Origin of the sequence: Kaistia sp. MMO-174 (genome assembly GCF_037147815.1) — a bacterium.
GTDB classification, from domain to species: Bacteria; Pseudomonadota; Alphaproteobacteria; order Rhizobiales; family Kaistiaceae; genus Kaistia; species Kaistia nematophila.
This window is the reverse complement of record NZ_JBBCUO010000001.1, coordinates 573,916-1,028,310: the sequence shown is the minus strand read 5'-3', so window position 1 is coordinate 1,028,310 and position 454,395 is coordinate 573,916. Positions and strand designations below refer to the sequence as shown.

The 454,395-nt window shown below is 67.2% G+C and carries 418 protein-coding genes, 3 tRNA genes, 2 pseudogenes and 2 riboswitches (2 of these 425 cut by a window edge); of the genes and pseudogenes, 206 read left to right on the top strand and 217 right to left on the bottom strand.

Going from position 1 to position 454,395, the window contains the following annotated elements; genetic code table 11:
- Positions 1 to 404: the 3' portion of a DUF4332 domain-containing protein gene (locus WFK98_RS04575; RefSeq protein ID WP_336799411.1), read on the top strand. 4 nt of this gene lie to the left of the window's left edge; the window shows 404 of its 408 coding nt (coding positions 5–408); its start codon lies beyond the left edge, outside the window; it ends in the stop codon at positions 402 to 404.
- A gap of 367 nt (positions 405 to 771) precedes the next feature.
- Here WFK98_RS04575 and WFK98_RS04570 read toward each other — a convergent pair whose 3' ends face one another.
- Entirely contained in the window at positions 772 to 1,341 is a 570-nt protein-coding gene (locus WFK98_RS04570) for a fasciclin domain-containing protein (RefSeq protein ID WP_420909651.1), read from the bottom strand.
- A gap of 376 nt (positions 1,342 to 1,717) precedes the next feature.
- On the opposite strand from WFK98_RS04570, the gene WFK98_RS04565 reads away from it, so the two are divergent.
- On the top strand, positions 1,718 to 2,896 hold the full coding sequence (locus WFK98_RS04565; protein ID WP_336799410.1) for an aminotransferase: 1,179 nt from the start codon (positions 1,718 to 1,720) through the stop codon (positions 2,894 to 2,896).
- Between the two features lie 29 nt (positions 2,897 to 2,925).
- Here the strand turns inward: WFK98_RS04565 and WFK98_RS04560 are convergent, their stop codons facing one another.
- Both WFK98_RS04560 and WFK98_RS04555 read right to left on the bottom strand, forming a co-directional pair.
- Positions 2,926 to 3,627 carry an anti-sigma factor gene (locus tag WFK98_RS04560; RefSeq protein WP_336799409.1) on the bottom strand — a complete coding sequence of 234 codons (702 nt, stop codon included), beginning with the start codon at positions 3,625 to 3,627 and terminating at the stop codon, positions 2,926 to 2,928.
- Positions 3,617 to 4,135, bottom strand: a complete 519-nt coding sequence (locus tag WFK98_RS04555; protein WP_336799408.1) for a sigma-70 family RNA polymerase sigma factor — start codon at positions 4,133 to 4,135, stop codon at positions 3,617 to 3,619. Before WFK98_RS04555 ends, WFK98_RS04560 begins: the two co-directional genes overlap by 11 nt.
- Before the next feature lie 204 nt (positions 4,136 to 4,339).
- Between WFK98_RS04555 and WFK98_RS04550 the strand changes: the two genes are divergently transcribed.
- Positions 4,340 to 6,145, top strand: a complete 1,806-nt coding sequence (locus WFK98_RS04550) for an ABC-F family ATP-binding cassette domain-containing protein (RefSeq protein ID WP_336799600.1) — start codon at positions 4,340 to 4,342, stop codon at positions 6,143 to 6,145.
- A gap of 149 nt (positions 6,146 to 6,294) precedes the next feature.
- On the opposite strand, the gene WFK98_RS04545 is transcribed toward WFK98_RS04550, so the two are convergent.
- Positions 6,295 to 7,353, bottom strand: coding sequence for a LacI family DNA-binding transcriptional regulator (locus tag WFK98_RS04545; protein WP_336799407.1), 1,059 nt, complete (start codon positions 7,351 to 7,353; stop codon positions 6,295 to 6,297).
- Between the two features lie 303 nt (positions 7,354 to 7,656).
- Between WFK98_RS04545 and WFK98_RS04540 the strand changes: the two genes are divergently transcribed.
- The 7 genes from WFK98_RS04540 to WFK98_RS04510 all read left to right on the top strand — a co-directional run bounded on the left by WFK98_RS04540 (position 7,657) and on the right by WFK98_RS04510 (position 15,120).
- Positions 7,657 to 8,892 carry an ABC transporter substrate-binding protein gene (locus tag WFK98_RS04540; RefSeq protein ID WP_266339941.1) on the top strand — a complete coding sequence of 412 codons (1,236 nt, stop codon included), beginning with the start codon at positions 7,657 to 7,659 and terminating at the stop codon, positions 8,890 to 8,892.
- 115 nt (positions 8,893 to 9,007) lie between these two features.
- The gene (locus WFK98_RS04535) at positions 9,008 to 9,892 is read left to right on the top strand and encodes a carbohydrate ABC transporter permease (protein WP_442907365.1); all 885 of its coding nucleotides are present in this window, start codon (positions 9,008 to 9,010) and stop codon (positions 9,890 to 9,892) included.
- Positions 9,892 to 10,794, top strand: a complete 903-nt coding sequence (locus WFK98_RS04530) for a carbohydrate ABC transporter permease (protein ID WP_336799406.1) — start codon at positions 9,892 to 9,894, stop codon at positions 10,792 to 10,794. The genes WFK98_RS04535 and WFK98_RS04530 overlap by 1 nt, the downstream gene beginning before the upstream one ends.
- 3 nt (positions 10,795 to 10,797) lie before the next feature.
- On the top strand, positions 10,798 to 11,886 hold the full coding sequence (locus WFK98_RS04525; RefSeq protein WP_266339938.1) for an ABC transporter ATP-binding protein: 1,089 nt from the start codon (positions 10,798 to 10,800) through the stop codon (positions 11,884 to 11,886).
- Positions 11,887 to 12,103: 217 nt separating this feature from the next.
- On the top strand, positions 12,104 to 12,859 hold the full coding sequence (locus tag WFK98_RS04520; protein WP_266339937.1) for a sugar phosphate isomerase/epimerase family protein: 756 nt from the start codon (positions 12,104 to 12,106) through the stop codon (positions 12,857 to 12,859).
- A gap of 14 nt (positions 12,860 to 12,873) precedes the next feature.
- Entirely contained in the window at positions 12,874 to 14,013 is a 1,140-nt protein-coding gene (locus WFK98_RS04515; protein ID WP_266339936.1) for a Gfo/Idh/MocA family protein, read from the top strand.
- Between the two features lie 114 nt (positions 14,014 to 14,127).
- Positions 14,128 to 15,120 (top strand): glycosyltransferase family 2 protein, encoded by a 993-nt coding sequence (locus WFK98_RS04510; RefSeq protein ID WP_336799405.1) that lies wholly within the window; start codon positions 14,128 to 14,130, stop codon positions 15,118 to 15,120.
- A gap of 84 nt (positions 15,121 to 15,204) precedes the next feature.
- On the opposite strand, the gene WFK98_RS04505 is transcribed toward WFK98_RS04510, so the two are convergent.
- The 5 genes from WFK98_RS04505 to WFK98_RS04485 form a co-directional block, all read right to left on the bottom strand.
- Entirely contained in the window at positions 15,205 to 15,654 is a 450-nt protein-coding gene (locus tag WFK98_RS04505; protein WP_336799404.1) for a periplasmic heavy metal sensor, read from the bottom strand.
- Positions 15,655 to 15,665: 11 nt separating this feature from the next.
- On the bottom strand, positions 15,666 to 16,124 hold the full coding sequence (locus WFK98_RS04500) for a hypothetical protein (protein WP_336799403.1): 459 nt from the start codon (positions 16,122 to 16,124) through the stop codon (positions 15,666 to 15,668).
- Positions 16,121 to 16,855, bottom strand: coding sequence for an RNA polymerase sigma factor (locus WFK98_RS04495; RefSeq protein WP_336799402.1), 735 nt, complete (start codon positions 16,853 to 16,855; stop codon positions 16,121 to 16,123). The genes WFK98_RS04500 and WFK98_RS04495 overlap by 4 nt, the downstream gene beginning before the upstream one ends.
- Positions 16,856 to 16,866: 11 nt before the next feature.
- Complete coding sequence (locus WFK98_RS04490) at positions 16,867 to 20,076, bottom strand: efflux RND transporter permease subunit (RefSeq protein WP_336799598.1); 3,210 nt, start codon at positions 20,074 to 20,076, stop codon at positions 16,867 to 16,869.
- 65 nt (positions 20,077 to 20,141) lie between these two features.
- Positions 20,142 to 21,281 carry an efflux RND transporter periplasmic adaptor subunit gene (locus WFK98_RS04485; RefSeq protein ID WP_336799401.1) on the bottom strand — a complete coding sequence of 380 codons (1,140 nt, stop codon included), beginning with the start codon at positions 21,279 to 21,281 and terminating at the stop codon, positions 20,142 to 20,144.
- 476 nt (positions 21,282 to 21,757) lie between these two features.
- Between WFK98_RS04485 and WFK98_RS04480 the strand changes: the two genes are divergently transcribed.
- The 5 genes from WFK98_RS04480 (at position 21,758) to WFK98_RS04460 (ending at position 26,081) form a co-directional block, all read left to right on the top strand.
- Positions 21,758 to 22,852, top strand: a complete 1,095-nt coding sequence (locus tag WFK98_RS04480; protein WP_336799400.1) for an ABC transporter ATP-binding protein — start codon at positions 21,758 to 21,760, stop codon at positions 22,850 to 22,852.
- 264 nt (positions 22,853 to 23,116) lie between these two features.
- Complete coding sequence (rirA, locus tag WFK98_RS04475) at positions 23,117 to 23,602, top strand: iron-responsive transcriptional regulator RirA (RefSeq protein WP_266339929.1); 486 nt, start codon at positions 23,117 to 23,119, stop codon at positions 23,600 to 23,602.
- A gap of 112 nt (positions 23,603 to 23,714) precedes the next feature.
- Entirely contained in the window at positions 23,715 to 24,167 is a 453-nt protein-coding gene (locus WFK98_RS04470) for a hypothetical protein (protein WP_336799399.1), read from the top strand.
- A 28-nt stretch (positions 24,168 to 24,195) separates the two neighbouring features.
- Entirely contained in the window at positions 24,196 to 25,500 is a 1,305-nt protein-coding gene (locus WFK98_RS04465) for a TonB family protein (protein ID WP_336799398.1), read from the top strand.
- A 74-nt stretch (positions 25,501 to 25,574) separates the two neighbouring features.
- Positions 25,575 to 26,081 (top strand): Crp/Fnr family transcriptional regulator, encoded by a 507-nt coding sequence (locus tag WFK98_RS04460; protein ID WP_266339926.1) that lies wholly within the window; start codon positions 25,575 to 25,577, stop codon positions 26,079 to 26,081.
- Between the two features lie 66 nt (positions 26,082 to 26,147).
- Here the strand turns inward: WFK98_RS04460 and WFK98_RS04455 are convergent, their stop codons facing one another.
- Entirely contained in the window at positions 26,148 to 26,936 is a 789-nt protein-coding gene (locus tag WFK98_RS04455) for a FecR family protein (protein WP_266339925.1), read from the bottom strand.
- A gap of 238 nt (positions 26,937 to 27,174) precedes the next feature.
- Between WFK98_RS04455 and WFK98_RS04450 the strand changes: the two genes are divergently transcribed.
- Positions 27,175 to 28,332, top strand: a complete 1,158-nt coding sequence (locus WFK98_RS04450) for a porin family protein (protein ID WP_266339924.1) — start codon at positions 27,175 to 27,177, stop codon at positions 28,330 to 28,332.
- A gap of 174 nt (positions 28,333 to 28,506) precedes the next feature.
- On the opposite strand, the gene WFK98_RS04445 is transcribed toward WFK98_RS04450, so the two are convergent.
- The 8 genes from WFK98_RS04445 to WFK98_RS04410 all read right to left on the bottom strand — a co-directional run bounded on the left by WFK98_RS04445 (position 28,507) and on the right by WFK98_RS04410 (position 36,434).
- Positions 28,507 to 28,896 carry a DUF3307 domain-containing protein gene (locus tag WFK98_RS04445; RefSeq protein WP_266339923.1) on the bottom strand — a complete coding sequence of 130 codons (390 nt, stop codon included), beginning with the start codon at positions 28,894 to 28,896 and terminating at the stop codon, positions 28,507 to 28,509.
- A gap of 91 nt (positions 28,897 to 28,987) precedes the next feature.
- Positions 28,988 to 31,177, bottom strand: coding sequence for a CHASE2 domain-containing protein (locus WFK98_RS04440; protein WP_336799397.1), 2,190 nt, complete (start codon positions 31,175 to 31,177; stop codon positions 28,988 to 28,990).
- Between the two features lie 66 nt (positions 31,178 to 31,243).
- On the bottom strand, positions 31,244 to 32,038 hold the full coding sequence (locus WFK98_RS04435; RefSeq protein ID WP_266339921.1) for an ATP-binding cassette domain-containing protein: 795 nt from the start codon (positions 32,036 to 32,038) through the stop codon (positions 31,244 to 31,246).
- Positions 32,035 to 33,153, bottom strand: coding sequence for an ABC transporter permease (locus tag WFK98_RS04430; protein ID WP_266339920.1), 1,119 nt, complete (start codon positions 33,151 to 33,153; stop codon positions 32,035 to 32,037). The genes WFK98_RS04435 and WFK98_RS04430 overlap by 4 nt, the downstream gene beginning before the upstream one ends.
- Before the next feature lie 80 nt (positions 33,154 to 33,233).
- Entirely contained in the window at positions 33,234 to 34,232 is a 999-nt protein-coding gene (locus WFK98_RS04425) for a sugar ABC transporter substrate-binding protein (RefSeq protein WP_336799597.1), read from the bottom strand.
- An 88-nt stretch (positions 34,233 to 34,320) separates the two neighbouring features.
- On the bottom strand, positions 34,321 to 35,586 hold the full coding sequence (locus WFK98_RS04420; RefSeq protein WP_336799396.1) for an ROK family transcriptional regulator: 1,266 nt from the start codon (positions 35,584 to 35,586) through the stop codon (positions 34,321 to 34,323).
- 168 nt (positions 35,587 to 35,754) lie between these two features.
- Entirely contained in the window at positions 35,755 to 36,036 is a 282-nt protein-coding gene (locus WFK98_RS04415; RefSeq protein WP_336799395.1) for a hypothetical protein, read from the bottom strand.
- 116 nt (positions 36,037 to 36,152) lie between these two features.
- A complete protein-coding gene (locus WFK98_RS04410; protein WP_336799394.1) occupies positions 36,153 to 36,434 on the bottom strand; it encodes a hypothetical protein in 282 nt (93 codons plus the stop codon).
- Positions 36,435 to 36,515: 81 nt separating this feature from the next.
- Between WFK98_RS04410 and WFK98_RS04405 the strand changes: the two genes are divergently transcribed.
- The gene (locus WFK98_RS04405; protein ID WP_336799393.1) at positions 36,516 to 37,355 is read left to right on the top strand and encodes an AraC family transcriptional regulator; all 840 of its coding nucleotides are present in this window, start codon (positions 36,516 to 36,518) and stop codon (positions 37,353 to 37,355) included.
- On the opposite strand, the gene xylB is transcribed toward WFK98_RS04405, so the two are convergent.
- A complete protein-coding gene (gene xylB / locus WFK98_RS04400; protein ID WP_336799392.1) occupies positions 37,319 to 38,791 on the bottom strand; it encodes a xylulokinase in 1,473 nt (490 codons plus the stop codon). The two genes, WFK98_RS04405 and xylB, sit on opposite strands and share 37 nt — an antisense overlap.
- Positions 38,792 to 39,349: 558 nt before the next feature.
- Here xylB and WFK98_RS04395 point away from each other — a divergent pair.
- The 3 genes from WFK98_RS04395 to WFK98_RS04385 all read left to right on the top strand — a co-directional run bounded on the left by WFK98_RS04395 (position 39,350) and on the right by WFK98_RS04385 (position 42,881).
- A complete protein-coding gene (locus WFK98_RS04395; protein ID WP_336799391.1) occupies positions 39,350 to 39,550 on the top strand; it encodes a hypothetical protein in 201 nt (66 codons plus the stop codon).
- A 305-nt stretch (positions 39,551 to 39,855) separates the two neighbouring features.
- The gene (locus WFK98_RS04390; RefSeq protein ID WP_336799390.1) at positions 39,856 to 42,159 is read left to right on the top strand and encodes a putative bifunctional diguanylate cyclase/phosphodiesterase; all 2,304 of its coding nucleotides are present in this window, start codon (positions 39,856 to 39,858) and stop codon (positions 42,157 to 42,159) included.
- A 152-nt stretch (positions 42,160 to 42,311) separates the two neighbouring features.
- Positions 42,312 to 42,881 (top strand): serine O-acetyltransferase, encoded by a 570-nt coding sequence (locus WFK98_RS04385; RefSeq protein WP_336799389.1) that lies wholly within the window; start codon positions 42,312 to 42,314, stop codon positions 42,879 to 42,881.
- A gap of 44 nt (positions 42,882 to 42,925) precedes the next feature.
- On the opposite strand, the gene WFK98_RS04380 is transcribed toward WFK98_RS04385, so the two are convergent.
- The 5 genes from WFK98_RS04380 to WFK98_RS04360 form a co-directional block, all read right to left on the bottom strand.
- Complete coding sequence (locus WFK98_RS04380; protein ID WP_336799388.1) at positions 42,926 to 44,143, bottom strand: glycosyltransferase; 1,218 nt, start codon at positions 44,141 to 44,143, stop codon at positions 42,926 to 42,928.
- Between the two features lie 4 nt (positions 44,144 to 44,147).
- Positions 44,148 to 45,452 carry a hypothetical protein gene (locus WFK98_RS04375; protein ID WP_336799387.1) on the bottom strand — a complete coding sequence of 435 codons (1,305 nt, stop codon included), beginning with the start codon at positions 45,450 to 45,452 and terminating at the stop codon, positions 44,148 to 44,150.
- A gap of 135 nt (positions 45,453 to 45,587) precedes the next feature.
- Complete coding sequence (locus WFK98_RS04370; RefSeq protein WP_336799386.1) at positions 45,588 to 46,208, bottom strand: invasion associated locus B family protein; 621 nt, start codon at positions 46,206 to 46,208, stop codon at positions 45,588 to 45,590.
- Between the two features lie 87 nt (positions 46,209 to 46,295).
- On the bottom strand, positions 46,296 to 46,838 hold the full coding sequence (locus tag WFK98_RS04365) for an invasion associated locus B family protein (RefSeq protein ID WP_266339912.1): 543 nt from the start codon (positions 46,836 to 46,838) through the stop codon (positions 46,296 to 46,298).
- Positions 46,839 to 47,142: 304 nt separating this feature from the next.
- On the bottom strand, positions 47,143 to 50,751 hold the full coding sequence (locus WFK98_RS04360) for an autotransporter domain-containing protein (RefSeq protein WP_336799385.1): 3,609 nt from the start codon (positions 50,749 to 50,751) through the stop codon (positions 47,143 to 47,145).
- A gap of 616 nt (positions 50,752 to 51,367) precedes the next feature.
- On the opposite strand from WFK98_RS04360, the gene WFK98_RS04355 reads away from it, so the two are divergent.
- Together WFK98_RS04355 and WFK98_RS04350 are read left to right on the top strand one after the other, a co-directional pair.
- The gene (locus WFK98_RS04355) at positions 51,368 to 51,610 is read left to right on the top strand and encodes a hypothetical protein (protein WP_266339910.1); all 243 of its coding nucleotides are present in this window, start codon (positions 51,368 to 51,370) and stop codon (positions 51,608 to 51,610) included.
- A 351-nt stretch (positions 51,611 to 51,961) separates the two neighbouring features.
- Positions 51,962 to 53,314, top strand: a complete 1,353-nt coding sequence (locus WFK98_RS04350) for an MFS transporter (RefSeq protein WP_266339909.1) — start codon at positions 51,962 to 51,964, stop codon at positions 53,312 to 53,314.
- 117 nt (positions 53,315 to 53,431) lie between these two features.
- Here WFK98_RS04350 and WFK98_RS04345 read toward each other — a convergent pair whose 3' ends face one another.
- Complete coding sequence (locus WFK98_RS04345) at positions 53,432 to 54,733, bottom strand: glycosyltransferase family 9 protein (protein ID WP_336799384.1); 1,302 nt, start codon at positions 54,731 to 54,733, stop codon at positions 53,432 to 53,434.
- 443 nt (positions 54,734 to 55,176) lie between these two features.
- Here WFK98_RS04345 and WFK98_RS04340 point away from each other — a divergent pair, with 443 nt between their 5' ends.
- Complete coding sequence (locus tag WFK98_RS04340; protein ID WP_336799383.1) at positions 55,177 to 56,055, top strand: glycosyltransferase family 9 protein; 879 nt, start codon at positions 55,177 to 55,179, stop codon at positions 56,053 to 56,055.
- 1,533 nt (positions 56,056 to 57,588) lie between these two features.
- Here WFK98_RS04340 and WFK98_RS04335 read toward each other — a convergent pair.
- Both WFK98_RS04335 and WFK98_RS04330 read right to left on the bottom strand, forming a co-directional pair.
- Positions 57,589 to 58,521, bottom strand: a complete 933-nt coding sequence (locus WFK98_RS04335; protein ID WP_336799382.1) for a ring-cleaving dioxygenase — start codon at positions 58,519 to 58,521, stop codon at positions 57,589 to 57,591.
- A gap of 264 nt (positions 58,522 to 58,785) precedes the next feature.
- Positions 58,786 to 59,649: a DMT family transporter gene (locus tag WFK98_RS04330; RefSeq protein ID WP_336799381.1), complete on the bottom strand. Its 864-nt coding sequence runs from the start codon at positions 59,647 to 59,649 to the stop codon at positions 58,786 to 58,788.
- Positions 59,650 to 59,737: 88 nt separating this feature from the next.
- Here WFK98_RS04330 and WFK98_RS04325 point away from each other — a divergent pair, with 88 nt between their 5' ends.
- Positions 59,738 to 61,174 carry an aminotransferase-like domain-containing protein gene (locus WFK98_RS04325; protein WP_442907364.1) on the top strand — a complete coding sequence of 479 codons (1,437 nt, stop codon included), beginning with the start codon at positions 59,738 to 59,740 and terminating at the stop codon, positions 61,172 to 61,174.
- Positions 61,175 to 61,211: 37 nt separating this feature from the next.
- Here WFK98_RS04325 and WFK98_RS04320 read toward each other — a convergent pair whose 3' ends face one another.
- From WFK98_RS04320 to WFK98_RS04305, 4 genes are all read right to left on the bottom strand, one after another.
- On the bottom strand, positions 61,212 to 62,384 hold the full coding sequence (locus tag WFK98_RS04320; protein ID WP_336799379.1) for a pyridoxal phosphate-dependent aminotransferase: 1,173 nt from the start codon (positions 62,382 to 62,384) through the stop codon (positions 61,212 to 61,214).
- Between the two features lie 33 nt (positions 62,385 to 62,417).
- Positions 62,418 to 63,185, bottom strand: coding sequence for an amino acid ABC transporter ATP-binding protein (locus WFK98_RS04315; RefSeq protein WP_277614314.1), 768 nt, complete (start codon positions 63,183 to 63,185; stop codon positions 62,418 to 62,420).
- Between the two features lie 29 nt (positions 63,186 to 63,214).
- A complete protein-coding gene (locus WFK98_RS04310) occupies positions 63,215 to 63,883 on the bottom strand; it encodes an amino acid ABC transporter permease (RefSeq protein WP_266339901.1) in 669 nt (222 codons plus the stop codon).
- Between the two features lie 70 nt (positions 63,884 to 63,953).
- Positions 63,954 to 64,736 carry an ABC transporter substrate-binding protein gene (locus tag WFK98_RS04305; RefSeq protein ID WP_266339900.1) on the bottom strand — a complete coding sequence of 261 codons (783 nt, stop codon included), beginning with the start codon at positions 64,734 to 64,736 and terminating at the stop codon, positions 63,954 to 63,956.
- A 216-nt stretch (positions 64,737 to 64,952) separates the two neighbouring features.
- On the opposite strand from WFK98_RS04305, the gene WFK98_RS04300 reads away from it, so the two are divergent.
- Positions 64,953 to 65,840, top strand: coding sequence for a helix-turn-helix transcriptional regulator (locus WFK98_RS04300; protein WP_336799378.1), 888 nt, complete (start codon positions 64,953 to 64,955; stop codon positions 65,838 to 65,840).
- 1,087 nt (positions 65,841 to 66,927) lie between these two features.
- Here WFK98_RS04300 and WFK98_RS04295 read toward each other — a convergent pair.
- A tRNA-Gln gene (locus WFK98_RS04295) sits at positions 66,928 to 67,002 on the bottom strand.
- A 183-nt stretch (positions 67,003 to 67,185) separates the two neighbouring features.
- Between WFK98_RS04295 and WFK98_RS04290 the strand changes: the two genes are divergently transcribed.
- Both WFK98_RS04290 and WFK98_RS04285 read left to right on the top strand, forming a co-directional pair.
- Positions 67,186 to 67,262, top strand: a tRNA-Pro gene (locus WFK98_RS04290).
- Positions 67,263 to 67,621: 359 nt separating this feature from the next.
- The gene (locus tag WFK98_RS04285) at positions 67,622 to 67,987 is read left to right on the top strand and encodes a GCG_CRPN prefix-to-repeats domain-containing protein (RefSeq protein WP_336799377.1); all 366 of its coding nucleotides are present in this window, start codon (positions 67,622 to 67,624) and stop codon (positions 67,985 to 67,987) included.
- A gap of 139 nt (positions 67,988 to 68,126) precedes the next feature.
- Here the strand turns inward: WFK98_RS04285 and WFK98_RS04280 are convergent, their stop codons facing one another.
- Complete coding sequence (locus tag WFK98_RS04280; RefSeq protein ID WP_266339897.1) at positions 68,127 to 68,768, bottom strand: outer membrane protein; 642 nt, start codon at positions 68,766 to 68,768, stop codon at positions 68,127 to 68,129.
- Positions 68,769 to 69,217: 449 nt separating this feature from the next.
- Between WFK98_RS04280 and WFK98_RS04275 the strand changes: the two genes are divergently transcribed.
- Together WFK98_RS04275 and WFK98_RS04270 are read left to right on the top strand one after the other, a co-directional pair.
- Positions 69,218 to 69,655, top strand: coding sequence for a YqaA family protein (locus WFK98_RS04275; protein WP_266339896.1), 438 nt, complete (start codon positions 69,218 to 69,220; stop codon positions 69,653 to 69,655).
- 257 nt (positions 69,656 to 69,912) lie between these two features.
- The gene (locus tag WFK98_RS04270) at positions 69,913 to 70,182 is read left to right on the top strand and encodes a helix-turn-helix domain-containing protein (protein WP_266339895.1); all 270 of its coding nucleotides are present in this window, start codon (positions 69,913 to 69,915) and stop codon (positions 70,180 to 70,182) included.
- A 47-nt stretch (positions 70,183 to 70,229) separates the two neighbouring features.
- Here WFK98_RS04270 and WFK98_RS04265 read toward each other — a convergent pair whose 3' ends face one another.
- The gene (locus tag WFK98_RS04265; RefSeq protein ID WP_336799376.1) at positions 70,230 to 71,378 is read right to left on the bottom strand and encodes an MFS transporter; all 1,149 of its coding nucleotides are present in this window, start codon (positions 71,376 to 71,378) and stop codon (positions 70,230 to 70,232) included.
- Positions 71,379 to 71,490: 112 nt separating this feature from the next.
- Positions 71,491 to 71,673 (bottom strand): hypothetical protein, encoded by a 183-nt coding sequence (locus WFK98_RS04260; protein WP_266339893.1) that lies wholly within the window; start codon positions 71,671 to 71,673, stop codon positions 71,491 to 71,493.
- Between WFK98_RS04260 and WFK98_RS04255 the strand changes: the two genes are divergently transcribed.
- From WFK98_RS04255 to WFK98_RS04240, 4 genes are all read left to right on the top strand, one after another.
- The gene (locus tag WFK98_RS04255; RefSeq protein ID WP_266339892.1) at positions 71,666 to 72,025 is read left to right on the top strand and encodes a hypothetical protein; all 360 of its coding nucleotides are present in this window, start codon (positions 71,666 to 71,668) and stop codon (positions 72,023 to 72,025) included. The two genes, WFK98_RS04260 and WFK98_RS04255, sit on opposite strands and share 8 nt — an antisense overlap.
- A 136-nt stretch (positions 72,026 to 72,161) precedes the next feature.
- Entirely contained in the window at positions 72,162 to 72,749 is a 588-nt protein-coding gene (locus WFK98_RS04250; RefSeq protein WP_336799375.1) for a sigma-70 family RNA polymerase sigma factor, read from the top strand.
- On the top strand, positions 72,746 to 73,420 hold the full coding sequence (locus tag WFK98_RS04245; RefSeq protein ID WP_336799374.1) for a zf-HC2 domain-containing protein: 675 nt from the start codon (positions 72,746 to 72,748) through the stop codon (positions 73,418 to 73,420). The genes WFK98_RS04250 and WFK98_RS04245 overlap by 4 nt, the downstream gene beginning before the upstream one ends.
- 55 nt (positions 73,421 to 73,475) lie before the next feature.
- Positions 73,476 to 75,002: a S8 family peptidase gene (locus WFK98_RS04240; RefSeq protein ID WP_336799373.1), complete on the top strand. Its 1,527-nt coding sequence runs from the start codon at positions 73,476 to 73,478 to the stop codon at positions 75,000 to 75,002.
- A gap of 239 nt (positions 75,003 to 75,241) precedes the next feature.
- On the opposite strand, the gene WFK98_RS04235 is transcribed toward WFK98_RS04240, so the two are convergent.
- The gene (locus WFK98_RS04235) at positions 75,242 to 77,515 is read right to left on the bottom strand and encodes a heavy metal translocating P-type ATPase (protein WP_336799372.1); all 2,274 of its coding nucleotides are present in this window, start codon (positions 77,513 to 77,515) and stop codon (positions 75,242 to 75,244) included.
- 97 nt (positions 77,516 to 77,612) lie between these two features.
- Here WFK98_RS04235 and WFK98_RS04230 point away from each other — a divergent pair, with 97 nt between their 5' ends.
- Positions 77,613 to 78,038, top strand: coding sequence for a MerR family transcriptional regulator (locus WFK98_RS04230; RefSeq protein WP_266339887.1), 426 nt, complete (start codon positions 77,613 to 77,615; stop codon positions 78,036 to 78,038).
- Positions 78,039 to 78,122: 84 nt separating this feature from the next.
- Here WFK98_RS04230 and WFK98_RS04225 read toward each other — a convergent pair whose 3' ends face one another.
- On the bottom strand, positions 78,123 to 78,470 hold the full coding sequence (locus WFK98_RS04225; protein ID WP_336799371.1) for an endonuclease domain-containing protein: 348 nt from the start codon (positions 78,468 to 78,470) through the stop codon (positions 78,123 to 78,125).
- Positions 78,471 to 78,594: 124 nt separating this feature from the next.
- The gene (locus WFK98_RS04220) at positions 78,595 to 79,521 is read right to left on the bottom strand and encodes an SMP-30/gluconolactonase/LRE family protein (protein ID WP_336799370.1); all 927 of its coding nucleotides are present in this window, start codon (positions 79,519 to 79,521) and stop codon (positions 78,595 to 78,597) included.
- Between the two features lie 194 nt (positions 79,522 to 79,715).
- Here WFK98_RS04220 and wrbA point away from each other — a divergent pair, with 194 nt between their 5' ends.
- On the top strand, positions 79,716 to 80,333 hold the full coding sequence (gene wrbA / locus WFK98_RS04215; RefSeq protein WP_266339885.1) for an NAD(P)H:quinone oxidoreductase type IV: 618 nt from the start codon (positions 79,716 to 79,718) through the stop codon (positions 80,331 to 80,333).
- A gap of 142 nt (positions 80,334 to 80,475) precedes the next feature.
- Entirely contained in the window at positions 80,476 to 81,384 is a 909-nt protein-coding gene (locus WFK98_RS04210) for an MBL fold metallo-hydrolase (RefSeq protein ID WP_336799369.1), read from the top strand.
- Positions 81,385 to 81,393: 9 nt separating this feature from the next.
- Here the strand turns inward: WFK98_RS04210 and WFK98_RS04205 are convergent, their stop codons facing one another.
- Positions 81,394 to 82,212 carry a DUF1499 domain-containing protein gene (locus WFK98_RS04205; protein ID WP_336799368.1) on the bottom strand — a complete coding sequence of 273 codons (819 nt, stop codon included), beginning with the start codon at positions 82,210 to 82,212 and terminating at the stop codon, positions 81,394 to 81,396.
- Between the two features lie 236 nt (positions 82,213 to 82,448).
- Here WFK98_RS04205 and WFK98_RS04200 point away from each other — a divergent pair, with 236 nt between their 5' ends.
- The gene (locus WFK98_RS04200; RefSeq protein WP_266339882.1) at positions 82,449 to 82,634 is read left to right on the top strand and encodes a hypothetical protein; all 186 of its coding nucleotides are present in this window, start codon (positions 82,449 to 82,451) and stop codon (positions 82,632 to 82,634) included.
- 178 nt (positions 82,635 to 82,812) lie between these two features.
- On the opposite strand, the gene WFK98_RS04195 is transcribed toward WFK98_RS04200, so the two are convergent.
- Positions 82,813 to 83,424, bottom strand: coding sequence for a LysE/ArgO family amino acid transporter (locus WFK98_RS04195; protein ID WP_266339958.1), 612 nt, complete (start codon positions 83,422 to 83,424; stop codon positions 82,813 to 82,815).
- 117 nt (positions 83,425 to 83,541) lie between these two features.
- Entirely contained in the window at positions 83,542 to 84,291 is a 750-nt protein-coding gene (locus WFK98_RS04190) for an SOS response-associated peptidase (RefSeq protein ID WP_266339881.1), read from the bottom strand.
- 140 nt (positions 84,292 to 84,431) lie between these two features.
- On the opposite strand from WFK98_RS04190, the gene WFK98_RS04185 reads away from it, so the two are divergent.
- The 6 genes from WFK98_RS04185 to WFK98_RS04160 all read left to right on the top strand — a co-directional run bounded on the left by WFK98_RS04185 (position 84,432) and on the right by WFK98_RS04160 (position 87,533).
- Positions 84,432 to 84,851: a hypothetical protein gene (locus WFK98_RS04185; protein WP_336799367.1), complete on the top strand. Its 420-nt coding sequence runs from the start codon at positions 84,432 to 84,434 to the stop codon at positions 84,849 to 84,851.
- Complete coding sequence (locus tag WFK98_RS04180) at positions 84,826 to 85,272, top strand: NUDIX hydrolase (protein WP_336799366.1); 447 nt, start codon at positions 84,826 to 84,828, stop codon at positions 85,270 to 85,272. Before WFK98_RS04185 ends, WFK98_RS04180 begins: the two co-directional genes overlap by 26 nt.
- A gap of 89 nt (positions 85,273 to 85,361) precedes the next feature.
- Positions 85,362 to 85,823 (top strand): TIGR02301 family protein, encoded by a 462-nt coding sequence (locus tag WFK98_RS04175; RefSeq protein ID WP_266339878.1) that lies wholly within the window; start codon positions 85,362 to 85,364, stop codon positions 85,821 to 85,823.
- A gap of 148 nt (positions 85,824 to 85,971) precedes the next feature.
- Positions 85,972 to 86,220, top strand: a complete 249-nt coding sequence (locus tag WFK98_RS04170; protein ID WP_266339877.1) for a hypothetical protein — start codon at positions 85,972 to 85,974, stop codon at positions 86,218 to 86,220.
- A gap of 153 nt (positions 86,221 to 86,373) precedes the next feature.
- Positions 86,374 to 87,051 carry a hypothetical protein gene (locus tag WFK98_RS04165; RefSeq protein ID WP_266339876.1) on the top strand — a complete coding sequence of 226 codons (678 nt, stop codon included), beginning with the start codon at positions 86,374 to 86,376 and terminating at the stop codon, positions 87,049 to 87,051.
- Positions 87,052 to 87,122: 71 nt separating this feature from the next.
- Complete coding sequence (locus tag WFK98_RS04160) at positions 87,123 to 87,533, top strand: VOC family protein (RefSeq protein ID WP_336799365.1); 411 nt, start codon at positions 87,123 to 87,125, stop codon at positions 87,531 to 87,533.
- A 29-nt stretch (positions 87,534 to 87,562) separates the two neighbouring features.
- Here the strand turns inward: WFK98_RS04160 and WFK98_RS04155 are convergent, their stop codons facing one another.
- A complete protein-coding gene (locus WFK98_RS04155) occupies positions 87,563 to 88,897 on the bottom strand; it encodes a dihydroorotase (protein ID WP_336799364.1) in 1,335 nt (444 codons plus the stop codon).
- A 116-nt stretch (positions 88,898 to 89,013) separates the two neighbouring features.
- On the opposite strand from WFK98_RS04155, the gene ygfZ reads away from it, so the two are divergent.
- From ygfZ to WFK98_RS04130, 5 genes are all read left to right on the top strand, one after another.
- On the top strand, positions 89,014 to 89,907 hold the full coding sequence (gene ygfZ, locus WFK98_RS04150) for a CAF17-like 4Fe-4S cluster assembly/insertion protein YgfZ (protein WP_336799363.1): 894 nt from the start codon (positions 89,014 to 89,016) through the stop codon (positions 89,905 to 89,907).
- Complete coding sequence (locus tag WFK98_RS04145) at positions 89,904 to 90,527, top strand: HD family hydrolase (protein WP_336799362.1); 624 nt, start codon at positions 89,904 to 89,906, stop codon at positions 90,525 to 90,527. Before ygfZ ends, WFK98_RS04145 begins: the two co-directional genes overlap by 4 nt.
- Positions 90,528 to 90,668: 141 nt before the next feature.
- Positions 90,669 to 91,190: a tyrosine phosphatase family protein gene (locus WFK98_RS04140; protein WP_266339871.1), complete on the top strand. Its 522-nt coding sequence runs from the start codon at positions 90,669 to 90,671 to the stop codon at positions 91,188 to 91,190.
- Positions 91,191 to 91,388: 198 nt separating this feature from the next.
- Positions 91,389 to 94,109, top strand: coding sequence for a pyruvate, phosphate dikinase (gene ppdK / locus WFK98_RS04135; protein WP_266339870.1), 2,721 nt, complete (start codon positions 91,389 to 91,391; stop codon positions 94,107 to 94,109).
- A 126-nt stretch (positions 94,110 to 94,235) separates the two neighbouring features.
- Positions 94,236 to 95,543: a cell wall hydrolase gene (locus WFK98_RS04130; RefSeq protein WP_336799361.1), complete on the top strand. Its 1,308-nt coding sequence runs from the start codon at positions 94,236 to 94,238 to the stop codon at positions 95,541 to 95,543.
- Positions 95,544 to 95,810: 267 nt separating this feature from the next.
- Here the strand turns inward: WFK98_RS04130 and acuI are convergent, their stop codons facing one another.
- The gene (acuI, locus tag WFK98_RS04125) at positions 95,811 to 96,800 is read right to left on the bottom strand and encodes an acrylyl-CoA reductase (NADPH) (protein WP_336799360.1); all 990 of its coding nucleotides are present in this window, start codon (positions 96,798 to 96,800) and stop codon (positions 95,811 to 95,813) included.
- 263 nt (positions 96,801 to 97,063) lie between these two features.
- Between acuI and WFK98_RS04120 the strand changes: the two genes are divergently transcribed.
- The 4 genes from WFK98_RS04120 to WFK98_RS04105 all read left to right on the top strand — a co-directional run bounded on the left by WFK98_RS04120 (position 97,064) and on the right by WFK98_RS04105 (position 101,598).
- A complete protein-coding gene (locus WFK98_RS04120) occupies positions 97,064 to 97,948 on the top strand; it encodes a glycine--tRNA ligase subunit alpha (RefSeq protein ID WP_336799596.1) in 885 nt (294 codons plus the stop codon).
- Complete coding sequence (glyS, locus tag WFK98_RS04115) at positions 97,949 to 100,159, top strand: glycine--tRNA ligase subunit beta (protein WP_336799359.1); 2,211 nt, start codon at positions 97,949 to 97,951, stop codon at positions 100,157 to 100,159. It abuts the gene before it with no gap.
- A gap of 341 nt (positions 100,160 to 100,500) precedes the next feature.
- Positions 100,501 to 100,983 (top strand): hypothetical protein, encoded by a 483-nt coding sequence (locus WFK98_RS04110; protein WP_336799358.1) that lies wholly within the window; start codon positions 100,501 to 100,503, stop codon positions 100,981 to 100,983.
- Positions 100,984 to 101,202: 219 nt separating this feature from the next.
- A complete protein-coding gene (locus WFK98_RS04105) occupies positions 101,203 to 101,598 on the top strand; it encodes a hypothetical protein (protein WP_336799357.1) in 396 nt (131 codons plus the stop codon).
- A 21-nt stretch (positions 101,599 to 101,619) separates the two neighbouring features.
- Here the strand turns inward: WFK98_RS04105 and WFK98_RS04100 are convergent, their stop codons facing one another.
- The 4 genes from WFK98_RS04100 to WFK98_RS04085 form a co-directional block, all read right to left on the bottom strand.
- Positions 101,620 to 101,811 carry a hypothetical protein gene (locus tag WFK98_RS04100; protein ID WP_336799356.1) on the bottom strand — a complete coding sequence of 64 codons (192 nt, stop codon included), beginning with the start codon at positions 101,809 to 101,811 and terminating at the stop codon, positions 101,620 to 101,622.
- Between the two features lie 65 nt (positions 101,812 to 101,876).
- Entirely contained in the window at positions 101,877 to 102,734 is an 858-nt protein-coding gene (locus WFK98_RS04095) for a S49 family peptidase (protein ID WP_336799355.1), read from the bottom strand.
- A 28-nt stretch (positions 102,735 to 102,762) separates the two neighbouring features.
- Positions 102,763 to 103,593, bottom strand: a complete 831-nt coding sequence (locus WFK98_RS04090; protein WP_336799354.1) for a tRNA1(Val) (adenine(37)-N6)-methyltransferase — start codon at positions 103,591 to 103,593, stop codon at positions 102,763 to 102,765.
- Between the two features lie 3 nt (positions 103,594 to 103,596).
- The gene (locus WFK98_RS04085) at positions 103,597 to 103,827 is read right to left on the bottom strand and encodes a putative signal transducing protein (RefSeq protein WP_266339862.1); all 231 of its coding nucleotides are present in this window, start codon (positions 103,825 to 103,827) and stop codon (positions 103,597 to 103,599) included.
- A gap of 226 nt (positions 103,828 to 104,053) precedes the next feature.
- Between WFK98_RS04085 and WFK98_RS04080 the strand changes: the two genes are divergently transcribed.
- The 4 genes from WFK98_RS04080 to moaB all read left to right on the top strand — a co-directional run bounded on the left by WFK98_RS04080 (position 104,054) and on the right by moaB (position 108,778).
- Entirely contained in the window at positions 104,054 to 105,073 is a 1,020-nt protein-coding gene (locus tag WFK98_RS04080) for a polyprenyl synthetase family protein (RefSeq protein ID WP_266339861.1), read from the top strand.
- A gap of 143 nt (positions 105,074 to 105,216) precedes the next feature.
- Positions 105,217 to 107,241 (top strand): tetratricopeptide repeat protein, encoded by a 2,025-nt coding sequence (locus WFK98_RS04075; RefSeq protein WP_336799353.1) that lies wholly within the window; start codon positions 105,217 to 105,219, stop codon positions 107,239 to 107,241.
- Positions 107,238 to 108,158 carry a 4-(cytidine 5'-diphospho)-2-C-methyl-D-erythritol kinase gene (locus WFK98_RS04070; protein ID WP_336799352.1) on the top strand — a complete coding sequence of 307 codons (921 nt, stop codon included), beginning with the start codon at positions 107,238 to 107,240 and terminating at the stop codon, positions 108,156 to 108,158. The genes WFK98_RS04075 and WFK98_RS04070 overlap by 4 nt, the downstream gene beginning before the upstream one ends.
- Positions 108,159 to 108,223: 65 nt before the next feature.
- On the top strand, positions 108,224 to 108,778 hold the full coding sequence (moaB, locus tag WFK98_RS04065; RefSeq protein WP_336799351.1) for a molybdenum cofactor biosynthesis protein B: 555 nt from the start codon (positions 108,224 to 108,226) through the stop codon (positions 108,776 to 108,778).
- On the opposite strand, the gene WFK98_RS04060 is transcribed toward moaB, so the two are convergent.
- Positions 108,779 to 109,372 carry a glycosyltransferase gene (locus WFK98_RS04060; RefSeq protein ID WP_266339857.1) on the bottom strand — a complete coding sequence of 198 codons (594 nt, stop codon included), beginning with the start codon at positions 109,370 to 109,372 and terminating at the stop codon, positions 108,779 to 108,781.
- 101 nt (positions 109,373 to 109,473) lie between these two features.
- On the opposite strand from WFK98_RS04060, the gene WFK98_RS04055 reads away from it, so the two are divergent.
- From WFK98_RS04055 to WFK98_RS04040, 4 genes are all read left to right on the top strand, one after another.
- The gene (locus WFK98_RS04055) at positions 109,474 to 110,625 is read left to right on the top strand and encodes a PA0069 family radical SAM protein (RefSeq protein ID WP_420909646.1); all 1,152 of its coding nucleotides are present in this window, start codon (positions 109,474 to 109,476) and stop codon (positions 110,623 to 110,625) included.
- Between the two features lie 112 nt (positions 110,626 to 110,737).
- Complete coding sequence (locus WFK98_RS04050; protein ID WP_266339856.1) at positions 110,738 to 111,490, top strand: NYN domain-containing protein; 753 nt, start codon at positions 110,738 to 110,740, stop codon at positions 111,488 to 111,490.
- Between the two features lie 107 nt (positions 111,491 to 111,597).
- Positions 111,598 to 112,386, top strand: coding sequence for a hypothetical protein (locus WFK98_RS04045; RefSeq protein ID WP_266339855.1), 789 nt, complete (start codon positions 111,598 to 111,600; stop codon positions 112,384 to 112,386).
- 157 nt (positions 112,387 to 112,543) lie between these two features.
- Positions 112,544 to 113,260 (top strand): ribonuclease HII, encoded by a 717-nt coding sequence (locus WFK98_RS04040; protein ID WP_336799350.1) that lies wholly within the window; start codon positions 112,544 to 112,546, stop codon positions 113,258 to 113,260.
- On the opposite strand, the gene atpF is transcribed toward WFK98_RS04040, so the two are convergent.
- The 5 genes from atpF to WFK98_RS04015 form a co-directional block, all read right to left on the bottom strand.
- The gene (atpF, locus tag WFK98_RS04035) at positions 113,253 to 113,738 is read right to left on the bottom strand and encodes a F0F1 ATP synthase subunit B (protein ID WP_336799349.1); all 486 of its coding nucleotides are present in this window, start codon (positions 113,736 to 113,738) and stop codon (positions 113,253 to 113,255) included. The genes WFK98_RS04040 and atpF overlap by 8 nt on opposite strands.
- A gap of 12 nt (positions 113,739 to 113,750) precedes the next feature.
- Positions 113,751 to 114,365 (bottom strand): F0F1 ATP synthase subunit B, encoded by a 615-nt coding sequence (locus tag WFK98_RS04030; protein WP_266339852.1) that lies wholly within the window; start codon positions 114,363 to 114,365, stop codon positions 113,751 to 113,753.
- A 92-nt stretch (positions 114,366 to 114,457) separates the two neighbouring features.
- Positions 114,458 to 114,685 carry a F0F1 ATP synthase subunit C gene (locus WFK98_RS04025; RefSeq protein ID WP_266332970.1) on the bottom strand — a complete coding sequence of 76 codons (228 nt, stop codon included), beginning with the start codon at positions 114,683 to 114,685 and terminating at the stop codon, positions 114,458 to 114,460.
- A 62-nt stretch (positions 114,686 to 114,747) separates the two neighbouring features.
- Positions 114,748 to 115,500, bottom strand: a complete 753-nt coding sequence (locus WFK98_RS04020; RefSeq protein ID WP_266339851.1) for a F0F1 ATP synthase subunit A — start codon at positions 115,498 to 115,500, stop codon at positions 114,748 to 114,750.
- 58 nt (positions 115,501 to 115,558) lie between these two features.
- Positions 115,559 to 115,951 (bottom strand): AtpZ/AtpI family protein, encoded by a 393-nt coding sequence (locus WFK98_RS04015; RefSeq protein WP_266339850.1) that lies wholly within the window; start codon positions 115,949 to 115,951, stop codon positions 115,559 to 115,561.
- Between the two features lie 228 nt (positions 115,952 to 116,179).
- On the opposite strand from WFK98_RS04015, the gene WFK98_RS04010 reads away from it, so the two are divergent.
- The 3 genes from WFK98_RS04010 (at position 116,180) to smc (ending at position 121,083) form a co-directional block, all read left to right on the top strand.
- Positions 116,180 to 116,686 (top strand): DUF721 domain-containing protein, encoded by a 507-nt coding sequence (locus WFK98_RS04010; protein ID WP_336799348.1) that lies wholly within the window; start codon positions 116,180 to 116,182, stop codon positions 116,684 to 116,686.
- 137 nt (positions 116,687 to 116,823) lie between these two features.
- Positions 116,824 to 117,459, top strand: coding sequence for a DsbA family protein (locus WFK98_RS04005; RefSeq protein WP_266339848.1), 636 nt, complete (start codon positions 116,824 to 116,826; stop codon positions 117,457 to 117,459).
- A 162-nt stretch (positions 117,460 to 117,621) separates the two neighbouring features.
- Positions 117,622 to 121,083 carry a chromosome segregation protein SMC gene (gene smc, locus WFK98_RS04000; protein ID WP_336799347.1) on the top strand — a complete coding sequence of 1,154 codons (3,462 nt, stop codon included), beginning with the start codon at positions 117,622 to 117,624 and terminating at the stop codon, positions 121,081 to 121,083.
- Positions 121,084 to 121,105: 22 nt separating this feature from the next.
- Here smc and WFK98_RS03995 read toward each other — a convergent pair whose 3' ends face one another.
- Positions 121,106 to 121,822: an SDR family oxidoreductase gene (locus WFK98_RS03995; RefSeq protein ID WP_336799346.1), complete on the bottom strand. Its 717-nt coding sequence runs from the start codon at positions 121,820 to 121,822 to the stop codon at positions 121,106 to 121,108.
- A 109-nt stretch (positions 121,823 to 121,931) separates the two neighbouring features.
- On the opposite strand from WFK98_RS03995, the gene WFK98_RS03990 reads away from it, so the two are divergent.
- The gene (locus WFK98_RS03990) at positions 121,932 to 122,855 is read left to right on the top strand and encodes a LysR family transcriptional regulator (protein ID WP_336799345.1); all 924 of its coding nucleotides are present in this window, start codon (positions 121,932 to 121,934) and stop codon (positions 122,853 to 122,855) included.
- On the opposite strand, the gene WFK98_RS03985 is transcribed toward WFK98_RS03990, so the two are convergent.
- Positions 122,852 to 123,667: a class I SAM-dependent methyltransferase gene (locus WFK98_RS03985; RefSeq protein WP_266339844.1), complete on the bottom strand. Its 816-nt coding sequence runs from the start codon at positions 123,665 to 123,667 to the stop codon at positions 122,852 to 122,854. The genes WFK98_RS03990 and WFK98_RS03985 overlap by 4 nt on opposite strands.
- A gap of 236 nt (positions 123,668 to 123,903) precedes the next feature.
- On the opposite strand from WFK98_RS03985, the gene WFK98_RS03980 reads away from it, so the two are divergent.
- Both WFK98_RS03980 and mutY read left to right on the top strand, forming a co-directional pair.
- Positions 123,904 to 125,532 carry an ABC-F family ATP-binding cassette domain-containing protein gene (locus tag WFK98_RS03980; RefSeq protein WP_336799344.1) on the top strand — a complete coding sequence of 543 codons (1,629 nt, stop codon included), beginning with the start codon at positions 123,904 to 123,906 and terminating at the stop codon, positions 125,530 to 125,532.
- A 7-nt stretch (positions 125,533 to 125,539) separates the two neighbouring features.
- Positions 125,540 to 126,631 (top strand): A/G-specific adenine glycosylase, encoded by a 1,092-nt coding sequence (mutY, locus tag WFK98_RS03975; protein ID WP_336799343.1) that lies wholly within the window; start codon positions 125,540 to 125,542, stop codon positions 126,629 to 126,631.
- A gap of 41 nt (positions 126,632 to 126,672) precedes the next feature.
- Here mutY and WFK98_RS03970 read toward each other — a convergent pair whose 3' ends face one another.
- On the bottom strand, positions 126,673 to 129,879 hold the full coding sequence (locus WFK98_RS03970; RefSeq protein ID WP_336799342.1) for a hypothetical protein: 3,207 nt from the start codon (positions 129,877 to 129,879) through the stop codon (positions 126,673 to 126,675).
- 329 nt (positions 129,880 to 130,208) lie between these two features.
- Between WFK98_RS03970 and WFK98_RS03965 the strand changes: the two genes are divergently transcribed.
- From WFK98_RS03965 to WFK98_RS03955, 3 genes are all read left to right on the top strand, one after another.
- The gene (locus tag WFK98_RS03965; RefSeq protein WP_266339840.1) at positions 130,209 to 130,853 is read left to right on the top strand and encodes an HAD family hydrolase; all 645 of its coding nucleotides are present in this window, start codon (positions 130,209 to 130,211) and stop codon (positions 130,851 to 130,853) included.
- Between the two features lie 65 nt (positions 130,854 to 130,918).
- Positions 130,919 to 131,380, top strand: a complete 462-nt coding sequence (locus tag WFK98_RS03960) for an Rrf2 family transcriptional regulator (protein ID WP_266339839.1) — start codon at positions 130,919 to 130,921, stop codon at positions 131,378 to 131,380.
- Positions 131,370 to 132,278: an NAD(P)/FAD-dependent oxidoreductase gene (locus tag WFK98_RS03955; protein ID WP_336799341.1), complete on the top strand. Its 909-nt coding sequence runs from the start codon at positions 131,370 to 131,372 to the stop codon at positions 132,276 to 132,278. The genes WFK98_RS03960 and WFK98_RS03955 overlap by 11 nt, the downstream gene beginning before the upstream one ends.
- A 57-nt stretch (positions 132,279 to 132,335) precedes the next feature.
- Here WFK98_RS03955 and WFK98_RS03950 read toward each other — a convergent pair whose 3' ends face one another.
- Positions 132,336 to 133,460, bottom strand: coding sequence for a site-specific DNA-methyltransferase (locus tag WFK98_RS03950; RefSeq protein WP_336799340.1), 1,125 nt, complete (start codon positions 133,458 to 133,460; stop codon positions 132,336 to 132,338).
- Between the two features lie 200 nt (positions 133,461 to 133,660).
- Here WFK98_RS03950 and WFK98_RS03945 point away from each other — a divergent pair, with 200 nt between their 5' ends.
- The 3 genes from WFK98_RS03945 (at position 133,661) to WFK98_RS03935 (ending at position 136,405) form a co-directional block, all read left to right on the top strand.
- A complete protein-coding gene (locus WFK98_RS03945) occupies positions 133,661 to 135,100 on the top strand; it encodes a vWA domain-containing protein (RefSeq protein WP_336799339.1) in 1,440 nt (479 codons plus the stop codon).
- Between the two features lie 185 nt (positions 135,101 to 135,285).
- Positions 135,286 to 135,966: an HAD family hydrolase gene (locus WFK98_RS03940; RefSeq protein WP_336799338.1), complete on the top strand. Its 681-nt coding sequence runs from the start codon at positions 135,286 to 135,288 to the stop codon at positions 135,964 to 135,966.
- A gap of 10 nt (positions 135,967 to 135,976) precedes the next feature.
- Positions 135,977 to 136,405 carry a DUF1284 domain-containing protein gene (locus WFK98_RS03935; RefSeq protein WP_336799337.1) on the top strand — a complete coding sequence of 143 codons (429 nt, stop codon included), beginning with the start codon at positions 135,977 to 135,979 and terminating at the stop codon, positions 136,403 to 136,405.
- On the opposite strand, the gene WFK98_RS03930 is transcribed toward WFK98_RS03935, so the two are convergent.
- From WFK98_RS03930 to WFK98_RS03905, 6 genes are all read right to left on the bottom strand, one after another.
- Complete coding sequence (locus WFK98_RS03930) at positions 136,402 to 137,340, bottom strand: formyltransferase family protein (protein WP_336799336.1); 939 nt, start codon at positions 137,338 to 137,340, stop codon at positions 136,402 to 136,404. The two genes, WFK98_RS03935 and WFK98_RS03930, sit on opposite strands and share 4 nt — an antisense overlap.
- 215 nt (positions 137,341 to 137,555) lie before the next feature.
- On the bottom strand, positions 137,556 to 139,136 hold the full coding sequence (gcvPB, locus tag WFK98_RS03925; protein WP_336799335.1) for an aminomethyl-transferring glycine dehydrogenase subunit GcvPB: 1,581 nt from the start codon (positions 139,134 to 139,136) through the stop codon (positions 137,556 to 137,558).
- The gene (gcvPA, locus tag WFK98_RS03920) at positions 139,133 to 140,476 is read right to left on the bottom strand and encodes an aminomethyl-transferring glycine dehydrogenase subunit GcvPA (protein WP_336799334.1); all 1,344 of its coding nucleotides are present in this window, start codon (positions 140,474 to 140,476) and stop codon (positions 139,133 to 139,135) included. Before gcvPA ends, gcvPB begins: the two co-directional genes overlap by 4 nt.
- Before the next feature lie 31 nt (positions 140,477 to 140,507).
- Entirely contained in the window at positions 140,508 to 140,879 is a 372-nt protein-coding gene (gene gcvH / locus WFK98_RS03915; protein WP_336799333.1) for a glycine cleavage system protein GcvH, read from the bottom strand.
- Between the two features lie 24 nt (positions 140,880 to 140,903).
- Complete coding sequence (gene gcvT, locus WFK98_RS03910; RefSeq protein ID WP_336799332.1) at positions 140,904 to 142,040, bottom strand: glycine cleavage system aminomethyltransferase GcvT; 1,137 nt, start codon at positions 142,038 to 142,040, stop codon at positions 140,904 to 140,906.
- Positions 142,041 to 142,210: 170 nt separating this feature from the next.
- Positions 142,211 to 142,309: riboswitch (glycine riboswitch) on the bottom strand.
- Positions 142,310 to 142,434: 125 nt separating this feature from the next.
- Entirely contained in the window at positions 142,435 to 143,085 is a 651-nt protein-coding gene (locus WFK98_RS03905) for a hypothetical protein (protein ID WP_336799331.1), read from the bottom strand.
- A 168-nt stretch (positions 143,086 to 143,253) separates the two neighbouring features.
- Between WFK98_RS03905 and thrC the strand changes: the two genes are divergently transcribed.
- From thrC to WFK98_RS03885, 4 genes are all read left to right on the top strand, one after another.
- Positions 143,254 to 144,660 (top strand): threonine synthase, encoded by a 1,407-nt coding sequence (gene thrC, locus WFK98_RS03900; protein WP_336799330.1) that lies wholly within the window; start codon positions 143,254 to 143,256, stop codon positions 144,658 to 144,660.
- A gap of 41 nt (positions 144,661 to 144,701) precedes the next feature.
- Entirely contained in the window at positions 144,702 to 145,976 is a 1,275-nt protein-coding gene (locus WFK98_RS03895; protein ID WP_266339827.1) for a M16 family metallopeptidase, read from the top strand.
- A gap of 129 nt (positions 145,977 to 146,105) precedes the next feature.
- Complete coding sequence (locus WFK98_RS03890; protein WP_266339826.1) at positions 146,106 to 146,693, top strand: GNAT family N-acetyltransferase; 588 nt, start codon at positions 146,106 to 146,108, stop codon at positions 146,691 to 146,693.
- A 134-nt stretch (positions 146,694 to 146,827) separates the two neighbouring features.
- Positions 146,828 to 149,716, top strand: coding sequence for an EAL domain-containing protein (locus WFK98_RS03885; protein ID WP_420909644.1), 2,889 nt, complete (start codon positions 146,828 to 146,830; stop codon positions 149,714 to 149,716).
- A gap of 88 nt (positions 149,717 to 149,804) precedes the next feature.
- Here WFK98_RS03885 and WFK98_RS03880 read toward each other — a convergent pair whose 3' ends face one another.
- Positions 149,805 to 150,599 (bottom strand): hypothetical protein, encoded by a 795-nt coding sequence (locus WFK98_RS03880; protein ID WP_336799329.1) that lies wholly within the window; start codon positions 150,597 to 150,599, stop codon positions 149,805 to 149,807.
- Between the two features lie 193 nt (positions 150,600 to 150,792).
- On the opposite strand from WFK98_RS03880, the gene ispH reads away from it, so the two are divergent.
- Genes ispH through rnhA form a run of 3 tightly spaced genes read left to right on the top strand, consistent with a single transcriptional unit; the run spans position 150,793 to position 153,204 of the window.
- Positions 150,793 to 151,761 carry a 4-hydroxy-3-methylbut-2-enyl diphosphate reductase gene (ispH, locus tag WFK98_RS03875; RefSeq protein WP_266339824.1) on the top strand — a complete coding sequence of 323 codons (969 nt, stop codon included), beginning with the start codon at positions 150,793 to 150,795 and terminating at the stop codon, positions 151,759 to 151,761.
- A gap of 10 nt (positions 151,762 to 151,771) precedes the next feature.
- Positions 151,772 to 152,737 (top strand): homoserine kinase, encoded by a 966-nt coding sequence (locus WFK98_RS03870; protein WP_266339823.1) that lies wholly within the window; start codon positions 151,772 to 151,774, stop codon positions 152,735 to 152,737.
- Complete coding sequence (gene rnhA, locus WFK98_RS03865) at positions 152,734 to 153,204, top strand: ribonuclease HI (protein ID WP_266339822.1); 471 nt, start codon at positions 152,734 to 152,736, stop codon at positions 153,202 to 153,204. The genes WFK98_RS03870 and rnhA overlap by 4 nt, the downstream gene beginning before the upstream one ends.
- Here the strand turns inward: rnhA and WFK98_RS03860 are convergent.
- The 4 genes from WFK98_RS03860 to WFK98_RS03845 form a co-directional block, all read right to left on the bottom strand.
- Positions 153,191 to 153,598, bottom strand: coding sequence for a type II toxin-antitoxin system VapC family toxin (locus WFK98_RS03860; protein ID WP_336799328.1), 408 nt, complete (start codon positions 153,596 to 153,598; stop codon positions 153,191 to 153,193). The two genes, rnhA and WFK98_RS03860, sit on opposite strands and share 14 nt — an antisense overlap.
- A gap of 5 nt (positions 153,599 to 153,603) precedes the next feature.
- Positions 153,604 to 153,852, bottom strand: coding sequence for a type II toxin-antitoxin system Phd/YefM family antitoxin (locus WFK98_RS03855; RefSeq protein ID WP_266339820.1), 249 nt, complete (start codon positions 153,850 to 153,852; stop codon positions 153,604 to 153,606).
- A 59-nt stretch (positions 153,853 to 153,911) separates the two neighbouring features.
- Entirely contained in the window at positions 153,912 to 154,394 is a 483-nt protein-coding gene (locus tag WFK98_RS03850; RefSeq protein ID WP_336799327.1) for a peroxiredoxin, read from the bottom strand.
- Positions 154,395 to 154,480: 86 nt separating this feature from the next.
- On the bottom strand, positions 154,481 to 155,311 hold the full coding sequence (locus WFK98_RS03845) for a protein-disulfide reductase DsbD domain-containing protein (protein ID WP_266339818.1): 831 nt from the start codon (positions 155,309 to 155,311) through the stop codon (positions 154,481 to 154,483).
- A 131-nt stretch (positions 155,312 to 155,442) separates the two neighbouring features.
- Here WFK98_RS03845 and WFK98_RS03840 point away from each other — a divergent pair, with 131 nt between their 5' ends.
- Complete coding sequence (locus tag WFK98_RS03840; RefSeq protein ID WP_266339817.1) at positions 155,443 to 156,054, top strand: YqgE/AlgH family protein; 612 nt, start codon at positions 155,443 to 155,445, stop codon at positions 156,052 to 156,054.
- A gap of 2 nt (positions 156,055 to 156,056) precedes the next feature.
- On the opposite strand, the gene WFK98_RS03835 is transcribed toward WFK98_RS03840, so the two are convergent.
- The 8 genes from WFK98_RS03835 to coxB form a co-directional block, all read right to left on the bottom strand.
- On the bottom strand, positions 156,057 to 156,818 hold the full coding sequence (locus WFK98_RS03835; protein WP_266339816.1) for an SURF1 family protein: 762 nt from the start codon (positions 156,816 to 156,818) through the stop codon (positions 156,057 to 156,059).
- A gap of 31 nt (positions 156,819 to 156,849) precedes the next feature.
- Positions 156,850 to 157,284, bottom strand: a complete 435-nt coding sequence (locus tag WFK98_RS03830) for a DUF983 domain-containing protein (RefSeq protein WP_266339815.1) — start codon at positions 157,282 to 157,284, stop codon at positions 156,850 to 156,852.
- Between the two features lie 152 nt (positions 157,285 to 157,436).
- Complete coding sequence (locus WFK98_RS03825) at positions 157,437 to 158,276, bottom strand: cytochrome c oxidase subunit 3 (protein WP_266339814.1); 840 nt, start codon at positions 158,274 to 158,276, stop codon at positions 157,437 to 157,439.
- A 21-nt stretch (positions 158,277 to 158,297) separates the two neighbouring features.
- Positions 158,298 to 158,891, bottom strand: a complete 594-nt coding sequence (locus WFK98_RS03820; protein WP_266339813.1) for a cytochrome c oxidase assembly protein — start codon at positions 158,889 to 158,891, stop codon at positions 158,298 to 158,300.
- A gap of 9 nt (positions 158,892 to 158,900) precedes the next feature.
- Positions 158,901 to 159,062, bottom strand: a complete 162-nt coding sequence (locus WFK98_RS03815) for a hypothetical protein (RefSeq protein ID WP_266339812.1) — start codon at positions 159,060 to 159,062, stop codon at positions 158,901 to 158,903.
- An 11-nt stretch (positions 159,063 to 159,073) separates the two neighbouring features.
- Positions 159,074 to 160,006, bottom strand: a complete 933-nt coding sequence (cyoE, locus tag WFK98_RS03810) for a heme o synthase (RefSeq protein WP_336799326.1) — start codon at positions 160,004 to 160,006, stop codon at positions 159,074 to 159,076.
- A gap of 64 nt (positions 160,007 to 160,070) precedes the next feature.
- Positions 160,071 to 161,693, bottom strand: coding sequence for a cytochrome c oxidase subunit I (gene ctaD / locus WFK98_RS03805; protein ID WP_266339810.1), 1,623 nt, complete (start codon positions 161,691 to 161,693; stop codon positions 160,071 to 160,073).
- 86 nt (positions 161,694 to 161,779) lie between these two features.
- The gene (gene coxB, locus WFK98_RS03800; protein ID WP_266339953.1) at positions 161,780 to 162,625 is read right to left on the bottom strand and encodes a cytochrome c oxidase subunit II; all 846 of its coding nucleotides are present in this window, start codon (positions 162,623 to 162,625) and stop codon (positions 161,780 to 161,782) included.
- Positions 162,626 to 163,069: 444 nt separating this feature from the next.
- Between coxB and WFK98_RS03795 the strand changes: the two genes are divergently transcribed.
- Positions 163,070 to 163,546 carry an invasion associated locus B family protein gene (locus WFK98_RS03795; protein WP_420909652.1) on the top strand — a complete coding sequence of 159 codons (477 nt, stop codon included), beginning with the start codon at positions 163,070 to 163,072 and terminating at the stop codon, positions 163,544 to 163,546.
- Positions 163,547 to 163,567: 21 nt separating this feature from the next.
- Positions 163,568 to 164,179, top strand: coding sequence for a pyridoxamine 5'-phosphate oxidase family protein (locus tag WFK98_RS03790; protein WP_336799325.1), 612 nt, complete (start codon positions 163,568 to 163,570; stop codon positions 164,177 to 164,179).
- Between the two features lie 88 nt (positions 164,180 to 164,267).
- Here WFK98_RS03790 and WFK98_RS03785 read toward each other — a convergent pair whose 3' ends face one another.
- Positions 164,268 to 165,539 (bottom strand): 3-phosphoshikimate 1-carboxyvinyltransferase, encoded by a 1,272-nt coding sequence (locus WFK98_RS03785; protein ID WP_266339808.1) that lies wholly within the window; start codon positions 165,537 to 165,539, stop codon positions 164,268 to 164,270.
- 204 nt (positions 165,540 to 165,743) lie between these two features.
- On the opposite strand from WFK98_RS03785, the gene WFK98_RS03780 reads away from it, so the two are divergent.
- Both WFK98_RS03780 and tldD read left to right on the top strand, forming a co-directional pair.
- A complete protein-coding gene (locus WFK98_RS03780) occupies positions 165,744 to 166,100 on the top strand; it encodes a lysozyme inhibitor LprI family protein (protein WP_336799324.1) in 357 nt (118 codons plus the stop codon).
- 81 nt (positions 166,101 to 166,181) lie between these two features.
- Positions 166,182 to 167,606, top strand: a complete 1,425-nt coding sequence (gene tldD / locus WFK98_RS03775) for a metalloprotease TldD (protein WP_336799323.1) — start codon at positions 166,182 to 166,184, stop codon at positions 167,604 to 167,606.
- Positions 167,607 to 167,636: 30 nt separating this feature from the next.
- Here the strand turns inward: tldD and WFK98_RS03770 are convergent, their stop codons facing one another.
- From WFK98_RS03770 to pdxH, 4 genes are all read right to left on the bottom strand, one after another.
- Positions 167,637 to 168,173, bottom strand: a complete 537-nt coding sequence (locus WFK98_RS03770; protein WP_336799322.1) for a hypothetical protein — start codon at positions 168,171 to 168,173, stop codon at positions 167,637 to 167,639.
- On the bottom strand, positions 168,170 to 168,841 hold the full coding sequence (locus WFK98_RS03765) for an MFS transporter (RefSeq protein WP_336799321.1): 672 nt from the start codon (positions 168,839 to 168,841) through the stop codon (positions 168,170 to 168,172). Before WFK98_RS03765 ends, WFK98_RS03770 begins: the two co-directional genes overlap by 4 nt.
- 126 nt (positions 168,842 to 168,967) lie before the next feature.
- The gene (locus WFK98_RS03760) at positions 168,968 to 169,597 is read right to left on the bottom strand and encodes a TetR/AcrR family transcriptional regulator (protein ID WP_336799320.1); all 630 of its coding nucleotides are present in this window, start codon (positions 169,595 to 169,597) and stop codon (positions 168,968 to 168,970) included.
- Positions 169,594 to 170,196 carry a pyridoxamine 5'-phosphate oxidase gene (gene pdxH, locus WFK98_RS03755; RefSeq protein ID WP_336799319.1) on the bottom strand — a complete coding sequence of 201 codons (603 nt, stop codon included), beginning with the start codon at positions 170,194 to 170,196 and terminating at the stop codon, positions 169,594 to 169,596. Before pdxH ends, WFK98_RS03760 begins: the two co-directional genes overlap by 4 nt.
- A 153-nt stretch (positions 170,197 to 170,349) precedes the next feature.
- Here pdxH and WFK98_RS03750 point away from each other — a divergent pair, with 153 nt between their 5' ends.
- Together WFK98_RS03750 and WFK98_RS03745 are read left to right on the top strand one after the other, a co-directional pair.
- A complete protein-coding gene (locus WFK98_RS03750) occupies positions 170,350 to 170,775 on the top strand; it encodes an RT0821/Lpp0805 family surface protein (protein WP_336799318.1) in 426 nt (141 codons plus the stop codon).
- A 112-nt stretch (positions 170,776 to 170,887) separates the two neighbouring features.
- On the top strand, positions 170,888 to 171,871 hold the full coding sequence (locus WFK98_RS03745; RefSeq protein ID WP_266339801.1) for a DnaJ C-terminal domain-containing protein: 984 nt from the start codon (positions 170,888 to 170,890) through the stop codon (positions 171,869 to 171,871).
- Positions 171,872 to 171,884: 13 nt separating this feature from the next.
- On the opposite strand, the gene WFK98_RS03740 is transcribed toward WFK98_RS03745, so the two are convergent.
- Positions 171,885 to 172,871: an L-threonylcarbamoyladenylate synthase gene (locus tag WFK98_RS03740; protein ID WP_420909643.1), complete on the bottom strand. Its 987-nt coding sequence runs from the start codon at positions 172,869 to 172,871 to the stop codon at positions 171,885 to 171,887.
- Between the two features lie 206 nt (positions 172,872 to 173,077).
- On the opposite strand from WFK98_RS03740, the pseudogene WFK98_RS03735 reads away from it, so the two are divergent.
- The 4 genes and pseudogenes from WFK98_RS03735 to WFK98_RS03720 form a co-directional block, all read left to right on the top strand.
- A pseudogene (locus WFK98_RS03735) lies at positions 173,078 to 173,719 on the top strand (enoyl-CoA hydratase-related protein); the annotation flags it as partial.
- Between the two features lie 261 nt (positions 173,720 to 173,980).
- Positions 173,981 to 174,577, top strand: a pseudogene (locus WFK98_RS03730) (histone deacetylase family protein); the annotation flags it as partial.
- Between the two features lie 71 nt (positions 174,578 to 174,648).
- The gene (locus WFK98_RS03725) at positions 174,649 to 174,897 is read left to right on the top strand and encodes an exodeoxyribonuclease VII small subunit (protein ID WP_266339798.1); all 249 of its coding nucleotides are present in this window, start codon (positions 174,649 to 174,651) and stop codon (positions 174,895 to 174,897) included.
- 113 nt (positions 174,898 to 175,010) lie between these two features.
- Complete coding sequence (locus WFK98_RS03720) at positions 175,011 to 175,940, top strand: pirin family protein (protein ID WP_336799317.1); 930 nt, start codon at positions 175,011 to 175,013, stop codon at positions 175,938 to 175,940.
- Positions 175,941 to 176,108: 168 nt separating this feature from the next.
- On the opposite strand, the gene murB is transcribed toward WFK98_RS03720, so the two are convergent.
- From murB to WFK98_RS03705, 3 genes are all read right to left on the bottom strand, one after another.
- The gene (gene murB, locus WFK98_RS03715; protein WP_336799316.1) at positions 176,109 to 177,119 is read right to left on the bottom strand and encodes a UDP-N-acetylmuramate dehydrogenase; all 1,011 of its coding nucleotides are present in this window, start codon (positions 177,117 to 177,119) and stop codon (positions 176,109 to 176,111) included.
- 72 nt (positions 177,120 to 177,191) lie between these two features.
- Positions 177,192 to 178,463: a chloride channel protein gene (locus WFK98_RS03710; protein WP_266339950.1), complete on the bottom strand. Its 1,272-nt coding sequence runs from the start codon at positions 178,461 to 178,463 to the stop codon at positions 177,192 to 177,194.
- Positions 178,464 to 178,575: 112 nt separating this feature from the next.
- A complete protein-coding gene (locus tag WFK98_RS03705) occupies positions 178,576 to 178,875 on the bottom strand; it encodes a Dabb family protein (RefSeq protein WP_266339795.1) in 300 nt (99 codons plus the stop codon).
- Between the two features lie 157 nt (positions 178,876 to 179,032).
- Here WFK98_RS03705 and dxs point away from each other — a divergent pair, with 157 nt between their 5' ends.
- The 8 genes from dxs to WFK98_RS03665 all read left to right on the top strand — a co-directional run bounded on the left by dxs (position 179,033) and on the right by WFK98_RS03665 (position 186,925).
- Positions 179,033 to 180,955, top strand: a complete 1,923-nt coding sequence (gene dxs, locus WFK98_RS03700) for a 1-deoxy-D-xylulose-5-phosphate synthase (protein WP_336799315.1) — start codon at positions 179,033 to 179,035, stop codon at positions 180,953 to 180,955.
- An 87-nt stretch (positions 180,956 to 181,042) separates the two neighbouring features.
- Positions 181,043 to 181,546 (top strand): copper chaperone PCu(A)C, encoded by a 504-nt coding sequence (locus WFK98_RS03695; protein ID WP_336799314.1) that lies wholly within the window; start codon positions 181,043 to 181,045, stop codon positions 181,544 to 181,546.
- Positions 181,543 to 182,163 carry an SCO family protein gene (locus tag WFK98_RS03690; RefSeq protein WP_277614311.1) on the top strand — a complete coding sequence of 207 codons (621 nt, stop codon included), beginning with the start codon at positions 181,543 to 181,545 and terminating at the stop codon, positions 182,161 to 182,163. The genes WFK98_RS03695 and WFK98_RS03690 overlap by 4 nt, the downstream gene beginning before the upstream one ends.
- Positions 182,164 to 182,722: 559 nt before the next feature.
- Positions 182,723 to 182,992 carry a metal-sensing transcriptional repressor gene (locus WFK98_RS03685; RefSeq protein ID WP_266339791.1) on the top strand — a complete coding sequence of 90 codons (270 nt, stop codon included), beginning with the start codon at positions 182,723 to 182,725 and terminating at the stop codon, positions 182,990 to 182,992.
- 50 nt (positions 182,993 to 183,042) lie between these two features.
- The gene (gene dmeF / locus WFK98_RS03680; protein WP_336799313.1) at positions 183,043 to 184,032 is read left to right on the top strand and encodes a CDF family Co(II)/Ni(II) efflux transporter DmeF; all 990 of its coding nucleotides are present in this window, start codon (positions 183,043 to 183,045) and stop codon (positions 184,030 to 184,032) included.
- Positions 184,033 to 184,109: 77 nt separating this feature from the next.
- Positions 184,110 to 184,838: a class I SAM-dependent methyltransferase gene (locus WFK98_RS03675; RefSeq protein ID WP_336799312.1), complete on the top strand. Its 729-nt coding sequence runs from the start codon at positions 184,110 to 184,112 to the stop codon at positions 184,836 to 184,838.
- A 70-nt stretch (positions 184,839 to 184,908) separates the two neighbouring features.
- Positions 184,909 to 185,664 (top strand): TlyA family RNA methyltransferase, encoded by a 756-nt coding sequence (locus WFK98_RS03670; RefSeq protein WP_336799311.1) that lies wholly within the window; start codon positions 184,909 to 184,911, stop codon positions 185,662 to 185,664.
- Positions 185,657 to 186,925 (top strand): class I SAM-dependent RNA methyltransferase, encoded by a 1,269-nt coding sequence (locus tag WFK98_RS03665; protein ID WP_336799310.1) that lies wholly within the window; start codon positions 185,657 to 185,659, stop codon positions 186,923 to 186,925. Before WFK98_RS03670 ends, WFK98_RS03665 begins: the two co-directional genes overlap by 8 nt.
- A gap of 247 nt (positions 186,926 to 187,172) precedes the next feature.
- On the opposite strand, the gene WFK98_RS03660 is transcribed toward WFK98_RS03665, so the two are convergent.
- From WFK98_RS03660 to aroC, 3 genes are all read right to left on the bottom strand, one after another.
- Positions 187,173 to 187,745 carry an NADPH-dependent FMN reductase gene (locus WFK98_RS03660; protein ID WP_336799309.1) on the bottom strand — a complete coding sequence of 191 codons (573 nt, stop codon included), beginning with the start codon at positions 187,743 to 187,745 and terminating at the stop codon, positions 187,173 to 187,175.
- 106 nt (positions 187,746 to 187,851) lie between these two features.
- A complete protein-coding gene (locus WFK98_RS03655; protein WP_336799308.1) occupies positions 187,852 to 188,139 on the bottom strand; it encodes a putative quinol monooxygenase in 288 nt (95 codons plus the stop codon).
- A 21-nt stretch (positions 188,140 to 188,160) separates the two neighbouring features.
- A complete protein-coding gene (gene aroC / locus WFK98_RS03650) occupies positions 188,161 to 189,246 on the bottom strand; it encodes a chorismate synthase (RefSeq protein ID WP_266339784.1) in 1,086 nt (361 codons plus the stop codon).
- A gap of 421 nt (positions 189,247 to 189,667) precedes the next feature.
- Here aroC and WFK98_RS03645 point away from each other — a divergent pair, with 421 nt between their 5' ends.
- The 6 genes from WFK98_RS03645 to WFK98_RS03620 all read left to right on the top strand — a co-directional run bounded on the left by WFK98_RS03645 (position 189,668) and on the right by WFK98_RS03620 (position 193,049).
- Positions 189,668 to 189,943, top strand: a complete 276-nt coding sequence (locus WFK98_RS03645; protein ID WP_266339783.1) for a DUF1344 domain-containing protein — start codon at positions 189,668 to 189,670, stop codon at positions 189,941 to 189,943.
- Between the two features lie 566 nt (positions 189,944 to 190,509).
- The gene (locus WFK98_RS03640) at positions 190,510 to 190,764 is read left to right on the top strand and encodes a DUF1344 domain-containing protein (RefSeq protein WP_266339782.1); all 255 of its coding nucleotides are present in this window, start codon (positions 190,510 to 190,512) and stop codon (positions 190,762 to 190,764) included.
- A gap of 692 nt (positions 190,765 to 191,456) precedes the next feature.
- Positions 191,457 to 191,714 (top strand): DUF1344 domain-containing protein, encoded by a 258-nt coding sequence (locus tag WFK98_RS03635; protein ID WP_266339781.1) that lies wholly within the window; start codon positions 191,457 to 191,459, stop codon positions 191,712 to 191,714.
- A 181-nt stretch (positions 191,715 to 191,895) separates the two neighbouring features.
- A complete protein-coding gene (locus WFK98_RS03630) occupies positions 191,896 to 192,153 on the top strand; it encodes a DUF1344 domain-containing protein (RefSeq protein WP_336799307.1) in 258 nt (85 codons plus the stop codon).
- Between the two features lie 176 nt (positions 192,154 to 192,329).
- Positions 192,330 to 192,602 (top strand): DUF1344 domain-containing protein, encoded by a 273-nt coding sequence (locus tag WFK98_RS03625; protein ID WP_266339780.1) that lies wholly within the window; start codon positions 192,330 to 192,332, stop codon positions 192,600 to 192,602.
- Between the two features lie 174 nt (positions 192,603 to 192,776).
- A complete protein-coding gene (locus WFK98_RS03620) occupies positions 192,777 to 193,049 on the top strand; it encodes a DUF1344 domain-containing protein (RefSeq protein ID WP_266339779.1) in 273 nt (90 codons plus the stop codon).
- Between the two features lie 208 nt (positions 193,050 to 193,257).
- Here WFK98_RS03620 and WFK98_RS03615 read toward each other — a convergent pair whose 3' ends face one another.
- A complete protein-coding gene (locus tag WFK98_RS03615) occupies positions 193,258 to 193,836 on the bottom strand; it encodes a histidine phosphatase family protein (protein ID WP_266339778.1) in 579 nt (192 codons plus the stop codon).
- A gap of 22 nt (positions 193,837 to 193,858) precedes the next feature.
- The gene (fabI, locus tag WFK98_RS03610; protein ID WP_266339777.1) at positions 193,859 to 194,677 is read right to left on the bottom strand and encodes an enoyl-ACP reductase FabI; all 819 of its coding nucleotides are present in this window, start codon (positions 194,675 to 194,677) and stop codon (positions 193,859 to 193,861) included.
- A 316-nt stretch (positions 194,678 to 194,993) separates the two neighbouring features.
- Between fabI and WFK98_RS03605 the strand changes: the two genes are divergently transcribed.
- From WFK98_RS03605 to WFK98_RS03595, 3 genes are all read left to right on the top strand, one after another.
- Positions 194,994 to 196,625 (top strand): DUF3300 domain-containing protein, encoded by a 1,632-nt coding sequence (locus WFK98_RS03605; RefSeq protein ID WP_336799306.1) that lies wholly within the window; start codon positions 194,994 to 194,996, stop codon positions 196,623 to 196,625.
- A gap of 230 nt (positions 196,626 to 196,855) precedes the next feature.
- Positions 196,856 to 198,283 carry an FAD-binding oxidoreductase gene (locus WFK98_RS03600; protein WP_336799305.1) on the top strand — a complete coding sequence of 476 codons (1,428 nt, stop codon included), beginning with the start codon at positions 196,856 to 196,858 and terminating at the stop codon, positions 198,281 to 198,283.
- A gap of 549 nt (positions 198,284 to 198,832) precedes the next feature.
- Positions 198,833 to 199,417 (top strand): DUF6101 family protein, encoded by a 585-nt coding sequence (locus tag WFK98_RS03595; protein ID WP_266339774.1) that lies wholly within the window; start codon positions 198,833 to 198,835, stop codon positions 199,415 to 199,417.
- A gap of 81 nt (positions 199,418 to 199,498) precedes the next feature.
- Here the strand turns inward: WFK98_RS03595 and WFK98_RS03590 are convergent, their stop codons facing one another.
- Positions 199,499 to 200,524, bottom strand: coding sequence for a methyltransferase (locus WFK98_RS03590; protein ID WP_266339773.1), 1,026 nt, complete (start codon positions 200,522 to 200,524; stop codon positions 199,499 to 199,501).
- A gap of 133 nt (positions 200,525 to 200,657) precedes the next feature.
- Positions 200,658 to 201,593, bottom strand: a complete 936-nt coding sequence (gene ubiA, locus WFK98_RS03585; RefSeq protein ID WP_336799304.1) for a 4-hydroxybenzoate octaprenyltransferase — start codon at positions 201,591 to 201,593, stop codon at positions 200,658 to 200,660.
- Between the two features lie 212 nt (positions 201,594 to 201,805).
- Here ubiA and purD point away from each other — a divergent pair, with 212 nt between their 5' ends.
- Together purD and WFK98_RS03575 are read left to right on the top strand one after the other, a co-directional pair.
- Complete coding sequence (gene purD / locus WFK98_RS03580) at positions 201,806 to 203,068, top strand: phosphoribosylamine--glycine ligase (RefSeq protein ID WP_336799595.1); 1,263 nt, start codon at positions 201,806 to 201,808, stop codon at positions 203,066 to 203,068.
- A 39-nt stretch (positions 203,069 to 203,107) separates the two neighbouring features.
- Positions 203,108 to 203,332 (top strand): alkylphosphonate utilization protein, encoded by a 225-nt coding sequence (locus WFK98_RS03575; RefSeq protein ID WP_266339771.1) that lies wholly within the window; start codon positions 203,108 to 203,110, stop codon positions 203,330 to 203,332.
- A gap of 6 nt (positions 203,333 to 203,338) precedes the next feature.
- Here WFK98_RS03575 and WFK98_RS03570 read toward each other — a convergent pair whose 3' ends face one another.
- Positions 203,339 to 203,806: a hypothetical protein gene (locus tag WFK98_RS03570; RefSeq protein WP_336799303.1), complete on the bottom strand. Its 468-nt coding sequence runs from the start codon at positions 203,804 to 203,806 to the stop codon at positions 203,339 to 203,341.
- 218 nt (positions 203,807 to 204,024) lie between these two features.
- On the opposite strand from WFK98_RS03570, the gene mutL reads away from it, so the two are divergent.
- Both mutL and WFK98_RS03560 read left to right on the top strand, forming a co-directional pair.
- Positions 204,025 to 205,857 (top strand): DNA mismatch repair endonuclease MutL, encoded by a 1,833-nt coding sequence (gene mutL, locus WFK98_RS03565; RefSeq protein WP_336799302.1) that lies wholly within the window; start codon positions 204,025 to 204,027, stop codon positions 205,855 to 205,857.
- Between the two features lie 170 nt (positions 205,858 to 206,027).
- Entirely contained in the window at positions 206,028 to 206,252 is a 225-nt protein-coding gene (locus WFK98_RS03560) for a DUF2093 domain-containing protein (protein ID WP_266339947.1), read from the top strand.
- A gap of 49 nt (positions 206,253 to 206,301) precedes the next feature.
- On the opposite strand, the gene lpxK is transcribed toward WFK98_RS03560, so the two are convergent.
- From lpxK to WFK98_RS03530, 6 genes are all read right to left on the bottom strand, one after another.
- Positions 206,302 to 207,318: a tetraacyldisaccharide 4'-kinase gene (lpxK, locus tag WFK98_RS03555; RefSeq protein ID WP_336799301.1), complete on the bottom strand. Its 1,017-nt coding sequence runs from the start codon at positions 207,316 to 207,318 to the stop codon at positions 206,302 to 206,304.
- Positions 207,315 to 208,658, bottom strand: a complete 1,344-nt coding sequence (locus WFK98_RS03550) for a 3-deoxy-D-manno-octulosonic acid transferase (RefSeq protein ID WP_336799300.1) — start codon at positions 208,656 to 208,658, stop codon at positions 207,315 to 207,317. The genes lpxK and WFK98_RS03550 overlap by 4 nt, the downstream gene beginning before the upstream one ends.
- A complete protein-coding gene (locus tag WFK98_RS03545; RefSeq protein ID WP_336799299.1) occupies positions 208,651 to 209,391 on the bottom strand; it encodes a lysophospholipid acyltransferase family protein in 741 nt (246 codons plus the stop codon). The genes WFK98_RS03550 and WFK98_RS03545 overlap by 8 nt, the downstream gene beginning before the upstream one ends.
- A gap of 81 nt (positions 209,392 to 209,472) precedes the next feature.
- On the bottom strand, positions 209,473 to 209,709 hold the full coding sequence (locus WFK98_RS03540) for a DUF4170 domain-containing protein (RefSeq protein ID WP_336799298.1): 237 nt from the start codon (positions 209,707 to 209,709) through the stop codon (positions 209,473 to 209,475).
- A gap of 37 nt (positions 209,710 to 209,746) precedes the next feature.
- Complete coding sequence (locus WFK98_RS03535) at positions 209,747 to 210,559, bottom strand: 3'(2'),5'-bisphosphate nucleotidase CysQ (protein WP_336799297.1); 813 nt, start codon at positions 210,557 to 210,559, stop codon at positions 209,747 to 209,749.
- 4 nt (positions 210,560 to 210,563) lie between these two features.
- On the bottom strand, positions 210,564 to 211,907 hold the full coding sequence (locus WFK98_RS03530; RefSeq protein ID WP_266339763.1) for a TldD/PmbA family protein: 1,344 nt from the start codon (positions 211,905 to 211,907) through the stop codon (positions 210,564 to 210,566).
- A gap of 230 nt (positions 211,908 to 212,137) precedes the next feature.
- On the opposite strand from WFK98_RS03530, the gene WFK98_RS03525 reads away from it, so the two are divergent.
- The gene (locus WFK98_RS03525) at positions 212,138 to 213,967 is read left to right on the top strand and encodes a monovalent cation:proton antiporter-2 (CPA2) family protein (protein WP_336799296.1); all 1,830 of its coding nucleotides are present in this window, start codon (positions 212,138 to 212,140) and stop codon (positions 213,965 to 213,967) included.
- A gap of 109 nt (positions 213,968 to 214,076) precedes the next feature.
- On the opposite strand, the gene WFK98_RS03520 is transcribed toward WFK98_RS03525, so the two are convergent.
- The 4 genes from WFK98_RS03520 to WFK98_RS03505 all read right to left on the bottom strand — a co-directional run bounded on the left by WFK98_RS03520 (position 214,077) and on the right by WFK98_RS03505 (position 218,991).
- A complete protein-coding gene (locus tag WFK98_RS03520) occupies positions 214,077 to 215,384 on the bottom strand; it encodes a M16 family metallopeptidase (RefSeq protein WP_266339761.1) in 1,308 nt (435 codons plus the stop codon).
- Positions 215,385 to 215,401: 17 nt separating this feature from the next.
- Positions 215,402 to 216,847 carry a M16 family metallopeptidase gene (locus WFK98_RS03515; protein WP_266339760.1) on the bottom strand — a complete coding sequence of 482 codons (1,446 nt, stop codon included), beginning with the start codon at positions 216,845 to 216,847 and terminating at the stop codon, positions 215,402 to 215,404.
- A gap of 94 nt (positions 216,848 to 216,941) precedes the next feature.
- Positions 216,942 to 217,499 carry a 16S rRNA (guanine(966)-N(2))-methyltransferase RsmD gene (rsmD, locus tag WFK98_RS03510; protein ID WP_336799295.1) on the bottom strand — a complete coding sequence of 186 codons (558 nt, stop codon included), beginning with the start codon at positions 217,497 to 217,499 and terminating at the stop codon, positions 216,942 to 216,944.
- Positions 217,480 to 218,991, bottom strand: coding sequence for a pseudouridine synthase (locus WFK98_RS03505; protein WP_336799294.1), 1,512 nt, complete (start codon positions 218,989 to 218,991; stop codon positions 217,480 to 217,482). The genes rsmD and WFK98_RS03505 overlap by 20 nt, the downstream gene beginning before the upstream one ends.
- Positions 218,992 to 219,107: 116 nt before the next feature.
- Between WFK98_RS03505 and WFK98_RS03500 the strand changes: the two genes are divergently transcribed.
- A complete protein-coding gene (locus WFK98_RS03500) occupies positions 219,108 to 219,560 on the top strand; it encodes a nucleoside deaminase (protein ID WP_336799293.1) in 453 nt (150 codons plus the stop codon).
- A gap of 9 nt (positions 219,561 to 219,569) precedes the next feature.
- On the opposite strand, the gene WFK98_RS03495 is transcribed toward WFK98_RS03500, so the two are convergent.
- The 11 genes from WFK98_RS03495 to WFK98_RS03445 form a co-directional block, all read right to left on the bottom strand.
- Entirely contained in the window at positions 219,570 to 219,866 is a 297-nt protein-coding gene (locus WFK98_RS03495; RefSeq protein WP_266339756.1) for a ribbon-helix-helix domain-containing protein, read from the bottom strand.
- A gap of 35 nt (positions 219,867 to 219,901) precedes the next feature.
- Entirely contained in the window at positions 219,902 to 220,483 is a 582-nt protein-coding gene (locus WFK98_RS03490; RefSeq protein ID WP_266339755.1) for a DJ-1/PfpI family protein, read from the bottom strand.
- A gap of 245 nt (positions 220,484 to 220,728) precedes the next feature.
- Positions 220,729 to 222,369 carry a chaperonin GroEL gene (gene groL, locus WFK98_RS03485; RefSeq protein WP_266339754.1) on the bottom strand — a complete coding sequence of 547 codons (1,641 nt, stop codon included), beginning with the start codon at positions 222,367 to 222,369 and terminating at the stop codon, positions 220,729 to 220,731.
- A gap of 68 nt (positions 222,370 to 222,437) precedes the next feature.
- Positions 222,438 to 222,740 carry a co-chaperone GroES gene (groES, locus tag WFK98_RS03480; protein WP_266339753.1) on the bottom strand — a complete coding sequence of 101 codons (303 nt, stop codon included), beginning with the start codon at positions 222,738 to 222,740 and terminating at the stop codon, positions 222,438 to 222,440.
- A 209-nt stretch (positions 222,741 to 222,949) separates the two neighbouring features.
- Positions 222,950 to 223,591 (bottom strand): lysophospholipid acyltransferase family protein, encoded by a 642-nt coding sequence (locus WFK98_RS03475; RefSeq protein ID WP_336799292.1) that lies wholly within the window; start codon positions 223,589 to 223,591, stop codon positions 222,950 to 222,952.
- Positions 223,592 to 223,614: 23 nt separating this feature from the next.
- Entirely contained in the window at positions 223,615 to 224,592 is a 978-nt protein-coding gene (locus tag WFK98_RS03470; RefSeq protein WP_336799291.1) for a phosphatidate cytidylyltransferase, read from the bottom strand.
- Positions 224,592 to 225,203, bottom strand: a complete 612-nt coding sequence (locus WFK98_RS03465) for a CDP-alcohol phosphatidyltransferase family protein (protein ID WP_336799290.1) — start codon at positions 225,201 to 225,203, stop codon at positions 224,592 to 224,594. The genes WFK98_RS03470 and WFK98_RS03465 overlap by 1 nt, the downstream gene beginning before the upstream one ends.
- A 109-nt stretch (positions 225,204 to 225,312) precedes the next feature.
- Entirely contained in the window at positions 225,313 to 225,897 is a 585-nt protein-coding gene (locus WFK98_RS03460; RefSeq protein ID WP_336799289.1) for a hypothetical protein, read from the bottom strand.
- 122 nt (positions 225,898 to 226,019) lie between these two features.
- Positions 226,020 to 227,411, bottom strand: a complete 1,392-nt coding sequence (locus WFK98_RS03455) for a sigma-54 dependent transcriptional regulator (protein WP_336799288.1) — start codon at positions 227,409 to 227,411, stop codon at positions 226,020 to 226,022.
- A 162-nt stretch (positions 227,412 to 227,573) separates the two neighbouring features.
- Entirely contained in the window at positions 227,574 to 229,361 is a 1,788-nt protein-coding gene (locus tag WFK98_RS03450) for a hypothetical protein (RefSeq protein ID WP_266339747.1), read from the bottom strand.
- Between the two features lie 11 nt (positions 229,362 to 229,372).
- Positions 229,373 to 231,130, bottom strand: a complete 1,758-nt coding sequence (locus WFK98_RS03445; RefSeq protein WP_336799287.1) for a hypothetical protein — start codon at positions 231,128 to 231,130, stop codon at positions 229,373 to 229,375.
- 471 nt (positions 231,131 to 231,601) lie between these two features.
- On the opposite strand from WFK98_RS03445, the gene WFK98_RS03440 reads away from it, so the two are divergent.
- The 3 genes from WFK98_RS03440 (at position 231,602) to WFK98_RS03430 (ending at position 234,350) form a co-directional block, all read left to right on the top strand.
- Positions 231,602 to 232,474 (top strand): TIGR01459 family HAD-type hydrolase, encoded by an 873-nt coding sequence (locus tag WFK98_RS03440; RefSeq protein WP_266339745.1) that lies wholly within the window; start codon positions 231,602 to 231,604, stop codon positions 232,472 to 232,474.
- Positions 232,475 to 232,605: 131 nt separating this feature from the next.
- Positions 232,606 to 233,643: a bifunctional riboflavin kinase/FAD synthetase gene (locus tag WFK98_RS03435; protein ID WP_336799286.1), complete on the top strand. Its 1,038-nt coding sequence runs from the start codon at positions 232,606 to 232,608 to the stop codon at positions 233,641 to 233,643.
- Between the two features lie 104 nt (positions 233,644 to 233,747).
- Positions 233,748 to 234,350 carry a hypothetical protein gene (locus tag WFK98_RS03430; RefSeq protein ID WP_266339743.1) on the top strand — a complete coding sequence of 201 codons (603 nt, stop codon included), beginning with the start codon at positions 233,748 to 233,750 and terminating at the stop codon, positions 234,348 to 234,350.
- Between the two features lie 71 nt (positions 234,351 to 234,421).
- Here WFK98_RS03430 and WFK98_RS03425 read toward each other — a convergent pair whose 3' ends face one another.
- Entirely contained in the window at positions 234,422 to 235,198 is a 777-nt protein-coding gene (locus tag WFK98_RS03425; protein ID WP_266339742.1) for a L,D-transpeptidase, read from the bottom strand.
- A 291-nt stretch (positions 235,199 to 235,489) separates the two neighbouring features.
- Between WFK98_RS03425 and WFK98_RS03420 the strand changes: the two genes are divergently transcribed.
- Positions 235,490 to 236,140, top strand: a complete 651-nt coding sequence (locus tag WFK98_RS03420) for a DNA-3-methyladenine glycosylase I (protein ID WP_336799285.1) — start codon at positions 235,490 to 235,492, stop codon at positions 236,138 to 236,140.
- On the opposite strand, the gene WFK98_RS03415 is transcribed toward WFK98_RS03420, so the two are convergent.
- The 6 genes from WFK98_RS03415 to WFK98_RS03390 all read right to left on the bottom strand — a co-directional run bounded on the left by WFK98_RS03415 (position 236,137) and on the right by WFK98_RS03390 (position 242,640).
- Positions 236,137 to 236,295 carry a hypothetical protein gene (locus tag WFK98_RS03415; protein WP_266339740.1) on the bottom strand — a complete coding sequence of 53 codons (159 nt, stop codon included), beginning with the start codon at positions 236,293 to 236,295 and terminating at the stop codon, positions 236,137 to 236,139. The genes WFK98_RS03420 and WFK98_RS03415 overlap by 4 nt on opposite strands.
- Before the next feature lie 167 nt (positions 236,296 to 236,462).
- Positions 236,463 to 237,449 carry an ATP phosphoribosyltransferase gene (gene hisG / locus WFK98_RS03410; protein ID WP_266339739.1) on the bottom strand — a complete coding sequence of 329 codons (987 nt, stop codon included), beginning with the start codon at positions 237,447 to 237,449 and terminating at the stop codon, positions 236,463 to 236,465.
- On the bottom strand, positions 237,446 to 238,558 hold the full coding sequence (locus WFK98_RS03405) for an ATP phosphoribosyltransferase regulatory subunit (RefSeq protein ID WP_336799284.1): 1,113 nt from the start codon (positions 238,556 to 238,558) through the stop codon (positions 237,446 to 237,448). Before WFK98_RS03405 ends, hisG begins: the two co-directional genes overlap by 4 nt.
- Positions 238,559 to 238,563: 5 nt before the next feature.
- Complete coding sequence (gene hisS / locus WFK98_RS03400) at positions 238,564 to 240,054, bottom strand: histidine--tRNA ligase (protein ID WP_336799283.1); 1,491 nt, start codon at positions 240,052 to 240,054, stop codon at positions 238,564 to 238,566.
- A gap of 217 nt (positions 240,055 to 240,271) precedes the next feature.
- Positions 240,272 to 240,739 carry a DoxX family protein gene (locus tag WFK98_RS03395; RefSeq protein ID WP_266339736.1) on the bottom strand — a complete coding sequence of 156 codons (468 nt, stop codon included), beginning with the start codon at positions 240,737 to 240,739 and terminating at the stop codon, positions 240,272 to 240,274.
- A gap of 149 nt (positions 240,740 to 240,888) precedes the next feature.
- The gene (locus WFK98_RS03390) at positions 240,889 to 242,640 is read right to left on the bottom strand and encodes an ABC transporter ATP-binding protein/permease (protein ID WP_336799282.1); all 1,752 of its coding nucleotides are present in this window, start codon (positions 242,638 to 242,640) and stop codon (positions 240,889 to 240,891) included.
- 239 nt (positions 242,641 to 242,879) lie between these two features.
- On the opposite strand from WFK98_RS03390, the gene WFK98_RS03385 reads away from it, so the two are divergent.
- Positions 242,880 to 243,500 (top strand): L,D-transpeptidase, encoded by a 621-nt coding sequence (locus WFK98_RS03385; protein WP_266339734.1) that lies wholly within the window; start codon positions 242,880 to 242,882, stop codon positions 243,498 to 243,500.
- Between the two features lie 48 nt (positions 243,501 to 243,548).
- Here the strand turns inward: WFK98_RS03385 and WFK98_RS03380 are convergent, their stop codons facing one another.
- Positions 243,549 to 244,211 (bottom strand): TetR/AcrR family transcriptional regulator C-terminal domain-containing protein, encoded by a 663-nt coding sequence (locus WFK98_RS03380; protein WP_266339733.1) that lies wholly within the window; start codon positions 244,209 to 244,211, stop codon positions 243,549 to 243,551.
- Between the two features lie 253 nt (positions 244,212 to 244,464).
- On the opposite strand from WFK98_RS03380, the gene WFK98_RS03375 reads away from it, so the two are divergent.
- From WFK98_RS03375 to WFK98_RS03365, 3 genes are all read left to right on the top strand, one after another.
- A complete protein-coding gene (locus WFK98_RS03375) occupies positions 244,465 to 245,709 on the top strand; it encodes an HlyD family secretion protein (RefSeq protein ID WP_336799281.1) in 1,245 nt (414 codons plus the stop codon).
- 163 nt (positions 245,710 to 245,872) lie between these two features.
- The gene (locus WFK98_RS03370; protein ID WP_266339731.1) at positions 245,873 to 247,441 is read left to right on the top strand and encodes a DHA2 family efflux MFS transporter permease subunit; all 1,569 of its coding nucleotides are present in this window, start codon (positions 245,873 to 245,875) and stop codon (positions 247,439 to 247,441) included.
- Positions 247,442 to 247,619: 178 nt separating this feature from the next.
- Positions 247,620 to 249,119, top strand: a complete 1,500-nt coding sequence (locus WFK98_RS03365) for an MDR family MFS transporter (protein ID WP_336799280.1) — start codon at positions 247,620 to 247,622, stop codon at positions 249,117 to 249,119.
- 78 nt (positions 249,120 to 249,197) lie between these two features.
- On the opposite strand, the gene WFK98_RS03360 is transcribed toward WFK98_RS03365, so the two are convergent.
- The 4 genes from WFK98_RS03360 to thiM form a co-directional block, all read right to left on the bottom strand.
- Positions 249,198 to 249,764: a glyoxalase superfamily protein gene (locus WFK98_RS03360; protein ID WP_336799279.1), complete on the bottom strand. Its 567-nt coding sequence runs from the start codon at positions 249,762 to 249,764 to the stop codon at positions 249,198 to 249,200.
- Positions 249,765 to 249,948: 184 nt separating this feature from the next.
- The gene (aceB, locus tag WFK98_RS03355) at positions 249,949 to 251,544 is read right to left on the bottom strand and encodes a malate synthase A (protein ID WP_336799278.1); all 1,596 of its coding nucleotides are present in this window, start codon (positions 251,542 to 251,544) and stop codon (positions 249,949 to 249,951) included.
- A gap of 103 nt (positions 251,545 to 251,647) precedes the next feature.
- Positions 251,648 to 252,289 (bottom strand): thiamine phosphate synthase, encoded by a 642-nt coding sequence (gene thiE, locus WFK98_RS03350; RefSeq protein WP_266339727.1) that lies wholly within the window; start codon positions 252,287 to 252,289, stop codon positions 251,648 to 251,650.
- Positions 252,289 to 253,125, bottom strand: coding sequence for a hydroxyethylthiazole kinase (gene thiM, locus WFK98_RS03345; RefSeq protein WP_336799277.1), 837 nt, complete (start codon positions 253,123 to 253,125; stop codon positions 252,289 to 252,291). Before thiM ends, thiE begins: the two co-directional genes overlap by 1 nt.
- A 65-nt stretch (positions 253,126 to 253,190) precedes the next feature.
- A riboswitch (TPP riboswitch) is annotated at positions 253,191 to 253,313 on the bottom strand.
- A gap of 167 nt (positions 253,314 to 253,480) precedes the next feature.
- Between thiM and WFK98_RS03340 the strand changes: the two genes are divergently transcribed.
- The 3 genes from WFK98_RS03340 (at position 253,481) to WFK98_RS03330 (ending at position 255,478) form a co-directional block, all read left to right on the top strand.
- A complete protein-coding gene (locus tag WFK98_RS03340) occupies positions 253,481 to 254,464 on the top strand; it encodes a helix-turn-helix domain-containing protein (RefSeq protein WP_266339725.1) in 984 nt (327 codons plus the stop codon).
- An 85-nt stretch (positions 254,465 to 254,549) separates the two neighbouring features.
- Positions 254,550 to 255,155 (top strand): TMEM175 family protein, encoded by a 606-nt coding sequence (locus tag WFK98_RS03335; RefSeq protein ID WP_336799276.1) that lies wholly within the window; start codon positions 254,550 to 254,552, stop codon positions 255,153 to 255,155.
- Positions 255,156 to 255,214: 59 nt separating this feature from the next.
- Positions 255,215 to 255,478 (top strand): DUF1488 domain-containing protein, encoded by a 264-nt coding sequence (locus WFK98_RS03330; protein WP_266339723.1) that lies wholly within the window; start codon positions 255,215 to 255,217, stop codon positions 255,476 to 255,478.
- A 4-nt stretch (positions 255,479 to 255,482) separates the two neighbouring features.
- On the opposite strand, the gene glcF is transcribed toward WFK98_RS03330, so the two are convergent.
- The gene (gene glcF, locus WFK98_RS03325) at positions 255,483 to 256,781 is read right to left on the bottom strand and encodes a glycolate oxidase subunit GlcF (protein ID WP_336799275.1); all 1,299 of its coding nucleotides are present in this window, start codon (positions 256,779 to 256,781) and stop codon (positions 255,483 to 255,485) included.
- A 120-nt stretch (positions 256,782 to 256,901) separates the two neighbouring features.
- Here glcF and WFK98_RS03320 point away from each other — a divergent pair, with 120 nt between their 5' ends.
- The gene (locus WFK98_RS03320) at positions 256,902 to 257,237 is read left to right on the top strand and encodes a hypothetical protein (protein WP_266339721.1); all 336 of its coding nucleotides are present in this window, start codon (positions 256,902 to 256,904) and stop codon (positions 257,235 to 257,237) included.
- Between the two features lie 69 nt (positions 257,238 to 257,306).
- Here the strand turns inward: WFK98_RS03320 and WFK98_RS03315 are convergent, their stop codons facing one another.
- On the bottom strand, positions 257,307 to 258,479 hold the full coding sequence (locus tag WFK98_RS03315; protein WP_336799274.1) for an FAD-binding protein: 1,173 nt from the start codon (positions 258,477 to 258,479) through the stop codon (positions 257,307 to 257,309).
- A 34-nt stretch (positions 258,480 to 258,513) separates the two neighbouring features.
- Positions 258,514 to 259,947, bottom strand: a complete 1,434-nt coding sequence (locus WFK98_RS03310) for an FAD-linked oxidase C-terminal domain-containing protein (protein ID WP_336799273.1) — start codon at positions 259,945 to 259,947, stop codon at positions 258,514 to 258,516.
- A 126-nt stretch (positions 259,948 to 260,073) separates the two neighbouring features.
- On the opposite strand from WFK98_RS03310, the gene WFK98_RS03305 reads away from it, so the two are divergent.
- Positions 260,074 to 261,006 carry a LysR family transcriptional regulator gene (locus WFK98_RS03305; RefSeq protein ID WP_336799272.1) on the top strand — a complete coding sequence of 311 codons (933 nt, stop codon included), beginning with the start codon at positions 260,074 to 260,076 and terminating at the stop codon, positions 261,004 to 261,006.
- Here the strand turns inward: WFK98_RS03305 and WFK98_RS03300 are convergent.
- Both WFK98_RS03300 and WFK98_RS03295 read right to left on the bottom strand, forming a co-directional pair.
- Entirely contained in the window at positions 261,003 to 262,280 is a 1,278-nt protein-coding gene (locus WFK98_RS03300; RefSeq protein ID WP_336799271.1) for a DUF3422 family protein, read from the bottom strand. The genes WFK98_RS03305 and WFK98_RS03300 overlap by 4 nt on opposite strands.
- Before the next feature lie 55 nt (positions 262,281 to 262,335).
- Positions 262,336 to 263,472 carry an alpha-hydroxy acid oxidase gene (locus WFK98_RS03295; protein ID WP_266339946.1) on the bottom strand — a complete coding sequence of 379 codons (1,137 nt, stop codon included), beginning with the start codon at positions 263,470 to 263,472 and terminating at the stop codon, positions 262,336 to 262,338.
- A 112-nt stretch (positions 263,473 to 263,584) separates the two neighbouring features.
- Between WFK98_RS03295 and WFK98_RS03290 the strand changes: the two genes are divergently transcribed.
- Positions 263,585 to 264,382, top strand: a complete 798-nt coding sequence (locus WFK98_RS03290; RefSeq protein WP_336799270.1) for a FadR/GntR family transcriptional regulator — start codon at positions 263,585 to 263,587, stop codon at positions 264,380 to 264,382.
- 170 nt (positions 264,383 to 264,552) lie between these two features.
- Positions 264,553 to 265,017 carry a DUF29 domain-containing protein gene (locus tag WFK98_RS03285; protein ID WP_336799269.1) on the top strand — a complete coding sequence of 155 codons (465 nt, stop codon included), beginning with the start codon at positions 264,553 to 264,555 and terminating at the stop codon, positions 265,015 to 265,017.
- Positions 265,018 to 265,019: 2 nt separating this feature from the next.
- Here the strand turns inward: WFK98_RS03285 and WFK98_RS03280 are convergent, their stop codons facing one another.
- The 5 genes from WFK98_RS03280 to WFK98_RS03260 all read right to left on the bottom strand — a co-directional run bounded on the left by WFK98_RS03280 (position 265,020) and on the right by WFK98_RS03260 (position 272,129).
- A complete protein-coding gene (locus WFK98_RS03280; protein WP_336799268.1) occupies positions 265,020 to 265,832 on the bottom strand; it encodes an amino acid ABC transporter permease in 813 nt (270 codons plus the stop codon).
- A gap of 86 nt (positions 265,833 to 265,918) precedes the next feature.
- Positions 265,919 to 266,719: a transporter substrate-binding domain-containing protein gene (locus WFK98_RS03275; protein WP_336799267.1), complete on the bottom strand. Its 801-nt coding sequence runs from the start codon at positions 266,717 to 266,719 to the stop codon at positions 265,919 to 265,921.
- Positions 266,720 to 266,818: 99 nt separating this feature from the next.
- Positions 266,819 to 267,520, bottom strand: a complete 702-nt coding sequence (locus WFK98_RS03270) for a type 1 glutamine amidotransferase (protein WP_336799266.1) — start codon at positions 267,518 to 267,520, stop codon at positions 266,819 to 266,821.
- A gap of 107 nt (positions 267,521 to 267,627) precedes the next feature.
- Positions 267,628 to 270,780 (bottom strand): efflux RND transporter permease subunit, encoded by a 3,153-nt coding sequence (locus tag WFK98_RS03265; protein ID WP_336799265.1) that lies wholly within the window; start codon positions 270,778 to 270,780, stop codon positions 267,628 to 267,630.
- Positions 270,777 to 272,129 (bottom strand): efflux RND transporter periplasmic adaptor subunit, encoded by a 1,353-nt coding sequence (locus WFK98_RS03260; RefSeq protein ID WP_336799264.1) that lies wholly within the window; start codon positions 272,127 to 272,129, stop codon positions 270,777 to 270,779. Before WFK98_RS03260 ends, WFK98_RS03265 begins: the two co-directional genes overlap by 4 nt.
- 277 nt (positions 272,130 to 272,406) lie before the next feature.
- On the opposite strand from WFK98_RS03260, the gene WFK98_RS03255 reads away from it, so the two are divergent.
- Positions 272,407 to 273,363, top strand: a complete 957-nt coding sequence (locus WFK98_RS03255) for a DMT family transporter (protein WP_336799263.1) — start codon at positions 272,407 to 272,409, stop codon at positions 273,361 to 273,363.
- Between the two features lie 45 nt (positions 273,364 to 273,408).
- On the opposite strand, the gene WFK98_RS03250 is transcribed toward WFK98_RS03255, so the two are convergent.
- Entirely contained in the window at positions 273,409 to 274,155 is a 747-nt protein-coding gene (locus WFK98_RS03250; protein ID WP_266339709.1) for an SDR family NAD(P)-dependent oxidoreductase, read from the bottom strand.
- A 159-nt stretch (positions 274,156 to 274,314) separates the two neighbouring features.
- Here WFK98_RS03250 and WFK98_RS03245 point away from each other — a divergent pair, with 159 nt between their 5' ends.
- From WFK98_RS03245 to WFK98_RS03235, 3 genes are all read left to right on the top strand, one after another.
- Positions 274,315 to 275,685: a glutamate--cysteine ligase gene (locus tag WFK98_RS03245; protein WP_336799262.1), complete on the top strand. Its 1,371-nt coding sequence runs from the start codon at positions 274,315 to 274,317 to the stop codon at positions 275,683 to 275,685.
- 92 nt (positions 275,686 to 275,777) lie between these two features.
- Positions 275,778 to 276,602 carry a universal stress protein gene (locus tag WFK98_RS03240; protein WP_266339707.1) on the top strand — a complete coding sequence of 275 codons (825 nt, stop codon included), beginning with the start codon at positions 275,778 to 275,780 and terminating at the stop codon, positions 276,600 to 276,602.
- Between the two features lie 71 nt (positions 276,603 to 276,673).
- Entirely contained in the window at positions 276,674 to 277,369 is a 696-nt protein-coding gene (locus tag WFK98_RS03235; RefSeq protein ID WP_336799261.1) for a DUF937 domain-containing protein, read from the top strand.
- 113 nt (positions 277,370 to 277,482) lie between these two features.
- On the opposite strand, the gene WFK98_RS03230 is transcribed toward WFK98_RS03235, so the two are convergent.
- Positions 277,483 to 277,833, bottom strand: coding sequence for a DUF1127 domain-containing protein (locus WFK98_RS03230; protein ID WP_266339705.1), 351 nt, complete (start codon positions 277,831 to 277,833; stop codon positions 277,483 to 277,485).
- Positions 277,834 to 278,120: 287 nt separating this feature from the next.
- Here WFK98_RS03230 and WFK98_RS03225 point away from each other — a divergent pair, with 287 nt between their 5' ends.
- Both WFK98_RS03225 and WFK98_RS03220 read left to right on the top strand, forming a co-directional pair.
- A complete protein-coding gene (locus WFK98_RS03225; protein WP_266339704.1) occupies positions 278,121 to 279,002 on the top strand; it encodes a LysR substrate-binding domain-containing protein in 882 nt (293 codons plus the stop codon).
- Positions 278,999 to 279,424, top strand: coding sequence for a bleomycin resistance protein (locus WFK98_RS03220; protein WP_336799260.1), 426 nt, complete (start codon positions 278,999 to 279,001; stop codon positions 279,422 to 279,424). Before WFK98_RS03225 ends, WFK98_RS03220 begins: the two co-directional genes overlap by 4 nt.
- 333 nt (positions 279,425 to 279,757) lie before the next feature.
- On the opposite strand, the gene WFK98_RS03215 is transcribed toward WFK98_RS03220, so the two are convergent.
- On the bottom strand, positions 279,758 to 282,904 hold the full coding sequence (locus WFK98_RS03215) for an ATP-binding protein (RefSeq protein ID WP_336799259.1): 3,147 nt from the start codon (positions 282,902 to 282,904) through the stop codon (positions 279,758 to 279,760).
- A gap of 339 nt (positions 282,905 to 283,243) precedes the next feature.
- Here WFK98_RS03215 and WFK98_RS03210 point away from each other — a divergent pair, with 339 nt between their 5' ends.
- The 3 genes from WFK98_RS03210 (at position 283,244) to WFK98_RS03200 (ending at position 284,646) form a co-directional block, all read left to right on the top strand.
- The gene (locus WFK98_RS03210; protein WP_266339702.1) at positions 283,244 to 283,624 is read left to right on the top strand and encodes a phasin family protein; all 381 of its coding nucleotides are present in this window, start codon (positions 283,244 to 283,246) and stop codon (positions 283,622 to 283,624) included.
- A 256-nt stretch (positions 283,625 to 283,880) separates the two neighbouring features.
- Entirely contained in the window at positions 283,881 to 284,384 is a 504-nt protein-coding gene (locus tag WFK98_RS03205) for a phasin (RefSeq protein ID WP_266339701.1), read from the top strand.
- 185 nt (positions 284,385 to 284,569) lie between these two features.
- A tRNA-His gene (locus WFK98_RS03200) sits at positions 284,570 to 284,646 on the top strand.
- Between the two features lie 524 nt (positions 284,647 to 285,170).
- Here the strand turns inward: WFK98_RS03200 and WFK98_RS03195 are convergent.
- From WFK98_RS03195 to WFK98_RS03160, 8 genes are all read right to left on the bottom strand, one after another.
- Positions 285,171 to 285,950, bottom strand: coding sequence for a DUF6065 family protein (locus tag WFK98_RS03195; RefSeq protein WP_336799258.1), 780 nt, complete (start codon positions 285,948 to 285,950; stop codon positions 285,171 to 285,173).
- A 61-nt stretch (positions 285,951 to 286,011) separates the two neighbouring features.
- A complete protein-coding gene (locus tag WFK98_RS03190) occupies positions 286,012 to 288,273 on the bottom strand; it encodes an autotransporter domain-containing protein (protein ID WP_336799257.1) in 2,262 nt (753 codons plus the stop codon).
- Between the two features lie 463 nt (positions 288,274 to 288,736).
- The gene (locus WFK98_RS03185) at positions 288,737 to 290,140 is read right to left on the bottom strand and encodes an LLM class flavin-dependent oxidoreductase (protein WP_336799256.1); all 1,404 of its coding nucleotides are present in this window, start codon (positions 290,138 to 290,140) and stop codon (positions 288,737 to 288,739) included.
- A gap of 87 nt (positions 290,141 to 290,227) precedes the next feature.
- On the bottom strand, positions 290,228 to 291,463 hold the full coding sequence (locus WFK98_RS03180) for a monooxygenase (RefSeq protein WP_336799255.1): 1,236 nt from the start codon (positions 291,461 to 291,463) through the stop codon (positions 290,228 to 290,230).
- A gap of 32 nt (positions 291,464 to 291,495) precedes the next feature.
- Entirely contained in the window at positions 291,496 to 292,491 is a 996-nt protein-coding gene (locus WFK98_RS03175) for an ABC transporter permease (RefSeq protein ID WP_336799254.1), read from the bottom strand.
- Positions 292,488 to 293,495, bottom strand: coding sequence for an ABC transporter permease (locus WFK98_RS03170; protein WP_336799253.1), 1,008 nt, complete (start codon positions 293,493 to 293,495; stop codon positions 292,488 to 292,490). Before WFK98_RS03170 ends, WFK98_RS03175 begins: the two co-directional genes overlap by 4 nt.
- Positions 293,476 to 295,014 carry a sugar ABC transporter ATP-binding protein gene (locus WFK98_RS03165; RefSeq protein WP_336799252.1) on the bottom strand — a complete coding sequence of 513 codons (1,539 nt, stop codon included), beginning with the start codon at positions 295,012 to 295,014 and terminating at the stop codon, positions 293,476 to 293,478. The genes WFK98_RS03170 and WFK98_RS03165 overlap by 20 nt, the downstream gene beginning before the upstream one ends.
- A gap of 101 nt (positions 295,015 to 295,115) precedes the next feature.
- Entirely contained in the window at positions 295,116 to 296,111 is a 996-nt protein-coding gene (locus tag WFK98_RS03160; protein ID WP_336799251.1) for a sugar ABC transporter substrate-binding protein, read from the bottom strand.
- Positions 296,112 to 296,681: 570 nt separating this feature from the next.
- Here WFK98_RS03160 and WFK98_RS03155 point away from each other — a divergent pair.
- The 5 genes from WFK98_RS03155 (at position 296,682) to WFK98_RS03135 (ending at position 303,012) form a co-directional block, all read left to right on the top strand.
- Complete coding sequence (locus WFK98_RS03155) at positions 296,682 to 297,686, top strand: LacI family DNA-binding transcriptional regulator (RefSeq protein ID WP_336799250.1); 1,005 nt, start codon at positions 296,682 to 296,684, stop codon at positions 297,684 to 297,686.
- A 27-nt stretch (positions 297,687 to 297,713) separates the two neighbouring features.
- Positions 297,714 to 299,030 carry an ABC transporter substrate-binding protein gene (locus tag WFK98_RS03150; protein ID WP_336799249.1) on the top strand — a complete coding sequence of 439 codons (1,317 nt, stop codon included), beginning with the start codon at positions 297,714 to 297,716 and terminating at the stop codon, positions 299,028 to 299,030.
- A 64-nt stretch (positions 299,031 to 299,094) separates the two neighbouring features.
- Positions 299,095 to 299,940, top strand: a complete 846-nt coding sequence (locus WFK98_RS03145) for a carbohydrate ABC transporter permease (protein ID WP_266339378.1) — start codon at positions 299,095 to 299,097, stop codon at positions 299,938 to 299,940.
- Positions 299,937 to 300,782 (top strand): carbohydrate ABC transporter permease, encoded by an 846-nt coding sequence (locus WFK98_RS03140; protein ID WP_336799248.1) that lies wholly within the window; start codon positions 299,937 to 299,939, stop codon positions 300,780 to 300,782. Before WFK98_RS03145 ends, WFK98_RS03140 begins: the two co-directional genes overlap by 4 nt.
- Positions 300,783 to 300,903: 121 nt before the next feature.
- Positions 300,904 to 303,012 (top strand): ADP-ribosylglycohydrolase family protein, encoded by a 2,109-nt coding sequence (locus tag WFK98_RS03135; RefSeq protein ID WP_336799247.1) that lies wholly within the window; start codon positions 300,904 to 300,906, stop codon positions 303,010 to 303,012.
- 54 nt (positions 303,013 to 303,066) lie between these two features.
- Here WFK98_RS03135 and WFK98_RS03130 read toward each other — a convergent pair whose 3' ends face one another.
- Genes WFK98_RS03130 through WFK98_RS03100 form a run of 7 tightly spaced genes read right to left on the bottom strand, consistent with a single transcriptional unit; the run spans position 303,067 to position 308,631 of the window.
- A complete protein-coding gene (locus WFK98_RS03130) occupies positions 303,067 to 304,020 on the bottom strand; it encodes an ABC transporter substrate-binding protein (protein WP_266339375.1) in 954 nt (317 codons plus the stop codon).
- Positions 304,021 to 304,058: 38 nt separating this feature from the next.
- Positions 304,059 to 305,093 (bottom strand): ABC transporter permease, encoded by a 1,035-nt coding sequence (locus WFK98_RS03125; protein WP_266339374.1) that lies wholly within the window; start codon positions 305,091 to 305,093, stop codon positions 304,059 to 304,061.
- Positions 305,090 to 305,854: an ATP-binding cassette domain-containing protein gene (locus tag WFK98_RS03120; RefSeq protein ID WP_336799246.1), complete on the bottom strand. Its 765-nt coding sequence runs from the start codon at positions 305,852 to 305,854 to the stop codon at positions 305,090 to 305,092. Before WFK98_RS03120 ends, WFK98_RS03125 begins: the two co-directional genes overlap by 4 nt.
- The gene (locus WFK98_RS03115; protein ID WP_266339372.1) at positions 305,851 to 306,150 is read right to left on the bottom strand and encodes a hypothetical protein; all 300 of its coding nucleotides are present in this window, start codon (positions 306,148 to 306,150) and stop codon (positions 305,851 to 305,853) included. The genes WFK98_RS03120 and WFK98_RS03115 overlap by 4 nt, the downstream gene beginning before the upstream one ends.
- A gap of 1 nt (position 306,151) precedes the next feature.
- Positions 306,152 to 306,889, bottom strand: coding sequence for a hypothetical protein (locus WFK98_RS03110; protein WP_336799245.1), 738 nt, complete (start codon positions 306,887 to 306,889; stop codon positions 306,152 to 306,154).
- Positions 306,886 to 307,731, bottom strand: a complete 846-nt coding sequence (locus WFK98_RS03105) for a BtpA/SgcQ family protein (RefSeq protein WP_266339370.1) — start codon at positions 307,729 to 307,731, stop codon at positions 306,886 to 306,888. Before WFK98_RS03105 ends, WFK98_RS03110 begins: the two co-directional genes overlap by 4 nt.
- 9 nt (positions 307,732 to 307,740) lie before the next feature.
- Positions 307,741 to 308,631: a carbohydrate kinase family protein gene (locus WFK98_RS03100; RefSeq protein ID WP_336799244.1), complete on the bottom strand. Its 891-nt coding sequence runs from the start codon at positions 308,629 to 308,631 to the stop codon at positions 307,741 to 307,743.
- A 248-nt stretch (positions 308,632 to 308,879) separates the two neighbouring features.
- Between WFK98_RS03100 and WFK98_RS03095 the strand changes: the two genes are divergently transcribed.
- On the top strand, positions 308,880 to 309,623 hold the full coding sequence (locus tag WFK98_RS03095) for a GntR family transcriptional regulator (protein ID WP_266339368.1): 744 nt from the start codon (positions 308,880 to 308,882) through the stop codon (positions 309,621 to 309,623).
- Here WFK98_RS03095 and WFK98_RS03090 read toward each other — a convergent pair.
- Positions 309,620 to 310,672 carry an NAD(P)H-dependent flavin oxidoreductase gene (locus tag WFK98_RS03090; RefSeq protein ID WP_336799243.1) on the bottom strand — a complete coding sequence of 351 codons (1,053 nt, stop codon included), beginning with the start codon at positions 310,670 to 310,672 and terminating at the stop codon, positions 309,620 to 309,622. The two genes, WFK98_RS03095 and WFK98_RS03090, sit on opposite strands and share 4 nt — an antisense overlap.
- 131 nt (positions 310,673 to 310,803) lie before the next feature.
- Here WFK98_RS03090 and WFK98_RS03085 point away from each other — a divergent pair, with 131 nt between their 5' ends.
- Together WFK98_RS03085 and WFK98_RS03080 are read left to right on the top strand one after the other, a co-directional pair.
- The gene (locus WFK98_RS03085) at positions 310,804 to 311,685 is read left to right on the top strand and encodes a LysR family transcriptional regulator (RefSeq protein ID WP_336799242.1); all 882 of its coding nucleotides are present in this window, start codon (positions 310,804 to 310,806) and stop codon (positions 311,683 to 311,685) included.
- 160 nt (positions 311,686 to 311,845) lie between these two features.
- Positions 311,846 to 312,775, top strand: coding sequence for an aldo/keto reductase (locus WFK98_RS03080; protein ID WP_266339365.1), 930 nt, complete (start codon positions 311,846 to 311,848; stop codon positions 312,773 to 312,775).
- Between the two features lie 64 nt (positions 312,776 to 312,839).
- Here the strand turns inward: WFK98_RS03080 and WFK98_RS03075 are convergent, their stop codons facing one another.
- Positions 312,840 to 313,940: a mandelate racemase/muconate lactonizing enzyme family protein gene (locus tag WFK98_RS03075; protein WP_336799241.1), complete on the bottom strand. Its 1,101-nt coding sequence runs from the start codon at positions 313,938 to 313,940 to the stop codon at positions 312,840 to 312,842.
- Positions 313,941 to 313,992: 52 nt separating this feature from the next.
- A complete protein-coding gene (locus WFK98_RS03070) occupies positions 313,993 to 315,468 on the bottom strand; it encodes an aldehyde dehydrogenase family protein (protein WP_336799240.1) in 1,476 nt (491 codons plus the stop codon).
- A 219-nt stretch (positions 315,469 to 315,687) separates the two neighbouring features.
- Between WFK98_RS03070 and WFK98_RS03065 the strand changes: the two genes are divergently transcribed.
- The 3 genes from WFK98_RS03065 to WFK98_RS03055 all read left to right on the top strand — a co-directional run bounded on the left by WFK98_RS03065 (position 315,688) and on the right by WFK98_RS03055 (position 319,561).
- Complete coding sequence (locus tag WFK98_RS03065; protein ID WP_336799239.1) at positions 315,688 to 316,416, top strand: FCD domain-containing protein; 729 nt, start codon at positions 315,688 to 315,690, stop codon at positions 316,414 to 316,416.
- 29 nt (positions 316,417 to 316,445) lie between these two features.
- The gene (locus WFK98_RS03060) at positions 316,446 to 318,068 is read left to right on the top strand and encodes a GMC family oxidoreductase (RefSeq protein ID WP_336799238.1); all 1,623 of its coding nucleotides are present in this window, start codon (positions 316,446 to 316,448) and stop codon (positions 318,066 to 318,068) included.
- A gap of 275 nt (positions 318,069 to 318,343) precedes the next feature.
- Positions 318,344 to 319,561: a CaiB/BaiF CoA transferase family protein gene (locus WFK98_RS03055; RefSeq protein WP_336799237.1), complete on the top strand. Its 1,218-nt coding sequence runs from the start codon at positions 318,344 to 318,346 to the stop codon at positions 319,559 to 319,561.
- 74 nt (positions 319,562 to 319,635) lie between these two features.
- Here the strand turns inward: WFK98_RS03055 and WFK98_RS03050 are convergent, their stop codons facing one another.
- The 9 genes from WFK98_RS03050 to WFK98_RS03010 form a co-directional block, all read right to left on the bottom strand.
- Complete coding sequence (locus WFK98_RS03050) at positions 319,636 to 320,445, bottom strand: alpha/beta fold hydrolase (RefSeq protein WP_336799236.1); 810 nt, start codon at positions 320,443 to 320,445, stop codon at positions 319,636 to 319,638.
- A 10-nt stretch (positions 320,446 to 320,455) separates the two neighbouring features.
- Positions 320,456 to 321,580, bottom strand: coding sequence for a LacI family DNA-binding transcriptional regulator (locus tag WFK98_RS03045; RefSeq protein ID WP_266339358.1), 1,125 nt, complete (start codon positions 321,578 to 321,580; stop codon positions 320,456 to 320,458).
- A 129-nt stretch (positions 321,581 to 321,709) separates the two neighbouring features.
- Positions 321,710 to 322,735 (bottom strand): ABC transporter permease, encoded by a 1,026-nt coding sequence (locus WFK98_RS03040; RefSeq protein ID WP_266339357.1) that lies wholly within the window; start codon positions 322,733 to 322,735, stop codon positions 321,710 to 321,712.
- Positions 322,735 to 323,757: an ABC transporter permease gene (locus WFK98_RS03035; protein ID WP_266339356.1), complete on the bottom strand. Its 1,023-nt coding sequence runs from the start codon at positions 323,755 to 323,757 to the stop codon at positions 322,735 to 322,737. The genes WFK98_RS03040 and WFK98_RS03035 overlap by 1 nt, the downstream gene beginning before the upstream one ends.
- Positions 323,754 to 325,283: a sugar ABC transporter ATP-binding protein gene (locus WFK98_RS03030; protein ID WP_266339355.1), complete on the bottom strand. Its 1,530-nt coding sequence runs from the start codon at positions 325,281 to 325,283 to the stop codon at positions 323,754 to 323,756. Before WFK98_RS03030 ends, WFK98_RS03035 begins: the two co-directional genes overlap by 4 nt.
- A gap of 111 nt (positions 325,284 to 325,394) precedes the next feature.
- Positions 325,395 to 326,375 carry an ABC transporter substrate-binding protein gene (locus tag WFK98_RS03025; RefSeq protein ID WP_336799235.1) on the bottom strand — a complete coding sequence of 327 codons (981 nt, stop codon included), beginning with the start codon at positions 326,373 to 326,375 and terminating at the stop codon, positions 325,395 to 325,397.
- 92 nt (positions 326,376 to 326,467) lie between these two features.
- Positions 326,468 to 328,075, bottom strand: coding sequence for a choline dehydrogenase (locus tag WFK98_RS03020; protein ID WP_336799234.1), 1,608 nt, complete (start codon positions 328,073 to 328,075; stop codon positions 326,468 to 326,470).
- 70 nt (positions 328,076 to 328,145) lie between these two features.
- A complete protein-coding gene (locus WFK98_RS03015; RefSeq protein ID WP_266339352.1) occupies positions 328,146 to 328,610 on the bottom strand; it encodes a MaoC family dehydratase in 465 nt (154 codons plus the stop codon).
- An 84-nt stretch (positions 328,611 to 328,694) separates the two neighbouring features.
- On the bottom strand, positions 328,695 to 329,924 hold the full coding sequence (locus WFK98_RS03010; protein ID WP_266339351.1) for a CaiB/BaiF CoA transferase family protein: 1,230 nt from the start codon (positions 329,922 to 329,924) through the stop codon (positions 328,695 to 328,697).
- A 405-nt stretch (positions 329,925 to 330,329) separates the two neighbouring features.
- Here WFK98_RS03010 and WFK98_RS03005 point away from each other — a divergent pair, with 405 nt between their 5' ends.
- The 3 genes from WFK98_RS03005 to WFK98_RS02995 all read left to right on the top strand — a co-directional run bounded on the left by WFK98_RS03005 (position 330,330) and on the right by WFK98_RS02995 (position 334,001).
- Positions 330,330 to 330,761 (top strand): MaoC/PaaZ C-terminal domain-containing protein, encoded by a 432-nt coding sequence (locus WFK98_RS03005; RefSeq protein ID WP_336799233.1) that lies wholly within the window; start codon positions 330,330 to 330,332, stop codon positions 330,759 to 330,761.
- Positions 330,762 to 330,832: 71 nt separating this feature from the next.
- On the top strand, positions 330,833 to 332,464 hold the full coding sequence (locus WFK98_RS03000) for a GMC family oxidoreductase (RefSeq protein ID WP_336799232.1): 1,632 nt from the start codon (positions 330,833 to 330,835) through the stop codon (positions 332,462 to 332,464).
- A gap of 55 nt (positions 332,465 to 332,519) precedes the next feature.
- Positions 332,520 to 334,001, top strand: a complete 1,482-nt coding sequence (locus WFK98_RS02995) for an aldehyde dehydrogenase family protein (RefSeq protein ID WP_336799231.1) — start codon at positions 332,520 to 332,522, stop codon at positions 333,999 to 334,001.
- A 144-nt stretch (positions 334,002 to 334,145) separates the two neighbouring features.
- On the opposite strand, the gene WFK98_RS02990 is transcribed toward WFK98_RS02995, so the two are convergent.
- Positions 334,146 to 335,876 (bottom strand): FAD-binding protein, encoded by a 1,731-nt coding sequence (locus tag WFK98_RS02990; protein WP_336799230.1) that lies wholly within the window; start codon positions 335,874 to 335,876, stop codon positions 334,146 to 334,148.
- A 308-nt stretch (positions 335,877 to 336,184) separates the two neighbouring features.
- On the opposite strand from WFK98_RS02990, the gene WFK98_RS02985 reads away from it, so the two are divergent.
- Positions 336,185 to 336,751 (top strand): SIS domain-containing protein, encoded by a 567-nt coding sequence (locus tag WFK98_RS02985; protein WP_336799229.1) that lies wholly within the window; start codon positions 336,185 to 336,187, stop codon positions 336,749 to 336,751.
- Between the two features lie 93 nt (positions 336,752 to 336,844).
- Here WFK98_RS02985 and WFK98_RS02980 read toward each other — a convergent pair whose 3' ends face one another.
- From WFK98_RS02980 to WFK98_RS02970, 3 genes are read right to left on the bottom strand one after another with little or no spacing between them, the layout of a single operon-like run.
- Entirely contained in the window at positions 336,845 to 339,607 is a 2,763-nt protein-coding gene (locus tag WFK98_RS02980) for a cation-transporting P-type ATPase (RefSeq protein WP_336799228.1), read from the bottom strand.
- Positions 339,594 to 341,300 (bottom strand): Na/Pi cotransporter family protein, encoded by a 1,707-nt coding sequence (locus WFK98_RS02975; RefSeq protein ID WP_336799227.1) that lies wholly within the window; start codon positions 341,298 to 341,300, stop codon positions 339,594 to 339,596. The genes WFK98_RS02980 and WFK98_RS02975 overlap by 14 nt, the downstream gene beginning before the upstream one ends.
- Positions 341,301 to 341,323: 23 nt before the next feature.
- Positions 341,324 to 342,223 carry a polyphosphate kinase 2 family protein gene (locus WFK98_RS02970; RefSeq protein WP_336799226.1) on the bottom strand — a complete coding sequence of 300 codons (900 nt, stop codon included), beginning with the start codon at positions 342,221 to 342,223 and terminating at the stop codon, positions 341,324 to 341,326.
- Between the two features lie 299 nt (positions 342,224 to 342,522).
- Between WFK98_RS02970 and WFK98_RS02965 the strand changes: the two genes are divergently transcribed.
- On the top strand, positions 342,523 to 342,822 hold the full coding sequence (locus tag WFK98_RS02965) for an adenylate cyclase (RefSeq protein WP_336799225.1): 300 nt from the start codon (positions 342,523 to 342,525) through the stop codon (positions 342,820 to 342,822).
- 71 nt (positions 342,823 to 342,893) lie between these two features.
- Here the strand turns inward: WFK98_RS02965 and WFK98_RS02960 are convergent, their stop codons facing one another.
- Positions 342,894 to 343,478, bottom strand: a complete 585-nt coding sequence (locus tag WFK98_RS02960; protein WP_336799224.1) for a hypothetical protein — start codon at positions 343,476 to 343,478, stop codon at positions 342,894 to 342,896.
- 379 nt (positions 343,479 to 343,857) lie between these two features.
- On the opposite strand from WFK98_RS02960, the gene WFK98_RS02955 reads away from it, so the two are divergent.
- Positions 343,858 to 344,121 (top strand): hypothetical protein, encoded by a 264-nt coding sequence (locus WFK98_RS02955; protein ID WP_336799594.1) that lies wholly within the window; start codon positions 343,858 to 343,860, stop codon positions 344,119 to 344,121.
- A gap of 133 nt (positions 344,122 to 344,254) precedes the next feature.
- Here the strand turns inward: WFK98_RS02955 and WFK98_RS02950 are convergent, their stop codons facing one another.
- The 9 genes from WFK98_RS02950 to WFK98_RS02910 form a co-directional block, all read right to left on the bottom strand.
- Positions 344,255 to 344,764 (bottom strand): DUF995 domain-containing protein, encoded by a 510-nt coding sequence (locus WFK98_RS02950; protein ID WP_266339340.1) that lies wholly within the window; start codon positions 344,762 to 344,764, stop codon positions 344,255 to 344,257.
- A gap of 121 nt (positions 344,765 to 344,885) precedes the next feature.
- Complete coding sequence (locus WFK98_RS02945; RefSeq protein ID WP_336799223.1) at positions 344,886 to 345,842, bottom strand: glycoside hydrolase family 26 protein; 957 nt, start codon at positions 345,840 to 345,842, stop codon at positions 344,886 to 344,888.
- A 7-nt stretch (positions 345,843 to 345,849) separates the two neighbouring features.
- The gene (locus tag WFK98_RS02940) at positions 345,850 to 346,344 is read right to left on the bottom strand and encodes a DUF995 domain-containing protein (protein ID WP_442907373.1); all 495 of its coding nucleotides are present in this window, start codon (positions 346,342 to 346,344) and stop codon (positions 345,850 to 345,852) included.
- A gap of 49 nt (positions 346,345 to 346,393) precedes the next feature.
- Positions 346,394 to 347,818, bottom strand: coding sequence for a UDP-glucose dehydrogenase family protein (locus WFK98_RS02935; protein WP_336799221.1), 1,425 nt, complete (start codon positions 347,816 to 347,818; stop codon positions 346,394 to 346,396).
- Between the two features lie 35 nt (positions 347,819 to 347,853).
- Positions 347,854 to 349,695 carry a glycosyltransferase family 2 protein gene (locus WFK98_RS02930; RefSeq protein WP_336799220.1) on the bottom strand — a complete coding sequence of 614 codons (1,842 nt, stop codon included), beginning with the start codon at positions 349,693 to 349,695 and terminating at the stop codon, positions 347,854 to 347,856.
- Positions 349,692 to 350,678: a UDP-glucose 4-epimerase GalE gene (gene galE / locus WFK98_RS02925; protein WP_266339335.1), complete on the bottom strand. Its 987-nt coding sequence runs from the start codon at positions 350,676 to 350,678 to the stop codon at positions 349,692 to 349,694. Before galE ends, WFK98_RS02930 begins: the two co-directional genes overlap by 4 nt.
- Positions 350,678 to 351,703, bottom strand: a complete 1,026-nt coding sequence (locus WFK98_RS02920) for a UDP-glucuronic acid decarboxylase family protein (protein ID WP_442907360.1) — start codon at positions 351,701 to 351,703, stop codon at positions 350,678 to 350,680. Before WFK98_RS02920 ends, galE begins: the two co-directional genes overlap by 1 nt.
- Positions 351,704 to 352,078: 375 nt before the next feature.
- Positions 352,079 to 353,845 (bottom strand): hydantoinase B/oxoprolinase family protein, encoded by a 1,767-nt coding sequence (locus WFK98_RS02915; RefSeq protein ID WP_336799218.1) that lies wholly within the window; start codon positions 353,843 to 353,845, stop codon positions 352,079 to 352,081.
- Between the two features lie 14 nt (positions 353,846 to 353,859).
- Complete coding sequence (locus WFK98_RS02910; RefSeq protein WP_336799217.1) at positions 353,860 to 355,923, bottom strand: hydantoinase/oxoprolinase family protein; 2,064 nt, start codon at positions 355,921 to 355,923, stop codon at positions 353,860 to 353,862.
- A 441-nt stretch (positions 355,924 to 356,364) separates the two neighbouring features.
- Here WFK98_RS02910 and WFK98_RS02905 point away from each other — a divergent pair, with 441 nt between their 5' ends.
- The 4 genes from WFK98_RS02905 to WFK98_RS02890 all read left to right on the top strand — a co-directional run bounded on the left by WFK98_RS02905 (position 356,365) and on the right by WFK98_RS02890 (position 361,202).
- Positions 356,365 to 357,186 (top strand): IclR family transcriptional regulator, encoded by an 822-nt coding sequence (locus tag WFK98_RS02905; RefSeq protein ID WP_266339331.1) that lies wholly within the window; start codon positions 356,365 to 356,367, stop codon positions 357,184 to 357,186.
- A gap of 226 nt (positions 357,187 to 357,412) precedes the next feature.
- Positions 357,413 to 358,513 (top strand): substrate-binding domain-containing protein, encoded by a 1,101-nt coding sequence (locus WFK98_RS02900; RefSeq protein WP_336799216.1) that lies wholly within the window; start codon positions 357,413 to 357,415, stop codon positions 358,511 to 358,513.
- Between the two features lie 86 nt (positions 358,514 to 358,599).
- Positions 358,600 to 359,664, top strand: coding sequence for an ABC transporter permease (locus WFK98_RS02895; protein WP_266339329.1), 1,065 nt, complete (start codon positions 358,600 to 358,602; stop codon positions 359,662 to 359,664).
- Positions 359,661 to 361,202, top strand: coding sequence for a sugar ABC transporter ATP-binding protein (locus WFK98_RS02890; RefSeq protein ID WP_336799215.1), 1,542 nt, complete (start codon positions 359,661 to 359,663; stop codon positions 361,200 to 361,202). The genes WFK98_RS02895 and WFK98_RS02890 overlap by 4 nt, the downstream gene beginning before the upstream one ends.
- A 36-nt stretch (positions 361,203 to 361,238) precedes the next feature.
- Here the strand turns inward: WFK98_RS02890 and WFK98_RS02885 are convergent, their stop codons facing one another.
- Genes WFK98_RS02885 through WFK98_RS02875 form a run of 3 tightly spaced genes read right to left on the bottom strand, consistent with a single transcriptional unit; the run spans position 361,239 to position 364,137 of the window.
- The gene (locus WFK98_RS02885; RefSeq protein ID WP_266339327.1) at positions 361,239 to 361,556 is read right to left on the bottom strand and encodes an antibiotic biosynthesis monooxygenase; all 318 of its coding nucleotides are present in this window, start codon (positions 361,554 to 361,556) and stop codon (positions 361,239 to 361,241) included.
- A gap of 57 nt (positions 361,557 to 361,613) precedes the next feature.
- Positions 361,614 to 363,179 carry an autoinducer-2 kinase gene (lsrK, locus tag WFK98_RS02880; RefSeq protein WP_336799214.1) on the bottom strand — a complete coding sequence of 522 codons (1,566 nt, stop codon included), beginning with the start codon at positions 363,177 to 363,179 and terminating at the stop codon, positions 361,614 to 361,616.
- 10 nt (positions 363,180 to 363,189) lie between these two features.
- Positions 363,190 to 364,137: a sugar-binding transcriptional regulator gene (locus tag WFK98_RS02875; protein ID WP_266339325.1), complete on the bottom strand. Its 948-nt coding sequence runs from the start codon at positions 364,135 to 364,137 to the stop codon at positions 363,190 to 363,192.
- A gap of 242 nt (positions 364,138 to 364,379) precedes the next feature.
- Here WFK98_RS02875 and lsrA point away from each other — a divergent pair, with 242 nt between their 5' ends.
- From lsrA to WFK98_RS02805, 14 genes are all read left to right on the top strand, one after another.
- Complete coding sequence (lsrA, locus tag WFK98_RS02870) at positions 364,380 to 365,876, top strand: autoinducer 2 ABC transporter ATP-binding protein LsrA (protein WP_266339324.1); 1,497 nt, start codon at positions 364,380 to 364,382, stop codon at positions 365,874 to 365,876.
- The gene (lsrC, locus tag WFK98_RS02865; protein WP_266339323.1) at positions 365,869 to 366,924 is read left to right on the top strand and encodes an autoinducer 2 ABC transporter permease LsrC; all 1,056 of its coding nucleotides are present in this window, start codon (positions 365,869 to 365,871) and stop codon (positions 366,922 to 366,924) included. The genes lsrA and lsrC overlap by 8 nt, the downstream gene beginning before the upstream one ends.
- Positions 366,921 to 367,922: an ABC transporter permease subunit gene (locus WFK98_RS02860; protein WP_336799213.1), complete on the top strand. Its 1,002-nt coding sequence runs from the start codon at positions 366,921 to 366,923 to the stop codon at positions 367,920 to 367,922. Before lsrC ends, WFK98_RS02860 begins: the two co-directional genes overlap by 4 nt.
- A 13-nt stretch (positions 367,923 to 367,935) precedes the next feature.
- Positions 367,936 to 368,967, top strand: coding sequence for an autoinducer 2 ABC transporter substrate-binding protein LsrB (gene lsrB, locus WFK98_RS02855; protein WP_336799212.1), 1,032 nt, complete (start codon positions 367,936 to 367,938; stop codon positions 368,965 to 368,967).
- A 74-nt stretch (positions 368,968 to 369,041) separates the two neighbouring features.
- Positions 369,042 to 370,289 (top strand): class II aldolase, encoded by a 1,248-nt coding sequence (locus WFK98_RS02850; RefSeq protein WP_336799211.1) that lies wholly within the window; start codon positions 369,042 to 369,044, stop codon positions 370,287 to 370,289.
- Between the two features lie 942 nt (positions 370,290 to 371,231).
- Entirely contained in the window at positions 371,232 to 372,275 is a 1,044-nt protein-coding gene (locus WFK98_RS02845) for an isopenicillin N synthase family dioxygenase (protein ID WP_336799210.1), read from the top strand.
- Between the two features lie 36 nt (positions 372,276 to 372,311).
- On the top strand, positions 372,312 to 373,622 hold the full coding sequence (locus WFK98_RS02840; RefSeq protein WP_336799209.1) for an O-acetylhomoserine aminocarboxypropyltransferase/cysteine synthase family protein: 1,311 nt from the start codon (positions 372,312 to 372,314) through the stop codon (positions 373,620 to 373,622).
- Between the two features lie 27 nt (positions 373,623 to 373,649).
- Positions 373,650 to 374,684 (top strand): ABC transporter substrate-binding protein, encoded by a 1,035-nt coding sequence (locus tag WFK98_RS02835; RefSeq protein ID WP_336799208.1) that lies wholly within the window; start codon positions 373,650 to 373,652, stop codon positions 374,682 to 374,684.
- An 8-nt stretch (positions 374,685 to 374,692) separates the two neighbouring features.
- Complete coding sequence (locus WFK98_RS02830) at positions 374,693 to 375,691, top strand: ABC transporter permease (RefSeq protein WP_336799207.1); 999 nt, start codon at positions 374,693 to 374,695, stop codon at positions 375,689 to 375,691.
- Entirely contained in the window at positions 375,685 to 376,479 is a 795-nt protein-coding gene (locus tag WFK98_RS02825; RefSeq protein ID WP_336799206.1) for an ABC transporter ATP-binding protein, read from the top strand. Before WFK98_RS02830 ends, WFK98_RS02825 begins: the two co-directional genes overlap by 7 nt.
- Complete coding sequence (locus WFK98_RS02820) at positions 376,476 to 376,841, top strand: hypothetical protein (protein ID WP_266339314.1); 366 nt, start codon at positions 376,476 to 376,478, stop codon at positions 376,839 to 376,841. Before WFK98_RS02825 ends, WFK98_RS02820 begins: the two co-directional genes overlap by 4 nt.
- A gap of 240 nt (positions 376,842 to 377,081) precedes the next feature.
- Complete coding sequence (locus WFK98_RS02815) at positions 377,082 to 378,053, top strand: amino acid ABC transporter substrate-binding protein (RefSeq protein WP_420909633.1); 972 nt, start codon at positions 377,082 to 377,084, stop codon at positions 378,051 to 378,053.
- Positions 378,054 to 378,067: 14 nt separating this feature from the next.
- Positions 378,068 to 379,237, top strand: a complete 1,170-nt coding sequence (locus tag WFK98_RS02810; RefSeq protein WP_336799205.1) for an amino acid ABC transporter permease — start codon at positions 378,068 to 378,070, stop codon at positions 379,235 to 379,237.
- A complete protein-coding gene (locus WFK98_RS02805; protein ID WP_336799204.1) occupies positions 379,234 to 380,313 on the top strand; it encodes an amino acid ABC transporter permease in 1,080 nt (359 codons plus the stop codon). Before WFK98_RS02810 ends, WFK98_RS02805 begins: the two co-directional genes overlap by 4 nt.
- Positions 380,314 to 380,337: 24 nt before the next feature.
- Here WFK98_RS02805 and WFK98_RS02800 read toward each other — a convergent pair whose 3' ends face one another.
- Positions 380,338 to 381,039, bottom strand: coding sequence for a class I SAM-dependent methyltransferase (locus WFK98_RS02800; RefSeq protein WP_336799203.1), 702 nt, complete (start codon positions 381,037 to 381,039; stop codon positions 380,338 to 380,340).
- Positions 381,040 to 381,196: 157 nt separating this feature from the next.
- Here WFK98_RS02800 and WFK98_RS02795 point away from each other — a divergent pair, with 157 nt between their 5' ends.
- The 5 genes from WFK98_RS02795 to WFK98_RS02775 all read left to right on the top strand — a co-directional run bounded on the left by WFK98_RS02795 (position 381,197) and on the right by WFK98_RS02775 (position 386,025).
- Positions 381,197 to 381,940 carry an SDR family oxidoreductase gene (locus tag WFK98_RS02795; RefSeq protein WP_336799202.1) on the top strand — a complete coding sequence of 248 codons (744 nt, stop codon included), beginning with the start codon at positions 381,197 to 381,199 and terminating at the stop codon, positions 381,938 to 381,940.
- Between the two features lie 429 nt (positions 381,941 to 382,369).
- Positions 382,370 to 382,930: a flavin reductase family protein gene (locus tag WFK98_RS02790; protein WP_420909629.1), complete on the top strand. Its 561-nt coding sequence runs from the start codon at positions 382,370 to 382,372 to the stop codon at positions 382,928 to 382,930.
- Positions 382,931 to 383,267: 337 nt separating this feature from the next.
- Complete coding sequence (locus WFK98_RS02785; protein WP_336799201.1) at positions 383,268 to 384,245, top strand: substrate-binding domain-containing protein; 978 nt, start codon at positions 383,268 to 383,270, stop codon at positions 384,243 to 384,245.
- A 44-nt stretch (positions 384,246 to 384,289) separates the two neighbouring features.
- Positions 384,290 to 385,246, top strand: a complete 957-nt coding sequence (locus WFK98_RS02780) for an ABC transporter permease (RefSeq protein WP_336799200.1) — start codon at positions 384,290 to 384,292, stop codon at positions 385,244 to 385,246.
- 77 nt (positions 385,247 to 385,323) lie between these two features.
- Complete coding sequence (locus tag WFK98_RS02775) at positions 385,324 to 386,025, top strand: ATP-binding cassette domain-containing protein (protein ID WP_442907372.1); 702 nt, start codon at positions 385,324 to 385,326, stop codon at positions 386,023 to 386,025.
- Positions 386,026 to 386,075: 50 nt separating this feature from the next.
- Here the strand turns inward: WFK98_RS02775 and WFK98_RS02770 are convergent, their stop codons facing one another.
- Positions 386,076 to 387,467 carry an FAD/NAD(P)-binding protein gene (locus WFK98_RS02770; RefSeq protein WP_266339305.1) on the bottom strand — a complete coding sequence of 464 codons (1,392 nt, stop codon included), beginning with the start codon at positions 387,465 to 387,467 and terminating at the stop codon, positions 386,076 to 386,078.
- Positions 387,468 to 387,480: 13 nt separating this feature from the next.
- On the bottom strand, positions 387,481 to 388,638 hold the full coding sequence (ssuD, locus tag WFK98_RS02765) for an FMNH2-dependent alkanesulfonate monooxygenase (protein ID WP_336799198.1): 1,158 nt from the start codon (positions 388,636 to 388,638) through the stop codon (positions 387,481 to 387,483).
- 223 nt (positions 388,639 to 388,861) lie between these two features.
- Between ssuD and WFK98_RS02760 the strand changes: the two genes are divergently transcribed.
- A complete protein-coding gene (locus WFK98_RS02760; RefSeq protein WP_266339303.1) occupies positions 388,862 to 390,079 on the top strand; it encodes an SfnB family sulfur acquisition oxidoreductase in 1,218 nt (405 codons plus the stop codon).
- 56 nt (positions 390,080 to 390,135) lie between these two features.
- Here the strand turns inward: WFK98_RS02760 and WFK98_RS02755 are convergent, their stop codons facing one another.
- The gene (locus tag WFK98_RS02755; protein WP_266339302.1) at positions 390,136 to 391,362 is read right to left on the bottom strand and encodes an acyl-CoA dehydrogenase family protein; all 1,227 of its coding nucleotides are present in this window, start codon (positions 391,360 to 391,362) and stop codon (positions 390,136 to 390,138) included.
- Between the two features lie 337 nt (positions 391,363 to 391,699).
- Here WFK98_RS02755 and WFK98_RS02750 point away from each other — a divergent pair, with 337 nt between their 5' ends.
- The 10 genes from WFK98_RS02750 to WFK98_RS02705 all read left to right on the top strand — a co-directional run bounded on the left by WFK98_RS02750 (position 391,700) and on the right by WFK98_RS02705 (position 408,206).
- Positions 391,700 to 393,106 carry an LLM class flavin-dependent oxidoreductase gene (locus WFK98_RS02750; RefSeq protein ID WP_336799197.1) on the top strand — a complete coding sequence of 469 codons (1,407 nt, stop codon included), beginning with the start codon at positions 391,700 to 391,702 and terminating at the stop codon, positions 393,104 to 393,106.
- A 126-nt stretch (positions 393,107 to 393,232) separates the two neighbouring features.
- Entirely contained in the window at positions 393,233 to 394,882 is a 1,650-nt protein-coding gene (locus tag WFK98_RS02745) for an ABC transporter substrate-binding protein (RefSeq protein WP_336799196.1), read from the top strand.
- Complete coding sequence (locus tag WFK98_RS02740) at positions 394,879 to 395,859, top strand: ABC transporter permease (protein ID WP_336799195.1); 981 nt, start codon at positions 394,879 to 394,881, stop codon at positions 395,857 to 395,859. The genes WFK98_RS02745 and WFK98_RS02740 overlap by 4 nt, the downstream gene beginning before the upstream one ends.
- Entirely contained in the window at positions 395,856 to 396,719 is an 864-nt protein-coding gene (locus WFK98_RS02735; protein ID WP_266339298.1) for an ABC transporter permease, read from the top strand. Before WFK98_RS02740 ends, WFK98_RS02735 begins: the two co-directional genes overlap by 4 nt.
- Positions 396,716 to 398,344 carry an ABC transporter ATP-binding protein gene (locus WFK98_RS02730; protein WP_336799194.1) on the top strand — a complete coding sequence of 543 codons (1,629 nt, stop codon included), beginning with the start codon at positions 396,716 to 396,718 and terminating at the stop codon, positions 398,342 to 398,344. The genes WFK98_RS02735 and WFK98_RS02730 overlap by 4 nt, the downstream gene beginning before the upstream one ends.
- Before the next feature lie 226 nt (positions 398,345 to 398,570).
- A complete protein-coding gene (locus WFK98_RS02725; protein ID WP_266339296.1) occupies positions 398,571 to 399,683 on the top strand; it encodes an efflux RND transporter periplasmic adaptor subunit in 1,113 nt (370 codons plus the stop codon).
- 4 nt (positions 399,684 to 399,687) lie between these two features.
- Positions 399,688 to 402,828, top strand: coding sequence for an efflux RND transporter permease subunit (locus WFK98_RS02720; protein ID WP_266339295.1), 3,141 nt, complete (start codon positions 399,688 to 399,690; stop codon positions 402,826 to 402,828).
- Positions 402,829 to 402,842: 14 nt separating this feature from the next.
- Entirely contained in the window at positions 402,843 to 403,199 is a 357-nt protein-coding gene (locus tag WFK98_RS02715) for a YcgJ family protein (protein WP_336799193.1), read from the top strand.
- Positions 403,200 to 403,540: 341 nt separating this feature from the next.
- Positions 403,541 to 405,712: a GGDEF/EAL domain-containing response regulator gene (locus WFK98_RS02710; protein ID WP_266339293.1), complete on the top strand. Its 2,172-nt coding sequence runs from the start codon at positions 403,541 to 403,543 to the stop codon at positions 405,710 to 405,712.
- Entirely contained in the window at positions 405,696 to 408,206 is a 2,511-nt protein-coding gene (locus tag WFK98_RS02705) for a sensor histidine kinase (RefSeq protein ID WP_336799192.1), read from the top strand. Before WFK98_RS02710 ends, WFK98_RS02705 begins: the two co-directional genes overlap by 17 nt.
- Positions 408,207 to 408,253: 47 nt before the next feature.
- Here the strand turns inward: WFK98_RS02705 and WFK98_RS02700 are convergent, their stop codons facing one another.
- Positions 408,254 to 409,222, bottom strand: coding sequence for a crotonase/enoyl-CoA hydratase family protein (locus WFK98_RS02700; protein WP_336799191.1), 969 nt, complete (start codon positions 409,220 to 409,222; stop codon positions 408,254 to 408,256).
- A gap of 388 nt (positions 409,223 to 409,610) precedes the next feature.
- On the opposite strand from WFK98_RS02700, the gene WFK98_RS02695 reads away from it, so the two are divergent.
- From WFK98_RS02695 to WFK98_RS02665, 7 genes are all read left to right on the top strand, one after another.
- Positions 409,611 to 410,420, top strand: coding sequence for a MurR/RpiR family transcriptional regulator (locus WFK98_RS02695; protein ID WP_336799190.1), 810 nt, complete (start codon positions 409,611 to 409,613; stop codon positions 410,418 to 410,420).
- A gap of 109 nt (positions 410,421 to 410,529) precedes the next feature.
- Positions 410,530 to 411,732 (top strand): ABC transporter ATP-binding protein, encoded by a 1,203-nt coding sequence (locus WFK98_RS02690; RefSeq protein ID WP_336799189.1) that lies wholly within the window; start codon positions 410,530 to 410,532, stop codon positions 411,730 to 411,732.
- Positions 411,733 to 411,734: 2 nt separating this feature from the next.
- Positions 411,735 to 412,661 carry a carbohydrate ABC transporter permease gene (locus WFK98_RS02685; protein WP_336799188.1) on the top strand — a complete coding sequence of 309 codons (927 nt, stop codon included), beginning with the start codon at positions 411,735 to 411,737 and terminating at the stop codon, positions 412,659 to 412,661.
- Positions 412,661 to 413,515, top strand: a complete 855-nt coding sequence (locus tag WFK98_RS02680; protein ID WP_420909628.1) for a carbohydrate ABC transporter permease — start codon at positions 412,661 to 412,663, stop codon at positions 413,513 to 413,515. The genes WFK98_RS02685 and WFK98_RS02680 overlap by 1 nt, the downstream gene beginning before the upstream one ends.
- A gap of 117 nt (positions 413,516 to 413,632) precedes the next feature.
- Entirely contained in the window at positions 413,633 to 414,913 is a 1,281-nt protein-coding gene (locus tag WFK98_RS02675) for an ABC transporter substrate-binding protein (RefSeq protein WP_266339287.1), read from the top strand.
- A 65-nt stretch (positions 414,914 to 414,978) separates the two neighbouring features.
- Positions 414,979 to 415,659 (top strand): HAD family hydrolase, encoded by a 681-nt coding sequence (locus tag WFK98_RS02670; protein WP_336799187.1) that lies wholly within the window; start codon positions 414,979 to 414,981, stop codon positions 415,657 to 415,659.
- A gap of 35 nt (positions 415,660 to 415,694) precedes the next feature.
- A complete protein-coding gene (locus WFK98_RS02665) occupies positions 415,695 to 416,597 on the top strand; it encodes a CehA/McbA family metallohydrolase (RefSeq protein WP_336799186.1) in 903 nt (300 codons plus the stop codon).
- Positions 416,598 to 416,684: 87 nt separating this feature from the next.
- Here WFK98_RS02665 and pcaF read toward each other — a convergent pair whose 3' ends face one another.
- Genes pcaF through WFK98_RS02650 form a run of 3 tightly spaced genes read right to left on the bottom strand, consistent with a single transcriptional unit; the run spans position 416,685 to position 419,293 of the window.
- A complete protein-coding gene (gene pcaF / locus WFK98_RS02660; RefSeq protein WP_336799185.1) occupies positions 416,685 to 417,887 on the bottom strand; it encodes a 3-oxoadipyl-CoA thiolase in 1,203 nt (400 codons plus the stop codon).
- A gap of 1 nt (position 417,888) precedes the next feature.
- Positions 417,889 to 418,560, bottom strand: coding sequence for a 3-oxoacid CoA-transferase subunit B (locus tag WFK98_RS02655; protein WP_266339283.1), 672 nt, complete (start codon positions 418,558 to 418,560; stop codon positions 417,889 to 417,891).
- Position 418,561: 1 nt separating this feature from the next.
- Entirely contained in the window at positions 418,562 to 419,293 is a 732-nt protein-coding gene (locus WFK98_RS02650; RefSeq protein WP_336799184.1) for a 3-oxoacid CoA-transferase subunit A, read from the bottom strand.
- 135 nt (positions 419,294 to 419,428) lie between these two features.
- On the opposite strand from WFK98_RS02650, the gene WFK98_RS02645 reads away from it, so the two are divergent.
- Entirely contained in the window at positions 419,429 to 420,190 is a 762-nt protein-coding gene (locus WFK98_RS02645; RefSeq protein WP_266339281.1) for an IclR family transcriptional regulator, read from the top strand.
- A 69-nt stretch (positions 420,191 to 420,259) separates the two neighbouring features.
- Here the strand turns inward: WFK98_RS02645 and WFK98_RS02640 are convergent, their stop codons facing one another.
- The 22 genes from WFK98_RS02640 to WFK98_RS02535 all read right to left on the bottom strand — a co-directional run bounded on the left by WFK98_RS02640 (position 420,260) and on the right by WFK98_RS02535 (position 442,202).
- A complete protein-coding gene (locus WFK98_RS02640) occupies positions 420,260 to 421,888 on the bottom strand; it encodes a GMC family oxidoreductase (RefSeq protein WP_336799183.1) in 1,629 nt (542 codons plus the stop codon).
- Positions 421,889 to 421,949: 61 nt separating this feature from the next.
- Positions 421,950 to 422,498, bottom strand: a complete 549-nt coding sequence (locus WFK98_RS02635) for a flavin reductase family protein (RefSeq protein ID WP_336799182.1) — start codon at positions 422,496 to 422,498, stop codon at positions 421,950 to 421,952.
- 62 nt (positions 422,499 to 422,560) lie between these two features.
- Complete coding sequence (locus WFK98_RS02630; protein ID WP_336799181.1) at positions 422,561 to 423,781, bottom strand: acyl-CoA dehydrogenase; 1,221 nt, start codon at positions 423,779 to 423,781, stop codon at positions 422,561 to 422,563.
- Positions 423,782 to 423,808: 27 nt separating this feature from the next.
- Complete coding sequence (locus WFK98_RS02625; protein ID WP_336799180.1) at positions 423,809 to 424,597, bottom strand: alpha/beta fold hydrolase; 789 nt, start codon at positions 424,595 to 424,597, stop codon at positions 423,809 to 423,811.
- Positions 424,598 to 424,609: 12 nt separating this feature from the next.
- Positions 424,610 to 425,626 carry a zinc-dependent alcohol dehydrogenase gene (locus tag WFK98_RS02620; RefSeq protein ID WP_266339276.1) on the bottom strand — a complete coding sequence of 339 codons (1,017 nt, stop codon included), beginning with the start codon at positions 425,624 to 425,626 and terminating at the stop codon, positions 424,610 to 424,612.
- A gap of 14 nt (positions 425,627 to 425,640) precedes the next feature.
- Positions 425,641 to 426,666 carry a branched-chain amino acid ABC transporter permease gene (locus WFK98_RS02615; protein ID WP_336799179.1) on the bottom strand — a complete coding sequence of 342 codons (1,026 nt, stop codon included), beginning with the start codon at positions 426,664 to 426,666 and terminating at the stop codon, positions 425,641 to 425,643.
- Positions 426,663 to 427,526 (bottom strand): branched-chain amino acid ABC transporter permease, encoded by an 864-nt coding sequence (locus WFK98_RS02610; protein ID WP_266339274.1) that lies wholly within the window; start codon positions 427,524 to 427,526, stop codon positions 426,663 to 426,665. The genes WFK98_RS02615 and WFK98_RS02610 overlap by 4 nt, the downstream gene beginning before the upstream one ends.
- Positions 427,513 to 428,241: an ABC transporter ATP-binding protein gene (locus WFK98_RS02605; protein WP_266339273.1), complete on the bottom strand. Its 729-nt coding sequence runs from the start codon at positions 428,239 to 428,241 to the stop codon at positions 427,513 to 427,515. The genes WFK98_RS02610 and WFK98_RS02605 overlap by 14 nt, the downstream gene beginning before the upstream one ends.
- Complete coding sequence (locus WFK98_RS02600) at positions 428,238 to 428,966, bottom strand: ABC transporter ATP-binding protein (RefSeq protein ID WP_336799178.1); 729 nt, start codon at positions 428,964 to 428,966, stop codon at positions 428,238 to 428,240. Before WFK98_RS02600 ends, WFK98_RS02605 begins: the two co-directional genes overlap by 4 nt.
- Positions 428,967 to 428,991: 25 nt before the next feature.
- Positions 428,992 to 430,299, bottom strand: coding sequence for an ABC transporter substrate-binding protein (locus WFK98_RS02595; RefSeq protein ID WP_336799177.1), 1,308 nt, complete (start codon positions 430,297 to 430,299; stop codon positions 428,992 to 428,994).
- 71 nt (positions 430,300 to 430,370) lie between these two features.
- On the bottom strand, positions 430,371 to 431,189 hold the full coding sequence (locus tag WFK98_RS02590) for an SDR family NAD(P)-dependent oxidoreductase (RefSeq protein WP_266339271.1): 819 nt from the start codon (positions 431,187 to 431,189) through the stop codon (positions 430,371 to 430,373).
- Positions 431,190 to 431,253: 64 nt separating this feature from the next.
- Entirely contained in the window at positions 431,254 to 432,141 is an 888-nt protein-coding gene (locus WFK98_RS02585) for an intradiol ring-cleavage dioxygenase (RefSeq protein WP_336799176.1), read from the bottom strand.
- A 10-nt stretch (positions 432,142 to 432,151) separates the two neighbouring features.
- Positions 432,152 to 433,906, bottom strand: coding sequence for an FAD-dependent oxidoreductase (locus tag WFK98_RS02580; protein WP_336799175.1), 1,755 nt, complete (start codon positions 433,904 to 433,906; stop codon positions 432,152 to 432,154).
- Positions 433,906 to 434,955: a branched-chain amino acid ABC transporter permease gene (locus tag WFK98_RS02575; protein ID WP_336799174.1), complete on the bottom strand. Its 1,050-nt coding sequence runs from the start codon at positions 434,953 to 434,955 to the stop codon at positions 433,906 to 433,908. Before WFK98_RS02575 ends, WFK98_RS02580 begins: the two co-directional genes overlap by 1 nt.
- 8 nt (positions 434,956 to 434,963) lie before the next feature.
- Positions 434,964 to 435,827, bottom strand: a complete 864-nt coding sequence (locus WFK98_RS02570; protein ID WP_336799173.1) for a branched-chain amino acid ABC transporter permease — start codon at positions 435,825 to 435,827, stop codon at positions 434,964 to 434,966.
- On the bottom strand, positions 435,824 to 436,528 hold the full coding sequence (locus tag WFK98_RS02565) for an ABC transporter ATP-binding protein (RefSeq protein WP_336799172.1): 705 nt from the start codon (positions 436,526 to 436,528) through the stop codon (positions 435,824 to 435,826). Before WFK98_RS02565 ends, WFK98_RS02570 begins: the two co-directional genes overlap by 4 nt.
- A complete protein-coding gene (locus tag WFK98_RS02560) occupies positions 436,528 to 437,244 on the bottom strand; it encodes an ABC transporter ATP-binding protein (protein WP_336799171.1) in 717 nt (238 codons plus the stop codon). The genes WFK98_RS02565 and WFK98_RS02560 overlap by 1 nt, the downstream gene beginning before the upstream one ends.
- A gap of 70 nt (positions 437,245 to 437,314) precedes the next feature.
- On the bottom strand, positions 437,315 to 438,589 hold the full coding sequence (locus tag WFK98_RS02555; RefSeq protein ID WP_266339264.1) for an ABC transporter substrate-binding protein: 1,275 nt from the start codon (positions 438,587 to 438,589) through the stop codon (positions 437,315 to 437,317).
- A 26-nt stretch (positions 438,590 to 438,615) separates the two neighbouring features.
- Positions 438,616 to 439,680 carry a maleylacetate reductase gene (locus WFK98_RS02550; RefSeq protein WP_266339263.1) on the bottom strand — a complete coding sequence of 355 codons (1,065 nt, stop codon included), beginning with the start codon at positions 439,678 to 439,680 and terminating at the stop codon, positions 438,616 to 438,618.
- Positions 439,677 to 440,336: an alpha/beta hydrolase gene (locus WFK98_RS02545; RefSeq protein ID WP_266339262.1), complete on the bottom strand. Its 660-nt coding sequence runs from the start codon at positions 440,334 to 440,336 to the stop codon at positions 439,677 to 439,679. The genes WFK98_RS02550 and WFK98_RS02545 overlap by 4 nt, the downstream gene beginning before the upstream one ends.
- Entirely contained in the window at positions 440,333 to 441,292 is a 960-nt protein-coding gene (locus tag WFK98_RS02540; RefSeq protein ID WP_266339261.1) for a VOC family protein, read from the bottom strand. Before WFK98_RS02540 ends, WFK98_RS02545 begins: the two co-directional genes overlap by 4 nt.
- Positions 441,279 to 442,202, bottom strand: coding sequence for a dioxygenase family protein (locus WFK98_RS02535; protein WP_336799170.1), 924 nt, complete (start codon positions 442,200 to 442,202; stop codon positions 441,279 to 441,281). Before WFK98_RS02535 ends, WFK98_RS02540 begins: the two co-directional genes overlap by 14 nt.
- 93 nt (positions 442,203 to 442,295) lie before the next feature.
- Between WFK98_RS02535 and WFK98_RS02530 the strand changes: the two genes are divergently transcribed.
- Positions 442,296 to 443,246, top strand: coding sequence for a LysR family transcriptional regulator (locus WFK98_RS02530; protein ID WP_266339259.1), 951 nt, complete (start codon positions 442,296 to 442,298; stop codon positions 443,244 to 443,246).
- Here WFK98_RS02530 and WFK98_RS02525 read toward each other — a convergent pair.
- Positions 443,243 to 443,680 (bottom strand): pseudoazurin, encoded by a 438-nt coding sequence (locus WFK98_RS02525; protein WP_336799169.1) that lies wholly within the window; start codon positions 443,678 to 443,680, stop codon positions 443,243 to 443,245. The genes WFK98_RS02530 and WFK98_RS02525 overlap by 4 nt on opposite strands.
- A gap of 189 nt (positions 443,681 to 443,869) precedes the next feature.
- Here WFK98_RS02525 and WFK98_RS02520 point away from each other — a divergent pair, with 189 nt between their 5' ends.
- The 9 genes from WFK98_RS02520 to ccoS all read left to right on the top strand — a co-directional run bounded on the left by WFK98_RS02520 (position 443,870) and on the right by ccoS (position 451,648).
- Positions 443,870 to 444,574 carry a Crp/Fnr family transcriptional regulator gene (locus WFK98_RS02520; protein ID WP_336799168.1) on the top strand — a complete coding sequence of 235 codons (705 nt, stop codon included), beginning with the start codon at positions 443,870 to 443,872 and terminating at the stop codon, positions 444,572 to 444,574.
- Between the two features lie 157 nt (positions 444,575 to 444,731).
- Positions 444,732 to 446,390, top strand: a complete 1,659-nt coding sequence (ccoN, locus tag WFK98_RS02515; RefSeq protein ID WP_266339256.1) for a cytochrome-c oxidase, cbb3-type subunit I — start codon at positions 444,732 to 444,734, stop codon at positions 446,388 to 446,390.
- Between the two features lie 6 nt (positions 446,391 to 446,396).
- Positions 446,397 to 447,128: a cytochrome-c oxidase, cbb3-type subunit II gene (gene ccoO, locus WFK98_RS02510; RefSeq protein ID WP_336799167.1), complete on the top strand. Its 732-nt coding sequence runs from the start codon at positions 446,397 to 446,399 to the stop codon at positions 447,126 to 447,128.
- 4 nt (positions 447,129 to 447,132) lie between these two features.
- A complete protein-coding gene (locus WFK98_RS02505) occupies positions 447,133 to 447,303 on the top strand; it encodes a cbb3-type cytochrome c oxidase subunit 3 (protein WP_266339254.1) in 171 nt (56 codons plus the stop codon).
- On the top strand, positions 447,294 to 448,175 hold the full coding sequence (gene ccoP, locus WFK98_RS02500) for a cytochrome-c oxidase, cbb3-type subunit III (protein WP_336799166.1): 882 nt from the start codon (positions 447,294 to 447,296) through the stop codon (positions 448,173 to 448,175). The genes WFK98_RS02505 and ccoP overlap by 10 nt, the downstream gene beginning before the upstream one ends.
- A complete protein-coding gene (locus tag WFK98_RS02495) occupies positions 448,172 to 448,396 on the top strand; it encodes a hypothetical protein (RefSeq protein ID WP_266339252.1) in 225 nt (74 codons plus the stop codon). Before ccoP ends, WFK98_RS02495 begins: the two co-directional genes overlap by 4 nt.
- Before the next feature lie 14 nt (positions 448,397 to 448,410).
- On the top strand, positions 448,411 to 449,199 hold the full coding sequence (locus tag WFK98_RS02490; protein WP_266339251.1) for a DUF2189 domain-containing protein: 789 nt from the start codon (positions 448,411 to 448,413) through the stop codon (positions 449,197 to 449,199).
- On the top strand, positions 449,196 to 451,487 hold the full coding sequence (locus WFK98_RS02485; protein WP_336799165.1) for a cation-translocating P-type ATPase: 2,292 nt from the start codon (positions 449,196 to 449,198) through the stop codon (positions 451,485 to 451,487). Before WFK98_RS02490 ends, WFK98_RS02485 begins: the two co-directional genes overlap by 4 nt.
- Before the next feature lie 2 nt (positions 451,488 to 451,489).
- Positions 451,490 to 451,648: a cbb3-type cytochrome oxidase assembly protein CcoS gene (ccoS, locus tag WFK98_RS02480; protein WP_266339249.1), complete on the top strand. Its 159-nt coding sequence runs from the start codon at positions 451,490 to 451,492 to the stop codon at positions 451,646 to 451,648.
- 19 nt (positions 451,649 to 451,667) lie between these two features.
- Here the strand turns inward: ccoS and WFK98_RS02475 are convergent, their stop codons facing one another.
- The 3 genes from WFK98_RS02475 to WFK98_RS02465 all read right to left on the bottom strand — a co-directional run.
- Positions 451,668 to 452,819, bottom strand: a complete 1,152-nt coding sequence (locus WFK98_RS02475; protein ID WP_442907358.1) for a mandelate racemase/muconate lactonizing enzyme family protein — start codon at positions 452,817 to 452,819, stop codon at positions 451,668 to 451,670.
- Positions 452,820 to 452,986: 167 nt separating this feature from the next.
- Entirely contained in the window at positions 452,987 to 454,198 is a 1,212-nt protein-coding gene (gene manD / locus WFK98_RS02470; protein ID WP_266339248.1) for a D-mannonate dehydratase ManD, read from the bottom strand.
- A gap of 51 nt (positions 454,199 to 454,249) precedes the next feature.
- On the bottom strand, positions 454,250 to 454,395 hold the end of the coding sequence (locus WFK98_RS02465) for an NAD-dependent epimerase/dehydratase family protein (RefSeq protein WP_336799164.1). The gene runs 685 nt beyond the window's last position; the window shows 146 of its 831 coding nt (coding positions 686–831); the start codon falls outside the window, past its right edge; its stop codon occupies positions 454,250 to 454,252.

Genomic DNA, 454,395 nt, shown 5'->3' with positions numbered 1-454,395 from the left:
CTTACCCCATCCTAGATATCGAAGGCATCGGTCCTGTCTTCGCCGAGAAGCTCGCGACGGCCGGCATTCGCACGACCGGCGCGTTGCTGGAGCTGGCCAAGGATCCAAAGGGGCGCAAGGCACTCGCCGAGAAATCCGGCATCGACGAGCACAAGATCCTGAAATGGGCCAACATGGCCGACCTGATGCGCATCAAGGGCGTGGCGGAAGAATATTCCGAGCTGCTGGAAGCGGCCGGCGTCGACACGGTCAAGGAACTGAAGATGCGCCGGGCCGACAATCTCACCGCTAAGATGGTCGAGATCAACGCCACCCGGAAGCTGGTGCGCCAGCTGCCGTCGGAAAAGCTGGTCGAAAGCTGGATCGAGCAGGCGAAAGAACTGCCGCCCATGCTCACCTACTGATCCCGCGACGCCTGCCCCATCGCATCGACGATCCGGGCGACGCGATCGTCCGGACCTTTTGTCGTGCCTAGACGGATGGGCGGCGCGAGGGCGACGGACGTCATGGGGTGGCTGAAGGGTATCATGAATCCGGACACCGTTCCGGCGGGCGGGGCGGCCTCCGGAACGGTGCCCGGTGCGCGGCTCGCGGAAGCGCGCTGCGCGGAGGGAGGCGGGCGAATGCCGGGAGTTGGGGCGGATCGCCAACCGTCTGTGAGTGTTACGCGGCGATGGCCGGAAAGGTTTCAGCAGCACGAGAGTTTGATCGGGCTGCCGCATCGGCCTCGCCCGCGAACCCGGCCGCGGCCGGGTTCGCGGGGAGCGGCGATCAGGGTATCAGCACCGTGTTGATGACGTGGATCACGCCGTTCGACTGGTTGACGTCGGCGATGGTGATGCGCGCCTTGTCGCCCTTGGCGTCGATGACCCAGATCTTCTTGCCGTCGACCTGGAACTTGAGCGGCTCGCCCTGCACGGTCTTGTATTCGGCCATGCCGTTCATCTTCTTGGCTGCCTTCATGATGTCGGCGGCGGAAATCTTGCCGGGAACGACATGATAGGTCAGCACGGCGGTCAGCTTGTCCTTGTTGGCCGGCTTCAGGAGGGTGTCGACCGTGCCGGCCGGCAGCTTCGCGAAAGCTTCATTGGTCGGCGCGAACACGGTGAACGGCCCCGGCCCCGCCAGCGTATCGACCAGGCCGGCGGCCTTCACGGCGGCGACCAGCGTGGTGTGATCCTTCGAATTGACCGCGTTTTCGACGATATTCTTGTTCGGATACATCGGCGCGCCGCCGACCATCACGGTCTTGGCGATGACGGGGGTCGTCGTCATGGTGGCGCCGCCGAGCGCGATGGCGGCAATTGCGGCGGCACGAACGATCTTGGCAAATCGGGACATCAATCTTCCTCCTGTCGCGTCGGGGGCCTCCCCGAACGTCGATGCACATCCAGCTTTTCCGAAGCCGCGTCACGGAGCCGCCAATAAAACCAGGATCAGGCAACGGGATACACTTGCCGAAGATCGCACGACCGGGGTGCGAGCCTCATGCCTATACAGATCATGGCCTTTATGGATTGGTTCCGAAGCGTTCTTCCACACACCTATACGGCGCAACGCCAAAACAGTTTCAGCGAGCTCGATAAAAATCGTCGATGACGACGACGGCCGACGCGGACGGGAGAAATTCCGCCTCGCCCGAAGGCGCTTCGATGGCACGCGATTGCTTGCGCCGGCGAAGCACGCGCCATAATGTCCGCGCCGAGTGGAGTTCCCTATGAAACCGACCAATCCCGTCTTTACCGGCCTTCCCACCACCATCTTCGAAGTAATGTCGCGGCTCGCGATCGAGCACGGCTCGATCAATCTCGGCCAGGGCTTTCCCGATGTCGACGGACCGGAGGACGTGCGGCGCGCGGCGGCCGAGGCGCTGATCGCAGGGCCGAACCAGTATCCGCCGATGATGGGCGTGCCGGCGCTCCGCCAGGCCGTCGCCGCCGCCAACAAGCGCTTCTACGGTCTCGACATCGACTGGAAGACCGAGGTTCTGGTCACCTCGGGCGCCACCGAGGCGCTTGCCGACATCTTCACCGCGATCATCGAGCCCGGCGACGAGATCGTCGTGATCGAGCCGCTCTATGACTGCTACCTGCCGATGATCCGCCGCGCCGGCGGCATCCCGAAACTGGTGCGCGTGACGCCGCCGCATTGGGAACTCGACACCGGCGCGTTGGCCGCCGCCTTCTCGGACCGGACCAAGGCGATCCTCATCAACAATCCGATGAACCCGGCCGCCAAGGTGTTCACGCGCGACGAGCTGACCTTCATCGCCGAACTCTGCGTGCGCCACGACGCCTATGCGATCTGCGACGAGGTCTACGAGCACATCGTCTTCGACGGCCGCGAACACATCCCGCTGATGACGCTGCCCGGAATGCGCGAGCGCGCCATCCGCATCGGCTCGGCCGGCAAGACCTTCTCGCTGACCGGCTGGAAGGTCGGCTATGTCACCGCGACGCCGCGCCTGCTCGACCCGATCGCCAAGGCGCACCAGTTCACCACCTTCACGACGCCGGCGGCGCTGCAGCAGGCGGTGGCCTATGGCCTCGGCAAGGACGATTCCTACTATGCGGGCCTTGCCGGCGACCTGAAGAAGAAGCGCGACCGCCTCGCGGCCGGGCTGTCGGCGCTCGGCTTCGGCGTCGTGCCCTGCGCCGGCACCTATTTCGTCACCGCCGATTTCGCGCCGCTCGGCCTCTCCGGCAGCGATGCCGAGATCTGCCAGCGCATGACGGTGGAGGCCGGCGTGACAGCGGTTCCGGTCTCCGCCTTCTATGATGGCAACGCCCCGGCGACCTTCGTGCGCTTCTGCTTCTCGAAGCGCGACGAAATCCTCGACGGCGCGCTGGAACGGCTCGGCGCCTGGATCTCCACGCGCGTGAAGGCGGTGGCGTAGCGCCACCTCCCCTCATCGGGCGCCGGCGGTCACTCCGCCGGCAGCAGATCGCCGACGAACACGACCGGCCCGGTCGCCTGGCCGGTCGGCGAGCCGCCCTTCGGCTCGACCGAGATGGCGAGCTTCTCGCCCGGCTTCAGCGAGACGTTCATCGGCCTCAGGTCCGAAATGTTGTCGGCGACGCCCATCGAGACGGTCGGTCCCTCGGCCGGCACCTGCCAGAGCTCGAAACTCTTGTCCGGCGGCGGCGCGGCGCCGACGCGGCGCAGCCGGATCGTGCCCGAAGCGGTATCGACCGAGGCCACGAAGGCCGGCTTGCCGCCATCGCCGTTCAGCACCGCGACATAGCTCATGCCGGCCGTCGTCGGCGGCGCCACCTCGCGCTCGCTCAGGACGAAGATCGCAAGCCCCGCGGCGATGGCGCCAAAACCGATCGTGGCGACGCGCAGCCGGCGCACGGTGCGCTCCAGCCTCAGAATGCGCGCGCCTTCCGCCAGCGCCGGGCCAACAGACCGGACGCGCGAGAGCAGCGCCGGCCAAAGCCCGGCGGGAGGCGCCTGTTCGCCGGCAGAATCGGCCAGCGGCTGCAGGCGCTCCGCCCATTCGCCAATGGCCGCGCGCAGCTGGGGTTCGCGCGCGCTGCGCGCCTCGGCCGCTTCGCGTTCCGGCCGCTCGAGCGTCCCGAGCACATATTCGCCCGCCAGCCCGTCGATATCGTCGTCATCGGCCACCGAGGCACTCCTTCAAGGCGATCAGGCTCCGTCGCAGGATCGTCTTCACGGTCGCGACGGGCTTGTCGAAGCGGCGCGACAGTTCCTCCCGGCTATAGCCATAGCTATAGGCCAGCAGGACCATGCCGCGCCGATCGGGCTCCAGTCCTTCGAGGCAACGCCGTAACTCCGCCCCCGTCATGCCGTCCGTCGCGGTGCCGGGGGCCGGCAAGGTGTCGGCCAGCGCCTCGTCGATAACGACCGCGGTCTTCGATACGCGCTCCGGCCCCTTGCGGATGGCGTCGATCGCCGCATGGCGCGCAATCGTCGTCATCCAAGTCATGGGGGACGCTACCGACGGATCGAAACGGTCGGCGTGGTTCCAGATCCGGACCCATGCCTCCTGCAGCGTCTCTTCAGCGGCTGCCTCACTGACAGCGATACGGCGGACCACGGCGAAAAGTTTCGCGGAAGTCCGGTCATAGAGCCCTTTGAAGGCGGCCTCGTCGCGCGAGGCGACCTCGCGCATCAGCGCGACCAGTTCCGCCTGTGCAGGTGCGTCGAAAACCCGTTGGATCAAGGTCGTCCTCCCGTCCCGGCCGATCGGGTTGGCTAAGTCTAGGCGAAACTCGGCGATCCGGCCATGGGCTCGACGACGGCGGAGAGAAGCCACGCATCGGAACGGCGCGCGATCCGCCTTGCTACCGCCCTCGGCGACCGCTACATCCCGCGCATGGCTCCTCCTCTGCTCCTCCTTCAGGACATCCGCCTCACCTTCGGTGGCCGTCCGCTCATCGAAAACGCGACGCTCTCCGTCTCCGCCGGCGAGCGTCTTTGCTTTGTCGGCCGCAACGGCTCCGGCAAGTCGACGCTGCTGAAGATCGCCGCCGGCACGGTCGAGGCGGATTCCGGCACGCGCTTCGTGCAGCCCGGCGCGACCTTGCGCTACCTGCCGCAGGAGCCGGATCTTTCGGCCTATGCGACGGTGCGCGCCTATGTCGAAGCAGGCCTCGGGCCGGGCGACGATCCCTATCGCGCGACCATGCTGATGGAAGCGCTGGGCCTGACGGGCAACGAGGCGCCGGACCAGCTTTCCGGCGGCGAGGCGCGCCGCGCCGCGCTGGCGCGCGCCATCGCGCCGGAACCGGACGTGCTGCTGCTCGACGAGCCGACCAACCATCTCGACCTGCCGGCGATCGAATGGCTGGAAGAGACGCTGAAGTCGATGCGCTCGGCGCTCGTCCTGATCAGCCATGACCGCCGCTTCCTGGAGCGCCTGTCGAAGGCGACGCTGTGGCTCGACCGCGGCACGACGCGCCGGCTGGAACAGGGCTTCACCGCCTTCGAGGAATGGCGGGACAACGTCCTGCACGAGGAAGAGAAGGAGCGCGAGCGCCTCGACCGCAAGATCAGCCAGGAGCTCGACTGGGTCCGCTACGGCGTCACCGCCCGGCGCAAGCGCAACATGGGCCGCCTGCGCAAGCTCGAGGGCCTGCGCCAGGAGCGCCGCGACCAGCGCCGCGCCGTCGGCAGCGTCAAGCTCTTGGCGAGCGAGGGCGACGTTTCCGGCAAGTCGGTGATCGAGGCGATCGATGTCTCGAAGTCGTACGGCGAGCGCGCCATCGTGCGCGATTTCTCGACCCGGATCCTGCGCGGAGACCGCATCGGCCTCGTCGGCGCGAACGGCGCCGGCAAGACGACGCTGCTGAACCTGCTGACCGGCGTGCTGGCGCCCGACAGCGGCATCATCAAGCTCGGCACCAACCTGCAGATGGTGACGCTCGACCAGCGCCGCGAAAGCCTCGACGCCAACCTCCGCCTCGCCGACGCGCTGACCGAAGGGCGCGGCGACAACGTCATGGTCAACGGCCAGCCGCGCCATGTCATCGGCTACATGAAGGACTTCCTGTTCACGCCCGAACAGGCGCGCGCGCCGATCACGGCGCTATCCGGCGGCGAGCGCGGCCGTCTGATGCTGGCCCGGGCGCTCGCCCGTCCGTCCAACCTCCTGGTGCTCGACGAGCCGACCAACGATCTCGACCTCGAGACGCTGGACCTGCTGGAAGAGCTGCTCGACGACTATGAGGGCACGATCCTTCTCGTCAGCCACGACCGCGACTTCCTCGACCGCGTCGCCACCTCGGTGATCGTCGCCGAGGGCGACGGCCGCTGGACCGACTATGCCGGCGGCTACACCGACATGCTGGCGCAGCGCGGCGCCGCAGCGCCGACCCGCACCGTCGCCAAAACCGAGCGCAAGGACGACAAGAAGCCGGCCGCCGACAAGGCGCCCGCCTCCAGGGGCAAGCTCTCCTTCAAGCAGAAGCACGCGCTGGAGACGCTGCCGGCGAAGATCGAGGCGCTAACCGCCGAAATCGCGAAGCTGGAAGCGACGCTTGCCAAACCGAACCTGTTCGCCAGCGACCGCAAGGCGTTCGACACGGCGAATACCCGCCTCGCCGCCGCGCAGCATGAGCGCGACGCGGCCGAGGAGGAATGGCTGACGCTGGAAATGCTGCGCGAGGAACTGGCGGGCTAGGCTTCAAGCAAGCCCCTCACCCAACCCTCTCCCGCAAGCGGGCGAGGGCTTGTGGCCGGCGGCGCTTGCAGCGTGGAGCTCGATGTGTCGACAGGGTTCGGCGAGCCCCCTCGCCCGCTTGCGGGAGAGGGTCGGGGTGAGGGTCTTCCCTACCCCATCCGCCGCACGCTCTCGCGCACGACCAGTTCACACGGCAGCCGCACCTTCGAGGTCGAGGGGCTGCCATCGCGCGCCGACGCCATCCGCCGCAACAGGTCGGCCGCGGCGAGCCGGCCCATCTCGGTGCGCGGCTGGCGCATCGTCGTCAACGCCGGATCGTAGTGCACGGCATATTCGGTATCGTCGAAGCCGATGACGGACACGTCGCCGGGAATGCTGACGCCGCCGTTCTTCAGCGCGCGCATGAAGCCCAGCGCGATTTCGTCGGCCGCCGCGAAGACCGCCGTCGGCTTGTCGGCGAGCGCGAAGAAGTCCCGCGCCGCGCGATCGCCCGAGGCGAAGTCGAAATTGCTGGCGCCGCGCCAGATCAGCGCCTCGTCGACCGGCAGGCCCGCTTCCCGCAGCGCGTCGCAATAGCCGCCGAGGCGCTCGTTCGCCTCGAGCCCGCCCTCGGCGCCGGGGATATGGGCGATGCGGCGGTGGCCCTGCGCGATCAGGTAGCGCACCGCCTCGGCCGAGGCGCCGCGATTGTCGACGTCGAACACGGAAAACTGCTCCGTGCCGGGGATCTCCGAAAACATCAGCGACATCGGCACGGTATCCGGCACCGACACGAATTCCTCGTCGCGCGGCACGTTGCCGGTGACGACCAGCACGCCGTCCACCTGCCCGGCGCGAATCACGCGGGCATAGTGGGTTTCGCGGCTGCGGCTCTGGCGGGTGTAGCCGATCAGCACGCCGTAGCCGCCCTCGGTGAACACTTCCTCCAGCGCGTTCAGCACCGGCGTGAAGAACGAGTTGCCGATGCCCGGCAACAGGACCAGCACCATCTTGGTCGATTTGGCGCGCAGCGAGCGGGCGGCGGCGTTAGGGGTGTAGCCGGTCTCGCGGATGGCGGCGAACACCGCCGCGCGCGTCGCCTCGGTGACCCGGTCGGGCAGCGCGATGGCGCGACTGACCGTCGCCGTCGAGACGCCGGCCCGGCGCGCGACGTCCTGGATCGTCACGGTGCGAGGAGCGCCGTCCGCGTCCGCTTCTCGTGTTGGCACCCGATTATCCCTTCCTGGAACGTTCCCCGATGAAGACGAGTCACCGTTCCACTCTCCTCTCGCCAGGCGGCCCTTGGCCGTCCGGTCGCGTTTCCCCGCACCGGTAGCCGCTTCGCGGCAAAGCGAGCTAGCCGGATCTTTTCTTTTGCAGTGCAAAATAACTTTGCGTTGACAGCCGCCATGGGGAGTATACGGTAGATGTAATCGATTACAAGAATTCGGGCGTTCAAGTCCGACGGATCGGACGGACGTTCGCGAATTGGCGCCTTTGAGGAAAGGCGTTGAACCCCGGGAGGAGTAAGCATGAAGCATTTCACCAAGGCGCTGCTCGGTGCGGCAGCAGTCGTGGCCCTGATGGCCGGCCCGTCGGTCGCAGCCGAGAAGGCCGAGGTCATCCACTGGTGGACCTCCGGCGGCGAATCCGCTGCCGTGAAGGTGTTCGCCGACCAGTTCAACGCCGCGGGCGGTGACTGGGTCGACGCCGCGATCGCCGGTGGCGAAGCCGCGCGCGCCGCAGGCATCAACCGCATCGTCGGCGGCAACCCGCCGACCGCCATGCAGTTCAACACCGGCAAGCAGTTCGAGGACCTGGTCGCCCAGGGCCTGCTCAACAATCTCGACGACGTCGCCAAGGCCGACGGCTGGGACAAGTTCCTGTCGCCGGTGCTGGTAAAGGCGGTCTCGCGCGACGGCCACTACTATGCCGTCCCGGTCAACATCCACTCGAACAACTGGCTCTGGTACAACACGGCCCTGCTCGAAGCGAACAAGATCGAGCCGCCGAAGACCTGGGACGAGCTGTTCGCCGCCATGGACAAGCTGAAGGCCGCCGGCGTCATTCCGATGGCGCAGTCGGGCGACGCCTGGACGCAGCTCCTGCTCTTCAACGACGTCCTGCTCGGCGTCGGCGGCCCCGAGCTCTACATGAAGGTCTATCAGGACAACAACGCCGATGCGGTGAAGTCGCCTGAATTCGCCAAGGTCGCCGAGACGTTCGGCAAGCTGCGCAACTATGGCGACGAAGGCCAGCAGGGCCGCCAGTGGAACCAGGCCACGGGCCTCGTTGTCGGCGGCAAGGCCGGCTTCAACTTCATGGGTGACTGGGCCAAGGGCGAAGTCATCGCCGCCGGCCTGACTCCGGGCAAGGAAGTCGGCTGCGTGCCGGGCATCGGCAACCAGGTCTACTGGATCGGCGGCGACGTGTTCGTCTTCCCGAAGACCGACAACGCCGACGCCCAGAAGGCCCAGGCGCTGCTGGCCCACACCATGCTGACGCCGGAGACCCAGGTCGCCTTCAACGCGAAGAAGGGCTCCGTCCCGGTTCGCGGCGACGTCGACACGTCGAAGCTCGACGCCTGCGCCCAGGCCGGCCTCAAGCTGCTCGCCACCGAGGGCGCCTCGGTTCCGGGCTTCGACTTCCTGCAGACCCCGGACGCGATCGGCTCGATCCAGGATCTGATCGGCCAGTTCTGGACGACCCCGTCGCAGACCCCGGCCGACCTGCAGGCGAAGTTCGCCGAAATCATCGCCTCTGAGTAACAGGACAGCGACCCGGCCGGTTCTCCGGCCGGGTTTCCTCCTCGATCCGGCGCCGCCGTCAGGGTGAGCCGGTCCACGGCGAGTCATATCCGCCGCGCAATCGGAGTGCGTTATCTTGAAACCACGATTCCTACGCTTCTGGATGGCGCAGGTGGCGCTGACGCCTGCCTGGCTGATCGTGATCTTCGCCTATGTCGGAACCATCCTCTGGACCATCCAGATCTCGTTCACGAGCTCGAAGGTGTTCCCGGTTTCGAACTATGTCGGCTTCTCGCAATATACGCGGCTGTTCGGCTCTGACCGCTGGATCATCTCGGTTCAGAACCTCGCCATCTTCGGCGTGATCTTCATCATCGGCTGCCTGGTGCTGGGCTTCCTGCTGGCGGTGTTCCTCGACCAGCGGATCCGCGCCGAGAGCATGTTCCGCACGATTTTCCTCTACCCCTACGCGCTGTCGTTCATCGTGACCGGCCTCGTCTGGCAGTGGACACTGAACCCGACGCTGGGCATCCAGCAGACCGTGCGCAACTGGGGCTTCGAGAGCTTCACCTTCGACTGGCTGACCCGCGGCGACCGCGCGATCTACGTCATCGCCATCGCCGGCATGTGGCAGGCCTCCGGCCTCGTCATGGCGATCCTGCTCGCCGGCCTGCGCGGCGTCGATGGCGAGCTTTGGAAGGCAGCCAAGGTCGACGGCATCCCGACCTGGCGCGTCTATGTCCACATCGTCATCCCGATTCTGGCGCCGATGTTCGTCACCGCGACCGTCCTTCTCGCCACCGCCGTGGTGAAGGTCTACGACCTCGTCGTGGCGCTGACCAATGGCGGCCCCGGCATCTCGACCGAAGTGCCGGCCAAGTTCGTCATCGAATATCTGTTCCAGCGCCAGAACCTCGGCCTCGCCACCGCCGCCTCGACCGTCATGATGATCACGGTCCTCTGCGTCCTGGCGCCCTGGCTCTACGTGCAGTATTTCCGCCAGCCGAGGAGCGCCCACTGATGGCTTCCCTCACCGCCTCCGCGCATGTCGAGCCCTCGGGCCCGCGCCCGAAGCGCATCGGCCCCGCCCGCTACGGCGTCTACGCCTTCCTGATCATCTCGGCGCTGTTCTTCCTGATCCCGCTTTACGTCATGATCGTCACGTCGCTGAAGCCGATGGACGAGATCCGGCTCGGCAACCTGTTCGCGCTGCCGATGTCGCCGAGCTTCGACGCCTGGGTGAAGGCGTGGTCGCAGGCCTGCACGGGCCTCAACTGCAACGGCATCCATGTCGGCATGCTGAACTCGATCAAGATCCTGGTGCCGAGCGTGATCCTGTCGATCGCCGTCGGCTCGGTGACGGGCTACGCCCTCTCCTTCTGGCGGCCCAAGGGCGCCAACGTGCTGTTCGGCGTGCTGCTGCTCGGCGCCTTCATCCCCTACCAGGTGTTCCTCTACCCGCTCGTGCGCATCCTCTCGATGGTGTCGCTCTACAATTCGATCCCCGGCGTCGTGTTCGTGCACACGATCTTCGGGCTGCCGCTGATGACGCTGCTGTTCCGCAATTTCTACGCGGGCATCCCGATCGACCTGTTCAAGGCGGCGCGCGTCGATGGCGGCGGTTTCTGGGCGATCTTCCTGCGGCTGATGCTGCCGCTCTCGACACCGATCATCGTCGTCGCCGCGATCCTGCAGATCACCGGCATCTGGAACGACTTCCTGTTCGGCCTGATCTTCGCCGGGCGCGAGAACTTCCCGATGACCGTGCAGCTCAACAACGTCGTCAATTCGAGCTTCGGCGAGAAGGAATACAACGTGAACATGGCTGCCACGATCCTGACGGCGCTCGTGCCTCTCTTCGTTTACTTCGTGTCGGGACGCTGGTTCGTTCGCGGCATCGCTTCCGGCGCCGTGAAGGGGTGATCCATGGCTAATGTCTCCATTCGCGACCTCGAGATCGAGTTCGGCAATCTCAAGGTCCTGAAGAACCTTGATCTGGAAATTGCGCCGGGCGAGTTCATCGTACTGCTCGGACCGTCGGGCTGCGGCAAGTCCACCCTGCTCAACGCGGTCGCCGGCCTGCTCGACGTGTCGGCCGGCCAGATCTGGATCGGCGGCAAGAACGTCACCTGGGAGGAGCCGAAGAACCGTGGCATCGGCATGGTGTTCCAGTCCTACGCGCTCTATCCGCGCATGACCGTCACCGGCAATCTTTCCTTCGGGCTGAAGATGGCCAAGGTGCCGAAGGACGAGATCGACAAGCGCGTCGCCCGCGCCGCCAAGATCCTGCAGATCGAGCCGCTGCTGAAGCGTCGCCCGTCCGAGCTGTCGGGCGGCCAGCGCCAGCGCGTCGCGATCGGCCGCGCCCTGGTGCGCGACGTCGACGTGTTCCTGTTCGACGAGCCGCTCTCCAACCTCGACGCCAAGCTCAGGACGGAGCTGCGCGTCGAGCTGAAGCGCCTGCACAACGAGCTCGGCTCGACCATGATCTACGTCACGCACGACCAGATCGAGGCGCTGACGCTCGCCGACCGCGTCGCGGTGATGAATGGCGGCGTCATTCAGCAGCTCGCCTCGCCGAAGGAGATCTACCGCCGGCCGGTCAACCGCTTCGTCGCCGGCTTCGTCGGCTCGCCGTCGATGAACTTCATCAACGGCACGCTCTCGGTCGAGGGCGGCAGCGCCTCGTTCAAGCTGGCGGATGGCGGCCTCGTCGACCTCGCCGGCTATGAATTCGAAACCCCGCCCGAAAATGGCCGCCCGGCGACGCTCGGCATCCGGCCGGAGCAGATCGACCTCGTGCATCGCGAGGCGGGGGCGAAATCCCTGCCGGTCAACCTGACCCTGCTGGAGCCGATGGGCGCCGACAGCCTGGTCTGGGGCGACGTCGCCGGCACGCAGTTCTCGGTCCGCATCGACGGCGACGCGCATGTCGAGACGCCATCCAGGGTCGAGGCCTTCTTCCAGCCCGCCCACGCATCGATCTTCGATCTCGCGACGGGCCAGCGCCTCTAGCGCGGCCTTCGAGCCCGACGAACGCCGGATCGCGCCGACGGCGCGCTCCGATAAAGAATTGGATCGGTTCATCCTTTCCATGAAAGGATGAAGCGCTTCAGCCAGACGACCCGACGCGGACCTCCAGGCCATCCGGCCGGAGGCCCTCGCCCCCCGCTCTCTACTGCCTGCGGTTCAAGGCGCTCTTCCTACGAACGGTTTCAAGAAAGACATCTCCATGTCGAAGCACAAGATCTCGTTTCAGCTCTATTCCGCCCGCAATTTTCCGCCGCTCGAGACCGTCCTCGAGGGCCTTGCCAAGATCGGCTATGACGCGGTCGAGCCCTACTACCCGCTCTATGGCGACGACGCCGCCGGCTACCGCAGGAAGGTCGACGCCGTCGGCCTCGTGACCCCGACCTTCCACGCGCCGCTCGACGGCGTCGTCGGCGAGACCAGCCGCTTCATCGACATCGCCAAGACCATCGGCGCCGAGGCGATCGTCATCCCCTATCTCGTCGCCGAACAGCGCCCGACCGACGTTGACGGCTGGAAGAAGCTGCATGACAGCTTCGCCGGCGCGGCGGAGAAGGCGAAGGCAGCCGGCCTCGGCCTCGGCTACCACAACCACGACTTCGAATATGTCACGCTCGCCGACGGCTCGCGCCCGATCGACCACCTGATCGGCAACGGCGTCGTCTCCGAGCTCGACATCGGCTGGGTCGCCCGCGCCGGCAAGGACGCCGCCGCCGAGATCGACAAGCTCGCAGACAGCACGATCGCCTTCCACATCAAGGACCTGGCCCCGGCCGGAACCGCCGAGGAAGACGGCTGGGCCGATGTCGGCCACGGCACGATCGACTGGAAGGCGCTCTGGCCGCATATCGAGAAGGCGAAGAACGCCAAGATCCTCGTTGCTGAGCATGACAATCCGGCCGACTGGAAGCGCTTTGCCGAGCGTTCCTTCGCGGCCATCAAGGCCCTGGTTTCCTGAAAGGCTCCCTCGACATGTCCAAGGTTCACCAGATCGGCCTGATCGGCGCCGGCAATATCTCGGAAGCCTATCTGAAGCTCGCGCCGCTCTTCCCCGGCACGAAGATCGTCGCGGTCGCCGACCTCTCGGCGGAGGCGGCCAAGGCGCGCGCCGGCCAGTTCGGCGTCCGCGCGCTGACCGTCGACGAGCTCCTGAAGGATTCGGAGATCGACACGGTCATCAACCTGACCATCCCGGCGGCGCATTACGAAGTCTCGAACGCGATCCTCTCGGCCGGCAAGCACGCCTATTCGGAGAAGCCGTTCGCGCTCTCCGTCGAGGATGGCAAGAAGCTGGTGGCGCTCGCCGACGCCAAGGGCCTCAAGCTCGGCAGCGCTCCCGACACCTTCCTCGGCGGCGCGGGCCAGACGGCGCGCAAGATGCTCGACGATGGCAAGATCGGAAAGGTCATCGCCGGCACGATGCATGTGCTCAGCCGCGGCATGGAGATGTGGCATCCCAATCCGGGCTTCTTCTTCCAGCCCGGCGGCGGCCCGATCCTCGATCTCGGCCCCTACTACATCGCCGCCCTCGTCAACCTGCTCGGCCCGATCCGCACCGTCACGGCCGTCGCCACCAAGGGCTTCGAGGATCGCCTGGTAACGGCCGAAGGCCCGTTGAAGGGCAAGACCGTGCCGGTCGGCACGCCGACCACCATCAACGCCATCCTGCACTTCGTTTCCGGCGCGCAGGTGACGCTGACGGCGAGCTGGGACGTCTGGAAGCACGGCCACGTCAACCCGATCGAGCTCTATGGCTCGGAAGGCACGATGCTGGTGCCCGATCCGAACTTCTTCGGCGGCACGCTGCGCTATTCGGAGAAGAACGGCGACTATATCGAGGTCGACACCTCGGGCGCGCCGTTCGGCAAGTCCAACTGGCAGGACGGCAAGCATGCCAACTACCGCATGCTGGGCGTCGCCGACCTGCTCGACGCGGCCGACCATGGCCGCGAGCCGCGCTGTTCGGGCCGCGTCGCCCTGCACGCGCTCGACGCGATGGTGTCGATCCTCGACGCGGCGGCGCAGGAGAAGGTGATCACGCTGTCGACCACCACCGATCGCCCTGCCCCGCTGACCCAGGCCGACGCCGACCGCCTGACGGCGGCGCGCTGACCGGATCCGCCGCAGGACCAGGACAGCCACGCGCCGTCGCGACGACATCGCCTTGACCGAATCGGAGGCCGTGATACCCATCACGGCCTCTCCTTTTCGGGATGGATTGCCGCCGTGTCGCATGCTCTGCCGAGCCTCTCCATCGTCGTCGAAATGGAGAATATCCGGACCGTCGAACCCGCCGTCCTGGGCATCGTCCTCGACAGTCTCGCCGCGCAGCTCTGGCCGGTCATGGGCCGCCTTGCGCGGCCGCCGCGCCTGATCTTCGTGCATCCCGGTGAGGCCGAGGCGAATGACGAGGTGCTGGCGCGAATCCGGCAGGACGGCCCTTCCCTCGGCTCGCTCGATATCCACGCCGTCGCGGTGCCGGACGGGCGCTACTACGAGATGAAGAACGCCGGCGCCGCCCTCGCCGAAAACGAGATCCTCATCTTCGCCGATTCCGATGCTCCGCCCGAAGGCGACTGGCTGCTGCAGCTGCTTGCGGCCTTCGAGGATCCCGAAATCGTCGCGGCGAGCGGCCGCACCTTCCTCAAGCACGACGACTTCCTGTCGCGCACGCTCGCCCTCACCTGGATTTTTCCCCTCGAGCACGGCGACGAGCAGGAAGCGCGGCAGGCCTTCATCTGGGCCAACAATGTCGCGTTCCGGCGCGACTGGTTCGCCGATGCCGGCGGCTTTCCCTATGACATAGGCTTCAAGTGCTCGTGCAGCCTCCTGGACCAGCGCCTGCTCGACGCAGGAAAGACCTGCATCCGCGTCAATGCCCGCGCCCGGCATGAGCCGCTGCGCGGCCTCCGCTTCGTCGCCTGGCGCGCGGGCGTCACCGGGCGTGACGACGACCGGAAATATCTTCTGCGGAAATCCGGACGCCGGCTGAAGCGCGTTCGCTATGCCATCAAGCGCTGGAACGCGATGATGTGGCGAACGACCCGAAAGGTCGTGACGAAGAGAAAGCTGGTCAACATGCCCGCCCGGGAGGTGCCCTTCGCGCTCCTGCTCGGCTGGACGTTCTACACCATCGCCTTCGCCAACCAGCTCGGCCGCGCCACCGGGCTGTCGACCGAGAAGGTCGAGCGCATCCCCGAGATCTTCGAGCCGCAATAGCCGCCCGACCGCCGAATGCCCTCACGGCGCGGCGATCTTGTTCGCCGGCCCGCGGCTCCTTCGGGTCGAAATGACAAATGACAGCTAGTTGTCGGCGCCCTTCCCGGAGGCGAGCGCCGCGCGCTGATCCGGCGGCAGGTTCAGGAGCGCCTCGAAGGTGCGGGACTGCACCTGCTCCTGCATGGCGCCGACCTCGAGGCGGATGCTGCGCAGATGCGCGTCGATCGCCGCCTTGTCGGGAACGGGCGCGGCGACGAGCGTGTTCAGCTCGGCCCGCAGGGTCTTCAGCCGGTCGAGCCGGACCAGGATGTCCGGCTTCAGGGCGTCGAGCTGCGTCTCGATGCTCTTCACGGCGTCCGGCGACAAGCGATCCTTCAGCCAGCGCAGTTCGGTGCGGATGATGCGCGGGCCCTTGTCCTCGGCGTGGCGAAAGCGGATGAAATCCGTCACCGTCGCGCCGACGAAGAAGGCGTTGACGCCGAGCGAAGCCACCAGCAAGCCCCACAGCAAGGCGCGGCGGGTTCGGGTTTCCATCTTGAACGCCATCAAAAATCTGCCTCTGACGGCCCGAAGACCAAAGTATCCAACTGCACGACATCGATCCGCTGCTGATCGGTATCGGCCGGGATCAGGTCGGCGAGCACGCTGCCGAGCGCGGCGGAAACCACCATGACGGCTGCGAGCGCCGCGATCCGGCGACGCCAGTGGATCGCCCGCGCGCCCGTCGCCTCCATCAGCTTCCTGGTGATCCGCTCGACCGAGCCGCTTTCCTCGATGCGCTTGTCCAGAAGCTTCGCCGCGCGCCGCAGCCGTTCGGCCTCCGCCACCGTGCGGTCGCGATACTGGCGGAAGTCGCGGTCGGCGAGCAGCGCCTCGCGCGCCCGGCGGACCAGCATCAGATCCGGCCACAAATTGAGGTCAGGCCCCCAGCGATCCACGGCGTCGTGCAGGTTGGCGGGACCGTTCGCCAGCTCGAAACGTCCCTCTCCCGATGCCTTGCTCATGATCGCTTTCCTTCCTGCCGATCGTCCTCGTCCCTGCCGCCAAGCAGGCTTCTGAGCCGGCGCCTGGCGCGGGCGAGGAGCGATTCATAGGCGTGTTCGCCAATCCCCATGATGTCCGCCGCCTCCGCCTGGCCCAGCTCCTGGAAGTGGGCCAGCACGATGACGGTTCGCTGTCTTTCCGACAGTTTTTCAAGCGCCGCCTGCACGATGCGGCCGTCGTCCATGCGCGTCAGGTGACGCTCCGGCGACGGTCCCTCGTCCTCGAGGATGTCGTCGAAGCCGTCGATGTCGACATGCGGCCGGCGGCGGCGCAGCCGGTCGATGGCGATGCGATAGGCCACCTGGTGCAGGAAGGTGCCGATCCGGGCGTTCGGCTCCCAGGTCGCGGCCTGCTTCCAGAGCCGCAGCAGCGCTTCCTGCACGACCTCCTCGGCCTCGGCGAGGTCGGAGAGCACGGAGGCGACGAACCGCGTCAGCTTCGGCGCCTCGGCCTGGATCAGGCGCGCAAACGCCCCTTCCTCGCCATCGGCCACCGCCTGCATGAGGGCGTGGTCGGCGCGGATCGCCGTGTCGTCATCGGGGTCATCCATGCCCGCCAAGTTCCGCGTCCGACCTTTCCCGTCGTCCTCGCCGGCGCTTTCGCCGGCCTTGCCGCCCGCGATCAGACGATAGCGCATTGCCGCCGGCGTGGCAGCCTTGCGGTCGGGATCATCGGGCTGGAGCCAGGCCACCGCAACCTCCCCTATTCCGCCGCGATCGACAGGGGATGCGGAGCCGGATTCTCGTCCGCCCGGCCGCGCTCGCGCCGACCAGCCTCGGCCGCCTCGACCGCGGCGAGCTCCGCCGCCAGGCGGTGCTCCTCGGCGATGCGCGGCTTGGAGAAGCGGGCGAGCAGGAGGAACGAGACGGGCGTCAGGAACAGCGTCGCCAGCGCCGAGACGCCGAGGCCGCCGACCATGATCCAGCCGAGCGCCGCGCGCGCCTCCGAGCCGGCGCCGCCCGTCAGGATCAGCGGCAGGCCGCCCAGAACCGTCGCGATCATCGTCATCAGCACCGGACGAAGCCGGACAAGGCAGGCGTTGCGGATGGCGTCATAGACCGACTGGCCCTCGTCGCGCAGCTGGTTGGCGAATTCGACGATGAGGATGCCGTTCTTCGCCATCAGGCCGACCAGCATGACGAGGCCGATCTGGGTGTAGATGTTGAGCGAACCGCCCGAGAGCAGGATGGCGTAGATGCCCGCCGCAACGCCGAACGGCACCGTGGTGAACAGGATCACCGCCGAGACGAAGCTCTCGAACTGCGCCGCCATCACCAGGAGGATGATGATCACGGCGAACAGGAAGGTCTGCAGGATGCCGCTCGAGGTCTCGTTCAGCGTCGCCGCCTCGCCGGTCAGCACGATGTTCATGCCGGTCGGCAACTGCTTGGCGGCCTCCTGATTGAGGATCTCCATCGCCGAGCCGAGGTCGACGCCGGGGCTCAGCGTCGCCGTGATCGGCACGGCGCGGCGGAGCGACTGGCGCGCCAGCGTCGGCGACGTCGCCTCCTCGCGGACGGAGATCACCGAGGAGAGCGGCACCATCGTGCCGCCGGCGGTGCGGACCTGGACATTCATCAGGTCGCTCGGCGTCACGATCATGCCGTCGGGGGCAAGCGCCGTGATGTCGATCTTGTCGTCGCCGATATAGAAATTGCCCATGTCGGCGCCGGCGAGCAGCGTCGAGACGATGGTGCCGATATCGGCCACGGAGACGCCGAGATCGGCCGCGCGGTCGCGGTCGATGTCGACCGAAAGCTGCGGCTGGTTCAGGTCGTAGTTCAGCTGGACGTTGGAGAAGGCGGGATTGGTACCGAGCGTGGAGACCAGCTGCTGGGCCGCCTTGGTGATGCCGTCATATTCGACGCCGGTGACGGCGAAGGTCAGGCCCTGGCCGCCGCCGCGAATACCGAGACTGTTCGGCTGGCGCAGGTTGACGACGGCTCCCGGAATGGAGCGGATCTTCTGGTTGATCTCGGCCGCGATCTGCTGCTGGCTGCGCTGCCGCTCGCCCCAGGGGGCCAGCGTGATCATCATGAAGCCGTTGCTCGGGCTGCCGAAATTGCCCGCGACCGAGAAGACGTTGGTGGCCTCGCCGGATTTCAGCAGCGGATCGACGGCCTTCATCACCAGCGCCATCTGGCCCTGCGTATAGTCGACCGTCGCGCCCTGCGGCGTGTTCATGGCGATCATGACGGCGCCGCGGTCTTCCTGCGGCGTCAGCTGCTGCGGCAGCATCTCGAAGGCCAGCACAGCGCCGCCGGCAAAGATGGCGCTGATCAGGATGACGACGGCCGGCGCCCTCAGGCAGAAATCGAGCACGCGCTCATAGAGGCGATGGCCGACATTGCCGACGGCGTTGAGGCCGCGCTGCAGGAAATTGCCCCCCTCGCCATGGCCGTGGCCACCGCTGGTGTCGAGCAGGCGGGAGGCCATCATCGGCGCCAGCGTCAGCGCGACGAAGCCGGACAGGGTGACGGCGAAGGCGAGCACGAAGCCGAATTCGGAGAACAGGCGGCCGGCGGTGCCCTTGAAGAAGGAGATCGGCACGAACACCGCGACCAGCGTCGCCGTCGTCGAGATGACGGCGAAGAACACCTGCTTGGCGCCGAGCACGGCGGCGGCGCGCGCCCCCATGCCCTCGGAGCGGCGGCGGGCGATGTTCTCCAGCACGACGATGGCGTCGTCGACCACCATGCCGGTGGCGAGCACCAGCGCCAGCAGCGTCAGGATGTTGAGCGAGAAGCCCATCAGATACATCGCCGCGATCGTGCCGAGCAACGAGACCGGCACGGTGACGGCGGGGATCAGGGTCGAGCGCAACGAGCCGAGGAACAGGTAGATGACGCCGATGACGATGACGATCGCGAGCACGAGGCTGCGCTCGACTTCCTCGAACGAGCCGGCGATGAAGTCGGCGTCGTCGGAGGTGACGCGGACCGAGACGTCCTTCGGCAGCGTGACGGCCAGTTCCTCGATCGCCTTGCGCACCGAGGCCGAGATCTCGAGCGTGTTGGAGCTCGCCTGGCGGACGATGCCGAGGCCGACTCCGACCCGGCCATTGACCTGCACGCTGGAGGATTTGGCCGCCGGGCCGAACACGACGTCGGCGACGTCTCCCACGCGGGTATCGCCCTGGATGCGGATCGCCTTGACGTCGTCGGCGTTCTTCACGCTGGCGTCGGCGCGCACGAACATGTTGCGGTTCGTGTCCTTGAGATTGCCGGCCGGCACGTCGAGCGCGACGGTGGCGAGCGCCGTCTTCAGGTCCGCGACCGTCAGGCCGTAGGAGGCCAGCCGCATCGGGTCGATGTAGATCGAGATGTTGGGCGAGCGGTCGCCGTTGATCTGCACGTCGGCGACGCCGTCGACCGCCTTCAGCCGGTCGACGATGACGTCGTTCACCAGCTTGGTCAGGTCCTCGATCTTCAGCGTCGGCGAGGTGACGGCGAGCCGCATGATCGCGTCGCCATTGGTGTCGGCCTTGGCGATGGTCGGCGGGTCGGCATCGTCCGGCAGGTTGCGCTGCGCGTTGCCGACGGCGTCGCGAAGATCGTTGGCGGCGACGTTGATGTCGGTCGAATCGGAGAACTGCACCGTCACGCGGCTGCGGCCGCTGGTCGATTGCGACTGGATGTCGGTCCAGCCGGTGACGCCGGCGGCGGCCTTCTCGATGACGCTGGTGATCTCCTTGTCCATCGTATCCGGCGTGGCGCCGGTATAGGTGGTGGTGATCGTGACGACCGGCTGGTCGATATTGGGCAGCTCGCGGATCTCGACGCCGCGATAGGCGGCGAGACCGGCGATGATGATCAGCAGGTTGGCGACGATCGCCAGCACCGGCCGGCGGACCGACAGCGCGGAGATGCCGCTCGTCGCGGCGCCGCCCTTCGGAATCGGATCATGCGTCATTTCGGAGCCGGCATCGTTCCGGCCTTCCGGCTCTTTCGAGGCGTCGGGAGCGTCCGTGCGCATGCTTAGCCCCCCGTCGCGGTGGCGGGCGCCTTGGAGCCCGTGGCGGCGGTGGCGAACTCGGCAACCTTCGCCCCCTCGCGAAGCCGCTGCAGGCCCTCGACGACGACCCTGTCGCCGGCCTTCAGGTCGCCGGAAACCAGCACCCGGCCGCTCTGCCGCTCGAGCACCGAGATCGGCAGCCGCTTGGCGACGTCGTCGACGACCGCCCAGACATAGGAGCCGGTGCGATCCCACTGGATCGACAGCGCCGAGACCGCCACGCGCGGCTGGCCCTCGAAGCCGAGCGCGACGACGACCGACATGCCGGGCTTGACGCCGATGGCGCCGGCGGCGGCCGCGTCGAGCTCCGCCTCGACCTTCAGGGTGCGCGCGGTCGGATCGATGCGTGTGTCGATCGAGGTCACCTTGCCGGAGATCGTCGCATCCGGCTTGCTGGCCGCTGTCGCCGTCACCGCCTGCCCTTCGGCAACACGACCGGCGTAACGCTCCGGCACCAGGAAGGTGACCATCAGCGTCGACACGTCGTCGAGCGTCGTCACGACGGTGGAAGAGGTGATGAAATCGCCGACAGCGAGATCGCTCAAGCCGACGACGCCGTCGAAGGGCGCGGTGATGGTCCGGCGGTCGAGCGCGATCTGGGCGCCGAGAACCGCGATCTGCGCCTTGCGCTCGACCGACTGCGCATCCTCCAGCGCGGAAAGCGCGAGATTGCGGCTGGCGGAGAGCTTCTGGGCGCGATCGAGCGCCGACCGGGCGTCCTTCAACGCGACATTGGCGAGATCGAGCGCCACGCGCTGATCGGAATCATCGAGCCGGACCAGCGGCTGGTCCTTGACCACCTTGTCGCCGGCCTTGAACAGGACCTCGTTCACGACGGCCGAGACCTGCGGGTAGATCTTGATCGAGCGCGGCACCTTCACCGTGCCGACCGAGCGGACCTGGTCGTTCTCGACCTGGCTCTCGACCGCCTCGGTCACCACCAGCGTCGGACCGCCGAGGCCGCGGCCACCACCGCCGCCACTTCCGCCGGAAGATGCGCTCGCTCCGCCAGCGGATGATTCGCGATGCTGGAAGGCGTACCAGCCTCCGGCCGCGAGGACCGCGACGACAAGACAGAGCAGGATTTGTTTCCAAAGCGGCATGGTTGGTCCGATGCATGAGGCCCGTTCGGAACTTGAACGCGGCAGCGAATGACTTCCGTCGCGGCGCAGCAAAAAAGACGACGCGCATCCGGACCGTCCTCGCGGGGGATCCGCGCCGCCGCGGCGCCGCGCCAGCCCCACGGCGACGATCCGAAGGAAGATCGCTGGTATATCAACAGTTCTGTGACAGCTTACGAAAGCGCGCCCACGCGGCGGAGGACGGCGGTTCGACCGTGCCAATCGCCCCGCCGGGGCGCGGCCTGCCGCATTCGCCGCCCAACCGGAGGCATCAGAGCCGCACGGCGCGCAACCCGGGATCGGCCGGATCGGCGCTCCGCCGCGCCATTGCTGCATTTCGGGACTTTACTCAAGCGCCGGGATCGTGGACGGTAGCACCGGAGGAAGGATCCTGCTGGCGGGATTGTCGGCCGCGCAATCGGCCGCGCCTGTTTGCGTGCCATCATGGAGGTTTGTTAATGGCAAGTCTGACGTTGCGCGAAGTTCAGAAGTCGTTCGGTGAAGTTGCGATCATCCGCGGCGTCGATCTCGAGGTGAAGGACGGCGAATTCTGCGTGTTCGTCGGTCCGTCGGGTTGTGGCAAGTCGACGCTTCTGCGTCTGATCGCCGGGCTCGAAGGCACGACCGATGGCACCGTCCGCATCGGCGACCGGGACGTTACCCGCCTGGCCCCGGCCGAGCGCGGCGTTTCGATGGTGTTCCAGTCCTACGCCCTCTACCCCCACATGACCGTCGCCGAGAACATCGGCTTCGGCATGAAGATGGCGAAGATGCCGAAGTCCGAGATCCAGGCCCGCACCGAGAAGGCAGCCAAGATGTTGCACCTGACGGAGCTGCTGCAGCGCCGTCCGGCCCAGCTCTCCGGCGGTCAGCGCCAGCGCGTCGCCATCGGCCGCGCCATCGTGCGCGAGCCCGACGTCTTCCTGTTCGACGAGCCGCTGTCGAACCTCGACGCCGCGCTGCGCGTGCAGATGCGCATCGAGATCTCGAAGCTGCACAACGACCTCAAGGCGACGATGATCTACGTCACGCACGATCAGGTCGAAGCCATGACCATGGCCGACAAGATCGTCGTGCTCAGCGCCGGCCGCATCGAGCAGGTCGGCTCGCCGCTCGAGCTCTATCACCGCCCGAACAACCTCTTCGTCGCCACCTTCATCGGCTCGCCGAAGATGAACCTGTTCAACGTCAACGTCACCGAAGTGACCGGCGGCTCGGCGATCGTCGCCCTGCCGGGCGGCTCGACGCTGGCGATCCCGACCCGCGGCGCCACCGTCACCCCCGGCCCGATGACCCTCGGCGTCCGTCCTGAGCATCTGACGATCGCCCCGGGCGAGACCGGCGGCATCCCGGGCACCGTCTCGCTCTCCGAGCATCTCGGCGGCGAAACCATGCTCTATGTCGACGTCGAAGGCGCCGAGCCGACCATCGTCAAGGCGGACGGCCTCGCCGCGCAACGTTCGGGCGACAAGGTTCGCATCATCGTCGCTCCGGAGACGGTTCACCTGTTCGACAAGTCGGGCAAGGCCATCGTCAACGGTTCGCTGATCTAAGGTCCGCGAAGGGCGCCTGCCCTTCCACGGCCTGACACAGACGCTGCATTGCAGCCCCAGAAGCCCGGAAGCGCGCCTTCCGGGCTTTTCCTTTTCTCGCGCCCGGCCCGTCGGACGGGCGGATTCGGCCGCACCCGACGCGGCGGAAAGACTCGACTCGGTTGAAGTCTGGAAAACAAGACTTTAATGAGAAGGTATTGAAGACCGCTCGAACTGCGACCGATTCCGGCGCGCGTGCTCGATCGGGGGTAAAAGAGGGACGCCATGCGCCTGACCCAGCAGACCAGCTATTCCATCCGCATCCTGCTCTATTGCGCCGCCAACCCGGGCAATAACAGCCGGATCAAGGACATCGCCGCGACCTACAGCATCTCCGAGCTGCATCTCTTCAAGATCATGCACGTGCTCGTCGAGAGCGGGTTCATCGAGACGATTCGCGGCCGCAATGGCGGCATCCGCCTCGCCAAGCCGGCCAACACCATCTCGATCGGCGAGGTCGTGCGCGCGACGGAGAGCAATTTCTTCCTGACCGACTGCTTCGACACGACCAACCGCGATTGCCCGCTGGTCGATTCCTGCGGCGTGAACAAGATCCTGGCCGAGGCGCTGCGCGCCTTCTTCGCCGTGCTCGACAGCTACACCATCGCCGACGTCGCCAAGGATCGCGGCCAGCTGCGCGGTCTGCTCGACCTCAGCCACGACACGATGCACCCGATCGCCGCCACGTCCTTCGCGCATCAGCCTTCCTGATAGACGCGGCCGTCAATTTATAGTTGACTTCCAGCATCATATTTTAATAGCTGCTCATGCGGCGACCAACTTTCCATGGCTTGCCGGCTTCCTTCGGATGACGGGGTGGAACATGGCAGTTTTGAGTGGAAGCAAGCAGGCCGGACTTCTCGGCGCAGCCGGCGTGGCGGTGATCCTGATGACGGCGGTCTCCGTGGCGCAGGCGCAAGAAGCCTCCCGCGCCATCGCGATCGAGCTCAACGGCGCCGAGGCCAACGACAAGGCCTGCCGGCTGAGCTTCGTCTTCGACAACGGCCTCGCCACCGGCATCGACGACATGGCGCTCGAACTGGTGCTGTTCGAGAAGGACGGCCGGGTCAACCGCTTCGTCGTCGTCCGCAGCGCCAAGGTGCCGGCCGGCAAGAGCCGCGTCCGCCAGTTCGACATCCCCGGGACCGAGTGCCCGTCTATCGCCCGCATCCTCGTCAACGACGTCAAGGAATGCAAAGGCGCCGAGCTCACCCCCGCCGCCTGCGCCGACAGCATCAAGGTCTCGACGCGCTCCGATATCAAGTTCGACAATTGATGGCGGCGTGACGCGGCGAGGATAGATCATGGGCGTGCGGCGCGCTTCCTGGGCTTGGGCATTGGTTCTGTCGATTGCGGCGCATGGCGCCGTGGTGGCGGCCTTCACGCCGGATCCCAACGAGGTGGCCGAAGCCGGTTCGGGCGCCGGCAGTTCGGTCGAGGGCTCGATCGACGCCATCATCGGTACGGATGTCGAGTTCGAGGAACTGACCAGCGAAGAGCTGAAGACAGCCTTCGACACCGAAATCGCCCCGGCGACAGAGACGTCGGAAATGGCGGCGCTGTCCCTCTCGACCACCGAATCGGAACCCGTGCAGGAGGCGACGCCCGCCGTCGCGCCGGCGGCTTCCGCCGCGGTCGAGGCAGTCGCCGTCGCGGAAGCGACGCCCGTCGAGTTGTCGGTCAGCAGCCTGGCGCCGGCGCTCGCCGCCGACATCTCCGCCACCCCGATCGAAAGCGACCTCGCGGCCGCCTCCGTGACCGAAGTCAGCGAGATCGTCCCGACCGAGACGCTCTCGAATGTCGCGCCGACCACGCCGGACACCGCCGCCGTGACGCCGGCCGCCGCCAGCGCCCAGCCCGAGACGGTGACCGCCGCCGAGGCGCCGACCGTCGAGGCCAAGCCGGTGGAGACGCCGGCCGAGAGACCGATCCAGACCGCGCTGGTCACCGCGGTCAAGCCGGCGGCTTCCGCCGCGATCGAAGAGGTAGTGCCGCAGGAGATGGCTCCCCTTCCCGAAGCCAAGCCTGTCGACGTGAAGCCCGTCGAGGCCAAGCCGGTCGAGGAAGCTGCCGAGCCGAAGCCGGTCGAGGCGCAGAAGGTTGCGCCCAAGCCGGTCCAGAAGAAGATCGCCGAGAAGGCCGAGCCGACCCGCAAGCCGCCGCGCGAAAAGGCGGAGAAGGCCGACAGGAAGCGTAAGGCCGAAGCGCCGAGCCGCGGCAATTCCGAGTTCGAGAGCGCGCGCGGCGCCGCCGTCGCCAGCAATGACAGCCCCGCTCGCGACAGCGGCATGGGACGCTCGCGCGAGGCCGGATCCGGCGCCGCCGCCAACTCGAACTACAAGGGAAAGGTGCGGGCCAAGATCCAGCGCTCGACCCAGATGCCGAGCAAGGCGAAGCGGCTCGGAATAACCGGGCGCGCCCAGGTCAGCTTCACGATCACGCCCTCGGGCGCCGCCAGGAACATCGTGCTGGCGAGCAGCGCCGGCAATCCGATGCTGGACGAAGCCGCCCTTTCGGCGGTGCGCCGCGCATCCCCCTTCCCGCCCATGCCGGCCGGCATGCCGCAGCTCGAAATCAACGTGCCGATCGTCTTCAACATCGGCCGCTAAGCCCTCTCCTACCTGGATCTTGACGGTGAGGCGCGCCTGGACCCACACTCCGCCGACAACGGAGACGGTCTTCCATGGAAGCGCGCGACGTTCTGGCCCGGACCACGCTTTTCGCCGATGTCCTCTCGGACCGGCAGCTTCAGGACCTTGCCGCTCGCAGCAAGGTCTATGACGTCGGCAAGGACCGCGTGCTGATGACCGAGGGCGATTTCGGTTCGTCCATGTTCATCATCGTCAGCGGCAAGGTGGACGTCACCGTCGCCGGCGCCCGCCATCCCAATCGCGAGGTCGCCATGCTCGGGCCGGGCGACATCTTCGGCGAGATGTCGCTGATGACCGGCGCGCGCCGCGCCGCCACCGTCACGGCGATGGAGCCGACCCGCGTCGTCGAGATCACCAAGGTGGCGCTGGAAACCGTGCTCACCCATTCGCCGGAACTCGTCGACCGCTTCGGCGCGTTCCTCGCCAAGCGGCGGGCGGAGCTCGACGAGATCGCCGATGACGAGCACGCAAGCCGCATTCTGGGCGTTCGCACCGACGAGATCGCCGGCGCGATGCGGCGGCTCTTCGGCCGCGGCTGATCTTGGTTCAGCGGAGCCGGCGACGGCGACCGGCTCCCGCCGGGCCGCCCTGCCCGACCCGCAGCGTCAGTCGCCGCAATGGGTCGGGGACTGACCGCAACAGGCATAGTCGCCGCAGGGCGGCGGACCGCTGTTCTGGATCCGGTTGTTCAGGTCGTTGACGATGTCGTTGCGGCCGCCATCCTGGGCGCGCAGCTTCTCCGGATAAGGCAGGAAGCTGTCGCCGTAGAGCGGATAGGGCACGACGCCGGTGACGCGGATCAGCGAGCCGTCCCAGGTCAGCGGCCCCTCGATGCGGCCACCCTTATGGATGCGCAGCGCCTTGCCGGGACGGTCGAGCGTCACCTCGCGGCCATCGGGAAGCGTGATCACCAGCTTGCCCTCGACCAGCACGATGACCGACTCGTTCGGCCCGACGATGCCGTCATAGATCGTTCCACGCACGCCGATCGTCGCCACCGGAGTCTTCAGATGATAGCTGCGCGGATCCGACGAGCCGGAAACGAAGCGGAAGATGCCCTTGGTGGCCCGGAGCGCGATGTCGTTCTTCGAGCGGCCCGGGTCGTAGACGAAGCGGTCGAGCGTGACGTCGGAGCCCGGCCCGACATTCAGGCTGGTCTCGTCGAGGAACAGGAGCTGCGCCGTCGAATCCGCGCCGGTGCGGACCTGCTGGTCGAGCACGATCGGGTCGCTGACGGCGAGCGGCCTCGCGGCGCCGCGCACGACGCCCTCTACCTTGTTGTGGATCGCGCCCGCGCGGCCGATCATCTGTTCCGCGGCGAGACCCGGCATCGCGGCCAGCATCCAGAGCGCCGCACCTGCCGCAGCAGTCGTGAAGAGACGGCCGATTCGCATGATGAGCCTCCCTGCCTGGGATCACGTGACGTTGCCCGACTTTGACACCGGCCACCCGACAAACCAAGGCCGGCGTTCCGCGCCGCCCCGCTTCCCGTAACGGAAACGCGGATTTTGCCGAAGGCGTTGCCGATCTGCACCGCTCCGCAGCAATTTCCGGCGGAGGGATGGTGAGCAGTTGCGGCGGGCCACGGGCAAACTTACTCTGCGTTAAGCTTGTTAGTCGGGGGCTCCGATCATGAAGCACAGTCTTCTGGCGGTCGCACTCGTCGCCAGCGCAGTATGGGTCGGGGTTTGCGGCGAGAAAGCCGCAGCGGTTGATCGCGACCAGGCGATCGCGCTCAGCGAGGCCTATAAGCGCGTCCTGGCGGACCCGACGAATGCCGCCGCCAACATGGAATATGCCCGTCTCGCCGAGGCGGTAGGCCAGCCGCGCAAGGCGCTGGCGACGTATGAGCGCGTGCTGCTCTACGATCCCAACAATGAAGAGGCGCTCGCCGCGCTGGTGCGCATCCGCCGCCAGCTGCAGCCCGACACCACGCTGATCACGCTCGAGGCCGGCTTCGGCTATGAGAGCAATCCGCTGCAGCGCAACACCGATCTCGAGAGCTCGCTCAAGGCCTATGCCGCCGGCCGGATCGAGGACGAGCGCCGGATCGGCGACACGCGCTGGCGCACCCTGCTGCTCGGCAACGCGGAATATTTCGGCGATGTCAGCGAGCTGGACTGGGGCTATCTCGGCGGCGTCACCGGCCCGATCCTGCCGGTCGGCACCGTGATCTCGATCAACCCGTTCATCGGCGGCGGCGTCTCGTCGCTCGACAACGCCTATTACTATTCCGAGGCGATCGCCGGCCTGCAGTTCGAAGGCTACCTGCAGGGCGCCTACCAGCTGGCGCGACTGCGCGCCGGCTATCGCAGCTTCAACGAGGACTCGGTCTCGACCGACGGCTTCTACGCCGATTTCGTCTGGCGCTGGGCCATTCCCCAGGTCGTCGACCCCGACGACACGCTGGTCATCACGCCGCATGCGCGCTGGAGCGGCATCGGCGGCGTCGACATCTCGAACAGCGTCTTCGGGCCGAACGACATCAAGCCGGGCGATTATGTCTCCTGGGGCGCGCGGTTCGAATATTTCAACCAGGTGGCCGACTGGCTGACGCTGGGCGGCGGCGTCGACTTCACCCAGACGCTCTACGACCATCTCTACACGCCGGACGGCGAGAAGCGCGACGACGTACTGATCGAGCCGCTCGTGAGCGCCGTGTTCAACCGCGCCTTCGGCATGCAGTCCGACCTCGCGCTCGACTACCGCTTCCAGTGGAACCAGTCGAACGACGAGGAACGCGACTTCGGCAACCACATCGTCACGGCGCGGGTCGTCACGCGGTTCTGAGGCGTGAATGGTACGTTCCACTCCCCTCACCTCTCCCTGAGGGAGAGGTCGGCTCGAAGAGCCGGTTGAGGGTTTAGGGAACGATCCGGTGAGGCCGTGAACCCTCACCCGCCGGCCTACGGCCGTCGACCTCTCCCTCAGGGAGAGGTGAGAAGAAGCGCCCCCTGCTCCGCCCTATCGATTGACCAGAACCAGCGCCAGGATCATGGCGAGGTAGGTCGCCTGGTGCGCCAGCTGGTCGAGGCCCATCGCCCACCAGTACTGCTTGTCCTTCGGCTCCCAGCCGAAGCGGCTGCCGATATCGTTCTTCAGCCAGTCGATGTGGTAGTGGGCGACGAATTCGAGCGCCAGGATCAGGAGCGCGACCGGCAGGCGCGTCGGATAGATCAGGAAGACCGGTATCGAGCCGAGCGCGTGGATGCCGGCATGGGCCAAGCCGGCCGGGTGGCCGTAAAGGCCTTTGTTGCGGATCTGGTTCGTCGTCTGCAGGAAATAGTCGCAGACGACATGCTTGACCTGAAGCACCGCCGATGCGGCGATCGGTGCGAGCGTAGGATCGATCAACACGGTCCTCCGAAATGCTGCCGGCCTCCCTCTCCGAGCCGGCTGCAGGGTCGAATCTGGCAGAACGAAAGCAGGTGGAATGTGACGGCCGTCACAGGTCGATGGTGATGTGCGGCGCCGATTGCCCCTCGAAGACGCCGCGTGCCGAAAGGCGCTCCAGCATAAAATGATAATAGCCGGCAAAGCGAGCCGGCGCGGCGGATTTTGCACGGTAGAGCGCGCTCCGCCAGATGGACGGATCGAGCTCGGGCAGCGCCGCGGCGAAGGCGCGCTGCGCCTCGGCGAAATCGGGTTCCGCGTCTGGCGGCGCCAGCGTGAAGATGCGGCTTATGCCGCTGCGGCCGCGCACCTGGATGCGGTCGATCTCGACCAGCCCCACCTTCCCCGCCGCCCGCGCCGTCGCCTCGCCGACGATGATGCCGAGACCGTAATCCTTGGTCAGCTGCTCGAGCCGGCTGGCGATGTTCACCTCGTCGCCGATCGCCGAATAGTCGAAGCGCTGCGCCGTGCCGAGATTGCCGACGCAGCAGGCGCCGGTATTGATGCCGATGCCGATCCGGACCTCCGGCATGGCGCGGCCGCGTTCGGCGGCGGCGCGCTGCCAGCCGGCGTTCAGCCCCGCCATCGCCGCCATCATCGCCTCGGCCGCTTCCAGCGCGTGGCGCGCATGATCGGGATCGTCGAGCGGCGCGTTCCAGAACGCCATGACCGCGTCGCCCATATATTTGTCGATCGTGCCGCGATGGTTGAGGATGATCTCGGAGAGCGGCGCCATCAGCTCGTTGATGAAGCCGGTCAGCTCGGTCGCGCTCATCCCCTCGGCGAGCGTGGTGAAGTTGCGCACGTCGCAGAAGAGCAGCGTCAGCTCGCGCATCTCGCCGCCGAGCTCCAGCCGCGAGGGATCGGCGATGATCTCGTCGACCACCGCCGGCGCCACGTAATGCTGGAAGGCGCGGCGGATGCCGGCGCGGGCGCGCTCGGCCTGGCGGAAGGTGTAGAGCACCGACCCGATCACCAGAAGTATGATGGCGAGCGCCGGGTAGAACGGATCGAAGAGCAGTCCGAGCCGGAGATAGGCAAGGAAACCGCCGACCAGGATGCCGCCGACGGCGAGCGCTCCGAGAATCGCGGCGGCGACGGCGGAGACATGCGGCAGGATCAGCGCCAGCAGCAGGCCGAGCCCGACGATGACGGCAATCTCCACGCCGCTTGAAAAATCCGGGCGGGTCAGCGAACGGCCAGTCAGGATATGCTCGATCACCTGGGCATGGATCTCGACGCCCGGCACGGCGGAATCGAGCGGGGTGGCGCGCAGGTCGAGCAGCCCCGCCGCCGAGGTGCCCACCAGGGCGATCCGGCCTTCCATCAGATGCGCGGGGATGCTGCCGTCGAGCACGTCCTTGGCCGAGACGAAGCCTTCCGGATCGCTCGGGCGGAAGCGCAGCCAGATCGCGCCATCGGCGTCCGTCGGCACCACCAGCGCGCCGATCCGCACATGGTTGAGCCCGGTCTCGCGGCCAAACGCGGCCTCGCCGCTGGCGTTCGATCCCTTGAGGATATAGGAGCCGGCGTCCTGAGCGACGCGCAGCGCCTCGGCCGCGAGCGACGGCACCAGCGCATCGCCGACCCGGAACACCAGCGGCACGCGGCGGACGATCTGGTCGCGATCCTGCAGCCAGTTGATCGAGCCGATACCCTTCGCCGCCTCGTCCAGCACCGGCACGTTGGCGATCGCGCCGGCAAAATTCGCGATGAAGGGGCGCGGATCGTCGCCGGCAGTGGCGAAGCCGGCCTTGAGCGGCGGCAGCGGCGCGCCGCTGCCCGAAAGCGACAGGCCGAGCACGGAAGGTGTCGCCGCGAGCGCGTCGGCAAAGACGCGATCATGGGTCGGCGCATCGCCGATCGAGGCGGCGACCAGCGTCGCCTGCTCCGGCGGCAGGCGCTTCACCGCCTCCTCCGGCGAGCTCTGGTCCGGCTCGGAGAACAGCACATCGAAGGCGATCGAGGCCGCGCCCGCCTCCGCCAGCTTGCGCGCGAGATCCGCCAGCACCGTGCGCGGCCAGGGCCATTGCCCGACCGCCTTCAGCGACGCCTCGTCGATATCGACGATCAGCACGGGATGTTCCGGCAGCGCCTCGGCCGGCGCCATGCGCTGGTAGAGATCAAAGGCGAGCAGCCGGATGGCCTGGACGGGAAACGGATCCGCGACGCGCAGCAGCGCGGCGCCGGCCAGGAAGACCGCTACAGCCAGGTAATAGACGGGCCTGCCCAGGAATCGCATGAGAATCCGTTCGCGCTCGCGGATCGGGACGATAGCCGAAGCCGGCGCGAACGGAAATCGCCCCGATCAGGCAGCCTCGTCCGCCGGTGGCGCCATGGCGCCCGTCATGATAGCCACCGCGTCCGACATGGTGTGCCGTTTCGGATTGATGACGGCGACCCGCTTGCCAAGGCGGTGAATGTGGATGCGATCGGCCACCTCGAAGACATGCGGCATGTTGTGGCTGATCAGCACGATCGGCAGGCCGCGTTCCTTCAGGCGCAGGATCGTCTCCAGCACTTTTCGCGACTCCTTGACGCCAAGCGCCGCCGTCGGCTCGTCCATGATCACCACCCGACTGCCGAAGGCGGCGGCGCGCGCCACGGCGACACCCTGGCGCTGGCCGCCCGAGAGCGTCTCGACCGGCTGGTTGATGTTCTGGATCGTGAGCAGGCCGAGTTCGGTCAGCTTCTGGCGCGCCACCTTCTGCATGTGCGACTTGTCGAGGGTGCGGAACAGCCGGCCGAAGAAGTCCTCGCGCCGCTTCTCGCGACCGAGGAACATGTTGTCGGCGATCGACAGCGCCGGCGACAAAGCGAGGTTCTGGTACACCGTCTCGATGCCCAGATTGCGCGCCTCGATCGGGCTGCGGAACGCGACCGGCTGGCCGTTCAGCCAGATCTCGCCGTGATCGGGCGTGACGGCGCCGGTCAGCGCCTTGATCAGCGTCGACTTGCCGGCGCCGTTGTCGCCGATCACTGCGAGGATCTCGTTCGGCATCAGGTCGAAATCGGCATTGTCGAGGGCGACGACGCGGCCATAGCGCTTGTTGAGCGCGCGGGCCTTGAGGGCGGGTTCGACGGACGGGGTGTCGGCGCTCATGACGAAATCTTCCGGATCCACTGGTCGATGGTGACGGCGACGATGATCAGCACGCCGACGGCGAAATCCTGCCAGAGCAGTTCGAGGCCGGAGAGCGCCAGGCCGTTGCGGAAGACGCCGACGATCAGCGCCCCGACGAGCGTGCCGACGATCGAGCCGCGACCGCCGAACAGGCTGGTGCCACCGATCACCACGGCGGTGATGCTGTCGAGGTTGGCGGTCTGGCCGGCCTGAGGGCTGACGCCGCCGATGCGGCCGATCAGGACCCAGGCGGCGATGGCGCAAATAAAGCCGGCGAGCGAATAGACGGCGATCAGCGTGCGGTCCGTGTTGATGCCGGCGAGCCGCGCGGCGTCGGGATCATCGCCCGAGGCGTAGACGTGGCGACCAAACGCCGTCTTGTTCAACACGTACCAGATGACCGCGGCGACGATCAGCATGACGATCGAGCCGTAATTCAGCACCCAACCCTTCAGGAAGCCGAGATCGAGCCCGAGCGTGTCGGCGAAGAAGCTGTAGGGTTTGATGATCGTGCCGGTCCATTGCAGGAAGGGCGCGGCCTCCTGCATGTCGGCCTGTCGGATCGTCTCGCTCTTCGAATACCAGACATTGAGCGCGCCGAAGATGCTCCAGGTGCCGAGCGTCACGATGAAGGGCGGCAGGCGCAGCTTGGTGACGATGATGCCGTTCAGGAAGCCGCAGGCGAGGCCGGCCAGCAGGCCGAGCGGAAAGGCGATCTCGACCGGCACGCCATAGACGACGGCGGTGCGCCCCATCACCACCGAGGCGAGGATCATGATGACGCCGACCGAGAGGTCGATGCCGGCCGTCAGGATCACCAGCGTCTGCGCGACGCCGAGGATCGCGATGATCGTCACCTGCTGCAGGATCAGCGAAAAATTGAACGGCGCCAGGAACTTGCCGGGCGCGGCGAACGAGAAGATGACGATGCCGATCAGCAGGACGATGAAGGGAATGCTTGTCGGATAGCGGTGCAGGAATTCCTGCATCCGCCGGATGAGGCCGCGATCCGGGTCCTCGAAGCTCGCAACGCCGCCCTGTTCCTGGGACAGGCCGCGCTCGGCCGCCGCCGAACCGGTTGCATTATCACTCATGAGGCCGTCCTCCCCGACGCCTGTTCGTGGGAGCGCCGGAGCGCTCCCACGGGATCACAATGAAATCAGCCGCGCCGGGATCAGCCCCAGCAGAGCTTCAGGCCCTCTTCAACCGAGATCGACGGCACGCCGTCCACCGGCTTGGCGGTGATCAGCTGGGCGCCGGTGTCGAGGAAGCCCATCTTCGGGTCGATGTCCGGGATCTTGCCGGAATGGATCGCCTCGAGCGCCATCGCCGCCATCTTCAGCGGGTATTGCTGCGAGGTGGCGCCGAGCGTGCCGGCCTGCACGTTCTTGACGCCCGGGCAGCCACCGTCGATCGAGACCAGCAGCACGCTGCCGTCATCCTTGCCGACCGCCTTCAGCGCTTCCCACGCACCGGCGGCCGCCGGCTCGTTGATCGTGTAGACGACGTTCACGTCCGGGCATTTCTGCAGCGCGTTCTCCATCGCGGTACGACCCTTCTCCTGGTCGCCCTGGCTGATCTCGTGCGTGCAGATGCGCGGATCGTCCTCGTCGCCGTACCTGTTCGGGTCCTTCACGTCGATGCCGAAGCCGGCCATGAAGCCCTGGTCGCGCAGGAAGTCGACGGTCGGCTGGTTGGTAGCGAGATCGAGGAAGACGATCCTCGCGTCCTTGGCCTTGTCGCCCAGCGTGCCCTTGGCCCACTGGCCGATCAGCTCGCCGGCCTTGCGGTTGTCGGTGGCGAAGGTGGCGTCGGCGGCGTTCATCGGATCGAGCGGCGTGTCGAGCACGATCACCTTCAGGCCCGCGTCGCGCGCCTTCTGGATGGTCGGCACGATCGCCTTCGAGTCCGACGGGACGATCGCGAAGCCCTTGGCGCCGGCGGCGATCAGGTTCTCGATCGCCGCGACCTGGCCGTCATTGTCGCCGTCATACTTGCCGGCGGCGGTGATCAGCGTGACGCCGAGCTCCTTCGCCTTGGCCTGCGCGCCTTCGCGCATCTTGACGAAGAAGGGGTTCGTCTCGGTCTTGGTGATCAGGCCGATGACCTCGTCGGCCAGCACAGGCGCCGCCGACATCGCCAGGATGCTGGCGGCAAGCATAAGCTTCTTCAACATGGTCCGTTCCTCCCTGGCCGATTTATGTTCTGCGCCTGCGAAGCGACCAGCTTCTCCGCGACGCTCCCGGTCCCTCCCGAGAATCTCATGTGAGACCGGCAAAGCGCGCCGGGCCGGTCTCGAATTCGCTGTCCTCGTCGTCGCGCGTCAGGATCGAGGCGCGGGGCGAGAAATTGAAGAACATCGGCAGGGTCGCCGCGCCGATGGCGCCGGCATCGCGGCCGAGCGTGCCATGCAGGATGCGCGGCGGACGTCGCGCCTCGGGCGCATGCTCGTCGAGCGCGACGTCGAGCCGCCGGATCAGCGCGTCGACCAGGCCGCCATCGATGTCGGCGTCGACCACGATCAGCGGCACGTCGAGCAGAGCGATCGCCGACCAGATCGCCGGCGCCAGCGCCTCGACCGCGTCGTCGATCCATTCCAGCACCGCCGGATGGCCGGCGGCGAAGGCGGCCTGCATGTCGGCCGGCGACGCCACGGCGACGCCGTTCGCCTGCAGATGCCGGCCGAGCGCGTTGAGCGAGGCGCGGGTGATCAGAAGCTCCCGCCCGTCCTCCGACTTGGGCGACGAGCCGAGCCGGCCGGGCGCGACCGCGATCACGGCGACGTCGCCGGCATTGCCGGTGCTGCCGCGCAGGCAATCGCCCTTGACCACGATGCCGCCGCCGATCGCCGGACCGATGAACAGATAGAGGAAGTCGTCGACGCTGCGGCCGAGGCCGTAGAACAACTCGGCGATGGCGGCGGCGTTGCCGTCGTTCTCGCTGAAGACGGGAAGCCCGGTCGCCTCCTCCAGCCCGGCGGCGAAATCGAAATGGTCCCAGCGGCGGAAGATCTCCGGCGGCAGGTCGAGCCGGCGCAGCCAGGCGCCGAGATTGTAGGGAAGCGCCAGCCCGATGCCGGCAAAGCGCTCGCGCGCCGGCGGCGCCAGGCGGTCGAGCAGGGCGCGGACGTCGCCCGCCACCATGGAAAGCGCCTCCTCCGGCTCCGGCAGCACCATGTCATAGGCGCGGCGCGCCAGCGGCGTGCCGTCGAAATCGATCAGGATCGTCTCGATCGAGCGGCGGTCGAGCCGGACGCCGATGCCATAGGCGCCGGCCGGATTGAGCCGCAGCATCGTCGCCGGCTGGCCGCGGCCGCCATCATGGCGCTTGCCGACTTCCTCGATCAGTCCGAGGTCGTCGAGCTTGCGGATGATGCCGCCGATGGCCGTGTTGGTGAGGTCGGCGGCGCGAGCCAGATCGGCCTTGGAGGCTTCGCCCGCACGGCGAAGCCGCTGCAGGACGAGCCGCTCGTTATAGCGGCGCAGCTGCGCGGAATTGCTTCCGCGGCGGATGCCGGGCCTCTCCAAAGCCTGCCTCCCAGATCGAACCTTGCCGGTCGCTTATTAATTCAATCTGGTGCAGTTAATTGTCGTAACGGCAAGCAAGTCAAGCGCCATTCGACCTTGCAGCGCGGCAGGAAAAATCCCCGGATTGCGGCGCTGCAAGGTCTCGATTTCTTGCCGGCCTGACCACCATCAGTCCCAATTCCGGATCTTTTCAGCCAGAATAATGGTGGCTTCTTCTCTGGCAGCCTTATCGTCTCCGACAAACCTGAATTCGACTCCGATCGCCTTGCCGACAGCTTGCGCGGCCAGGCGGATCGGCAGCGGCGCCGGTCCGCGGCTCTCGATCACCATGGCGCCGGCACAGAGCGAGGTCAGACGGGCGCGGTTCCGCTTGAACCAGATCGCCTTCTCGCGCCGCTCCTCCTGCGTCTCCTCGTGATCGTCCTTTTCCGGCGCGTCGAAGATGATCACGAAGGGTTGGTTCCGGCCCAGCAGCGCCTCCAGCGCCTCCTGCCAGGACGGCTCGCCCGGCGCCGGGGCGTGGTGGTCAGGCGCCTCGACATAGACCAGCGGAAACGCGTCGCAATTCAGCATCCTCGTTCCCCCCGCCCCGCTCCCGTCCAGTCCGCGATCCAGTGGCGAAGGTTCGGATCCCGAACCTCCATGACGGCGAACAGGCCGAGTGCCTGCAGCGCCGGCACGGCTTCGAGGATGTGATACTCGGCGATCGCGCGGGCGGCCGAGGAGGCGCCCGGATCCGAGAACGTCGCGGCGTTGGCGAGGAAGGCCGCGACGGTGCCCTTGCGGATCACCGTGCCGGCGAATTCGCCGGTATCGACCTCGTCGGGGAGGATGTCTTCTGCACGCATGAGGGGTCTCCGTTCTGCGATGCCGGAGATCTACGCCGCGCGATCTGGCGTGGCTTGCGGGATCGTGCCAAGTTTTGTCGCGTGGACGCCAAACTGCCCTCGCCGATCGAGCTCGACCTCCTGCATGCCGAGGATGGTCCGCTGCTCTATGCCGTCGCCGACACGCGCGGCGTTCCCGTGCATGCGGGCCAGCACCAGCATGCGCGCGGCCAGCTGTTCGGCTCGCATGCCGGCCTGCTGTCGCTGATGAGCGAGACGGCGAACTTCGTCGTGCCGCCGGACTACGCGATCTGGATTCCGCCCGGCGTGCCGCATGGCGCGCGCTCGCATGGGCCGTTCGCCGGCTGGACCGCCTATGTCGCGCCGGGCGCCTGCGCCGGGCTGCCGGATACGGTGCTGGTCGGGGCGCTGTCGCCGTTCCTGAAACAGGCGGTGCTGAAGGCGGCGCACTGGCCGGAGAAGCGGGACCTGGGCCGGCCGCAGATCAACCTCGCCCGCGTCATCCTCGACGAGATCGCCGCGCTGGCGCCGATGCCGCTGAGCCTGCCGCTCCCCCGCGACCCGCGCGCGCATCGGATCGCGCGCGCCATCGCCGACGCCCCCGCCGCCAAGACCGACCTCGCCGGCTGGGGCGCCTGGGCGGGGATCGCGCCCAGAACCCTGACCCGCCGCTTCATCGACGAGACGGGCATGAGCTTTTCCGCCTGGCGGCAGCGCGCCTGCCTGATCCGCGCGCTGGAGCTGATCGCGGCGGGCAGCCCGATCACCCATGTCGCGCTCGACGTCGGCTATGACAGCCTGAGCGCGTTCATCGCCATGTTCCGGCGCGAGCTCGGCGTCACGCCCGCCCGCTACTTCGCCGCCGCCCGCCCCGGCGCGACGCCTCAGCGCGGCGCGAATTCCGGGCGCAGCACCTTGTAGAGACGGCGGAAGCGCTCGATCTTCTCGGCGTAGCGCGCCGTCGCCGCGGGATCGGGATCGATCGTCGCGTGGATCGGCGGCGCCGTGCAGACCGAGGCGACGCTGCCGCCCCCGGCCGCCAGGATCGCGAGGCGCGCCGCGCCGAAGGCCGGCCCCTTGGCGCCGCCCTCGTGCAGCACGATCTGCACGCCCAGTACGTCCGCGAACATCTTCATCCAGAGCGGGCTCTTGGCGCCGCCGCCGATCGCGCCCATCCGCGTCGGCCTCGTGCCGGCGGTGGCGAGCGCCGACTGCGCATCGGCAAACGAGAAGGCGACGCCCTCGAGGACGGCGCGGATCAGGTCCGTCGTCCCCGTCGCCGGCGTCAGGCCGAAGAAGACGCCGCGCGCATAGGGATCGTTGTGCGGCGTGCGCTCGCCGGCGAGATAGGGCAGGAACAGCAGGTCGCTGTTTCCCGCCGGCTCCGCCTCGACGCGGGCGAGCAGCTTGCCGATGTCGGCCTCGCCCACCAGTTGCGCCGCCCAGGCGAGCGCGCTGGCGCCGTTCAGCATCGCCGCCATCTGGAACCAGCGCCCCGGCAGGGCATGGGCGAAGGTGTGGACATAGGCGGCCGGATAGGGCCGGTAGGTCTCGTTGACGACGAAATACTGGCCCGACGTGCCGAGCGAGATGAAGGCGTCGCCCTCGTCGACGGCGCCGATGCCGATGCCGCCGGCGGCCGCATCTCCCGCCCCGCCCGCGACGATCACCCTGGCGTTCAGCCCGAGCGCCGTGGCGGCGGCCGGCGACAGCGTGCCGGCGGCGGCGGAGCCTTCGACCAGGCGCGGCATCACGGCGGGATCGAGGCCGGTCGCTGCGACGATCTCGGGCGACCAGCGCCGCTCCGCCTCGTCGAGCCAGAGCGTGCCGGCCGCGTCCGACATCTCCGAGACATAGGCGCCGGTCAGGCGGAAGCGGACATAATCCTTCGGCAGCAGCACATGGGCGACGTCGGCGAACAGCTCCGGCTCGTGCCGCGCCACCCAGAGCAGCTTCGGCGCGGTGAAGCCGGGCATGGCCGGCACGCCGGCGATGCGGCCGAGATCCGGTACGCGATGCTCGAGCGCCGCGCATTCGGCATGGCTGCGGCCGTCGTTCCAGAGGATGGCCGGCCGCAGCACGCGATCTGCCTTGTCCATGAGCACGGCGCCATGCATCTGCCCCGAAAGGCCGATCGCCGTCGTCGCGGCATAGGCCGCCGGAGCCGCCGCCTTCAGCGCGGCGAGCGCGGATTCCGTCGCGCGCCACCAATCCTCCGGATCCTGTTCGGACCAGAGCGGGTGCGGCCGCGAGATCGGAAGCGCGACGTCCGTTTCCGCCAGCACGGTCTGGCGCTCGTCGACGAGAAGCGCCTTCACTGCCGATGTGCCGATGTCGATGCCGATATAGCTGGCCATGTGTTCCCCCCGTCCGCGGCGCTGCGCCCAAGAGCTTGCAAGACGGCGGCCTTGTCAATCTCCCGCCGCGCCGGACGGCCGCCGGCCCCCAGCCGCCGCGTCGTCCACCGCCGCGCGCAGGGCGGCGCGAGGCCGGGATTTCCGCCTGATTCCCTTCCTTCGCACGGGACCGGAACGGCATCCTCGCCGACTGTCAAAAAAAGGAAACGCATGGCTGGTAGAAGCCGGGCTGTCGGCCCCATATGGACGTCGCATCCGATGCGATGCCGCGGTGATTTGAGAAGCAGCTTGCGCCGCGACACCAAACGCTAAAGCGTCACGAAGCGGTTCGTGGCTCTGGATTCCGACAAGGAGGTCTCCGATGCCAAATACGGCAGCGTCCCTACGTAAGCCACTCGCACAGCACGATTTTTTTCGCTGTCGCCGGAACTCCCCCTGACTTCCGACATTGGTGCGCACCGGGGCTAGGCCTCGGCGCGGCGCTAGCGCCAAGAATGAAGAGAGATCGCGGCCCGGATCTTGCATGGCAGGATTCCAGGCGGCGAAAGGAGAACTTCGGTGTTCGACAACTACATCATCGAGATCGATGACGAGGCAGCCGGCATCCTGATCCGGTCCGGCAGGTCCTTTGCGTTCCACGCCCTCGAGGGCACGTTTGCAACCCTCGAAGGGCAAGTCTTTGCCGATGCCGTCGCGGCCGAACGGGCCGCCCGCAAGATCCGCCGGATGCCGGCCAGCACCTCCATCCAGGCGTCGTAGCCGCCGCCCCACGGCCCCGAAGCGCCGCAGTCTCCAGTCGCTGCGACGCTTCGGCGATGCTTTTTGCACACCCTTTTTTCCTGGATAGGCCACCAGCAGGGAACCGGCGAAATCGCGGCGCATTCAGCCTTGTGAGCTGGGCGCCGACATCCTCTTGCGACTTTTCGACAGGGACGCAGCGAAAATACTACTGCCGACGAACAGGAAATCGCCACAATCACTGCGGGTGGTAGCACCACTTAATCGGTTATAAAGACAGGCTCCGATAGCTTTCAGCGAGGTGCAGACCTGGGAAGGCCTCCGGCTTGACAAGCTACGTGGACGTCCATTCGGACGATATCGAGCAGACGACCGATTTCAGCGACGTTCGCGATCTCTATGCCGCGTGGATATCGGCACAGGGGAGCGGCATCCCTGATCTGCGCCACTTCGAGGTCGCCCTCGCCGGCCCCATCGCCGATCGCACCATGCTGATGCGCGCCGCGGGCAACACGCTGATCTATGAGCGGGTCGGCCGCAACGTCATCGCCCTGTTCGGCCACGACCCCAATGGCAAGGTGCTGGAGCAGATCGAGAATGCCGGCGCGCGTTCGTTCCGCTCTACCTATTTCCAGGTCCTGCAGTCCGGTCGGCCCGGGCTGGCGCTGCACGACAATGTCGGCGCGACGACGGTCGGCATCACCGAGCGCCTGATCCTGCCCGTCCGCTCCGACGGCGACGATTGCCTGCTCTGCTATATCCGCCCGCGCGAGGATGCCACCAATGTCCTGCGCTCCGTCTTCAACGTCAGCGCCGACGCGATCACCGTCTTCCAGGCCATTCGCGACGGCGACGGCCAGGTCGTCGATTTCTCGATCAACGCCGCCAATGCGGAAGCAGCCCGGCGCCTGAAGATCCCGCCCGACGAGCTGGTCGGGGCGCGGCTGCTGGAAATCTGGCCCTTCGCCGCTAGGGACGGGCTGCTCGACCGCTTCATCCGCTCCGTGAACAGCCAGCTGCTCGATGTCTTCGACGCGAGCTACCCCGAAAACGGCAAGATCGTCGAGCGCCAGCTTCGCCTCGCCCCGCATGGCGAGGGACTGACCGTCACCGATGTCGACATCGGGCCGACGCTGGCGGCGACCCGCGCCATCGACCAGCAGCACAACGAGCTGCTGCAGGCGAACGAGCTGCTGGAGGCGCGCGCGATCGACCTGATGGCGAGCTACGCCTCGCTCGAACGCACCACCAACGAGCTGCGCGAGGAGATCACCCGCAACCGGGCGCTGGAGGCCGAGCTGGTCCACCTGGCCCATCATGACGGGCTGACCGGCCTGCCCAACCGCAGCTATTTCGAACAGCGCTTCGAGGAAAAGCTGAAGCAGATGAAGCGGGCGAAGCGCCGGGCCGCGCTCTGCATCATCGATCTCGACCATTTCAAGGACATCAACGACAGCCTCGGCCACGACGCGGGCGACATGGTGCTGCGCGAGGTGTCGAACCGGCTGCGCAGCACGATCCGCAAGTCCGACGTGATCGGCCGCCTCGGCGGCGACGAGTTCGCCGTCGTGCTCACCAACGCGCAGGACACCCAGGACGCCGCCGCCGCCGTCAAGCGGATGATGGAGGCGGTCGCCCGGCCCTTCACGGTCAAGCAGCAGGACGTGCCGATCAGCCTGAGCGCCGGCGTCGCCATCTTCCCGGCCGATGGCCGCACGTCGAGCGAGCTGATGTCGGACGCCGACATCGCCGTCTATCGCTCCAAGCGGGCCGGCCGGGGTCGCACCGTCTTCTTCACGCCGTCGATGCGCGACGACGCCGAACGGCGCTTCAGCCTGCTCAAGGCGCTGCGCCAGGCGCTCGACGCCGGCCAGATCGCTCCCTTCTACCAGCCGCTGCTCGACATACGCAGCGGCAAGCTGGTCGGCTTCGAGGCGCTGGCGCGCTGGCTGCATCCCGACCACGGCATGCTACTGCCGTCAACCTTCGCCGAGACCTTCGACGAACCCGACATCGCCCAGGCGCTGACCCAGACGATGATCCGCAGCGTCATCGCCGACCTCGCCGCCTGGCAGAAGAATGGCCTGACCACCCGCGTCAACATGAACGTCACGGCGTTCGACCTGCGCAATCCCGGCTTCGCCGAGGATCTGCATGCGCGTGTGAACCTGCATGGCCTGACGAGCGCGCAGCTCATCGTCGAGATGACCGAGACGACGATCCTGTCGCGTGATGCCGAACGCATCGCCTCGACGCTCAGCGACCTGCGCCGGCTCGGCTTTTCGCTGGCGCTCGACGATTTCGGCACCGGCTACGCCTCGCTCAGTCACCTGCGCAGCCTGCCGGTCAGCAGCCTGAAGATCGACCGTTCCTTCATCCGCGACCTCGAGCACGACCCGAAAACGCGCGCGATCGTGCGCTCGATCATCGAGCTCGCCGGTGCGCTCGACCTCGCCATCATCGCCGAGGGCGTCGAAACGCACTCCCAGCTCGACGCCGTCACGGCGCTGAACTGCTCGATCATCCAGGGCTACCTGATCGCCGAGCCGATGGCCGGCGCCGACATTCCCGCTTTCATCCGCGACTTCAGCTACCCCGTGCCGGCGCTCCGCCGCAGCTCGCTCGGCTGAGCCGCCATCATCCGGCATTGCCGCCGGCGCGTTTCCGGTCCAGACTTCCGGCCGCCTGGCCATGCGGGGGCACGCATGTCGCGACGGAATACCGAATGCCGGCTCGTTTCGCGCCGGGCGCCAGGGCGATGCGCCGGGCCCCGCGATCGCTCATGACCTCCACCGCGCCACCCGCCGCCCTCGCCGGCACGCCCTCCAGCCGGATGCGGCAGGATTTCGAGGCGTGGGCGCGGGCCGCCGGCCGCCGGGCCGATTTCCGGCTGGCGCTTCGCCTCGTCCTTCTCGAACCCGGCTTCCAGCTGGCGCTGTCGCTGCGGCTGCAGGAGACTCTCGGCGGCGTGCCGCTCGTCGGCCGGCCGCTGCGCCGCCTGCTCTGGTATGCGACGACGATCGGGACGGGGTGCCACATCGCGACCGGCGCCAGCTTCGGCGGCGGCCTCTACATGCCGCACCCGACCGGCATCGTCATCGGCAGCGGCGCGCGGGTCGGCAGCCACGCCTCGATCTTCCAACAGGTGACGCTCGGCCGGCGCGATCCCGATATCGCCGGCGAGCCGACCGTCGGCGACCATTGCCGGCTCGGAGCCGGCGCCAAGATCCTGGGCGCGATCCGGCTCGGCGACCATGTCTCCGTTGGCGCCAATGCGGTGGTGCTCGCCGACGTGCCCGCCGGCCACACGGCCGTCGGCATCCCGGCCCGCATCCTCGCGCCGACGGCCTAGAGCGCTTTCGCGCGAAGTGAATCCCGGTCCGCGTGAACCTGGGCTCAAGCCTCGATGGGGCGGCCGGCGATCCTTGCCATAAAGGCAAGCAACCGTTCGCCGAGTTCGTCCTGGTCGAAACGCCCGCGCCGCGCCGCGGCGCTCCGCCGCCACCCGGCCAGCTCCGTCGGATCGGCCAGCAGGCGTCGCAACGCGCCGACCCAGGCCGCGCGGTCGCCCGGCGGCAGCAGGTCGCCGGTGACGCCCGGCTCGATCAGTTCCGGCAAGCCGCCCACCCGGCTGGCGAGCACCGGCAGCCCCATCTCCAGCGCACGCACCGCGACGCCCGGCCAGTTCTCCCGCCAGAGCGACGGCACGCAGAGCAGATCGGCTTCACCCATCCATTCCCCCACCGCGGCTTCCGGCACGTGGCCGTGGAAGCGCAGCCAGCCCGCATCCGGATAGCGACGGCGCAGCGCCTCGCCTTCCGGGCCGTCGCCGACGACCGACAACGAAACCGGATGCGCGCCAGCGAGTTCGGCCACCGCATCGAGCAGGTCCGCCACGCCCTTGCTGCGATGCAGCCGGCCCACATAGAGCAGACGCAGACGGTCCGCCTTCTGCCATTGCCGCGCCGGCGACGGATAGAGGTTTGGATTGGGGATGCTCACATGCGGGTAACGCGCCAGCGGGAACAGCGCGGAGAGCGCCGCGAGATTGGCCACCGAAGGCGACGAGAAACCGATCCGCCCGAGACGGCCGACCAGCGCCGCCTTGTAGCGGCTCGATACGCGGCAGCCGAGGCAAGGCCGGGCGCAACTGGCGCCATCTCGAAACATCGACATCCGCATGCAGGCAAGGCCGAGATCATGCAGGACGAAGAGAGTCGGCAGATCCCGCGCCGCGATATCGGCGAGCGTGTTGTAGCCGAGGCCCTGCACGAAGTGGATGTTGACGAAATCCGGCCGGAAGGCGTCCAGCACGCCGGCGACCAGGCGGCGGTTGCGCGGATCGACATGGTCCTGCACATGCCAGATCGGCTTCTTCCATGCGGCGGCGACCGGCGCGTCGCGGGCGGGATAGAGATGCGCGGTGCGCAACCGCCAGATCCGGACGCCATCCACGATCTCGCCGTGCATTTCCTCCGCGCGTGAGGACGCCGTCGTCAGCACCGCCATCTCATGGCCGCGACCGGCGAGCCAGGCAGTGAAGTTGGCGGCGGAATTCTCGGCGCCGCCGCGGCCATCGGGGGGATAGAGCGCGGCGATGACGAGGATCCGCATCGCTTCAAATCCGGACGGGGGCAACGAGCGCCGGGCCGCCGGGCCGGCGGAGCGACGGCGATAGGACGGACTCGCCTGCCGCCGCCCGCGGATCCAGCGCCTTGCCGGCGATCAGGCCGAGCAGGAAGCCGGAGAGAGCCGACTCGACGACATTCGCCATCGTACCGAGGATCAAGACCAGCATGGCGAGCAGGAAAAACAGCCGGTGCCGCGGCGGCGCCGCCTCGAAGAGCGTGGCATTGCCACGCCAGAATGCGGCGACGAACACAAGCGCGCCGACGCCGAAGGTCGCGACAAGAAAGACGAAGAGATTGTCGCCCGGGCTGAAGCGGGCCGGATCGAAATAGGCCTGGCCCGCGCCGATGCCACCAAAGCCGACGCCGAGCAGGAGGCGCGGCCAGACGGGATCGAGCAAGGCATAGGCGCGCGGCCACATCTCCTCCATGCGCGCGACGACCGAGCCTAATGAAAGGAAAGCGAGATTGCCGCCTTCGCCGAAACGAAGGCCAAGCCGCGCGGCGACCGGAAGGCCGATCGCAACCGCCAGCAGGCAACCGATAACGGATTGGCTGAAGCGGAAGCGCGAGCGGCCCGGCAGCCGGTCATGGAGAAGCAGGCAGAGCGGCGCGGCGAACATGACGGCGAGCGGCGCCTTCGACGTCGTCAGGCCGATCGCGACGACCGACACCAGCCAGACCACGACCTTCCTCGCGGGAGGCATGGAGCCAGCCAGCAGCAGCGCGCCGCCGATCGCAATCTGGTTGGCGGCCGTGAAGCTCGCCCGCGAAAAGCCAGGAAGCCGGTCGACGCCGAAGGCCTGCCATTCACGCGCGAATTCGGCCTGCACGCCGAAGATCTCGTAGCTTCCGCCGACCCAGGGAAAGCGGTACGCCAGATTGGCGAGAACGCCGGCCACCGCGACGCCCCAGACGAGCGCGACGAGGCGCAGCGCTCCCCCCGTCGCCCCGGTTGCGACCACCACCATGCCGAGGAAGACCGGCATCCAGGTGTAGAGGCCGAAGGCGACCTGCGCCGGCGGCTGGCCGAGCAGCAGGGCATAGGACAGCCAGACGGCCGGAAGGGCGGAGATCGCCAGCGCGACCGCGTCACGGCGCAGCGAGCCTAGCGCCGTCAGGGCATAGGCGGCGACCAGCGCGGCCACGGCGAGGAACGGCGCATAGGAGATCCCGACAAGGCCGAGCGCCTGCAGCCCGTAGCGGATCGGACCTCCCAGCGCATCGGTGGCGAGCATGAGGGCCAGCGCCGCGAGCACCAGTCCCCGAAAGGAGAAAACCGGGTTGCCGTTCATCCGAACCTGCGCCTGCCGCACGATGGGGGCGCGTCGATCCCGTGCTGTCCGTCCCCCCCGCGCCGCCTCGCATGCTGCCCACGGCTTGCCGCTACGTCAACCTCTGCGTGCGGCCCGCCTCCGTTGCGCAATCCGCTATTGCGGCTTCGCCGATGCCAGCCGCGCCAGCCCGGCCTGGAGGCCGTCATGGCCGAAATCATAGGTCCGCGTGTCGCCCCCCTTCAGCGTCACCGTCGAACGCGTCTTGCCGGCGGCCCGCATCAGCTCGATGAAATCGGCGCCGAGCTTCGCCCGCACCTCGCACGAGGCCGGCGCGCAGGATTCATAGGGAACGACGCTCGGCTTGCCTTCGTCGAGCGCGAGCTGCATGCCGCGCCCGACCAGCACGCCAGTCGGCAGCGTCCAGATGCCGACGAGGTCGCCGGCGGTGTTGCGCTCAATCCGCCAGGACACGTCGGAAACGTCGGACTGGCGCAGGGTCTGCGTCAGCGAACAGGCCGCGGCATCGCAGGCGAGGAGCCACGCGCCGATGCGCTCGCCGGCATCGACGGTGGAAGCAACCGCCTGTCCCGATGTGGACGCCGGCGAGATCCAGCTCAAAAGCCGGTCGGCGCCCGCCATGGCGGCCAGACGGTCGAAGCCGGCGCTGCGCCAGGTCCAGGCGACGGCGGCGATCGACGCCAGCACCAAAACGGCAAAAATGATCCAGAGCAGTCCGCGTCCGCCCGGTTCCTCGTCATCATAAGCGTCGCGCATCGCCTGGCGCCCCTCCGCCCGTCGACCATCCGCCAGAATGTTCCGTTCGCCGGGCCGGGAACCCGAGAGTCCCCGGCCATCGGCCGGCTACTTGATCTTGCCGTAGGTGGCCGAGAAGCCCGCGAGCGACATCGGCAGCTTGATCGGTTCCTTGTTGAGATTCTGGAACGTCACATTGAGCTTCTGGCCCTTGAACATCGCGGCCAGCAATTCATCGGATACCGGCGCGCCGGCATAGCAGCCGCCGGCGTCGCAGGTCTGCAGCGGCAGCGACAGCGGCGCGGCGCCGTCGACGTCGAGCGTGACGCCGCCGGCGAGCGAAAGCCCGAGCGGCCCGCGGATCATCAGAACCGGCTTGCGCGTCTGCGAGGGTACGCGGATGGTGATCGAGCCGATCAGCTGGCCGGAGCCGGAGATCACGGCGCGCTGTTCCATTTGGCATTCGAGCTCGGCGGCGCGGCCGGGCCCCTGGCAGGTGCTGAGCCAGCTCGGAGCGGGCGCCTGCTTGTTGGCGCCGAGCACCGGCACGTCGCCGGCCTGTTCCTGCGCCCCGGCGAGAGCCGGCGCCGCCAGAAGGAGCGCCATGGCGGCGAGCGAAGAGCGCAACCGGCCCGCGAATTCGTAGTTCATTCCAATCCCCCAAAGCCTGAACATCGCCTTGAGCCCCCGCCACGGACATGTCGGCCGGCGGCGTCTGACCGTGTGGCGCTTCGCCATGTGGCGCCTCGCGAATGCCGCCACGGCAGGAGCGACGAATGTTCCCTCTATAGACGAGCGCGGCCGAGATGCCAGCGGAAGATGAGACAACCGGCCGCTCGCGGGGCGAGTGGGGCCTGTTGTCGGCGTGGGTGACATCGATGCCACGGTCCGCCTCCTTCCCCCCAAACGAGAACCGCCGGCCCGAGGGCCGGCGGCATCACGATCTTGCGGGCCGTCACCAGGCCCAGTTGGCGCCGATCTTGCCGGTGCCGCCGACATAGTCGTCGCCGAAGCGGAGATCCGCCTTGGCGAAGCCCGTCCATCCGCTCTTGGAGGAGAAGATGTTGATGCCCGCGCCGACCTCGCCGAACACGTCCGGCGCATTGTCGTCGACGACGAGGCCCGGTCCGCTGTCGAGGAAGACGGAGTGGTCGCTGAGCAGATCGCCGACGATGCCGACGCTGAGGTAGGGATCGTACTTGACCCCGTCCTTCAGCACCGTGCCGCCGAAGCGGGCGCCGAGCTTGCCCTCGAGGCCGTCGCCATTGTCGAAATTGACCTGCGTGCCGGACAGGTTGACGTCGTCGATCTTCGTATTGGCATAGGCGAGGCTGGCGTTCGGCTCGATGAACATGCCGGTAGAGGTCATGAAGCGATAGCCCGACTCGACGCGGACGCCGATGGTGGTGGCGTCGGTCCCGGCATCGACGCCCGCGACATTATAATCGGCGTTCAGGAAGTCGCCCTTGACCAGGCCGTCGACATAAAGGCCGCCCTTGACCCAGCTCGCATAGACGCCGACCTGCGGGCCGGAGAACCTGACGCTGTCGCCATTGTCGAAATTGGCCTTGCTCGTCACGTAGCCGCCGAGCACGCCGGCGACCAGAACGCCATCGGCCACCGTACCCTCGAACTCATGGTCGAAGCCGGCCTGGAAGCCCCAGAGCGTCTGGTTGTAGCCGGTGCCGATCTTCACCGACTGGTCGGCGAACGGGGTGATGGTGGTCTCCGTGCTGCGGTCGGCGCCATTGCCGATCAGGCGGCCCCACAGGCCCGACTTCTTGGTCGGATCGGTCGTGCTCTGCTGCGCGCTGGTGCGCAGGTCGCCGGCGCGGTCGATCCAGCTGTCCGAAGTCGTGTTCCAGATGCCCTGGGCGATGCCGCCGAACTCGGAGAGGTTGTAGGCGCTGGCATTGGCGTAGCTGGCGAGCACGAAGCAATCATTGCCGCCGCAGGCCGTGTCGCCGTCACTGTCCAGGAACATGTCATAGTTCCAGAGACCCTTGGAGATCGGGCCGCCGGCGAGCACGAAGTCGCCGGCATTGGCCGAACCGGGATTCAGGACGTCGACGACGCCGATGCCGGTCGGGTTGTAGATGCCGGGACCCGTATAGAGGTCATTGACGCCGACATAGGTGACGCCGCCGCCAGAGATCGAGCCGATCTTTAGCGTGTCGCTGACGGACCCCGCCGGGCCGACTTCGGCATCAACATAGAGCCAGGCCGTGCCGGTGTTGTTGTAGTCGGCTGACGACATGTCGACGACATCATTGGCCAGGCTGTTCGGGTACTGCATGACGATGCCGCCGCCCGTGGCGATGAAGGTCTCCAGCCCCGGCGTCGTCGTCAGGCCCTGCGAGAAGAACAGCCCGGTATTGGTGAAGACATCGACGCCGCCGCCGAAATCGAACGTCGTGTCGCCATCCTCGCCCGCGACGATAGCGCCGGTGTTCTCAAGGAGGTTGTCGCCCGAGCCAAAGGTGTTGAGGCCGCTCGTGTGCCAGCTCTCGAAGCTGGAGTTGTGGAACGCGTTGTTGGCGTCGTTGAGCGCGAGCGTGCCGTAGATCTGGCCGCTGTTGTAGATCGTCAGGCTGCCCGTGCCGCCGGTATTGTCGATCACCAGCTTGCTGGTCAGGCCGCCCGTGTTGATATCGCCGTTGTAGTCGTTCCAGAGTTCGGCATTGCCGGCGCCGGCGCGGACCAGATATTCGGTCTGGCCGGTGCTGATGTCGCCATCATTGTAGAGGCTGATCTTGAGGCCCGTCGCCACGACGCCGTTGCCGGCGCCGGTGATATCGGCCGAACGGGTGGTGGAGACACGAACCTCGCCGGTGCCATTGCTTGTCGCGCGGATGCCGGCACTGTTGGCGCCGGTCGTCTCGATGTCGCCGCGCGCCACGATCGCCGTCGTCCCGGCGCTGCCGGCATTGGTGATCAGGGCCGAGATGCCGTCGCCGGCCGTGTTGATCTCGCTGCTGCGCCAGGTATCGACATTGATGTTGCCGGTGCCGCCAAGCGACGTGGCGGAGATGCCCGTGCCCAGCGCGGCCGTGGTGGTGATGTCGCCGGCGACGCTGACCGAGATGGTGCCGGAGCCGAGCGAGCTGGCGGCGACGCCGGTCAGGTCCGTCGTGATGTCCGACTGGCGATGGACGGTCACGTCGACATTGCCGCTGCCGAGCGCGCTCGCGACGATGCCCGTCAGGCCGTCCGTGATGTCGCCACGGGTCTCGACCGTGGCCGTGCCGTTGGTCACCGTCGCCGCGATGCCGACGCCGAGCGGGCCGGTCGCCTCGATCGTGCTGCCGCGATGGGTCGTGATGTCGACGGAACCCGAGCCGGTCGACGTGCCGACGACGCCGAACAGCCCGGCGGAGACCGCGGAACCGCGGCCGATGTCGATGTCGACGGCGCCGCCATTGGAATCGCCGTGCACCGCCGTGCCGAGCGCCGAGACCGAGCTGTCGCGCCCGGTCGAGATGTCGACGATGCCCGCCCCGCTCGCGCTCGCCCTGACGCCGTACAGGCCGCCCGAGACCGTGGCCTCGCGGCCGACATCGATCTCGACCGTGCCGGTCTTCGACTGCCCGCTGATGGCCGTGCCGATCGCCGACGAGTTCGCGGCGCTGCCGCGACCGGTCTCGATGAAGACGCTGCCCGTGCCCGTCGCTTCACCCGAAATGCCGGCGAGGCCGCCGGACGTGATCGAGCCGTCGCCGGTCTCGATGTCGACATTGCCGTTCACCGTCTCGCCGCGGATGGCGGTGCCGAGAAGGGCCGAGGTCGCCGTGACGGTGCGCCCCTCGGCCGTGGTGATCGTGACGTTGCCCGTGCCGGCCGCATCGCCGCGGATGCCGCCGAGCGTGCCGGATACGGAACCGTTTTCCGTCACGTTGACGATGACATTGCCGTTGCCGCCGCTGGCGCGCGCGTCGATGCCATAGCCGAGCGGAACGCCCAATGCCGAGTAGGTGCTGGTGACCGAGCCGTCGGCATTGACCATGATGCCGGCGCCGCCGGTCGCCCGCAGCTTGATGCCGGAGCCCGTCGTGGCGGACACGGAGGTGCCCTGCCCGGTCGAGACACTGATCGGTGCGTTCGAACCCGAGGTGCGGACCTGGATGCCGTCATGGAAACCGAGCGTGCCGCCGCCGCCGGTGATCGAGCCGGAATTGTGCAGGATCGTGACGGCGGCATTGGTGCCGGCCGTGTTGATGTCGACCGCCGCGTCGCCGTTGAAGCTCTTGCCGTTGGTGATCGAGACGGGCGGCGCGCTCGGCACGGCGTTGGTCTGGAATTCGACCGTGCCGCCGGCGTTGCTGCTATTGGTGATCTTGACGCCCTGCTGCACCTGCGTGCCGTTCAGCACCAGCGTGAAGGCATCCGTCTGGCTGCCGTTCTGGCTATAGGTGATGCCCGAATTCTGGGCGGTCTGGTTGCCGCAGCTGACGATGTCGCCACTGCCATTGGTGCCGTTCACGACAGAGCCGCACTCGTTCGCCGCCATGGCGCTCGTCGGCAGCAGCACCCCGACCGCCGGAACGCCGAAGACGGCCAGGCTCAACGTCGCCAGGCTTGTGGTGGCCCGAAGCCGCCTCAGCCGCCTCGCCGGCGCAGCCCCGCCGGCCTGAACTGCAGAATTCTCGATCGGCATACCTGCCACTCCCCCGCATCACGCGCCGCGACACGGGTCCTCGCCCGCGTGCCGGCCAGCCGCCGGACCACCGCCACGACATGCCCAGGCCGCGGAGGAAAATCCGATCTCATGGCTGAGATACGAGATGGAAAGCCGCCGGCTTGTCCAGACGGCGCAACTCAGAGGTTGTCTTTCGCAACCTGGGGGAGTCCCCTGCGGTTAACCATGAGGTCGGTCCCGACCCCGTCTGTCCCACCGGCAGGAATAGTTCGGATTTTGAACCTTTTGTCATATTGATGATTTATAAGGGATACGAATTACTTAACGGCACGCAATGCCCAATCGTTAATCAGGCCGGCGACCGTCTTTGCACAAGAATCATGCGGCCTGTTGCCCATGGGACACAGGATTCCGGCCGGCGAGCGCCGGCGAATCAGCAGCGCACGCCATCGGGCGCTTCGCCCCTCCCCTCCGGACAGGGCGGGAGTCGACAGCTCCAGCGTTTCATGGGATCAAGCCGCGCCTATTCAAGGAGAACGGCGGAATGGACACCAACACCAAGGCTCTGATCGACGAGATCAATCACGCCATGCGCAACATCGATGCCGGCATGACCGCGATCATGGCCTTCGTCGCCTCGATCCCGGGCGCCAAGGACGTCGACATCGAAGCGGTCAAGGAACGGCTCAACGTGCCGAGCAATTTCAAGGCCGGCACCCGCCAGCCGCCGCCGAACCTCGTCGTTGCCGAAGTGCTCGACCGCCTGAAGCGGATGGCCGACAAGTAAGCGCGCCCGCGCCGGACCATCCGGCGCGCGCAGAACGGGCGGTCGAGCCCGGCACCACTTCGGCGCGCGAAGAGCGCTTCGCGCGTCGTCTTGCCCGAACCGCCGCACAACTGCGCCCATGCGCCGCCAATGCTGCGCCGCATCGTCGAAAGCCGCGCTTCGCCGCGATTCATCGCGATTCTTGGGGTGCAATCCGGCGCAAGCTCGGCTATACGAGCTGCCATCATCCTGACGCAAAGCACACGGCGCCTTTCGCCGCGACCGCGACCTTTAAGCCTGCCATCGCGAGCCTGATCGGTCGAAGCACACGGGTCGCCGCTGCTGCCGCGTCCCCGTGGAGCACATTTCTCAATGTCATCGACCCTCGCTGCGACAGCCAGGAATGCCGCGCCGGCCAATTCGCGTTCGCGCGTCATCCTGGCCAGCCTCGTCGGCACGACCATCGAATTCTACGATTTCTACGTCTATGCGACGGCGGCGGTGCTGGTGTTCCCGCACCTGTTCTTCCCGACCGGCAACGAGACGACGGCGCTGCTCGCCTCCTTCGCCGTGTTCGGCGCGGCGATGGTGGCCCGTCCGCTCGGCGCCATCTTCTTCGGCCATCTCGGCGACAAGCGCGGCCGAAAGATCACGCTGGTCGGCGCGCTGCTGACCATGGGCATCGCCACCTTCCTGATCGGCGCGCTGCCGACCTATGACTCGGTCGGCTGGCTCGCCCCCGCCCTGCTGGTGCTGCTGCGCCTCGCCCAGGGCTTCGCGCTCGGCGGCGAGTGGAGCGGCGCGGCGCTGGTCGCGACCGAGAACGCACCGCCCGGAAAGCGCGCCATCTTCGGCACCTTCCCGCAGCTCGGCGCGCCGCTCGGCTTCATCATCGCCAATGGCCTGTTCCTGACGATCGCGGCGCTGCTTCCGTCCGACGATCCGTCGCGCCCGTCGACCGCCTTCCTGAATTGGGGCTGGCGCATTCCGTTCCTGTTCTCGGCCGTGATGGTCATCGTCGGCCTCTGGGTCCGGCTGAACCTCGTCGAGAGCAAGGCGTTCGAGAAGACGGTCGAGACCGGCAAGGTCCAGAAAGTGCCGCTCGCCGCCGCCTTCAAGCTGCACTGGAAGGAGCTGATCCTCGGCACCTTCTACATGCTGGCGACCTATGTGCTCTTCTACCTGATGACGACCTTCTCGCTCAGCTATGGCCGCGCCGGCGTCGCCGCGCCGCTGCCGGGCCTCGGCTTCGACTATCGCACCTTCGTGCTGATGATGATCGTCGGCGTCGTATTCTTCGGCATCTTCACGCTCGCCTCCGGCCCCTGGGCCGATCGCTGGGGCCGCCGCAAGACGCTGATCTGGGTCACCCTCGGCATCATCCTGTTCGGCCTGCTCTGGGTGCCGATCCTGTCGCTCGGCACGGTCGGCGTGATGGCCTGGCTGATCCTTGGCTTCACGCTGATGGGCATGACCTTCGGCCCGATGGGCGCGCTGCTGCCGGAACTCTTCCCCGCCAATGTGCGCTACACTGGCTCGGGCATTTCCTACAACGTCTCGTCGATCCTCGGCGCCGCCGTGGCGCCGTTCATCGCGGTGGCGCTGTGGAGCTACGGCGCCGGCAGCCCGTTCTGGGTCGGCGTCTATCTGTCGGCGATGGGCGTGCTGACGCTGATCGCGCTCATCCTCGGCAAGGAAACCAAGGACGTCGACATCAACAGCTGATGCCTGCCTCGGACGCCGTCCAAAACAGAGGCCCGCGCGGATCGCTCCGCGCGGGCCTCTTTCTATTCCGAGGATCGCGATCGCCCGAAAACCTCGAGACGGACGGCGTCCCGGTGATCAGGCGATCAACTGGCCGAAGGTCAGCCAGACCGGCCCCAACCCCATCAAGACGCGAACTGCGCCGTCGACGATCTCCCTGCCGGGCGGAAAGCCGTATCCGGCGCCCCTGCCCCGATCCTGCACGGGCAGTTCGTCAAAGGTCTCGTGGCCCGCCTCCGCCTCATGCCAGGCGGCGAGCTCCTCGCTGAGCGCGGCGACGACCGAATCCGGCGATCGCAGGGACATGCAGGGCGCCTGCTCGTGCCCCTTCGCGCATCGATTCATCCAGTTTTCGTTCACCCACCAGCAATCGCCGCAGACCGGCGGCCGCAGATTGATGTTCTGCGGATAGGCGTAGTAGTCGACAGAAGTCGGCCCGAACACGACGCAGGACCGGACATCGAAACAGCTGGCCAGATGGACGATGCCGGACTCGTTGTCGATGTTCAGATGCGCATGCTGGATGATGGCCGCGAGTTCCCGAATCGTGGTCGCCCCGATCAGGTTGAGGTCGGCGGAAGCGATGGCCTTGCTGGTCACCGTTCCGACCTGGACGACGAGAAGATCGGGATAGAGCCTCTTCAACCGCGCGACGACGTCGTCGAACCGGGCATAGACCTTCGTGGAAGTCGGCGCCGCCTTGTCGAACTCGGCGTCGAAGCCGTTATGGATCGTGACATAGGCCCGACCGGCCAGGCCGAACTTCTCGAGCGCGCCGGGGTCGGTCTCGATCGGCAGCGCATCGCCGCCATAGGGGATGTTCGCCATGCCCTGCAGGAAATTGCGCCTGCCGTAGCCCATGAAGCTCGCGATCCGGCCCAGATGGCCATCCAGCCGGGGATGATGCTGGATGCAGGCCTCGATGCTCGGACGGAATTCCTCGAGCCTGACAGCGACGTCGCGCAGTTTCGGCGCACGTTCGGACAGGTACATCCAGTCGACCGTCTCGGTATAGACGACCGCGAACTGCGTGACATAGAAGGCCACGGCGTAGCTCGGCCGAAGGCGATCCCAGAGGATCCTCTCGTGGAAACACGCCACGGGCGCATCGAGGGACCGGAAGATCCAGGCCGCGATCTCGCGCTTGGGCGAATAGATGTCCAGGGCGAGCGGGCCGACCGCGGCGATCAGGTCGCGGAGGAAGCGGGCCGCGACGATATGATCGCCGATGCCGCCCGTCACCCTGACTGCAACCCTAAGTGGAGCGTCCGGCCCGGCGCTCTGCCGCAACCGATGGATATCCTTGGCGATGCGCCGCGCCTGCTGGGCGGCCGAGAAGCGGCGGGAGAACCGGCGGAACTCGGCTAATACTGTTTTCACTTGGCTATAGCCCTTGGACCATCGCGTAACGGAAACTAACGAACGGCAATCTCGATGTCGAAGGGGCTTCCGCTACGAAATCTAACTTGCCGCTAGACATATTATTCATAAGGCGTGAAAATGATAGCCGATTGACGGGACAACGGCGTTCGCGCAGCAAATTTCGGCCATGGCACGACTAAAGACCATACTTCAGCGAGCCATGGAGGCAATCTGGCCCGCGCATGACAATCCGACGCTCGATTTCCCAAAAAACGTGGCCGGCGAGGCGGACGGAAGTTTTTCTGTCCTGATTATTAAGATCGATCACCTTGGCGACTTCGTAACGGCCATTCCCGCCCTTCGTAGACTTCGATCGTCCTGGAACAACGCGGACATTACTCTGCTCTGCTCCGAGCAGCCTGGTCGAATTTGTTTGCTCACTCAAGGTTGTGGATCGCGTGGTGGGCATACCGCCTCCGCGGAGCGACAATCCGGCGCTGCTGGAACCGTCGGATCTCGGCGCGATCCGGCAATCCCCTTTCGACGTCGCAATCGACCTCCGCCATGACGGCGACACCCGCCACCTGCTGGACGCTGTCCAGGCCCGCTACCGGGTGGGATATGCCTCGCGGCACTCCACGCTGCAGCTCGACGTCGAGCTTCCCGAGCTCGAGAAGAGCGCCCGCCGCCGCGGCAAGCAGGGAATAAGCAACCGCGCACGCCTCTCCCTGCTCGTCGAGGCCGCGATCCAGAGCATCCAGGTCCCCGCCGCTCGCACCGATCGCCCGACCCTGGCGGCCAAACGCAGACAAGCCCGGCAGACCATCGCGATCGCCCCGAGCGCGCGATCCCCGATCAAGATGTGGCGGACCGATCGCTGGATCGCGCTGTGCCACCGCCTCATCGCGGCGGACTTCGCCATCGTCCTGGTCGGTGACGCCGGCGACAGAGAGACCTGCGATGCCATCGCCCACGGGCTGCCGGCCGCCTCCGTCGTCAACCGCGCCGGCGAGATGACGCTGCCGGAGGTTACGGCGGCGATCTCCGACAGCGCGCTCTTCATCGGGCTCGACACCGGATTGGCGCATATCGCCTCGTCCACCGGTTCCGCCGCCCTCGTGCTGTTCTCCGGCCATGCCGACCCTCAGGTCTGGGCGCCGGACGGCCCCGATGTCGGCATTCTCCGCAACGACGTCCCCTGCGCGCCCTGCCATGCAACCCGGATGGAGCAATGCCTGTTCGATCACCGCTGCATGGACCTGCCGCTGGACTTTGTCTGGGAGGCCGCCTCCGCCAGACTGGGCCAGTCCGGGAGCGGGCAAAGGCGACTGGCGAGCTGAGCGAACCGCGGAGCCTAGCTTGACGATATTCACCAGCCTGCGGTCGTCGCTTTCCGGCATTCTCCGTCCTCCGGCCGCTGCCGCGACGACGCCGGAGAGCACCCTCGATGTCGGTACGAACACGCTTGCGCGCGAGCGCCTGCTGCAATCGGGCAAGCCATTGCTCGTAGTCTTCGGCCCCGGCGAACTGGATGCCGAGCGCCCCGTCTATCGCAGCCTCCTCGCGCCGGTCGACTGCAACTACGTGATTTTCCAGTCGCGCTCGACGGACTTCTTCATCACCGACTGGGCGGCGATTGTCGAGCATGTCCGGACGCTCGCCGCACGTTCAGCCGCGCGGCGGATCGTCTCCTGGGGCTTCTCCATGGGCGGATATGCATCCGTCCGCCTCGGCCTGAACCAGGACCCTATTCTTGACTGCTCGGTTGCCATAACGCCGCATTTTCGTCTGGACGCTCCGGTTTCGCGGGCGCAGGTCCTTCGGCAACTGCCCGACAATGCGGAGCTTCCGGATCTCGTCGACGCGCTCAACCGAAGCGAAGGGCCCACGCGGTTCCGGATCTACCTGCCCACGCATTCCATCCGCGACACGCTGCATGTCCGCGATGCGCAACAGGTAGCCAGCGCCAACGCCGACATCCGCTATCTCAATGTCGATCATGGCATCGAGGTCAAATGGAAGGAGGACGGGTCGCTGCGGTCCGCCTTCGCCGCCCTCGTATCCGGCCGTCCGTGGAGCGGCGACGAGACATACACGGCCTCGCCCGTCGACATCGCGACCGCAGTCGCCGCCGTCGATTATCTCTACCAGAGCCACGGCGAACTCCGGCCGCTCCAGAAGCTTGACGACGAAGGCGTGATGGAGGCCGAGTGGCATCTCCAGAAGGCCAGGGCGTATCGCGCCGGACAGGATTGGACCGGTTTTCGCGGAGCTGCGTTTCGGTCGCTGCAACTGGGCGCGGCGCGCGGCGGCTTCCCGAGAGTCTATCGCGAGGCCTTCGAGGAGAGCCGCACGCCGCCCGGCGTGGCCGCCGCGATTCTGGCCTGGACCCTGCGCTACGACATCGAGGCGACCCGGGAATTGCTGGAGACGCCCCGCACGCTCGAGATCATTCGGGGGCCGCTCGAATTCGACGACCTCTGCTATCTCCTGCCCTTCGCCACGGCCGAGCGCGCGACCACGGCCGCGCAACAGATCCTGTTCCGGTGCAGCGACGCCAAGGCGGGCGATCTCGGCGTCTTCGCGCTGGCCGTGGTCGGCCTGGACATGGCCGACGCGGTAGAGCGGCTCGCCCACGGCGCCGCAGCGAACAATGTCCACGCCACGGCCGACGCGCTCTTCGCCAGACTCGCCCTGATGCGCGCCCCGTCGGCTTCCGATCGCGAGGCATGGCAAAGGACGCGCGCCGCGATAGGCCTGCCGCCGCCATCGCCGGAAGCCTAGCTGACGCCAGCCTCGGACGTTGCCGAAAACAAAGGCCCGCGCGGATCGCTCCGCGCGGGCGTCTTCTTTCTTTTTGCCGTCGGCTTCGCTCAGGCCAATTGCGGCAGGACGGCTTCGAGTTCCGAGCGGCGCGGCTCGAGGAAGGCCGGCAGCTTCAGCGCCTGGCCGAGGCTTGCCTGCGGCTCATCGACGGCGAAGCCCGGGACGTCGGTCGCGATCTCGAACAGCACGCCGTTCGGCTCGCGGAAATAGACCGAGCGGAAATAGTCCCGGTTCTTCTGCGCCGTCGTGCGCAGGCCGTGGTTTTCGGCGAGCTTGCGCACCATCTCGGCCTGCGCCGCGTCGTCCGCCGCGCGGAAGGCGACGTGATGCACGGTGCCGACGCCGAGATTGCCGCGCGGAAAGCCGCCGACGACCCGGAGGTCGACGATGCCGCCCGCCGTCGCGCCCTCGACCCTATAACGCAGCGTCTGCGCCTCGCTGCCCGCCTCGGCGAAGCCGAACACGTCGCCGAGGATCGCCCCGGTCGGCTGCGCGTCGTTCACGAGCAGCGTCACCGAATGGAAGCCGCGGATGGCGAACTCGGCCGGCACCTCGGCGCTGCCGCTCCAGCCCGGCTCCGCTTCCGCACCGGCGACGCCGACCAGCGACAGGCGGACGCCGTCCGGATCGCGGAAGACAAGGACCGGCTCATCGAAACGGCGCGCCGGCGTCTCGTGCTCGACGCCCTTCTCGAGCAGGCGCTGCGCCCAGAAGCCAATCGAGGCGGCCGGCACGCGGAACGCCGTCTCGAAGGTCTCGCCGGCGCCGACCTGGCCGGCCGGAGCCCGCTCCCAGGGGAAGAAGGTCAGGATCGTGCCGGGATGGCCGAACTCGTCGCCATAATAGAAGTGATAGGTGCGCGGGTCGTCGAAATTGACGGTCTTCTTGACCAGGCGCAGGCCGAGCACCCCGGTGTAGAATTCAAGGTTGCGGCGGGCCGGGCCGGAGATCGTGGTGACGTGGTGGATGCCGTTCGACATGAGGGTCTCCCGTTCTTTGGAGCGCGAAAGGCGCGCTCGTTTCGAGAGCGAATGTAGGCGAGCCGCCCCTGCCCCGCCACGCGGGCTTCGGTGAACGATCTGTCGCCGGGTTTCCTGCGGGGTGTCGGCAGGGGAAGAAAGGCCCTCACCCCCCCCTCTCCCGCCAGCGGGCGAGGGCTTTTCGGTCGGCGCCGCGGGGAAGTCGAGCCTGGCTGGTTCTCCCCCCTCTCCCGCGCGCGGGAGAGGGTTGGGGTGAGGGTCTTCTCAGCGGGCGAACCGCCTTGCGCCGGCGACGCAGGCGATGACCGCGAGCGTCACGACCAGCATGGTCCAGCTGACCGGCTCGCCCAGCAGCCAGGCGGCGAGCGCCAGGCCGAAGATCGGCTGCAGCAATTGCAGCTGGCCGACGGCGGCGATGCCGCCCAGCGCCAGGCCGCGATACCAGAAGACGAAGCCGATCAGCATGCTGAACAGCGACACATAGCCGAGGCCGAGCCAGGCCGGCGCGGCGATGCCGTCAAAGCTCGGCGGCCGGCAATAGAGCGCCACCACGAGCATGACGGGGAGCGACAGCACCAGCGCCCAGGAGATCACCTGCCAGCCGCCGAGCGTGCGCGACAGCCTCGCCCCTTCGGCATAGCCGAGGCCGCAGACGAGGACCGCCGCCAGCATCAACAGGTCGCCGGTCGGCGAGGCCGTCAGCCCCTGCGACAGGGCGAAGCCGGCGACGGCGGCGCTGCCGAGACCGGAGAAGATCCAGAAGGCGGGGCGCGGCCGCTCGCCGCCGCGCAGCACGCCGAAGATCGCGGTCGCGAGCGGCAGCAGGCCGATGAAGACGATCGAATGCGCCGAGGTGACGTGCTGCAGCGCCAGCGCCGTCAGCAGCGGGAAGCCGAGCACGACGCCGCCGGCCACGACCGCGAGGGCGGCGAGATCGCGGCCGCTCGGGCGCTTCTGCTTCATCATCAGCAGCAGCGCGAGCGCCAGCATGCCGGCGATGGTCGCCCGCGCCACGGTCAGGAAGATCGGATCGAACTGCAGCACGGCCATGCGTGTCGCCGGCAGCGAGCCGCTGAAGATGAGCACGCCGATAAATCCGCTGATCCAGCCGCCCGTCGCCTTGTCCATGTCGCACCTTCCGAGTTTCGAGCCGCCTCCATGCGCGCAAAGGGCCTTGCGAGCCAGAGACAGAGCGATACAGTTTGGACAAACTGTCATGGTGCATGGAGCAATACAGATGAGCCTTGAGCCCGGCGGCGGCCTGCTTACGGCGCGCGTGATGACCGTGATCCGGCAGCGCATCGCCAATCGCAGCCTGATCGCGGGCGCCAGGCTGCCCTCGATCCGCGCGCTGGCGCGGAGCCAGCAGGTCTCGACCTCGACGGTGGCGGATGCCTATGAGCGCCTCGTCGCCGAGGGCGCGATCCAGTCGCGGCCCGGCTCCGGCTTCTATGTCGCCAGCCAGACGGCGCCGCTGGCGCTGTCGGAAATCGGCCCGAAGCTCGATCGCGCCATCGACCCGCTCTGGGTGTCGCGCCAGTCGCTCGACGCCGGCGACGACGACCTGAAGCCCGGCTGCGGCTGGCTGCCGCCCGCCTGGTTTCCGGAAGAAGGCTTGCGCCGGGCGCTGCGCGGCCTCGCCCGCGCCGACAGCGCCGCGCTTTCCGATTACGGCACGCCGCTCGGCCTCGCGCCGCTGCGCCAGCTGATCGGCCGGCGCCTGTCGGAAAAGGGCGTCGAGGCGTCGCCCGACCAGATCCTGCTGACGGAATCGGGCACGCAGAGCATCGACCTGATCTGCCGCTTCCTAGTTGAGCCCGGCGATGTCGTGCTGGTCGACGACCCCTGCTATTTCAATTTCCAGGCCCTGCTGCGGGCCCATCGCGTCACGATGGTCAGCGTCCCCTATACGCCGAACGGCCCCGACCTCGACGCCTTCGCGCGCGTCTGCGCCGAGCGGCGGCCGCGGCTCTACATCACCAATTCGGCGATCCACAATCCGACAGGCGCGACGCTCTCGCCCGTCACCGCGCATCGCGTGCTGAAGCTCGCCGACCAGTTCGCGCTCACCATCGTCGAGGACGACATCTTCGCCGATTTCGAGGGCCAGCCGGCGCCGCGGCTCGCCGCCTTCGACGGATTGCAGCGCGTCGTCCAGATCGGCAGCTTCTCCAAGACGCTCTCCGCCTCGGCGCGCTGCGGCTTCATCGCCGCCCGCCCCGACTGGATCGACGGGCTGGTCGATCTGAAGATCGCCACCACCTTCGGCGCCGGCCGCCTCAACGCCGAGGTGACGCTCGCCGTGCTGCGCGACGGCGGCTATCGCAAGCATCTCGAAGCGCTGCGCCTGCGGCTTTCGCGCACCCGGCTGGAGGTCGGCGCCAAGCTGCGCGATCTCGGCCTTGTGCCGTGGATCGAGCCGCAGGCCGGCATGTTCCTGTGGTGCCGGCTGCCCGACGGCATCGAGGCCTCGGCCGTCGCCCGCGCGGCGCTGTCGCAGAAGATCGTGCTGGCGCCGGGCAATGCCTTCAGCGTCGCCCAGACCGCCGGCGATTTCCTGCGCTTCAACGTCTCCCAGTGCCAGGACGAGCGCGTCTTCACCGTGCTCAAGGCGGCGATCCGGGAGGCCTCGAAAGCAGAAAGCCGGCCCTGAGGGCCGGCTTTCAATCGATAGGGCTACTGCGGCAGGCTTATTTGCGCAGGAAGTCGCTCAGGCGGCCGAGGCCTTCGGCGAGCTTTGCCTCGGAGGTGGCGTGGCACCAGCGCAGCCAGCCCTCGCCTTCCGGGCCGAACGCGCGGCCGGGCGCGAGGCCGAGGCCGGTCTCGCGCACCAGGCGCTGCGCCAGCTCCAGCGAGTCGTCGTAGCCCTCGATCTTCAGGAAGGCGTACATCGCGCCGCCGGCGTCGGGGACGCTGACGCGGTTCAGCTTGCGCAGCCCGTCAACGAGGAATTCGCGCGTGCTCACCATCTGCGCGCGCATCCGTGCCACTTCCTCCTCGCCATGCTGGATGGCGGTGGCGGCGGCGCGCTGCGTCGGCTCGAAGATGCAGGAGAAATTATACTCGACGAGCTTGGTCGCATCGCGGGCGAGCGTCTCGGGCAGGACCACCCAGCCGGCGCGCCAGCCGGTCATCGACCAGGCCTTGGAGAAGGAGTTGACCGAGATGATCCGGTCGCCCTCCTGGTAGTGGCGCAGGAAGGACGGGGCCGAACGCGGCGCCGGGTCATAGACCAGCCGCTCATAGACGTCGTCCGCCAGCACCCAGATGCCGTGCTTGCGGCAATGGGCGAGGATCGCCGCGATGCTTTCATCGTCGATCATCCAGCCGGTCGGGTTGTTCGGCGAGTTGATGATGACCATGCGCGTATCGGGCGTCAGCGCCGCGATCAGCTTGTCGACGTCGAGCGTCCAGCGACCGTTCTCGACCGAGAGCGACACGCGGTCGACCTTGGCGCCGAGGATCAGCGGCACCTCGCTGATGTTGGGCCAGAGCGGCGTCACCACCACCACGCGGTCGCCGGGCGACAGCACGAGCTGGTTGGCGATCTGCAGGCCGGTCATGCCCGAACCAGTGGCGACGATCCGCTCGACCGGGATGGAGCGGCCGTGCAGGTCGGTCAGGTAGGCGGAGATCGCCTCGCGCAGATAGGGACGGCCAAGGTTCTGCGAATAGAAGGTCTCGCCACCGGCCAGCGACGCCGCCGCCGCGTCGCGGATGAACTGCGCGGTCGCCCGGTCGGATTCGCCGAACCAGAAGGGCAGCACGTCGGCCTTGCCCATCGCGGCGTTGGCGACCTCGCGGATCAGCGAGCTGGAGAGCGCGCGGACGGCGGGCCGCGCTTCAACGGCGGTATCAATCATCTTGCGGAGCTTTCGTAAGGGAGGCGGTCAGGCTCAGTCACCGTGCATGATCGCGCTGAGGAAAGCGCGGGCGCGGTCGGTTTGCGGATGGTCGAAAAGGTCATTCGGGGCGCCCTGCTCGATGATCTGGCCGGCCTCCATGAAAACGACTCGGTCGGCCACGCGACGAGCGAAGCCCATTTCGTGCGTCACCACCAGCATGGTGACGCCGGTGGCGGCCAGACTCTGCATCACGTCGAGCACCTCGCCGACCATTTCCGGGTCGAGCGCCGAGGTCGGCTCGTCGAAAAGCAGCACCAGCGGCTCCATGGCGAGCGCGCGGGCGATGGCGACGCGCTGCTGCTGGCCGCCGGAAAGCTGATCGGGATATTTGTCGACATGCGCGGCGAGGCCGACGCGCTCGAGCAATTGCCGCGCCCGCTGCTCGGCTTCCGCTTTGGCGATGCCGCGCACCCGGATCGGCGCGATCGCGACGTTGCGCAGCACGCTCATATGCGGGAACAGGTTGAACTGCTGGAACACCATGCCGACCTCGGCCCGCACGCGGGCGAGGTTCTTGCCGGCCTCGACCCGGGCGCCGTCGACGACGATCTCGCCGGACGAGATCGTCTCCAGCCGGTTGATGCAGCGGATCAGAGTCGACTTGCCCGAGCCGGACGGCCCGATGATGGCGATGACCTCGCCGCGGCGGACGTCGAGGTTGACGTCCCGGAGCGCGTGGAAGTTCTGGTAGTGCTTCTCCACCTTGCGCATCGTGATGATGGGATCGGTGCCCGAAATCGCGGCCGGGGTCTGGCTCATGGCGTTTGCTCCTGGATTGCGGACGACCATCAGCGCGAACGCTTCTGGCGAGCTTCGAGGACGCTGACGAGACGGACCAGCGGCAGCAGCAGGATCAGGTACAGAAGGGCGGCGCCCACGAGCGGCGACGGATTGGCATAGAAGGCCTGGGTCTGCGTCGCCTGCTTGAGCAGGTCGGGCATGGCGACGACCGAGGCGAGCGCGGTGTCCTTGATCAGGCCGATCGACACGCCGGTGGTCGGCGGCACGACGAGGCGCATCGCCTGCGGCAGGATGATGTCGGCCATCATGCGCGGCCAGCTGAAGCCGAGCGTCTGGGCTGCCTCGAACTGGCCCTTCGGCACCGCCTCGATCCCGGCGCGGAACGTCTCGGCCATGTAGGCGGAAGCGACCAGCGACAGCGCCGTGGTCGCGGCCCAGAACGAGGAAAGGCGGATGCCGACGAAGGGCAGCGCGTAATAGACGAGGATCAGCAGGACCAGCAGCGGCAGCGCGCGGAAGAGATCGATGTAGGCGATCGCCAGAAAGCGGACCGGCTTCGGCGCATAGAGCCGGATCAGCACCACGAAGAGGCCGAGCGACAGCGAGATGACGAGGCTGGTGAGGCCGAGCAGGATGGTCAGCCAGAAGCCCTGCAGGAGCAGCGGCGCCGCCTGCCGCAGCACGTCGATGTTGAAGAACGTCGTGATCAGGTCCATGCGACCCCCTCGGATACGGGTCCGGCCCGCCGATCGGGCAGGCCGGACGTCATTGGGATGGGGGACGGGTTCAGAGCGCCGGGACCGGCAGGACCTTCACGGTGCTGGAATCCTTGGCCGGCGCCATGCCGAACCACTTCTGATGCAGCTCGGCCATCTGGCCGCCTTCCTTGAGCTCGGTGATGACCTTGTTGACGTCGTCGAGCAAGGGGCTGTTCTTCGGCAGCATCAGGCCGAACTGCTCGTTCGTCGGTATGGTGGCGACGATTTTGAACTGCGGCTTGTCCTTGATGTAGTAGGCGTCGATCGGGCAATCATGGACGAAGCCGTCGATGCGGCCGGTCGCGATGTCCATCATCGGATCCTGGTTGCCCTCGTAGCGCGCGATCGAGCCGAACTTGAGCTTGCCTTCGCTGTCGGTCGCCCAGATCTCGCCGGTGGTGCCGGTGATGACGGCGAGCGCCTTGCCGGACATGCCCTCGACGCCCTCGATGCCGCTCTTGGCGCCGACGGTCAGGCACTGGTCCGCGTCGAAGACGGGCTGGGTGAAGGCGACCGACTCAAGCCGTTTCGGCGTGATGGTGATCGAGCCGATGGCAACATCCGAGCGGCTCGACTGCACGGCGGCGAACAGGCTCTGGAACGGGATTTCCTGGAACTCGACCGGGCGGCCGAGCTTCTCGCCGACCAGGCGCATGATGTCGACTTCGAAGCCCATCAGCGTGCCGCTGCCGTCCTGGAACTCGAACGGGACGTTGGCGATGTTCGTCGCGACGATGATCGGATCGGCGGCCTGGGCGATGCCGGCGCTGGCGATGACGAATACCGATGCGAGCAGGGTCTTGGCGTTCATTGAATCCTCCCGGTTCATTTTCAGAGCGGCTTCAATACCAGACCGATTGGGGCACAAATATCCTCCGCCGGGGGGACACGGACCTGCCGCATGGGCAGGCCGGTTCATGCCCCGCCCCCGCGCCGGCTGAGCACCCGACGCGGCGATTCCGATTGACGAAGGCCTCCCGATCGGCTGAATCCCTGCGGGGCCGAGCGTGAAGGCAAGGTGGAAAGAATGTCCTCGTCCAACCTCAAACCGATTTCGCCGCTGGCGGCGCCGCCGACGGGCAGCACCCTTTCGGCGCGGCGGTCGGACGATGCCCTGGCGCGGCTGATCCTCGCCTCGCAGCAGCCGGACTTCGATCGCCACCTGACCGAGACGTTGAGCGAGCTGATCTCCTTCGACCTCGCCATGATCTCGCTCTATCACGACGACCAGCTCATCGAGGTCAGTTCGACCTCGTCGCCGCAGCGGATCGGCAGCGACGTGCTCGACGCCTACGCCAAGCACACCTTCCAGCACAGCCCGTTCTTCCAGCTGCACCGGCGCAAGATCCAGAGCGGCTTCTACCTGATGGAGACGCTGGCGCAGATCCCGGTGCTCGACAAGCCGTCGACGGCGACCGAGATCCTGGAGATCGATACGGGCGAGGAGATCGGCTACCTGACCGCGGGCTGGCCGAAGCGGCTGAAGGAACTCGACATCGCGCTGCGCGTCTCCGACCGCGACACGGTGCAGGTGGCGCTCTATCGCACGGGCAATCGCGGCTTCAGCTCGCAGGATCTTTCCACCATCGAGCCGATCCAGGCCTCGCTGATGGCGATCTGCCAGCGCCATTGGGAAAACCGCACGCTGCACCTGCAGACGCGCGACGACCCGATCCACGCCGCGCTGAAGCAGCTCGGCAGCAACAATCTCTCGTCGCGCGAGATGGAAGTGATGCGGCTGCTGCTGGCCGGCGTCGGCGAGCGCGAAATCGCGACGATGCTCCAGGTCGGCACCGAGACGATCAAGACCCACCGCAAGCGCGCCTACCAGAAGCTGGAAGTCTCGTCGCGCGTCGAACTGCTGGTAAAGCTCCTCGACCAGCGCAACAACGCGGGCGCGGCACGGCGCCAGTAGGCGGCCGGCTCGTCGCGGTTAGAGACAGGATTGCGGATCAAAGAGCAGTTGGCGGAGATGTGTCCTGCGATCGCCCCCCTAAATTATCTGATTGGCCTTTGACGATAAGATGCCGCATTGGTCGATGCGGCTTGAATCTCAGCTTCCCTACTCTGTAGCCAGGTCGGGGCGAACTCGGGGCGCCCCCAATCCAGGGGGTTGGGCGGGATACTCTCTCCCTGATGGCGGCGGTCGACTTTACGAAGGGACATTTTCATTTCACGCTGCAAGTATTTCACAAAGCGTGTCCGCGCGCTCCAGACGTGAGCTCGCAGAAGATGCCCATCGGCAGCGCCATACGTCGCCAGATATCTTGCAACGTGGAAGGCTCTGAGCACCTCGTCCAACAAGTCGACTCTGTAGCCACGCGGGTCTCCGACTACCGAGACATTTGGGAAGAAGAAGCGTCCCTGATCGACTAGTGCACTTGCCTGATGACTGAGAGACTCGGCTGTTGCAGAAACAAACCTAACCTCTTTCGCAAATGGAGCGCATTGCGATTCCAACTCGGCCATCACGGAAATTGTACGCATTCCCCAGCTAGTCAGTTCATTGTCACGCTGACGCTTACGAGCCGACAGTTCAATGTAAACCTGCACACAAGTTAATACGACGGCCAACAGAGCGATGGCAGACGCCACCAAGGCTTCAACGGGCATAACTCCCCCCACTCAAGTTAAATCCAGACTATGCCGCAAATCAGCAGGCACTGCTACAGTCCGCCCCACCCCAAAGCCCAGAAATGGGGCCGAGCATCGATACAGGCGATACCCCGTAGTGGTTTCCCTGGGATGGATGAAAGAGGAACAATTGCCTTGTGATCGTTCTAGCCGACAAGGCTTCTTTTGCCCTGACTTCAACTGCGCACTGGATATCGTATACCTACGCTCGAACAGAAACGGTCAGAGCTGATTGGGTGTTCCGCTTGCGACAGTGCACCTGAAGTGCAACCGGCACGCCGATCTCAAACCAAAAGACACTGCCTCGGCAGCTTGGCGCGCTCGACGAGACAAGCAAGTCTCTGACATTCATTCGATAAATGGCTGACTGGCTGGGGCGGGAGGATTCGAACCTCCGAATGGCGGTACCAAAAACCGCTGCCTTACCGCTTGGCGACGCCCCAGCAGGCGGGTCCGAAAACACCGCGCGACCGTCGTATAGACGGTTGGGAGCGTGCCCGCAACGGGAGAGCCACCCCGTCATCAACAGCCCTCTTCATCCGTCATCCACAGGCTCGTGCGACACCTTCACAAGCCCCCTTGCGGCTGGCGAATCCACTGTCTATAACCCGGCTCATCGGCGGTCACGGAGTGTAGCGCAGCCTGGTAGCGCACCTCGTTCGGGACGAGGGGGTCGCAGGTTCAAATCCTGCCACTCCGACCATCGATCTTCTTCACCCGATTGAAGAAACCCCGCGGCGCCCTGCACGGCAGCAGCTCCGCCCCCCCCTCCCGAATTTCTGGACGAACGACTGCCCGCATCGCCTCGCGAGGCAAGTAACGCAGATCGACGTGCAAGCCCTCGCCGCCACCGCGCGACTGAATTGCCGCGCCTGCCGCATCCACGCACGCGACATCCGCAGCGACCGCCCCCCTCACTTCCGCCTTCCAGCCAACCCGTCGCCGCAACCGCGCCGCCGATCGGGAATCAGTCGCGAAATCGTGAGCGATTCGATCGGAGCCGGAGGCAACCCTGTCGCCCTCGTTTCGTTTGGCCGGAGACGGGAGGCGGAAGGACCAGTCATGACCAGACCTGTCGAACTTCTCGCGATCGGAGCCGTATCGCTTCTCGCCGTAACCGCCAGCCTGTCCGCAGCCGCGATGCCTCGCCCCGCCGGCAGCTCCGGCGACCCATCCGCCCTCACCCTCGTTCGCGACGGCTGCGGACAGGGCCGCTATCGCAACGCCTACGGCCACTGCCACTGGATCCCGACCGACCGCGCCCCCTACAACAATTATTACCTGAACGACTATGGCTGGGGCTACGCGCCGGACGGCACCTGGAGGGGCGGCGGTGAAAGCTATGGCGGCAGCATGGGCCATGGCGGCATGGGAGGCGGAGGCGGCATGGGCGGCGGCGGCATGGGCGGAGGCGGCCACGGCCGCTGACGACCAGGCGCCCGCATGATATCCACAAGCGCGCGCCCGCACGCATGGCGGCATGAACGCCGCGCCGCGAGCGGATGGCCCGGCCAACAAAAAAGGCGGCCCGAAGGCCGCCTTTTCCGTAACCGATCGTCGAAGCCGATTAGAACTTGTAGTTCAGGCCGGCCTTGATGACGTTCGAGGTCAGGTCGGCCGAGACGGCGTTGTCGAAGTAGTCCTTCGAGCCGAGGTCGACATAGTCGTATTCGATCAGGCCGGTGATGTTCTGGGTGAAGGCGTATTCAGCGCCGACGCCAGCGGTCCAGCCGGTGTGCCACTTCGAGTCGTCAGCGCCCAGGACGTTGATCTTCGACTGGCCGTAGGCGACACCGCCCTTGCCGTAGACGAGGAAGTTGTCGAAGGCATAGCCGACGCGAGCGGTGGTGCTGCCGAGCCACTCGAGCTTGTTCTCGAAGCCGTCTTCCGAGACCTTCGCCGAGGTGTAGGAGAAGTCGGTCTGGGCGCCGATCACGATGTTGTCGAACTGCCAGTTGTAGCCAGCCTGGACGCCACCGAGGAAGCCGGTGTTGTCGTCGCTGAAGCCGATGCCGTCGACGTTGTAGTCGAAATCGGTGATGGCAGCGCCGGCATGGACGCCGAGGTAGAAGCCGGTCCAGTTGAAGGCAGCCGGAGCCGGAGCAGCGACCGGAGCCGGCTCGTAGGTCAGGTCAGCAGCCTGGGCGCCGACGACGCCGAGGGCCAGGACCGAAGCGGAAGCGAGGACGGAAAGACGAAGGATGTTCACGGGGGGAAACTCCAGTTCGGAAAGTGTTAAGCCACATATATCACAGCTCCTCCGAATTACTGTTGTGCGGAGGACACAGCTCCAGCATGAATCGGATCCCGAAGGAATTCGACGGCAAATCGCTGAATTCGGATGGTTTGAACGCAAAAAAATCGCGTGATACCTTCGGATCCGGATCGAGAAATGGCGAAAAGCGGCGGTAATTTGGACCAAATTGCGGCAAGAATGAGGGCCTGACCGTTCTACAGGCGGTGACGCCATCCTGCCTCCCGACCCAGCCCATGGACCGGCCGAGAGCGCTTCGATGGTCAAGAATATATTGCAAGTAAACCATACTTACGCTGCGGCAACATTGGTCGGCTACAGCGGAAGGACGCGCCGAAGCGGACCGTGGACGCCGGAGAGGCGGCGATGACTCTGCCGCGCCGCTTCCCTATTGTCCGTTTCCCATGACGGATCTCGCCATCTATGCCGGCCTGTTCCTGGCCGCGCTCGCCGCCGCCACCATCCTGCCGATGCAATCGGAAGCCGCCCTGGTCGGGCTCCTCCTGGGCGGCTATTCGCCGTTCTGGCTGATCCTCGTCGCCAGCGTCGGCAATGTGCTCGGCTCGGTGATCAACTGGTATCTCGGCCGCGGCATCGTCCATTTCCAGGACCGGCGCTGGTTCCCCGTCGGTCCCGATGGCCTCGCCCGCGCCGAACGCTGGTATCGGCGCTATGGCAAGTGGTCGCTGCTCCTGAGCTGGGCGCCCGTCATCGGCGATCCGCTGACCGTCGTGGCTGGCGTCCTGCGCGAGCCGATGCCGGTCTTCCTGCTGCTCGTCGCGATCGCCAAGATCGGGCGCTATCTGGTGCTGGCGGCGATCGCGATGAACTGGGCGGGCTAGGCCGCGGGCCGCGCGGCTCGCCTCGATATCGCCTATCCGGCCGAGAGCCCAGAGATGGAGCTCCACCACGGACTCCGCGAGCGATCGACCGATCGGAGTCGGGTCATATTCAAACTGAACCGGGTTCCACCTGAACCGGCGCTGCCATGGCGCGTGAGCGGCGCCGCGAACGTCTCGCCGGATCTCGCCCGAGCGGTTCCCGCCCTTGCCGAGGGATCGAAGCGGCCGCGAGCGCATTGGGAAACAGGAGGTGTCCCATGCCCACTCACGCTTTCCCCCGCTTCACCGGCCTTTCCGGCGCATCTTCCTTTCCGCCGGAGGGCGTCGTCGCCACGGCAGCAAAGGCGAGGTCGCCGCTTACAGCGATCCGTCAGGACGTCGGCCTGACCCGGGCCGAGCTTGCCGAGCAATCCGGCGTCGACCTCATCATCATCATGCTGGCCGAGCGGGGCAGCGACCTGCTCCCGCACGAACGCGCCGCCATCGCCGCCGTGCTCCAGATCGACGAATTCCAGCTCGGCGGCTAAGGCTGATCCGGATTCCGGCATTTCTGGAAGAATGGCCCCGGGCGCGGCTAGCGCAGCCAGCGGCTGCTGGCGGCGACTCCGACGAGGAGGACCGCGACGACGAGGAACGCCGTCGACAGGCTGGTCGCCTGGGCGACGAAGCCGATTCCCGCCGGGCCGGCCAGGATGCCGGCATAGCCGAGGGTGGTGACGGCCGGGACGGCGATGTGCTCCGGCATCACGTTCTGGCGGCCCACGGCGCTGTAGAGCACCGGCACCACGTTGGAGCACCCGGCGCCGACCAGCGCGTAGCCGAGCAGCGCCGCCTCCCAGAACGGCACCAGCGTGGCGATGGCGAGGCCCGCCGCGGCGCAAAGTCCACCGAAGACGATGATCCGGTTCGCTCCGGCAAAACGCACGATGCGGTCGCCGGTGAGCCGTCCGATGGTCATGGTGATGGCGAAGGCCGTGTAGGCGAGACCGGCGTGGCTCGGATCGACGCCACGCACCGAGCTCAGGAACACGGCGCTCCAGTCGAGCACGGCGCCCTCGGTCAGGAAGACGATGAAGCAGAGCGCGCCGATGAACAGCACGATGCCATGCGGCATGGCGAAGGCTGGCCCGCCGGCGCGGCTGCCATAGGGCAGAAGGCTCGGCGCGGCGAAGGCGAGAGCCGCCGCGACGACCAGAACCACGACCAGCGCGGCGACGAAGGGCGAGGCGCCGAGCGCCAGCATGGCGCTGACGCCGCCAGCGCCCGCGATGCCGCCGACGCTGAACAGGCCATGGAAGCCCGACATCATGGTGCGGCCGCTGGCACGCTCGACGATGACCGCCTGGATGTTGACGACGCAATCGACCAGGCCGACGCCCGCGCCGAAGAGCAGCAAAGACGGCACCAGCAGGCCGAAGCTCGAGACGCTGCCGAGCAGCGGCAGCGCGATGCAGAGCATCGTGACGCCCGCGATGATGATGCGGCGGCAGCCGAACCGCGCCGCGAGCGCGCCGGAAAGCGGCATCGCAACGATCGAACCGGCCCCAAGGCAGAGCAGCAGCAGGCCCAGCAGCCCATCGTCCAGCCCCGCCCGCGCCTTGGCGAAGGGCACCAGCGGCGCCCAGGCCGCCATGCCGAAGCCGGCGATGAAGAAGGCGATGCGGGTGGAAAGCTGTTCGGGCGCGCCGGGAACGCTGGTCGCTATCGTTTCGGTGGAAGCCATCAGGAAGACCTGTCGTAGCTCGATGATGTTTCGGACGCGGCGCGTCGGGCACGTATCCTCAGGCGGAATCCTGCGGGCACGGCGACTGACGATGAAGATCGCGGCGGCCGGGTCAAGCCCAAACCGCTTCGAATGCCGAAAAACGCAGCAGAAGCATGGTTTTCGGGCGATCTCGAAAAAACTTCAAAAAAAGCGTCGCGGCGCGTGAACCTTTTTCCGCGTCGTCGCGACCAATGGTCATCGGGGCCGCAACGGGCGGCGCCGGAGCCTCCAGAAGGAGATCCCAAATGACCATTCTCAAGACGATCCGCACCACCGCCACCGTCGCAGCGCTGGCCATCGCCGCCATCGGCACGGCTTCGCTCGTCACCGCCGGCAGCGCCCAGGCGGCTCCGGGCTTCGGTGGCCCCGGCGGCTTCAGCGGCGGCCATGGCGGCGGTCACGGCGGCGGGCATGGTGGCGGACATGGCGGCGGCTGGGGCCATGGCGGGCATGGCGGCGGCTGGGGTGGCCCGCGCTGGGGCGGCGGCATCTATATCGGCATCCCCGCTTATGTCCCGGTTCAGGAGGAGTGCTACAAGGTCCGCAAGCGCGTCTTCGTCCCCGGCGTCGGCCGCGTCTGGAAGCGGGTCGTGGTCTGCGAGTGATCGCAGGATGGCTGGAATTTACCAGGCGGCGATGGGGCTCCGTCCCGAAACCGCCTGGCAACCGCCGCGAGAGTTGACCGGGGCCGTGCAAGCCGCCACCCTCCCCGGTCAATGGGCGGGATGGACGGGGCCTCCGATGCTCGGCAGCCAAGGCAGCCAGGACGAACTACGCCTCCGGGAGTACGATCTCCTGGCGAGGATCGCGAAGGGCGAACAGGCCGCGATGCGGGCGCTGTTCGCCGCGCATCAACTGCGCGTCCATCGCTTCGTGCTGCGCCTGGTCCGGCGCGAGGATGTCGCCGAGGACGTCGTCACCGAGGTCTTCCTCGATGTCTGGCGGCAGGCGGCCCGGTTCGAAGGCCGTGCCAGCGTTTCCACCTGGCTGCTGTCGATCGCCCGCTTCAAGGCCTATTCGGCGCTGCGCCGCCGCAGCGAGGCGCCGCTCGACGACGAATTCGCCGAGACGATCGAGGACCAGGACGACACGCCGGAGGTGACGCTGCAGAAGAGCGACAAGGCCGGGGTGCTGCGCGCCTGCATCGACCGGCTGTCGCGCGAGCACCGCGAGGTGATCGACCTCGTCTACTACCAGGAGCAGTCGATCGAGGATGTCAGCCGCATCGTCGGCATACCGGAAAATACGGTGAAGACCCGCATGTTCCATGCCCGCAAGCGGCTTTCGGAACTCTGCCGGGAAGCCGGACTGGACAGGGGTTGGCCATGACAGATCCACAAGACGAGCCCGGCCGGATCGAGGCGCTGCTGCCATGGTACGCCAATGGCACGCTCTCGGCCGAGGAGGCTGCCGAAGTCGAGGCGGCGCTCGCCGCCGACCCGCTGCTGCGCGCCCATCTGGCGCGGATAGAAGGCGAGCGTATCGCCGCGATCGAAAGCGCCGAGGCGCTGCCGCTGCCCTCGTCGCGCATGGCCGACCGGCTGTTCGCCGAGATCGCGGCGACCGCGCCCTCGCCTCGGCCGTCCTGGCTTGGCCGCCTGTTCAGCCGGTTCGGCGAACAGATCGCGTCGCTATCCCCGCCGCAACTCGGCCTGTCGACGGCCGCCGCCGCGCTGGTGCTCCTCGTCGTCGGCGGCGCGCTCGGCGGGCTGGTGGCGCGGCACGAGGTAACGGGAGGTTACCAGACAGCGTCCGGCGAGATGGCTGTTAACCCCGCCGGCGCCTACCTCCTGGTCGCCTTCCAGCCGACGGCGACCGCCGCCGAGATCGAGCAGATCATCGGCTCGGTCGGCGGCATCATCGTCGACGGCCCCCGCGCCGGCGGCCTCTACAAGCTCAGGATCGGTGACGCGACGATGAGCCAAGCCGACCGCAAGGCGACGACCGACAAGCTGACGACCGCGAACGGCATCGTGAAGCTGGTCATAGCCGCCCCCTGAGCGCAGGCCCACACTACCCTACCTCCATCCGCGAGCCCATTTGGGGAGCGACGCCATGACCACGCCTCGGATTTCGACGCATCGGATCGGCTGGATCGTGCTTGCAGCCGTCGTGCTGACGGCAACGCCGCACACGCAAGCCATTGCTGTCGAAAGGTTTTCCGTCGCGCAGGCCTATCCGGACGACGGCTCGAACGATCAGGACTGGCGGCGGCAGAAGCGGCCCCGGCCCGAGCGCCCGAGCCGGCCGCGCCCGCCGCAGCCCGGCCCGGTCATCCTCATCGGCCCGATCCTCGGGGCGCTCCCGGAACGCGAGGTGGCGCCGCCCCAGGCCGACCAACGCCCGGCCCCGCGCCGCGTCCGGCCACAACGGGCAGAGCGGCAGCAGGCGACAAGACCCAAGGCCGCCAAGCCACGGCAGGCAAAGAAGAAATCGTCCGAGCCGAGGCAGGCGGCAGCCGTTCCGCGCATTGCCGACGGCAGCTTCGTCGAGGGCGAGGTGCTGTTCTCCGCCCCCTCGCCGGAGATCACCGACGCCATCCTGCAGCGCTACCGGCTGACCCGGCTGGAGACGGCCGAGCTGGCTCTGACCGGCACCACGATCGTCCGCGCCCGCGTCGCCAAAGGCGGGGATTCGCGCCGCACGCTGCGCGCGCTCCGGGCCGATAAATCCTTGCTTTCCAGCGAGTTGAACCATCTCTACGCGCTGCAGGCGGACGATCCGGGCGCGGCGAAGGGCGATCTCGCGGCCGTGCAGTATGCGCCGGCCAAGATGCGACTCGACGAGGCGCATGCGATGGCAGACGGCCGCAGCGTTCTGGTTGCGGTGATCGATTCCGGTGTCGACGGCCGCCATCCCGAACTCTCCGGCACCCTCGATCCCGCCAGTCTTTCCGCCACCATCGGCCCGCACGGCACGGCGATCGCCGGCGTGATCGCGGCGCACCAGCGCCTGACCGGCGTGGCGCCGGAGGCGCGGATCGTCGCCTTCGACAGTTTCCTCGGCCCGCAGGGCGCAAACGCCCGCGGCTCCACCCTCGACATCCTGAAAAGCCTAGACAAGGCGGCCACCGCCAAGGCGCGGATCGTCAATCTGAGCTTTGCCGGACCGCAGGACTCGCTGCTTTCGAGCGGGCTCGACGCAGCGGCGCGGCAAGGCATGATCCTGATCGCAGCTGCCGGCAACGATGGCCCGAAGGCGGCGCCCGCCTATCCGGCGGCGCATCCGGCCGTGATCGCCGTGACGGCGACCGGCCCCGACGATGCCATCTATCCGGCCGCCAATCGCGGTGGTTATGTCGCGCTGGCGGCGCCCGGCATCGACATCCTGACCGCCGCGCCGGGCGATACCTATGCCCAGCTTTCCGGCACGTCGCTCGCCGCGGCGCAGGTCAGCGGCGTCGCCGCCCTGCTGCTCCAGCACGCGCCAAGCCTGTCGCCGGAGCAGGTTCGCTCGATCCTGACCCGGACCGCCCGCGACCTCGGCAAGCCCGGCCGCGACGATGTCTTCGGCGCCGGGCTGGTCGATGCGGCGGCGGCGCTGTCCTCCGTCGAGGTGACGGCCAGCGCGGCGTTGCAATAAAGGTAGCGCCTTCAGTCATTTAGGCCGACAGGCTTTAAGTTCCACTCCGCCCGTCATCCCCGCTCCACGGTCATCCCTGCGAAAGCAGGGATCCATAGAGGGGAACCGGCCACCCTCTGCCAGCGAGCCCGGCGACGGCATGGATCCCTGCTTTCGCAGGGATGACGGCCGTGCGTTGGCACGGACGGAGGCGAAAAGAGGAGTAGGCTAAAGTGGGGGGGGCGGGCTCGGAGCCCGCCCTACCCCTTCTTCACCGCCAGCAGCGTCAGCGCGTTGATCGTCACCAGCACCGTGGCGCCGGTGTCGGCGAGGATGGCGGGCCAGAGGCCGGTGATGCCGACAATCGTCGTCACCAGGAACACCGCCTTCAGCCCCAGGGCGATGATGATGTTCTGGTGGATGTTCGCCATCGTCCGCCGGGCCAGCCGGATCAGTCGTGCGACGTCGCCGACATTGTTGTTGAGGATCGCCGCATCGGCCGTTTCCAGCGCCACGTCGGTGCCGCCGCCCATGGCGATGCCGACATCGGCGGCGGCGAGCGCCGGCGCGTCGTTGATGCCGTCGCCGACCTTGGCCACCTTCGCGCCGCCATCCTGCAGCTCGCGGATGATGCGCTGCTTGTCCTGCGGCAGCAGTTCGGCGCGAACCTCGATGCCGAGATCGCCGCCGACCGCCTTGGCCGCGCGCGCATTGTCGCCCGTCAGCATGATCGGCAAGACGTTGAGCTCGGCGAGCGCGGCAAGACCCGCCTTGGCGTCGGCGCGCGGGCCGTCGCGCATGGCGATGATGCCTACGATCACATTGTTGACCAGCAGCGCCGAAACGCTCTTGCCTTCGTTTCCAAACGCGGAGATCGCGGCATCCTGCTCGGCCGTCAGCGGCACGATCTCGGCCGCGGCAGCGGCGGAGCCGAGCAGCAGCACGTCACCGCCGACCTTGCCGGTCATCCCCTTGCCGGCCACGGCAGCGATGTCCCGCGCCTCCATCTGAGGCGCCGCCAGGTCGGTCGCCTTGCCGAGAATCGCGCGGGCGAGCGGGTGGTTGGAGCCGGCCTCGAGCGAGGCGGCGAACCCGATCACTTCGGTCTCCGAGCGGCCATAGCCGACGACATCGCTGACCACGGGGCGGCCAAGCGTCAGCGTTCCCGTCTTGTCGAAGGCGACGCGGTTGATGCCGGCGAGCGTTTCCAGCACAGCGCCGCCCTTCATCAGCAGGCCCTGGCGCGCGCCGGCGGCAAGGCCGGCGGCGATCGCGGCTGGCGTCGAGATGACCAGCGCGCAGGGGCAGCCGATCAGCAGGATGGCGAGACCCTTGTAGATCCACTCGTCCCAATTGGCGCCAACGACCAGCGGCGGCAGGATCGCCACCAGCGCGCCGACGAGGAGGACGGCCGGCGTGTACCAGCGCGAGAAGCGGTCGATGAAGCGCTCGGTCGGCGCCTTCGATTCCTGCGCCTCCTCGACCAGGCGGACGATGCGGGCGATCGTGTTGTCGGCCGCAATCGCCGTCACCTCGACGCGGAGGACGCCATCGGCATTGATGGTGCCGGCGAAGACGGCGTCGCCGACGCCCTTGCGCTTCGGCACGCTCTCGCCGGTCACCGGCGCCTCGTCGATGGCGCTCTCCCCTTCGATGATGCGGCCGTCGGCGGCGATGCGGTCACCGGGACGGATCTGGATGATCGACCCGAGCTTCAGCTCGGCCGCCGGTATTTCGGTTGTTCCGCCAATACCTTCGACACGGGCCGTCTCGGGCAGCAGGGTAGCCAGTCCGCGAATGCTGGAGCGCGCCCGGCGCGCGGCGACGCCCTCCAGCAATTCGCCGATCAGGAACAGGAAGACGACCATCGCCGCCTCCTCGCCCGCGCCGATGATCACGGCGCCAACGGCGGCGATCGTCATCAGCGTCTCGATCGAGAATGGCGTGCCGTAGCGCGCCGCCATCAGGGCGCGGCGGGCAATCGGCACCAGGCCGACCAGCATCGCGACCGCGAAGGCGATCGGCTTCGTATCCGGAAAAAGATGCGAGACAACGAAGGCGACGACAATCGCAGCGCCGGCCGCCAGCGTCAGCCGAGCCTTCTTCGATTGCCACCAAGCGCCGTCATCCTCGCCAACGTCGTGGCCATGCAGGTCAAGCGGCGGAGTGGCCTTCGTCGCGGCCGGCGCGCGGCCGTGATCGTGATCGTGATCGTGATGATCGGCGCTATGGCTATGGCTATGGTCGTGGTCGTCGCAGGTGGCGCCGTGGTCATGGCCGTGATCGTCATGTGCCGCCGCAGCCTGGGCCGAACGGGCCGCAAGCGGGGCGATGCCGTAGCCGAGTTTGGTGACGATCGCCCGGATCGGATCGGCCGGATCCGCCTGCTCGCCGCGTTCGACCGTCATCGTGCCGGCGGACACGGACACCGAGACGTCCTCGACACCTTCGATGCGGCGGACGGCGGTGTCGATCTTCTGCGCGCAGGAGGCGCAGTCCATGCCGGTGATGCGGTAGCGGTCCTGAATTCCCATGATCTCTCTCGAATTCAGCCTGGTGGTGCGAGGCTCTTGCGTGTTTCGACAGGAACCCTACATGCTCTAGCGACTAGAGGATCAAGAGGTTAATTCGATGAGCCGGACTATTCCGATCGGCACGGTTTCGCGCGAAACCGGCATCAAGGTGCCGACCATCCGCTATTACGAGGAGGTGGGGCTGCTGCCCTCGCCGGCCCGCACCGATAGCAACCGGCGCAGCTATGACGCGGCGGCAGTGCAACGGCTCCGCTTCATCCGCCACGCCCGCGAACTCGGCTTCGAGGTGGAGGCGATCCGCCAGCTGCTGACGCTTTCCGACCAGCCGGAGCGCTCCTGCGCCGACGTCGACATCATCGCGCGCAGCCATCTGGCCGAGATCGACGAGAAGATCGCCAAGCTGACGGCGCTGCGATCGGAAGTTCAGCGCATGGTCGACGAGGGTGAGCACGGCCGCGTCGCAGAGTGCCGGGTGATCGAGGTCCTGGGCGACCACGGCGCCTGCCTGCATGAGCGACATTGAGGAAGCGGGCCGACGCGGGGACGGGCGGAACCCCTCACCCGCCGGCCTTTGGCCGTCGACCTCTCCCCATGGGAGAGGTGAAGGCTAAAGCGAATAGTCCGGCTGCGTTCGAAGCGTCGTCAGGATGCGCAGCAGCACGACATCTGTCTGGCGCATCACTTCGTCATTCCAGAAGCGCAGGACAAAATAACCCGCTGTTTCCAATATGGCGGTGCGCTCGGCGTCGACCAGCTCGTTGTGTTGGCCGCCATCGACTTCGACAATCACCCTTCGCCCGACGCAGAGAAAATCGACGACGAAACGATCGATCGGTTGCTGCCTGCGAAATTTGAAACCTTCGAGCCGACGGTCGCGCAGGTGATACCAGAGCCGGCGCTCGGCCTCGGTCATGCCAGCACGCAGCTGTCGAATGAAGCGGGTCTTGTCCATCATCACCCCACAACTGAGGCAAAGCGGCAGCTGATCACCTCTCCCACAGGGAGAGGTCGGCCCGTCAGGGCCGGGTGAGGGGTTGAGGCCCAAGAGGACCACGACCCCTCACCCGCATTCTCAAACCCTACTTCGCGGACGGGCGCTTGGCCGCCTGGGTGTTCAGATACACCGCGTAGAGGCTCGTCGTGCCGCAGATGTAGAGGCGGTTGCGCTTGCGGGCGCCGAATTCGACGTTAGCCACCACTTCCGGAATCTTGATCTTGCCGATCAGCGTGCCATCCGGCGCGTAGCAGTTCACGCCGTCGCCGCACGAACTCCAGATATTGCCGCTGATGTCGACGCGGAAACCGTCGAACAGGCCGATATCGGAGGTCGCGAAATGACGGCCGGCGCCGACCGACTTGCCGTCGGCCGCGACCGGATAGGCGCGGATGTCGGGCGAACAGTCCACCTTGTGGGTCAGGCCGGTATCGGCGACGTAGAGGATCGATTCGTCCGGCGAGAAGGCGAGGCCATTCGGCCGCACCATGTCGGTGACGACGGCGGTGACGTCGCCGGTCGCCGGATCGATCCGGTAGACGTTGCAGGCGCCAATCTCGGATTCCGCCTTGTCGCCCTCGTATTCGCCGTCGATGCCGTAGGTCGGGTCGGTGAACCAGACCGAGCCGTCCGACTTCACGACGACGTCGTTCGGGGCGTTCAGCTTCTTGCCCTGGTAGCTGTCGGCCAGGATCTTGCGCGAGCCGTCATGCTCGATGCGGGTGACGGCGCGGCCGCGATGCTCGCAGCAGACGAGCCGCCCCTCGAGGTCGACGGTGTGGCCGTTGTGGTTGTTGCAAGGCGTGGCGAAAACCGAGACGGAGCCGTCGGTCTCGTCATAGCGCATCAGGCGATCGTTCGGGATGTCCGACCAGATCAGATACTTGCCGGCGGCGAAATAGGCCGGGCCCTCCGCCCAGCGGCATCCCTCAGCCAGTTTCTCGACATGGACGTTCCCCATCGCCAGTCGCTTGAAGCGGTCGTCATAGACCACGAAATCCTTGGTGAGCATGTCCCCTCCACTTTCTTCGATATTTGGCGTCGAAAGATGCCGAAGCATAGGCCAAGCAACCTTTGCCGCAAGGCCCCGCATGCGGGAGCGGGTTGCATATCCGTGCATAGACAGACTGTTCACCAGCCACCGCCTTTCCAAAAAAGCTCAGGCAGCCGACATATGCCGCAGTGCAAATCAAGGAAGGCGCTATCATGACCAAGGTTCTCGTTCTCTATTATTCGGCGTACGGCCATATCGAGAAGATGGCGGAAGCCGTCGCGGAAGGCGCTCGCTCGACCGGCGCCAAGGTCGATATCAAGCGCGTGCCGGAACTCGTTCCCGAAGAAGTCGCCAAGGCCTCCTACTACAAGATGGACCAGGCCGCGCCGATCGCGACCCCGGCCGATCTCGAGAACTACGACGCCATCATCGTCGGCGCCGGCACCCGCTACGGCACCGTCGCCTCGCAGATGCGCAATTTCTGGGACCAGACCGGCGGTCTGTGGGCTCAGGGCAAGCTCGTCGGCAAGGTCGGCTCGATGTTCACCTCGTCGGCGACCCAGCATGGCGGCCAGGAGTCGACCATCCTCGGCTTCATCCCGACCTTCCTGCATCACGGCCTGGCCTATGTCGGCCTGCCCTACGCCTTCCAGGGCCAGATGGGCGTCGAAGCGGTCAAGGGCGGCTCGCCCTACGGCGCCTCGACCATCACCGACGGCGACGGCAGCCGCCAGCCTTCGGAAGTCGAGCTGGAAGCCGCCAAGTTCCAGGGCGCGCATGTCGCGACCATCGCCGCCAAGGTTGCGGCCAAGGTCCTGCAGCCGGCCTAAGCCTGCACCAAAGCCGCCGCGCCCGCCTTCCTGCGTGGCGCGCTTGGAAACGCCCCGGCATCCGCCGGGGCGTTTTCGCATCCGGCGTCCGATTTCGGCCAAGCAGCTTGAACCACCCGGGCTATCCCGCTAGCTCATGGGCATGACTTCCATGGACTTCGACCGTGACTTCGAACCCGCCTATGGCCACGCCATCGCCATCGGCAGCCATGTGCGCCGCATGACCGTGCCGAATGGCGGACCGTTCACCTTCCACGGCACCAACAGCTACATCGTCGGCCATGGCGACGTCGCCGTGATCGATCCGGGACCGGACGATCCCGAGCATATCGAGGCGATCCTGCGCGCCACGACGGGCGAGCGGATCCGCCACATCATCATTACCCACACGCATCGCGACCATTCGCCGGGCGCCGCCCTCCTCAAGGCGCGCACCGGCGCGACGCTGCTCGGCGAGGGATCGCACCGGCTGGCGCGGCCGCTCGCCACCGGTGAGACGCACATGCTGGATGCAAGCGGCGACATGGAGTTCGTGCCCGACCGGAAGCTCGCCGATGGCGACCGAATCGACGGTGACGGCTGGTCGCTGACGGCGATCGCCACGCCGGGCCATGCCGCCAACCACCTCGCCTTCGCGCTCGAGGGCACGCCGCTGCTCTTTTCCGGCGACCATGTGATGAAATGGGCAACCACCATCGTCGCCCCGCCCGACGGCGCGATGGCCGACTACATGGCATCACTCGACCGCCTGGCCGAGCGCCCCGAGACGATCTACCTGCCCGGCCATGGCGGCCCGGTCGAGGACGCCCCCGCCTTCGTGCGCGGCCTGAAGGCGCATCGGCGCATGCGCGAGGCGGCGATCGTCGACCGCATCGGGCGCGGCGACCGGACCATCTCCGACGTCGTCGCCGCCATCTATCGCGACACGCCCCTCGCCCTTCATGGCGCGGCCGCGCTTTCCGTCTTCGCCCATGTGGAAGACCTGGTGGCGCGCGGCAAGCTGCGCGCGCCCGAAGGCGTCACGCTCCACGGCGTCTTCGAGCCGGCCTGACGCGCCGCCTCAGCGGGCGCGCGGCGATACCGGCGGCAGCGGCGGCAGTTCCGTCTCGTCGCCTTCCGCCGGTTCGGCGACACCCTGCAACGCCGCGTCGAGATCCTCGAAAAAGGAACGGATGCGACGCGCATTGTCGCCGAGGTCATGCGAGCCGATCCGCGACGCGGAGCGCATGTCGACCAGCGAGCCATCGTCATCGGCCAGGATGCGGATCGCGACGTCGGCCGGCAGGGCCAGCACCAGCGTCTTGGCGACGGCATCGACGGAAGCGTCGGCGTTTTCAGCGTCCGGCGCATTGGCCGTGCCGACCTTCCAGCCGCGCGAGCCGACCAGCGTCATGACGGCGTCGAAGACGCGCGGCGGCGATACCGGATAGTGGCGCGGCAGGATGTCGGGATAGGCCTTCGCCTGCTCGGCGTTGTCGGCCGCATCCGGCAGGGGATGGGCCATCCCGACGGTCGGACCGAAGGCGGGCGGATCGCTCGTATCGGTCGAGATATCGGCAAGCCGCGGCAGGCGGATCATCTCCTCGATCACCAGGCCTGGCATGACCAGAACCAGCGCCGCCAGCAGCGATCCCGCCAGCGCCCGCCCGAAGCCGAGCACGCCGTCGATCCAGATCTGTCGCATGGCGATCGCGCCCAGCACCAGCGCGATCAGCGCGATCGCCCATGCTATCGCCACCACGACGAAGAACGGCGTCGTGTCGATCTGCTCGTAGCGGTGCATCACCACGGCGACGATGAGGAGTGGGATCGGCAGGAGCGCGAGACGGAGCGACCACGGCGCCGTCCTCGCCTCACGCTCGAACGGACGCGCGGTCATGTTGTCCCTCCACGGCCACGCTGTTTCGGAGAACCAGGATGGCCAGTCTAGCGCAGCCGACCGGCATTCCCACCTTTAATCTCCTGTAACAATCCTTGTCCTCAGCCGTGATTCTTTAACCAGTTCATAAACCACGAATCCGCCATAATGGAATTTCATACGCGCAGCCCTCGGATGCCAGCCGGCGCAAGATCGGCGGAGCAACCGATGGAAACGTACAAGAGTTCGAGACTGTCATGACCATTGTGAAGCACCCCCCCTTCCGATCCAAGGCGCAACGCGACCAGGAGCAGGACCTGCAGGCCAAGTATGGCGAGCTCGGCAACCCCGAGATCGTCGCCGCGATCCTGCAGAAGAAGAAGCTCGAGCAGCAGAAGCAGCCGCAGATGCAGGCCGCGCTGCCCCCGAGCGATCGGGACTGACGCAGAGGCGTCAATCCGCGATCCGGCTCCCCCGGGCCGGATGATCGGGTCCGCGAACCCCTGTCGCCGCCAGCTTGCCCGCGTCGCGGCCTGGCGGAACGGTGGCGTGGGCCGTCGGCAGGCATTGGCTGCCGCGTCCGGATGACGCGGTCGGCTCCGCCACGCCGGCAGGCTCGCCTTAGGCGAAGGCCTGCCAGAGCAGCGACGCCGCGATCGAGAACATCACCACGCCGATCAAGATGTCGAGCGCCTGCCAGGCGACCGGACGGGCGAACAGCGGCGCGAGCAACCGAGCGCCGTAACCGAGCGCATAGAACCACGCGCCGGACGCCGTCATCGCGCCGAGCGCGAAGGCAAGCCGCGCCTCGCCCGCATGCCGGGCCGAGAGTGATCCGAGCAGCACCACCGTATCGAGATAGACATGCGGGTTGAGAAAGGTGAGCGCGGCGACGGTCGCGAGCGCCGGACCGAGCCGCGTTTCCGCCGCCCCCGTCGCCGAAAGCCCTGCCGTATGGAAGGCTCGGCGGATCGCCATCGCGCCATAGGCGAACAGGAAAGCCGCACCGGCGAGCGTCACCACGAACAGAACGCGGGGCATCGCCTGCACCAGCGAACCGAGGCCGCCGACGCCGGCGGCGATCAGCAGCGCGTCGGCCAGGAAACAGAAGGTGGCGATCGGAAAGACATGGCGCCGTACCAGTCCCTGCCGAAGCACGAAGGCGTTCTGCGCGCCGATGGCGACGATCAGGCTGGCGCCGAGGAGAAACCCCTCGATCGCGGGCCGCAGCAATTCAGTCATGGAAATATCCGGAAAATCGGCAGGAGATGGACATCGGCGAGAGCATTAGGCGACGATCGCGCCGCCGTCACCCTCGTTTGCCGGATGGAATGTCGCGCGCGACACTGCTCAGAGCAGCTTCAGCTGGTCCTTGTCGTCGGGAGGCTCCGGCTTGCGCGAACGCGGCGGCTTCGGCGGCGCCTCCGCCACCGGCTCGACGCGCGCCTGGATGGCCGGCTCGTCATTGCGGAAACTGTTGACCGCCGCGCCGATCGGAATCGCCTCGAACGTTCCGTCCGGCGGCGGCAGCAGGACCTGCCCGGCTTTGGCGCCGCGATCGACGTCGAGGCCCAGCCAGAGATCATATTGCGCGTGCGGGACCACGACCGGCATGCGTTCGTGGATCGGCGCCAGTTCGCGATTGGCCGCCGTGGTCAGGATCGTCGCCGTGTCGATGACATTGCCCTTGTCGTCCGCCCACTCGTCCCAAAGCCCGGCGAAGGCGATGACGCCCCCGCTGGCCGGCTGCAGGTAGAAGGGCTGCTTCCTGCCATTCGCGCCCTTCTGCCATTCATAGAAGCCGGTCGCCGGGATCAGGCAGCGGCGATGGCGGTAGGGCCCGCGGAAGGCCGGCTTTTCGGCGGCCGATTCCGAGCGCGCATTGAACAGGAGCGGCATGGCCGCGAGGTCCTTGGTCCAGGACGGGATCAGCCCCCAGCGCACCAGCGCCGGCCGCCGCTCGCCGCGCTCGGCCCGCACGATCAGGATGGGCTGCGTCGGCGCTATGTTGTAGCGCGGCGGAAACCACTCGATGCGGATCATCGAGAATTCGGCCTCGACGTCCTCGGGCTGCACCGCCAGCGCATAGCGTCCACACATGCATTTTGCTCCAACTCGGGCGGCCGCGCCATTTTGGTAAAGACTTCGTAAGGAAGCGCCGGTAACGATCGCCATCCTATCACCATCTCGCCGCGTATTTGCGATGCCGCCTGTCGGCACCGCATCCTGGGAGACGTCGCATGCAGTTCGGGCCGGCCTTGCCGGAAAGCAATTTCCTGAATCACGCCGAGGACCTGGCGCTGCTTCTTGAGACATTGCCGCACCGGCTCGACCTCGTCGACAGCGCTCTGGCCTGGCGACCGGAGCACCGTCGGCAGGCGCTCGCCAGCGCCGCCGGCCACCGCGACCGCGTCCGGCTCGACCGGCTGGCTAGCGAGATCGATCGCCAGGCCTCCTCGGCGCAGGACGCCGTGCGCGAAGCCGTGCGTGCCGGCAAGCTCGACCTGCTCTGGCCGATCGCCGCGCTGGCCAGGTCCGAGATCCGGCCCGTGATCGCCAAGGCCCGCGACGCCATCGCCCGTTCCGCCCCACCCGAAGAAACCCGAACCGAACACGTCGCCCCGGACGAACCCCATGCCCCCCTCGCCCGCTCCGCCTGAACCGGCGCCGAAGGCCCCCGTGCTCGGCGTCAGCGTCGCCGTCTGGCGCGACGGCAAGGTTCTGCTGATCCAGCGTGGTCACGATCCGTGGCGGGGCGCGTGGTCCCTCCCCGGTGGCCGGGTCGAGCGCGGCGAGACGCTGGCCGCAGCAGCCGCACGCGAGCTGATGGAGGAAACCGGCCTCGCCATCGGATCGCCGCGACTGGTCGACGCGCTCGACGCGATCGACCGCGCCGAGGACGGCACGGTTCGCGGCCATTTCGTCATCATCACCTTCACGGCCAAGGCCGAGGGTCTCCCGGTCGCCGCATCCGACGCGGCCGCCTGTGCCTGGTTCACCCTCGCCGAGATCGACGGCCTCGTCACGACGCCGGGGCTGAAGACGGTCGTTTCCCGCTCCGCCCCGGTCACCCGGTCGTAAAGTTCGGCCGCGACGCCGCTTCACCTTGCGGGCCGACGCGCGGCCCATCATGATCCCGCCGACCTCGGGTTCGAGCAGACAGGACGGGCGTGATCAGGCCAGGGCATCAATTCGGACGATCGACCGCGATCGCGCTGGCGCTGCTGCTCGGCCTCGCCGGTTCGCCGGCCTTCGCCGCCGACGGCAACGCCGGCTCCAGCCCGGTCGCGGGCGCGGGGGCCGCGACAGGCACCGGCGCCGGCGCAGCGGACCCACCCTATGAGCAGCAATTGCAGCGGCTGGCCGAAATCCTCGGCGCCCTGCACTACCTGCGGCCGCTCTGCGGCGCCGAGGAGCCGAGCGTCTGGCGCGACCAGATGGACCAGATCCTGGCCGCCGAGGACCCGACGCCGGAGCGGCGGGCCCGCATCGTATCGCAGTTCAACCTCGGCTTCTCCAGCTTCGCGACGGTCTACCGGACCTGCACGCCTGCGGCGCTGACCGCGATCGAACGATACCTTCTCGAGGGCAAGAAGCTGACCCGCGACATCACGGCGCGCTATGGCCGCTGATTGCGCGTGTTAACCAGTTGCATCGAATTGTTATCTAGATCTTAACCTCCCCTTCAGGATCTCGGCCCGCCGGCCGCCGCGCGTGCTACCTTGAGGATGAGGGCGATTCGATTTCTGCCCATTCATGTTGCGGAAAGCAGGCGACCCCATGGAACACGATTCCGACGAGATCCAGATTGCCGAACAGAAGCGAGCGGCCCTCGCCTACCTGACGGAAGCCTGGGACGAGGCGATTGCCGAGGGAATCGAGCCGGATATCCTCGCCCACGCGGCGCTGTTCGCCGCTCTTTCCGACCTGATCGACACCTATGGCGAGGATGCCGTCGCGGATCTCGCCGTGTCTCTGCCGGACCGCATCCGTCGCGGCGAATTCACGCTGCAGCGGACGATCCAGTAGCCGGCACGGTCGACATCGCCGATCCATTCAAAGCCTCGCAGCGGAAACGCCGGCGAGGCTTTTGCTTGTCCGGCCGTGCCGAATTTCAGACGTCGGTGCTTGGCCGTCTCCAGCCGGTCGGATATCACTGACGGGCGAAGGTAGGAGAGACGCATGCTTGGGCGCTGGACGGTTACGGGAATTGCGATCGCGATGTTGATGGCCGGGACGACTGCGTCCCACGCGGTCGTCGCCGGCGAGACCAAATCGGTGCCGACGCTCTCCATCACGATTCCGCCGGATCCGGAGGATGACGGCGCCGAGGAGCCGGCCGACACCAAACCGGCCGCGCCTGCCGCCAAGGTCGCGCCGGACGAGCCGCTGCCGGTCGTCGAATATGACGCTTCCAAGCTGCCGGAGCCGGTCCGGCGGCTGCGCGAAAAGCTGCTCGAAGCCGCCAAGACCGGCGACATCAACCAGCTGAAGCCGATCATCGACGCCAACAAGTCGCCGCCCAATCTCGGCGCCGACGAAGACCAGGACAAGGATCCGATCGCCTTCCTGAAGTCGCTTTCCGGCGATCCGGAGGGTCGCGAGATCCTGGCGATCATGAGCGAAATCCTCGACGCCGGCTATGTGCATGTCGATGTCGGCACGCCGCAGGAAGCCTATATCTGGCCCTATTTCGCCCGCTACCCGATCGATGCGCTGACGGCGCCGCAGATGGTCGAGCTGTTCCGTATCCTCACCTCCTCCGACTATGAGGAGATGAAGAGCTTCGGCGCCTACATGTTCTATCGCCTCGGCATCGCCCCGGACGGAACCTGGACCTATTTCGAAGCCGGCGACTGACGCGTCTGCCCAAGGCCGATTGACGAGGCCGTCAAGTTCATGGTTTGTTCTCCACGAACAAGGAGAACCCCATGGCCGATATGCAGTTCCATCGTGGCCGACTGATCGACCACATTCAGCTGGTCGTCGCCGATTACAAGGCGAGCCGCCGCTTTTACGAGGCGGTTCTCGGCGTCCTCAACATTCCGATTCTCGCCGGCGAGGGCTATTTCTTCGCGGACGAGTTCTGCGTCAGCAGCGGCACGCCGCCGACGGGCCGCGCCCACATCGCCTTCCAGGCACCGGACCCGGCGACGGTCGATGCCTTCCACGCCGCGGGCCTCGCCGCCGGCGGACGCGACAACGGCGCGCCGGGACCGCGCACCTATCATCCGGGCTACTACGCGGCGTTCCTGCTCGATCCGGCCGGCAACAATATCGAGGCGGTCTATCACGGCCCGGCCCGCCGTTCGGCGGAAGCGGTCGTCATCGAGGCGGCCTGAACGACCGCCTCGTGAGCGCCCCCCGAAGCTCAGCCGCGCGGCAGCGCTTCGAGGAACTGGATCGGCTCGCCGATCGAGGGCTCGGTGATCTCGCCTTCCCACATGACGCGACGGCCGCGCACGACGGTGCCGACCGGCCAGCCGATGACGCGCTTGCCGTCATAGGGCGTCCAGGCGGCGCGCGACGCGATCCACTTGTTGGTGATCGTCTCGCGCCGCTTCATGTCGACGATGGTGAGGTCGGCGTCGTAGCCGACGGCGATCCGGCCCTTGCGCGCCATGCCGAACAGCCGCGACGGACCGGCCGAGGTCAGGTCGGCCAGCCGCTCCAGCGTCAGCCGGCCGGCATTGACGTGGTCCAGCATGATCGGCACCAGCGTCTGCACGCCGGTCATGCCGGAGGGCGACGCCGGATAGGGCTTGGCCTTTTCTTCGAGCGTATGCGGAGCGTGATCGGAGCCGAGCACGTCGATGATGCCCTGCGAGATACCCTTCCAGATGCCGGCGCGGTGACGCGCGTCGCGGACCGGTGGGTTCATCTGCACCAGCGTGCCGAGCCGCGCGTAGTCCTCGGACGACAGCGTCAGGTGATGCGGCGTCGCCTCGGCGGTCGCGACATCCTTGTGCAGCGCCAGGTAGTCGATTTCTTCCGCCGTCGAGATGTGCAGCACATGGATGCGCGCGCCTGTGCGGCGGGCGATGGCCACGAGCCGCTCGGTCGCCTGCATGGCGGCGATCTCGTCGCGCCAGATCGGATGCGAAGAAGGGTCGCCCTCGACGCGGAGCGGCTTGCGCGCCTCGAGCCGCATCTCGTCCTCGGAATGGAAGGCGGCGCGGCGGCGGGTCTTGGAGAGGATCGCGGCGATTCCCTCGTCGTCGGCCACGAGAAGATTGCCGGTCGAGGAGCCGATGAACACCTTGATGCCGGCGGCGCCCGGCAGGCGCTCGAGCTCGGGAATCTCGTCGACATTCTCGCGCGTGCCGCCGACCCAGAAGGCGAAATCACAATGCATGCGATGACGCGCCCGCGCCACCTTGTCAGCCAGCGCCTCGGCGGTGGTCGTCGTCGGATTGGTGTTCGGCATCTCGAAGACGCCGGTCACGCCGCCCAGCACCGCGGCGCGCGACCCGGTTTCGAGATCTTCCTTGTGCTCGGCGCCCGGCTCGCGGAAATGCACCTGGGTATCGACGACACCCGGCAATATATGCAGACCGGTGCAGTCGATCACCTTGCCGGCGCGGCGCGGATCGACATCACCGATCGCGGCGATTCGTCCGTCGCGCACGGCGATGTCATGCGTGCCGATGCCGTCCTGATTGACGACCGTTCCGTTCCGAAAGAGAAACTCGTAGGTATCCGACATGGCCGCCCTCCCCAGTGCATACCTGATCCGCCGAAGCTCGATGACGGATTGCTGGCATCGGATTACGGAAGGCGGACGGACTTCACAAGCGCGTCCAATGCATGGGAACCATGTCTATGCGTAATGGGTCATATGCCCGCCTTACCGACCGCGGCACCGTCTTCATCGGCGGAGCCGAGGCCGAAACGTTCCTGCAGAATATCATCACGACCGACATGGGTCGCGTGGTTTCGAGCGGCGCCGGATATGGCGCGCTGCTATCGCCGCAGGGCAAGATCCTGTTTGATTTCCTCGTTCTCGCGACCGAAGGCGGCTTCCTGTTCGACCTGCCGCGCGCGCTTGCGGCCGACTTCACGAAGCGCATGACGCTCTACCGCCTGCGCGCCAAGGTCGAGATCGCCAATCGCAGCGAGGCCGATGCCGTCATCGCCTTTTGGGGCAGCGATGCCGCGCCTGCCATCGCCGGCGTCGTCGCCGCCGATCCGCGCCTCGCCGCCCTCGGCTTCCGCGCCATCGTCCCGGCCGACGCATCGCTCGACGTTGCCGGCTACGAGGCGGCGACCGAGGCGGACTATCACGCCTGGCGGACCGGGCTCACCATACCCGAAGGCGGCCGCGACTTCCCGTTCGGCGACGCCTTCCCGCATGACGTCGACATGGACGACCTCGGCGGGCTCGACTTCCGCAAGGGCTGCTATGTCGGCCAGGAGATCGTCTCGCGCATGGAACATCGCGGCACGGCCCGCCGCCGCGCCGTCGCCGTCTCCGGCGCCAGCGCCCTGCCCCCGGCCGGAACGCCGATCGAGGCGGACGGCAAGCCGCTCGGCGCGCTGGGCGGCTCGTTCGATGGCGAGAGCGGCGCGGCCGGGATCGGGCTGATCCGGCTCGATCGCGCCAAGCGCGCGCTCGACCAGGGGATGCCCATCACCGCCGACGGCATACCGCTCGCGATCGCCCTGCCCTCCTTCGCCCGCTTCGGCTGGCCGCAGGATGGCGGAGACGACGCATGAGCGGGAAGGCCGCACAACCGCGCGTCTGGCAGCGCATGCTTTCCGGCCGGCGTCTCGACCTCGCCGACCCCTCGCCCTTCGACATCGAGATCAGCGACATCGCGCATGGGCTCGCCCGTGTCGCGCGCTGGAACGGCCAGACCAGCGGCGCGCATGCCTTTTCCGTCGCCCAGCATTCCGTGCTGGTCGAGCAGATCGCCGGCATCGCCAATCCGGCGCTCCCTGCATCGGGACGGATGGCGGCGTTGCTGCACGACGCGCCGGAATATGTCGTCGGCGACATGATCTCGCCGTTCAAGGCGCTGGTCGGCGGTGAATACAAGGTGGTGGAGGCGCGACTGCAGGCGGCTATCCACCTTCGATTCGGGCTGCCGGCGGACCGCCCGGCCGCGCTCTCCGACGCGATCAAGGCTGCAGACCGGATCGCCGCCTATTTCGAGGCGACCGAGCTTGCCGGGTTTACCGCTACCGAGGCGGCGAAATTCTTCGGCCGGCCGCGCGGCGTGCATCGCGAACAGGTCGCGATCGAACCCTGGCCGACCGCAGAGGCCGAACGCCGTTTCCTCGATCGTTTCGAAGCCCTCGCCGCGATGACGGCCGGCGTAGCCGTTTCGGCGTGACCCGGCAGCGCCGAATCACTACATAGCGTCCATGCGGCCGGGCAGGCACCGACGCTCCGACCCGGATTTTCAGCCCAGATCGGGCCACCTGCCGCCTTCCGCCGACCAAGCGCACACCGAGAAGGTGCAAGGAGAACAACGATGTCCCGCATTCATGTCTGCTCGCTGTCCCGGATCGGCGCCACCGTCGCCCAGACCGGCGCCAGCCATCTCGTGACGCTGATCAATGCCGGCACGCCGGTCGAGCGTCCCGCCGCGATTCCCGAGAACCGCCACCTCTTCCTCGCCTTCAACGACATCCTGGAGCCGATGGAAGGCATGACGCCGCCGGCCGAGGAACATGTCACCGCCCTGCTCGATTTCGTCGAGGGCTGGAAGCCAGAGAAGCCGATCGTCATCCACTGCTTCGCCGGCATCAGCCGCTCGACGGCGGCGGCCTTCATCACCGTCTGCGCGCTGCGCCCGGAGCGCGAGGAGGCGGAAATCGCCGCGCTGATCCGCGCCGGCTCGCCCTCCGCCACGCCGAATCTCCGCCTCGTGCGCTTCGCCGACGAGATTCTCGGCCGCCGCGGCCGCATGGTCAGCGCGATCGAGCAGATCGGCCGCGGCCGCGACGCCTTCGAGGGCCATCCCTTCTCGCTCGATCTCGATCTGGCACGCTGACCCTACCCTGCGGGACGGGCCGGCGCAGCGCCGAGTCCACGAGCCCCGATCCCGGGCCGCCCGCCACGGCCAACGCGCCGATCGACGCATGGCGCCTGCCGCACGGTTATTTCAACATTTTCGTGTTGCAGCGCACTAAGAGCTTGATCTAGCTAGAGCTAGCGTCGATTGGCGTGGTTGCCGCGGGAGCGTGCGCAGATGACGAGATGGGTCTACACCTTTGGAGGCGGAAGCGCCGAAGGTGACGGCACGCTGAAGGAGATCCTCGGCGCCAAGGGGGCCGGCCTCGCCGAGATGAGCGCGATCGGCCTGCCCGTGCCGCCCGGCTTCACCATTTCGACCGAAATCTGCCGGCACTACCTCGCGACCGACGGCGCCTTCCCGCGCGAACTGGAACGCCAGGTTGCAAAGGCGCTCGACGGCATCGGCAAGGTCGCCGGCCACCGCTTCGGCGACACCGAACATCCACTGCTGGTTTCCGTGCGCTCCGGCGCCGCCATCTCGATGCCCGGCATGATGGACACCGTCCTCAACCTGGGTCTCAACGACGAGACCGTCGAAGGGCTGGCCCAGATCTCCGGCGACCGCCGCTTCGCCTTCGACAGTTATCGCCGCTTTATCCAGATGTATGGCGACGTCGTGCTCGGGCTCGATCACAGCGTGTTCGAGGAGAAGCTCGAGGACTACAAGCTGGAACGCGGCTACACGGTCGACGCCGATCTTGACGCCGGCGACTGGCAGGCGGTCTGCGACGTCTTCAAGGCGCTCGTCGCCGACGAACTGGAGGTCCCCTTCCCGCAGGCGCCGCAGGAGCAGCTCTGGGGCGCGATCTCGGCCGTCATCCGCTCGTGGAACAACCCGCGCGCCAAGGCCTATCGCCGCATCAACAATTTGCCGGAGGGCGGCGGCACCGCCGTCACCGTGCAGGCCATGGTGTTCGGCAATCTCGGCGAGACATCGGCGACGGGCGTCGCCTTCACCCGCCACCCCTCGACCGGCGACAGGATCCTCTGGGGCGAGTTTCTGCCGAACGCACAGGGCGAGGACGTCGTTTCCGGCATGCGCACGCCGCAGGACCTGACCGAAATCGCGCGCCGCGAGACCGGCTCCGAGTTGCCGTCGATGGAAACGGCGATGCCGGAGGTGTTCGCCGAGTTCCGCGCCGTCTGCGCCGCGCTCGAACAGCATCATCGCGACGTGCTCGATCTCGAATTCACCATCGAGCGCGGCCGGCTCTGGATGCTGCAGGCGCGGCCCGCCAAGCGGACGATCCACGCCGCGCTGAAGACCGCCGTCGACATGGCGCATGAGGGGCTGATCACCCGCGCCGAGGCCGTCGCCCGCATCGAGCCGCGCGCGCTCGAACAGTTGCTGCATCCGACCATCGACCCGGAATCGAGCGGCGACATTTTTGCACGCGGCTTGCCCGCCTCGCCGGGGGCGGCGAGCGGCACGGTCGTCTTCACCTCCGAGGAAGCCGAGATCGCCCGCACGCAAGGCCGCAAGGTTATCCTGGTGCGGGTCGAGACCAGCCCCGAGGACGTGCACGGCATGCACGCCGCGCGCGGCATCCTGACGACCCGCGGCGGCATGACCAGCCATGCGGCGGTGGTGGCGCGCGGCATGGGCAAGCCCTGCGTCTCCGGCGCCGGTACCATCCGCGTCGATTTCCACGCCGGCACGATGTCGGCCGGCGGCCGCACCATCCATCGTGGCGACACGATCACCATAGACGGCGGCACCGGCCAGGTCCTGCTCGGCGCCGTGCCGCTGCGCGAGCCGGAGCTTTCGGGCGCCTTCGCCGAACTGATGGAATGGGCCGACAGCTTCCGCCGGCTGAAAATCCGCACCAATGTCGACACGCCGGCCGATGCACGCGCCGCGCGCGGCTTCGGCGCCGAGGGCATCGGCCTCTGCCGCACCGAACACATGTTCTTCGACGCGCGCCGCATCGTCGCCGTGCGCGAGATGATCCTGGCCGAGACCCCGGCCGCCCGCGCCGAGGCGTTGGCCAAGCTGCTGCCGATGCAGCGCAGCGATTTCGCCTCGCTGTTCGAGATCATGTCCGGCCTGCCCGTGACGATCCGCCTGCTCGATCCGCCCCTGCACGAGTTCCTGCCCAAGGGCGAGGCCGAGATCGCCGAGCTGGCGGCGATCATGGGGATTTCGCCGGCCAAGATCCGCGCCGGCACGCAAGCGCTTTCCGAAGCCAACCCGATGCTTGGCCATCGCGGCGTGCGGCTCGCCATCTCCTTCCCGGAGATCGTCGAGATGCAGGCGCGCGCCATCCTGGAGGCGGCGCTCGACGTCGCCGACGAGACCGGAATCCCGGTCGACCTCGAGATCATGGTGCCGCTGATCGCCAGCAAGGCGGAGCTGGACCTCGTCAACAGCCACATCCGTGCGGCGGAAGCGCTCGTCCGCCAGATCCACGGCCGTGCGCCGAGATACCAGCTCGGCACGATGATCGAGCTGCCGCGCGCGGCGCTCGCCGCCGGCGAGTTGGCCCGCAGCGCGACCTTCTTCTCGTTCGGCACCAACGACCTGACCCAGACGACGTTCGGAATTTCGCGTGACGACGCCGCGACTTACCTGAACACCTACCTCGCCAAGGGCATCCTGCCGCACGATCCCTTCGCCTCGATCGACCGCGACGGCGTCGGCGAACTGATCCGGATCGCCTGCGATCGCGGCCGCGCAACCCGGCCCGAACTGAAGCTCGGCGTCTGCGGCGAGCATGGCGGCGACCCCGCCTCGATCCATTTTTTCGCCGAAATTAACCTTGACTACGTCTCCTGTTCGCCGTTCCGGGTGCCCGTCGCCCGCCTGGCAGCCGCTCAGGCCGCCTTACGAAACAGAGATACCGCCAATTTCGACTTCCCTCCCCTGCCGTCGCCCGCCGAGCTTCCAGACCGTTAACCTCGCTTTTAGGTTAATGCCGCAGATTCCAGCCACGTGACCAGCAAACAACACTGGTCGGTTTCGTTCCGTGCGCGTGGAGTTGCGTACCTCATGGCTGGATCCAAGCGGCGTCCGACGTCAGGAATGTCCCCCCGCGCCCAGTCGGGCAATCTTCCGCAATTCGTCCTTCGACGTCGCCGCGCGCGGCCATCGCTCGGCCGGATCGCGCTGCTTTCGGGTATTCTCGCCAGCGGCATCGTCGCGCTGTCGTCGACCACCGTCGCGCTGCAGGACGTCGCCAGCCAATACGGCAAGGACCTTTCCGTTTCGCAGCGCTGGCTGGCTCGGCTGATGCCGCGGCCTTCGGGTGAGGCGTATCAGCCGGGCGGCTCCTCGACGCCGAACGCCCGCCTCGTCGCCGGCGACGCGATCAGCGACGGCGTCCTGATCGAACCCGTGCTCGACGTCGTCAAAAAGGGCGTCGTCTCGGCGCCGGAATTCACGCCGCCCTCGGTCAACCGCCAGGGCAAGCACGACATCACCGTCGCCCAGCGCAAGCCCGAGCCGATCAAGACGGCGGCCGCGCGCTTCAAGGCCGGCGTACTGCAGACGGCCAATCTCGGCAGCCTGTTCAGCTCAGCCAACGCTGTACCGAAAATGGCGTTCCTGACCGCGCAGGACATCGCCGCGGCCGACCAGCCGCTGCGATACGCTTCCAGCGACACCGCCAAGGCAGACACGTCCAAGGCCGGCATCGACGGCAAGAAGGGCGAAGAGGTCGCGAAGCCGGTGGTGGCTCTCGCCTCCATCGCGCCGCTGCCGCGCCGCAACGAGCTTTTGGCCCGCAGCAAGGACGCCTCGAACGCCGGCGCCGCCAAGTCGCCGAGCGATCTCGTCGTTTCGGCCTATGCCAATCCCGACCAGGACAAGGCGCTCAACGCGCCGTTCACGGCGCTTCTGAACCGGCCGATGGCGATCGGCAAGGACGGCAAGCCCGACCATTGGTGGGTGACGAACAAGATCCCCGCCAGCGCCCGCTCCGCCTCGGAGCAGAAGTGCCTGGCGACCGCGATCTATTTCGAGGCGCGCGGCGAATCGGTGAAGGGCGAACTGGCGGTCGCGCAGGTCGTCATCAACCGTCTGAAGAACCCCGCCTATCCGAAGACGATCTGCGGCGTCGTCTACCAGAACAAGGACATGCGCAACGCCTGCCAGTTCTCGTTCGCCTGCGACGGCATCCCCGACCGCATCACCGACGCCACATCCTGGGCGCGGGCGCAGACGCTCGCCAAGCGCGTGCTGTTCGAGGAGAACTGGTGGAACGCCGACGTCGGCTCGTCGACGCACTACCACGCCAACTACGTGAAGCCGCGCTGGGCGCGGACGATGAAGAAGATGCAGAAGGTCGGCCACCACATCTTCTACAAGACCTATGGCGGCGGCTGGATCTGAGGCGGCATCGTTTGAAACTCGGATCGGCTTGACGGCGTCGGCGCTTCCATCCCCTCGCCGTCATCCCGGCGAAAGCCGGGATCCACCGATCTGACGGGCTCAGCCCTTCCACTCGGGACGCCGACCAGGCGCGATGGCGTGCATCGCAAGGCGACGGGCCGTAACACCGCGGAAACCGAAAAGGATGGATCCCGGCTTTCGCCGGGATGACGGGGAGTGTGGCCAGGCGGCGAGCCGCATTCCTGAAACGCCGAACCGAAGCCTCCCCTACCCGACCTCGACCACCAGCCGGCCGCGGACCTTGCCATCGACGATCTGGCGTGCGGCGTCGATCACGTCTTCGAACGCAATCCGCTTCGTCATCGCCGCCAGCTTCCTGCGGTCGAGATCGCGGTCGAGGCGGTCCCAGGCCGCGATGCGGACGGGTTTCGGCACATAGACAGAATCGATGCCGTAGAGCGTGACGCCGCGCAGGATGAACGGCGCCACGGTGGTGGGAAGCTCCAGACCACCCGCGAGCCCGCAGGCGGCGACGGCGCCATCATAGCGGATCATCGACAGGATATTGGCGAGCGTCTGGCCGCCGACGACATCGATGGCGCCGATCCAGCGCTCGCGCGCCAGCGGCTTGCCGGCGCCGTTGAGATCGGAGCGCGGGATGATCTCGCTGGCGCCGAGCCCCTTCAGATAGTCCGCCTCTTCCGGGCGCCCCGTCGAGGCGACGACGTGATAGCCGAGCCCGGCCAGCAGGGCGACAGCGACCGAGCCGACGCCGCCGGCCGCTCCGGTCACCAGCACTGGTCCCGCCGGCGGATGAATGCCGTGACGCTCCAGCGCCATCACCGCCCGCATCGCCGTGTAGCCGGCCGTGCCGATCGCCATCGCCTCGTCCGGCGAGAATCCGGAGGGCAGCGCGATCAGCCAGTCGCTTTTCCAGCGCGCCCGCTCGGCCCAGGCGCCGAGATGCAGTTCGCCGACGCCCCAGCCGTTCAGGAGCACCCGATCGCCTGGCTTGAAGGACAGCGAGGCCGACTGCTCGACGATGCCGACGCCATCGACGCCCGGCACCATCGGAAAGCGGCGCACGACCGGCGCCCGTCCGGTGACGGCCAGGCCGTCCTTGTAGTTGACGGTCGAGCGCTCGATCCGGATGGTGACATCGCCCTCCATCAGGTCCGCGTCGGTCAGGCTGACGAAACCGCATGACTGCTCGCCGCTCGCGTCCTTCTGGATCAGGATGGCCTTGAAGCCGGGCATCGGAGATCTCCTCCTGGTTTGACGATCGGCGGGATGCATCCGATCATAGGAAGCTGGAACCTCTTCGATAAGTCCGCAGCCCCGGCCATGGTTCAGAAAGGCGCGATTGGCGCCCCTTTGGACGCGCGTTCCGGGCGCTACCGCGCCGCGCTTCCTTGACCGGGCGGGCGCCGCCCGATTAGGGTGCGCCGCCTTCGCGTCGCATCACGCCACGCGTCCGAATTTCTCAAGGTTTGCCGGTGTTCGAAACACTTCCTCCCCACATGTGCCCCGACCGGTCCTTCCAGGGCCTGATCCTGACGCTGCAGCGCTTCTGGGCCGACTATGGCTGCGCGATCCTGCAGCCCTACGACATGGAAGTGGGCGCCGGTACCTCGCATCCCTCGACCATGCTGCGCTCGCTCGGTCCGAAGCCGTGGAAGGCCGCCTATGTGCAGCCCTCGCGCCGGCCGAAGGACGGCCGCTATGGCGAGAACCCGAACCGCCTGCAGCACTACTACCAGTTCCAGGTCATCCTGAAGCCGAACCCGCCGAACCTGCAGGAGCTCTATCTCGACTCGCTGCGCGCCATCGGCATCGACATGGCGCTGCATGACGTGCGCTTCGTCGAGGACGACTGGGAGAACCCGACGCTCGGCGCCTGGGGCCTCGGCTGGGAGTGCTGGTGCGACGGCATGGAAGTGTCGCAGTTCACCTATTTCCAGCAGGTCGCCGGCATCGAGTGCAATCCGGTCTCGGGCGAGCTCACCTACGGCCTCGAGCGCCTCGCCATGTATGTGCAGGGCGTCGACAACGTCTACGACCTGAACTTCAACGGCCGCGAGGGCGACGAGAAGGTCACCTATGGCGACGTCTTCAAGCAGGCCGAGCAGGAATATTCGCGGCACAATTTCGAGTATGCCGACACGGAGATCCTGTTCCGCCGCTTCCAGGACTGCGAGAAGGAATGCCAGGCGCTGCTCGCCGCCGGCGGCATGGTGCTTCCCGCCTATGACCAGTGCCTCAAGGCTGGCCACGCCTTCAACCTGCTCGACGCGCGCGGCGTGATCTCGGTCACCGAACGCCAGAGCTACATCCTGCGCGTGCGCGAACTGGCCAAGGCCTGCGGCGCCGCCTGGCTGGAAACCCCGGCCGGGGGGAAAGAATAAATGCCCGATCTCCTGCTTGAACTTTTCTCCGAGGAAATCCCCGCGCGCATGCAGCGCAAGGCGGCGGAAGACCTGAAGAAGCTCGTCACCGACGCCCTCATAGAGGCCGGCCTGCATTATGAGGGCGCCAAGGCGTTCTCGACGCCGCGCCGCCTCGCGCTGACCGTCAACGGCATTCCGGCCCAGTCGGCCGCGACGCACGAGGATCGCAAGGGGCCGAAGGTCGGCGCCCCCGACGCCGCGATCCAGGGCTTTTTGCGCGGTGCGGGACTAACCTCGCTCGATCAGGCGCATATCCATTCGGATCCGAAGAAGGGCGATTTCTACGTCGCCCACATCCATAAGCCTGGCCAGGACACCAAGGACGTGATCGCCGCGGCGATCCCCGCCATCATCCGGTCGTTCCCCTGGCCGAAGTCCATGCATTGGGGCAGCGGCAAGCTGCAGTGGGTGCGCCCGCTGCAGTCGATCGTCTGCACTTTCGGCCCGGAAACCGAAGAGCCGGAAGTGATCGACTTCGACGTCGACGGCCTCCGCTCGGGCAAGATCACGCATGGCCACCGCTTCATCGCGCCGAGCGCGATCCCGGTGAAGCGCTTCGACGACTACATCGAGAAGCTCGAGCATGCATCGGTCGTGCTCGACGCCGATCGCCGCAAGGACATCATCCTGCACGATGCGCGCGACCGCGTCTTCGCGCTCGGGCTGGAGCTGGTCGAGGACGAGGGCCTGCTCGAGGAAGTCGCCGGTCTGGTCGAATGGCCGGTCGTGCTCGTCGGAACCTTCGAGGAAGAGTTCCTCGGCATTCCGCCGGAGGTGATCCGCGCCACCATCCGCGCTAACCAGAAGTGCTTCGTCGTCCGCAAGCCCGGCACCTCCGAGCTCGCCAACCGCTTCGTACTGGTCTCGAACATCGAGGCGAAGGACGGCGGCGCGGCGATCACGGCCGGCAATGGCCGCGTCATCCGCGCCCGTCTGTCGGACGCCAAGTTCTTCTACGACACCGACCTGAAGACCCGGCTCGAAGACCGGCTGCCGAAGTTCGAGCAGATCGTCTTCCACGAAAAGCTCGGCACCCAGGCGGAGCGCATCCTGCGCCTGCAAAAGCTCGCGGCAGCCATCGCCCCGCTCGTCGGCGCCGACGTCGACAAAGCGCGCCGCGCCGCGCTGCTCGCCAAGACCGACCTCGTCACCGAAGTCGTCGGCGAGTTCCCCGAGGTCCAGGGCCTGATGGGGCGCTATTACGCCGCCGCGCAGGGCGAGGATGCCTCGGTCGCGATCGCGATCGAAGACCACTACAAGCCGCAGGGCCCGGGCGACCGCGTGCCGACGGATCCGGTCGCGATCGCGGTGGCGCTCGCCGACAAGCTCGACACGCTGACCGGCTTCTGGGCGATCGACGAGAAGCCGACCGGCAGCAAGGACCCCTATGCGCTGCGCCGCGCCGCGCTCGGTGTCATCCGCATCGCGCTCTCGATCGACGCCAGGCTGTCGCTCAACGGGGCGATTGCAAAGGCAATCGACGGCTACAACGACCAGACCGAAGCCGACGCGCTCACTGCCTATGAGACGGCGCAGGACCGCGTCACGACCCAGGACGTCGATGGCGAGCAGGATCTCGACAATGCGCTCGAGAGCTATGGCCGCCGGCTGCGGCGCGATCTCGACGCCAAGACGCCGGAGATTGTCGCGGACCTGATCGCCTTCTTCGCCGATCGCCTGAAGGTTCAGTTGCGCGACCAGGGCGCCCGGCACGACCTCGTCGACGCCGTGTTCGCGCTCGGCGGCCAGGACGACCTGCTGCTGATCGCCCGCCGCGTCGAGGCGCTCGGCCAGTTCCTCGACACCGAGGACGGCAAGAACCTGCTCGCCGGCTACCGCCGCGCCGCCAACATCCTGAAGGCCGAGGAGAAGAAGGGCGACAGCTTCGACGGCGCCGTCGATGCCGCGCACCTGAAGCTCTCGGAAGAGCGCGCTCTGCACGTCGCGATCGCGACGGCCCGCGCCGAGGCAGAAGCGGCCGTGGCGCGCGAGGACTACGAGGGCGCGATCGCCGCGCTCGGACGCCTGCGCGCGCCGGTCGATGCGTTCTTCGACAAGGTGCTGGTCAATGCCGAGGAGGCCGAGGTCCGCGCCAACCGCCTCCGCCTGCTCAACGCGCTCCGCAGCGCCACACTCGCCGTGGCGGACTTCGCCAAGGTCAGCGGCTAGGACAACCGGACGGCCGGGGCATTCTGTCCCGGCCGCTTCCCCGCCTTTTTCCCGCTCCGGGCGCATCCGCACAAACCCGTGCAAGGGCTTCCACTGACAGAGCTTTTCCCGCTGCCGCATCCGTCGGCCGGGCCCGTTCGCCTGTTCTCACGCAGCGTAACGGCGTTGTGACGCCCGGAAGCATTGATCTGGGGCGCAAAAGGGCAGATGTCCCCCCTTGCCTTCGGCCGGGGCGACATCCCCGAAAAAACCATCCGATCAGAAAATCGACGCGCGGGCGGCCATGCCGTCTCCCGAGTTGCACGTCGTTGCCGATGGCATGGGCTCAAGGAGCACATATCATGGACCATCAAAGATCGATTTCGCTTGCTCTCGCCGCGTCGCTTCTGCTCGCGGCGGCGCCAGCATTCGCCGGTCAGCATCACACGGGCAGTACGTCGTTCGGCGGCATGGGGACCGCAGGCGGACCGTCGATGAGTAGGGGCTCGACCTCCGGGAGCAACCCGGTCACCCGCACCCTGTCCATCATCCAGTCGGGAACCACATCCTCCGGATGGACGAATCCAGCCACACTGGGCAGTTGGCCCGGCGGCTGGAACTGGCCGGGAAAAGGCGGCAGCGGCTCACCGACGCCGACGCCGACGCCCACCCCCACGCCAACGCCAACGCCAACGCCAACGCAGTTGGAGCGCGTGCTGCTCGGCCTGGGGAGCGGCGCGGGCGGCGGAAGCAGCAGCAGCATGCCGGACTATGATTGCACCACCTATGGCTACTCCAACGCCCCGCAATACTGCGCGTTGCCGCCGACCTACGGGCTGGAGTGATAGGCTGCGAGCGGGCTAGACGCCCCGTGTTCGCGACCGGGGTCACCGCCTGTGACCCCGGTCATATTGCGATTTTGGTGAAAGGGCGATGGTGCCCCTGCCGTCGGCCGGGGCATTCCCGGCGCAGGATCTCCGAAAGGGATCGCATGGGCGCGCGGACGACAGGGTGTCGATCCGGATATCGCGTCGCCATCGATGGCCAGCTCGAAGGAGCCCATCATGACGACCAAGTCCTACACCGGAAAGACCGGCAAGCGCGCCGCCTTCACGCTCGCAGCCCTTGCCGTCGCCTCGCTGTTCATCGCCGACATCGCGCCGGCCGTGGCGCAGTCGCGCCCCTCGACCCACCCGTCGGGCGGCACGACGTCCTCGACCGTTCCGGGCGGGCCGGATCGCGGTGGCGACGGCGGTATGCCTTCGGCGAGTTGCGGCGAATTCGGCTATGCCAACATGCCGTCCGGCTGCATGATCCAGGCCGTCGCCTGCATCTGCCCGAACGACAGCGACCCGAACTACCGGGCGCCTTCCAGCTGTGAAGGGATTTCGCGCAACGCCCGGCGCGCAGCCGAACGGCAGTGCGCCAAGGGCGCACAGGTTTCTCGCCGCCTGTTCTAGGCGGAGCGGTGGCTCCCGGAACTAGACACGGTCGCTGGGACGGTAGATGCCGGTCACAGGATCCTGAACCAGAGTCGCCATGGGACGTTCGGCCATGGCGCGCTCTGCCTCCCGCATCCGGACCGCGACGCGCTCGCGCGTCCGCATGAGGGTCCGGGCGGTGATCACGCCCAAGGTGCCGAGAAGCGCCAACATCACAACCTGCGGCATCATCCTATCCTTCCCTGTCGAGTCCCTGGCCCATCCGCCTTGGAATGGCGCGGAGACCCGGCCTGCAGCTAGAGCCCGAACCGGCTCCAATGCGCGCGTTCTTCCAGTTTGGAAACCGCACTCTCCACCATATTGTCCGCAATCGCGGCAGAGGCAAGGCCGCCAGCCCCGCCGCCGCCAAATCGCGCCAACACGCCGCGCTTCGGCGCGACCAGCACCATGCGCACCTTGTCGCCGAACCGGCCGCGCAGATAGGAGCGCAGGTCGCCGATCCGGTCGACAAGGCCGAGTTCCAGCCCTCGCGCCCCCGACCAGAAGGCGCCGGAGAACAGCGTCGGATCATCGGCAAGCCGCTCGCCGCGCCGCGCCCGCACCAGATCGATGAACATGTCGTGCACGTCGCGCTGCAGCGACTTCAGGTGCTGGACGTCGGATTCCTTTTCCGGCTTGAACGGATCGAGCATCGCCTTGCTCTCGCCGGCGGTATAGACGCGGCGCTCGACGCCGATCTTCTCGATCAGCTTCTCGAAGCCGAAACCGGCCGAGACGACGCCGATCGAGCCGACGACGGAACTCGGATCGACGATGATGACGTCGCCGGCGAGGGCGATCAGATAGCCGCCGGACGCCGCGACGTCCTCGACCGCGATGATCACGTCCTTCTTGTTCTCTTCGGCAAGCGCGCGGATGCGCTTGAAGATGAGGTGCGACTGGACCGGCGAGCCGCCCGGCGAGTTGATCACGATGCCAACCACCGGCGCCTGCTTCATGGCGAAGGCGCGCTCCAGCAGCGGCGCGACGCCGGAAAGCGTCAACCCGGTGCGGAACTGCGAGACGGCGCCGATGACGCCTGCGAGGCGGACGACCGGCACGACCACCTCCTCCTTGCGGAAACGGGCCGGAAGCCGCTTGCGAATGGCTGACATGAGATCCTGGAACACGGCGATCAGACCTTCAGGAGGGATCGGTTGCGGCCTCGCCCCATTGCGGGTCGGACCAGACGGGATGGATATCGGCAAGCGACGCGCCGTCGCGCAGGATCGCGACAAGGCCTGGCTGGAACGAGGAGCCGGAGCCACCATGCAGCACGAGACCGGGCAGCAGGCGCATCGCGGCGCGGCTGCCCTTGACGCCGCGCACCAGCACGCGCGTCGCGGGATCGTCGGCGCGCGGGTGCAGCGGCAGCACGGCCAGGCCGCCGAAGCGGCCGTCGCAGGCGGCGAGAATCGCCGGCAGCCTGTCGGCCGGCAGGATCGTCGACAGCGTGCCCTGCGGCCGGACCAATGCGGCGGCGGCACGGAACCAGTCATCCAGCCCGCCCACGCCCAGCACATGCGCGCGGGCGCGGAAATCATCCGGCGAGGCACGGACGCGGCCGGCATCGTGGAAGGGCGGGTTCATCAGGGCATGATCGAAGCTGGCCGCTTCGAGACCCGCCGCCTTGCGCGCCGCACCGGCAAGGAGATCCGCGCGCACCACCTCGACCCGGGCGGCGAAGCCGGCATTGGCGGGCCGGGCAAGCGCCTCGCTCGCGCAGGCGACGAGATCCGGCTCGCGCTCGACCAGCACCAGCCGCAGCCGGCCAGCCCGGGCCGCCAGTGCAAGACCGGCGACGCCGGCTCCCGCGCCGAGATCGACCGCGCGGCCGGATGCGCCCGCGCCGAGCGCGGCAGCGAGGATGACCGCGTCGAGACCGGAACGATGATGCCCCCGCGCCGGCTGCACCGCCTCGACGCGGCCGCCCAGGAACGCATCGACCGTGGTCTCGATCGCGGACGCCAGCATCGCCTATCTCGTCTCCGGCCGCAGTTCGTCGCCGATTCCCGCATCGGTCAGGAGTGCGCGCGCATCCTCGACCTCGTCGCTCGTCACAAGAATCCGCCTCGGCAGCACGCCGAGCGAACCTTCCATGACGCTCATGTTCTGGTCGACGACGAGATGCTCGATGCCCGCATCCTTCAGGAGCGCCTCGACAAAAGAAATCAGCACGATGTCATTGGTACGAATAAGCTCTTCCATATCCCCTCGAAGGCCGCATCCGGCAATGTTCCACAGCTTCGACCCTAAGGCCGGGCGGGCGCGGCGGCAATGATGCGTGCATCGCGGCGTCAACGCTGCCGCGCCGCAGCATCAAAATCGTCGATCCGTCCCTTCCGTGCCTCCGTGGGCCATCGTGTCACTTGTTCCGATCCTTCTCCCCCCCTATTGTCCCCGGCGAAACAGAGGCGAACCGGGAGCGTTGCCCGTGGGATTGGTAGTTCCGCTCGACGAGAGCAAGAAGAAGGGCGCAGCCCGGATCGAACCTCTCGTCGCGCTTGTGTCGGCCGATATGGATCTGGTGAATCAGATCATCCTGTCCAAGGCCGGGTCTGATGTGGAGATGATCCCCGAGGTCGCCCAGCATCTCATCTCGTCTGGCGGCAAGCGGCTGCGTCCGATGCTGACGCTTGCGGCGGCGCGAATGTCCGGCTATCGCGGCGATGCGCATGTGAAGCTCGCGGCCAGTGTCGAGTTCATGCACACCGCAACCCTCCTGCATGACGACGTCGTCGACGAGAGCGAGATGCGGCGCGGCAAGCAGACGGCGCGCATGGTCTGGGGCAACCAGGCAAGCGTGCTGGTCGGCGATTTCCTGCTCGGCCAAGCCTTCCGCATGATGGTCGAGGTCGGCTCGCTCGACGCGCTCGACGTGCTTTCCGCCGCCGCCACGGTGATCGCCGAGGGCGAGGTAATGCAGCTTTCGGCCGCCAAGAACATGGCGACCACCGAGGACGAATACCTGGCCGTGATCAAGGCCAAGACGGCGGCGCTGTTCTCGGCCGCCGCCGAAGTCGGCCCGATCATCGCCGACAAGGGCCGCGACGCCCGCGCCGCCTTCCGTTCCTACGGCACCAATCTCGGCCTCGCCTTCCAGCTGATCGACGACGCGCTCGACTACGGCGGCAACTCCGCCGATCTCGGCAAAAATGTCGGCGACGACTTCCACGAGGGCAAGATCACGCTTCCGGTCGTGCTCGCCTACCGGCGCGGCTCCGAGGCCGAGCGCGCCTTCTGGCAGCGCACGCTCGAAAAGGGCGAGATCCAGGACGGCGACCTCGAAAAGGCGATCGGCCTGCTGCGTTCGCACAAGACGATCGAGGAGACGATCGAGCGCGCCCGCCACTACGGCACGGTGGCGCGCGACGCGCTGGCGACCTTCCCGGAAAGCGCCTGGAAGGCCTCCCTGCTCGAAGTCATCGATTTCTGCATCGAGCGCGCGCACTGACAGCCAGCCACCGCGAGCGGCGGCAGGGAAACTGCCGCCGCTCGCGGTGCTGCCGCTTGCGGGGTGGTCTCAAAAGCGCCATCCTCATGGACCACCTCGTGAACGAGGATCCATACCTGCACTCGGTATCAGACAGGATTTCGATGCGCCGCACGCTGCCTTCCCTCGTCCGACCGCTTCGCACCGTTGCGGTGTGCTTTGCCCTGCTCGCCAGCACCAGCCTGATGGCCGGAGCCGCGGCGCGCGGCGAACCATCGGTCGCCGAACTGCTCGACGACGCGATGCCGACGCTTTCCGGCAGCTATCTGGCGGCGCTCAGCGCGATCTCGGCGCAGGACTATGATTCGGCGACCGCGCTGTTCGAGGAAGCGCTGAGCCAGGATCCCGATAATCCGATCCTGCTCGAACGGACGTTCACGCTGCTGATCGCCAATGGCCGCATCGATCGCGCCATTCCGCTGGCTCAGCGGCTGGTCGAGCTCGACCCGGAAATGCGGATGGGCCAGATGGTCCTCGGCGTGAAGGCGCTCAAGGACAAGAAGTTCGCCGAGGCGGGCAAGCATCTCGGCAAGAGCGACCGCGGTCCGCTCGCCAATATCTCGTCCGGCCTGCTTTCCGCCTGGGCGGCGCAGGGCCAGGGCCAGACCGACGCGGCGCTGAAGATCGTCGACACCATGCAGGGCCCCGAATGGTATTCGGTGTTCAAGAACTTCAATACGGCGCTGATCAACGAAAACGCCGGCCGCACCGACGCGGCGGTGAAGGCGATCACGGCCGCCTATGAGGCCGAAGGCGGCTCGCTCCGCGTCACCGAGGCCTACGCCCGGATCCTGGCGCGCGCCGGCAAGGTCGACGAGGCCAAGAAGGCCCTAATCAGCTTCACCGAGAACAGCGTCGGCCATCCCGTCATCGCCGCGCTCCAGAAGGAGCTCAACGCCGGCAAGAAGCCCGCGCCGCTCGTGCGCAACGCGCAGGAAGGCGCCGGCGAGGTTCTGTACGGCCTGGGCTCGGCGCTTGGCGGCGAGAATGGCGGCGCCGACCTCGCGACGATCTACCTGCGGCTCGCCAATTACCTGCAGCCGTCCAACGACCTCGTCATCATGGCGCTCGGGGACCTGACGCAGAACGCGCAGCGCTTCGACCGCTCGATCCCCATCTTCGAGCAGGTGGCGAAGACCTCGCCGCTGCGCCGCAATGCCGACCTCCAGGTCGCCCTCAGCCTCGACGCAGCCGGCAAGTCCGACCAGGCCATCAAGCGGCTGAAGCGTCTCATCGCCGCCAACCCGCGCGACATCGACGCGCTGACGACGCTCGCCACGATCAACCGCACCGGCAAGCGCTATGGCGAGGCGTCCAAGCTCTACACCAAGGCGATCGACGCCCTCACCGAGGACAATCCGCGCAACTGGCTGATCTACTATTTCCGCGGTATCGCCTATGAGCGCGGCCAGGAATGGGCCAAGGCCGAGGCGGACTTCCTCAAGGCGCTGGAAATTGCGCCCGAGGAGCCGCAGGTGCTCAACTATCTCGGCTACAGCTGGATCGATCGCGGTCTCAACCTCGACCGCGCCACCGACATGATCAAGAAGGCCGTCGAGCTCCGGCCGAATGACGGCTACATCGTCGATAGCCTCGGCTGGGCCTACTACAAGCAGGGCAAGTACGACGAAGCCGTCGCGCAGCTCGAGCGCGCCATCTCGATCAAGGCCGACGACGCCACCATCAACGACCATCTCGGCGACGCCTACTGGAAGGTCGGCCGCAAGCTCGAGGCGACGTTCCAGTGGGCGCATGCCCGCGACCTGAACCCCGAGCCGGCGGACAAGGAACGCATCCTCGCCAAGCTCGCGCACGGTCTCGACAAGGTCGAGGCGGAGGAAAAGGCCGCACAGTCGAAGGACGACAGCGCCAAGACCGACACGACCAAGACCGATGCGTCAAACAGCGAGCCGGCCAAGGCCGGTTCCGCCACCTCGCCGCGCGCGGAAGGCCCGAGCCGCATCACCATCGGCGCCGGCGACAGCCTCTGGAAGATCGCGCTCAAGGTCTATGGCGACGGCGAACTCTACAGCCGGCTGATCGCCGCCAATCGCGACAAGCTCAGTAACCCGAACCTCATCGTGCCGGGCCTGGTCATCGACATTCCGCAGTTCGACACGGCGCAGTGACCGCGGCGGAAGACGTCCGGCCCGTCGCCGGGCCGGGCCGCCGGCTCGGCGCGGCCTTCGCGCCGGCGAAGATCAACCTCGCCCTACACGTCATCGGCCGTCGCGCCGATGGCTATCACCTGCTGGACAGCCTCGTCGCGTTCGCCGGGATCGGCGACGCGATCGAGGCGATCGCCAACCCTTCCACGACCGAGCCGCGGCTCACGATTACAGGCCCCTTCGCGGCCGGGCTCGAGGCCGGCCCCGACAATCTGGTGCTGCGCGCCGCGCTCGCCCATACGACGGCCGGCGGTCGGATCGACGGCTTCGACCTTCGCCTCACCAAGAGCCTCCCCGTTGCTTCCGGCATCGGCGGCGGTTCGGCCGACGCGGCGGCGACGCTCCGCCTGCTGACCGAGATCGCCCCCCTGCCTGCGACGGCGGCCGACACCTTGCGGACGCAGGCGGAGAGGCTCGGCGCCGACGTGCCGATGTGCCTGATCTCGACGCCACTCCGGGCGACCGGCATCGGCGAGACGATCGAACCCCTGCCGGGGTTCCCCTCGCTGCCGATGGTGCTGGTCAATCCCGGCGTCGCCGTTTCGACTCCTGCCGTCTTCCGTGGCCTCGCCCGGGCCGACAATCCGCCGCTGCCAGCATTGCCGCCCGTCTTCTCCGACGCTGAAGCCGTCGCTGAATGGCTCAAGACGACGCGCAACGACCTCGAGAATCCGGCAATCGCCGCCCTGCCCCTGATCGCGGCGAGTCTCGCCGAGATGGCGGCTACGGACGGTTGCCGGCTGGCGCGGATGTCCGGATCGGGCGCCACGATATTCGGACTCTTCGCCACGTGGACCGAGGCCGAGCGCGCCGCCGCCGCTCTTTCCAACGCCCATCCGGCATGGTGGGTCGTCGCAACCATGACGGCCGGCAGCTAGCGCTTTCCTCCGCCCTCGCCGAGGGATATCTCTGTGCCCCAGCAGCGCGCACGAGGATCCGGGCCATGACCAAGACCGACCCAAGCCTTCCGTTCATTCCGGTCCGTTTCGCCGTGCTTACCGTATCGGACACGCGCTCGCTTGAGGACGACAAGTCCGGCAAGACGCTCGCCGACCGGATCGAAGCCGCCGGCCACACCCTTTCCGAGCGGGCGATCGTCCCCGACGATATCGACGAGATCCGCACCATCGTCTCCTGCTGGATCAGCGATCCGGAGATCGACGTCGTCATCACCACGGGGGGCACCGGCTTCACCGGCCGGGACGTCACGCCCGAGGCGGTCGAGCCGCTGTTCGAGAAGCGTATGGACGGCTTCTCGGCAGTGTTCCATCGCATCAGCTACGACAAGATCGGCACGTCGACGATCCAGTCGCGCGCCACGGCGGGGCTCGCGAACTCGACCTTCATCTTCGCGATTCCGGGTTCGCCCGGTGCCTGCAAGGACGCCTGGGACGGCATCCTCAGCGTGCAGTTCGACTATCGCAGCCAGCCTTGCAACTTCGTCGAGATCATGCCGCGCCTGGACGAGCACCTGAAGCGCGGCAAGCTCCAGGCCTGATCAGGCCACCACGGTCCGCGATACGGCGCGCGAGCGCAGGAAGGAAAGGCGCCCGCGGCCGATGCGGCGGGCGAGATCGCGCTCGACATTGCCGGGCCGCGCGCGATGGCCACCGACGGCGCGATAGAGGCTCGCCGGCACCAGCAGACCCTCCTTGCGCGAGGGCGAGGCGAACAGGCGCGAGCGTACCGAGGCGCGAACCTCCGAAAGGCGCGCGCGCCAGCCGAAACCGGCATCGGCATGGCGGAAGGATGCAGCGCGATTGCCGCCCGCCCCCGACATCGCCAGTCGATCCATGAAGTCGCGCACCTCGCGCTGCCAGCCGGGCTCCAGCATGACGTCGGGCGAGAGAAAGAGCAGCCAGTCCGAGCGCGCCGCAGCCGCGCCCGCCGCGAGATCGGCGCCGCGATCGCCGGAACCGACGACGATCTTGCAGCCGGCCGCGTCGGCGACGGCAAGCGTCTCGTCCGTCGAGCGGGCGTCGACCACGATGACCTCGCGCACGGTGCCGTCGGCAGCCGCCGGCACGAGCGCCGCCAGCGCGTGGGCCAACGCCATTTCATCGTTCTGAGTGGAAAGGATCACGCTGATCATCGTTTCGATCTTAGACCGACTTTTTTGCGACTGCGAGACGAAACAGCAGAGACGTTGCGTCGCAAGATGCATTGTTCTTGTTTTGTTCCCTGTCGCGGCGTATGAGTCAGGGCATGTCGCTCGCCCGCTCCCTCCCCCCGCATCTCGACCCGCTGCTCATGCCCGCGGAGCCATCCCTGGCCGCGCCGATCGACCCTGACCGTCGGCGCGGCCGCGGCGCCCAGAGCAACAGCTCTGGGCGCTTCGAACGCTTCCAGTCGATCCCGTTCGACGACGGCTGGCAGACGCTGGACGAACTGCCGCCCTTCAAGACCGAGGTGATGCCGGAGAAAGCGCGCACCATCATCACCCGCAACGATTCACCGGATCTCGCCTTCGACCGGTCGATCAATCCCTATCGTGGCTGCGAGCATGGCTGCTCCTACTGCTTCGCCCGGCCAACGCACGCCTATATGGGCCTGTCGCCGGGGCTCGATTTCGAATCGAAGCTTTTCTACAAGCCCGACGCCGCCAAGCTGCTGGAAAAGGAGCTTTCGGATCCCGGCTACAAGCCGCGCACGATCGCCATCGGCACCAATACGGATCCCTACCAGCCGATCGAGCGCCAGCACAGGATGATGCGCGACATCCTCGAGGTGCTGGAGCGCTTCAACCACCCGGTCGGCATCGTCACCAAGTCGGCGCTGGTGCTGCGCGACGTCGACATTCTCGGTCGCATGGCCGAGCGCGGCCTCGCCAAGGTGGCGCTCTCGATCACCTCCCTCGACCGCAAGCTGGCGCGCGACATGGAGCCGAGGGCGGCGACGCCCGGCCGCCGGCTCGACGCGCTGCGCGGCCTTGCCGACGCCGGCGTCCCGGTAGGCGTGCTGGTCGCGCCCGTCATCCCGGCGCTGAACGATTCGGAAATCGAGCGCATCCTCGACGCGGCGGCGGCAGCCGGCGCCACCGAGGCGGGCTACGTGCTGCTGCGCCTGCCGCTCGAGGTCAGCGAGATCTTCAAGGAATGGCTGTTGCGGCACTATCCGGACCGCTTCCGTCATGTCCTCTCCGTGCTGCGCTCGATGCGCGGCGGCAAGGACTATGATTCCGAGTTCGGCAAGCGGCAGAAGGGCGAAGGTCCCTATGCGTGGCAGATCGGCCGCCGTTTCGAGATCGCGGCCCAGCGCCTTGGCCTCAATCGCCGCCACCTGAAGCTCCGGACCGACCAGTTTTCCCCGCCCGTGCAGCCCCCGGCGCAGCTCAGCCTGTTCTAAATCAGCCGCAGCCTTCCACATTTGTGCTAGGAGGATGCATCTGGCGCGCGGGTGACAGGCGCGCCGCGTCATGGTCCAGCAGGCGCCTCCATCGCAACGATCGGAGTGAAAATTGGCGGATCCACATCCCGGGGCGACACAGAAGCTGGCGCTCCTGATCGACGCCGACAATGTCCGCGCCGATTTCCTGCCGATCATCATCCGCGAGGCCTCGACCATCGGCCGCGTCGTCATCCGCCGCGTCTACGGCCACTTCGCCTCGAGCGCGATGACCCAGTGGCAGCCCCTTCTCCATTCGCACGCGCTGACGCCGGTGCATGTGCCGCCGGCCGCCGTCGGCAAGAACGCCACCGACATGAAGCTCGCCATCGAGGCGATGGACATGCTGCACGAGAAGGGCCTGGACGGCTTCTGCATCGCCTCCAGCGACAGCGACTTCACCACGCTCGCGAGCCGCATCCGCGAGGACGGCCTCGCCGTCTATGGCTTCGGCGAGCAGAAATCGACCAAGCCCTATGTCGCAGCCTGCGACCGCTTCTTCTATTGCGACCTGCTGCTGGCCGAAGAGCGCCAGGAAGGAAACGGCGCCTCGAACAAGGCGACCAAGGCCACGCCCCAGACGGCGCCGCGCCTGCCGCGCGACGACATCTTCGCCGCCATCGAGGACGTCTCCGGCGACGATGGCTGGGCGCATCTCGGCCAGGTGGGACAAATCCTGTCGAAGCGCATGCCCGACTTCGACCCGCGCAACTACGGCTTCCGCAAGCTCGTCGACCTCATGGATACCATGGCCGGCGTTGAGGTCCGCCGCGTCGATCTCGAAGCGGGCGGCCGCGCGGTGATGATCCGCCTCAAGGTGAAATGATCCGGGGTTGCGTGCAGGAGCGGCCGCTACCGGCGCGTTCGCAATTGCCCCCCGCCGCCGCGCCGACTAGAGTGTGACAATTCCATAACCCTTCATGCGAGGCGCCCGTGCTCAAGTCCGCGCATACGGATCTCAACTACCTGACCAGCCACATCGCTCAGGCGATCCGTTCGGCGGAGGCCTTCGAGGAGCCGTTCTATCACCTCGTCCTCGACGGCATCTTCCCGGCCGATGTCTATGCCGAAATGCAGGAGCTGATGCCGTCGGCCGGGCATTTTCGCGCGCTCGCGGGCCGCGGCAACGTCAACATCCGCAATGATGGCAGCTCGACCCGCGTCAAGGTAGACCTCTTCCCGGAATATCTGCGCCACCTGGAGGGCCGCCGGAAGACGCTCTGGAACCTGGTCGGCGCGGCGCTCTGCTCCGACGTCGTGCGCGACGCCTTCGTCGAGCGCCTGGGCCCGGGCCTGAAGCGCCGCTTCGGCAGCGCCTACAAGCCAACCGACTTCTTCCCGATCCCGATGCTGACGCGCGACACCTCCGGCTACCGGATCGCCGAGCACACCGATACGCACTGGAAGGGCATCACAGTCCAGCTCTACCTGCCGCGCGACGAATCGCTGAACGGCGTCGGCACCGTGTTCTCTTCGCGAGGCGCGGACGGCAAGTTCACGCGGGTGAAGCAGATGGATTTCATCCCGAACCACGGCTACGCCTTCGCGGTCGGCGACAATACCTGGCACTCGGTAGACCCGACCGGCGAGCTGCCGATGTCGCGCGACAGCATCCTGCACACCTATTTCGTCGATCAGACCGCCTTCCAGAAGGCGCGCAACCGCGGCAAGCGGGTCGGCAACTTCCTGAAGAACGAGTTCCGCCAGCTCGGCGGCGGCTGACGGCGCGGCGCTCCGCGCGTCTCGTTGCAGGACCTTTCGACGAACGGGCGCGGGGATCATCCAGCGCCCGTTTGTGTTCAAGCGGTGGCGCGCCGTGGCGCCTCCACCGCCAATCTGCCGCCTTGCATTCGGGCGGCGCGTCGCGGAATTTCACGGCATGGCACGCCGCACATCCGAATCGCCGCTCCTGTTCGAGCTCCCTCCAGTCCCAACCGACGCCATCGAGCGACGGCTGCGCCGCAGCGGCCACAAGGCGATCGCCGGTGTCGACGAGGTCGGTCGCGGCCCGCTCGCCGGACCAGTCGTGGCGGCGGCGGTGATCCTCGACCCCATACGGATCCCGGACGGGCTCAACGATTCGAAGAAGCTGACTGCCGCCGTGCGTGAGGCGCTGTTCGAACAGATCATGGCGTCGGCGCACGTGTCGGTGGTCGCGGCGTCGGTGCTCCGGATCGATACCACCAACATCCGCCAGGCGACCCTCTGGGCCATGGCGCAGGCCGTCCGCGGCCTGCCACATGCGGCCGACCATGTGCTCGTCGACGGCAACGACGTGCCGCCTGGCCTCGCCTGCCGCGGCGAGGCCTTCGTCAAGGGCGACGGCCGCTCCGTATCGATCGCCGCCGCCTCGATCGTCGCCAAGGTGACACGCGACCGCATGATGGTGCGCGCCGCGGCGCATTATCCGGACTATGGCTTCGAGCGGCATGTCGGCTACGGCACCGCCTTCCATCTCGACGCGCTCGCCAGCCTCGGCGCCTGCCCGCTGCACCGGACCAGCTTCGCGCCCATCCGTGCGCTGCTCGCAAAAGAAAACGCCGCCGGCAGTGCCGACGGCGTGGATCGTTTCGACGAGGAATTCCTCGTCAGTTGAGGCGGTTCTTCACGTCGGCAATCGACGAGGCGACCAGATCGGCGCCGGCCGCGCCCTTGAGCTTGGCCGACAGGATCTTCTCGGCCGCAGCAATCGCGACATCAGCGGAAAGCGCCTTCACTTCCTGCAGAGCCTGATGCTCGGCCTGGACGATCTTGTCCTCGGCCATCTTGGTGCGACGGGTGACATAGTCTTCCATCTGGGCCTTCGCCTCGTCGGCGATCGCCGCGGCTTCGCGACGGGCCTTCTCGACGATGGTCTGCGCCTCGGCCTCGGCCTCGCGCGCCCGCTTCTGGTAGTCGGCGAGCAAGGCCGCCGCTTCCTCGCGGAGACGCTTGGCGTCGTCCAGGTCCTTGCCAATGCTCTCGGCGCGCTTGTCGAGCGCCTTGCCCAGGCTCGTGTGCACGCCGACGAAGGCGAGCAGCACGAAGAAGAGGATCAGGCCGACGAGTGCGAAAAAGGAAGCATCGAATTCCATGATCTCAGCCCCTTACTTCGACGACGACACGGAAGAGACGGCGGCTGCCACCTCGTCCGAAGTCGGCTGCTGGCCCGACAGCGCCGCGACGACGGCGGAAGCGGTTTCCTCGGCGATCGCGCCGACATCGCCAAGCGCCTTCGCCTTGATCTCGCCGATCCGCGCTTCGGCGGCGTCGAGCTTGGCGCTCAGCGAGGACTCGATTTCCGCGCGCTGCTTGACGGCAGCGGCCTTGGCCTCGTCCATCCCCGACTGCGCAATGGCGTGAGCCGAAGAGCGCGCATCCGCAAGAGCCTTCTCGTAGGTGCCGAGCGCCTTGTCGGACTCGACGCGCAGGCGCTGCGCCTCCTCCAGATCACCGGCGATCCGCGCAGCGCGGCCCTCGACGATCGTGCTGAGACGCGGCACGAGGACGCGCTTCATCAGGAGGTAGAGAAGGCCGAAGCAGATCACGTACCAGAGGATCTGCGACGGGTACTTGTGGGTATCGAAAGGCGGAAAAGGAGCCTTCTCCCCTGCCGCGTGACCGACCTCGGTGTGAGTCTCAGTCGGCGCCGGCTGGCCGTCGGCCGGAGCCGACGCTGGCGCGGCATCCTCGGCGTATGCAGGCGAGATGAACCAAGTCATCGAAGACCCCAGATCGAAATACAATTGACATGCGACGGCCCGAGGCCGCCGCATGAGGCTTCACCCGGCCGCCCGAAGGCGGCCTGACGGGATCAGACCACGAAGAGCAGGAGCAGCGCGACGAGCAGCGAGAAGATGCCCAGCGCTTCGGTGACGGCGAAGCCGAGGATGAGGCGGCCGAACTGGCCATCGGCAGCCGACGGGTTGCGCAGCGCGCCCGTCAGGTAGCTCGAGAAGATGTTGCCGAGGGCGAGAGCCGTTCCGGCCATGCCAAAGCAAGCAAGACCAGCACCGATGAACTTTGCAGCTTCCGCTTCCATTTTATGCTCCTTGAAGTCGAAATTTCGGGTTGGAAGAACGTGTACCTTCGCCGACCTGCTGATCAATGCCCGGGGTGGAGGGCGTCGTTCAGATACATGCAGGTAAGGACCGTGAAGATGTAGGCCTGGAGGAATGCCACCAGGAATTCGAGAGCGGTCAGGCCGACCGTCATGACCAGCGGCAGGATCGCGCCGCCGACGCCGATGGCGCCGAGGCCGGCCATGCTGGCGACGAAGCCGGCGAAGACCTTGAGCGTGATGTGACCGGCCAGCATGTTGCCGAAGAGACGGACGGAGAGGCTGATCGGACGCGACAGGAACGAGATGACCTCGATCGCCGAAACCAGCGGCACGACCGCCATCGGAACGCCATGCGGCACGAACAGGCCGAGGAAGCCGAAGCCGTGGCGGACGAAACCGTAGATCACCACCGTGAGCATCACGGTCATCGCCAGGGCGAAGGTGATGATGATCTGGCTGGTCGCAGTCATGAAATAGGGGAACATTCCGAAGAAGTTCGCGACCAGGATGAACATGAACAGCGAGAACACGAGGGGGAAGAAGCGCATCCCCTCCTTGCCGGCACTAGATCGGAGTGTTCCCGCGACAAATTCGTACGCCATTTCCGCGACGGACTGGAGGCGACCCGGGATCAGGCTCTGCTTCGCCGTGGAGATGAGCAGGAAACCCGTCACGATCACCACCGTTGCGATCATGGCAAAGGCGGAATTGGTGAAGTGGAACTCCATGCCGCCGAACTGGCCGAGCGGGAAGAATTCCTTGATGTGAAACTGATGGATCGGATCGTTCGCCACCGAGCCCGCCTTCTTCGCCAGAGTCTGACCGCAGCCAATGCCGCGACCGTATTGATAACTACGTTTTCTTGCCCCGGCGCGACACCTGCCGAGCCTCGGGCTGCGCAACCTTGCCGACCGCGCGCAGGACGTTCAGGACGCCCGCAACGAAACCGAGCAGCAAGAGCACGATCAAGCCCCAGGGGGATGTGCCTAGCCAGTGATCGATAAGCCAGCCGAGGCCGGCACCGACCAGCACGCCCGACACGAACTCGCCGACGATACGAAACGCGAGGCTCATGCCCCGCGCAGTAACCTCGTTCGACGGCTGTGCCCGCTCGGCCGCCTGCGCTTCGTCACGAGCCTTGTCCAGCTTGTGACTGAGCGCGCGCAGCCTTGCCGAGAGCGCGGCTTCGTCCTCAGCCATCCGCCTGATCTTCTCTTCGTCACTTGGCGAACCCATGTCGCTCATCGCGTCATCCCTGCCAAGTACGAGAAAGCCTCACAAAGCTTAGTACCGCCCCGAAACCGCGCGCACCATAGTGACGCCTCCAACTCGTGTCAAGGAGCCGGAATTCATTCACAAGCTATTGAAATCATTAGAATTAATCAAATCGTCGCTGAGACATTTTGACGGAATCGGCGAATCCCTGACGAGCGGCACGTTCACAGCGCCCCGCCGTCGTGCGACAAGACGGGCATGAGCGACAATCCCAATCCCAAGGTCAAGTCCGGCGCCCAGTCGATCGGCGCGCTGATCGGAAGCGTGATCGCGCCAGTCTGCGCCAAGCGCGGCTTCGCTACCGCCGACCTGATTTCGTCCTGGGCCGACATCGTGGGACCGCGCTACGCGACCACCACGATGCCCGAAAAGATCACCTGGCCGCGGCGCGACCAGGCGAAGGCGCCGGCGGGCGCCACGCTCGTCGTCCGCGTCGACGCCGGCATGGCGATCTACCTGCAGCACGAGACCGGCGTCATGCTGGACCGGATCAACGGCTTCCTGGGCTTCGGCGCTGTGTCGCAGCTAAAGATCGTGCAGGGTGCGGTGTCGTCTCCGCGCAAGGCGGCCGTCGCCCCTGCCCCGCTCTCGCCCGCCGAAGAGGCCCAGGTGATCGAAACGGTCGCCTCGGTCGAAAGCGACGGATTGCGCCAGGCGCTCGAGCGGCTCGGGCGCGGCGTCTACGCCTCGGCCAGGCGTCCCTGACGACCGGCGGCAAGCCCCTCTCCCTTCAACTTATCGAGAAACGCCATATTTGATGTGGTAGGTTTCGCGCCAAGCGTGCCATTCGTTCCGCTGTCCGGACGCCAGTACGGCGCCGGGGCAAAAGGAGATGCAGGATCTTGAAGTTCAATCGCAGACAGTTTCTCGGCCAGGTCGGTGCCGGTTCGCTCGCCCTCGGCGCCGTGTCGATGCTGCCGCGCTCGGCCGCCGCCGCCGACAAGGTCGACCTCGCCGAACTGCTGAAGCCCGGTCCGCTCGGTGACAACCAGCTCGGCGACCCGAAGTCCGCGCAAAGCGTCGTCGAGTACGCTTCGCTGACCTGCTCGCACTGCAAGCACTTCCACGACACGACCTGGAAGCCGTTCCGCGAAAAGTATGTCGACACCAACAAGGTGAACTTCATCCTCCGCGACTTCCCGCTCGACCCGCTGGCGACGGCCGCCATCATGCTGTGCCACGCCGCCCCCAACAACAACTTCTTCCCCATGGTCGACCTCCTGTTCGACCAGCAGGAAAAGTGGGCCTTCGTCGACAACCCCGTCCCCGCCCTTCTCGAGCTTTCCAAGCAGGTTGGTTTTACACAGGAGACTTTCGAGCTCACCTTGAAAAACCAGGCCCTGCTCGATGGAGTGAATGCCGTCAAGGAACGGGGCGCGAACGTCTTCGGCGTCAACGCCACCCCGACCTTCTTCATCAACGGGAACAGGAACCCGGGTGCCCTCACGATCGAGGAAATGGACAAGCTGCTGGCCTAAGCGCCCGCCCCTTCCGCTGTCCGCCGTCGCGACGTCGCCGAGGCGTCTTCGCGACGGTTATCTTCCGTTCGATCCAATGTCAGGCCCTCCCGTCGCCGGGAGGGTTTTTCCTATGCAGTCTCTCTTCTCGCAGTCCGCGCCCTCCAGTTCCGGTCCCGCGTCATGAAATTCACGCGGCTCCGCGTCCACGGCTTCAAGTCCTTCGTCGAGAACACCGATTTCCTGATCGAGCCCGGCCTGACCGGCGTCGTCGGGCCGAATGGCTGCGGCAAGTCGAATCTCGTCGAGGCGCTGCGCTGGGTGATGGGCGAAAGCTCCTACAAGAACATGCGCGCGTCCGGCATGGACGACGTCATCTTTGCCGGCAGTGGCAAGCGCCCGGCGCGCAATTCGGCCGAGGTCACCCTCGTGGTCGACAACCAGGACCGGATGGCGCCGGCCGCCTTCAACGACGCCGACGTCCTGGAAGTGACGCGCCGGATCGAGCGCGAATCGGGCTCGGTCTACAAGATCAACGGCAAGGACGTGCGCGCCCGCGACGTGCAATTGCTGTTCGCCGACGCCTCGACGGGCGCGCGATCGCCCGCCATGGTCGGCCAGGGCCGGATCGGCGAGCTGATCTCGGCCAAGCCGCAGGCCCGCCGCGCCGTGCTGGAAGAGGCCGCCGGCATCTCCGGCCTCTATTCCCGCCGCAACGAGGCCGAGCTCCGGCTGCGCGCGGCCGAGCAGAACCTCGAGCGTCTCGAAGACGTACTCTCCGAGCTGGAGAACCAGCTCGAGGCGCTGAAGCGGCAGGCCCGGCAGGCGAACCGCTACCGCAACCTTTCCGCCGACATCCGCAAGACGGAGGCGACCGTCCTCTATCTGCGCATGCTCGCCGCCGCCGTGCAGATGCGCGACGCCGAGACCGCGCTCGCCGCCGCCGGCGAGACGGTGGTGGCTCGCAGCGAGGCACAGGCCCGCGCCGCCCGCGACCAGGCGGTCGCCGCCAGCGGATTGCCAGCCCTGCGCGAGACCGAGGCGGGATCCGCCGCCGCGCTGCAGCGGCTGACGCTCGCCCGCGACGCACTCGACGCCGACGAGAAGCGGATGAAGGAGCGGCTGGTCGATCTCGATCGCCGCCTCGCCCAGCTCAACGAGGACATCCTGCGCGAGGAGCGCATGGTGCGGGAAAACGCGGATATCCTGGCCCGGCTCGAAATCGAGGAACAGGGACTGCGCCGCGAGGATGTCGAGGCTGTCGGCAAGCAGGCCGACGCCGACGAAGCCCGCCGGCAGGCCGAGGCCAAGCTGGCCGATACCGAGCGCAAGCTCGCCGAGGCGACCGCCGCCCATGCCGCCATCGCCGCGCGAAAGTCCGAGCTGGAGCGCGCCCATCGCGAGGCGGGCGAACGCACCGCGCGGGCCCGTACGCAACTGGCGGATGTCGATCGCGAACTGACGGCACTGGTCAGCCAGATCGCGGCGCTGCCGGGCGTCGCCCCGGCGCAGGAAGCGGTCGCCGCCGGCGAGGCTGCCGTCGCCGAGGCCGACGCCAAGGCGCAGGCGGCGGAGCGCCAGACGTCCTTGGCACGCGACAGCGAGACGGCAGCCCGAGCGCCCCTGGCCGAGGCCGAACGCGCGCTGTCCGGCATCGAGACGGAAGCCCGCACGCTCGCCAAGATCCTCGGTTCCGGCGCGCAGGCCGGCAGACGGCCGCCGCTTCTCGATACGCTTTCCGTCGCCAAGGGATATGAGGCGGCGCTCGCCGCCGCCTTCGGCGACGCGCTGGACGCCTCGGACGACCGCCAGGTGGCGGCGCATTGGCGCGGCGCCACGCCACTCGTCGACGATCCGGCCCTGCCCGAAGGCGCGCAGCCGCTGGCGATCAAGGTCAAGGCGCCCGCGCTTCTGACGCGCGCCCTGGCGCAGGTCGGCATCGTCGCCCGCACCGACGGACCCACCCTCCAGAATCTTCTGAAGACCGGCCAGCTTCTCGTCTCGCGCGAGGGCGACCTCTGGCGCTGGGACGGCTATGTCGCCACCGCCGAGGCGCCGACAGCGGCGGCCATGCGGCTCGCCAACCGCAACCGGCTGGCGGAACTGCAGGAAGCGGCCACCAGCGCCCGCGCCGAGGTCGAAAAGCATCAGGCGGCGCTGGCGCGATCGGCGCTTGCCGCCCGCACCGCGCAGGAGCAGGAACGTTTGGTGCGCGATGCCGGCCGCGCCGCGCAGCGCGCGCTGGATGAAGCCCGCAACCGCCTTGCCGCCGTGGAGCGCGAGGCCGGCCGCCTGACCAGCCGGCGCACCGCGCTGGAAGAATCGCGCGAGCGGGTGGCTGCCTCGGTCACCGAGACGGAAACTCAGCACGCGAGCGCCGCATCCGCGCTGGCCGAAGCGGCCGATCCGCTCGCCGCCCAGCAGCAGGTCATGATTCTCCGCGGCGCCGTGGCCGAGGAGCGCGGCGCGCTTTCGGAAGCCCGCGCCGCCGCCGATGGCCTGACGCGCGAGACGGAGGTTCGCCGCCGCCGGCTTGAGGCGATCGCGGTCGAAGGCAAGAACTGGCGCGAACGCGCCACCAACGCCGAGAGCCAGGGCCGCATCCTCGCCGGTCGCCGCAAGGAGATCGAGGCGGAACGGACAGGGCTTGCCGACGCGCCGGCCGAGATCGAGCAGAAGCGGCGGGCGCTGCTTTCGGAGATCACCCGGGCCGAGGCCGCCAAGCGCGATGCCGCCGACGCGCTGCGCGAAGGCGAGAAGGCGCTGTCCAGCTTCGACAGGGCCTCGCAGGACGCGATGACGGCCCTTTCCGAGGCGCGCGAACAGCGCGGACGCGGCGAGGAGAGGCTGAAGGCGACGCAGGAGCGCCGGCTCGAAATCGAATCGCGCATCCTCGAGATCCTCGATTGCGAGCCGCATGAGGTGGTGAAGCTCGCCGAGATCGATCCGGCCGCGCCGATGCCCGACCTCGGCCAGCTCGAAACACGCCTCGACCGGCTGCGGCAGGAGCGCGAGAAGCTCGGGGGCGTCAATCTTCGCGCCGATGACGAGGCGATCGAAGTGGCCGGCCGGCGCGAGGCGCTGATCAAGGATCGCGACGACCTGATCGAGGCGATCCGCCGGCTCCGCCAGGGCATTGCCAGCCTCAACCGCGAGGGTCGCGAGCGGCTGCTGGCCGCCTTCGACGTCGTGAACGGCCACTTCCAGCGCCTGTTCACCCATCTCTTCGGCGGCGGCGCGGCCGAATTGCAGCTGACCGAATCCGACGATCCGCTGGAAGCCGGCCTCGAAATCATGGCCAGCCCGCCCGGCAAGAAGCCGCAGACGATGACGCTGCTTTCCGGCGGCGAGCAGGCGCTGACGGCGATGGCGCTGATCTTCGCCGTGTTCCTGACCAATCCGGCGCCGATCTGCGTGCTCGACGAGGTCGACGCGCCGCTCGACGACCACAATGTCGAGCGCTTCTGCAATTTGCTCGACGAGATGGCGCGGACGACCGACACCCGCTTCGTCACCATCACCCACAACCCGATCACCATGGCGCGGATGAGCCGGCTGTTCGGCGTGACGATGGGCGAGCGCGGCGTCAGCCAGCTGGTCTCCGTCGATCTGGAGACGGCCGAGCAGTATCGCGAGGCGGGCTAGCCCGCCTCGCCGGGGATCCGCCCTACCGCAGCGCGTAGCCGCCATCGGGGTAGAGCGACGAGCCGGTGATGTAACCGCTCCGCATCAGGAACAGCACGGTCTCGGCGACCTCGTCCTCGGTGCCGGGGCGACCGAGCGCCGTCAGCGTCGAATAGTGCGCGAAGGCCGCCTCATAGACCTCGGCCGGACGGCTGCGCCAGAGGTGGCCGTCGATGGTGCCGGGCGACACGGTGTTGACGCGCACCGGCGCCAGCTCCAGCGCCAGCGCACGGCCGAGCCCTTCGATGGCGCTGTTGCAGGCGGCGTAGGCGGCGGCGCCCTTCAGCGGCCGCGCGCCGGCAGCACCCGCCATCAGCACGATCGAACCATCCTGCGAAATCCTCGGGATCGCTGCCTTCACGGCATGATACTGACCCCAGAACTTGGTCCGGAACGGGCTTTCGGCATCCTCGTCCGAAAGCGCGGTGATCGGGCCGACCTTGTAGGTCGCGGCCGGCACGAAGAGATGGTCGAGCGAACCGACCGCCTCGAAGAAGGCGGCGATCGAGGGTCGGTCTTCAAGATCGACCGGATGGGCCCGCGCCGAGGGACCGAGCTCCGCCACCGCGTGGGCAAGCCTTTGCTGCGAGCGGCCACCGATGACGACGGTGCCGCCGCCGGCGATCACGCCATGCGCGACGCGAAGGCCGAAGCCCGATCCGCCGCCGATGATGGCGACTGTCCTGTCCTGAAATGCCATGCCCTGTCCTTTCGATGCGAGGCGATGAGGCAGCCTATTCGCGCATGGAGGGATCGTATGCAGGCACCCGGTCCCTTTACTCGGGAATCCAATTCCCGAATGATGCGGGATGCTCCCCACATCCCGCTTTGAAGGCATCGCCGCCTTTGTCGAAACCGCCGAGGCCGGCAGCTTCACCGCCGCCGCCGAGCGGCTGGGCCTGACGCGCTCGGCCGTGGGCAAGAGTATCGCCCGGCTGGAGGCGCGGCTCGGCGCCCGGCTTTTCCACCGCACGACGCGCAGCCTTAGCCTGACCGACGAGGGGGTCCGTTTCCGCGAAAGCTGCCTGCGGGCGCTCGCGGAGCTGGACGGCGCCGAGGCGAGCCTCGCCGAACGCTCAGGCGAGCCGGCCGGGCGGCTCCGAATCGAGATCCCGGTCCTGTTCGGCCGGCAATGGATCCTCCCGCTGCTGCTCGAACTCTCGGCTCGCTACCCCCGGCTGGAACTCGACATCGGCTTTTCCAACCGCGTGGCCGACCTGACCGCCGAGGGCATCGATCTCGGCGTCCGCATCGGCGCGCTCGACGACGCGTCGGGACTGGTCGCGCGCCGCTTGGGTACGCAGACAACGCAGCTTTGCGCCGCGCCCGTCTATCTCGAACGGGCCGGCCGGCCGCGAAAGATAGAGGACCTCGCAGGACATGCCTGCATTTTCGAACGGCGGCGGGGCGGGCAATCGGGCTGGCGGCTGACGGATCAGGAAGGCGCGACGCGGGTTGTCGCGGTTTCGTCGCGCCTCGCGCTCGACCGCTCCGACGCGGTCGCCGACGCGGTGATTTCAGGGCACGGCATAGGCTGCCTGCCGGGCTGGCTCGTGGGGCAGGCCTTGCGGGCTGGCACGCTAGAGACCGTGCTGCCGGACATTTCCAGCGACGCGCTGCCGATCCACGCGCTCTGGCCGGCCCAGCGCCCGCTTCCGCTCAAGCTCAGGGTCGTCGTCGATGCGCTGGTGGGGAGATTCTCGCCCGTCGCCCCTTGGGACGAAGCCGGCTAGCCCGGCTTTCTCGCCTGGAACACCAGGATTCGCATCGGCATCCGGCCGGGATCGGGACCGAATTCACGCCGCAGTTCCGTCGCGATCGCGTCGACCAGCGCTTCGGGATCGACGCCGCCGCGCGCCCGAACCTCGGCGATGGTCGGATTGCCATAGACAAGGCCATCCGCGAACACGCGCGCATCCGGAATGGCGCCGCGCCGCGTCACGAAGTCGGTGCCGATATCGACAAAGCCTGCCTCCGCCAGCGAGGCGCGGATCGGCAACGGGTCCGAGCAGGAATAGGGGATGTGATAGAATTGCGGCGGGTCGGCGGGAAAGAACCGCGAAATGACTTCGTGGGCGATCCGGCCGCAGGGATTGTCGGCATGAGATCCCCAGGTGCTGAACAGATAGGTCCCGCCCGGCTCCAGCACGCGGAACACCTCGCGATCGCAGCGGCCCTTGTCGGGAAAGAACATCATGCCGAACTGGCAGACGACCGCATCAAAGGAATTGTCGCGGAACGGCAGCACCATGGCGTCGGCCGTCTGGAAGTCCGCCTGTTCGCCGGGCTGGAACTTCGACTGCGCCCGTTCGAGCATCGGTGCGTTCAGGTCGGTGACCGTGAGGCGGACGCTGGCCGGCAGATAGTCGCGCAATCGGCGCGAGAGGATGCCGGTTCCGGCCGCGATCTCCAACACCAGCGCCGGATTCAGCGCCGCAACGCGACGGGCGACATCTTCCGCGTAATCGGCAAAGAGAACCGGCCCGAGACCACTATCATAGTGTTCGGGAATGTCGCCGACGAACCTTGCGCTGTCACTGCCCATGCTGGCCTCTGGGTCGCAGATGGTGAAATAGGCGCGGCCGGATGCACGGCAAGGTGGTCCTTGGCCAGAATTCATCGCCCACTTGGCAACCGGGCCCGAAGTCTCTAAGTAAGGCGCACTGACGGAACAGGAGTTCAGGACAATGAAGCAGCAGGCCACCGCGACGGCGTAATCGCCGTAACCCGCCTGTCCTTGGTGCGCCCACCAGCGCCCTGCTTCTTTTTCCGGTATCTCCCATGTCTCTTCGCGCCGCCGCGTCGCTCGTGGCCCTGCATGACGTTTCGTTTGCTCTCCCCGAAGGCCGTCCCCTCCTCGATCACATCGACCTCGGCTTCGGTGCCGAGCGCACGGGACTTGTCGGCCGCAACGGCGTCGGCAAGTCGACCCTTCTGAAGATCATCACCGGCGAGACCCTGCCCTCAGGGGGCTCGGTCAGCCGCGCCGGCCGCATCGGCCTGCTGCGTCAGATCGTGCAGCCCGAGCCCGGCGAGGTCGTCGCCGACGCGCTCGGGATCGCCGCCGATCTCGAACGTCTCGGCCGGCTGGAGCGCGGCGTCGGCACCGACGAGGATTTCGTCGAGGCCGACTGGACGCTGGAAACCCGGCTTGCCGATGCGCTTGCTGCCGTCGACCTCGCCGGGCTGGATTCCGCCCGCCCGATGGAGAGCCTCAGCGGCGGCCAGCGCACCCGGCTCGGCCTCGCCGCGCTGCTCTTGGCCGAGCCCGACCTGATCCTGCTCGACGAGCCGACCAACAACCTCGATGCCGAGGGTCGTGCCGCCGTGGCCCGTATCCTCGCCGGCTGGAAGAAGGGGGCGATCGTCGTCAGCCATGACCGCGCGCTGCTGCGCGACATGGACCGCATCGTCGAACTCTCGGCGCTCGGTGTGCGCATGTATGGCGGCAACTACGACCTCTATGCCGAGCGCAAATCGGCGGAACGCGCCAATGCCGCGCGGGAACTCGACCTCGCCAAGGCCGAGGCCAAGGCGACGGAGCGCCGGATCCAGGCGAGCGTCGAACGCCAGCAGAAGCGCGACAGCCGTGGCGCCAGGGCCCGCGCCAGGAACGACCAGCCGAAGATTCTGCTCGACGGCAAGCGCGATCGCAGCGAACGCACTGCCGGCGCCCTCGGCCAGCGCGCCGAGCGCCAGAGGCAGGAGGCGGCCGAGCTGCTCGCCAGCGCAGTGGCGGAAGTCGAGCGGGTCGAGACGCTGGCGCTGCGCCTGCCTTCGACCGGCCTGCCGGCCGGGCGCGCCGTTCTCGCCTTCGAGAACGTCGACTTCGCCTATCCCGACCTGCCGGCCACGATCCACCAGCTGAACCTCACCATCACCGGGCCCGAGCGTATCGCGCTGGTCGGCGCCAATGGCGCGGGCAAGTCGACGCTGCTGCGGCTCGCGGCCGGAAGGCTGGAGCCGACCGGCGGCCGCATCCAGCGCCCAGTCGCCAGCGCCATGCTCGGCCAGAGCGTCGAATTCCTCGATCCCACGCTGTCGATCGTCGAGAATTTCCGCCGCTTCAATCCGGATGCCAGCCTCAACCACGCCCATATGGTTCTGGCGCGCTTTCTCTATCGCAACCAGGCGGCGCTGAAGCCGGTGCATGCGCTTTCCGGCGGCGAAATGCTGCGGGCCGGACTTGCCTGCGTGCTCGGCGGCGCGACGCCGCCCGGCCTGCTCATCCTCGACGAGCCGACGAACCATCTCGACTTCGATTCGATCGCGGCGATCGAGGCGGCGCTCCGCGAATTCGACGGCGCCCTGCTCGTCGCAAGCCATGACGAGGATTTCCTGGAAGCCATCGGGATCGAACGTCGCATCTCCTTCCCGCTCGCTGGCGCGACAAGGGCCTTTCCAGCATGATCCCGGCATGATTCAGCCCGTCCAACCGCCCCGTCCCGCCGACCTGCTCGCCTGGTACGACCGCCATGCGCGCGTGCTGCCCTGGCGCACGCCGCCGGCGAAGCGCCGCGCCGGCGTGAAGCCCGATCCCTACCGGGTGTGGCTCTCGGAAATCATGCTGCAGCAGACCAATGTGACGACGGTGAAGCCCTATTTCGAGGCCTTCCTCGCGCGCTGGCCGACGGTCGGAGACCTCGCCGCCGCGCCGACAGAGGACGTCATGAAGGCCTGGGCCGGGCTCGGCTATTATTCGCGCGCCCGCAACCTGAAGGCCTGCGCCGACGCGGTGGTGCGCGACCATGGCGGCCGTTTCCCCGAAAGCGCCGCCGGCCTGCGCGAACTGCCGGGAATCGGCGCCTATACTTCGGCGGCGATCGCCTCGATCGCGCATGACGAGCCCGCCGCCGTCGTCGACGGCAATGTCGAGCGCGTACTGTCGCGCATCTTCGCGATCGAGACGCCGCTACCCGCCGCCAAGAAGGAGATCGGCGCGCTGCAGGCGCAGCTGACGCCCTTGGAGCGGGCCGGCGACTATGCGCAGGCGATGATGGATCTCGGCGCCACGCTCTGCACGCCGAAGCGCCCTGCCTGCTCGCTCTGCCCGTGGGAGACGGCCTGCGTCGCCCATGCGCGCGGCACCGAAGAGCGCTATCCGCGCAAGGCGGAGAAGACCGACCGGCCGGAACGCGCCGGAGCGGCCTTCGTCGCCATCCGCGCCGACGGCGCGATTTTGCTGCGCAAGCGGCCCGAGCGCGGCCTGCTCGGCGGCATGACCGAGGTTCCGGGCTCGGACTGGATCCAGGGCGCAAAAAAGTCGCCGGGTCCCGAGTCCGCGCCGCTCGCCGCCGACTGGCAGCGCATCGCCCTGCCGGTCATCCATGTCTTCACCCATTTCCGGCTGACGCTCGACATCTGGCACGCCCGCCTGCCAGATCGGCATCCGGCGCCCGGCGACGCCTGGTGGGCGAGCGCGGCGGATCTGCCGCATGAGGCGCTGCCCAGCGTGATGAAGAAGGCGATCGAGGCGGCGGCCCCCGGAGCGACCCGTAAACGCAAATGACGGCCGGGGACCGGCCGTCATCGCAACTCTGAAGCGCCAGCCTATTGCTGCTGTTGCTGTTGCTGTTGCTGCTGCAGCTTCTCGATCTGGTCGCGCAGACGGATCTGCGGCCGCTGCTGATTGTCGCCGCCACCCTGCTGGTTCGGCATGCACTGGCCGCGGCGGAAGGTGGTGCCTTCCGGGCAATCCGGCCGCTTGCGATCCTGCTGCTGGTTGTTGCGCTGGGGCTGATTGTCCCGCTGGCGTTGCTGCTGCGTATCCGGCCGCTGGCGATCGGGCTGCTGTTGCGGCTGGCCCTGCTGGTCGCGAGGCATGCGCTGGCGCTGCGGCGGAACGTCGACGCAACGACCATTGCGCAGACGCTGGTCGGGCCCGCATTCGACCGGCGCCGGCCGATTCGGCCGATCCGGCTGCTGGGCCTGGGTGGGCACGCAGCGGCCACGCCGCGAGACCGTCCCATCCGGGCAGTCCTGCGACTGCGGCTGCGGCCGGCGGATGTCGACGCAGCTACCGTTCACCAGACGCTGGCCACGGCCACAATTCGGCGTCTCCGAGCCCGGATTGACCGGCGGCGCGACCACCGGCAGGCAACGGTTGCCACGCCGGACCTGGCCATCCGGACAGGCCTGCTGGGCGACCGGGCGGCAACGGCCATTGTCGGCCCGCTCCTGGCCACGCGGGCATGGACGGCCCGGAGGCGCGACGCAGCGACCGTTGTCGTCACGGATCTGCGGCGGACGGCATTCGCCCTGCGGCGGCACGCAACGGCCGTTGTTGTCGCGCACCATCGGTGGGCGGCAATCGCCCTGCGGCGGCACGCAACGGCCGTTGTCGTCGCGCACCATCGGCGGGCGGCAATCGCCCTGCGGCGGCACGCAACGGCCATTGTTGTCGCGCACCATCGGCGGGCGGCAATCGCCCTGAGGCGGCACGCAACGGCCATTGTTGTCGCGCACCATCGGCGGGCGGCACTCGCCCTGTGGCGGCACGCAACGGCCGTTGTTGTCGCGCACCATCGGCGGGCGGCACTCGCCCTGTGGCGGCACGCAGCGACCGTTGAAGTCGCGCACCATCGGCGGGCGGCACTCGCCCTGCGGCGGCACGCAACGGCCGTTGTTGTCGCGCACCATCGGCGGGCGGCACTCACCCTGCGGCGGAACGCAACGGCCGTTGAAGTCGCGCACCATCGGCGGGCGGCACTCACCCTGCGGCGGAACGCAACGGCCGTTGAAGTCGCGCACCATCGGCGGGCGGCATTCGCCCTGCGGCGGAACGCAACGGCCATAGCGGTCCATGAACAGCGGCGGGCGGCAGCCGACCGGCGGCACGCAACGACCGTTGCGATCCATGAACATGGGCGGGCGGCATCCCTGCGGAGGCAGGCAGCGACCGTCGCGCGTCATGAACATGTCCGGCGGGCAACGCTGCGGGATGCACTGGCCACGGACGTAGATTTCGTCACGCGGGCAGCCGCAATAGCCGTTGGGCATGCGGACCAGATCCGGCGGGCAGCGCCAGGGAATGCAGCGCCCGTCGACGAAGGTCTCGTAACGCTCGCAATGAATCGGCGGGGGAAGGCAGGTGCCGTTCAGACGGATCATGTCCGGCGGGCAGCCGATAGAGACACAGTAGCCATCGCGGAAGCGCGTTCCGATCGGGCAACTGGGCGGCAGCAGGCAGGTATCGCCGACCAGGAACGTTCCGACCGGGCAACCGAGCAGCACCGGTGGCGGCGGGGGAAGCGGTTCCGAGAAACGCGGCGGCGGCGGCGGCGCTACAACGCGGCGACCGGGCACCGGCGCGGCCTCGCAGGGCAGCGTGACGACGGCGCCCATATGGCCCGAGAATGACCTGTCGCCCGGCTTGTCGCCATAGGCGATGAACCAGCTGTTGGTCGGCGGCGCGTTGGTGGGCAGCACAAGCTGGGTGTCGTTGCCCTGCAGGCCGTCCACGGGTTCGACGGAAGGCGCATCGCCCAGAAGCTGCTCGCCGGTCGACCAGAGCGTGACGGCGCAGGCGTTCATCTGGATGCGGCCGCTGGAATCATAGCCGCGGCCGAGGGCGACGCCGCCATCGGCATTGCGGTAGTCCGGCAGTTGGCCAACGGCATATTGCTCGGGCACCGGCTGCCACAGGCCAGGCTCGGAATCGACCCGCGTCTTCGCGCGGAAACGCAGCACGCGGCTGTTGCCGCCCTCCGCGACGTTGGTGAAATCATAGGCGCCGGTCGGCGGCGCGCGTTCGGCCACATAGAGCAGGCCGCGATTGTCGAAGGCGATGGAGGACACCTCCATGCCCGGGCCAAGCGCCTCCACGGCGGTCTCGAAGCGCGCATCACGGGCGAAGGAGCCGTCGCGGTTGATGCCGACGGACCAGATCTCCGGCCCGGCGGCGACGGAATAGAACAGGCGGTCGTCCCGCATGGCGAGCGCGAAGACCAGGCGCTCGGGATCGGCATAGCCCCAGGTCGCCGGCTGCTCCGTATCGAAGGACTGGCTGGCGATATCGACGGTGACGGGGGTCAGCGGCGCCTCGGCCAGGCCGTTGGCGGGGCGGGCCTCCAGCCCGTGGTCAAAGGTGCCGCGGTCCGTGCCATCAAGGCTGAGCTTGTGGATCAGTCCGGTCGCGCGGTCGGCGGCGAAGATCTGCTGGCTGCGCGGGTCATAGGCGAGGCCTCCCAGCGAAGCGGCGGCGTTGACGCCCTCATCGCCGATATTGGCGAAGAGCGTGACCTGGCCGGTGGTGCCATCGACGCGCCAGATCGAGGTCGGGCCACCGCGCTGCGCCGCCGGGCCGAACTGGTTGGGAAGGAACTCGGCGCCCTGCAGGCCGTGCAGCAGCCGCTTGAAGCCACCGCCCGATGCGTCTGCGAGGCCGATCGACAGACCATAGGCCGACGTCGCGGCGAGATAGATCGAGGGCGCCGGCGCATCGTCGAGCGCGACGCCGAACACCTGCCCGACCTGGCCGGCCTTGACCGTGAACGGCTTGGCGACGTCCGACAGCCCGCCCTGCCCGCCCAGTCGCGACAGGTCGATAACGCGAGCAGCGGGACCATCCGGCGGTATGACGAGATAATCGAGCGGGTCGGCGCCGTTCGGCGCCGGCCCCGTCGCCGCGCCGGAGAAGCCGGTAACGACGGCATCCTCGGGCCCGACGATCGCCTGTTGCGACTGGGCGCCTGCCGGATTGGCGGCGAAGCCCGCGCCGGCCAGCGACAGCAAAACGGCGCCCGATAGGCGCCGCATCCAGCTTCGTGATGAGAAAAATGCCGATTCCGCGCTGGCTTTGCACCGCGCCGTCATCGAGCCCGTAAACATGGTCGCCTCTCCCGGAACGTCATCCGTGGCGCGGGCAGCGGCCAAGCAGAGGTTAGAAGAGCCGCAGTCCCAGACACGAAGCAAGCTGATCTTCTTTGGCCGGAATCTACGCCACGGCAGAACTTCCAGCCAGCGGGAACATTATTAAGGCACGCGAAATTGTCAGTGACTGCCTTCACAGCGTCATGAAGAAAACGACACTGCAGGCAGTCAGTCGTTTCAAGGATATGTTTCAAGACATTCAGGAGCGAACGCCCATGAGCGAGATCCGGCACATCGTCTTCGACATCGGCAATGTCCTGCTGCGCTGGGATCCGGAGATCCCCTTCCGTCGCCTGATCCCCGACGACCGGGAGCGTCAGCGCTTCCTCGCCGAAATCTGCACGCATGACTGGAACCTGGAACAGGATCGCGGCCGCAGCTGGGCCGACGCCGAGACGGAGCTGATCGCGCAATTCCCGGAACAGGAAGCGCGGATACGGGCCTGGCGCGCCCACTGGCACGAGATGGTGCCGGGCTCGCTGGAGGAAACGCCCGGCATACTGGACCAGCTGATCTCGAACGGCCACGACGTCACCGCGCTGACCAACTTCGCCGAAGATACCTTCATCGAGGCGCAGGAGCGCTTTCCCTATCTGCGCCGGTTTCGCGGCGTCACGGTTTCCGGCCGCGTCGCGCTCGTGAAGCCCGAACCCGAGATCTACCGGCTGCACGCCGATACCTTCGGCCTGACGCCTGCGGCAACGCTGTTCTTCGACGACAACGCGGCGAATGTCGAAGGGGCGCGGGCGGCCGGCTGGCAGGCGGAGCAGTTCATCGACGCGGCGACCATGCGCGCCGACCTCGCCCGCCATGGCATCGAGCTCGATCGCATTGCGGTCGACGGCGTCCCGAACGCTTGACCCGCGCCCTCCCCCTGACCCCGCCTGGTTGACAACGCCGCATCTCATGTAACATTATTTGTTTCATGAGACACGACAGCAGACTTTCGGGCGTCCTGCACGTCCTCCTCCACATGCTCGAGGCCGGCGAGCCGATCACCTCGGAGCGCCTCGCCGAGATGATGTCGACCAATCCGGTCGTCGTCCGCCGGATCATGGCCGGGCTGCGCGACGCCGGCTTCGTCCATTCGGAAAAGGGCCATGGCGGCGGCTGGACCGTCATCTGCGATCCCGCTGCAGTCACCCTCGACGACATCTACGTCGCCCTCGGGTCGCCGCCGGTCTTCGCGCTCGGCCATCGCTCCGAAAATCCGGCCTGCCTGGTCGAGCAGGCCGTCAACGCGTCGCTGGAGAGCGCCTTCCAGGAGGCCGAACAGCTCCTGATGGAGCGCCTCGGCGCCGTCACGCTGGCCGCCCTCGCAGCCGACTTCCACCAGCGCTACCTCGCCAGGCGCGGTACAGAGAAGGACATCAGCCATGCCTCATGACGCCATCATCATCGGCGGCAGCTATGCCGGGCTTTCGGCCGCCATGCAGCTCGCCCGCGCCGGGCGCTCCGTCTGCGTCGTCGACAGCGACACGCCGCGCAACCGCTTCGCCGCCGCCTCGCACGGCTTCTTCGGCCAGGACGGCGCCGCGCCCCGCGCCATGATCGCCCAGGCGCGCGAAAAGCTTCTCGCCTATCCGAACGTCCATTTCGTCGGCGGCACGGCGATCCATGCCCATGCGATTCCGGACGGCTTCGCCGTCGATCTCGGCATGGGCGAGACGCTTCAGGCCGCCAAGCTCGTCCTGGCCTTCGGCGTCGTCGACGAGCTTCCCGACATTCCCGGCCTCGCCGGCAAGTGGGGCAAGTCGGTGCTGCATTGCCCCTATTGCCACGGCTACGAGTTCAAGGGCCGGCGGCTCGGGGCCCTCAACGTCATGGAAAAGTCGGTGCACCAGGCGCTGATGCTGCCCGACTGGGGGCCGACGACCTTCTTCCTCAACGGCGGCGCGATGCCGGATGCCGATACGCTCGGCCAGCTGCAACACAGGAACGTCGCGATCGAACCGGCCAGGGTCGTGGCGCTGGAAGGAACGGAGACGGAATTGTCGGGAGTGCGGCTCGAGGATGGCCGCGTCGTCGCGCTCGATGCCATCTTCACCGGCTCGCGCACGCGGATGGCGAGCCCGATCGCCGAGCAGCTCGGCTGCGCCTTCGAGGAAGGCATTCTGGGACCGGTGATCCTCACCGACGCCATGAAGATGACGACGGTTCCGGGCGTCTACGCCGCCGGCGACATCGCCCGCGGCATGCATAACGCCACCTTTGCCTCGGCGGATGGCGTCATGGCCGGGACCTCGGCGCACCAGGCGCTGATATTCGAACCGCTGGCGGCCTGATCCGACACACCAGCGGTCAAACAGGACACCGCGGGACCGGAGCCCCGCGGCGTCGGCTCAGCCTCCGGCTGCAGCCAGTTCGTCGCGGACGACCTTGCGGAGATCGTCGATCGAGGTCAGCCGTCCGTTGTGGTGGACGTGCCAGAAGGTCCAGCCGTTGCAGGCGTCGAAACCCTGCACCAGCGCGCCGACGCGGTGGATCGAGCCCACCAGCGCACCCGCCTCCAGCGAGCCGTCGGCCCGGACGCGGGCCTGGTGGCGACCACGGGAATCGGTCAGCACGGCGCCCGGAACGATCAGTCCGCGCTCCAGCAGCGTGCCGAACGGAATGCGCGGCTCGGCGCGCTTGCCCTTCAGCAGTTCCAGGGCGGCGGCCGGCGCCGTCTCGACCGCGTCGATGCGGGCGCGGGCGGCGTCGATATAGGTCTGCTCGCGCTCGACGCCGACGAAATGACGGCCGAGACGCTTGGCGACGGCGCCGGTGGTGCCGGAGCCGAAGAACGGATCGAGGATGACATCGCCGGGCTTCGACGAGGCCAGCATCACGCGGGCCAGCAGCGCTTCCGGCTTCTGGGTCGGATGGACCTTCTGGCCGTCCTCGCCCTTCAGCCGCTCGCCGCCGGTGCAGATCGGCAGCAGCCAGTCGGAGCGCATCTGGACGTCATCGTTGAAGGCCTTCATGGCCTCGTAGTTGAAGGTGTATTTCGAGCCCTGCCCGCGCGACGCCCAGATCATCGTCTCATGCGCGTTGGTGAAGCGCTTGCCGCGGAAGTTCGGCATCGGGTTGGCCTTGCGCCAGACGACGTCGTTCAGGATCCAGAAGCCGAGGTCCTGCAGCATCGCGCCGACGCGGAAGATGTTGTGATAGGAGCCGATGACCCAGAGCGCGCCATCCGGCTTCAGGACGCGGCGCACGGCCAGCAGCCAGGCACGGGTGAAGGCGTCATAGGCCTCGAAGCTGTCGAACTTGTCCCAGTGATCGTCGACGGCATCGACGACCGAATGGTCCGGGCGGGTCAATCCGCCTTCGAGCTGCAGGTTGTAGGGCGGGTCGGCGAAGACGAGGTCGACGGATGCCGACGGCAGCTTCTCCAACGCGGCGACGCAATCGCCCTTGATGATGGTGTCGAGCCAGGGTGCCTGGTTCGCGATCTCGGCCGGCTTCCGCGCAAGTGCCTTCATTTTCCCAACTCCCCGACGCAACAAAACATGCGCCTATGGTTAGCGAACAGGGTGAAGGACCCGTTACGAAGCATGGTTAATCAATTCTAACCATGCGAAATCGCACGATTTTGCCGCCTTCGGCATCGTTTCGCCCAAAGTCTTGGTCTATGGTTCCGCCTCGAACGGGCCCGGCGCCGGGCCACACCATCGAGGCCACCATGATCCGCGGTTTTCTTGCCCTGCCGGCTGCGCTGGCTCTTCTCTGCGCCACCAGCGTCAGCGTGCTCGCCGACGACGTGATGCTCGTCCTCGACGCTTCCGCCTCGATGGGCGGCAAGCTCGGACGCGACCGAAAGATAGATCTGGTGGCCGACAGCGTCGAGACGGCCGTCGCCGACTTCCCGACCGAGGCACGCATCGGCGTCCTCGCCTTCGGCGCCAAGAGCAAGACCAGCTGCTCGGATGCCGAGGTCGTCCTCCGGCCCCAGCGCAACAACAACGATCTCGCCGCCGCGGCGGCGGCCAAGCTTCAGCCTCGCGGCAAGGCGCCGCTCGCCGTCGCCGTCGAGCGCGCCGCCAACGCCCTCGACTACAAGAAGGAACGCGCCACCGTCATCGTCTTCGTCGACAAGGTCGAGGCCTGCGACGCCAATCCCTGCGTGCTGGCGGAATCGCTCGCCAAGCGCGCCAAGGACCTGACGGTGGAAGTGATCGGCCTCGGCCTCGAGGACAAGGACATCGAGAGCGTTGCCTGCCTGGCCGAGATGACCGGCGGCAAGTTCATCAACGCCAAGGACGGCACCGACGTCGCCGGCGGCCTCGCCGCCGCGCTTGCGGCCGCCAAGGCGCCGCCGCCGAACCTGCCCGCGGCCCATATCGAGGCGCCGGCCAAGGTCATCCAGTCGAGCGTGTTCGATGTCGCCTATGACGGCCCCAAGGCCAAGGGCGACCGCGTGCAGATCGTCTGGCCGGGCCTGCCGGCCGGCTCGGAAATCCGCAGCGTGCTCGTCGCCAAGGACGGCAAGATGCGCAAGCTGCGCGCCCCGGCCGAACCCGGCACCTACGAGGTCCGTTACTACCATCCCGAGCTCAACGTCGTGCTGGCGACCCAGTCGATCGACGTCGAGGTGCAGCCGACCACCGTCGCCGTGCCCGAGCATGTCGGGGCCGGCGCGCCCTTCAGCGTGGCCTGGTCCGGCCCCGCCGTCGCATCCGATGCCATCGAGATCGCACCGGAGCTCGCCGAGACCAAGCTGGCGAGCCTGAAGGTCAACAAGGACGGCCGCGCCCTCACCTTCACGGCGCCGATCGCCGCCGGCCGCTACGAGGTGCGCTACCGATCGGCCGCCGACAATTCGGTCGCCGCCAGCACCGTCTTCACCGTCGACCCGCCCTCAGCCTCGCTGAACGGCCCCGACAGCGCCAAGGCCGGCAGCCAGATCAAGGTCGACTGGAAAGGCCCGGCGGCCCGATTCGACGACGTCGTCATCGCCCGCGCCGACATGCAGGCCGGCGAGCATGTGACCTTGGCGCGCATCCGCCCGGACCGCCCGTCGGTCACGCTCGACGTCCCGACGGAAGCCGGCAGCTACGAGCTCCGCTACATCGCCGGCGACGGAACCGCGATCTTCGCCCGCGCGCCGCTGACGGTGCGCTAGGCCGCCCGACGCGGGCTCGGCCGGGCATCGGAACGAGACAGTTCCGTCCCGATCTGATAGAGAACCCGCGTATTTCCCGGATGGACCGCGGCAGGCGCCCGGTCCCTCCTCTCCTGCAACGCGCGATCTCGGCCGACGGGCCTCCACCTCCCGGGTTCCCGCACAGACTGACCGGAAAGTCCTCCATGCTTGTCCTCTTCGATTGCGACGGAGTGCTCGTCGATTCCGAAATCCTGTCCTCGCGCGTCGACAGCGAGCGGCTCACCGCCATCGGCTACGACATCTCGGTCGAGGAAATGTCGCATCGCTTCGCCGGCCTGACCTGGGACCGGATCTCCAAGCTGATCGAAGCCGATATGGGCCACGCGCTGCCGGAGAACTTCCACGCCGAGACCGACAGGGCGCTCGACGAGCGGCTGGCCAAGGAGCTGAGCATCATCCCCGGCGTACAGGAGATGCTCGACCGCCTCGACTATCCGCGTTGCATCTGCTCGAACTCCTCGCCCGAGCGGCTGAAGATCTCGCTGACCAAAACGGCGCTCTACGACCGCTTCCGTCCCTACATCTTCTCGGCCGTCGCCGTCCGCAACAAGCAGCCGAAGCCGGCTCCCGACGTCTACCTGCATGGCGCGGCCGAATTCGGCGTCGATCCCAAGGATTGCATCGTCATCGAGGATTCGACCCATGGCGTCCACGCCGGCCGCGCCGCAGGCATGCGCGTCGTCGGCTTCACCGGCGGCTCGCACTCCTGGCCGGGCCACGCCGACGCGCTGACCGCCGCCGGCGCCATCACGGTCATCAACCGCATGCGCGACCTGCCGGCCACCATCGAGGCGCTCGCCTCCTGGCATCCGGACGAGGTCTGACGCCCCGGCCATGACGGTCCGGCTGCGCGCCCATCACCTGCTCTGCATGCTGACCTATGTCGGCAAGGGCTACACGCCGGATTTCTGCGCCAACTACGACAAGATCGCCGCGCGACTGACGCGCGGCGAAGACATCGAGATCGTCGCCGGACCCGACGACGTCTGCGCGCCGCTGCTCGCGACCGAAGCGCCGCATTGCCACAACGACAGCGTGCTGGTGCGCGACGCACAGGCAGCCGCCGCGGCTTCGGACATGCTCGGCGCGACGGTCGCCCCCGGCTACCGCTTCGCGCTCGACGCCGCCCTGCTCGCCCGCTTCCGCGCCGCCTTTGCAGCGGGAACCTCGCGCACCGCCTGCGGCGGCTGCGAATGGTCGGGACTCTGCGACACGATCGCCGGCGCCGGCTTCGACGGTGCTCGCCTCTCGGGCGGCCGCTAGCGGCAGGGCCCGTTCAGCACCGGCGTTCGCCGCAGCATCCAGAAGTGCCGCCACCGGTCCAGCCGACGCCAGCCGCCAAACCGCAGCCGCACGCGGACACGCTGGTCGGCGGCGTCGAAATCGGCGGAAAACCAGCCGGCGCGCGGCGGAGCTCCGGTCGGCGGCCCCAGCTCCCGCACGAAGCCGATGGCGTCGCGCCCCGGCAGGGCGCGGATGGCGGGCGCTCGAAAATAGGGCATGGCCCGACATCGCCAGGCGATCGTCGCGGCCGTCAGATCCTCGGAAAGAACGAAATCCCGTGCCGGCTGGACGCGGACATAGGAGGCCCGGCTCTCATCCTGCGGCCGCGCGGCGATCCGCCCGGCCAGGAAGGATGGAATCGCATCGACCAGATCGGCCGCGGCATGGGCGAGCGACACCGAATATCGCGGCTGCGGAAAGGTGACCTCCGTCTGCGCCACGATGGCGCCGGCATCGATCGCCGGCGCGAGAAGATGGAGCGTGATCCCGGCCGCGTCTGCTGCCCGATCGAGGATCATCGCCTGCACCGGCGTCGGACCGCGATATCGCGGCAGGAGCGAAGGATGGAAGTTGAAGGCCCGGCCCGGAAAGAGCGCGAGCATCTCCGGCGGGACGCGGTGCTCGAAATAGGCGGAGATGAGCACGTCGGCACCGGCTTCCCGAGCCAGGCGCACAGCGTCCGGCCAGGACGCAAGGCGGGGAACCTCGATCCGCGGCACGCCGGCCGACCGCAGGCGGCGCCCGAGCGACCATTGCGGCGCGACGCGGCCGAGCCGCCGATCATGGCGCCAGTGATCCTCGTGCCCGGCGGCGGTCCAGAACGCCGCGATGCGATGGCCGCTCGCCAACCAGCGGGCGACCACCGCAGCGGGAGCCGGGGACGGACTGCCGAGAAAGAGCGCGGTCAGCGCCAACGCCGCCTCCCTACGTCGCGACCGATGTCGTTTACTTTACGGAATCCCGTGCTACCGTCGACGAATCAGAACGGGAGCATACTGCAATGAGCCTTCGCAAGCCCTACGCCAAGCCGGCCCTCGTCGCCGGCCCGCTGCTCGGCGCCGTCGCCGCCGTCGTGGTCGGCAGCAATTCGAAGGGATAGCCCCTCCGGCCGCGACCGGAGGGGGACAGCCTACTCCGCCGCGGCGGCTTCCGCCCAGGGCTCCGGCTTTTCCCATTTGAGCTTGGGCGAACGCGCGGCGCGCGTCTCATCCAGGCGGCGACGGGGTGCGTAGCGCGGCGCCTGCTGGAAGCGCTCCAGCTCGCCCGCCTTCGCCTTCATCACCAGATCGCGCAGCGTGGCGATGAAGAGGTCGAGCGAGGCCTTCGATTCCGATTCCGTCGGCTCGATCAGCATCGCGCCATGGACGACGAGCGGGAAATACATCGTCATCGGGTGATAGCCCTCGTCGATCATCGCCTTGGCGAAATCGAGCGTCGAGACCCCTGTGCCCTCCAGGAAGGTGTCGTCGAACAGCACCTCATGCATGCAGGTGCGGTCGCCGGAAGGCTGGCTCATCAGGTCGCGCAGGCCGGCGCGGACATAGTTGGCGTTGAGCACGGCGTCCTCCGACGCCTGCTGCAGCCCGTCCGAGCCGTGCGACAGCATGTAGGACAGCGCCCGCACGAACATGCCCATCTGGCCATGGAAGGCAGTCATGCGGCCGAAGGGGGTTTCGCCCGGCTTGAGCGCCGCTTCGCTCTCGACCAGCACCGGGTCGTTCCCCTCCATGCGAATGAAGGGCAGCGGCGCGAAGGCGGCGAGGCGCTCGGAAAGCACCACCGGCCCAGCGCCCGGGCCGCCGCCGCCATGCGGCGTCGAGAAGGTCTTGTGCAGGTTGATGTGCATGGCATCGACGCCGAGTTCGCCAACCTTGGCCTTGCCGACGATGGCGTTGAAATTGGCGCCGTCGCAGTAGAAATACGCGCCCGCCGCATGGATCGCCGCGGCGATCTCGACGACGTCGCGCTCGAACAGGCCGCAGGTGTTCGGGTTGGTCAGCATGATCGCGGCGACGTCGGGCGACAGCAGCGCCTTGACCGCCTCCGGGTCGACCGTGCCGTCGGCCCGCGCCGGGACCGTCACGACCTTAAAGCCGATCAGGGCGGCGGTGGCCGGGTTGGTGCCGTGCGCCGATTCCGGCACCAGCACGATGTTGCGCGTCTCGCCCTTGGCCGCGATGGCGGCCTTGATCGCCATCATGCCGCAAAGCTCGCCATGCGCGCCCGCCTTGGGCGACAGGGCGACCGAGGTCATGCCGGTCATCTCGAGCAGCCAGCGGCCGAGCTCGGCCATCAGCTCGACCGCGCCGCCGACGGTGGAAAGCGGCTGCAGCGGATGCACGTCGCCGATGCCCGGCAGCCGCGCCATCTTCTCGTTGAGACGCGGATTGTGCTTCATCGTGCACGAGCCGAGCGGATAGAGGCCGCTATCGATCGAGTAGTTCTTCTGGCTCAGGCGCACATAGTGGCGCATCGTCTCCGGCTCGGAGAGGCCGGGCAGGTCGATCGGCTGCTTGCGGGCGAGCTTGCCGAGGCGCGGCGTGAATTCGGCCGGCTCGTCGAGATCGACGCCGGTGACGTCATCGCGGCCAACCTCGAACAGCAGCGCTTCCTCGATCTGCAGGGCGCGGTTGCCGGTGAAGGTATCGGGCAGGTCGGAGGTCGCGGCGGTGGCAGCGACGGTGGGGCGACCCTGGCTGTTCATGCTCATGCGAGCACCTCCGAAAGCGCTGCGACGAAGGCGGCGCGGTCATCATCCGAGTTCACTTCGGTCGAGGCGACGATCAGGAGATCGGCGAGTTCCGCCTTGCCGGGTTCGAGGCGCGAGGCCGGCACGCCGGCGAGCACGCCCTTCGCCACCAGCTTCTCGACGATGTCGGCAGCATTGCCGGGCAGGCGGATCGTGAACTCGTTGAAGAACGAGTCATTCAAGAGGGTTACGCCCGGCAGCGCAGAAAGCGATTCAGCGAGCTTCACTGCATTGGCGTGGTTGATCCGCGCCAGCCGCGCCAGGCCGGTCTGGCCGAGAAGCGTCATATGAATCGTGAATGCCAGCGCGCAAAGCCCTGAATTCGTACAGATATTCGACGTCGCCTTGTCGCGGCGGATGTGCTGCTCGCGGGTGGAAAGCGTCAGCACGAAGCCGCGCCGGCCTTCGGCGTCGACGGTCTCGCCGCAGAGCCGGCCCGGCATCTGGCGGACGAATTTCTGGCGGGTCGCGAACAGCCCGACATAGGGGCCGCCGAAGGAGAGCGCATTGCCGATCGACTGGCCTTCGCCGACGACGATGTCGGCGCCCTGAGCACCCGGAGGCTCGATCAGGCCGAGCGAGATGACCTCGGTGAAGACGGCGATCAGCAGCGCCCCGACCTCATGCGCCTTCGCCGCGATCGGAGCGAGATCGATCAGATGGCCATAGACGGAGGGCGACTGCACCACGACGCAGGAAGTCTCGGCATCGATCGAGGCCAGGATATCTTCGGTCGCATCCGGATCGGCCGGCAGCGCCTCGACCGTGTCGCCTGCCATCGGCGACAGCGATTCGACGACGGCGCGATACTGCGGATGCAAGCCACCGGAGAGGACGGCCTTCTTCCGCTTGGTCAGGCGATGCGCCATCAGCACGGCTTCTACCGTCGCGGTCGAGCCGTCATACATCGAGGCGTTCGCCACCTCCATGCCGGTCAGGTGCGCGATCTGCGTCTGGAATTCGAACAGGACCTGCAGCGTGCCCTGGGTGATTTCCGGCTGGTAGGGCGTGTAGGAGGTCAGGAACTCCGAACGCTGGATCAGGTGATCGACGGTGGCGGGCACATGATGCTTGTAGGCGCCGGCGCCGACGAAGAACGGCACCGAGGAGGCCGCCACGTTGCGGGCGGAGAGACGGCCGAGCGTGCGTTCGACCGACATCTCGCCGGCGGCCCTGGGCAGGTCCAGGCCGTGGACGCGAAGATCCTTGGGAATGTCGGCGAAGAGATCGTCGATCGAGCCGACGCCGATCGCCGCCAGCATCGCCTGCCGGTCGGCCTCGGAATGGGGAAGATAGCGCATGGGACTACCGTTCAGAGTGGATCGGGAGGCGTCAGAGCGTGTCGATGAAGGCCTTGTAGGCCGCCTCGTCGAGCAGGCCGTCGAGTTCGCCGGGCTCCGTCAGCGTCAGCCTCCAGAACCAGCCGTCGCTCTCAGGCGCGTCGTTGATCATGGCCGGCGACTTTTCGAGCGCCGCGTTGACGGCGACGACGACGCCGGAAACCGGCGCGTATACGTCGCTCGCCGCCTTGACGGATTCGACCACGGCCGCGTCGTCGCCCTTGGCGAAGGTCTTTCCGACTTCCGGCAACTCGACATAGACGACGTCGCCCAGTTGCGACTGGGCATAGTCGGTGATGCCGACGAGGGCCTGGTCGCCCTCGAGCCGGATCCATTCATGGTCCTTGGTGAAATAGACGGTCATGATGATTTTCCCTGGAAGCGCCGTTCAGGCTTGTTTGCGGAAATAGCGGTGTGGAACGAAGGGCAAGGCGACGACGGACGCAGCAAGATCCTTGCCGCGCACCAGGAGCGTCACCGGCGTGCCGGGCGCGGCGTGTTCGGCCGCGATATAACCCATGGCGACGGGGCCGCCGGCGGTCGGGCCGAAGCCGCCCGAGGTGACGATGCCGATGGTGGTGCCAGAGGCGTCGCGGATCTCGGTGCCCTCGCGGGCTGGCGCCCTGCCCTCGGGCTTGATGCCGACGCGCAGCCGGGCCGGGCCGGCTGCCAGTTCACCAAGGATGCGGCCGGCGCCAGGAAAACCTCCCTCGGCGCGGCGGCGCCTGGCGAGCGCGAAACCGAGATCGGCCTCGACGGGCGACGTGGCCTCGTCGATGTCATGGCCATAGAGGCAGAGCCCGGCCTCGAGGCGGAGCGAATCGCGCGCACCGAGGCCGATCGGCTCGACCTCCGGCTCGGCGAGGAGGATGCGGACCAGCGCCTCGGAATCATCCGCCTCGACGGAGATCTCGTAGCCATCCTCGCCGGTATAGCCGGAACGGCTGACATGGCAGTCGATGCCGTCAAAGGCGAGGCGCGCGGCAGTCATGAAGCCCATCGAGGCAGCGTCGGGGCAGTGGCGCGCCAGCACCTCGGCCGCCCTCGGGCCCTGCAGCGCCACCAGCGCCAGATCCTCGGCCGGTTCCAGCACGACGCCCTCGGGCAGGTTGGCGGCGATATGGGCGTAATCGATCGCCTTGCGGCCGGCGTTGACGACCAGCGTCAGCGTGCCGTCCTCGTTCGGATCGGCGGAGCGCGTCACCATCAGGTCGTCGATGATGCCGCCTTCCGGCGTCGTCAGAAGCGTGTAGCGGATGCGGCCCGGCGCCAGCGCTTGGAAATCGCCCGGCGTCAGCGCCTCGAGCGCGCGGGCCGTGGTGGCGTGGTCGGGGCCGACCAGGAAGGCCTGTCCCATGTGGGAGACGTCGAACAGGCCGGCGCTCTCACGCGTCCAGTTGTGCTCGGCCAGAATTCCCTTGGGGTATTGCACCGGCATGGAATAGCCGGCGAACGGCACCATGCGGGCGCATAGCTCGCGATGGAGGTCGGCAAGCGGCGTCTCGAGATCGGCCGAATGAGCCATGCATCAGAATCCTCGACAGGGTCCAAATGGCACGGGCAGGCCCAATCCGGCCTGTTCCGCGCCCCCTCTGTCTGAGAACCTGAGAGATTTCCCGCCCCGCCATGCGGCGAACGCGGCTACTCCTTCGGTGAGCCTTCGCCGCATGCGGCAAGGGCTGCTTTCCAGAGCGTCGCCGACCGTCCGGTCCGTTGGCCTGAGAGTTTCCGGGGCGGTTGCTCCTTCGGCGCCGACGAGGCTCTCACCCCTTCGGTCTCTCCCGGCGGTCGTTCAGCCGGCGACCAGGGCCGCCGACTCGGCTGGATCGCGACACGGATCCAGCTTGTCTCGTTAGTGGCGGATCACGGGCATCCCTGTCAATCGGAATGCCCGCGCCATGACGAATTCGCCCGTGCTATCAGCCGCGGCCCTTGCCGGCCGCCTTGTCATCGAAGCCGACATAGATGCGGAAGTCAGTATTGCCTTCGCTGAGCGGCACGACGATCGAATCATCGATCTTGGTAAAGTCGGCCGCATAGCTCGGGGCCGCCAGCGAGACGGGGATCCGGGCCAGGTCGGACTTCAGGACCTTGTCGCGGCCTTCCATGACGACGATGCGCAGCGGCACGTTGACGGTCTGCGCCTTGCCGGCCGGCCCGGCGGCGACGCGCCCCTTGACGCCGAGCTTCACCACGACGCCGCCATTCGGCGACTTGAAGCACTCGCGCGCCGTGTCGTTGATCGTCGCCTGGTAGACGACCGGCGGACCAGCGCCGGTCAGCGGATCCGGCTTGCCGTTGGCGATCACCTTCAATTCTTCCGTGCCGGGACGGATCGCCACCGGCGGGCAGTCAACCGCGAAGCCGAAATTCTCGGCGTTGACGATCGTGGCGTTCTGCAGATTTTTGTTCGGCGCGCCGAAAAGAGCGTTGTTGACGACGTTGCCGCCGCCGGAAGAACCGTCGCTCACGCTGGAGCAGGCGGAAACCAGACCGGCCAGGGCTACGGCCGACGCGAGTGTCAGAAGGCGGCGCGACCCGGCCGGGCCACCAAAAGAAGAACCATGCATCCCAATAATCCTCGACGCTGATGCGCGACGTCTATAACAGTCCGATTGATCTTTGGCGACTGAGTGGCCGACCGCCCGCCGCACCTTGCCCGCCGCATCACGCGACGATAGGGTTGCAACAAAGAGCGGCTGGCTACAAGTCTCGCCGCATGTGGAGGCGTTTCTTCCGTGAAATATGTGAGCACGCGCGGTCTAGCCCCCGCGCTCGGCTTCTCCGACGTTCTTCTGGCAGGGCTCGCACGCGATGGCGGCCTGTATGTCCCCGAGACATGGCCGGCATTTTCCTCCGAGAGCTTCGCGCGCCTGGCCGGGCGCCCCTATCCTGAGATCGCCTATGCGGTGATTCATCCCTTCGTCGCCGGCGAGATCGCCGATGCGGACCTCGCGCGCATGTGCGCCGAGGCCTACGCGACCTTCCGTCATCCGGCCGTCGCCCCGCTGGTGCAGACGGGACCGAACAGCTTCATCCTCGAGCTCTTCCACGGCCCGACGCTCGCCTTCAAGGACGTGGCGATGCAGTTGCTGGCGCGGCTGATGGATCATGTCCTGGCCGAGCGCGGCCGTCGCGCCACCATCGTCGGCGCGACGTCGGGCGATACGGGCGGCGCCGCGATCGAGGCGTTCCGCGGCCGGGCCGCCACCGACATCTTCATTCTGTTCCCGCATGGCCGCGTCTCCCCGGTGCAGCAGCGCCAGATGACGACGGTGCACGACGCCAACGTCCACGCCATCGCGCTCGAAGGCACGTTCGACGACTGCCAGGCGATCGTGAAGGGCCTGTTCAACGACCACGGATTCCGTGATCGTGTCTCGCTCTCCGGCGTCAATTCGATCAACTGGGGCCGCATCGTCGCGCAGGTGGTCTATTACGTCACCGCCGCGCTTTCGCTCGGCGCGCCGGCACGCTCGGTTTCCTTCACCGTGCCGACCGGCAATTTCGGCGATGTCTTCGCCGGCTATGTCGCGAAGAAGATCGGCTTGCCGGTCGACCGGCTGGTGATCGCCACCAACACCAACGACATCCTGGCGCGCACGCTCGAAAGTGGCCGCTATGAGATGACGGGCGTTGTGCCGACGCAGTCGCCCTCGATGGACATCCAGATCTCGTCCAACTTCGAGCGGCTCTTGTTCGAGGCGGCCGGCCGCGACGGCGACGCCGTCCGTCGCCTGATGGACGGCCTCGGCCAGTCCGGCGCGTTCACCCTGCCCGAATCGGCGCTCGCGGGCATCCGCGGTGAATTCGCCGCCGGCCGCACCAGCGAAGCCGAGACCGAGACGACGATGCGCGACACGCTGGCGGCCGCCGGCTATCTCGCCGACCCGCACACCGCCGTGGCGCTTTCGGTCGCCGCGCGCCAGCCCGAGACCGGCTCGCCGATGGTGACGCTCTCGACGGCGCATCCGGCGAAGTTCCCGGCCGCGGTCGAGGCAGCCACCGGCATCCATCCCGCCCTGCCGCTCTGGCTCGGCGACCTCATGCAGCGGGAAGAGCGCTTTACCGTTCTTCCCAACAATATCGGTGCCATCGCCCGCTTCGTCGAAGCCCGGGCCCGCGCCATCCACGAAAAGGTGTGAAGCATGGCTCCTGAAGCATTCCTCATGCCGGTGATCCGCGCATGACCGTACAGGTGACGAAACTCAAGTCGGGGCTCACCGTTGCGACCCACGACATGAATCACCTGGAAAGCGCAGCGCTCGGCGTGTGGGTCGGCGCCGGCTCGAGACGGGAAGATACTTCGGAGCACGGCATCTCCCACCTGCTCGAGCACATGGCCTTCAAGGGCACGCGCAAGCGCTCGGCCACCGACATCGCCGAGGAGATCGAGGCGGTCGGCGGCGAGCTCAACGCGGCGACGAGCGTCGAGACCACCTCCTACTATGCGCGCATCCTGAAGCCGGATGCGGAGCTCGCCGTCGACATCCTGAGCGACATCCTCTGCAACTCGGCCTTCGACGCCGACGAGCTGAAGCGCGAGCAGCACGTCATCGTGCAGGAGATCGGCGCCTCGCTCGATACGCCGGAGGATCGCGTCTTCGACTTCTTCGTCGAGAGCGCCTATCCGAACCAGCCGATCGGCCGCACCATCCTCGGCACAGAGGAGACGGTGCGCCGCACCAATTCGAGCGACCTCTCTTCCTATCTCGACCGCCACTACCACGGCCCCAACATGGTGCTGGCGGCGGCCGGCAACGTCGATCACGACGCGCTGGTCAAGCTCGCGGAAGATCGATTCGCGAGCCTGCCCTCGGCCGAGCTCGACGCCGGCGAGCCGGCGCATTACCGCGGCGGCGAGATGCGCGAGACGCGCGACCTCATGGAAGCGCAGATCCTGCTCGGTTTCGAGGGCATGCCCTACAAGTCCGACGACTTCCACGCGGTGCAGATCCTCGCCTCGATGCTCGGCGGCGGCATGTCCTCGCGGCTGTTCCAGGAAGTGCGCGAGAAGCGCGGCCTCTGCTATTCGATCTACGCCTTCCACTGGAGCTTCGCGGATACCGGCCTGTTCGGCATCCATGCCGCGACCGGCGGCGATGACATCGAGGAACTGATGCCGGTGCTGCTCGGCGAGCTGGAGCGCGCCAGCCTCGACATCACCGAGGCCGAGCTCGGCCGCGCCCGCGCGCAGATGCGCGCCAGCCTGCTGATGAGCCTGGAGAGCCCGGCTGCCCGCGCCGGCCAGGTCGCACGGCAGCTGCTGCTGTTCGGCCGCCCCATTCCGGTTGAGGAAATCGTCGCCCGCATCGACGACGTCTCGATTTCGCGCGTACGCGACCTCGCGCATCGCATCTTCACCGGCAGCCCGCCGACGGTGGCCGCGATCGGCCCCATCGACAAGCTCGTGAACCATGGCAAGATCGCCGAACGGCTGGGATCGCCGATCGTCGTCTGAAGCAAGTTCCTGGCGATCGCGGCGGCCCGGCATCACCGGCCGCCGGGACCGTGACTACGAGGACCATGACCGATCCCTCGGGGCCGGTCGTTCTGGCGAGCAACGCGGAGCGGGGGCCCGGCGCGGCAAATGGAGTTCTTGCGGTCCGTCGTGCCATTCCACCCCATGCCGGTGCTCGCCACCGACAGGGTGATCCTGCGCGCCCCGGCCATGTCCGATTTCGCCGCCTGGTCCAGCCTTCGCGAACAGAGCCGCAGTTTCCTGACGCCCTGGGAGCCTCTCTGGCCGGTCGACGACCTGACCCGCGGCGCCTTCCGCCGGCGGATGCGGCGCTATCACAGCGAGATGCGCGCCAACACCGGCTATCCCTTCCTCGTCTTCACGACGGACGGAATGCAGCTCGTCGGCGGGCTGACGCTTTCCCATGTCGTGCGCGGCGTCACGCAAAGCTGCTCGCTCGGCTACTGGATGGGCGCGCCCTACGCCGGCAAGGGGCTGATGACGGCCGCCGTCCGGACCGTGATCCCCTTCGTTTTCGACACGCTGCGCCTGCACAGGCTGGAGGCCGCATGCCTCCCCCACAACGCGGCATCCATCCGTCTTCTCGAAAAAGCCGGATTCACCCGCGAAGGCTACGCTCGTCGCTATCTCTGCATCGAGGGCCGGTGGCAGGACCACCTTCTCTACGCGATCGTCAGCGATGATCCACGACCTTGAGACGCCGTGCTCCGTCGGGCTCCGCCTGACTGGGCGAAAGGAACTGTTGCCAGCTTGTCACGCAGCCGAAATTTCCTTGTGCTGCTACGACCCGGATAGTACTTCTCGACGGCCTTCGGGCCTTGGAGGTTTGTTTGTTGCTTAACCGCTTCGTCGCCGCGGTCCTTTTTGTCCTGTTCGCGGTCGTCGGCACTGCCACGCACGTGCAGGCGCTCGACGCCGTCAACGTTCCGCTCGACGGAACGACGCTCGACCTGACCAAGGCCGTCGAACGCGCTTCGCGCGATCCGTCCGATCGCGTCCAGGTCTCGACCGCGCCCGGCGCCGACGGCATCGTCCGCCGCATCGAGGTTCGCTCCAACGAAGCCGGCGGCACCTCCTACTGGGTTTCCTTCGCGCTGGCGAACAATGGCGACGAGCAGATCGACCGCCTCCTGGTGGCGCCGCATTTCCGTCTCGCCAATTCCGGCCTGCTGATCCCCGACCTCGGCGCCTCGCGCATCGCCACCGTCACGCCGAGCCAGGGTTTCGCGCCGGAGCGGCAGGCAAGCCAGGAAGCCGACGTCTTCCGCGTCACGCTCGATCCCGGCGCCGTGGTCACCTTCGTGGCCGAGCTGCGCACACCCGTGCTGCCGCAGCTCTATCTCTGGGATCCCGACAACTACAAGGACGCGATCAACAGCTACACGCTGTATCACGGCATCGTCCTCGGCATTTCCGGACTACTTGCGCTGTTCCTGACCATCGTGTTCGTCGTCAAGGGAACCGCGATGTTCCCGGCGACCGCCGGCCTCGCCTGGTCGGTGCTGATCTATCTCGCCATCGATTTCGGCTTCTGGAACAAGGTCATCCAGATCGCGCCCGGCGACGACAAGATGTGGCGCGCCTTCGCCGAGGTGCTGCTGTCGGCGACGCTGCTGATCTTCACCTACACCTATCTGAACCTGAACCGCTGGCACGCCCGCTACAGCCACGCGACAATCGCCTGGCTGGTCGGCCTGCTGATCCTGCTCGGCGTCGCCGTGTTCGAGCCCGGCATTGCCGCCGGCGTCGCGCGCTTCTCCTTCGGCCTCACCGTCACGCTCGGCTTCGTCGTCATCATCTACCTGGCGATGCACCACTACGACCGCGCCATCATGCTGATCCCGACCTGGGTGCTGCTGATGGTCTGGATCCTCGGCGCCTATCTGACGGTGACCGGCAACCTCGCCAACGACGTGATCCAGCCGGCGCTGAATGGCGGCCTCGTGCTGATCGTGCTGCTGATCGGCTTCACGGTGATGCAGCACGCCTTTGCCGGCGGCGCGATCGCCCAGGGCGCGATCGGCGAGACCGAACGCCGCGCGCTGGCGCTGACCGGCGCAGGCGACATCGTCTGGGACTGGGACGTCGCGCGCGACCGCATCTATACCGGCTCCGACGCCGAGGACCTGCTCGGCCTCAAGCACGGCACGCTGGAAGGCCCGGCGCGCGACTGGCTCGACGTGCTGCACCCCGCCGACCGAGACCGCTTCAAGGCGACGCTGGACGCCGTCATCGAGCAGCGCCGCGGCCGCATCGCGCAGGATTTCCGCCTCCGCGCCGAGGACGGCCACTATCGCTGGTTCCACCTGCGCGCCCGCCCGGTGCTGGGCTCGGACGGCGAAGTGACGCGCTGCGTCGGCACGCTCGCCGACGTCACCGAGGAGCGCACGGCGGAGGAACGGCTGCTGCACGACGCCGTGCATGACAACCTGACCGGCCTGCCGAACCGCGAGCTGTTCATGGACCGCCTGGCATCGGCCGTGACGCGCACCCAGGCCGAGGGCGCCGCCCGCCCGTCCGTGTTCGTGCTCGACATCGACCGCTTCAAGCAGGTCAATGACGGCTTCGGCCTCTCGGTCGGCGACTCGATCCTGCTGACCATCGCCCGCCGCCTTACTCGCCTCCTCAAGCCGCAGGACACGCTGGCGCGCATCGCAGGCGACCAGTTCGCCTTCCTGCTGATCTCGGAAAGCGAGCCCGAGCGCATCGCCGGTTTCGCCGATTCCGTCCGCCGCACGCTGCGCGCGCCGATCTCGTTCGGCGACAAGGAGATCTTCCTGACCGCGTCGATCGGCATCGCCATGCACGACAGCAAGCAGAGCGAGGCGTCCGAGATCGTCAAGGATGCCGAGATCGGCATGTACTACGCCAAGCGGCTCGGCGGCGACCGCATCGAAGCGTTCCGGCCGGCGCTGCGCCAGCATGGCGCCGACACGCTGACGCTCGAAGCGGATCTGCGCCGCGCCATCGGCCGCGAGGAGATCAAGGTTCTCTACCAGCCGATCGTGCGGCTGGAAGACCGGACGATCGCCGGCTTCGAGGCGCTGGTGCGCTGGGACCATCCGCAGCATGGCCGCATTCCGCCGGCGGAGTTCATCCCGCTCGCCGAACGCAACGGCCTGATCATCCCGCTCGGCCTGTTCGTGCTCGAACGCGCCGCCAAGCAGCTTTCCGACTGGCAGGAACAGCTCGGCCGCGACGTGCCGCTGTTCGTCTCCGTCAACATCTCCAGCCGCCAGCTGCTCCGCCACGACCTGATCAGCGACGTGAAGTCGGTGCTGTCGCGCTCGGCCGTCACGCGCGGTTCGCTCAAGCTCGAGCTGACCGAGAGCCTGGTGATGGAGAACCCGGAATATGCGGCGCAGGTGCTGACCCGCGTCCGCGAGCTCGGCGCCGGTCTGTCGCTCGACGATTTCGGCACCGGCTATTCGTCGCTCTCCTATCTGCAGCGCTTCCCGTTCGAGACGCTGAAGATCGACCAGAGCTTCGTCCGTGGCCCCTCCGCCAAGCAGAAGCGCGTGATCCTGCGCGCCATCATCGGCCTGGCGCACGAACTCGGCATGGATGTCGTCGCCGAAGGCGCGGAGACGGAGGACGACGCGCTCGACCTCTACGATCTTGGCTGCGAGTTCGCGCAGGGCTTCCTGTTCGGCCAGCCGATGACGGCGCCGGAAGCCGGCAAGCTGATCTTCCGCGAAGAAGAGGCGATGATCGCCTAAGGGGCTGCGCCGGAGGCGGAGCCTCCGGCTACCCGGCGTTCAACCGATGCGGAAGCCGGCGCGCAGGACGCGGCCGGCCTTCTCCCGATCAGGCGACCTGCCGGCATTGCGCCGAGGCATAGACGCGCTCCAGCACGCGCTCGCGCAGCCGCATCAGCTCGCCATCCGCGGTGACGCGGGCGAAAAGCTGCTTCTCCTCGCCTTCGAGCTGATCGTGCCGCGACAGGCGCCGTGCGATGGCATCCTCGCCGAGCGGCGACATGCCCTCGAACGAACTGCCGCCGCCCTCGGCCGCCACGCGGTTCAGCGCGCCCTCGTCCGGAACGAGACAGAGGCTCGCGGCGATCTCGGCCCGATAGTCAGGATCCACCACCCAGCGGTCATAATAGATGCCGACATGGCCGTGCAGACGGTCCGTCTCGCCGAGGAATTCGCGCGCATGCATCTTCCAGAGCGCGATCGAGTTCTGGAAGTAGGTGTCCGCCCGCTCGCCGCCATAGAGCAGATGCATGCCGCCCTTCATGCGGATGCGGCTGGCGAACATGTTGAGCGGATCGCGAAGCAGGAGGATGTGCCGGCAGCGGCGTGGCCAGGGCGTGAAGATCGGCCGGTCGATCGGCCAGTCCTCCAGGCTGATGCAGAGGCCGCGGGCCATCAGCTTCCAGCCTGTCTCGCGCAGCATCCTGCGCTGCTGGCGGCGGGCGCAAAAGCGGGGGAACCAGTGCCAGAAGGCCTTGGTCCCGAACGGGTCGCCGAGCAGCGCCGGAACCTGCTCGCGCTGCAGGATGTCATTCAGGAAAAATGCGGAGTTCGTCAGTCCCGTCCAATTGAGGACGACGTGGTTGCCGCTCCTCCTCATGCCGTGAAACGCCCAGATCTGCATGAAAGCTGCCCCGTGTGGCCGCCCCATGCCCCATTCCCAAAATGAGGAATATTATTTCATAAGGCTACCAACCTATACACGTTCTCGTGATCGAGCACACGCGACCGGTTTGCAGCCGGATTGCCGTCACGGCGCTTGACAGCGCCCCGCCCCATCCCTCTATTCCCGTCTCATGTCGCGGAACGAAAATGCCATGGCCGACGCCTCCAAGCCCCCGCTCGAAATCCTGCTCTGCGCGCCGCGCGGCTTCTGCGCCGGCGTCGATCGCGCGATCCAGATCGTCGAGCTGGCGCTGCAGCGTTTCGGTGCGCCGGTCTATGTCCGGCACGAAATCGTGCATAACCGCTATGTGGTCGACGGCCTGCGCGAGAAGGGCGCGGTCTTCGTCGAGGAACTGGACGAGATCCCGGACGACGGCCAGCCGGTGGTCTTCTCGGCGCATGGCGTGCCGAAATCCGTGCCGGAGGACGCCCGCGCCCGCGAGATGTTCTTCCTCGACGCCACCTGCCCGCTCGTTTCCAAGGTGCACAAGGAAGCGCAGATCCATTTCAAGCGCGACCGCGAGATCGTCCTCATCGGCCATGCCGGCCATCCCGAGGTGATCGGCACCATGGGCCAGTTGCCGGACGGCAGCGTGACGTTGATCGAGACGGTCGCGGACGCCCGCGCCTTCACGCCCAAGAACCCGGAACAGCTCGCCTTCATCACCCAGACGACGCTCTCGGTCGACGATACCTCGGCGATCGTGAAGGTGCTGACGGAACGCTTCCCGGCGATCACGGCGCCGCACAAGGAAGATATCTGCTACGCGACCACCAACCGGCAGGAAGCGGTCAAGCGCATCGCCGGCGACGTCGACGCGATGATCGTCGTCGGCGCGCCCAACTCGTCCAACTCCCAGCGCCTGCGCGAGGTGGCCGAGCGCGAGGGGTGCGCGGTCTCGGTGCTGATCCAGCGCGCCTCCGACATCGACTGGTCCCAACTCGGCGACATCCGGCGCGTCGGCGTCACGGCCGGAGCCTCGGCGCCCGAAATCCTGGTCGAAGAGGTGATCGACGCCTTCGCCGCCCGCTACGCCGTCTCGGTCGAGGTGGTGCGCAACGCCGAAGAGACGATCGCCTTCAACCTGCCCCGCGAACTCCGCCTTCCAGCCGCAGAATGAGCATTTCCTGATGGCCGTCTATACCGAGATCGCCGACGACGAACTCGCTTGCTTCATCGCGGGCTACGACATCGGCAATGTCGTCTCCCTCAAGGGCATCGCCGAGGGAGTCGAGAATTCGAACTACCTGCTTGTGACGGATGCAGGCCCGCACATCCTCACCCTCTACGAGAAGCGGGTCGATCCGAACGACCTCCCCTTCTTCATCGGCCTGATGGAGCACCTGGCAAGCCGCGGCATCAACTGCCCGCAGCCGGTGCGCAACCGCGAGGGCCAGGCGCTCGGCATGCTGGCCGGACGGCCGGCGGCGATCGTCACCTTCCTGCAGGGCATGTGGGTGCGGCGTCCGCGCGCCGATCATTGCCTCGCCATCGGCGGTGTGCTGGCTGAGCTGCACATCGCCGGCGAAGGCTTCGAGCTGACCCGGCACAATGCGCTGACCGTCGATGGCTGGCGGCCGCTGTTCGACCGCGCCTCGGCGCGCGCCGACGAGGTGATGCCCGGCCTCGCGGACGACATCCGCGCCGAGCTCGACCTGCTGGAGAGCACCTGGCCGACCGACCTGCCGCGCGGCGTCATCCACGCCGACCTCTTCCCCGACAACGTCTTCTTCCTGCAGGACGAGCTGTCGGGCGTGATCGACTTCTATTTCGCCTGCAACGACTTCCTCGCCTATGACGTCGCCGTCTGCCTGAATGCCTGGTGCTTCGAGCCGGATGGCTCGCTCAACGTCACCAAGGCGCGCGCGCTGCTCGCCGGCTACCAGAAGGTGCGTCCCTTCACGCCGGCCGAGCTCGCGGCGCTGCCGCTCCTGGCGCGCGGCTCGGCGCTCCGTTTCCTTTTGACCCGTCTCTACGACTGGCTCAACGTACCGCCCGGCGCGCTGGTCGCGCCGAAAGACCCTCTCGAATATCTGCGCAAGCTCCGCTTCCACCGCATGGTGGCGGATGTCAGCGCCTATGGATTGATCCTTTGACCGACGAAAAGCGCATCGCCATCTGGACCGACGGCGCCTGCTCCGGCAATCCCGGACCGGGCGGCTGGGGGGCCGTTCTCATCGCCGGCGAGCATGAGAAGGACCTGAAGGGCGGCGAGGCCGACACCACCAACAACCGCATGGAACTGACGGCGGCGATCGAAGCTCTCGACGCGCTGAAGCGGCCCTCCGTCGTCGACCTGCATACCGACTCCCAATATGTGAAGGGCGGCATCACCGGCTGGATCCATGGCTGGAAGCGCAATGGCTGGAAGACGGCCGACAAGAAGCCGGTGAAGAACGTCGACCTCTGGCAGCGCCTCGATACGGCGCTGCAGCGCCACAAGGTGACCTGGCACTGGGTCAAGGGCCATGCCGGCAACGAGGAAAACGAGCGCGCCGACCAGCTCGCCCGCGAGGGCATGGCGCCCTACAAGGTGAAGAAGAAGAGCTTCACGCCGGGCTGATCGCCCGCTCCCAGAGGCGGCGCACGCCGAAGCGGTCGAACGACGTGTCGTTCGAAATGAGCGCGATGTCCTCGATCAGCGCCTGCGCGATCAGGAGCTTGTCGAACGGATCCGGATGGCCCTCGGCGATCGTCTCGGCGCGGACGGCATGCGCCGTCGTGATCGGCAGGCGCCCGAAGCCGGCAAGGTCGATCTCTTCCTCGACGTGATCGGCAAGCCGCTGCATGGCGGGCAGGATGCCGATGCGGCGCTTTCCCATCAGTTCCAGCACGGAGGCGGCGCTGATCAGGGGATCGTTGCCGGCGTCGGCGATGGCCGCCCGGGCGGCGGGCGCCAGCCGCGGGCTCCCCATCATCCACCAGAACCAGACTTGCGTGTCGAGCAGCAGCCGCATGGTCCCTAGTGATCCCATTGCGACGGGTCGGAAGGCGGATAGGGATCGAAGAAGCGGTCGTCGAAATCAATCATCCCGCGCAGACGACCCGGGATACGCGGCGAGCGATCCGGAGCCGGCTCGGCAGGCCCGAGCGGGACAACCCGCGCGACCTCCGTGTCGCCGCGCATCAGCACGACATCCTCGCCCGCCAGGGCCTGGACGACCAGGCGGGAGAGGTTGGTCTTCGCCGCGTGCATCTTGACCCGTACCATCGCGGAAAACCCATCGGCCTATATCCAGCTAATGAGTTTCCGCAACGGAAGCAAGGAGGCTAGAGCAGCTCGAGGATCGCGGCCGCGCCGGAGCCGGTGACGCCACCGGCTTCCTCGACGTTCAGCGTCTTGACCACGCCGTCCTCGACGATCATGGCGTAGCGCTTCGAGCGGATGCCGAGGCCATTGGCGGAGAGGTCGAACTCCAGGCCGATCGTCTTGGTGAACTCGCCGGAACCGTCGGCGAGGAACAGGATCTTGTCCTCGGCGCCGGTGGCCTTGGCCCAGGCGCCCATGACGAACGCGTCGTTCACGGCGATGACGGCGATGGTGTCGACGCCCTTGGCCTTGATGGCGGCGGCCTGCTCGAGATAGCCCGGCAGGTGGTTCTTGTGGCAGGTGGGCGTGAAGGCGCCGGGGACGGCGAACAGCACGACCTTCTTGCCGGCGAAGATATCGGCTTCCGTCTTTTCGACGGTGCCGTCCGGGGTCACGACCCGGAACTTCGTTGCGGGGATGCGATCGCCAACCGAGATGGTCATCTCGTGCTCCATGGATTGCGGTGGGTGGATTGGATTCGGGAGGAATGCGGCGCGGGGCAGCACTCCGGGAAGCAAGCGCGGCGACGTTACGGCTTCGCGTCGCCGGCGTCGAGCGTGAAAGTCCGGCTGGTGGCGCCGGCCTCGCCCGTGAGCGTCAGGCGGATCTCCGTGCCGGCTATGGTCCCGGCGGCCGTACGGCGGTCGACCGCGAAACGGAAGACGCGCGCCCCACCCTCGCCTTCCGCCGCCTTCGGCGGGTCGGCGAACCAGTCGCCCGGCGTCTCGACGAAGAGCGCTTCCTTGCCCGACGCGTGATAGCGCGCCTCGAACTCCGGCTTCTGGTCCGATCCGCCGCTTCGCTTCAGCGACAGCAGTTCGAGCGCGCCCGGCTTGCCCGGCCCCGGCAGCGCCGCCCGCGCAGCGGCGATCAGGGTGGAGGCCGCGCCGTCATGCCCCGCATTGCCGACGTCGAGCGACGTCGTCATGTGCACGGGGATGCAGATCTCCTCGCAGATGCCGATGTCCATCTTGACGTCGAGCGTCACAGGGTCGGCCTTGTCGGCGACCGTGAAGCGGACCGGAAGCACCACACGGTCGCGATAGATGTTGGAGGCCGCGTAGCCGTCGTCGTAGCGCTCGGGCGCGGGGTATTCGACGGCCGCGGCCTCGGCATTCGTCGAAGCGGAGAAATCGAAGCGCGGCGGCACGCCGGCATCGCCCGGCGAGCGCCAATAGGTCTTCCAGCCCGGCGCGAGCTCGATCTCGATCGCCCCTTCCAGCGTTCCGTCCGCCGCCGGCGTGGCGGCGACGAGGCGCGCCCGGACCTTATCGGCGGAAACCCACGGACCGATCGCGGCGAAGGCTGGCAGGGAAAGGACGGCGGGGAGAAGGCTGAGGAAGAGGCTTCGTATGCGCATCCGCCAAAGCTAGCCGGGCTTTCGGGCGACCGCCAGATGGGTGGGATGCGGAACGATCATTTGTTTGTGTCCCGCCCTACGAATCCCGGCCCGACCTTTTCTTTTGGAGCACCCGTGCTACGCTTTCAGCCATGGCCGAGAAACAGACCCGCATGCCGGTCGAGCCGAGCTATCTCGACGGGCAATTTTTGATCGCCATGCCCAGCATGGCGGACGGTCGGTTCGCCCGTTCCGTCGTCTATATTTGCGCCCATTCCGCCGATGGCGCGATGGGGATCGTGATCAACCAGATCGCCCCGCAGATCGACTTCGTCGACCTCCTGATCCAGCTCGACATCATTCCCGACGGCCCCGAGATCCGCCTTCCGCCCAAGGCGAACCGCATGATCGTGCAGCGCGGCGGCCCGGTCGAGACCGGACGAGGCTTCGTGCTGCACAGCGCGGATTACTTCATCGAGAATTCGACCCTGCCGATCGCCGAGAATGTGTGTCTGACAGCAACGCTCGAGATCCTGAAGGCCATCGCCTCCGGGTCCGGTCCCCGCAACGCAATGCTGGCCCTCGGCTATGCCGGCTGGGGACCCGGCCAGCTCGAGGCGGAGATCCAGCACAATGGCTGGCTGCATTGCGCCGCCCCGTCCGACCTGATCTTCGATCCGGAACTCGCGACCAAGTATGATCGCACCATGGCGCTGCTCGGGGTCGACCTCGCCATGCTCTCCGACGAGGCCGGCCACGGCTAGGGTCAGTCGCGGCGCTTCAGCACGCCGCGCGCGTAGGCGATGAAGACGCCGACGAGCGCCAGCGCCAGCCCGAACCACGTCACCACATACTGCAGGTGGTTGTTGGAGAAGGTGACGGTGGTCTCGCCGCCCTGCGGCAGGCCGCCGGGGTTCGGCGTCGCGTCCGCGTCGATCGTGTAGGGCGCGACGGATTCAACCGGCAGGCCGCTGCGCGCCGCGAACTTGTCCGGCTGGCGCGCGAACCATTGCTGGCTGGTCGGCTTGGCCGAAGCCTGGAACCTGCCCGGCGTCTCCGGCCGGCGCATCAGGCCAGTCACGGTGACACGCCCCGTCGTCAGGCCCTCAGGCCGGGTCGACGCGATTTCCTTCTCCACCGGCACGAAGCCGCGATTGACGTAGACGATCCAGCCTTCATCCGTCCTGAGCGGCGTGAACACGAACCAGCCGACCCCGCCGACCGGGCCGCGCGGCTCCATCAGCGAGCTGTAGAGATGCGCCTCGTCATCATGCAGGAATTCACCTGAAACGGTGACCGGCGTGTAGTCCGCCTCGGCAAGGTCGAGCGTCTTCCACTGCCCCGGCCCGGGTGCGGCGATCGGTGTCTCCTTCAGGCGGCGATCGACCTGGGCGATCAGCGCTTCCTTCCAGTGCAGGCGCCTGACCTGCCACATGCCGAGCGAGCACAGGATGGCGAAGACGATCGCGGTGGCGATCGCGGGCAGGATCAGCTTGCGCACGGGCGAGCGGCGGGTCGTATCAGACATGGTATCTACCGGACATGGAAAGCGCGCCGGGTCAGCCCTGTTCGAGCCGCCCCTCCTCCGCCTTGTGGCGATACTGGATCGCGATCATCAGCCCCTTCGCCGGCCGGAGCAGCCCGAGCGCCAGCGCGAAGACGAGCGGGATCCAGAGCAGCGCATGCACCCAGAAGGGCGGCTGGAAGGTGAATTCGACATAGAGCGCAAGGAAGGCGACGATGAAGCCGACGATCAGCATGATGAAGACGGCCGGGCCGTCGCCGGCGTCGCTGAACGAATAGTCGAGGCCGCAATTGCCGCAGCGCGGCGCCACCTGCAGAAAGCCGGAGAACAACCGCCCCTCGCCGCAGCGCGGACAGCGGCCATGCAGGCCGGTGCTGGCGGGCGTCAGCGGCGGATAGATCGCCTTGTCGCGATGGGATGGGCTGGGATCGGACAAGACCGGCTCCTGTTCTCGCTGGAGCCCTTGCATGTCCAGGCGGGGAACGGCTCCGGCTCCCGGTCTGATCGCGCGCACCGGCGGCGAAACGACATCCGTCTCGGCGGCGAATGCCCTCGCGGCAGGCTCGCAACCCTGCCCGCAAATGAAACGGGCGGCCCGAGAGCCGCCCGTCCGTATTCCGGTTAGCCGCCGTGCATCGGCGCGCCCCAGCCGCCCCACACGTAGATCGTGAAGAACAGGAAGAGCCAGACGACGTCGACGAAGTGCCAATACCAGGCAGCCGCTTCCATGCCGAAGTGCTCCTTCGGCGTGAACTGGCCGGCAAGCGCGCGCAGCAGGCAGACGATCAGGAAGATCGTGCCGATGATCACGTGGAAGCCGTGGAAGCCCGTCGCCATGAAGAAGGTGGCGCCGTAGATGTTGCCGCCGAACGAGAAGGCCGCATGGGCATACTCGTAGGCCTGCACGCAGGAGAAGATCAGGCCGAGCACGACGGTGCAGACCAGGCCCCACTTCAGGCCTTCGCGGTCATTGTGCAGCAGGGCGTGGTGCGCCCAGGTCAGCGTCGTGCCGGAGGTCAGAAGGATCAGCGTGTTGAGCAGCGGCAGGTGCCAGGGATCGAACACCTCGATGCCCTTCGGCGGCCAATGCCCGCCGGTGAAGCTGTAGCGGGCGACGTTCTGCGCTTCGCTCGCGAACAGGCTGGCGTCGAAGAAGGCCCAGAACCAGGCCACGAAGAACATCACTTCCGAGGCGATGAACAGGATCATGCCGTAGCGCAGGTGCAGCTGCACCACGCGCGTATGATGGCCCTGCTGGCCCTCGTGGATGACGTCGGCCCACCAGGCGTACATCGTGTAGAGGACCATCAGCAGGCCAGGGACCATCCACAGCAGGGATCCGCCATGCATGTAGCTGATGCCGCCGAGCGCCAGCGCGAACGCGCCTGCCGAGGCCACGAAAGGCCACGGGCTCGGGTTGACGAGGTGATAGTCGTGTTGCTTGGCGTGGGCCTCAGCCATGGAGATGCTCCCCGGTCTTTCTCAAAGCGACTTTCCCGCGTTCGTCGCAGGGATCGCGGCGACGGGCGCCGGGGTCTGCTCCGAACTCGGGAAGAAGGTGTAGGACAGCGTGATCGTGTCGACGTTGCGCGTCTGGTAATTGTCGACGATCGCAGGGTCGATGAAGAAGGTTACCGGCATCTCGACCTTCTCGCCCGGCTTCAGCGTCTGCGACGTGAAGCAGAAGCAGGCGATCTTGTTGAAATACTGGCCCGTGATTTCCGGCGTGACGTTGAAGGTCGCCGTGCCCGTCGAGGTCCGTTCGGTACGGTTCTCGGCGAAGAACTTCACTTCGCTGATCTCGCCGATCTTGACCGTCATCTGGCGCTGCTCCGGACGGAACGCCCAGCCAATGCCGTTGGCGACGTTGCCGTCGAAGCGGACTGTGATCGTGCGGTCCAGCGCCTGCTTCGGAGCGGAATCGGCGCGAACCGGCGTGCCGCCATAGCCCGTCAGCTTGCAGAACATGCTGTAGAGCGGCACCGACGCGAACGCCGCGCCGACCATTGCCGCCACGAACACGCAGCAGGCCGCCGCCGTCAGACCGTAGGACCGCCCGCGCGGGGGATTGCTCATCTCAGGACCTCATATCGGCCGGTTGACGATGACGCCCGGCCCCATCTTGACGATGGTGACCACGTAGAACAGGGCGACCAGGGCAAACAGCACCGCGGCGATGGCGATCGAGCGGGCGCGGCGCCGACGCTTCTGTTCCTCCGTCAGACGGATACCGTCTTCTTCGTTCATGGCGATGTCCTTCATGCGACGAAGCCCAGCAAGCCAAGGCAGCGTTCGACAAGCAGCATGGCGAAGAGCAGGAAGAGATAGAGGATCGAGAAGGCGAACAGGCGCTTGGCCGGCAGCATCGACTTGTCGTCGTCGCTCATCCGATAGACGCGGAAGGCGAGGAGGACGAAGCCGGCGCCAAGCGCCGCGGCGGCGATGCCGTAGGCGAAAGAGGCGAAGCCGAGGATCGCCGGCAGCACGCCGATCGGCGCCAACAGGATCGAGTAGATAAGGATCTGCTTGCGGGTCTCGGCCATGCCGGAGACGACGGGCATCATCGGGATGCCAGCCCGCTCGTAGTCTTCCGACTTGAAAAGCGCCAGCGCCCAGAAATGGGGCGGCGTCCACATGAAGATCATGAGAAAGAGCACGATGCTCTCGAGGCTGACGCTGCCGGTGACGGCAGCCCAGCCGACCATCGGCGGCAGTGCGCCGGCGGCGCCGCCGATCACGATGTTCTGCTGCGTCGACCGCTTCAGCCACATCGAATAGATGACGACATAGAAGAAGATGGTGAAGGCGAGCAGCGCGCCGGCGACGGCGTTGACGAACAGCGCCAGCAGCGCGACCGAGAATCCGGCGAGCGTCAGGCCAAATGCCAGCGCCTCGCCTTCGGTGATCGTGCCCTTCGGGATCGGGCGCGACTGGGTGCGCTTCATGATCCGGTCGATGTCGGCGTCGTACCACATATTGAGCGCGCCCGAGGCGCCCGCGCCGATGGCGATGCAGAGCAGCGCCGTGAAACCGAGCACCGGGTGGATGCCGCCCGGCGCAAGAACCATGCCGACCAGGGCCGTGAAGACGACGAGCGACATCACGCGCGGCTTCAGCAGCGCGAGATAGTCGGATGGGCTAGCGAGATTGCCGGCCACGGTGTCGATCCGGTTCAGGTGCACGTCGGACATTGTGTGTTCTAGCTACTCAAAAAAGGAGGGCCGGGACGCATCCCGGCCCCTGGTCGTTGCGCGGTTAGTGCTTGGTGTCACCAATGCGCGGCAGGACTTCCCACTGATGGAAGGGCGGCGGCGACGACAGCTGCCACTCGAGCGTCGTGGCACCCGAACCCCACGGATTGTTGGGAGCCGGAACCTTCTTCAGGAAGGCGTCGATGACGCCGTAGAGGAAGATCACCACGCCGGCCATCGAGATGTACGAGCCGATCGACGAGACGAAGTTCCAGCCCCAGAACGCATCCGGATAGTCGGCATAGCGGCGCGGCATGCCGTCGAGGCCGAGGAAGTGCTGCGGGAAGAACACCAGGTTCACGCCGATGAACATGACCCAGAAGTGCAGCTTGGCGACAGTCTCATTGTACATGTAGCCGAACATCTTCGGGAACCAGTAGTACCAGCCCGCGAAGATCGCGAAGACGGCGCCCAGCGACAGCACGTAGTGGAAGTGCGCCACCACGAAGTAGGTGTCGTGGAAGGAGCGGTCGAGACCGGCATTGGCCAGCATGACGCCCGTCACGCCGCCGACGGTGAACAGGAAGATGAAGCCGATCGCCCACAGCATGGGAGCCTTGAAGTCGATCGAGCCACCCCACATCGTCGCGATCCAGGAGAAGATCTTGATGCCTGTAGGCACCGCGATGACCATCGTCGCGGCGACGAAGTAGGCCTGCGTCTCGAAGGACAGGCCCGTCGTGTACATGTGGTGAGCCCACACGATGAAGCCGACGACGCCGATCGCGACCATGGCGTAGGCCATGCCGATGTAGCCGAAGATCGGCTTCTTCGAGAAGGTCGAGATGATGTGGCTGACGATGCCGAAGCCCGGCAGAATCAGAATGTACACTTCCGGGTGACCGAAGAACCAGAACAGGTGCTGGAACAGGATCGGATCACCGCCGCCTTCCGGCTTGAAGAAGGTGGTGCCGAAATTACGGTCGGTCAGCAGCATGGTGATCGCGCCGGCGAGGACCGGGAGCGACAGCAGCAGCAGGAAGGCGGTAACGAGCACGGCCCAGGCGAACAGCGGCATCTTGTGCAGCGTCATGCCCGGAGCGCGCATGTTGAAGATCGTGGTGATGAAGTTGATCGCACCGAGGATCGACGAGGCGCCCGAGATGTGCAGGGCCAGGATCGCGAAGTCGACGGCCGGACCTGCCGCGCCCTCCGGACCCGAGCCGGACAGCGGCGGATACATCGTCCAGCCACCGCCGACACCGTGCTGGCCAGCCGCGCTCGGCATGAACAGCGAGATGAGCAGCAGCAGCAGCGAGGGCGGCAGCAGCCAGAACGAGATGTTGTTCATGCGCGGGAACGCCATGTCCGGCGCGCCGATCATGATCGGCACCATCCAGTTGCCGAAGCCGCCGATCATCGCGGGCATGACCATGAAGAAGATCATGACCAGGCCGTGCGCGGTGACGAAGGTGTTGAAGACGTAGGGGTTGCCGAAGATCTGCAGACCAGGCTGCTGCAGCTCCAGACGAATGCCGACCGACAACGCACCGCCGATGATACCCGCGACGATCGCGAAGATCAGGTACATCGTGCCGATGTCTTTATGGTTGGTCGAATAGACCCAACGACGCCACCCTGTCGGGTGGTCGTGGTGTTCAGCAGCGTGTGCAGCACCCGTGGCCATGGCCTGCTCCCTTTTCGTGTCCTACGGCGTCACGGCGCTGGCGCGCCGGAGCCGATCAATTGCAATCCTGCGTGGGTAGGCTGCCCTCAGCGGGCAGCGACCTCGACAGCGGTTTCCGAGGCCTTGGCGACCTTGTCCTTCGCGACAGCCTCCGCCAGCGCCTTGTAGGCGCCCGGCAGATCGTCCTTCGCCTGGGCGACCCAGGTCTTGAACTGGTCCGGCGACACGACGCGGATGGCGATGGGCATGAAGGCGTGGTTGACGCCGCAGAGCTCGGAGCACTGGCCGTAATAGACACCCTCGCGCTCGGCGAGGAACCAGGTCTCGTTCAGGCGACCGGGAACCGCGTCGACCTTGATGCCGAACGCGGGCAGCGCGAACGAGTGGATCACGTCGGCGCCAATGACCTGCAGACGGACCACCGTGCCCACCGGAACGATCATGTCGTTGTCGACGGCGAGCAGGCGCGGCTGATTGACGGGATCGGTGCGATCCTTGTCCTCGAGCATGGTCGAGTCGAAGGCGACGCCCTCATTGTCCGGATATTCGTAGTTCCAGTACCACTGCAGGCCGGTCGCCTTGACGGTCAGCGTCTTGGCCGGGTCGTAGTCCTTGATGATGCGGCCGGGGTCTTCCTGCGCGAACAGCAGCGAGAAGGACGGAACCGAGATGCCGATCAGGATCAGGATCGGGGCGAGCGTCCACACGACCTCGATCATCGTGTTGTGCGAGGTGCGCGAGGGCACCGGGTTCGCCTTCGCATTGAAGCGGAGAACGACATAGACGAGCAGCGCCAGGACGACGAGCACGACGATCGCCATGGCGACCGTGATGCCGAAATTGAAGCTGCGGATCTTTTCCATGATCGGGGACGCAGCGGGCTGCATCCACATCGCCCAGGGGGTCGGCTGAGCGGCCTGCGCCACGCCCATCAATCCGCCCAGTGCCGCCGCAGACGCTCCACCGAGCGCCAAAAATGATCCGAGACGCGTGATCGCCTTCGTCACGTGTACACTCCCTATCCATGCCTTTACGGCATCGAAGCCGATCAGCGCAACGAAGCTCGAAAAACGGCCTCCGTTGCGCCATTTTCCACAACACTATAGGCCGAAGGCGTTTTTCTGCCATGCGGAGAGTTCGGATTCGGCCGAATATCGACCGAGACAAACCACATGCCCCTTTGCCTAGCAACGGGGGATCGTGAGATGAGATGCGGCAAATCGCGCTCGATGGGGAGTCCCGCAAGGGTTACTGCGGCGAGCGTCGTCGTGCATTGATGTACGGCAATTGTGAGAATCGAGGAGATCGCTCAGGTGAAGGTCTATCCAACTGTGCGTCTTGGCGCATTCCGGCCCCTGCGAATCGTTCTAAACGCGCTGGCCGTGGCTGCCCTGGCGGCCGCCATGCCGGGTGCGGCGTCCGCGCAGGGCGTCTCCAAGGGCATGCATGGCGACTGGGAGACGCGCTGTGACAAGCCCCCGGGCGCGCAGGGCGAAGTCTGTTCGATGATGCAGTTCGTGACGGCCGAGGACCGCGACAATGTCGGCCTCTCCGTCATCGTGCTGAAGACGGCCGACAAGAAGTCGAAGGTGATGCGCGTGCTGGCACCGCTCGGCGTGCTGCTGCCCTCCGGCCTCGGCCTCAAGATCGACCAGAACGAGATGGGACGCGCCGGCTTCGTCCGCTGCCTGCCGGACGGCTGTCTCGCCGAGGTGATCCTCGACGACGACCTGATCGGCAAGCTGCGCAATGGAAAGACGGCTACCTTTGTCATCTTCCAGACACCGGAAGAAGGTATCGGCATCCCGATCTCGCTGAACGGCTTCGGCCAGGGCTTCGACGCCCTCCCCTGACGCGCAAAGGACGGAACCATCATGGCCCGCATCGAGACGATGGAAACGCTGCGGGCCATCTATGGAGCGCCGAAGCCGCGCTCCGTCGCCAAGCAGCTCGACCACATCGACCGGCACTGCCGGTCCTTCATCGCGCTGTCGCCGTTCGTCGTCATCGCCACGCAGGGGCCGGACGGCCTCGGCGACGCGACGCCGCGCGGCGACCATCCGGGCTTTGTCGGCGTGGCCGACGAGAAGACGCTCGTCATCCCCGACCGCGTCGGCAACAACCGGATCGATTCCCTCGCCAACCTGGTCGAGCGGCCGGGCGTCGGCCTGCTGTTCCTGATCCCCGGCGTCGACGAGACGCTGCGCGTCAACGGCGTCGCGGCGATCGACGACGACCTCGCGCTGCGCACCGCGCACATCGCCGAAGGCAAGGTGCCGGCGACCGTGCTGGTGATCACGGTGCGCGAGGCCTACCTGCAATGCGGCAAGGCGGTGATGCGCTCGAAGCTCTGGGCCGAGGAAAGCCGGATCGACCGCGGCCTGCTGCCGACCATGGGCGAGATGCTCAAGGACCACACGCGCTCCGGCGAGCCTGCCGAAACCCAGGCCGAGATGCTCGCCCGCTACGCGACCAGCCTCTACTGAGGCTGCTTCCCAGAACTCGATCATCATCCTGAGGTGCCCGGCAAAGCCGGGCCTCGAAGGAGGGCATTGGAGTCCTGAAGGGTGCCCCTCAGGCCTCCAGCTTCACGCCGAGGCCCTGCATCGCTTCCCAGTAGGTCGGATAGGTCTTCGCGACACAGCCGGGGTCGAGGATGGTGATGCCGCCGATCTTCAGGCCGGCGAGCGCGAAGCTCATGGCGATGCGGTGATCCGAATAGGTGGTGATCTGGGTCGGCAGCGTCTGGCCGGCGAGCGAGGGATCGGAAGCGACGATCAGGTCGTCGCCCTCCTCCGTGCCGAGCCCAGGCCGGATGCGCGACAGCTCGGTCGCCACCGCCGAAACGCGGTCGCATTCCTTGACGCGCAGATTGGCGATGCCAACGAAGCGCACCGGCGTGTTGTTGAAGGCGGCGAGCACGGCGATGGTCGGAACCGCGTCCTGCATCTGCGAGCCGTCGATGACAGCCGGCAGGTTCGGGAACATGGCGATCACCTCGCGCGCCTTGGCGTCCGGCTGCGTGAACGCGTCCGAAGGCACGCCGAGATCGATGCTGCCGCCGGTCAGCACTTCCGCCGCCCAGAGATAGGTGGCGGCCGAGGCGTCGGGCTCGATGACGAAGTCGGTCGCGCGGTAGCCGGTCGGCTGCACGCGCCAGCTCGCCGCGTCGATCTGCTCGACCACGCCGCCGAAGGCGCGCATCGCCGCGATCGTCAGGTCGACATAGCCGCGCGCGCCGATCTCGCTGCCGGTCAGCGCCACCTCGATCGGGCCGTTGCCGAAGGCAGCCGCCATCAGCAGCGCCGAGACATACTGGCTCGAAAGGCCGCCATCGATTTCGACGCGGCCGGTCCCGAAGGCGCCGTTGCCATGCACGGTGACGGGCGGATAGCCACCGGTGTCGCTGGCGTCGATGCCGAGCGAGCGCAGCGCCTCGACCAGCGGGCCGATCGGCCGCTTGCGCATATGCGCGTCGCCGTCGACGACGACGGTTCCCTCGACCAGCGTCACCGCCGCCGAAAGGAAGCGCATCGCCGTGCCGGCATTGCCGAGGAACAGCGGCTCCGCGGGCGGGTTGAGGCGGCCGGTGCTGGTGACGATGAAGGTCGTGTCGTCGGGCTCGTCGACCGTGACGCCCATGGCGCGCAGGGCGCCGGCCATCAGCTTGGTGTCGAGGCTCTTCAGCGCGCCGGTCAGTCGGCTGGTGCCCTTGGCGAGCGCCGCGAGCAGCAGCGCGCGGTTGGTGATCGACTTCGACCCGGGTGGGGTGACGCGGCCGTTCAGCGGGCCGGACACCGGGATGATCGTCAATGCCTGCCTGTCCAGACCGAATGCCGTCGCCATGCTCTTTCCATCCTCTTTCGGCGGGTCGCGGCGCAGCAGACTCTTCGAAGAGCGTGCCGGCCAGCGTTTTCCGTCCTGTGTTCCGTGCCGCAGCGTATGGGCCATTCGGGGGGCGAAAGGCAATGGGGGACGGCGCAAGGATGGTCCTCGACAAGCTCCCGGCGTCGGATCAATCTCCGCCCATTCCAGCAAAGGTGCATCGTCATGAAACTTTTCCCCCTCCTGATCCTGACGAGCCTCGGCCTGACGGCGGCGATTCCCGCGCACGCCGCCAGCTTCAACTGCGCCAAGGCAACCGCGCCGGACGAGATCGCCATCTGCCAGGATCCGACGCTCTCGGAACGCGATACCGAGATGGCGGCGCTCTGGTTCGCGTATAACAAGGTGCCGATGCTGATGGGCGCCAATGCCGCGCGCCGCGACGCCGCGGCGGATTTCCTCAAGCTCCGCGCCGCCTGCGGCGGCGACACCGCCTGTCTCGGCCGGGTCTACGACGCCCGCATCGCCGCGCTCAGGGCCGAGATCTCGCTGGCCATGGACGCGCTCGCCGGCCAGCAATAGGCACTGGCCCATCGGCAAGGGGGTGCGAAAGCGCGCGCGATCTCCTATTTCTGCACTTCAGATTGAATTCCGGAGCTTGCCATGGCCGATGAACATCTTTCCATTCTCGCGCGCGCCGGCCTCGACCGCGACGAGACGCGAACCGTCGTGGCCGAGGCGCTCTCCGGCGCCGACGATGGCGAACTCTATCTCGAATACGCGCAGTCCGAGGGCCTCGTCTTCGACAATGGCCGCCTGTCGGGCGCGAGCTTCGACACGCGCCAGGGCTTCGGGCTCCGTGCCGTCGCCGGCGAAGCCGTCGGCTATGCGCATGCGGGCGAAGTCTCGCTCGACGCCATCCGCCGCGCCGGCGAGGCCGTCGCCTCGGTGAAGCGCGGCCATGCCGGCACGCTGGCCGAGCCGCCGCAGGGCACCAACCGCATCCTCTATACCGACGAGAACCCGCTCGGCAGCCCGAGCTTCGCCGAAAAGGTGAAGCTCCTGGAGGCGATCGACGCCTATGCCCGGAGCCGGGATCCGCGCGTCCGCCAGGTGAGCGCCTCGCTTGCCGGCTCGTGGCAGGTGGTGGAGATCCTGCGGCCGGACGGCGTCTATCGTCGCGACGTCCGCCCGCTGGTGCGCGTCAGCGTCTCGATCATCGCCGGCGAAGGCGACCGCCAGGAACAGGGCTCCTACGGCATGGGCGGGCGCGAGGGCTTCGGCCAGTTCGTCGCCAGCGACAGCTGGCATCACGCCGTCGACGAGGCGCTGCGCCAGGCGCTGGTCAATCTGGAGGCCGTCCCCGCCCCTGCCGGCACCCTCGACGTCGTGCTCGGCCCCGGCTGGCCGGGCGTCATGCTGCATGAAGCGGTCGGCCACGGCCTCGAGGGCGATTTCAACCGTCGCGGCGAAAGCGCCTTTTCCGGCCTGATGGGCCAGCAGGTCGCCGCCCGCGGCGTCACCGTCGTCGACGACGGCTCGATCCTCGACCGGCGCGGCTCGCTCTCCTTCGACGACGAGGGCACGCCGACCCAGGCGACGACGCTGATCGAGGACGGCATCCTCGTCGGCTACATGCAGGACCGCCAGAACGCGCGGCTGATGGGAATGAAGCCGACCGGCAATGGTCGCCGGCAGTCCTATGCCCATGTGCCGATGCCGCGCATGACCAACACGATCATGAAAAGCGGCAAGGACGACCCGGCCGAGATCCTCGGCTCGGTAAAGAACGGCCTCTACATGGTCGCGTTCGGCGGCGGCCAGGTCGACATCACGAGCGGCAAGTTCGTCTTCGCCTGCACCGAGGGCTACAGAATCGAGAACGGCAAGATCGGCGCGCCGGTGAAGGGCGCCATGCTGATCGGCAACGGGCCGGACGCGATGAAGCGCGTCTCCATGGTCGGCAACGACATGGCGCTCGATCTCGGCATCGGCACCTGCGGCAAGAGCGGCCAGGGCGTGCCGGTCGGCGTCGGCCAGCCGACCATCCGCATCGACCAGATCACGGTGGGCGGCACGGCGACCTGATCGCCGCGCCCCTCCACGCCTCGCAAAGGATCAGCCCGCCGCGCGAGCGGGTTCGGGCTCGATCCGCGACAGCACCACGAACAGGCCGCAGGCCGCGACGGCGAAGCCGGCCATGCTGATCGCCATGGCGCTGCCACCCAGAACCGGCACCAGCGCGGCGACGATGGCGGACGAAATCGCGCCGACGGCCATCTGCGCCGAATTCAGCACGGCCGAGGCAAAGCCGGCGAGATGCGGCATCGGCTGCAGCGCGCGGTGCGAGCTGTTGGGCAGGATCAGCCCGGTGCCGAAATTGCTGGCGATCAGCAGCGCCACGACCAGCCAGACGCTGAGCATCCCCGTCAGGCTGACGACCAGGAGCAGCGCGACGGCCGCCAGCATGATGGCGAAACCGGCCGCCATCGTCCTGCCGTCGCTGACGCCCCTGCCAACCAGGCGGCTGTTCGCCATCGTGCCGGCCATCATGCCGAGCACGGGGATCGCGAACAGATAGCCATAGGTCGCGGCGGAGACGCCGAGCACGTCCATGAACAGCATGGACGAGCCGGAGATGAACGAGAACATCACGCCGAAGCAGAGCGCGCCGAGTAGCCGAAGCCGGTCGGATGGCGCAGCACCTCGCCATAGCTGGCGAGCAGATGGCGCGGAGCCAGCGCATTCGGATTGCGCGCCCGGATGCTCTCGGCAAAGCCGAAGATGACGGCGGCGAGCAGCACGAGGCCGGCGCCCGCCATGGCGACATAGACGCTGCGCCAGCCGAAGCTGACGAGGATGATCGCGCCGAGCGTCGGCGCGATCATCGGCATCAGGCCGAGGATCAGCATCACGTAGGAGAGCTTCCGCCGCGCCTCCATGCCTTCATAGAGATCACGGACGATGGCGAGCGCCAGCACCGAGGCGGAGGACGCCGCGAAGCCCTGCACCAGCCGGCCGGCGAGCAGCACCGACAGCGTCGGCGTGAGCGCGCAGATGGCGGAACTCGCCAGATAGACCAGCAATCCGGCGACCAGCACCGGACGCCGGCCGAAACGCTCGGAAAGCGGGCCGTGCAGCAGCGGACCGAGCGCATAGCCGATCATGAAAAGGCTGAGACTGACGGCGACCGCCGCCTGAGTCGTGCCGAGGGCCTCGGCCGTCGCGCCATAGGCCGGCAGGGCGATATCGGTCGAGATCGGCGCCATGGCGGCGAGGCCCGCCAGCAGCACCGTGAAGGCGACTGAATTCGGTTTCAGCATCAGGGTCATCCGGAACGGCCATCCGGCCGTAGGTGGGATCGGAAGCGCCGATCATCCTTGCCAAGGGATCAGCGCCCGTTCCGGGTATCCGTCCTCAAAGCCTGAAGTGACGTAATCGCAATTTCGTCACTTATCAAGAAGCTTCCGCAGCGCGGCGATCAGGAAATCGAGCATTTCCGCCAGCCTCTGCGCCAGGGCAGGCTGGTCGAGCTGACGGAGGAGCAGTGGATGGGTGACGCCTTCCAGGCAATTCAGCACGACGCGCGCCGTCGTCGCCGCGTCCGCGACAGCGAAGCTGCCATCCGCCATGCCCGCCTCGACGATCGAGCGGACCGCGCCGCTCAGCCAGGCATGAAAGGCCCGGATTTCTTCCGCCTCCGTCTCCAGGCCCTGGACGACGAGGTCGAAGACATAGGGATTGCCCTCCATGTTGCGGAGGTGCCCGGCGAGCAGGGTCTCGCCGAAGCGGCGAAGCCGTTCGGCCGGCGGCAGTGCGGTCGGGATCGCCGTCAGGGCCTGTTCGATCAGGCCGAGATGGATGGCGCCGATCGCGTCGCCGAGCGCCATCTTGGAGGGGAAGTGCTTGAAGACATTGGCGGGCGACATGCCGAGCGAAGCGGCGATGTCGGCGATCGAGGTCTTGGCATAGCCGGCGGAACGGAACAGTTCCTCCGCCCTGGCCAGGATTTCGGCCTGCGTCTCGGCGGCGCTACGCCGACGCCGCCGCGCGGCCAGCGCCGGCGGGGTCGCCGTCATGGATAGAGCCGTTCGCGGCTCCATCCGCCTTCGCCCGGAACCTCGCGGCGGAACACGACGCGGTCGTGCAGGCGGAAGGCGCCGTCCTTCCAGAACTCGATCTGCGTCGGCTTGATGCGGAAGCCGGACCAGTGCGGCGGACGCGGAATCTCGCCGACGGCGTGCTTCGCCGCCAGCGCCGCGACCGCCTTTTCCAGCGCGAATCGGGATTCGAGCGGCTGCGACTGTTTCGAGGCCCAGGCGCCGAGCCGGCTATGGCGCGGCCGGGTCGCGAAATAGGCGTCGGCCTCGGCATCGGTCACCGGCTCGACGGGGCCGCGAACACGAACTTGCCGACGCAGGCTCTTCCAGTGGAACAGCGCCGCCGCCTTGGGATTGGCGAGGATCTCCTGTCCCTTGGCGCTGCCATAGTTGGTGTAGAAGACGAGCCCGCTCTCGTCGAAATCCTTCATCAGCACCATGCGCACGTCCGGAAGGCCGTCGGCGTCGACGGTGGCGAGCGCCATGCCGTTCGGATCGTTCGGCTCCGAAGCCTCGGCCTCTATCAGCCAGGTGGCGAAAAGGGCGAACGGATCCGTCGCGGCGGTGAAGTCACTCATCCTTAATCATCTTTTCCGATGCTGCGATCCGCAGGGCGTCCGCCGAGGATCATTCGTGCTGCTACGGGAAAGACATACATCGACCGGACGGCAAATGACCAGACAAGACGGGATCGACCGGGAATGCGAATGATTGGCCGAATAGGACCGATCATGCTGTGCGCAGGACTGGCGGGCTGCGGCCTGACGCCGGGCGGCCCGGAGCCCGACATCGACACCACGACCACCGGCTCGATCGCCCCCGCCGCGACGACGGCCGCCACGCCGCCGCAACGCAGCGTCGTCGAGGCCGTGGCTCCCTCCGACTGGGAGCATATCCGCCTCACCGCCTCCACCTTCATCTCCGCCGCCGCCAATGGCGAGATGATCGACTGGACCAATCCCGACACGGGCTCGAACGGCACGCTGTCGCCGGTCCGCACCGCCCATGCCGAGCCGGACGGCCGCCAGTGCCGCCCCTTTGCGCTGACCGTCAGCGACGTGCGCGGCATCCGCCGCTACAAGGGCGATGCCTGCCGCGCGCCGGATGGCATGTGGCAGCTCTTCGAAGTCGTTCCCGAAGACAGCGCGCTTCTCTAAAGTTCGAGCGATTCGAGGCGATTGGAATCAATTCCTAGCCTCCCTATGTTATGGAGAGTTCCGGTGCCGCCATTTGGGCCGGGACGAATCCTGCCCTTAGAGGGGGTTTCCCATGCGTGATCCATACCAGGTGCTCGGCGTCGACAAGAAGGCGACGGCGGCCGAGGTGAAGAAGGCGTTTCGTCGTCTCGCCAAGAAGCACCATCCCGACCAGAATCCGGACGACTCCAAGGCCCAGGAGAAGTTCTCGGAGATCAATTCCGCCTACGAGATCCTTGGCGATGCCGACAAGCGCGGTCAGTTCGACCGCGGCGAGATCGATGCCGAGGGCAAGCCGCGCTTCCAAGGCTTCGAGGGCTTCGACCCGCGCGGCGGTGCCAGCGCCGGCTCCGGCGCGCACAGCTTCCGCTGGTCGTCGAGCGGCGGCGGCGCCGACGACATACTGAACGACATTTTCGGCGGCTTCGCCGGCCAGGGCGGCGGCTTCAGTGGCTTCGGCGGCGGCGGCCAGACCGGCGGATTCTCGAGCAGTTCGCGCGCCTCGTCGCAGGCCCGTTCGCGCGGCGAGGATGTTTCCGCCACCGTCGCGGTGACGCTGGAACAGATCGCGCGCGAGGAGAAGGTGCGCGTCGAACTGCCGACCGGCCGCACGCTCGAAATCGCCATTCCCGCCGGCACCCGGCCGGGTCGGGTGATCCGGCTGCGCGGCCAGGGCTGGGCAAGCCCGACGGGCGGCCAGTCCGGCGACGCCATGGTGACGGTCGAGTTCGTGCCGCATCCGCTGTTCAAGGTCGATGGCGACGCGCTGCGCCTTGATCTGCCGGTGACGCTCGACGAGGCCGTCCTCGGCGCCAAGGTGCGGGTTCCGACCCTGACCGGATCCGGCACGATGACGATTCCCGCCCATTCCGATGGCGGCCGCGTCATGCGGCTGAAGGGCAAGGGCCTGCCGACCGCCGTCGGCGGCAATGGCGACCTGCTGGTCGCGCTCAAGATCATGCTGCCGACCGAAATCGATCCCGAGTTCGAGGCGATGATGCATCGCTGGCGCGACAAGAAGTTCTATACGGCGCGCGGTCCCGAGTTCGAGGGATAATCCCCCTGCCCTTCTACGGGCGCGGCGCGGCGGCGCGGCGCAGGCGATCGACGATCGCCTCGCCGAGGCCCGTCGTCGGGATCGGCGCGACCGCGATGGTGGCGGCCTTGCCGTCCAGTTCGCGAAGCGCCGAGAACAGTCGCGCGGCCGCCTCGATCAGGTCGCCGCGCGGGCTCAGATTGATCGTCACGGCCGCCTTGTCGGCGCCCGGCGGCAGGCTGTGGCCGAAGGCGAGCAGCGCCTCGCCCGGCAGGACCGTCCCGACATCGAGGCGGACCATCGCGCCGGGGGCATAGTGCGACGCCAATTGTCCCGGCGCCGTCGGAGCCTCGGGATCGGCGAGGTCGACGATGTCAAGGGACATGCCCGCCACCGCCTCGATCTTGTCACGCGGCAGGCCGCCTGCCCTGAGCAACGCCAGCCCGGTCGGGGTCGCCGCGACGATGGTCGATTCCACGCCGACATGGCTGGGGCCGGCGTCGAGCACGATCGAGACGGCGGAGCCGAGATCGGCGACGACATGCGCCGCCGTGGTGGCGCTGACATGGCCCGAGCGATTGGCGCTCGGCGCCGCCACCGGTCGCCCGAACGCCTTCAAGAGCGCATGGGCCGCCGGATGCGACGGCATGCGCACGGCAAGCGTATCGAGCCCGGCCGTGGCGAGATCGGAAACGCCGGCCTCGGCGCGCTTCGGCAGGACCAGCGTCAGCGGACCCGGCCAGAAGGCCTCGGCGAGACGGCGCGATACCGGATCGAACTGGACGAGCCGCTCCGCCGCTTCGAGATCGGCGACATGCGCGATCAGCGGGTTGAAGCTCGGGCGCCCCTTGGCGGCGTAGATTCGGGCCACCGCCTCGCCATTCGTGGCGTCCGCCGCCAGGCCGTAGACGGTCTCGGTCGGCATGCCGACGAGTTGTCCCGCCTCCAGGGCTGCGACCGCTTCGCGCAGGGCTGCGGGGTCCTCGGCCGGACGGATATTGGCGGAAAGTTGCGTGGCCAAGCCGGCCTCCAGGAACCAATTGCTGTGGAAATGGCCAGAAGGACCGCCACGGCCGGCCAGTCAAGCCGAATCGACGCCACGTCCGGGCGACACTTGGCCCCGGCGCCGGACCGCCGCATTTGTAGGCATTTTTGAACATACACTTTACTTCGCGACAGTACCTGTCCAATGCTCCTCCCCCAAAGCTGCAGGGGAAGGCGGGACGGATGAGCGAAAGCATGAGTTTGCCGATCAGCATCGAAGCGAAGGGCGGGATCACCGTCATTCGGTTCGACAGACCGGAAACTCAGAACGCGCTGACGGCCGAGATGCTGGCCACGATTTCCGATGCTCTGGTGCTTGGCGAGCGCGACGGACGCAACAAGGCGTTCGTCATGGTGGGATCGCCGGGCGTATTTTCCGTCGGCAACGATCTCCGCGAGCTGATCCAGTTCGCCGACGAAGGACGCATCGACGAGAGCATCGTCCGCTTCCTGAAGACGCTCGCCACCATCGAGAAGCCGCTGATCGCCGCCGTCGACGGCCTGGCGATGGGCATCGGCGCCGCCATCCTGCTGCATTGCGACTATGTCGTCGCCAGCGAGTGGTCGTCCTTCGAATCGAACTGCGTCGAGCTAGGCCTGATCCCGACCGGCGCGGCGACCCTTCTCGGCGCCAGCGTCATGGGCTACCAGCGCGCCTTCGAATTCCTCGTGCTCGGCGAACGCTTCGACGTCGAGCGCGCCTACCAGGCCGGCATCGTCAACCGCATCGTGCCGGCGGACGACGTCGAACGGGCGGCGCTCGCGGTCGCGCGCAAGCTCGCCGGCCGCTCGATGGAATCGGCCGGCATGACCCGCCGCCTGATGCGCGGCGACCGGCGCGAGGTGCTGGCCCGCATAGACCAGGAAATCGCGCAGATAGAGCTGGCCGAGCTGCGGTCCCGTGCGGTCCTCGATCGCGGAGAAGCCGAGCGCCGTCAGACGGGCGGCCAGATCGTCGGGCTTGAAGAAGGTGACGAAGGGCTCGCCGAGGCTGGCGGTGCGGCCGGCGAGCGTCGTGAAGGCGAGCCGCTGCAGCAGGCTGAGCTTGTCCGGGATCTCGGCATAGTCGAAGACGACCTCCGAGCCGCCGACGACGCCTTCTGCGCCATGCGTCCGCCCGGCCACCATGCCGAGCCGGACCGCGCCATGGGCTTCTGCTTCTTCAACCAGGCGGCGATCGCCGCTCGCCACGCCCAGCGCGGCCACGGCGTCGGGCGCGTCGCAGTTGTCGACTGGGACGTGCATCACGGCAATGGCACGCAGGCGATCTTCTGGGACGATCCCTCCGTGCTCTATGCCTCGACGCACCAGATGCCGCTCTATCCCGGCACCGGCGCGGCCTCGGAGAGGGGGGCCGGCAACATCGTCAACGCGCCGCTGGCGCCGGGCGCCGATGGCGAGGATTTTCGCGCCGCCTTCGATGGCTCCATCCTGCCGGCGCTGGAGCGCTTCGCGCCGGAACTCGTCATCATCTCGGCCGGCTTCGACGCCCATTCGCGTGACCCGCTCGCGCAGCTCGAACTCGTCGAGGCGGACTTCGCCTGGGCGACGGACCGGCTGATGGATTTGGCCGACCGCCACGCGCATGGCCGCATCGTCAGCATCCTCGAAGGCGGCTATGACCTGAAGGCGCTCGCCGCCTCGACCGCTGTCCACGTCGAGGCGTTGATGCACGCCGGCTGACGCCCGGCACGGCTTGCATCACGACGCCCTTTGGCCGAAAAGGTTGGCCGCGCAAATCCGGAGACCCGCTCATGTCCGACGTCCAGACCGCCCTTGATGGCCTCTCCTTCGAGAAGGCCCTGGCCGAGCTCGAGACCATCGTCGGCCATCTCGAGCGCGGCGACGTCCCGCTCGAGGAATCGATCAAGATCTACGAGCGCGGCGAGGCGCTGAAGAAGCATTGCGAGGCGCTGCTGAAGCAGGCCGAAACCAAGGTCGAGAAGATCCGCACTGGCGGCAACGGCCAGGCGACCGGCACCGAGCCGCTCGACGTCGAATAGCGGCGACGCGTGCGCGGGCCCGTTCGCTGAACAATCCGTCGCCGCGACCGCGCCTTTCGGCTGATACTGCGCCTCTCCATTATCGGTGCGAACCGAACGCGAAGGAGATTGCCATGAGCCGCTTGCCCGACATCGACCCGGTTTTCGGCGACGCCGCCTCGGCCGACGCCATCGAACTCGTCGTCGTGCCGCGTTCCGTCGATATTGGCGGCTTCGCGGTCAAGCGCGCCCTGCCGACCATCAAGCGGCGCATGGTCGGGCCTTTCATCTTCCTCGACCAGATGGGCCCCGGCGAATTTCCGGCCGGCGAAGGGCTCGACGTGCGGCCGCATCCCCACATCGGCCTCGCGACCGTCACCTATCTCTTCGATGGTGAGATCATCCACCGCGATTCGACCGGCGTCGAACAGGCGATCCAGCCGGGCGACGTGAACTGGATGACCGCCGGCCGCGGCATCGCCCATTCCGAGCGCTCCAGCCAGGAATTCCGCCGCCGCGCCAACGACCGGCGGATCGGCGGCCTGCAAACCTGGGTGGCGCTGCCAAAGGACCAGGAAGAGGTCGCCCCAGTCTTCCATCACCATGCCCGCGCCGACCTGCCGGTGATTACCGGCGACGGCGTCGATCTCCGGCTGATTGTCGGCTCCGCCTATGGGGAGACCTCGCCGGTGAAAACCTTCTCCGACACGATCTATGCCGACGTGCTGTTGCAACCGGGAGGCCGGCTGCCGATCGACGCCGATCATGAGGAGCGGGCGCTCTACATCTTCGAGGGCGAGATCGAGATCGCGGGCGACGTGTTCGAGGCGGGTCGGCTGCTGGTGCTGCGTCCCGGCGACCGGATCAGCCTGACCGCCCGCGCGCCGACGCGGCTGATGCTGGTCGGCGGCGCGCCGATGGACGGGCCGCGCCACATCTGGTGGAACTTCGTCTCCTCGTCGAAGGAGCGCATCGAGCAGGCCAAGAACGACTGGAAGTCAGGCCGCTTCGACAAGGTCTTTGGGGACGAAAGCGAGTTCATTCCCCTGCCGGAAGGGCCGTAGGGCGAAATCTCACCCTACGCTCGGCGTCATCCCGGGCGAAGACCCGGGAACCATTCAGCCGGGTTAAAAGGCGTTTCGTGCTCGGCAGGCTTCGGCTGCATGGATCCTCGCCTGCGCGAGGATGACGGCGAGCTTGTGGAGACAACCGTCTACCCTGGCCTGCGTCCCTCAGAGGAACACCGGCTCCTCGACCAGTTGCACGCCGAATTTTTCCAGCACGCCGTCCTTGATCCGCGTCGCCAGGGTGGTGATCTCGGCGGCCGAGCCGCCGCCGTGATTGACGAGGATCAGCGCGTGGCGGTCATAGACGCCGACATGGCCGAGGCGGATGCCCTTGAAGCCGCTCTGCTCGACCAGCCATGCGGCCGAAAGCTTGACCTGACCGTCGGGCTGCGGATAGCCGCCGAGCTTCGGATAGTCCGCCTTCAGCGCCTCGTGCTTCGCCGCCGCGACGATCGGGTTCTGGAAGAAGCTGCCGGCATTGCCGATCACCGCCGGATCGGGGAGCTTTCGCCCGCGCACGGCGACGACCTCGTCGAACACCGCCTGCGGGCTGGCGTCGGTGGCATTGGCGAAGATCGCGGCAATGTCGGGATAGGTCAGCACCGGTTGCCAGGGACGCGGCAGGCGGAAGCGCACGCCGGTGACGACATAGCGGCCCGGATGATGTTTGAAGACGCTGTCGCGATAGGCGAAGGCGCAGTCATCCCCGCCGAAGGCGACGAACTCTCCGGTCTCGATGTCGAAGGCGCGCAGGCTTTCGAAGCGATCCTGCAATTCGATGCCGTAGGCGCCGATGTTCTGCACCGGCGCGGCCCCCACGGTGCCGGGGATCAACGCCAGGTTCTCGAGCCCAGGATAGCCCTGGGCGAGCGTCCAGCGGACAAAATCGTGCCAGGTCTCGCCGGCGGCGGCTTCGACGATCCAGGCGTCTTCCCTCGCCTCGACCAGCCGGCGACCGGCGCTGCGCATCAGCAGGGTGACGCCATCGAAGTCCGCGCTCAGCACGATGTTGCTGCCGCCGCCGAGGAGCCGGCGCGGCAGGTTCCGCAGTTGCGGATCGGCCAGCGCCGAGACGAGATCGGCCTCGGAGCAGATCTCGACCGCATAGCGACTGCGGGCGTGGAAGCCGAAACTGTTGCAGGCGTCGAGCGGATAGTCGGTCAGAATCTCGTGCATTCTCATCCTGCGGCGAAGGCAAGCGAAACATGCCTTCCTATGACGGATTGCTGCGGCGGCGTCGACCGCCCGCTAGCGCATGTCGCGGAGCATGCCCTTTGCCAGGCCGTGATAGAGCGATTCCGGGGCGAGAATGCGGGAGACGCCATAGCCGATCACCGAGGCGCACATCACCGGAATAACGTTGGAGGTGTCGCCGGTCATTTCGAGGATGATGACGAAGGCGGTGATCGGCGCCTGCACCACGCCAGCGAAATAGCCCGCCATGCCGAGCAGCGCCGCGATGCCGGCGGGGCCGCCAAGCGCCACGCCGATCAGGCTGCCGACGCCGGTTCCAACCGCCAGCGACGGCGCGAAGATACCGCCCGGAATTCCCGAAAGCGAGGAAAGTAGGGTCGAGGCGAGCTTGGCCGGCGCGAAATACCAGGGCAGCACGCCGCCCTCGACGGCGATCTTCGCCTGCTCGTAGCCGGTGCCGAAGCTGATGCCGCCAGTCACGATGCCGATCAGCGCGACACCAAGACCGCAGAGCCCGGCGACCAGCAATGTGCGTGGCAGCGGCCTGGCCGAGTTCCAGCGCCGGAGCGCCAGCGTCCCGCGCAGCATCAGGCTGGAGAAGAGCGCCCCGGCCGCACCGCCGAGGATGCCGCAGGCGGCGACGAGCACCCAGCCCTGCAGGCCGACGACGATGTCCGAGGTCGAGCCGAAATAGCTGTAGTTGCCGACGAGGCCGAGCGAGACGAGGCCGCCGATGATGACGGCGGAGAGGACGAGGCCGCTTGTACGCAGCTCGAACGATCGGCTCATTTCCTCGATGGCGAAGACGATGCCGGCTAGCGGCGTGTTGAAGGCGGCCGAGATGCCGGCGGCAGAGCCGGCGAGGATCAGCCCGCGCTCGCGCCCCATCCGGCCGATCTCGCCGGCCTTCAGCATGATCGACGCGCCGATCTGCACGGTCGGCCCCTCGCGGCCGATCGAGCCCCCCGAGGCTATGCCGATCAGGGTCAGCAGGATCTTGCCGAAGGCGACCCGCAGCGACAGCAGCTTATCGCGGTTCGCCGGGTCGGTCAGGTGGCGGGCGGCGATCGCCTGCGGAATGCCGCTGCCCTGCGAACCGGGAAACACGGTGCGGGCGAGATGCGCGCAGACGAGGAAGCCGAGTGGCGTCAGAACGAGCGGCACCCACCAGCCAAAGCCCAGCAGCCGGTGGAACACCGACTGGCTCCAGTCGGCGCTATAGGCGAAGGCGACGCTGACGAGGCCGGTCGCCAGCGCTCCCAGCCAGAAGACGAGGCGCCGGCGCCAGATCGTGGTCGAAAGCCAGAGCCGCCGGGGCCGGCGCATGAACCGTCGCTGTCGCAGCACGCTGTCATCCGTCCATCGTTCGGCGCGCCGGACGAGCGGCGCGCAAAAGTCCTGGCGACAGGCACGGATGCCCGCCGCCGCGATGCAGGCGTCAGGCGCCCGTCAGAGGGACATAGTCGATCTCGAGGAACGACTCCACCTCGGGAATCCAGCGGTCCCTGACGAAGGCGACATGGACCGGGTGGTCGTTGTAGCCGGCATAGGCCGCTTCGTCGGCAAACTCCATCGAGAAGCCGAAATCATAATCGTTCTTGCGGCTGACCTGGCGAAGCTGCTCGAATCGCTCGACGCCGGGGATCTCCGCAAGCACCAGCGCCTCGGCCAGAAAGCCCTGCTCTGCTTCGGAATCTTTCGCGTGCTTCAACCGGAAGACGACGGTGTGCCGGATCATGCTGTTCCCTCGAATGCGTGATGCGGCCACAGTAACGGCCACGGACCCGCGCGCAACCACGCGGGATTTGGCCGCGCCTTTGACTGGCCGCGCGCGTTGCCACTCGCGGCTGCGTCGTGTAACCGTGCCCCGTTCATGTAACAGTCACGCTCGATAGATGACCGGCAAGCTCGATACGCCCCTTCTCGATACCGTCGCAACGCCCGCCGACCTCCGCAAGTTGCCGGAGAGCGCGCTCGCGCAGCTGGCGGCGGAACTGCGCGCCGAAACCATCGACGCCGTCTCGATCACCGGCGGCCATCTCGGCGCCGGCCTTGGCGTCGTCGAGCTGACGGTGGCGCTGCACTACGTGTTCGACACGCCGGCCGACCGGATCATCTGGGACGTCGGCCACCAGGCCTATCCGCACAAGATCCTGACCGGCCGCCGCGACCGCATCCGCACGCTGCGCCAGCCGGGCGGCCTTTCCGGCTTCACCAAGCGCTCCGAGAGCGAATACGACCCGTTCGGCGCGGCGCATTCGTCGACGTCGATTTCGGCCGGCCTCGGCATGGCGGTGGCGCGCGACCTTTCCGAGGGCGACAACGCCGTCGTGTGCGTGATCGGCGACGGCGCCATGTCGGCCGGCATGGCCTACGAGGCGATGAACAATGCCGGCGCGCAGCGCTCGCGGCTGATCGTCATCCTGAACGACAACGACATGTCGATCGCGCCGCCCGTCGGCGCCATGTCGGCCTATCTGGCGCGCCTCGTCTCCGGTCGCGCCTATCGCTCGTTCCGGGAGGCGGCGAAGCAGCTTGCCCGCAAGCTGCCGCGCTTCTTCCACGAGAAGGCGAAACAGACCGAGGAATATGCCCGCGGCTTCTTCACCGGCGGCACGCTGTTCGAGGAACTCGGCTTTTATTATGTCGGCCCGATCGACGGCCACAATCTCGACCACCTGCTGCCCGTGCTGCGCAATCTGCGCGATGCGCCGGAAGGCCCCATCCTGCTGCATGTCGTGACGCAGAAGGGCAAGGGATACGCCCCGGCCGAGGCGGCCGCCGACAAGTATCACGGCGTCAACCGCTTCGACGTCATCACCGGCAAGCAGGCCAAGGCGACGCCGAACGCCCCGAGCTACACGCGCGTCTTCGCCGAGGCGCTGGTCAAGGAGGCCGAGGCCGACGACAAGATCGTCGCCGTCACGGCGGCGATGCCGTCCGGCACCGGCCTCGACCTGTTCGGCCAGGCCTTCCCGACCCGCACCTTCGACGTCGGCATCGCCGAGCAACACGCCGTCACCTTCGCCGCCGGCCTCGCCACCGAGGGCTACAAGCCGTTCTGCGCGATCTATTCGACCTTCCTGCAGCGCGGCTATGACCAGATCGTTCATGACGTGGCGATTCAGAAGCTGCCGGTCCGCTTCGCGATCGACCGCGCCGGCTTCGTCGGCGCCGACGGCGCGACCCATGCCGGCTCGTTCGACACCGGTTTCCTGACGGCGCTCCCCAGCATGATCGTCATGGCGCCGTCCGACGAGGCAGAGCTGGTGCACATGATCGCGACTTCGGTCGCCATCGACGACGCGCCCTCCTCCTTCCGCTATCCGCGCGGCGAAGGCGTCGGCATCGACATGCCGGAACGCGGCGAGGTCCTGCCGATCGGCAGGGGGCGCATCGTCCGACAGGGTTCCAAGCTGGCGATCCTCTCCTTCGGCACCCGCCTGAAGGACGCCATGAAGGCGGCGGAGGAGCTCGACACCTACGGCCTGTCGACCACGGTCGCCGATGCGCGATTCGCGAAGCCGCTCGATACGCGCCTCGTGCTTGACCTGGCGCGCAATCACGAAGTCGTGATCACGGTCGAGGAAGGCGCCACCGGCGGCTTCGGCGGCCAGGTGCTGGCCTTCCTGGCCGGCGCCGGCGCCTTCGATCGCGGACTGCGCATCCGCACGCTGGTGATGCCGGACGAGTTCATCGACCACGACAAGCCCGAGGCAATGATTGCTTCCAGCGGCCTCGACGCGCGCGGCATCGTCGCCACCGTGTTCGAGGCGCTCGGCCGCGGCGACGAGGCGGCGGCGATCCGGCTGGCCTGAGCCGGCCCCGTCGCCCGCCCGATCGACCGGTGCGCGCGGCAGTCCGCCGCGCTTTCAAACTTTGCGGTGCGGGGCTATCTCTGCGCCATGATCAAGCGCATCGCCCTCTCCCTCCTTCTCGCCGCCTCGCTGGCCGCTCCGGCGCTCGCCGACGTGACCGCCGGTCCCCTGGTCATCCGCGAGGCGTGGGCGCGCGCGACTCCGCCCGGCGCCCGCGTCGGCGGCGGCTACCTGACGGTGAAGAACACCGGCGCCGAGGCCGACACGCTCGTCTCGGTCGCTTCGCCGGTCGCCGAGAAGACCGAGCTTCATCTGATGAAGACCGAAGACGGCGTCATGACGATGCGTCAGGCCAGCGAGGGTGTCGAGATCCCGGCCGGCGGCTCCCTGACGCTGGAGCCCGGCGGCTACCACGTCATGTTCATCCGCCCGAAGACGCCTTTCGTCCAGGGCGAGACCGTGCCGCTGACGCTGACCTTCGCCAAGGCCGGCGCGGTCGAGGTCACGCTGACCATCTCGCCGATCGGCGCCGCCGGCCCGGCGAAGGACCATTCGATGCACGACATGCATTCCGGGGACGCCGCGCAATGACCGATGCGAGCAAGAAGGGCGGCAACCGCAACACGCTGCGGACCATCCGCTACGTCCTGTGGGGCCTGGTCGCCGTGGCCGTCATCGCCATCGCCGGCTTCGCCTTCATGCCGAAGACGGGTCCCGGCCTGCAGCTGAGCGCGATCGGCGGACCATTCTCGGTCGTCGACCAGAAGGGCCAGCCCGTCACCGAGGCGGCGCTGAAGGGCCACCCCTCGGCCGTGTTCTTCGGCTTCACCTTCTGCCCCGATGTCTGCCCGACCACCCTGTTCCAGGCGACGCAGTGGCTGAAGCAGCTCGGTCCCGACGGCGACAAGCTCAAGGTCTATTTCGTCACCGTCGACCCGGAGCGCGACACGCCGGAGCAGATGAACAACTATCTCCAGGCCTTCGATCCGCGGATCATCGGGCTCACCGGCAGCCGGCCGCAGATCGACGGCATCCTGAAGGCCTACAAGGTCTATTCGAAGAAGGTCGGCGACGGCGAGGATTACACGATGGACCACTCGGCCTCGGTATACCTGCTCGATTCCAACGCCAATTTCGTCGGCACCGTGGACTACCACGAGAAGGACGAAACGATCATGGCCAAGCTGAAGCGTCTCGTCGCCGGCTGATACCGCCGTGTGGCGACGGTGGCGATAGGCCACCCTGCGCCGGCGCCAATCCTGCGCGCCGACGCCAATTCTCGCTGCGGCCGGATCAGGCGTTGTCCGCCCAACACGCTCGCCGTCATCCCTGCGAAAGCAGGGATCCACTGGCCGGGTTGCCGGCCGCGCGAGTCGCGACGCCATGCTGCGGGCCTGAGGCGGCATGGATCCCTGCTTTCGCAGGGCTGACGGCCTGTGGTGCGGGGGGCCTCGATACGCATCCTTGCCCGAGTTCAACCGGGGCGGCGCTGCCGCCTCGGCGCGCGCGGACCGGCGGCCGGAGCCGCGCCAACGGCGCCCTCTGTTCGATGTGTTTGCAGCCGGATCAGACGCTGCCCACCCAACACCCCCGGCCGTCATCCCTGCGAAAGCAGGGATGACGGCCGGGGGTGCGGAGGGTTTAGAGCCCGCATACTGAAACATCGTCCGTACCCACCCCACACGCCCTTTGCCCCCCGCCCACCCTCGCAAGGCATCCTTCCATTCCCCGCTTCCCATATCCCCTCCCCCAGGATAGGATATTGACATGAGCCACGCCCAGAACCCCGAAATCATGCAGCGGCTGCGCCGCGCCTCCGGCCATCTCGCCAGTGTCATCACCATGGTCGAGGAAGGCCGCGACTGCCTGCTGATCGCCCAGCAGATGCAGGCGGTGATCAAGGCGATCGAGAGCACCAAGCGCACGCTGATCCATCACCACATCGACGAGCATCTCGGCGCCGCCGCCAGCGCCCTGCCGGCGGACGAGGCGCGCGCGCTCGTCTCCGAGATCAAGGAAGTCAGCAAATATCTTTGAGACCGGCCGTTCCGGCGCGCCCGGACCGATCGCCGGCAGGAGCAGCCATCATGAACGCAACGCAAAGCCTCGGCGGGCACGACCACGTCTTTCTCGGCGCGTCGCATGACCGCAACCAGCGCCGGACGATGATCGTCGTCGCCATCACGGCCCTCACCATGGTGGCAGAGATCGTCGCGGGCTACGCCTATGGCTCGATGGCGCTGCTCGCCGATGGCTTCCACATGTCGACCCATGCCGGGGCGCTGCTGGTCGCGGCGCTCGCCTATCGCTTCGCCCGCCGCCACGCGCACGATCCGGCCTTCACCTTCGGCACCGGCAAGGTCGGCGATCTCGCCGCCTTCGCCAGCGCCGTCATTCTCGGCATGATCGCCTTGCTGATCGCCGTCGACGCGGCCTGGCGGCTGACCTCGCCGGTCGAGATCAGTTTCCGCCCGGCGATCGCCGTCGCCGTCATCGGCCTCGCCGTCAATCTCGTCAGCGCCGCGCTGCTGCATGAGAGCGACGCGCACGGCCATAGCCATGCGCCACACGCCCATGACCATGACCATGACCATGACCATGGCGATCACGACGACCACGATCATCATCATCACCACGCCCATGGCGCGGCGCGCGACCACAATCTGCGCGCCGCCTATCTGCATGTCGTCGCCGACGCCGCGACCTCCGTGCTCGCCATCGCGGCGCTGCTGGCCGGACAGCTCCTCGACTGGGTCTGGCTCGATCCCGCCGTCGGCATCCTCGGCGCCGTGCTGATCGCCAGCTGGTCGATCCAGCTGATGCGCGACAGCGGCCGCATCCTCGTCGACACGGTTCCCGACCCGAAGCTCGCCGCCGCCATGCGCGCCACGATCGAGCGGGACGGCAGCCGCGTCACCGACCTGCATCTCTGGCGCGTCGGCCCGGGCCACAACGCTGCAGTGATCAGCCTCGTCTCGGCCAATCCGGCTTCGCCCGAAACCTATCGACACCGGCTGTCCAATCTCGGCCGCCTGTCGCATGTGACGGTCGAGGTCGAGCGCGCCCGGCCCGGCTGAGCCGCTCGCGGGCGCGTTGCCTGGCATTTCATGCTAGACGACGCCATCCGGCCACCGCCCGGATGGAGAACGAGCGCATGACGCAGAACATCTACGACAATCCGGCCTTCTTCGAAGGCTACAGCCAGTTGCGCCGCTCCGTCGAAGGCCTCGCCGGCGCCGCCGAATGGCCGGCCATCCGCGCGCTCCTGCCCGACCTCGCGGGCCTGCGCGTCGTCGATCTCGGCTGCGGCTATGGCTGGTTCTGCCGCCATGCCCGCGAACAGGGCGCGGCCTCGGTGCTCGGCCTCGACGTGTCGGAAGCGATGCTGGCCCGCGCCGGCTCGATGACCGCCGACCCGGCGATCCGCTACGAGCGCGCCGATCTCGAGACGCTGGAATTGCCGGAGGCGGCCTTCGATTTCGTCTACAGCTCGCTGACGCTGCATTACATCGAGGACCTGCCGAGGCTGCTGGCGGCGATCCACAAGGCGCTCGTCCCCGGCGGCAGGCTCGTCTTCTCGATCGAGCACCCGATCTACATGGCGCCGACGAATCCCGGCTGGGGGATCGATGCCGAAGGCCGCCGCACCTGGCCGATCGATCGCTACAGCGCCGAGGGTCCGCGCACGACCGACTGGCTCGCCAAGGGCGTCATCAAGCATCACCGCACCATCGGCACCCAGTTGAACGCGATGATCCGGCAGGGCTTCACCATCACCCATTTCGAGGAGTGGGGACCGACCGACGCCGAAATCGCGGCGGAGCCTTCGCTCGCCGAGGAGCGCGATCGGCCGATGATGATGCTGATCGCCGCGCACCGATAAGCCCCGTCCTCGCCCGCCTGCGGCCCGATAGCGCTTGCGCTCGGGCGTCGCGCGCGCCATCACTCGCCGCATGAACGACACCACACACCGCCTCGATATGGTCCTGCTGGCCCGCGGGCTTGTCGCCTCGCGCGCCAAGGCGCGCGACGCCGTCCTGCGCGGCCATGTCCGCGTCGACGGCGTGCTCATCACCAAGCCCGCCGCCACGATCCGCCCCAACGCCACGCTCGAGATCGACGACCCGGCGCAGCGCTATGTCTCGCGCGCCGCGCTGAAGCTCGTCGCCGGACTCGACCATTTCGGCTATGATCCGACCGACCGGACGACGCTCGATCTCGGCGCCTCGACGGGCGGCTTTACGGAGGTGCTGCTCGAACGCGGCGTGCGCCATGTCCACGCGCTCGATGTCGGGCATGGCCAGTTGCATCCGCGCGTCGCCGGCCGCTCGCGCGTCACCATGCGCGAGGGCCTCAATGTCCGCGATCTGACCGAAGAGGATATCGGCGAGCCGTTCGACGCCATCGTCTGCGACGTGTCGTTCATTTCGCTCCGGCTCGCTCTGCCGCCGGCTCTCGAACTGGCCGAGCCCGGCAGCTGGGCGATCCTGCTGGTCAAGCCGCAGTTCGAGGTCGGCAAGGACGGCATCGGCAAGAGCGGCCTGGTTCGCGATCCGCTGGAAGGCGAGGCCGCCGTCCAGCGCATCGTCGACTGGATCGCCACGGAGCCGGGATGGACCGTCGATGGCCTCATCCCCTCCCCGATCGCCGGCGGCGACGGCAATCACGAATTCCTGCTCGGCGTTAGGAAAGACAAAGCCCATGGCTGAGACCCTCACCATCACTTCCCTCGGCCATGAGGGCGACGGCATCGCCGAGACCGCTTCGGGCCAGAAGGTGTTCGTACCCTTCACTCTGCCGGGCGAAGTCGTCACCGCCGAGATCGCGGGCGAACGCGGTCATCTGGTCTCGATCGTCCGGCCTAGCCCCGACCGCATCGACCCGGCTTGCAAGCATTTCACCGTCTGCGGCGGATGCGCGCTGCAGCACTGGGCGCCGGAGAGATACCAGGCCTGGAAGCGTGAGCTCGTCGTCCACGCCTTCGCCCAGCGCGGCATCGAGACCGAGGTCGACCCGATCGTGCCGGTCGCTCCGCATACGCGCCGCCGCGCCGTCTTCACGCTCGCGCGCGACGACAAGGCCTTGGTGCTCGGCTTCAACAAGCGCGACAGCCACGACGTGCTGGCGATCGAGGAATGCCCGCTGCTGGTGCCGGAGATCGAGAACCGGCGCGACAAGCTGGCGGCGCTGGCCAACCGCCTCGTCGACCAGGGCAAGCGCGCCCGCATGACCGTCGTCTCGACCGATACGGGCCTCGACGTTTCACTCGAAGGCGCCCGCAAGCCTGGCCGTGCCGACTATGAGGCGCTCGGCCGCGCCGCGACGGACGGCTCGATCTGCCGGCTGACGGTCGATGGCGCGGAAATCGTCATGAGCCGCGTGCCCGAACTCCGCAACGATCCGATCGTGCTCTATCCGAGCCCCGGCGGCTTCCTGCAGGCGACGGCGCCTTCGGAAAAGAGTATGGCGGATCTCGTCGACGCGGCGGTAGGCAAGTCCGGGCCGGTGCTCGATCTCTTCTCCGGCATCGGCACCTTCACGCTCAAGCTGGCGCGGCGCTTCCCCGTGCTCGCCGTCGAGGGCGAGGCCAGGCTGCTGCAGGCGCTCGACCGCTCGATGCGCTTCTCCAAGAACATCAAGGCCGTGACGATGCGCCGGCGCGACCTGTTCCTGAACCCGATGGCGCCGCCGGAGCTGAAGCCGTTCCAGGCCGTCGTGTTCGACCCGCCGCGGGCGGGCGCCAAGGCGCAGGCCGAGATGCTGGCGAAATCCGCGGTGCCGCGCATCGTCGGCGTCTCCTGCAACGCCGCGACGCTGGCGCGCGACGCCCGCATCCTGATCGACGGCGGCTACAGGCTGACCCGCGTCACGCCGGTCGACCAGTTCCTGTGGTCCGGCCATATCGAGGTGGTCGCCACCTTCGAGCTCGCCCGCAAGGGAAGCACGACCCGGCGGGTCAAGCTGAGCTAAGTTTTTTGGGGCGGGCGAGGCCTGGCCTTCACCTCTCCCTGAGGGAGAGGTCGACGGCCGCAGGCCGGCGGGTGAGGATTTACGGCGCTGCCGGCCAACCTCCGTCCCCAGAGCCTCATCCGGAGGTTCCCTAAACCCTCACCCGGAGCTTCGCTCCGACCTCTCCCTCAGGGAGAGGTGAAGAACAGCCTGACACAAAAATGGCGGCCATCGGCCGCCATTTTCATTCGTCCAAAGGCTCCGCCGCTCAGGCGGCGACCAGTTCCTTGCGGCCCGCCTTCAGCGTGGCGCCAACCTTGGCGATGCGGTCCAGCATCAGGTTGGCGGAATCGGTGAAGCTCTCCGGCGGCGCGAAGGCGTCGTCCTTGCGGTACTGCGCGAAGAACGGGATGTTGACCTCGCCGGCCGCGACCAGGCCGAGCGCGCTGGTGACCGGCTTCAGAAGCTGCACCGCGCGGGTGCCGGCCGAGACGCCGCCATAGCTGACAAAGCCGACCGGCTTGTCGGCCCATTCATGCGAGAGATAGTCGAGCGCGTTCTTAATCGAGGCGGTGAAGCCGTGATTGTACTCCGGCATCACGATGACGAAGGCGTCGGCCGCGTCGATCGTCGCGCTCCAGTCCTTGGTGTGCTGGTGCACATACTGGCGCATGCGCGGGTGATGCGGTTCGTCGAACAGCGGCAGGTTGACCGCCTTCAAGTCGATCAGGCCGGCCTGGAAATCCTTGCGCGCCGCGGCAACGTCGTGGAACCAGTTGCCGATCGAGAGACCGGCGCGGCCCGGGCGGGTCGACGCGACAATGGTTTGAAGCTTGAGCAAAACGAAACGTCCTGTGCAGGTCAAATAAGCCTATAAGATCATATATAGGGCTTATCAGAACGCCGTGCAGTGAACGGTCCGTCAACCGTTTCAGCTCCCCCGCCGCTCAGGCGAGGCCGTCGAAATAGCTGCCCTTGGGCGGCTCGGCGAACAGCGCCATCGCCGTCTTGAACATCTCGGGCGGGATGTTCTTCACCGAGGCCTGGTGCGCCTCGGTGGTCTGCCAGTGCTCGATCACCAGGAAACGGCCCGGGTCCGTCCGATCGCGAAGTATCTCGCAGGAGACCGCGCCTTCGGAGCCGAGGATGATCGGCCGGATCGAGGCGAGGAAATCCGCCAGCGCATCCGCCCTGCCCTCTGCCGCCCTGAATTCACCGACCCGCACGACGCTCATGTCCGTCTCCTCCGCGACCGATCAGCCGTTCTGGCCGCGATGGCGCAGGTAGTGGTCGGCGACGGCGCAGGCGACCATCGCCTCGCCGATCGGCACGGCGCGGATGCCGACGCAGGGGTCATGCCGGCCCTTGGTCATGACATCGACTTCCTCGCCCTTCGCCGTGATCGAGCGGCGCGTCGTCAGGATCGACGAGGTCGGCTTGACGGCGAAGCGGGCGACGATCGGCTGGCCGGTCGAGATGCCGCCGAGGATGCCGCCGGCATGATTCGACAGGAACAGCGGCTTGCCGTCATTGCCCATGCGCATCTCGTCGGCGTTCTCCTCGCCGGTCAGCGCCGCGGCATCGAAGCCCTCGCCGATCTCGACGCCCTTCACGGCGTTGATCGACATCAGCAGGCTGGCGATATCCTGGTCGAGCTTGGCATAGACCGGCGCGCCGAGGCCCGCCGGAACGCCCTCGGCGATCACCTCGATCACCGCGCCGACCGAGGAGCCGGCCTTGCGGATGCCGTCGAGATATTCCTCCCACACCTTCGCCGTCTCGGCGTCGGGGCAGAAGAACGGGTTCTGGTCGACCTCGTTCCAGTTCCAGCGCGACCGGTCGATCTTGTGCGGGCCGATCTGGACGAGCGCGCCGCGCACGCTCATTCCCGGCACAACCTTGCGGGCTATCGCGCCGGCGGCGACGCGCGCCGCCGTCTCGCGGGCCGAGGAGCGGCCGCCGCCGCGGTAGTCGCGGATGCCGTATTTGATGTCGTAGGTGAGATCGGCATGGCCCGGCCGGTAACGGTCCTTGATGTCGCCATAGTCCTTGGAACGCTGGTCGACGTTCTGGATCTCGAGCGCGATCGGCGTGCCGGTGGTCAACAGCGTGCCATCTTCCTGCGGCATGACGCCGGAAAGGATGCGCACCTCGTCGGGCTCGCGGCGCTGGGTGGTGAAGCGCGAGGTGCCCGGCTTGCGCTTGTCGAGCCAGGCCTGGATCTCGGCTTCCGAGATGGCGATGCGCGGCGGACAGCCGTCGACGACCGCGCCGAGGGCGGGGCCGTGGCTCTCGCCCCAGGTCGTGACGCGAAACAGATGGCCGAAGGTATTGTGCGACATGGGCGAACCGCTCCCGAAGATTGGCCCCGGTTCTAGAAAGCCGGCGGCCTCCCGTCAAACGCCAGCTTCACGCGACGGACGGGAAGCGCGAACGGTGCATGGGGAATGAGCATGGGACACAATCACTTGCACTGATCGTAAGCTTTGCTATTATCAGCAAAAGCGACTTTCACGAAACCGTGATCGGACCCAGAGAATGGCGAAGCCAGCCGCCATCTCCAACGGAAACGAGGGCAGAAGCCAGACACGCCAGCAAAGCCGGCTACCACGCCGGCGACGCGCAGAATCAAGTGAACTCCTTGTGAATTGAGTTCGGATGAGGCGCATCCATCTTCCGATATGACCAGGGACGGGCGGAGATTTTCCTTCGGGGACAGTCATCAGACCCTGGCCTGACAAGGTAGGAACTGGAGACCTCATCATGCGCCATCTCGCTCTCTTCGCAGCGTCCGTCGCACTCCTTGCCTCGGGCGCCGCCTACGCCGCCGAAGAAGTCGAAGGGTCGGTCACGAGCGTCAACGTCGCCAACGGCACATTGACGCTGCAATCGGGGCAGACATTTACCTTCACCAACCCGGCGGTGCTCTACGGCATTCTGCCCGGACAGAACGTCGGTGTGACCTACACCGGCCAGAACCAGGGGATCACCGCTTTCGATCCCCACCCGGAGAGTGACGGCGAATACGGAAACTACTGACCTCCCCGTAGTCGCTGCTCTCTGAAAACGGCGCCCGGTACCCCTCCGGGCGCCGTTGTCGTTTCCGGAGCACGATTCGCCGATGCCTGGCGTTCGGCGAAAGCCCTCCAGGCGGCGCGGCGACAACCACGCGTCCGAGATCGAGGCCCGCCAAGTGATAAGGGCGTCATTTTATAACCGATGACATCAGCCTGCTGACGTGAGTCGCCGCCCGGGCGCCATCCGGCCGCCATCCCACCGCAGTGTTTTGGTGAGCTTCGACTACGATAAGCATCACAATTTATTGAACGGCAAATGAAGCTTGGTGAACAATCCACCTACCAAACAGAAATCCGTTCTCATTTATGGCCATCTTGTCGTAAAAAATGCCCATATTGCGATCAGCTTGACCGAATTTTAGAATTCCAGAGGCTAAATCGGCGGCAAGATCACAAATCTGCGACTTGCATTCATTAGCCCGGCTTACCAAATTCAGCTCACCGGAGACGGAGTGAAGCGAACCAGCCCCATGGTTCGGGCCGCCACCGAGAAGGTGTCGAATTCCCCATTCGACCAGGAGAAAAAAGATGCGTAGTCTTATCATTGCAGCTGCTTCCGTTGCTTTCCTCGCCTCTGGCGCCGCTGCCATCGCAGCCGAGCAGACCGAAGGCACGGTTGTCAGCGTCAACACCAAGAGCGGCACGCTGACGCTGCAGGACGGCCAGACCTTCAACTTCGCCAATGGCGCTCAGCTCTACGGCATCCTGCCGGGCCAGACGGTCGGCGTGAGCCACAACGGCGCGCAGGGTCTCGGCGCGTTCAACCCGAACCCGGCCAACTAAGCGCCAGCAACCGGCTCCATCTCGACCGGACATACCTGACCTCCCGAAAACGACGTCCGCCCCCTCCGGACGTCGTTTTCTTTTTTGCGTCGTTCTTCCCGCGCGACCGCTCCCACCCGCCCTGCCGCGGGATACCCGCCCGCCGGCCGGCCAGCCGACATGGCCCGACTCGCGGCGCCACCGCGCCAGATCGCAGCAGCCCCTCCGGGGCATAGCGCCCGGACGAGTTCCCCTGCCCGGACTTGCTTTCGCGATTTCCAGATCAGAAGCTTAAGCAACAATCAGCAACACAATTTTATGCTGTCAGATTGGCTGGGCCTGGCGACGATTCCCAAGCCGGCGCACCACTGTCCTTGCTGCCAGATCGAAATTGATGAGCCTTGATAACAATAAGCATCGCTATTTTTCGAACAGTGCCGTTAGGAACGGTGAACAATCCGCCAGACAATTCGAATTTTATTCCAATAAATCGGTACAGTATGGAATTAAGATCTACTAATTGCCGATTATGTATTCAAATGCAGGAATGCCAGGGTCAAATCGGCCCGAATGCAAAAAATTCTCCCGCTTGCAAAATCGGCTGCCGGGGATCAAATACAGCTCATCGGCGACGGGATGAACGAACCGCCCCACCGAACCCGGGGCCGCCGCCGCAATGAGGTCGATCCGATATCGACCAGGAGAAGAAAAAGATGCGTAACCTTATTATTGCCGCTGCCTCTGCAGCTTTCCTCGCCTCCGGCGCTGCCGCAATCGCGGCTGAACAGACCGAAGGTACCGTCATCAGCGTCAATGCCACGACCGGCACGCTGACGCTCCAGGACGGCCAGTCCTTCCAGTTCGCCAACGGCGCGCAGCTCTACGGCATCCTGCCGGGCCAGGCCGTCGGCGTCAGCCACAACGGCAGCGAGGGCCTCGGCGCCTACAACCCGAAGCCCGCCAACGACTGATCGCCTGTCGCGATCTCATCTCTACCTGACCTGAACTGACCGCAGGCCGACATCCGGCTCCCCCAACCGGGCCGGCCTGCACTTCCCGCCGGTTCTCCCCCTCCCCCACCGGCGGGCGGGAATTGCCCTCCCCCGAACGGGCACAACCATGTCGAACAAGGGTTCGACCAGGAGACTTACAATGCGCAATCTCATCCTCGTCGCCGCTTCGGTCGCTTTCCTCGCTTCGGGCGCTGCCGCCATGGCCGCCGAGCAGACCGAAGGCACCGTCACCAGCGTCAATGCCTCGACCGGCACGCTGACGCTCCAGGACGGCCAGACCTTCCAGTTCGCCAACGGCGCACAGCTCTACGGCATCCTGCCGGGCCAGGCCGTCGGCGTCAGCCACAACGGCAGCGAGGGCCTCGGCGCCTACAATCCGAAGCCCGCCAACGACTGATCGCCTGTCGCGATCTCATCTCTACCTGACCTGAACTGACCGCAGGCCGACATCCGCCCCCCCAACCGGGCCGGCCTGCACTTCCCGCCGGTTCTCCCCCCCACCGGCGGGCGGGAATTGCCCTCCCCCGAACGGGCACAACCATGTCGAACAAGGGTTCGACCAGGAGACTTACAATGCGCAATCTCATCCTCGCCGCCGCTTCGGTCGCTTTCCTCGCTTCGGGCGCTGCCGCCATGGCCGCCGAGCAGACCGAAGGCACCGTCACCAGCGTCAATGCCTCGACCGGCACGCTGACGCTCCAGGACGGCCAGACCTTCACCTTCTCGAACGGCAAGCAGCTGCTCGGCATCCTGCCGGGCCAGACCGTCGGCGTCGCTCACCAGGGTTCGGAAGGCCTCGGCGCCTTCAACCCGAGCCGCGCCCGCGCTGACAACAGCAACGGCTGATCCTCCGGGAGCCTCGCCTCCCGGCAGGACAAACTGACCATCGAGCGGGTGTCCGGCAAGCCGGCCACCCTCTCAGCCACCCGCCTGTTCACTCCCCCCGGACAGGCGATGGGAATTGCCCTCCCGAAAACGGGCACAACCATGTCGAACCCGGTTCGACCAGGATTCAAGAAAATGCGTAATCTCATCCTCGCCGCCGCCTCTGTCGCTTTCCTCGCCACGGGCGCCACCGCCTTCGCTGCCGAGCAGACCCAGGGCACAGTCACCAGCGTCAACGCCTCGACCGGCACGCTGACGCTGCAGGGCGGCCAGACCTTCCAGTTCGCCAATGGCAAGCAGCTGCTCGGCATCTATCCGGGCCAGGCCGTCGGCGTCAGCCACAATGGCAGCGAAGGTCTCGGCGCGTTCACGGCGAACCCCGCCCGCGCCGACAACAGCAAGGGCTGATCGGGGTCTTTCTCCCCTCCCTGACGGAACTACCTAACGACGCCCACGGGCGTCGTTTTCGTTTGTGGGGGCGACGTCCGTGGGCCGGCCTCATACACCGCCGCCCGACGGCCACCCGCTCACGCGCCGGCCCCTGCGGGGACGGAACGCGCAAAAGCCTATCGGGATGGAGGATGAGGGATCGCGGCCTGCGACGCCGGCGCGGCAATCAGAGCCAGGCGGCCTCGCGACCGTCCCAGACGAAGATCCGGTCCTGCGGCACGTCGAGATTGGGGGTCTGGCTTGTATCGAGGCCGAGAAGGAGGCCGCGCAGCACCCGGCAGACGCCGCCATGCGAGACGACGACCGTGTCCTTGACCACCCCGGCCAGCCAGGCGCCAATCCGGACCGAGAGCATGGCGTAGCTTTCGCCCGCCGGCGGCTGAAAGCCCCATTTGTCGACGTCGCGCGCGGCGACCAGTTCCGGCCAGCGCAGCATCAGTTCCGGGGCTGTATAGCCTTCCCAGCGGCCGAAGGTGATTTCCTTCAGAATCGGGTCGAGGCGATAGGCGGAAGGGTCCAGCCCCATGGCGCCGCGGGCGATCTCCATGGTCTGGCGGGTGCGCTCGAGCGGACTCGCGACGAAATCGAAATCAACCGTCTGCGGCATCTTCTCGGCGAGGACGCGGCCATTGCGCTGCGCCTGGCCGCGGCCGCGCGCATTGAGCGGTATGTCGCGCTGGCCCTGGAAGCGCCCTTCGGCGTTCCAGTCGGTCTCGCCGTGCCGGATAAAAACGATGGTCGGCACGGCGTGCTCCGCGAGGCCCGGGCTAGTCCTTGATGACGGAGATGTCGGGCGCGTCGACGGCCTTCATGCCGACGACATGGTAGCCCGAATCGACGTGGTGCACTTCGCCCGTCACGGCGCGCGAGAGATCCGACAGGAAGTAGACGCCGGAATCGCCGACCTCTTCCGTCGTGACCGTGCGGCGCAGAGGCGCGTTGTACTCGTTCCACTTCAGGATGTAGCGGAAATCGCCGATGCCCGAGGCGGCCAGCGTCTTGATCGGGCCGGCGGAAATCGCGTTGACGCGGATGTTCTTCGGGCCGAGGTCGACGGCGAGATACTGAACGCTCGCCTCGAGCGCGGCCTTGGCGACGCCCATGACGTTGTAGTTCGGCATCACCTTCTCGGCGCCATAGTAGGTCAGCGTCAGGATCGAGCCGCCATCCGTCATCAGCTTCTCGGCGCGCTGGGTCACGGCCGTCAGCGAATAGACGGAGATCAGCATCGTCTTGCTGAAATTGCCTTCTGTGGTGTCGACAAAGCGGCCGGTCAGCTCGTCCTTGTCGGAGAAGCCGATCGCATGCACGAGGAAGTCGAGCTTGCCCCACTGCTTCTCGACTTCGGCGAAGACCGCGTCGATCGAGGCGGCGTCGGTGACGTCGCAATGTCCGACGACAAGTGCGCCGAGTTCAGCCGCAAGCGGCTCCACGCGCTTCTTCAGCGCATCGCCCTGGTAGGTAAAAGCCAGTTCGGCGCCGTGGTCGTGGGCGGCCTTGGCAATTCCCCAGGCGATCGACCGGTTGTTCGCGACGCCCAGCACGAGGCCGCGCTTACCCTTCATCAAACCGCCTGCTTCGATCATGCCTATTATTTCCTCTTCGTGCGTCCGGAGGCGCGCCTCCTATCGCATACGGTCCCGTGCGCTTCAAGCCGATGCAAGCCGTTGCCCATCACACTCGATGTACGTCTGTCGCGGAATGCGGGTCCCGATCGAATTGGAACAGGGCGAAACTGGCCAATCCACAGATCGATATGCGAATCATCCCACGGCTCTCCCTGGCGTCTCGAATTTAACCATCCGCCTTCGATCCGGCCGGACTCGCTTCCTGAAACGGCGGAGACGTGCCACCTATGCATGCAGTAAGGCCGACAGGAGGGCCCATGCCGTGAAGTCACGAGTGAAAGAAAAGTCCTGGTTTGGAACAGGCAATTATTCCCGCCTGGCGGTCGCCGCCGTCTTCGGCTGGTCGACCACCATCTATCCGGTTCTCGCCGAAACGCTGACGCCCCCGGTCAAGCAGGCGCAATCCGACTCAACACCGGCTCCGGCCGAGGAAGCCCCAGCAGCGGCGCCCGCCCTGCCCGACAAGGTGCCTGGAGCGGCGCAGGCCCAGGCGGCGGCCACGCCCGACGACGCGGCGGATCTCTACACCGTCACCGACCTCCAATACCTGCTCGGCCCGATCGCGCTCTATCCCGATCCGCTGCTGTCGCTGGTGCTGTCGGCGAGCACGTCGCCGTTCGACCAGCTGATCAAGGCCGAGGACTGGCTCAACGCCAATCCGAAGGCGGCCGAAGCGGGCGACTTCGCCGAGGCCGAGAAGCTCGGCCTCGACGCTCCGGTCGTGGCGCTGCTGCGCTTCCCGGACGTGATCGAGATGCTCGTCGATCACGAGGACTGGACCGAATCGCTCGGCTTCGCCTTCGACCGCCAGCCCGAGGACGTCACCACCGTCATCCAGCTGCTGCGCGCGCAGGCGGAGAAGCTCGGCAATCTCAAGACGACGCCGCAGCAGGTCGTCACCGTCCAGGAAGCAACGTCGAGCGCACCGCGCGTGATCTCGATCGCCCCGGCCCAGCCGGAGCGCATCTATGTCCCGGTCTACAATTCCTCCGACGTGTTCACGACCGCCGCCACCGGCGCGCTGATCTTCGGCACGGCCGTCCTGGTCGGCTCGGCCTGGAACAATAGCTGGGGCTGGAACAATCGCGGCTGGAACAATGTCTGGGTCACCCACCATTGGCACGGCGCACCCGGCTGGCGTCCCGGCCCGCCGCACCGGCCGCGTCCGCCGGGCGCCTGGCAGCCGGAACGTCCGAACCGCCCCGACCGGCCGAACCGGCCCGGTCGCCCCGACAATGGCCGTCCCGGCGACAACAACCGTCCCGGCCGCCCCGGCGACAACAATCGCCCGGGTCGCCCCGGCGACAACAACAATCGTCCTGGCCGTCCGGGCGACAATAATCGCCCGAACCGTCCCGGCACGGAGAACGGCCGCCCGAATCGGCCGGGAACCGAGACCGGGCGGCCGAACCGGCCTGAACGCCCCGGCACGGAAACCGGTCGTCCAAACCGGCCGAACGCGCGTCCGGAGCGTCCCGGCAGCGATGCTGGTCGCCCGAACCGGCCCGAGCGTCCCGCCGGCACGCGACCGAACCGGCCCGAGACCGGTCGTCCCGGCGCCGAAAACCGTCCGAACCGGCCCAACCGGCCGGAGACGACCCGTCCGTCGCGTCCGGAAAACGCCCGTCCGCAACAGCGGCCCAGCCAGAATGCCCGTCCGCAGCAGCGGCCGTCGCAGAATGCCCGCCCGCAACAGCGGCCGAACCAGAACGCTCGTCCGCAGCAGCGGCCGAACCAGAATGCTCGCCCGCAACAGCGGCCCTCGCAGAACGCCCGTCCGCAGCAGCGGCCCGGCCAGAATGCGCGTCCGCAGCAGCGCGCCCGGCAGCACAACCAGAACCGCAACCGGCCGCAGCAGCACAATCGCAACCGCAACTGCCGGCCCGGCCAGAACAACTGCCGCTAGCGGCTGACGAAGACGGGTGGCGCGATCCTCGCGCCACCCTCCCTGCTCCGGGAGCCGACGATCGCGTCGCCAGGGCAGCCCGGAAGCCGACAATCGAACTGCTCTCGCCGGCCGGCTCCCCGCAGGCCGGCGTTTTTTTTGCCTTCTTCCGGCTTCCGGCGGCGGCCCAGGGGCGGGTATCCTCTCCCGCGTGGCAAGGACTTGCCGCAAGCAAGGATCGAATCGCCATCATGCTGAACCGCCCCACGCCCGAGCTCCTCGCCCGCTTCGCCGCCCTCGTCGGCCCCGCCGCCGCCCTCACCGATCCGGAAGCGACAAAGCCCTACCGGATGGAATGGCGCGACAAATATCTCGGCGAGACGCCGCTGGTGCTGCGCCCCGGCTCGGTGGCGGAGGTCTCCGCCATCCTCGCGCTCGCCAACGAGACGCGGACGGCGATCGTGCCGCAGAGCGGCAATACCGGCCTGGTCGGCGGCCAGGTGCCGGACGGCAGCGGCAACGAGATCGTCCTCTCGCTCGACCGGATGACGCGGATCCGCGCCGTCGACCCCGAAGGCTATTCGCTGACGGCGGAGGCCGGCGCGATCCTCGCCGACGTGCAGAACGCCGCCGAGGCGGCGGACCGGCTGTTTCCGCTGTCGCTCGGCTCGGAGGGCTCCTGCCGGATCGGCGGCAACATCTCGACCAATGCCGGCGGCACCGCCGTGCTCGCCTATGGCAACACGCGCGACCTCGTGCTCGGCCTCGAGGTGGTGCTCGCCGACGGCCGGGTCTGGGAAGGCCTCGGCGCGCTGCGCAAGGACAACACGGGCTACGACCTGAAGCAGCTCTTCATCGGCGGCGAAGGCACGCTCGGCATCGTCACCGCCGCCGTGCTGAAGCTCTATCCGCGGCCGAAGGGCCAGGCGGTCGCCTTCTCGGCGCTGGCCGACCCCGCCGCCGCGCTCGCGCTGTTCAATCTCGCGCGCGATCGCGCCGGCCATGACCTGACCGGCTTCGAGCTGATGCCGCGGATCGGCGTCGATTTCGTGCTGCGCCATATCCCCGGCTCGCGCGAGCCGGTCGGCACGACGGCGCCCTGGTATGCGCTGGTGGAGATCTCGTCCGGCCATTCCGACGAGGCGGCGCGGAGCGCCATCGAGGACATCCTCGCCACCGCCTTCGAGGACGGCGTCGTCGCCGATGCCAGCATCGCCCAGTCGCTCGCCGAACGGAGCACGTTCTGGCGGATGCGGCACGGCATGTCGGAAGCGCAGAAGCCGGAAGGCGGCTCGATCAAGCACGACGTCTCCGTGCCGGTCGCCAGCGTGCCCGCCTTCCTCGCCGAGGCCATCGCGGCGATCGAGGCCTTCGTGCCCGGCTGCCGGCCGGTGCCGTTCGGCCATCTCGGCGACGGCAACATCCATTTCAACATTTCGCAGCCCGTCGGCGCCGACAAGCAGGCCTTCCTCGACCGCTGGGACGAGGTCAACGCGCTGATCCACGGCATCGTCGCCAGATATCACGGCTCGATCTCTGCCGAGCACGGCATCGGCCGCCTGAAGCGCGACCTGCTGCCGGCGGCGAAGGGGCCGGTCGCGATGGCGATGATGCATTCGATCAAGCAGGCGCTCGACCCGAACGGCATCCTCAACCCCGGCAAGATGCTGCGGCCCTGAGGCGGACGCCGTAGACCCTCACCCCAACCCTCTCCCGCGCGCGGGAGAAGGTTGGGTGAGGGACTTGCTTGGCCAGAGCGTTCTGTCATGGCAGCGCGGGCGCTTCCAAAGCACCTTGCCAAACGGACGAAGTCGCGATCCGCGCGCCAAAATATTGACATGCCGGACACCGGGTCGGCCGCAAAAGTTGACGCGCGCCGAGGGGCGCAAGCTCTTCCCACAGGGCGACAGCCACCATCGACCCGCCTTCGTTGCATCCCCTCGGCAAGCACACCACCGACGCCCTCAAGTCCCCTCGCCGGCGCAAATGGCGGCGCACCGCCATCGCCGGGCGACCTGCCACATTTCGGCAAGTTTTCGTCAACCGTCTTCGATCACCGGCCGCTAACCCTGCCCGCGATCGCCGGGCCGTTAACCATGCCTATTAAGCTCCAAATGGCGGATCGCATGGCATTGTCGCTTCAACAGAGAGCGGGCCCCGTCCACCGGGCCAACCCCTTTAAGGTCCTGTTAACCGGGCCGAAGCGAGCAGCGATGGAGTGCAAGGCAATGGCAAACGCAACGGTTTCGGCAGCCCATGGCGCCCGTGGCAACGACCTGCGGCTCGACCCTTTCGCGCTGCCGGTCCGCTACTCCGCCGCCCTCGCCGGCCCCGCCTCGGCCACCACGCCGGCCGTCTATATCGACCGCGAGATGGCGATCGTGAAGCGCCGCCTCGGCGGCATCCCCACCACCCTTTCCACGCCGGTCAGCGCGTTCCGTGGCGTTGCCGTCCGCATGTCCGGCGACGCCGAAACCGGCGCGATCCGCACCACGGTCGAACTGATGCACCGCGACCCCGCCATGTCGCTGCCGTTGGTCGTCGTCGAGGACCTCGGCGATGGCGAGGACGTCGCCGCCGACTGGCAAGCCTGGGGCCGCGCGCTCGGCCTGCCGCTCCTGATCGTCGATGGCGACGGCACGGTTCGCGCGCCGCTCGACCAGCTGGGCCCGCTCGTCGTCGGCCAGGCCAGCTCGCGCCGCGCGCCGTCGGCGCTGAAGGGCCGCCGTCCGCGCTTCCTGAAGCGCCGCAAGACCGGCTTCTACAAGGAAATCGAGACGCTCTACGGCCGCGAGATCATCGCCCGCGACTGAGACGGGCGAGGCCCGCTGCCAAGAATACGAAATGGGCGCCGCTCTGCCATCGCAGGCTGGCGCCCTTTTCTTGGCACCGGTTCAGGCTTCGAAGAGCACCAGACTCGCCGGTGACGGCGGCAGCGCCGTCAGCGCGACACCGGAAAAGCCAGCGTCACGCGCCATGTCTCCCAGCTCCGCCTCGGTATAGGCGTCGCCGCGCTGCGTCGTCGCCAGCATGATCAGGGCGAAACCTGCCGGCCAGGGCGGCGAGATCCGCTCCGCGTCCGGCACCTGCTCGACCGCGATCACCCTGCCGCCCGGCGCCAGGCTGGCGCGCGCCTTCTCGAGCAGCGACACACAGGTGTCGTGGTCGAAATGGTGCAGGAAATTGGGCAGCAGCACGAGATCGAAATCGCGGCCCCAGTCGACGTCGAAGGCGCTGCCGGGGAGCGTCGCATAGCGTCCGTCGAGGCCGGCCGCCTTCGCGTTTTCGGCCGCGAGCGCCACCACGTCGGGCCAGTCGACGGCGACGATCGCGGCGCCGGGCACCGCCTTCGCCACCGAGATGCCGAAGAAGCCGTGGCCGGCGGCGATGTCGAGCACGCGGCGCGGCGGCGGCGACCAGGTGGCGACCTCGGCAGCGACGCCCTGGGCGCTGCCAAGCACCAGCGGCACCATCGCCTTGGCGAACTTGATCCAGATCGGGTTTTCCGGCGCCATGTTGGCGAGGCCGAGGGAGCCGCCATGCCGAACATAGGAGACCGGATCGTCGAGGAAGAGCGCCATCATTTCCGGCGCCGCCAGGAAATCGGCGACGCCGCCCATATAGGCGGGCGAGCGACGGTCGAGGAAGACAGCGCTGGAGGGGCTCGGCGCATAGCGCCCGTCGGCCTTCGCGAGAAATCCCTTCAATGTGAGATAGTCGCAGAGGATGCGCAGGCCGCGCTCGGAAGCGCCGGTGCGGATGGCGAGCGCCGCCGGCTCGGTCGCGCCCTCGGCGAGCGCGGTGAAGAGGTCGAGATCGATGGCCGCCTTGATCGCGGCCGTATCGCGAAAGCCCAGAACGGCTTCGATGAACGGCTCGGGATTGATTTCGGAAACGGATGCAAGTGCTTCTCTAGACATATGCTATCGCTCCCCAATGAATTTGTTTGAATGGTCTCCGCGTGAAGGCAAGGATGGACGCCCGATAGCGCGCCCGCTTCGGTTCATCTTCAAATGACGTGTTCGTGAGAGCTTATCCGCGCCCGGCGGCGCGTCAGATCAGGCCGTCGAGCACCAGCGCGGCAAACAGGATCAACCCCGCCGTGCGGTTGGACTTGAACAGGCGCAGCGCCAGCGCCTCGTCGTCGAGGCGGACGGTGGCGACCTGCCAGGCGAACTGTGCCGCGACCAGCGCGAGGCCGAGCCAGGCGACCCAGCCGATGCCGGCCACCCAGAACGAGGCGGCCCAGAACAGCACGGCGCCGGTGTAGAGCAGGCCAATGATCGGCGCCGCACGGCTGCCGAACAGGCGCGCGGTCGAGCGCACGCCCATGATCTTGTCGTCCTCGATGTCCTGCAGCGCATAGATCGTGTCGTAGCCGATCGTCCACAGCACGCCGCCGGCATAGAGCAGGACCGGCGCCAGCGCCAGGCTGCCAAACCAGGCCGACCAGCCCATCAGCGCGCCCCACGAGAAGGCGAGGCCGAGCACCAGCTGCGGCCAGTCGGTGATCCGCTTCATGAACGGATAGGCGGCGACGACCAGCAGCGAACTGATGCCGAGGACGACGGAGAACCAGTTCAGCGAAAGCAGCACGGCAAGGCCGACAAACGCCTGCAGGACCAAGAAGATCTTGGCATCGCGGACGCGGACCTGGCCGCTCGGAATCGGCCGCGAACGGGTGCGGGCGACGCCGGCGTCGAGCTCGCGGTCGACGATGTCGTTATAAGTGCAGCCGGCGCCGCGCATGGCGACGGAGCCGACCAGGAACAGGATCAGGTGGCCGATATTGGGCCAGGTCGCGCCGGCGACGTTGCTGGCGAGCGCGGTCGACCACCAGCACGGCAGAAGCAGGAGCCACCAGCCGATCGGCCGGTCCCAGCGCGCCAGCCGGGCATAGGGCCGGAGCCAGACCGGCGCATGGCGATCGACCCAGTTGCCCCGGTCGGCATCGGCGACGGTTCCTGGACTGAGGCTGATCGGGGACATGCGGTCTCTCTTCCGGCTCGCGGGTTCTCGCGTTGTCATACCGCCAGTTCGAAACCAGCGCCAAGCCCGCGCTTGCGCCTCTTCGTCGCCATGGCGCCGAATTGCTCGCCAAGACGGCTTCCGGCTGATTCCGGATTCGACAAGCGAGCCCCTGCTTGCTAAGCGCCGCGCACCGCTTTCAACGACGGGCTGCCAGCATGACCGAGACGCGCATCAACATTCTCCTGATCGGATCGGGCGGCCGCGAGCATGCCTTGGCCTGGGCTTTGCGCAAATCGCCCCGGCTCGGCCGGCTCTATGCCGCGCCTGGCAATCCCGGCATCGGCGCGCTCGCCGAACTGGTCCGGCTCGATCCGTTCGATCATGATGCCGTCATCACATTCTGCCGCCACAACATGATCGACTTCGTCGTCGTCGGCCCGGAGGCGCCGCTGGTGGCAGGCCTCGCCGATGCGCTCGAGCGGGCCGGCATCAGGGTGTTCGGCCCGAGCCAGGAGGCGGCCCGCCTCGAAGGCTCGAAAGGCTACACCAAGGATCTCTGCGCCGAGGCCAACATCCCGACCGCCGCATACCAGCGCTTCACCGAGGCCGCCCCCGCGCGCGACTACGCGACGAGGATGGGCGCGCCGATCGTCGTCAAGGCGGATGGCATCGCCGCCGGCAAGGGCGTTGTCGTGGCGGAGACGCTGGAAGAAGCGCATGCGGCGATCGACGCCTGCTTCGACGGCGCCTTCGGCTCGGCCGGCGCCGAGGTGGTGGTGGAAGAATGCCTGATCGGCGAGGAAGCGAGCTTCTTCGCCGTCTGCGACGGCGTCAACGCCGTGCCGCTCGCCACGGCGCAGGACCACAAGCGCGTCGGCGACGGCGACACCGGCCCGAACACCGGCGGCATGGGCGCCTATTCTCCCGCCCCGGTCATGACCGAGGCGATGATCGAGCGGACCATGGCCGAGATCATCCGCCCGACCATGAAGGCGATGGCGGCGCGCGGCGCCCCGTTCAAGGGCGTGCTGTTCGCCGGGCTGATGATCACGGCCAAGGGGCCGGAGCTGATCGAATACAATGTCCGCTTCGGCGACCCGGAATGCCAGGTGCTGATGATGCGGCTCGAAAGCGACCTGCTCGAACTGCTGCTCGCCGCCAGCGAAGGCAAGCTCGACGGCGTGACGACGACGTGGCGCGAAGAGGCGGCGCTGACGGTCGTGATGGCGGCCAAGGGCTATCCGGGTGACTATGCCAAGGGCACGCCGATCACCGGCATCGAGGCGGCCGACGCGCTTCCCGGCACAAAGGTGTTCCAGGCCGGCACGGCGCTCGCTGAAGGCAGGCTGGTCGCCAATGGCGGCCGCGTCCTCAACGTGACGGCGCTCGGCGCAACCGTCGCCGAGGCGCAGAAGCGCGCCTACCAGGCGGTCGACACGATCGACTGGCCGGACGGCTTCTCCCGTCGCGACATCGGCTGGCGCGCCGTCTAGCCGCCCGCCCAACCAGACATCTCATTCAGGAGAGAACCAATGTCGGACGAAATCATCGTGCGCGACAGCAACGGCACGCAGTTGAAGGACGGCGATTCCGTCACGCTGATCAAGGATCTCAAGGTCAAGGGCACGTCGGAGACGATCAAGCGCGGCACGGTGGTGAAGAACATCCGCCTGACCGACGACACCGACACCTTCGAGTGCAATACCAAGCAGGTAAAGGGGCTCGTGCTCCGGGCCGAGTTCGTCAAGAAGGCCTGAGGCGGTTCAGAACAGCAGACTGCGCAGCGCCTCGCCGAGCGAGGGAAGCAGGCTCGCCTTCGGCAGCAAAGCCGTCCCGACCCTCAGGCAGAAGAACACGGCGACGGCGCCCGGCAGGATTGGCAGCACGCAGAGGATCAGCGCCAGATTGGTCCAGGGCTCCGGATGGAGCCCGAGGATGTTCTGGCGGATGTACCGGGTCTTCAGAAACTGCACCAGCAGCGTCACCACGCTGGCGACGAGGGCAGAGATCGCCATCCAGGCGAGCACGCCGCCGATCGCCGCCGCCACGCCCGGCGCCAGTTCCTCGCTCTTCTTCGGCAGCGAGGCGAGCGACGCCGCGAGGATGGCGAGCGTGAAGGTGAAATGACCGATCAGGAAGTTGAGGCAGGGCCGGAACGGGTCCGCCTTCCTGAGGTCGGCCTTGGAGAGCTGATCGATCGCCGCCGCCAGATCCGCACCCGAAATCGACATGTACGTCATCCCGTCGCACGTCGCCGTCGATGTCCTGCCCGGCTTCCCAGGGATAGCGCAGGCAGCACCTGCCGACGTTCGCCGCCCGGATCAAATCTTTGCGATGCGTGGCCGGGCCGCTTGGGCCTGTCCACGACCGTGCTGGCGGCTCCGCTTCCCTCGCCCGCCCGAATCCGGCAGGATCGCCGGCCAACAGCCAGATTGATCGCCAAGATACCATGACCGCCGTCCGCCGCCTGACCGAAGACATGATCAACCGCATCGCCGCCGGCGAGGTGGTCGAGCGGCCGGCGAGCGTCGTCAAGGAACTGGTCGAGAACGCCATCGACGCCGGCGCCAGGCGCGTCGAGATCGTCACCGCCGGCGGTGGCGCCTCGCTGATCCGCGTCACCGACGATGGCGGCGGCATGACGCATGACGACCTCGGCCTCGCCATCGACCGTCACTGCACCTCCAAGCTCACCGACGACCTGCTCGACATCCGCACGCTCGGCTTTCGCGGCGAGGCGCTGGCCTCGATCGGCGCTGTGGCGCGGCTGTCGATCGCCTCGCGCCATCCCAGCGAGCCGCATGGCTGGGAGATCGTGGTCGAGGGCGGGCTTGTGCATCCGCCGCGCCCGGCCGGCCTCAACGCCGGCACGCGGGTCGAGGTCACCGACCTCTTCTTCTCGACGCCGGCCCGGCTCAAGTTCCTGAAGGGCGAGCGGGCCGAATCGAGCGCCATCACCGACATCGTCAAGCGCCTCGCCATGGCGCATCCGGAAGTGCGCTTCTCGCTCTCCGGCAGCGACCGCGGCGCCATCGACTATCCCGTCGCGCATGGCGACGAGCCTTTCGTCGAGCGGCTCGGCCAGATTCTCGGCCAGGACTTCGTCGACAATTCCTTGGCGATCGACGCGACACGCGAGGGCGTGCAGCTTTCCGGCTATGCCGGCCTGCCGACCTACAACCGCGCCAACGGGTTGCAGCAGTTCCTGTTCGTCAATGGCCGCCCGGTGCGAGACAAGCTGCTGATGGGGGCGCTCCGGGCCGGCTATGCCGACGTGATGTCGCGGGACCGCCACCCGGTCGCCGCGCTCCGGATCGACCTGGAGCCGCATGGCGTCGACGTCAACGTCCATCCGGCCAAGTCCGACGTCCGCTTCCGCGATCCCGGCCTGGTGCGCGGGCTGATCGTCGGCGCGCTGCGCAACGCCATCCACCAGGCCGGCCACCGTTCGGCGACCACCGGCGGCGGCGCCACCATCGCCGCCTTCCGCGCCGGCGCCCCGGCCGCCTCGACCGCCTGGCGTCCCTCGGCGCCGATGCCCTCCTTCGGCAACACGGCGGCCGCGCCGTCCTGGCGCGACTGGGCGGATTCGCCCGCCCCCGCGCCGCGCTTCAGCGAGCCGTCACAGCCCGCCTTCGCGGCGGTCAGCCAGCCTTCCGCCGACGCGCGCGCCAATACCGTCGCCGCCAACGACCCGACCGACCGGCCGCTCGGCGCGGCCCGGGCGCAGGTGCATGAAAACTACATCATCGCCCAGACCGACCACGGCATTGTCATCGTCGACCAGCACGCCGCGCATGAGCGCCTCGTCTATGAGCGGCTGAAGACGGCGCTGGCGCGCTCCGGCGTCGCGCGGCAGATCCTGCTGATCCCCGACGTCATCGACCTGCCCGAGGACGACGTCGCGCGGCTCCTGAAGCGCGCCGACGAACTCGCCGAGCTCGGCCTCGCAATCGAGGGCTTCGGCCCCGGCGCGGTCGCGGTGCGCGAGACGCCGGCGCTGCTCGGCGAACTCGACACGCGCTCGCTGCTCATAGATCTCGCCGACGATCTCGCCGAATGGGACGACACCACCCGGCTCAAGGAAAAGCTCGACCATGTGGCGGCGACCATGGCCTGCCACGGCTCGGTCCGTTCCGGCCGCCGCCTGCGGGCCGAGGAGATGGACGCGCTGCTGCGCGAGATGGAAGCGACGCCCGGCTCCGGCCAGTGCAACCATGGCCGCCCGACCTATGTCGAGCTGAAGCTCGCCGATATCGAGCGCCTGTTCGGACGAAGATAGGCGCGCGCCCGGCGACCCGGCGGCAGGGAGCCCGGGCCAGGCCCGGGACGACGATGGAGGTTGTCTTCGAGATCGTGTCGCGACCTCCCCGCTCCGAAAAGCGACGGCGACGTGCACAGCGACGTTCGGCGCTGTTGCACAAGCGGGCGTTCCGCACGATATTCCCGCTCATGAACCGTATTGATCCAGCCGGGCGCGGCGGCGAAGCGCGCATTCGTTATCTCGATGGCGATTACCAGATCCTGTCCCCGGGCGCCTTCGTGCGCTGCGCGGTGACCGGCGCCGTGATTCCGCTCGACGAACTCAAATACTGGAACGTCGCGCACCAGGAAGCCTATGTGGATCCGGCCACCTGCCTCGCCCGCCACAAGCAGCTCGGCCTGACCTGGCGCTGAGCCCTTTCGGACCTGCCCGAGCCGCGCTTTGCGGCTCCTCGGGGCCCGACTACCGCGTCGCGACGCGGCGGACGACGTCGGCGATCAGCGCGCCGATGCGTGCCTCATTCTCGAAGTGCATCCGCACATCGAACACCTTGGTGCGGGCGCGCAGCGCGGCGAGATCGCCGTCCTGGCGCGCCAGCCGGACGTAGTCCTTGCTCGTCGTGATCAGGTCCAGCTTGTCCGCATCGGCGCGAGCGATGAGCCTGCGCGCATCCTCAGCCGTATAGGCGTGGTGATCGGGAAAGCCCTTCACATCGGTGAGCGGCACGCCGGCCGCGTCGAGCGTGTTGAAGAACTTCTCCGGCCGGCCGATGCCGGCGAAGGCGAGGAAGGAGCGCGGGCCCCAGACCCGCAGCGCCGCCGGCTCCAGCTTCGCCTTCAGTACCACCTTGCCGGCGCGCGACACCCGCCGCACCATGCGGTCGCCCGGCTTGCCGTCGCCAACCACGATGACGGCGTCGGTGCGCACGATCTGCGTCCGGAGCGGCGCGCGCAGCGGCCCGGCCGGAAAGACGCGGCCATTGCCGACGCCGGCGGCGCCGTCGACGACGATCAGCGACAGGTCCTTGCGCAGCGACGGGTTCTGGAAGCCGTCATCCATGATGATCAGGTCGACGCCCTGGCTCGCGAGCAGCGGTAGCGCAGCCGGCCGGTCGGGCGAGACCACGACAGGCCCGGCCTCGGCCAGAAGCAGCGCCTCGTCGCCGACGCGGGCAGCGTCGTGCTGGTCGGGATCGACCACCAGCGGCTCGCGCGTGGTGCCGCCATAGCCGCGGGTCAGGAAGCCGGGATGGAGCCCCTGCGCGCGGGCAATCCGCGCCAGCGCCAGCGCCGTCGGCGTCTTGCCGGCGCCGCCGACGACGTAGTTGCCGACACAGATGACGGGCACGGCGGCGGTCGCCTTCGGCTTCTGCCGCATGCGGCGCCCGGCAACCCAGCCATAGAGGCCGGCGACCGGCGCGAGCAGAAGCGCCGGCACCGAAAGCCGCTGCAGCGACCAGAAGTGCGGCGGCCGGATCATCGCGGCCGCCCCGTCCGGCCGGTGGCAGCGGGCGGCTCGCGGTCCTGCAGCCGGGCGGCGATCGCCAATGGCTCCAGATAGGGCACCAGCGCCCGCATCGTGGCGTCAAGCGCGCCGGTGAAGGGCGCCAGCGCCTCGGCAGCCTTGGTGGCGCGCCGGCGCATGGCGTTGGGATCTGCGAACAGGTCGTCGAGCACCTTGGCGAGTTGCTCGGAGCTGCGGATCACCTCGGCGCGGCCGGTTCGGTCGAGCGCGGCGTAGATGTCGGTGGCGTTGTGGACATGCGGCCCGTGCAGGATCGCGACATTCAACTGCGCGGCCTCGATCGGATTATGGCCGCCGACCGGCACCAGCGTGCCGCCGATGAAGGCGATCGGCGCGATCCGGTAGAAAATGCCGAGCTCGCCCAGCGTGTCGGCGAGATAGATGTCGGTAGCGGCGGAGATCGGCTCGCCGGCGCTGCGCAACGCGACGTCGAAGCCCTTGGCGACGAGCTGGTCACGGATCGCCGGGCCGCGCACGGGATGGCGCGGCACGAGGATGGTGAGCAGCTCCGGCCGCCGATGGCGCAGCACACGATGCGCAGCCGCGATGACCTCCTCCTCACCCTCATGCGTCGACGAAGCGAGGAAGACCGCCCTGCCCTCGACCGCGCCGCGCACCGTCTCGACCATTTCAGGCGTCGCATGCGGCGGCGGCACGTCGAATTTCAGATTGCCGGTGACGCGGACCCGGCGCACACCGAGGGCCGAGAGGCGTTCGCCGTCGCCCTCGCTCTGCGCCAGCGACATCGTCACCTTGCCGAACAGGCCGCTTTTTCCGGCTTCGATCCTGGCCCAGCGCCTGAACGAGCGCTCGGACATGCGGGCGTTGACGAAGATGTGCGGGATGTCGCGGGCGACGAGGCAATCCATCTTTGTCGGCCATATCTCGGATTCGACCGAAATGGCGAGATCCGGCTTCCAGTGATCGAGGAAGCGGTTGACGAAGGGGGCGATGTCGACCGGCGCGTATTGGTGGAAGGCGCCGCGCGGCAGGCGATGCGCCGCCACGGCAGCGCTCGTCACCGTGATCGTGGTGAACAGGACGTTGACGCCCTCCTCCACGATGCGGCGTACCAGCGGCAGCACGGCGTTGGTCTCGCCGACGCTGGCGGCGTGGATCCAGACCAGCGCCCCGGCCGGCCGGTTCAGAGTACCACGGCCATAGCGCTCGTGACGACGCGCGCGATCTTCCTTGCCCTTGGTCGTGCGGTAGGCGAGCAGCAGCGGCACCAGCGGCAAAGCGGCGTAACCGGCCAGACGATAGGCGGTTAGCGCGGCTCCCCGGCGCTCAGACATGCGACCTGCCGACTCGCTGATAGGCCCGTTCGGTGACGCGGTTCAGTTCGTTCTCGAGCTCCTGTCGCTTCTGCTCGATGACATCGTCATCGGCATCCGCCGGCACATAGATCGGCACGCCGAAGACGCAGATGCCCTTGCTGAAGGGCAGATTGACCGTGGTGCGGTCCCAGTTCTTGATGACGAAATGGCGGCTAGTGGCGACCGCGACCGGTACGATCGGCCGGCCGGAGGCGCGTGCCAACATGACGATGCCCGGCCCGGCGCGGCGCGATTTCTGGTTGGAGAGGTCAGCCGTCATGGCGACGGTCGCCCCCTGGGCGAGCGCCGCCTTCATCTCGAGGAAGCCGCGCAGGCCCCCCTTCTCGATCACGCGCGAGGCGGAACGCGCCGCCGAGGCGCGCACCGTGCCGAGGCCGAGGCTTTCGGCGGCAATGGCGTTGATCTCGCCATCGCGGTGCTTCGAAATCATGACTCGGACGTCATGGCCCTCGCGGCGGATGAACGGCACCATCAGGTGCTGGCCGTGCCACATGGCGACGATGCCCGGCAGCAGATGGCCGAAGAACTCGTAGGGATCGCTCGGCTCGAATTCGAGCGTGCTGGTGCGGCGGACGAAGCGCAGATAGGCGGCAGCCGTCCGCCCGGCCAGCCGCGTGACCTGATCCGACGTGCCAATCCGCTTGAGAAGGCTGGGGCGCTTGGCGCGCCTCTTGGCCTGGGAATTCGCCAAAATACGTTCTATCCCTTCCAACCGACGCGCAGGCGGCGGTTCCATGTTCCGCCAGCCGCGCCGTGGCGCAGAGGCGCTTCCTTAGCCCCCCGTCGCCTCGGGATCGAGCAGCCGGTGCAGGTGCACGATGAAATAGCGCGTCTGGGCGCTGTCGACCGAGCTCTGCGCGGCCTGCTTCCAGGCGTCATAGGCGGTCTTGTAGTTGGGATAGATCCCGACGATGTCGAGCTTGGACAGGTCGGAGAATTCCATCGCCCCCACCGAGCTCAGCTCGCCACCGAATACCAGGTGCAGCAGCTGCTTGTCCGAACCAGTCATATGCCGACGTCTCCTTGTCCAAACCGATGATGCGCGCCTAGGACGCGCCATGTCCCGAGGCCTGCGCGGCCTCGGCTTCAGCGATGATGGCCGTGGCCGCCGAAGCGAGCCCGGGCGTCGAGGCGATCAGGGCCGGATGGCGCGGCGTCGCGCCGTTGAAACGAAGCGGCGCGCCCTCGAGATCGCGCAGCGTTCCGCCTGCTTCCTGCACCAAAAGGTCCACTGCCGCAAGATCCCAATCATAGGCGCCGGGACGCGCCGTGGCGACGTCCACGCGGCCGCAGGCGACCAGCGCGAAGCGATAGGCGAGCGAGGGCGTGAAGCGGCGCTCGGCCGCGTCCATGCCATGCGCCGCCATGGCGCGCAAATGGCGCGCGGGCCCGGCGATACGGGCCCCTTCGAGCGCCGTGCGGCCGCTGACGCGGATCGCCTCGCCATTGAGGCTGGCGCCCTCCCCCGCCGTCGCCGCGAACAATTCGTCGCGGGCCGGCACGAACAGGACAGCGGCGACCGACGCGCCATCCTCGACCAGCGCGACGGAAACGCACCAGTCGCGATTGCCCTCGATAAAGCCACGCGTGCCGTCGATCGGATCGACGACGAACAGGCGGCGACGGCCCAGCCGGTCCGGCGTGTCGGCGCTTTCCTCCGACAGCCAGCCATAGTCCGGCCGCGCCGCCGTCAGCGTCGCGTGCAGCGCATGGTTGGCGGCGAGATCGGCCTCGGTGACGGGAGAATTGGCGCCCTTGATCCACACCTTCGGATCGCGGCCGAAATAGCCGAGCGCGATCCGCCCCGCCTCCTGCGCCGCCTCGACCAACAGCGCCAGATCGGCGGCCCTGTCCGCCACCGCCTCAGCGCCCGGCAATCATCATGCCCTCGATCGCGACGGTCGGCGAATTGAAGGCGTAGCGGTATTCGAGGTCGTTGGCGACGACGAGCCGACGGAACATTTCGCGCATGTTGCCGGCGATGGTGATCTCGCTCACCGCTTCGGCCAGCTTGCCGCCGCGGATGCGATAGCCGCTGGCGCCGCGGCTGTAGTCGCCGGTCACGCCATTGGCGCCATGGCCGATCAGCTCGGTGACATACAGCCCCTCGCCGATGTCGGCGATCAGCTGTTCCGGAGTCCTCTCGCCCGGCAAAAGCGTCAGGTTGGTGGCGCTCGGATGCGGATTGCTGCCGCCGCCGACGGCGCGGCCATTGGTTTCGAGCCCGAGCTCGCGCGCCGTGCCGCTGTCGAGGAACCAGCGCTGCAACACACCGTCGGTGACGAGATCGAACGCCTCGGCGGCGACGCCCTCGCCGTCGAACGGGCGCGAGGCGAGCCCGCGCACGCGCAGCGGATCGTCGGTGATGCGAATGCCGGGCGCGAACACCGCCTCGCCAAGCGCCTTCTGCAGGAAGCTCGACTTGCGGGCGATCGAGCTGCCATTGACGGCGCCGGAGAGATGGCCGAGCAGGCTGACGGCGACGCGCGGATCGTAGACGACGGTGGCCGGGCCGGTCGGCATCTGGGCCGGGTTCAACCGCCGCACGGCGCGCTCGGCCGCCCTGCGGCCGATCTCGGCCGGGTCCGGCAGGTCACCCGCATGGATCTTCGAGACACTGTCATAGTCGCGCTCCATGCCGGTGCCTTCACCGGCGATGGCGGTGGCCGAGACGCCGTGGCGCGAGCCCATATAGGCGCCGGAAAAGCCATGAGAGGTCACCAGCACGGCGCCGGAAAGCGACCATCCGGCCGAGGTGCCGCCCGACTTGGCGATGCCGGGCACGGCCAGCGCCGCCTGTTCGGCCCGCATCGCGCGGTCGATCAGATCCTCAGAGGACGGCGCGACGGGATCGAGCAGGTCGAGCTCGGGGAAGCTGCGCGCCAGCCGGTCGACAGGCGCCAGCCCGGCGAAGCGGTCCTCCGGCGCGACCTTCGCCATGGCGACGGCGCGGACCGCCAGCTCGTCGGCAGGCGACAGGCCGTTGGTGGAGACGCTGGCATGGCGGCCGCCGACAAAGACGCGGAGCGCCAACTCGTCGCCCTCCGAGCGGCTCGTCTCCTCGACGGCGCCGTTGCGGATATCGACGGAAAGGCCGACCCGCCGGAAGGCGACGGCGTCGGCGGCATCCGCGCCGGCCCGCTTCGCGGCCTCGACGAGCTCGGCGGCGGTTTCAACGAGGCGGGACTGATCAGGCAGCGCGGTCATGGCTCTTCTCCGTTGCTCCCTTTAGTAGGGATGGAAGGCGGGGCGGACAACCCCGGCGACGACGTGTCGCCGCCTGCGCGCACGGGCAATTCGCGGCGCCGCAACCTTCGCCGCGCGGTCGCCCCCAGGAGAGACTGCCCAATCGCTTCGCAGGCCCCTCTCGCGCCTTGCGCCGCAGCAGTGGACGCTCCATCGTGGCGCCGTTTGCAGCACATAGCCGAGGCGCCTTCATGTCGGTCGATACCCAGGGAACCGATCTCGTCCAGTTGGTGGCGCTTCTCGGCGCCGCCGTGATCGCGGTGCCCATCTCCAAGCGGCTCGGCCTCGGCACGGTGCTCGGCTATCTCGCCGCCGGCCTGGTCATCGGTCCCTACGGATTGCGGCTCTTCACCGACCCGCAGGCGATCCTGCATGTCGCCGAGCTCGGCGTCGTGCTGTTCCTGTTCATCATCGGCCTCGAGATGCGGCCATCGCGGCTCTGGAGCCTGCGCGGCGAGATCTTCGGCCTCGGCCTCGCCCAGGTCATCGCCTGCGGCGCGCTGCTGACCGGCCTCGGCATCGCCGCCGGCTTCGCGCCGGCCGTCGCCTTCATCGCCGGCATGGGCTTCGTGCTGTCGTCGACGGCGATCGTCATGCAGATCCTGGAGGAGCGCGGCGACACGGCGACGCCGGCCGGACAGCGCGTCATCTCGATCCTGCTGCTCGAAGACCTCGCCATCGTGCCGCTGCTGGCGATCGTCGCCCTGCTCGGCTCGCACGGCTCGACCGGCGAGGAGCATTCGCGCTGGCTGTCGATCCTGATCGCGGTCGGCTCGCTCGCCGCCCTGATCGCCGCCGGGCGCTGGCTGCTCAACCCGATGTTCCGCATCCTCGCCAACGTGCAGGCGCGCGAGGTGATGACGGCGGCGGCGCTGCTCGTCGTGCTCGGCGCCGCGCTCGCCATGCAGGTCGGCGGCCTGTCGATGGCGATGGGCGCCTTCCTCGCCGGCGTGCTGCTGTCGGAATCGAGCTTCCGCCACCAGCTCGAAGCCGACATCGAGCCGTTCCGCGGCATCCTGCTCGGTCTGTTCTTCCTCAGCGTCGGCATGTCGCTCGACCTCGGCGTCATCGCGCGGCACTGGCAGACGATCCTGCTCGCAGTCATCGCCTACATGGCGCTGAAATCGCTCGGCATCTATGTCGTCGCCCGGCTCCTGAAGGCGGACCATGCCGAGGCGATGACCCGCGCCGCGCTGCTGGCGCAGGGCGGCGAGTTCGCCTTCGTCCTCTATGCGGCGGCGGCCGGGGCCGGCATCTTCACCGGCGAGGTCAACGCCATGCTGACCGCCACCATCATCCTCTCCATGGCGCTGACGCCGCTGGTCGTGCTGTCGCTGAAATGGCTGCTGCCGCCGCCGACGCCCGAGCAGCTCGACGAGGATTTCGACGGCGCCGGCGGCCGCGTGCTGATGATCGGCTTCGGTCGCTTCGGCCAGATCTCGGCGCAGTTCCTGCTCGCCGAGGGCGTCGACGTGACGGCGATCGATTCGGACGCCGAGATGATCCGCGCGGCCTCGCGCTTCGGTTTCAAGGTCTATTTCGGCGACGGCACCCGTCTCGACGTGCTGCGCGCCGCCGGCATCGAGCGCTCGCAGATCGTCGCCATCTGCACCGACAAGCAGGAGGTGACGGACAGGATCGTCGAACTGATCCAGTCCGAGTTCCCCTTCGTGCAGCTCTATGTCCGCTCCTATGACCGCGGCCATACGCTGCGGCTGCTGAAGAAGGGCGTGAACTACCAGATGCGCGAGACACTCGAATCGGCCTTCACCTTCGGCGCCGCCGCGCTGGAAGGCCTCGGCGTCGCGCCGGAGCGGATCGCCGACATCGCCGAGAACCTGCGCACACGAGACGCCGCGCGGCTCGCGGCGCAGCAGGCGGGCGGCCTGCTCTCGGCTGGCCGCGACATGTTCGTGACCAAGCCCTTCAAGCCCGAGCCCGAGCCGCTCACCGTTCCGAAGCGCGAATCGCGGGCGCTCAACAAGGAAGCCGAGTCGGCGACGGCCGAGCCGGCGGACTGAGCCGCCCGCTTCTCGGGAATGCAAAAGGGCCGGGAGTTTCCCCGGCCCTTTCCATTTTTCACTCAGCTCTCGCCCTCCACGAGGAAGTGGCGATGTCGCATACGCTGGATCAGCTCTCGTGCGGGCCGACCCGGACCATCAGCTCGGTGCCGGTGGTGAAGTATTTCTGCGACGCGCGCTGAACGTCCTCCAGCGTCACCGCGTCGACGAGGCCGTTGCGCTTGTCGATGTAATCCATGCCGAGATCGTCCAGCTGGATCGCCAGCAACTGGCGGGCGATCTTCGACGACGAGTCAAAGCGCAGCGCATAGGAGCCGATCAGGAAGCTCTTGGCCTTGGCAAGTTCCTCGGCCGTAGGGCCGTCCTTGGCCAGGCGCGCCATCTCGCTCCGGATCAGCGCCGCCGTCTCGTCGGCGCGGTCCGCGCGTGTCGCCGTGCTGCCGGCGAGGCCGGCCGAATGGCGGAAGGGAAGCAGCGTCGTGCCGACCGAGTAGGCCAGGCCCCGGCGCTCGCGCACCTCGCCATAGAGACGCGACGAGAAGGTGCCACCGCCCAGAATGTGATTGGCGACGAAGGCGGCCATGAAGTCGGGATCGTTGCGGCGCGGGCCGGGACCGCCGAAGGTGATGACCGTCTGCGGATTGGGCATGTCGATGTCGACCTTGCCGCTATGCGGCACGATATCGGGGATCTCGGCCAGCTTTCCCGTGGCGGGCAGCGGACCGAAGACCTGGTCGAGCATGGCGCCGACCGCCTTCGGATCGATGGCGCCGACAACGGCGACCTTCAGGTGGTCGCGCGCGAACACCCGCTCGCGATAGGTCTCGAGGTCCTTCGCCGTGATGGCGGCGATGCTTTCGACCGTGCCCTCCGGCGGCTGGCCATAGGGGTGGCCCGGATAAGCTGTCTCGCGGATGGCGGCCGAAGCGACCGAGTTCGGGTCCTTCTTCGCCTCGTTGATGCTGATGGTGATCTGCGAACGGATGCGCTCGATCGGCTCGCTGTCGAAACGCGGCTTCTGCACCGCGTCGGCCAGCATCGAAAAGGCCTCGTCCTTGTTCTCGGCCAGCGTCTTCAACGTGCCGAAGAAGTCGTCGCGGCCCGCGTCGAACGACATGCCGATCGAAAGCTCGTCGAGCTTCGCCTGGAAGGTCTTGCTGTCCATGCCGCCGGCGCCCTCGTCGAGCATGCCCGAGAGCATGTTGGCGAGGCCGGGCCTGTCGGCCGGGTCCTGGGCGATGCCGCCGGCAAAGGCGAAGTTCACCGCCACGATCGGCACGGCATAGTCTTCGACCAGCCAGGCCTCGATGCCGCCGGGGCTGACGACGCGCTGGACTTCCATCGCGTAGCCGGCCGGCGCGAACGCAACGAGACCGACGATGGCGAGGCCGAAACACGCCAGAAGATTCTTCTTCATGCTAATTCCTCAGTCGGTCAGCTGCGGCTTTCAGCCGGCGCAGGCAAAAGGGAACCCGTTACGGAACGGCGCTTGTCGAGATATTTGGCGGCGACCTGCGAGACATCGGAGAGCGTCACCGCATCGATCCGGCGCGCCCAATCCTGCACGTCGGAAAGCGACTGGCCGGAAATCATGGCCGTGCCGAAGATGCGGGCGAGCGAAGCCTGGCTGTCCTGGCTGTAGATGGTCGATGCGCGGGTGCGCTTCTTGGCCAGCGCCAGTTCCTCGGCGGTGATGCCGTGCTCGCGGACGTCGTTCAGGACCGCTTCCACGGCGCCGCTCAGCTTGTCCAGCGTGACGTCGCCGCGCGGCGTCGCGTAGAAGCCGAGCCGGCCATAGTCGAGGCCGTCGCCCGAATAATAGGAGCCTGCGCCGCCGGCGATGCCCTGCTCGACGACGAGGGCGCGATAGAGGCGGCTGGTCGGCCCGCTGCCGATGACGTCGGCGAGGATGTCCAGCGCCTCGGCCTCGCCCGGCTTGCCGGAATTATAGGAGGGCGCGAGATAGATCTGGTTCCAGGACGGCTGGCTCACACGCTGGTCGCGCAGCACGAGCGAGCGCTCGGCCAGCGGCTCCGGCTCCTTCGGCCGGTGACGCTCGCCCGGCTCGGACCGGCGCGGCAGCTTGCCATAGGTATCCTCGGCGAGCTTCCTGACCTCGTCCGCCGTGACGTCGCCGGCGACAACCAGGAGGGCGTTGTTCGGCGTGTAGTAGCGCTGGTACTGGGAGATCGCGTCTTCGCGCGTCAGCCCGGCCATCTCATGCGCCCAGCCGATGACGGGAATGCCATAGCGGTGGTTCTGGTAGAGTGCGGCGTCCATCGCTTCGCTGAGCTGCGCGCCCGGATCATTGTCCGTGCGCATGCGGCGCTCCTCGAGGATCACGTCGCGCTCCGGCAGCACGACCGCGTCGGTCAGCTGCAGCCCTTCCATGCGATCGGCCTCGAAGCCCATCACCATGCCGAGCTGTTCCTTCGCGACCGTCTGGTAGTAGGCGGTGGCGTCGGCCGTCGTGAAGGCATTCTCGACGCCGCCCACATCGGAGACCCTGGCGGAGAACTCGCCGGCCGGATGATTCTTGGTGCCCTTGAACATGAGGTGTTCGAGGAAATGGGCGATGCCGGACTTGCCGGCCGGATCATCCGCCGCGCCGATCTTGTACCACACCATGTGGGTGACGATCGGGGAGCGATGATCGGGGATCACCACGACATTCATGCCGTTCGCAAGCTGGAACGTGCTGGCGTCGGGGGCGATGCGCGGAAGCTGGCTGGCTTCGGCGCTGAGCTCTGCCCGGACCGGCGTTGCGGGCTTTTCTTCCGCAAAGGCCGGGGCGGCTGCCATGCTGATCGCGACAGCGATGAACAGGGCGGCTGGACGGCGCTTGCGCGCTGCCAGCCTCGACTGGAGAATAGAGGCCATTGACCCTCGATTTGCTCGGCGTGTTGCTCGGCGTGCCACTCGAGGCTTCGGCTTAGAAAGCCGCTGTGGCCAGATTGAGACAATATTGTCGCAATCAACCATTAAATTTCAGAAAGACAAGCTGACTATCACCGGCCTGACGGGTCTCGATCCGCTCGAGCCCCGGAATTTCGCCGATTTCGGCCTTGGCTTCCTCTTCCAGCACGACGATCGCGCCCGGCGCCAGCCAGCCGCCCTCGACGGCCGAGGCGAGTGCCGCCTCGCCGAGCCCCTTGCCATAGGGCGGGTCGGCGAAGACGAGCTGGAACGGCTCGACCGTTCCGGCGGGTCCGAGCTTGGTCGCGTCGCGGCGCAGCAGCTTGGTCCGCCCGGTCAGCCCGAGCGCCTCGATATTGGCGCGGATCAGGCCGCGCCCCTCGACGCCTTCCTCGACGAAGATGGCGTAGCGCGCGCCGCGCGAGATCGCCTCGAGGCCCAGCGCGCCGGTGCCGGCGAAGAGATCGAGCACGCGCGCATCGGCGACGATGTCGTCATAGGCATGGGCGAGCACGTTGAAGAGACTTTCGCGCAGCCTATCGGCCGTCGGCCGTATCGTCTGCGTACGCGGCGCCGCCAGATTGCGGCCCCGAAACTCACCGGCGACGATCCGCACGACCCGTTCCACCCGTCCTGCTGCCTGAACCACCCGGACGCCCGCCGCCCGAAGGCCGGCCGCCCGGTCTGCCGCCGCCACGCGGCTTGTCGCCATCGGGGTTGCGGCCCGTCACCGGGCGCTTGTCGAAGGAGCGACCCGGCTTCGAGCCGCCGCGCCCGCCCTTCGGCTTGTCGCCGTCAGGATTGCGTCCGGTGACCGGCCGCGCGTTGCGGAGGCTGCCCTCGAAACGCCTGCCATCCTGGAACTCGCGCTTCTCGCCAGCCTCGGCAAACTCACCACGGCCCCTGCCCCGGGCGGCGCCGCGATGGGAGGTGCGGCCCGGCGCTGCCGATTCGGCCGAACGTTCGCCACGGCCACGACCACCTTCGCCACGCGGCGTGCGACCTTCAGCCGGGCGTTCGTCACGACCGCGATTGGCCTCGCGACGCGCCTCCGAAATCGGGCGGCCACCCCGGCGGTTGCCTTCGCCACGTCCTTCGGCCGGGCGCTCATCGCGACCACGGCGCGCCTCGGAGATCGGACGACCGCTGCGGCGGCCGCCGGTCTCGGCTTCCTCGGCCTCGTCGCGGCGGCGCGTCGGCCGCTCGCCGGTCGGCTTCACCTGCGCCAGCGGCTTGATCGGGCCGCGATGGATGGTGCGGCCGCCGGACTTGCGGTTGCTGCGGCGGGCGGCTTCCTCTTCCTCGCGGAGCGGCGCGTCGAAATCGGCGCCGGATTCCTTCGCCAGCTTCTCGCCGAGCTGGTCGCGCAGAACGCGGCCCTTGATCTCGACGGCTTCGCCCTCGGCGAGGTCGCCGAGCTGGAACGGACCATAGGAGACGCGGATCAGGCGGTTCACGTCGAGGCCGATGCTCGACAGAACCTTCTTCACCTCGCGGTTCTTGCCCTCGCGCAGCCCGATCGTCGCCCAGACGTTGGAGCCCTGGATGCGGTCGAGCGTGCCCTCGATGGCGCCATACATGACGCCGTCGATCTCGACACCGTCCTTCAGCTTGTCGAGGTCGGGCTGCAGGATGTCGCCCCAGGCGCGGACGCGGTAGCGCCGCATCCAGCCGGTCGATGGCAGTTCCAGCACGCGGGCGAGGCCGCCGTCATTGGTGAGGAGCAGCAGGCCCTCGGTGTTGATGTCGAGCCGGCCGACCGCGATCACGCGCGGCAGATGCGCCGGCAGCGAATCGAACACGGTCGGGCGACCTTCGGGATCATGCGCCGTCGTCACCAGGCCGCGCGGCTTGTGGTAGAGCCAGAGCCGCGTGCGCTCGCGGGTCGGCAGCGGCTGGTCGTCGACCGTGACGCGGTCGTTCGGACCGACATTGACGGCGGGACTGGTCAGGACGCGGCCATTGATGGCGACGCGTCCTTCCTGGATCAATCGTTCAGCATCCCGGCGCGAGCAGAGGCCGGCGCGCGCCAATACCTTGGCGATGCGATCGTGCTCTGCGTCGTCTTGCGCGGCGCTGTCCTTCGTGCGTTTCTGCGGCGGCTTCATCTATCCATCCTTGAAACGGTTCCTTAGAGCATTTTGCGGCCGGGTGGATACGGCTTCGTGCAAACAAAATGCGACATCTCAAAAATGGCAGGCCAATTCGAGCGATGCGAGCGGAGATGACAGGCGCCGGCCCCTCCTTCATGGACCTCGCCCTCGCCGAGGCGCGCAAGGCGGCCGAGCGCGGCGAGGTGCCGATCGGCGCGGTGATCGTGCGCGACGGAGTGGTGCTGGCGGCCGACGGCAACCGCACGCTGGAACTCAACGATCCGACCGCCCATGCCGAGACGCTGGCGATCCGCACCGCCTGCGCGGCGCTGCAATCGCAGCGCCTGCCCGATTGCGATCTCTACGTGACGCTGGAGCCCTGCCCGATGTGCGCGGCGGCGATCTCGTTCGCCCGCATCCGCCGGCTCTACTACGCCGCCGCCGACCCGAAGGGCGGCGCGGTCGAGAGCGGCGTCCGCTTCTACAGCCAGCCGACCTGCCACCACGCTCCCGACGTCTATGGCGGCATCGCCGAAACGACGGCGGCCGAAATGCTGCGTGAATTTTTCAGGGACCGGCGCTAGCGCGGCTTCCTAGGCGGCCGAGCTGCCGCGGTGATCGACGGCTTCGGCGCGCGCCTCGGCATGGCGGCTGCAGATGACGCGCAGAAGCGACGCGAAATTGCCGATCTCGCCGCGCAACTCGACGACCTCGTCATGCAGCGTCGACAGGAAGCGGGCCGTCGGCATCTTCTGGCTCGCGGCGATCTCGTCGAGCATCGACCAGAACATGGCCTCGAGCCGGATGCTGGTGACGACGCCGGCGATGCGGACGGACCGCGTCACCGGCGCGAACAAGGCAGGATCGGTCGAAGCGAAGATATGACACACGGCGCGCCCTCCCCAGGGATCGCGCGCCGCGTCGATCAGGCGTGGCTGATCGTGGTGCCGAGACGCGCGAGAAACTGTGCCATCCATGTCGGGTGGGCGGGCCAGGCCGGCGCGGTGACGAAGATATCGTCGGTGATCGCGTCGTGGATGGCAATATCGGCGTGTCGGCCACCGGCGAGACGCACTTCCGGCGCGCAGGCGGGATAGGACGAAATGGTGCGGCCGCGAATGACGTCGGCGGCGGCGAGCACCTGCGCCCCGTGGCAGACGGCGGCGATCGGCTTGCCGGCGGCGGCGAAGGCCTTGACCAGGGCGATCACGCCGTCGTCGAGGCGCAGATATTCCGGCGCCCGGCCGCCCGGAATGACGAGCGCGTCGTAGTCCGCCTCCTTCACCGACGCGAAGTCGGTGGTCAGCGCGAAATTGTGGCCGCGCTTCTCGGAATAGGTCTGGTCGCCCTCGAAATCATGGATGGCGGTCGCGACCTTGCCATTGGCGGGCTTGCCCGGACAGGCAGCCTCGACCTGATGCCCCACCGCGGCGAGCAGCTGGAACGGCACCATCACTTCATAGTCCTCGACATAGTCGCCGACGAGGAAAAGGATCTTCTTGGCCATAGACGGGTCTCCTCCACGCGTTCCCAGGCCGACAAAATGTAGCCGGCCGGAAAGACGAACAGGTAACACCCCCATACTACCGCACCCGCAGGAGCCAGTCAGGGCGAAGGCCAAAACGAAAAGGGCGCGGCTTGCGCCGCGCCCTTCCGTAGACGTGAGGACAGGACCTCTTAGAAGTCCATGCCGCCGTCCAAAGCCGGCTGTTGCCGGCTTTGGCAATCATTCGCTTTGGGCGAATGGACTTCTTAGAAGTCCATGCCGCCCATGCCGCCGCCCGGAGGCATAGCGGGCATGCCGGCGTCCTTCTTCGGACGGTCGGCGATGAGCGCCTCGGTGGTGACGATCAGGCTCGACACCGAAGCGGCGTCCTGCAAAGCGGTACGGACGACCTTGGTCGGGTCGATGATGCCCGCCGCGACCAGATCAACGAAGCTCTCCGACTGGGCGTCGAAGCCGAAGGTCTCGCCCTTGCCTTCCAGAACCTTGGAGACGACGATCGAACCCTCGACGCCGGCGTTCTCCGAGATCTGACGGATCGGGGCTTCCAGAGCGCGGAGCACGATCTTGATGCCAGCCTCGACGTCGGCGTTGTCGCTCTTCAGCTTCTCGACGGCCTTCTTGGCGCGCAGGAGAGCCGTGCCGCCGCCCGGGACGATGCCTTCTTCGACGGCAGCGCGGGTTGCGTTCAGCGCGTCGTCGACGCGGTCCTTGCGCTCCTTGACTTCGACTTCCGTCGCACCGCCGACGCGGATGACCGCGACGCCGCCTGCGAGCTTGGCGAGACGCTCCTGGAGCTTCTCCTTGTCGTAGTCCGAGGTGGTCTCTTCGATCTGAGCCTTGATCTGGTTGACGCGGGCTTCGATCTCTTTCTTCTTGCCGGAGCCGTCAACGATGGTCGTGTTCTCCTTGGAGATCGTGACCTTCTTGGCGCGGCCGAGCTGGGCCAGCGTGACGTTCTCGAGCTTGATGCCGAGGTCTTCCGAGATCACCTGGCCGGCGGTGAGGACGGCGATGTCCTCGAGCATGGCCTTGCGGCGGTCACCGAAGCCCGGAGCCTTGACGGCCGCGACCTTGAGGCCGCCACGGAGCTTGTTGACGACGAGCGTGGCCAGAGCCTCGCCTTCGACGTCTTCCGAGATGATCAGGAGCGGCTTGCCCGACTGGACGACGGCTTCCAGGACCGGAAGGATCGCCTGCAGGTTGCCGAGCTTCTTCTCGTGCAGGAGGATGTAGGGGTCGTCGAGCTCAGCCACCATCTTCTCGGAGTTGGTGACGAAGTACGGCGACAGGTAGCCGCGGTCGAACTGCATGCCTTCGACGACTTCGAGCTCGGTCTCGGCGGTCTTGGCTTCCTCGACGGTGATGACACCCTCGTTGCCGACCTTCTGCATCGCCGAAGCGATCATCTGGCCGATTTCCTTCTCGCCATTGGCGGAGATGGTGCCAACCTGAGCGACTTCCTCGGAGGTCTTGATCTTCTTCGAGCGCTTCTCGAGATCCTTGACGGCCTCGACGACGGCGAGATCGATGCCGCGCTTCAGGTCCATCGGGTTCATGCCGGCCGCAACGGCCTTGGCGCCTTCCTTGACGATCGCCTGGGCGAGAACCGTCGCGGTGGTGGTGCCGTCGCCAGCGATGTCGTTGGTCTTGGAAGCGACTTCACGAACCAGCTGGGCGCCGAGGTTCTCGAAACGATCCTCGAGCTCGATCTCCTTGGCGACGGTGACGCCGTCCTTGGTGATGCGCGGGGCGCCGAACGACTTCTCGATGACGACGTTGCGGCCCTTCGGGCCGAGGGTCACCTTGACGGCGTTGGCGAGGATGTCCACGCCGCGCAGCATCTTCTCGCGCGCGTCGGCGGAGAACTTTACGTCTTTAGCAGCCATTGAATAGCTCCGTTCCAGGTTATGGCGAACAAGGGAAAATCACGTCTGGGGGCGAGCCCCCGCGCGACTTACTTGCCGGCCTTGCCAGTGATTACGCCGAGGATGTCCGACTCCTTCATGATGAGGAGCTCTTCACCGTCGATCTTGACTTCCGTGCCGGACCACTTGCCGAACAGGATGCGATCACCGGCCTTGACGTCGAGAGCGACCAGCTTGCCAGCGTCGTCACGCGCGCCGGGGCCGACAGCGACGACTTCGCCTTCCTGCGGCTTTTCCTTGACGGTGTCGGGGATGATGATGCCGCCGGCGGTCTTCTCTTCCGACGCAACGCGACGGACGACGACGCGGTCATGCAGAGGACGGAATGCCATGTTTGTTCTCTCCTCGCGTGCAGGGCGATCCGGTCGGACCACCCGCCAAAATGGATGCGTTGGCACTCACCGAGGGCGAGTGCTAGCAGCCGCACGGATCTAGGAGCCGGGTGCCGGGATGTCAAGGAGACCGCATCGCCGGTCGCGACAGATTTTTTTCTGCCCGCGTCTTCCGGCCTGGATCGGCCGGTCCGGTCGAGACGCCGGCCTCAGGCCCATTCCGGGCTGGGCGTCTCGCGGCCGAGCGCATCGACCGCCTGCTCGAGCCGCTGCACGAAGCCTTCGCCCGCGCCGGTCATCGGCTCGCCGATCACCACATCGCAGAAGAATGGGACAGGAAGATGAACGCCCTTCGGCAAAACCTTGCCGAAGCCGCGCAGGAAGACCGGCAGCACGGGAATGTCGGGACGCCGGCGCGCGATATGGGCGACGCCGCGCTTGAACGCCTGCCGCATCTCCGGCTCGCCGCGGGATCCCTCGGGGAAGAAGATCAGGATGTCACCGGCGTCGAGCGCCGCCAGCGCATCGGCCAGGGGATCGACGCCGCCGCGGCCGCTCGAGCGCTCGATCGGCAGGATGCCGATCAGGTCGACCGCGAACCATTTCAGCAGCCGGTTCTTCAGAAAATAGTCCGCCGCCGCCACGGCGCGGACCCGGCGCAGCATGCCGAGCGGAAACAGCGACATCAGCGCCAGCGTGTCGAGATGGCTGTTGTGGTTGGCGGCGATGATCACCGGCCCGTCCTTGGGCAGGCGCGCGCGATGGCGCACCGAAAGTCCGATCGCCACCAGAAGGAACGGCCGCACCAGGAGCGCGAAGAAGGCGAGACGCAGGCAATCGCGGGCGGTCATCGTGGGTCGGGCCTCACGGTGGCTCAGAAATAGAAATAGCGGACGGCGTGGAAGAAGATCGGCGCGGTGAACACCAGGCTGTCGATGCGATCGAGAATGCCGCCATGGCCGGGCAGCATGGTGCCGGTATCCTTGATGCCGAGATCCCGCTTCACCGCCGACATCACGATGTCGCCGAAGAAACCGGCCGTCGCCAGCAGCGCGCCGATGATCGCCGCCTGCCAGGCGCCGATCGGCGTCAGGACCGGCGCGAGCGCCGCCGACAGCAGGATCGTCGCGACGAGGCCACCGAGGAAGCCGCCGACCGTCTTGTTGGGCGAGACCTTCGGCGTGATCTTGCGCCGGCCGATCAGCCTGCCGGAGACGAACTGGGCGACGTCGTTGAACTCGGTCGCAATCAGCAGGAAGACCAGCAGGCCCGCGCCCATCCCGGGCGGCGCGTCGGGCGGCGGCACGGCGAGCAGATAGGCCGCGTGGCTGACGGCGAAGACCGTGATCATCAGCCCCCAGTGCAGCGTGCCGGCCGCCTTCAGGAAGCCCTGCGTCTCGCCGCGCAGCACCATGGCGGCCGGCAGGATCAGGAACATGTAGACGGGCACGAAGATGACGAACATGCCGTACCAGCCGATCCCGACCCAGTAATACTGGATCGGCACGGCGAGATAGGCGACGAGGAGCACGACCCGGTCGGCCCGCCGCGTCGGGATGATCGTCAGATATTCCTTGAGCGCCAGATAGCTGACGAAGGCGAGCAGCACGATCATCGCCGTGCGGCCGAGCGCCAGCGCCACCACCAGCAGCGCCACCATCGCCCACCAGCTGCCGATCCGCGCCTTGAGCTCGCGCCGCTTCTCCTGCGCCTTCTCGTCCGCCTCCGGCGGCGGCGACCGCATCCAGACGAGAAGGGTCGCGCCGGCGAGGCCAAGCACGACGAGCGCCAGCGTCACCACGATCTGGAGCGGCAGGTCGAACAGCATGAAGGAGGAAGCGGTTTCCGGCATCAGCTTTCCACCAGCGCGTGACGGGCGCGATTGAACGAGGTCCAGACCGCCAGCAGCGTCAGCAGCAACATGATCCCGTCGAGCCACCACCCGGCGGGGACGCCGAGCCCGACCAGGAAGGCGATCGCGCCGATCACCGCGGCGCGGTCGGACTTGCCCATCGGCCCGTCATAGCGCCGGCCCGCGCCGAGCGCCTCTACCAGCACGCCGACGAACTCGGTCAGGATCGCGGCGACGACGAAGAATGCGATCGGCCAGCCATGCGCCCCATAGGGCGCCAGCGCCGGAACCAGCGCCAGGTAGAGCGCGGCATCGGAGACGACGTCGCCGACCTCGTTGAGGATGGCGCCGAGCCGGCTCTTCTGGTCGTGCTCGCGGGCGATCATGCCGTCGATGGCGTTCAGCGCCATGCGCAGGAACAGTACCACCGGCAGCAGGAACAGGCTGGCGCGCACACCGGCCAGCGCCCAAAGCGCCAGCGCCGTGGCGATGCTCGCGACCATCGCGGCGATCGTCACCTGGTTGGCCGTGACGCCACGCGCCACCAGCGCGCCGACCAGCGGTCGCAACAGCGCCTGGAAGCGCGGCTTCAGATCATAGACGGAGGTCATGCAAAGCGCCGCACACGTCAACATACCGCCGGGCATTGGCCCGGCGCTCTCCCCTTCATGCGCCCGGCCGCACCGGCAGGGCTATGAAACCGGTCACAAAGCCTGTCGATCAGCCGGAAACAGTGAAGGGCAGCTCGAGCGGCGCCGAACGACCCGTCGTGGTGTCGGTGACGTTCAGGACCAGCACGTAGTCGCCCGCCTTCAGCGCCGGCAACTGGAAGCCGACGGTGATCTGGAACTCGCGGTTCTTGTTGCGGCCGATCTTCTCGAACAGCGCCGGCGTCGCCGACTTGGTCAGGATCTGGCCGCTCGCATTGCGGATTTCGATCTCGGAGGAGAAGGCGATCTTGTAGCCGTCGGCGACTTCCGCCCAACCGAAGCCCTGCGGCTCGAGATAGACCTGCAAATTGGCGGAAGGAGCGAAACTGTTGCCGGAATGGGCGGTATAGTCACCAAAACCCTTGGCATCGTCGACGAAGCGCGCGTTCTTGAACGTCAGCGGCGCCGATTTCCAGAAGGCCTCGACGGCGGCGTCGAGCGCCTGCTGCGCCTCGGCGGACTTGCCGGCCTGAAGCAGGGTCTCCGCCTCGGCGGCCTTGTCGGCGACCTCGCCGGCCGTCGATGCGCCACAGGCGGCGAAAAGCAACGCGCCCGCCATTGCAATCCCGGAGATCCGGGATGCCCGATCCTTCATGTCTTTCCCCTCGTCTCGGGCGCGGCAAGCGCCCTGCAGCCCCATTTCGCGCGAACATGCCGTTCCGGCGCGTCCTGCGCAAGGGCTTCGACAAATGAGGATTAATTCAGTGCGCCAACGGCTTATGCCGTACGGCGCTCCAGCCAGGCCTGGCGCTTGCGATAGATCGTCGACGGAGAGATCTCCAGCGCGGCCGCGGCACGGGCGATATTGCCGCCATGCGCCTCGACGGCGCACTCGATGATCGAGCGCTCCTGCTCCCAGAAAGGCGCGACAAGCTGAGGCGCAGCGCGGGTTTCTGAGACGGCAAACTCGTTCCGCGACGGCTGCGCGGCCCCGGCGCGGATGGTCTGCGGCAGCATGGCGACGGTAACTTCCGCCCCCTGGTGCAGCACCACCACGCGACGGATCGCGTTCTGCAATTCGCGGACATTGCCGGGCCAGGCATGGCGCATCAGCATCGCCGCCGCCTCGGGCTCGAAGCCGCGGAAGGCGCGCGCCTCCTCCGCCGCATAGCGGGCGAGAAAGGCGGAAGCGAGCGGCAGGATGTCCTCGGCGCGCTCGCGCAGCGCCGGCAACTGGATCGGCAGCACATGCAGCCGGTAGAACAGGTCCTCGCGGAACCGCCCGGCGGCGATCTCGGCGAAGGGATCGCGATGGGTGGCGCAGACGATGCGCACGTCGACCCGCCGCGCCGTGACGTCGCCGACGCGCTGGACGGTGCCGCTCTGGATGAAGCGCAGCAGCTTCGCCTGCAGGCCGAGATCCATCTCGCCGATCTCGTCGAGGAACAGCGTGCCGCCATCGGCGAGTTCGGCCGCGCCCGTCCGGTTTTCGGTCGCGCCGGTGAAGGCGCCGCGGACATGGCCGAAGATCTCGCTTTCCATCAGGTCCTTCGGGATCGCGCTGCAGTTCAGCGCGATGAAGGGGCCGCCGGCGCGGCCGGAGCGGCCGTGGATCGCCTCGGCGCAAAGCTCCTTGCCGGTGCCGCTCTCGCCGGTGACGAAAACGGGCGCCTTCGACGGCGCGATGCGGCTGATCTGGTCGTAGACGAGGCCCATCGCGGCCGAACGGCCGATGAAGCCCTCGAAATCCTCGCGCGCCAGGCCGGTCGCGGCCGGCTTCGCGGTGGTGGGCGTCTCGGCGCGCTTCGCCTCGGCGGGCCGGGCGGCCGGCCACTCCGCGATCGCCGCGTTCAGCCTTTCGAGCAGCGCCGCGGCGCCGAAGGGCTTGGGCAGGAAATCGATGGCGCCGGCGCGCATGGCGGCCACGGCGGCATGGACGGAGCCGCGCGCGCTCATGGCGATGACGGAGGAATCATGGCTCGACAGGCCGCCGAGTTCATCGACGCCGCCGACGGTCTCGAGGTCGGCGACGACAATCGCATGCGGGCGGTCGGCGAGCCGTTCGAGCGCCTCGGCCTTCGTCGCAAAGGCGGTCGGCGCGAAACGCAGCCCCGCCTGCGCCGACAATTGCGCCGAAACGGTGCGCCGCTGCACCGGATCCGCATCCACGATCAATACCTGAACGAGCTCTTGCGAGCCGCCGCCGAAACCCATGCCTGGAAGACCCCTCTTCCGCCGCGAAACATTTTTCGCGACGGATCATTCTTCTCAGAACAGGGTAAACAAAACGTTCCGGATCGTCCGCCAATCCCCGGAACGGGCAGCGCAAATTCAGCTTTCGAGGCCCGCTTCCCGGCCCGCCGCCAGCAGCCTGTCGACCAGCGCCGGGTTCGGCACCAGGCGGGCGAGCACGCCGGCCGGGTCCGTCGCCATTCCCGGAAAGCGGTCACGCATGCCGGCGATCGCCGCGCGCCTCGCCTCCGGATCGGCGGCGGCCAGCACGCGCAGGAAGGCGGCGAGCGGATGGTCCGGCAGGTCGACGCGGCCCATCAGCTTGCGCAGCGTCTCGGTCTTGCCCCCCTGGAAGGCGGCCAGCGCCAGATAGAGATCGTACCAGGACGGATAGGCGGCGTTGCTGCTGGCCGATTCCTCGATCAGCCGCATGCCGAGCTGGTAGCGGCCGGCGAGGATCAGCATCTGGCCCTGCGAGGCGCGGATGTCGGGATCGAGCGGGTTCAGGACCATTGCGCGGTTGCCGGCCTCGATGGCGCGCTGCATCTGGCCATCGGCGTAATAGGTGTACTGCAGCGCCTGCATCGCCCTCGCGCTGGTCGGCGCCAGCTGGACGGCCATCGCCGACGCCTTCACGGCGCGGTCGAGCGTGGCGCGGCGCAGGTCCGGATCGAGCCCGAGCTCCGCCTCGGTCAGGTAGAGGAAGGTCAGCTGCGCATAGGGCGGCGCATAACTGGGATAGCGTTTGGTGAGCTGCTCCAGGCAGGCGGTGACCTCGCCATGCGTCTTCGGTGCGAAGCTGCGCCAGTAGTTGAAAGAGCGGATCACGCAGGGAAAGCCGTCATCGGCGAGATCGGTCCTCGCCAGGCGGTCGGAGAGCACCACGCCATAGGGCTGGGCGATGGTGGTGGCGATCGTGTCCTTGAGCTGGGCGATGGTCACGGACGGCCGGACGGGGTTCCGCGGCACCGTCGCCTGCGACGACCAGATCACGCGGCCCGAGGCGGCGTCCGTCAGCAGCGCGGCGGCGGAGATGCCGGAGGGCCCGGCCGACAGCCTGCCGCTCAGCAGATAATCGGCGTCGCCGTCCATCCGGGTCACCACCGTGACCTCGTCGAAGCGGGAGATCGCCGTCGCCAGCATGACGGCGAACTGACGGCCCGATATGCCGACGGCGGGCTCGTCGCCAATCGCGAACGGCGCCACGAAGATTCGCGGGGCCAGCGGCCGCGTCGCGGGCGCCGGCGCGGCATGCGGCATCGCGGCGACGGACGCGACGGCAACGGCGGCGGTCCCCGCCTCCTGCCCGGCATCCGCCAGCACAGCCGCATGGCGCAGGCCGAACACGCCGAGCGCCATCAGGAAGGCGACGATCGCGAGCGCGCCGCCGATCCGCAGCCGCCACAGGGTCCTGGCGGCGAAGACGGACACGGCCGTCGCAGGCAGGGCGGCTTCCCTTGCCGGCGTGACCGGCTCGGCCGGCGCGGCCTCGCTCGCGGCCTGCCCTTCGGCCTCGGCGGCCATCGGCTCGAAATGCGGCACATAGCTGCCGCGCGGCATTGCGATCCGCAGCGCCGCGTTCGCGCCACCCGTCCGGTAGTAGGCGTCGAGCGCCTTGCGCAGGCGTCCCGCCTCGACCCGAACGATCGGATCCGAGGCCGGGTCGAAGGTCTCCGGACGACCGAGCGCCTCGGTCGCGATCGAATAGGCCTTGATGCGATCCGCCTCGCCGGCCAGCGTCTTCTCGACGACGTAGGTGAGGAAGGCGCTCAGTTGGCGCGAGGCGACGAAGGAGGCGGATTCGACGATCTGACCCAGTGCCGCGCGGACGGCCTCGGGCTCGAACCCGAACTCCTGCCCCCTCTCCTGATCGGCCGGCTCCGTCATGGCGCGCCGTCTCAGGTTCCGACACCGGCGCCGCGCAAGGCTTCCTCCACCCGCTTCGTATAGGGCGAAGGCGGAAACTGGCGGCTGAGCGCGGTCGGCATGTCGTCGGCGAACAGGGGCATCAGATCATACAGCGCCTTCACGGCGGCGTTCCGGTCGGCAGATTGACCGGCGGCATCATAGGCCAGCACGCGGGCGACGGCACCATAGGGCAACAGCGACACATCCGCCATCACCGAGCCGGAAGCCGGCTCGGGCCCCTCCGGCCGGCCGACCCGGGCCAGCAGTTCCAGCGAATCGTAGAACGAGACATGGGCGGGATCGAGCTGACGGGCGGCGGCGGCCTGCGCCAGCGCCTGGTCGGGATAGTCGGAGGCGATCAGCGCCAGCACATATTGCGAGCGCGAGAGCGGATCATACGGATTGGCCGAGATGGCTCTGAGGCCGATATCGCGCGCCGCCTCGAGGTCGCCCTTGCTGAAGGCGACGGTCGCCACCGCCGTCATGGCGCGGACATTGGTCGGCTCGAGCTGCAGCGCATGGCGCGCCAGTTCCTCCGCCTCCTTCCGGGCAGCGAGTGCGGCCGCTGTGTCGGGATTGAGGCGATAACGCTCCATCAGCAGCAGCGCGCGCGAGGCCCAGGCCGTTGCGAAGGTCGGATAGCGCTCGATCATATCGCGGAGGCAATCGTCGACGCGGCGCCAGCTGGTGTCATCGAGCCGGTGCCCGTGCAACTGCGCCTCGATCAGGCAATCATAGCCGCTCATCTCGCCCGGTGGTCCGCCTGCCCCGCGCGCGACATACTGGGCGATGGCGCCGAACTGCGGCGCGATCGCCGTGGTCGCGATGGCGAGAAGCCGGTCGACTCCGGCGCGGGTCATCAGCTCGGCGACGGGCATGTCGATCGACGCGCTCCAGAGCACCTCGGCGGTCTGGAGCGAGGACAGGCGCATGGAGACGGTGCTCTTGCGGTCCGAGAAGGCGATGTCGCCCTCGATACGGAAATCCGCCGGCGGACCGCCATTGGTGAGCACGCGCAGTTCGGGGAAGCGCGCCAGCGCCACCATCAGGCCGGATTCGAGCTCGTCGGCCCGTTCCGCGGCCGTTCCGGTCGCGACGAAGGGCATCACCTCGACGCTCGGCAGATAGGGCGTCGACGCCCGCGGCACGGCGGAGGCCCCCGGCCTCGCGGCCACGACATCGAGACGCGGACCTCCGGCCGGAACGCCGCCCGGGGCAGACTTCAGGAAGAACCCGGCCCCGAGCAGCGCGATGGCAATCGACGCCAGAATGACGCCGATGGCGATCGCGCCGGGCCGAAATCCGACCGAGACCGGCTGGACAGGGGGCGGTTGCGGCATCGCGGCCGCGTCCGGCAAGGGAGGCGGCTCCGGTACGATGCGCTCGAAGCGCGGCACATAGGATCCGCGCTCGACGACGACGCGCACCGGGTCCTCGGCGCCGCCGCGATCGTAATAGGCGGCGAGCGTGCGGCGCAGGCGGTTGGCCTCGACACGGACGATCGGGTCGCGCTGCGAATCATAGCCTTCCGGCCGCCCTAGCACGGTAGTGCCGATGATCTGGCCCTTGAGCAGGTGCTCGTTGCCGGCCAGATGCGCCTCGACGATATAGCTCAGGAATGCGCAAAGCTGCGGCGACGCGACGAACTCGGCGCTCTGCAAGATCTTGTCCAGGGCGGCGCGGGCTTCGGCAGCGGAGACAGAATCGAGGTCGAAGGCCGACCCGGAGTCCGGTGGCATGTAGTTCACGCCCCTTCCCTATCCCCTGCACAAGTTGACGTTGCCCCCTGCCGGAACCGGCAGGATCGTAGCGGCCGGCTGATCACCGCCGGTCATCTCGCGCTCTTCGCACGCAAAGCGCTGGCCCCGGCGATGCTGCCGGACGGGAGAACGGCGTGTTTCGACGCCGGCACATGCGAAGGGTCGGTGACTGGGTATCATGAACCTCGAACAAGCCGAACGACCAATTCGGAAACCCCCCGAGTTTTCCCGAAGCTGACGCTACGCCACCCCATCGCGACTTCGTGTCGAGATCATGACCAGATCGTACAATATCAGCACCGGATCGTACAAAGTGTGGATCGGCTGTCCTCCGGCAACTGTTCGGCCATGCCTTCCAGAACACGGCGACGATGGTGCCGCCCGGCAAATTCATGCGGCCGCCCATCAATCCCGCCAGCCGAGCTTGACCCTTGCGTGCGGAAGCAATACGCCCCGCTTATGACCAACACGACCTCGCCCATCGCCGTCTCCGGCCTGTCGGAGCTCGCCCCCCAGTACCGCGCCGTCCTCTGCGACGTCTGGGGCGTCATCCACAACGGCGTGCGGTCGTTTCCGCGGGCCTGCGACGCGCTCGAGCGCTACCGCGCCCAGGGTGGCGTCGTGGTGCTGATCACCAATGCGCCGCGCACCAGCCATTTCATCGTCGAGCAGATGGGCACGCTCGGGGTCAGCCCGGATTGCTATGACGCCATCGTCACGTCGGGCGACGTCACCCGCGCACTGCTCGCCGAGCGCGGCGCCGCCAAGACCTTCCATGTCGGCAACGAGCGCGAAAAGACCCTCTACGAGGGGCTCGAACTGCAGCTGGTCGGCGAGGAAGACGCGGAGCTTATCTCCTGCACCGGCCTCTTCAACGACACGGTCGAGACACCGGACGACTATGACGAGCGCTTCGCCGCCTGGCGGCGGCGCGACCTGCCGATGATCTGCGCCAATCCCGACATCGTCGTCGAGCGCGGCGACCGTTTCGTCTGGTGCGCCGGCTCGCTTGCCGAGCGCTACAAGGCGCTGGGCGGCACCAGCTTCGTCGCCGGCAAACCCAATCCGCCGATCTACGAGGCCGCTCTCAAGAAGGCGGCGGCGATCCTCGGCAGCCCGATCGGCAAGGAACAGGTTGTGGCGATCGGCGACGGCGCGCCAACCGACCTGCGCGGCGCGTGCGAACAGGCGCTCGACGTCCTGTTCGTGACCGGCGGCATCCATTCGGCCAGCTTCGGCCCGACCGAGGCGCCGGAAGCGGCCGCCGTCCACCGCTTCCTGGCGGAAAAGGAACTCGGCGCCCGCGCCTTCATTCCGCATCTCGCCTGGTAGGCCGGAAATGGGCGCCTCCCGCACGCGCCCGCGGCCCGCGACCAAACTGACGGCTTGACCATGTCCGATCGAGAGGCCAGTTTCCGGCCGCAGCCGCCGTCGCCCCCTCGGCCGGCTCAACTGGAGCCATCATGACGAGCGCCCACGCGCCCCTGCCCGCCGCCAGGATCCTGCCGCTCGACGCCTTGCCGGCGGAATACAGGCGCAGCGCGGTTGCCATCGGCAATTTCGACGGCATGCATCGCGGCCACCAGGCGCTGCTCGACGCGGCGCGCAGCGAGGCCAAGGTCCATGGCACGCCTTCGCTGCTGCTGACCTTCGAACCGCATCCGCGCAGCGTGTTCCGGCCCGACACGCCGCTGTTCCGCCTGACGCCGATCGAGGCCAAGGCGCGAATCGCGGCGGCCTTCGGGCTCGACGGCATCGTCGTCGCCAATTTCGACCAGGAATTCTCGAAGACCAGCGCCGCCGACTTCGTCGACCGTATTCTGGTGCGGCAGCTCGACATCTCCGCCGCGATCATCGGCCACGACTTCCACTTCGGCCATGACCGGCAGGGCTCGCCGGCCTTCCTCGCGCATGAGGGGTTGCGCCGGGGCTTTACCATGTCCGTACTCGGCGCCGTCATGGACGATCATGGCGTCGCCTTTTCCTCGAGTCGGGTCCGGCAGGCGCTCGAAAGCGGCGCGGTCGAGACAGCCAATGCCGAGCTCGGCTATCGCTGGTTCGTCAGCGGCACGGTCCAGCACGGCGACAAGCGCGGCCGCGAGCTCGGCTATCCCACGGCCAATGTGCGGCTGCCTTCCGATTGCGGCCTGGCGCTCGGCATCTACGCCGTGACGCTGACGCGCGCCGACGGCAGCGTGCATCCCGCCGTCGCCAGCTATGGCCGCCGGCCGACCTTCGACAACGGCGCCGTGCTGCTCGAAGTGCATGTGTTCGATTTCAACGAGCAGCTCTACGACGAGACCGTCGCGGTCACCTTCCACGCCTTTCTGCGTTCCGAGGCGCGATTCGCCTCGATCGAGGCCCTGATCGAGCAGATGGACCGGGATTCGCTCGACGCCCGCCGGATCCTTGCGGCGGCCGGCCCGGGCACCGCGCTCGACCAGCGCCTGGCCGGGATCGCGCCGACCGTGCGTGTTGCCCCGGGGGAGCCGATCCGGTAGAAGGGCGGCCTAGACCGTGCCGGAATTTTGCCTGCTTTTCTGCGTTTAGTGGGACACAGGCTAAGGTGTGCCGATTCGAGCGCGCCCAGGAGTGATCGATCGACATGCCCGCTTCGACTGTTCAGCGTTATCTGGTTCTCCCTGCGGGAGCCCTTGTCCTGACCGCCCTCGCCGGCTGCTCCGGCACGACCTACGGCACCGGCGTATCTCCCGAGACGCAGACGCTGACGGACGTGATGAGCATCGCCAGCCTCGGCGGCGAGGACCGTCCGCCGATCGACTACAAGCCGCGTGGCGGCATCGTGGTTCCGCCGTCCAACTCGCTGCCACAGCCTGGCCAGGCCGTCGCTTCGGCCGACCAGGCCAACTGGCCGAAGGACAAGGATCTCGCCCGCCGCAAGAAGCGCGAGAATGACGCGGTGGCGCCGAACAGCGAGGGCGCGCCGAACCTGAAGCTGGCCCCCGGCCAGACCTCGTTCGACCGCCGCGAGGAAGAATACAACGAGGCCCGCAAGGCCGAGGGCAAGAAGGCCTGGGATGCGCTGCACAGCGGCAAATCGGGTTCCTACGACGCCAATGGCAACCCCACCCGCAAATATCTGACCGAGCCGCCCGTCGACTATCGCGCTTCCGACCCGAACGCGCCGATGACCGAGCCGGAGAAGGTCAAGAAGAAGTTCGACGTCAGCAAGCTCTGGCCCTTCTAGGCCGGGACGCGGGACGAAATCGAAAGGGGGCCGAAGCCCCCTTTTTTGTTGTCCGCTTTCCCTCGCCCGCGCTAGCGGACGACGACCCGCGTGCCGATGCCGACGCGCTCGTAGAGATCCTCGACATCCTGGTTGCGCATGCGGATGCAGCCGGACGAGACCGCATGGCCGATCGACCAGGGCTCGTTGGAGCCGTGGATGCGGTAGAGCGAGGAGCCGAGATAGAGCGCGCGCGAGCCGAGCGGATTGTCGAGGCCGCCTTCCATGCGGACCGGCAGGCCCGGCCGGCGGGCGCGCATCTCCGCCGGCGGCGTCCAGCTCGGCCACTCCGCCTTGCGAGTGATCGTGTGGACACCCGCCCATTCGAAGCCCGGCTTGCCGACGCCGACGCCATAGCGCCGCGCCGTGCCGTTCGCCTCGACCAGGTAGAGATAGCGCGTCTCGGTATCGATCACGATCGTACCGGGCTTCTCGCGGCCGTGATAGTCGACCACCGCCGGCAGGAAGGCCGGATTGAACTGGCGCGAGGCCTTGGGCGCCTTCGGCGCGGAGGTGCGCGGCATCAGCCCCGCCTGCTGCGGCGCTCGGCGTGCGCGGCGCTCCGCGCCGTAGGGCGGCCGCTCCATCCACCAGGCCGGCTGGCCATATTCGGGTTCGACCATCACCGGCGGGCGCGGCCGATAGCGATCGTACCGGTCGTAGCGATCATACCGGTAGGGACGCTCATACCGGCCATAGCCGTCGTCATAGCCATCGGAGCCGTCATAGAACTGCGCCTTGGCGGGGAGAACGGACAGGCCGAAAACGGCGAGCCCGACCAGGACGACGGATTGCAGCGCACTACGCATGGACGCCTCGACAGGAAATCGCGCGCCACGGCGCGCTGGAAGAAAGACACCCGGTCCCGCGACCGGGAGGAGCGACCGCACGGCCGAGCCGGAACGATCCTCCCCTGAGCTAGATAAGGCTGGCAGAGGAAACGTGAAGGAGGCCTGAACGTCAATTGCGGCGGTGAACGGGTCGTTACCAGGCTGTTAACGGGGCGGATAGCGCTTCGCCGGTCCCGCAGGCCTTGCCTCGACGGGCCGGGAAATCGTAGAAGATCAGGAACAAAACACGAACTTCAGGAAAGCGTGCCCATGACCCTGCCAGATGGCATCCTAGCCGGCGAAGATGGCGTTCCCCGCTGCTGGTGGTCAAACGGCACCGCCGAATACCAGGCCTATCATGACGCCGAATGGGGTCGACCGGTCACGGACGACCGCCGCCTGTTCGAAAAGCTGTGCCTCGAGGGCTTTCAGTCCGGCCTGTCCTGGCTGACGATCCTGCGCAAGCGCGAGACCTTCCGGCAGGCCTTCGCCAATTTCGAACCGGCCGAGGTGGCGAAGTTCGGCGACGACGACATCGCCCGCCTGCTCGCCGATCCCGGCATCGTGCGCCATCGCGGCAAGATCGTCTCGACGATCAACAATGCGAAGCGTGCGCTGGAGCTGATCGAGAGCGAAGGCTCGATCGCCGCCTATGTGTGGAGCTTCGAGCCGCCGGCCAGCGAACGACCGACTGCGTTCGACAAGGCGAGCCTGACGGCCAACAGCACGTCACCGACCTCGGTGCGCTTGTCGAAGGATCTCAAGCGACGCGGCTGGAGCTTCGTCGGCCCGACCACGGTCTACGCCTTCATGCAGGCGATGGGTCTCGTCAACGACCACGTCGAAGGCTGCCACTGCCGCGCCGAGGCGACGCGCCTCCGCTATGAACTCAAGCTGCCGAGCAAGGCCTCGGCGACCTAGTAACCGCCGTAGGAACGACGGCCGCGACGGTCGAGGTCGCGCTGGATCATTTCCAGGTCGATCAGATCGCCAGCCTGGGCAAGCTGCGCGGCTTCCGGGTCGTAGTTGACGTATTCCGACCAGCTGCGACGAAACTTCTTCAAGGACTTGAACATCTGCGTGTCTCCCTGTCGTGGGTGATGACGCAAAGGTAAGCGAATTCTGCCGCAATGCAAAACATGATGTTGCAACGCAGCAATGCAATTCCTGCATGCCAAAGCGCAGGCAGCCAAACGCCACCGCGCCCTTTCAGGCGCGGTGTGCCCCAGGCTGAAGGGATGGCTCAGGCCTTGGCGCGGCCGTCGATGCGGCCGAGCAGATGCTCGGCCAGCGGGCTCGTCGCCGAGAACACCGTATCGAGCCGGGAAACGGCCACGGTGCGCGCCCCGGCGCCGGTGCGCAGCCATTCGGCGCAAGCATAGACCTTCGAGGCCGGGCAGTGCAGCAGCAGATGGCTGGCCGGAATGCCGAACGGCGTCGTCGCGCCGAAGCGGTCGGCTGCGACCCTGGCGGCGCCTTCCGCGTCGGCGACATCGGCGCGGATCTCACGCAGCGAGCGCCCCGCCGATTCCGCCTCGATCCGGTCGATGATGGTGCGCAACGCGCCGCGAGCCGCACCGCTCCACGTGGCGGAGAGGCTCGCGACCAGATGCGCCTCCGACTGCAGGATCACGCCGTCGCCGACGATCTTCAGCGCATTGGCGGCAAGCGTCGAGCCGGTCGAGGTGATGTCGACGATCAGGTCGGCGGCGCCCGAAGCCGGCGCGCCCTCGGTGGCGCCCAGACTCTCGACAATGCGGTAGTCGGCGATGCCGTGGCGGGTGAAGAAGCGCCGGGTCAGGTTGACGTATTTGGTGGCGACCGTCAGCCAGCGGCCGTGGCGGGAGCGGAAATCCGCCGCCACGTCGTCGAGATCGGCCATGCAGCGGACGTCGATCCAGGCCTCCGGCACGGCGACGACGACGTCGGCATGGCCGAAGCCGAGCGGCAGCACGAGATCGAGGCGCTCGGCGAAGTCGGAAACCTCCTCCTCGACCAGGTCGCGCCCGGTGATGCCGAGATGGACCGAGCCGGCGGCGAGTTCGCGGGTGATCTCGGAAGCCGAGAGAAACGCAACCTCGACGTCCGGCAGGCCGCCGATGCGGCCGCGATAGGAGCGTTCGCTGCCCTGCTGCACGACGGGCAGTCCGGCGCGGGCGAAGAAGGCGTTGGCGTTTTCCTGCAGTCGGCCCTTGGAGGGCACGGCGAGGACGAGCGGGGCGTCGGTCATGCCGCTTCTCCCTTGACGCGATCGAGCCAGAGGGCGAAGCCGACGGCGGGCACGGTGGACTTGGCGCCGAGCAACGGCATCAGACGGTCGTAGCGGCCGCCGCCGACCACCTGCTGGCCGGCCGGCAGCGCCTTGTCGTAGATTTCGAAGACGAAGCCCGAGTAATAGTCGAGGCGACGGCCGAAATCGGCGGCGAAATCGAGCCGCTCCAGATCGATGCCGCGTCGCGCCAAGCCCTCCGCCCGCTTCTCGAATCCCTCGATCGAGGCGTCCATGCCGAGCTTCTCGTCATTCGAGAGCGCCTTCAGTTCGCCGAGCACGGCGGAAGGCGTGCCGACAATGCCGAGGAAACGGCCAAGCACGGCCTGCGCCCGCTCGTCGAGCCCGCCGCCGGCCGCCAGCGCCGATTGCTCCAGGAAGCGATCCGCGATCTCGCCGGCCGAACGGCCGCCGACAGCGCGAATTCCGGCAATCGATAGAAGATCCTCGACAATGCGATGCGCCGCCTCGTGATCGGTGCCGTCTATTGCCGCGAGGAAACCGGCATGCGCCGGGGTTTCGGCCGACCTGCCGGCGGCGAGCCGCGCGATGGTGGCATCGAGACGGGCGCGGTCGCCGAAGGCGCGCGACAGGCGGCGCTTCCAGACGGCGGCAATGCCGAGTTGCTCGATGATGGCGGCGAAGAGCGCGGAGTCACCGATGCGAACGATCGGCTCGTCGAGCCCGTAAACCCGGACGGAATCGAGCGCCAGCGCCAGCACGTCGGCGTCGGCGGTGATGCGGTCCGTACGGCCGAGCGACTCGACGCCCGCCTGCAGGAACTCGCCATTCGCGCCGCCGGGGCGCTGGCGGAAGACCGGGCCGAGATAGGCATAGTCGGCGGTGCGGTGCGCATCGCCGCTAGCGATGTGCTGCAGGCAGACCGGGATGGTGAACTCCGGCCGCAGGCACTGTTCGCGGCCATCGGCGCTCGTCGTCAGATAGAGCCGCCGGCGCAGGTCTTCGCCCGCCACGTCGAGAAAGACGTCGGCGTCGGAGACGATCGGCGGCTCAACGAAGCGGTAGCCCGCCTCGGAAAGGAGGACGCGAAGTCGGGTTGTCTCGACCATTTCCGTCACCCCGCCTGCCGCGCGAGGATCTCGCGCACCGCCGCCACCAGATCCGCCTCCGGCACCTCGACCTGCGCCGGACGCGCCTCGCGCCAGACCGCGTTGTCGGTGATCTCCGTCGACATCTGCTTACCCAGCACCAGATCCTTGACCTGGATCACGCCCTTCGCCTTCTCGTCGCCGCCCTGGATGACGACGCAGGGCGAATTGCGCTTGTCGGCATATTTCAGCTGCGCCTTGGGGCCGGAACCGCCGAGATAGAGTTCGGCGCGGATGCCGGCATCGCGCAGGTCCTTGACCATCTTCTGGTACTCGCCGACACGGTCGCGATCGAAGATCGTCACCACGACGGGTCCGACCTCCGCCTCGGCGGAGATCTTGCCAAGCGCCGTCAGCGCCGCCATCAGGCGCGACACGCCGATCGAGAATCCGGTGGCGGGAACCGCCTCGTTGCGGAAGCGGCCGACCAGGCCGTCATAGCGGCCGCCGCCGCCGACCGAGCCGAAGCGGGCCGGCTCGCCCTTCTCGTTGACCGTCTCGAACAGCAGTTCCGCCTCGAAGACGGGGCCCGTGTAATATTCGAGGCCGCGCACGACGGAGGGGTCGATCTTGATGCGATCGGAATAGCCGGCCGCCGTCGTGATCACGGCGATCTGGTCGAGTTCGTTCAGGCCCTCGACGCCCGACGGGCCCATCTCGATGTTCTTACGGATGCTGGCGACGGTCGCCTCGTTGCCGACGCTCGACTGCGCCGCGACATACTTCATCACCGTGGCGACGCCGGCCTCGTCGAGGCCCGCGCCCTTGGTGAAGTCGCCGCTCTCGTCCTTGCGGCCCGCGCCGAGCAGCAGCTGGACGCCCTCGGGACCGAACTTGTCGAGCTTGTCGATGGCGCGCAGCACGGTCAGCCGCGTGCCGGCATGCTCGGCGCCGGAAAGGCCGATCGCCTCCATGACGCCGTCGAGCACCTTGCGATTGTTGACGCGGATCACGTAGTCGCCGCGGCTGATGCCGAGCGCCTCGATCGTGTCCGCCATCATCATGCACATCTCGGCATCGGCGGCCGGCGACGCGGAGCCCACCGTATCGGCGTCGAACTGCATGAACTGGCGGAAGCGGCCGGGACCCGGCTTCTCGTTGCGGAACACCCAGCCATTGCGGTAGCTGCGATAGGGCTTCGGCAGCTGGTCGTAGTTCTCGGCGACGTAGCGGGCGAGCGGCGCGGTCAGGTCATAGCGCAGGCTCAGCCACTGCTCGTCATCGTCCTGGAACGAGAACACGCCCTCGTTGGGGCGGTCCTGGTCGGGCAGGAACTTGCCGAGCGAATCCGTATATTCGATCAGCGGGGTCTCGACCGGCTCGAAGCCGTAGAGCTCGTAGACTCCCCGGATCGTGGCGAGCATCCGGTCCGCCGCCTTGATCGCGCCGGCATGGCGATCGACGAGCCCGCGCGGCAGGCGCGCCTTCAGGGCGTTCGTCTTGTCTTTCTCGGCCATGTCGTCGATCCCGTCTCTTTTCAGTCTCTTGCCGGTCTCCCGCCCGTCTCTCGGGCGATCCGACTGTACCGCATCATCCGGCAGGTTTCGCACCGGGTTCAGCGGCGCGTTTCGTACCGCATCGACCTTGAACGGGCAACCTCACGACATCATGACGGCAAAGCAAAAAGGCCGCCCCGAGGGGCGGCCTTTTCAAAGCGTACTGCGAACGAAGCGCTTAGAAGGCGCGGCCGAGCTTGGCGTCGACCGAATATTCGTTGCCGCCCTTGAAGACGAAGTAGAGCGCGGCGAAGAACCAGAGCGAAGCGTACTCGAAGCCACCCGAGGCCATGAAGAAGCCGTTGCCGATATGGACCGACAGCGTGGCGACCAGCAGCACGAAGGCGGCGACCAGGGCGGCCGGGCGGGTCAGCAGGCCGATCGCCAGAAACAGGCCACCGAAGAATTCGCCGAGGCCAGCAAGCGTCGCCAGCAGCACGGCCGGCTGCAGGCCGATCTGCGCGAAGAAGCCGGCAGTGCCCTCGATGCCGCCGCCGCCGAAGAGGCCAAACAGCTTCTGCGCACCATGCGGGACGAGCCAGAAGCCGACGACGAAGCGGAGGACCGCCTCAAAGAACGGAGAAGCTGCATAGAGGCCGCCAAAGGCGGGGACGATCAGCTTCTGCGACGACGTGGTATCGGACATGTGCAACTCCAGACGCCGGATGGCGCGTTCGATTGATCTGGACCCAAAGATAGCCCATCCGATTGGCGCTCGAAACGTAGCTGCCGCACGACACACTGTTCAACGTGGGCAAACAATTCCCGTCCGGAGCGCTTGAGCGAAACGGCTTGTCAGGCCATCTGCGTCGCCGCTTCCTGCCGCTCGACCAGCACATGACCGCCACCGCCATTCTCGACCAGTTCGAGGAAGCGGTCGTGCAGCGCGGTCAGGCTGGAGCGATGGCCGATCGAGATGACCGTGGTCTGCGGCAGCCGCTCGCGGATGAGGTTGTAGACATGCGCCTCGGCCTTTTCGTCGAGCGCGCTCGTCGCCTCGTCGAGCAGCAGCCAGTCCGGCTTGGCGAGGATGGCGCGGGCGATGGCGATGCGCTGCTGCTCGCCGCCGGAGAGGCGATTGCCCCAGTGCACGTCGACATCGAGCTCCGGCACCAGGCGCGACAGGCCGACCGCCTCCAGCGCCTCCGTCGCCTCCTCGGTCGCGAGCGTTTCAGCGTCGCGCGGATAGGCGAGCGCGGCGCGGATCGTGCCGAGCGGCATGTAGGCTCCCTGCGGCAGGGTCAGCAGATCCGCCCCGTTCGGGATATGGACCTGGCCATTGCCGAACGGCCAGATGCCGCTCAGCGCCCGGAACAGGCTCGACTTGCCGGAGCCGGACGGTCCCGTCAGCAGGACGCGCTCGCGCGGCGCGAGCGTCAGTTGGGGCACGTCGACGATCTCGCGACCGTCCGGGAGATGCACGACGAGATCGCGGATGACAAGATCCGAACCGGCGCTGTCGGGCTGCAGCTTCGGCCCGGTCGTCTCCAGCGCCTCGGAGTGCTCGATTGCGCGCTCGAAGCCATCGAGACGGTCAACGACGGCCTTCCAGGTTGCCAGCGTCGAATAAGCGGAAACGAAGAACGACAGCGCGCCCTGCACCGTGCCGAAGGCGGAGGCGATTTGCGTCAGACCGCCGAGTTCGAGCGTACCGGCGAAATAGAGAGGACTGACCAGGATGAACGGGAAGATGACGGCGAGCTGGCTGTAGCCGGCGGTCAGGAAGGTCAGCTTCTTGGTCCGGCTCATGATCTGGTAGAAATTCGAGAGCACCGAGCCGAAGCGGTCATAGAGGCCGACGCGCTCGGCCGGCTCGCCCTTCAGCAGCGCCACTTCCTCGCCATTCTCGCGAAGCCGCACCAGCGCGAAGCGGAAATCGGCCTCGTAGCGCTGCTGCTGGTAGCTCAGCGCCACCAGCGGCTTGCCCACCCAATGCGTCACCAGCGTGCCGAGGATCGCATAGCCGAGCGCCAGCCAGACCAGATAGCCGGGGATGGCGTAGCTCTTGCCGAAGATGATCAGCGGCGCCGTCGACGACAGGCTCCACAGGATGAAGATGAAGGTGACGAGCGTGACGACCTGGCCGAGCAGCGCGACGCCGATCGACAGGAAGCCATCGGTGAAGCGGTCTGCGTCCTCGGCGATACGCTGGTCGGGGTTGTCGGCGGGGTTTCCGGTCAGCCGCATCCGGTAATGCGTGCCCTTCGACATCCAGCCGTCGAGATATTTGTGCGTCAGCCAATTGCGCCAGCGGATCTGCAGCCATTGCGAAAAATAGAGCTGGTAGACCGTGGTGATGATCGAGAGCGCCGCGATCCAGGAGAACACGACGAACATCTGGTAGGCGAAGGTCGACCAGTCCTTCTTCTGCAGCGCCGTATAGAAGTCATTGTTCCAATAGTTGAATTTGACGTCCAGCCAGACGTTGAACAATCGCAGCCCGATGACGATGCCGAGCAGACCGAGCGCAATCCACATTTCCGAAGAGCGGAAATAGGGAAGCGCGATGCGCAGGACCGTTCCAAGCGCCGACTTGAGCTTGTGCATAGAGTTCTCCGACCAGCACCGGTTGCTGTCTGACTGCCCACTATCGGGACGCTGACCTGACGACGACATTGCCGCCGCGTTACCGAACATTAATGGCCGACCGGGAGAATGCCGTTTCTGTGATCGCGATCACAATCACGGCCGCGTGATTCGTTGGCCGGTTGCCGCAGATCGACAGCGATTCTATCCTTTGCTCGAGACCGCGCCGACCGGTGCGATGGGCCTAAATGGGGGATTCCATGAACTTCCGACGCATCCTTGCCGCCTCGCTTCTGGCCGGTGCGGTATCCCTGACCGGAGGCGGCAGCGCCAACGCCCAGAATTTCTTCCAGAAGCTGTTTCAGGGCAGCGACAATTTCGGCCCGCGCGCTTCCGGACCCGGGGCTCCGCTGCCCTACAAGTACCAGAAGCAGCGGGTGCGCTTCGACACCAACGAGAAGCCCGGCACGATCATCATCGATACCGGCGACAAGTTCCTCTACCTGGTCGAGGGCAACGGCAAGGCACTGCGCTACGGCGTCGGTGTCGGTCGCGAAGGCTTCGGCTGGCAGGGCAATGTGAAGATCGGCCGCAAGGCGGAATGGCCCGGCTGGACGCCGCCGGCGGAAATGATCCGCCGCGAGCGCAAGAAGGGCCGTATCCTGCCGGCCTACATGGAAGGCGGCCCGCAGAACCCGCTCGGCGCGCGCGCCATGTATCTCTATCGCGGCGGCCAGGACACCATCTTCCGCATCCACGGCACCAGCGAGCCCTGGACGATCGGCCACAACGTCTCGTCGGGCTGCATCCGCATGGTGAATGCCGATGTGAGCGACCTCTATGACCGCGTGCCGATCGGCACCAAGGTCATCGTCCGCTAGTTCCGAACGATCCGGGATGCCGCCCCGCGGCGTCCCGGCCAGGCCGCCTCAGTTGGCGAAGGCCGACTGCGGCGCCTTGTAGGCCTTCATGAAAATCGTGACCGCGCTGTCGACGCGCCGCGCGATTTCCTCGGGTCCCGGGCTGTCGATCACGCCGAACAGCACGCTGCGCATGACGCCGCTCTGCGACAGCTCGACGAACTGCTGCGCCGCCAGCAGGCAATCCTCGATCTCCAGAATGCCGGCCTTGGTCTGGGCGTCCAGATATTTGGCCAGCAATTGCGTGCAGAGCATCGGGCCGTTCGAATAGAATTCCGCCCCGACTTCCGGCATCCTGTTGATGATCGAGAACACCGACCGCATCGCCTTGATGTAGTAGGGCTTGGTCAGGATCGTGCAAAGCTCGCGGCCGAATTTCTTCAGCACCGCCTCGACATCGTGATTCTCGAAATCGAGCATCACGATCCGGAACAGTTCCTCGCGCTTCTCGGCCGAGATCAACTCGATGAAGAGGCGCTCCTTGTTTTCAAAGTAGACATAGAGCGTGCCCTTGGAGACGCCGGCTGCGCGCGCGATGTCGTTCATGCTCGCCGCGTCGAAGCCCTTCTCGAGGAAGACCTGGCTGGCACCGCGCATGATCTGTTCGCGTTTGCGCGAATCCTGCCCCGCTCCGCCCTCTTCGGCGTCACGGGTGGTGTCGACGAGTGACACGGCCATTCTCCTTCGCCGCGGGCCGTCTGCTCGATGCAGCGTCGAGTCAGGCCCCGCATTTTCTGAATTCCAAAGTACCAAGAAGCGGTTGCCAATCCAACCGGCACCGCCCCTTGTGCTGCGGTGCAAGATTATTTGACCGAACCGTTCAGTTCGATCTTGATTTAACCCCTCAATGGGACTAATTCAAGCGCCGTTGACCGAACGGTTCGGTCAAACCCTATTCCCGGGGCTGAAAGACAGGAGACGAGTCATGGCAAAGGTCGCACTTGTCGAGACCCCTGAAGATACCGGCGTTTCCGAGCTGGAGCCGATCCAGCGCCGCACCGCCGAAGCCACACCGCCGCCGCCGGCGGCTGCGCCCATTGCCGAGCGGCCCTCCGCGCCCGGCAACAGCGGCGAAGCCAAGCCTGCGATCGCCCCACCCCCGGCCAAGCGCGGCGGGCGGCGGCGGTTTCTTCTCCTGACCGTCGGCGTCGTCGCGATCGCGGCCGGCGCCTATTTCGGCCACGAATGGTGGACGGTCGGCCGCTTCATGGTCTCGACGGACGACGCCTATGTCGGCGCCGACACCGCGACCGTGGCGCCGCGCCTGCCCGGCTACGTCACCAGCGTCGCCGTCGCCAACAACACCGCGGTGAAGACGGGCGACCCGCTTGTCTATCTGGACGATGCCGACCAGAAGCTGGCCGTCGAGGCGGCACAGAACCAGATCGCCGCCCAGCAGGCCGCCATCGACCGCATCGACCGCCAGATCGAGGCCGGCCAGGCCGGCGTCGCGCAGGCCCGCACGTCGATTGCCTCGGCCAATGCCGACGCCGAACTCGCCGTGGCGGATCTCGGCCGCGCCACCGCGCTCGCCAAGAACCAGTTCGCGACGCAGCAGGCGCTGCAGCAGGCGCAGGCGACCAAGGACAAGACCGCCGCCGCCGTGGAATCGGCCAAGGCTGGCCTGACCACGGCCGAGGCCAATGTCGCGGTGCTGCAGGCGCAGCGCGTCGAGGCGCAGCGCGCGCTCGACCAGGATCAGACGACGCTGGCGCAGAAGAAGCTGGATCTCGAGCACATGGTCGTGCGCGCGCCGTTCGACGGCGTGATCGGCAACCGCGCCGTCAATCCGGGCCAGTATGTCGCCACCGGCCAGCGCCTGCTGGCATTGGTGCCGCTGCAGGACGTCTATGTCGACGCGAACTTCAAGGAGACGCAGCTAGACCGCATCCGGCCGGGCGCGGCCGCGAGCGTCAGCGTCGACGCCTATTCGGACGGCACGATCGAAGGCGTCGTCGACAGCGTCGCACCCGCATCGGGCGCCGTGTTCAGCCTGCTGCCGCCCGACAACGCCACCGGCAACTTCACCAAGATCACCCAGCGCGTGCCGGTCCGCATCCGCATCCCGGCCGCCGAGGCCGCGAAGGGCCATCTCCGTCCCGGCCTGTCGGTCGTCGTCGACATCGACAGCCGCACCGGCGGTGAGACCAAGGCGGCCGCCGCCAACTGAAAGCAGCTTCTCCCCATCGGGGAGCGCTTCGAGAGGGGAACCGGTCCTGTCGTCCCTACCGGCTTTCCGGCTCCCCTCTCGTTGAAATCGACCGTCCCCGCACGGCCGTGATGCCGGCGCCGACGCCGGCGCCCATTCGGGGCTGACGCCCGAGGAGACGATCATGGCCGGACCCCAACAGCCCGCCCTGCCCGAAATGACGCCGCGCCGCACGCTTGGCTTCGTCGCCATGGCCGTCGGCATGTTCATGGCGATCCTCGACATCCAGATCGTCTCGTCGTCGCTGACCGAGATCCAGGCGGGCCTTTCCGCCAGCGCGCAGGAAATCTCCTGGGTGCAGACGGCCTACCTGATCGCCGAGATCATCATGATCCCGCTCTCGGGCTTCCTCGGCCGCGCGCTCTCGACCCGCTATCTCTTCGCCATCGCCGCCGGCGGCTTCACCATCACCTCGATCGGCTGCGCCACGTCGAACTCGATCGGCGAGATGATCGTCTGGCGCGCGCTGCAGGGCTTCATCGGCGGCGGCATGATCCCGGCCGTGTTCGCGGCCGCCTTCACGATCTTCCCGCCCAATCGCCGCGCCATGGTCTCGGCCATCGTCGGCCTGATCGCGACGCTGGCGCCGACCGTCGGCCCGACCATTGGCGGCTATCTCACCAACATCTTCTCCTGGCACTGGCTGTTCCTGGTCAACGTGATCCCCGGCATCGCCGTCACGATCGGCGTGCTCAGCTTCGTCGACTGGGACAAGCCCAATTTCAAGCTGCTGCAGCGCTTCGACTATATCGGCCTGATCACGCTCGCCGCCTTCCTCGGCAGCCTCGAATACGTACTCGAGGAGGGCTCGGCCAATGACTGGTTCCAGGACGAGACCATCGCCGCGCTGGCCGTGGTGACCGTAGTCGCAGGCGTGCTGTTCTTCTGGCGGGTGCTGAAGACCGACGAACCGATCGTCGACGTGCGCGCCTTCCAGAACCGCAACTTCGCGACCGGCGCGCTGTTCTCCTTCATGCTCGGCGTCGGCCTCTACGGCTTGGTCTACCTCTATCCGGTCTATCTCGCCCGCGTGCGCGGCTATGATTCGCTGCAGATCGGCGAGACCATGTTCGTCACCGGCCTGTTCATGATGATGACGGCACCGATCGTCGGCCGCCTCGGCCAGAAGATGGACCCGCGCTACATGATGGCGTTCGGCCTGTCGCTGTTCGCGCTTTCCTGCCTCGAACTGGTGCCGATCACCAAGGACTGGGCGTTCAGCGAGCTGTTCATCCCGCAGGCCATGCGCGGCGTCGCGCTGATGACGTCGATGATGCCCGTCTCGATGCTGGCGCTCGGCACGCTGCCGCCCGAGCGGATGAAGAACGCCTCCGGCCTCTTCAACCTGACGCGCAACCTCGGCGGCGCGGTCGGCCTCGCCGTCATCACGACGATCCTCAACAACCGTTGGGACCTGCACATCACCCGACTGCACGAGCAGGTGCAGTGGGGCCGCGAGGCGGCGACCGAGCGGCTCGACGCCATGACGAAGGGCTTCGCCGCCACGCTCGGCTCCGACGCCAACCTGGCGGCGATCAAGACCTTGACCCAGTCGGTCAAGCGCGAGGCCCTGGTGATGGCGTTCTCGGACGTGTTCCTCGTGCTCGCCGTCATCTTCGCGGGAATAGTCCTGCTGGTCCCGCTGGCGCAGAAGCCGCAGGGCGCACCGGCAGGCGGCGGGGGCGGCCACTAGGCCGTCCCAGTTCATCCTCCGGGCTCCCGCCACTCGCCCCTCGCTCGATCCAAGACCGCGGATTGAGATCGGCGGGCAACAGGACTAGTGTCGGGTGCCCTGGCTGAACCAGATTCCTCAGGCGCCCCTCTTGCCCGGCCCACCCCCGGCGGGCGCACAATCACATTGGCGATATTCCATGGATGCTTCCGTTTCCTCGCGCCCAGGTCCGGCTCCGCTCGACCATGCGACCGTTCGCTCGATCGTCCTCGGCGTCATGCTGGCCATGTTCCTGGCCGCTCTCGACCAGACCATCGTGGCAACCGCGCTGCCGACCATCGGCCGCGAGCTCGGTGACCTGCAGAACATCGCCTGGGTCGTGACCGCCTACTTGCTGTCATCGACGGCGGTGACGCCGCTCTACGGCAAGCTCAGCGACATCCATGGCCGGCGCACGGTACTGCTGATCGCCATCGCCATCTTCATCGTCGGGTCGATCGCCTGCGCGCTGGCGCCAACCATGACCGGGCTGATCCTCGCCCGTTTCCTGCAGGGTCTCGGCGGAGGCGGCCTGATCTCGCTGGCCCATACGATCACGGGCGACGCGATCCCGCCCAAGGAGCGCGCCAAGTACATGGGCTATTTCGGCGCCGTCTTCGCCAGCGCCAGCGTCGCCGGCCCGGTGCTGGGCGGCGTGCTTTCCGAGGCGCTGCACTGGTCGGTCATCTTCTGGATCAACCTGCCGCTCGGCCTCATCGCCTTCGCCATGACGTTCAACGCACTGAAGAAGCTGCCGCGCAACGATCGCCCGCACCGGCTCGACGTGGTCGGCGCCGTGCTGCTGGTGGCGGCGGCCGTGCTGCTGCTGCTGGCGCTGAGCTGGGGCGGCGTCAACTATCCGTGGGGCTCGCTGCCGATCATCTCGCTCCTGCTGGCCTCGGCGGCGGCGTGGGTGCTCTTCGTCGCTCGCGTCCTGACAGCGCCGGAGCCATTCCTGCCGGTCGGCGTGCTGCGCGACCAGGTGGTGGCGACGGCGACGCTCGCCGGCTTCTTCGGCATCGGCACCATGGTCGGCCTGTCGATCTACATGCCGCTGTTCTTCCAGTCGGTGCTGCATCTGTCGGCGGCGGAATCGGGCTTCGCGCTGATCCCCCTCTCGATCGGAACGGTGTTCGGCGCCCAGTTCTCCGGCCGCGTCATGGCCCGCGTCCAGCACTACAAGCGCTCGCCGACCATCGGCCTGGCCGTCGCGATGATCCTGACCGCCCTGCTCGCCGCCTTTGCCGGCCGGATGGACGTGATCTCGATCGAGATCGTCCTGGCCTTCATCGGCGCCGGCCTCGGCACGCTATTCCCGGTGACGATCGTGGTGGCCCAGAACGCCGTGCAGGCGCATCACCTCGGTACCGCGACGGCGACGATCAACTTCATGCGCTCGCTCGGCAGCGCCATCCTGGTCGCAGCCTTCGGCGCGATCTTCCTCGCCGGCCTCGGTGCGATCTCCGGCGGCGAAGGCGGATCGGTCGAGGCCAAGATTGCCGCAGCAGCTGGGGCCGGCATTTCGCTCGCCGGCGCTTTCCGTGGCGTGTTCATCGCGGCAACGATCTGCATCGCCATTTCGCTGGCGCTGCTCGCGATCATGGAAGAGCGCCCGCTGCGCAGCACCCGCGGCCCCGCCCCTTCGGCGGTCGAGGTCTAGACGCACAAGGCCCCAACCCGAGCGGTCGGGTTGGGGCGATTTTCGGAAGTCGCTCGCGCGCTGGAACACGCCGGACGACTACGGGCTTTCGGAATTAGCCTCATGGAAGCGGATGCGGTTGCCGAACGGATCCGGCACCTGCACCATGCGGGCGTCAAAGCCGGTATCCTGAAGCCCCGGGCGCGAATAGCCATACTTCTTGGCCAGAAGCTCGCGGTGGAAGGCCTCGATCCCGCGCATCCAGACGAACACGGTCGAGCCAGGGCTGGCGTCGCCGTGATGCTCGGAGAGATGCAGCACCGCGCCGGCGCGCGAGATCTGCGCATAGAGCGGCATGCCCTCGCCGTAGCGATGCTCCCAATCGACATGGAAGCCGAGGAAATCGCGATAGAATTCCATCGCCTTGGCGATGTCGAAGATCCGCAGGATCGGGATCACCCGAGTGAATTGCAATCCGTCCGCCGCGGCAGCCTTGATCGGGTCGGCTTCGGCGGCGATCGCCGCCGCGAGGACGTTCCAGTCGTCGAGCCCGAACTGGCGGGCTACGATCTCGAGCGTTTCGCCGTGGGTGAGTTCGATATCGCGCTCGGCCATCACCGCCCGCAGCGCCTTTGCCATGGATTTGGCATCGCGAAAATCGCGCATACAACCTGTTCCTTGCCTCAGGGCGAACGCAGTCACGTCAGTGCTTGCATTGCTGAGGCGTTCGCCGGGGCCAACGGATCAGGTTCGGTTCATCCGGTGCATTCACCATACCCCGAAGGGCGCAAGCGGCAGGCTGCACCAGCCTGCCGCGATCTTAGTCGACGCGGTCGACGCGTCAATCGGCTCAGTCGATCAGCTTGTAGGCCGGCACCGTCAGGAACGGCTCGAAGGTCTTGGCCGTCGAGAGCTTGGCGAACAGGCTGATCGCCTCGGGGAAGCGACCGGCGGCATAATTGTCCGGACCGACCTCACCCTTCACCACTTCCATCTCCTCGGCCAGCGCGCGGCGGAACAGTTCCTCCATCACCTTCTGGCCGTCTTCCAGCGTCGCCTCGAAGTTCAGCTGCTGCCAGATCTGGGCACGGCTGATCTCGGCCGTCGCCGCATCTTCCATCAGGTTGTAGATCGGCACCGCGCCGCGACCGCGCAGCCATGCCTCGATATACTGGACGCCGACGCGGATGTTGTGGCGCAGGCCCTCTTCCGTGCGGGTGCCGTCATGGATCGCGAGCATGTCCTTCTGGCCGAAGGAAACCTCCTCGCGCAGGCGCGAGAGCTGGTTCGGCGTCGGCATCAGGCGATCGAACACTTCCATGGCGACCGGCACGAGGTCGGGATGCGCCACCCAGGTGCCGTCATGGCCGGCATTGGCCTCGCGCTCCTTGTCGGCGCGCACCTTGGCGAAAGCCGCCTCGTTGGCCTCGGGATTGTTCTTGATCGGGATCTGCGCCGCCATGCCGCCCATGGCGAAGGCGCCGCGGCGGTGGCAGGTCTTGATCAGGAGTTCCGAATAGGCGAGCAGGAAGGCCTTGCCCATGACGACCTGGCCGCGATCCGGCAGCAGGAACGCCTTGTTGTTGCGCAGCGTCTTGATGAACGAGAAGATGTAGTCCCAGCGGCCGCAATTGAGGCCGGCCATGTGATCCTTCAGCTCGTAGAGGATCTCGTCCATCTCGAAGGCCGCCGGCAGCGTCTCGATCAGCACGGTCGCCTTGATCGTGCCATGCGCGAGGCCAAGCGCCTCCTCGGCATAGGTGAAGACCTCGTCCCAGAGACGGGCCTCCAGATGGCTCTCGGTCTTGGGCAGGTAGAAATACGGGCCCGAACCCTGCGCCAGCGCCGCCTTGGCGTTGTGGAAGACATAGAGGCCGAAATCGACCAGCGAGCCGGATGCGTCCATGCCGTCGAAGGTGATGTGGCGCTCGGGCAGGTGCCAGCCGCGCGGACGGATGATCAGCACGGCCGGATTGGCGCCGAGCTTGTAGGCCTTGCCGGTGCGCGGATCGGTGAAGTCGATCCGGTTTTCCCAGCGATCCCTGAGATTGAGCTGGCCCTCGACCATGTTGGCCCAGACCGGCGAGGACGCATCCTCGAAGTCGGCCATGAAAACCTTCGCGCCCGAGTTCAGCGCGTTGACGATCATCTTGCGGTCGACCGGGCCGGTGATCTCGACGCGACGATCCTGCAGGTCGGCCGGGATCGGCGCGACCTTCCAGTCGCCTTCGCGGATCGCCTTGGTCTCGGGCAGGAAGTCCGGCAGGCCGCCATTGTCGAAGAAGACCTGGCGCTCGTTGCGGAACTCGAGCAGGGCCCGGCGCTTGGCGTCGAACCGGCCGTGCAGTTCGGCGACGAAGGCGAGCGCCTCCGGCGTCAGGATCTCGTCGAAGCGGGGACCGATCTCCCCCTTCACAGCCAGACGTTCAGCGTTGGTGGCGGACATGACAACTCCTCGGTGGGAACGTTGGAGCGACTATGCCACGCCACCGTCTTCAACTGAACCTGCACGATCAGGGCAGAACTTGTTCCGAATTGGAAAAGGTCGCCTACTTGCCGCGATAGCGCGCGATCCGGGTGGAAAAATCGCGCGCTGCCGCCGCAGGGTCTTCCGCCGCGATGATGGCGGAGACAATGGCGAGGCCATCGGCGCCCGCTGCCAGCGTCGGTTCGACATGCTCCGGCTTCAGGCCGCCGATGGCGACGACGGGCAGGCCCACCGTCCTCTTGACGCGACCGAGATGCTCGAAGCCGATCGGATCCGGCGCATTCGGCTTGGTCGAGGTGGCGAAGACCGGGCCGACACCGAGATAGTCGATCGGGCCGAGTTCTTCCGGCGTCAGTTCGTGCATCTGCGCCGCCGACAGGCCGAGGATGCGATCCGGGCCGATCAGCTCGCGCACCTTGGCGACCCGCATGTCGCTCTGGCCGACATGCACGCCATCGGCGTCGACCGCCAGCGCGACGTCGACGCGATCATTGATGATGAGCGGGATGCCGCGCGGCCGCAGCAGGTCGACCAGCGCCGACGCCGTCGCGACGAAATCGCGGGTCGAACCCTGCTTGAAGCGGTGCTGGACGAGCGTGACGCCGCCATCAATGGCGGCGCGGACGGTCTCGACGACGCCGCGCGGCCCGGCAAGATCCTCGTCGGTGACGAGATAGAGCGAAAGATCGAAAGGACGGCTCATCAGACATTCACCTCTTCAACGGTCTTGATCGTGGCGTAACGCTCGAGCATGCCGGCATCGGCGGCGTGGAGCGCATCGCACAGTTCGGCGGGAAGGTGTCCCGGCCCGGTCACGCGCGCAGCGGCCGCGGCGCCGGCGGCGCCATAGACGGCGAGCGCCGCCACGGCGGCCTCGAAGGGCGGACGCACGGCCGCGAACGCCGCCACGGTCGCCGAAAGCGCGCAGCCGAGAGCGGTCGAAAGCGGCATCAGCGGACTGCCGCCGGTGACTGCCACCACCGTATCCCCGTCCGTGACGTAGTCGGTCTCGCCGGTGATGGCGACGACCGCGCCGCTGGCGCGCGCCAGCGCCTTGCCGGCTGCGAGCGCCGCATCGGACGAGGCGGTCGAATCGACGCCCTTGCCCCCTGCCCCGGCGGCTCCCGCCAGGCTCATGATCTCGCTCGCATTGCCGCGGATGATCGCCGGGCCGGCCCGGCTCATCTCGACGGCGAAATCGGTGCGGAACTTCGTGGCGCCGCAGCCGACCGGATCGAGGACCCAGGGCTTGCCGAGCGCCACCGCCTGCTTCACCGCGCGGCGCATGCCCTCGATCCATTGCGGCGACAGCGTGCCGATATTGATCACCAGCGCGCTGGAGATCGCGACGAACTCGTCGACCTCCTCGGCGGCGTGCACCATGGCCGGCGACGCGCCGACGGCGAGCAGCACATTGGCCGAGATCGTCATGGCGACGTAATTGGTGATGTTCTGCACGAGCGGACGGGCGGCGCGCATGGCTTCGAGCGCGCCGGCGGCGTCGGCGACCGTCAGGTGGCGATGTTGGGTGGGAGACAAGAATGGACGTCCTTTGCTGTGACGCAGGACGGAACGATGGCAAGGTCATCCAGGTGCGGAAGCATCCAGGCGCTTGACTCAATCCCTCCGCCGGCATGATCCGGATCAGGTTCGCGGGTTAGTCCAAAGACCTCTCAGCCAGGATCCGCCGGAAAATCCGATGGATCAGGGCACCCCGATGAGACGAGCGGACCCTATCACGGCTTGGCATCCAGGCAAGGGGCAAGCGGTCGTCAACGGACCTGCCGGGCCCTTGTGACCGCGGTCACGGCGACCTAACCTCGGGGCCTGCTAGCTTTCGCCTTTGCAATCCGCGTCCGGGCCGAGGCCTCGGCCGCCGCACGAGACCCGCCGCATGCTCCAGCCCTATCCCGGCCGCCAGCAGTTTTCCACGCAGGCCCTGCCCGCGAAGGACCGATTCCCCGTTTTCTGCGAGGAGATCGTCCGCCGCGCCGTCGCGCTCGACATCGTCCGCCACGACGACAGCCCGTTCGAAGGCGAGATCGAGCTCTGCCAGGCCGGCCCTGTCGATATCGCCATCATCTCCACCTCGCCGGCGAGCTATCTGCGCACGCCGAGCCTGGTGCGAGACGGCAACGACGCGCTGTTCGCCTTTCTCTGCGTCGAGGGACAAATGATGGCGACGCAGGGCGAGCCGCGCCGCATCGCTCCCGGCGACGGCCTTCTCTGCGACAGTTCGCAGACCGGCGGACTGCGCATGGAGACGGCGACGCGCTACTGGGGCGTGCGCACCTCGCGCGCCCACATCGCAACCCTGACGCCGCGCATCGACCGCCTCGCCGGCGCGCCGCTCGGCGACCATGCCTTCGCGCTGCGCCTGCTCACCAGCTACCTCGAAGGCCTGTTCAGCCATGGCGCGCCACTCGGCAATACGACCGCGCGCGTCTTCGGCGAACATCTCGTCGACCTGATCGCCGTCGCGCTCGGCGCCAGCGGCGAGGCGCGCGAGCAGGCCGAGGCCGGCGGCGTCCGCGCCGCCAGGCGCGCCACCATCCTGCGCGCCATCGAAAAGGAGAGCCACGACCCGAAGTTCAGCGCCGCCCGCCTGGCGGCGCGGCTCGGCATCACGCCGCGCTACGTTCACGTGCTGCTGGAAGAAACCGGCCAGACCTTCGCCGAGCATGTGCTGAACGCCCGTCTCGCGATGGTGCTGAAGCGCCTGCGCGACCCTGACGCCCGCCATATGAAGATCATCGAGATCGCCAGCGAAGCTGGCTTCACCGATCTCTCGCATTTCAACCGCAGCTTCCGCCGCCGCTTCGGCGACACCCCGACCGGAGTGCGGGCGATGAAGGCGCGCCTCTGGCTAGAGGCCTGACCAAGGCCTGCGCGATCGCCGAAGGGATGGAGCGGCGACGCGCAAAGGACTAGCGTGGCAGGGCCATGGCGACGGAGCGAGGGGCATGAACAAGAGCCGGATCGAGGCGTTCAGCGACGGCGTCATCGCCATCATCATCACCATCATGGTGCTGGAACTGAAGGTGCCGCACGAAGCGGACATCCACACGCTGCTGCCGCTGCTGCCGGTCTTTCTCAGCTATGTGCTGAGCTTTGTCATGATCGGCATCTACTGGAACAACCACCATCACATGTTCCACGCCGTGCGGCATGTGCGCGGCGGCGTCCTCTGGGCCAATCTGCACCTGCTGTTCTGGCTGTCGCTGATGCCCTTCACCACGGCCTGGATGGGCGAGAACCACATCGAATCCGTACCGGTCGCCGTCTATGGCTTCGTGCTGATGATGTCCGGCATCGCATACTACATCCTCGCCCGTGCGCTGATCCGCCTCGAGGGCTCGGAGTCGCCCATCGCGATCGCCTTCGGCAAGGACAGAAAGGGCCGGATCTCGGTCGCCATCTACGCGGCCGCGATCGCCCTCGCCTTCCTGAGCCCGTGGATCGCGATCGGCTGCTATGTGGCCGTGGCGCTGATCTGGCTGGTGCCGGACCGCCGTGTCGAGCGCGTGCTGCTCGCCGCCCATCCCGGCCAGGCCCCACCGGAACGATAGCGCCCGGCAACGCCGCACTATTTGCAGCCAAAGGCCCCGGTTGGGCGTATGATCACGCCATGTACCTCCAGTTTCCGAACCGAAGCCGCAGTTACAGCCCCTCGCATCACCGGATCCAGTTCTGGGGCTATGACAGCGCGCTGGAAATCTCGTTCTTCCTGGAAACGGATGCCCTCGCGCGGATTGATCCGGGCGGCGGACTGGACGAGGCGGCGGCGCTGCAGGCCTTCGACGCCAACCGGGCGCGGATCGAACGCGCGGCCGAGCGGGTCTATTCCCGCCATGCGCAGGGATCCTACCTGCTGACCGCCGACGATCTTTGAGGGATCAGGCGGGAAGCCCCGCCGGTTTCGGGCCGCCATAGGCCCAGTCCAGCAGTTCGATCGTATGCACGACCGGCACCCCGCCCGAGAGCTGGGTGATGCAGCCGATGTTGCCGGTCGCGACGACATCCGGCGCGACCTTGGCGATGTTGCCGAGCTTGCGCGCCTTCAGCTGCTGGGAGAGCTCCGGCTGCAGCATGTTGTAGGTACCGGCCGATCCGCAGCAGAGATGTCCCTCCGGCACGTCGCGCACGGTGAATCCAGCCTTCGACAGCAGCGTCTTCGGCGTCGTCTTGATCTGCTGGCCATGCTGCATCGAGCAGGCGGAGTGGTAGGCGACGGTCAAAGGCTTGGGAGCGGCAACCGGCGCCAGCTTCAGGCTCTCGAGATATTCCGTGATGTCCTTGGCGATCGCCGAAACCCGCTTCGCCTTCTCGGCGTAGGCGGCGTCCTCGCGGAACATGAAGCCGTAGTCCTTGATCGTCGTGCCGCAGCCGGACGCCGTGATAATGATGGCGTCGAGCCCCTCGCCATCCATCTCGGCGATCCAGGCGTCGATCGTCCGCTTCGCCGTCTCGTGCGACTGCTCGGATTTGCCCATGTGGTGGGCGAGCGAACCGCAGCAGGTCTCCCCCCTGGCGATCACCACCTCGACACCGACCCGGTTCAGCAGGCGGATCGTCGCCTCGTTGATGCCGGGATCGAGCACCGGCTGGACGCAGCCCGAAAGCAGCGCCACCCGGCCGCGCTTCTCGACCTGGGTCGGGAACGTGCCCGGCCCCTCCGAAGCGGTGCGACCATGCGGGAAGCGCGGCGCCAGCTTCAGCATGGCGCTGATCCGCTTGAAGCCCGGCACCTTGCCGATCGGGCCCGCGAAGGGACGCGCCATGGCGGCGCCGACAAGCGCCAGGCGAAAGCGATTGCGATAGGGCAAGATGCCCGCGATCGCGGTGCGGATCACCTTGTCGGCGAGCGGGCGGTCATAGGTCTCCTCGATATGCGCGCGGGCATGATCGACGAGGTGCATGTAGTTCACGCCGGACGGACAGGTCGACATGCAGGAAAGGCAGGACAGGCAGCGATCGACATGCTTGACCACCTGCTCGTTGGCCGGCTTGCCGCCCTCCAGCATGTCCTTGATCAGGTAGATGCGGCCGCGCGGACTGTCGAGTTCGTCGCCAAGCAGCACATAGGTCGGACAGGTCGCGGCACAGAAGCCGCAATGGACGCAGGTTCGCAGGATCTTCTCGGATTCGCGGACATCCGGATCGGCGAGCTGGGCAAGGGAGAAGGAGGTTTGCATGGATCACTCTGCCGCTGCGGGCGGTGTTGAGAAGGGTGCCGGATCGTGCTTGCGCAACCCCAGGCCATCTGGCATTGGCGAGGCGCGCGAAATCTCTTCAGCGCATTCAAGGGAATAGCTATGCAGCATCGCCTGTGGGCCGCCGTCGGAGCGGCCTTCTTCACGTCTCTCGTTCTCGCCGGCACCGCCAGCGCCGAGAACCGCCAGGTGAAGATCATCAACGAAACCAGTTCCGACCTCAGCGAATTCTACGCTTCGAACGTCGGCGCCAAGGATTGGGAAGAGGATATTCTCGGCGACGACGAGGTTCCCGCTGGCGGATCGGTCACCATCAACATGGATGACGGCAGCGGATACTGCAAATTCGACTTCAAGGGCGTCTTCGCGGATGACAGCGAAGTGGTCGAGGAAGGCATCGACGTTTGCGAGGTGGGCGTCGTCCGCTTCACCGAATAGAACGGCTGCGGCCCCGGCGCTTTGCCGCGCCGGCGGCCATCCCATTCCTGTTCCAGCCTCCGGCATGGCTCACATCCTTCCCGGATTGAGCACCCCGGCCGGATCGAAAGTCGCCTTGATCAGGCGGCTCATCGCGGCGACCGCCGGCTCTTCCGGCTCGAAGACGGGCACGGTCGCCCGCAGCGTCGGCGAACCGCGCACCAGCATGGCATGACCGCCCACGGCCGTGACCGCCGCCCGCACCACCGCGGCGCCGCCATCGCCCTCTCCCGGCGCGCTCGCCCAGACCAGACCGCCGCCCCAATCATAGACGAGCCGGCTCCCCAGCGCGGCGGCGAGCGCGTCGCCCACCTTCGGACCGTCGGTCGGACGGACTGAAATCCGCCAGATCGCCGCCTCATGCGGAACCTCGAGCGCCTCGACGTCACGGATGCCCTTCCAGAGCACGCGCGAGGCCTCGGCGGCGATGATGTCAAAATTGCCGAAGGGCTTCAGGACCTGATCCAGCCGCTCGCTGCGATAGCGGACGGAAGCCTCGAAGCCTTCCAGCCGCAGCAGCGTCCGCGCCGGCATGCCGTCCGTGGCCGGCAGATGGGCAGCGGCCGTCACCTCGAAGGGCGTGCCGAGCGCCGCCGTCAGCGCCGCGACGCCGCGCTCGGACGACAGCCCGCTCAGAAGCAGCGTCCGCTCCGTCTCCGCCTCGGGAACGAGCTTGTATGTGACCTCGGTCAGAACTCCGAGCGTGCCCCAGGAACCGGCCAGCAGCTTGACGAAATCATAGCCGGTCACATTCTTCATGACGCGGCCGCCGGTCTTGATCGTCTCGCCGCGGCCGGTGGTGGCGCGCACGCCGATCAGCGAGTCGCGCGCGGCGCCGGCATGGATGCGGCGCGGGCCGGAGCTGTTGGAGGCGGTCATGCCGCCGATCGTCGGCGTGCCGTGACCGCCGAGCAGCTGGCGATAGTCGATCGGCTCGAACGGCAGGCGCTGCCGGTTGGCGGCGAGCGTCTCCTGGATCTCGGATAGCGGCGTGCCGGCACGAGCCGAGATCACCAGTTCCGAGGGCTCGTACAGCGTGATGCCGGTCAGGAGCTGCGTCGACAGCGCGCGCTCGGCATGGACGGGCCGGCCGATCGGCCGCGTGCCGCCGCCGTGAATGGCCAGCGCGCTGCGCGACTGCGCCGCTTCATGCACGATCGCCTCGATCTCGGCCTCGTTGTCGGGGAGAAGGATCGACGTCATCGGCGGACTTCCTGCAAGACGGGCATTTCGGGCATCAGACGGGGCGTCCCGCGAGCGGGAACACCTTGTGCGGGTTGAGCAGCCATTGCGGATCGAGCGCGGTCTTCACCCGCATCTGCTGGTCGAGATCGATGGTGTTGAACTGATAGGTCATCAGGTCGCGCTTCTCGATGCCAACGCCGTGCTCACCGGTCAGGCAACCGCCGAGCTCGACGCAGAGCTTCAGGATGTCCTCGCCGCAGCGCTCGGCCTTTTCCTGCTCGGCCGGGTCGTTGGCATTGAAGAGCACCAGCGGGTGGAGATTGCCGTCGCCGGCATGGAAGATGTTGGAGACGCGCAGCCCGTAGCCCTCGCAGATCCTGGCGATGCCGGTCAAAACGGCCGAAAGCTGGCCGGTCGGGATGGTGCCATCCATGCAGATATAATCGGCCAGGCGGCCCATGGCGCCGAAGGCGGACTTGCGCCCCTTCCAGATCGCGGCGCTCTCGGCTTCCGATTGCGAGATGCGCAGGCCGGACGGGTTGTAGTCGGCGGCGATCGTCGTGATGCGCCCGATCAGATCCTCGATCTCGGCCTCGGAACCCTCGACCTCGATGATCAGCAGCGCCTCGACGTCGAGCGGATAGCCGGCATGGGCGAAGGCTTCGCAGACCTTGATCGCCGGCCGGTCCATGTATTCGATCGCGACCGGAATGATGCCGGAGGCGATGATGGCCGCGACGCAGGCGCCGGCGTCCTCGGCCGACTGGAAGCCCATCAGCATCGGCCGCGCGCCCTCGGCCAGCGGCAGGATGCGAAGCGTCGCCTCGGTGACGACGCCGAGCTGGCCCTCCGAGCCGACGATGAGGCCGAGCAGGTCGTAGCCGGCGGCATCGAGATGCGCGCCGCCGAGCTCGACGATGGTGCCGTCGATCAGCACCATCTTGACGCCCAGCACGTTGTTGGTGGTGACGCCGTATTTCAGGCAATGCGCGCCGCCGGAGTTCATGGCGATGTTGCCGGCGATGGTGCAGGCGAGCTGGCTCGACGGGTCGGGCGCGTAGAAGAAGCCGAGATGCGAGACGGCGCCGGAAACGCCGAGATTGGTGACGCCGGCCTCGACGCGGATGGTTCGGTTGGCGATGTCAACGTCGAGGATGCGGCTCATCTTCGAGACGCCGAGCACCACCGCGTCCTCGCTCGGAATGGCGCCGCCGGCGAGCGACGTGCCGGCGCCGCGGGCGACGACCTTGACACCTTCCCGGTTCAGGAATGTTAACACCCTGGAAACCTGCTCGGTGGTTTCCGGCAGCACGACGGCGAGCGGCACGCGGCGATAGGCGGTGAGCGCGTCCGTCTCATAGGCGCGGCGCTCGTCCTCCTCGGTGATCAGCGAGGTCGGCGGCACCAGCGCGGCGAGGCCGGCGAGGATCTCCGCCCGGCGCGCGAGGATGCGCGGATCCGGCTTCGGAATCTCAATCGCGGACATGGCAGCCTCCCTCCCAGTTCAGAACCACTCTAGGCGCGCACGGGTTTGTACCCAAGCCGGGATAGAAAACAATCATCCTTGCCGGTAGATTGAAAATCGCCCTGATTTTTTGCCACCGTAGAGGCAATGAGCACACTATCCGATATGGAGATCTTCGCCCGCGTTGTCACCGCCGGAAGCCTGTCGGCGGCGGGGCGCGAGCTGGATCTTTCGCCCGCCGTCGTCTCCAAGCGCTTGAAGCGGCTGGAGGATCGGCTCGGCACGCGTCTACTCCAGCGCACCACCCGGCAGATCGCTCTGACCGAGGCCGGCCGCGGCTTTCACGACCGCGTCGTGCAGATCCTCGCCTCGATCGACGAGGCAGAGTCCTTCGTCAGCCGGCGCTCGGACGTGGCGCGCGGCACGCTCAAGGTGTCGGCGCCGACTACCTTCGGCCGACTGCACATCGCGCCCTATCTCGGCGCCTTCCTCGCCGCCAATCCCGGCCTGACGGTCAATCTGGTGCTCTCGGACGAGTTCGTCGACCTGGTCAAGGACGGCATCGACGTCTCGATCCGCATCGCCGAGCTGACGGATTCGAGCCTGGTGGCGCGGCGGCTGGCGCCGAATCATCGCCTGCTCTGCGCGACGCCTGCCTATCTCGCCGAGCACGGCACGCCGAAGACTATCGCCGAGCTGTCGCGGCACACGCTGCTCGCCACCGCCAGCCAGGATCCCTGGCGGCTCGAGGGGCCCGACGGGCCGGCGACGGTGCATGTCGAGGGCCGGCTCAGGACCAATTCGAACGAGGTGGTGCGCGAGGCGGTGCTCGCCGGGCTCGGCATCGCCTTCCGCTCGACCTGGGATGTCGGGCCGGAACTGCGCGAAGGCCGCCTCGTCGTCGTGCTGCCGGCCTATCGCGCCTCGCGGCACGTGGCGGTGCATGCGGTCTATCCGAGCCGCCGCTTCCTCGCCGCCAAGGTCCGGCTGTTCATCGACCATCTCGCCAGGCTCTATGGCGAGCACCCGCACTGGGACCAGGGGCTGGAACCCATCCTCGCGCCGACGAAAGCCCCCTAGTCGCCATGTCCGTCGTCATGCCGCGAGCGGATGCGGCGGACGAGGAACCAGACGAACAGCGCCACCGGGATGACCGCGAAGGCGGTGACATGCGTCGGATCGAGCTCGAAGCCGACCATCGGCGAACCCTTGGCCAGATAGCCGATCAGGCCGACGATGTAGTAGCTGATCGCCGCGACGGAGAGCCCTTCGACCGTCTGCTGCAGGCGTAGCTGCAGGCGCGCCCGGCGGTTCATGCTGTCGAGCAGCGCCCGGTTCTGCTGCGACAGCTCGACATCGACGCGCGCCCGCAGCAGCGCCGCCGCGCGGGCGAGCTTTCGCGACAGGTCCTGCTGGCGGCTCTCGACCGTCTGGCAGGTGCGCATCGCCGGCGCCATGCGGCGGGCGAGATAGGCGGTGAAGCTCGAATAGCCCGGCGTCGGCCGCTCGCTCATGGCGTTCAGCCTGAGATGGGTGATTTCGGAATAGGCGCGGCTGGCGCCGAAGCGGAAGGCGCTCTCGGCGGCGCCCGCCTCCAGTTCGCCGGCGAGCGCCGTCAGGTCGTCGAGCAGCCGCCGATTGGCCTCGAACCCCTCGCTCGAACGGAAGCGGGCGGTGTTCGCCACCAGCTGGGTCTCGATCCGGCGGATCTCCGGCTGCAGGCGCTGCGCCTCCGGCAGGCCCAGGAGCGCCAGCGTCCGGTAGGTCTCGAGTTCGAGCAGGCGCTGCACCACCGGCCCGGCCTCCTGCGGCTCGAACCCGCGATCGATGACCAGCAGCCGCGTATAGCCGTCGCCATCCTCGCGGAAATCGCTGGCGATCACGCCGCGCCCGCCGGCCACCTCGGAAACCGCCAGCGAACCCGGATCGTAGGAGGCGAGGATGTCGGCGACGGGCCGATCGTCGGACACGAGGTCGAGCCGGACGGCGACCATCAGCGGCCCCGGCGGCTCGAACGCCTCGCCGAACGGCGTATCCGCCGGCAATGCGCCGGCGCTGCCGCGCACGTCCCAGCTATAGGTGGTGAATTCGGCGTGGCTCTCCCAGCGCAGCGTGCCGCCGGCGAGATCCACGACATGATGGCGCGCATCGGCGGCCGGCTGCGGCAGGCCGTTACGGGCGCAGAGCGCCGCCAGGCTGCCCCGCGCCGCCGCGGACTGGGCCGCGTCCGTCATGAAGGCGAAGCTCAGGACGATGCGCGGCGCTTCCATCATGAGGAAGGGCCGCGCATGAATTTCATGCAGCACGGCGCCGCGCAGCGGGTGATCCTCGAAACGTCTCGGCCCTTCGCGCATCGCCCTCTCCCGCCAGCGCCGCCCACTCAAGCAGTAGGCGGGCGGCGGGCCGGGCTCAACCCCGGTCGATGACGGTTTCGTCGATCTCGGCCAGGGTGCGACGACCTGTCAGAGCCATCGAGACGTCGAGCTCCTTGCCGACGATCTGGATCACCTTGGAGACGCCCGCCTCGCCGCCGGCGCCGAGGCCGAACAGGAAGGCCTTGCCCATCATGCAGCCCTTGGCGCCGAGCGCCAGCGCGCGCAGCACGTCCTGGCCCGAGCGGATGCCGCTGTCGAACAGGATCTCGGTCTGCTTGCCGACGGCGTCGACGATGCGCGGCAGGCGCGAGATCGCCGACGGCGCGCCGTCGAGCTGACGACCGCCATGGTTGGAGACGACGATGGCGTCGGCGCCGGTGTTGACGGCCTTCTGCGCGTCGCCGACGTCGAGCACGCCCTTCAGGATGAGCTTGCCGGGCCAGATCGAACGGATCCAGGCGACGTCGTCCCAGTTCAGCGCCGGGTCGAACTGGCCCGAGATCCACTGGCCGAGCGACTTGACGCCGCTCATGCCCTCGACGCCGGTCAGGTTGCCGAAGGTCTTGTGCTTGCTGCCGAGCACCTCGAAGGCCCAGGGAAGCTTGGTTGCCATGTCGAGCACGTTGTGCAGCTTGATCTGCGGCGGCACGGTCATGCCGTTCTTGATGTCGCGGTGACGCTGGCCCTGCACCTGCAGGTCGAGCGTCAGGATCAGCGCCGAGCACTTGGCGGCGATGGCGCGCTCGACCAGTTGCTTCGCGAAGTTGCGGTTCTTCATCACGTAGAGCTGGAACCAGAACGGGCGCGAGGTGGCGGCGGCGACGTCCTCGATCGAGCAGATCGACATGGTCGAGAGCGCGAACGGGATGTTGGCCTTCTCGCAGGCCTTGGCGGCGAGGATCTCGCCGTCGGCATGCTGCATGCCGGTGAGGCCGGTGGGCGCGAAGGCGAAGGGATAGGCGAACTTCTCGCCGAGCAGCGTCGCCTCGGTCGAGCGGTTCGAGACGTCGACCATGACGCGCTGGCGCAGCTTCAGTTCCTTGAAGTCGGCCGAGTTGGCGTCGATCGTTTCCTCATTGTAGGAGCCGCGATCGGCATAGTCGAAGAAGGCGCGCGGCACGCGGCGCTTCGCCAAAAGTCTCAGGTCTGCAATGCTCGTTGCGTCCTTCAAGCCGCCCATGGCGCCGCTCCAATTGGTTCTGAAATCTTGAAATGCGGGCCGCGCCCGCCAACTGGATCAATTTCTTGACCACTTCCTGATTTCCGCTGATAGGCTCTTCCGCATGGTCTTTCAACCGATTCCTTCCCGCGCGACCGCCGACGAGGTGGCGCGACAGATCGAGATGCTGGTGCTGGAGGGCGTGCTGCATCCCGGCGACAAGCTGCCGGGCGAGCGTGACCTGTCGGCGACGCTCGACGTGTCGCGGCCGATCCTGCGCGACGCGCTGAAGGCGCTGGAAGCGCGCGGGCTGGTCGAAAGCCGGCCCGGCGGCGGCACTTATGTGGCGGCGATCGAGGGCGCGATCTTCGCCGCGCCGATCGTCGACCTGATCGCGCAATCCCCCAAGGCGGGCGGCGACTATCTGGAATTCCGGCGCGAGATCGAGGCGACGGCGGCGGCAATGGCGGCGGAGCGCGCCACCGAGGCCGACCGCACCATCCTCGCCCGCATCATCGAGGCGATGGAGGCGGAGCACGACAAGGCGGATTTCCGGCGCGAGGCGGCGCTCGACGTCGAGTTCCACCAGGCGATCGGCGAGGCGACGCACAACATCGTCATCATCCACGTGCTGCGGGCCTGCTACCGGCTGCTCGCCGACGGCGTCTTCTACAACCGCAGCCGCCTCTACGGCCAGACCGGTTCGCGCGACCAGTTGCTCGCCCAGCACAAGGCGCTGCGCGACGCAATCTTCGCCGGCGATCCCGAGGCCGCCCGCAAGGCTGCGATCGATCACATCGCCTATGTCTCGGCCTCGATGCGGGACGCCGCCGAAGCCGGCGCCCGCGCCGAGATCGGCACGCTGCGGCTGATGCAGTTCGAGGAACGCGCCACGGCGAAGCGGCCGGTGCGCAAGGGATAGCCCCTTCTTTCCGACCGGAGAGGACGACCGCGCTGCCGTTCGCCTTTCCTGCATGAGAGGTGAAGACCAGGCCTGCCGCCGCCCCTCAAGCTCCCCAAAGCTGAACTCGTCGCTCGCTTCCGTTCGTGGCATAGTGAACGGAGAAATCCAGCTTTGGTTTGGAGAACCCCATGGGCCTCGCCAAGGAAAAGCCGCTCTACGAGACGCCGACCGACTACGAGGACGACGTCTACCTCTGGCTCTACGAGCAAATCGAACTGCTGCGCCAGAAGCGGATCCAGGAAGTGGACCTCCCCAACCTGATCGAGGAACTCGAGGACATGGGAAGCGAAAAGCTGCATGCGCTCGAATCCGCCTATCGCCTCCTCCTCGCCCACCTCCTCAAATGGAAGTACCAGCCCCAGAAGCGCTCCAGTTCCTGGGAGATCACAATCGGGCGCGAACGCGACAACATCGACGCACGAGAGCGTGAGAGCCGCACTCTGGCAGCGCAAGCCAAGTCCATCGTCGAGACCGTGTATCGTCGATCCGTTCGCGAAGCAGCGACCGAGACAGGCTTGCCGCGTGAGAGCTTCCCGACCGAATGTCCATGGACGCTCGACCAACTCCGCGACGAAGACTTCCTGCCCGACTGACCCTAGCGCGCGTCGCTCCTCGCCATGCGGCGCTCTAGGGCGCGGACCAGCAGCGACAGGCTGATGGTCATGACGAGGTACAGGAACGCGACAACGTTGTAGGTTTCGAAGAACAGGAAGGTCGAGGACGAGTAGACCTTGCCGAGCTGGGTCAGGTCCTGCACGCCGAGCGCCGAGACCAGCGCCGAATCCTTGATCATCGAGACGAAGTCGTTGCCGATCGGCGGCAGGACGGTGCGGGTCGCCTGCGGCAGCACGACGAGGCGAAAGGTCTTCATGCGCGACAGGCCGAGCGAGGCTGCCGCCTCCGTCTGCCCCTTGGGAACAGCCTCGATGCCGGCGCGAAAAATCTCGGCCAGAAAGGCCGAATAGCCGATCGTCAGCGCCGCGATGGCCCGCGCCGTCATGCCGAAATCGCGCACGCCCAAGCCCGGCAGCCATCCCTGCTCGATCGGCGTCGCCAGCACCCAGTTCCAGAACGCGACGAGCTGCGGCGCGCCGACGAACGCCATGTAGAACAACAGCACCAGCATGGGGATGCCGCGCACGATCTCGACATAGAAGGTCGCGATCTCGCGCAGGATGCGATGGCGGGACGTGCGCGCCAGCGCGATCAGCAAGCCGAGCGCCATCGCCAGCGCAAAGGCGATGAACGTCACCCAGAGCGTGACGAACACGCCCTGCCGCACCGCCGCGAAGATGGTCGCATAGTCGCCATTCGCGGAGATCAGCCAGAGGAACAGTACGCCGAGCAGGCCGATGGCGAGCAGCCAATACGGAATTTCGCGACGCGGCGTTTTCGGAGGTGACGGCATGAAAAACTCAAGCTGCGTTTCCCTCTCCCGCGGGAGAGGGAAAGAAGAGCCAGTCCATCCTGCAGGATGACAGCCGGGGCCGATCCCTACTGGCCGGCCCGGTACTCGTAGAACCACTTCTGGTTCAGCTTGTCGAAGGTGCCGTCGGCCTTCATCGAGGCGATGGCGGCGTTGATCGGCGCGGTCAGGTCCGAGCCGGGCTTCAGGATGAAGCCGAATTCCTCGGTGCCGAGCGGCTCGCCGACCACCTTGAACGAGCCCGGCGAGGCGCCGATGTAGCCGTCGGCCGAAGTCTTATCCATCAGCACGGTGTCGACGTCGCCGGTCTTCAGCGCCTGCACCGAGGCGCCGAACGTTTCAAAGAGCTTGATCCGCGGGTTCTTCTCGTCGCCGTCGAGCACGTTGTAGACCGCAACGTAGAAATTCGTCGTGCCGGCCTGGGCGCCGACCAGAAGCTTGTCGTTCGGCTTGAAGCTGGCGGCATCGGTGAAGCGGTTCTCGTCGGCGCGGACCAGCATCAGCTGCTGCGAGATCATGTAGGGATCGGAGAAGTCGACCTGCTTCCTGCGCTCGTCATTGATGGTGATGCCGTCCATGCCGACATCGAACTGACCATCGCGCACGGCCTGGATCATCGTATCCCAGCTCGCCAGCTTCCAGTCGACCTTGGCGTTCAGGCGCTTCGCGATCTCGTTGAAGGCATCGTATTCCCAGCCGATGCCCTGCCCCGACTTCGGATCGACGAAGTTCAGCGGCGTGTAGGCATTTTCGGTGACGGCGACGATGGTGCGGCCCTTGAGATCGGGCAGATCGGCGGCCCGGGCCGCCGAAGCCCCCAGCGCAAGCGCGGCGGCAGCGGCGAAGGCAATGGTCTTCCAAAAGCGCATGGTGAGGTTCCAGCGTTCGTTGAGGTCAGAAAGGCCGCCAGCCCCCTCGGCCGCGGTGGCACCAGCTTTAGCCGTTCGGTCCGCGATTGACGAATCCGTTCATCGGATCGTCGCAATCCAGGCGCGGGCGATCGCCCGGCCGGCCGCGTCGGCGCGGCTGCCGAGCGGCCCCTTCTCGCGCGCGTGGCGCTCCGGCCAATCGGGATCGATCGAGGCGGCGACGTCGCCGAAGGCGTCGCTCCAGTCGCGCACCAGGGCCGTATCGGCCTCGAAATGGAACTGGATGCCGTAAACGGCGCGGCCGATGCGAAACGCCTGGTGCGGCGTCATCGCGCTGGTGGCGAGGTGCACGGCCCCTTCCGGCAGGGTGAAGGTGTCGGAATGCCAGTGAAACAGGGGCGACGGCCCATCCAGCACGCCGACGACCGGATCGTCGCGCCCGGCCTCTGTCGGCGTCACCTCCTGCCAGCCGAACTCGGTCGGCCGGCCGAGGACGTTGCGGGCGCCGTAGCCGCGCGCCAGAATCTGCGAACCGAGGCAGATGCCGAGCACGGACTTGTCGGCGTCACCAAAGGCCCGCATCAGCCTGGCGAGGCGCGGCAGGTAGGGATGCTTCTCGTCGTCGACCGCGCTCTGGCCGCCGCCCAGCACGATGATCGCGTCGTAGCCGTCCGGCGCATCGGGCAACGGATCGCCTTCATGCGCCTGGCGGACATCGATCACCGCCCCGGCGGCGGCGAGCGCCGGCCGGATCAGGCCGAGCGACGTGGCTTGATAGTTCTCGACGACGAGGATGCGCATGGACGGTCGGCTCGCAGGATGGAGGCATCCACCAATAGATGCCGAACCGAACGATTCCGCCAGTGCGCGGCGCGGACTTTTCTGGGCTCGCGCCGAACTGCCTCGACCTACTCCGCCGCCGGCTGCGGCAGCGGCTGGGCTCCCGTCTCGGGCGCGGCCGGCTCGGTGCCGGGCTTCGCGGCCGTGCGGTGGCGCAGGCTCGACAGGAAGCGGCTGAAGCGCTCCATCTCGATATAGATGACCGGCGTGATGAACAGCGTCAGAAGCTGCGAGACGAGCAGGCCGCCGACCACCGCTATGCCGAGCGGCTGGCGCAGCTCGGCGCTGGCGCCCGTGCCGAGCGCGATCGGCACCGCGCCGAACAGCGCCGCGAAGGTCGTCATCATGATCGGCCGGAACCGGCGCACCGCGGCGCGGTGGATCGCCGCCTCGGGCTCGAGGCCCCCCTCGCGCTGGCCGTCGATGGCGACGTCGACCATCATGATCGCGTTCTTCTTGACGATGCCGATCAGCATCAGGATGCCGATCAGGGCGATCACCGAGAGGTCGAGCCCGGCCCATTTCAGCGCCACCAGCGCGCCGAACGCCGCCGCCGGCAGGCCGGACAGGATGGTCAGCGGATGGATGAAGCTCTCATAGAGCATGCCGAGAACGACATAGATGGTCAGGATCGCCGCGGAGATCAGCAGGCCCTGCGTCGCCAGCGACTGCTGGAACACCTGCGCCGTGCCGGCATAGGAGGTATAGACGCTGGCCGGCACGCCGATCTGCTGCTTCAGCACCTCGACCTGGGCGGTGGCGTCGCCGAGCGCGACGCCGTCCGGCAGGTTGAAGGAGATGGTCGCCGCCGGCAGCTGGCCAAGCTGGTTGACCGTCACCGGCCCGAAGGTCCGCTGCACGCTCGCGAAGCTCGATAGCGGCACGAGATTGCCGGACGCCGAGCGAACGCGGATGTCGGAGAGCAGGCTGTCCGACCAGGCGAGTTGCGGATCATATTCGAGGATGACGTCGTAGCTGGAGCCGGTCGACTGGATCGTCGCGGCGGTCGCCGTGCCGAAGCCGTCCTCCAGCGTCTGGCGCAGCGTCGCGGCGGAGATGCCGATCGAATCCGCCTTGTCGCGATCAACGACGATCCGCGCCTGCAGGGCATTGTTCTGCAGGTTGTTGGCGACGTCGACAAAGTGCGGGTCGGCCCGCATCGCCGTGGTCAGCCGCGTCGCCCAGTCGTTCAGTGTCGGCTCGTCGATCGATTGCAGCATCAGCTGGTAGGTGCTCTGCGAGCTGACGCCGCCGATGCGCAGGTTCTGCACCGGCTGAATGTAGGACCGGATGCCGGCGATCTTCCCGAGCTGCGCCCGCAGGTCGTTCAGGATGACGTTCAACGGCGGCCGCTGGTCCTTCGGCTTCAGCTGCACCGACAGCGAGGCGGAATTGAGCGTCACCGAACCCGGGCCGCCGCCGACGAACGAGGCGACATGGACGACATAGGGCGAGGCCTTCAGGGTCGCCTCGACCTGGCGCTGCAACCCGACCATGGCGTCGAAGGAGATGTCCTGGCGCGCCTGGGTGGAGACGGAGAGCTGGCCGATATCCTCCTGCGGGAAGAAGCCCTTCGGCAGCGTCATGAACAGCCAGCCCGACGCCGCCACCGAGGCAAGGAAGACGCCGAGGATGATGAAGCGATGCGCCAGGCACCAGCCGACGCCGCGATCATAGCGGTGCTCGACCCAGAGGAAGCCGCGCTCGAACCAGGCGGCCGGGCCGCGGCGGACATGGCTGGTGGCGGACTTCGGCAGCCGGGCCGTCAGCATCGGCGTCAACGTCAGCGACACCACCATCGAGGCGCCGATCGCCAGGGTGACGACGACGCCGAACTCGTTGAACAGCCGGCCGATCACGCCGCCCATCAGCAGCACCGGCAGGAACACGGCGACGAGCGACAGCGTCATCGAGACGATCGTCGGCCCGACCTCGCGGCTGCCGACCAGCGCCGCCTCGAAGGGCGGCATCCCCTCCTCGACGTGGCGCATGATGTTCTCGAGCATGACGATAGCATCGTCGACGACGAGGCCGACCGCGAGCGTCAGGCCGAGAAGCGAGATGTTGTCGACGCTGAAGCCGAAGAAATACATGCCGCCGAAGGCGGCGACCAGCGACAGCGGCACCGCCAGCGCCGGGATGAAGGTGGCCGAAAGCTTGCCGAGGAACAGGTAGATGACGAGGATCACCAGGCCGATGGTGATCGCCAGCGTCGTCTGCACATCGGCAATGGCGGCGCGGATCGAGGTCGAGCGGTCGTTCAGCACCTTGATCGTCATCGAGGCGGGCATCGACGCGATCAGCTTGGGCAGCTGCGCGTTGACGGCGTCGACGACGGCGACCGTGTTGGCGCTCGGCTGCCGCTGGATCGCCAGCACGATCGAGCGCGTGCCGTCATACCAACCTGCGGTCTCAGTGTTCTGGACGCTGTCGACGACGTTGGCGACGTCGGAAAGGCGGACCGGGTTGTTGTTCGGGTTGGCGACGATCAGCTGCTTGAACGCCTCGGCGTTCACCATCTGCGTCGGCGCGTCGATGACCAGCGATTGGCTCTTGTTCTGCATCGTGCCGACCGGCGTCTGGTCGTTGGCGGCGGCGAGCGCGGTCGAGATCTGGTCGAGACCGATGTTGCGGGTGGCGAGCTTGTTGGGATCGGCCTGAACGCGCACGGCATAGGTCTGGCCGCCATAGACGCCGACCTGGGCGATGCCCGGCAGGGTCGAGAGGCTCGGCGAGATGACGTTCTCGGCGAAGTCGTCGACCGTCGACATCGGCAGGGTCGAGCTCTGCACCGCCAGCAGCAGGACCGGCGCATCCGCCGGATTGACCTTCCGGTAGCTGGGCGGGTTCTGCATGTTGGGCGGCAATTGCCGCAGGGCGCGGTCGATCGCCGCCTGGACGTCGCCGGCAGCCGTGTCGATGTTCTGGTTCAGCACGAATTGCAGCACGACCTGCGAATTGCCGAGCGAACTCGTGGCGGTGATCGTGTCGATGCCGGATATCGTTTCGAACTGCTTGATCAGCGGGGTGGCGACCGCCGTCGCCATCGTCTGCGGCGAGGCGCCGGGCAACTGCGCCGAGACGCTGATCGTCGGGAAGGCGACCTCCAGCAGGGCGGCCACCGGCAATTGCTGGTATGCGAAGACGCCGCCCATGGCGATGCCGAGGAAGAACAGCGTCGTGGCGACCGGGCGCCGGATGCAGAGTTCGGAGATCTTCACAGCTTGGCCTCCGATCCGCTGACCTGTTCCGGCACGCCGGACTTCTTCTGCGGCGCGTCGGTCTTCGGGGCATCAGTGGCGGGCGCAGCGCCGGCCGCGGCCGGCTTGCCATCGCGCACCGTCACCTTCATGCCGTTCGCGAGCGAGAGCTGCCCCTCGGTCACCACGTTGTCACCCGCCTCGAGACCCGAGACGATGCCGGCGCGATCGCCGACGATGCCGGCGAGCTGCACCTGGCGGACATCGATGGTCTGGTCCGGCTTGACGACGAAGACGTTGGAGCCGTTCTGGCCGGGCTGCACGGCGACGGTCGGCACGAGGACGACATCGCTATGGGAGCCGAGGTCGATCTCGACCTTGACGGCCTGCCCCGGCCAGAACTCGCGGTTCCGGTTGGGAACCGCCGCCCGCACGGCCATGGTGCCGGAGCCCGAGTTGATGTTGCTGTCGATGAAATCGACGGTCGCCTGGGCGGCAGGGACCGGAGCGGGCTCCGCTGCGGCGGCCGGCGTCGCCTGGGCGGGATCGCCGCCCGCCTTCTGGCCGGAGACCGCAGCGGTCGGCGGATTGGACGGCGACACCCGGACCGGCACGTTGCCGGCCGAAAGCGACTGGCGCAGCAGGCCGACATCGGCGTCGGAGACGGTGAAATTGGCCTCGAGATTGTCCATGTCGGTCAGCACGACCACCGTCGTGCCGGGCTGGACGAGGCTGCCGACGGTGATGGCGAACGCCCCCAGCCTTCCGTCATGCGGCGCCGTGATGTGCATGTCGTCGACCACGACCTGGTCGGCATCGATATTGGCCTGGTCGAGCTGCACTACAGCGGCCGCGCTCGCCGCCGCCGCCACGGCCTGGTCGAGCTGCTGGGCGGAATCGACCTGGCGGGCGACCAGGTCCTGCGCCCGCTTCAGATCCGCCTTGGTCGAGACGACCGTGGCCTGATCGCGCGCCAGCGCCGCCTTGTCGCGCGCCAGCGTGGCCTTCGCGGCACGATCGTCGAGCTGGACGAGCAGGTCGCCGGCCTTGACGTCGGCGCCGTTCGCCACGGCGATGGTGGTGACGACGCCCTGCTGCTGCGTGGTCACGGTCGTCGAGGAAACCGAGTTGATCCAGCCGATGGTGGAGCGCCGGACCGGCAGGTTGCCGGTTTCCGCCGTCGCCACGGTGACGGAGGGAACCATGTTGCGCGCGCCGGCCTTGCCGGTGCCGCCGCCGCGCCCGCTGGCCGGAGGGCCCGAGCTCGCCACCTGGCCGTCGACCCAGGCCGGAAGCAGGCCCTGCTTGTAGGCCACCCCGAAACCAAGCACGACGACAACCGCCAAGCCAAGGACAACGGATCTGCGCATGATGAGCTTTCCCCTGCGTACACCTAAGCTATGGGGTGATCGCTTTCGGGTTCCTCATTAAATCGCGGTAAGCTCGCGGCGGGCCGGCCACAGCCAGCGCTAACCCAGCGCCCGGCTTCACTTTTTGGCCGTTATTCGGCGCAGTTCTCCGCGAGTTCCCAAATTCCGTCGGACCGATTCATCAAAATGCGTGAGGTTTCACTCACAAAGATTTGCTGGACGCGCCTCGACGTTCCTGCTCTCGGTGGCCTTTGCCCCCCGCAAATCGGACCGCCGCATGCCTTCCCTTTCCGATTCGATCCCCGCCGGCGCGACTGCCGCCGCCACGCCGCCAGCGCCGAAACCGGCCGGCGGCGCGATGACCCGGCTCGACTATTCGCTCTACGCCGTCACCGTCTTCGCGTGGAGCACCAGCTGGATCGCCTTGAAGCTGCAGCTCGGCGTCGTCGCGCCCCAGGTGGCGCTGACCTGGCGGTTCCTGCTCGCCTCGCTGGTGATGTTCGGCTGGGGCGTCCTCCGCCGCTATCGCCTCGCCTTCCCGCTCGCCGAGCATCTGCGCTTCGCGGGGCTCGGCTTCTTCATCTTCTCGATGAACTTCCTGCAGTTCTATGTCGGCGGCGCCAAACTGGCCTCGGGCCTGCTCGCCGTCATCTTCTCGCTCGCCTCCGTCTTCAACATGCTGCTCGGCGCCATCTTCCTGAGCCAGCCGATCGACCGGCGGATCCTGCTCGGCGCCGCCTTCGGCTTCGGCGGCGTTGCGCTGATGTTCTGGCCGGAGATCGCCGGCACCGAGATCGACCACGACGCAGCGATTGGCCTGCTGCTCTGCGTCGGCGGCACGCTGTTCTTCTGTATCGGCAACATGATTTCCGCCTCGACGCAGAAACGCGGCATCCCGGTCGTCTCGGCCAGCGCCTGGGGCATGGCCTATGGCACGGCGATCCTGGCGTTGACAGCCGCCATCCTCGGCAAGCCGTTCATCATCGACTGGTCATTGCAGTATATCGCCTCGTGGCTCTGGCTGTCGCTGCTTTCGTCGGTGATCGCCTTCTTCGCCTATCTGACCCTGCTGGGGCGGATCGGTTCCGGCCGGGCCGGCTATTCGACGGTGCTGTTCCCCGTCTTCGCGCTTCTGATCTCGACTTTCGCCGAAGGCTATCACTGGACGATCTTCGCGATCGCCGGCCTTGCACTGGTGATGGTCGGCAACGTGATCGTGCTCGGCAGGCGCTGAGCAACGGGAAGGCCCCGGAGGGCCGCGGCCTTCCGGGTTGCGCGATCAGACCATCCGCATGCTCATGCCGCCGTCGACGACGAGCGTCTCGCCGGTGATGAACTCGTTGGTCAGGAGCTCGACGGCGGCGGTCGCCACCTGCTCGGGCGAACCGAGGCGCTGCAGCGGGATGCGGTTGGCGAGGTTGTTGGCGCGCGCCTCCGGCGTCATCGCCTCGTGAAAGCGCGTCTCGATGATGCCGGGGCAGATCGTGTTGATGCGGATGCCCTCATGGCCATGGTCGCGCGCCAGCGCCCGGCCCATCTGCGGCAGCGCGCCCTTGACCGTCTGGTAGGCGATCGTCGCGGGACAGCCGCGCAGGCCCGCCACCGACGAGATCAGCAGCATCGCCCCGCCCTGCTTGGCAAGGGAAGCATGCGCCGCGCGGAAGAGATGGAAGGGCGCATGGACATGGACGCGGAAGGCGTTCTCCCACGCTTCCGGCGTCACCGTCAGCGCCGTGCCGGGAACCGCGCCACCGGCCGAGGGCACGAGATAGTCGATGCGGCCGAAGCGGGCGAGCGCCGCATCGACTATCGCCGGCGCGGAGGCCGGGTCGGCCGCGTCGGCGGCATGGAACAGGACGCCGGTGATCGCGCCCAGTTCGCGCATCAGCTTTTCCACCGGCTCGTCGCGGTGACGGCCGGAGAGGACGAGGTCGACGCCCCGCGCCGCCAGCGCGCGTGCGATCGCCGCGCCGATGCCGCGCGTTCCCCCAGTGATGATGGCTGCAGGCCTCGTCGAATCGGACATTCTGATTTTCCTCCCAGAAAGCGCTTCCAGGGTGGTATCGGTGCACTGATTCAGGCTTCTGGTCCACCGCCGGCCGCAGTTTTGCGGGCGAAGGGCGCGTCCATTGCCGTTCCTGCGGCACGCCGCTAAGGTGCCGCGCCTCACTGCTTCGGAGTACTCATGGCCCGCGACGCTACCGATTCCACGATCGTCGAATCGCGCGACGAACTCGTCGACGTAATCGCCAGCGGCTCCAAGCCCAAGGCCCAGTGGCGGATCGGCACCGAGCACGAGAAGTTCGGCTTCTATAGCGATGACCTGAAGCCCGTTCCCTACGAGGGACCGCGCGGCATCGAACGCATCCTGCGCCTGATGGAAGGCCTGCTCGGCTGGCAGCCAATCGAGGATCGCGGCCTGATCATCGGCCTCGTCGATCCGGTCGGCGGCGGCGCCATCTCGCTGGAGCCCGGCGGCCAGTTCGAGCTTTCCGGCGCGCCGCTCGAGACGATCCACCAGACCTGCCGCGAGCTGCATGCGCATCTCGCCCAGGTGCGCGAATGCGCGGCTCCGCTCGGCGTCGGATTCATCGGCCTCGGCACCTCGCCGATCTGGTCGCTGGCCGAGACCCCGGTGATGCCGAAATCGCGCTACGAGATCATGGCGCGCTACATGCCGAAGGTCGGCACGCGGGGCCTCGACATGATGTTCCGCACCTCGACGGTGCAGGTGAACCTCGACTTCGCCGACGAAGCCGACATGGTCAAGAAGATGCGCGTCTCGCTGGCGCTGCAGCCGATCGCGACCGCGCTGTTCGCCAATTCGCCCTTCCTCGACAACAATGCCAACGGGCTTCTGTCGAACCGCGCCGAGATCTGGCGCGACACCGACAACCGGCGCTCCGGCCTGATCCCGTTCGCGTTCGAGGACGGCTTCGGCTTCGAGCGCTATGTCGACTGGGCGCTCGACGTGCCGATGTATTTCGTCAAGCGCGGCGACACCTATCACGATGTCGCCGGCCAGTCGTTCCGCGACCTGCTGAAGGGCGAGCTGCCGTCTCTGCCGGGCGAGGTGGCGACGCTTTCCGACTGGAACAACCATCTGACCACGCTGTTCCCGGACGTGCGGCTGAAGAAGTACATCGAGATGCGCGGCGCCGATGCCGGCCCGTGGCGGTCGCTGACGGCACTGCCGGCGCTCTGGGTCGGCCTGCTCTATGATCAGGCCTCGCTCGACGCGGCCTGGGAGTTGGTCAAGGACTGGACGGCGGAGGAGCGCCAGGCGCTGCGCGACGGCGTTCCGCGCACGGCGCTTGCGACGCCGTTCCGCAATCGCACGGTACGTGACATCGCCCGCGACATGCTGCAGATCTCGCGCCGCGGCCTCGCCGCCCGCAACCAGCTGAACAGCGACGGTCATGACGAAGCCGTCCACCTGCAGCCGCTCGAAGAGATCGTCGCCAGCGGCCAGACGCTCGCCGAAAGGCTGCTGCACGAGTGCCGCACCGAGTGGAACGGCGATATCGGCGAGGTCTTCCGCCGCCACGCCTACTAGTTGCGCATTCTTGTCGATTGATCCTTCTCAAAGCGCGTGGGCGGAGTAGACTCTAGCCTCGCCTCGGTCGAGATAAGTCAAGGAAGCGCATCATGGATATCAAGGACATCAGCGTCGTCGTGGATCTCGCCGGCGAACGGCGCGCCGTCCGCGCCGCCGCGGATCTCGCCAAGCGCCTCGAAGCGCACCTGACCGGCCTTTCGCTCGCCTATGATCCGATCGTGCCGGGCTATGCGGTCGCCCCCGTCCCGGCCGATTTCATGATCAGCGCCCGCAACCAGGCGCTCAAGGAAGCCGAGACGGCGATCGACGCCTTCCACCAGATCGCCGCCGAAACCGGCATCGACGGGGAGGCGCATCTGGTCGACGTCATGGCCGGCGGCGGCCTCGACGGCATCGTGCACGAGGTCCGCCTCGCCGATCTCGTCATCATCGGCGAAGACGATCCCGACCATCCCGAGCCCGTGCGCGAGGCGCTGACCGAGGCCGTGCTGTTCAACGCCGGCTCGCCGCTCCTGATCGTGCCGCGCCAGGGCAAGACGACGATCGATCCGAGCCGGATCATGATCGCCTGGGACGGCACCATCACCGCCTCGCGCGCCGTCCGCGCCGCCATGCCCTTCCTCAAGATGGCCAAGCATGTCGAGATCGTCCTGGTCGACGACGGCAAGAAGCTGCCGACCGGCGAGCGGCTCTGCGGCCATCTGCTGCGCCACGGCGTCGAGAGCAGCATCCGCAAGGTGCCCAATCCCGGCAAGGACGTCGCCAAGGCCATCCGCCAGGCGGCCATCGACGCCGACGCCGGCATCATCGTCATGGGCGCCTATGGCCATAGCCGCCTGCTCGAGTGGATTCTCGGCGGGGCGACGCGCGGCATGCTCAACGACCTGGCCCTGCCGGTGCTGATGACGCACTAGCCGGCCGGCGGACATTGGTCGACGCCAACCGATGCCGCGCGACGCTGACTGACGGGCTGCGGGAGCACGCGATGAAGACGTTCTACGATCTGATGCTCGAGGCCCAGCAAGGGGCCTTCGCCGCGTCCATGGCCAAGGAGTTCGGCATCTCCCCGGACCAGCAGGCGAAGGCGTTCGAAGCCATGATGCCGGCCTTCTGGCTCGGACTCCGGCGCAGCGCCGCCGATCCGTTCGGCGTCGCCGCCTTCTGGCAAAAGGTCGGCGCCGGGCAGTTCCAGTCCTATTTCGAGAACCCGCTCGCCGCGCTGACGCCGCGCGCCCAGGCCGACGGCGAAAGCATCGTCGAGCGGATGTTCGGCTCGCTGGAGATCGCCCGCGCGGTTGCCCTGCAGGTCGAGGCGACGACGGGAATCACGCAGGACGTGGTGCGGCGGATGATGCCGGTCATGGCCAACATGATGATGGGTGGGCTGCAGCGGCAGACCAAGGCCGATGCCAACCCCTTCCTCGCCATGATGCGCGAGATGACCGGTGGCCCGCCGCCGAAGCCGGCGCCGAAGAAGCGGCCCGACCTGCCATTCGTCACACTGATGGAAAGCTTCCTCGGCCCCGAGAAGGAACCGGAGCCGGATCCGAACGACGAGCCGATGAGCAACGAAGAGGTGATCGACCGCCTGTTCGATGCCAGCCGCAGCATGCAGAACAGCTATCGCAAGTCGATGGAGATGATCTTCGACCGCTTCACGACCCTGCCGAAGAAGGACTGAGGCACCGGCGTCCGCGGAATGAAAAAGGCCCGCCACATGCGCGGCGGGCCAAGTACGGAACCGCCAGGGGATCTTGGGGTTCCGGCTGCAGGGGTGAGCAAGGCCCGTGGGGCTCAGGCCTTGCGCTCATAGCGTGCGGCGGGGCCGCGCAGTTCGGCAGCCTGTGCGAGACGATCCTGCGCCTGCGCACGGTTGGCGTAGCGGCGCTCGAGCGACCGCATCGAAAGCTGCACCGAGGCATCCTGGTCGGCACGGGACGCGAGGGCGGAATAGACGTCGCCTTCCGTCAGGCCGATGTCGCGCAGCATATGCGCGTCCCATTGCAGAAGGCGCGCCACGGAACGACGATTTTTCCAGATACGAAAGCGCGTAACCAGAGCGCCAGCGACGCCGGCGCCGATCGTCAGGATCTGGCGGCCACGCGACACGCGTGCATGCGGGGTATACGTTTCGAATGTGGTCATGTCAGCCTCCGTCGGCAAGCGTGAAGGGTTCCTTCGATCGTCTCGAAGGGGCTGCCCGGCACGCGTCTTGGGTACAGCCTCAAGATGCCCCGTCGCGATTGATCATTCCAACGAATGTTTCTAATATCAGCCATCGTAATTGATGATGCATGTCGTCCGGGTGCGGCTGCTTCTTGCACCCTCCCGGCGGACCGTTCCAGCCGAAACGCCGATGCTTCGTTCGCGGGCGAAACGTCGGGATTTCCGCGAGATCCGGAACGGTTCCTGCATCGATCGGGAGAAATGCCATGGCCACGATGCTCGATCTCGACCAGTTGCGGACCTTCGTCGCCATCGCGGATTCCGGCAGCTTCACGCGGGCCGCCGAGACGGTCCACAAGACGCAGTCGGCCGTCTCGATGCAGATGCGACGGCTGGAAGAGCGGATCGGCAAGCCAATCTTCGGCCGCGACGGGCGCAGCGCCAAGCTGACCGAAGACGGCGAGCGCCTGCTCGGCTATGCCCGCCGCATGGTCCGCCTTTCCGACGAGACGATGGCCGCCTTCGACGACGACGAGCTTTCCGGCCGCGTCCGCCTGGGCACGCCGGACGATTATGCCGACCGCTTCCTGCCGGAAATCCTGGCGCGCTTCTCGCGCTCCAACCCGCGCGTCGAGGTGACGGTCGTCTGCGAGCCGACCGTGCAGCTGATCGAATGCCTGCGCGAGGGCGGGCTCGATCTCGGCATCATCACCAACATCAAGGGCACGCCGATGACCGAGGTCGTCCGGCAGGAGCCCCTGCTCTGGGTCGTTTCCAACCATCACCAGCTGGAGCAGGACGACGTGCTGCCGCTGGCGCTCGGCCGCGACACCTGCTGCTGGCGCAAGAGCGCGATCGAAGCGCTGAGCCCGATCGGACGGCGCTACCGCATCCTCTATTCCAGCAATAATTCGACCGCCGTCTCCGCCGCCGTCCTCGCCGGGCTGGCGATCTCGGTGATGCCGGAATCGGCGCTGCGCCCGGGCATGCGCGTCCTCGGCGAGGCGGACGGCTTCCCGCGCCTGCCGCCCTGCGAAATCGGGCTGGTGCGGGCGTGGAACAAGCCCTCCAACCCGATCGTCGACGCCCTCGCCGAGCATATCGTGTCGTCGCTCGACAACCTCTCCATGCAGATCGCGGCAGAATGACCACACCGCCCCGGCTGGTTCCGGAACTGGAAGTCACCAGCCTCGCGGAGGCGCTGCGTTTCTATGTCGGGCTCGCCGGCTTCCGCCTCGCCTATGGCCGGCCGGAAGAAGGCTTCGCCTATCTCGACCGCGACGGCGTGCATCTGATGCTGGAGGAGGCGGAAGGCCCCGGCCGGCGCTTCCATGCCGCGCCGCTGCAGCGTCCGTTCGGCCGCGGCGTCAACTTCCAGATCGAGGTCGACGATGTCGGCAAGCTCTGGGAGCGGATGCGCCACGCCGCGCCGATCACCCTCCCCTTCGAGGAGCGCTGGTATCGGCGCGAAACGGAAGAGCTCGGTCACCACCAATTCGTCGTCGCCGACCCCGACGGCTATCTGCTGCGCTTCTTCACCAGCCTGGGCACGAGGCCTGCGGTCTCCTAGGGTCCGTACTCCATTGGGAACGAGGCAGCGCTTGATGGAAATCGGGTCAGTTCAAGGAGATGACGGCGACGTTGGGCCTCACCCAACGAGCCGGTAGCGACGCCGAAATGGCCCGGTTTCCGTCAAGCCCTTCGGGTTGGGCCAAAATCGTGCGCGGGTGCGTCGCCGATCCGCGCCGATGGACCAGACCATCGAAACAAGTCCCTCACCCAACCCTCTCCCGCAAGCGGGCGAGGGCTTTCTGGCTTGCGCCTGTTCCTGATCGCCATGGACCTTCGGAGAAAACCGGACGGGCGCGTCCCCTCGCCCGCTTGCGGGAGAGGCTTGCTTGCCCTAGCCCGCCAGCACGCGGGTCGCCGGGAAGGTCACGCGGATCAGCGTGCCCTGGCCGACGGCGCTGTCGATCTGGAAAGCGGCGCGATTGGCTTCCACCAGCGCCTTGGTCAACGGCAGGCCGAGGCCGGTGCCGTCGCTGCGATGCTTGGCCGAGGTCGCGACCTGGCGGAACGGCATCAGCGCCGTCTCGACGTCCTTCTCCGACATGCCGATGCCGGTGTCGCGGATGCGCAGCGTCACCTCGCCGCGTTCCTCGAGCGCGGTCGAGACGATCACCTGGCCGCCGGCCAGCGTGAACTTGACCGCATTCGAAACCAGGTTCAGCACGATCTGCCGGATCGAGCGCGGATCGGCGACGATGCTCGGCACGAGGCTCGAAAGGCTGGTGCGGATGATGATGCGCTCGCGATTGGCCTGCGGCTGCATCATCGCCACGCATTCCATCACGATGTCGTTGAGCGCCACCGCCTCGAAATTCAGGTCGAGCTTGCCGGCCTCGATCTTGGAGAGATCGAGCAGGTCGTTCAGCAGGCTCATCAGATGCGCGCCGGAGACATGGATGTCGCGCAGATATTCCTTGTAGCGCTCGGTGCCGATCGGGCCGAAGCGCTCCTCCATCATCACTTCCGAGAAGCCGATGATGGCGTTCAGCGGCGTACGGATCTCGTGGCTGACCTTGGCGAGGAAATCCGACTTCTGCATCGACGCCGTCTCGGCGGCGCGCCGGGCGTTGATCAGCTCTTCCTCGGCGTTCTTCCACTGGGTGATGTCGCGCAGCACGGCGCAGAACTTGCCCGTCTCGCCGAGCCGGCCCATCGTCATGAACAGCGGGATGAGGCCGCCCTGCGGCACGCGGCCGATGACCTCGCGGCCGTCGTTCAGCACGCTGGCGACACCGTTCTGGGCCAGCCCCTCGAGATAGTCGAGCGCCGACTTGCGGCTCTCCTCGGCGAGCAGATGCGTGAAAGGCAGGCCGGCCACATGGGCGGAATCGACGCCGAACAGCGCCTCGGCGCTGCGGTTGATGCGAACAATGCTGCCATCGGCATCGACGACGGCGACGCCGTCGGTCGCCGTATCGAGGATCGCTTCCAACTCGGCGATCTTCTGGCCGGCGGCGGCGAGATCCTCGACGAGCTGGCCATCCTGGACGGCCCGCGGCGCGACGACCGGTGCCTCGTTCAGCGGCTGCGGCTCGACAGCAGCGGGCTCGGCGGCGACTTCCACCACCGGCTCCGGCAACGGCGCCGCGGACGCGGCGACCGGCTCGTCAGGCAAGGCTTCCGGCTCGACCGCCGGCGGCGGCTCGGTCGGTGCCACCTCGTCGTTCGGCTCGGCTGCGGCCTCAGCCGGCATCTCCGGCGCCGCGGGGACGGGCGCCTCGGGCGGCAGGACAGACGGCGGCGCCTCGGCGACCGGCGTCTCGCTGGCAGGCGGCATCCCGACATCCGGCGTCTTCTCGGCCGGCTCCGCCGGCCGCGAAGCCGGGACCTGCGTGTCCTCCACCTTGGCGCCGAGCGCCACGGCGATGCGCCGGAACGCGTCCTGCTCCGGCATGCTCAACCGCTCCGCCTCGGCCGCGCTGACGGGGGGACGCGGCAGGCGCACGACATTCGACGGCTCGGTGCCAGTGGGGCGGGCCGGCGAAGCGGCAGGCGCGGATGCGCCGGGAGTTTTGGGAACGGAAGCCGGCGGCTCGCGCCGCGTCTCGACCGGACGGATGACGCCAAAGCCGCGATAGCCCTCGAAGGCGCGATCACGCGAAAAGGCCGGCAACGCGGCCAGATCGACGGGCACCCGCTGGTCCATGCCATCGACAGGCCAGCTCAGCGTCGCGCCGCTCCAGGTGTCGCGCCGGGCGATCAGGGCGGCGATGGCCCCCTGCGGATCGAGGCCGCGCTCGGCGGCGACCTGGGCCCAGGCGACGCCGACGATCGCGGCTGATTTCGGCCCTACCACCATCGCGAAATCGGGCGAGACGAAGCTGAAGCGGCTGTCGGCGTCCATCTGGAAGACAAAGCGGACGGGACGGGACGGCGGCACGAACTGAAAGCGCCCCTCCGCCTCGACCGGCGCGGACGGCGGCTCGGCGGCAGCTTCGGTCGCGGCTTCGACCGGCGCCGGCACCTCGGCTTCTGCCTGCGGCTCGGGCTCGGGCTCGGGCTCGGGCTCGGGCTCGGGCTCGGGCTCGGGCTCGGGCTCGGAAACATCGACCGGTTCGGCCGGCGTGGCGACCGCCGTTTCGCTTACCGCCTCGACGATATCCGCCATCGACCGGGCGCGCTCGACCGGCGGCTGAGCCGTCTCGGGTCCGATCGGTGCGGATTCGGCGGCCGGCTCAGGTTCGGCAACGGCAACCGGCACCGGCACGATCGCCGGCGGCTCGCAGGGCGCTTCCGCCTCGACCGGTGCAGACGCGGAGGCCGGGAGTTCCACCAGCGGCGGTTCGACGGCCGGCAGAGGTTCCAGCTGGACCCGCTCGGCCGGGCCAACGATCAGCAGATGGTAGCGGCGACCATCCTCCTCGAAGCGGGCGACGCCGGCGGGGCGGCGCACGGTGTCGATGCGGATGACGCGTTTCACCAGCCGCTCGTCGCCGCGATCGATGCCGGCGACCAGCGCCTCGATGGCGCTCTCCGCCGCCGTCAGGGCATCCAGCCCGCCGGAGGCGGCGACCACATCGCCGGCGGCATCGAGAATGGCGACCAGGCAATCCTCTGAGACGACCGCGTCGGTCAGCCGCTCGGCGCGCTCGACGAGCGAGGCGGCGCCGCCGCGCGGCGCTTCGAGCGCGATGCGGACGGCGCTCGTCTTGTCGGCGAGCGCGATGCGCGTGCAGCTGGCGGCGAGGCTCTGCAGCCGGCCGCCGGTCGCGAAGCTGATGCGCTCGATCCGCGCCGCGCCCATGGGCAGCGCCCGGGCGAAGCGGGCGATCTGGCCGGTCGAGGGCAGCGTGTCCGAGAAGCGGCGTTCGAGCAGGCGGTCGAGCTCGCTGGCGCCGAAAAAGGCGGCGCCGGCGGCGTTGGCCCAGAGCACGCGGCGACCGTCCGCTGCCCAGACGAAGCTCGGCTGCGCGGACAGCAATGCCGGTCCGACGGTCGGCAGCGCCGACAGGTCGAGATAGGCAAGATCGCGTCCACTCATACAGAAGTCACTTTTCCCGCCATCCCGGCGTTCTGACCATCGCCCCGCGCAGCTTCCCGTTCAAGCCGCTTTCGCGCATCCCGTTCCCGCATCCCGGCTGCCGCCGCCCCATCGCGTCGCGGCAAGGGGGCGCCTTGTCCAGAGACAAGCTAATATAGGGCCTCCCCTGCCCGGTCCACGCCGTGGCGGCCGCGCTCCCTTATCTCTTCCATCCCTTGGTTAATGTGTTGCTTGCGTCTTCCATCAAATCTGAGCCAGGCGGAAGCATTCGCTGCAGGCTCGCCTTGCGTCGCTCCCCGCAGGGGCTATTGTTGTCTTGCCTCAACATGGGAGATGGCAATGGCTGACAAAACCGCGTTCGAAATCCCCGAGCAGATGCGCGCCTTTGCCGACAAGAGCGTCGATCAGGCCAAGAAGGCCTTCGACGATTTCATGACCGCCACGGTGAAGGCCGTCGAGAAGTCCGAAACCTCCGCAAAGACGCTGCAATCCGGCGCCCGCGACGTCAATCGCCAGGCGCTCGCCTTCCTGGAAGCGAACATGGCCGCCTCCTTCGATTTCGCGCAGAAGCTGGTGCGCGCGCGGACGGTCGAGGAACTCGGCCAGATCCAGCAGGACTTCCTGAAGAACCAGGTCGAGACGGTGCAGAGCCAGGGCCAGCATATGGCCGAGACGCTGGGCAAGGCGGCAAGCGACGTCCAGCAGCAGGCGAAGAAATAGGCTGCCGGACCGGCAGATTGATAGTGAAAGCGGCAGATTCGGATCGTCTCTGCCCAGTCTTTTTGCGCGCCCATGCGGCGCGCCCCTCCTAACGGACTGAAATCGCTCTGGAATTGTGCGTTGCAATAAATTGTTGCGCCGCACAATTCGTTGACGTATGGTCACAACAAGTCGATCGGGGTTGCCACGGACCCAATAACAGGATCCAGGCGCAGGCTCCGCGACGGCCATGGAGCCCGTAGGAGACTTTCAGTTCATGTCCGATACCATTTCCGCCTCCCCCAAGAGCAGCAAGTCCAGCGCCAAGTCGAGCAAGGCTTTCGAGGCGCCGTTCGAGGCGTTCAGCTTCGCCGTGCCGAACGTCGAGGTTCCGGCCGCCTTCCGCGACATGGCCGAGAAGGCCGTCAGCGGCTCGAAGGATGCCTATGCCAAGCTGAAGAGCGCTGCCGAAGAGGCGACCGAAGCGCTCGAGGACAGCTATGAGACCACCCGCACAGGGCTCGTCGCCCTCGGCCACAAGTCGCTCGACAACGCCAAGACCCATTCCGACGCCACCTTCGCCTTCGTTCGCGATTTCCTGAGCGTCAAGTCGTTCGCCGAGGCGATGGAACTGCAGGCGTCTTTCGCTCGCAAGCAGTTCGACACGCTGACGGAACAGACCCGCGACCTGCAGGAATTCACGCAGAAGCTGGCCACCGACGCCTCGCGCCCGGTCAAGCAGGGCGTCGAGAAGGCGCTCAAGGGCTTCCAGCCGAACTGAGCCGCGTCCGTCGCGGCTGCCTCGGTTCGCGGCAGGAGCGACGGATGGCGGAATCCCACTGGAATGATGACGGCCCGATCGAAAATCGGGCCGTTTTTGCACAGCGGAAAACCTCCTGCGGATAAGTCCGAATCCGCACTTGAAACCTTCGAACTTTGGTTCTAGGTTCCGCTCGCTTTTGGCAGGCAGTTGTAGCTCAGTTGGTTAGAGCGTCGGATTGTGGCTCCGAAGGTCGGTGGTTCGAGCCCACCCAACTGTACCAAAGCACCCTCCCCCAAACTTCGATATTCCCCTGCCCGGAATAGGGACGACAAGTCCTCAGGTTAGCGGCCTGCTGCGGCTACATGTGCGGTCTTGGTGCGCGCCAAGGCGCCGAAGCGATGGGCTCTGCTGCTCGGAGGGGGACGCATGTCCCGCTCGAATTGCGCGATAGAAAGCGAAACGTTCAAGGTCATCCACATCCTCGAAGAATTCGTCTTCGACTGGCGCCACTGGGCCAGCGCGTCATCAAGCGTCCGGTCGAGTGGTGGATTTCCATGTCACCAACGGCGTCGTGGTGGCGCTCGGCATCGCCCAAGCGGCCGTGCCCCGAGCTTTCCGATCGCGCCGCTGATACGCGTCGCTGATGGCGATCAACGCCATCTCCTTTCACGCCCTGCCATTCTTCGCGACGCGAGGGCACTTCTCGCCGGGGTTGTTCGCGGCAGTCGTTCCTTTCCTGGCGATGGCCTGGGCGGTCGGGCGCAAGGCGGTCGAGACGAGACAAGCTAGGGGCGCGACAGCGGCCTATCGACCGTCGTTGCGCGACGACATCGGACAGGACTTACCACTTTCGGACTTGAACTCCCGCGCCCGCAGCTTGGTTTGATGATCGGCGATGCCCGCCGCGCCATCTGCATGGATGCCGCGATAGTAGAACTTCTGCCACTTATCGGCCGGCGCCGCTGGCGGCTCCTGCGCCATCTTGCGGTGGAAGGCATCGCGCGACCGGCTCCAGGACTCGAACTGCTCCTTCAGGCCAGCCTCGTCCTCGATCGAGGCGAAGCGTGGCTCGGTCATCTCGATCGCGGCCCGCTCGACCGGGAAGACATGGCAAAACGGCTCGTTCTCCTCGAACCGTACGGGATGGTGGGGACGCGTGAAGCGCCAGTTCATCGTGAAGGTGAACGAAGACCAATCAGTCTCGACCACGCCGGAGAGGGGGGAAATACCGTCCTTGGCGCTGTTCACGGGACCGCCGACCCACAGATTCCAGCCGGGGGAGGTCCTCAGGATCCCGGCGATATGGAAGGTCAGCACGCCCTGGCCGAAGAGCCCGACCGGACGTTCATGCGGCAGGCTGCCGGGATGCGCCCGCACAATGACGTCGCCGGGGGCCATGCCTCCGTTCCAGACGGCCTCGAAGCTGCAGGGCGACAGAATCTCCCACCCATGCGAATTGGCGATCGCGAGCGGCAGGCAACGATAGGCGAAGGCCTCCGGCGTGGCGTCCATCCAGCCGCGCCGCGATGAAGCCGCGCGAATGCGCGGCTTCCAGCCTGGATAGAGATAGCAGGTCAGTTCCATTGGCAGCTCTCGTTTGGCGCGGTTCCGGCGGGCGAGAGAGGGGCGCTCTCGCCCGCCAGGGTCAGAAGCCGACCTTCAGGGATACGCTTCCCGATGCGGATGCGTCTTCGGACTGTCCCAGCGCGCCATGCAACGACACCGTGAGCACCGCGTTTGCGCCGATGCGCTGGTCGAGATCCGCGCCGACACGGGCCCAGTCGCTGGAGACTTTCTGGCCGGGCGTCGCGAAGGTGCCGAGACCGCCGAGAATCTCGCCGGTGACCGGCGGGCCGTCGCCATCGAAACGATGCACCCATTCGCCATTGACGCGCAGTTCCGTCCGCTTGGCGAGCGCGACCTTCACCGAGGTGCCGATGCGGCTTTCCCTGGCCGTCTGGCTATATTCGTCGATCGAGACAGGGAAGCCGCCGCCGCTTTCGGTATAGGCATCGACCGTGCCGCGGCCCTGCGTGTAGGCGGCATAGGGCGACAGATAGAACTGCCCCCACTGCACCGCATTGAGCCAATCGACGCGCGCGCGAACCGCCCAGCTGCGGGCATCCGGGCTGCCTGTGCTGGTGTCGACATCGGCGCCATTCAGGTAGTTGCGCGAGATATCGGTGTTCCAGTTTCCGGCATAGCCGGAAAGGCTGGCGACGACCGAGGTTCCGGGAATGGTGTAGTCGGCCTCGCCGTAGAAATAGTAGCCGTCGATCCGGCTGCTGCCGCCGAAGGCAAGATCCTGGTCGACCCGGGACAGGCCGAAGCTTCCGCCAATCCGGAAATCACCGACATCGGCGCAGGCGCCAAGCTCCCCGACATACTGATTGGCGTCCCCGTCATTCAGGCGGGAGAGATCCCCCGTGATCCAGAAGCAGCGATTCGAGCTGAGCCCGTTGTCCGCCAGGATGCGATGATGCGCGCCCCACAGGCTCAGGTTGGACATGGCGCTGACCGTCGAGAGCGGCGCTGCAAGACTGGCCAGGCTCTCGATGTAGTCGTCCAGGCCGATCACGCCGGTGCCGGGGGGAGTCGGTGTCGGGGTGGGGGTCGGCGTTGGAGTCGGAGTGGGCGTAGGCGTAGGCGTAGGCGTAGGCGTGGGCGTGGGCGTGGGCGTAGGCGTCGGATTGGGCGTCGGGGTGGGCGTGGGCGTCGGTGTCGGCGTGGGCGTCGGTGTCGGCGTCGGCGTCGGAGTGGGGGTCGGGGTCGGAGTGGGAGTTGGCGTTGTTGCTACGCGAGCGATGTAGCGCTGCGTCGATCCGTTGATCTGACCATTGCCGAACACGACGTTGCCGGTATCGTCGACACCGTCGGCGGAGGTGAACTTGTCGGTTCCCGTCGACACACCATTCGCCGACAGCCAGTCGCCGACCGATTGCATACCGCCGGTCTCGGTCCAGCGGAATCCGACGACACCGTCGCCCGTTCGGTCGGCGCTGCCGACGACGACGCTGCCGTCGGCATTGATGCCGCTTGCGGCGCTGTACGTGCCGCCAGAGAAGTAGCCGAGCCCGACCATGCCGCTACCGGCGGTCCAGCGGAACGCCTCCTGGGCGCCGGCTGCCGACATCGAGACGCCGGCGACGACGGCGCCGTCGGCCGAGACGCCGAGGGCCCGGCTGCGGGCCGTGGCGGCTTCGTGAGCGGCGAGGACGCCCAAACCGACCATGCCGGTGGACGACGTCCATCGGAAAGCCTCTTCCGTGTGGGCCGATGCGCCGCCATACCCGACAATGACGCTGCCGTCGCTCGATGCGGCCCGCGCCATGCTGGAGAGGAACCCTCCGCCTTGCAGGTCCTGGGCGGCGCCGTCATCCACCCATCGCACGGCGTGATAGACGCCCGCGCCGGGATAGGCGGACAGGATACTGGTTCCGGCGACGACATGGCCGTCGCCGGACACGGCATAGGCGATGCTGGAACGCGGAGTCAGAAGCGCGTCGGGCTGTGGCTCCAGGTCCGCGAGTTGCGTCCGCACGCCATTGCGCCAGACCTGGGCCTTGTTGTGCGAATAGGGATCCACGGAGGTGTAGCCAACGACCACCGTGCCATCTTCGGATACACCGTAGGCATAACCGACATCGTCGCCGGCAGGCATGGAAAGCTCGGTCTTGCCGGTCGCCGTGAAGGTGTAGGGGCGATAGCTGTAGACGCCCGTGCGCACAATGCCGGCAACCGTGTTGCCGTCACCCGAGATGTCGAGATAGGCGACGCCGAGATTGTTGGCCGGCAGGGGGCCGGGTATGTCGCTCAATGGCAGCACGCTGCCGCCGGCGTACACCGCTCGCGATCCGAGCAGGGAGACGACCGCGACGGAAATCAGGAATTTCGATCTGCAGAGCATGAGCCATCCTCAAGGTCAATCAGCGCAAGGGCCTTCAACCGCGCCCAGCGGCCGGCCAGTGGATCCAGTTTTTGAGGTGACGTTGCTCGCCGCGCCGCCGCCCGGCATGCCAGCCCGGCAACCGGTAAAGCGCCTTGCCGAGTGATTTCCGGCATCCCCCAAAGGCAAGACTGCCTGAGGCGCCTCTACCTGGCAGCCCCCGTTCAGGGGGGCGAAGACGGCCCAATCGTCGGTGAATGCAGGCATCCTTATGCGGCATTGGCATTCGCGGCACTGTCGACCAGGTCAGCCGAACCCGCGCCGAACCGCCTCGAGGGCCGCTTCCGGCCCATGTCGAGATGCGCAGCCGCCGGTAGATCATACCGATGTGACAAGGAGAGTTCGCCGCGGTCGAGCCGGCGCGCAGGATGCCGATGAGCAGGTCGGCTTCCTCGTCCTTCAGCAGATAGCCTCGCGCCGGCTGCTAGGGCCTCAGGCGCGTCGCCCGTAGGTTTCTGGCCGATGCGAAGTCGTCCCGCACGACAGCCGCCGGGTGGGGCGCTTCAAGACGGTCGCCCCGGCCGAAGAGCTTCTGCCGGAACGTGCCTTCCCGATAGCCCGTCTTGTAGAGGCCGCGGTTCTGCAGTTCCGGCACGACCAGGTCGATGAAGTCACGGAAGCCGGAATCGAGGACGGCATAGGATAGGTTGAAGCCGTCCACGCCGGTGTCGGCCGCCCAGCTGGCCAGTTCGTCCGCGACCTCGCTTGGACTACCGACGGAGGCAGGACTGAGCCCGCCGATGCCGCACCAGTCGGCGATCTCGCCGGCGGTCCATTTTCGGGAAGGATCGGCCGAACTCATCGCCTCGACGGCAGTCCGGATCGCCTCGCTTTCGACGTGCTCGAACACGTCGTCCGGGGCGAAGCGGCTGAAATCGACGCCGGTCCAACCCGACATCAGCACCAGCGCCCCTTCGCGCGACGCATGGCGGCGATACTCCGCATGCTTGTCGCGCGCCTCGGCGCTCGTCGGCGCGGTGATGACCGTGTGCTCGGCAATGATCGCAATCGACGCCGGGTCCCGGCCGGCATCGGCAAAGGCCTGTCGCAGCTTGCGCACGCTGCCGGCAAGCACCGTCTTGGACGGGGCGCCGACGAAGACGCATTCGGCATTCCGGGCCGCAAAGCGCCTGCCGACCGACGAAGCGCCTGCCTGGAACAGGAGCGGCGTGCGCTGTGGCGAGGGAGCGACGAGGTGCGGTCCCTGCACCCGGAAATGGCGGCCGGCATGATCGACCGGATGGATGCGGGCAGGATCGGCATAAAGGCCGCGCGCCCTGTCGGCAACCACGGCATCCTCCTCCCAACTCGCCTCCCAGAGCTTGTAGCAGAGCTCGAGATACTCATCGGCGATCTCGTAACGCTCCTCATGCGTCAGCTGGCGGTCGAGCCCGAAATTGCGTGCGGCGCTGTCCGAGGAGGAGGTGACGACGTTCCAGCCGATCCGGCCATTGGTCAGGTGATCGAGGGTCGAAAGCCGTCGCGCCAAGGCGAAGGGCGGCTCGTAGGAGGTCGAGAGCGTGATGCCGAAACCAAGATGCCGTGTCGCATGGGCCATCGCCGAAACCAAGAGCAGCGGATCGTTGCGCGGGATCTGGACCGCATGGGCGAAGGCCGGCCCGGGCGATCCCTCGAACACGTCGTAGTGTCCGTAGGCATCAGCGATGAACAGCCCGTCGAACAGCCCGCGCTCGAGAAGCTCTGCCAAACGCACCCAGAAGCCGATCGTGCCGAAATCGACCGATATGTCGTCCGGATGGGTCCAGAGCCCCGGCGAGAGATGGCCGGGGCTGTTCATGATGAAGGCGTTCAGGATCAATTCGGACATGTCATTGCCTTTCCGCTGCCGCGGAGCTCGCCATCGGGCGAAATTCAAGACGCAAGCCCCATCGGGCTCGCCGGACGGAAGAGCCCGTCAGGCGCCGGCTGGCGTGCCGATCTGCCACTGCTCGGGCGGCGGCGTGCCATTGACCGCATAGTCGCCGACGATGCGGTCCTTGTAGATGCGCGGGTTGTGGGAGGAGAGCGTGCGCGCATTGCGCCAATGACGGTCGAGTGCGAGCCCCTTGCGGGTAGCCGAGGCCCCAACGGCATCAAACAACACCGTCGCCGCGTCGAGGATGAGGCTGGAGACGACCGGCAGGGCCTGCGATGTTTCCAACTCCGCGATATCGACGGCGCGACGGTAGGCTTCCGCATCGCCTGCAAGCCTCGCCTCGAAAGCCCGATCGAGGCTTCGGGCCACCTGCAGCACGATGGCACCGGCGGAATAGGCAGCGCCGCGCGTGCGACCGACGACCTGCAGGACCTGCGGATCAGTTCGGGGCTGGGACGATGGGGCATTGGAATAGGAACGGCGGCGCGTCGACACCAGGGTGCCGACATCGCGAACGATGGCGCGACCGATGCCGGCGAGCGTGGCGAGATGCACGAGCTGGTAGTAAGCCGGCGAATATTCAAAGCGTCCCGCCTCGACGACGAAGTCCTCGTCCGCGACGTCGACGTCGACGAATGTCGCCGTGCCGCTCGCCGTCCCGATCTGGCCGAAGCCGTCCCAGTCGTCCACGACCGAGACGCCCGGTGCCTGGCGGCGCACGGAAACGGCGACGGTCTCGCCGTCCGCCTCGCGCGTGGCGCCGACGTCGATCCAGTCCGCGAACAGCGAGCCGGTGGTATAGAATTTGGCGCCATTCAGAAAATGGCGCCCGTTCCGCTCCGCAAGGCGCGTAGAAAAGCCGAACTGCGGCGCGTCGCCGACTTCGGTCCAGGCACTGCCGACCGTTTCGTCCCTCGCGATCCGCCCAGCCCAGAGCGCCCGCCGCTCCCCATGCGGCAGACCGACGATGTCCTCGACGAAGCCGAGATGGGCGCGCAGGGCCTGCGTCACGTTGGAATCAGCCTCGGAGAGCTCGATCAGCAGCGCGAACTGCTCGGAGAGGCGAAGACCGAGCCCGCCCTCCTCCACCGGGAGGCGAGCGCGCGCAAAGCCAGCCTCCTTGAGCCAGAGGATCGGCTCGGCAGGCCGCCCCTGCGCGACCTCGCGCGCGGCGGCGCCGTCCGCGATGCGGGCAAATACGGGGCGGAAGCGTCCGGCGATCCCGTCATATTCCTGGCTCGGCCCCTCACCCCAGGCCAGCTCGATCTGTGTCATGTCGCATGTTCTCCGAAGGCTTGGCAGGCTGGTCAGGACCGCAATCGCTGGACGCCGTAGCTCAAGGCAAGGCACAGGAAGATGGCGATGCCCGAACCCAGTTGCTGCCAGTAGAAATCCCAGCCGATGAGCAGCAGCCCGTTGGCGATGATGGCGAGGAAAAGCACGCCGGCGAGTGTGCCCGGCACGCTCGGCGCGCGTGCCTTGCTGACCGTCGTGCCGATATAGACGGCGCCTATGGCGTTCATCAGGAAGGCATTGCCCGAGAAGGGCATGTAGGCACTGACATTCGCCGACAGGAAGATTCCGGCGGTGCCCGCGATAACGGCCGAGAGCACATAGACCGTCGCAAGCGTCGCGCGCACCGGCAGGCCGGAATAATGAGCGAGCTGCGGTTCGACGCCGATCGCTGCGCTACGGCGCCCAAACCGCGTGCGGTCGAGCAGCAGATAGACGAGGAGGCTCAACGCCAAAACCGCCAGCACGGGGATCGGCACGCCGACGACGCTCCCCCGCGCCAGGACCGGCAGGGCCGGTGGCACGCTCTTGAACGAGATATAGACCGGGTTCCCGCCGCCCGTCGCGAGTTGCTGCACGGAATGGCCGATGAACAGGGTGCCAAGCGTCGCGAGGAAGGGAGGGATGCCGAGGCCTGCGATGAGCAGGGCATTGAAGAGCCCACTGCATGCCGCTGCCGCGAGCGCGGCGAGGATGGCGAACGGAACGTCGGCGCCGAGGACGATCGCCGAGACAAAAGCCAGGCTCGCGAGATCGATCGCCGTCGCGACCGAGAGGTCGATGCCGCCGCTATGCACCGCAAGCGTCGTGGCGATGGCCGCGATCGCGAGCAGCGCGAAATTGTTGACCAGGATGCCGCGCAGGTTCGAAAGCTGGATGAAGCCGGGCGCGAGCAGCGTAAAGAAAAGGAAGGCGACGACGACGGCGAGGATCAGGCCGAAGCGCGAAAACCGCGCCAGGCGGGCCGTCTCTCCCCGCGTGGGCGAAACCAGAACTCCGAGGACGCTCATGTCCGGGGCCTCACGGTCGTGGCGGCGACAACAAGCAGCGTCAGCACCCCTTGAATACCGCTGACCCAGTAGCTCGATACGTTGAGCAACTGGAAGCCGTTGGTCAGCATGCCGATGAAGAGGCTTGCGGCGAGCGTCCCGGCGATGGTCGGCACGAGACGGCGCGAAAACACCACGCCCAGAAACGTCGCCGCGATGATCGGCAGCAGCATCTCGTCGGCCCCTTTCGAGCTGGCGCCGAGAAAGCTGACTGAAAACAGGCCTCCGAGCGCTCCAAAAAGGCCGCTCGCAACATAGGAGCCGCCAATGTAGAGCGGGACGCGTAGGCCCGCGGCACGCGCGGCCAGCGGATTGCCGCCGACCGCCTGCATGTTGAGACCGAGGGTCGTGTAGCGCGTGACGAGCACCAGCGTCACAGCCGTCGCGAAGAGCGCATGGGCGAGCATCGGGAAACCGAAGGCGTCCGTCCCGCCGAGAAACCGCGTCAGCGAGCTATCGACGAGAATGGTCGCGCTCTTGGTCACCAGTTGCTCCAGGCCGACCGCGATGGTCATGCCAGCCAACGTGGCGAGCAGCGGCAACATGCGGAGCCAAACAACGGAAACGGCATTCAGCAGGCCGATGCCCAGGCCGGCCGCGAGCGCGGCCCCGATGGCGATCCCTTCCGGTTGCCCGGTCCGGACAAGCGTCGCGTAGACCGCGGCAGCGAGGCCCATAGTCGCGGCCAGCGACAGGTCGATGCCGCCGGCCAGCGCGTTGTCTCCGCCGACAATGACCACGATGGTGAGACCGAAGGCGAGAACGCCGAGCACCGACGATTGCGAGACGATGGCGAGCAGGTTTCCCGGCGACAGGAACAGTGGCGACTGGATCGCGAAGACGACGAAGATCGCGGCGAAGAGGACGAGCGCGCCGGCGCGGAGGATCGCCGGCAACAGCGCGCCAATTTCGCTGCGCTCCCAGGCGCGCGCCTTGGGAGACGCTTCAGTGGTGATGGATGTCATGAGCTTCTTCCGGACGGCCGCCGACGACGGCCGCTAGCAATGCCGAGGGAGAGACGGTCTCGGATCGCGCGTCCAGCGCCACTGCGCCGCGATGCAGGACGACGACGCGATCGGCGAGTCCCCTCACCTCGTCGAGATCCGATGAGACGACGATGAGCGAATGCCCGGCATCGGCGAGACCGCGGAGCAGACGGTAGATTTCCGCCTTGGCCGCGACGTCGATGCCGACGGTCGGCTCGTCGAGGACGTAAAGGGAGGCCTCCCGGCAGAGCCACTTGGCGATGGCGACCTTCTGCTGGTTGCCACCGCTGAGGCTTCCTGCCGGCACCGTCTCGTCGGGCGCCTTGATGCTGAGCGAGGCAATGAAGCCCCTCGCCCGCTTGGTCTCGGCATCGCGGCGCATGAAGCCGAAACGGCTGAAGCGCTCGAGGCTCGCCAGCACGATGTTCTCGCGCAGCGAGAGCGGCAGCCCGACGCCCTGGGTGCGACGATCCTCCGGCACGAGCGCGAGACCGGCGGCGAGCGCATCGCGCGGCGTGCGCGGCGCGTAGGCCGCGCCGTCGATCTCCATGACGCCGTCATCGGCGGCGTCGAGGCCGAAGAGCACCCGCGTGAATTCCTTGATGCCGGAGCCGATCAGCCCGGTCACGCCGACGATCTCCCCCTTGCGAACGACGAGGTCGACATCGCGGAAGCCGGACCGTCGTCCAAGCCCCCGGGCGACGAAGAACGGCGCGCCGGCCTTCTCCCCGCGCGCGGGAAAGAGCGAGCCTATGTCGCTCCCGATCATCGGCCCGGTCATATGCTCGATGCTGGCCGTCCCGGCATTCAGGATGGCGACGTCGCGGCCATTGCGCAGCACCGTGATGCGATCGCAGATCTCCTTTATCTCGCGGAGATAGTGGGAGATGTAGACGACGGTGATGCCGTCCTGCCGCATGGCTTCGATGCCGCGGAAAAGACTCTCCACCTCCCGACGGGCGAGTGCGGCGGTCGGTTCGTCGAGGACGACGATATGTGGGCCGAGCAACAAGGTGCGCGTGATGTGAACTACCTGCTGTTCGGCGGTCGTCAGGTCCCGCAACAGCCTGTTCTTCGGCAGGCATACGCCAAAATAGCGCTCGATGAGCTCATCCGCCCTGCGCCGCAGGGCGCGGCGGTTGACCGTGACACCATTGGTCGAGGCAGCGGGCGTCGCGTAGAAAAGCGCTTCCTCAACGGTGAAGGAAGGGATCGTCATTCGATCCTGATAGATGACGCCGATGCCGCGCGTCAGCACTTCGGCGGGCGTCAGCCCCTCCACGGCCTCGCCGCGGATTTTGATCTCCCCGGCGTCTGCGCGTTCGAGGCCGGAGAGAATCTTGATCATGGTCGACTTGCCGGCGCCGTTCTGGCCGATAAGGCCATGGACCTCGCCTCGCCGCACCGAGAGATTGGCGCCGTCCAGCGCCCGCACGGGGCCGTATTGCTTGACGAGGCCTGCCAGCTCAAGCGCCAGATCATCGGAACGCGTATTCAAGAATCTTCACTCGAAGAACAGGGCCGTCGACGGCCTGGATAGGATCATGACGGCGAAGACGTGCGGTTTTCACCGCACGCCGCCGCCTGTCCGGAGTTCGATCAGGTCACCTGGCCAACGAGCTTCTGCACGTCCTGCGCATTCTGCTTGTTGGCAAGAATGGCCGGTACGAAGCTCGTGCCGGGAACCTTCTGGCCGGCCAGGTAGCGCGCGACGTTCTGGACCGCCGTCCTGCCGATGAGCTCCGGCTGCTGGACAGCGACGGCGCCAGCGGGCGCAGCCGGATCGGCGACGAGGGCGAGATATTCCGGCGTTCCGTCGACGCCATAGGTGAGAACGTCCTTGCGGCCGGCGGCAAGCAGGGCCTGCGTCGCGCCGAGAACGGGAATATCCCAGGACGCCCAGATCGCGGAGAGCCGACCCTCGGGATATTGCGCGAGCAGCGCCGTCACCTTCTGGAACGAGTCCTGGATGGTGTTCGGAACGATCTCGCGCAGATCCGGCTGGATGACCTTGATATCCGGATAGTGCTTGAGCACGGCATGCAGCTCTTCCAGGCGGATTTCGCAGGGGACGACGCCTTCGATGGCCGTGAACAACGCGATATTGCCCTTGCCGCCAAGGTCGGAGGCAAGCTGAAGCGCAAGCTGCGCGCCGAGCGAGAAATTGTCCGACGTGGAATTGTTGATCGAGTTCTCGCTGACGACGTCTACCGTGAATACGGGAATCCCCGCATCACGCAGCTTCTTCAGGCCGGGATCGACGATCGGCAGCGCACCGAGCGTCTGAATGACGGCGTCGGGCTTCTGCGTCACAAGGGTCTGCAGCTGGGAAACAAGCTTCTGGTCGTTGCGCCCCGCATCGAGCCCGATGACCTTGCCGCCGAGCCGCTCGACCTCGGCGATCTGCGCCTGATAGGCCTTGATGTCGAAGAAGTGCTCGGTCCCGACGATGCTGATCGCGATCGTCTTGCCAGCGAGCGAGGGGACGTCATTCGGTCCGGCGGCAGCCTGGGTCTCGGCGTGCGCCGCACGATAGGGCGCGGCCGCTGCGGCGGCACCAACGATACTGGCTTTCAGGAACGACCTGCGATCCATGGAAATCTCCCAAGAGCTGTGCCTGTGCTTAGGCCTGTTGCAAAGAAGGCGGGAGATTAGCCGCAACGCCGGAACGGTCTACTCATAAACATTCCAAATAACTCTTACATATTGCCATATTTTTCTCCTGAACATTCTAGAATATTCAGGATCCATAAGATTGGGATCATAGAAATATAGAACGTCCATGTCGATATTGCGGGCCATTGTACGATTATGTTTCGATGCATCCGCTCAAAACAAAACGGATATGTCTCTATAGCCGGATCGCCAGGACCATCCGGAAGGATGTAATTCGGGAAGAATGTTACGCTGCGGCAGATGCGGCGAGCCCTCCTGCTCGGCGCGGAGCGCGCAAGCGACCGATCGGCTATTCGTCCCGCGCCAGGCGATACACTGTCCTCACCGGCCGAAGCGGATCGAGCCCATCCGGCGCGCGGGCCGCATCCAGCCAGCGCACGCGATCGAGCAACAGCACGACATCCCTCCCTCCCGCACCCAGGCGGAAATCATTTGACTCCGTCGCGCCCATATTTATACGTATAACTAATACGTATAAATGGATGATGAATGTCGAGCAGGCCAACCCAGAAGGACGTCGCGATCCGTGCCGGCGTCTCGCAGGCAACGGTTTCGATGGTGCTGGGCGGCGCCAGCACGGCTTCGGTCTCGGCCGAAACCGTGCAGCGCATCCGCGCCGTCGCCGAGGAACTCGGCTATGTGCCGAACCGCTTCGCGCAGGCGCTGAAGACGCGGCGGACGATGACCATCGCCTGCATCGTCCCCGACATCACCAACCCCTTCTATCCGGGCCTCATCCGCGGCGTTCAGAAGATCGCCCAGGAGCGCGACTACGACGTGATCGCCGTCAACACCGACGGCGTGCCCGCGCGCGAGCGCCATTTCCTCGACTGGGCGCGACAGGGCCGAGTCGACGGCGTCATCGGCGTGTTCTTCACCGTCCGCGTGCAGGACTTCGTGCCCCTGCTCGATATCGGCATCCCTGTGGTCCGGATCGAATCGGCCAAGAAGCGCGGCGGCGACCTCGCGATAGACGACATCTTCGTCGACAGCCACGCCGCCGCCATCGCGGTGACCGAGCACCTGATCGCCAAGGGGCATCGCCGCATCGCGATGGTGGCCGGCACCGGCGGACCGCAGGGCGTCCGGGTCGAGGGCTATCGCGAGGTGCTTGGCCGCGCCGGCATCGAGCCGCTCGTCATCATCGAGAATGATTTCAGCGAAATGGCGGGGTCTCGCGCCGCCGAGGCCATCCTGGCCACGGGATACGGGCCGACGGCGATCTTCGCCGCCAACGATTTGATGGCGATCGGCGTCATGCAGGCGTTGCGCGAGCGGGGCATCGACATCCCCGGCCAGATCGCGGTCTTCGGCTTCGACGACATATCGGCGGCGCGGCTGGTGACACCGCCGCTCAGCACCGTCGCGCAGTTCCAGGACCGGATGGGAGAGAAGGCCGCCGAAATCCTGATCGACCGCCTGAGCGGATCCCGCTCGGGCGGCGGCACTACCGAGGAAATGCCGTTCCAGCTGATCGAGCGCGGCACGGTCTAGACGTCAGACTGATCGCAGGAGGAAACCATGAACAGACGCACATTCATCGCGGGGTCGCTCGGACTCCTCGCCAGCACCGCCCTGGTCGGGCACGCGCTGGCGGCCGGCAAGACCATTACCTGGTGGTACGAGAGCGCCGATCCGAAGCAGCAGGGCTACATCAAGTCCGGCATCATCGAGCCGTTCAATGCCGCCAATCCCGACTTCAACCTGACCATCGACTATCGCGGCACCGAACTCGACAAGCAGATGCGCGTGGCGCTGCTTTCCGGCAACGGCCCGGACATCGTCTATACCGCCGGCCCGACCTATGTCGCGCCGATGGCACGCGCCGGCCAGTTGCTGGCGCTCGACGACTATGTCGCGCGCTTCGGCTGGACCGACCGCATTCTCCCCGTCTTCCTGGAGATGGGCAAGTATGACGGCAAGCTCTACGCGCTGCCGAAGACCTACGAGACACTCGGCCTCTTCTATAACAAGACCCTGTTCGAGAAGCACGGCTGGAAGGCGCCGACCACGATCGCCGAGGTCGAGGCACTGGCCGACGCCATGCTCGCAGAGAAGATCATTCCGTTCGCCTCGGGCAACGCCAACTGGCGCCCGGCCAACGAGCACTATGTCACGATCGTGCTGAACGCGATCGCGGGCCCGGAGAACGTCTACAAGGCGCTGAAGGGCGAGCTCCCCTGGACGGCCGAGCCCTTCGTCAAGGCGATCGATACGCTGAACAAATGGTGGCAGAAGGGCTATTTCGGCCCCAACTACTTCTCGCTCAGCGACGAGCAGGCCTTCGCGCAGATGGCGACCGGACAGGCCGGCATGATGCCGACCGGCACCTGGCAGTTCCAGCGCGTCAACACCTACTTCCCGCCCAACAACGCCGAGGCCGGCTTTGTCGGCTTCCCGAGCGCCGAGGGCATTGGCGGCCCGGTCTATCCGCTCGGTGTCGGTTCGACCTTCTCGATCGCGGCGACCTCCAAGAACGCCGACGGCGCCGCCGCGGCGATCGACTACATCTTCTCCGACAAGGCCTATGGCTCGATGAATTCGGCCTGGCCGGGCGAGTGGAACACGCCGCTTTCCGACCTGTCGAAGGTGACGGTCGACAACGGCCTGCCGCTCTACGGCGAGACGATGAAGACTCTGGCCGACGCGGTCGGCGACAACCAGTACGGCTACACGAGCTGGACCTTCCTGCCGCCGGCGACCGATTCCTACCTGGTCAGCGGCATCGAGGAAGTCTGGCTCGGCCGCAGCACGACGGCGCAGTTCCTGGAACAGCTCAACGCGACGTTCCTGCAGGAAAAGGCCGACGGCAAGGTACCGGCCATCCCGGCCCGGTAAACCGAACGCCTGACGGAGCGGCGGCGCGACGGGCGCCGCCGCTTCTTCCCGCGGAGAAACCAGCATGCATCGGCTCTATCTCGTCCCGACATTGCTCATCAATGTCGTCATCATCCTTGTTCCGGCACTCCTGACCATCTCGCTGGCCTTCTTCCGCTGGGACGGCATCACCACGCCCGTCTTCATCGGCTTGCAGAATTTCCAGGCGCTCTGGAACGACCGCGTCTTCTGGACGGCGCTCACCAACAACCTGATCTGGACCGGCATCTTCCTGACCATCCCGATCTTCATGGGATTGCTGGCGGCAACGCTGCTGCTTGTCGCCAAGCGCGGCAGCATGTTCTTCCAGGTCATCTATTTCCTGCCGATGATCATCGCGACCGCCATCCTGGCGCGCGTCTGGCAGGGCATGATTTACAGCCCCGTCTCGGGCGTGAACGGCATGCTCCAGCGCATGGGCTTCCCGACAATCGATCCGCTGACGCAGCCCTCGACGGCGCTGCTCGGCATCGCCACCGTCGATCTCTGGCACTGGTGGGGCTTTCTCTGCGTGATCTTTTTCGCGGCACTCCGCCAGGTGCCGCAGGAACAGATCGAATTCGCCCGGGTCGAGGGCGTCAGCTTCTGGAACACGCTGCGCTACGTGCTGATCCCGGCGATCCGGCCGACCATCACGCTGATGATGATCATGACCGTGATCTGGTCGTTCCTCGTCTTCGACTTCGTCTACATCCTGACCCAGGGCGGCCCCGCCTTCTCCAGCGAAGTGCTCTCCACCCTCGCCTATCGCAGCGCCTTCTATGACCTCGCCGTCGGCAAGGCCGCCGCCGTCGCCGTCGTCATCAGCCTGTTCGGCCTCGCGGCGACCGCCTTCTACATCCGGGCGCAGGCCAAGGAGTTCCAGTCGTGAAGCACGAAGTGAAACTGGTCGAGAGCCGCACGACGCTGCTCCTGACCTATGGCGCGCTCGGCATCGCGCTGATCGTCACGCTGTTCCCGATCGCGCTGCTGGTGCTGAACTCGATGAAGCCGGCGACCCAGATCGTGCAGAACCCGCTCGCATGGCCGGAGACCTTCCGCTGGGACAACTTCACCCGCGCCTGGGAAGACGCCCGCTTCTCGACCACCATGCTGAATTCGGCGATCCTGACGGCGACGACCATCATTCTGGTCTGCTCTACCGCCTCGCTGACGGCCTATGTGCTCGCCCGGCGCAAGGTCAAGAGCTGGAAGATCGTCACCTTCTACCTGCTCGGCACCACGACGGCGCCGATCCAACTCTTCCTGTTCCCTCTCTATTTCGGCTTCGCCAAGCTCGGGCTGATCAACAATCCGTTCGCGGTCGCGCTGATCTACACGGCGATCTTCTCGCCCTTCGCCGTCATGCTGCTGCGGACCTATTTCCTCGCCATTCCGCGCGAGCTGGAAGAAGCCGCGCAGATCGACGGTGCCAATCACTGGCAGATCTTCACCCGTGTGATGCTGCCGATCGTCTCGCCCGGCATCCTGACCGTCGCGCTGATCATCGGGCTCTATTCCTGGAACGAGTTCCTGATCGCCACGACCTTCCTGCAGGGCGCCGACAACATGACGGCGATCGTCTCCTTCTTCCTGCTGAGCGGCCAGTACAGCTCGGACTGGGGTGAGATCATGGCCGCCGCCCTCATCATCGTCCTGCCCGTCGTCGTCCTCTTCATCCTGCTGCAGCGCCGCTTCATCGAAGGCATGGCCGGCGGCTCGGTGAAGGGCTGAGAACAGACGCGCTTTCGAGCGAAGCGGATACCCGTTCGCGTGAGGAAAACGCGACCAAACAAAGAGTTAGATCCTTTCATCGCCTGGTGATGAGAGGATCCAAGTTTCCATGGAGGCAACAGTGACCCTACCGAACGACTATCTCGAGCGCGTCTATGCCGGCGTTCTCGGCAAGCTGATCGGCGTCTATCTCGGCCGTCCCTTCGAGGGCTGGACCTACCAGCGCATCATGCAGGAGCTCGGGCCGATCGAGTACTACGTCCATGACCGCCTCGACCAGCCGCTCGTGGTCACCGATGACGACGTCGCCGGCACCTTCACCTTCGTCCGCGCGCTCGAGGACTACGGCGTCTCGCCGGACCTCAAGGCCGAGGACATCGGCAAGGCCTGGCTCAACTACATCGTCGAGGAGCGCTCGATCCTGTGGTGGGGCGGCGTCGGCAACTCGACCGAGCACACCGCCTGGATCAACCTGAAGAAGGGCATCCCCGCCCCCGCCTCCGGTTCGATGGAGGTCAACGGCCAGCCGGTCGCCGAGCAGATCGGCGCGCAGATCTTCATCGACGGCTGGGCGCTCGTCGCGCCGAACCAGCCGAAGCTCGCGGCCAAGCTCGCCGAGCAGGCCGGCAAGGTCAGCCATGACGGCGAATCCGTCTATGCGGCGATGCTCTGGGCGGCGATGGAGGCGGAAGCCTTCAGGAGCCGCGACATCGACCACCTGCTCGATGTCGGCCTCTCGGTCATCCCGGCCAACAGCCTGATCGCCAGGCTGATCGCCGACGTCCGCCGCTGGCACAGAGAAAACGCCGACTGGCGCGTCGCCCGCCAGCTGATCCAGGACCATTACGGCTACGACAAATATCCCGGCAACTGCCACGTCGTGCCGAACCACGCGCTGATGATCATGTCGGTGCTCTATGCGCCGGACGATTTCCAGAAGGCGCAGATGATCGTCAACACCTCGGGCTGGGACACAGACTGCAACGCCGGCAATGTCGGCTGCCTGATGGGTATCATGCTCGGGCTCGACGGCATCGAGGCCGGCCCGGACTGGCGCGGTCCGATCGCCGACCGCCTGCTGATCTCGTCCGCCGATGGCGGCAATTCGATCAATGACGCCGTTCGAGTCTCCTATTATCTCGCCAATCTCGGCCGCCTGCTCGCCGGCGAAGCCAAGCTCGACAAGCCGAAGGACGGTGCGCAGTTCCACTTCTCGCTGCCGGGCAGCCAGCAGGGATTCCGCCCGCAGGGCGGGTTCACCGCGAATGCGTATCTCCGCGTCGGCAATGAGGAATTCGGCCCCTCCCGTGCGCTTGCGATCGGCTATGAGGCGCTCGGTCCCGGCCAGGAGGCGGCGGCGATCAGCCCGACCTTCTCGCCGCCGGAGCTGCTCAATATGCGCACCTACGACTTGATGGCGACGCCGCTGGTCTATCCGGGCCAGATGGTGACGGCGCGCGTCGTGGCGCCGGCCGCCAACAAGGGCGCCGTCGAGGCGCGTCTGCGACTTCGCGTCTATGACGGCGCCGACAAGCTGCGCGACGTTGACGGCGAGGCGGTGACGCTCGCGCCCGGCGCCGACACCGTGCTCAGCTGGAAGCTGCCGGAGCTCGACGGCCAGCCGATCGCCGAGATCGGTGTCGTGCTGACCGCCTCAGGCCAGCGCGCCGATGGCAAGGTCCTGGTCGACTATCTTCGCTGGGACGGCGCGCCGGAGGTGACGCTGAAGCGTCCGGCCGGCGACGGCGATTTCTGGCGCATGGCCTGGGTCAACGGCGTCAGCTTCTTCTCGAAGCGCTTCCCGCCGAGCTTCCGCATCTCGCAGTCGCTCGGCGACGGCATCGTCTCGCATGGCACGCGCGAATGGACCGACTATGCGCTCGACGCCGACATCATGATCCATCTCGCCGTGCATGGCGGCGTGGCGCTGCGCGTCCAGGGTCTGCGCCGCTACTACGACCTGCGCATCACCAAGGCTGGCGAGTTGCAGATCGTGCGCGTCCGCGACGACAAGGAAGTGGTGCTGGCGTCGAAACCCTTCGAGTTCGCGTTGGAGAAGGCCATCCCCGTCCGCGCCAAGGTCGTCGGCTCGACGATCGCGGCCACCGTTGGTGGCGTCGCCATCGAGGCGACGGACGACAGCGCCGAAGCGTTCCGGGATGGCGGCATCGGCCTCACCGTCCGCGAGGGCGCTCTTTCGACCGACGTCGTCAAGATCTCGGCCGCCTGACGCCGGGAGCACGAAAAAAGTGGCCGCCCGGGAGGCGGGCGGCCACGGAGGCGGCTACATGCAGCCGGCGACGTACTCGTACTTGTCAGCGAGTTCCGGCTGGTCGGCGCCGATGGCGACGATCTCGGCCATGGTGACGGGCTCCACGGCCTCGCCGGCGATCAGCTTCGCCGCGATGTCCATCGCGACGGCGCCCTGCTGGCTCGGGCTCTGGGCGATCAGGCCCTGGAGCTCGCCGTTCTTCAGCGCGGCGACCTCGGCGCTGGCGGCGTCATAGGCCACCATCTTCACCTTGCCGACGGCGCCGGCCTGGCGCAGGCCGGTGATCGCGCCGATCGCGCCCTGGTCGTTGGTCGAGAACACGCCGGCGAGGTCCGGATGGGCCGACAGCGTCGAGGTGATGATCTCGGCGGCGCGCTGCGGGTCGTTCGACTGGTACTGCGGGCCGAGATACTCGATATCAGGGTACTTCGCCTTCAGCGTCTCCGCGAAGCCGGCCTCGCGGGCGTCCTGCGCCAGCGAGCCCGGCGGCTGGGTGATGACCAGAACCTTGCCCTTCTTGCCGATCAGCGCCGCTAGCGCGTCGGCCGCCATGCCGCCGCCGGCCTTGTTGTCGGTCAGCACCTGGGTCTTCAGGATCGACGGGTCGGAGATGGTCTGGTCGACAGTGATCACCTGGGTGCCGCGGCCGGCGAGTTCGCGCATCGGCGGGATCAGCGCCTGCATGTCGGTCGGGACGATGGCGGCGACCTTCGGGGCACTCGCCGTCACGGCGTTGACCACCGGGATCTGCGCATCGGCCGCGAACTGGTCGGCGGCCGAGACGGTGAGCGTGAGGCCGAGCTCCTTGGCGCGGGCCTGCGCGCCGCACTGCATGGCCTGGTAGAACGGGCTGCCGCTCGAGCCGAGCACGAGGGCCACCGAATTGGCCTCCTGGGCGAAGGCACCCGAGGCGGAGAGCGAGGTAAGCACGAGGCCCACCGCCGCCGATACGATCGTCTTGGTCATTGCTTATTCCCCTTTGGTATTGCGGAGCGTGCGTGGCGCTAGCCCCGTTTGCGAAGCCGTCGCTTCAGTTGGTCGATCCAGACGGCAAGGATCAGAACGGCACCCATGGCGACCGTCTGCCAGAACGGCGGAATGCCAAGGATGACGAAGCCATTGAGCAGGATGATGGGAATGAAGACGCCCACCACCGTGCCGAACACGCTGCCGACGCCGCCGAACAGGCTGGTGCCGCCGAGAACCACCGCCGAGATGGTGGCGAGATTGTCCATGGCGTGGCCGTTGATGGTGGTCGTCGAGAAGCGGGCGTTGGACATGACCGCCGCGATGCCGGCCATCAGGCCCGAGATGGCGTAGACCTGGATCAGCCGCGCCATGGTCGGGATGCCGCTGCGGCGGCTCGCTTCCGCATTGGAACCGACGGCGAAGACATGCATGCCGAAGCGGGTCATGTGCAGCACGATGCCGGCGATGATCACGGTTACAGTCGCGATCACGACCAGCGCCGGAATACCGAGGATGCGGCCGGAGCCGACCTGGGTCACCAGCAGCTCCGGCATGGCGCGGACGTCGACGCCGCCGGAGAGGATCTGCGCGCCGCCGAGCGCCATGCCCATGGTGCCGAGCGTGACGATGAGCGGCGGGATCTTCGTCACCGCGATCAGGATGCCGTTGAAGGCGCCCCAGGCCGCGCCGACGAGCAGTGCCGCGACGGTTCCGATCGCGATGATGTCCCAGCCCGCAGCCGTGGTGCCGTAGGTGGTGCCGCCGGCGCCGGAGAGGAACAGCATCAGTTTGGCCGAGACGACCGAGGCGAAGACCAGCACCGAGCCGACCGAGAGGTCGATGCCCGAGGTGATCACCACATAGGTCTGGCCGACGGCCAGCACGAGCAGGATGGCCGCATTGATGAAGAGCTGCTGGACGTTGTAGCCGGAGCCGAACTGCGCCGGCTTCAGCACCAGGAAGATCGCGACGAGCGCGAGCAGCAGGAGGAAGATCCAGCCGCCGGCAACGAGCCGCAGCAGGCGATCCTCCGTGCTCTCGACGGGGGCGATGGCGAGGTCGTTGCTCATGCTGCCAGCTCCTTGGCTTGCCCGCTGGTCATTTCGCGCACCAGGTCGGCGACGGTGGCGTCGGCAGCGCGGAGGTCGGCGACCGTCTGGCCGAGGCGCAGCACGTGCACGCGATCCGCGACCTCCAGGACCTGGGGCATGTTGTGGCTGATCAGGACCACCGACGTGCCGGCGTCGCGGACGCGCCGGCAGAGATCGAGCACGCGCTGCGTCTGCACGACGCCAAGGGCGGCGGTCGGCTCGTCGAGGATGACGAGCTTGCTAGCCCACATCGCCGCGCGAGCAATGGCGACGGATTGCTGCTGGCCGCCCGAAAGCGAGGCGATCGCGACGCGCTGCGACTTAAGCTGGACCCCCAGCTTGGAGAACTGCTCGACCGCTTGGCGCTGCATGGTGCGGCGATCGAGGAAGCCGAGCTTGCCGAGAAAACCGCTGCGGGTAAGCTCCCGGCCGAGGAAGAGATTGTCGGCCGGCGTCAGGTCCGGGGCGAGCGCCAGGTCCTGGTAGACCGTGGCGATGCCGCATTCCTGCGCGTCGAGCGGAGAGGTGAAGGTCACCTCCCTCCCCTCGACGCGGAGCGTGCCCTCGTCCGGCTTGTCGGCGCCGGAAAGGATCTTGACCAAGGTCGACTTGCCGGCGCCGTTGTCGCCGATCAGTGCGACGATCTCGCCCGGCATTACCCGGAAATCGGCGCCTTTCAGGGCCTGCACATGGCCGAAAGTGCGCCGGATGCCTGTTGCTTCCAGCAGCGGCGTACTCATGCGGCCGTTTCCAGGCCGATATTGTTCGAGAAGGCGTAGAACTCGTTGTAGCGCGCCGCGCAAAGCGCCTGCCAATGGTTGAACGCCTCGGTGGTGCCGGCGAACTTCCAGATCTCGACCTCCTGGAAGTCGTGCTGGCCGCGGATGTGGAAGCGGCCGTGGAACTCGGCGCCGGCGGCCTTCGCGCCGTCGCGGACGGCCTGCCAGGCCTCGGCCAGCGCCTGCTTCTCCGGATCGGCGAGCAGGTACCAGTGCGGACGCGGGCGGGAATAGTGGATCCAGACGGATTGGGTCATGTCAGGCGTGCCTCGGAGCGATCAGGTCGGCGAGCGGCGCGAGGCGGCCCACGATGTGACGCGATGTGGTGAACTTGAAGTCGGCCACGCGCTCGTGGCCGCGGATGGCTGCGTCGGCGGTGTCGGGGCCGTCAATCTCCCAGGCGCCGAGATGGTGCCAGGAATGCGACCAGTCCATGCGGTGGCGGCCGGCGATGTTGACGCCGAGCGCCAGGTCGCCCTTGAAGGCGATGTCGCACTCGAAGTCGTATTCGGTGCGCTCTTCCGACGTCGCCTCGCACCACTGGTCGTTCCATTCCCAGAGCGCGAGGAAGGACCAACCGTGGTCGGTGAGCGCGCCCTTGCCCATGACCGGGGCGAACTCCTTGACGCCCATGAGCCATTCGGTGCGAAAGGCGCGCGCCCAGCCGGCCTTTTCGAGCCGGATGGTGCCTAAGATCGCGCTTTCGAGGTCTGGCGCCTCGAACACGCCGGCGATGTCGTGCGTGTGGGTGAAGCCGGTGTCGAGCGCGCGCGGCGCGTTCGGCGCGTCGGGATCGAAGACGCGGCGCAGCGACAGCGTCCAGCCCTCGGCGGCGAGTTCGTCGAGCACGGCCAGGATGGCGCCGCGGTGTTCCTCGCCATAGACGCCGGGCAACTCGTCCTGGCGGGTGGCGACGAACATCACCGAGGCTTTTGGCGCGGCGCCGGACGGGGGCGCCGACGAGAAGACGTCGGTATCTCCGGTGAGGCTCGTCATGTCCGCGCCTTCTCGACGGCGTTCATCAGCCGCTCGACGCGGGCCGGATCGACGGGGTTCCACCAGAGCGAGTCGACCTTCAGCCACTGGCCGACGATCGCGCCGTCGGCGACCGGCATCAGGGTGGGCACCTGCTCGGGCGACAGGCCGGAGCCGACGATGACGGGCAGATTGGTGCCGGCGCGGACTTCGCCGACCTCTTCCGGCTGCGTCGGCGAGCCGGTGCGGGTGCCGGTCGCGATCAGCACGTCGGCGTCGAACCACTCGGCATCCGTCGCCTGCTCGGTGATCGAACGGTCGCCGGTGATGGCGTGCGCGCCGAACTTCACATGCACGTCGGCGAAGATGGACACGTCCTTGGCGCCGATCTGCGCGCGGTAGCGCAGCGCTTCCGCCGCCGGGCCGTTCAGGAAGCCCTCATTGGCCACATAGGCGTTGACCCACTGGTTGACACGCACCCAGCGCGCGCCGACCGCCTTGGCGACGGCGAGGCCGGGAATGGCGCCATTCGCCACGCAGGTGATGCCGATCGGCGTGCTGACGGCGTTGCGGATCTCCTGGCAGACGACCGAGAGCGCCGCCACGGTCTCGAAGCCGATATGCTCGGGCCGCGAGAAGGGCATATCGCTGGCGTTCTCGACCATGATGCCGTCGATGCCGCCATCGGCGAGCGTGCGCGCGTCGCGCAGCGCCGCGGCGACGACGTCGCGCATCGCTTCGCCCTCGTAGCGGGGAGCGCCGGGAAGCGGGCGCAGATGCACCACGCCGATGATCGGCTTCTTCTTGTCGAAATGGGTTGCAAGCGCGCTCGGCTTGGCCGGCATGACGATGGGGGGAGACATCCTACCTCTTCAGTCTTTTTCGTGGAGTTCGAGTTCGGAAAGCGTCGGATAGGCGGTCTGCGCGCCCACCCTCGTGCAGGCGATCGACGCGGCCCGCACGGCGCGCGCCAGCACGGTGTCGATGCGCCAGCCGGCGGCGATGCCGGCGAGGAACCAGCCGGCGAGGCAATCGCCCGCGCCGGTCGTGTCGACGATGACGAGCCCCTTGGGCGGCGGCGCGTACAGCACCTCGCCGGTCTCGCGATGCAGCTCGGCGCCCAGCGGCCCGCGGGTGCGCACCACGTCGCCGACACCCAGGTCACGCAGGCGGGCGATCGGATCGCCGCTGATCGCGTCGGCGGCGCGATCGTTGACGAAGACGACCCGGGCGCCGTCGAGCACGGGGGCGAGGGTTGCGATACCGCCCGAAAAGCTCGCCGGTTCCAGATCGATCGACCAGCCTATGCCGGCCTGGCGCGCCCGGGAGACCAGCGCCTCGGCGGCGGGGCCGAAGCAGGCGGTGTGCAGATGGGCGATGTCGTCGAGACGGAGCGCAGCCACCGCGGAGGCATCGGGATAGATCGAGACGCCCGGATAGAGCAGCAGCCGCTTTTCGCCATGTGGCTCGATCATCGTCACGACACGGCAGAGGCCGCCCGGCACGACCGCCGGCCGCAAATCGAGGCGCAGCACAGCCTCCAGTTCGCCGCGCACCTGGCTCGAGGCATGGTCGGTGCCGAGCTGGATGCCGAGCGCCGCGCTGCCGCCGGCCCGCGAGAAGGCCACGGCGGTGTTGGTCACGACGCCGCCCATTCCCTCGGTCGAAGCGGTGCAATGAACTTTCTCGTCCGGCGCCGGCATGTGCGGCGCTTGCAGGCTCAGATCCAGGCTGACGTCACCGACAAATAGATAATGCGCCAAGGGGGCCTCCATGCGATGTTTCGATTTGTAACTTTGTCATTACATTTGAGCAAGCCGGGATTGCGCAAAAAATGCGCTGCAGATCGAATTGGCTAAAATTTGATCATATGGACTAAATCCGCAGCAAACCTGGCTCGGCATGGCAGACGAGCTCCAGGCAATGGGAACGGCCCGGGTCGCTACGCCCTTGCCGTTCAACCAGCGGGAGTGATAGAGGATGCAATTGTCATGACATTTGGCGGGACATCATGAGCTGGAACGCGACACGGCTTTCGGAAGACGGCGCGCCGAAGTGGTTTCAGATCGCCAATATCCTCAGGCAGTCGATCGTCGAGGGCGAATTCCAGGCCGGCGACGTCATGCCGACCGAGGCGCATCTGAACGAGGTGTTCGACGTCAGCCGCACCACGGCGCGCTCGGCGCTGAACAAGCTCGTCCAGGAAGGATTGATCACCCGCCGCTCGGGCGTCGGCTCGATCGTGCTCGGGGGCCGGGTCGACCAGCCCGTCAACCAGATCCGCGGCTTTACCGAGGACATGCTGCTGCGCGGGCTGAAGCCGTCCTTCGCCGTGCTATCGGCCGGCTGGGAACAGGCGAGCGGCGAGGTCGCGCACGCGCTCGGCCTCGCCTCATCGGACAAGCCGTTCCGCTCGGACCGCCTGCTCAGGGCGAACGACCGGCTGATGGGCTATTCAGTATCCTGGATCCGGCCCGACCTCTTCGGCAGCGTCGCACCGCCGACAGAGGCGCAGCTGGCAGATGGTTCGCTCTATGCCTGGCTGCGCGAAAAACTGGACGTAGAGATCTCGGGCGGCGTCGAGTTCATCGAGGCCAATCTGGCGAGCGACGAGATTGCGCAACTGCTCGACGTAGAGCCGGGCTCCGCCGTGCTGGTGGTGACCCGCATTGCCAAGGCGGCCGGCGGCATGCCGGTCGAATTCGCCGTCGTAACCTACCGCGCCGACCGCTACCGCTTCCGCGTCGAACTCTAGCCCCGCGCGTCAGCCAGTTCGCGGGCCAGCGTCGCGACGAGTTCTGCCGCCGGCATGGCACGCGACAGCGGCGCGCCCTGCCCCGCCCATTGCGCGCCGAAGCCATGCTCGCCCTTTGCCTTGGCCGCGGCGTGGAGCGCCTTTCCCGCGTCGTAGGCGATCGGATAGTCCGGCGGCAGGCGCCCTTGCGCCTTCGCTTCCAGCGCCGTGAACCGGTTGGCGAGGGCGCGCGCCGGGCGGCCGGAGATCAGTGCGGTCAGGCGGGTGTGATCGGCACCGGGCCCGGTCAGCGCCTCGCGATAGGCCGCATCGGCAGCGGACTCCGGGCAGGCGATGAAGGCCGTGCCGAGCTGGGCCGCGACCGCACCGAGATCGAGCGCGGCGGCAATGCCCGCCCCGTCCATGATGCCCCCGGCAGCAATGACGGGCAGCCTCGTCCGGCGGACGAGCAGCCGCGTCAGCGCCATCGTGCCGAGGCCGTCATCCGGCGCCGCCGGATCGAAGACGCCGCGATGTCCGCCGGCCTCGATGCCCTGCGCCACGATGGCGTCGATGCCGGACGCCTCGATGCGGCGCGCCTCGTCGAGGCTTGTCGCGGTCGCCCAGAGCATGATCCCCGCCGACTTCAGCGCACGGATAACGCCTTCCGGCGGCAGGCCGAAATGCAGGCTGACGACGGCCGGCCTCGTCTCGAGCAAGAGCGCCAGCATCTCGGCATCTTCCGCGAAGCTCCTGTAGATCGTGCGCAGTTGGCGCGGCGGCTCCGCGCCGAATTCGGCAAAGAACGGAGCGAGCCAAGCCAGCCACGCGGCCTCCCGCACCGGATCGGCCTTCGCCGCACCATGCACGAAAAGGTTGACGTTGAAGGCGCGCCCGGTCCCGGCGCGCAGCGCCTCGATCATCGCCCTCGCCCCGCCGGCATCGGTTGCGCCGACGCCGATGGAGCCGAGGCCGCCGGCATTCGAAACCTCGGCGGCAAGGGCCGGCGTCGAGACACCGGCCATCGGCGCCTGGACGATCGGCAAGGTCACACCAAGCCTGTCGAGCATGTGCCCTCCTTGAGACGCCCCGGCACCGACAGCCGCCCCCCTCGCCTCGTTCTTCATTCGGGAATTCTCATTGACTTAAATTCACATTATGAGAATACATATCGAAAAATATTCCGCAATGGAGAATTTCCATGGACCTCGCCGCTCTCGCGGTGTTCCGCGCCGTCGCCCACGAACAGAGCATCACCCGCGCCGCCGAGCGGCTCGGGCGCGTGCCGTCCAACGTCACTACCCGCATCCAGCAGCTCGAAGCGGAGATCGGCGTGGCGCTGTTCCAGCGCGACAGGAAGCGGATGACGCTGACCGCGGAGGGGCAGACCTATCTCGATTATGCGGACCGGATCCTGAACCTCGCCGAGGAGGCCCAGCAGGTCGTCAATCCATCGGGGCCGGCCGGCACGCTGCGCGTCGGCTCGATGGAGAGCACGGTCGCGAGCCGCCTGCCGATCCCGCTCGCCCGCTACAACAAGCAATGGCCCGAGGTGACGATCGACCTCTCGACCGCGCCGACGCGCCAGCTGATCGACGCGCTGCTCGCGCGTCACATCGACTGCGCCCTGATCGCCGTGCCATCCGGCGAATGGTGGCTCGGCCCGGGCGAACTGGACAAGCTGCCGGTGTTCCGGGAGGAGTTGGTGCTTCTGCTGCCCGCGGGCCATCCCGAAATCCGCCATGCGGACGAGATCCGGCCGAGGGCGCTGGCCGCCTTTGCGCCCGGCTGCACCTATCGCCTGCTGGCGGAGGAATGGCTGACCGGCTTCGGTTCGCTCAAGGCGCATTTCGCGATCCAGGAAGTGCGCTCCTATCACGCCATGTTCGCCTGCACGGCCGCCGGCTCCTGCATCAGCATCATGCCGCGCAGCGTCGTCGACCTGATGCGCCATCTCGGCCCCGTCGAAGACCAGCCGCTGATGACGGTCGACACCTACCTGGCCAGCCGCCCCGGCTTCGCCACGCCGGCCTTTGCCGCGTTCCGCGACACGCTCGAAGCGTTTGCGGACATCAGGGACTGAGGCGATACGGCGCTCTGCGTTGGCCGGCCGGAGCCTCCTGGCGCTGAACCGCGAAAACTTCCGGGACACCAACGTCGGGATGCTGGACATTCGGCGTCGATGCGTGAAGCTGCCTGTCGATCCACCCCCGTCGCCCCCACCGCTCCAGGGTCTCCGAAAAATGAAAATGTATCCGCTGCCGCGAACCGGCCTCAGCGTCTCGAGCGTGGTTCTGGGCCTCATGCGCATCGCCACGATGAGCAAGGCCGAGATCCAGCACCTGGTCGGCGCGGCGCGGGACGCCGGCGTCAACGTCTTCGACCACGCCGACATCTATGGCGGCGAGCGCCACCTCTGCGAGGCGCGGTTCGGCGAGGCGGTCAGCCTCACGGCGGCCGAACGCGAGCAGGTCGTCATCCAGAGCAAGGTCGGCATTCGCAAGGGCTTCTTCGACTTTTCAAAGGAGCACATCCTGCGGTCCGTCGACGAGTCGCTTGCAGCGCTCCGCACCGACTATCTCGATCTCCTGCTGCTGCACCGGCCCGATACGCTGGTCGAGCCCGAGGAGGTCGCGGAGGCGTTCGAGACGCTGCACAGCGCCGGCAAGGTGCGCCACTTCGGCGTCTCCAACCACACGCCCGGCCAGATCGAGCTGCTCAAGAGCGCAGTTCGCCAGCCGCTGATCGCCAACCAGGTGCAGTTGAGCCTCACGCACGCGCCGCTGATCGCCGCCGGCGTCGCCGCCAACATGGCCGGGCTCGACCAGTCGGTCGATCGCGACAACGGCCTGCTCGACTATTCGCGCCTCAACAACATGATGCTGCAGGCCTGGTCGCCCTTCCAGAAGGGCCTGTTCAACGGCGTCTTCCTCGGCGACCGCGACGCGTATGCGGCGCTCAACGACGTGATCGACGACCTCGCCAGCGCCTATGGCGTCACGCCGACCGGCATCGCCGTCGCCTGGATCACCCGGCATCCGGCCAGGATCCAGGTGGTCGTAGGCACCACCAAGCCCGGCCGCGTCGCCGAGGCAGCGGCCGGCTCGGCCGTACCGCTGACGCGCGAGGAGTGGTATCGCCTGTTCATCGCAGCCGGGCACGTACTGCCCTAGCGGGATACCACCCGGCAGGATAGCGCCGAGCCCCGCCACCATCGCGGCGGCGGGCGGCGTCTGGCTAGCCGACGGCGTAGGCTTCCAGCATGGCCCAGTCGAACCGGACGCCCGTGCCAGGCTCGTCCGGCGCGATGGCGCGGCCGTTCTCGACCACCAGAGGCCGCAGCGTGCAGCGATCGATCTGGAAGGCATGCACCTCCAGCCAGCCGGCGTTCGGCACGGCGGGCACGAGGCTGACATGAAGCTCCTGCATGCCGTGGCTGCAGACGGGAATGCCGAGTTCCTCGGCGAGTTTCGCCACGCGCAGGAAGCCTGTGACGCCGCCGCAGTTCGAGGCATCCGGCTGGATGAAGCCGAGCGATGAATGGGCGAAGGCGTGCTTGAATTCCTGCAAGGTGTGCAGGTTCTCGCCCTGGGCCAGCGGCACGAAGGTGGCGCTGGCGAGCCGGCCATAGCCCTCGAAATCGTCGGGCTCCATCGGTTCCTCGAACCAGGTCAGGTCGAAGGGCTCGAAGGCCTGCGCGGCGGCGGTGGCGCGTTCGAGATCGTAGCCGAAATTGCCGTCGACCATCAGCTTCGCCGACGGGCCGATCAGTTCGCGGATGGCGCGGAGGCGCGCCACGTCCTCGGCGAGGTCGGGCTTGCCGACCTTGATCTTGATGGCGCGATAGCCCTGGGCCAGATAGCCGGCGACGCTCTCGACGAGCTTCTCCAGCGGATAGTTGAGATCGACGCCGCCGCGATAGGTGAGCGGCGAGTTGCCGGCGCCGCCCGCCATCTTCCAGAGCGGCAGGTCCTGCCTAAGGCCGCGCAGGTCCCAGAGCGCGATGTCGACCGCCGAGATGGCGAAGGAGGCGATGCCGCCGCGCCCGACATAGTGCAGGCGCGACTGCATCTCGTCGTAGAGCGTGTCGATGTCGTCGGCGACATGGCCGACCAGCATTGGCGAGAGATCGTGGTCGATCATCGCCTTGGTCGCATGGCCGCCGGTGCCGATCGTGTAGGTGTAGCCGACGCCGGTCCGGCCGTCCGAGGTCTCGATTTCGGCCGTCACCAGCTCGTAAAACGTCTGCAGCCCGTGCCGCGCATCCTGCATCGGCTCTTCGAGCGGCACGTGGAACACACGCGTCCGGATGTCACGAATGGTCTGTCGGCTGGACATGTTTCTCTTCCCCTGGAGAAAGGATGCCGAGCGATCCGGGCCTGGTGCCGGATCAGCTCCAGTTCACGTACATGGTCTTCTTCTGGAAATAGCCGTCGAGGCCGTACTTCCCGTCCTCGCCGCCGAGGCCGGACTGGCCCCAGCCGGTATGGAAGCCCTGGATAAGCTCGCCATTGGTGCGGTTGAAATAGATCTCGCCGAATTCGAGCTCGGCCGCGACGCGCATCAGCCGCTTCAGGCTGCTGGTGTAGACGTAAGCCGAAAGACCGAAGTCGGAATCATTGGCGAGGCGGAGCGCCTGCTCGAAATCGTCGAAGATGACGATCGGCACGACCGGACCGAAGATCTCCTCGCGCATCGCCGGGATGGCATTGTCCCTGGCGAGCAGGACGGTCGGGGCGTACCAGTGACCCTTCGAATAGACGCCCTCCGTCAGCCTTCCGCCCTCGAGCAGCACCTCGGCCCCAGCTTTGACACTACGGCGGACAATGTCGGCGGTCTTGTCGACCTCGGGGCCGCTGATCTTCGGGCCGATGTCGGGGTTGTCGAGCGGATCGCCGATCGACAACGCCCGGCTGCGGGCGACGAACTTCTCGATGAATTCCTGCGCGATGGCGCGGTGCAGATACATGCGCTCGTTGCAGGTGCAGATCTGGCCGCAATTGGTGTAGCGCGCCGTCACCGCGCTCTCGACCGCACGGTCGATGTCGGCGTCCTCCATGACGATGAAGGGCGCCTTGCCGCCGAGTTCGAGGCGGATCGGCTTGATCCGCGCCGCGCCCGACGCATAGATCTCGCGCCCGGCCCGCGTGCTGCCGGTCATGGTGATCAGGTCGGAGTGCGGGCTTTCGACCAGGGCCTGGCCGACCGAGCGACCGGTTCCCGTCACCACGTTGAAGACGCCGGCCGGGATGCCGACCTTTTCGGCGAGCGCCGCGATCGCAAGACCCGACAGCGGCGTGAATTCATGCGCCTTGAGGACGAAGCTGTTGCCGGCGACCAAAGCGGGGCCGAGCTTTCGCCCCGTCAGCGCCGAGGGATAGTTCCAGGCGGTCAGGCCGACGACGACGCCATAGGGAACGCGGCGGATCCAGACCTCCTCGTTCGCGGCATCGGACGGCATGATATCGCCCTCGATGCGGCGGGCGCTCTCGGCCGCATAGCGCAGAAAGGTTTCCGTCGCGCCGATCTCGCCATAGGCCTGATTGAGCGGCTTGCCCTGCTCGGCGACGACGACATGGGCGAGCAGGTCGCGATGGTCGCGCACCGCATCGGCAAGCAGCGAGACCAGCCGGCCGCGCTCCGGCGCCGGGATCGCGGCCCAGGCCGGCTGTGCCCGTTTCGCCGCCTCCAGCGCCGCCTCGGCATGTCCGGCCGAACCGGCCGGCACCGTCGCGACGACGTCGCCATGCGCCGGGTTTTCGACCTCGACCGTCGGCACGGACGCCTCCTCCCGCCACTGGCCGCCGATATACATGCCCAGATGCGACGGCGTCCCCGCCACCGCGCTCCTCAGCTTGTCGAGCACGTCCCCTCCCCTACTTTGGTCCGACCAAATATTCTAATGCGTTGGACCACACAAGCACATATCTGTCAAATCCAGACCAATTTTCGGCGGATGGACCAACGCTCCGGCCATTTCTTTCCAAGGCTATCCAGGTTTGGTCCGTCCATAATGGTCGCCTCTTGATCTTGAGCGCCGATTGGTGGATTGCTGCAAAATCGACTTCGCGCCGGATAGAGCCTTATGCCGAACGACGTTTCCCCGCTCGACGACCTGCCGGCCCGATCCGGCGAGCACCGCGCCGCCGACGCGGTCGTGGCGACGATCGAGCAGGACATCGTCTCCGGCGTCCTGGCGAATGACAGCCCGCTGCCGCCGGAGCGCGACCTGATGGGCCGCTTCGGCATCAGCCGCACCGTCGTGCGCGAGGCGATCGCGACACTGACGACGCGCGGCCTGCTGGAAAGCAAGCCGCGCCACCGGCCGATCGTGCGCAAGCCCGGCTATGACGCCGCCTTCTCCGCCGTCGGCGGCGTCGTCAGCCACCTGCTGCGCCAGGATGGCGGGGTGAAGACGCTCTACGACGTGCGCATTTTCCTGGAATCGTCGCTGGTCCGCCACGCGGCCCTGCACGCGCGCAAGGAGGACATCGCCGCCCTGCGCGCCGCGCTGGAGCAGAACCGCGCCGCGATCGACGATCCCGTGCTGTTCGACAACACCGACGTCGCCTTCCACGCCATCTTCTACCGGATCCTCGGCAATCCAGTTTTCCCGGCCGTGCACAAGGCCTTCGTCAGCTGGCTGTTCGAGCACTGGCAGAGCATGAACCGCTCGCCGGAGCAGAACCTCATCTACTACGCGGGGCACAAGGCGATCTTCGACGCGATCATCGATCGCGACCCCGACGCCGCGGAGCAAGCGCTGCTCGCCCATCTCGGCGAGGCCTGGGAGACGGTTCGCGGCACGTTCTAGCTAACAAGAAATCAGGGAGGATTTCGGGAGTGGCTCGGGAGGAGTTCGACTACATCGTCGTCGGCGGCGGGTCGTCCGGCTGTGTCGCCGCGGCGCAGCTGGTCACCAAGGGCAACCATCGCGTTCTGCTGCTCGAGGCCGGGCATTCGCACCACCATCCGCTGCTCGACATGCCGCCCGGCATCTTCAAGATGATCAACGGCAGCAAGTACATGAAGTACCACACGACCGTGCCGCAGCCGCATCTCGACGGCCGCGCGCACGACATCCCGCAGGGCAACGTGCTCGGCGGCGGCTCGTCGGTGAACGCGCAGGTCTATATCCGCGGCCGCCCCTCCGACTATGACGACTGGGACCAGATCCTGCGCGGCAACAATGACGGCGCCGACTGGAGCTGGAACGCCGTCCTCAAGCACTTTCGCGGCATGGAGGGCAACAACCGGCTGAACAACGCCGCGCACGGCGCCGACGGGCCGCTGCTCGTCTCCGACCCCGGACATGTCAACGAATTGTCGCGCTGGTTCGTGCAGGCGGTGCAGGCGCTGGACGAGCCGTTCAATCCCGACTTCAACGGCCCCACGCAGCGCGGCGTCGGCTTCTACCAGTTCATGAACCGGGCCGGAAAGCGCAGCAGCGCCGCCTATGCCTTCGTCGAGCCGCTGAAGAACGATCCGCGCCTGACGGTGCGCCTGCATGCCGAAGTCTCGCGCGTGCTGATCGAGGACGGCAGGGCGGTCGGCGTCGCCTATCGCATCGGCGGCACCGAGCACACGGCCCACGCGAAAGGCGAGGTGATCGTCTGCTCCGGCGCGCTGGTCAGCCCGAAGCTCCTGATGCTCTCCGGCATCGGCCCGGCCGCCCATCTCGCCGAGCACGGCATCGCCTGCAAGGTCGATCTGCCCGGCGTCGGCGCCAACCTGATCGACCATCCGGAAGTGCCGATCACCAGCACGGCCAATGGCCGGTACGGCTATTTCAACCAGGGCAATGGCTGGCGGATGCTGAAGAACGGCCTGCAGTTCAAGCTGTTCGGCAGCGGCCCGATCACTTCGGCCGGCGTCGAGGCCGGCGCCTTCGTCAATCCGCTCGATCCCGATGCGCCGCCCACCGTCCAGGCCTTCTGCGTGCCGATCGTCTATCTCGACCGCGACACGCGCAAATCGATGAAGGATACCTATGGCCTGACCATCACCACCGTCGTGGTGAAGCCGAAGTCGCGCGGCTACGTGAAGCTGCGCTCCGCCGATCCCGCGGCGATGCCGCTCGTCTCGCCCAACCTGCTCAAGGACGAGGACGACATGCGGCAGATGGTGGCCGGCCAGCGCTTCTTCCTGCGCGCCTTCCACACCGAGCCGCTCGCGAGGCGGATCGAGCGTGTCGCCCTCCCTGCCGAACCGGAACCGGACGAGGAGGCGCTTCGCAGCCATTGCCGGCGCTTCGTGAAGACCAACTATCACCCCGCCGGCACCTGCAAGATGGGCGCCGATGGCGATCCAATGGCGGTGCTCGATTCCCGCATGCGCGTGCGCGGCGTCGAAGGCCTGCGCGTCTGCGACATGTCGGCGGTGCCGAACATCAATGCCGGCAACACCAATGCGCCGGCGATGATGCTGGGCGACCGCTGCGCCGACTTCATCCTCAATTCGCGCTAAGTGACAACCCCTCGCCCTACCCTCTCCCGCGCGGCGGGAGAGGGAGACCGCCGGCGTCTGACGTCCTCGCCGCTCCGACGCACCCGAGTCACTGAAGGCCAAGAAAGCCCCCTCTCCAGCTGCGCGGGAGCGGGCTGGGGTGAGGGTCTTGCTGGCTTCAAAATTCGCCTGTGACCGCAAGACGGGCATTTAGCGATTGACCGCGCGCCGCAAATCATGAAAGCGTTTTCAAACAAAAGTCTGGAGCCGCTCCAGGGAACGTTCCGGGAAAGAAAATGCTGCTCAACGGAATTCGCATCGTCAGCTTTTGCCACTTCCTGCAGGGTCCTGCGGGCGCGCAATATCTGGCCGACATGGGTGCCGACGTGATCAAGGTCGAGCCGATCGACGGCGCGCATGAGCGGCGCTGGTCCGGCGCCGACGTCTTCGTCGAGGGGATCAGCGGTTTCTATCTCTGCGCCAACCGCAACAAGCGCTCGATCGGCATCGACCTGAAGAGCGAGGAAGGCCGTGAGGTCGCCCGTCGGCTGATCGCCGGCGCCGACGTGGTGATGGAGAATTTCCGCCCCGGCGTCTTCAGCAAGCTCGGCTTCAGCGAGGCGGAACTCCGCGCGATCAACCCCAACATCATCTTCGCATCGGCCTCCGGCTTCGGCTCGACCGGTCCGATGGCGCTGAAGCCGGGCCAGGACATCCTGATGCAAGCCCGGTCCGGCCTGATCAGCGTCACCGGCACGCCGAGCGGCGGCCCCACCCCGGTCGGCGCGGCCATCGTCGACCAGCATGGCGGCGCGCTGCTGGCGCTCGGCATTCTCGGCGCGCTCGTGCGCCGCCTGCGCGAGGGCGTCGGCACCCGCGTCGAGGCCAGCCTGCTCAATGCCGGCCTCGACCTACAGGGCGAGGCGCTGGTCAATTTCTTCGCCGGCGGCATGACCCGCGACATCCTCAAGCGCGAATCCAACCTCGCCACCTGGTTCCACGCCGCGCCCTATGGCGTCTATCCGGTGACCGACGGCCACATGGTGATCTCGCTCTGCGACGCCGGCGTGCTGGCGGAAGCGCTCGACAGCGACGCGCTGCGCGAGGTCGCCGGCGTCGATCGCTACCAGGAGCGCGACGACTATGCCCGCCGGCTGCGCGCCGCGACCGCCCGCTTCTCGCGCGACGAGTTGGGCGAACGGCTCGATGCCCATGCCATCTGGTGGGCGCCGATCAATTTCTACGACGACCTGCTCGCCGATCCGCAGATCCAGCATGCCGAGGTTTTCCGGGAGATCACCGTGCGCGGCCGCACGGTCCATCTGGTCAATCACCCCAACCGCTATGACGGCCAGGTGCCGGAACTGCGCGTGCTGGCGCTGGAGATCGGCGAGCACACGCACGAGATCATGGACGAACTCGGCTACGCTTCAGAAGAGGTGGCAAGGCTGGTCGCGACGCGCGCCGTCGCTGCCTCGCGACAGGCGGAAGCCCGCGTGGCCGAGGCAGTCTAGCCACGTCGCCGGCCGAACTTGGCATCCGCCAGGTTCGGCAACAGAAAGCGCTTTCACCGGAAGCACCGGCCCGCTCAGGTGTGAGGCGCTCGATTGCCTTGCAAGATCGCGGCAACGAAGGGCGCCACCGCCGCCAGCACGGCCTGCGGCTGCTCGCGGTGCGGCGAGTGTCCACAGCCAGGCAGGATCCGCCGCTCCGCCGGCCCATGGACGCGCTCGACGATCTCGTCGACCTGGCGCAGGCTGCCATGCTCGTCCGCGTCGCCCTGCACGACCAGAACCGGGCATTCGATCGCCGCGAGCCTTTCGAGCATCGTCCAGTCGTCGCGCCCCGGCGCCTGCCAGAAGTCGGCCCAGCGATGGAACATCCGATCGAGATGGCGCGGATGGTGCCTGGCGAGCTTACGGGCGAGATCACCGGTCTCGAATTCCGCGCGCAGCGCCTCGATGCCGCCGGTCTCGGCCACCTCGGAGAAGACATGGGCGGCCTCGCTGACGAGGCCCGCCAGTGCGGCGGGACGCTCCGACGCGTAGAGCAGCGCGATGGTGCCGCCGTCGCTATGGCCGTAGAGGATCGGCTGCTCGACGCCGAGCGCGTCGAGCAGCGCCGGCAGCCGCTCCCATGCCTCCCGCTCCAGGAAATCGCCGCGCTCGTCATCGGGAAAATCCGAGCGGCCATAGCCAAGCCGGTCATAGGCGGTGACGCGGCAAGCCGTCGCCGCGCCGAGCGCCTCGGGGAACGAGCCCCATTGCGTGATCGAGCCAAGCCCCTGGTGCAGCAGCACGATCTCGCCACGCGCCGTCCCGTCCGATGGCGTCCAGCGAGCAACCTGGACCATGCCCTCCGGCAGGCGGACCGCCAGCGTCTCCATTTCCACCGTCATGACAGACCGCTCAGGCAGCGGCCGCGCGCGTGCGGCGCTTGCGGGCGACGGGGCCGGCGACCGGCCCGGTCGACCCACGCACCACCAGGGCCGCCTCCAGCGGCGCGATCGGGGCGATCGTCGCCGCCGGGCCGCCCTCGATGATGCCGATCAACCGGTCGGCGGCGATGGCGCCGATCTCGGCGGCAGGAACCTTGACGGTCGTCAGCGGCGGGTCGGTCTCGGCGGCGATCTCGACGTCGTCGAAGCCGGTGATCGAGACATCCTCGGGCACCCGAATTCCCTCGCGCCGCGCTTCTGCGACCGCACCGACCGCCATCGCATCGGTGGTGCACAGGAAGGCGGTGACGCCGGGATGGGCGGCCCGCAGGCGGCGGAACGCCTCGCGACCGGCGGCGATGCTCGGCAGCGGCGCCTCGAAGATGCGATCCGGCGGCAGGCGGATGCCCTCCTCCGCGATGGCGTCGAGAAGGCCGTCGAGCCGCGCCTGCGAGCGATCGTTCGGCAGGCCGGTATTGGCGATGACGGCGAATTCGCGATGCCCGAGCTCGAGCAGGTAGCGCGCCATGCGATGGGTCGCCTGGCGATTGTCGATGCCGATCGCCGGAATTCCCTGCCGCGAGGCGCAGACATAGGTGGTGACCAGCGGCGTGCGGTGATGACGGATCAGCGGCAGCGAATCCGGAGCGAAGGTATCGCCGACGAGGACCAGGCCATCGACGCCATATTCCAGCATGCCGCGGATCTGGCGGAACTCGCGCGCCGGGTCATATTGCGAATGCGACAGGATCAACGTGTAGCCGCGCGCGCCAAGCCGCGCCTCCAGCGCCTCGACGCCATCGGCGAAGATGGCGTTGCCGAGCGTCGGCACCACGGCGCCGACCGTATGGGTGCGGCCGGAGCTCAGGGCCTTCGCCATGCGATCGGGCGTATAGTCGAGCATCTCGACGGCATGCAGCACGCGCTCGCGGATCTCGGGGCGCACGATCTCGGGCTGGTTGATCGCCCGCGACGCAGTCGCCAGCGAAACCTTGGCGAGCCGCGCCACATGCTCCAGCTTGGCGCGCGCCGGGGCCGGCGAGGCGTCGGCCTGCGCCTTGCGCTGCGAGGGCGGTTTCTTGTCCGTCTTATCCATGCCGGGACTCTGGATCAGAAGCCCGGACGCCGCAAGACGGCCGGCCTGAATTGCCACGGGATGCGCAGAACGTCGCCGCGCCGCCGGGGCTGCAGCGCCCCGGCCAACGATATGCCGCAACGACCGTCCTCAGGCAGTCGCGGCCGAGCGGGTCAGGCGGCTCTGCAGGATGACGACCACCAGCAGGAACGCGCCGCGCAGCACGGACTGCCAATAGGCGCTGAGGCTGATCCAGCCCATGCCGTTCTCGAAGTTGAGCACGGTGAACAGGATGCCGAGCAGAAGCGTGCCGACCAGCGTGGCGCCGACCGAACCCTTGCCGCCGGTAAGAAGCGTGCCGCCCACCACGACCGAGGCGATCGCGAAGAGTTCCCAGCCCACGCCCTCGATCGGCTGTCCGGCGCCGAACTGCGCCGCCAGGATCACGCCCGCCATGCCGGCGAGAAAACCGGACAAGACATAGACCAGGAAGATCGTCCGGTCGGTGGGCAAGCCCATCAGCCGCGAGGCCTCCTCGCCGCCGCCGACCGCCAGCACATGGCGTCCGAACGGGGTGCGGTTGAGGATCAGCGAGCCAAGGAGATAGGCGAAGAGCGCGATCCAGGCAGGGATCGGGAAGCCGAAGAAGATACGGATCAATCCGCCGAGCAGGCCCGCATCGTCGCCCGTCACCCATTCGGGGGCGTAGGCGAGAAAATCGCCCTGTCCGAGCGCCATGAAATTGGTGTCGTAGGAGGCCGGCACGGATTGCTGGTTCGACAGCAGCAACGCGACGCCGGAGGCGGCGAGCATCGTCGCCAGCGTGGCGATGAACGGCAGGATCTTCATCTTCGAGATGATGAAGCCGTTGATGATGCCTGCGGCAAGGCCTGCGGCGAGGCCGCCCAGCAGACCCGGCAGCAGGCCATAGGGGCTGAGATAGGCCGAAACCACGCTCGACAGCGCCGCGACCGAGCCGACCGACAGGTCGATGCCGCCGGTCATGATCACGAAGCACATGCCGAGGCCGACCAGCGCGAACATCGAATTGTAGCGCAGGACGGTGAGCACGTTGTACTCGCTGATAAAGCCGTCATAGCGCCAGGCGCCGAAGGCGATGATCAGGACGAGAGCGAGAAGGGCGCCGAAGCCGGCAGAGGCGTGAAGACGGGGCATTAGGCGCGATCCTGCCTTTGCAGCCAGACGGCGAGAACGATCAGCCCGGCCTTGACGACCAGCGCCGCCGCATCGGGCACGCCATTGGCGAGAAGGGTGTAGCGAACGAGCTGGATGATCAGCGCGCCGAGCAGCGTGCCGATGATCGTCGCCCGGCCGCCGCTCAGCAGCGTGCCGCCGACCGCGACCGCCGCGATCACGTCCAGCTCGATGCCCATGCCGATCAGGTTGGCGTCGGCGGCCGAGTTCATCGCGATGACGATGAGGCCGGCAATGCCGCTGCAGACGCCGGAGATGACATAGACGAGGCGCTTGACGTGGCGAACCGGGATGCCGGCGAGCCAGGCCGCCTGCTCGTTGCCGCCGACCGCCAGCACCTGGCGCCCGAACACCGTCCGCTGCAGCGCCCAGGCCGAAAGCAGCACGAGCGCCAGCATGATCCAGACCTGGAACGGCACACCGAACACACGGCCAATGGCGATCTGCTGGAATTCAGGAACCTTGAAGACCTGCAGGTCGCCATTGGTCCAGACCTGCGCGATACCGCGACCGGCGATGAAGAGGATCAGCGTCGCGATGATCGGCTGCACGCGGACATTCGCAACCAGCCAGCCGTTGAACAGGCCGAAGCAGCCGGCGAGGATCACCGGCAGGATGATGCCGAGCGCGATGCCGACGTAGAGATTGGGCACCGGGAACAGCATGCCCTGGAAGATCTGCGGTGCGAACGCCCCGGCGATCGCCATGATCGAACCGACCGAGAGGTCGATGCCGCCGGTGGCGATGACCATCGTCATACCGACGCCGACGATGACGATGACGCAGACCTGCGTCAGGTTCACCGACAGCGTCTGCATGGTGGCGAAGTGCGGCGTGAACAGGAAATTGAAGACGAGCAGCGCGATCAGCGCCGCGATCGTGCCGACATGCCGGCGCGAGAGAATCGAGGCGAGCCCCGCGCGCCGCGGAGTGCCGACGCTTCCCGGCACCGGCGCCGGTGCGTTTTCGAGGGCGGAACTCATACGGCGTCTCCATGTCCGTGGGCCATTGCCCCCATCACGGCGGGCTCGGTGATCGCCTCGCCGTCGAGCTCGACGGTGGTGCGGCCATCACGCAGGACGAAGACGCGATCGGCGCCCTCGACGATTTCTTCGATTTCGGACGAAATCATCAGCACGCCCAGCCCGTCATCCGCGAGCTTGCGGATCAAACGCTGGATCTCGGCCTTGGCGCCGACGTCGATGCCGCGCGTCGGTTCATCCAGGATCAGGAGCTTCGGGTTCATGCAGAGCCAGCGCGCCAGCAGCACCTTCTGCTGGTTGCCGCCCGAGAGTTCGCGGATCTTCTGCTCGGGGCTCGAGCACTTGATGCCGATCTCCTTGATGAAGCGCAGCACGATTTCGCGCTGGCGCGCCTCGTCGACGATGCCGGCGCGGGCGAGCGCCGGCAGCAGGGCCAGCGTCAGGTTCTCGCGCACCGACATGCCGGGGATGATGCCCTCGTGCTTGCGGTCCTCGGAACAGAAGCCGATGCCGGCGCGGATGGCGTCCGCCGGCTCGGTGAAATCGGTCTTCTTGCCGAGCAGGCGGATCTCGCCCTTCTCGTGCGGGCTCGCGCCATAGATCGCGCGCGCGGTTTCGGTGCGGCCGGCGCCGAGCAGGCCGGCGAGGCCGACGATCTCGCCGCGGCGAACCGAAAGGCTCGCATCATGCACGCGGCGGCCGACGGCCACATCCTGAACCGAAAGCAGTTCCTCGCCGATCGCGCGCGTCCCCTCGGTGAAGGCCGTCGCGCCGGCGCGGCGCACTTCCGCGAGATCGCGGCCGAGCATGGTGGCGACCAGTTGCAGCTTGGACATGTCCGCCATCGACGAGACCGCCACCGTGCGCCCGTCGCGCATGACGGTGACGCGGTCACAGACGGCGTAGAGCTCGTCCAGCTTGTGACTGACGAAGACGACGGCGACCCGCTTTGCCTTGAGACGGCGAATGGTCTCGAACAGCACGGCAACCTCGGTCTCGTCGAGCGAGGAGGTCGGCTCGTCCATGATCACCAGCCGGGCCTCGAACGAGACGGCCCGGGCGATGGCGACCATCTGCTGGATTGCGGTGGAGAATTCGCCGAGCGGCCGGCGCACGTCCACATCGACGTCGAACTCGGCCAGCAGCTTCCGCGCGCCGTCATGCATCCGCTTGAGGTCGAGCAGGCCGATGCGGTTCTTGAGCTCGCGGCCGAGATAGATGTTCTCGGTCACGGTGCGGAAGGGAATGAGGTTGATTTCCTGGAAGATCGTCGAAATGCCGCCGCGCTGGGCCATCTCCGGCGAGGACGCCGACCAGGGCGCGCCATTGAAGGTGATCGTGCCGGCGTCCTTGCGGCAGAAGCCGTTCAAGACCTTGATCATGGTGGACTTGCCGGCGCCGTTCTGGCCGATCAGGGCCATCACCTCGCCTTCGCGCACTTCCAGCGATGCGCCGGTCAGGGCGGGAACATTGCCGAAGGACTTGTCGATGCCTTGCATCGACAGAAATGGTTCTGCGGTAGCCATGGACGACTGTCTCGTAGCTGACGGCAGCCGCCGCCGATGGCCGGCAGCGACTGTCGCAAGGAATGGTCTGGGCCGGATCGGCGGGCGCCCCAGGGCGCCCGCCTGCAAGGCTCAGTAAGCCTCGGGCAGATAGGCCGCGACGTTGTCCTTGGTGAAGACGCGGTCCTTGTTGACCAGGCGCGGCGCCACGGCCTCGCCCTTGCTGTACTTGACGACGGCATCAAAGGCGGCCGGACCGAAGTTCGGGTTGCATTCGACGACGACGACGACCTTGCCGTCCTGCAGCGCCTGGGCGGCGTCCTTGGTGCCATCGATCGAGGCGATGATCAGGTCCTTGCCCGGAACCTTGCCGGCCGCTTCCATCGCGGCGATGGCGCCCATCGTCATTTCGTCGTTGTGCGAATAAAGCGCCGTCGCCTCGGGATGCGCCTGATACAGCGTCTCGAAGACCTGGCGCCCCTTGTCGCGGGCGAAGTCGCCGGACTGCGAGGCGATCACTTCCATGCCCGGATGGTCCTTGATGTAGTCTGCGAAGCCCTTGGCGCGGTCGTTGGCGGGCGACGAACCGACGGTTCCGACCAGCTCGATGATCTTGGCCTTGCCGTCGACGGCCTTGACCAGCGCCTCGGCGGCCAGGCGGCCTTCCTCGACGAAGTCCGAGCCAATGAAGGCGACGTAGTCTTCGCCGCCCTTGGCGAGGCTCGGATCGACGCCACGGTCGATCAGGAACAGCGGAATGCCGGCCTTCTTGGCTTCCATGACGGCCGGAATCAGCGGGCGCTCTTCACGCGGGGCGAGCAGGATGACATCGACCTTCTGGGCGATCATCGAGCGCACGTCGGCGACCTGCTTGGCAGCCGAGCCGGCGGCGTCGGTGTAGACCAGCTGCCAGCCGCGCTTCTTGGCCTCGTCCTGCATGCTCTTGGTCTGCTGCAGGCGCCAGGGGTTGTTGCTCTCGGTCTGGGCGAAGCCGATCTTGTAGGTGTCCTTCGCCTTCAGCTTCGGCATATTCGCGTAGGCGGGGCGCAGACCGAAGGCTCCAATGGCGGCTCCACCGGCGGCGATCTGCAGCAACGAACGACGATTGATCATTTCAGTTCCTCCCTCGGACCGGTTTGCGCGGGGTCCGATCTCCGCATCCTCTGACGGAAGCCCCTCTCCCAAAGGGCTCCCCATTCCCCACTTCAGGCCACGCTTTCCGCGTAGTCCGTGCCTTGCCGGAGTATCATGTCCGCGCCCTTCTCGGCGATCATGATCGTCGCGGCATTGGTATTCGCACTTACCATCTTCGGCATGATCGAAGCATCGATCACCCTCAGACCCGCCAACCCGTGGACCTTCAGATTGGTATCGACTACGGCCTTCGAGTCCACCCCCATCTTGCATGTCCCCACGGGATGGTACTGCGTGTGCGCCGAATGACGCACATAGTCATCGATCTGAGCATCTGTCCTGACGTCACGTCCAGGGGAAATTTCGGCCCCGCGATAACTATCAAAGGCTTTCTGGCCCAGGACATCCCGGCAGATCTTGATGCCATCGCGCAGCACGCGCACATCCTCCTCGGAGGCCAGATAGTTCGGATCGATCTCCGGATGCCGGGTAGGATCACTGGAGCGGATCAGCACCGTGCCGACACTCTCCGGACGCTGCACGTTGATGAGCGGCTGGTAGCCATGCAGCTCGTGCAGCTTCCGCCCGTGCTCGCCATACATGATCATGATGAAATGGTACTGGATATCCGGAGCGACCAGCTCCGGCCGAGACTTGACGAAGCCAACGGCCTGAATGCCAGGATGGGCGACCGGACCGCCGCGGGTCAGCGCGTAGCGCACAAGCGACTTGGCGACGTTCAGTGGCTTCAATTCCCGCAGGAGCGAGATCGGCTGGGTGCATTGCTGCTGGATCTCGGTCGCGACATGGTCGGAGAGGTTCTGACCGACGCCCGGGAGCTCATGCACGGCGCGAATCCCGACCGAGCGCAGATGGTCGCCGTCACCGACGCCGGAAAGCTGCAGGAGCTGCGGCGAGTTGATCGCGCCACCGGCCAGGATCACCTCGGCATCGGCGCGCACCACTTCGGTACGGCCGTTGCGGACATACTCGACACCGACCGCGCGACCGCCTTCGATGATGACGCGCGAGGCAAGCGCGCGGGTGATCACCTTGAGGTTGGGCCGCGCCAGTGCTGGCTTCAGATAGCAATAGGCCGTGCTGGCGCGGCGGCCGTTCTTGATGGTGCTGTCGAGAGGGCCGAAGCCCTCCTGGCTCGACGCATTGACGTCGGGATTGCGCGGATAGCCGGCTTGCACGCCCGCTTCCAGCCAGGCCCGCGCCAGCGGATGGAATTCGTGAACACGCGTCGTATGAAGCGGACCGCTACCGCCGTGGAACTCGTCCTCGCCGAGTTCCCAGCTCTCGGCGCGCTTGAAATAGGGCAGCACGTCCGAATAGGACCAGCCGCGATTGCCCATCTGGGCCCAGCCGTCATAATCGGAGGCGTGGCCGCGGATATAGACCATGCCGTTGACCGAGCTCGAACCGCCGAGAACCTTGCCGCGCGGCCAATGAAACGAGCGGCCATGACAATGCTTCTGCGGCACCGTCTGGTAGCCCCAGTCGACCGCGCCCGATATCATGAGCTGGCGGTAGCCGGCCGGCATGTGGATGAACGGATTGCGGTCGCGCCCGCCCGCCTCCAGCAGCACGACGCTGATGGAGGGATCCGCGCTCAGCCGGTTGGCGAGCACGCACCCCGCCGAGCCCGCGCCCACGATCACATAGTCGGTCATAGTCTCTTCCTCCCGATCCTGCCCGCGGTCCTCCCGGCCGGAGCCGCCCGCGGTGCTGGTGCCGAAACGCTCAGGCAGCCTCGCGCTCGGAATCCTCGTTCTTCACCCATTTCAGCAGATGCTCGCCGACGGCGACCAGAATGCCGTTCTGGTTATGCACCTCGACCTGCGAACGGGTCCGGCGGCGCTCCTCGTCGACCTCCTTGATCGTGTAGGTCACGTTCACCGTATCGCCGAAGAAGACCGGAGCCAGGAAGCGCACGCGGTCATAGCCGAGCGACACCGGCGTCGAGTCGATGCCCTGCGACAGGCTGCGCTCGATCATCAGGGTCGACGCGGTGGACATGAAGCCGATGGTCAGCGCGCCATGGGCGATGCGGTGGCCATAGACGGACTTCTTCATGAACTCCTCGTTGACGTGATTGCCCGAGAAGTCGCCCGTGATGCCGGCATAGAGATAGACATCCGCCTCGCTTACCGTCTTGGAAAAGCGGACCGCGTCGCCGATCTCCGCATGCATCGATTTCATCGTCATCGTCTCATCCCCTGCCCGGTTTCCGGGCCGTGCCTATGAAGAATGGAAGGCGACCCGACAGCGGGCCGCGCGGTGGAGCGTGGTTCAGGCCGAGGCGACAGCGCTCCGCGCCGCGCCATCGACGTCGAATTCGCCGCCGACGACCCCGTCGCGAAGCAAGGCGGCGATGGCGGCCTCGTCGTAACCAAGCTCGGCGAGAATATCGGCGGTCTGCGCGCCCAGCTTCTGCGGCGGCAGCCGGACCTCCGGCGCCTGGCCGTCATAGCGGACCGGATGCGCAACCAGGGTCACGGGCGAGCCGGTCGCGCCGGGAACGGTGACGAAATTGCCGTTGTGGAGGACCTGCGGATCCTCGGCGAGGCGGCTGTAGTCATTCACCGACGAATGCCAGATGCCGCGCTCTGCGAAGATCCGGCTCCAGGTCTCGGTAGTGCCCTTCTTCAACGCCCGCGCGATGCTCGCCGCCGCCTCCTCGCGCCGGGCATAGGCCTCGCTGTTCGGGATGCGCTCGGCCTCGGGAATGTCGATCGCCTCGGCGATCGCCTCCATCGTGCCGAGCGAGATAGCGATGAAGCTGTCGCTCGTCGCGTAGATCCCGTAGGGCGCGCCGTAATACCAGCCGGAGATGCGACCGGTCTGGCGTATGTCGTCGTCGCCCGGCCCGTTCATGTAGCAGACCAGCGATTCCATCTGCAGGTCGAGCGCGGCATTGAGCAGGCTGACATCGACGCGGCCACCCTCGCCCGAGCGCTCGCGCCGCAGGAGGGCTGCGAGAATTCCGGCGGCGAACAACGCTGCGCCATGGTGGTCGACCACCGAGACGCCGACGCCGCGCGGCCCGTCCTCCTGGGTGCCCGTGATCGCGGCAAGGCCGGACATCGCCTGCACGATCAGGTCCTGGCCCGGCCGCGCCGCATAGGGACCATCCGGACCGAAGCCGGATGCGGCAGCATAAATGATGCGCGGATTGACCTTGCGGATGTCCTCAAAGCCGAGGCCGAGCTTGTTCATCACGCCGGGACGATAGTTCTCCGCCACGACATCGGCACCCTCCACCAGCTTGCGGGCGATCGCCAGGCCCGCAGGGCTCTTGAGATCGAGGGCAAGGCTGCGCTTGTTCCGGTTGCCGGTCAGTTGCAGCATGGTCTGACCATCGAGGAAGCGGTTCGCGCCGCCCCATTTGCGCTGGAACGCGCCTTCGACCGGCTCGATCGCGATGACGTCGGCGCCGAGGTCCGCAAGGAACTGGATGCCGACCGGACCCATCAGGAAATGATTGAAGCTGACGATCCGAATACCCTCGAGATGACGCACTGTTCCTCCGCACGAAACCGGTTTCTGAAAGCGATTTCATAAACGCATAACGCAAGTTTTCGGCCTTGGCAATGGGGCCGGGCAAGGCCCTGCCAGAGAGCCCGATCGTGACCCCGGCCGCCCGGAAAATCAACCGAAACCTTATATATCAGCGCGACATGCCGACGACCGATACGCCACAACAACCGTGATTGGGCGTTGCATCCCCCGAGAAAAGTCGATAGCATCGCCTTAATGAAAGCGGTTTCATTTGATAGTCGGCGACGCGGTAGGGACAGGCGCCGCGCGAGAAGTCGAGACCGCCCCAAGCGACGCCCGCGTGGATGAAAGCCGGCCGCAGTGCCGCCGCGCCACAGAGCGGGCCCACCGGCGCACGCCCGGATTGAGGCCAGGGAGGATAGACGCGTGACGGATTTCTACCTGAAGGTCGACGACGCCGTGACGCTCGAGCGCGAGGTCAGCGAGGCGGTCGTGAACGCCTTCGCCGAGGTCAGCGGCGATCATTCGCCCAACCATGTCGACGAAACCGCCATGTCGGGAACGGCCTATGAGGGGCGCATCGCGCACGGCGCGCTGATCATCGCCTTCATGTCGACCTGCTCGACCCAGATCGTCGAGCGCGTGCCGAATGTCCGGGCGACGGAGACGCCCGTCTCGCTGGGCTACGACCGGATCCGCTTCCTGAAGCCCGTCTATATCGGCGACACGGTGCGCCTGCGCTACGCCGTCCGGGAGGTCGACGCCGAGCGCCGCCGCGCGCGATCCGAAATCATCGTGACCAACCAGAACGGCGACACGGTCTGCGTCGGCGAACACATCCTGAAATGGGTGAGCTGACGACGCGGAAAGCAGCCGGGGCCGGACCGGGAGGGGCCGGACCCGAAGACGAGAAAATCGGGAGGACAGCCATGTATGATTTCATCGTCGTCGGCGGCGGATCCGCCGGGTCCGCGCTTGCGACCCGCCTGTCCGAGGATCCGGACGCCAAGGTGCTGCTGCTGGAGGCGGGACCGCGCGACTGGAACCCCTATATCCACATGCCGGTCGGCTTCTACAAGACGACCAAGGGTTCGCTCACCTGGCGCTACGAACTGGCGCCGCAGCAGCACCAGGGCGGGATCACACCGCTCTATCCGCAGGCGCGCGTACTCGGCGGCGGCTCCTCGATCAACGCGCAGGTCTATATCCGGGGCAATGCCGAGGACTATGACACCTGGGAGGAAATGGGCTGCCTCGGCTGGGCCTATCGCGACGTGCTGCCCTACTTCCGGCGCGCCGAGAGCAACGAGAAGTACTCTGCCCCCTATCATGGCATCGACGGCCCGCTGAGCGTGGTCGACCAGCGCCATCCGCACAAGCTGAGCAAGGCCTTCGTCCAAGCCTGCCAGGAATACGGCATCCCCTACAATCCGGACTTCAACGGGGCGACGCAGCCGGGAACCGGCCTCTACCAGACGACGAACCGCGACGGCAGGCGCTGCAGCGCGGCGGTGGCCTATCTGCGCTCGGCGCGCAACCGACCGAACCTGAGCGTCCGGACCGGCGTGCTGGCGAAGCGCATCCTGATCGAGAACAACCGCGCCGTCGGCGTGGAGTTTTTCCAGGGCAACAGCGTGGTGACCGAGCGCGCCGCGCGCGAGGTGATCGTCACGGCAGGGGCAATCGGCTCGCCCAAGCTGCTGATGCTCTCCGGCATCGGTCCCTCGGCCCATCTCGCCAGCCACGGCATCCGCACGCTGGTCGAACTGCCCGGCGTCGGCCAGAACCTGCACGACCATCTCGACGTCTTCATGATGTACAACGTCAAGAACGTCGACAGCTACGACGTCTACAAGAAGGCGAGCCGGAAGATCATGCCGGCGATCCAGTACGCCCTGTTCCGCAACGGCCCGGTCGCCGGCACCATCGTCGAGGGCGGCGCCTTCTGCTGGAGCGACCCGAAGCTGCCGGCGCCGGACCTGCAATATCACTTCCTGCCGGGCACCGGCGTCGAGGAGGTCAACGACACCGACGCCACGGTCACCGGCAATGGCTGCACGCTGAACGGCTATTTCATGCATCCGCGCGCCCGTGGCGCCGTGACGCTGAAGAGCGCCGACCCGCGCGTCTCGCCCTCGATCGATCCGAACTTCCTCGGCGATCCCTATGATCTCGAACGCACGATCGACTGCGTGAAAGTCGGGCAGGAGATCATGACGCAGCCCGCCATGAAGCGCTTCGTCACCGACGAGTTCATGCCGGGCCCGAAGTGCCGCAGCCGCGCCGACTACGAGGCCTATGTCCGCGAGCGGGCGCGCTCCGGCTACCACCCGGTCGGCACATGCAAGATGGGCCAGGACGAGATGGCCGTCGTCGACACCGAATTGCGGGTGCATGGCGTCGATGGCCTGCGCGTCGCCGACGCCTCGATCATGCCGCGCCTCGTCTCGGGCAACACCAACGCCCCCAGCATCATGATCGGCGAGCGCGCCGCCGATTTCATCCGAGGCAACCGCGCCGGGATCGCCTCCCGATCCCCGGCGCTGGAGCGGGCCGGCTAGCCGCCGCCCGCTCCCCTCCCTTCCGCCCATCCGAAGCTCAGCAAGGAACCAACCGATGAACCAAGTTTCGACCACGCGCGACTACGCGCACCACGTCTCCGGCGGCGACCGCGCTCCGGCGGCCATGATCGAGCGTCACTCGCCCGCGACCGGCCGCCTGGTCGCCCGCTTCGCCGAGGGGACCGCCGCGGACGCAGCGGCCGCCATCGCCGAGGCGCGCGAAGCCTTCGACAACGGCCCCTGGCCGCAGATGACGGGCATGGAGCGTGCGGCCGTCGTGCGGCGCTGGGCCGACCTGATCGAGGAGAACCTCGAGCGCCTCGCCCGCATCGAGGTCGACGAGGTCGGCAAGCCGATCCGCCAGGCGCGCGGCGACCTGCGCAACGTCGTCTCGCTCACCCATTTCGCCGCCGGCCTCGCCATGCAGATGCACGGCGAGACCTACACCAATCTCGGCCCGCAGAAGGCAGGCTGGATCCACCGCGAGCCGGTCGGCGTCGTCGGCATGATCATCCCGTGGAACTTCCCGGCGCTGATCTTCGCCCAGAAGGTGCCGTTCGCGCTCGCCGCCGGCTGCACCGTGGTGGTGAAGCCGTCCGAGTTTACTTCCGGCACGGCGCTCGAACTCGCCCGCCTCGGCAAGCTGGCGGGCCTGCCGGACGGCACGCTCTCGGTCGTCACCGGCTATGGCGACCCGGTCGGCGAGACGATCGTCAAGAGCCCGGAGGTCGACTTCGTCTCCTTTACCGGATCGACCGCGGTCGGCCGCCGCATCCTCGCCAACTCGGCCGAAACGCTGAAGCGGGTGTCGCTCGAGCTCGGCGGCAAATCGGCCAATATCGTCTTCGCCGACGCCGACCTGGACGACGCCATCGACGGCTCGCTCTACGGCATCTTCTACAATCAGGGCGAATGCTGCTGCTCGGCGACGCGCCTGCTCGTCGACGAGAAGATCGCCGACGATTTCGTCGAACGCCTCGTCGCCCGCGCCCGCACGCTGAAGCTCGGCGACGTGCATGCCGACGACGCCGATGTCGGCGCGATGATCAGCGACAAGCACTTCGACAAGGTCTGCTCCTATCTCGCCAGGGGCAAGGCCGAGGGCGCGACGCTTCGGCTCGGCGGCGAGGCCGGGGCGCAGGCGGACGGCCTGTTCGTCCAGCCGACCATCTTCGACAACGTCACGCGCGACATGACGATCTTCCGCGAGGAGATCTTCGGGCCGGTGCTATCGATCATCCGCTTCAAGGACCAGGACGAGGCCGTCCGCCTCGCAAACGACACCGCCTATGGTCTCGCCAGCTCGCTCTGGACCAAGAACTTCGACACCGCCCACCAGATCACGCCGAAGCTGCGCAGCGGCTCGGTCTGGATCAACACGACGATCGACGGCGCGCCGCAGATGCCGTTCGGCGGCTACAAGGCGTCGGGCTTCGGCCGCGAAATGGGCCAGGCGGGCTTCGACGAATTCACCAACATCAAGACGGTGTTCGCGCATCTCGGCAAGCGCGAGCCCTACTACCCGTCCAAGGGATGACAACCCCGGGGCCGGCGACCTCCCCCTCCCGATAGCAAGCCGGCCTCAAACTCATGGGCGCTACGATCCTTCGTAGCGCCCCTTTTTTGCCCACCACCGACGGCAACCGGCGCGCCCGGCTCGGGCACGCCGACAGGACAGAGGCTATAGATCGCCGAGCCGGGCGCGGAAGAAGCCGCCCTGGGCGTGACGATCGAGCAGGATGTTGTGCTCGAAGGCGGGATCGCGGTCGGGATGGTCCTCGCGATAGTGGCTACCGCGACTTTCGGGCCGCGCCAGCGCCGCGAGCGCCATCAGTTCGCCAACCTCGATCAGGTTCTTGAGCTCCAGCGCCTGGACCGCATCCGCGGGCGTCTCGATCCGCGCGGAACCGGCGAGTTCGTGCCGCAGTTGCGCGCACTCAACGCGGAACGCCTGCAGGCCCGGCGCGTCGCGCAGGATCAGCAGGTGGCGGTTGGCGGCGTTCTGCAGGCGCTGCCGCAGCGTCGCCAGATCCACCGTAGCGCCAGCGCCGGCCCCGGCCGGCAGCGGATCATGCCCCTCGAGCGGGTCGGCGATGGCGCGGTGATCGATCTCGCGCGCCCGCGCCGCCGCGGCGCGGCCGGCGCGGCGGCCGAACACCTGGCAGGTCACCGACATGTTGCCGCCGAGCCGGTCGGCGCCATGCGGCCCCGCCGCCACCTCGCCTGCCGCGAACAGGCCCTTGATGTTCGACTGGGCGTCGGGATCGATCCGCAACCCGCCATTGATCGCGTGGGCCGAACAGGTGATCTCGACCTTGTCCTTGCGCAGGTCAGTGCCGCGCTCCTTGTACCAGTCATAGGTCAGCGGCCACATCTTGGCGACGCTTCGGCTCTGGTCCGCCAGGATGGAATCAAGGTCGTCGTGGATGAAGTCGAGCAGCAGGCCGCCCTTGTCAGTGCCCCGACCCTCGTTGATCGCCTTCTGGATCGAGATCTCGATGAAGCGGGAGATGTCGCTCGAACTGAACGGGAAGTGGCGCTGCTTTTCGCGGATCACCGCCGCGATGCCGAGCTCCTCGGGCAGGTAGTCCGACAGGAAGGGTCGCCCGTCGCGGTCGGAGAGGTTCGGCCGCGCGTCCCAGAGATAGTTGCCGAACAGATTGACGAAGGGATCGATGATCGAGACGCCGGCCTGCATGAACTCCATGTTGACGAGATGGGCGCCGGCGCGATGCGCCATCGCGTAGCCGTCGCCGGTGATGTCGGACGGATAGAGGTTGGTGCGGAAAAGCTGGCTGGCGCCGCCGGTGGTCAGGATCGTCGCCTTGGCGCGGATGACGACCAGCCTGCCCTCGGCGTCGACCGCAACCGCACCGAGGCATTCGCCGTCGCGCACGATCAGGTCCTTGATCATCAACCTGTCCATGGCGGAGAGGCCGCGCTTCGTCGCCTCTGATCCCAGCGCCTTCACGATCGGCTTGAAGTGATCCTTGATCACATGCGAACGCGGCTTCGACGAGAAGCAGGCCTGGAAGGTCAGGTAGGGTTCGCCCGCCTCGGGGCCGACGCGCTCGAAATGGACGCCATAGCCTTCCAGATAACGCAAGGCATCCTCCGCCTCCTCGGCGAGGATTGCAGACAGGCGCGGGTCCGACATGCCCTGCCCTGCGGTCAGGATGTCGTTCAGGAATACGTCCGGGCTGTCGCCCGCATCGCCGGCGCCGTCCGGCACGTTGAAAGCGCCCACCTCGGCGACGCTATGGAAAGTGGCGCCGCTCCGGCGGAACTCACCCTTGATCACCACCGTGACCTCGGCCCCGCCCTCCTGGGCGTCCAGTGCCGCGCGCAACGCCGCTCCGCCGCTGCCGATGACGAGCACGTCGGTCCTGATTTCCCTCACATCCCTGCGCATTCCGGTCCTTTCCCGCCGGCGCCTGCAACCGGCCGGTCGGTCGTCGAGTGAACGAGCCTGCTGAACCACAAATGAAAGCGGTTTCATAAATGATATAGCCAGTCGCGAGGCGGAGGGCAATCGGCGGATCCCGATCCACGGACCAGCTTCCGAGCAAGGCGCCGGGCCGGGATCGAAAACCCACCACGAACCCACCATCCGGGGAAAACGGAAAGCTTTGTTATCTCATGCGGTCAGGCTTTGCAGTCCGACCGCTCTCTGTGCTTCACTCCGTCGGGGAGCATCCCGCCGCAGGAGGAAACAGACAAGTGAACGACGTCAGCACCAGCCCATATCATACCGCCCTCAAAGAGCTTGAAAGCGTCTTCAGTCGCCTCGACGACGCCAAGGTCGACGCGGTCGTGGACGCCATCGCGAAGGCCAAGAGCACGGTGGTGTTCGGCGGTGGCCGCGAGCGGCTGCAGATCATGGGCTTCGCCATGCGCCTCTACCACATGGGCGTGCCGGTCGCCGTCGAGGGCGACATGACGACGCCGCCGGTCGGCCCCGGAGACGTGTTCCTCGTCACGGTCGGACCGGGCGAAATCTCGACGGCGCTGGCGCTGATCGGTGTCGCGCGCGAGGCCGGCGCAACGGTGATCGTGATCACGGCGCAGCCGAATGGCCGAGCGCCCGCGCTCGCCGACCTGGTGCTGCACCTGCCCGCGCAGACCATGGCCGACGACCAGGGCGCGGCGAAGAGCTCGATCCTGCCGATGGGATCGCTCTATGAAGGCGCGCTTTTCGTCCTGTTCGAGGTCATGGTGCTGAAGCTGCGCGAGCGGGTCTCGATCACACCCGAGGCCATGCGCGCGCGCCATACCAATCTGGAATAGCGCATCTCCGACCAGCGCAGTCGGGATGGGCCATCTGTCAAAGGCAGAGTTGGTCCTCCCGCCAAGACGCCGCCCCGGCGCGAAGAGGCCTCTTCAGGACGCCGGGGTCGGCAGGATTTCAGGGCGGGACGTCGCGGCGTCCCGCAGCGCCGGCACGGAGCGGATAACGAACTTCTCCAGTTCCACCACCAGGAAAAAGAAGACGCCGCCGACCAGCAGCCAGAGCCAGGCATAGATCGGCAAGGCGTCCGTATCGAAGATTGCGTGGAACGGCGGCGCGTAGGTGAAAAGCAGCTGCAGCACGACGACGCCGGCGATGCCGTACCAGAGATAGGGATTGCCGAGATGGGCGCGGACCGACAGGGATGAATCGAGCAGATAGCGGCTGTTGAGCAGATAGAAGATCTGGCCGAGCGTGATGGCGTTGACGGCGACGGTGCGCGCCATCGGGTCCGACGCCCCCTGCGCCTTCATCCAGAAGAAAGCCGCGAGCGTATAGAGCACCAGCGCCGCGCCGACGAAGAGGATGCGCCAGAGGCCGAAGGCGGTGACGATCGGCCGGTCGACGGCCCGCGGCGGCCGCCGCATCACGTCCGCCTCGTGCGGCTCGAACGAGATGACCAGCCCAAGGGCGACGGAGGTCACCATGTTGACCCACAGCACCTGCGGCGCCGTGATCGGGAGCGTGAAGCCGAACAGGATGGCGATCGCGATCACCGCGCCCTGCGCGACATTGGTCGGCAGCAGGAACAGCATCGCTTTCTCGATGTTGTTGTAGACGGTGCGCCCCTCCTTCACCGCCGCCGAGATCGAGGAAAAATTGTCGTCGGCAAGGATCATGCCCGCCGCCTCCTTCGTCACCTCGGTGCCCTTGATGCCCATGGCGACGCCGATATCCGCCTTCTTCAGCGCCGGGGCGTCGTTGACGCCGTCGCCGGTCATGGCGACGATCTGCCCGTTGGCCTGGATCGCCCTGACCAGGCGCAGCTTGTGCTCCGGGCTGGCGCGGGCGAAGACGTCGACGTCGCGCACGCATTCCTGCAGCGCGGCATCGTTCATCGCCTCGATCTCGGTGCCCGCAACGGCGGTCTTGCCGTCGCCGATCCCGAGCATCTTGGCGATCGCCGCGGCGGTGATCTTGTGATCGCCGGTGATCATGGTGACGCGAATGCCGCCGCCATGGCACTCGCGCACGGCGTCGACCGCCTCCTTGCGCGGCGGATCCATCAGGCCGACGAGGCCGAGGAGCACCAGGTCGCGGGGCAGATCCGCCGGCCCCAGACCTCCGGCGTTGAGGCCGGGATTCTCTAGCCAGGCGAGGCCCAGCACCCGCTCGCCCTGCGCGGCGAGCCGGTCACCTTGCTGCAGGAAGCGGTCGCGGTCGAGCGGCGCCGGGCCCGTCGCCAGTTGCTGCCGGTCGCAGTGCTCGAGGATCACCTCCGGCGCGCCCTTGACCAGCAGCATCTCGCCTTCGGCCGCGCGGTTCAGCGTCGCCATGAACTTGTGCTCGGATTCGAAGGGAATCGCATCGATGCGCGGCGCGGCCGCCGCCTCCCCGGCCCGGTCGAGGCCGAGCTTGGTGGCGAAGGGATAGAGCGCGCCCTCCGTCGGATCGCCCTCCACCTTCCACTTGCCGTCCTCCTGGAACAGCTCCGCGTCGTTGCACAGCATCGACACGCGCCCCATCAGCGCGAGCACGCCCGGCGCCGTCCCGACGGGCTTGCCATCCGCCTTGACCTCGCCTTCCGGCGCATAGCCATCGCCGGAAACGTCATAGGCCGCCTCCGCCGTCACGACGGAGGTGACCATCATCTCCATCAGCGTCAGCGTGCCGGTCTTGTCCGAGCAGATGCGTGAGACGGAGCCCAGCGTCTCGACCGCCGGAAGGCGACGGATGATGGCGTTTCGCTGGGCCATGCGCTGCACGCCGATCGCCAGCGTGATGGTGATCAGCGCCGGCAATCCCTCCGGGATCATCGACACGGCGATGCCCACCACCGCCTGGAACAGCTCGACGAAGGTCATGTGCCCGAGCCAGTGCCCCCAGGCGAACAGCAACACGCTGATGACGGCGATGGCGACCGTGATGACGTAGCCGAACTTCTTGATCTGGCGCAGCAGCGGCGTCTCCAGCGCGCTGACTTCGGCGAGCATCTGGTTGATGCGGCCGAGTTCCGTCCCACTTCCGGTCGCCACGACGACGCCGGTCGCCCGGCCGGACACCACCATGGTGCCGGAGAACGCCATGTTATGGCGGTCGCCGACGGTCGCCTTGTCCGACACGGGGTCCGTCGACTTGTCGGCGGGCACGGATTCACCCGTCAGCGCCGCTTCCTCGGTGCGGAGGTTCTTGGCGTCGACCAGGCGCAGGTCGGCCGGGATCCTGTCGCCGGATTCCAGCAGCACGACGTCGCCCGGCACCAGTTCCTCGGCCGGGATCAGCCGCGTCTCGCCGCCACGCAGGACGCGGGCCTCAGCGGACAGCATGTTGCGGATGGAATCAAGCGCCTTCTCGGCCCGCCCTTCCTGCAGGAAGCCGAGCAGCGAATTGAGAATGACCACCGCGAAGATGATCGACGCGTCAAGCCACAGGCTCAGCATGAGCTTGACGAAGCCGGCGACGAGCAGGACGTAGATGAGGATGTTGTTGAACTGGGCAAGGAAGCGCATCAGCGGGCTCTTCTTCCTGCCCTGCGGCAAGCGGTTGGGCCCATAGGTCTTCAAGCGCTCGGCCGCCTCGGCCGGGTCGATCCCGCGTGCGGGATCGACCCGCAATTCGCTTTCGACCTGCGCCACCGGCAAGGCATGCCAGGGCGCGCCCTCCGCGCCGGAAACGGTGGCTTCATGCGTGCTCATGCTGCTCCCTCACCGTGTCTTCCAGTTGCGGTTGCGCATCGAGATCCTCCGCCCTGCCGCGGCCGAGCAGATGCGCCGCGGCGCGCCAGGCATGGTTGGCGATCCGGTCGAGCGCTCGCACGGCGTCGATCTGCGCCAGGGCATCGGCGGCGCTCAGCTGCGCCGGCGCGACGGCGGCGAGCGTTTTCGTGCGGTAGTCGCGCTGGTTGGCCTTGAGCTCGCCCGCTGCCGCTTCCGCCTCGGAGAGCGCTGACGCCACCGCCGGCGAAAGGTTCCAGCCGATGGGGCTCGCCTGCTCGCTGATCGCCGATTCCGTGGTGATCGAGTTGGCCACCGTCTCCGCCGCCCGCATCGCCCTTTCGCAAAGCACGGCAGCGTCGTGATCCCTTGCCTCGCCGGCAAGCGGACGGGGAAGCCCGTTGGTCGCCAGCACCTCGACGAGGCGCGAGGTATGATCGAGCGCGTGCAGCGTGCTGGTCATGCGATGGCGTTCGGCCTCGGTTTCCGGCGGCTCCTTCAATTCGGACAGGAAATCCCGCACCTCGCGAAGGGCTGCCGCCGCGCTCCCAATGCCAACTTCCGCGCGGCTACCCGCAAGCGCCGCCGAAACCGAGGCAGCGACCGTCTGCAGCACCTCGGCGACCACCCGCCGCGCGGTCTCGACGGCGACCACCGGACTGGCGAGCGCGCTCGGATCCAGCGCCCGTTCCAGCGCCGTCTCCTTCGAAGGCAGCAGCCGCTCCACGACGCGAGTGAACCATTGCGTCGCCGGCAAAAGCACCGCGACGCCGACCACGTTGTAAACCGTGTGGTAAGCGGCAAGCAGCGTCGTGCCGTCGATCGATGCGGAGAAGCGGCTCATCAGCGCCGCCGTGAAGGGGAAGGCGACGATGGCGATCAGCGCCGCGATCAGCTTGAACAGCACATAGGCGAGCGCCAGGCGCTTGGCGGTCGTGCTGGCGCCGATCGCCGCCAGGGCCGAACTCGTCGCCGTGCCGATGTTCTGGCCGATGATCAGCGCCGCGCCCTGCTCCAGGCTGACGGCACCGGCGAAGAAAGCCGAGATGGTGACGGCGATGGAAGCGGTCGAGGATTGCATCACGGCCGTCATCACCAGACCGATCGCGATCAGCGCCAGCAGGCCGAACGCGCCGGAAGCCCAGCCGACGCCGGGCATGCCGAGCACCGCCGGCAGGTCGGACGGATGCAGGCTCTCGGCCAAGCCGCCCATGCCCTGCTGCAGCGTGGTCAGGCCATAGAGAACGAGGGCGAAGCCCGCGAGCGCGCCGCCGGCCGCCGCCGCCCGGCCGCCGGCCAGCAACTTCGCCAGCGCGCCGATGAAGATCAACGGCAGCGCATAGCTCGACAACGAAACCCGCACGCCGATCAGCGCAACCAGCCAGCCCGTGCCGGTGGTGCCGACATTGGCGCCGAACACCAGGCCAAGCCCCTGCGGAAAGGTCAGAAGTCCGGCGCTGACGAGGCCGATGGTGGTCATCGTCACCGCGCTCGAAGACTGCACCAGCAGGGTGATCATCGCGCCCCAGAACGCCCCGGAAAGCGGCGTCGCCGCCGCCTTGCCGAGGACCGTGCGCAGCGACGAGCCGGCGAGCGCCTTCAGCCCGTCGGTCATCACCGTCATGCCGAGCAGAAAAAGGCCGATCCCCCCGAGTATCGCGATCGCCGTCGACATGCCGCCGCCCTCCTCGTCGCGCGCTATTCGCGCTCCAGCTCTTCCCGCGCTGCTGCGAGGTCCTTCCGCTGCGCGTCCGAGACCGTCGGATATTCAAGGTCGAGCTTTTCGACCGCATCGACGATCGCCGCCGCCACGACGAGGCGCGTGAACCACTTGTTGTCGGCCGGCACGACGAACCAGGGCGCGTTCTTCGAGGCGGTCGCCCGGATCGCCTCGTCATAGGCCTTCATGTAGTCGTCCCAGTAGCGGCGCTCGCGGACGTCACTCGCCGAGAACTTCCAGTTCTTGTCCGGCTTGTCGAGCCGGTCCATGAAGCGCCGCTTCTGCTCGTCATAGGAGAGGTTCAGGTAGAATTTGAGGATGATCACGCCCTGCCGGGTCAGATAGTCCTCGAAGCGGGCGATATCGGCGAGCCGCTCGTCCCAGATGTTCTTGCCGACCAGCTTCGGCGGGAGCTTCTGCGCCTTCAGAAGCTCCTGGTGCGTGCGCACCACGAGCACTTCCTCGTAGTAGGATCGGTTGAAGATACCGATGCGGCCGCGCTGCGGCACCTTCATCGCATAGCGCCAGAGGAAATCGCGCGACAGTTCCTCGGCCGAGGGCTGCTTGAACGAATAGACGTCGCAACCCTGCGGATTGATGCCGGACATGACGTGCTTGATCGTCCCGTCCTTGCCGGCCGCGTCCATGGCCTGGAACACCAGGAGCACCGACCAGGAATCCTGCGCGTAGAGCATGTCCTGCTCCATCGCCAGCCAGTCGGCGCCGCGACGGAGAAGGTCGGCCGCGTCCTTCTTGTCCATCTTCAGCCCCAGCGTATCGCCGGGATCATAATCGGCGAGGCGGAAGTCCTTGCCCTTGGTGACACGGAACGGCTCCGTGTATTGCCTCACGACCTCGATGACTTCCTTGCGAGACATCTCGGTTCCCCTCGCCTTGTGCCAAGGTTCGGCATTTCGGCCGGATTAAACGACCGGCTTCCCGGGCGCGCAGCGTCGCCCGGACACCCCGACGCAAGCCCCTTTCCCCACGACTGTCAAATGGAATGTCGAAGCGACCGGAACCATCCGGCAGCGGCCCGCGCGGCCTCGACATCACAAATCCTGGACACCCGTAGAAGGCGGTGGCGTTGCCTCACCCGGGGGAGGAAAATGGAGGCCTGGCCAGGCGCCACCGGCGCCGGGCCACTCCTGAGGACGGCAACATCTGGGAGAATATCATGAGACATCTCCTTGGTCCGATGATCCTGGGCGGATCGATGATCCTGATCTCCATCGGCCCCGCACTCGCCGCCAACGTCCATACGGTGACCGGCACGACAGGCCAGCCGAACCAGACGATCGGCAGCGCCGAGACCGGAAGCGCAACGCCGGGCAACGCCGCCGGCGCGCCGGGCTCTGCCTTCAATCCGGACGGAACATCGGGAACGCACTACGCGGGAACGCAGCCGCAGAACTCCAACAACCCGAAGAGCGTTTCGCAATACGACGTGGCCGGCTTCCAGCAGTCGCACAACTGACGGAAGCGAACCGAGCCACCGCTCCACGATAACCGGCGCCAGGCGGGACGCCCGGCGTCAGGGCGAGCGCGTCAGGTTTTCGAGAATGCTCTCATAGGTCTCGGCCGTCCCAACGGCAGGGGCCAGATCCGCCTGCGCCTCCGACCGGGCAGCATGACGACGAACGCTGCTCGGGCTGTAGCCGAACTGCTGCGCAACGACTGGCCGAGCGAGCAGATCTCGACCATGCCGGGACGGTTCGCGGCGACGCGCTGGTCGACCGCCGTCCAGCTCTGGCCGAAACGGAGAAAGGTAAGCTGCCAGTGGTCGATCGGGCTGAAGCGGACCTGATCCCGCGACCGCTCATAGCTGAAGGCCGGAGCCGATTGCTCCACCAGCAGGATGCCGCGCAGGTTCCAGATCGTCTGGTGCGCCACGAAGCCATCTTCCGCGCGAACGTCGTCCGGCAATCGGACGCCCAGCACCGGTGACAGATGCGCCCGCCAGGCAGCGAACTGCTGGTCGTCGGGCAGGCTTTCCGTCGAGAAGTACTGCGGAACAAGCGCGGGAGGCTTACCGACATCTTCGCCAAGCGGCGTCAGCTGCAAGCGTGGCGAACGGCGGCGCTCGACAAATTCGGACTTCGGGCGAATACCCCTGGGCTCGCTGAATACCACTACACTACCCCGTCACGTCTGTAGATCAGAGTAATTCCAGACCTTGCTCGTTTCAAGCGCGGCCATCCCATGTCGAAGCCAAGTAAATATGGACAACTTATCAATTTCACTTGAGAAAGCGTCACACCACAAAGTTGTATCAAGAAGTCATATTGCCTTACCAAAGTCCCTTAAGACTCCGGAACCCGACGGCGCGGCACCCGCCAACCACGCCGAAACTGGTCCCGCGATGACGCGGATTTGAGGAAAATTGTCCGGACTTTCCGGCAGGAATGTTAGAGGACAGGCCGTAATACGTCCCTGGATCAAGAGCCTGGAGGCAAATCCCGTGAGACGCAATGAACTGGTTCACAATGCCCGCCGGAAGAGCCTGAAGTGGATGGCGGCCGCCACGATTGGCCTCGCAGCCACGGTCGCGATGTCGGCCGCGGCCGAGGCGAAGGAGCTTCGCAAGAAGAAGGACGACACCCGTTCCGTCTATCTGGTGAAGTACCGCGTCAATGGCGACGTCCGCTACAACAAGGCAGCAAAGGGCACCGTCGTCCAGATTTCCGAGACGGAGTATCTGAACAGCAACTCCCTCGTCTGCACGGCGAGCGGCTTCGGCCAGAGGTCGCGCTGCTTCCGGCGCGACATGTTCTAGGCCGCCAATTCCGGGCGGCCAATTCTGGGCGGCCACGACGACCGGCGGACAGACAAAAACATCCGGAGAGCGTTTCCACGCTTTCCGGATGTCGTCATTTGACGCCGACGGCCGGCAGACCGCCTTGCCTTGTTCAGCGCATAGCCTCGAGACGGGCCATGTTCTTGGCGACATGGTCGCCCGGGACGAGCTTGCGGATCTCGTCGTCCGGCCGGGCGGGATTGTGCTTGAAGACATACCATTCGCCGCCGAGGGCGGGCTTCTGGTAGATCACGCCGTCCTTCTCGCGATGCAGGATGCAGGACGGGTTGTTGCCGTATCCGGTGCGATAGTACCAGACGGCCTGCATGCAGAGCTTGCCGGTATTGGTCGTCTGCCACTTGCCGCGACCATAATACCAGAGCGCGCCGCGCTGGATCCAACCGGAGAAGCGGTGACCGTCGCCGAAATAGCCGGCGCCGTCCTTCCAGCTCCACGTCTTGCCGGTATAGAGCGCGTCCAGCGCTGCGGCGGTCATCGGCGTGGCGGCGGCCGCGAGCTTGGCGGTCGCCGCCGCCGAGGCCGATTGGGGGGCGGCGTCAGCCCCCATCACGAAGAGAGCGGACAAGGCCACGCTCACCACGGACAAACGGATCAGGGACATCTTGATTTCCTTTCGCCAGGGGGCATCCGCGCACACTCGATGACAATTCCGGGGGCGGATGCGCATGCCAACAAGGACTTGGGAGCGGCCCCGGCGCGGAAGAGCGGGGCCGCTTCCAGGATCAGTTCATGGGCCAGTCGAGGGGATGGTTCGCGACCCGCCAATCCGGGCGTCCGACGTTCTTCGGCCAGGGATAGACTTCCCGGTCGTTGAAGTAGATCACCGCCGTCATGCCCGGGAATTCCGGATGGGGCCGGTTCGCCTCCAGCGCCCAGGCGCGGACATAGTCGTCCTTGCCGGCATAGCCGAGCTCGGCGACGACGACCGGCTTGCCATAGCCCTTGACGCGGTCATAGCCGGGCCGGGTGCGCTCGACGAAGCCGACGTCCCGCCCCATCGTCAGGTGATCGTAGGGCTGGTAGCCGAACACGGACAGGCCGATCGTGTCGACATAGTTGTCGCCCGGATAGTATGCCTCGAGACCTTCCTCGCCCTTCGGAGACCACATGTATTGCGCGGAGGGCAGATGCTGCCGGCACACGTCCACCACGTGCCGATAGGCCTTGATGTAGTCTTCCGGCTTCCAGGCGGACCAGGTGAACTGCCCCGACTTGTCGTCCATTTCCTGGGCCCAGCGGATCGTCACGGGGCTCTTCAGCTTCGCGGCCGCCGAGCAGACGCCCGCCATGTTGGAATCGTAGCGTCCCGTGAGAATGCCGTGCAGCAGGTCCTCGGGCGTGGCCCGCCAGTCCCGGGCCCAGGACCAGGGCTCGACACTGATGAGCAGAGAGCGGCCCCGCTGGAGAGCGTAGGCATCCGCCACGGCGAGGCTCTCCAGGTCGACGTCTTCCCAGGGCAGGAAGAGATGCTCGATCCTGGAATTGGTGTCGGTGGCGAAGTCGCCGTGCGGATCATAGGCGCCGGCAACCAGCGACTGCGGCCCGATGACCGGCCGCTTGTCCTGGAACTGGCTCCGGTTGTCGACATTGGCGCCGGAAACGCCGCTGGCGGCATAGACCGCGCCGGAGAAGAAGGCCCCGCACAGCAGGGCCGCGACCATTACGAATTGCGGCTTCATGACCGCCTCACTGCTTGGCTTGTTGCTTCAGAGCCGGAGGCGCCGACTTGAACTCATCGAGGCGACCGGAAACGATGTCCTCCGAGACGAGCTTCGTCGCCTCGTCGTCGGCGCGGAGGGGGGCGTGGCGGAACACGACCCATTGCCCGTCCGGCTCCTTCTTCTGGTAGATCGTGCCGCCGGCGACGCGATGGGCGAAGCAGGTCCTTGCGGGAAAGACCTCCTGGCCGACATGCCAGTCGGCGGTGAAGCACAGATTGCCGGCATCGGTGATCTGCCAGCGACCTTCGGCCCACGACTTACCCTTCTCGCCGTCGACCCAGGCGGTGAAACGCCGGTCGGCGGTGTCCATCCGGCCGGCGCCGTCCGGCCACTGCCAGCTCTTGTCGTGGTAGAGCGCGTAGAGCTCGGCCGCGGACAGGGGCGTCGCCCCCGCCGGCAAACCATTGTCCGCCGCGGCTGTGGTGGATGCCGCGGCCGCTCCGGCCAGGGCGGACGCCATCAGGATCGCAAGCCCGCCGGCCTTCAGCCGGGTCGAGGCCCGACGCGCCTCAGAATTCCATCCTCTCATTCGAACCTCCTGCCGTTGTCTGTTTGTCGCCCCCACCAAGTCGCGAGCGTGCGCGCCGCTCGCCCGCCTGCGTGCCCTCCGCTTCCCGCCATGCCGAAGCCGACCGGCCGATCGCCGAAACATGGAAGCCGAGCTCCCTGGCGACGCCGTGAGACACGGCATTGCGCAGATCGACCAGCACCGGCTGCCGCATCGCCCGCTTGACGCGGGCGAGGTCGAGCTTGCGGATGCTCTCCCACTCGGTCACCACCACCACCGCGTCGGCGCCGCGAACGCACTCATAGGCGTCGAGACAGAATTCAACGTCGGAGAGAAGGCGGCTGGCGTTTTCCTGGCCCACGGGATCGTAGGCGCGGACATTGGCGCCGAAGCGCTGCAGCGTCTCGATCAGCGGCACGGAAGGCGCATCGCGCATGTCGTCGGTGTCCGGCTTGAAGGTCAGGCCAAGCACCGCGATCGTCGCGCCGTCGACGTCGCCGTCGAGCGCGTCGATCACCTTCAGGGCCATGCGGCGCTTGCGCGCCTCGTTGGCGGTGACGGTCTCCTCGACCAGCCGCAGCGACACGCCATGATCCTGCGCCGTGCGCAGCAGTGCCAGCGTATCCTTCGGGAAGCAGGAGCCGCCATAACCGGGCCCGGCGTTCAGGAAGCTCGCGCCGATGCGCTTGTCCAGGCCCATGCCGAGCGCCAGCTCGCCGACATCGCTGCCCACCTCCTCACAGAGATCGGCCAGCTCGTTGATGAAGGTGATCTTGGTCGCCAGGAACGCGTTGGCAGCGTACTTGATCAACTCCGAGGTGCGGCGACGGGTGACGACGATCGGCGTGCCACGCATCTCGAGCGGCGGCCGGTAGAGGTCCATCAGCGCCTTGCGCGCACGCTCGTCCTCGACGCCGATCACGACCCGGTCGGGGTCGAGGAAGTCGCGGACCGCCACGCCCTCGCGCAGGAATTCCGGGTTGGAGGCGACCGAGAAGCTGCCGGACGGCCGGATCGAGCCGATGATCTTCTCGACGACGTCGCCCGTGCCGACCGGAACAGTCGACTTGATCGTCACGACCGCCCCCGTCTCCAGATGCGGCGCCAGTTCGCGCGCCGCCATGTAGACGAAGGAAAGATCCGCATCGCCATGGCCGGCTCGGGCCGGCGTGCCGACCGCGATCAGCACCAGCGCCGCGCCCGCCAGGGCCTCGGCGAGGTTGCAGGTGAAGTTCAACCGGCCCGCGGCGGCGTTGCTCTCGACCAGATCGGCCAGGCCCGGTTCGTAGATCGGCAGCACGGCCTTCTGGAGACCGGCGATCTTCTGGGCATCCTTGTCGACGCAAACGACGTCGTGTCCCCAGGCGGCAAGGCAGGTACCGCTCACCAGCCCGACATAACCTGTTCCAATTACGGCAACTTTCATGCTGAGCCTCCTTGCTGAATTTTCATTCGTCTTGGTTATTCCTGCCCGCCGGCCGAACTGTCGCGCCAACGGGGGTTGAAGACCGTTCTGTGCAGGTCGCGGCGCCCGACGCCCGCGCCGGCGGCGGCGAAACGGTCGTCGAAGAGGGAGAAACTCTTGGAACCCCGGGTCAGCGCCGCCATGCCGTCCATGCCGCGCTCGGCGGATGCGACGGTGATGAAGGCGCAGAGCGTGACGAGACTGCTCGCCAGAACCGGGCGATAGAGGCGACTGCGCGTCCGAACCCGGTTTTCCCGGGCGTGCTGCAGCACGATCATGGCGATCAGCAGCAGGTAGAAGCATGCATTGATGATCGCGAAGAGATAGAAGCCGCGCGTGTCATAGGCCTCGTCCACCCAAAGCACCGGCAGGATCGAGAAGAAGACCACCAGGCCATAGGGCGCCAGCACCCGGAACGGCAGCGGATCGACTTCAGAGGCGCCCTTCGGGGTGACGCGGAAATTGACGAAGGAACCCGTCGCCCAGTCGCGCAACGCCGCCAGCGATCCGGCCAGTCCCCAGGGCCAGCGGGCGAGGACGAAGAAGGTCGATTCCCAGCTGAAGATCTTGCCATCGACCGGGCGAAAGGTCTTTTGCGACCGCAGCCAGAACGACAGCGCCAGCAGAACCAGGGTCTGCGGCAGGAAATGAAGCAGGAAATCCGGATAGGTGACGTCGACGATGCTCTCGCCATAGGCCAGGACGATGATCGGCATCAGGAACGTCATGGCGAGGAAGGTCGTGTAGATCGGATACCAGAACTGCGCGAAGAGGAACTGGAACTTCAGCCGCGCCGGCAGCCGCTTCAGGAGCCCGGGGGTGTATTGCAGCAGGATCATCACCATGCTGCGCGACCACTGGAATTCCTGCGTGATCAGGTCGGAGAAGGTCCGCGGCCCGTCGCCATAGGCAATCGCGTCGATTGCATGCACGCCGCGCCAGCCATGCGCAGCCATGAACAGCGTGGTCGAATGATCCTCGGCCAGCTCCGGTCCAAGGCCGCCGATCTCCTTCAGCGCCGCCGTGCGGACGGCATAGTGCGAGCCAAAGCAGATCGGCGTGAAGCCGCCGCCATTGTACCCGGCCTGCAGCGGGCCATGCAGGCTGGCCTCGTAATAGAGACGGCCCCGGGCCGACCAGCTTTCGCCGGCGTTGCGATCGCAGATGCTCGGCGCCGTGACATAACCGACGGCCGGATCTGAGAACGCGCGCAGGACTTCCAGGAGATAGCCAGGCTGCGGCGCGTGATCCGCGTCGAGCTGGACCACGAAGTCATACCGATCATAGCCATAGTGGTCGTAGAAGAAGGCGAGGTTGCCTTCCTTGCAGCGCGTGCGGCGCGGCCAGGTCTTGCGGTGATAGTCCTCGCGTCCCTTGCGGGTGGAGACGAAGACGCCATGCTCGCGGCACCAGGCGAGCGTCTCCGGCGAAGGATCCTCGTCGGCGAGCCACGTATCATGCGGCACGTCCTGCGCCAGCATGGCCCTGAGCGTCTCCGCGACAACCGGGAATGGTTCGGAGGGAGCCTTGGTGACGACCATGGCGACACGGCTGTCGCTCGGGATGCGAAGCGGCCCGGAAGGCCGGCGCGCATGGCTGAAGACGCCGATGAAATAGCCCGGCTGGATCGTCACCCACGCAAGAACCACCGAGACGAAGGCCGAGCCAATGGGATGGAGATGCACGGCGGTGAAGAACCACCAGTGCCAGAAATAGCCGACGGCCGCCGCCCAAAGGGCAACGATGGCCCAATACTCGACCCGCTTGCGGCCGACGAAGATCGGCTCCAGGAACGGCGCCTCCGCTCCATCCGGCGCCGCAATGCGGGGCGTTTTCATGTCCGCACCTCGAGGCCGAAGAAGGGGGCCGCGGTGCGGATGATCGTGTCGAGATCCGAATGCTGGGCGCGGAAGCCGAGCGTCTCCGCCGCGAGCGCCGGATCGGCATAGAGGATCGGCGGATCGCCGGCCCGCCGCGCGCGCAGCGCCACGGGCACCTCACGGCCGGTCAGCCGGCCGATCGCGTCAAGGATCTCCTTGATCGAGGTGCCGCGCCCGGTCCCGAGGTTGACGGCGAGATTGCCGCCGCCGCGGATCAGGTGATCCACGGCCAGCACATGCGCCCGCGCTAGGTCGATGACATGGATATAATCGCGGATGCAGGTGCCATCCGGCGTGTCGTAATCGTCGCCATAGACCTCGAGGAAATCGATGAACCGGGCCGCCGCCAGCATGGCGCGCGGGATCAGGTGGGTCTCCGGATCATGCGCCTCGCCAAGCTCGCCATCGAGATCGGCGCCGCAGGCGTTGAAATAGCGCAGCGCCACGTAGCGGATTCCATAGGCCGTCGCGTAGTCGGCCAGCATCTGCTCGGCGATCAGCTTGGTGCGGCCATAGGGATTGATCGGATGCTGGGCCTCGCCCTCGCGGATCGGCAGGTGGTCCGGCACGCCATAGGTGGCGCAGCTCGACGAGAAGATGACGGGCGGCGCACTGGTCCGGCGGCACGCCTCCAGCAGGGACTGCGTGCCGTTGACATTGTTTCGGTAGTACTTGGCCGGATTCTCGACCGACTCCCCGACATAGGCGGAGGCGGCAAAGTGGATGACCGCGACAGGCTCGAATGCCTCGATCGTCGCGATCAGCCGGTCTGTTTCGAGAATGTCGCCCTCGACCAGCGGCCCCCAGCGAACCGAGCCGGCGCTTCCCGTCGAAAGATTATCGTAGACGACCGGATCATAGCCCTGTCCGGCAAGGAGCTTGGCCGTGTGGCTGCCGATAAAGCCCGCGCCACCGACCACGAGGACGGCTTGCCTGCTCATCACGATACCCCGACGAGTTTCCCGACCTGCCTGGTCAGCTGGCGTTCGAAATAGGCGATGGTGGATGTCAGCCCTTCCGCCAGGCTGATGTCCGGTGACCAGTCGAGGTCTCGCCTGGCGACCGAGATGTCGGGCCGGCGTTGGCGCGGATCGTCGGTCGGCAGCGGCCGATGCACGATCTTCGACGAGGAGCCGGTCATCGCGATGATCCGCTCGGCGAGCTCGCGAACTGTGAACTCGCCCGGATTGCCGAGATTGACGGGCGTGCGGATCGCCCTCCGACTGTACATGAGCCGGTGGAACCCTTCGATCAGGTCGTCGACATAGCAGAAGGAGCGCGTCTGCGAGCCATCACCATAGACGGTGATGTCGTCGCCCTTGAGGGCCTGGACGATGAAGTTGGAGACGACGCGACCGTCGTCGGCGCGCATCCGCGGACCGTAGGTATTGAAGATGCGGACGATGCGGATATCGACGCCATGGCGATCGTGGAAGTCGTGGAAAAGCGTCTCGGCCGAACGCTTGCCTTCGTCGTAGCAGGAGCGCGGACCGAAGGAATTGACGTTGCCCCAATAGGCTTCCGGCTGCGGATGCACATGCGGATCGCCATAGACCTCGGATGTGGAGGCCTGGAAGATGCGCGCCTTGTGCTGGAGCGCCAGCTCGAGCAGGTTGAGCGAGCCGATGACGCTCGTCTTCATCGTATGGATGGGATCGGCCTGGTAGTGCGGCGGCGACGCCGGGCAGGCCAGGTTGTAGATCTCGTCGACCGGCAGATCGAGCGGATCGACGATGTCGTGCCGGATGACCGTGAAGGCATCCGAGCGCAGCAGGCCCTGGACATTCTCCATCCGGCCCGTCGAAAAGCTGTCGACACAGATGACTGCGTTGCCTTCCTGCAGAAGTCGTTCGCACAGATGCGATCCCAGGAACCCCGCGCCACCGGCAACAAGTATGCGACGTCTTGGCTTCTTCTCCGAGATTACAGTCGAAGCTCTAAAAAGCTCGCCCAATTCGCCCTCCATCAGAATGGTTGAAATTCTGACCAATCACCGAGAATACAAGAAAATCTTCAGAAAATTCCCCCAATGCCCGACGATGCCGAGCACCTATACGTCCATAGATGTTCTTGTGTTTGATGATTGACGGTATCAACCCTGAAGGGGCCGGTCGTTATCAGGGGATCCGGAAAGTTGTCTTCGCGTCCATTTCTCGCCCGGGCGCGACGAGAGATTTTAATAGAGATTTAATTCATATCGAAAAACTAATACTGGACCATCTGGACGCCTCACCGGCACCCGGATGCCGACCGCCAGAACGATAAAGGCCGAGCCCCGCGAGGGGCCCGGCCTCCACTTCATCGATCTGCCATCCGCGCGTTGACGCGGGTTCGCCGAATCTCAGGCGGGAACCAGTTGGCCCCTTGCGCGCGCGGTCCGCTCCGGATCGACCTGGCCGTCATCCGTCAGCACCACGCCATAGACGGAGGCGGCCCGCTCGCGGCTGACCCAGCCTTCCCTCACATCATGCAGAACGCGGGCCGGATCGCGCTCGTGCGGATGACCGTAGCCGCCACCGCCGCCGCTGATCGAGACCATGGTCTCGTCGGGGCCGATGACGACTTCGGCGCAGGCCGGCACCGGTTGCAGCGAACCATCGGCCAATCGGCGGAACTGCGCGGAGGTCGCGCCGGCGAGGCCGCCCCGCGTTCCGAGCGCCGGATTGACGTTGCCGTCGCTGACATAGGCGACCGTCATCGAGCAATCGACCGGCGCGAATTCGGAATAGGCGCCAAGCGCGCCGCGGAACCGGCCGGCGCCCTCCGAATCGGCGATCAGACGCCGCTCATGCACGAAGATCGGGTGGCGAAGCTCGTCGATCTCGATCGAGTCCTGGTAGCACATGCCGGCATTGCCGACATGCAGGATGGTCAGCCAGCCATCCGTCCACGGCGTGCCGGCGCCGCCGGTGCAGCCGAGATAGACCTCGTTGACGAAGGGCTTGCCGTCATGGACGCCCGAGACGACGCCGCAGGAGGGCGGGATCAGCGCGCCGGTCTCGGCCTGGCCGAGGCCATCGGCGAGTTCGGCCAGCGCCGCCTGCACCGGATTGGCGACGCGGTCGGCGATGTTGGTGGTCGCGACCGAGCAGGAGGTCGGATGGCGCGGCCTGCCGACGACGCAGCCGTCGCGCAGATGGATCTTCACCCGCCGGAAGCTGCCCTCGTTCTTCGGCACGGTATGATCGATCGAATTGAAGATGCCGATCATCGGCGCCGACAGCGAGCAGGCTTCCGACAGGTTGAGGCCGTTCGGCATCGAATCCGGGTTGTCGGTCATGTCGACCTCGATCATCGCCTCTTCCGGCTTGACCTCGACCGTCGCGGTGATCTTCACGCCCTCGGCCGGCGTGCCCGGGAAGGCGTCATGCGTGCTGGTGCGGGTGACGCGGCCCTTCGGCAGCGCGCGGATCACCTCGATCATCCGCTTCTCGCTGTAGTCGAACCATTGCTGCGAATAATCTTCCAGCCGGTCCCAGCCGATCTCGGCGCCGAGCGCCAGGATCTCGCGCTCGCCGACGCGCGCGGCGCCGAGCGTCGCCAGATAGTCGCCCCACCACTGGTCGGGGACGCGGATGCGCATCTGGCACATGCGGATGATGTCCATCACGTGCTGGTAGTTGTCCTGCACCTTCACGGCCGGGAAGATCAGCGCGCCCTCATTATAGACGTCGAGCGCGGCGCCCATGTAGGTCGTCGGCAGCGAGTTGCCGCAATCCGCCTGGTGCGCCTTGGCGAGCACGGTGAAGCGATGCACGCCCGCTTCGTCGATGATCGGGATCAGGATCGAGTGATCGGCAGGATGGGTGCAGCCGTGATAGGGCGAATTGTGCAGGAACGCGTCGCCGCGCTTCAGCACGGGATGATTGTCGGTCATCGTGCGCGACATGATGTCGGGCCCGCGCAGGACGTGGTTGGGCAGGCTTTCCGCCGTGGCGAGCAGTTCATGCTTCGCCGTCAGCACCACGCAGGAGAAGTCGCGGGCGATCGTCAGGATGCCGGAGCGACCGGTCCGGTGCAGCGTGTTCGCCATCTTGCGGGCGATGCCCTCGAAGCGGGCGGTCAGCACCGCGAGCGTCGAGCCATCCATCTTGTTGGTGTCGGACATGGTTCTCTCTCCGCTCAGACTTCAATGACCAGATTGCCGGAAGCGTCGCGCCAGGCCTTCGCGCCCGGATCGATGACGATCGACGTGAAATCGGATTCGACGATGGCCGGGCCGAGCAGCGGCTGGCCCTCGGGGATCGATTCGAGACGCCAGACGTCGGCGTCGATCCAGTCGGTGCCGAGGAAACGGACCGGGCGCGATGGCAGCTTGGCCGGCCGGCTGTCGGCCGCGAGACGGCCGGGAACGCCCGAGCCGATGCGGCACCGCACCTCGGCGTTCCAGCTCACCGTCTCGATCTCAGCCTTGTCGTCGCTGACGGCGAAGATGTCCTGGTGCATCTGGTGGAAGTCGGAAACCAGCTCGCGCACGTCGTCGCCGCCGGCGAAGCGCGGCACCCGCAGCGGCACCTCGATCTCCCACGCCTGGTCCTGATAGCGCGCCTCCGTCGACCAATCGATCTCGACCGCCTTGGCGCCGGTGCCGGGGCCTGCCGCGAAAGCGTCGCAGGCGGCCTGGAGGCCGGCGAGCACCTTGTTGACGCCCTCAACGTCGAAGCCATCGCTGCGCGAATGGAACATCGCCTGCTGGTGCGCCGTCAGGTCGGAGATCAGCGCGCCGGAAGCGGAGAGCGCCGCGCCGGCCTCGGTCACCAGAACGCGCCTGCAGCCGAGACGCCGGGCGATGGCGACGCAGTTGATGCCGGCAGCGCCGCCACCGGCGACGAAGGTCGCCTGCGTCGGGTCGATGCCCTGGTTCACGGTGATGTCCATGATCGCCTGGACCATGTGCTCGGTCGCAAGCGCGACTATCACCTCGGCCGCCTGCTCGACGGTCTTGCCGAGCGGTTCGGCGACGTCGGTGCGGATGGCTTCGAGCGCGCCGGCCTTGTTCAGCGCCATCTTGCCGCCGAGGAAGAACTCGGCATCGATGAAGCCGAGCGCGACCGAGGCGTCGGTCAGCGTCGGCCGCGTGCCGCCACGGCCGTAGCACACGGGACCCGGAACCGCGCCGGCGCTCTTCGGGCCGACATGCAGCAGGCCGCCGGCATCGACCCAGGCGATCGAACCGCCACCGGCACCGATGCTCTTCACGTCGACGGACGGCATGCCGGTCATGTGGCTGCGGAAGGGCTGGCCGAGCCAGGTCTCGCGGCTGCGCGGAATGCGGCCGCGCCGCACCAGCGAGACGTCGAAGGTGGTGCCGCCGGTATCGCCGACGATCAGAGTCTCGGCCGCGTCGTCGGCGCCATAGGCCTTGGCGGCGACCGGCGCCATGCTCGGTCCGGAATTGATCAGGTGCACCGGCGCCTCGGCCACCCGCGCGGCGTCCATGACGCCGCCCTGCGAGGTGACGACGAGCACGCGGCCCTGGAAGCCGGCGTCGCGCAGGCGCTGTTCAAGACCGCGCATATAGGCGCCCATCACCGGCTTCAGCGAGGCGTCGATGCAGGTCGACGAGGCGCGGCGATATTCGCGGATCGACGGGTTGATCTCGTGCGAGAGCGTATAGGGCACGCCCGGCAGATGCTTCTCGATCAGCGCGCCAACCGCCAGCTCATGCGCCGGATTGACCACCGACCACAGGAACGACACGCCGATCGCCTCGACCTTGGCCGCCTTCAGGGAAGTGAGGATCTCGACGACCGCCGCCTCGTCGAGCGGCGTCTTGACCGCGCCGCTGACGGTGATGCGCTCCGGCACCTCATAGGTGAGCGCGCGCGGCACATAGGGCTCGGTATAGGGGACGGTGAAGTTGAAGGGCTCGATGCGCCCGCCCTCGCGGAAGACCAGCGTATCCGGGTGGCCCTTGGTGGTCAGGAAGGCGGTGCGGGCGGTCGAGCCGGTGACGATGGCGTTGATCGCGTGCGTCGTGCCGTGGACGAGGATCTCGCCCCGGCCGAGATAGGAACCGAGTTCCTCGCCGGCCGCCTCCGCCGCGATCCGCAGGCTGTCGATCACGCCGGCTACGGGGTCGGAGGGCGTCGTCGACGCTTTGTGCATGCTAAGCACGCCATCTTCCGTGGCGACCATCAGGTCGGTGAACGTGCCGCCGGTATCGACGGCAAAACGAAGGCCCATTGTCGGCTCCAGGGATGCGGGCGCGACCGAGTTCGGCGGCGCCTTCAGGAAGAGATCGGTGAAAGCCGGAGGCCGATCGCGGCTCCGGAAACAGGCTGAACCTAGAAAAGCGTGGCGATCGCCCGGCGCGCGTCACGGGGCGGCGACATCGCGATCCGCCGGGAGCGCCGGGCGGCTCGAACCAAGACGGCATTGGCCAGTTCGGACGGGATCGGCATCAAGCGCCTCCCCCGGTCCCGCAAGTCGAGCTTTCGGACCGCATCCTGCATTTCCCTGTCGAGACCATTATCTGTTCTGTTAAGCCGAACATGGTTCTGTTATGCAAATCGTAGGAGCAGTTCGTGGATGTTGTCAACGGGCCATCGTTCCGCTTATCGGTTGTACGAATGGCCCGATCCGACCTGCAGTTTCAGGCGAGACCAAAAAGCAAGAGGCGCAAACGTGTCGACGACCCCGGAAGAGAGCCCCAACGACAAATACCCGCTGCGCAGCGTCGGCCGGGCGCTGGACGTGCTCGAGGCGCTGGGCGCAGGCGACAGCAAGGGCATGGGAGTCGGCGAGATCGCCGCCGCCATCGGCGTCTCGCGCAGCACCGCCTTCACGCTGCTGCAGACGATGGTGGCGCGCGGCTTCGTTGCCGACACCCGCATCGGCAACGGCCGGCTCTACCGGCTCGGCCTGGCGCTGGTGCATCTCGGCGACCGGGCCGTCGCCGGAATGGGCATCACCCAGTTCGCCACCCCGATCCTCCAGCAGTTGACCGACACGACGCGGCTGACCTCGCGCCTCGCCGTGCTCGACGACGGCTATGCGGTGGCGATCGGGCGCGTCGATGCGCCCGGCCCGTTCCGGATGATGTCGTCACTCGGCAGGCGCGAGCTGCCGCATTGCTCCTCGGTCGGCAAGGCGCTCCTCGCCGGCCTGCCGAAGGAGGAGGTCGAGGCCATCCTGAAACGGCTCGGCATGCCGCGCCGGACAGAGCATACGCTGACCACCCCGGCGGCGCTGATCGACGAACTGAAGATCGTCGCCGAACGCGGCTATGCCCTCGACAACGAGGAGGACAATGTCGGCGTGCTCTGTGTCGGCGCCGCGATCCATGACCGCAGCAGCGACGCCGTGGCGGCGATCAGCGTCACCACGATGAAGCTCGGCACCGACGAGGATATCCACCGGCTCGGCGCCATCGTCCGCGCCCACGCCGACCGGGTCAGCGTCCTGCTCGGCGGCCCGACGCACGCCGCGCTGCCGCCCCGCCGCTAGCCGCTACCCGCCTCGCTTTCGACCGGGCCCGCACCTGAATGCCGCAGGGGCGCGCTGACGCGCGCCTCGTCGAACCTCCGCTCCCGCCCGAAATCGGATGCCCCCCGAGGCCGTATTGACAAGCGTCGGCCCTCCGTTACAGTTCAAGTGCACAAAACATAGTTCTGCATAACAGAACACTTTCCAGAACCGAACGGAGATCCTCATGTCCTGCCTGAGAAGCCGCATGCTCGCGGTAATCGGATCCGCGCTGCTTGCCGGCGTTTGCGGCGCAGCCACATCGGCGCATGCCGGCGGCATCACCGTGCCGGACGGCGCGAAGAGCCGCACCATGCCCTGGGGCGAGTTCAAGCTTGCTCCGCGCATCGTCAAGAAGCTCGAGGCGGGCGAGACCGCCAACATCGTGGTCGGCATCGAGGGCACCGGCCTGCCGATCCAGGGCGCGGAAATGCGCATCGGCACCAAGAAGGGCTGCGAGAACGCCAACAAGGCGCTTTCGGCCGAGTGCCGCATGGTCGGCCCGGTCAATCCCGATACCGCCAAGCAGCTTTCCGAGCTGGAGACGCTGCTGAATTCCGGCCAGGTCGACTGCCTGGCGCTGCAGCCGCCGCTGCCAAACCAGTTCACCGGCATCATCAATAAATATGCCGACGCCGGCATTCCGGTGTTCACGCTGAACATCGACGCGCCGAAGGCCAAGCGCTTCGCCTTCTACGCCCTGAACGAGGTCCAGGCCGGCAAGATCAACGGCGAGACGACCGCCCGGCTGATCAAGGAAAAGGGCGTTCAGGTCAACAAGATCGCCATGGGCAGCGGCGCTCCCGACCAGCCCTGGGCCCAGGCGCGCATGGAAGGCTTCATGGAAGGCTACAAGTCGGTCTTCCCCGACGCGAAGTTCTTCAACGACGTGAAGAGCGGCATCCCGACCGGCAAGAACTTCACGACGCAGGAAGTGCTGAACTCGGTCACGCCCTTCCTGACCGCCAACCCCGACGTCACCTTGTTCTTCCACACCGACCAGGGCATCGAGGGCGTCGGCAACGTCATCCGCAACCTGAAGCTCAACGGCAAGGTGTACGCTTCCGGCTTCAACGTCAGCGGCGCCATCCTCGACTCCATCGGCGAGGGCACGACGCTCGTCACGATCGACCAGGGCTTCGACAACCAGGCCCAGGCTCCCGTCGAGCAGTGCGCCCAGTTCCTGGCCAAGGGCGAGACGCCGGCCGATCCGATGCAGTTCCTGCGCCCGATCGTCATCACCCAGGCCGGTGGCGAGAACGAACTGACCGTGGACGCAGGCCGCGAGCGCCTCAAGGCCGCCCGCTAGCCTCCAGCGCCGACATGGCGGCGCGGCGATCCAGCATCTCCGCGCCGTTTTCGCCTGTCCCCTGACTCTGCCGTCCCGGAGCCACCATGACCCAATCCGCCCTTGCCCTCCTGGGGCAGCAAAAAGTCCTGAACAGCCTGCGAACCCTCGGCCTGGCGCTGGCAATCCTTCTCATCGCCGCCATCGTCCAGTCGCAGCGCTCGGCCTTTCTCAGCCCGGAGAACATGCTGACGCTGGTCCGCTCCATGGTGGCGCTCGGCATGGTGGCGTTCGCCCAGATGCTGGTGATCCTGCTCGGCGAGATCGACCTTTCCGTCGGCGCCGTCTACGGACTGGCCGGCACGGTGACGGCGACGCTCTGGCTCGGCGGCGGCAGCCTGCCCTTCACGACGTCCCTGCTGGTCGCGCTCGCCGCCGGCCTCGGCGTCGCCCTGCTGACCGGCCTGCTCAACGGCTTCCTGACCGTGCGCGCCGGCCTGCCCTCCTTCATCACCACGCTCGGCATGCTGAACGTCGCCGACGGCCTGTCGCTCCTGATCAGCAACGCGACCACCTTCACGCCGGCCTATAACGACCCGCTGCCGCCGGAGTGGGAGCTTTCGTTCTTCCACGGCCTCGGCGGCGCGCTGATGGCCTACAACATTCCCGTCGAGACGCTCTGGCTGGTCGGCGCCTTCATCCTGTTCTGGATCCTGCGCCACCGCACCGTCTTCGGCTTCCGCCTGATGGCGATGGGCGGCAATGCCGAGGCGGCGCGGGTCGCCCGACTGCCCCTCAAGAAGTACAAATATGTCGTCTTCATCCTGAGCGCGCTGATGGCGGGCCTCGCCGGCATCCTCGACTTCTCCTATGTCGGCTCGGTCGGCCCGACCCAGTCCAGCTCGCTGTCCTTCCAGGTCATCGCGGCGGTCGTCATCGGCGGCGCCAGCCTGAATGGCGGCCGCGGCACCATCCTCGGCACGCTTCTGGGCGTGATCCTGCTGGCGCTGCTCAACAACGGCCTCGCGCTTCTCGGCGTCTCCTCCTTCGTCCAGCTTCTCTTCATCGGCCTGGTGACGATCGGCGCGGTCTGGCTCGATCTTGTCTCGCAGAAGCTGATCCGCAGCGCCGGCCAGCGTTCGGTTCGCTCCGGCGCGGGGGCGTCGGCATGATCCGGCTCACCGGCAAGGGCATCACCAAGCGCTATGGCGCGACGCGAGCGCTGAACGGGCTCGACCTCGACATCTCGTCCGGCAGCATCATCGGCATCGCCGGCCCCAACGGCGCCGGCAAGAGCACGCTGATGCGCATGCTCGCCGGCGAGGAACAGGCGGATAGCGGCGACATCACCCTGCTCCGCCCGGACGGGCCGGTCGCCGATGTCTGGCGGCGCGTCGCCGTCGTGCACCAGGAGCCGCATGTCTGGCCGAACATGACCGTCGAGCAGAACCTCGCCGTCGGCCGCGAAGGAAACTGGTTCGGCCGCATCGCCGTCGATCCGGCGGCGGCCAAGGCGGTGCTGACCAGGCTCGGCATCGCCGCCTTCGCGCATTACGAACTGACCGACCTGTCGCTCGCCGTGCAGCAACGCGTCGAGATCGCCCGCGCCATGCTGAGCGATGCCGACGTCTATCTCTTCGACGAGCCGAACTCGGCTCTGACCGAGCAGGAATCGGAAGCGCTGTTCACCACCATGGGCGAGCTGGCCGAGGACGGCCGGATCGTCCTGCTGATCACGCATCGGCTGAACGACTTCGTCCGCTGCTGCGACCGCGTTCTGGTTCTCCGCGACGGCCGCATCAGCGCCGAGATCAACGGGGCGGAGATCAGCGAAACGGCGATCGCCGCGCATCTGACGGCGAGCCATGCCGGCGACAAGAAGCCGGAGGCCGTCCGCGCAAGCGCAAGAAGCGCGTCCGGCCAGGCTCTATCGCCGGTCTGGCGGCTCAGCAACTGCGCCGACCGGCTCAACGCGTTTCGCGATATCTCGATGGACCTGATGCCGGGTCGCATCATCGCGCTTTCCGGCGTCGAGGGATCGGGGGCGCGCGAACTGGCGCAGGCGATCGGCGCCTTCCGCCCGATGTGCGAGGCGGACCGCCGCAGCCTGACGCCGCGCGGCCGCACCACCGTCTCCTATCTCGCGGCCAGCCGCCGGCACACGGTTTTCCACAATATGAGCGTCGGCGAGAACCTCGCCGCCCGGCTTGGACTCGGCGCGCTTGGCGGCGCCACGAAGCTGCTCGATCCCGCGCGGCTGGAAGCGCTCGCGCGCCAGGGCGTCGCCCGCTACCGGGTCAAGACGGGCAGCATCGAGCACCCGATCACGTCGCTCAGCGGCGGCAACCAGCAGAAGGTCGTGCTCGGCGCCTCGATGGAGGAGAACACCGACATCGTCGTGATCGAGGAGCCGACGCGCGGCGTCGACATCTCCAGCAAGGCCGACATCTACGAGCTGCTGCGCGACTTCGCCGCCCAGGGCCGCTCGGTCGTCGTCTTCTGCACCGAGGTGCAGGAGATCTTCGACGTCGCCGACGAGGTGGTGGTGCTGGCCCGCGGCCGGATCGTCGGACGCATCGACATGGCGACGATCGACGACATCCCTGCGCTCGGCGAACAACTGGCGCGGTTCGAGAGCCTGCCGGACGCCACCGTTTCGTCCGGCCCGGCCGCGATCGGCGGCAAGCTCACCGCCGGGGCGCTGGGCTGACCCGGCGCGCCCCGCAGCAAGTGGCGCGGCCGACGCCTAGTCGGCCGTCGCGTCAGCGAGGAAATCCGCCATCTCGGCATGATAGAACACCTTGGTGCGCGGGCCGGTCTGGATCGGCTCCAGCAGGCTGACGCATTTCTGGTAATGCGGCGTGCGGCGGTGTTCCTCGAGCGCGGCTTCCGACCTGAAGACTTCGTAGATCAGGAACTTGTTGGCGTCGTCCGGGTCGCGCAACACGTCGAAACGCAGATTGCCCGGCTCCTGGCGCGTGCCTTCGTAGTTGATGCGGAAGGCCTCGAGAAAATCGTCGGCATGGCCCGGCTTGACCATGATGGTCACCATCTGGATGAGCATTTTCACTCCTTTGCAAACAGGTCGTCGCCACGCCAGGAGCGCGGCGAAATCGCGAAATCAGAGGCCGGGCGCCTTCCACATCGACGTGGTGATGCCCTCGTCGACGAGCTGCCGCTGCAAGGCATAGGCCCGCGCCCAGCGCTCGCCGGCGTCGTCATAGATCGCCTTGTGGGCCGCTTCCGGCTCGAAATGCCGGTCCCAGCGCACCCAGTTTTCGGCGGCGGAAACAAAGTCGCGCTGCAGGCCGGCGCCGATCGCGGCGGCGGCGGCGCAGCCGAGCGCGGTCGCCTCCTTGACCACCGGCGTCACCACCGGCAGGCCGGTCGCGCTCGACAGGATCTGCGCCCAGTGAGCCGATTTGGCGGCACCCGCCGCGAAGACGATCTGCTTCGGCGTCACGCCGGAGAGCCTGAAGATGGCGGCGAGATTGCGCGCCGCGACGATCGCCGCGTTCTCCTGCAGGGCACGGAAGATCGCCGCCTTGCCGGATTTTTCGGGATCGATCGAGAGGTTCAGCAGCGACGGCGCCGCGTGGTACCACTTGCCGTAGCGCATCACGTCGGAGAACACCGGGATGATGCCATAGGCGCCGGGCGGGACATGCGCGGACTGCGCCTCTAGCAGCGAGTAGGCATCGCCGCCGCCGGCGTTGGCCGCCGCCACCTCGGCCGCGCCGAAGCTGTCGCGGAACCAGCGCATGACGATGCCGACGAAGAAGCTGATCGCCTCCGCCTGGTTGAGGCCGTCGACGACATGCGGATTGATGCGGAGGTTCATGGAGGGATCGGTCAGCGTCTGGTCGACATTGACGATCTGCTGCCAGAACGTGCCGCCGAGCACCGCGCAATCGCCCTTGTTGACGACGCCGAGGCCGGCCGTGCCGATCTGGCAGTCGCCGCCGCCGGCGACGACCCGCGTGCCGGCCTGGAGCCCGGTCGCCTCGGCCGCGGCGGCGGTGACATGGCCGATCACCACGCCCGGCTCGACCGTCTCGGGGAAGATGTCGTCGCGCATGCCCGCCCAGCGCATCGCCTCCGGCAGCCAGCGCCGCTCGCGCAGATCGAGCAGGCCGGTGGTGCCGGCATTGGACGGTTCGCTGACGAGGACGCCGGAGAGGCGCGCCAGCACCCAGTCCGACAGCATGCTGATCCGGTGCATGCGGTCATAGACTTCGGGCAGGTTGCGCTTCAGCCAGAGCAGGCGCGGCAGCGCGCCGAGCGCGAAGGTCTGGCCGGAATGCTGGTAGAGCTTCGCCTCCAGCTCGGGAAATTCCTGCTTCAGCTCGCGCACTTCGCTGTTCGAGCGGCTGTCGACATTGGCGCAGGCCCAGATTTCCCGGCCCTCGGCGTCATAGACGACGAGCGCCTCGCGCATGCTGGTGGCGCTGACGGCGGCGATGTCGGCGGCCGAGATGCCGGCGCTCGAAATCGCCTGGCGGATGGCGCGGGCGAGATGGGCCCAGTTGCCCTCGACGTCGAAATCCATCGAGCCGTCGAAGCGCGGATCGGGCTTGTGCCACCACTCGTGCTGGGCGGCGGCGACCTGGTTGCCGGCCGCGTCGAAGACGACCGCGCGGCCGCTTCCCGTCCCGGCGTCGACCGCCAGAAGATATGTCCCCGCCATAACCCTCTCCCTAGTCCTTGAGGTCCATCAGACCCAGCGCCGTCGTTTCATCCGTGATCAGGATGCCGACGAACTTCCCCTTGAGCGCGGCATGGATGGCCGGCACCTTTTCCAGCCCGCCGGCCGCCGCGACGACCTTTTCCGCCCGCGACAGCGCGGCGAGCTTCACGCCGATGACCCGGTCGTGCAGCTGCAGATCCAGCACTTCGCCCTTGTCGTTGAAGAACTGGCAGAGGATGTCGCCGACGGCGCCCTTGCGGCGCAGCGGCTCGACCTCGTCCGGCGTCACATAGCCGGAGCGCACCACCGTCGAGGCGCCCGAAAGCTCGCCGATGCCGACCAGCTGGTACGAAGCGTTCAGCGCCATATCGAGCAGGTTGGCGACGGCAGGCTCGGAGGAAAGGTTCTTGGCGACGTCGGGGTCGCGCACCACCAGCGGGGCCGGCACGAGATGGACGCTACTGCCCCAGTTGGCCGTGCGCATGCCGTCGACATAGGTGCCGACGCCGCCTGTCAGGCTGACCAGGCCGATATTGCGTTCATTGGCTAGATGGCCGAGGCGCTGGATGGCGTTGCTGACCGTGGCGCCCCAGCCGACGGCGAGCAGATCGTCCGGCTGCAGACGCTGCATCAGGAACTGCGCTGCCGCCTGGCCGAGCCGGTCGCTCGAACTCTGCTCCGGCAATTCGGGCACGACATAGGCTTCGAGCAAGCCGTAGCGGCTCTTGATCTCGCGCTCGAGCGACAGGCAGCCCTGATAGCGCGAGTTGATGCGGACCTGGATGATGCCGGATCGCCGGCCGCTCTCGAGCAGGCGCGAGACCTTGATCCGCGACATGTTCAGCTTTTCGCCGATCTCGTTCTGCGTCAGGCCGTCATTGTAATAGTACCAGGCGATGCGCGTGAGGATCTCCTCGTCGGCATCGCCATAGCTCCACTCGTTGCTGTCCAAGGCCATCCGCCGAGCTTCCCTTCTCGCGACTTGTGATCACATCGATATCGTAAAAACATTTGATACGTCAACCGCGCAAGCCCGGCCTGCGTTTGGAAGCCGGCACAACCGCCAGAAATCCAATAAAATCCTTATATTGCACCGCAATATCGAGACCGCATAGCGATATTGCCAGATCTGACCATATTGACGCCCCTCGAATCTTGTGATCACTTGAAAGCAACAAGAGACATCTGAACAGGTGCGGAATGACTGCGGACACAGCGGCCGGGAGGGCTGCACAGCTCACCGGCATATGGAAATCCTACGGTCCCGTTCCGGTCCTGAAGGGGGTTTCGCTCGCCTTGCAGAAGGGCGAGGTGCATGCGCTGCTCGGCGGCAACGGCGCCGGCAAGTCCACCCTGATGAAGATCATGTCCGGCCTCGTGCCGGCCAATGCCGGCTCGATCGAGATCAACGGCGAGAAGCTCACCCATGCCTCGCCGGCGCTGGCGCAGCAGCTCGGCCTCTATCTGGTGCCGCAGGAAGCGCACATCCTCGGCAACCAGTCGGTGCTGGAGAACATCTGCCTCGGCCTGCGCCCGTCGCCGCGCGCGCTGCGCAAGCGGGTCGAGCAGCTGATCGCCGAACTCTCCGTCACCCTCGACCTCGACGCGCAGGCGGCGACACTGGAAATCGCCGAGCGCCAGATCGTCGAGATCCTGCGCGGCCTGATCCGCGAAGCGCGCGTGCTGATCCTCGACGAGCCGACCTCGGCGCTGACGCCCTTCGAGGTGCACGCCCTCTTCCAGCGCGTCCGCAAGCTGCAGGCCCAGGGCGTCGGCATCTTCTTCATCTCGCACAAGCTGCGCGAGATCCGCGAGATCTGCGGCACGATCAGCGTGCTGCGCGACGGCGCGGTGGTCCTGAGCGGCCCGCTCGATGGCTACAGCGACGCCGAGATCATCGACGCGATGAGCCGCGTCGCCACGGGCGCCACGCCGGTCGTCGCCGCGAAGTCCGGCCGCGACGACGGCGCCGTGCGCCTCTCGGTGCGCAAGCTGAGCGGCGAAGGGTTTCGCGATATCAGCCTTGATGTGCGCGCCGGCGAAGTGCTGGGCCTTGCCGGCGTCGTCGGCGCCGGCCGCACCGAATTCTCCGAAACCCTGTTCGGCCTGCGCCGCCAGAGCGGCGGCTCGGTCACGCTCGACGGCGTCGAGCTTTCGAACCGCTCGCCGCGCCGCTGCATCGACGCCGGCCTCGTGTACCTGCCGGAAGACCGCCAGCAGAACGGCCTGTTCCTCGATGCGCCGCTCTACTGGAACACCTCATCCTACCTGATCCACCGCCTGCCCTTCCTGCTGCGGCCCGGCCGCGAGCGCGGCCTCTTCAACGGCTTCCGCCAGAGCATGGGCATCAAGTGCACCGGCCCCGGCCAAGCGGCCAAGGCGCTTTCCGGCGGCAATCAGCAGAAGGTGCTGATGTCGAAATGCCTGTCGGCGAAACCCAAGGTGCTCGTGCTCGACGAACCGACGCGCGGCGTCGACGTGGCGGCGCGCAACGACATCTACGCGCTGATCCGGCAGCTGGCCGCCGACGGCGTCGCCGTCATCCTGATCTCGTCCGATTTCGACGAGATCGAGCTGCTCGCCGACCGCGTCACCGTCATGGCCTTCGGCCAGCTCGGCGGCGAACTCACCGACAAGATCAGCGTCGACGCGATTGCCCGCCTGGCATTCGGCGCGGGGGAGCAGGCCCATGCTTAACATCATCGCCCGCAACCGCGTCATCATGCTGGTGCTGGTGATGGCCGTCGCCTGCCTGGCGCTCGGCTTCGCCGCGCCCGGCTATCTCTCGGCCGCCACCGCCTCGGTGATCCTGTCGAACAGCCTCGTGCTGCTCCTGATCTCGCTCGGCACGATGCTTGTCATCCTGACGCGCAACATCGACGTCTCCAGCGGCTCGATCCTGGGCTTGAGCGCCGCGACGCTCGGCCTGTCGCTCAATGCCGGCGTCAGCCTGCCGCTCGCCATCGCGCTCTGCATCCTGACCGGCATCGTTGCCGGCGCGGTGAACGGCCTGCTCGTCGCCTATCTCCGCATCCCCTCGATCGTCGCCACCCTCGGCACGCTCGGCCTCTATCGCGGCATCATGCTGATCCAGACCGGCGGCCGCTGGATCGAGGACCTGCCGCAGGATCTGAAGGCGCTCGCCGGCAGCATCGGCTTCGGCATCTCGATCCTGACCGTCACCGTGCTGGCGCTGTTCGCCATCGCCTGGTTCTTCCTGCGCCGCACCCGCTTCGGCCGCTATTTCTACGCTGTCGGCGACAACCGCGAGGCGGCGCGTCATCTCGGCGTGCCGGTCCGGCGCGTGCAGTTCACCGCCTTCGTCGCATCGGGCGCCTGCGCGGCGATCGCCGGCCTGATCTTCGCGGCGCAGATCGGCTTCATCCCCAACCAGGCCGGCAACGGCATCGAGCTGAAGGCGATCGCCGTCAACGTGCTCGGTGGCGTCAGCCTGCTCGGCGGCAGCGGCTCGGTCGCCGGCGTCTTCACCGCCGCGATCTTCCTGACCTCGATCGACAGCGCGCTCGTCTTCCTGAAGATCCCGGCGTTCTGGAACGACTTCATCGCCGGCGCGATCCTGCTGATCGTGCTGCTGCTCGACGGCCGCATCCGGCTCCTGATCGACCGGCGCATCCGCGCCCGCCGCTACGCCGTCCATGCCCGCGCGCCGCACAGCGCCGAGGCGCCCGGAAACCCGGCCGACAAGATCGCCGACAAGACCCTGCTGGCGGAGGCAAGCCGATGAAAAACCTGTTCTTCCGCTGGGAAGCGGCACTGTTCCTGATGCTCGTCGCCGAGCTCGCCGTGTTCGGCTTCATCAACCCGCGCTTCCTCAACGTCGGCAACCTGATCTACGGCACGTCCGACTTCGTCCAGATCGGCATCGTCGCGCTGCCGCTGACGCTCGTCATCATCGCCGGCGGCATCGACGTCTCCTTCGCCTCCGCGATCGGCCTCTGCGCCATCGTCTTCGGCGTCTCCAACTTCTTCGGCCTGCCGCTGCCGCTGGCGATCGGCCTGGCGCTCGTCGCCGGCGCCCTCGCCGGCCTGCTCAACGCCACCGTCATCCATCTGTCGAAGATCCAGCCGCTCGTCGTCACGCTGGGCAGCCTCTATCTGTTCCAGGGCGCCGCCACGGTGCTGTCTGGCGTCGTCGGCGCCGGCGGCTATGAGGGCATCGGCAATTTCCCCGCCAGCTTCACCTCGTTCGGCTATGCCGAGTTCCTCGGCCTGCCAGCGCCGCTCGCCGTCTTCCTCGGCCTCGCCGCCGTGCTGGTCGTGCTGCTGCACTTCACCCGTTTCGGCCGCGCCGTGTTCCTGATCGGCCAGTCGGCCGAAGGCGCGCGCTACTCGGGCCTGTCGGTCGCGACGACCCAGACCATCACCTATGTGATCACCGGCGTCTGCGCCGCGATCGCGGGCCTGGTCATGTCGGCCTATTTCGGCTCGGCCCGCGTCGACCTCGGCGCCTCGACCCTGCTGCCAGCCGTCACCGCGGCCGTGCTCGGCGGCGCGTCGATCTATGGCGGCCAGGGCTCGATCCTCGGCACGCTGCTCGCGACCTTTGTCATCGGCTACCTGCAGCAGGGCCTGCAGGCGAGCGGGGTACCAAGCCAGATTTCCAGCGCACTTTCGGGAGGTTTGCTGGTTGCGGCGGTCGCATTGCGCCACGGGAGCGCGCTGCTGGCCGATTTCATCGCTGTCGCCCGACAGAAACGAAACGATCAGGCGACGGCCTTTTGAGGAGGAAACGATAATGACGATGAAATTCCTGAAGTCCGGACTGATGGCGGCAACGCTGCTCGCGGGCACCATGCTCGCCTCGGGCGCGGCGCAGGCCGAATCCCAGATCGCCTTCATTCCGAAGCTGGTCGGCGTCGGCTTCTTCACCAGCGGCGGCGCCGGTGCGGTCAAGGCCGGCGAGGAAGTCGGCGCCAAGGTCACCTATGACGGCCCGACCGAGCCGAGCGTCTCCGCCCAGGTCCAGTTCATCAACAACTACGTCAACCAGGGCTACAACGCGATCGTCGTGTCGTCGGTGTCGCCCGACGGTCTCTGCCCGGCGCTGAAGCGCGCCATGGATCGTGGCGTGCTGGTCATGACCTGGGACAGCGACGTCAACCCGGATTGCCGCAGCTACTACATCAACCAGGGCACCCCGGACCAGCTCGGCGGCCTGCTGGTCGACATGGCGAAGGAAGGCGTGACCAAGGAGAAGGCCAAGGTGGCGTTCTTCTATTCGAGCCCGACCGTCACCGACCAGAACGCCTGGGCCGAAGCCGCCAAGGCGAAGATCGCCAAGGAGCATCCGGGCTGGGAGATCGTCACCACCCAGTACGGCTACAATGACGCGCAGAAGTCGCTGCAGACGGCCGAGAGCATCCTGCAGACCTACCCGGATCTCGACATCATCATCGCGCCGGACGCCAATGCCCTGCCGGCCGCCGCTCAGGCCGCCGAGAACCTGAAGCGCGCCGATAGCGTCAACATCGTCGGCTTCTCGACGCCCAACGTCATGCGCCCCTATGTCGAGCGCGGCACGATCAAGCGCTTCGGCCTCTGGGACGTCACCCAGCAGGGCAAGATCTCGATCCATGTCGCCGAGCACGTGCTGAAGAACGGCAAGATGAAGGTCGGCGACAAGCTCGACATTCCGGGCGTCGGCACGATCGAAGTCTCGCCGAACAGCGTCCAGGGCTATGACTACGAGGCCGACGGCAACGGCATCGTGCTGCTGCCCGAGCGGACCGTGTTCACCAAGGAAAACATCGGCAACTTCGACTTCTAGTTTGCGAAGCCAATACGGGCGGCTCCAGTCGGAGCCGCCCGATCCATTTTCCCAGAACAAACGGATCCAGACCCATGCAAAGCCGCTGGAACGGCGACGAGGCCAATCGTTTCATCCAGGCAGCCCTTGCCGCCGGCCAGAGCGAGGCGCTCGGACTGCGCATCTACACCTCGCGCATCATCGGTCAGGATCCCGATCTCGTGCTGCATGGCGGCGGCAACACCTCGGCCAAGGTCACCGGCGACGACGGCCGGGAGATCATGCACATCAAGGGCAGCGGCTGGGATCTCGACACGATCGAGGCGCCGGGTCTGCCGGCCGTGCGGATGGAGCCGCTGCTCGCGGCGCGCGACGGCGGCAAGCTCTCCGACCCCGAGATGGTCGCGCTGCTGCGCTCCGCCCTGCTCGACGCGGCCTCGCCCAATCCTTCCGTCGAGGCGCTGCTGCACGGCTTCCTGCCGTTCCGCTTCGTCGACCATACGCACGCGACGGCGGCGCTGGCGCTCGCCAACCAACCCGACATGCAGGAGACCGTGAAGCGCGTCTATGGCGACCGCCTCGCCTGGGTGCCCTATGTCATGCCCGGCTTCGACCTCTCGATCGAGGGCGACAAGGTCTATCGCGCCAATCCCGGCTGCGAGGGGCTCTGGCTCGAAAATCACGGCCTGTTCAGCTTCGCCGACACGGCTGAAGCCTCCTACGAGCTGATGATCGAATTCGCGACCCTGGCCGAGCAGGAGCTTTCCCGCGCCGGCGTCGCCCTCGAAGGTCCGCAGACGAGTGATCAGGAAGCTGACTCGGCATTCGTCGAGCGCCTGACGGCCGCCCTCACCCGCGCCGGTTCGCCCTTCGCCAAGGGCCTTTCGCTCGACTACCGCTCGACGCCGGCGATCCGCCGCCATGTGTCGAAGCCCGAGGTCGAGGACATCGCCCTGCGCGGCACCGTCACGCCCGACCACGTCATCCGCATCAAGCCCTTCCCGCTGATCCTCGACGCCGGCGCTTCCGAAGCCGACATCGACAGGGCGCTCGCCGGCTACATCGAGCGCTACACCGCCTATTTCGAGCGCAACGCCGCCAAGGCAGCCGAGCCGAAGACGATGCTCGACGCCTATCCGCGCGTCGTCCTGGTGCGCGGCGAAGGCATGTTCGGCCTCGGCAACAACGCCAAGGCAGCGAAGATCGCCGGCGACCTGATCGAGCAATCGACCCGTGTCATGAACGCCGCCGAAGCCTATGGCCGCTTCACGCCGATCTCGGAGGCGGACCTGTTCGACATGGAATACTGGTCGCTCGAGCAGGCCAAGCTGAAGGCGGCCTGACGCAGACTGAGATCGTGGACGTCTTGCGACGTCCACGACCGTAGGCCGGCCTCCGGCTCGCTATCCAGCGGCGAGCGCCGCCGCTTCCGCCGCGCAGACCTCGCCCGGCGTCCGCCATCGGCGCGCTCCACCCGCAAATCATCTGGGAGCGTCGGGGCGCCCCCGCGATCCCAGCCAAGCGCCGGGTACGCTCATGCTGGTTCCCGACGCCACAGGTCGAGCCCGGCATCCGACATGTCCGCATCATCAGGCCGAAAGAATGCGGCGTATGCGGCTCGTCGATCGGCGGCGAGGCTCGCAACGAGGTCTCTGCCGGATCGATCTGGCCCACGCCGAGGGCGCAAGGCCCCGCCTCACCTCCATTGATGAAAAGCGGAACGCACAGCTCCGCCGGACCGCCATCCGACTTCCCTGCTCTTCCCGGTCTCGACCTGCCAGCGACCGCCATGTACCAGCCGCGCCAATCAAGCCCGCGATAGCGAAAGTGCGCGCCCCGCGCAGGGCACCGTCGGAAACGTTCCGCAACGGCTCCAGCAAAAGAATTCCATTCCTTTCAAACAACAGGCCGAAACCTAGAATGATCAGGTCTTCGACAAGACGTCGCGCCTCAAGGTTTCCTGACTGCGAGTCGAACAATGATCAAAAGTATTCTGCCGGATCCGCCAGGTTTCCGGACCCGGTGCTTTGACGATTCGGACCACCCGACGATGCCGGGCGCGGCGGTAGACGCGGAAGCGTCGAATATCGATACAGCGGCGCGGCGCGACAGGCTGATCATTTCGACCGAGCTCTGGAGCGGCCTGCACGTGCTCGGCGAACGCGCCGGCCGACATGTCGAACGCAGGGCGATCCCGGCGCGGCCCCGCTGACGGGCCGGACGATCCACGACAACCAGTTGACGGGCGCGACGCACACAGACGCCCGACCAAGGGAAGAACCAATATGCCGGCAACAGCCACACTCCCAGTCCTCGATATCTCGCGCCTCGACAAGGGGCCGGCGGAGCGTGAGGCCTTCCTGTCCGAACTGCGCGACACGGCGCGCGAGGTCGGCTTCTTCTACCTGACCGGCCACGGCATTTCCGAAGACCTGACCCGCAGCATCGTCGCCGCCTCGCGCGATTTCTTCCGCCTTCCCGAGGCGGACAAGCTCGCCGTCGAGATGGTGAACTCGCCGCATTTTCGCGGCTATACCCGCGTCGGACTGGAAGTGACGCGCGGCCAGGCCGACTGGCGCGAGCAGATCGACTTCTCGTCCGAGCGGCCCGCCCTGCCGACCGGGCCGGGCATTCCGAACTGGGCGCGCCTGCAGGGCCCCAACCAGTGGCCGGCCTCGCAACCCGCGCTGAAGCCGCTCGTCGTCGAATGGCAGAACCAGCTGACCCAGCTCGGCATCCGCGTTCTCGAAGCCTTCGCGATCGCGCTCGGCCAGCCGAAGGACGTCTTCGCGCCGATCTACGAGACGGCGCCGATCCAGCACCTGAAGCTGATCCGCTATCCCGGCCGCGACGCCACCGGCGGCGACCAGGGCGTCGGCGCGCACAAGGATGGCGGCTTCCTGACGCTCCTGCTGCAGGACGTGCAGGGCGGCCTGCAGGTCGAGGCCGACGACGGCAGCTGGATCGACGCGCCGCCGATCCCCGGCACCTTCATCGTCAATATCGGCGAAGTGCTGGAGATGGCCTCGAACGGCTATCTGCGCGCCACGGTCCACCGCGTCGTGACGCCGCCGGCCGGAAAGGACCGGCTCTCGGTCGCCTTCTTCCTGGGCGCGGCGCTCGACGCGACCATCCCGCTTCTCGAACTCGACCCCGAACTCGCCGCCGCCGCGCTCGGCCCCACCGCCGACCCGCAGAACCCGCTCTTCCGCGAGATCGGCCAGAACTATCTGAAGGGCCGTCTCCGCTCGCATCCCGACGTGGCGCAGCGCCACTACGCCGACCTGCTCGACCCGGCGGCCAAGCGCGAGCCCGCATCGGCCTACTGACCCAAGCACGTTCCCATCGGCATCCGGAGACGCACCATGACCTTCCAGCCGACGCAATTCGAGACCAAGCGCTTCGAAACCCTCGCCGTGCACGGCGGAGCCTATCGCGCCGATCCGGCGACCGGCGCCGTTGCCGTGCCGATCTACCAGACCACCTCGTTCCAGTTCCAGGACACCGATCACGCCGACCGGCTCTTCGCCGTGGACGAACTCGGTTACATCTATTCCCGCGTCGGCAATCCGACGCAGGACGCGCTGGAACAGCGCATTGCGGCGATCGAAGGCGGCGTCGCCGCGCTGGCGCTTGCTTCGGGACAGGCGGCTTCAGCCTATTCGATCCTCAACCTGACCCGGCCGGGCGACAACATCGTCTCCTCGACCGGGCTCTATGGCGGCACCTACGCGCTGTTCAACGCGACTCTGAAGAACCTCGGCGTCGAGACGCGCTTCGTCGATCCGTCCGATCCAGAGAATTTCCGCCGCGCCACCGACAGCCGCACCCGCGCCTACTATGCGGAATCGCTGCCCAATCCGCGGCTGGAAGTGTTTCCGATCGCCGAGGTCGCCGCGATCGGCCGCTCACTCGGCGTGCCGCTGATCGTCGACAACACCGCCGCGCCGCTGACAATCCGTCCGTTCGACCATGGCGCGGCCGTCGTCGTCTATTCGGCGACCAAATATATCGGCGGCCACGGCACGACGATCGGCGGGCTGATCGTCGATGGCGGCAATTTCCCCTGGGCCGATCATCCCGAGCGCTTCCCCAACCTGCATGAGCCGGACCCGAGCCATCACGGCGCGACCTGGCTTGAAAAGGCGAAGCCGCTCGGCCCGATCGCCTATGTGCTGCGCACCCGCGCGGTGCTGCTGCGCGACATCGGCGCGGCGATCTCGCCCTTCGCCGCCTTCCAGTTCATCCAGGGGCTGGAGACGCTGCCGCTGCGCATCCGCCAGCACAATGACAACGCCATCAAGGTGGCGAATTTCCTGAACGCGCATCCGAAGGTCGAGAAGGTGATCTTCCCCGGCCTGCAGAACGGCATCGCCAAGGAACGGGGCGACCGCTACCTGAATGGCGGCAAGGGGGCGCTCGTCGGCTTCGAGGTCAAGGGCGGCCGCGACGCCGGACGCGCCTTCATCGATGCGCTCAGGCTCTTCTACCACGTCGCCAATATCGGCGATGCGCGCTCGCTCGCCATCCATCCCTCGACCACCACCCACTCGCAGCTTTCCGCCGAGGACCAGCTCTCGACCGGCGTCACGCCCGGCTATGTGCGCCTCTCGGTCGGCATCGAGCATCCCGACGACATCATCGCCGACCTCGCCCAGGCGCTCGATCGCGCCTGACACGCAATCGCCTTTCAGGAAGACGTCATGAGCATTCTCGACGGAAAGAAGCCTTCTCTGTTCGGTCGCCGCATCTCGCGACGCACGGCCCTGACCGGGGGCGGCGTGCTGGCCGGCGCCGCCTTCCTCGGCGTCGCGCCGACGTTTTCGGCCCGCGCCGGCAACCGCACCAAGATCCGGCTCGCCTGGACCGAGTTCGCCGCCTGCCATTCGCCGATCGCCTTCGGCGTCGCCAAGGGTATCTACGACAAGCACGACCTCGACATCGAGCTGTTCTACCAGGGCGCCAGCGGCCAGACGCTGGTGCAGTCGCTGGCGACCGGCAAGGCCGATGCCGGCGCCGGCCTGCTGCTCGACTGGGTCAAGCCGCTGGAACAGGGGCTCGACGTCAAGCTGTTCGTCGGTTCGCATGGCGGCTGCACGCGCCTGCTGGCCTCGAAGGCGTCCGGCATCACCACGCTGGAAGGGTTGAAGGGCAAGACCATCGTCAGCTATGACCCGGCCAGCCCGCCGAAGCATTCGTTCCAGATCGCGCTTGCCCGCGCCGGCATCGATCCCGAGCAGGACGTCAACTGGAAGGCGGTGCCGTTCGATCTCGTCGGCGCGACGGTCGATCGCGGCGAGGCGGATGCGCTCGCCCATCTCGATCCCTGGGCCTATTCGCTGAAGAAGCAATACGACCTGGTCGAGATCGCCAACACCCAGACCGGCATCTTCGAGAACAAGGTCTGCTGCGTGCTCGGCGTCAACGGCCCGTTCCTGGAGGCGAACCGCGACGCCGTCCGCCGCCTGGCCGAAGCCAATATCGAGATCCACGAATATACCGGCAAGCATCCGGAGGAAGTGGCGAAGTGGTATCTCGAAAACCTCAAGCCCGACCTGGCGCTGGCCGATCTCTCCGACGATCTCGGCTCCTTCGTCTACCACATCCACCCGATCGGCCCCGAACTGGTCGAGCAGGTGAAATGGGCGGCCGAGGACCTGCAGCTGATCAAGGTGATCGACGCCTCGACCGACCCGGCCGAACTGGCGCAGCGCGTCACCGCCAACCTGCTCGCCTGAGCCTTCCGATGGCGGACACCACGCAGACGGCCGGAGGCGCGCTCGCGGCTTCGGCGCTTTTGGGCGACGTCTGGCGTAACGGCCTGCTGGCGGCGGCAAGCTGGCTGCTGGCGGCCGCCGTTACCGTCGGCTTCGCCGACGTCGTGCCCTGGGGCCAGACGCAGCTTTTCGCGCTGCTGCTGGTGGTCGGCGCCGGCGCATTCCTGGTGCTCGCCTTCACGGTCCACCGCCTCGGCACCATCGGCCGCAGGCTCGTGCACTACGGGCCATGGTGGATCGCGCTCGGCGCCTGGTTCACGGTCTGGGAAATCTCCACCGCCAAGCTCGGCTGGCTGCCGAAGCCGTTCTTCTCGCCGCCGCAGGGGCTGCTGCATGTCTACCTGACCGACTGGGACCGGCTGTTCGTCTGCGTGCTCTATTCGCTGCGCCTCTGGGGGCTCGGCTTCTTCTCCGGCATCGCCATCGGCTTCGTCGTCGGCGTGGCGCTCGGCTGGTCGAAGCGCTTCAGCTATTGGGGCATGCCACTCCTGAAGCTGGTCGGCCCGGTCCCGGCAAGCGCCTGGATCCCGAGCGCCTTCTTCGTCTTCCCGACCACCTTCGGCGCCTCGATCTTCCTGGTGGCGCTCGCCTCCGGCATCCCGGTCGTCATCCTGACCGCCTCCGGCGTCGCCTCGGTCAACCGCTCGCTCTATGACGTCGCCCGCACGCTCGGCGCCGATCGCCGCTTTCTCGTCCTCAAGGTGGCAATCCCGGCCGCGCTGCCAAACGTCTTCGTCGGCCTGTTCATGGGGCTCTATTCCTCCTTCGCCGTCCTCGTCATCGCCGAGATGCTCGGCGCCAAATACGGGCTCGGCTGGTACCTGCAGTTCCAGACCGCCTACTCGGCCTACGCCAATGTCTATGCCGCGCTGATCCTGATGGCGCTGCTCTGCTCGGGCCTGGTCAAGCTGCTCTTCGTCGGGCGCGACCGGCTGCTCGGCTGGCAGAAGGGGATCGTGCAATGGTAGCCGCGCTCGCCTCCGCCCGCGAAACGGCGTCACCCGGTCTCGCGGTCGAGCTGCGCAACGTCTCGCATGTCTACGACCTGCCATCCGGGCCGCTGCCCGTGCTGGAGAACATCGATCTCAAGATCGAGCCGGGCTCCTTCGTCGCGCTGCTGGGGCCGTCCGGCTCCGGCAAGTCGACGCTGCTGCGCCTCGTCGCCGGCTTGGAGCCGCCGGTCGCCGGCAGCGTGCTCGCGGATGGCGTCGCGGTCGAGGCGCCCGATCCGTCCCGCGTGCTGGTGTTCCAGGATCCGACGCTATTTCCCTGGCGCACGGTCCGCCGCAATGTCGCGCTCGGGCTCGAAGCGCAGGGACGCCTCAAGACCGAAGGCCACCGTATCGACGAGGCGATCGGCCGCGTGCGGCTCTCGGAATTCGCAGACGCCTTTCCGCATCAGCTTTCCGGCGGCATGGCGCAGCGCGCGGCGCTGGCCCGGGCGCTCGTCAACGATCCGCGCCTGCTGCTGCTTGACGAGCCGCTCGGCAAGCTCGACCAGTTGACCCGCCTCACCATGCAGGGCGAGTTGCTGGCGCTCTGGCAGCAGTCCGGCTTCACGGCGCTGCTCGTCACGCACGACGTCGAGGAGGCGCTGCTTTTGGCCGACCGCATCGTCATCTTCAGCGACCGCCCGGCCCGCATCCTCGGCGAGCGGCGCGTCGAACGCGCCCATCCGCGCCATCGCGGCGATCCCGAACTGGTCGCGCTGCGGCGCGAGATCCTTGCGCTTCTCGGCGTCAGCGAGGCGATATGAGCCGGCGATCCCTTTCACCCGAAGCCCTGTTCAGGCGCGACGCCCTCGGCACCGGCCTGCTCTTCGCCGGCATCCTGGCGCTCGTCGTCGCGCTCGCCTGGTGGGCGGTGGTCTTCCTCAACGTGGCGGCCAACACCAGTCTCACGATCCCGGCGGCGGTCCCCTGCCTCGTCAACACCTCCGACCTCTGCTCGCTCGCCATGTCGCTGTGCGGCGCGGGACACTGGCTCGGCATCCCGCGCTATTGGGAAGGATTGTTCTGGGCAGGCGCGGTGCTGACCCTCGCGGCGGGGGCCTTCCAGCTCGCGTTCACGACCGCCAGTGCCGTCGAAACGGGATCGCGGCGCGGCGGCGAGAATTGAAATGGATTTTCCCGCACTCTGCCCGTTTCCTAAGCAGGCATGCTTCGCCATTCGGCGATGTTGATGGAATGATCATCCAAGTCTCGCGGCACCGAGACAGCAAGTTTGAAGAATAGACAACAATTGATTGAACCAGACGGATGATATCCGTTCGAGGAACGATAAATCATGGCAATTTTTGATCGGAATATCTTCGCGAAGACCGCGACGACGCTCGGCGCCCTGCTGGTGTCGGCCTCGATGCTGGCCGGCGTGGCGCAGGCGGGCGAAACGCTCGACAAGATCAAGTCGCGCGGCCAGATCAAGGTCGGCGTCGGCACGCTTCCCGGCTTCTTCGCCCCCGACAGCAACGGCAAGTGGCAGGGCTTCTTCATCGATTTCGGCCGGGCGCTGGCGATCACCGTCTTCAACGATCCGGAAAAGGTCGAGTTCACCTCGTCCTCGCCACAGCAGCGCCTCCCCGCCCTGCAGGCCGGCGAGTTCGACATCCTGCTCTCGGGCGTGACGCAGACCATCACCCGCTCGTTCAAGCTCGGCTTCCATTTCGGCCCGATCATCTTCTATGACGGACAGGGCCTGCTGGTCGCGAAATCCCTCGACGTCACCAAGGGATCGGAGCTCGACGGCGCCACCATCGGCGTGCAGAGCGGCACGACGGGCGAGCTGAACATCGCCGACTTCTTCCGCAAGAACGGCAAGACGTTCAAGCCGGTCGTGATCGAGGACACCAAGGAGTTCGTCGCCGCGCTGGAAAGCGGCCGTGTCGATGCGCTGACGCAGGACGCCTCCGACCTGGCGCTGAAGCGGGCGCAGTTCGCCAAGCCGGATGACTTCCTGCTGCTGCCGGAGCGGTTGTCGAAGGAACCGCTGGCGCCGGCCGTGCGCGCCGGCGACGACCAGTGGCTCGAGATCGTCAACTGGACCGTATACGCGACGATCCAGGCGGAGGAGTTCGGCATCACCAAGGAGAATGTCGACAGCTTCCTGACCAGCGAAGACCCGGCGATCAAGCGCTTCCTCGGCGTCGACCCGTCGCTCGGCGAGGCGATCGGCCTCGATCCGAAGTTCGCCTACAACATCATCAAGACGCTCGGAAACTACGGCGAGATCTACGAGCGCAACATCGGCAAGAACACGCCGGTCGGCTTCGAGCGCGGCTACAACCAGCCCTGGACCCAGGGCGGCCTGCTGTACTCGCCGCCGTTCCGCTAGGCCCGGCACGGCCGATGGCCAGCGACTCCATTCCGGGCGCCCCGGCGCCCGGCCCCCTCTCGCCTCGAGACTTTCTGGGTGAGCGTCCGCTCACCCAGATTTTCGTGTTTGTCGGCATCCTCGCGCTGCTCGGCCTGTTCGGCCAGAGCATGGCGACCAACATGCAGCGCGTCGGCATCACGCCGGGCTTCGGCTTTCTCGCCCGGCCGACCAATTTCGAGATCGGCGAAACGCTGATCGCCTATTCGTCGCAAAGCAGCTTTGCCCGCGCCATCCTGGTCGGCCTCGTCAATACGCTGGTCGTCTCCTTCGTCGGCTGCGTGATCGCCACCATCCTCGGCGTCGCGCTCGGCGTCGCGCGCATGTCGAGCAATCCGCTTCTGGCCGGTTCCGTCCGCGCCTATGTCGAGCTGATCCGCAACACGCCGCTGCTGCTGCAGCTGTTCTTCTGGAGCGCGACGTTCCACGCCCTGCCGTCCGCGCGAAAGGCGCTGCAGCCGGTGGAGGGCGTCTTCCTCAGCAATCGCGGCATCTACATCCCGGCGCTGCGCCTCGAAAGCGGCCTGGCGGAGACCCTGGCCGCGGCCGGCATCCTCGCCGCGACCCTACTGCTCCTGCGCGGCCGGCGGATCGGCCTGTCCTTCCGCGCCCGTGCGCTCGGATCGGGCGCCGGCCTCGCGATCCTCTTCCTGCTTCTCGCCCTGAGCGGGCTGGCGCGCGCCGAACTGCCGGCGCTGAAGGGCTTCAACATCGTCGGCGGACTGTCGCTGACGCCCGAATTCGCGGCGCTGGTCGTCGGTCTCTTCGTCAATTCCTCGGCTCTCGTCGCCGAAATCGTGCGGAGTGGCATCCAGTCGGTGCCGCAGGGCCAGTGGGAGGCGGCGCGCTCGCTCGGTCTGCATCCCGGCCAGATCTTCCGCCTCGTGATCCTGCCGCAGGCGCTCCGGGTGATCACGCCGCTGATGACGTCGAACTATCTGAGCCTGACGAAGAATTCGAGCCTCGCCGTCGCGATCGGCTACCCCGATCTCGTCAGCATCATCAACACCGCCGCCAACCAGACCGGCCAGGCGCTGGAGACGATCATCATCATGGTCGCCGTCTATCTCGCGATCAACTTCTCGGTCTCGATCGCGATGAACCGCTACAATGCGCGCCAGGCCCTGAAGGGGCTCGGCCGATGACGATCGCCTTCTCCGGCCCCGCGCCGGCGGCGCCCCGATCCTCGCCCTGGCGCCAATGGCGACAGGGCCTGTTCGGCTCGCCGGCCAACATCCTGATCACGCTCGGCTTCGCCGCCTTCGTCGCCCTCGTCGTCCTGCCTTTCCTGCGCTGGGCGGTGATCGACGCGACCTGGACAGGGACGGCGCAGGACTGCGCGGCGAGGACCGGCGCCTGCTGGGCCTTCATCGGCGAGAAGACCCGCTTCATCCTGTTCGGCCTCTATCCGAACGATCGCGACTGGCAAGCGGCGACGGCGGTCTTCCTCCTGATCGGCCTCGTCGTCGCGACCGGCATCCCGCGCCTCTGGGGGCGCTGGCTCGCGCTCGCCTGGCCCGTCACCCTCGGCGCCGCGATCGCCATCCTGTCCGGCGCGCTGACCGGGATCTGGGTCGCCACCGACAAATGGGGCGGGTTTCCGGTGACGGCGCTGCTGTCGGTCGTCGGCTTTGCCGCCGCCTTCCCGATCGGCATCGGGCTGGCGCTGGCGCGGCGCTCGAGCATGAAGCTGATCCAGCTTCTCGCCGTCGGCTTCATCGAGACGATGCGCGGCGTGCCCCTGATCGCCGTGCTCTATGTATCCACGCTGCTGCTGCCGCTGATGCTCCCGGCCGGCTTCTCGATCGACAAGCTGCTTCGGGCGCAGATCGCCATCGTCCTGTTCGTCTCGGCCTATATGGCGGAGATCGTCCGCGCGGGGCTGCAGGCGGTGCCAAGCGGGCAATACGAGGCATCGCGATCGCTCGGCCTCTCCTGGGGAACGACCATGCGCCGGGTGGTCCTGCCGCAGGCGCTGCGGGCGGTCATCCCCGCCTTCGTCAGCCTCGCCATCGGCCTCTTCCTCGACACCACGCTGGTGATCGTCATCGGCCTGTTCGATTTCCTGAATACGGCGCGCGTCTCGGCGACCGACCCGAACTGGATCGGCTTCTACAACGAAGCCTACGCCTTCGCGGCGGCGATCTACTTCGCGCTCTCCTACGCCGCCTCGCGCTACAGCCTCTGGCTCGAGCGGCACCTCAGGGCCGTGTCGACATGAAGGCAGGGCCGCGGCGCGGCAGCGCTAGGCATAAGCGACCCAGCCACGGAAGCTCAGCCCCGCGTAGAACAGGCCGACATTCGAGAACCCCGCCTCGCGCAGCAGCGCCTCGTCCTGCTCCGGCGACAGGATCGACAGTCGCGTGGCGATTGCCTGCCGAGCGCTCTCCGCCCGGGCGGGATCGGTCCCGCCGAACGCGACATGACGGGCGATCCACCGCGACCGCTCCGGCTCCGCCTGCGGAAAGCTCAGATGGGCGACGACGAAGGGCGCGCCCGGCGCAAGACGGCGACGGATCTCCAGGAGCGTATGGAGGCGCTGCTCCGGCGGAACGAAATGGAACGTCAGCAGGCAGGTCGCGCCATCGAACGGCCCCGCCGGCGCCGTGTCGATATAGCCTTCCTGCAGGCGGATCCGCCCCGAATGGGCCCCGACGATATCCGCCGCCACGCGCAGCATCTCGGCCGACGGGTCGATGCCGTCGAAGCTCCAGCCGGGATGATCGTCGGCCAGCGCCTTCAGTTCCAGGCCGCCGCCCGCTCCGAGCACCAGCACCCGCCCCTGCTGCGCGACATGCTCGGCCAGCAGCATCGAGGTCATGCGATGAAGGGCGGCAAATCCCGGCACCTGGCGCGGCGGCCCCTCCGCATAGAGGCTCGCATGCGCGCCGCCAAACGCCGGCGTCACGAGGCGGGAAGCGCCCGCCCGTCCATCGTCTCGTTGCATGCGATCTCCTCCGGCCACGGCTGAATTTCATGCAACTATATAAGTTACATTACAGGACAGGCAAGGCCGGCGTTGCGGGCGCCATCAAGCCCGCGCCCTTGTCCTCGGACCAGTTCCTTCGCTATCAGCGAGGCTCACCTTGCAAGGACGGAAGCACATGACGAAGCTGGTTGGAAAAGTCGCCTGGGTCACCGGCGCGGGAAGCGGCATCGGGCAGGCGGTCGCCAAGGCGCTGGCCGGCGCGGGCTGCACCGTCGTCCTGACCGGACGGCGTCGGGAGGCCCTCGACCAGACGGCGGCCGCGATCGCCGAGACGGGCGGCAAGAGCCTCGTCCAGTCCGGCGACCTGACGCAGCCGGAGACCGCCGGGACGATCGTCGCCGAGATCGAGGCGCGGTTCGGACGGCTCGATCTTCTCGTCAACAATGCCGGCGGCAACATCGTCGAGCGCGCCTGGAAGGACCTCACGCCGGCCAGCATCGACGGCCTGATCCACAGCAACCTGTCGGCCGCGCTCTACTGCGCCGCCGCCGCCATGCACCCGATGCGCAAGGCGCAGCAGGGCCAGCTGATCCACATCGCCTCCTGGGCCGGCAAGTTCATCCATCCCGTCAGCGGCCCCGTCTATACCGCTGCCAAGCATGCGGTCGTGGCGATGAGCCAGAGCATCAACATGGAAGAGTACCGGAACGGCATCCGTTCGACCGCCATCCTGCCGGCCGAGGTCGCGACGCCGATCCTGGAGAAGCGCCCGACGCCGCCGAGCGCGCAGGAGCGCGCCGAGATGCTGCAGCCGGCCGATCTCGCCGAACTCGCCCTCTTCATCGCCACGCAGCCGGCTTCGGTCTGCCTCAACGAGGTCGTCATCAGCCCCCGGCTGAACAAGTTCTACGAGAGATAGGAAGGACGCCGATCCTTTCCGGCGTCCGGGTCCGCTCCGGTCCGGACGCCGCTCCCGATCGATCCACCGCGCCGCTCCATCGCAGCGCGGGTCTCCAATCATCAAGACGACTAGTTTCATCGACAAAATAGCAATTCGGTTTTTTCTTCTGCTCGCGCCGCCGCTTCGAGCAAGGAAAGTCCCCGTCGCGCGCCGATCTAGATCGCGACGGTCTCGTCTTTCCTCGGCCTGCCATGCTGGAATGGGGCATGCCCAGTCCCACCCGCCCGGCCCTTCGCCGCCGACCTCGACATGCCCGCCTGTCCCCGCCGAGCCGCGCACGCGTGCCGGCGCATGCCTTCGGCCGCATGCCGGATCCCGTCTTCGCGCCGGCGGCGCCGGACGCTTCCCCCCTCATTCCGTCGACCTGACGTCCCCATGGAGAAAACCATGTCGCTTGCCGCCGCCTACCCCTACACGGCGAATTCCGATCGCTTCCAGGCCGGCGTCGAGACGGCGGCCTTCAAGAACTCGATGCGGTTCCTGGCCGGGGCCGTCAGCGTCATCACGGTCGGACAGGGTCAGGACCTGACGGGCTTCACGGCGACCTCGGTCTCCTCGCTCTCGGCCGACCACCCCTCCATCATCGTCTCGCTCAACCGCGCCTCGTCCTCCTGGCCGGCCATCCAGCGCTACCAGAGCTTCTGCGTGAACGTGCTGGCCGACGACCAGCAGCACGTGGCGGACAATTTCGCCGGCCGGGGCGGCCTCAAGGGCGCCGACCGCTATGAGGGCGCCTCCTGGCAGAAACTCGTCACCGGCAGCCTCGGCCTCGTCGGCGCCCTGACGGTCCTCGATTGCGAACTGGAAGAAGCGATCGAACGGCACTCGCATTCGATCCTGATCGGCTCCGTCCGGGCCATCACGACCACGGCGGAAGCCCAGCCCCTGCTCTACTGGCACGGCGGCTATCGCCAGCTGTCGAACGAGACGGGCCCGGCATCGCGCTGATCCCTTCGCCGCCGGCTCCCGACCGATCGAGCGCCGGCGGCCACTCTCAGTATATTCCAATGCGATTCTCGTATATTTACGAAGCGATCCAAATTTATCCCCCTCCAATCGAAATAATTACTGATCCAAATCCGCCGAATATTTTCTAAATCATCGGACGAATCGCAAACACGATTTCTTTCAGAGGTGGATATCTCATTCTACCCTGATGCAGATGATCGTCATCGATACGATCACGGACAACACACATCGTCGATGTGCCCATTGCCTTGCTCTCGTCACCAAAGTCCTTCTCGGGCGGGTGCGGACAGGGCCTCCATCAGAAACGAATGAAATCATGCGCCTGAAATTCGGCTTCCATGCCCCGTCTCTCGCCCTCGTGGCCATCGCCATGCTCTCGAGCAGCGCCTTCGCCGCCGACGAGGCAGTCAAGGTCGGCCTCGTGACGCGGACCGACAGCAATCCCTTCTTCGTCAAGCTGCGCGAGGATGCCCAGGCCTATGCCAAGACGGCCGGCGCCGAGATCGTCGCCATCACCGGCAAGACGCATGACGACGCCGCCGGCCAGGTCGCCGCGATCGAGGATCTGACCGCACTCGGCGTCAAGGGCATCCTGGTCACGCCGAGCGACGCCGAAGCGCTGAACGACGCCATCGCCAAGGCCCGCGCCGCCGGCATCCTCGTCATCGCGCTCGACGGCCGCGTCTCTCCCGACAGCGCCGTCGACGCCACCTTCGCCACCGACAATCTTCAGGCGGGCGTCCTGCAGGGCCAGTGGGTGCGCGCCGCGCTCGGCGACACGGCGCCCCGCGTCGCCTTGGTCGACGGCACGCGCGGCACCGTCTCGACGCGGGAGCGCCATGACGGCTTCCTGAAGGGCTTCGGCCTGCAGGAAGGCGCGCCCGAGATCATCGCGCAGCAGAACATCTCCAACCAGGCGGAAGCGCAGACGGCGCTGGAAAACTTCTTCCAGAAGGATCCGACCATCAACGCCATCTACACGGTCTACGAGCCGGCGGCGGTCTCCGCCCATGCCGTCACCTCGGCGCTCGGCCTCGCCGGCAAGGTCGCGATCGGCTCGATCGACGGCAGCTGTGACGGCATCAAGGCGGTCGCCGCTGGCCAGGTCGGCGCCACCGTGGTGCAGTTTCCCGGCAAGATGGCCGAGCTCGGCGTCCAGGCCGTGGTCGACTATGCCAGGACCGGCGCCAAGCCGAGCGGCTTCATCGACTCGGGCGCCGTGCTGGTGACCGACAAGCCGTTCGAAGGCATCGCCTCGCAGAATTCCGCCTGGGGCCTGAAGAATTGCTGGTAGCACCCGCCCGCCCGGACGTGGCGGGGAAGGCGAATGAGAACCGTGTGGCCGCGTGGGGAAAATCCCTGCGCGGTCATCCGCTTGTCGGCCCGGCGCTGGCGTTGCTGCTGCTGGTCATCGTCTTTTCCTTCGCCTCCGACCGCTTCCTGACCGCGACGAACGTCTCGCTCGTGCTGCAGCAGACGCTGGTCCTCGGCATGCTGGCGCTCGGGCAGACGCTGATCATTCTGACGGCGGGCGTCGATCTGGCGCTCGGCGCGATCACGGTGCTGGCAACCATCGTCGCCGCCAAGGTCGCCGTCGGCGGCTCGCCGGAAGGTCTGGCGCTGCTGCTGGCCTTCGTCCTGGCGATCGCGGCCTCCACGCTGAATGGCCTGTTGGTGGCGCGGGTCCGCCTGCCGCCCTTCATCGTCACGCTCGGCGCCTTCACCGTGCTGACGGCCGTCTCCTATCTGCTCTCCGGCTCGCGCAGCCAGACGATCCCCAAGGGCCTCCTGACCTTCCTCGGCCAGGGCTTCAGCATCGGCGGCGTGTTCATCAGCTGGGGCATCCCGACCCTGCTGGCCGCCTATGCCCTGTTCGCGCATATCCTCGGCAACACCGCCTGGGGCAAGCACATCTACGCCGTCGGCGACAATCCGGACGCCGCGCGCCTCGCCGGTGTCCGCGTCGAACGGACATTGATCGGCGTCTATGCCGTCGCCGGCCTGCTTTATGCCGTCGGCGCCTGGCTGTCGCTCGGCCGCATTCCCAGCGCCGACCCCAACGCCATGGCCAATATCGCGCTGCAGAGCATCACCGCCGTCGTGCTTGGCGGCACCAGCTTCTTCGGCGGGCGCGGCAAGGTATTGGGAACGCTGACCGGCGCTCTGATCGTCGGCGTGCTGCGCAACGGGCTGACCCTCGCGGGTATCGACAGCCTGTTCCAGGACATCATCACCGGCATCCTGATCGTCGCGACGGTCTCTCTGGATCAATATTCGCGCAGGAAATCCAATTGAGCACTGGTCCCCTCATTCCGGACGGCACCATCCTCGCAGCGCGCAGCCTTGTGAAGACCTATGGTGCGGTCGAGGCGATGCGCGGCGCCGATTTCGACCTGAAGCAGGGCGAGATCCTCGCCGTGGTCGGCGACAACGGCGCCGGAAAGTCCACGCTGATCAAGTCGCTGACGGGCGCGACGGTGCCGGATTCCGGCCAGATCTTCATCGACGGCAAGCCGGTGCAGATCAACGACCCGACGCAGATTCTCGGCGCCGGCATCGGCGTCGTCCATCAGGATCTCGCGCTCTCCGGCGAACTCGATCTGGTCAGCAACCTGTTTCTCGGCCGCGAGATCCGCAAACCGTCCTTCAGCGGCCGCGTGCTGCGAACGCTCGACCGCGCGGCGATGGCGAAGATCGCCGGCGAGCAACTGGCCAGTCTCGGCCTCGGCAACGTCTCGCTGACGACGCCGGTGCGCAAGCTTTCGGGCGGCCAGCGCCAGGCGGTGGCGATCGCGCGCGGCATGGCGTTCGGCGCGCGGGTTCTCGTCCTCGATGAACCGACGGCGGCGCTGGGCGTGCGCGAAACGGCCGTGGTCATCGACCTGATCCGGCGCGTGCGCGACAAGGGCGTCAGCGTCACGCTGATCAGCCACAACCTGCCACAAGTGCTCGAGATCGCCGACCGCATCCACATCCATCGCCAGGGCCGCCGCGCCGCGGTCGTCCGGCCGGCCGAGACGAGCCTTCGGGGCGTGGTAGGCATCATGACCGGCATCGACGAGATCGCCGCCTGAGCGGGCGCGGAGCCCGCCAACAGGCGGGCTCACCATCTCCGCCTTCCCTTCTAGCCGATCAGGCGTTCGACGATGCGATCCGCGACGAATTCGGCGTGCCGGGTCACCTCCAGCAGCCCCATCAACTCGCCGAACGAGCCGCGCGCCAGCGGGCCGGCGACATAGAGGCCCGGCACCGGCGATCCCCCTGCGTCGAGAGCGACGGCTTCGGCATCGACCGCGAGCCCGAGCCCGTAGGCGTCCAGCCCGACGAGGCCCGCGGCATGGAGGGAAGCGATCGCCGGGTTCTCGCGGATAACGGCGGCATGGGCCGGACCGGTCGCGACGATCACCGCGTCATATCGCTCCTGACGGATGGTCCGCCGCGAACGCGGCCGGATATCGATCACGAAGGACCGCGCATCCCGGCTCGCCGCCACGAGCGATCCGGCGAGAACCTCGAGCGTTCCATCAGCGATCCGGCGATCCAGCGCGGCCTCGACCTGCGGCGCGACACGGAAGCGATGCACGTCCCAGAACACTCGCAGGTGACGGACGAGACGGCGGCGCTCGGCCAACGACAGCGCGGCCCAGATCGCCCCGCCCTGGCCGCGCAGCGCGTCGAAGACGGGATGCCAGGTCTCGCCGGCCGTCCGGCCGGCTTCCAGTTCGACGCGGATCTGCCCGAGCAGCTTCAGGACGGTCGGGGCTGGCGCAGTGGTGAAATCGCCGCGCGGCTGCCACGTCCCTGGCGCATGCCCCTTCGAGCGCAGGCCATGGCGGGAGAGCGAGGTGATCTCCCCGCGATGGCCGCGGGCGTCGAGCGAGGCGACGATATCGGCCGAGGTCAGGCCGTTTCCGACGATCAGGACGCGGTCGTCCGGGGCGATGCCCTCCAGCGCGTCCGAGGCATAGGCGTTGGCGACGAAGCCCTTTCGTTCCGCCAGCGGCCGCAGCACGGCCGGCACAGACGGCGCAGGATGGGTCGTCGCGAGGACGAGAACGTCGGCCAGCAGCACGCTGCCGTCCTCGAGACCGATGCGGAAGCGCTTGCCCTGCTTCTCGATCGCGATCGCCCGGGTTTGGCTGTGCCGGACCAGCCCTTCGCCGAGCAGCGGCAGCAGTGTCGCGTCGACATAGAGGCCGAACAGGCGGCGCTGCGGAAAGACGTGGCCGTCCTCCGTCACCGCGCCCCTGTCGGCAGCGCCGGTCCGCTCCAGCCACTCCGCGAAATGGCCTGGCTGTTCGGAGATCAGGCTCATCCGCGCCGCCGGCACATTGATCCGGTGCGCCGCGTCATGGGTCGAATAGGCAAGGCCGGCGCCGAGCAGCGGGCGAGGTTCGACTACCGTGACCGGGCCGAGGCGAGGCAGGCGACGGGCAGCGAGATGATAGGCCACCGCGCCACCCGTGAAACCACCTCCCACAACGACGACAGTCGGCGGCTTTCTGCGGCTTGTCATGAATGGATGCTCATCAGGCTGCCGGGCGATGGTCGCCGGCGATGGTCTCGCCGAAGGGCCCGGTATTGACCGCGCTGCTGCGGGACGGGATCGGATGATCGAGCGGCAAGTTCGGCAGCACGAGCTCGCCGAAGCGATAAGCCTCCTCCAGATGCGGATAGCCGGAGAAAATGAAGGTATCGATGCCGAGACGCCGGTATTCGTCGATGCGTTCGGCCACCGTATCCGGGTCGCCGACCAGCGCCGTGCCGGCGCCGCCGCGCACGAGGCCGACGCCAGCCCAGAGATTGGGCGATACTTCGAGCTTGTCGCGGCGACCGCCATGCAACCGGCTCATCCGCGCCTGGCCTTCCGAGTCCATGCGGGCAAATACCTTCTGCGCCGCCGCAATGGTGTCATCATCGAGATACCGGATCAACTCCTCCGCCGCCGCCCACGCCTTCTCGCTGGTCTCGCGGACGATCACGTGCAGGCGGATGCCGAAGCTGACATCGCGCCCTTTCGCATCGGCGAGGCGCCGCACCGTGTCGAGCTTCTCCGCCACCTGCGCCGGCGGCTCGCCCCAGGTCAGGTACTTGTCAATCTGCTCGGCCGCCACGTCATTGGCCTCGGCCGAGGAGCCGCCGAAATAGAGCGGCGGATACGGAGCCTGCACCGGCGGAAACAGCAACCGCCCATCCTCGATGCGGAAGTGCGGCCCCTCATGCGCGACCGTCTCGCCGCTCAGCACCGCCTTGTAGATATCGAGGAATTCGCGCGTGACGGCGTAGCGCTCGGCATGGCTCAGGAAGATGCCGTCGCCCTTGTTCTCCTGCGGGTCGCCACCGGTCACGACATTGATCAGCAGGCGCCCGCCGGAGATCCGGTCGAGCGTCGCCGTCATGCGCGCGGCCAGTGTCGGCGACTGCAGGCCCGGCCTCACTGCGACCAGGAAGCGAAGGCGGCGGGTCAACGGCGCGAGCGCCGAGGCGATGACCCAGCTGTCCTCGCAGCTGCGACCCGTCGGCAGCAGCGCGCCATAGAAACCGAGCGAATCGGCGGCCTGGGCGATCTGGGTCAGATAGGGGAGATCGACTGCCCTGCCGCCGACGGACGTGCCGAGATAACGGCTGTCACCATGGGTGGGAATGAACCAGAGAACCTTGATGCGCTCGGGCGCGTTCACACTCATGTATATCTCCGATCAATTCAGAATTATTCAGACCTTTCCGCTATCATGGAAAGAAGCGGCAATGTATTAGCGAACAAATCAGGACAAAAGGAAACAATTGCCAATTATCCCTACAAGATAGAAATTCGATGGCTTCTCGCAAACGGCTTCGGCGGAGAGATTTGGACGAAGCGCGCGCCGGCCCTGCCAGCGCGCCCTCCTCCCGTTCAATCAGGATCACCGCATGTCGCTCTCCACCGCATCCGCGATTTCATCCACGCCGGCAGCCAGGCGGATCGCCAGCGACCAGGAGGCACTGGACATTGCCCGGACGCTCGCCGCCGAATTCGCCCGCGGCGCCTCGCAGCGCGACCGCGACCGTCAATTGCCCTGGACCGAGTTGGAGAAGCTGGCCGCGTCCGGCCTGCTCGCCATCACCGTGCCGCGCGAATATGGCGGCATCGACGTTTCGGCTGCGACGCTCGGCGAGGTGTCGGCGATCCTGGCCGAGGCCGACAGCTCGATCGGCCAGATCCCGCAAAACCACTTCTACATCCTCGAGGCGCTGCGAGTGGACGGCACCGAGGCGCAGAAGCGCTTCTTCTTCGGCCGCGCGCTCGCGGGTGATCAGTTCGGCAACGCCCTGTCGGAAATCGGCACCAAGAATGTCGGGCAGCAGAACACCAAGATCGAGCCAGACGGCGACTCCTTCCGCATCAACGGCCGCAAATTCTATTCGACCGGGGTGCTGTTCGCCGACTGGATCGTCGTCTTCGCCAACGACCCGGAAGGACGGACGACCATGTCCTTCCTGCCGCACGACGCGGAAGGCCTGACGGTTCTCGACGACTGGAGCGGCTTCGGCCAGCGGACCACTGGTAGCGGCACTACCATCGTCGACAATGTCCGGGTCGACAAGGACAGCATCGTCGAGCACCAGAAGGGCTTCGATCGTCCGACGACGATCGGCTCGCTCGGGCAGATCATCCATGCCGGCATCGATCTCGGCATCGCTCGCGCCGCCCTCGCCGAAACCCTCGATTTCGTCCGCAACCGCGCGCGCCCCTGGAGCGATGCGGGGGTCGAACGCGCCTCCGACGACCCGCTGACGATCTCGATCGTCGGCAGCCTCGCGATACGCCTAGACGCCGCCAGCGCGCTTCTTGCCGAGGCCGGCCGCAAGGTGGACACCGCGCGCCGTTCGCTTGCCGAGCCGGACGTAATCGCCGCCACCATCGCGGTTGCCGGCGCCAAGGTGCTGACCACGGAAGTGGCGCTCGCAGCCACCAACGCGCTGTTCGAGCTCTCCGGCACGCGCTCGACGTTGATCGAAGAGAACCTCGATCGCCACTGGCGCAATGCCCGCACGCACACGCTGCACGATCCCGTCCGTTGGAAGTACCACGTCGTCGGAAACTGGGTGCTCAACCAGGTCGCGCCGCCGCGCAACGGCGCGCTTTAGGACAGGACGCGTGCGCGGCCGGTTCGACGGCCGCGCACTCTTTCGGGAGCGCGGGATCAGGCGACCTTGCCGATCCGCCACTGGGCAGGATGCGGGGCGCCATTGACGGCGAAATCGCCGATGATCCGATCCTTGTAGATGCGCGGATTGTGAGACGACAGCGTCCGCGCATTGCGCCAGAACCGGTCGAGCGCCACGCCCCTCCGCGTCGCCGAGGCGCCCAGCGCATCGAAGACCGAGGCGGTGGCATCGAGAACCAGGCTGGACACAATGACCTGCGCCTGCGCGACCTCGATATCCGCGATTGCGGCGGCCGCCGCTTCGCCCGCCTCGTCGCCGGCGATCCGGCGCTCGAATGCGCGCTGCACCGCCTCCGCCGCCTTCAGCACGATCGTGCCGGCGGCATAGGCGGCGGCGCGGATGCGGCCGACCACCTGCAGCACCTGCGGATCCTCGCTCGACCGCGCGCCGGCGCCATTGCTGTAATGGCGGGTGCGCGCCGCCACCGCCTCGGCGAGTTCGAGCGCCGCCGCCCGGCCGATACCGGCGAGCGTCGCCAGATGTATAAGCTGGAAGAAGGCCTGGCCGTATCTGACCCGCCCCTCGTCGGCGACCAGCTGCGCCGGCTCGATGGCGACATTGGTGAAGACGGTTGTCCCGCTTGCCGTGCCGATCTGGCCGAAGCCGTCCCAGTCATCGAAGATCTCGACCCCCGGCGCATCCGAGCGCACCAGCACGCCGACCGGCTTGTCGTCTTCGCCGGTCGCGGTGACGTCGATCCACTCGGCGAACAGCGAACCGGTCGTGTAGTATTTGGTGCCGTTCAGCCGCCAGCGCTCGCCATCGCGGTCTAGCCGGGTCGAGAAGGTGAGCTGCTTGGCCTCCCCCACCTCGCTCCAGGCATTGCCGACCGTGTCGCCGGCGACCAGCCGCTCGAACCAGTTCGCCTGCCAGGCCCTCGAGCGCGTGCTGACGATCTCCTCGGCGAAGCCGAAATGCGCGCGCAGCGCCTGCGTGACGTTCGAATCCGCCGCCGACAACTCGATCAGCAAGGCGAAGAGTTCCGGCACCGAGGCGCCGAAGCCACCCTGCTCGCGCGGCACGCGCAGGGCGCCGAAGCGCGCGACCTTCAACAATGCGAGCTCTTCATAGGGCAGCCGACGCGCCACCTCGCGATCGACGGCGCCGGCCGCGATCTGCCGGAAGACGGGCCGGAACGTCGCGGCCAGCGTCTCGTAGGAAGCGCTCGGGCCGGCGCCCCAGCCGGCATCGATCTGCGTCATCTCTGTGGTCCTCGCCTGCGTGAAAAGGAATGGCTTCCGCGATTGCCGGCTGCGCGCCGCGCGCGAGCGGCGGTGCGGGTCGACGGGCGTTGCGCCAGTCCCGGAAGCCGTCCACCAGCGATATCCGATCGATGCCAAGGCGGACAGAAACCCCATCATGCGCTGCGGCACGGGGCTAAAAAATCATTCCCATCGCCGGATCCATCGCCCCGAAGGCCGCCGGCGGGGGAGGAAATTTCCATGGATGCGGCGAAGAAGGATACCCGCTGCCTGTAACCGGTCAACGCGCCCCGCTAGTCTTTTCTTACAAATATTATGAATTTCGAAGGAATTCCCTTTGCCTCGACACATCCGATTCAATGCCTTCGAGATGAACTGCGTCGGCCATCAGTCTCCCGGCCTCTGGGCGCATCCGGACGATCAATCCTGGCGATACAAGGACGTCGAATATTGGGCTGATCTGGCACGAACGCTGGAGAAGGGAATTTTCGACAGCATCTTCATTGCCGACGTTATCGGCTACTACGATGTCTACAAGGGCGACCTTGACGCCGCCTTGCGCCAGGGTGCGCAGATCCCGGTCAATGACCCGCTGCAACTGGCGCTGCCGATCACCCTCAGCACCCAGCATATCGGCGTCGGCATCACCGCCTCCACCTCGTTCGAGCATCCCTATACCTTCGCGCGGCGGCTCTCGACGGCCGACCACCTCACCAAGGGCCGCGTCGCCTGGAACATCGTCACCTCCTATCTGGAGAGCGGCGCCAAGAATGTCGGCGAAGCGGGACTGCGCCAGCACGACAACCGCTATGATGTGGCGGAGGAATATCTCGAGGTTCTCTACAAGCTGCTCGAAGGCAGCTGGGAGGAAGGCGCCGTGCTCCGCGACCGCGAGCGGCGGCTGTTCGCCGATCCGGCCAAGGTGCACGAGATCGGCCATCACGGAAAATACTTCCAGGTGCCGGGCTATCATCTGAGCGAGCCCTCGCCGCAGCGCACGCCGCTGCTGTTCCAGGCCGGCCAGTCCGAGGCCGGGCGGCGCTTCGCCTCCCGCAACGCGGAGTGCGTCTTCGTCGGGGCGCTGACCAAGCCGGCGCTAAAGAACTACGTCTCCGACATCCGCGCCCGCGCCGCGGCCGAGGGACGCGATCCGCGCAAGCTGCTCGTCTACAACCTCATCACCATCATCGTCGACGAGACGGACGCCAAGGCGCAGGCGAAGTTCGAGAAGCTGCAGGAATACGCTTCCTATGATGGCTCGCTCGTCTTCATGTCCGGCTGGACCGGAATCGACTTCGGCCAGTACGCGCCAACCGACCTGGTGCGGCAGGTGGCGCCCAAGGGCCTGACGTCGCTGGTCGAATCCATCGAGGAAACCGGCCGCCCCTGGACGATCGAGGAACTCGCGCGCTGGGGCGGCATCGGCGGCGCCGGGCCTGTCTTCGTCGGATCGGCGGAAACGATCGCCGACATCCTGCAGGACTGGGTCGCGGAAACCGACGTCGACGGCTTCAACATCGCCTATGCGATCACGCCGGGCTCGTTCGAGGACATCGTCGGCTATCTCGTCCCCGAACTGCAGCGCCGCGACGCCTATCCGACCGCCTATGCCGAGGGAACGCTGCGCGAAAAGCTCTTCGGCGATGGCCCCTATCTGCCGGACGATCACCCCGGCGCGCGCTACCGCGACATCGAGGCAGTGAAGGCCGCGGCGCGGCAACGACCCGGCGCAGAAGCCGCCTGACAAAGCCGACACGCTGACATCGCCTGTCGCGACCTTCACCGGGCCCGAACGGCACCAATCCGGATGCTCGCCCCCAGCATGGACGGCGCGAGGTTCCGCTTGCCCTTAGCAAAGGACGATCTGAGCATGAAACGCATCCATCGCCGTGCCTCGCTGGCACGCGGATCCACCGCCCTCGCCACCCTGTTCCTGCTCGCCGGGGGCATCTCGCAGGCGAGCGCCGAGGACGCGACGACGCCGGTCAAGGGCGGCACGCTGATCTACGCGACCGACCGCGAGCCGACCTGCCTCGACCCGCATGTCGACGGCGACATGCCGCAGGTCTTCATCGCCCAGCAATATACGGATTCGCTCGTCTCGCAGGACAAGCAGGGCCGGATCGGCCCCTGGCTGGCGAAGAGCTGGACCATCTCGCCGGACGGCAAGACCTACACCTTCCAGCTCCGCGACGACGTCACCTTCACCAATGGCGAGAAGTTCAATGCCGCCGCGCTGAAGGCGAACCTCGACCACATCAAGAACCCGGCGACGCAATCCTCGACCGCCGGCGGCTACATCCAGCAATATGTCAGCACGGAAACGCCGGACGAATTCACCGCCGTCGTCCACCTCTCCAAGCCCTATGCGGCCTTCCTCGAAGTGCTGGCGCAGGGCTTCCTCGGCATCCAGGCGCCGGCGGCGCTGGCCCGCGACCGCAACGTCAATTGCGAAAGCCCGATCGGCTCCGGCCCGTTCAAGGTGGTGAAGTGGGACCGGCAGAGCGAGATCGTGCTGGAGCGCAACCCCGACTACAACTGGGCGCCGCCGACCGCCGACCACCAGGGCCCGGCCTATCTCGACCAGGTCATCTGGAAGTTCATTCCGGAGCCGTCCGTCCGCTACGCGTCGCTCGCCAGCGGCGATGTCGACGTCATCGAATCCGTGCCGCCGGAATCGGAGGCCGAAGCCGAGCAGAACCCGGACCTGAAGCTGATCGTCACCGATCGCCCCGGCAATCCGACGAATGGCAGCCTCAACATCACGCGCGCTCCGTTCGACGACATCCGCGTCCGCGAGGCCTTCATCCGTTCGGCCGATATCGGAGCCGCGCTCGACAGCGTCTTCTTCGGCCGCTATCGCCGCGCGCCGGGCCCGCTCAGCAGCGTGACGCCCTTCGCCACCGCGGACTTCCAGAGCCTCTACGACTACGATCCCGATCGCGCCGCCAAGCTGCTCGACGAAGCGGGCTGGACCGAGCGGGATTCGGCCGGCATCCGCTCCAAGGACGGCAAGAAGCTCACCATCCACATCCCGATCGGAGACTTCCAGGGCCCGGCCGACCGCTCGCTCTGGGAGCAGATCCAGGCGACCGCCGGTCAGGCGGGCTTCGACGTCCAGCTCGAAAATGTCGGCTTCTCGGACTGGCTCGACCGGGATTCGCGCTGGGACTACGACGTGATCGGCGCGTACTGGAACACCAACACGGCCGACGTGCTGCGGATCGTGCTGAGCTCCGAGTTCATCGGCGCGGCGGGCTCCGGCGGCTACCACCAGAACGCCTCCGGCTTCAAGGACGCCGAATTCGACGCGACCGTCGCCAAGGCGCTGGAAACGCAGGACGAGGCGAAGCGCCGCGAGCTCTATCACCAGGCGCAGAAGATCGTCGCCTCCAACTTCCTGCAGGTGCTGACCTATCCGCAGAGCACTCGCCTCGGCGTCTACAAGACCGCGCAGGGCGTCCGGCTGGAGCCGTCGCTGTCGGTGACGACGCTCTACGACGCCTGGGTCAGCAAATGAGCGCGGGCGTCCTGGCTCTTCCATCGGGTGACGGGCTGGGACGCCTCGGCCGGCGCGTGGCGATCCGCGTGCTGGTCGGTATCCTGGTGCTGCTCGCCTCGGCGACGATCACCTTCTTCGCGCTGAAACTGACGCCGGGCGATCCCGTCCGCGCCGTGCTGGGCGGCCCGACCGCCAATCCGAGCCCGGAGACGATCGCCGCCACCATCCGCGAATTCGGTCTCGACCGGCCACTCATCGTCCAGTACGGCCTCTATCTGGAGCGGCTGGTCTCCGGCAATCTCGGCGTCTCGTTCTCGCAGCGCCAGCCGGTAGCCGCCGTCATCGCCCAGCAGATCGGGCCGACACTGCAACTGACGGCTTCTGCGATGATCGTCGCCTGGGCCCTCGCCCTCGCCTCGGTGATCGGCACGACGCGGCGCAACCGCGTCCTGAGCGCCCTCGGCTCCGGGCTCGAAGCGATCGCGGCGGCGCTGCCGCAGTTCTGGCTGGCGCTCGTCCTGCTCGCGGTCTTCGCCTTCGGGCTGAAATGGTTTCCCCCGCAAAGCCGCGACAGCTTCGCCGGCCTCGTCCTGCCGACGCTGGCGCTCGCCATTCCGCTTGCCGGCTTCCTGGCGCAGGTCACGCGGGAGTCGCTGGAACTGGTGCTCGACCAGCCCTTCATCCTCTCGGCCCGCACGCGCGGCCTGTCCGATCTGTCGGTGCGTCTGCGCCATGCGCTTCGCCACGCCATCCTGCCGGGCATCAGCCTCTCGGCTTGGGCGGTGGGCTCGCTGATCGGCAATGCCGTGCTCATCGAGGTGATCTTCTCGCGGCAGGGTCTCGGCCGCATCCTCTATCAGGCCGTGACGCGCCAGGACATTCCGCTGACCATTGGCGTCACGCTGGTGGTGACGGTCGTCTACATCCTCGCCAGCACCATCGCCGACATCCTCTTCGTCCTCGTCGATCCCCGTATCAAGGCAGCCACGCGATGAGCTTTTCCGACACGCTCTCGATCCGCTCCGGCGCCTGGCGGCTGCCGGCCCTTCGACTGCCGCCGCTGCGAGCGATCCTCGCCGGCGTGTTCCTGCTCGCCCTGGCGCTGGCCGCCATCGAGCCGCGCCTGTTCACCGCCGCCAACCCGCTGGCGATCGCGCCGCGCGAAGCATTCCAGCCCCCGAGCTGGGTCCATGTCTTCGGCACGGACCAGTCCGGCCGGGACATCTTCACCCGCGTCATCTATGGCGCGCGCCAGTCGCTGCTGCTCGGCATCGGCGCCGTGGCGCTATCGATGAGCGTCGCCATCGTGCTCGGCCTGATCGGCGGCTTGGGCGGCCGCTTCGCCGAGCGTGCCGTCTCCTGGCTGCTCGACGTGCTGTTCTCCTTCCCGACACTGATCCTGGCGCTGCTTTTCGCCGCCCATCTCGGCAGCGGCATCGGCCCGCTGATCATCGCGACCGGCATCGGCACGGCGCCAGGCTACGCCCGGATGGTGCTCGGACAGGTGATCGCCGCCCGCAATGCCGGCTATGTCGAAGCGGCGCGCGCGCTCGGTCATCCGCCGATCCGCACCATCGCGCGGCAGATCCTGCCCAACGCCATGCGGCCGCTGATCGTCACCATCACCATGGGCATCGGCCAGGCGATCGTCTGGTCCTCGGCGCTTTCCTTCCTCGGCCTCGGCGCCAAGCCCCCGGCGGCGGAATGGGGCACCATGCTCGCCATGGGCCGCGATTTCGTGCAGCGCGCCTGGTGGCTGACCTTCTTCCCCGGCTTCTTCATCGTGCTGACGACCCTCGCCACCACCGTCTTCGGCCGCTATCTGCAGCGCCGGCTGGAAGGACGCGGCGCATGAGCGGATCGTCCCTGATCGTCGACGGACTCTCCGTCGAGCTTGGCCATGGCGCGAGCCGTCGCCGCGTCGTCCACGACATTTCCTTCACCGTCGAGCCCGGCAAGGCCGTGGCGCTGGTCGGCGAATCCGGCTCCGGCAAGAGCGTCACCGCGCGCACGCTGGTGGGACTGGCCGGCAGCGGCGCCGGCATCTCGGCAAAACGGCTGCAGTTTGGCAATAGAGACCTGCGCCGGCTCGGCGACCGGCAATGGCGCGGCCTGCGCGGCAAGGATATCGGCTTCGTCCTGCAGGACGCGCTGGTCTCGCTCGATCCGCTGCGGCCCGTCGGCGACGAACTCATCGAGGCGCTCGCCGCGCATGGCTGGGGCAACCGCGAGACCCGGCGGCAGCGCATGCTGGAACTGCTCGATCTCGTCGGCATCCCGGAGCCGCAGCTCCGCGCCCGCCAGCGGCCCGACCAGCTTTCCGGCGGCCTGCGCCAGCGCGCGCTGATCGCGACCGCTCTGGCGCTCGATCCGGCCATCGTCATTGCCGACGAACCGACCACCGCGCTCGACACCACCGTACAGGCGCAGATCCTCAGAGTTCTGGAAGCGGTGAAGCAGCGCGGCAGCGGCCTGCTGATCATCAGCCACGACCTCGCCGTCGTCTCGCAGATCGCCGACGAGGTGGTCGTCATGCACCAGGGCGACGTCGTCGAACAGGGCCCGACCGACATCGTGCTCGGCCAGCCAAGCCACGCCTATACCCGCCTGCTGCTCGGCTCGGTCCCCGGCGCACGGCGGCACAAGGCCCGCGCCGCCGCCAGTGCCGCCAATGCGCACATCGTGCTGGAAGCCTCAGGGCTGTCCAAGACCTATGTCGGGCCCGATCGGCAGGATCGCCGCGTCGTCGACGACGTCAGCTTCACGCTCCGCTCCGGCCAGACGCTGGGAATCGTCGGCGAATCCGGCTCGGGCAAGACGACGGCGGCGCGGATCGCGCTCGGCCTCGTCGGACCCGACCAGGGTGAAGTTACCTTCGACGGCAGCCGCTGGAACGCAGCCGGAAAAGACGCCGTCCCCGAGCGGGAGCGCCGGCCGCAGCGGCCGCATTTTGGCGTGATCTACCAGGATCCGCTCAGTTCCTTCGACCCGCGCTGGAATGTCGGGCGGATCCTCGCCGATGCGCTCGAAGCCGGCGGACTGCCGCGCCGCCAGCATACCGAGCGGATCGCATCGCTGCTGGAGAAGGTACGGCTTCCAGCGGATTACGCCAGCCGCTGGCCGTTGCAGCTTTCCGGCGGCCAGCGCCAGCGCATCGCCATCGCCCGCGCCATTGCCTCGAACCCGAAGGTGATCGTCTGCGACGAACCCGTCTCGGCGCTCGACGTCTCCGTCCAGGCCCAGGTGCTCGACCTCCTGCGCGAATTGCAGGACGAACTGGGCGTCTCCTATCTGTTCATCTCGCACGATCTCGGCGTCATTCGCGAAGTCAGCGACGAGGTCGTGGTGATGCTGGACGGCAAGGTCATCGAGCGCGGCGCGACAGAAGATCTGTTCGCCAATCCGCAGCACGAATTCACGCGCCGCCTGCTCGCTTCCGCGCCGCATCTTCCCGGTTCGGGCGCAGCGCCGCCATTCTAGTCGCCTTAGGCGCGCTACGGACTCTTCATTGCCGAAGGCCAGGCCGACAAGGCCAATTTCTGCAAGCCGGCAACAAAACTCAAAGAGAGCCCCGGCGGCTTGCCTGTATTCTTAAAGTAATTCTTTACGTCGCGAGCCCTAGGGTGCTCGGAACGCCGAGATGATCCCGCCGCTTCGGGGATGATCTCGGCGGCTGTCGTCATGCTCGAACAGGATATCGCACAAGATGAAGATGCAGCTCGTCGCGATGGCGGCAGTTCTGGTCGGAGGTCTCTCGGTCGCAGGGCCGGCAACGGCGCAGGATGCAGCGACTGTCCGGGTCGGCACGCTGGCAGCGACGCCGCAGCCCATCAACCCGGCCAAGGAATTCGTCGGCCGCATCGAGGCGCGCGAACGGGTCGATGTCCGCGCCCGCGTCACCGGCTTCCTGCAGGACGTGCTGTTCGAGGACGGCCAGACGGTCAAGGAAGGCGACCTGCTCTACCGGATCGAGCCGGAACCGTTCCAGGCGGCGCTTTCGCGCGCGCAGGGCGCGCTCGACCAGGCCCGCGGCCAGTCGGCCTATGCCGACCAGCAATATGCACGCGCCGAAGAACTGCTGAAGACCCAGACCGGCACCGCCGCGACGCGTGACCAGCGCCTCGCCGAGCAACTGACCGCCAAGGGCAATGTCCAGATCGGCGAAGCGAATGTCCAGACCGCCCAGATCGACCTCGGCTACACGGAGATCAAATCGCCGATCTCCGGCCTGATCGGCCGCACCGCCGTGACCAAGGGCAATGTCGTCGGCCCGGACCGCGGCGTGCTGACGACCATCGTCAGCCAGGATCCGATGCATGTGATCATCCCGGTCAGCCAGCGCGAATTCCTGAAGCTGAAGAGCGACGACCGCACCGCCGCCAAGCAGGAACTGACGGCGCTCATCCGCTTTTCGGATGGCTCGGCCTACGACCATCCCGGCAAGATCGACTTCATCGACGTCTCCGTCGACCGCGCCACCGACAGCGTGACGATGCGGGCGGAAGTGGCAAATCCGAATGGCCGCCTCATCGACGGCCAGCTGGTCAAGGTGACGATCGAGCTCGAAAAGCCGGTCGAGAAGATCCTGGTGCCGCAATCGGCGCTGCTCGCCGACCAGCAGGGCTTCTATGTCTTCGTGGTCGAGGACGGCAAGGCTGCCGTCCGCCGGGTCACCCTCGGGCGCGAGGTCAACATGAACGCCAGCGTCGAGACCGGCCTGTCGCCGGGCGACCAGGTAATCGTCGAAGGCCTCGCGACGGTGCGCCCCGGCGCGCCGGTCTCGACCTATCCGGCCCCCGTCCTGCCGAAGGCGAGCTAAGACGATGATCTCCGCATTGTTCGTCGACCGGCCGCGCTTCGCGATCGTCATCGCCCTGGTGACGGTGATCGCAGGCCTGCTCTCCCTCTTCGCGATCCCGATCGCCCAGTATCCCGACATCGTGCCGCCGCAGGTGTCGGTGACGACCTTCTATCCCGGTGCCTCGGCCTCGGTGGTGGAATCGACCGTCGCCCAGCCGCTCGAAAGCCAGATCGTCGGCGTCGACAGGTCGATCTACATGAAGAGCGTGTCGGGCAATGACGGCAGCTATACGCTGACCGTGTCGTTCGAGCTCGGCTCGGACGCCGACATCAATACCGTCAACGTCAACAACCGCGTCCAGGTGGCGCTCTCCAAGCTGCCGCAGGACGTGCAACGGCAGGGCGTGACCGTCAAGAAGCAGTCCTCCGCGATGCTGGGCGTGATCGCGCTGACGTCGCCAAAGGGCACGCACGACCAGTTGTTCATCTCGAACTACGCCACGATCAACCTGCTCGACGAGATCCGCTCGACGCCGGGCGTCGGTCAGGCGACGCTGTTTGGACCGCAGGATTATGCCGTCCGCGCCTGGGTGCAGACGGACCGGCTGACCGGCCTCGGGCTCACCACCGCTGACATCGTCCAGGCGATCCAGGGCCAGAACGTGCAGGCGGCCGTCGGCCGCATCGGCGCGCGCCCGATCTCCGACGACCAGCAGCTCCAGCTCAACATCCAGACCAAGGGCCGGCTTTCCTCGGTCGACGAGTTCAATGACATCATCATCCGCACCAATTCGGACGGATCGGTGCTGCGCCTTTCGGACGTGGCCCGCGTCGAGCTCGGCGCCGCCAATCTCGACCGCTCCACCCGCCTGAACGGCCAGCCGGCGACGCTGATCGGAATCTACCAGTCGCCCGGCGCCAATGCCCTGACGACGCTCGCCGCCGTCAAGGAGAGGCTGGCCGAAGCGCAGAAGCAGTTCCCGGACGATCTGACCTGGAGCGTCACCTACGATCCCACCACCTTCGTCACCGCCACGATCGACATCGTCGAGCACACGCTGTTCGAGGCCTTCGTGCTCGTCGTGCTGGTGGTGTTCCTCTTCCTCGGCAATCTGCGCGCCACGCTGATCCCGACGATCGCCGTGCCGGTCAGCCTGATCGGCACCTTCATCGTGCTGAACGCGATCGGCTATTCCGCCAATACGGTGTCGCTGCTCGCCCTCGTGCTCGCCATCGGTATCGTCGTCGACGACGCCATCGTCGTGGTCGAGGCGGTCGAGGCCAAGATGGAGGCCGAGCCCCACCTGACGCCCGGTGAAGCCACCAAGGCGGCCATGGGCGAGATCACGGCGCCGATCATCGGCATCACGCTCGTCCTGCTCTCGGTGTTCGTGCCGGTGGCCTTCATTCCCGGCATCACCGGCGAGCTGTTCCGCCAGTTCGCGGTCACGGTCGCCGTCTCGATGCTGCTTTCGGCCATCAACGCGCTGACCCTGTCGCCGGCGCTCTGCGCCATCCTGCTGAAGCCGCGCCACGGTCCCCGTCGCGGCCCGATCGGCGCGCTGATGCGCGGCATCGACCATGTCCGCGACGCCTATGGTTCGGTCGTCGCTCGGCTGCTTCGCATCTCGATCATCGGCATCGTCATGGTGGTCGCCTCCGCCATCGGCATCTACGTGCTGAACGGAGTGACGCCGACCGGCTTCCTGCCGGAAGAGGATCAGGGCGCCTTCTTCGTCGTCGTGCAGACGCCGGACGGCGCCTCGGTCGGACGCACCAGCGCGGCCGTCGCCGAGGTCGAGGCGATCCTGAAGCAGGAAGAGACCATCGCCGACACCTCCTCGATCATCGGCTTCAACTTCGTCGACGGCTATTCGCAGCCGAACGCCGCCTTCGTCATCGCCACGCTGAAACCGTTCGAGGAGCGCAAGGGCGCCGATCAATCGGCGGCGGCGGCGATCCAGCGGCTCGGGCCCAAGCTCCGCACCATCTCGGGCGGTTTCGCGCTGCCGCTCGCCCCGCCGCCGATCATCGGCCTCGGCACCGGCGGTGGTTTCACCTACATGCTGCGCTCGCTCTCCAGCAGCGACCCGACGGCGCTGGCGCAGACGCTGCGCGGCCTGCTGGTCGCGGCCAACCAGGATCCGCGCCTCTCCAACGTCTTCTCGTCCTTCTCCGCCTCGAACCCGTCGATCTATCTCGACATCGACCGCGACAAGGCCGAGATCCTCGGCGTCGACATCTCGTCGATCTTCCAGGCGCTGCAGACCTCGCTCGGCGGCGGCTATGTCAACGACATGAATCTGTTCGGCCGCACCTGGCAGGTCCAGGTCCAGGCCGAAGCGCAGGACCGCCGTGCGATCACCGACATCGATCGCATCAATGTGCGCAGCCGGACCGGCGAGATGATCGCGCTGCGCAGCCTGGTCGAGCCGAGGCTGGTGCTCGGCCCGCAGGCGCTGATCCGCTACAACAACAAGCTCGCCGTCACCGTGCAGGGTGCTCCGGCGCCTGGCGTCTCGTCCGGCCAGGCGCTCGCCGCGATGGAGGAAGTCGCCGCCAAGTCGCTTCCGGCCGGCTATGGTGGCGCCTGGACCGACATCGCGTTCCAGGAAAAGAAGGCCGAAGGGCAGACCAGCATCATCCTCGGCTTCGCCGTGCTTTTCGCCTTCCTGTTCCTGGTGGCGCTCTACGAGAGCTGGACCATTCCGGTGCCGGTGCTGCTCTCGGTCTCGGTCGCGGTGCTCGGCGCCTTCTTCGCCATCCTGGTTGGAAGGCTGACGCTCGATCTCTACGCCCAGATCGGCCTGATCGTGCTGATCGGCCTCGCCGCCAAGAACGGCATCCTGATCGTCGAGTTCGCCAAGGAGCGGCGCGAGCACGGCATGCCGCTGCTCGAGGCGGCGATCGAGGGCGCGCGGCTGCGCTTCCGCCCGGTGATGATGACATCCTTCGCCTTCATCCTCGGCCTGGTGCCGCTCGTCTTCGGGACCGGCGCGGCGATGCTGGCGCGACGCCATGTTTCCACGCCGGTCTTCGGCGGCATGCTCGCGGCCTCGCTGATCGGCATCTTCGCGATCCCCGCGCTCTATGTGATCTTCCAGGGTCTGCGCGAGCGGGCACGGCCCTCGATCGTGCCACGCGCCGCTTCCGACGGCGAATGACGAAGGGACCGGAGATGCGGAAAGCCGCCATTCTCGCAATTGCAGCGCTGGCGCTGGCAGGCGCGACGCCGTCGCTCGCAGCGCCGCAGAAGGGCCTGAAGTCGCCGCGCGCCGGGGTTCTCTGCGACCACTACCTGTGCGCCGACAAGGCCGGGATCTCGCGTGAGCTGACGACGCGCTATCTCGGCAGGGCCGCCGCCAGGAAACTGTTCTCGCAGGGCGATTTCGACGCGACCCGCTTCACCTTCGACAACGGGGTGTTCTGCGATACGTCGGAGCGAAGCTGCTACAAGGACCGTTACTTCGACAGCAACGGCAAGCGCGGTCCGGTCGACCCGAAGGCGACGGCGGCCCTGCTCGGCAAGCCTTAGCCTTTCCTCCCCATCGACGGATTCCTGTCCCGGCCGGGCGGCGCACTGCCCGGCCGAACGCATTTGGCGGGCGGTTTAGCGAGCCTTCTCCTTCCGTAGCGGGAGTTTCGTCGCCGAAGAACCTAAGTCCAGCTAGGCGACCCGGAGCAACACTTTGAAAAAATTCAAATCTGGGCAAGCCGAGGCTACCACTTGCCCCATGGCGGGCGTACACATGATAAACCATATTCGGCCACGTCCCGTGGCCGATTCCAGCGAACTGTCGTCTAGCGCGGTTCATGAAGCGCATCGTGCCCATGAACCGATAAGAGAACTTCTGTGTTTCCGAGGCGCCAGCCCTGATGCCCAAGATAGTCATCGTCGACGACAGCTCGACCAATCAGCGCATCTATTCAAAGCTGGCGAGACAGCTCGAATCCGAACTCGACATCCGCGCTTTCGGGAATCCGCGCAAGGCGCTGGAGTGGATGACGGAGAACACCGCCGACCTGATCATCACCGACTACAAGATGCCCGACATGACCGGCGCGGACCTGACCGCCGCCATCCGGACCGACGTCCGCAACTGGGACGTCCCGATCATCGTCGTCACGGCCTATAGCGACCAGGAGTTCCGCGTCACCGCGCTCGAGGCGGGAGCGACCGACTTCCTGCTGAGCCCCGTCGACCATGTCGAATTCCTGGCTCGGGCCAAGAACCTGCTGAAGCTGCGGGCGCAGCAATTGCTGATCTCGAAGCGCGCCGACCAGCTCGAAATCAGCCTGCACGCCAAGGAACAGCTGCTGCGCGAGAGCCGCGAAGCGCTCGCGCAGGTGATCGATACCGTGCCAGCGATGATCAATGCGACCGACCGCGACGGGCGCTGCGTCTTCGTCAACGCGCACCAGGCCGCCTTCTTCGGCAAGGCTCCCGCGGATCTGGTCGGCCAGCCGATCGAGGCGCTTCTCGGCGAGGACCGCGCTCATATCAGCCGTCGCCTCGACCAGCTCGTGCTCAAGACCGGTCGCGCCATGCCGCCGCGCCAGGAGGATGTCTGGGCGCCCGACGGCGAGCACCGCATCTACCTGACCAGCAAGGCGCCGCTCTATGACGGCATGGGCGAGATCGCCAGCGTGCTCTCGACCTCGATCGACATCACCGAACAGCGCCACGCCGAGCGGCGCCTGCTCCATATCGTCAACCACGATCCGCTCACCGGCCTGCCCAACCGGGTGATGCTGCGCGACCATCTGCGCCGCGAACTTGCGCGCGGCCGTCGCGGCGACCAGAACTTCGCGCTGCATTTCATCGATCTCGACCGCTTCAAGGCGGTGAACGACGCCCATGGCCACCATCGCGGCGACGCGCTGCTGCAGCGGGTCGCCGAAGCCCTGCGGACCCTGGTCGGCGAGGACCATACGGTAGCGCGCCTCGGCGGCGACGAATTCGCCATCCTGCAGCCGGACATCGACGGACCGGAAGATGCCGGCCGGCTTGCGGAGTCGATCCTCGCCCTCCTGAACAGCACGGAAGACAGCCCCCTCGCCCTCAATATCGGCGCGAGCATCGGCGTCACGCTGGCTCCCCTCGACGGCACCGACCCGGACGAGTTGCTGAAGAACTCCGACCAGGCCATGTACCTGGCGAAGTCGCTGGGCGGCGGCACCTGGCGTTTCTTCGCCGCCGACATGCGCCCGCGCGCCAGCCAGACCGCCCATCTCGAGACCGAACTGCGCGGCGCGCTCTCGCGCCAGGAATTCGTGCTGTTCTACCAGCCGCAGGTCGATCTCCGCAGCCAGAAGATCGTGGGCGCCGAGGCGCTGCTGCGCTGGCAGCATCCGCAACGCGGCCTGCTGGCGCCCGGCTCCTTCCTCGGCCTCGCCGAAGAGACCGGCCTGATCCTGCCGATCAACGAATGGGTGCTGAACGAAGCCTGCCGCCAGGGCGCGGCGTGGGAGGCGATCGGCTTGGGCGACCTGCGCATTGCCGTCAACATGTCGCCGATCCAGTTCCGCCGCCAGGGTGTCGAGGGCCTTGTGAAGGACGCGCTGCGGGCAAGCGGCATGCGGCCCACATCGCTGGAACTGGAACTCACCGAGGGCATCCTGCTCGGCCATGACGAGCAGATCGTCAAGCAGATGCACGTCCTGCGATCGCTCGGCGTCACCCTGTCGGTGGACGATTTCGGCACCGGCTATTCGTCGCTAAGCTACCTGCGCAGCTTCCCGCTGCACCGGCTGAAGATCGACCGGTCCTTCGTCCAGGATCTCGGTAGCGATCCGAGCGCGCTCGCGATCGTGCGAACCATCATCGACCTTGGCCACATCCTGAACCTGCAGGTCCTCGCCGAAGGCGTCGAAACGGAGGCCCAGCTCTCGCTCCTGCGTCTGGAAGGATGCGACGAGGTGCAGGGCTACCATTTCAGCGGACCGCTCCCGCCCGATGCCTTCGTCGCCTGGGTGGCGCGACATGGCCGGGCAAGCTCCGGCCCCTCGTTTGGGGCGACGGAGACAGAGCATGCGCGCGCCGACTAGGTTCCTCCAGGCGCTGGCCGCGCCCTTCCGTGGCGTGATGGCGCGGCTGCGGGAGCGCCCCGACAGCGAACACGAGATGAGCTTTAACCGGCTCGTCTTCGCCATCATCATCGTCATCGTGCTGCTGGTGAACCGCGGCAGCGGCGACATGGGCTATGCGCTGGACGTGATGGCGCTCTACATCCCGCTCGCTCTGGCGGTGCTCGCCCACATCCTGATCTATCCGGGCGTCTCGCGCGGGCGCCGCTTCTTCGCGCTGGTGATGGATTGCGGCTTCCTCTCCTGGCAGCTCCATCTCGGCGGCGAGGTCGCCGCCCTGTTCTTCCCAATCTATCTCTGGGTGATCTTCGGCAACGGCTTCCGCTTCGGCCTCACATCGCTCGCCATCGCCATTCCGGTCGCCACCATCTGTTTTGGCATCGTGGTGATGACGACGCCGTTCTGGTTCCAGCGCTGGCACCTGTCGGTCGGCCTGCTTGGCGGGCTCGTCATCCTGCCCGCCTATGCCGGCACATTGATCCGCAAGCTGTCGCTGGCGACGCAGGCCGCCGAGGAGGCGAGCCAGGCCAAGAGCCTCTTCCTCGCCAGCGTCAGCCACGAATTGCGCACTCCGCTCACCGCCATCGTCGGCATGACGGGCCTGCTGCGCGCCAGCCCGCTCGTCGCCGAGCAGCGCGACATGGTCGAGACGGTCGAGGTCGCCTCCCGCTCGCTGCAATCGCTGATCAACAGCCTGCTCGATCTCTCGCGCATCGAGGCGGGCCGGATGCCGGTTTCGAACGGAGAGATCGACCTGATCGCCCTGCTGGTCGATTCACGCCGGCTCGTCGAGAGCCAGGTGCGCGAGCGCGGCCTGAGCTTCGATATCCACGTCACGCCGCGCACCCCGCTGCGGCTCTATGGCAGCCGGCAGCACCTGCACGAGATCCTGGTCAATCTCGTCGGCAACGCCGTGAAATTCACCCGCGACGGCGGCGTGACCATCGCGGTCGACGGCCAGCCGGAGGAAGACGGCCGGCTCCGGCTGACGATGGAAATCACCGATACCGGCATCGGCATCGCCCCGAAGGACCAGGAGCGGATCTTCGAGGATTTCACGCAGGCCAATGCCAGCATCATGAACCGCTTCGGCGGAACCGGGCTCGGCCTCGCCATCGCCCGGCGGCTGGTCGGCCTGCTCGGCGGCTCCATCTCTGTCGAGAGCGCGCTCGGCGAAGGCAGTACGTTCCGCTTCGACATCGTCACCTCGACGCTGCCGGACGAGGGATTGGCGGTCGACGAACCCTGGCGCGAGCGCGGCGTCGTCCTTGTCTGCCGCGATGCCGCGCCGCTGGAGGATCTGGTCGGCGCGCTTTCGTCGCTCGGGGTGAAGCCGATGATGGCCGACCCGCTGCTCGGCCCGGCGCGCATGTTCCCGCCCGAGGCCGCCAATGCGATCCGCCTGCTCTTCGAGCCGAACGGCCGCAACCTGCCCCTACCCTTCGCGGTCGCGACCGGCGCGCCGACCAAGGGCGTCCTGATCCAGCCGGAGGCCGCACCCACGCTGCCCGGCCTCGCCACGCGGCAACGCTGCACCAGCCTCCTCTCCGACCACCCGACGACGGCCGAGCTGCGGCGCGCGCTGACGATCGCCTGCCGGCTGAACACGCCGGCGCCGATGGCCGCCCCGCAGCATGCCGCCGCGCCACGACCCATCCGCCCCATCCGGCCACGCCGCGTGATGCTCGCCGACGACAACCGCATCAACCAGCGGGTCTTCTCGCGCATCCTCGAAGGGGCCGGCCATTCCGTCCTGCTGGCGGAGACCGGCGACCAGGCGCTCGACCTGCTGGAGGAAAAGGCCGACCAGATCGACATCGTGCTGATGGACTTCAACATGCCCGACACGGACGGGCTGGAGGCGACCAAGCTCTACCGCGTGATGGCGACCGGCAGCCGCAGATTGCCGATCGTTGGCCTGACCGCCGATGCGACCGCGCTCAACGACAGCCGCTGGCGCGACGCGGGCATGGATGACTGCCTGATCAAGCCGGTCGAACCGGCTGCGCTGCTCGCGGCGATCGAGCGGATCACCGGCGACGGCTCCGATCCCTCGGCGCGGCCCGAGACACGCCTGACCCTGGTGCGCTCCAACATCCTGCCGACGCTGGACGAGAAGGCGGTCGAGCGGCTGCAACGGCTCGGCAACGCCGAGTTCGTCAGCGAGCTCATGGAGGATTACCTCGCCGACGCCGAGATCATGCTGGACAGGCTGGCGAAGAGCGCGACGCGGGGCGACCTGGAAGCATTCCGCAGCGACGACCACGCGCTGCAGAGCAGTTCGGCAAACATGGGCGCTCTCGCCCTCGGCAGCATCTGCAGGCCCTGGCGGGACCTGCGCGGCGAGGAACTGCGGGCGAGTGCGACCGAGTTCACCCGGCAGGCAAGGGCCGAGTTACGGCGGACCCAGAAAGCCATGCGCCTCTATTCGGGGCGCGAAGCCGGACTGGGCTGAATTTCCGGCGGCTGGCGATGCGCCCGCGGGCGCATCGCCAATCGACCTCACTCGGCAGCCACGAGAACGGAAACGTCCGATTGCAGGCTGGCGAGGCGCCGGTTCTGGGCCGAGCAGAGACGATCCATCTTGCGCAGGTCGGCTTCCGTCAGGTTGAGCGCCGCTTCCGCCCAGATGTCGACGACGTCGATCAGTTCCGAGAGCGTCACCGGATTGACCCGACGCCGGGCCCGGTACATGGCGTGATGCGCGTTGTGCTTGCGGTTGTGGCGGGCGATGTAGTCGAGCACGGCCGCCTGGCCCTGGCCGTCCTCGGCGAGGACATCCACCACGCCCATCTCGTAAAGCTCTTCGGCCGTATGGATGCGGCCCGAGAGGATCAGCGCCTCGGCCTTGTCGCGCGGCATGCGGCGGGACAGGAAGCTGTAGGCACCCATGCCGGGGAACATGTTGAAGAGGATTTCCGGCAGGCCCATCTTGGCGCTCCGCTCGGCCACGATCAGGTCGAAGGACAGGGCGTGCTCGAAGCCGCCGCCGAGCGCGTCGCCCTGCACCAGCGCCATGGTGACGACCGGCGCATCGAATGCCACGGCATTGCGGTGGATGGCCTCGACGGCGACATGGCCGTAGTGGCGCATCGCATCGAGGTCCCGGCTGCGGATCCGCTGCGCGAAATGGCCGAGATCGCCGCCGAGATTGTAGATGCCCGGCACCGCCGAGGCCATGACGAACCAGGAGAACGGCGCGTCGGCCTGGGTCGGCAGCTTCGAGAAGGTCTGGGTGATCGCCGTCTGCATCCGGCTGATGTCGTGCATCAGTTCATGGGTGTAGGAGGGCTTGTCGACCGGGTCCATGTAGCACCAGCAGGTCGAATTGGTTGTGTCGATATCGATATGAAGATTGTCGTAGCCGATATCGCGGATCGCCCGCACGGCCTCGGGCGCGGGCGGGTTTCCGGCGCCGACCGACATGGCGTTAAAAGCAATCGGTGCACTATTCATTTGAAGGGCAGTCATCTTTTGTCTCCATTTTTGAACTAATCAGCAAGAACGCCACGCGTGAGAGTGCCGCTAGGACACCCTCCAATACATTAGGCCCACGACACGCGACGAGAATGAGAAAGTAGCGGCCCGCTGGGCTGATCAAGACCGCATCTGCGTTCAAGGTGAATCACGGGGTACGCAGAACAAAAGTCCATCAAGGCTTCGAGCCGTCGCGGCCCTGAGGTCGCGGCGAAATGCCCGTCGACCGGCTGACATGCTCCGCCGGTCCGCCCCTTGCCGCCTAGCGCTACATGGCAACGGCGGGGCTCCACAACCGAGCCTATGCAATTTCTGGACAATCGGCAGCCGACGTTTCACTCTCGGCCGGATCGAAGACCCGTCTGGCAGCCAAAGATTCGTGATGCCGCTCGAAGCGCCCCCCAACGATCGCCCCGAGACTTTCGGCGATCCAAGCCTTCCACGCCTGCGGCAGGCCATCGACGAGATGCCGGAAGCGCTCTCGCGGATCGGCAAGTACATCCTCGACAATCCGGAGCGCGTCGTCCGTTCGTCGCTGGCGGAACTCGCCGTGCTGGCGCAGAGCGGCGAGGCCAGCGTCGTCCGTTTCTGCAAGCATCTCGGCTATGCCGGATACCGCGATCTCAAGATCGCCCTGACGGCTGAGCTTGCGAGCCAGCGGACCGTCCGCCTGATGCGGGTATCCCATGTCGGCGGCCTGACGCCGCTGGCGGCCCGGCTCGCGGAAGCGATCAGCAGCACCGCGCAGAACCTCGATCCCGACCTGCTGCTCCGCCTGGCGGTGCAATTGAAGAAGAGCCGGCGCATCGACGTATTCGGCGCCGGCATCTCCGGCATCGTGGCCGAGATGGTCGCCTATCGCCTGATGCGCGTCGGCCTCATCGCCCAGGCCTTCCAGGATGCGACGCTCGCGCATGAGGTGATCACCAAATTTGATGCCTCCTGCGTGGCGATCGGCATTTCCGAAATCGGCGTCACGCCGGATACGGTGCGCTTCCTGGCCGGCGCGCGGGCGGCCGGCGCCTTCACGCTCGCGATCACGGGCCGCGCGCAGAGCCCGCTTACCCAGAACGCCGACGCCGTCCTGCTGGCGGTCGCCACCGATCCGCCGCCCATGGGCGGCGAAATGACGGCCGTCCCCGCCAAGATCCTCGTCGTGGAAGCACTCGCCGCCGCGATCGCGGCCGAGTGAGCGGCCGACGCTCCACCGGCATGAAGAGATTATGGAGTTTTAATCCACATCCGTCATGCGAGTGAAATAAAACTCCGCCATGTTCCGCCCAACGCAACGGGGGCAGAACATGACGGCGACCGTTTCCATCGCTTCGATCGAAAAGAGCTTCGGCGCGGCCAGGACGCTGAAGGGGGTTTCGGTGGATATCGCCGCAGGCGAATTCCTGACCCTCGTCGGCCCTTCCGGCTGCGGAAAATCAACGCTGCTGCGCATCCTCGCCGGCCTCATTCCGCAGGACGGCGGCTCGATCCGCATCGACGGCGCTCCCGTCGACCACCTGCCGCCCCGGGCGCGCGACGTCTCCATGGTGTTCCAGAGCTACGCGCTCTATCCGCATATGAGTGTGCGCGAGAACATCGCCACGCCGCTGAAGGTGCGGCGTCTCAGCAGCGCGGCGCGCTGGCCCCTCGTCGGCCGTATGGTGCCGGGCCAGTCGGCCGCGCGCGCCGCCATCGCCGAATCCGTGAGCCAGGTGGCGGCGCAGGTCGAGATCGAGGCCTTGCTCGACCGCCGGCCGGCGCAGCTCTCCGGCGGGCAGCGGCAGCGCGTGGCGCTCGCGCGCGCCATGGTGCGGCAGCCGCGCGTCTTCCTGATGGACGAGCCGCTTTCCAACCTGGACGCCCGGCTGCGCGTGCACATGCGCGGCGAGCTTTCCGAACTGCATCGCCGCCTCGGCGCGACTTTCGTCTATGTGACACACGACCAGGTCGAGGCGATGACCATGTCGAGCCGCGTGGCGCTGATGATGGATGGAGAAATCATCCAGGTCGCGACCCCAAGCGACATCTACGCAAATCCCGTCGATGTACGCGTCGCCCGCTTCATCGGCAGCCCGGAAATCAACCTGCTCGACGCCCGCGCCGACACGAACGGTCAGGTCTCGATCGCCGGCAAGGCGACGGGGTTCCGCGCGGAGACGGTCGGGGCGCTCACGGTCGGCCTTCGGCCGGAAGTGCTCGCCATCGACGACGGCTCGTCCGAGATCGTCATCGACAGCCGCCTGCAGCGCATCGAGCGGCTCGGCCACGACGTGCTGCTCCATATGCGCCACGACGCCGGCGGCAGGAAGGCCATGACGCTGCGCGTCTCGGCGGGTGACCTCGACAGGCTGCAGGCAAACGGCCGCCTGAACGAGAACGTCGCGATCGGCGCGCGCGCCAGCTCGGCCCTCCTATTCGGCGCCGACGGCAAGCGGCTGCCGGGCCTGCAGGGCGCGGCCTCGACCGAGCTGATGAACTTCGCCATGGGCCGCAGGGCGGTGGGAGCCTGATCATGGCCATGGTTCTTTCCTCCGGCGCGAGCGGCACCGCATCGCGGCGCCGGCTCGGCGCCGAGATCGCACCCTCCGTCGCCTATTGGTTCGCCACGCCCTCCGTCATCCTGCTGGTCGGCACGCTGCTGTTGCCGATCGCGGTGATGGTCACGATGAGCTTCACCGACTACGAGCTCGGCGCCCTCGACTATTCCTTCCTCGGCTTCGACAACTATGTCACGCTCTGGAAGGACCGGAGCTTCTGGAAGGCCCTGTTCAACACGATCTACTATGTCGCGCTGGTCGTTCCCGCCTCGGTGGTGATCGGCCTCCTGCTCGCCGTGATGGTCAATGGACTGAAGCAGGGCCGCAAGCTCTACCAGATCGCCTTCTTCCTGCCGGTTACCTCGACGCTGATCGCGATGGCGACGGTATGGAAATACCTGCTCCATGGCACGATCGGCCCAGTCAACCATCTGCTGACCGCCTTCGGCCTGCCGGCAATGGAGTTCTTCGGCAATCCGTCGCTGGTGATGCCCGCTCTCGCCATCATCGGCGTCTGGTCGCTCGCCGGCTTCAACATGGTGCTGTTCACCGCGGGCCTGACGGCGATCCCGCAGGAGCTCTACGAGGCCTCGGCCGTCGACGGCATCGACGGCCCGATCGAGCGCTTCTTCACCGTGACGCTGCCCATGCTCGGGCCGACCACGATGTTCGTCATCATCACCACCTCGATCACCGCCTTCAAAGTGTTCGACACCGTCGCGGTGCTGACCCGGGGCGGGCCGCAGGGGGCGAGCGACGTGCTGCTCTACGTCAACTACCTCGAGGGCTTCCAGTACATGCGGATCGGCCTCGCCTCGGCGATCACGGTCGTCTTCCTCGGCATCATCCTCCTGCTGTCGCTGATCCAGGCGAAGGTTCTGGAACGGAAGGTCCACTACTGATGTCGCGCTCCGCCTCCTTCCTCACGCGGGCAGGCTTCACCCCCGGCCAGCTCGTCATGCACGCCGTGCTGCTGGCCTGCGCCTTCGCCATGCTGTTTCCGTTCTACTGGATGGTGCTCACCGCCTTCCGCCCGTCGCCCGAAGTCTTCTCTGCCACCTTCCACTGGCTGCCGCAGACATTTGCCGGCTTCGACAATTTCCGCGAAGCCTTCGCCAAGGCGCCGCTGCTGCGCTTCATGCTGAACGGCGTCGTGATCTGCGCGGGCATCCTCGCGGTGCAGTTGCTGACGGCGATCCCCTGCGCCTATGCGCTGGCGAAATACGAGTTCCGCGGCCGCGGCCTGCTGTTCGCGCTCGTGCTGTTCGCCCTCTGCGTGCCCGTGCAGGTGCCGGCGCTGCCGCTCTACATGGGCCTCGCCTTCACCGGCACGCTCGACAGCTACTTCGCGCTGATGCTGCCATTCTTCCTGTCGGTCTTCGCGATCTTCCTGTTCCGCCAGGTGTTCCGTTCCTTCCCGGACGACATCATCCACGCGGCGCGGCTCGACGGCATGGGCGAACTGGAAATCCTCTGGCGCGTCGTCGTCCCGAGCGCCAGCCCGGCGATCGCCGCCTTCGCGGTCTTCTCCATCACCGCGCACTGGAACGACCTCTACTGGCCGCTGATCGTCGTCACCAGCCCGGAGCTCGCGCCGCCGCCTCTCGGCATGATGTACTTCTCCGACACCGACCTCGGTTCCAGCTTCGGCGCCCTGATGGCGGCCGCCACCCTGCTCACCGCCCCGCTCGTGGTCCTCTTCCTCTGCGCCCAGCGCCATTTCGTCCAGGGCGTCACCATGACCGGCGTCAAGTAACCGCCGCGGCCGGCGATCCGGCCGCACCCCAGTGAACTCCACCAGATGCCGGGCCCGACGATCGTCGGCCCGCGACGGATCCCTCTGCCCTACGCATCCACCCTCAAGGAGCCCATGATGAAGACCCTCAAGCAGGCCGCGCTGGCCGGCGTGGTCGCCCTGCTCGGCGCGTCCACGGCACATGCCGACCCGATCACCATCGAAGTCGAGCACTTCATGCCCGCCCACAACGTCTTCCACGAGAAGGTGGCGGCGGCGTTCATGGCGAAGCACCCCGACATCGTCATCAAGTTCCGCAACGCGCTGCCGAGCTATGACGAGCAGCACCAGGCGCTGCTGCGCGAGGCCATCACCAACAACCTCCCGGACGTCTATCACTCCGGCTACCACCTGCTGCCGGAAGTCGTGCATCAGCTCGAGAAGCGCGGCCAGGTCATCGCGCTCGACGACTACATGGCCAAGGAAGGCGAGGCGTGGGTCAACGCCAACTACGAGCCCTCGATCCTCAATCTCGGCAAGGTCGACGGCAAGCAGTACGGCATCGGCTTCAACGCCTCGACGCCGATCGTCTTCTACAATGCCGACCTGGTGAAGCAGGCCGGCGGCGATCCCGATCACTTTCCGACCAACTGGTCGGACATGATCGCGCTCGGCGCCAAGATCAAGGCAACCGGCGGCGACGTCGACGGCTTCGCCTACGACATCCACGCCTGGCCGGACGACTGGCTGTGGCGCTCGCTCATCCTCGAGCAGGGCGCGCAGGTCATGAAGGACGACAACAAGAGCGTCGCCTTCGACAATGGCTCGGGCCTCGAGGCTCTGAAGCTCGCCCGCAGCTTCGTCACCGACGGCAAGATGACGCTGCGCGATTTCGAGCAGTCCCGCCAGCAGTTCGCCGCCGGCAAGCTCGGCATCATCTTCGCCTCGCCGAACAGCGCGCGCGGCTTCTCCGACCTGATCGGCACCCGCTTCACGCTGATGTCCTCGACCTTCCCCGTCTCCAACCTGGAGAAGGGCGTCGTGCCGACCGGCGGCAACGGCATGATGATCCTGGCCAAGGACAAGGCGAAGCAGGACGCGGCCTGGGAATACATCAAGTTCGCGACAAGCGCCGAAGGCCAGACCATCGCCGTGCTCGGCTCGGGCTACATGCCCACCAACAAGGCGGCGCTTGCGCCGGAATATCTCGGCAAGTTCTACGAAGAGAACCCGAACTGGTACACGAGCATCAAGCAGATCTCCCGCGCGGCGCCCTGGGGCGGTTACCCCGGCACCAATGGCGTGAAGATCTGGCGCACGCAGCGTGACATCATCGGCCAGGTGATGAGCGGCGACGTCTCCCCCGAGGACGGCATCGTCAAGATCACCGAGGCGACCAACGCCCTGTTGCCGAACTGAGCTTCCCACAACAGAAGCCATCCGCCGCGCGTGGTTTCACGCGCGGCCTTTCATCAGGTAAGACCTTGATCGATCTTGTCATATTTGACTGCGACGGCGTGCTCGTCGACAGCGAAATCCTCGCCGCGCAGGTGATCAGCGAGACGCTCGGCGCGATCGGACGGCCGATGTCGGTCGAGGATGTCGTCGCCGGGCTGGTCGGCCTGGACGCCGGCGCCACCCGACGCAAGCTGGAAGCCATGCACGGTACAGCCCTGCTGCCGGAATTCGAGGCCATGGTCGCGGAGCGGCTGGAGGCGGCCTTCCAGTCGCAGCTGAAGCCGGTCGCCGGCATCGCCGAGCTGCTGCGCGGCCTCGGCCAGCCCTATTGCGTCGCCTCGAACAGCGGCCACGAGCGGCTACGCTGCACCTTCGCGGCCACCGGGCTGGCGCCGCTGGTCGAAGGACGCGTGTTCAGCGCTGACGACGTGGCGCGCGGCAAGCCCGCCCCCGACCTGTTCCTGCACGCGGCGAAGAGCATGGGTGGCATCCCGCCCGAGAGATGCCTCGTGGTGGAAGACAGCGTCACCGGCGTCACCGCGGGCGTCGCCGCCGGCATGCGCGTGGTTGGCTTCTGCGGCGGCGGCCACATCCTGCCCGGCCACGACCAGCGCCTGCTGTCGCTCGGCGCCGACCTGGTCCTCACTGAACACCACGAACTGGCCGCCCTGCCCTGGCTTTCCGCCAGCGCGGCTGCCCTTGCCTGAACCAGCCTTCCCGATTGCACAAAGGACCGTTCCCGATGAGCAGCATCGCTCCCTTCTCCCTGCCCGGCCGCTTCCTGCGCGGCAACATCCACACCCACACCACGCGTTCCGACGGCGCGCTCCCGGTCGAGGCGGTGATCCAGGCCTACCGCCAGTCCGGCTATGACTTCCTGTCGATCACCGACCATTTCCTGAAGCAGTACGACTTCCCGGTCACCGACACGCGCGCCTTCAGCGACGAGGGCTTCACCATGCTGCAAGGCGCGGAGATCCATGCGCCGCGCACCGAGGTGAGCGACCTCTGGCATCTCGTCGCCGTCGGCCTGCCGCTCGACTTCGCCCCGACCACGCCCGACGAGGATGGGCCGGCGCTCGCCCGCCGCGCCAGGGCGGCCGGCGCCTTTGTCGGCATCGCCCATCCCGGCTGGTACAGCCTGTCGCTCGCCGATGCCGAGACTTTGGTCGACGCCGCCCATTCGGTCGAGATCTACAACCATGGCTGCCAGGTCATGCACGACAAGGGCCATGGCGCCTATCTGCTCGACGGCCTGCTCGACAAGGGCCATCGCCTGACGACCTACGCCTGCGACGACGCCCACTTCAAGGCGGCCGATTTCGGCGGCGGCTGGATCGAGCTCAAGGCCGAGAGCAACAGCCCCGAGCACATCCTGGAGGCGCTCAAGGCCGGCAGCTTCTATTCGACCCAGGGCCCGCGCATCGACGACATCGATGTCACGGCGGACGCCGTCGAGGTCCGCTGCTCGTCCGCTTCGCGCGTGCTGGTCGCCGGACAGGGCTATCTGATGAGCCACAGCAGCGGCATCGCCATGACCCGCACCCGCGTCTCGCTGGCGCCGCTCGAAAAGAGCCCCTGGCTGCGCGTGATCGTCGTCGACGATACCGGCCGCAGCGCCTGGTCCAATCCGATCTGGAAGTGACGGCTTTGTCCCGGCCGTCGTCGACGGCCGGGTCATCTATCGTCGGAGACGGCGCCATCGTGGATGAACGCCGTCCCGATCGACCGGTCAGACGCGTTCGAGCGCGATGGCGATGCCCTGGCCAACGCCGATGCACATCGTCGAGAGCGAGCGGCGGCCGCCATTCAGGCTCAGTTCCAGCGCGGCCGTGCCGGTGATCCGGGCGCCGGACATGCCGAGCGGATGCCCGAGCGCGATGGCGCCGCCATTGATGTTCACGCGCGCGTCGTCATCGGCGATGCCGAGATCGCGCAGGGTCGCGAGCCCCTGCGAGGCGAAGGCCTCGTTCAGTTCGATCACGTCGAAATCGGCTGCCTTGAGCCCGAGCCGCGCCATCAGCTTCTTCGAGGCCGGCGCCGGGCCGATGCCCATGATCCGCGGCGGCACGCCGGCCGCCGCCCCGCCGAGCACGCGGGCGATCGGCGTCAGGCCATGCCTTTTTGCGGCTTCCGCCGAGGCGAGGATCAGCGCCGCGGCGCCGTCATTGACGCCGGAGGCATTGCCGGCCGTCACTGTGCCGCCCTTGCGGAACGGCGTCGGCAGCTTGGCCAGAGCCTCGATCGTGGTGGCGCGCGGGTGCTCGTCACGGTCGACCACCACCGGATCGCCCTTGCGCTGCGGGATGGTGACCGTCGTGATTTCGCGCGCCAACCGTCCGTTTGCCTGCGCCGTTGCCGCCTTGGCCTGGCTCGCCAGCGCGAAGCGGTCCTGGTCCTCGCGCGAGACGGCGAAGTCCTCGGCGACATTCTCGCCGGTCTCCGGCATGGAATCGACGCCATACTGCGCCTTCATCAGCGGATTGATGAAGCGCCAGCCGATCGTCGTGTCATAGATCTCTGCGTTGCGGGAATAGGCGGCCTCGGCCTTCGGCATGACGAAGGGCGCGCGCGACATGCTCTCGACGCCGCCGGCGATCACCAGCTCCGCCTCGCCCGCCTTGATGGCGCGGGCAGCGGCGATCACGGCGTCCATGCCGGAGCCGCAGAGACGGTTGATCGTCGTGCCGGAAACGCCGACCGGCAACCCGGCCAGAAGCGACGACATGCGCGCCACGTTGCGATTGTCGTCGCCTGCCTGGTTGGCGCAGCCGAAGATCACGTCGTCGACGGCCTCCCAGTCGACGCCGGCATTGCGGGCTACCAGCGCCCGGAGCGGAACGGCGCCGAGATCGTCGGCGCGAACCGAGGCGAGCGCGCCGCCGAAGCGGCCGATCGGGGTCCGGATATAGTCGCAGATAAAGACGTCGGTCATCTCAGAGCTCCGGAACGATCAGATCGGCAACGCTGCCGTTGTTGACGAGTTCGGCGCCGGTTACGGCCTGCAATTGGTCGAGCGACAGGGATGGCAGCTTCTCGCGCAGGACGAAGCGGCCGCCCTCGATGTCGATCACCGCCAGCGAGGTATAGACGCGCGTCACGCAGGCGACGCCGGTCAGCGGCAGGGTACAGCGCTGCAGCAGCTTCGGCCTGCCGTCCTTGGTGACATGGTCGGTGATGACGGCGACGCGCTTGGCGCCATGCACGAGATCCATCGCGCCACCCACCGCAGGCACGCCCTTGGGCCCGGTCGACCAGTTAGCGAGGTCGCCGTTTTCCGCCACTTCATAGGCGCCGAGGATCGCCACATCGAGATGGCCGCCGCGCACCATGGCGAAACTGTCGGCATGGTGGAAGAAGGCCGAGCCGGGCTTCAGCGTCACCGCGCGCTTGCCGGCGTTGATCAGGTCCCAGTCTTCCTCGCCGCTCGGCGGCGCCTCGCCGAAGTTCAGGATGCCGTTCTCGGTGTGAAAGATCGCCTCGCGGCCGGGCGGCTGGTACTGCGCGACCTTCTCCGGGAAGCCGATGCCGAGGTTGACATAGGCGCCGTCATGAATGTCCTGCGCGGCGCGCCAGGCGATCTGATTGTTGGTCAGCTTGGCGGCCATGTCAGGCAACTCCCGGATAGACGGCGTTGGCGCGGTTCAGATCCTCTTCCTGCTGCGCGTGGGCGACCTCGACCACTTTCTGGACGAAGATGCCGGGCGTCACGACCGTCTCCGGGTCGATGCCGCCGGCGAGCACGATCTGGCTCGCCTGCACCACGGTCTCGGCCGCGGCCATGCACATCAGCGGATTGAAGTTCCGCGCCGCGGCCCGATAGGCGAGATTGCCATGCGTGTCGGCCGTTTCCGCCTTCACCAGGGCTACGTCGGCCTTCAGCCAGCGCTCCTGCACATAGGAGCGGCCGTCAAACTCGGCGACCGGCTTGCCCCCGGCGAGGTCCGTGCCATAGGAGGTCGGGGTGTAGAAGGCCGGGATGCCGGCGCCGCCGGCGCGGATGCGCTCGGCCAGCGTGCCCTGCGGCACCAGTTCCAGCTCGATCTTGCCGGCCAGGTAGAGCTCGGTGAACACCACCGGATCGGCGGAGCGCGGGAAGGAGCAGATCAGCTTCTTCACCATCCCCGCCTCGATCAGCGCGGCCAGGCCGACATGGCCGTTGCCGGCATTGTTGTTGATGATCGTCAGCGCCTTGGGATGGCCGGTAGCGCGGAAACGATCGATGAGCGCGTGGATCAGTTCGATGGGCGAGCCTGCTCCACCAAAGCCACCGATCATCACGGTCATGCCGTCCCCGATCCCGGCCACGGCGGTGGCGAGGTCTGTGACTGTCTTGTCCATGCAAATTCCCCTGGCGCCCTGGCCCGGAACCGCCCGGCGCAGCCAAGGGATAGGCCGGGTACGCTCTTCCGTCCATCCAATTTGTGCGATATCATGCATTTGTTCGAATATCGCTCAAATTGGATAGCCGGCGCCATGACCATTCCCGAACGCGACCTGATGGGCGGCCTCGCCAAGGGGCTATCTGTCATCGAGACGTTCAGTCCCGACCATCCGCGCCAGTCGATTTCCGAAGTCGCGGCGGCGAGCGGGCTCGACCGTGCCACCGCGCGGCGCTGCCTGCTGACGCTCGCCCATCTCGGCTATGCCGACTATGACGGGAAATACTTCACGCTGACGCCGCGCGTGCTGCGGCTCGGCACGGCCTGCCTTGCCACCATGCCGCTGCCGCAGCTCGTACAGCCGCTGCTCGACCAATTGTCCGAGACGATCGGCGAGAGCTCGTCGGTCTCGATCCTCGATGGCGACGAGATCGTCTATGTCGCCCGCGCCGCGCAGCGAAAGGTGATGTCGATCGCGCTGATGCCGGGCTCGCGCCTGCCGGCCTATTGCACCTCGATGGGCCGGGTGCTGCTCGCGGCCCTGCCGGAGGCCGAGGCCCGCGAACGCCTGGGCGCCGGCCCGCTGCCGCGCCGCACGCCGCACACGCTGACGGACCCGGAAGCGGTGCTGGCCGAGATCGCCCGCGTTCGCGCCAATGGTTATGCCGCCATCGACCAGGAAGTGGAGATGGGCCTGCGCTCGATCGCCGTCCCGCTGATGACGGCGCGGCGCGTCACCGTCGCCGCCGTCAATCTCGGCCTGCCGGCCCGCGGCGAGCCGATCGAGGCCATCATCGAGCGCTATCTGCCGGCCCTCCAGGAGGTCGGCCGGAAGATGCGGGAAATCCTGCGCTGAAGGCGCTCCAGCTCTTTGCTTGGTCGCGTCTTCTTCACGCGAACCGGTATCCGCTTCGCTCGAAACGCTCTAGCCCTTGCCCGCGGCGGTGATCAGGTCGGCCGCCCGCTCGCCGATCATCACCGCCGGCGCGTGGGTGTTTCCCGACACGATCGTCGGCATCACCGAGCAATCCGCGATCCGCAATCCCTGCAGCCCGTGCACCCGGAGTTCCGGATCGACGACGGCCTGCGCGTCATGCCCCATCCGCGCGGTGCCGACCGGGTGGAAGATCGTGGTGCCGATTTCGCCGGCCAGCCGCGCCAGCGTTTCGTCGTCCCCCGGGCCGGGACCCGGCTTGATCTCGGTCGGCCGATAGCGGGCCAGATGCGGCTGCGACATCAGGCGGCGGGCGTGGCGGATGCTGTCGGCGGCGACCACGCGGTCCGCCTCGGTCGACAAATAGTTCGGCTGGATCGCAGGCGCGGCCTGCGGATCGGCGGTCGCGGCATGGGTCGCGCCCCGGCTCGTCGGCCGCAGGTTGCAGACCGAGACCGTCAGCGCCGGCGTCCGGTGCAGCGGCTGGCCAAAGGCATCCAGCGACAGCGGCTGGACGTGATATTCGATGTTGGCGCGGTTATGCGCCGGGCCGCTGCGGGTGAAAATGCCGAGTTGGCTCGGCGCCATCGACATCGGCCCGCTCTGCGTCAGCGCATATTGCAGCGCGATGCCGGCCTTGCCCCAGAGCGTCGCGGCCCGGTCGTTCAGCGTCCGCGCCCCTGTGATCGAATAGATCGTCCGCAGCTGCAGGTGATCCTGCAGGTTCTCGCCGACGCCCGGCAGGGCGTGCACCAGCGGAACGCCGATCCGCTCCAGCACGGCCGCCTGGCCGATGCCCGAGAGTTCGAGGATCTGCGGCGAGCCGATCGCACCAGCGGAAAGAACCACCTCCTGGCGGGCATGCGCCTCGAACAGATCGCCGCCGCGCGCGAAGACGACGCCGGTGACGCGCCGGCCCTCCATTTGCAGCCGCCGGACATGGCATTCCGTCAGGATCGTCAGGTTGGGCCGCCGGCGCGCCGGATCCAGAAAGGCCTTGCGCGCGTTCCAGCGAATGCCGCGCTTCTGGTTGACCGGAAAATAGCCGACACCTTCATTGTCGCCGGCGTTGAAATCGGCGGCGGCCGGAATGCCCATCTCCTCGGCCGCCCTCGCCACCTCGTCGAGAATCGGCCAGTGCAGGCGCTGCTGCTCGACGCGCAGTTCGCCCGTCGTGCCATGCGCCTCGTCGGCGGCGCCGAAATGTCGCTCGGAGCGGCGGAACAGCGGCAGCACGTCCGACCAGCCCCAGCCGTCATTGCCGAGTTCGCGCCAGCCGTCATAGTCCTGCGCCTGGCCGCGCATGTAGATCATGCCGTTGATCGAGGAACAGCCGCCGAGCACCTTGCCGCGCGGATAGAGCAGGCTTCGACCATTCAGGCCCGGGACGGCCTCGGTCCTGAAGCCCCAGTCGAGCCGCGGATTGCCGATGGCGAACAGATAGCCGACCGGAATGTGCACCCACGGGTGGTTGTCGCTCTTGCCGGCCTCGATGAGCAGGACGCGCCGGGCCGGATCCGCCGACAGGCGGTTGGCGATCACGGAGCCGGACGATCCGGCCCCGACGATCACGACGTCAAAGGTGCCGAAGTCGGCCGGCCGCGGGTTGGCATGGTTCATCGAATTGGTTCCGGGGGCGGCCTGACGACGCGCATTTCGGGCAATCGGGGACGGCGATCGCCTACATGAAGCGCGAGGAATCCACGAGGTCGAACATGCCGCCGCCGAGTTCCTTGTGCAGGCGATGCCAGCGGCGGTCCAGATAGACGAGCGAATGGTCCTCCGGCGCGGTGTCCTCCGGATGCGCCTCGCCCTCCAGCAATTCGGCGGCAACCAGCGTCGCGCCCTCGATCGGCAGCACGCCGAGCCGGCGGGCGCGGAACCATGTCGAGACGCCCGTATAGCGCGGTTCGCCGGTGGGAAGCCGTTCCCAGGGGCCGCCCGGCGGAAAGCGGTCCGCGCCGCTCGACGCGCAGAGCTGCGCCAGGTCGATGTCGGCGTAGCGCAGCAGATGGATCACCATCGTCTCGGCGCGGAGCAGCGGCTCGGACGAACCCGACTTCATCGACAGCGAAAACGCCACCACCGGCGGGGCCGCGCTCACCGAGATCAGCGAGGAAACCGTCATCGCGACGGGCCGCTCGCCCGGATCGGCCGTGATCACGGCGACGCCGGCCGGATGGCGGCGGAAAGCCTCGCGGAAGGCGTTGGTCATCGGGTGCAGGCTCATCGACGGGTCTCTCTCGCAGCAGGAAAAGGGGGCCGGGCGGCAGGACCGCCCGGCCCTTCGAACTACTTCTTCTCGATCAGATCGTAGAACTGCCAGACGCGGTTGTTCCAGCTGCCTCCGAGATCGCGGCCGGCCGACGTCACGACCGACGGAGCGATGGTGAAGTGGTTGGCCGCCACCATCATCTCACGGAAGGTGCGCTGGATCACGCCCGCGCGCAGCGAGGCGCCGCCGCCGGCGCGATAGGCGAAGTTGCAGACGTCGACGCCGACCTCGTGGATCTCCGACTTGGCGAGGTGCACCAGGCTGATCTGATGGGTCGAGACGCTCTCGCCGGCCTCGACCGTCGCCTCGATGCCGCGCCAGACTTCGAAGACGAAGGCGCGGGCGGCGCGGTAGCGGGCCTCGGCCCGGCCGTAGTCATACCAGAACTTCTCGCTCTCGCCGATCAGGCCGGCGCGGCCCGACTTGGCGCGGGCGAACTTGGCGATCTCGTCGAGCATGCGGCGGCCGGTGCCGAGCGCCCAGCCGGTATGGCCGATGGCGGCGAGGCCGACGACGCCGAGGCTGAAGAACTCCTTCTGGCGCAGCGGCGGCGCGGTCAGGATCGGGAAGACGAGGTCGTCGGCGATGAAGACGTCCTCGGCCGCATAGTCGATGCTGCCGGTGCCGCCGAGGCCGAGCACGTCCCAGTTGCCGAGCTGCTTGTGCTCGGAGATCGGCGCGTGGGCGCACATGACGATGACGTTGCCGTTGGCGTCCTTGGCCGGCTTACCGGTGCCGTCGTCGACGAAGGCGGCGCTATGCGAATAGGTGGCGTGGCTGAAGCCGCTGCCATAGCTCCACTTTCCGGTCAGGCGATAGCCACCCTCGACCTTCTTCAGCATGCCGAGCGGCGCGCCCTGCCCCGAGAAGCGGTTGTCGGTGCCCGGCGCGAACAGCCGCTCGACGGCGCTGTCGGGCAGGAAGGCGGCCGACATCGCGCCGATGCAGCAATGCACCATCGAAACCCAGCCGGCGGAGCCCGAATGCCAGGTGATCGCCTCGAGCAATTCGAGCGCCTGCGTCGGCGGCAGCTGCGCGCCGCCAAGGCTCTCGGCCGCGAAGACGTGCGACATGCGAAGCTGCTTCAACGCCTCGAAGGTCTCCGGCGTCAGTTCGCCGTTCTCCTCGTCGGCGTCGGCATTGGCTTCGAGGATCGGGCCGATCTCGGCGATCTTCTTCAGCAGGTCGCGATAGTCGACCGTCGTGCCCCAGGGGCTGTGCTTGATGGGCTTGTTCATGAACTTTTCCTCCACTTTGAAATCGGTTCAGCCGGCGAGGAAATCGCCGACCTGGGTCAGGGTCCCGGGCTTTTCCTGCATGACGAAGTGACCGGCGTCCTCCACCAGGATCAGCCTCGCGTCCGGCAGGGCGTCGACGAAGAGCGGCGCCTGGCTGGCCGGCAGAAGGCGATCCTCCTCGCCCCAGACGACCAGCGCGGGATTGTTGATGCGTCCCAGGAAACGCCGCAGGTTCGGGTGCCCCATGCCGAAGGGCGCAAGCAGGCGGCCGAGCGTCTCGCCCTCGCGGGCGCGGTCGGTGCCGAACGCCTCGGCGAAGGCGGCATCCGAGCCGTCCGGGAAGTAGCGGAGCGCCACGGAGACGTCATGCGCCAGATAGGCCGGCAGGTCCTGCGGCGCGAGCGCGCCGAGATTGGTGGCCGGATGGGCGGGATCGTTCAGGCCCGCCGGCGCGACCAGCACCACCTTGTCGAAGCGCTCGCGCGCCACGCCGGCGAGCTCAGTCGCCATCCAGCCGCCCATGGAGAAGCCCATCAGATGCGGCTTCTCCTCAAGGTTCATCGCGTCGAGCAGGTCGAGATAGTGCACGACCATGTCGGACATGCCCGCGACATGCGGCGCGGCGCCGGAAAAGCCGAAACCCGGATGGCTGGCGCAGAGTACCCGGAAGCGGTCGGCGAGGCCGGCGGCGAAGTCGAAGCCTTCCAGCGTCGAAGCGCCATGCAGGAAGAGGATCGGCTTGCCCTTGCCGATCGCCTTGATCACCGTCCTGGTGCCACCGACGTCATATTCGAGCGTCTCGAATGAAACGGCCATGTTCATACCTCCTCAGACAAATTCCGGTTGGATCAGCACCTTGCACTGGGTCGTGCGACGGCGAAGGCTTTCGAAGATCTGCGGCACGGGCGACAGATCGATACGGTCGGTGATCAGCCCCTGCGGCGCGAACGGCCCGCCGCGCAACGCGTCGAGCGCGACGCCGAATTCGCTGCGCTGGTCGAAGAAGACCGAGAAGAGCAGGTTCACTTCCTTCGACAGGGCGACGAACGGATCCCATTCGTCGCCGCCGATGCAGAGACCGACGCCGACCACCGTGCCCTGCAGGCGAACGGATTCGACCGCCTTGCCGAGCAGGCCGCGCTTGCCGACGCATTCGAAGACGATGTCCGGCGCGCCGCCGCAGGCATCGGCGAGGTTCTCGCTAAGGCGCTCGCCCGAAAGGACGAAGCCCGTCGCGCCGAGCGCCAGAGCCCGCTCCCGCTGGTGTTCATGAATGTCGGCGACAACCACATGCGACGCGCCCATCCGCCGCGCCCAGAAGGCGACGAGCAGGCCGATCGGCCCCGCGCCGATGATGGCGACGCGGTCGCCAGGCTTCATGCCCGAACGGACGATGCAGTGGAGCGCGACCGAAAGTGGCTCGGCCAGAGCACCATCCTCGAGCGGCACGTCATCGGGCAGGATCCGGCACTGGCGCGCCGCGACCGTCGCATATTCGGCATAGCCGCCGCCGATCAGAACCATCTCGGCGCAGCGCGCCGGATCGCCACGACGGCAGGAGGCGCAATGCCCGCAGCCGCGCATCGGCACGACGGCGACACGATCGCCGATGCGGAGATCGGAAACCTCCGAACCGACGGCGACGACATCGCCGGCGAATTCATGGCCGAGCACGAAACCCGCGCCGATGCCGAACGGCACCGGGTCCTCGGTGATGTGCAGGTCGCTGCCGCAGATGCCGCAGGCGGCGACGCGCAGGACGACCTCGTCCGGAGCCGGCGCCGGGTCCGGCACGCTGCCGATCCGCAGCGGACTGCCAACCGTGTCGAAAATGGCCGCTTTCATGAAACTCCCTCCTGTCAGCGGTTCGGATCGACGAGCTTGCGCCGGATCGGGAACCATGGCGCATCCCATCGTTTCGAGATCAGGCCCCAGATCCCGGTGCGCGCGTAGAGCGCGACCAGCAGCGTCATGACGCCGAGGACGACGAAATAGGTGGCGCCGTACTCGCCGAAATAGCGATCCGCGATGAAGAAGATCAGCGCGCCAATCAGCACCCCCTCGATCGAGCCGATGCCGCCCACCATGACGATGAAGATAGCGACGTTGGCCCACATCGGGTCGAAGGCCGAGCCGGGCGTGATGCGCAGCTGCGCCATGAAATAGATCGCGCCGGCAAGGCCGCAGCCGACCGCCGAGGCGACGTAGATCAGGAAGCGGAGCTTGGCGACGTTGACGCCCTGGCTGGCGGCGGCGACCGGGTTGTCGCGCATGGCGATCAAGGCGAGCCCGTAGCGCGAACGCAGCAGCCAGTAGCTGCCGCCCACCGTCAAGAGCAGCATCCCGGCGCAGAGCAGCGACATGGCGAGGTTCCGCTCGAAGGCGGAATAGTCCTTCATCACCCGCAGCGACATGCCGGCGCCGGCATTGACGAGCGGCAGGTTGGAGCAGACCAGCCGGAACACCTCCGCCACCACCCAGGTGCCGATCGAGAAATACGGCCCGTCGAGCCGATGCAGCAGCAGGTAGATCGGCACGGCCAGCACGGCCGGCACCAGCAGCGACAGGAACACCGCCAGGAACGGATTGATGCCGAAGGTCTGCGCCAGCACGAAGAGCGCATAGCCGGCCGCGCCCATGAAGGCCTGCTGGCCGACGGACACCAGACCGGCATAGCCGGCGAGCAGGTTCCACATCTGCGCGACGGCGATGTAGCAACAGAGGATGAGGATCGACCGGATCGTGCCGGTCGACGCCCACCACGGCATGGCGGCGACCGCGACCACGCCCAGCACCGCGAGCGTCATGGCGATGCGGCCGGACGAGGTCTGGCGCTGGACCAAGACGTCGGGAGCCTCGGAGACGGCATAGGGAATTGCACTCATGTCGATGCCTTTCCGAACAGGCCCTGCGGGCGGGTCGCCAGCACGATCAGGAAGACGATGTGGCCGGCGAGCACGCCGAAGCCCGGATCGATGCGGAAGCCAATGGCCTGCGAGATGCCGAGGACCATCGAGCCGAGGAAGGCACCCCAGACGGCGCCCATGCCGCCGATGATCACTGCCTCGAAGGCATAGATCAGCTGGGCCGGACCATCGGCCGGCGCCACGGTCGAGCGCAGCGACTGGAAGACCGCCGCGAAACCGAGGATGCCGACCGCTACCGCCGTCGCCAGCGCATAGACGGCGCGCGGGTTGATGCCGGTCATCGCAGCCGCCTCGACATCGGCCGAAGCGGCGCGGAGCGCGCGGCCGAAGCGGGTGTGCTTCAGCATCATGTCGACGCCCCAGGTCAGGCCGGTGGCGACCGCGAGCACGATCAGCGGCAGCAGGCCGACATAGATGCCGCCGATCTCGATCGACTGGCTCTCGATGCCGTGGCCCGGCAGCGAGCGGCTGTTGGCCGACCAGATCTGCAGCATCAGGTTCTGCAGCGCGATCGACAGGCCGAAGGTGGCGATCAGCGAGGGCAGCGGGTCGCTGCCGACGACGCGGTTCAGCACCGCCTTCTGCAGCACCCAGCCCATCAGCACCGCGAGCGGCACCAGGATGATCAGCACCGAGACGGGCGCGAGGCCCCAGGCGGTCGCCATCGAGATGCCGATCAGCGACAGCAGGATGACGAGGTCGCCATGGCTGATGTTGACGATCCGCATGACGCCGAACATCAGCGCCATGCCGAGCGCATATTGGGCATACATGCCGCCCAGCAGGATGCCCTGCACCAATGCGTCAAACCACTCCATGGCCCGCTCCAAAGTAAGCTTTGCTGATTTGGTCGCGCGTGACGTCGCCGGATTTGCCGGTCAGGGTCACGCGCCCTTCCAGCATGCAGTACAGGCGGTCGGAGGCGGACTGGGCGAGGCCCACGTCCTGCTCGACCACGATCACCGCCGTGCCGGTGGCGCGGATCTCCGGCAAGGCGGCGTAGATCTCGCGGATCACCTTGGGCGCGAGGCCGAGGCTGATCTCGTCGCAGAGCAGCACGCGCGGCTGGCAGAGCAGCGCCCGGCCGATGGCGACCATCTGCTGCTGCCCGCCCGACAGGCTCTGCACCTGCGCCCTCGCCTTCTCGGAGAGGATCGGGAACAGCTTGTGCAGCCGCGCCAGCGTCCAGCCGCCCTTGGCGCCGATACGGGCCGCCTGATCCATGGCGACGCGCAGATTGTCCTCGACCGACATGCCGGTGAAGAGGCGGCGGCCTTCCGGCACGATGGCGATGCCCTTCTGAACCATGCGGTCGGTCGCCGTGCCGCCGACGGGCTCGCCGTTCAGCCGCACCATCTCGCGCGCCACGGGCAGGAGCCCCATGATCGAGCGCAGGAAGGTCGACTTGCCGGCCCCGTTGGCGCCGATCAGCGCCACGGCCTCGCCCTCGTGCAGTTCGGTATCGACGCCGTAGAGCGCCTGGAAATCGCCATAGCGGGCGACGAGCCCGTGGGTGGAAAGGACGGCGGTCATACCTCGATCCCCATATAGACGCGCTGGACCTCGGGCAGCGCGATCACCTCGGCCGGCACGCCCTCGGCGATCTTCTCGCCGAAGTTCAGCACCATCAGCCGGTCGGCCACCGCCATCAGCGCGTGCAGCACGTGCTCGATCCACACGATGGTGACGCCGCGGTCGCGGATGCGGCGCACCAGCGCCACCAGCGCCTTCGATTCATCCTCGGTCAGGCCGCCCGCGATCTCGTCCAGAAGCAGGAGCTTCGGATCCGAGGCGAGCGCGCGCGCCAGTTCGAGCCGCTTGCGGTCGAGCAGCGTCAACGCACCGGCGGAGACATTCGCCTTGTCGGCGAGTTCGCACTGGCGCAGCACCTCGGCGCAGAAAGCGTAGCTCTGCTTCTCCGACCGGCCGCCGCCGAAGGCGGCGGCGACCAGCAGGTTCTCGAAGGTGGTCATGCCCGAATAGGGACGCGGGATCTGGTAGGTGCGCCCGACCCCCATCTGACAGCGTCGATAGGGTGGCTCGCCGCGCAGCGCCGTTTCGCCGAGCTGGATCTCGCCGGCCGACACCTTCAGATCGCCGCTGATCATGTTGAACAGCGTCGTCTTGCCGGCGCCGTTCGGGCCGAGGATGCCAAGCACCTCGCCCCGACGGACATCGAAGCTCACCTCGTGCAGGACGCGGGCGGCGCCGAAGGACTTCGACACACCGCGCGCTCTCAGCAGGATTTCCCTGTCCATCACTCCCCCCGCGTCCCGGTTCATGTCACCAGACGATCGCCTGGATCTTCTGCTGCGGCGCGAAGAGCTGATTGACCGTGTTGTCGACGATCTTCAGGTCGTAGGGCCACTTGTCGCCCTTCACCCACTGGCCGCCGAAGATTGGCGTCTTGCAGATGTTCTTGTGCGGCGAGCCATCGAACTTGATGTGGCCGACAAGCGTCTGCAGGTCGGTGGCGACCATCGCGTCCCGGTTGGCCTCGCGGTTCAGCGGGTCGGACGAGCGCTTGAGGATGTCGATGGCGACCTCGAGCAGCGCGTGCGAATAGCCGAGCGGCTGCGTCCACTGGCGCTTCGTGTCGACTTCCCACTGGGCGGCGATGTCGTTGCTGACCTGGCCGGTGAGCGACGACTTGAACGGGAAGGCCGGCGTCCACCAGACTTCCGACGACATGCCGTTGCCGAGCGGTCCCATCGCCTCGACGCCGCCCGGGAACAGGAGCGCCGCCGCGACCGTGATCGCCTTCGGCTTGTAGCCCTGCTGGTTGCACTGGGTGACGAAGGTCTTCAGATCATCCGGATAGGTGATGCCGCCGATGATCTCGCAGCCCTGCTTCTTGAACTCGGAGATCTGGGCCGAGAAATCGTTAGTGCGGGGCTGGAAGTAGCCGGGGACCACGACCTCGTAGCCGGCCTTGCGGGTCGGCGCCGGCAGGCCGTATTCCTCGTTGCCCCAGGTCTCGCCGTCGATGTTCTGCGGGAACAGCATGCCGACCTTCTTGTTGGTCTCGAGCTGGTTCCACAGGCCGACGAAGGTGTTCAGCGCCTCGTCGAGACCCCAGAAGAAGTGGTTGGTCCACTCGAAGGTCTGCTTGCCGCCGCCGCGCGGGAAGACGACGGCCTGCCAGGGCGCGCCGGCGGAGATGCAGGGCGTCTCGTAGAGTTCGGACTGTTCGGCGGCGGGCAGGATGGTGTCGGTCGTCGACGCCGGGACGATCAGGTGCACCTCGTCGTTCAGGATGAGGTTGCCGGTGATTTCGGCCGATTTGTTCGGATTGGACTGGCTGTCGCGTTCGAGGATCTCGATCTCGTAGGTCTTGCCATTGGCCGACTGCAGCTTGCCGCCGAGCAGATCGCGGATCTTCTGGACGGTGTAGCCGTCGGTCTCGCCGAACAGTCCGAGCGGGCCGGTGGCGGGGGTGATGTACCCCATCTTGATCTTGCCGGCAGTCTCGGCGCGGGCATAGCCCGGCAGGGCGAGCGTGCTGACGGCGGCGCTGGCGCCGAGGCCCTTGAGGATAGTCCGGCGGCTCGGCCGCAGGCCCGATTTCACCAGCTTGTTGTAGTAGGTCATTGTCGTTCCCTCCCGTTGATAAGGTATCTCCGGCCCGCCCTCCTCGACGGAACCGGCCTCAGGTCGAAGCGTCAGGTCATGCGGGTCAGCGAGCCGCCGTCGATGACGATGAGCGAGCCCGTGAAGAAGGCGCCGGCCGGCGAAGCGAGCAGCAGCGCCAGCCCCTTGATGTCCTCGACATCGCCGATACGGCCGATCAGCGACTGGCTCTCGAAGGCCGCGCGATCGGCCTTGTTGCGCAACCGGCCGCCGGCAATGTTGGTGATGAACGGCCCCGGCAGGATCGCGTTGACGCGGATGCCGTAGGCGCCGAGTTCCATCGCCATATGCCGGACGAAGTGGTTCACCGCCGCCTTGGCCGGCATGTAGGACGTGCCGACGATGCTCTCGTTGATCAGCGAGGCGATGGACGAGGTGACGATGATCTCGCCGCCGCCCTTCGGCTTCATGTGGCGGACGGCGTTCTTCACGGTCGTGTAGACCGAGGTCAGGTTGAGCGCGATGCCGCGGTCCCACTGCTCGTCGGGCGTGTTCTCGATCGCCCCGTCCGGATTGCGCTCGCCGGTCGGCGTATTGAAGCCGGGCCCCGGATCGATGCCGGCATTGGCGAAGACCGTATCGATACGGCCGTGCCGCTCCGCGACCGCGTCGAAGGCGGCGGCCATCGCCGGGCGATCGCCGACATCCACCACCTGGCCCCAGACGTCCCACCCCTTCGCCGTCATCTCGGCCGCCACCCGCGACAGGCCGTCCGGATCGATGTCGAAGATGCAGACCCTCGCGCCATGCTCGGCCATGATCTCGGCATAGGCCCTTCCGATGCCGCTGGCGCCGCCGGTGACGACCACCGACTTGCCCCTGACATCGAACATCTTTTCCAGTGCGGCCATGAATTCCCTCCCCTTCGTTCCCTGGAAACCTGCGCGCCGACGCTTCCCAGCGCCGGCTTCGCGGTCAGCCCTTCCTGCGCGACAGCACGAAATCGAACTCGACGTCGCAGAACGGCGCGGCGACCTCGACCTTCGCCGCCGCATCCGCGTCCTCGACCTTGCGGAACTCGGCAAGCAGGCTCTGCTTCACGCCGAAGACGGCATCCGAGTTGATGTACGGATCGTCGGGATCGAAGATGTGCGTGGTCAGCGCGTCGAAGCCGTCGGCCTCGACGATGTAGTGGAGATGCGCCGGCCGGTTGGGATGACGCCCCAGCGCGCCGAGCAGCTTGCCGACAGGGCCATCGTCCGGGATCGGGTAGTATTTCGGCTTCACGCCGCGGAACCAGTAGCGGCCGTCCGGACCCGTGCGGAACACGCCGCGCAGGTTGAACTCGGGCTGGATGCCCTGCTGCTGGACGTCGTAGAAGCCTTCGTCATTCGCCTGCCAGACGTCGATCTTGGCGTTGGCGATCGGCCGGCCCTCGGTGTCGAGGATGCGGCCATGCACGAACATCGGCTCGCCCTTCTGGTCGAGGCAGATGTTGGAGCCCATCGGTAGTTCCGGCGCGTCGGCGACATGGAACGGCCCGAGCACCGTCGATTCCGAGGCGCCGGACGGCTTGCGGTTGTTGATCGCGTCGACCAGCATCGAGACGCCGAGCACGTCCGACAGCAGGATGTATTCCTGACGCCAATCGTTGCAGATCTGCCCGGTCTGGGTGAGGAACATGATGGCGGCGAACCATTCCTCCTGGGTCGGCTCGATCTCCTTGACCGCCTCGTGCAGCTTGCGGGTGATGACGTCCATCACCTGCTTCAGCCGCTCGTCCTTGGCGTTCCGGTTGCGCGCCACGACGACTTCGGCCGAATTCGCCTCGGTGAAGTAACCGTATTCGTGTGCTTCGATCATGCGATCTTCCTCAGCGCGCCAGAACGGATTGGAAAACGCGGCGCAGTTCGGCCGCGGGGTCGGAGGCGATCGTCTCGGCGCGCCAGGCGACGTGATGATCGGGGCGGACGACCAGGCAGCCGGCATCGCGGATCTCGCGGGCGCGGGCCCAGTCGCCGGTGTGATCCTCGATCGCGCGGCGCGGCCCGATCACATGGGTGCGGATCGGCAGGCCGAGTTCCTGGCCGACCTGCTCGGCAGCCTCGACCCAGGCCTCGCCGCCGATGCCGGTCAGGAGCGTGAATTCGCCCTTGCCGGTGAGATCGAGGGTCGAGACCTTGCGACCGGAACGCTCGAACACCCAGGCATGCGGCAGGCGCGCGCCCGGCCAGGTCGTAGGCGCATAGTGCAGCTCGCGATCCCGCTCGAACGCCGGCTGCGCCGCGCCATCGGCCAGCACCGCGCCCGACGCGTAGCGCTGGTTCATCTCGACGCCGTGGGCATCGAACTCGTACTTCTTGAAGGCGATCGCCTTGCGGATCGCCTCGCGCTGCGCCTCGGCGGCGACGGTCGCGTCGGCGCGCGCCTCCATGTTCTTCTGGATCTTCGCGTGATCGACGCCGCCATCCATGCCGAGCGCCTCGAAGATCGGCCCGAACTCGCCGATCGACTGGTTGGCGCGGGTGACGATCTGGCGGGCGATCGGCGCGCGCTCGGCCGAGTAGCTCTCAAGAAGGCCGAGACCCGCCTGGCCCTTGACGACCTTGGCGAGCTTCCAGGCGAGGTTGAAGCCGTCCTGGATCGAGGTGTTGGAGCCGAGCCCGTTCGACGGCGGATGCCGGTGCGCGGCATCGCCCATGATAAACACCCGCCCCTTCTGCATGTGTGTGGCGAAGCAGTTGTTTACGGTCCAGGTGTTGGCGCCCAGCAGCTCGATTTCGAGCTCGGGATCACCGACGAGCTGGCGCGCGACCTCGGTCGCGAGCTCCGGCGTCACCTCCGGCGGCGGCTGGTTGATGTCGTAGCCCCAGACGATCAGCCACTCGTTCCACGGCCGCACCATCCGGACGAGGCCCATGCCGATGCCGCCGACATCGGCGCCCGGCTGCATGACCCAGTAGAGGACGCTCGGGCGGTGGGCGACGTATTTGGAGAGATCGGCGCGGAACAGGATGTTCATCGAGCCGCCGACGCCCATCTTGCCCTCGAACGGCAGGCCGAGATGCTCGGCGACGAGCGAATTGCCGCCATCGGCGCCGACGAGGAACTTCGAGCGGACGGTGAAGGTCTGGCCCGACAGGCGATCGCGACAGGTGGTGGTGACGCCGTCCTCGTCCTGGACGTGGCTCACATATTCCGTGCTCATGCGGGCCTGCGTGCCGCGCGAGCAGGCCGTCTTGAACAGGATCGGCTCCATGAAGGTCTGCGGCAGGTCGTTCATGAAGGAGGGCGACGCCTGCAGATGGGCGGCCTTCGAGACGGGGTGCGTGCCCCAGCTCTTCATGCGGCCGATCTCCTCGCCGGCCAGGCTTTCGCAGAAAACGTTCTCGCCCATCAGTTCCTGCGGCGAGGCATGCATCATCGCCTCGGCCTCGACGTCGGCGCCGAGGTCGCGCAGCACTTCCATCGTGCGCTGGTTGGTGATGTGGGCGCGCGGCGTGTTCGACAGCCAGCGGTAGCGGTTCACTACCATGTTGGCGACGCCATAGCTGGAGAGCAGCGCGGCCGTGGCCGAGCCGGCGGGGCCCGTTCCCACGATCAGCACGTCGGTTTCGATATCGACCATCAAATTCCTCCCTCGATCTTCGGCCCGACCAGCCTGCGGCGGACGGGAAACAGGTGCAGGCCGCTGCGGGCCGAGATCAGCCCCCACAGGCCCTTCGGCGCGAACAGCATTACGGCAATGGCGATCAGCCCGAGCGTCATCAGGTACCAGCTGCCATAGTCGGCCAGCGCCGAGCGCAGGACGAAGAAGACGAGCACGCCGACGATCGGCCCCTCGATGGTGCCGATGCCGCCGATGACGACGATGAAAATGACGTAGGCGGTCCAGTCGGTGACGGCGAAGGCCGCATCCGGCGAGATCCGCGCCGTCTGCAGGAAGATCAGCGCGCCGGTCAGGCCGGTGGCCGCGGCGGCGATCAGGAAGACGGCCCATTTGAGCCGCCCGGCATCGACGCCGACGGAGCGCGCCGCCTCGACATTGTCGCGCACGGCGGAAAGCGCCAGCCCGAGCCGGCTGCGCAGCAGCCAGTAGATGCCGCCGGTCACCGCGACGACCAGCACCAGCGCCAGCCAATAGGCGAGGATGTCGCGCGCCGCCGCCTCGCGCACGCTGAACAGCGCCCGGATCAGGTCGGTGCCGAGGATGTTGCTGGTCGCCTCGCGCGGCAGCGACGTGCCGGTGCCGCCGCCGAGCGCCTTCCACTGCGCGATCAACAGGCGCGTGACCTCGGCGATCACCCAGGTGCCGATGGCGAAATAGGCGCCCTGCAGGCGGAAGGCGAAATAGGCGGTCGGCACGGCCAGCACGAGGGCGGCGAGACCGCCGAGCAGGATGGCCCAGACCGGGTTCCAGCCGAGCAGGATCACGCCGGCGAACATGGCGTAGGCGCCGAGGCCGACAAAGGCCTGCTGGCCGACCGAGACGAGGCCGCCATAGCCCGCCAGCAGGTTCCAGATCTGCGCCAGCGTCAGCATGGTGAGGATGAAGAACAGGTCCTGGATGACACTGCGCGAAGCGACCGCCGGCAGGGCCAGGCCGGCGACGGCAAGCGCCAGCACGACGATCGCTGTGGCGGCTCCGGCACGGGTACGGGTTGTCGATCGGTACATGCCGCCCCTCAATCCACGGCGCGCGGGAACAGCCCGCGCGGCTTCAGCAACATCACGATCAGAAAGGCGATGTGGCCGGCTAGGATCTGCCATTCCGGGTTCACGGCCGCGCCGAAGGTCTGCGCGACGCCGATGATGACGCCGCCGGCGAGCGTGCCCCACAGGCTGCCGAGGCCACCGATGATCACGGCCTCGAAGGCGTAGATCAGCCGCGCCGGTCCGATCGCCGGATCGAAGTTGGAGCGCATGCCGAGATAGAGCGCGGCGATCGTCACCACGACCATGGCGATGCCGGTCGCCATGGCGAAGATCCGCTTCGGCTCGATCCCCATCAGTCCGGCCGTGACAGCGTCATCAGAGGTGGCGCGGAAGGCCCGGCCGAGCGGGGTGTGGTAGAATAGCCCGTTCAGCGCGACGATCGCGAGGACGGCAGAGGCGAAGGTCAGGAGCGGCATAACGCCGACCGTGACGAGGCCGAGATCGAGCGACGCTCCTTCGAGCGCTCCCGCCGGAATGCGGCGGCTGTCGGCCGAGAAGGCTTCGAGCAGGCCGTTCTGCAGCGCGACCGACAGGCCAAAGGTGACGAGCAGCGGCGGCAGGATGTCCTTGCCCAACACGCGGTTCAGCACGGCGGTCTGCAGCAGCCAGCCGAGGCCGAACATCAGCGGCATGGCGACGAGCGCCGCGGTCCAGGGCGACAGGCCGAGCAGCGTGACGCCCATCAGCACCAGATAGGCGGCGAAGACGATCAGGTCGCCATGGGCGAGATTGACCAGCCGCATGATGCCGAAGACGAGGCTGAGGCCGGCCGCGAACAGGGCATAGAGACCGCCCAGAAGGATGCCCTGCACCAGGGTGTCGACCGAGATCATGCCGCCTCCCCGAAATAGGCGGCATGGATGTCCTGACGCGAAACCGCGGCGGCCTGCGCCGCCAGCGTGACGCGGCCTTCCATCAGGCAATAGACCCGGTCGGCGACGGCGAGCGCCTTGCCGATGTCCTGCTCGACCACCACGACCGCCGCGCCGCCAGCACGGATCTTCGGTAGCGCCGCGTAGATGTCACGGATGACGACGGGGGCGAGGCCGAGGCTGATCTCGTCGCAGAGCAGCAGTTCTGGGTTCGACATCAGCGCCCGGCCGATCGCCACCATCTGCTGCTGGCCGCCGGAAAGCGCGGTGCCGGGGTTCTTCCGCCGCTCGCGCAGGATCGGGAAGAGATCGTAGATCGCCTCCAGGTTCCATGGCCCCTGCGGCGCCTTGCGCACCTGGCCGCCGATCAGGAGATTTTCCTCGACCGTGAGCGAGGGAAACAGCCGGCGGCCCTCGGGCACCATGGCGATGCCGCGCTTCATGACCTCGGCCGAGGACAGCGCGCCGATCGGCTCGCCCCGGTGCAGCACCATTCCCGGCTCGTTGCGGATCACGCCGGTGATCGAGCGCATCAGCGTCGACTTGCCGGCGCCATTGGCGCCGATGATCGCCACGCATTCGCCTTCGCCGACGGCGATATCGACGCCGAAGAGAGCGCGGAACTGGCCGTAACTGGCGGTGAGACCGTGCGTCTGCAGCATCAGACCTCGAGCCCCAGATAGATCTCGCGCACCGCCTTCGAGGCCATGATCTCGTCCGGCGCGCCGATGCCGATGACGCGACCGAAATCGAGCACGAGCAGGCGCTCGACCACCGAGGTCAGCGCATGCAGGACGTGCTCGATCCAGATGATCGTCGTCCCGCGCGCATGGATGCCCCGGATCGTCGCGACGAGCGCCTTGCACTCGCCCTCAGTCAGACCGCCGGCGATCTCATCGAGCAGCAGCACTTCGGGTCCGGTCGCCAGTGCACGGGCAAGTTCCAGGCGCTTGCGATCGAGAAGACTCAGCGAGCCGGCGACGACATTCGCCTTCTTCAGCAGTTCGGTTTCCTCGAGGATCTGCGCGCAGGCGTCGACCATGTCGGCCTCCCGCCCGCCCCGGCCGAAGGCGGCGGCGGTCAAGAGGTTCTCGAACACGGTCAGACCTTCGAAGGGCTGCGGGATCTGGAAGCTGCGGCCGACGCCCATCCGCACCCGTTCCATGGCGGGGACGCGCGTGACGTCGCGGCCGAGGAACTCGATCCGCCCGGCATTCGCCAGCAGGTTGCCGGTGATCAGGTTGAACAGCGTCGACTTGCCCGCGCCGTTGGGGCCGATGATGCCCAATGCCTCGCCGCGCGGCACCGAGATTGTCACGGCATCCGTAACCTTCAGTGCCCCGAAAGACTTCGAGACATTTTCCAGCCTGAGTATCATTGCTGCCTTCCTCGGGCGCACCTGGGGAGCCGAACGGAACGGGGCGGCGGCATGCGCCGCCCCTTTCGCGTCAGGCCAGCGCTTCCATCTTGCCGGCGGTGGGGATCTCCGGCGCGGTGGCGTTCTCGACGATCACCAGATCGAAGCCGCCATCCGCCTTCTTCCGCCACTGGCCGCCGACGAGCGGCGTCTTGCAGACGTTCTTTGCCGCGAAGGGCGGCACGCCGGCGCCGTTCCAGGCCACCTTGCCCACCACCGTCGTCATGTCGGTGGCGGCGATCGCCGCCGCGATCGCCTCGGCGTCGCTCGGATCCGAGACCCGGCCCATGACATTCGCCGCCACCTCGAACAGCGAATGGGAGAAGCCGATCGGCTGCGTCCAGGGACGCCCGGTCTTGGCGGTGAAGTCCGCCGCCAGCTCCGCCGAGCTCTGCCCGGTCAGCGACGACTTGAACGGATGCGAGGCCGACCACCAGACTTCCGAGGACAGGTTGTTGCCGGCATCGCCCAGCGTCTCGACCGATTGCGGGAAGAGGATTGCCTTGGCCACCGTCACGGCCTTGGGCCGGAAGCCCTGCTGGCGCGCCTGGTTCCAGAAGGTGGTGAAGTCGGGCGGGATGACGACGCCGGTGACGATCTCGGCATTGGCGGCCTTGAATGCGTTGACCTGCGCGGTGAAGTCGTCCGAGAGATTCTGGTAGCGGCCGGGATCGGTCAGGCTGAAGCCGGCGGCTTCCAGCCCCGGTTTCAGGCCGTTCTTCGGATCGCCCCAGGCATTGCCGTCGGCATCGTTCGGGAACAGGCCGCCGACCTTGCCATTGGTGTCGAGCTGCTTCCACATGCTGGTGTAGACGGCGATGATGTCTTCCAGGCCCCAGAAGTAATGGAAGGCGAAGTCGAACGGCTTCCACGACGACGGGTCGCCGGGATTGCCCTGCTGGCCGATGAACCAGGGCTGCCACGGCGCGGTGGTCGAGATGACGGGCATCCCTTCCGCCTCGCAGGTGGTCGCGACCGGATTGGTGTTTTCCGGCGTCGAGCCGACGAGCATCAGGTCGATCTCGTCGTCGACGATCAGGCTTTTCGCCACCTCGGCGGCCCGGTTCGGATTCGACTGGCTGTCCTTGACGATGACGTCGAAATTCTTGCCGGCCTCGGATTCGAGAAATGCCTTTATGTTATACGCGTCGCTCTCCGCGAAGCCCGCCAGCGGGCCTGTCTGCGGCGAAACATAACCGAGCTTGATCTTCGCGCCCTGCGCAATGGCCGGCGCGGCCAGCCCGACGCCGGCCATCGCGACACCCGTCGCCGCCGACGCTTTCAGAAACGTCCGTCTCGTAAGCATGCGTCCCTCCTCCCTGGTCGTCACTCTCAGAGCCCCGGACGGCGTCCCTCCCACGCCGCCTGGAGCAGTTCCCGTATCGATCCCGGGTCTATTGGCCTCGGGTTCGCATAGGCATTCTTGACGGCGATCGCCGTGGCGCGGTCGAGATCGCTCTCCTCGATCCCGATCGCCTTGAGGCTCAGCGGCGCGCCGACCGACTGGGCGAAATCCCAGATGCCGCCGCCGGCCGAGCCACCGCCGAAAGCCTCGGCGATCGGGCGCAGCAGATCGGGCACCGCCTGCTCGTTGAAGGCGGTCGTGTAGGGCAGCAGGATCGCGTGAGTTTCGGCGTGCGGCGTATCGAACGAGCCGCCGAAGACATGCGCCAGCTTGTGATGCAGCGCCATCGACACGTAGCCGAGCGCGGTCGAGCAGCACCAGGCGGCGTAAAGCGCCTGCGCCCGCGCCGCACGGTCGTGCGGATCCTGGATCAGGCGCGGAATGCCATCGCGGAAGGCAGTCATCGCGTCCCTGCACATCAGCACGATCACCGGATTGCGGTCGGGCGCGTAGAACGCCTCCATCGCATGGGCGATGGCGTTCATCGCCGAGGTGACCGTCAGCCCGAGCGGCAGGCTCAGGGTCAGGTCGACGTCGTAGATGACCGTTTCAGGCCGGATATCCGGCGAGCGGCGGGTGGTCTTCTCACCCATCGCCGTCTCGCCCAGGATGTCGGTCATCTCCGAGCCGGCATAGGTGGTCGGGATCACGACCTGGTCGGCGCCGGTGCGGACGGCGATCGCCTTGCCGAGCCCCGTGGTCGAACCGCCGCCGAGGCTGACGACCGCCGTGGCGCCGCTGGCGCGATAAGCTTCCAGGGCCGTCTCGGTCACCTCGACGGGCGTATGCATGGTCGCGCCGGCGAAGACGCCGGCGGCGAGGTCGCCGAGGCTGGCCGCCAGCTTGTCCGCGTCGTCCTTCTGATGCGGCGTCGAGAGGACCAGAACCTTGGAATGACCGAGACGGCGGACTTCCTCGCCGGCGCGGCTCATCGTGCCGGCCCCGAAGACGACGCGGGTCGTCAGACCCGGAAAGACGAAGTTCTCCATCATCGCGCCGCCTCCATGCGCGGGTGCCGGCCAGCGACCAGATCCGCGAGGATGGTTCCCAGCATGGCGATCTCGGCATCCGAAACTTCATGCCCCCGGCGCGGGAACAGGTCCGCCCGCAGGCTCGCGCCCTTGCTGCCGAGCGTCCTCGCGGCATCGGCGAAGGCCGAGACCGGGATCCAAGGATCGGCATCGCCTCCGGAGAGATAGACCGGCACGCCCGGCGGCACCGCCTCGGCGCGCGCATCGGCAGGAACGCCGACGCGGCAGCCGGTGAGCGCCGCAAGAGCTTCCGGCGGCGGCAGCCCGGCGCAGAGATATTCGATGGCAAGGCAGGCGCCCTGCGAGAAGCCCGCCAGCAGCAGCGGCCGGCCGGGCAATTCACCTCGAGCCGCCGCGACGGCGGCCGCCACATGATCGAGCGCGGCGGAAAGCTGCGCGCGGGCGACCGGCGTCAACGGATCGACGGCCCGCGCATCCCACCACGCGCCCTCAGGGGCGCGCGGCAGGACGAAGGCCACGGCCGGCGCGGAAAGCCGCGCCAGCACATGGGACTGCATCTCCTCCGGCGATTGGCCGCGGCCGTGGACGAAGACGCAGATCGCCTTCGCCTCCGGGGCCCTCGAGCCAAGCCTGAGCGGTCCGCCGCCTGGGTTCATGCGAACTCCGCCTGCTCCAGCCCGGAACGAAGCTCGTCCTCGCGGTCCTTGAACCAGGGCGGGAAGACCAGCGTCTTGCCGATCGCGCCCGGGGGCTCGTCCTTGGCCCAGCCTTCCGGCGTCGTCCAGGCGAGTTCGAACAGGGCGCCGCCCGGCGAGCGGACATAGCAGGACTTGAAGTAGTTGCGGTCCTTCTGCTCCGAGATATCCGTGAAGCCGAGGCCCTCGATATGGGCGCGGAGCTTCAACTGGTTCTCTTCGTCGCCGGTGTTCAAGGCCAGGTGGTGGATGGTGCCACCCGCCAGCGTCCAGGTGCCTTGCAGCGTCTCGCGGTCGAGAACGACCTCGACGCGCTGGATGACGCCGCTCGCGTCCGGCACGCGGTAGACGAGGCCCTCATGCGTGTCGGCCTCCTTCGTGAGCGGCAGCGCGATGGTGAGGAAATCGTCCATGGCGGTGCGGTCCATGACGGCGACGACGCTGCCATAGATGCCCTTGATGCCGTGCTCCCTGCCGATGCCCTGCGCGGCATTGGTGATCGGCTCGCGCGGATCACCGTCGCTTTCCACCAGTTCGTGCGGGATGCCGCACGGATGGGCAAAGGCGACGCGGACAGCGCCGAAGCGGGTGATCTTGGCGGCTTCGATGCCGCGGGCGTTCAGCCGGTCGACCCAGAAATCGGCGGCGCCGACGGGGATCGACTGCAGGATGGTGCGGGACTGGTTGGTGCCGCGACGGCCGTAGACGGCCGGCTTGCGGAACGGGAAGGTGGTGATGATGGTCGAGGCATCGCCGTTCGGCGAACCGTAATAGAGGTGGTAGACGGGGACCACGCCGTCGAACAGCACCGTCCGCTTCACCGAGTGCAGGCCCAGCGCCTTGGTATAGAAGTCGAAGTCTTCCTGCGCGCCGTCGGTCGACATCGTCAGGTGGTGGTAGCCACTAATCCGTGACATGTGAATCTCCTCCCAGTATTGCAGCGTCGCCCCGCCCCTCCGGGCAGAGCACGAGATTGAGGTCGAGGCCGTGGTTCCGCTTGCCGCCATTCGGCTGCAAGGTCTGGAAATCGGCCAGGAGCGCGGGTTTGACCCCAAAGATGGCATCCCGACCGATGGCGGCATCCGCCCGGTCGAAGATGTGGGTCGTCAGCGTCTCGAACCCCTCCGCCGAGACGCGGAAATGCATGTGCGCCGGCCGTTCCAGGCAGAGGCCTAGCGCCGCCATGAAACGTCCAACAGGCCCGTCGGACGGCAGCGAATAGCCCTTCGGCTTGATCGTCAGGAACTTGAACCGCCCCTGCGCGTCCGTGCGGAAATTGCCGCGCAGATTGAACTCCGGCTGCCGGTCCGGCTCCTGGTTCTCGTAGAGACCGTCGGCATTGGCATGCCAGACCTCGACCGACGCGCCGCCGATGCCACGGCCGTCGAGATCCAGCACCCGGCCGGCGACCTGCATCGGCTCGCCCTTGCGGTCGCGGGAGATGTTGGCGCCGAGCGCCATCTCCGGCACGTCGGCGCGGTAGAACGGGCCGGCAAGCGTGTTCGGGGTCGCCCCGGCCGGACGCGGGCTGTTCTGGTCCTCGATCAACGAAGAGACGCCCAGCACGTCGGCAAGCAGCACCCATTCCTGCCGCCGGGCGTCGGCGTAGTGGCCGACCTCGGTCAGGAAATCGATGGCGAGCCGGAACTCATCCGGCGTCGGACGCAGGGCGGAGATCAGGGCATGCAGGCCGTTCACCGTCGCCCGGGCCGCCTCGGCGAGCCGGGTCGGATCGGAAGCGGCGAGCCGTCTGGCGAACTCGTTCGCCTGCGCCGAAAACGCATCGGGACTTCCACCCCTGCGCGAGCCGTCGTGCTGGCCGTGCATTCCGCCGGGGCCTCCCTTCCCCTTGGCAAAATGGGTAGCACGGCCCGGTGGCAGTCTTGATGAGTTCTACGTCCATCGGTATAGCACTTTGCTATGCGACTGAACGAACGCCATCTCATGCAGCTTGCCGCCGTGCTCGATGCCGGCGGTGTATCGGAAGGCGCCGCGATGCTGGGCCTGACCCAGCCCGCGGTCAGCCGGTCGCTCGCCATGCTGGAGGCGCGGGTCGGCGAGCCGCTTTTCCTCAAGGGTCGCCGCCCGCTGCAGCCGACGCCGCTCGGCGCCCAGTTGGCGGCGCAGGGCCGCACGATCATCACCGCGTCGCGCAAGGCTTCCGACGCGGTGCAGGGCTTCATGAAGGGCACGAAGGGCGTCGTCCGCGTCGGCGGCGTGCCCTTCTTCATGGATGCGATGATCAGCCGGATGGTCGGCGAGTTCCAGAACCTGGAGCCCGAGGTCACCGTCCAGCAGAGCTACCTGAACCTGCCGGAGATGGTCGCCGCGCTCGAGGGCAACCAGATCGATCTCGGCATCGTGCCGATCGGCGTGCTCGACCTCGGCCCCGGCTTCGAATTCACGGAAATCCTGCCCGGCCGCAACATCGTCGCCTGCCGGCCGGACCATCCGCTGCTGCGCAACCGTCGGCTGCGCGCGCATGACCTGACGAGCTTCCCCTGGGTGGCACCCCTGCCCGGCTCGCCGCTGATGTCGGACCTGCAGATGATCCTGATGAGCATCGGCATGTCGGACCTGAACGTGCGCTATTCCGGCGGCTCGCTAATGAGCGTCATCAACTTCCTGGCCGAGACGGACGCGCTTGCCGTGCTGCCCTTCTCGGTGGTGTTCGCCCAGCGCAAGGAAAACCGGGTCACGGTGCTTCCCTACGAGATCCCGCAGCCCAACCGATCGCTCGGCATCCTGCGCCGGGTCGGCGGGCCACGGTCACCGGCGGCGGAACGCTTCGCCGGCCATGTCATCACGGCGTTCGAGAACCTGAAGCACATCATCAAGCGGCACGAGAACGCCGTGATCTGGGGCCGCTAGGGAGCGGCCTGGCTCAGCAGCGCCTCGAACGCCTTCTTAGCCTTGCCGGGGTGCTTCACCGCCTTGGCCTCCTCGAGATTGACCGGCTTGCCGGCCACGATCAGCGCCACCATGCCCATGCCGTAGTGCGGCGTGCACTTGATGCCATAGACGCCCTCGGCGCCGATCTCGACCGTCACCTTCTCGCTGATCTTGCCCTTGAACGGCGTCGTTCCGGCCGGCGCCATGCCCGGCACGGATTCGGCATCATGCGACTTGTCGGTCGGCACGAAGGTCACCGTGTCGCCAACCGCGACGGGGATGAAGTCCGGCTCGAACACCATGAAGCCCTTGGCGCCCTTGTTGAGCATCCTGACCTCGTGATCCGCGGCAGCCGCGGTTCCCGCCGCCAGGCACGTCGCCAGAGCCACCGCCACCAGAGCCATCCGTCTCATCCTGCAATTCCTTCCATCAAGCCAATGACATCCGTCATCGGTCCGCTTATAGGCAGGAAGCAACGGATCGCATTTGCGCTGGCGCAATAAGGGATCGCGAAGACGCTTCACCCGCAAGTCGCCGTCGGAACGGGTCCAGGAGAAACGACATGTGCGGCCATGCGATCGCAACACAGCTTGGAATGGATCGTGTCCCAGCTTGACCGCTCCCTGATCGCAACGCTGCCGCTGTTCCGCTCGGCTCGCGCCGAGGATCTCGACCGTGTCCTTGCCGGCGCGCGCCCGCTTCGCTTCGCCAGGGAAACGGCGATTTTCGAGCAGGAGGGCGACGCGCACTCCTTCTTTCTCCTGCTCGACGGCCATGTCCGCGTCGTCAAGACGACGCCGGCCGGCGACCAGGTCATCGTTCGCTACATCAGCGCCGGCGAGATGATCGGCATCGCGCATGCGTTCGGCCGCGACACCTACCCGGCCAGCGCCATCGCCGCGGTCAACTGCGTCGCGCTCGCCTGGCCTTCGAGCCTGTGGCCGAGCTTCGTTGCGCAGATCCCCGGCTTCGCGGCGAGCACCTACCAGACCGTCGGCAGCCGCCTGCAGGATGCGCAGGCGCGGCTGGTCGAGATGGCGACCGAAAAGGTGGAACAGCGGGTGGCGCGGGCGCTGCATCGACTGGTCGAGCAGAGCGGCCGCCAAGCCGAGATCGGACGACAGATCGACTTTCCGATCTCCCGCCAGGACATTGCCGAAATGACCGGCACGACGCTCCATACCGTCAGCCGGCTGCTCGCCGCATGGGAGGCCAAGGGGATCATCGCAGGCGGCCGCCAGCAGGTGACCGTGGTCGAGCCGGCGCGCCTGCTCGTCCTTGCCGAAGGACGCGCGCCGCGCGGCTGACGGAAACGGTGTGGCCGATCCGCCGCGCCGCCTCCGATCGCCGCGCTATTTGATCTAGAACAAATACAGCCTGCCGAATCTCGTCCACCTAGTTGGCCAGCATTCGACGTCGGAAGACGCCAGAGCGCTTCGGTGTGACAAGATGGGGGCTCCCCGAATGGTAGCGGGATTGACGAAAGGGGAACGGCAGCTATCGCTGGCCGTCCTGACATTGCTGGCCTTGTGCGGCCTCGCCTTCGCGGCAGTCGGTAGCGACGATCCTATCGGAACGCACGGCTTCATCATCCTGCTGGTCTCGATCGGCCTCGCCTGCGTGGTCATCGCGGGCTACTACGCGCCCGAGCCCGACAAGGCGCAATTGTCGCGCTACTATGACGACCCGACGCGCGCCGGCATCGTGCTGGCCATGGCCTGGGCCGTGTTCGGCCTGTTCTTCGGCGTCTGGGTCGCGGCCCTGCTCGCCTGGCCCGAACTCACCTTCGACGCCGCATGGTCAAGCTTCGGCCGGATCCGGCCGGTCCACACCACCGGCGTGATCTTCGGCTTCGGCGGCAACGCGCTGATCGCCACGTCGCTGCACGTGCTGCAGCGCACGACCCGCGCCCGGCTGCCCGACCAGTTCAGCCCGTGGTTCGTGCTGATCGGTTACAACCTCTTCTGCGTGCTCGCGGTCAGCGGCTACTTCATGGGCCTGACGCAGTCCAAGGAATATGCCGAGGCCGAATGGTATGCCGACATCTGGCTGGTCATCGTCTGGGTCGTCTATTTCCTGATCTACATCCGCACGCTGCAGCGGCGGAAGGAACCCCATATCTACGTGGCCAACTGGTACTACATGGCCTTCATCCTGGTCGTGGCGATCCTGCACATCGTCAATAATCTCGCGGTGCCGGTCTCGTTCGGCCACGCCAAGAGCTACTCGCTCTTCTCCGGCGTGCAGGATGCCATGACCCAGTGGTGGTACGGCCACAACGCCGTTGCCTTCTTCCTGACCGCCGGCTTCCTCGGCATGATGTACTACTACCTGCCGAAGCGCGCCGGCCGGCCGATCTTCTCCTACCGGCTGTCGATCATCAGCTTCTGGGGCATCGTCTTCATGTACATGTGGGCGGGCTCGCACCACTTGCACTACACCGCCCTGCCGCAATGGGTGCAGACGCTCGGCATGACCTTCTCGGTCATCCTGCTGGTGCCGTCCTGGGCCTCGGCCGGCAATGCGCTCGCCACGCTGAACGGCGCCTGGGGCAAGGTGCGCGACGATGCCACGCTGCGCTTCATGATGGTCGCCGCGGTCTTCTACGGCCTGTCGACCTTCGAAGGCTCCTTCATGGCGATCCGCGCCGTGAACTCGCTCAGCCACTATACCGACTGGACGATCGGCCACGTGCATGCCGGCGCGCTCGGCTGGGTGGCGATGATCTCCTTCGGCTCGATCTACGCGCTGGTTCCGTGGATGTGGAAGCGCGAGCGGATGTATTCGTCCAAGCTGATCGAGGTCCATTTCTGGCTCGCCCTCTCCGGCACCGTCGTCTACGTCTTCGCGATGTGGAATTCCGGCATCATCCAGGGCCTGATGTGGCGGACCTACAATGAAAGCGGGACGCTCGCCTATTCGTTCGTCGACTCGCTCGTCGCGATGCATCCCTATTACATCGCCCGCACCTTCGGCGGCCTGCTGTTCCTGCTCGGCGCCCTGGTCGGTTGCTACAACATCTGGATGACGATCCGGCAGGCCGGCGGTCGCGTGGTCCTGCAGAATGCTCCCGATGTCGACGAGCCGGCGCTCGCCCCCACCGCACTTCAGGCCGGGGAGTAACCGACCATGCCGAACTTCCATCGCAAACTCGAACGCAGCGCGATCGGCTTCGTCCTCGCCATCATCGTGGTCTCGTCGATCGGCGGCTTCGTCGAGATCGCGCCGCTCTTCACCATCGACGAGACGGTCGAGAAGGCGCCCGACATGCGAGTCTACACGCCGCTGGAGCTCGCCGGCCGCAATATCTACATCCGCGAGGGCTGCTATGCCTGCCATTCGCAGATGATCCGCACCCTGCGCGACGAGGTCGAGCGCTACGGCCCCTATTCGCTGGCGGTCGAGTCGCAGTACGACCACCCCATGCTCTGGGGCTCGAAGCGGACGGGTCCCGACCTCGCCCGTGTCGGCGGCAAGTATTCCGACGCGTGGCAGGTGGCGCATCTCCGCAATCCGCGCGACGTCGTGCCGGTCTCGGTCATGCCAGCCTATCACTGGCTCGAGGACAACACGCTCCGGACCGAGGATCTCGGCCTGCATCTGAAGGCGATGAGCCGCGTCGGCGTTCCCTACACGCAGGCGATGATCGACAACGCCACCAACGACGCCTACGGCCAGGCCAATCCGGACTCCAACTACGCGGCCGGCGTCACCGAGCGCTATGGCGAGGCGACAAACATCCGCGCCTTCGACGGGGAACCCGGCCGCGTCACCGAGATGGACGCGCTGGTCGCCTATCTGCAGGTGCTCGGCAAGCTGACCAACGCCGCGACGGCGGCGAACGTCGCCATCAAGGAGTGAGGCGATGGATCTCGATCATCAGACGGTCGTCGGCTTCGCCAAGAGCTGGGGCCTGATCTACCTTCTCGTGCTCGCCGTCGGCGTGCTGGCATACACATTCTGGCCCAAGAACAAGAAGCGCTTCGACCGGGCCAAAGAGAGCATTCTCGACAAGGATGACAAGCCGTGGAACTAGGCAAGCGTGATCCCGTCACCGGTCGGACCACCACCGGACACGAGTGGAACGGCATCGAGGAACTCGATACGCCCGTGCCGCGCGTCGTGTTGTTCTTCCTCTCCGCAGCGGCCCTGTTCTGCGTCGTCTACTGGATCCTGATGCCGGCCTGGCCGCTGGGCTGGACCTACACCAAAGGCCTGCTCGGGCGGAGTGACCGCGCGGCCGTGACCCAGGCGGTCGAGGACGCTGCCGCGGAACGCGGCGTCTGGACCGACCGGGTCGCCAGCCTGGACTACGCAGAGATCCAGGCCGATCCGGCGCTGATGCGCTCGGTCAAGGAGACCGGCAGGACCCTGTTCGCCGACAATTGCGCCGTCTGCCACGGCACCGAGGGCACGGGCGGCCCCGGCTTCCCCAACCTGAGCGCCAAGGCATGGCTCTGGGGCGGCTCGCCGGATCAGATCGCCGAGACGATCCGCGTCGGCATCAACGCGGAAAACGCCGACACGCGCAGCTCGCAGATGCTGGCCTTCGGCCGTGACGGCATCCTGACCCGCCCGCAGGTCAACGACGTCGTCGCCTATGTCCGTTCGCTCTCGGGCCTCGAACCCGGCGCCGGCTCCACGCCGGAGCGGATCGAGGCGGGACGCGAGGTCTTCGCGGCGAACTGCGTCGCCTGCCATGGCGACGCAGGCAAGGGCAATCGCGAGGTCGGCGCGCCCGACCTGACCGACGCCAACTGGCTCTATGGCAGCGACGTCCAGTCGGTGTTCAACACCGTGCATGGCGGCCGCCAGGGTCACATGCCGCACTGGCAGAACCGCCTGTCGCCGGTCGACGTCAAGATCCTCGCGCTCTACGTCCAGTCGCTAGGAGCGAAGACGCCATGACGCTCGCCCGTCCGATCGACAGCCAGCCGGCCGTCGCGCGCCGGTCGCCGAACTGGAAGTGGATCTCGATCGCCATCGCGACGATCGGCATTCTCGGCCTCTTCGGCGCCAATGCGCATCTCGTCTATGTCGCCCTGCGCTCGCAGCCGGAATGCGTCGCGCATACGAAAGCGACCGATGGTTCCGGCAGCGCCTACAGCGCCGCCAAGTCCGCCTGCTGAGCGAGGAGAGGCTCATGGCTACCACAACAAAGGCATCCGAAGCCTTCCAGCGCCCGCTCGCCGAACAGCGGCGACGCCATCTCCCCGCCAGCGCCGCGCTCGGCTGGCTCGCGGCCGGCTGGCGCGACCTCAAGGTCCGCCCGCTCGACAGCCTGGCCTACGGCCTCGCCGTCTTCCTCGTCTCCGTCGTCGTGGTCTGGAGCCTGTTCGCGCTCAATCTCGATTACATCCTGTTCCCGGCCCTTGCCGGCTTCATGGTGGTGGGGCCGCTGGTCGCGATCGGCCTCTATGCCAAGAGCCGGGCGATCGCCAAGGGCGAACGGATCTCGCTGGCCGGCATGCTGTTCGTCCGGGCGAATTCCGGCGGCCAGGTGCTGTTCACCGGCGCAATCCTCTGCCTGCTGATGCTGGTATGGATGCGGGCGGCGGTGATCATCTACGCGCTGTTCTTCGGCCTGCACCCGTTCCCGGGCCTCGACCATGTCGCGACCATGCTGTTCACGACGCCGGTCGGCCTCGCCATGCTCCTGGTCGGCACGGTAGTCGGCGGTCTGTTCGCGGCGTTTTCCTTCGCCATCAGCACCTTTTCGATCCCGATGCTGCTCGACCAGAAGACCGACGCCTTCACCGCGATGGGCACCAGCATCTCGCTGGTCTGGAACAATCTGCCGGTGATGCTGGCCTGGGGCGCGATCGTGCTGGTCCTGTTCCTGGCCTGCGTGGCCACGGGACTGCTCGGCCTGATCATCGTGTTTCCGCTGCTCGGCCACGCCACCTGGCACAGCTACGAGGCGATGAAATGAGCTGCTGCGCGGTCGACGCGGCAGCCGCCGCCCGGCCGACCAACCTCGTCGTTTCGAAGGAAGAGCTGCTGCTCGCCAGCCGCGATCTCGGCGACGGCCTGCGTCAGGTCGATCTCGCCGTGCCGGAGATGCATTGCGCCGATTGCATCCGCAAGATCGAGCGGGGCCTCGCCGCCCTGCCCGGCGTCAGCCATGCGCGGGTCAATCTCTCGACCCGCCGCGCCAGCGTCAAATGGAGCGGCGAGGTGCCGCCGCTGATCGAGACGCTGGACGGCCTCGGCTACGCGGCGCATCTCTTCGATGCCGACGCCGAGAACGGCGATCCGCAGCTCGCCTGGCTGCTGCGCGCGCTCGCCGTCGCCGGCTTCTCGGCGATGAACATCATGATCCTGTCGGTGTCGGTCTGGTCCGGCGCCGACCCGAGCACGCGGCAGGCCTTCTACTGGATCTCGGCGCTGCTGGGGCTGCCGGCCCTGCTCTATTCCGGACAGGTCTTCTTCCGCTCGGCATGGAGCGCGCTGCGCCGCGGCCGCTCGAACATGGACGTCCCGATCTCGATCGGCGTGCTGCTCGCCTTTGGAATGAGCGTCTACGACACCTATCACAACGAGCCGCATGCCTATTTCGACGCGGCGATCTCGCTGCTGTTCTTCCTGCTGATCGGCCGCGTGTTCGACCACATGATGCGCCAGCGGGCGCGGCAGGCGGTGAGCGGGCTGGTCCGTCTCGCGCCGCGCGGCGCCACCGTCCTGCGCGCCGATGGCGGCCGCGACTATCTTCCGCTGGCCGAGATCGAGCCGGGCATGACGCTCCTCGTCGCCGCCGGCGACCGCGTGCCGGTCGACGGGCGCATCGCCGCCGGCGTCTCGGAACTCGATTGCTCGGTCGTCTCGGGCGAGAGCCTGCCGCAGCCGGTCGGCATCGGATCCGAGCTGAAGGCCGGCATGCTGAACCTGACCGGCGCTCTGACGATGACGGCGACGGCGCGCAGCGCCGATTCCTTCCTGGCCGAGATGGTGCGGCTGATGGAGGTCGCCGAGGGTGGCAAGGCCCGCTACCGGCAGCTCGCCGACCGCGCCGCCCAGCTCTATTCGCCCGTCATCCACGCCACGGCTCTCATCGCCTTTCTCGGCTGGCTCTGGGCGACGGGCGACTGGCATCATTCGATCAGCATCGCGATCGCCGTCTTGATCATCACCTGCCCCTGTGCGCTCGGCCTCGCCGTGCCGATCGTCCAGGTCGTCGCCGCGCGGCGCCTGTTCGAGAATGGCATCATGGTCAAGGACGGCGCCGCGATGGAGCGAATGGCCGAGATCGACACGGTCGCCTTCGACAAGACGGGCACGCTGACGCTCGGGCGGCTGCGGCTGGAGAACGGCGAAACGGTCGCGCCATCCGCCGCCGCCATCGCGACGACGCTGGCCGCCACCTCCAACCACCCGGTATCGCGGGCGATTGCCGCCCATTTCGGCGCCCGCCCCTGCGGCCTGACCTTTGCCAGTGTCCGCGAGATACCCGGCTGCGGCATCGAGGCAGAGGCCGATGATGGCGCCGTCTATCGCCTCGGCCGGGCCGAATGGGCGGCAACGCCGCCTTCGCCCCAGACGCAGGCGGGAACGGTCCTCAGCCGCGACGGGTCGGCGCTCGCGCGCTTCGCGTTCCGCGACGATCTCCGGCCGGATGCCGCCGTTGCGATCGACGCGCTGCGTGCCGACGGGCTGGCGACGCTGATCCTTTCGGGCGACCAGCCCGCCGCCGTGGCGACGGTGGCCGGCGAACTCGGCATCGGCGACTTTGCCGCCTCCGTCCTGCCGGCCGGCAAGCTGGAGCGCGTGGCGGCGCTCTCCGCCGCCGGCCACAGGACGCTGATGGTCGGCGACGGCCTGAACGACGCGCCCGTCCTCGCCGCGGCGCATGTGTCGATGGCGCCGGCGACCGCGGCCGATATCGGCCGCAACGCCGCCGACTTCGTATTCCTGCGGTCGAGCCTCAGGGCGGTGCCGCTGGCGTTCTCCATCTCGCGCGAGGCCGGTCGCCTGATCCGGCAGAATTTCGGCCTCGCCATCCTCTACAATCTGGTCGCGCTGCCGATCGCCATCGCCGGCTTCGTCACGCCGCTGATCGCCTCGCTCGCCATGTCGCTGTCGTCGATCGTCGTCGTGGCCAACGCACTGCGCCTGAAGGCGGATTCCGCCGAGCCCCGCGACAGGACGACCAGAAGGACCAAGCAGACAGTCGTCGTCCCGGCCGCCAAGCCCGCAGCGATCGTGGCGCGGGGAGCACGCTAGCCATGCAGAGCCTCGTCTTCCTCATCCCGCTCGCCATCGCCGTCGGCATTGCCGCGCTCGGGATCTTTTTCTGGTCGATCCGCAGCGGCCAGTATGATGATCTCGACGGCGCCGCCGAGCGCATCCTGCTCGACGACGAGGACGACCGATCCCCGTCCTGACGGCCGCGCCGCGCGCGGCCTACCAGTTGGTCACCGAACCGTCGCGCCGCTTCAGATGCGGCGCCTCCCAGAACTTGAAGCTCTGCTTCTGGATCAGCGCCTCGTTCACCTCGACACCGAGGCCCGGCGCATCCAGAACCGGGTAGTGCGCATTCTCGATGCGGGGCTGGACCGGGAAGAATTCGGAACTATCGAAGCCGAGCTGCTCGGCCGTCGAGGTCCGCGTCTCCAGCCAGGAGAAGTTCGGCACCGCCGCCGCGAAATGCACGGTCGCGGCCGTGCAGATCGGCCCGAGCGGATTGTGCGGCATCATGTCGACATAGTGCGCCTCGCTCCAGCCGGCGACCTTCATCGACTCGGTCAGGCCGCCGACATTGCAGATGTCGATGCGGTTGAACTGATGGATGTCGCGCTCGATGTACGGCAGGAACTGCCACTTCGAGGCGAACTCCTCTCCGATGGCGAAGGGAACGTCGACCATCCGCCGGAGCGCCTCGTAGGCCTCGGGCGTCTCGTCCCGGATCGGCTCCTCCAGGAAGTCGAGCGTGCCGGAGGGCATCTTCTGGCAATAGCTCGCCGCCTCGGCGACCGAGAGCCGGTGGTGATAGTCGATGCCGAGCACCACCTCGTCGCCCAGCGCCTCGCGCGCCTTGACGCACCATTTCGCCGTCGCCGCGATGCTCTCGCGCGGCTCGTAGATGTTGGAGTTGCCATGAAAGGCCGGCGACAGGCGCATGGCGCTCCAGCCGGCCGCCATCAGTTCGCGCGCCTGCTCGATCATGGCCTCGCCGGGCGGCGCCGACGTGCTGGCGAAGGTCGGGATGCGATCGCGCTGCTTGCCGCCGAGCAGCTGGTAGACCGGCACGCCGAGCGCCTTGCCGAGAATGTCGTAGAGCGCGATGTCGATCGCCGAGATCGCCGCCTGCAGCACCCGGCCGCCCTCGAAATACTGGCTGCGATACATCTCCTGCCATAGCGCGCCGATCTGGCGCGGATCGCGGCCGATCAGGAATTCGCGGTAGTGGTCGATCGCGCCGACCACCGCCTTCTCGCGGCCGGACAGGCCGCTCTCGCCCCATCCGAAGATCCCTTCGTCGGTCTCGACCTTGACGAGCAGCTGGTTGCGCGAGCCGACCCACACCGGGTAGGCGAGAATGGCGGAGATCTTCATCGTTGGGAATATCCGGCTCTGAACTGACTTTCACCTCTCCCTGGGGGAGAGGTCGGAGCGGAGCTCCGGGTGAGGGTTTAGGGAACGATCCGGGTGAGGCCGTAAACCCTCACCCGCCGGCCGCTGGCCGTCGACCTCTCCCTCAGGGAGAGGTGAAGAAGGGCGGTTCACCAATTCCAGAGCGTGCCGTCCTCGAGCCGGTTCACCGGCAGGTAGGCGCGCTCATAGGGGTATTTGGCGGCGAGCGCCTCGTCGATATCGACGCCATGGCCCGGCGCTTCGCCCGGATGCAGATAGCCGCCGTCCTGGCTCCAGGCATGCGGGAACACCTCATGCATCAGCGGCGTGTAGCCGGAGAATTCCTGGATGCCGAAATTGGGCACCCAGAGATCGACATGGACATTCGCGCCCATCGCGACCGGCGACACGTCCATCGGTCCGTGGCAGGCGGTGCGCACGTGATAGATCGAGGCGAAATCGAAGATGCGCCGGATACCGGTGACGCCGCCGGCATGCACCGAGGTGACGCGGATGTAGTCGATCAGTTGCTCCTCGATCAGCAGGCGCGCGTCCCAGATCGTGTTGAAGATCTCGCCGAGCGCGATCGGCGTCGTCGTATGCTGGCGGATCAGCCGGTAGCCTTCCTGCAGCTCGGCCGGCACCGGGTCCTCCAGCCAGAACAGGCGGAACGGCTCCAGGTCCTTGCCAAGCCGCGCCGCCTCGATCGGCGTCAGGCGGTGGTGGGTGTCGTGCAGCAGATGCAGGTCGTCGCCATAGGTATCGCGCAGGCGCTGAAACAGCTTCGGTATATGGACCATGTATTTGGAGGTCGACCACACCTCCTCGTGCGGCAGCGTCTCGACCATGCCGCCCTTGCCCTGGTCCGAGCCCTTGCCGGTGCCATAGATTGCCGGCAGTCCGGGAATGCCGACCTGGGCGCGGATCGCGACATAGCCCTCCTCGCGCTTCTTGCCGACGGCGTCGACCGCCTCCTCGATGCTCATGCCCTGGGCATGGGAATAGACCATCACCTTCTCGCGCGAGGCGCCGCCCAGCAACTGGTAGAGCGGCATGTTGGCGGCCTTGGCCTTGATGTCCCAGAGCGCCATGTCGATGGCCGAGATCGCGGCCATGGTGATCGGTCCGCGCCGCCAGTAGGCGCCGCGATAAAGGTATTGCCAGATGTCCTCGATCCGCGACGGGTCGCGCCCGATCAGGAGCGGGGCGACGTGATCCTGCAGATAGCTGACGACGGCGAGCTCGCGCCCGTTCACCGTGCCGTCGCCGATGCCGTAGAGCCCCTGGTCGGTCAGGATCTTGACGGTGACGAAATTGCGCCCCGGCGAGCAGACGATGACTTTGACGTCGGTGATTTTCATGGATTCTGCCTTGTGTGAAAACGGGCCGGGCGATCCGGACGAGGGATGGGATCAGCTCGGATCGTGTCGCCAGCCGAGCAATCGCTCGGCCTTGGCGGAAGAGAAGAAGCTGCGATTGCCACCGAGGTCGCCGCGGATCGGCACGTCGGGATAGAAGCGTTGCGCGAGTTCCAGCGTCGGGATCTCCAGCACCGTGT

Coding starts and splice junctions, on each gene's coding strand:
- WFK98_RS04570 (WP_420909651.1), bottom strand. CDS start 1,341: ATGTCCCGATTTGCCAAGATCGTTCGTGCCGCCGCAATTGCCGCCATC.
- WFK98_RS04565 (WP_336799410.1), top strand. CDS start 1,718: ATGAAACCGACCAATCCCGTCTTTACCGGCCTTCCCACCACCATCTTC.
- WFK98_RS04555 (WP_336799408.1), bottom strand. CDS start 4,135: ATGCGCGAGGTCGCCTCGCGCGACGAGGCCGCCTTCAAAGGGCTCTAT.
- WFK98_RS04550 (WP_336799600.1), top strand. CDS start 4,340: ATGGCTCCTCCTCTGCTCCTCCTTCAGGACATCCGCCTCACCTTCGGT.
- WFK98_RS04540 (WP_266339941.1), top strand. CDS start 7,657: ATGAAGCATTTCACCAAGGCGCTGCTCGGTGCGGCAGCAGTCGTGGCC.
- WFK98_RS04530 (WP_336799406.1), top strand. CDS start 9,892: ATGGCTTCCCTCACCGCCTCCGCGCATGTCGAGCCCTCGGGCCCGCGC.
- WFK98_RS04525 (WP_266339938.1), top strand. CDS start 10,798: ATGGCTAATGTCTCCATTCGCGACCTCGAGATCGAGTTCGGCAATCTC.
- WFK98_RS04520 (WP_266339937.1), top strand. CDS start 12,104: ATGTCGAAGCACAAGATCTCGTTTCAGCTCTATTCCGCCCGCAATTTT.
- WFK98_RS04515 (WP_266339936.1), top strand. CDS start 12,874: ATGTCCAAGGTTCACCAGATCGGCCTGATCGGCGCCGGCAATATCTCG.
- WFK98_RS04505 (WP_336799404.1), bottom strand. CDS start 15,654: ATGGAAACCCGAACCCGCCGCGCCTTGCTGTGGGGCTTGCTGGTGGCT.
- WFK98_RS04500 (WP_336799403.1), bottom strand. CDS start 16,124: ATGAGCAAGGCATCGGGAGAGGGACGTTTCGAGCTGGCGAACGGTCCC.
- WFK98_RS04490 (WP_336799598.1), bottom strand. CDS start 20,076: ATGACGCATGATCCGATTCCGAAGGGCGGCGCCGCGACGAGCGGCATC.
- WFK98_RS04485 (WP_336799401.1), bottom strand. CDS start 21,281: ATGCCGCTTTGGAAACAAATCCTGCTCTGTCTTGTCGTCGCGGTCCTC.
- WFK98_RS04480 (WP_336799400.1), top strand. CDS start 21,758: ATGGCAAGTCTGACGTTGCGCGAAGTTCAGAAGTCGTTCGGTGAAGTT.
- rirA (WP_266339929.1), top strand. CDS start 23,117: ATGCGCCTGACCCAGCAGACCAGCTATTCCATCCGCATCCTGCTCTAT.
- WFK98_RS04470 (WP_336799399.1), top strand. CDS start 23,715: ATGGCAGTTTTGAGTGGAAGCAAGCAGGCCGGACTTCTCGGCGCAGCC.
- WFK98_RS04465 (WP_336799398.1), top strand. CDS start 24,196: ATGGGCGTGCGGCGCGCTTCCTGGGCTTGGGCATTGGTTCTGTCGATT.
- WFK98_RS04460 (WP_266339926.1), top strand. CDS start 25,575: ATGGAAGCGCGCGACGTTCTGGCCCGGACCACGCTTTTCGCCGATGTC.
- WFK98_RS04455 (WP_266339925.1), bottom strand. CDS start 26,936: ATGCGAATCGGCCGTCTCTTCACGACTGCTGCGGCAGGTGCGGCGCTC.
- WFK98_RS04450 (WP_266339924.1), top strand. CDS start 27,175: ATGAAGCACAGTCTTCTGGCGGTCGCACTCGTCGCCAGCGCAGTATGG.
- WFK98_RS04440 (WP_336799397.1), bottom strand. CDS start 31,177: ATGCGATTCCTGGGCAGGCCCGTCTATTACCTGGCTGTAGCGGTCTTC.
- WFK98_RS04435 (WP_266339921.1), bottom strand. CDS start 32,038: ATGAGCGCCGACACCCCGTCCGTCGAACCCGCCCTCAAGGCCCGCGCG.
- WFK98_RS04430 (WP_266339920.1), bottom strand. CDS start 33,153: ATGAGTGATAATGCAACCGGTTCGGCGGCGGCCGAGCGCGGCCTGTCC.
- WFK98_RS04410 (WP_336799394.1), bottom strand. CDS start 36,434: ATGCGTGCAGAAGACATCCTCCCCGACGAGGTCGATACCGGCGAATTC.
- xylB (WP_336799392.1), bottom strand. CDS start 38,791: ATGGCCAGCTATATCGGCATCGACATCGGCACATCGGCAGTGAAGGCG.
- WFK98_RS04385 (WP_336799389.1), top strand. CDS start 42,312: ATGACCTCCACCGCGCCACCCGCCGCCCTCGCCGGCACGCCCTCCAGC.
- WFK98_RS04380 (WP_336799388.1), bottom strand. CDS start 44,143: ATGCGGATCCTCGTCATCGCCGCGCTCTATCCCCCCGATGGCCGCGGC.
- WFK98_RS04375 (WP_336799387.1), bottom strand. CDS start 45,452: ATGAACGGCAACCCGGTTTTCTCCTTTCGGGGACTGGTGCTCGCGGCG.
- WFK98_RS04370 (WP_336799386.1), bottom strand. CDS start 46,208: ATGCGCGACGCTTATGATGACGAGGAACCGGGCGGACGCGGACTGCTC.
- WFK98_RS04365 (WP_266339912.1), bottom strand. CDS start 46,838: ATGAACTACGAATTCGCGGGCCGGTTGCGCTCTTCGCTCGCCGCCATG.
- WFK98_RS04355 (WP_266339910.1), top strand. CDS start 51,368: ATGGACACCAACACCAAGGCTCTGATCGACGAGATCAATCACGCCATG.
- WFK98_RS04350 (WP_266339909.1), top strand. CDS start 51,962: ATGTCATCGACCCTCGCTGCGACAGCCAGGAATGCCGCGCCGGCCAAT.
- WFK98_RS04335 (WP_336799382.1), bottom strand. CDS start 58,521: ATGTCGAACGGCATCCACCACGTCACCACGATCTCCGGCCCGGCCCGC.
- WFK98_RS04330 (WP_336799381.1), bottom strand. CDS start 59,649: ATGGACAAGGCGACGGGCGGCTGGATCAGCGGATTTATCGGCGTGCTC.
- WFK98_RS04325 (WP_442907364.1), top strand. CDS start 59,738: ATGGTGCATGGAGCAATACAGATGAGCCTTGAGCCCGGCGGCGGCCTG.
- WFK98_RS04320 (WP_336799379.1), bottom strand. CDS start 62,384: ATGATTGATACCGCCGTTGAAGCGCGGCCCGCCGTCCGCGCGCTCTCC.
- WFK98_RS04315 (WP_277614314.1), bottom strand. CDS start 63,185: ATGAGCCAGACCCCGGCCGCGATTTCGGGCACCGATCCCATCATCACG.
- WFK98_RS04310 (WP_266339901.1), bottom strand. CDS start 63,883: ATGGACCTGATCACGACGTTCTTCAACATCGACGTGCTGCGGCAGGCG.
- WFK98_RS04305 (WP_266339900.1), bottom strand. CDS start 64,736: ATGAACGCCAAGACCCTGCTCGCATCGGTATTCGTCATCGCCAGCGCC.
- WFK98_RS04300 (WP_336799378.1), top strand. CDS start 64,953: ATGTCCTCGTCCAACCTCAAACCGATTTCGCCGCTGGCGGCGCCGCCG.
- WFK98_RS04285 (WP_336799377.1), top strand. CDS start 67,622: ATGACCAGACCTGTCGAACTTCTCGCGATCGGAGCCGTATCGCTTCTC.
- WFK98_RS04275 (WP_266339896.1), top strand. CDS start 69,218: ATGACGGATCTCGCCATCTATGCCGGCCTGTTCCTGGCCGCGCTCGCC.
- WFK98_RS04270 (WP_266339895.1), top strand. CDS start 69,913: ATGCCCACTCACGCTTTCCCCCGCTTCACCGGCCTTTCCGGCGCATCT.
- WFK98_RS04265 (WP_336799376.1), bottom strand. CDS start 71,378: ATGGCTTCCACCGAAACGATAGCGACCAGCGTTCCCGGCGCGCCCGAA.
- WFK98_RS04255 (WP_266339892.1), top strand. CDS start 71,666: ATGACCATTCTCAAGACGATCCGCACCACCGCCACCGTCGCAGCGCTG.
- WFK98_RS04260 (WP_266339893.1), bottom strand. CDS start 71,673: ATGGTCATTTGGGATCTCCTTCTGGAGGCTCCGGCGCCGCCCGTTGCG.
- WFK98_RS04250 (WP_336799375.1), top strand. CDS start 72,162: ATGCTCGGCAGCCAAGGCAGCCAGGACGAACTACGCCTCCGGGAGTAC.
- WFK98_RS04245 (WP_336799374.1), top strand. CDS start 72,746: ATGACAGATCCACAAGACGAGCCCGGCCGGATCGAGGCGCTGCTGCCA.
- WFK98_RS04240 (WP_336799373.1), top strand. CDS start 73,476: ATGACCACGCCTCGGATTTCGACGCATCGGATCGGCTGGATCGTGCTT.
- WFK98_RS04235 (WP_336799372.1), bottom strand. CDS start 77,515: ATGGGAATTCAGGACCGCTACCGCATCACCGGCATGGACTGCGCCTCC.
- WFK98_RS04230 (WP_266339887.1), top strand. CDS start 77,613: ATGAGCCGGACTATTCCGATCGGCACGGTTTCGCGCGAAACCGGCATC.
- WFK98_RS04225 (WP_336799371.1), bottom strand. CDS start 78,470: ATGATGGACAAGACCCGCTTCATTCGACAGCTGCGTGCTGGCATGACC.
- WFK98_RS04220 (WP_336799370.1), bottom strand. CDS start 79,521: ATGCTCACCAAGGATTTCGTGGTCTATGACGACCGCTTCAAGCGACTG.
- wrbA (WP_266339885.1), top strand. CDS start 79,716: ATGACCAAGGTTCTCGTTCTCTATTATTCGGCGTACGGCCATATCGAG.
- WFK98_RS04210 (WP_336799369.1), top strand. CDS start 80,476: ATGACTTCCATGGACTTCGACCGTGACTTCGAACCCGCCTATGGCCAC.
- WFK98_RS04205 (WP_336799368.1), bottom strand. CDS start 82,212: ATGACCGCGCGTCCGTTCGAGCGTGAGGCGAGGACGGCGCCGTGGTCG.
- WFK98_RS04200 (WP_266339882.1), top strand. CDS start 82,449: ATGACCATTGTGAAGCACCCCCCCTTCCGATCCAAGGCGCAACGCGAC.
- WFK98_RS04190 (WP_266339881.1), bottom strand. CDS start 84,291: ATGTGTGGACGCTATGCGCTGGCGGTGCAGCCCGAGGACGTCGAGGCC.
- WFK98_RS04185 (WP_336799367.1), top strand. CDS start 84,432: ATGCAGTTCGGGCCGGCCTTGCCGGAAAGCAATTTCCTGAATCACGCC.
- WFK98_RS04180 (WP_336799366.1), top strand. CDS start 84,826: ATGCCCCCCTCGCCCGCTCCGCCTGAACCGGCGCCGAAGGCCCCCGTG.
- WFK98_RS04170 (WP_266339877.1), top strand. CDS start 85,972: ATGGAACACGATTCCGACGAGATCCAGATTGCCGAACAGAAGCGAGCG.
- WFK98_RS04165 (WP_266339876.1), top strand. CDS start 86,374: ATGCTTGGGCGCTGGACGGTTACGGGAATTGCGATCGCGATGTTGATG.
- WFK98_RS04160 (WP_336799365.1), top strand. CDS start 87,123: ATGGCCGATATGCAGTTCCATCGTGGCCGACTGATCGACCACATTCAG.
- WFK98_RS04155 (WP_336799364.1), bottom strand. CDS start 88,897: ATGTCGGATACCTACGAGTTTCTCTTTCGGAACGGAACGGTCGTCAAT.
- ygfZ (WP_336799363.1), top strand. CDS start 89,014: ATGCGTAATGGGTCATATGCCCGCCTTACCGACCGCGGCACCGTCTTC.
- WFK98_RS04145 (WP_336799362.1), top strand. CDS start 89,904: ATGAGCGGGAAGGCCGCACAACCGCGCGTCTGGCAGCGCATGCTTTCC.
- WFK98_RS04140 (WP_266339871.1), top strand. CDS start 90,669: ATGTCCCGCATTCATGTCTGCTCGCTGTCCCGGATCGGCGCCACCGTC.
- ppdK (WP_266339870.1), top strand. CDS start 91,389: ATGACGAGATGGGTCTACACCTTTGGAGGCGGAAGCGCCGAAGGTGAC.
- WFK98_RS04130 (WP_336799361.1), top strand. CDS start 94,236: ATGTCCCCCCGCGCCCAGTCGGGCAATCTTCCGCAATTCGTCCTTCGA.
- acuI (WP_336799360.1), bottom strand. CDS start 96,800: ATGCCCGGCTTCAAGGCCATCCTGATCCAGAAGGACGCGAGCGGCGAG.
- WFK98_RS04120 (WP_336799596.1), top strand. CDS start 97,064: ATGTGCCCCGACCGGTCCTTCCAGGGCCTGATCCTGACGCTGCAGCGC.
- glyS (WP_336799359.1), top strand. CDS start 97,949: ATGCCCGATCTCCTGCTTGAACTTTTCTCCGAGGAAATCCCCGCGCGC.
- WFK98_RS04110 (WP_336799358.1), top strand. CDS start 100,501: ATGGACCATCAAAGATCGATTTCGCTTGCTCTCGCCGCGTCGCTTCTG.
- WFK98_RS04105 (WP_336799357.1), top strand. CDS start 101,203: ATGACGACCAAGTCCTACACCGGAAAGACCGGCAAGCGCGCCGCCTTC.
- WFK98_RS04100 (WP_336799356.1), bottom strand. CDS start 101,811: ATGATGCCGCAGGTTGTGATGTTGGCGCTTCTCGGCACCTTGGGCGTG.
- WFK98_RS04095 (WP_336799355.1), bottom strand. CDS start 102,734: ATGTCAGCCATTCGCAAGCGGCTTCCGGCCCGTTTCCGCAAGGAGGAG.
- WFK98_RS04090 (WP_336799354.1), bottom strand. CDS start 103,593: ATGCTGGCGTCCGCGATCGAGACCACGGTCGATGCGTTCCTGGGCGGC.
- WFK98_RS04085 (WP_266339862.1), bottom strand. CDS start 103,827: ATGGAAGAGCTTATTCGTACCAATGACATCGTGCTGATTTCTTTTGTC.
- WFK98_RS04075 (WP_336799353.1), top strand. CDS start 105,217: ATGCGCCGCACGCTGCCTTCCCTCGTCCGACCGCTTCGCACCGTTGCG.
- moaB (WP_336799351.1), top strand. CDS start 108,224: ATGACCAAGACCGACCCAAGCCTTCCGTTCATTCCGGTCCGTTTCGCC.
- WFK98_RS04060 (WP_266339857.1), bottom strand. CDS start 109,372: ATGATCAGCGTGATCCTTTCCACTCAGAACGATGAAATGGCGTTGGCC.
- WFK98_RS04055 (WP_420909646.1), top strand. CDS start 109,474: ATGAGTCAGGGCATGTCGCTCGCCCGCTCCCTCCCCCCGCATCTCGAC.
- WFK98_RS04040 (WP_336799350.1), top strand. CDS start 112,544: ATGGCACGCCGCACATCCGAATCGCCGCTCCTGTTCGAGCTCCCTCCA.
- atpF (WP_336799349.1), bottom strand. CDS start 113,738: ATGGAATTCGATGCTTCCTTTTTCGCACTCGTCGGCCTGATCCTCTTC.
- WFK98_RS04030 (WP_266339852.1), bottom strand. CDS start 114,365: ATGACTTGGTTCATCTCGCCTGCATACGCCGAGGATGCCGCGCCAGCG.
- WFK98_RS04025 (WP_266332970.1), bottom strand. CDS start 114,685: ATGGAAGCGGAAGCTGCAAAGTTCATCGGTGCTGGTCTTGCTTGCTTT.
- WFK98_RS04015 (WP_266339850.1), bottom strand. CDS start 115,951: ATGAGCGACATGGGTTCGCCAAGTGACGAAGAGAAGATCAGGCGGATG.
- WFK98_RS04010 (WP_336799348.1), top strand. CDS start 116,180: ATGAGCGACAATCCCAATCCCAAGGTCAAGTCCGGCGCCCAGTCGATC.
- smc (WP_336799347.1), top strand. CDS start 117,622: ATGAAATTCACGCGGCTCCGCGTCCACGGCTTCAAGTCCTTCGTCGAG.
- WFK98_RS03995 (WP_336799346.1), bottom strand. CDS start 121,822: ATGGCATTTCAGGACAGGACAGTCGCCATCATCGGCGGCGGATCGGGC.
- WFK98_RS03990 (WP_336799345.1), top strand. CDS start 121,932: ATGCTCCCCACATCCCGCTTTGAAGGCATCGCCGCCTTTGTCGAAACC.
- WFK98_RS03985 (WP_266339844.1), bottom strand. CDS start 123,667: ATGGGCAGTGACAGCGCAAGGTTCGTCGGCGACATTCCCGAACACTAT.
- WFK98_RS03980 (WP_336799344.1), top strand. CDS start 123,904: ATGTCTCTTCGCGCCGCCGCGTCGCTCGTGGCCCTGCATGACGTTTCG.
- mutY (WP_336799343.1), top strand. CDS start 125,540: ATGATTCAGCCCGTCCAACCGCCCCGTCCCGCCGACCTGCTCGCCTGG.
- WFK98_RS03970 (WP_336799342.1), bottom strand. CDS start 129,879: ATGCGGCGCCTATCGGGCGCCGTTTTGCTGTCGCTGGCCGGCGCGGGC.
- WFK98_RS03965 (WP_266339840.1), top strand. CDS start 130,209: ATGAGCGAGATCCGGCACATCGTCTTCGACATCGGCAATGTCCTGCTG.
- WFK98_RS03960 (WP_266339839.1), top strand. CDS start 130,919: ATGAGACACGACAGCAGACTTTCGGGCGTCCTGCACGTCCTCCTCCAC.
- WFK98_RS03955 (WP_336799341.1), top strand. CDS start 131,370: ATGCCTCATGACGCCATCATCATCGGCGGCAGCTATGCCGGGCTTTCG.
- WFK98_RS03950 (WP_336799340.1), bottom strand. CDS start 133,460: ATGAAGGCACTTGCGCGGAAGCCGGCCGAGATCGCGAACCAGGCACCC.
- WFK98_RS03945 (WP_336799339.1), top strand. CDS start 133,661: ATGATCCGCGGTTTTCTTGCCCTGCCGGCTGCGCTGGCTCTTCTCTGC.
- WFK98_RS03940 (WP_336799338.1), top strand. CDS start 135,286: ATGCTTGTCCTCTTCGATTGCGACGGAGTGCTCGTCGATTCCGAAATC.
- WFK98_RS03935 (WP_336799337.1), top strand. CDS start 135,977: ATGACGGTCCGGCTGCGCGCCCATCACCTGCTCTGCATGCTGACCTAT.
- gcvPB (WP_336799335.1), bottom strand. CDS start 139,136: ATGAGCATGAACAGCCAGGGTCGCCCCACCGTCGCTGCCACCGCCGCG.
- gcvPA (WP_336799334.1), bottom strand. CDS start 140,476: ATGCGCTATCTTCCCCATTCCGAGGCCGACCGGCAGGCGATGCTGGCG.
- gcvH (WP_336799333.1), bottom strand. CDS start 140,879: ATGACCGTCTATTTCACCAAGGACCATGAATGGATCCGGCTCGAGGGC.
- gcvT (WP_336799332.1), bottom strand. CDS start 142,040: ATGGCTCATTCGGCCGATCTCGAGACGCCGCTTGCCGACCTCCATCGC.
- WFK98_RS03905 (WP_336799331.1), bottom strand. CDS start 143,085: ATGCATGGTTCTTCTTTTGGTGGCCCGGCCGGGTCGCGCCGCCTTCTG.
- WFK98_RS03895 (WP_266339827.1), top strand. CDS start 144,702: ATGACCGTACAGGTGACGAAACTCAAGTCGGGGCTCACCGTTGCGACC.
- WFK98_RS03890 (WP_266339826.1), top strand. CDS start 146,106: ATGGAGTTCTTGCGGTCCGTCGTGCCATTCCACCCCATGCCGGTGCTC.
- WFK98_RS03880 (WP_336799329.1), bottom strand. CDS start 150,599: ATGCAGATCTGGGCGTTTCACGGCATGAGGAGGAGCGGCAACCACGTC.
- ispH (WP_266339824.1), top strand. CDS start 150,793: ATGGCCGACGCCTCCAAGCCCCCGCTCGAAATCCTGCTCTGCGCGCCG.
- WFK98_RS03870 (WP_266339823.1), top strand. CDS start 151,772: ATGGCCGTCTATACCGAGATCGCCGACGACGAACTCGCTTGCTTCATC.
- WFK98_RS03860 (WP_336799328.1), bottom strand. CDS start 153,598: ATGCGGCTGCTGCTCGACACGCAAGTCTGGTTCTGGTGGATGATGGGG.
- WFK98_RS03855 (WP_266339820.1), bottom strand. CDS start 153,852: ATGGTACGGGTCAAGATGCACGCGGCGAAGACCAACCTCTCCCGCCTG.
- WFK98_RS03850 (WP_336799327.1), bottom strand. CDS start 154,394: ATGACCATCTCGGTTGGCGATCGCATCCCCGCAACGAAGTTCCGGGTC.
- WFK98_RS03845 (WP_266339818.1), bottom strand. CDS start 155,311: ATGCGCATACGAAGCCTCTTCCTCAGCCTTCTCCCCGCCGTCCTTTCC.
- WFK98_RS03840 (WP_266339817.1), top strand. CDS start 155,443: ATGGCCGAGAAACAGACCCGCATGCCGGTCGAGCCGAGCTATCTCGAC.
- WFK98_RS03835 (WP_266339816.1), bottom strand. CDS start 156,818: ATGTCTGATACGACCCGCCGCTCGCCCGTGCGCAAGCTGATCCTGCCC.
- WFK98_RS03830 (WP_266339815.1), bottom strand. CDS start 157,284: ATGCAAGGGCTCCAGCGAGAACAGGAGCCGGTCTTGTCCGATCCCAGC.
- WFK98_RS03825 (WP_266339814.1), bottom strand. CDS start 158,276: ATGGCTGAGGCCCACGCCAAGCAACACGACTATCACCTCGTCAACCCG.
- WFK98_RS03820 (WP_266339813.1), bottom strand. CDS start 158,891: ATGAGCAATCCCCCGCGCGGGCGGTCCTACGGTCTGACGGCGGCGGCC.
- WFK98_RS03815 (WP_266339812.1), bottom strand. CDS start 159,062: ATGAACGAAGAAGACGGTATCCGTCTGACGGAGGAACAGAAGCGTCGG.
- cyoE (WP_336799326.1), bottom strand. CDS start 160,006: ATGTCCGACGTGCACCTGAACCGGATCGACACCGTGGCCGGCAATCTC.
- ctaD (WP_266339810.1), bottom strand. CDS start 161,693: ATGGCCACGGGTGCTGCACACGCTGCTGAACACCACGACCACCCGACA.
- coxB (WP_266339953.1), bottom strand. CDS start 162,625: ATGGGCGTGGCGCAGGCCGCTCAGCCGACCCCCTGGGCGATGTGGATG.
- WFK98_RS03790 (WP_336799325.1), top strand. CDS start 163,568: ATGGCCCGCATCGAGACGATGGAAACGCTGCGGGCCATCTATGGAGCG.
- WFK98_RS03785 (WP_266339808.1), bottom strand. CDS start 165,539: ATGGCGACGGCATTCGGTCTGGACAGGCAGGCATTGACGATCATCCCG.
- WFK98_RS03780 (WP_336799324.1), top strand. CDS start 165,744: ATGAAACTTTTCCCCCTCCTGATCCTGACGAGCCTCGGCCTGACGGCG.
- tldD (WP_336799323.1), top strand. CDS start 166,182: ATGGCCGATGAACATCTTTCCATTCTCGCGCGCGCCGGCCTCGACCGC.
- WFK98_RS03765 (WP_336799321.1), bottom strand. CDS start 168,841: ATGCTGAAACCGAATTCAGTCGCCTTCACGGTGCTGCTGGCGGGCCTC.
- WFK98_RS03760 (WP_336799320.1), bottom strand. CDS start 169,597: ATGACGGCGACCCCGCCGGCGCTGGCCGCGCGGCGGCGTCGGCGTAGC.
- pdxH (WP_336799319.1), bottom strand. CDS start 170,196: ATGAGTGACTTCACCGCCGCGACGGATCCGTTCGCCCTTTTCGCCACC.
- WFK98_RS03750 (WP_336799318.1), top strand. CDS start 170,350: ATGCTGTGCGCAGGACTGGCGGGCTGCGGCCTGACGCCGGGCGGCCCG.
- WFK98_RS03745 (WP_266339801.1), top strand. CDS start 170,888: ATGCGTGATCCATACCAGGTGCTCGGCGTCGACAAGAAGGCGACGGCG.
- WFK98_RS03725 (WP_266339798.1), top strand. CDS start 174,649: ATGTCCGACGTCCAGACCGCCCTTGATGGCCTCTCCTTCGAGAAGGCC.
- WFK98_RS03720 (WP_336799317.1), top strand. CDS start 175,011: ATGAGCCGCTTGCCCGACATCGACCCGGTTTTCGGCGACGCCGCCTCG.
- murB (WP_336799316.1), bottom strand. CDS start 177,119: ATGCACGAGATTCTGACCGACTATCCGCTCGACGCCTGCAACAGTTTC.
- WFK98_RS03710 (WP_266339950.1), bottom strand. CDS start 178,463: ATGCGCCGGCCCCGGCGGCTCTGGCTTTCGACCACGATCTGGCGCCGG.
- WFK98_RS03705 (WP_266339795.1), bottom strand. CDS start 178,875: ATGATCCGGCACACCGTCGTCTTCCGGTTGAAGCACGCGAAAGATTCC.
- dxs (WP_336799315.1), top strand. CDS start 179,033: ATGACCGGCAAGCTCGATACGCCCCTTCTCGATACCGTCGCAACGCCC.
- WFK98_RS03695 (WP_336799314.1), top strand. CDS start 181,043: ATGATCAAGCGCATCGCCCTCTCCCTCCTTCTCGCCGCCTCGCTGGCC.
- WFK98_RS03690 (WP_277614311.1), top strand. CDS start 181,543: ATGACCGATGCGAGCAAGAAGGGCGGCAACCGCAACACGCTGCGGACC.
- WFK98_RS03685 (WP_266339791.1), top strand. CDS start 182,723: ATGAGCCACGCCCAGAACCCCGAAATCATGCAGCGGCTGCGCCGCGCC.
- dmeF (WP_336799313.1), top strand. CDS start 183,043: ATGAACGCAACGCAAAGCCTCGGCGGGCACGACCACGTCTTTCTCGGC.
- WFK98_RS03675 (WP_336799312.1), top strand. CDS start 184,110: ATGACGCAGAACATCTACGACAATCCGGCCTTCTTCGAAGGCTACAGC.
- WFK98_RS03670 (WP_336799311.1), top strand. CDS start 184,909: ATGAACGACACCACACACCGCCTCGATATGGTCCTGCTGGCCCGCGGG.
- WFK98_RS03665 (WP_336799310.1), top strand. CDS start 185,657: ATGGCTGAGACCCTCACCATCACTTCCCTCGGCCATGAGGGCGACGGC.
- WFK98_RS03655 (WP_336799308.1), bottom strand. CDS start 188,139: ATGAGCGTCGTGCGGGTCGGTGAATTCAGGGCGGCAGAGGGCAGGGCG.
- aroC (WP_266339784.1), bottom strand. CDS start 189,246: ATGTCGCACAATACCTTCGGCCATCTGTTTCGCGTCACGACCTGGGGC.
- WFK98_RS03645 (WP_266339783.1), top strand. CDS start 189,668: ATGCGCCATCTCGCTCTCTTCGCAGCGTCCGTCGCACTCCTTGCCTCG.
- WFK98_RS03640 (WP_266339782.1), top strand. CDS start 190,510: ATGCGTAGTCTTATCATTGCAGCTGCTTCCGTTGCTTTCCTCGCCTCT.
- WFK98_RS03635 (WP_266339781.1), top strand. CDS start 191,457: ATGCGTAACCTTATTATTGCCGCTGCCTCTGCAGCTTTCCTCGCCTCC.
- WFK98_RS03630 (WP_336799307.1), top strand. CDS start 191,896: ATGCGCAATCTCATCCTCGTCGCCGCTTCGGTCGCTTTCCTCGCTTCG.
- WFK98_RS03625 (WP_266339780.1), top strand. CDS start 192,330: ATGCGCAATCTCATCCTCGCCGCCGCTTCGGTCGCTTTCCTCGCTTCG.
- WFK98_RS03620 (WP_266339779.1), top strand. CDS start 192,777: ATGCGTAATCTCATCCTCGCCGCCGCCTCTGTCGCTTTCCTCGCCACG.
- fabI (WP_266339777.1), bottom strand. CDS start 194,677: ATGATCGAAGCAGGCGGTTTGATGAAGGGTAAGCGCGGCCTCGTGCTG.
- WFK98_RS03600 (WP_336799305.1), top strand. CDS start 196,856: ATGCTGAACCGCCCCACGCCCGAGCTCCTCGCCCGCTTCGCCGCCCTC.
- WFK98_RS03595 (WP_266339774.1), top strand. CDS start 198,833: ATGGCAAACGCAACGGTTTCGGCAGCCCATGGCGCCCGTGGCAACGAC.
- WFK98_RS03590 (WP_266339773.1), bottom strand. CDS start 200,524: ATGTCTAGAGAAGCACTTGCATCCGTTTCCGAAATCAATCCCGAGCCG.
- ubiA (WP_336799304.1), bottom strand. CDS start 201,593: ATGTCCCCGATCAGCCTCAGTCCAGGAACCGTCGCCGATGCCGACCGG.
- WFK98_RS03575 (WP_266339771.1), top strand. CDS start 203,108: ATGTCGGACGAAATCATCGTGCGCGACAGCAACGGCACGCAGTTGAAG.
- WFK98_RS03570 (WP_336799303.1), bottom strand. CDS start 203,806: ATGTCGATTTCGGGTGCGGATCTGGCGGCGGCGATCGATCAGCTCTCC.
- mutL (WP_336799302.1), top strand. CDS start 204,025: ATGACCGCCGTCCGCCGCCTGACCGAAGACATGATCAACCGCATCGCC.
- WFK98_RS03560 (WP_266339947.1), top strand. CDS start 206,028: ATGAACCGTATTGATCCAGCCGGGCGCGGCGGCGAAGCGCGCATTCGT.
- lpxK (WP_336799301.1), bottom strand. CDS start 207,318: ATGATCCGGCCGCCGCACTTCTGGTCGCTGCAGCGGCTTTCGGTGCCG.
- WFK98_RS03550 (WP_336799300.1), bottom strand. CDS start 208,658: ATGTCTGAGCGCCGGGGAGCCGCGCTAACCGCCTATCGTCTGGCCGGT.
- WFK98_RS03540 (WP_336799298.1), bottom strand. CDS start 209,709: ATGACTGGTTCGGACAAGCAGCTGCTGCACCTGGTATTCGGTGGCGAG.
- WFK98_RS03530 (WP_266339763.1), bottom strand. CDS start 211,907: ATGACCGCGCTGCCTGATCAGTCCCGCCTCGTTGAAACCGCCGCCGAG.
- WFK98_RS03525 (WP_336799296.1), top strand. CDS start 212,138: ATGTCGGTCGATACCCAGGGAACCGATCTCGTCCAGTTGGTGGCGCTT.
- WFK98_RS03520 (WP_266339761.1), bottom strand. CDS start 215,384: ATGAAGAAGAATCTTCTGGCGTGTTTCGGCCTCGCCATCGTCGGTCTC.
- WFK98_RS03515 (WP_266339760.1), bottom strand. CDS start 216,847: ATGGCCTCTATTCTCCAGTCGAGGCTGGCAGCGCGCAAGCGCCGTCCA.
- WFK98_RS03505 (WP_336799294.1), bottom strand. CDS start 218,991: ATGAAGCCGCCGCAGAAACGCACGAAGGACAGCGCCGCGCAAGACGAC.
- WFK98_RS03500 (WP_336799293.1), top strand. CDS start 219,108: ATGACAGGCGCCGGCCCCTCCTTCATGGACCTCGCCCTCGCCGAGGCG.
- WFK98_RS03490 (WP_266339755.1), bottom strand. CDS start 220,483: ATGGCCAAGAAGATCCTTTTCCTCGTCGGCGACTATGTCGAGGACTAT.
- groL (WP_266339754.1), bottom strand. CDS start 222,369: ATGGCTGCTAAAGACGTAAAGTTCTCCGCCGACGCGCGCGAGAAGATG.
- groES (WP_266339753.1), bottom strand. CDS start 222,740: ATGGCATTCCGTCCTCTGCATGACCGCGTCGTCGTCCGTCGCGTTGCG.
- WFK98_RS03475 (WP_336799292.1), bottom strand. CDS start 223,591: ATGACCGCCCGCGATTGCCTGCGTCTCGCCTTCTTCGCGCTCCTGGTG.
- WFK98_RS03470 (WP_336799291.1), bottom strand. CDS start 224,592: ATGCCGGAAACCGCTTCCTCCTTCATGCTGTTCGACCTGCCGCTCCAG.
- WFK98_RS03465 (WP_336799290.1), bottom strand. CDS start 225,203: ATGACCTCCGTCTATGATCTGAAGCCGCGCTTCCAGGCGCTGTTGCGA.
- WFK98_RS03460 (WP_336799289.1), bottom strand. CDS start 225,897: ATGAAGGATCGGGCATCCCGGATCTCCGGGATTGCAATGGCGGGCGCG.
- WFK98_RS03450 (WP_266339747.1), bottom strand. CDS start 229,361: ATGACGGAGCCGGCCGATCAGGAGAGGGGGCAGGAGTTCGGGTTCGAG.
- WFK98_RS03440 (WP_266339745.1), top strand. CDS start 231,602: ATGACCAACACGACCTCGCCCATCGCCGTCTCCGGCCTGTCGGAGCTC.
- WFK98_RS03435 (WP_336799286.1), top strand. CDS start 232,606: ATGACGAGCGCCCACGCGCCCCTGCCCGCCGCCAGGATCCTGCCGCTC.
- WFK98_RS03430 (WP_266339743.1), top strand. CDS start 233,748: ATGCCCGCTTCGACTGTTCAGCGTTATCTGGTTCTCCCTGCGGGAGCC.
- WFK98_RS03425 (WP_266339742.1), bottom strand. CDS start 235,198: ATGCGTAGTGCGCTGCAATCCGTCGTCCTGGTCGGGCTCGCCGTTTTC.
- WFK98_RS03420 (WP_336799285.1), top strand. CDS start 235,490: ATGACCCTGCCAGATGGCATCCTAGCCGGCGAAGATGGCGTTCCCCGC.
- WFK98_RS03415 (WP_266339740.1), bottom strand. CDS start 236,295: ATGTTCAAGTCCTTGAAGAAGTTTCGTCGCAGCTGGTCGGAATACGTC.
- hisG (WP_266339739.1), bottom strand. CDS start 237,449: ATGACCGACGCCCCGCTCGTCCTCGCCGTGCCCTCCAAGGGCCGACTG.
- WFK98_RS03405 (WP_336799284.1), bottom strand. CDS start 238,558: ATGGTCGAGACAACCCGACTTCGCGTCCTCCTTTCCGAGGCGGGCTAC.
- hisS (WP_336799283.1), bottom strand. CDS start 240,054: ATGGCCGAGAAAGACAAGACGAACGCCCTGAAGGCGCGCCTGCCGCGC.
- WFK98_RS03395 (WP_266339736.1), bottom strand. CDS start 240,739: ATGTCCGATACCACGTCGTCGCAGAAGCTGATCGTCCCCGCCTTTGGC.
- WFK98_RS03390 (WP_336799282.1), bottom strand. CDS start 242,640: ATGCACAAGCTCAAGTCGGCGCTTGGAACGGTCCTGCGCATCGCGCTT.
- WFK98_RS03385 (WP_266339734.1), top strand. CDS start 242,880: ATGAACTTCCGACGCATCCTTGCCGCCTCGCTTCTGGCCGGTGCGGTA.
- WFK98_RS03375 (WP_336799281.1), top strand. CDS start 244,465: ATGGCAAAGGTCGCACTTGTCGAGACCCCTGAAGATACCGGCGTTTCC.
- WFK98_RS03370 (WP_266339731.1), top strand. CDS start 245,873: ATGGCCGGACCCCAACAGCCCGCCCTGCCCGAAATGACGCCGCGCCGC.
- WFK98_RS03365 (WP_336799280.1), top strand. CDS start 247,620: ATGGATGCTTCCGTTTCCTCGCGCCCAGGTCCGGCTCCGCTCGACCAT.
- WFK98_RS03360 (WP_336799279.1), bottom strand. CDS start 249,764: ATGCGCGATTTTCGCGATGCCAAATCCATGGCAAAGGCGCTGCGGGCG.
- aceB (WP_336799278.1), bottom strand. CDS start 251,544: ATGTCCGCCACCAACGCTGAACGTCTGGCTGTGAAGGGGGAGATCGGT.
- thiE (WP_266339727.1), bottom strand. CDS start 252,289: ATGAGCCGTCCTTTCGATCTTTCGCTCTATCTCGTCACCGACGAGGAT.
- WFK98_RS03340 (WP_266339725.1), top strand. CDS start 253,481: ATGCTCCAGCCCTATCCCGGCCGCCAGCAGTTTTCCACGCAGGCCCTG.
- WFK98_RS03335 (WP_336799276.1), top strand. CDS start 254,550: ATGAACAAGAGCCGGATCGAGGCGTTCAGCGACGGCGTCATCGCCATC.
- WFK98_RS03330 (WP_266339723.1), top strand. CDS start 255,215: ATGTACCTCCAGTTTCCGAACCGAAGCCGCAGTTACAGCCCCTCGCAT.
- glcF (WP_336799275.1), bottom strand. CDS start 256,781: ATGCAAACCTCCTTCTCCCTTGCCCAGCTCGCCGATCCGGATGTCCGC.
- WFK98_RS03320 (WP_266339721.1), top strand. CDS start 256,902: ATGCAGCATCGCCTGTGGGCCGCCGTCGGAGCGGCCTTCTTCACGTCT.
- WFK98_RS03315 (WP_336799274.1), bottom strand. CDS start 258,479: ATGACGTCGATCCTTCTCCCCGACAACGAGGCCGAGATCGAGGCGATC.
- WFK98_RS03310 (WP_336799273.1), bottom strand. CDS start 259,947: ATGTCCGCGATTGAGATTCCGAAGCCGGATCCGCGCATCCTCGCGCGC.
- WFK98_RS03305 (WP_336799272.1), top strand. CDS start 260,074: ATGAGCACACTATCCGATATGGAGATCTTCGCCCGCGTTGTCACCGCC.
- WFK98_RS03300 (WP_336799271.1), bottom strand. CDS start 262,280: ATGCGCGAAGGGCCGAGACGTTTCGAGGATCACCCGCTGCGCGGCGCC.
- WFK98_RS03290 (WP_336799270.1), top strand. CDS start 263,585: ATGGTCTTTCAACCGATTCCTTCCCGCGCGACCGCCGACGAGGTGGCG.
- WFK98_RS03285 (WP_336799269.1), top strand. CDS start 264,553: ATGGGCCTCGCCAAGGAAAAGCCGCTCTACGAGACGCCGACCGACTAC.
- WFK98_RS03280 (WP_336799268.1), bottom strand. CDS start 265,832: ATGCCGTCACCTCCGAAAACGCCGCGTCGCGAAATTCCGTATTGGCTG.
- WFK98_RS03275 (WP_336799267.1), bottom strand. CDS start 266,719: ATGCGCTTTTGGAAGACCATTGCCTTCGCCGCTGCCGCCGCGCTTGCG.
- WFK98_RS03270 (WP_336799266.1), bottom strand. CDS start 267,520: ATGCGCATCCTCGTCGTCGAGAACTATCAAGCCACGTCGCTCGGCCTG.
- WFK98_RS03260 (WP_336799264.1), bottom strand. CDS start 272,129: ATGCGCAGATCCGTTGTCCTTGGCTTGGCGGTTGTCGTCGTGCTTGGT.
- WFK98_RS03255 (WP_336799263.1), top strand. CDS start 272,407: ATGCCTTCCCTTTCCGATTCGATCCCCGCCGGCGCGACTGCCGCCGCC.
- WFK98_RS03250 (WP_266339709.1), bottom strand. CDS start 274,155: ATGTCCGATTCGACGAGGCCTGCAGCCATCATCACTGGGGGAACGCGC.
- WFK98_RS03245 (WP_336799262.1), top strand. CDS start 274,315: ATGGCCCGCGACGCTACCGATTCCACGATCGTCGAATCGCGCGACGAA.
- WFK98_RS03240 (WP_266339707.1), top strand. CDS start 275,778: ATGGATATCAAGGACATCAGCGTCGTCGTGGATCTCGCCGGCGAACGG.
- WFK98_RS03235 (WP_336799261.1), top strand. CDS start 276,674: ATGAAGACGTTCTACGATCTGATGCTCGAGGCCCAGCAAGGGGCCTTC.
- WFK98_RS03230 (WP_266339705.1), bottom strand. CDS start 277,833: ATGACCACATTCGAAACGTATACCCCGCATGCACGCGTGTCGCGTGGC.
- WFK98_RS03225 (WP_266339704.1), top strand. CDS start 278,121: ATGGCCACGATGCTCGATCTCGACCAGTTGCGGACCTTCGTCGCCATC.
- WFK98_RS03220 (WP_336799260.1), top strand. CDS start 278,999: ATGACCACACCGCCCCGGCTGGTTCCGGAACTGGAAGTCACCAGCCTC.
- WFK98_RS03215 (WP_336799259.1), bottom strand. CDS start 282,904: ATGAGTGGACGCGATCTTGCCTATCTCGACCTGTCGGCGCTGCCGACC.
- WFK98_RS03210 (WP_266339702.1), top strand. CDS start 283,244: ATGGCTGACAAAACCGCGTTCGAAATCCCCGAGCAGATGCGCGCCTTT.
- WFK98_RS03205 (WP_266339701.1), top strand. CDS start 283,881: ATGTCCGATACCATTTCCGCCTCCCCCAAGAGCAGCAAGTCCAGCGCC.
- WFK98_RS03195 (WP_336799258.1), bottom strand. CDS start 285,950: ATGGAACTGACCTGCTATCTCTATCCAGGCTGGAAGCCGCGCATTCGC.
- WFK98_RS03190 (WP_336799257.1), bottom strand. CDS start 288,273: ATGCTCTGCAGATCGAAATTCCTGATTTCCGTCGCGGTCGTCTCCCTG.
- WFK98_RS03185 (WP_336799256.1), bottom strand. CDS start 290,140: ATGTCCGAATTGATCCTGAACGCCTTCATCATGAACAGCCCCGGCCAT.
- WFK98_RS03180 (WP_336799255.1), bottom strand. CDS start 291,463: ATGACACAGATCGAGCTGGCCTGGGGTGAGGGGCCGAGCCAGGAATAT.
- WFK98_RS03175 (WP_336799254.1), bottom strand. CDS start 292,491: ATGAGCGTCCTCGGAGTTCTGGTTTCGCCCACGCGGGGAGAGACGGCC.
- WFK98_RS03170 (WP_336799253.1), bottom strand. CDS start 293,495: ATGACATCCATCACCACTGAAGCGTCTCCCAAGGCGCGCGCCTGGGAG.
- WFK98_RS03160 (WP_336799251.1), bottom strand. CDS start 296,111: ATGGATCGCAGGTCGTTCCTGAAAGCCAGTATCGTTGGTGCCGCCGCA.
- WFK98_RS03155 (WP_336799250.1), top strand. CDS start 296,682: ATGTCGAGCAGGCCAACCCAGAAGGACGTCGCGATCCGTGCCGGCGTC.
- WFK98_RS03150 (WP_336799249.1), top strand. CDS start 297,714: ATGAACAGACGCACATTCATCGCGGGGTCGCTCGGACTCCTCGCCAGC.
- WFK98_RS03145 (WP_266339378.1), top strand. CDS start 299,095: ATGCATCGGCTCTATCTCGTCCCGACATTGCTCATCAATGTCGTCATC.
- WFK98_RS03130 (WP_266339375.1), bottom strand. CDS start 304,020: ATGACCAAGACGATCGTATCGGCGGCGGTGGGCCTCGTGCTTACCTCG.
- WFK98_RS03125 (WP_266339374.1), bottom strand. CDS start 305,093: ATGAGCAACGACCTCGCCATCGCCCCCGTCGAGAGCACGGAGGATCGC.
- WFK98_RS03120 (WP_336799246.1), bottom strand. CDS start 305,854: ATGAGTACGCCGCTGCTGGAAGCAACAGGCATCCGGCGCACTTTCGGC.
- WFK98_RS03115 (WP_266339372.1), bottom strand. CDS start 306,150: ATGACCCAATCCGTCTGGATCCACTATTCCCGCCCGCGTCCGCACTGG.
- WFK98_RS03110 (WP_336799245.1), bottom strand. CDS start 306,889: ATGACGAGCCTCACCGGAGATACCGACGTCTTCTCGTCGGCGCCCCCG.
- WFK98_RS03105 (WP_266339370.1), bottom strand. CDS start 307,731: ATGTCTCCCCCCATCGTCATGCCGGCCAAGCCGAGCGCGCTTGCAACC.
- WFK98_RS03095 (WP_266339368.1), top strand. CDS start 308,880: ATGAGCTGGAACGCGACACGGCTTTCGGAAGACGGCGCGCCGAAGTGG.
- WFK98_RS03090 (WP_336799243.1), bottom strand. CDS start 310,672: ATGCTCGACAGGCTTGGTGTGACCTTGCCGATCGTCCAGGCGCCGATG.
- WFK98_RS03085 (WP_336799242.1), top strand. CDS start 310,804: ATGGACCTCGCCGCTCTCGCGGTGTTCCGCGCCGTCGCCCACGAACAG.
- WFK98_RS03080 (WP_266339365.1), top strand. CDS start 311,846: ATGAAAATGTATCCGCTGCCGCGAACCGGCCTCAGCGTCTCGAGCGTG.
- WFK98_RS03075 (WP_336799241.1), bottom strand. CDS start 313,940: ATGTCCAGCCGACAGACCATTCGTGACATCCGGACGCGTGTGTTCCAC.
- WFK98_RS03065 (WP_336799239.1), top strand. CDS start 315,688: ATGCCGAACGACGTTTCCCCGCTCGACGACCTGCCGGCCCGATCCGGC.
- WFK98_RS03055 (WP_336799237.1), top strand. CDS start 318,344: ATGCTGCTCAACGGAATTCGCATCGTCAGCTTTTGCCACTTCCTGCAG.
- WFK98_RS03050 (WP_336799236.1), bottom strand. CDS start 320,445: ATGACGGTGGAAATGGAGACGCTGGCGGTCCGCCTGCCGGAGGGCATG.
- WFK98_RS03045 (WP_266339358.1), bottom strand. CDS start 321,580: ATGGATAAGACGGACAAGAAACCGCCCTCGCAGCGCAAGGCGCAGGCC.
- WFK98_RS03040 (WP_266339357.1), bottom strand. CDS start 322,735: ATGCCCCGTCTTCACGCCTCTGCCGGCTTCGGCGCCCTTCTCGCTCTC.
- WFK98_RS03035 (WP_266339356.1), bottom strand. CDS start 323,757: ATGAGTTCCGCCCTCGAAAACGCACCGGCGCCGGTGCCGGGAAGCGTC.
- WFK98_RS03030 (WP_266339355.1), bottom strand. CDS start 325,283: ATGGCTACCGCAGAACCATTTCTGTCGATGCAAGGCATCGACAAGTCC.
- WFK98_RS03025 (WP_336799235.1), bottom strand. CDS start 326,375: ATGATCAATCGTCGTTCGTTGCTGCAGATCGCCGCCGGTGGAGCCGCC.
- WFK98_RS03020 (WP_336799234.1), bottom strand. CDS start 328,075: ATGACCGACTATGTGATCGTGGGCGCGGGCTCGGCGGGGTGCGTGCTC.
- WFK98_RS03015 (WP_266339352.1), bottom strand. CDS start 328,610: ATGACGATGAAATCGATGCATGCGGAGATCGGCGACGCGGTCCGCTTT.
- WFK98_RS03000 (WP_336799232.1), top strand. CDS start 330,833: ATGTATGATTTCATCGTCGTCGGCGGCGGATCCGCCGGGTCCGCGCTT.
- WFK98_RS02995 (WP_336799231.1), top strand. CDS start 332,520: ATGAACCAAGTTTCGACCACGCGCGACTACGCGCACCACGTCTCCGGC.
- WFK98_RS02990 (WP_336799230.1), bottom strand. CDS start 335,876: ATGCGCAGGGATGTGAGGGAAATCAGGACCGACGTGCTCGTCATCGGC.
- WFK98_RS02980 (WP_336799228.1), bottom strand. CDS start 339,607: ATGAGCACGCATGAAGCCACCGTTTCCGGCGCGGAGGGCGCGCCCTGG.
- WFK98_RS02975 (WP_336799227.1), bottom strand. CDS start 341,300: ATGTCGACGGCGATCGCGATACTCGGGGGGATCGGCCTTTTTCTGCTC.
- WFK98_RS02970 (WP_336799226.1), bottom strand. CDS start 342,223: ATGTCTCGCAAGGAAGTCATCGAGGTCGTGAGGCAATACACGGAGCCG.
- WFK98_RS02965 (WP_336799225.1), top strand. CDS start 342,523: ATGAGACATCTCCTTGGTCCGATGATCCTGGGCGGATCGATGATCCTG.
- WFK98_RS02955 (WP_336799594.1), top strand. CDS start 343,858: ATGGCGGCCGCCACGATTGGCCTCGCAGCCACGGTCGCGATGTCGGCC.
- WFK98_RS02950 (WP_266339340.1), bottom strand. CDS start 344,764: ATGTCCCTGATCCGTTTGTCCGTGGTGAGCGTGGCCTTGTCCGCTCTC.
- WFK98_RS02945 (WP_336799223.1), bottom strand. CDS start 345,842: ATGAAGCCGCAATTCGTAATGGTCGCGGCCCTGCTGTGCGGGGCCTTC.
- WFK98_RS02940 (WP_442907373.1), bottom strand. CDS start 346,344: ATGGCGTCCGCCCTGGCCGGAGCGGCCGCGGCATCCACCACAGCCGCG.
- WFK98_RS02935 (WP_336799221.1), bottom strand. CDS start 347,818: ATGAAAGTTGCCGTAATTGGAACAGGTTATGTCGGGCTGGTGAGCGGT.
- WFK98_RS02930 (WP_336799220.1), bottom strand. CDS start 349,695: ATGAAAACGCCCCGCATTGCGGCGCCGGATGGAGCGGAGGCGCCGTTC.
- galE (WP_266339335.1), bottom strand. CDS start 350,678: ATGAGCAGGCAAGCCGTCCTCGTGGTCGGTGGCGCGGGCTTTATCGGC.
- WFK98_RS02920 (WP_442907360.1), bottom strand. CDS start 351,703: ATGGAGGGCGAATTGGGCGAGCTTTTTAGAGCTTCGACTGTAATCTCG.
- WFK98_RS02915 (WP_336799218.1), bottom strand. CDS start 353,845: ATGTCCGACACCAACAAGATGGATGGCTCGACGCTCGCGGTGCTGACC.
- WFK98_RS02910 (WP_336799217.1), bottom strand. CDS start 355,923: ATGGGCCTTCGTTTTGCCGTCGATACCGGCGGCACGTTCACCGACCTG.
- WFK98_RS02900 (WP_336799216.1), top strand. CDS start 357,413: ATGCTCGCGGTAATCGGATCCGCGCTGCTTGCCGGCGTTTGCGGCGCA.
- WFK98_RS02895 (WP_266339329.1), top strand. CDS start 358,600: ATGACCCAATCCGCCCTTGCCCTCCTGGGGCAGCAAAAAGTCCTGAAC.
- WFK98_RS02890 (WP_336799215.1), top strand. CDS start 359,661: ATGATCCGGCTCACCGGCAAGGGCATCACCAAGCGCTATGGCGCGACG.
- WFK98_RS02885 (WP_266339327.1), bottom strand. CDS start 361,556: ATGCTCATCCAGATGGTGACCATCATGGTCAAGCCGGGCCATGCCGAC.
- lsrK (WP_336799214.1), bottom strand. CDS start 363,179: ATGGCGGGGACATATCTTCTGGCGGTCGACGCCGGGACGGGAAGCGGC.
- WFK98_RS02875 (WP_266339325.1), bottom strand. CDS start 364,137: ATGGCCTTGGACAGCAACGAGTGGAGCTATGGCGATGCCGACGAGGAG.
- lsrA (WP_266339324.1), top strand. CDS start 364,380: ATGACTGCGGACACAGCGGCCGGGAGGGCTGCACAGCTCACCGGCATA.
- lsrC (WP_266339323.1), top strand. CDS start 365,869: ATGCTTAACATCATCGCCCGCAACCGCGTCATCATGCTGGTGCTGGTG.
- WFK98_RS02860 (WP_336799213.1), top strand. CDS start 366,921: ATGAAAAACCTGTTCTTCCGCTGGGAAGCGGCACTGTTCCTGATGCTC.
- lsrB (WP_336799212.1), top strand. CDS start 367,936: ATGACGATGAAATTCCTGAAGTCCGGACTGATGGCGGCAACGCTGCTC.
- WFK98_RS02850 (WP_336799211.1), top strand. CDS start 369,042: ATGCAAAGCCGCTGGAACGGCGACGAGGCCAATCGTTTCATCCAGGCA.
- WFK98_RS02845 (WP_336799210.1), top strand. CDS start 371,232: ATGCCGGCAACAGCCACACTCCCAGTCCTCGATATCTCGCGCCTCGAC.
- WFK98_RS02840 (WP_336799209.1), top strand. CDS start 372,312: ATGACCTTCCAGCCGACGCAATTCGAGACCAAGCGCTTCGAAACCCTC.
- WFK98_RS02835 (WP_336799208.1), top strand. CDS start 373,650: ATGAGCATTCTCGACGGAAAGAAGCCTTCTCTGTTCGGTCGCCGCATC.
- WFK98_RS02830 (WP_336799207.1), top strand. CDS start 374,693: ATGGCGGACACCACGCAGACGGCCGGAGGCGCGCTCGCGGCTTCGGCG.
- WFK98_RS02825 (WP_336799206.1), top strand. CDS start 375,685: ATGGTAGCCGCGCTCGCCTCCGCCCGCGAAACGGCGTCACCCGGTCTC.
- WFK98_RS02820 (WP_266339314.1), top strand. CDS start 376,476: ATGAGCCGGCGATCCCTTTCACCCGAAGCCCTGTTCAGGCGCGACGCC.
- WFK98_RS02815 (WP_420909633.1), top strand. CDS start 377,082: ATGCTGGCCGGCGTGGCGCAGGCGGGCGAAACGCTCGACAAGATCAAG.
- WFK98_RS02810 (WP_336799205.1), top strand. CDS start 378,068: ATGGCCAGCGACTCCATTCCGGGCGCCCCGGCGCCCGGCCCCCTCTCG.
- WFK98_RS02805 (WP_336799204.1), top strand. CDS start 379,234: ATGACGATCGCCTTCTCCGGCCCCGCGCCGGCGGCGCCCCGATCCTCG.
- WFK98_RS02800 (WP_336799203.1), bottom strand. CDS start 381,039: ATGCAACGAGACGATGGACGGGCGGGCGCTTCCCGCCTCGTGACGCCG.
- WFK98_RS02795 (WP_336799202.1), top strand. CDS start 381,197: ATGACGAAGCTGGTTGGAAAAGTCGCCTGGGTCACCGGCGCGGGAAGC.
- WFK98_RS02790 (WP_420909629.1), top strand. CDS start 382,370: ATGTCGCTTGCCGCCGCCTACCCCTACACGGCGAATTCCGATCGCTTC.
- WFK98_RS02785 (WP_336799201.1), top strand. CDS start 383,268: ATGCGCCTGAAATTCGGCTTCCATGCCCCGTCTCTCGCCCTCGTGGCC.
- WFK98_RS02775 (WP_442907372.1), top strand. CDS start 385,324: ATGCGCGGCGCCGATTTCGACCTGAAGCAGGGCGAGATCCTCGCCGTG.
- WFK98_RS02770 (WP_266339305.1), bottom strand. CDS start 387,467: ATGACAAGCCGCAGAAAGCCGCCGACTGTCGTCGTTGTGGGAGGTGGT.
- ssuD (WP_336799198.1), bottom strand. CDS start 388,638: ATGAGTGTGAACGCGCCCGAGCGCATCAAGGTTCTCTGGTTCATTCCC.
- WFK98_RS02760 (WP_266339303.1), top strand. CDS start 388,862: ATGTCGCTCTCCACCGCATCCGCGATTTCATCCACGCCGGCAGCCAGG.
- WFK98_RS02755 (WP_266339302.1), bottom strand. CDS start 391,362: ATGACGCAGATCGATGCCGGCTGGGGCGCCGGCCCGAGCGCTTCCTAC.
- WFK98_RS02745 (WP_336799196.1), top strand. CDS start 393,233: ATGAAACGCATCCATCGCCGTGCCTCGCTGGCACGCGGATCCACCGCC.
- WFK98_RS02740 (WP_336799195.1), top strand. CDS start 394,879: ATGAGCGCGGGCGTCCTGGCTCTTCCATCGGGTGACGGGCTGGGACGC.
- WFK98_RS02735 (WP_266339298.1), top strand. CDS start 395,856: ATGAGCTTTTCCGACACGCTCTCGATCCGCTCCGGCGCCTGGCGGCTG.
- WFK98_RS02730 (WP_336799194.1), top strand. CDS start 396,716: ATGAGCGGATCGTCCCTGATCGTCGACGGACTCTCCGTCGAGCTTGGC.
- WFK98_RS02725 (WP_266339296.1), top strand. CDS start 398,571: ATGAAGATGCAGCTCGTCGCGATGGCGGCAGTTCTGGTCGGAGGTCTC.
- WFK98_RS02720 (WP_266339295.1), top strand. CDS start 399,688: ATGATCTCCGCATTGTTCGTCGACCGGCCGCGCTTCGCGATCGTCATC.
- WFK98_RS02715 (WP_336799193.1), top strand. CDS start 402,843: ATGCGGAAAGCCGCCATTCTCGCAATTGCAGCGCTGGCGCTGGCAGGC.
- WFK98_RS02710 (WP_266339293.1), top strand. CDS start 403,541: ATGCCCAAGATAGTCATCGTCGACGACAGCTCGACCAATCAGCGCATC.
- WFK98_RS02705 (WP_336799192.1), top strand. CDS start 405,696: ATGCGCGCGCCGACTAGGTTCCTCCAGGCGCTGGCCGCGCCCTTCCGT.
- WFK98_RS02700 (WP_336799191.1), bottom strand. CDS start 409,222: ATGACTGCCCTTCAAATGAATAGTGCACCGATTGCTTTTAACGCCATG.
- WFK98_RS02695 (WP_336799190.1), top strand. CDS start 409,611: ATGCCGCTCGAAGCGCCCCCCAACGATCGCCCCGAGACTTTCGGCGAT.
- WFK98_RS02690 (WP_336799189.1), top strand. CDS start 410,530: ATGACGGCGACCGTTTCCATCGCTTCGATCGAAAAGAGCTTCGGCGCG.
- WFK98_RS02685 (WP_336799188.1), top strand. CDS start 411,735: ATGGCCATGGTTCTTTCCTCCGGCGCGAGCGGCACCGCATCGCGGCGC.
- WFK98_RS02680 (WP_420909628.1), top strand. CDS start 412,661: ATGTCGCGCTCCGCCTCCTTCCTCACGCGGGCAGGCTTCACCCCCGGC.
- WFK98_RS02675 (WP_266339287.1), top strand. CDS start 413,633: ATGAAGACCCTCAAGCAGGCCGCGCTGGCCGGCGTGGTCGCCCTGCTC.
- WFK98_RS02665 (WP_336799186.1), top strand. CDS start 415,695: ATGAGCAGCATCGCTCCCTTCTCCCTGCCCGGCCGCTTCCTGCGCGGC.
- pcaF (WP_336799185.1), bottom strand. CDS start 417,887: ATGACCGACGTCTTTATCTGCGACTATATCCGGACCCCGATCGGCCGC.
- WFK98_RS02655 (WP_266339283.1), bottom strand. CDS start 418,560: ATGGCCGCCAAGCTGACCAACAATCAGATCGCCTGGCGCGCCGCGCAG.
- WFK98_RS02650 (WP_336799184.1), bottom strand. CDS start 419,293: ATGGACAAGACAGTCACAGACCTCGCCACCGCCGTGGCCGGGATCGGG.
- WFK98_RS02645 (WP_266339281.1), top strand. CDS start 419,429: ATGACCATTCCCGAACGCGACCTGATGGGCGGCCTCGCCAAGGGGCTA.
- WFK98_RS02640 (WP_336799183.1), bottom strand. CDS start 421,888: ATGAACCATGCCAACCCGCGGCCGGCCGACTTCGGCACCTTTGACGTC.
- WFK98_RS02635 (WP_336799182.1), bottom strand. CDS start 422,498: ATGAGCCTGCACCCGATGACCAACGCCTTCCGCGAGGCTTTCCGCCGC.
- WFK98_RS02630 (WP_336799181.1), bottom strand. CDS start 423,781: ATGAACAAGCCCATCAAGCACAGCCCCTGGGGCACGACGGTCGACTAT.
- WFK98_RS02625 (WP_336799180.1), bottom strand. CDS start 424,597: ATGGCCGTTTCATTCGAGACGCTCGAATATGACGTCGGTGGCACCAGG.
- WFK98_RS02620 (WP_266339276.1), bottom strand. CDS start 425,626: ATGAAAGCGGCCATTTTCGACACGGTTGGCAGTCCGCTGCGGATCGGC.
- WFK98_RS02615 (WP_336799179.1), bottom strand. CDS start 426,666: ATGAGTGCAATTCCCTATGCCGTCTCCGAGGCTCCCGACGTCTTGGTC.
- WFK98_RS02610 (WP_266339274.1), bottom strand. CDS start 427,526: ATGGAGTGGTTTGACGCATTGGTGCAGGGCATCCTGCTGGGCGGCATG.
- WFK98_RS02605 (WP_266339273.1), bottom strand. CDS start 428,241: ATGACCGCCGTCCTTTCCACCCACGGGCTCGTCGCCCGCTATGGCGAT.
- WFK98_RS02600 (WP_336799178.1), bottom strand. CDS start 428,966: ATGGACAGGGAAATCCTGCTGAGAGCGCGCGGTGTGTCGAAGTCCTTC.
- WFK98_RS02595 (WP_336799177.1), bottom strand. CDS start 430,299: ATGACCTACTACAACAAGCTGGTGAAATCGGGCCTGCGGCCGAGCCGC.
- WFK98_RS02590 (WP_266339271.1), bottom strand. CDS start 431,189: ATGGCCGCACTGGAAAAGATGTTCGATGTCAGGGGCAAGTCGGTGGTC.
- WFK98_RS02585 (WP_336799176.1), bottom strand. CDS start 432,141: ATGATCGAAGCACACGAATACGGTTACTTCACCGAGGCGAATTCGGCC.
- WFK98_RS02580 (WP_336799175.1), bottom strand. CDS start 433,906: ATGGTCGATATCGAAACCGACGTGCTGATCGTGGGAACGGGCCCCGCC.
- WFK98_RS02575 (WP_336799174.1), bottom strand. CDS start 434,955: ATGTACCGATCGACAACCCGTACCCGTGCCGGAGCCGCCACAGCGATC.
- WFK98_RS02570 (WP_336799173.1), bottom strand. CDS start 435,827: ATGATCTCGGTCGACACCCTGGTGCAGGGCATCCTTCTGGGCGGTCTC.
- WFK98_RS02565 (WP_336799172.1), bottom strand. CDS start 436,528: ATGCTGCAGACGCACGGTCTCACCGCCAGTTACGGCCAGTTCCGCGCT.
- WFK98_RS02560 (WP_336799171.1), bottom strand. CDS start 437,244: ATGATACTCAGGCTGGAAAATGTCTCGAAGTCTTTCGGGGCACTGAAG.
- WFK98_RS02555 (WP_266339264.1), bottom strand. CDS start 438,589: ATGCTTACGAGACGGACGTTTCTGAAAGCGTCGGCGGCGACGGGTGTC.
- WFK98_RS02550 (WP_266339263.1), bottom strand. CDS start 439,680: ATGATGGAGAACTTCGTCTTTCCGGGTCTGACGACCCGCGTCGTCTTC.
- WFK98_RS02545 (WP_266339262.1), bottom strand. CDS start 440,336: ATGAACCCAGGCGGCGGACCGCTCAGGCTTGGCTCGAGGGCCCCGGAG.
- WFK98_RS02540 (WP_266339261.1), bottom strand. CDS start 441,292: ATGTCACGGATTAGTGGCTACCACCACCTGACGATGTCGACCGACGGC.
- WFK98_RS02535 (WP_336799170.1), bottom strand. CDS start 442,202: ATGCACGGCCAGCACGACGGCTCGCGCAGGGGTGGAAGTCCCGATGCG.
- WFK98_RS02530 (WP_266339259.1), top strand. CDS start 442,296: ATGCGACTGAACGAACGCCATCTCATGCAGCTTGCCGCCGTGCTCGAT.
- WFK98_RS02525 (WP_336799169.1), bottom strand. CDS start 443,680: ATGAGACGGATGGCTCTGGTGGCGGTGGCTCTGGCGACGTGCCTGGCG.
- ccoN (WP_266339256.1), top strand. CDS start 444,732: ATGGTAGCGGGATTGACGAAAGGGGAACGGCAGCTATCGCTGGCCGTC.
- ccoO (WP_336799167.1), top strand. CDS start 446,397: ATGCCGAACTTCCATCGCAAACTCGAACGCAGCGCGATCGGCTTCGTC.
- WFK98_RS02505 (WP_266339254.1), top strand. CDS start 447,133: ATGGATCTCGATCATCAGACGGTCGTCGGCTTCGCCAAGAGCTGGGGC.
- WFK98_RS02495 (WP_266339252.1), top strand. CDS start 448,172: ATGACGCTCGCCCGTCCGATCGACAGCCAGCCGGCCGTCGCGCGCCGG.
- WFK98_RS02490 (WP_266339251.1), top strand. CDS start 448,411: ATGGCTACCACAACAAAGGCATCCGAAGCCTTCCAGCGCCCGCTCGCC.
- WFK98_RS02485 (WP_336799165.1), top strand. CDS start 449,196: ATGAGCTGCTGCGCGGTCGACGCGGCAGCCGCCGCCCGGCCGACCAAC.
- ccoS (WP_266339249.1), top strand. CDS start 451,490: ATGCAGAGCCTCGTCTTCCTCATCCCGCTCGCCATCGCCGTCGGCATT.
- WFK98_RS02475 (WP_442907358.1), bottom strand. CDS start 452,819: ATGAAGATCTCCGCCATTCTCGCCTACCCGGTGTGGGTCGGCTCGCGC.
- manD (WP_266339248.1), bottom strand. CDS start 454,198: ATGAAAATCACCGACGTCAAAGTCATCGTCTGCTCGCCGGGGCGCAAT.